The sequence below is a fragment of the Haladaptatus pallidirubidus genome, from assembly GCF_020700235.1.
Classification (GTDB): domain Archaea; phylum Halobacteriota; class Halobacteria; order Halobacteriales; family Haladaptataceae; genus Haladaptatus; species Haladaptatus pallidirubidus.
Map to the genome: position 1 here is coordinate 1943456 of NZ_CP085301.1, position 453005 is coordinate 2396460.

Annotated in this window: 476 protein-coding genes, 1 tRNA gene and 18 pseudogenes (2 of these 495 running past the window's edge); 237 read left to right on the forward strand and 258 right to left on the reverse strand. The window is 56.1% G+C overall.

Annotation, left to right across the window (positions count from 1 at the left end):
• The 7 genes from acs (LIX15_RS10585) to LIX15_RS10615 form a co-directional block, all read left to right on the forward strand.
• Positions 1 to 363 carry the end of an acetate--CoA ligase gene (gene acs / locus LIX15_RS10585; RefSeq protein WP_227773159.1) on the forward strand. It extends 1572 nt beyond the left edge of the window, so only the last 363 of its 1935 coding nucleotides appear in the window; the start codon falls outside the window, past its left edge; the stop codon is at positions 361 to 363.
• Between the two features lie 136 nt (positions 364 to 499).
• Positions 500 to 2347, forward strand: a complete 1848-nt coding sequence (locus tag LIX15_RS10590) for a bacterio-opsin activator domain-containing protein (protein WP_227773160.1) — start codon at positions 500 to 502, stop codon at positions 2345 to 2347.
• A 159-nt stretch (positions 2348 to 2506) separates the two neighbouring features.
• Positions 2507 to 4498, forward strand: coding sequence for an acetate--CoA ligase (gene acs, locus LIX15_RS10595; protein ID WP_227773161.1), 1992 nt, complete (start codon positions 2507 to 2509; stop codon positions 4496 to 4498).
• Between the two features lie 47 nt (positions 4499 to 4545).
• Positions 4546 to 4974, forward strand: a complete 429-nt coding sequence (locus LIX15_RS10600; RefSeq protein ID WP_227773162.1) for a DUF4212 domain-containing protein — start codon at positions 4546 to 4548, stop codon at positions 4972 to 4974.
• The gene (locus tag LIX15_RS10605; protein ID WP_345411540.1) at positions 4971 to 6614 is read left to right on the forward strand and encodes a VC_2705 family sodium/solute symporter; all 1644 of its coding nucleotides are present in this window, start codon (positions 4971 to 4973) and stop codon (positions 6612 to 6614) included. Before LIX15_RS10600 ends, LIX15_RS10605 begins: the two co-directional genes overlap by 4 nt.
• A 28-nt stretch (positions 6615 to 6642) precedes the next feature.
• A complete protein-coding gene (locus LIX15_RS10610) occupies positions 6643 to 7116 on the forward strand; it encodes a universal stress protein (RefSeq protein ID WP_227776869.1) in 474 nt (157 codons plus the stop codon).
• A gap of 1 nt (position 7117) precedes the next feature.
• Positions 7118 to 7336, forward strand: coding sequence for a DUF8119 family protein (locus LIX15_RS10615; RefSeq protein WP_345411555.1), 219 nt, complete (start codon positions 7118 to 7120; stop codon positions 7334 to 7336).
• Between the two features lie 47 nt (positions 7337 to 7383).
• Here the strand turns inward: LIX15_RS10615 and LIX15_RS10620 are convergent, their stop codons facing one another.
• The 4 genes from LIX15_RS10620 to LIX15_RS10635 all read right to left on the reverse strand — a co-directional run bounded on the left by LIX15_RS10620 (position 7384) and on the right by LIX15_RS10635 (position 11541).
• Positions 7384 to 8001 (reverse strand): class I SAM-dependent methyltransferase, encoded by a 618-nt coding sequence (locus LIX15_RS10620; RefSeq protein ID WP_227773163.1) that lies wholly within the window; start codon positions 7999 to 8001, stop codon positions 7384 to 7386.
• A gap of 240 nt (positions 8002 to 8241) precedes the next feature.
• Complete coding sequence (locus tag LIX15_RS10625) at positions 8242 to 10434, reverse strand: APC family permease (protein ID WP_345411553.1); 2193 nt, start codon at positions 10432 to 10434, stop codon at positions 8242 to 8244.
• A 73-nt stretch (positions 10435 to 10507) separates the two neighbouring features.
• Complete coding sequence (locus LIX15_RS10630) at positions 10508 to 10939, reverse strand: NAD-binding protein (RefSeq protein ID WP_227773165.1); 432 nt, start codon at positions 10937 to 10939, stop codon at positions 10508 to 10510.
• A 140-nt stretch (positions 10940 to 11079) separates the two neighbouring features.
• On the reverse strand, positions 11080 to 11541 hold the full coding sequence (locus LIX15_RS10635) for an Lrp/AsnC family transcriptional regulator (RefSeq protein ID WP_227773166.1): 462 nt from the start codon (positions 11539 to 11541) through the stop codon (positions 11080 to 11082).
• Positions 11542 to 11854: 313 nt separating this feature from the next.
• Between LIX15_RS10635 and LIX15_RS10640 the strand changes: the two genes are divergently transcribed.
• Genes LIX15_RS10640 through LIX15_RS10680 form a run of 9 tightly spaced genes read left to right on the forward strand, consistent with a single transcriptional unit; the run spans position 11855 to position 19783 of the window.
• Positions 11855 to 12895, forward strand: coding sequence for a monovalent cation/H+ antiporter subunit E (locus LIX15_RS10640; RefSeq protein ID WP_227776870.1), 1041 nt, complete (start codon positions 11855 to 11857; stop codon positions 12893 to 12895).
• Entirely contained in the window at positions 12892 to 13167 is a 276-nt protein-coding gene (locus LIX15_RS10645; protein WP_227773167.1) for a cation:proton antiporter, read from the forward strand. Before LIX15_RS10640 ends, LIX15_RS10645 begins: the two co-directional genes overlap by 4 nt.
• Positions 13167 to 13481 carry a monovalent cation/H(+) antiporter subunit G gene (gene mnhG / locus LIX15_RS10650; protein ID WP_227773168.1) on the forward strand — a complete coding sequence of 105 codons (315 nt, stop codon included), beginning with the start codon at positions 13167 to 13169 and terminating at the stop codon, positions 13479 to 13481. The genes LIX15_RS10645 and mnhG overlap by 1 nt, the downstream gene beginning before the upstream one ends.
• Complete coding sequence (locus LIX15_RS10655; protein ID WP_227773169.1) at positions 13478 to 14011, forward strand: DUF4040 domain-containing protein; 534 nt, start codon at positions 13478 to 13480, stop codon at positions 14009 to 14011. The genes mnhG and LIX15_RS10655 overlap by 4 nt, the downstream gene beginning before the upstream one ends.
• Positions 14008 to 14487, forward strand: a complete 480-nt coding sequence (locus LIX15_RS10660) for an MnhB domain-containing protein (RefSeq protein ID WP_227773170.1) — start codon at positions 14008 to 14010, stop codon at positions 14485 to 14487. Before LIX15_RS10655 ends, LIX15_RS10660 begins: the two co-directional genes overlap by 4 nt.
• Positions 14484 to 14840, forward strand: coding sequence for a cation:proton antiporter subunit C (locus LIX15_RS10665; protein ID WP_227773171.1), 357 nt, complete (start codon positions 14484 to 14486; stop codon positions 14838 to 14840). Before LIX15_RS10660 ends, LIX15_RS10665 begins: the two co-directional genes overlap by 4 nt.
• Positions 14833 to 16356: a monovalent cation/H+ antiporter subunit D family protein gene (locus tag LIX15_RS10670; protein ID WP_227773172.1), complete on the forward strand. Its 1524-nt coding sequence runs from the start codon at positions 14833 to 14835 to the stop codon at positions 16354 to 16356. Before LIX15_RS10665 ends, LIX15_RS10670 begins: the two co-directional genes overlap by 8 nt.
• Positions 16353 to 18071, forward strand: a complete 1719-nt coding sequence (locus LIX15_RS10675; RefSeq protein WP_227773173.1) for a cation:proton antiporter — start codon at positions 16353 to 16355, stop codon at positions 18069 to 18071. The genes LIX15_RS10670 and LIX15_RS10675 overlap by 4 nt, the downstream gene beginning before the upstream one ends.
• Complete coding sequence (locus tag LIX15_RS10680; RefSeq protein ID WP_227773174.1) at positions 18071 to 19783, forward strand: Na(+)/H(+) antiporter subunit D; 1713 nt, start codon at positions 18071 to 18073, stop codon at positions 19781 to 19783. The genes LIX15_RS10675 and LIX15_RS10680 overlap by 1 nt, the downstream gene beginning before the upstream one ends.
• 53 nt (positions 19784 to 19836) lie before the next feature.
• On the opposite strand, the gene LIX15_RS10685 is transcribed toward LIX15_RS10680, so the two are convergent.
• Complete coding sequence (locus LIX15_RS10685) at positions 19837 to 20622, reverse strand: HAD-IIA family hydrolase (protein WP_227773175.1); 786 nt, start codon at positions 20620 to 20622, stop codon at positions 19837 to 19839.
• Between the two features lie 205 nt (positions 20623 to 20827).
• Here LIX15_RS10685 and LIX15_RS10690 point away from each other — a divergent pair, with 205 nt between their 5' ends.
• Positions 20828 to 22294 carry an extracellular solute-binding protein gene (locus tag LIX15_RS10690; RefSeq protein WP_227773176.1) on the forward strand — a complete coding sequence of 489 codons (1467 nt, stop codon included), beginning with the start codon at positions 20828 to 20830 and terminating at the stop codon, positions 22292 to 22294.
• A gap of 134 nt (positions 22295 to 22428) precedes the next feature.
• Positions 22429 to 24063, forward strand: a complete 1635-nt coding sequence (locus tag LIX15_RS10695) for a potassium channel family protein (RefSeq protein WP_227773177.1) — start codon at positions 22429 to 22431, stop codon at positions 24061 to 24063.
• Between the two features lie 64 nt (positions 24064 to 24127).
• On the opposite strand, the gene LIX15_RS10700 is transcribed toward LIX15_RS10695, so the two are convergent.
• Together LIX15_RS10700 and LIX15_RS32785 are read right to left on the reverse strand one after the other, a co-directional pair.
• The gene (locus LIX15_RS10700) at positions 24128 to 25600 is read right to left on the reverse strand and encodes a stage II sporulation protein M (RefSeq protein ID WP_227773178.1); all 1473 of its coding nucleotides are present in this window, start codon (positions 25598 to 25600) and stop codon (positions 24128 to 24130) included.
• A 12-nt stretch (positions 25601 to 25612) separates the two neighbouring features.
• The gene (locus LIX15_RS32785; RefSeq protein WP_265338365.1) at positions 25613 to 25744 is read right to left on the reverse strand and encodes a hypothetical protein; all 132 of its coding nucleotides are present in this window, start codon (positions 25742 to 25744) and stop codon (positions 25613 to 25615) included.
• 200 nt (positions 25745 to 25944) lie between these two features.
• Here LIX15_RS32785 and LIX15_RS10705 point away from each other — a divergent pair, with 200 nt between their 5' ends.
• The 4 genes from LIX15_RS10705 (at position 25945) to LIX15_RS10720 (ending at position 29210) form a co-directional block, all read left to right on the forward strand.
• Positions 25945 to 26082 (forward strand): hypothetical protein, encoded by a 138-nt coding sequence (locus LIX15_RS10705; RefSeq protein ID WP_227773179.1) that lies wholly within the window; start codon positions 25945 to 25947, stop codon positions 26080 to 26082.
• Between the two features lie 504 nt (positions 26083 to 26586).
• A complete protein-coding gene (locus LIX15_RS10710; protein WP_227773180.1) occupies positions 26587 to 27930 on the forward strand; it encodes an MmgE/PrpD family protein in 1344 nt (447 codons plus the stop codon).
• Positions 27931 to 28259: 329 nt separating this feature from the next.
• Complete coding sequence (locus LIX15_RS10715; protein WP_227773181.1) at positions 28260 to 28595, forward strand: hypothetical protein; 336 nt, start codon at positions 28260 to 28262, stop codon at positions 28593 to 28595.
• A 318-nt stretch (positions 28596 to 28913) separates the two neighbouring features.
• A complete protein-coding gene (locus LIX15_RS10720) occupies positions 28914 to 29210 on the forward strand; it encodes a hypothetical protein (protein WP_227773182.1) in 297 nt (98 codons plus the stop codon).
• 48 nt (positions 29211 to 29258) lie between these two features.
• On the opposite strand, the gene LIX15_RS10725 is transcribed toward LIX15_RS10720, so the two are convergent.
• Entirely contained in the window at positions 29259 to 29408 is a 150-nt protein-coding gene (locus LIX15_RS10725; RefSeq protein WP_227773183.1) for a hypothetical protein, read from the reverse strand.
• Between LIX15_RS10725 and LIX15_RS10730 the strand changes: the two genes are divergently transcribed.
• The 5 genes from LIX15_RS10730 to LIX15_RS10750 all read left to right on the forward strand — a co-directional run bounded on the left by LIX15_RS10730 (position 29393) and on the right by LIX15_RS10750 (position 31424).
• Entirely contained in the window at positions 29393 to 30220 is an 828-nt protein-coding gene (locus LIX15_RS10730) for a phosphosulfolactate synthase (protein ID WP_227773184.1), read from the forward strand. The two genes, LIX15_RS10725 and LIX15_RS10730, sit on opposite strands and share 16 nt — an antisense overlap.
• A gap of 142 nt (positions 30221 to 30362) precedes the next feature.
• Entirely contained in the window at positions 30363 to 30866 is a 504-nt protein-coding gene (locus tag LIX15_RS10735) for an MBL fold metallo-hydrolase (protein ID WP_227773185.1), read from the forward strand.
• On the forward strand, positions 30853 to 31125 hold the full coding sequence (locus LIX15_RS10740) for a hypothetical protein (protein WP_227773186.1): 273 nt from the start codon (positions 30853 to 30855) through the stop codon (positions 31123 to 31125). The genes LIX15_RS10735 and LIX15_RS10740 overlap by 14 nt, the downstream gene beginning before the upstream one ends.
• Before the next feature lie 28 nt (positions 31126 to 31153).
• Positions 31154 to 31306: a hypothetical protein gene (locus tag LIX15_RS10745; RefSeq protein WP_227773187.1), complete on the forward strand. Its 153-nt coding sequence runs from the start codon at positions 31154 to 31156 to the stop codon at positions 31304 to 31306.
• On the forward strand, positions 31266 to 31424 hold the full coding sequence (locus tag LIX15_RS10750) for a hypothetical protein (protein WP_227773188.1): 159 nt from the start codon (positions 31266 to 31268) through the stop codon (positions 31422 to 31424). The genes LIX15_RS10745 and LIX15_RS10750 overlap by 41 nt, the downstream gene beginning before the upstream one ends.
• Positions 31425 to 31609: 185 nt before the next feature.
• On the opposite strand, the gene LIX15_RS10755 is transcribed toward LIX15_RS10750, so the two are convergent.
• Entirely contained in the window at positions 31610 to 33184 is a 1575-nt protein-coding gene (locus LIX15_RS10755; protein WP_227773189.1) for an acetolactate synthase large subunit, read from the reverse strand.
• A 315-nt stretch (positions 33185 to 33499) separates the two neighbouring features.
• Here LIX15_RS10755 and LIX15_RS10760 point away from each other — a divergent pair, with 315 nt between their 5' ends.
• Positions 33500 to 34297 (forward strand): succinate dehydrogenase/fumarate reductase iron-sulfur subunit, encoded by a 798-nt coding sequence (locus tag LIX15_RS10760; RefSeq protein WP_390185053.1) that lies wholly within the window; start codon positions 33500 to 33502, stop codon positions 34295 to 34297.
• A 379-nt stretch (positions 34298 to 34676) separates the two neighbouring features.
• Here LIX15_RS10760 and LIX15_RS10765 read toward each other — a convergent pair whose 3' ends face one another.
• Positions 34677 to 34955, reverse strand: a complete 279-nt coding sequence (locus LIX15_RS10765) for a hypothetical protein (RefSeq protein WP_227773190.1) — start codon at positions 34953 to 34955, stop codon at positions 34677 to 34679.
• 642 nt (positions 34956 to 35597) lie between these two features.
• On the opposite strand from LIX15_RS10765, the gene ctaD reads away from it, so the two are divergent.
• Together ctaD and LIX15_RS10775 are read left to right on the forward strand one after the other, a co-directional pair.
• On the forward strand, positions 35598 to 37343 hold the full coding sequence (ctaD, locus tag LIX15_RS10770; RefSeq protein ID WP_227776872.1) for a cytochrome c oxidase subunit I: 1746 nt from the start codon (positions 35598 to 35600) through the stop codon (positions 37341 to 37343).
• Positions 37343 to 37579: a DUF6684 family protein gene (locus tag LIX15_RS10775; protein WP_227773191.1), complete on the forward strand. Its 237-nt coding sequence runs from the start codon at positions 37343 to 37345 to the stop codon at positions 37577 to 37579. Before ctaD ends, LIX15_RS10775 begins: the two co-directional genes overlap by 1 nt.
• Before the next feature lie 41 nt (positions 37580 to 37620).
• Here the strand turns inward: LIX15_RS10775 and LIX15_RS10780 are convergent, their stop codons facing one another.
• From LIX15_RS10780 to LIX15_RS10810, 7 genes are all read right to left on the reverse strand, one after another.
• Positions 37621 to 38643: a Gfo/Idh/MocA family protein gene (locus LIX15_RS10780; protein WP_227773192.1), complete on the reverse strand. Its 1023-nt coding sequence runs from the start codon at positions 38641 to 38643 to the stop codon at positions 37621 to 37623.
• A 114-nt stretch (positions 38644 to 38757) separates the two neighbouring features.
• Entirely contained in the window at positions 38758 to 39999 is a 1242-nt protein-coding gene (locus tag LIX15_RS10785) for an outer membrane protein assembly factor BamB family protein (RefSeq protein ID WP_227773193.1), read from the reverse strand.
• Positions 40000 to 40092: 93 nt separating this feature from the next.
• Entirely contained in the window at positions 40093 to 41721 is a 1629-nt protein-coding gene (locus LIX15_RS10790) for a putative glycosyltransferase family protein (RefSeq protein WP_227773194.1), read from the reverse strand.
• Positions 41722 to 41928: 207 nt separating this feature from the next.
• On the reverse strand, positions 41929 to 43188 hold the full coding sequence (locus tag LIX15_RS10795; RefSeq protein ID WP_227773195.1) for an ABC transporter permease: 1260 nt from the start codon (positions 43186 to 43188) through the stop codon (positions 41929 to 41931).
• Positions 43189 to 43320: 132 nt separating this feature from the next.
• Positions 43321 to 43752, reverse strand: coding sequence for a universal stress protein (locus LIX15_RS10800; protein ID WP_227773196.1), 432 nt, complete (start codon positions 43750 to 43752; stop codon positions 43321 to 43323).
• A 113-nt stretch (positions 43753 to 43865) separates the two neighbouring features.
• The gene (locus LIX15_RS10805) at positions 43866 to 45164 is read right to left on the reverse strand and encodes an MFS transporter (RefSeq protein ID WP_227773197.1); all 1299 of its coding nucleotides are present in this window, start codon (positions 45162 to 45164) and stop codon (positions 43866 to 43868) included.
• Positions 45164 to 45601 (reverse strand): CopD family protein, encoded by a 438-nt coding sequence (locus tag LIX15_RS10810; protein ID WP_227773198.1) that lies wholly within the window; start codon positions 45599 to 45601, stop codon positions 45164 to 45166. The genes LIX15_RS10805 and LIX15_RS10810 overlap by 1 nt, the downstream gene beginning before the upstream one ends.
• 75 nt (positions 45602 to 45676) lie before the next feature.
• Here LIX15_RS10810 and LIX15_RS10815 point away from each other — a divergent pair, with 75 nt between their 5' ends.
• A complete protein-coding gene (locus LIX15_RS10815) occupies positions 45677 to 46312 on the forward strand; it encodes a DUF8102 family protein (protein ID WP_227773199.1) in 636 nt (211 codons plus the stop codon).
• A gap of 69 nt (positions 46313 to 46381) precedes the next feature.
• On the opposite strand, the gene LIX15_RS10820 is transcribed toward LIX15_RS10815, so the two are convergent.
• The 4 genes from LIX15_RS10820 to LIX15_RS10835 all read right to left on the reverse strand — a co-directional run bounded on the left by LIX15_RS10820 (position 46382) and on the right by LIX15_RS10835 (position 49099).
• Positions 46382 to 46780, reverse strand: coding sequence for a helix-turn-helix domain-containing protein (locus LIX15_RS10820; protein WP_227773200.1), 399 nt, complete (start codon positions 46778 to 46780; stop codon positions 46382 to 46384).
• A gap of 97 nt (positions 46781 to 46877) precedes the next feature.
• The gene (locus tag LIX15_RS10825) at positions 46878 to 47360 is read right to left on the reverse strand and encodes a DUF6691 family protein (protein WP_227773201.1); all 483 of its coding nucleotides are present in this window, start codon (positions 47358 to 47360) and stop codon (positions 46878 to 46880) included.
• The gene (locus tag LIX15_RS10830; RefSeq protein ID WP_227773202.1) at positions 47357 to 47875 is read right to left on the reverse strand and encodes a YeeE/YedE family protein; all 519 of its coding nucleotides are present in this window, start codon (positions 47873 to 47875) and stop codon (positions 47357 to 47359) included. Before LIX15_RS10830 ends, LIX15_RS10825 begins: the two co-directional genes overlap by 4 nt.
• An 18-nt stretch (positions 47876 to 47893) precedes the next feature.
• The gene (locus LIX15_RS10835; protein WP_227773203.1) at positions 47894 to 49099 is read right to left on the reverse strand and encodes an MBL fold metallo-hydrolase; all 1206 of its coding nucleotides are present in this window, start codon (positions 49097 to 49099) and stop codon (positions 47894 to 47896) included.
• Between the two features lie 224 nt (positions 49100 to 49323).
• On the opposite strand from LIX15_RS10835, the gene LIX15_RS10840 reads away from it, so the two are divergent.
• The 6 genes from LIX15_RS10840 (at position 49324) to LIX15_RS10865 (ending at position 54716) form a co-directional block, all read left to right on the forward strand.
• Complete coding sequence (locus tag LIX15_RS10840) at positions 49324 to 49581, forward strand: sulfurtransferase TusA family protein (protein WP_227773204.1); 258 nt, start codon at positions 49324 to 49326, stop codon at positions 49579 to 49581.
• A gap of 2 nt (positions 49582 to 49583) precedes the next feature.
• Positions 49584 to 50174, forward strand: coding sequence for a DsrE/DsrF/DrsH-like family protein (locus LIX15_RS10845; RefSeq protein ID WP_227773205.1), 591 nt, complete (start codon positions 49584 to 49586; stop codon positions 50172 to 50174).
• Positions 50175 to 50436: 262 nt separating this feature from the next.
• On the forward strand, positions 50437 to 51792 hold the full coding sequence (gene hflX / locus LIX15_RS10850) for a GTPase HflX (RefSeq protein WP_390184997.1): 1356 nt from the start codon (positions 50437 to 50439) through the stop codon (positions 51790 to 51792).
• Between the two features lie 115 nt (positions 51793 to 51907).
• Positions 51908 to 52624 (forward strand): NADH-quinone oxidoreductase subunit B, encoded by a 717-nt coding sequence (locus LIX15_RS10855; RefSeq protein ID WP_227773206.1) that lies wholly within the window; start codon positions 51908 to 51910, stop codon positions 52622 to 52624.
• Positions 52621 to 54258: an NADH-quinone oxidoreductase subunit D gene (locus LIX15_RS10860; RefSeq protein ID WP_227773207.1), complete on the forward strand. Its 1638-nt coding sequence runs from the start codon at positions 52621 to 52623 to the stop codon at positions 54256 to 54258. The genes LIX15_RS10855 and LIX15_RS10860 overlap by 4 nt, the downstream gene beginning before the upstream one ends.
• Positions 54255 to 54716 carry a NuoI/complex I 23 kDa subunit family protein gene (locus LIX15_RS10865; RefSeq protein WP_049972353.1) on the forward strand — a complete coding sequence of 154 codons (462 nt, stop codon included), beginning with the start codon at positions 54255 to 54257 and terminating at the stop codon, positions 54714 to 54716. The genes LIX15_RS10860 and LIX15_RS10865 overlap by 4 nt, the downstream gene beginning before the upstream one ends.
• On the opposite strand, the gene LIX15_RS10870 is transcribed toward LIX15_RS10865, so the two are convergent.
• The 7 genes from LIX15_RS10870 to LIX15_RS10900 all read right to left on the reverse strand — a co-directional run bounded on the left by LIX15_RS10870 (position 54717) and on the right by LIX15_RS10900 (position 60580).
• Positions 54717 to 56117, reverse strand: coding sequence for an arylsulfotransferase family protein (locus tag LIX15_RS10870; RefSeq protein WP_227773208.1), 1401 nt, complete (start codon positions 56115 to 56117; stop codon positions 54717 to 54719).
• Between the two features lie 158 nt (positions 56118 to 56275).
• On the reverse strand, positions 56276 to 57142 hold the full coding sequence (locus tag LIX15_RS10875; protein WP_227773209.1) for a class I SAM-dependent methyltransferase: 867 nt from the start codon (positions 57140 to 57142) through the stop codon (positions 56276 to 56278).
• Positions 57139 to 58224, reverse strand: coding sequence for a glycosyltransferase family 4 protein (locus tag LIX15_RS10880; RefSeq protein ID WP_227773210.1), 1086 nt, complete (start codon positions 58222 to 58224; stop codon positions 57139 to 57141). The genes LIX15_RS10875 and LIX15_RS10880 overlap by 4 nt, the downstream gene beginning before the upstream one ends.
• Positions 58224 to 58601, reverse strand: a complete 378-nt coding sequence (locus tag LIX15_RS10885) for a 6-pyruvoyl trahydropterin synthase family protein (RefSeq protein WP_227773211.1) — start codon at positions 58599 to 58601, stop codon at positions 58224 to 58226. The genes LIX15_RS10880 and LIX15_RS10885 overlap by 1 nt, the downstream gene beginning before the upstream one ends.
• A gap of 31 nt (positions 58602 to 58632) precedes the next feature.
• Positions 58633 to 59661 carry a zinc-dependent alcohol dehydrogenase gene (locus LIX15_RS10890; RefSeq protein WP_227773212.1) on the reverse strand — a complete coding sequence of 343 codons (1029 nt, stop codon included), beginning with the start codon at positions 59659 to 59661 and terminating at the stop codon, positions 58633 to 58635.
• Positions 59662 to 59701: 40 nt separating this feature from the next.
• Positions 59702 to 60298: a hypothetical protein gene (locus LIX15_RS10895; protein ID WP_227773213.1), complete on the reverse strand. Its 597-nt coding sequence runs from the start codon at positions 60296 to 60298 to the stop codon at positions 59702 to 59704.
• On the reverse strand, positions 60299 to 60580 hold the full coding sequence (locus LIX15_RS10900; RefSeq protein ID WP_227773214.1) for a sensor histidine kinase: 282 nt from the start codon (positions 60578 to 60580) through the stop codon (positions 60299 to 60301). It abuts the gene before it with no gap.
• A 134-nt stretch (positions 60581 to 60714) separates the two neighbouring features.
• Between LIX15_RS10900 and LIX15_RS10905 the strand changes: the two genes are divergently transcribed.
• From LIX15_RS10905 to LIX15_RS10915, 3 genes are all read left to right on the forward strand, one after another.
• Positions 60715 to 61338, forward strand: a complete 624-nt coding sequence (locus LIX15_RS10905; protein WP_227773215.1) for a phosphoribosyltransferase — start codon at positions 60715 to 60717, stop codon at positions 61336 to 61338.
• Between the two features lie 381 nt (positions 61339 to 61719).
• The gene (locus LIX15_RS10910) at positions 61720 to 62709 is read left to right on the forward strand and encodes a transcription initiation factor IIB (RefSeq protein WP_227773216.1); all 990 of its coding nucleotides are present in this window, start codon (positions 61720 to 61722) and stop codon (positions 62707 to 62709) included.
• 90 nt (positions 62710 to 62799) lie between these two features.
• Positions 62800 to 64086 (forward strand): hypothetical protein, encoded by a 1287-nt coding sequence (locus LIX15_RS10915; protein ID WP_227773217.1) that lies wholly within the window; start codon positions 62800 to 62802, stop codon positions 64084 to 64086.
• A 121-nt stretch (positions 64087 to 64207) separates the two neighbouring features.
• Here the strand turns inward: LIX15_RS10915 and LIX15_RS10920 are convergent, their stop codons facing one another.
• From LIX15_RS10920 to LIX15_RS10945, 6 genes are all read right to left on the reverse strand, one after another.
• Positions 64208 to 65266, reverse strand: a complete 1059-nt coding sequence (locus LIX15_RS10920) for a DUF7350 domain-containing protein (RefSeq protein ID WP_227773218.1) — start codon at positions 65264 to 65266, stop codon at positions 64208 to 64210.
• Between the two features lie 629 nt (positions 65267 to 65895).
• The gene (locus LIX15_RS10925) at positions 65896 to 67164 is read right to left on the reverse strand and encodes a DUF7405 family protein (RefSeq protein ID WP_227773219.1); all 1269 of its coding nucleotides are present in this window, start codon (positions 67162 to 67164) and stop codon (positions 65896 to 65898) included.
• A gap of 74 nt (positions 67165 to 67238) precedes the next feature.
• Complete coding sequence (locus tag LIX15_RS10930; RefSeq protein ID WP_227773220.1) at positions 67239 to 68594, reverse strand: hypothetical protein; 1356 nt, start codon at positions 68592 to 68594, stop codon at positions 67239 to 67241.
• Positions 68595 to 68684: 90 nt separating this feature from the next.
• Complete coding sequence (locus LIX15_RS10935) at positions 68685 to 68945, reverse strand: DUF7344 domain-containing protein (RefSeq protein ID WP_227773221.1); 261 nt, start codon at positions 68943 to 68945, stop codon at positions 68685 to 68687.
• A 132-nt stretch (positions 68946 to 69077) separates the two neighbouring features.
• Positions 69078 to 70223, reverse strand: coding sequence for a tyrosine-type recombinase/integrase (locus tag LIX15_RS10940; RefSeq protein WP_227773222.1), 1146 nt, complete (start codon positions 70221 to 70223; stop codon positions 69078 to 69080).
• Positions 70224 to 70356: 133 nt separating this feature from the next.
• Entirely contained in the window at positions 70357 to 70668 is a 312-nt protein-coding gene (locus LIX15_RS10945) for a HalOD1 output domain-containing protein (protein ID WP_227773223.1), read from the reverse strand.
• Positions 70669 to 71341: 673 nt separating this feature from the next.
• On the opposite strand from LIX15_RS10945, the gene LIX15_RS10950 reads away from it, so the two are divergent.
• A complete protein-coding gene (locus LIX15_RS10950) occupies positions 71342 to 71683 on the forward strand; it encodes a DUF192 domain-containing protein (protein ID WP_227773224.1) in 342 nt (113 codons plus the stop codon).
• A 520-nt stretch (positions 71684 to 72203) separates the two neighbouring features.
• Here LIX15_RS10950 and LIX15_RS10955 read toward each other — a convergent pair.
• Together LIX15_RS10955 and LIX15_RS10960 are read right to left on the reverse strand one after the other, a co-directional pair.
• The gene (locus LIX15_RS10955) at positions 72204 to 72926 is read right to left on the reverse strand and encodes a hypothetical protein (RefSeq protein WP_227773225.1); all 723 of its coding nucleotides are present in this window, start codon (positions 72924 to 72926) and stop codon (positions 72204 to 72206) included.
• Between the two features lies 1 nt (position 72927).
• Positions 72928 to 73338 carry a DUF4870 domain-containing protein gene (locus LIX15_RS10960; RefSeq protein WP_227773226.1) on the reverse strand — a complete coding sequence of 137 codons (411 nt, stop codon included), beginning with the start codon at positions 73336 to 73338 and terminating at the stop codon, positions 72928 to 72930.
• Positions 73339 to 73485: 147 nt separating this feature from the next.
• Here LIX15_RS10960 and LIX15_RS10965 point away from each other — a divergent pair, with 147 nt between their 5' ends.
• Positions 73486 to 74271, forward strand: coding sequence for a helix-turn-helix transcriptional regulator (locus LIX15_RS10965; RefSeq protein WP_227773227.1), 786 nt, complete (start codon positions 73486 to 73488; stop codon positions 74269 to 74271).
• Here the strand turns inward: LIX15_RS10965 and LIX15_RS10970 are convergent, their stop codons facing one another.
• Complete coding sequence (locus tag LIX15_RS10970; protein WP_227773228.1) at positions 74272 to 75297, reverse strand: NAD(P)/FAD-dependent oxidoreductase; 1026 nt, start codon at positions 75295 to 75297, stop codon at positions 74272 to 74274.
• Positions 75298 to 75567: 270 nt separating this feature from the next.
• On the opposite strand from LIX15_RS10970, the gene LIX15_RS10975 reads away from it, so the two are divergent.
• Positions 75568 to 77292 (forward strand): ATP-binding protein, encoded by a 1725-nt coding sequence (locus LIX15_RS10975; protein ID WP_227773229.1) that lies wholly within the window; start codon positions 75568 to 75570, stop codon positions 77290 to 77292.
• An 11-nt stretch (positions 77293 to 77303) separates the two neighbouring features.
• Here LIX15_RS10975 and LIX15_RS10980 read toward each other — a convergent pair whose 3' ends face one another.
• The 4 genes from LIX15_RS10980 to LIX15_RS32790 all read right to left on the reverse strand — a co-directional run bounded on the left by LIX15_RS10980 (position 77304) and on the right by LIX15_RS32790 (position 80031).
• Positions 77304 to 77465 carry a hypothetical protein gene (locus LIX15_RS10980; RefSeq protein WP_227773230.1) on the reverse strand — a complete coding sequence of 54 codons (162 nt, stop codon included), beginning with the start codon at positions 77463 to 77465 and terminating at the stop codon, positions 77304 to 77306.
• Between the two features lie 20 nt (positions 77466 to 77485).
• The gene (locus LIX15_RS10985) at positions 77486 to 77722 is read right to left on the reverse strand and encodes a hypothetical protein (protein WP_227773231.1); all 237 of its coding nucleotides are present in this window, start codon (positions 77720 to 77722) and stop codon (positions 77486 to 77488) included.
• 267 nt (positions 77723 to 77989) lie between these two features.
• Positions 77990 to 79768: an asparagine synthase-related protein gene (locus tag LIX15_RS10990; RefSeq protein ID WP_227773232.1), complete on the reverse strand. Its 1779-nt coding sequence runs from the start codon at positions 79766 to 79768 to the stop codon at positions 77990 to 77992.
• Between the two features lie 137 nt (positions 79769 to 79905).
• Positions 79906 to 80031 carry a hypothetical protein gene (locus LIX15_RS32790; protein ID WP_265338366.1) on the reverse strand — a complete coding sequence of 42 codons (126 nt, stop codon included), beginning with the start codon at positions 80029 to 80031 and terminating at the stop codon, positions 79906 to 79908.
• Between the two features lie 185 nt (positions 80032 to 80216).
• Here LIX15_RS32790 and LIX15_RS10995 point away from each other — a divergent pair, with 185 nt between their 5' ends.
• Both LIX15_RS10995 and LIX15_RS11000 read left to right on the forward strand, forming a co-directional pair.
• On the forward strand, positions 80217 to 81539 hold the full coding sequence (locus LIX15_RS10995) for a M28 family peptidase (protein ID WP_227773233.1): 1323 nt from the start codon (positions 80217 to 80219) through the stop codon (positions 81537 to 81539).
• Between the two features lie 108 nt (positions 81540 to 81647).
• The gene (locus LIX15_RS11000; RefSeq protein WP_227773234.1) at positions 81648 to 81845 is read left to right on the forward strand and encodes a hypothetical protein; all 198 of its coding nucleotides are present in this window, start codon (positions 81648 to 81650) and stop codon (positions 81843 to 81845) included.
• Between the two features lie 40 nt (positions 81846 to 81885).
• On the opposite strand, the gene LIX15_RS11005 is transcribed toward LIX15_RS11000, so the two are convergent.
• Entirely contained in the window at positions 81886 to 82413 is a 528-nt protein-coding gene (locus LIX15_RS11005) for a DUF6789 family protein (protein WP_227773235.1), read from the reverse strand.
• 89 nt (positions 82414 to 82502) lie between these two features.
• Here LIX15_RS11005 and coxB point away from each other — a divergent pair, with 89 nt between their 5' ends.
• From coxB to LIX15_RS11020, 3 genes are read left to right on the forward strand one after another with little or no spacing between them, the layout of a single operon-like run.
• Positions 82503 to 83273: a cytochrome c oxidase subunit II gene (gene coxB, locus LIX15_RS11010; RefSeq protein ID WP_227773236.1), complete on the forward strand. Its 771-nt coding sequence runs from the start codon at positions 82503 to 82505 to the stop codon at positions 83271 to 83273.
• A complete protein-coding gene (locus tag LIX15_RS11015; protein ID WP_227773237.1) occupies positions 83270 to 85741 on the forward strand; it encodes a cbb3-type cytochrome c oxidase subunit I in 2472 nt (823 codons plus the stop codon). The genes coxB and LIX15_RS11015 overlap by 4 nt, the downstream gene beginning before the upstream one ends.
• Positions 85742 to 85743: 2 nt before the next feature.
• Positions 85744 to 86004, forward strand: coding sequence for a cytochrome C oxidase subunit IV family protein (locus LIX15_RS11020; protein ID WP_227773238.1), 261 nt, complete (start codon positions 85744 to 85746; stop codon positions 86002 to 86004).
• 13 nt (positions 86005 to 86017) lie between these two features.
• Here LIX15_RS11020 and LIX15_RS11025 read toward each other — a convergent pair whose 3' ends face one another.
• A complete protein-coding gene (locus tag LIX15_RS11025) occupies positions 86018 to 86476 on the reverse strand; it encodes a hypothetical protein (protein WP_227773239.1) in 459 nt (152 codons plus the stop codon).
• A 65-nt stretch (positions 86477 to 86541) separates the two neighbouring features.
• A complete protein-coding gene (locus LIX15_RS11030; protein ID WP_227773240.1) occupies positions 86542 to 87297 on the reverse strand; it encodes an SIR2 family NAD-dependent protein deacylase in 756 nt (251 codons plus the stop codon).
• Between the two features lie 124 nt (positions 87298 to 87421).
• On the opposite strand from LIX15_RS11030, the gene LIX15_RS11035 reads away from it, so the two are divergent.
• Both LIX15_RS11035 and LIX15_RS11040 read left to right on the forward strand, forming a co-directional pair.
• Entirely contained in the window at positions 87422 to 87820 is a 399-nt protein-coding gene (locus tag LIX15_RS11035) for a universal stress protein (RefSeq protein WP_227773241.1), read from the forward strand.
• Between the two features lie 176 nt (positions 87821 to 87996).
• Positions 87997 to 89727 carry a cbb3-type cytochrome c oxidase subunit I gene (locus tag LIX15_RS11040; RefSeq protein ID WP_227773242.1) on the forward strand — a complete coding sequence of 577 codons (1731 nt, stop codon included), beginning with the start codon at positions 87997 to 87999 and terminating at the stop codon, positions 89725 to 89727.
• Between the two features lie 70 nt (positions 89728 to 89797).
• Here the strand turns inward: LIX15_RS11040 and LIX15_RS11045 are convergent, their stop codons facing one another.
• Positions 89798 to 89959 carry a hypothetical protein gene (locus tag LIX15_RS11045; RefSeq protein ID WP_227773243.1) on the reverse strand — a complete coding sequence of 54 codons (162 nt, stop codon included), beginning with the start codon at positions 89957 to 89959 and terminating at the stop codon, positions 89798 to 89800.
• Positions 89960 to 90253: 294 nt separating this feature from the next.
• Complete coding sequence (locus LIX15_RS11050; RefSeq protein ID WP_227773244.1) at positions 90254 to 90745, reverse strand: DUF6789 family protein; 492 nt, start codon at positions 90743 to 90745, stop codon at positions 90254 to 90256.
• Between the two features lie 144 nt (positions 90746 to 90889).
• On the opposite strand from LIX15_RS11050, the gene LIX15_RS11055 reads away from it, so the two are divergent.
• Positions 90890 to 91735, forward strand: a complete 846-nt coding sequence (locus LIX15_RS11055; protein ID WP_227773245.1) for an aldo/keto reductase — start codon at positions 90890 to 90892, stop codon at positions 91733 to 91735.
• A 20-nt stretch (positions 91736 to 91755) separates the two neighbouring features.
• Here the strand turns inward: LIX15_RS11055 and LIX15_RS11060 are convergent, their stop codons facing one another.
• Entirely contained in the window at positions 91756 to 92220 is a 465-nt protein-coding gene (locus LIX15_RS11060) for a DUF6653 family protein (protein ID WP_227773246.1), read from the reverse strand.
• 75 nt (positions 92221 to 92295) lie between these two features.
• Between LIX15_RS11060 and LIX15_RS11065 the strand changes: the two genes are divergently transcribed.
• Positions 92296 to 92850 (forward strand): SprT-like domain-containing protein, encoded by a 555-nt coding sequence (locus LIX15_RS11065; protein WP_227773247.1) that lies wholly within the window; start codon positions 92296 to 92298, stop codon positions 92848 to 92850.
• A 138-nt stretch (positions 92851 to 92988) separates the two neighbouring features.
• Here the strand turns inward: LIX15_RS11065 and LIX15_RS11070 are convergent, their stop codons facing one another.
• The 3 genes from LIX15_RS11070 to LIX15_RS11080 form a co-directional block, all read right to left on the reverse strand.
• Complete coding sequence (locus LIX15_RS11070; RefSeq protein ID WP_425556775.1) at positions 92989 to 93240, reverse strand: DUF7344 domain-containing protein; 252 nt, start codon at positions 93238 to 93240, stop codon at positions 92989 to 92991.
• Positions 93241 to 93290: 50 nt separating this feature from the next.
• Complete coding sequence (locus tag LIX15_RS11075; RefSeq protein ID WP_227773249.1) at positions 93291 to 93737, reverse strand: universal stress protein; 447 nt, start codon at positions 93735 to 93737, stop codon at positions 93291 to 93293.
• Positions 93738 to 93808: 71 nt separating this feature from the next.
• Positions 93809 to 94468 carry a helix-turn-helix domain-containing protein gene (locus tag LIX15_RS11080; RefSeq protein WP_227773250.1) on the reverse strand — a complete coding sequence of 220 codons (660 nt, stop codon included), beginning with the start codon at positions 94466 to 94468 and terminating at the stop codon, positions 93809 to 93811.
• An 88-nt stretch (positions 94469 to 94556) separates the two neighbouring features.
• Here LIX15_RS11080 and LIX15_RS11085 point away from each other — a divergent pair, with 88 nt between their 5' ends.
• Positions 94557 to 95912, forward strand: a complete 1356-nt coding sequence (locus LIX15_RS11085; protein ID WP_227773251.1) for a cytochrome P450 — start codon at positions 94557 to 94559, stop codon at positions 95910 to 95912.
• A gap of 360 nt (positions 95913 to 96272) precedes the next feature.
• Here LIX15_RS11085 and LIX15_RS11090 read toward each other — a convergent pair whose 3' ends face one another.
• A complete protein-coding gene (locus tag LIX15_RS11090) occupies positions 96273 to 96809 on the reverse strand; it encodes an Ntn hydrolase family protein (RefSeq protein WP_227773252.1) in 537 nt (178 codons plus the stop codon).
• Between the two features lie 61 nt (positions 96810 to 96870).
• Complete coding sequence (locus LIX15_RS11095) at positions 96871 to 98109, reverse strand: MFS transporter (RefSeq protein WP_227773253.1); 1239 nt, start codon at positions 98107 to 98109, stop codon at positions 96871 to 96873.
• Positions 98110 to 98287: 178 nt separating this feature from the next.
• Here LIX15_RS11095 and LIX15_RS11100 point away from each other — a divergent pair, with 178 nt between their 5' ends.
• A complete protein-coding gene (locus tag LIX15_RS11100) occupies positions 98288 to 99229 on the forward strand; it encodes a helix-turn-helix transcriptional regulator (protein ID WP_227773254.1) in 942 nt (313 codons plus the stop codon).
• A 6-nt stretch (positions 99230 to 99235) separates the two neighbouring features.
• Here LIX15_RS11100 and LIX15_RS11105 read toward each other — a convergent pair whose 3' ends face one another.
• Complete coding sequence (locus LIX15_RS11105; RefSeq protein ID WP_227773255.1) at positions 99236 to 99412, reverse strand: hypothetical protein; 177 nt, start codon at positions 99410 to 99412, stop codon at positions 99236 to 99238.
• Positions 99413 to 99573: 161 nt separating this feature from the next.
• On the opposite strand from LIX15_RS11105, the gene LIX15_RS11110 reads away from it, so the two are divergent.
• From LIX15_RS11110 to LIX15_RS11135, 6 genes are all read left to right on the forward strand, one after another.
• Positions 99574 to 99870, forward strand: coding sequence for a HalOD1 output domain-containing protein (locus LIX15_RS11110; protein ID WP_227773256.1), 297 nt, complete (start codon positions 99574 to 99576; stop codon positions 99868 to 99870).
• A 61-nt stretch (positions 99871 to 99931) separates the two neighbouring features.
• Positions 99932 to 100501: a PH domain-containing protein gene (locus LIX15_RS11115; RefSeq protein ID WP_227773257.1), complete on the forward strand. Its 570-nt coding sequence runs from the start codon at positions 99932 to 99934 to the stop codon at positions 100499 to 100501.
• Positions 100437 to 101072 (forward strand): PH domain-containing protein, encoded by a 636-nt coding sequence (locus LIX15_RS11120; RefSeq protein WP_227773258.1) that lies wholly within the window; start codon positions 100437 to 100439, stop codon positions 101070 to 101072. The genes LIX15_RS11115 and LIX15_RS11120 overlap by 65 nt, the downstream gene beginning before the upstream one ends.
• Before the next feature lie 211 nt (positions 101073 to 101283).
• A complete protein-coding gene (locus LIX15_RS11125) occupies positions 101284 to 101955 on the forward strand; it encodes a S8 family serine peptidase (protein WP_227773259.1) in 672 nt (223 codons plus the stop codon).
• Positions 101956 to 102200: 245 nt separating this feature from the next.
• Positions 102201 to 102845 carry a helix-turn-helix domain-containing protein gene (locus tag LIX15_RS11130; protein WP_227773260.1) on the forward strand — a complete coding sequence of 215 codons (645 nt, stop codon included), beginning with the start codon at positions 102201 to 102203 and terminating at the stop codon, positions 102843 to 102845.
• 151 nt (positions 102846 to 102996) lie between these two features.
• A complete protein-coding gene (locus LIX15_RS11135; protein ID WP_227773261.1) occupies positions 102997 to 103356 on the forward strand; it encodes a group I truncated hemoglobin in 360 nt (119 codons plus the stop codon).
• A gap of 33 nt (positions 103357 to 103389) precedes the next feature.
• Here LIX15_RS11135 and LIX15_RS11140 read toward each other — a convergent pair whose 3' ends face one another.
• Entirely contained in the window at positions 103390 to 104289 is a 900-nt protein-coding gene (locus LIX15_RS11140) for a polysaccharide deacetylase family protein (RefSeq protein ID WP_227773262.1), read from the reverse strand.
• A gap of 114 nt (positions 104290 to 104403) precedes the next feature.
• On the opposite strand from LIX15_RS11140, the gene LIX15_RS11145 reads away from it, so the two are divergent.
• Entirely contained in the window at positions 104404 to 105393 is a 990-nt protein-coding gene (locus LIX15_RS11145; RefSeq protein WP_227773263.1) for an asparaginase, read from the forward strand.
• A gap of 47 nt (positions 105394 to 105440) precedes the next feature.
• On the opposite strand, the gene LIX15_RS11150 is transcribed toward LIX15_RS11145, so the two are convergent.
• Positions 105441 to 105797 carry a hypothetical protein gene (locus LIX15_RS11150; RefSeq protein WP_345411547.1) on the reverse strand — a complete coding sequence of 119 codons (357 nt, stop codon included), beginning with the start codon at positions 105795 to 105797 and terminating at the stop codon, positions 105441 to 105443.
• 397 nt (positions 105798 to 106194) lie between these two features.
• Here LIX15_RS11150 and LIX15_RS11155 point away from each other — a divergent pair, with 397 nt between their 5' ends.
• Positions 106195 to 107373, forward strand: coding sequence for a M24 family metallopeptidase (locus tag LIX15_RS11155; RefSeq protein WP_227773265.1), 1179 nt, complete (start codon positions 106195 to 106197; stop codon positions 107371 to 107373).
• Here the strand turns inward: LIX15_RS11155 and LIX15_RS11160 are convergent.
• Together LIX15_RS11160 and LIX15_RS11165 are read right to left on the reverse strand one after the other, a co-directional pair.
• Entirely contained in the window at positions 107363 to 110530 is a 3168-nt protein-coding gene (locus LIX15_RS11160; protein WP_227773266.1) for an FAD-binding and (Fe-S)-binding domain-containing protein, read from the reverse strand. The genes LIX15_RS11155 and LIX15_RS11160 overlap by 11 nt on opposite strands.
• A 7-nt stretch (positions 110531 to 110537) precedes the next feature.
• Entirely contained in the window at positions 110538 to 111509 is a 972-nt protein-coding gene (locus LIX15_RS11165) for a D-2-hydroxyacid dehydrogenase (protein ID WP_227773267.1), read from the reverse strand.
• 132 nt (positions 111510 to 111641) lie between these two features.
• On the opposite strand from LIX15_RS11165, the gene LIX15_RS11170 reads away from it, so the two are divergent.
• Together LIX15_RS11170 and ilvA are read left to right on the forward strand one after the other, a co-directional pair.
• Entirely contained in the window at positions 111642 to 112922 is a 1281-nt protein-coding gene (locus tag LIX15_RS11170; protein WP_227773268.1) for an amidohydrolase, read from the forward strand.
• A complete protein-coding gene (gene ilvA, locus LIX15_RS11175) occupies positions 112919 to 114178 on the forward strand; it encodes a threonine ammonia-lyase (RefSeq protein WP_227773269.1) in 1260 nt (419 codons plus the stop codon). The genes LIX15_RS11170 and ilvA overlap by 4 nt, the downstream gene beginning before the upstream one ends.
• Before the next feature lie 47 nt (positions 114179 to 114225).
• Here ilvA and LIX15_RS11180 read toward each other — a convergent pair whose 3' ends face one another.
• Positions 114226 to 115566, reverse strand: a complete 1341-nt coding sequence (locus LIX15_RS11180; RefSeq protein ID WP_227773270.1) for an aminotransferase class III-fold pyridoxal phosphate-dependent enzyme — start codon at positions 115564 to 115566, stop codon at positions 114226 to 114228.
• Positions 115567 to 115648: 82 nt separating this feature from the next.
• Positions 115649 to 117289, reverse strand: a complete 1641-nt coding sequence (locus tag LIX15_RS11185; protein ID WP_227773271.1) for a BCCT family transporter — start codon at positions 117287 to 117289, stop codon at positions 115649 to 115651.
• Between the two features lie 526 nt (positions 117290 to 117815).
• Here LIX15_RS11185 and LIX15_RS11190 point away from each other — a divergent pair.
• On the forward strand, positions 117816 to 118469 hold the full coding sequence (locus LIX15_RS11190; RefSeq protein ID WP_227773272.1) for a DUF8102 family protein: 654 nt from the start codon (positions 117816 to 117818) through the stop codon (positions 118467 to 118469).
• 13 nt (positions 118470 to 118482) lie between these two features.
• On the opposite strand, the gene LIX15_RS11195 is transcribed toward LIX15_RS11190, so the two are convergent.
• The 4 genes from LIX15_RS11195 to LIX15_RS11210 form a co-directional block, all read right to left on the reverse strand.
• Complete coding sequence (locus tag LIX15_RS11195; RefSeq protein WP_227773273.1) at positions 118483 to 118872, reverse strand: Rid family detoxifying hydrolase; 390 nt, start codon at positions 118870 to 118872, stop codon at positions 118483 to 118485.
• A gap of 46 nt (positions 118873 to 118918) precedes the next feature.
• On the reverse strand, positions 118919 to 120298 hold the full coding sequence (locus LIX15_RS11200) for an aspartate aminotransferase family protein (protein WP_227773274.1): 1380 nt from the start codon (positions 120296 to 120298) through the stop codon (positions 118919 to 118921).
• A gap of 543 nt (positions 120299 to 120841) precedes the next feature.
• On the reverse strand, positions 120842 to 121630 hold the full coding sequence (locus LIX15_RS11205) for an HpcH/HpaI aldolase family protein (RefSeq protein ID WP_227773275.1): 789 nt from the start codon (positions 121628 to 121630) through the stop codon (positions 120842 to 120844).
• Between the two features lie 396 nt (positions 121631 to 122026).
• On the reverse strand, positions 122027 to 122335 hold the full coding sequence (locus LIX15_RS11210; protein WP_227773276.1) for an antibiotic biosynthesis monooxygenase family protein: 309 nt from the start codon (positions 122333 to 122335) through the stop codon (positions 122027 to 122029).
• Positions 122336 to 122514: 179 nt separating this feature from the next.
• Between LIX15_RS11210 and LIX15_RS11215 the strand changes: the two genes are divergently transcribed.
• Positions 122515 to 123669: an epoxide hydrolase family protein gene (locus LIX15_RS11215; RefSeq protein ID WP_227773277.1), complete on the forward strand. Its 1155-nt coding sequence runs from the start codon at positions 122515 to 122517 to the stop codon at positions 123667 to 123669.
• A gap of 168 nt (positions 123670 to 123837) precedes the next feature.
• Here LIX15_RS11215 and LIX15_RS11220 read toward each other — a convergent pair whose 3' ends face one another.
• Positions 123838 to 124479: a helix-turn-helix domain-containing protein gene (locus LIX15_RS11220; RefSeq protein ID WP_227773278.1), complete on the reverse strand. Its 642-nt coding sequence runs from the start codon at positions 124477 to 124479 to the stop codon at positions 123838 to 123840.
• Positions 124480 to 124677: 198 nt separating this feature from the next.
• Here LIX15_RS11220 and LIX15_RS11225 point away from each other — a divergent pair, with 198 nt between their 5' ends.
• Both LIX15_RS11225 and LIX15_RS11230 read left to right on the forward strand, forming a co-directional pair.
• On the forward strand, positions 124678 to 125421 hold the full coding sequence (locus LIX15_RS11225) for a class I SAM-dependent methyltransferase (RefSeq protein WP_227773279.1): 744 nt from the start codon (positions 124678 to 124680) through the stop codon (positions 125419 to 125421).
• An 18-nt stretch (positions 125422 to 125439) separates the two neighbouring features.
• Positions 125440 to 125676 (forward strand): hypothetical protein, encoded by a 237-nt coding sequence (locus tag LIX15_RS11230; RefSeq protein WP_227773280.1) that lies wholly within the window; start codon positions 125440 to 125442, stop codon positions 125674 to 125676.
• 313 nt (positions 125677 to 125989) lie between these two features.
• Here the strand turns inward: LIX15_RS11230 and LIX15_RS11235 are convergent, their stop codons facing one another.
• A complete protein-coding gene (locus LIX15_RS11235; RefSeq protein WP_497007438.1) occupies positions 125990 to 126283 on the reverse strand; it encodes a DUF7995 family protein in 294 nt (97 codons plus the stop codon).
• A gap of 30 nt (positions 126284 to 126313) precedes the next feature.
• Here LIX15_RS11235 and LIX15_RS11240 point away from each other — a divergent pair, with 30 nt between their 5' ends.
• Positions 126314 to 127912, forward strand: a complete 1599-nt coding sequence (locus LIX15_RS11240) for a dihydrolipoamide acetyltransferase family protein (RefSeq protein ID WP_227773282.1) — start codon at positions 126314 to 126316, stop codon at positions 127910 to 127912.
• A gap of 32 nt (positions 127913 to 127944) precedes the next feature.
• Here LIX15_RS11240 and LIX15_RS11245 read toward each other — a convergent pair whose 3' ends face one another.
• The 4 genes and pseudogenes from LIX15_RS11245 to LIX15_RS11260 form a co-directional block, all read right to left on the reverse strand.
• Complete coding sequence (locus LIX15_RS11245) at positions 127945 to 128943, reverse strand: NAD(+)/NADH kinase (protein WP_227773283.1); 999 nt, start codon at positions 128941 to 128943, stop codon at positions 127945 to 127947.
• Positions 128944 to 129954 carry an alpha-ketoacid dehydrogenase subunit beta gene (locus LIX15_RS11250; protein ID WP_227773284.1) on the reverse strand — a complete coding sequence of 337 codons (1011 nt, stop codon included), beginning with the start codon at positions 129952 to 129954 and terminating at the stop codon, positions 128944 to 128946.
• The gene (locus LIX15_RS11255; protein ID WP_227773285.1) at positions 129951 to 130985 is read right to left on the reverse strand and encodes a thiamine pyrophosphate-dependent dehydrogenase E1 component subunit alpha; all 1035 of its coding nucleotides are present in this window, start codon (positions 130983 to 130985) and stop codon (positions 129951 to 129953) included. The genes LIX15_RS11250 and LIX15_RS11255 overlap by 4 nt, the downstream gene beginning before the upstream one ends.
• A gap of 146 nt (positions 130986 to 131131) precedes the next feature.
• A pseudogene (locus tag LIX15_RS11260) lies at positions 131132 to 131383 on the reverse strand (OsmC family protein); the annotation flags it as partial.
• Between the two features lie 574 nt (positions 131384 to 131957).
• Between LIX15_RS11260 and LIX15_RS11265 the strand changes: the two are divergent.
• Positions 131958 to 132194, forward strand: coding sequence for a hypothetical protein (locus tag LIX15_RS11265; RefSeq protein WP_227773287.1), 237 nt, complete (start codon positions 131958 to 131960; stop codon positions 132192 to 132194).
• Between the two features lie 56 nt (positions 132195 to 132250).
• Here LIX15_RS11265 and LIX15_RS11270 read toward each other — a convergent pair whose 3' ends face one another.
• The 4 genes from LIX15_RS11270 to LIX15_RS11285 form a co-directional block, all read right to left on the reverse strand.
• A complete protein-coding gene (locus LIX15_RS11270) occupies positions 132251 to 133186 on the reverse strand; it encodes an ArdC-like ssDNA-binding domain-containing protein (protein ID WP_227773288.1) in 936 nt (311 codons plus the stop codon).
• 449 nt (positions 133187 to 133635) lie between these two features.
• Complete coding sequence (locus LIX15_RS11275; RefSeq protein WP_227773289.1) at positions 133636 to 134391, reverse strand: DUF7260 family protein; 756 nt, start codon at positions 134389 to 134391, stop codon at positions 133636 to 133638.
• Positions 134392 to 134481: 90 nt separating this feature from the next.
• Positions 134482 to 135714, reverse strand: a complete 1233-nt coding sequence (locus LIX15_RS11280) for an MFS transporter (protein ID WP_227773290.1) — start codon at positions 135712 to 135714, stop codon at positions 134482 to 134484.
• Positions 135715 to 136221: 507 nt separating this feature from the next.
• A complete protein-coding gene (locus LIX15_RS11285; RefSeq protein WP_227773291.1) occupies positions 136222 to 136713 on the reverse strand; it encodes a DUF7995 family protein in 492 nt (163 codons plus the stop codon).
• Between the two features lie 677 nt (positions 136714 to 137390).
• Between LIX15_RS11285 and LIX15_RS11290 the strand changes: the two genes are divergently transcribed.
• On the forward strand, positions 137391 to 139058 hold the full coding sequence (locus tag LIX15_RS11290; RefSeq protein WP_227773292.1) for an aldehyde ferredoxin oxidoreductase family protein: 1668 nt from the start codon (positions 137391 to 137393) through the stop codon (positions 139056 to 139058).
• Here LIX15_RS11290 and LIX15_RS11295 read toward each other — a convergent pair whose 3' ends face one another.
• Entirely contained in the window at positions 139059 to 139337 is a 279-nt protein-coding gene (locus LIX15_RS11295; RefSeq protein ID WP_227773293.1) for a ubiquitin-like small modifier protein 1, read from the reverse strand.
• Positions 139338 to 139712: 375 nt separating this feature from the next.
• Positions 139713 to 140021 (reverse strand): hypothetical protein, encoded by a 309-nt coding sequence (locus LIX15_RS11300; RefSeq protein ID WP_227773294.1) that lies wholly within the window; start codon positions 140019 to 140021, stop codon positions 139713 to 139715.
• A 145-nt stretch (positions 140022 to 140166) separates the two neighbouring features.
• On the opposite strand from LIX15_RS11300, the gene LIX15_RS11305 reads away from it, so the two are divergent.
• Entirely contained in the window at positions 140167 to 140859 is a 693-nt protein-coding gene (locus LIX15_RS11305) for a nucleotidyltransferase domain-containing protein (RefSeq protein WP_227773295.1), read from the forward strand.
• Positions 140849 to 141337, forward strand: a complete 489-nt coding sequence (locus LIX15_RS11310; RefSeq protein ID WP_227773296.1) for a DUF8154 family protein — start codon at positions 140849 to 140851, stop codon at positions 141335 to 141337. The genes LIX15_RS11305 and LIX15_RS11310 overlap by 11 nt, the downstream gene beginning before the upstream one ends.
• Before the next feature lie 393 nt (positions 141338 to 141730).
• Here the strand turns inward: LIX15_RS11310 and LIX15_RS11315 are convergent, their stop codons facing one another.
• The 7 genes and pseudogenes from LIX15_RS11315 to LIX15_RS11345 all read right to left on the reverse strand — a co-directional run bounded on the left by LIX15_RS11315 (position 141731) and on the right by LIX15_RS11345 (position 145662).
• Positions 141731 to 142165: a PIN domain-containing protein gene (locus LIX15_RS11315; RefSeq protein ID WP_227773297.1), complete on the reverse strand. Its 435-nt coding sequence runs from the start codon at positions 142163 to 142165 to the stop codon at positions 141731 to 141733.
• On the reverse strand, positions 142147 to 142398 hold the full coding sequence (locus tag LIX15_RS11320; protein ID WP_227773298.1) for an AbrB/MazE/SpoVT family DNA-binding domain-containing protein: 252 nt from the start codon (positions 142396 to 142398) through the stop codon (positions 142147 to 142149). The genes LIX15_RS11315 and LIX15_RS11320 overlap by 19 nt, the downstream gene beginning before the upstream one ends.
• 114 nt (positions 142399 to 142512) lie before the next feature.
• Positions 142513 to 142650: a hypothetical protein gene (locus tag LIX15_RS11325; protein ID WP_227773299.1), complete on the reverse strand. Its 138-nt coding sequence runs from the start codon at positions 142648 to 142650 to the stop codon at positions 142513 to 142515.
• Positions 142651 to 142652: 2 nt separating this feature from the next.
• A pseudogene (locus LIX15_RS11330) lies at positions 142653 to 142823 on the reverse strand (TFIIB-type zinc ribbon-containing protein); the annotation flags it as partial.
• Between the two features lie 290 nt (positions 142824 to 143113).
• A complete protein-coding gene (pdhA, locus tag LIX15_RS11335) occupies positions 143114 to 144232 on the reverse strand; it encodes a pyruvate dehydrogenase (acetyl-transferring) E1 component subunit alpha (protein ID WP_227773301.1) in 1119 nt (372 codons plus the stop codon).
• Between the two features lie 108 nt (positions 144233 to 144340).
• The gene (locus LIX15_RS11340; protein WP_227773302.1) at positions 144341 to 144799 is read right to left on the reverse strand and encodes a hypothetical protein; all 459 of its coding nucleotides are present in this window, start codon (positions 144797 to 144799) and stop codon (positions 144341 to 144343) included.
• Positions 144799 to 145662 carry a DUF3100 domain-containing protein gene (locus LIX15_RS11345; protein ID WP_227773303.1) on the reverse strand — a complete coding sequence of 288 codons (864 nt, stop codon included), beginning with the start codon at positions 145660 to 145662 and terminating at the stop codon, positions 144799 to 144801. Before LIX15_RS11345 ends, LIX15_RS11340 begins: the two co-directional genes overlap by 1 nt.
• 181 nt (positions 145663 to 145843) lie before the next feature.
• Here LIX15_RS11345 and LIX15_RS11350 point away from each other — a divergent pair, with 181 nt between their 5' ends.
• The gene (locus LIX15_RS11350; RefSeq protein ID WP_227773304.1) at positions 145844 to 146941 is read left to right on the forward strand and encodes a M20/M25/M40 family metallo-hydrolase; all 1098 of its coding nucleotides are present in this window, start codon (positions 145844 to 145846) and stop codon (positions 146939 to 146941) included.
• Positions 146942 to 146974: 33 nt separating this feature from the next.
• On the opposite strand, the gene glyA is transcribed toward LIX15_RS11350, so the two are convergent.
• Positions 146975 to 148207 (reverse strand): serine hydroxymethyltransferase, encoded by a 1233-nt coding sequence (gene glyA, locus LIX15_RS11355; protein ID WP_227773305.1) that lies wholly within the window; start codon positions 148205 to 148207, stop codon positions 146975 to 146977.
• A gap of 475 nt (positions 148208 to 148682) precedes the next feature.
• On the opposite strand from glyA, the gene LIX15_RS11360 reads away from it, so the two are divergent.
• Positions 148683 to 148919 carry a hypothetical protein gene (locus tag LIX15_RS11360; protein ID WP_227773306.1) on the forward strand — a complete coding sequence of 79 codons (237 nt, stop codon included), beginning with the start codon at positions 148683 to 148685 and terminating at the stop codon, positions 148917 to 148919.
• A gap of 57 nt (positions 148920 to 148976) precedes the next feature.
• Here LIX15_RS11360 and LIX15_RS11365 read toward each other — a convergent pair whose 3' ends face one another.
• From LIX15_RS11365 to LIX15_RS11405, 9 genes are all read right to left on the reverse strand, one after another.
• A complete protein-coding gene (locus LIX15_RS11365) occupies positions 148977 to 149912 on the reverse strand; it encodes an ArdC-like ssDNA-binding domain-containing protein (RefSeq protein WP_227773307.1) in 936 nt (311 codons plus the stop codon).
• Between the two features lie 109 nt (positions 149913 to 150021).
• A complete protein-coding gene (locus tag LIX15_RS11370; protein ID WP_227773308.1) occupies positions 150022 to 150321 on the reverse strand; it encodes a hypothetical protein in 300 nt (99 codons plus the stop codon).
• 156 nt (positions 150322 to 150477) lie between these two features.
• Entirely contained in the window at positions 150478 to 150969 is a 492-nt protein-coding gene (locus LIX15_RS11375) for a DUF7995 family protein (protein WP_227773309.1), read from the reverse strand.
• A 129-nt stretch (positions 150970 to 151098) separates the two neighbouring features.
• Positions 151099 to 151536 carry an SWIM zinc finger family protein gene (locus LIX15_RS11380; protein ID WP_227773310.1) on the reverse strand — a complete coding sequence of 146 codons (438 nt, stop codon included), beginning with the start codon at positions 151534 to 151536 and terminating at the stop codon, positions 151099 to 151101.
• 183 nt (positions 151537 to 151719) lie between these two features.
• Positions 151720 to 152163 carry a hypothetical protein gene (locus LIX15_RS11385; RefSeq protein WP_227773311.1) on the reverse strand — a complete coding sequence of 148 codons (444 nt, stop codon included), beginning with the start codon at positions 152161 to 152163 and terminating at the stop codon, positions 151720 to 151722.
• Between the two features lie 3 nt (positions 152164 to 152166).
• Positions 152167 to 152709: a DUF7342 family protein gene (locus LIX15_RS11390; protein WP_227773312.1), complete on the reverse strand. Its 543-nt coding sequence runs from the start codon at positions 152707 to 152709 to the stop codon at positions 152167 to 152169.
• 252 nt (positions 152710 to 152961) lie between these two features.
• Positions 152962 to 153108, reverse strand: a complete 147-nt coding sequence (locus LIX15_RS11395; protein ID WP_227773313.1) for a hypothetical protein — start codon at positions 153106 to 153108, stop codon at positions 152962 to 152964.
• Positions 153105 to 153281 (reverse strand): hypothetical protein, encoded by a 177-nt coding sequence (locus tag LIX15_RS11400; protein ID WP_227773314.1) that lies wholly within the window; start codon positions 153279 to 153281, stop codon positions 153105 to 153107. The genes LIX15_RS11395 and LIX15_RS11400 overlap by 4 nt, the downstream gene beginning before the upstream one ends.
• A gap of 494 nt (positions 153282 to 153775) precedes the next feature.
• On the reverse strand, positions 153776 to 154021 hold the full coding sequence (locus LIX15_RS11405) for a helix-turn-helix domain-containing protein (RefSeq protein WP_227773315.1): 246 nt from the start codon (positions 154019 to 154021) through the stop codon (positions 153776 to 153778).
• Positions 154022 to 154196: 175 nt separating this feature from the next.
• On the opposite strand from LIX15_RS11405, the gene LIX15_RS11410 reads away from it, so the two are divergent.
• Complete coding sequence (locus tag LIX15_RS11410) at positions 154197 to 154580, forward strand: SWIM zinc finger family protein (protein WP_227773316.1); 384 nt, start codon at positions 154197 to 154199, stop codon at positions 154578 to 154580.
• A gap of 147 nt (positions 154581 to 154727) precedes the next feature.
• On the opposite strand, the gene LIX15_RS11415 is transcribed toward LIX15_RS11410, so the two are convergent.
• A complete protein-coding gene (locus LIX15_RS11415) occupies positions 154728 to 155132 on the reverse strand; it encodes a DUF5518 domain-containing protein (protein ID WP_227773317.1) in 405 nt (134 codons plus the stop codon).
• A gap of 318 nt (positions 155133 to 155450) precedes the next feature.
• Between LIX15_RS11415 and LIX15_RS33990 the strand changes: the two genes are divergently transcribed.
• Both LIX15_RS33990 and LIX15_RS11420 read left to right on the forward strand, forming a co-directional pair.
• A complete protein-coding gene (locus tag LIX15_RS33990) occupies positions 155451 to 155570 on the forward strand; it encodes a DUF8118 domain-containing protein (RefSeq protein WP_486327107.1) in 120 nt (39 codons plus the stop codon).
• Positions 155571 to 155787: 217 nt separating this feature from the next.
• Positions 155788 to 156225 (forward strand): SRPBCC domain-containing protein, encoded by a 438-nt coding sequence (locus LIX15_RS11420; RefSeq protein ID WP_227773318.1) that lies wholly within the window; start codon positions 155788 to 155790, stop codon positions 156223 to 156225.
• 735 nt (positions 156226 to 156960) lie between these two features.
• Here LIX15_RS11420 and LIX15_RS11425 read toward each other — a convergent pair.
• Positions 156961 to 157215, reverse strand: a complete 255-nt coding sequence (locus LIX15_RS11425; protein WP_227773319.1) for a DUF5789 family protein — start codon at positions 157213 to 157215, stop codon at positions 156961 to 156963.
• Between the two features lie 154 nt (positions 157216 to 157369).
• Here LIX15_RS11425 and sufB point away from each other — a divergent pair, with 154 nt between their 5' ends.
• A complete protein-coding gene (sufB, locus tag LIX15_RS11430; RefSeq protein ID WP_227773320.1) occupies positions 157370 to 158800 on the forward strand; it encodes a Fe-S cluster assembly protein SufB in 1431 nt (476 codons plus the stop codon).
• Positions 158801 to 158959: 159 nt separating this feature from the next.
• Here the strand turns inward: sufB and LIX15_RS33210 are convergent, their stop codons facing one another.
• The 5 genes from LIX15_RS33210 to LIX15_RS11455 all read right to left on the reverse strand — a co-directional run bounded on the left by LIX15_RS33210 (position 158960) and on the right by LIX15_RS11455 (position 163854).
• Positions 158960 to 159337: a CocE/NonD family hydrolase C-terminal non-catalytic domain-containing protein gene (locus tag LIX15_RS33210; protein ID WP_227773321.1), complete on the reverse strand. Its 378-nt coding sequence runs from the start codon at positions 159335 to 159337 to the stop codon at positions 158960 to 158962.
• Complete coding sequence (locus LIX15_RS11440; RefSeq protein WP_227773322.1) at positions 159288 to 159950, reverse strand: AIM24 family protein; 663 nt, start codon at positions 159948 to 159950, stop codon at positions 159288 to 159290. The genes LIX15_RS33210 and LIX15_RS11440 overlap by 50 nt, the downstream gene beginning before the upstream one ends.
• A 212-nt stretch (positions 159951 to 160162) precedes the next feature.
• Complete coding sequence (locus LIX15_RS11445; RefSeq protein ID WP_227773323.1) at positions 160163 to 160504, reverse strand: hypothetical protein; 342 nt, start codon at positions 160502 to 160504, stop codon at positions 160163 to 160165.
• Entirely contained in the window at positions 160423 to 161238 is an 816-nt protein-coding gene (locus LIX15_RS11450) for a Vms1/Ankzf1 family peptidyl-tRNA hydrolase (RefSeq protein ID WP_227773324.1), read from the reverse strand. Before LIX15_RS11450 ends, LIX15_RS11445 begins: the two co-directional genes overlap by 82 nt.
• A 786-nt stretch (positions 161239 to 162024) precedes the next feature.
• Positions 162025 to 163854, reverse strand: a complete 1830-nt coding sequence (locus tag LIX15_RS11455) for a hypothetical protein (protein ID WP_227773325.1) — start codon at positions 163852 to 163854, stop codon at positions 162025 to 162027.
• 647 nt (positions 163855 to 164501) lie between these two features.
• On the opposite strand from LIX15_RS11455, the gene LIX15_RS11460 reads away from it, so the two are divergent.
• On the forward strand, positions 164502 to 166403 hold the full coding sequence (locus LIX15_RS11460) for an asparagine synthase-related protein (RefSeq protein ID WP_497007435.1): 1902 nt from the start codon (positions 164502 to 164504) through the stop codon (positions 166401 to 166403).
• 7 nt (positions 166404 to 166410) lie between these two features.
• Here LIX15_RS11460 and LIX15_RS11465 read toward each other — a convergent pair whose 3' ends face one another.
• Entirely contained in the window at positions 166411 to 167637 is a 1227-nt protein-coding gene (locus LIX15_RS11465; RefSeq protein ID WP_227773327.1) for a carboxylate--amine ligase, read from the reverse strand.
• A 245-nt stretch (positions 167638 to 167882) separates the two neighbouring features.
• Here LIX15_RS11465 and LIX15_RS11470 point away from each other — a divergent pair, with 245 nt between their 5' ends.
• On the forward strand, positions 167883 to 168095 hold the full coding sequence (locus LIX15_RS11470; RefSeq protein WP_227773328.1) for a hypothetical protein: 213 nt from the start codon (positions 167883 to 167885) through the stop codon (positions 168093 to 168095).
• Positions 168096 to 168139: 44 nt separating this feature from the next.
• Here the strand turns inward: LIX15_RS11470 and LIX15_RS11475 are convergent, their stop codons facing one another.
• The gene (locus tag LIX15_RS11475) at positions 168140 to 170404 is read right to left on the reverse strand and encodes an outer membrane protein assembly factor BamB family protein (protein WP_227773329.1); all 2265 of its coding nucleotides are present in this window, start codon (positions 170402 to 170404) and stop codon (positions 168140 to 168142) included.
• A 344-nt stretch (positions 170405 to 170748) separates the two neighbouring features.
• Here LIX15_RS11475 and LIX15_RS11480 point away from each other — a divergent pair, with 344 nt between their 5' ends.
• Complete coding sequence (locus LIX15_RS11480; protein WP_227773330.1) at positions 170749 to 170958, forward strand: hypothetical protein; 210 nt, start codon at positions 170749 to 170751, stop codon at positions 170956 to 170958.
• A gap of 164 nt (positions 170959 to 171122) precedes the next feature.
• Here LIX15_RS11480 and LIX15_RS11485 read toward each other — a convergent pair whose 3' ends face one another.
• The 5 genes from LIX15_RS11485 to LIX15_RS11505 all read right to left on the reverse strand — a co-directional run bounded on the left by LIX15_RS11485 (position 171123) and on the right by LIX15_RS11505 (position 174598).
• A complete protein-coding gene (locus tag LIX15_RS11485) occupies positions 171123 to 171551 on the reverse strand; it encodes an ester cyclase (RefSeq protein WP_227773331.1) in 429 nt (142 codons plus the stop codon).
• Between the two features lie 322 nt (positions 171552 to 171873).
• The gene (locus tag LIX15_RS11490; protein WP_227773332.1) at positions 171874 to 172128 is read right to left on the reverse strand and encodes a nuclear transport factor 2 family protein; all 255 of its coding nucleotides are present in this window, start codon (positions 172126 to 172128) and stop codon (positions 171874 to 171876) included.
• The gene (locus tag LIX15_RS11495; protein ID WP_227773333.1) at positions 172125 to 172391 is read right to left on the reverse strand and encodes an ester cyclase; all 267 of its coding nucleotides are present in this window, start codon (positions 172389 to 172391) and stop codon (positions 172125 to 172127) included. The genes LIX15_RS11490 and LIX15_RS11495 overlap by 4 nt, the downstream gene beginning before the upstream one ends.
• A gap of 37 nt (positions 172392 to 172428) precedes the next feature.
• Positions 172429 to 173517, reverse strand: a complete 1089-nt coding sequence (locus LIX15_RS11500; protein WP_227773334.1) for a class I SAM-dependent methyltransferase — start codon at positions 173515 to 173517, stop codon at positions 172429 to 172431.
• Positions 173518 to 173809: 292 nt separating this feature from the next.
• A complete protein-coding gene (locus LIX15_RS11505; protein WP_227773335.1) occupies positions 173810 to 174598 on the reverse strand; it encodes a helix-turn-helix transcriptional regulator in 789 nt (262 codons plus the stop codon).
• A 376-nt stretch (positions 174599 to 174974) separates the two neighbouring features.
• On the opposite strand from LIX15_RS11505, the gene LIX15_RS11510 reads away from it, so the two are divergent.
• The 12 genes and pseudogenes from LIX15_RS11510 to LIX15_RS11560 all read left to right on the forward strand — a co-directional run bounded on the left by LIX15_RS11510 (position 174975) and on the right by LIX15_RS11560 (position 185212).
• Positions 174975 to 175142, forward strand: a complete 168-nt coding sequence (locus LIX15_RS11510; protein ID WP_227773336.1) for a DUF1931 domain-containing protein — start codon at positions 174975 to 174977, stop codon at positions 175140 to 175142.
• A 243-nt stretch (positions 175143 to 175385) separates the two neighbouring features.
• A complete protein-coding gene (locus LIX15_RS11515; RefSeq protein ID WP_227773337.1) occupies positions 175386 to 175862 on the forward strand; it encodes a helix-turn-helix domain-containing protein in 477 nt (158 codons plus the stop codon).
• On the forward strand, positions 175859 to 176332 hold the full coding sequence (locus LIX15_RS11520) for a PIN domain-containing protein (RefSeq protein ID WP_227773338.1): 474 nt from the start codon (positions 175859 to 175861) through the stop codon (positions 176330 to 176332). The genes LIX15_RS11515 and LIX15_RS11520 overlap by 4 nt, the downstream gene beginning before the upstream one ends.
• Positions 176333 to 176621: 289 nt before the next feature.
• Positions 176622 to 177464 (forward strand): CPBP family intramembrane glutamic endopeptidase, encoded by an 843-nt coding sequence (locus tag LIX15_RS11525; RefSeq protein ID WP_227773339.1) that lies wholly within the window; start codon positions 176622 to 176624, stop codon positions 177462 to 177464.
• Positions 177465 to 177639: 175 nt separating this feature from the next.
• Positions 177640 to 178023: pseudogene (locus LIX15_RS11530) on the forward strand (transposase); the annotation flags it as partial.
• Between the two features lie 614 nt (positions 178024 to 178637).
• Positions 178638 to 179273 carry an ATP-grasp domain-containing protein gene (locus LIX15_RS11535; protein WP_227773340.1) on the forward strand — a complete coding sequence of 212 codons (636 nt, stop codon included), beginning with the start codon at positions 178638 to 178640 and terminating at the stop codon, positions 179271 to 179273.
• A 130-nt stretch (positions 179274 to 179403) separates the two neighbouring features.
• On the forward strand, positions 179404 to 179811 hold the full coding sequence (locus LIX15_RS11540) for an SWIM zinc finger family protein (protein ID WP_227773341.1): 408 nt from the start codon (positions 179404 to 179406) through the stop codon (positions 179809 to 179811).
• Between the two features lie 168 nt (positions 179812 to 179979).
• A complete protein-coding gene (locus LIX15_RS11545) occupies positions 179980 to 180300 on the forward strand; it encodes a hypothetical protein (RefSeq protein WP_227773342.1) in 321 nt (106 codons plus the stop codon).
• Between the two features lie 385 nt (positions 180301 to 180685).
• The gene (locus LIX15_RS11550; protein WP_227773343.1) at positions 180686 to 182113 is read left to right on the forward strand and encodes an MATE family efflux transporter; all 1428 of its coding nucleotides are present in this window, start codon (positions 180686 to 180688) and stop codon (positions 182111 to 182113) included.
• Between the two features lie 558 nt (positions 182114 to 182671).
• Entirely contained in the window at positions 182672 to 182788 is a 117-nt protein-coding gene (locus LIX15_RS33995; RefSeq protein WP_486327115.1) for a DUF8118 domain-containing protein, read from the forward strand.
• A 304-nt stretch (positions 182789 to 183092) separates the two neighbouring features.
• Complete coding sequence (locus LIX15_RS11555) at positions 183093 to 184649, forward strand: oligosaccharide flippase family protein (RefSeq protein ID WP_227773344.1); 1557 nt, start codon at positions 183093 to 183095, stop codon at positions 184647 to 184649.
• Between the two features lie 371 nt (positions 184650 to 185020).
• Positions 185021 to 185212, forward strand: coding sequence for a hypothetical protein (locus LIX15_RS11560; protein WP_227773345.1), 192 nt, complete (start codon positions 185021 to 185023; stop codon positions 185210 to 185212).
• A gap of 253 nt (positions 185213 to 185465) precedes the next feature.
• Here the strand turns inward: LIX15_RS11560 and LIX15_RS11565 are convergent, their stop codons facing one another.
• From LIX15_RS11565 to LIX15_RS11575, 3 genes are all read right to left on the reverse strand, one after another.
• A complete protein-coding gene (locus LIX15_RS11565) occupies positions 185466 to 186257 on the reverse strand; it encodes a DUF2182 domain-containing protein (RefSeq protein ID WP_227773346.1) in 792 nt (263 codons plus the stop codon).
• 32 nt (positions 186258 to 186289) lie between these two features.
• Positions 186290 to 186901: a DUF1326 domain-containing protein gene (locus LIX15_RS11570; RefSeq protein WP_227773347.1), complete on the reverse strand. Its 612-nt coding sequence runs from the start codon at positions 186899 to 186901 to the stop codon at positions 186290 to 186292.
• A 672-nt stretch (positions 186902 to 187573) separates the two neighbouring features.
• Positions 187574 to 188083, reverse strand: a complete 510-nt coding sequence (locus LIX15_RS11575; protein ID WP_227773348.1) for a hypothetical protein — start codon at positions 188081 to 188083, stop codon at positions 187574 to 187576.
• A gap of 150 nt (positions 188084 to 188233) precedes the next feature.
• On the opposite strand from LIX15_RS11575, the gene LIX15_RS11580 reads away from it, so the two are divergent.
• Positions 188234 to 188443, forward strand: a complete 210-nt coding sequence (locus LIX15_RS11580; protein ID WP_227773349.1) for an SWIM zinc finger family protein — start codon at positions 188234 to 188236, stop codon at positions 188441 to 188443.
• Positions 188444 to 188822: 379 nt separating this feature from the next.
• Here LIX15_RS11580 and LIX15_RS33215 read toward each other — a convergent pair whose 3' ends face one another.
• Positions 188823 to 189830 (reverse strand): DsbA family protein, encoded by a 1008-nt coding sequence (locus LIX15_RS33215; RefSeq protein ID WP_368410619.1) that lies wholly within the window; start codon positions 189828 to 189830, stop codon positions 188823 to 188825.
• 362 nt (positions 189831 to 190192) lie between these two features.
• Here LIX15_RS33215 and LIX15_RS11590 point away from each other — a divergent pair, with 362 nt between their 5' ends.
• The 7 genes and pseudogenes from LIX15_RS11590 (at position 190193) to LIX15_RS33660 (ending at position 194075) form a co-directional block, all read left to right on the forward strand.
• Positions 190193 to 190858 carry a potassium channel family protein gene (locus LIX15_RS11590; protein ID WP_227773351.1) on the forward strand — a complete coding sequence of 222 codons (666 nt, stop codon included), beginning with the start codon at positions 190193 to 190195 and terminating at the stop codon, positions 190856 to 190858.
• Positions 190859 to 191728: 870 nt separating this feature from the next.
• On the forward strand, positions 191729 to 191905 hold the full coding sequence (locus tag LIX15_RS11595; RefSeq protein WP_227773352.1) for a hypothetical protein: 177 nt from the start codon (positions 191729 to 191731) through the stop codon (positions 191903 to 191905).
• 97 nt (positions 191906 to 192002) lie between these two features.
• Positions 192003 to 192278, forward strand: a pseudogene (locus tag LIX15_RS33650) (DUF7344 domain-containing protein); the annotation flags it as partial.
• A 60-nt stretch (positions 192279 to 192338) separates the two neighbouring features.
• Complete coding sequence (locus LIX15_RS11600) at positions 192339 to 192695, forward strand: hypothetical protein (RefSeq protein WP_227773353.1); 357 nt, start codon at positions 192339 to 192341, stop codon at positions 192693 to 192695.
• Between the two features lie 35 nt (positions 192696 to 192730).
• Positions 192731 to 192799, forward strand: a complete 69-nt coding sequence (locus tag LIX15_RS33655) for a hypothetical protein (protein ID WP_425556762.1) — start codon at positions 192731 to 192733, stop codon at positions 192797 to 192799.
• A 485-nt stretch (positions 192800 to 193284) separates the two neighbouring features.
• Positions 193285 to 193578, forward strand: a complete 294-nt coding sequence (locus tag LIX15_RS11605; protein ID WP_227773354.1) for a GNAT family N-acetyltransferase — start codon at positions 193285 to 193287, stop codon at positions 193576 to 193578.
• A gap of 365 nt (positions 193579 to 193943) precedes the next feature.
• Positions 193944 to 194075 (forward strand): DUF7503 family protein, encoded by a 132-nt coding sequence (locus LIX15_RS33660; RefSeq protein ID WP_425556757.1) that lies wholly within the window; start codon positions 193944 to 193946, stop codon positions 194073 to 194075.
• A gap of 109 nt (positions 194076 to 194184) precedes the next feature.
• On the opposite strand, the gene LIX15_RS11610 is transcribed toward LIX15_RS33660, so the two are convergent.
• Entirely contained in the window at positions 194185 to 195660 is a 1476-nt protein-coding gene (locus tag LIX15_RS11610) for a hypothetical protein (protein WP_227773355.1), read from the reverse strand.
• Between the two features lie 1253 nt (positions 195661 to 196913).
• Between LIX15_RS11610 and LIX15_RS11615 the strand changes: the two genes are divergently transcribed.
• Positions 196914 to 197255, forward strand: coding sequence for a hypothetical protein (locus tag LIX15_RS11615; protein ID WP_227773356.1), 342 nt, complete (start codon positions 196914 to 196916; stop codon positions 197253 to 197255).
• On the opposite strand, the gene LIX15_RS11620 is transcribed toward LIX15_RS11615, so the two are convergent.
• The 7 genes from LIX15_RS11620 to LIX15_RS11650 form a co-directional block, all read right to left on the reverse strand.
• Complete coding sequence (locus LIX15_RS11620; protein ID WP_227773357.1) at positions 197234 to 197716, reverse strand: DUF3995 domain-containing protein; 483 nt, start codon at positions 197714 to 197716, stop codon at positions 197234 to 197236. The genes LIX15_RS11615 and LIX15_RS11620 overlap by 22 nt on opposite strands.
• A gap of 51 nt (positions 197717 to 197767) precedes the next feature.
• Positions 197768 to 198235 (reverse strand): SRPBCC domain-containing protein, encoded by a 468-nt coding sequence (locus tag LIX15_RS11625; RefSeq protein ID WP_227773358.1) that lies wholly within the window; start codon positions 198233 to 198235, stop codon positions 197768 to 197770.
• Between the two features lie 75 nt (positions 198236 to 198310).
• Entirely contained in the window at positions 198311 to 198475 is a 165-nt protein-coding gene (locus LIX15_RS11630) for a glycine zipper domain-containing protein (protein ID WP_227773359.1), read from the reverse strand.
• Between the two features lie 294 nt (positions 198476 to 198769).
• Entirely contained in the window at positions 198770 to 199909 is a 1140-nt protein-coding gene (locus LIX15_RS11635) for an acyl-CoA dehydrogenase family protein (RefSeq protein ID WP_227773360.1), read from the reverse strand.
• A 115-nt stretch (positions 199910 to 200024) separates the two neighbouring features.
• A complete protein-coding gene (locus LIX15_RS11640) occupies positions 200025 to 201593 on the reverse strand; it encodes a long-chain-fatty-acid--CoA ligase (RefSeq protein ID WP_227773361.1) in 1569 nt (522 codons plus the stop codon).
• Between the two features lie 280 nt (positions 201594 to 201873).
• On the reverse strand, positions 201874 to 204243 hold the full coding sequence (locus tag LIX15_RS11645; RefSeq protein ID WP_227773362.1) for a TRAP transporter permease: 2370 nt from the start codon (positions 204241 to 204243) through the stop codon (positions 201874 to 201876).
• 21 nt (positions 204244 to 204264) lie between these two features.
• Complete coding sequence (locus tag LIX15_RS11650; RefSeq protein WP_227773363.1) at positions 204265 to 205347, reverse strand: TAXI family TRAP transporter solute-binding subunit; 1083 nt, start codon at positions 205345 to 205347, stop codon at positions 204265 to 204267.
• 168 nt (positions 205348 to 205515) lie between these two features.
• Between LIX15_RS11650 and LIX15_RS34000 the strand changes: the two genes are divergently transcribed.
• Positions 205516 to 205632: a DUF8118 domain-containing protein gene (locus tag LIX15_RS34000; protein WP_486327116.1), complete on the forward strand. Its 117-nt coding sequence runs from the start codon at positions 205516 to 205518 to the stop codon at positions 205630 to 205632.
• Between the two features lie 263 nt (positions 205633 to 205895).
• Here LIX15_RS34000 and LIX15_RS11655 read toward each other — a convergent pair whose 3' ends face one another.
• The 7 genes from LIX15_RS11655 to LIX15_RS11685 all read right to left on the reverse strand — a co-directional run bounded on the left by LIX15_RS11655 (position 205896) and on the right by LIX15_RS11685 (position 210590).
• Positions 205896 to 206126, reverse strand: a complete 231-nt coding sequence (locus LIX15_RS11655; RefSeq protein WP_227773364.1) for a ribbon-helix-helix domain-containing protein — start codon at positions 206124 to 206126, stop codon at positions 205896 to 205898.
• A 261-nt stretch (positions 206127 to 206387) separates the two neighbouring features.
• On the reverse strand, positions 206388 to 206939 hold the full coding sequence (locus LIX15_RS11660) for a hypothetical protein (RefSeq protein WP_227773365.1): 552 nt from the start codon (positions 206937 to 206939) through the stop codon (positions 206388 to 206390).
• The gene (locus LIX15_RS11665; RefSeq protein ID WP_227773366.1) at positions 206936 to 208261 is read right to left on the reverse strand and encodes a divalent metal cation transporter; all 1326 of its coding nucleotides are present in this window, start codon (positions 208259 to 208261) and stop codon (positions 206936 to 206938) included. Before LIX15_RS11665 ends, LIX15_RS11660 begins: the two co-directional genes overlap by 4 nt.
• The gene (locus tag LIX15_RS11670) at positions 208254 to 208985 is read right to left on the reverse strand and encodes a TenA family protein (protein WP_227773367.1); all 732 of its coding nucleotides are present in this window, start codon (positions 208983 to 208985) and stop codon (positions 208254 to 208256) included. The genes LIX15_RS11665 and LIX15_RS11670 overlap by 8 nt, the downstream gene beginning before the upstream one ends.
• Entirely contained in the window at positions 208982 to 209647 is a 666-nt protein-coding gene (tenA, locus tag LIX15_RS11675; RefSeq protein ID WP_227773368.1) for a thiaminase II, read from the reverse strand. Before tenA ends, LIX15_RS11670 begins: the two co-directional genes overlap by 4 nt.
• Positions 209648 to 209712: 65 nt before the next feature.
• Positions 209713 to 209874 (reverse strand): hypothetical protein, encoded by a 162-nt coding sequence (locus LIX15_RS11680; protein WP_227773369.1) that lies wholly within the window; start codon positions 209872 to 209874, stop codon positions 209713 to 209715.
• A 278-nt stretch (positions 209875 to 210152) separates the two neighbouring features.
• Complete coding sequence (locus tag LIX15_RS11685; protein WP_227773370.1) at positions 210153 to 210590, reverse strand: DUF5518 domain-containing protein; 438 nt, start codon at positions 210588 to 210590, stop codon at positions 210153 to 210155.
• Positions 210591 to 211481: 891 nt separating this feature from the next.
• On the opposite strand from LIX15_RS11685, the gene LIX15_RS11690 reads away from it, so the two are divergent.
• Positions 211482 to 211859 (forward strand): hypothetical protein, encoded by a 378-nt coding sequence (locus tag LIX15_RS11690; RefSeq protein ID WP_227773371.1) that lies wholly within the window; start codon positions 211482 to 211484, stop codon positions 211857 to 211859.
• On the opposite strand, the gene LIX15_RS11695 is transcribed toward LIX15_RS11690, so the two are convergent.
• Together LIX15_RS11695 and LIX15_RS33665 are read right to left on the reverse strand one after the other, a co-directional pair.
• A complete protein-coding gene (locus LIX15_RS11695; protein WP_227773372.1) occupies positions 211856 to 212278 on the reverse strand; it encodes a hypothetical protein in 423 nt (140 codons plus the stop codon). The genes LIX15_RS11690 and LIX15_RS11695 overlap by 4 nt on opposite strands.
• A gap of 93 nt (positions 212279 to 212371) precedes the next feature.
• Positions 212372 to 212584 carry a hypothetical protein gene (locus LIX15_RS33665; RefSeq protein ID WP_425556763.1) on the reverse strand — a complete coding sequence of 71 codons (213 nt, stop codon included), beginning with the start codon at positions 212582 to 212584 and terminating at the stop codon, positions 212372 to 212374.
• A 115-nt stretch (positions 212585 to 212699) separates the two neighbouring features.
• On the opposite strand from LIX15_RS33665, the gene LIX15_RS11700 reads away from it, so the two are divergent.
• From LIX15_RS11700 to LIX15_RS11710, 3 genes are all read left to right on the forward strand, one after another.
• Complete coding sequence (locus LIX15_RS11700; RefSeq protein WP_227773373.1) at positions 212700 to 213647, forward strand: acetamidase/formamidase family protein; 948 nt, start codon at positions 212700 to 212702, stop codon at positions 213645 to 213647.
• A 46-nt stretch (positions 213648 to 213693) separates the two neighbouring features.
• On the forward strand, positions 213694 to 214146 hold the full coding sequence (locus LIX15_RS11705; RefSeq protein ID WP_227776874.1) for a DUF389 domain-containing protein: 453 nt from the start codon (positions 213694 to 213696) through the stop codon (positions 214144 to 214146).
• A 541-nt stretch (positions 214147 to 214687) separates the two neighbouring features.
• Positions 214688 to 215956 (forward strand): DUF7504 family protein, encoded by a 1269-nt coding sequence (locus tag LIX15_RS11710; protein WP_227773374.1) that lies wholly within the window; start codon positions 214688 to 214690, stop codon positions 215954 to 215956.
• Positions 215957 to 216147: 191 nt separating this feature from the next.
• Here the strand turns inward: LIX15_RS11710 and LIX15_RS11715 are convergent, their stop codons facing one another.
• Complete coding sequence (locus LIX15_RS11715) at positions 216148 to 216993, reverse strand: mechanosensitive ion channel family protein (protein ID WP_390185051.1); 846 nt, start codon at positions 216991 to 216993, stop codon at positions 216148 to 216150.
• A 545-nt stretch (positions 216994 to 217538) separates the two neighbouring features.
• On the reverse strand, positions 217539 to 217778 hold the full coding sequence (locus LIX15_RS11720; RefSeq protein WP_227773376.1) for an amphi-Trp domain-containing protein: 240 nt from the start codon (positions 217776 to 217778) through the stop codon (positions 217539 to 217541).
• A 110-nt stretch (positions 217779 to 217888) separates the two neighbouring features.
• Between LIX15_RS11720 and LIX15_RS11725 the strand changes: the two genes are divergently transcribed.
• Positions 217889 to 218026 (forward strand): SprT-like domain-containing protein, encoded by a 138-nt coding sequence (locus tag LIX15_RS11725; protein WP_227773377.1) that lies wholly within the window; start codon positions 217889 to 217891, stop codon positions 218024 to 218026.
• Positions 218027 to 218409: 383 nt separating this feature from the next.
• Here LIX15_RS11725 and LIX15_RS11730 read toward each other — a convergent pair.
• A tRNA-Thr gene (locus LIX15_RS11730) sits at positions 218410 to 218483 on the reverse strand.
• 801 nt (positions 218484 to 219284) lie between these two features.
• On the opposite strand from LIX15_RS11730, the gene LIX15_RS11735 reads away from it, so the two are divergent.
• Together LIX15_RS11735 and LIX15_RS11740 are read left to right on the forward strand one after the other, a co-directional pair.
• Complete coding sequence (locus LIX15_RS11735) at positions 219285 to 219566, forward strand: hypothetical protein (RefSeq protein ID WP_227773378.1); 282 nt, start codon at positions 219285 to 219287, stop codon at positions 219564 to 219566.
• Positions 219567 to 220575: 1009 nt separating this feature from the next.
• A complete protein-coding gene (locus LIX15_RS11740) occupies positions 220576 to 221658 on the forward strand; it encodes a lysylphosphatidylglycerol synthase transmembrane domain-containing protein (RefSeq protein WP_227773379.1) in 1083 nt (360 codons plus the stop codon).
• Positions 221659 to 221972: 314 nt separating this feature from the next.
• Here the strand turns inward: LIX15_RS11740 and LIX15_RS11745 are convergent, their stop codons facing one another.
• The gene (locus LIX15_RS11745) at positions 221973 to 222236 is read right to left on the reverse strand and encodes a HalOD1 output domain-containing protein (RefSeq protein WP_227773380.1); all 264 of its coding nucleotides are present in this window, start codon (positions 222234 to 222236) and stop codon (positions 221973 to 221975) included.
• A 198-nt stretch (positions 222237 to 222434) separates the two neighbouring features.
• Here LIX15_RS11745 and LIX15_RS33670 point away from each other — a divergent pair, with 198 nt between their 5' ends.
• Positions 222435 to 222635 carry a VNG_1110C family protein gene (locus tag LIX15_RS33670; RefSeq protein ID WP_425556760.1) on the forward strand — a complete coding sequence of 67 codons (201 nt, stop codon included), beginning with the start codon at positions 222435 to 222437 and terminating at the stop codon, positions 222633 to 222635.
• 784 nt (positions 222636 to 223419) lie between these two features.
• On the opposite strand, the gene LIX15_RS11750 is transcribed toward LIX15_RS33670, so the two are convergent.
• Complete coding sequence (locus LIX15_RS11750) at positions 223420 to 223878, reverse strand: DUF2391 family protein (RefSeq protein ID WP_227776875.1); 459 nt, start codon at positions 223876 to 223878, stop codon at positions 223420 to 223422.
• A 1505-nt stretch (positions 223879 to 225383) separates the two neighbouring features.
• On the opposite strand from LIX15_RS11750, the gene LIX15_RS11755 reads away from it, so the two are divergent.
• Positions 225384 to 225581 carry a hypothetical protein gene (locus tag LIX15_RS11755; RefSeq protein WP_227773381.1) on the forward strand — a complete coding sequence of 66 codons (198 nt, stop codon included), beginning with the start codon at positions 225384 to 225386 and terminating at the stop codon, positions 225579 to 225581.
• Between the two features lie 61 nt (positions 225582 to 225642).
• On the opposite strand, the gene LIX15_RS11760 is transcribed toward LIX15_RS11755, so the two are convergent.
• On the reverse strand, positions 225643 to 226836 hold the full coding sequence (locus tag LIX15_RS11760; protein WP_227773382.1) for an arginine deiminase family protein: 1194 nt from the start codon (positions 226834 to 226836) through the stop codon (positions 225643 to 225645).
• Between the two features lie 161 nt (positions 226837 to 226997).
• Between LIX15_RS11760 and LIX15_RS34005 the strand changes: the two genes are divergently transcribed.
• Positions 226998 to 227120, forward strand: coding sequence for a DUF8118 domain-containing protein (locus tag LIX15_RS34005; RefSeq protein ID WP_497007436.1), 123 nt, complete (start codon positions 226998 to 227000; stop codon positions 227118 to 227120).
• Positions 227121 to 227375: 255 nt separating this feature from the next.
• Here LIX15_RS34005 and LIX15_RS11765 read toward each other — a convergent pair whose 3' ends face one another.
• From LIX15_RS11765 to LIX15_RS11775, 3 genes are all read right to left on the reverse strand, one after another.
• A complete protein-coding gene (locus tag LIX15_RS11765; protein WP_227773383.1) occupies positions 227376 to 227591 on the reverse strand; it encodes a hypothetical protein in 216 nt (71 codons plus the stop codon).
• Between the two features lie 261 nt (positions 227592 to 227852).
• Positions 227853 to 228473: a thermonuclease family protein gene (locus tag LIX15_RS11770; RefSeq protein ID WP_227773384.1), complete on the reverse strand. Its 621-nt coding sequence runs from the start codon at positions 228471 to 228473 to the stop codon at positions 227853 to 227855.
• Positions 228474 to 229137: 664 nt separating this feature from the next.
• Positions 229138 to 229566 (reverse strand): ribbon-helix-helix protein, CopG family, encoded by a 429-nt coding sequence (locus LIX15_RS11775; RefSeq protein ID WP_227773385.1) that lies wholly within the window; start codon positions 229564 to 229566, stop codon positions 229138 to 229140.
• 459 nt (positions 229567 to 230025) lie between these two features.
• Here LIX15_RS11775 and LIX15_RS11780 point away from each other — a divergent pair, with 459 nt between their 5' ends.
• A complete protein-coding gene (locus LIX15_RS11780) occupies positions 230026 to 231270 on the forward strand; it encodes an inorganic phosphate transporter (protein ID WP_227773386.1) in 1245 nt (414 codons plus the stop codon).
• Between the two features lie 31 nt (positions 231271 to 231301).
• Here LIX15_RS11780 and LIX15_RS33220 read toward each other — a convergent pair.
• Positions 231302 to 231828, reverse strand: a pseudogene (locus tag LIX15_RS33220) (DUF2270 domain-containing protein).
• A gap of 187 nt (positions 231829 to 232015) precedes the next feature.
• Between LIX15_RS33220 and LIX15_RS11790 the strand changes: the two are divergent.
• The 9 genes and pseudogenes from LIX15_RS11790 (at position 232016) to LIX15_RS11830 (ending at position 238606) form a co-directional block, all read left to right on the forward strand.
• Positions 232016 to 232201 (forward strand): DUF1328 domain-containing protein, encoded by a 186-nt coding sequence (locus LIX15_RS11790; RefSeq protein ID WP_227773387.1) that lies wholly within the window; start codon positions 232016 to 232018, stop codon positions 232199 to 232201.
• Positions 232202 to 232322: 121 nt separating this feature from the next.
• The gene (sp36, locus tag LIX15_RS11795) at positions 232323 to 232529 is read left to right on the forward strand and encodes a Sp36 family protein (RefSeq protein WP_227773388.1); all 207 of its coding nucleotides are present in this window, start codon (positions 232323 to 232325) and stop codon (positions 232527 to 232529) included.
• A complete protein-coding gene (locus LIX15_RS11800; RefSeq protein ID WP_227773389.1) occupies positions 232530 to 233549 on the forward strand; it encodes a DUF7972 family membrane protein in 1020 nt (339 codons plus the stop codon).
• Positions 233550 to 233630: 81 nt separating this feature from the next.
• The gene (locus tag LIX15_RS11805; protein WP_227773390.1) at positions 233631 to 233909 is read left to right on the forward strand and encodes a hypothetical protein; all 279 of its coding nucleotides are present in this window, start codon (positions 233631 to 233633) and stop codon (positions 233907 to 233909) included.
• A 408-nt stretch (positions 233910 to 234317) separates the two neighbouring features.
• Positions 234318 to 235733: an ATP-binding protein gene (locus tag LIX15_RS11810; protein WP_227773391.1), complete on the forward strand. Its 1416-nt coding sequence runs from the start codon at positions 234318 to 234320 to the stop codon at positions 235731 to 235733.
• A gap of 697 nt (positions 235734 to 236430) precedes the next feature.
• Positions 236431 to 236670: an SWIM zinc finger family protein gene (locus LIX15_RS11815; protein ID WP_227773392.1), complete on the forward strand. Its 240-nt coding sequence runs from the start codon at positions 236431 to 236433 to the stop codon at positions 236668 to 236670.
• Between the two features lie 226 nt (positions 236671 to 236896).
• A complete protein-coding gene (locus tag LIX15_RS11820) occupies positions 236897 to 237460 on the forward strand; it encodes an alpha/beta fold hydrolase (protein WP_227773393.1) in 564 nt (187 codons plus the stop codon).
• A gap of 137 nt (positions 237461 to 237597) precedes the next feature.
• Positions 237598 to 237972, forward strand: a pseudogene (locus LIX15_RS33225) (RNA-guided endonuclease TnpB family protein); the annotation flags it as partial.
• A 241-nt stretch (positions 237973 to 238213) separates the two neighbouring features.
• The gene (locus LIX15_RS11830) at positions 238214 to 238606 is read left to right on the forward strand and encodes a cupin domain-containing protein (RefSeq protein ID WP_227773395.1); all 393 of its coding nucleotides are present in this window, start codon (positions 238214 to 238216) and stop codon (positions 238604 to 238606) included.
• A gap of 573 nt (positions 238607 to 239179) precedes the next feature.
• Here the strand turns inward: LIX15_RS11830 and LIX15_RS11835 are convergent.
• Complete coding sequence (locus LIX15_RS11835) at positions 239180 to 239656, reverse strand: GNAT family N-acetyltransferase (RefSeq protein WP_227773396.1); 477 nt, start codon at positions 239654 to 239656, stop codon at positions 239180 to 239182.
• A gap of 221 nt (positions 239657 to 239877) precedes the next feature.
• On the opposite strand from LIX15_RS11835, the gene LIX15_RS11840 reads away from it, so the two are divergent.
• Positions 239878 to 240150, forward strand: a complete 273-nt coding sequence (locus tag LIX15_RS11840) for a hypothetical protein (RefSeq protein ID WP_227773397.1) — start codon at positions 239878 to 239880, stop codon at positions 240148 to 240150.
• A 6-nt stretch (positions 240151 to 240156) separates the two neighbouring features.
• Here the strand turns inward: LIX15_RS11840 and LIX15_RS11845 are convergent, their stop codons facing one another.
• Positions 240157 to 240570 carry a winged helix-turn-helix transcriptional regulator gene (locus LIX15_RS11845; protein WP_227773398.1) on the reverse strand — a complete coding sequence of 138 codons (414 nt, stop codon included), beginning with the start codon at positions 240568 to 240570 and terminating at the stop codon, positions 240157 to 240159.
• 128 nt (positions 240571 to 240698) lie between these two features.
• Here LIX15_RS11845 and LIX15_RS11850 point away from each other — a divergent pair, with 128 nt between their 5' ends.
• Genes LIX15_RS11850 through LIX15_RS11860 form a run of 3 tightly spaced genes read left to right on the forward strand, consistent with a single transcriptional unit; the run spans position 240699 to position 242731 of the window.
• Positions 240699 to 241154, forward strand: a complete 456-nt coding sequence (locus LIX15_RS11850; protein ID WP_227773399.1) for a DUF6069 family protein — start codon at positions 240699 to 240701, stop codon at positions 241152 to 241154.
• Positions 241154 to 241756 carry an NADPH-dependent FMN reductase gene (locus LIX15_RS11855; RefSeq protein ID WP_227773400.1) on the forward strand — a complete coding sequence of 201 codons (603 nt, stop codon included), beginning with the start codon at positions 241154 to 241156 and terminating at the stop codon, positions 241754 to 241756. The genes LIX15_RS11850 and LIX15_RS11855 overlap by 1 nt, the downstream gene beginning before the upstream one ends.
• Positions 241757 to 241765: 9 nt before the next feature.
• Positions 241766 to 242731: a WD40/YVTN/BNR-like repeat-containing protein gene (locus LIX15_RS11860; protein ID WP_227773401.1), complete on the forward strand. Its 966-nt coding sequence runs from the start codon at positions 241766 to 241768 to the stop codon at positions 242729 to 242731.
• 125 nt (positions 242732 to 242856) lie between these two features.
• Here LIX15_RS11860 and LIX15_RS11865 read toward each other — a convergent pair whose 3' ends face one another.
• Positions 242857 to 243273, reverse strand: coding sequence for a CPBP family intramembrane glutamic endopeptidase (locus LIX15_RS11865; RefSeq protein WP_227773402.1), 417 nt, complete (start codon positions 243271 to 243273; stop codon positions 242857 to 242859).
• Between the two features lie 90 nt (positions 243274 to 243363).
• Here LIX15_RS11865 and LIX15_RS11870 point away from each other — a divergent pair, with 90 nt between their 5' ends.
• Together LIX15_RS11870 and LIX15_RS11875 are read left to right on the forward strand one after the other, a co-directional pair.
• Complete coding sequence (locus LIX15_RS11870; protein WP_227773403.1) at positions 243364 to 243492, forward strand: SWIM zinc finger family protein; 129 nt, start codon at positions 243364 to 243366, stop codon at positions 243490 to 243492.
• A 1093-nt stretch (positions 243493 to 244585) separates the two neighbouring features.
• Entirely contained in the window at positions 244586 to 244855 is a 270-nt protein-coding gene (locus tag LIX15_RS11875) for a S8 family serine peptidase (protein WP_303657537.1), read from the forward strand.
• Between the two features lie 657 nt (positions 244856 to 245512).
• Here the strand turns inward: LIX15_RS11875 and LIX15_RS11880 are convergent.
• Positions 245513 to 247180, reverse strand: a complete 1668-nt coding sequence (locus tag LIX15_RS11880; RefSeq protein ID WP_227773404.1) for an asparagine synthetase B family protein — start codon at positions 247178 to 247180, stop codon at positions 245513 to 245515.
• A gap of 1068 nt (positions 247181 to 248248) precedes the next feature.
• Here LIX15_RS11880 and LIX15_RS11885 point away from each other — a divergent pair.
• Positions 248249 to 248968: an alpha/beta fold hydrolase gene (locus LIX15_RS11885; protein ID WP_227773405.1), complete on the forward strand. Its 720-nt coding sequence runs from the start codon at positions 248249 to 248251 to the stop codon at positions 248966 to 248968.
• 754 nt (positions 248969 to 249722) lie between these two features.
• Here the strand turns inward: LIX15_RS11885 and LIX15_RS11890 are convergent.
• Positions 249723 to 250958, reverse strand: coding sequence for an endonuclease/exonuclease/phosphatase family protein (locus LIX15_RS11890; protein WP_227773406.1), 1236 nt, complete (start codon positions 250956 to 250958; stop codon positions 249723 to 249725).
• Between the two features lie 210 nt (positions 250959 to 251168).
• On the opposite strand from LIX15_RS11890, the gene LIX15_RS11895 reads away from it, so the two are divergent.
• The 4 genes and pseudogenes from LIX15_RS11895 (at position 251169) to LIX15_RS11915 (ending at position 253692) form a co-directional block, all read left to right on the forward strand.
• Complete coding sequence (locus LIX15_RS11895) at positions 251169 to 251531, forward strand: geranylgeranylglyceryl/heptaprenylglyceryl phosphate synthase (RefSeq protein WP_227773407.1); 363 nt, start codon at positions 251169 to 251171, stop codon at positions 251529 to 251531.
• Between the two features lie 200 nt (positions 251532 to 251731).
• Positions 251732 to 251998 carry a hypothetical protein gene (locus tag LIX15_RS11900; RefSeq protein WP_227773408.1) on the forward strand — a complete coding sequence of 89 codons (267 nt, stop codon included), beginning with the start codon at positions 251732 to 251734 and terminating at the stop codon, positions 251996 to 251998.
• A gap of 613 nt (positions 251999 to 252611) precedes the next feature.
• A pseudogene (locus LIX15_RS34010) lies at positions 252612 to 253463 on the forward strand (DUF8128 domain-containing protein).
• Positions 253464 to 253542: 79 nt separating this feature from the next.
• Complete coding sequence (locus tag LIX15_RS11915) at positions 253543 to 253692, forward strand: hypothetical protein (RefSeq protein WP_227773411.1); 150 nt, start codon at positions 253543 to 253545, stop codon at positions 253690 to 253692.
• A gap of 48 nt (positions 253693 to 253740) precedes the next feature.
• On the opposite strand, the gene LIX15_RS11920 is transcribed toward LIX15_RS11915, so the two are convergent.
• Positions 253741 to 254628: an NmrA/HSCARG family protein gene (locus LIX15_RS11920; protein ID WP_227773412.1), complete on the reverse strand. Its 888-nt coding sequence runs from the start codon at positions 254626 to 254628 to the stop codon at positions 253741 to 253743.
• 164 nt (positions 254629 to 254792) lie between these two features.
• On the opposite strand from LIX15_RS11920, the gene LIX15_RS11925 reads away from it, so the two are divergent.
• Positions 254793 to 255422, forward strand: a complete 630-nt coding sequence (locus tag LIX15_RS11925; RefSeq protein WP_227773413.1) for a helix-turn-helix domain-containing protein — start codon at positions 254793 to 254795, stop codon at positions 255420 to 255422.
• 149 nt (positions 255423 to 255571) lie between these two features.
• Here LIX15_RS11925 and LIX15_RS11930 read toward each other — a convergent pair whose 3' ends face one another.
• The gene (locus LIX15_RS11930) at positions 255572 to 256048 is read right to left on the reverse strand and encodes a replication-relaxation family protein (RefSeq protein WP_227773414.1); all 477 of its coding nucleotides are present in this window, start codon (positions 256046 to 256048) and stop codon (positions 255572 to 255574) included.
• Positions 256049 to 257382: 1334 nt separating this feature from the next.
• Entirely contained in the window at positions 257383 to 257853 is a 471-nt protein-coding gene (locus LIX15_RS11935; RefSeq protein WP_227776876.1) for a class I SAM-dependent methyltransferase, read from the reverse strand.
• A 199-nt stretch (positions 257854 to 258052) separates the two neighbouring features.
• On the opposite strand from LIX15_RS11935, the gene LIX15_RS11940 reads away from it, so the two are divergent.
• Both LIX15_RS11940 and LIX15_RS11945 read left to right on the forward strand, forming a co-directional pair.
• Entirely contained in the window at positions 258053 to 258376 is a 324-nt protein-coding gene (locus LIX15_RS11940; protein ID WP_227773415.1) for a rhodanese-like domain-containing protein, read from the forward strand.
• A gap of 342 nt (positions 258377 to 258718) precedes the next feature.
• Positions 258719 to 259165 carry a thermonuclease family protein gene (locus LIX15_RS11945; RefSeq protein WP_227773416.1) on the forward strand — a complete coding sequence of 149 codons (447 nt, stop codon included), beginning with the start codon at positions 258719 to 258721 and terminating at the stop codon, positions 259163 to 259165.
• Between the two features lie 129 nt (positions 259166 to 259294).
• Here the strand turns inward: LIX15_RS11945 and LIX15_RS11950 are convergent, their stop codons facing one another.
• Entirely contained in the window at positions 259295 to 259588 is a 294-nt protein-coding gene (locus tag LIX15_RS11950; protein ID WP_227773417.1) for a helix-turn-helix domain-containing protein, read from the reverse strand.
• A gap of 430 nt (positions 259589 to 260018) precedes the next feature.
• On the opposite strand from LIX15_RS11950, the gene LIX15_RS11955 reads away from it, so the two are divergent.
• Both LIX15_RS11955 and LIX15_RS11960 read left to right on the forward strand, forming a co-directional pair.
• Positions 260019 to 260612, forward strand: coding sequence for a nitroreductase family protein (locus tag LIX15_RS11955; protein ID WP_227773418.1), 594 nt, complete (start codon positions 260019 to 260021; stop codon positions 260610 to 260612).
• A gap of 7 nt (positions 260613 to 260619) precedes the next feature.
• The gene (locus LIX15_RS11960) at positions 260620 to 261252 is read left to right on the forward strand and encodes an MFS transporter (RefSeq protein WP_227773419.1); all 633 of its coding nucleotides are present in this window, start codon (positions 260620 to 260622) and stop codon (positions 261250 to 261252) included.
• Positions 261253 to 261922: 670 nt separating this feature from the next.
• On the opposite strand, the gene LIX15_RS11965 is transcribed toward LIX15_RS11960, so the two are convergent.
• Entirely contained in the window at positions 261923 to 262384 is a 462-nt protein-coding gene (locus LIX15_RS11965) for a YqaA family protein (protein ID WP_227776877.1), read from the reverse strand.
• 685 nt (positions 262385 to 263069) lie between these two features.
• On the opposite strand from LIX15_RS11965, the gene LIX15_RS11970 reads away from it, so the two are divergent.
• Positions 263070 to 264383 carry a hemolysin family protein gene (locus LIX15_RS11970; protein WP_227773420.1) on the forward strand — a complete coding sequence of 438 codons (1314 nt, stop codon included), beginning with the start codon at positions 263070 to 263072 and terminating at the stop codon, positions 264381 to 264383.
• A gap of 271 nt (positions 264384 to 264654) precedes the next feature.
• On the opposite strand, the gene LIX15_RS11975 is transcribed toward LIX15_RS11970, so the two are convergent.
• Positions 264655 to 264969, reverse strand: coding sequence for a hypothetical protein (locus tag LIX15_RS11975; RefSeq protein WP_227773421.1), 315 nt, complete (start codon positions 264967 to 264969; stop codon positions 264655 to 264657).
• A 141-nt stretch (positions 264970 to 265110) separates the two neighbouring features.
• On the opposite strand from LIX15_RS11975, the pseudogene LIX15_RS11980 reads away from it, so the two are divergent.
• Both LIX15_RS11980 and LIX15_RS11985 read left to right on the forward strand, forming a co-directional pair.
• Positions 265111 to 265257 (forward strand): annotated as a pseudogene (locus LIX15_RS11980) (geranylgeranylglyceryl/heptaprenylglyceryl phosphate synthase); the annotation flags it as partial.
• A gap of 134 nt (positions 265258 to 265391) precedes the next feature.
• Positions 265392 to 265628, forward strand: coding sequence for a hypothetical protein (locus tag LIX15_RS11985; protein ID WP_227773422.1), 237 nt, complete (start codon positions 265392 to 265394; stop codon positions 265626 to 265628).
• 486 nt (positions 265629 to 266114) lie between these two features.
• Here LIX15_RS11985 and hepT read toward each other — a convergent pair whose 3' ends face one another.
• The 4 genes from hepT to LIX15_RS12005 all read right to left on the reverse strand — a co-directional run bounded on the left by hepT (position 266115) and on the right by LIX15_RS12005 (position 268572).
• Positions 266115 to 266543 (reverse strand): type VII toxin-antitoxin system HepT family RNase toxin, encoded by a 429-nt coding sequence (gene hepT / locus LIX15_RS11990; protein ID WP_227773423.1) that lies wholly within the window; start codon positions 266541 to 266543, stop codon positions 266115 to 266117.
• A 2-nt stretch (positions 266544 to 266545) separates the two neighbouring features.
• Positions 266546 to 267088, reverse strand: a complete 543-nt coding sequence (gene mntA / locus LIX15_RS11995; RefSeq protein WP_227773424.1) for a type VII toxin-antitoxin system MntA family adenylyltransferase antitoxin — start codon at positions 267086 to 267088, stop codon at positions 266546 to 266548.
• A gap of 155 nt (positions 267089 to 267243) precedes the next feature.
• Complete coding sequence (locus LIX15_RS12000; protein ID WP_227773425.1) at positions 267244 to 267591, reverse strand: hypothetical protein; 348 nt, start codon at positions 267589 to 267591, stop codon at positions 267244 to 267246.
• A 132-nt stretch (positions 267592 to 267723) separates the two neighbouring features.
• On the reverse strand, positions 267724 to 268572 hold the full coding sequence (locus LIX15_RS12005) for a hypothetical protein (protein WP_227776989.1): 849 nt from the start codon (positions 268570 to 268572) through the stop codon (positions 267724 to 267726).
• Between LIX15_RS12005 and LIX15_RS12010 the strand changes: the two genes are divergently transcribed.
• A complete protein-coding gene (locus tag LIX15_RS12010) occupies positions 268463 to 268738 on the forward strand; it encodes a metallophosphoesterase family protein (protein ID WP_227776879.1) in 276 nt (91 codons plus the stop codon). The two genes, LIX15_RS12005 and LIX15_RS12010, sit on opposite strands and share 110 nt — an antisense overlap.
• Before the next feature lie 156 nt (positions 268739 to 268894).
• Complete coding sequence (locus LIX15_RS12015) at positions 268895 to 269239, forward strand: DUF6176 family protein (RefSeq protein WP_227773426.1); 345 nt, start codon at positions 268895 to 268897, stop codon at positions 269237 to 269239.
• Positions 269240 to 270140: 901 nt separating this feature from the next.
• Here LIX15_RS12015 and LIX15_RS12020 read toward each other — a convergent pair.
• A complete protein-coding gene (locus LIX15_RS12020; RefSeq protein ID WP_227773427.1) occupies positions 270141 to 270644 on the reverse strand; it encodes a hypothetical protein in 504 nt (167 codons plus the stop codon).
• A gap of 322 nt (positions 270645 to 270966) precedes the next feature.
• The gene (locus LIX15_RS12025) at positions 270967 to 271737 is read right to left on the reverse strand and encodes a hypothetical protein (protein ID WP_227773428.1); all 771 of its coding nucleotides are present in this window, start codon (positions 271735 to 271737) and stop codon (positions 270967 to 270969) included.
• Between the two features lie 166 nt (positions 271738 to 271903).
• On the opposite strand from LIX15_RS12025, the gene LIX15_RS12030 reads away from it, so the two are divergent.
• On the forward strand, positions 271904 to 272281 hold the full coding sequence (locus LIX15_RS12030) for a hypothetical protein (RefSeq protein ID WP_227773429.1): 378 nt from the start codon (positions 271904 to 271906) through the stop codon (positions 272279 to 272281).
• A 233-nt stretch (positions 272282 to 272514) separates the two neighbouring features.
• Here LIX15_RS12030 and LIX15_RS12035 read toward each other — a convergent pair whose 3' ends face one another.
• The 4 genes from LIX15_RS12035 to LIX15_RS12050 form a co-directional block, all read right to left on the reverse strand.
• Positions 272515 to 272847 (reverse strand): hypothetical protein, encoded by a 333-nt coding sequence (locus LIX15_RS12035; RefSeq protein WP_227773430.1) that lies wholly within the window; start codon positions 272845 to 272847, stop codon positions 272515 to 272517.
• Between the two features lie 261 nt (positions 272848 to 273108).
• Positions 273109 to 273486, reverse strand: coding sequence for a SprT-like domain-containing protein (locus LIX15_RS12040; RefSeq protein WP_265338368.1), 378 nt, complete (start codon positions 273484 to 273486; stop codon positions 273109 to 273111).
• A gap of 199 nt (positions 273487 to 273685) precedes the next feature.
• Complete coding sequence (locus LIX15_RS12045; RefSeq protein WP_227773431.1) at positions 273686 to 274099, reverse strand: SWIM zinc finger family protein; 414 nt, start codon at positions 274097 to 274099, stop codon at positions 273686 to 273688.
• 130 nt (positions 274100 to 274229) lie between these two features.
• The gene (locus LIX15_RS12050) at positions 274230 to 275336 is read right to left on the reverse strand and encodes a nitrilase-related carbon-nitrogen hydrolase (protein ID WP_227773432.1); all 1107 of its coding nucleotides are present in this window, start codon (positions 275334 to 275336) and stop codon (positions 274230 to 274232) included.
• 328 nt (positions 275337 to 275664) lie between these two features.
• On the opposite strand from LIX15_RS12050, the gene LIX15_RS12055 reads away from it, so the two are divergent.
• Complete coding sequence (locus LIX15_RS12055; RefSeq protein WP_227773433.1) at positions 275665 to 275823, forward strand: hypothetical protein; 159 nt, start codon at positions 275665 to 275667, stop codon at positions 275821 to 275823.
• Between the two features lie 74 nt (positions 275824 to 275897).
• Here the strand turns inward: LIX15_RS12055 and LIX15_RS12060 are convergent, their stop codons facing one another.
• The 3 genes from LIX15_RS12060 to LIX15_RS12070 form a co-directional block, all read right to left on the reverse strand.
• Positions 275898 to 276065 (reverse strand): DUF1931 domain-containing protein, encoded by a 168-nt coding sequence (locus LIX15_RS12060; protein ID WP_227773434.1) that lies wholly within the window; start codon positions 276063 to 276065, stop codon positions 275898 to 275900.
• Positions 276066 to 276559: 494 nt separating this feature from the next.
• Positions 276560 to 277480: a cupin domain-containing protein gene (locus tag LIX15_RS12065; RefSeq protein ID WP_227773435.1), complete on the reverse strand. Its 921-nt coding sequence runs from the start codon at positions 277478 to 277480 to the stop codon at positions 276560 to 276562.
• Positions 277481 to 277516: 36 nt separating this feature from the next.
• The gene (locus LIX15_RS12070; RefSeq protein ID WP_227773436.1) at positions 277517 to 277906 is read right to left on the reverse strand and encodes an SWIM zinc finger family protein; all 390 of its coding nucleotides are present in this window, start codon (positions 277904 to 277906) and stop codon (positions 277517 to 277519) included.
• 223 nt (positions 277907 to 278129) lie between these two features.
• Between LIX15_RS12070 and LIX15_RS12075 the strand changes: the two genes are divergently transcribed.
• From LIX15_RS12075 to LIX15_RS12085, 3 genes are all read left to right on the forward strand, one after another.
• Positions 278130 to 279077 (forward strand): zinc-binding dehydrogenase, encoded by a 948-nt coding sequence (locus LIX15_RS12075; protein ID WP_227773437.1) that lies wholly within the window; start codon positions 278130 to 278132, stop codon positions 279075 to 279077.
• 64 nt (positions 279078 to 279141) lie between these two features.
• Positions 279142 to 279357: a hypothetical protein gene (locus tag LIX15_RS12080; RefSeq protein WP_227773438.1), complete on the forward strand. Its 216-nt coding sequence runs from the start codon at positions 279142 to 279144 to the stop codon at positions 279355 to 279357.
• 117 nt (positions 279358 to 279474) lie between these two features.
• Entirely contained in the window at positions 279475 to 280371 is an 897-nt protein-coding gene (locus LIX15_RS12085) for a prephenate dehydratase (protein ID WP_227773439.1), read from the forward strand.
• Positions 280372 to 280919: 548 nt separating this feature from the next.
• On the opposite strand, the gene LIX15_RS12090 is transcribed toward LIX15_RS12085, so the two are convergent.
• From LIX15_RS12090 to LIX15_RS12120, 7 genes are all read right to left on the reverse strand, one after another.
• Positions 280920 to 281723, reverse strand: coding sequence for a DUF7537 family lipoprotein (locus tag LIX15_RS12090; RefSeq protein WP_227773440.1), 804 nt, complete (start codon positions 281721 to 281723; stop codon positions 280920 to 280922).
• Positions 281724 to 282122: 399 nt separating this feature from the next.
• A complete protein-coding gene (locus LIX15_RS12095) occupies positions 282123 to 282371 on the reverse strand; it encodes a DUF8139 family protein (RefSeq protein ID WP_227773441.1) in 249 nt (82 codons plus the stop codon).
• A 220-nt stretch (positions 282372 to 282591) separates the two neighbouring features.
• Positions 282592 to 283026: a hypothetical protein gene (locus tag LIX15_RS12100; protein ID WP_227773442.1), complete on the reverse strand. Its 435-nt coding sequence runs from the start codon at positions 283024 to 283026 to the stop codon at positions 282592 to 282594.
• A gap of 300 nt (positions 283027 to 283326) precedes the next feature.
• Positions 283327 to 284352, reverse strand: coding sequence for a type I restriction enzyme HsdR N-terminal domain-containing protein (locus LIX15_RS12105; protein WP_227773443.1), 1026 nt, complete (start codon positions 284350 to 284352; stop codon positions 283327 to 283329).
• A 591-nt stretch (positions 284353 to 284943) separates the two neighbouring features.
• The gene (locus tag LIX15_RS12110; protein ID WP_227773444.1) at positions 284944 to 286479 is read right to left on the reverse strand and encodes a DNA polymerase domain-containing protein; all 1536 of its coding nucleotides are present in this window, start codon (positions 286477 to 286479) and stop codon (positions 284944 to 284946) included.
• Positions 286480 to 286483: 4 nt separating this feature from the next.
• Positions 286484 to 286756 carry a DUF8156 family protein gene (locus LIX15_RS12115; protein ID WP_227773445.1) on the reverse strand — a complete coding sequence of 91 codons (273 nt, stop codon included), beginning with the start codon at positions 286754 to 286756 and terminating at the stop codon, positions 286484 to 286486.
• Positions 286743 to 287417, reverse strand: coding sequence for a hypothetical protein (locus LIX15_RS12120; RefSeq protein WP_227773446.1), 675 nt, complete (start codon positions 287415 to 287417; stop codon positions 286743 to 286745). The genes LIX15_RS12115 and LIX15_RS12120 overlap by 14 nt, the downstream gene beginning before the upstream one ends.
• Before the next feature lie 1523 nt (positions 287418 to 288940).
• Between LIX15_RS12120 and LIX15_RS12125 the strand changes: the two genes are divergently transcribed.
• On the forward strand, positions 288941 to 289231 hold the full coding sequence (locus LIX15_RS12125) for a PadR family transcriptional regulator (protein WP_227773447.1): 291 nt from the start codon (positions 288941 to 288943) through the stop codon (positions 289229 to 289231).
• A gap of 151 nt (positions 289232 to 289382) precedes the next feature.
• Here LIX15_RS12125 and LIX15_RS33675 read toward each other — a convergent pair whose 3' ends face one another.
• Together LIX15_RS33675 and ddfA (LIX15_RS33230) are read right to left on the reverse strand one after the other, a co-directional pair.
• Positions 289383 to 289793 carry a DUF7344 domain-containing protein gene (locus tag LIX15_RS33675; RefSeq protein ID WP_438267202.1) on the reverse strand — a complete coding sequence of 137 codons (411 nt, stop codon included), beginning with the start codon at positions 289791 to 289793 and terminating at the stop codon, positions 289383 to 289385.
• Between the two features lie 267 nt (positions 289794 to 290060).
• Positions 290061 to 290336 (reverse strand): DdfA family disk-determining factor, encoded by a 276-nt coding sequence (gene ddfA / locus LIX15_RS33230; RefSeq protein WP_227773448.1) that lies wholly within the window; start codon positions 290334 to 290336, stop codon positions 290061 to 290063.
• Between the two features lie 273 nt (positions 290337 to 290609).
• Here ddfA (LIX15_RS33230) and LIX15_RS12135 point away from each other — a divergent pair, with 273 nt between their 5' ends.
• The 4 genes and pseudogenes from LIX15_RS12135 (at position 290610) to ddfA (LIX15_RS12150) (ending at position 293330) form a co-directional block, all read left to right on the forward strand.
• Entirely contained in the window at positions 290610 to 291011 is a 402-nt protein-coding gene (locus tag LIX15_RS12135) for a DUF7344 domain-containing protein (RefSeq protein ID WP_227773449.1), read from the forward strand.
• 273 nt (positions 291012 to 291284) lie between these two features.
• Positions 291285 to 291587 (forward strand): annotated as a pseudogene (locus LIX15_RS12140) (mechanosensitive ion channel family protein); the annotation flags it as partial.
• Positions 291588 to 291668: 81 nt separating this feature from the next.
• A pseudogene (locus LIX15_RS12145) lies at positions 291669 to 291867 on the forward strand (DUF7835 family putative zinc beta-ribbon protein).
• Between the two features lie 1148 nt (positions 291868 to 293015).
• Positions 293016 to 293330, forward strand: coding sequence for a DdfA family disk-determining factor (gene ddfA, locus LIX15_RS12150; RefSeq protein ID WP_227773451.1), 315 nt, complete (start codon positions 293016 to 293018; stop codon positions 293328 to 293330).
• 138 nt (positions 293331 to 293468) lie between these two features.
• Here the strand turns inward: ddfA (LIX15_RS12150) and LIX15_RS12155 are convergent, their stop codons facing one another.
• From LIX15_RS12155 to LIX15_RS12200, 12 genes are all read right to left on the reverse strand, one after another.
• Positions 293469 to 293795 carry a DUF7344 domain-containing protein gene (locus LIX15_RS12155; RefSeq protein WP_227773452.1) on the reverse strand — a complete coding sequence of 109 codons (327 nt, stop codon included), beginning with the start codon at positions 293793 to 293795 and terminating at the stop codon, positions 293469 to 293471.
• Between the two features lie 105 nt (positions 293796 to 293900).
• Positions 293901 to 295991: a bacterio-opsin activator domain-containing protein gene (locus tag LIX15_RS12160; RefSeq protein ID WP_227773453.1), complete on the reverse strand. Its 2091-nt coding sequence runs from the start codon at positions 295989 to 295991 to the stop codon at positions 293901 to 293903.
• 246 nt (positions 295992 to 296237) lie between these two features.
• Positions 296238 to 296513, reverse strand: a complete 276-nt coding sequence (gene ddfA, locus LIX15_RS12165; RefSeq protein WP_227773454.1) for a DdfA family disk-determining factor — start codon at positions 296511 to 296513, stop codon at positions 296238 to 296240.
• Positions 296514 to 296605: 92 nt separating this feature from the next.
• Positions 296606 to 296983: a DUF7344 domain-containing protein gene (locus LIX15_RS12170; RefSeq protein ID WP_227773455.1), complete on the reverse strand. Its 378-nt coding sequence runs from the start codon at positions 296981 to 296983 to the stop codon at positions 296606 to 296608.
• Between the two features lie 6 nt (positions 296984 to 296989).
• Positions 296990 to 297112, reverse strand: coding sequence for a hypothetical protein (locus tag LIX15_RS32805; RefSeq protein ID WP_265338369.1), 123 nt, complete (start codon positions 297110 to 297112; stop codon positions 296990 to 296992).
• The gene (locus tag LIX15_RS12175) at positions 297105 to 297497 is read right to left on the reverse strand and encodes a DUF7344 domain-containing protein (protein ID WP_227773456.1); all 393 of its coding nucleotides are present in this window, start codon (positions 297495 to 297497) and stop codon (positions 297105 to 297107) included. Before LIX15_RS12175 ends, LIX15_RS32805 begins: the two co-directional genes overlap by 8 nt.
• A gap of 421 nt (positions 297498 to 297918) precedes the next feature.
• Positions 297919 to 298179 carry a DUF7563 family protein gene (locus tag LIX15_RS33680; RefSeq protein WP_438267203.1) on the reverse strand — a complete coding sequence of 87 codons (261 nt, stop codon included), beginning with the start codon at positions 298177 to 298179 and terminating at the stop codon, positions 297919 to 297921.
• Positions 298131 to 298328: a DUF7835 family putative zinc beta-ribbon protein gene (locus tag LIX15_RS12180; RefSeq protein ID WP_227773457.1), complete on the reverse strand. Its 198-nt coding sequence runs from the start codon at positions 298326 to 298328 to the stop codon at positions 298131 to 298133. Before LIX15_RS12180 ends, LIX15_RS33680 begins: the two co-directional genes overlap by 49 nt.
• 86 nt (positions 298329 to 298414) lie before the next feature.
• Entirely contained in the window at positions 298415 to 298804 is a 390-nt protein-coding gene (locus LIX15_RS12185) for a DUF7344 domain-containing protein (RefSeq protein ID WP_227773458.1), read from the reverse strand.
• A gap of 165 nt (positions 298805 to 298969) precedes the next feature.
• Entirely contained in the window at positions 298970 to 299740 is a 771-nt protein-coding gene (locus tag LIX15_RS12190; protein WP_227773459.1) for a helix-turn-helix domain-containing protein, read from the reverse strand.
• Between the two features lie 171 nt (positions 299741 to 299911).
• A complete protein-coding gene (locus LIX15_RS12195; protein WP_227773460.1) occupies positions 299912 to 300289 on the reverse strand; it encodes a DUF7344 domain-containing protein in 378 nt (125 codons plus the stop codon).
• A gap of 234 nt (positions 300290 to 300523) precedes the next feature.
• Positions 300524 to 303910: a GAF domain-containing protein gene (locus tag LIX15_RS12200; protein WP_227773461.1), complete on the reverse strand. Its 3387-nt coding sequence runs from the start codon at positions 303908 to 303910 to the stop codon at positions 300524 to 300526.
• A 271-nt stretch (positions 303911 to 304181) separates the two neighbouring features.
• Here LIX15_RS12200 and LIX15_RS12205 point away from each other — a divergent pair, with 271 nt between their 5' ends.
• Positions 304182 to 304544, forward strand: coding sequence for a HalOD1 output domain-containing protein (locus LIX15_RS12205; protein ID WP_227773462.1), 363 nt, complete (start codon positions 304182 to 304184; stop codon positions 304542 to 304544).
• A gap of 432 nt (positions 304545 to 304976) precedes the next feature.
• Here the strand turns inward: LIX15_RS12205 and LIX15_RS12210 are convergent, their stop codons facing one another.
• The 4 genes from LIX15_RS12210 to LIX15_RS12225 all read right to left on the reverse strand — a co-directional run bounded on the left by LIX15_RS12210 (position 304977) and on the right by LIX15_RS12225 (position 308971).
• The gene (locus LIX15_RS12210; RefSeq protein WP_227773463.1) at positions 304977 to 305945 is read right to left on the reverse strand and encodes an alpha-ketoacid dehydrogenase subunit beta; all 969 of its coding nucleotides are present in this window, start codon (positions 305943 to 305945) and stop codon (positions 304977 to 304979) included.
• Positions 305938 to 307011 carry a pyruvate dehydrogenase (acetyl-transferring) E1 component subunit alpha gene (gene pdhA / locus LIX15_RS12215; RefSeq protein ID WP_227773464.1) on the reverse strand — a complete coding sequence of 358 codons (1074 nt, stop codon included), beginning with the start codon at positions 307009 to 307011 and terminating at the stop codon, positions 305938 to 305940. Before pdhA (LIX15_RS12215) ends, LIX15_RS12210 begins: the two co-directional genes overlap by 8 nt.
• 263 nt (positions 307012 to 307274) lie before the next feature.
• On the reverse strand, positions 307275 to 307424 hold the full coding sequence (locus LIX15_RS12220; RefSeq protein ID WP_227773465.1) for a hypothetical protein: 150 nt from the start codon (positions 307422 to 307424) through the stop codon (positions 307275 to 307277).
• 311 nt (positions 307425 to 307735) lie between these two features.
• Positions 307736 to 308971, reverse strand: a complete 1236-nt coding sequence (locus LIX15_RS12225) for an MFS transporter (RefSeq protein WP_345412651.1) — start codon at positions 308969 to 308971, stop codon at positions 307736 to 307738.
• Positions 308972 to 309485: 514 nt separating this feature from the next.
• On the opposite strand from LIX15_RS12225, the gene LIX15_RS12230 reads away from it, so the two are divergent.
• Positions 309486 to 310901: an ABC transporter permease family protein gene (locus LIX15_RS12230; protein ID WP_227773467.1), complete on the forward strand. Its 1416-nt coding sequence runs from the start codon at positions 309486 to 309488 to the stop codon at positions 310899 to 310901.
• Positions 310902 to 310940: 39 nt separating this feature from the next.
• Here the strand turns inward: LIX15_RS12230 and LIX15_RS12235 are convergent, their stop codons facing one another.
• Entirely contained in the window at positions 310941 to 312005 is a 1065-nt protein-coding gene (locus tag LIX15_RS12235; protein ID WP_227773468.1) for a twin-arginine translocation signal domain-containing protein, read from the reverse strand.
• A gap of 325 nt (positions 312006 to 312330) precedes the next feature.
• Here LIX15_RS12235 and LIX15_RS12240 point away from each other — a divergent pair, with 325 nt between their 5' ends.
• Positions 312331 to 313593 carry an MFS transporter gene (locus tag LIX15_RS12240; protein ID WP_227773469.1) on the forward strand — a complete coding sequence of 421 codons (1263 nt, stop codon included), beginning with the start codon at positions 312331 to 312333 and terminating at the stop codon, positions 313591 to 313593.
• A gap of 50 nt (positions 313594 to 313643) precedes the next feature.
• Here the strand turns inward: LIX15_RS12240 and LIX15_RS12245 are convergent, their stop codons facing one another.
• The 3 genes and pseudogenes from LIX15_RS12245 to LIX15_RS33235 form a co-directional block, all read right to left on the reverse strand.
• Entirely contained in the window at positions 313644 to 314036 is a 393-nt protein-coding gene (locus tag LIX15_RS12245; protein ID WP_227773470.1) for a hypothetical protein, read from the reverse strand.
• The gene (locus LIX15_RS12250) at positions 314033 to 314356 is read right to left on the reverse strand and encodes an outer membrane protein assembly factor BamB family protein (protein WP_227773471.1); all 324 of its coding nucleotides are present in this window, start codon (positions 314354 to 314356) and stop codon (positions 314033 to 314035) included. Before LIX15_RS12250 ends, LIX15_RS12245 begins: the two co-directional genes overlap by 4 nt.
• 31 nt (positions 314357 to 314387) lie before the next feature.
• Positions 314388 to 314870: pseudogene (locus tag LIX15_RS33235) on the reverse strand (outer membrane protein assembly factor BamB family protein); the annotation flags it as partial.
• 127 nt (positions 314871 to 314997) lie between these two features.
• On the opposite strand from LIX15_RS33235, the gene LIX15_RS12260 reads away from it, so the two are divergent.
• Complete coding sequence (locus tag LIX15_RS12260) at positions 314998 to 315738, forward strand: HFX_2341 family transcriptional regulator domain-containing protein (RefSeq protein WP_227773472.1); 741 nt, start codon at positions 314998 to 315000, stop codon at positions 315736 to 315738.
• A 118-nt stretch (positions 315739 to 315856) separates the two neighbouring features.
• Here LIX15_RS12260 and LIX15_RS12265 read toward each other — a convergent pair whose 3' ends face one another.
• The 3 genes from LIX15_RS12265 to LIX15_RS12275 all read right to left on the reverse strand — a co-directional run bounded on the left by LIX15_RS12265 (position 315857) and on the right by LIX15_RS12275 (position 318009).
• Entirely contained in the window at positions 315857 to 316054 is a 198-nt protein-coding gene (locus LIX15_RS12265) for a hypothetical protein (protein WP_227773473.1), read from the reverse strand.
• A gap of 106 nt (positions 316055 to 316160) precedes the next feature.
• Positions 316161 to 316541, reverse strand: a complete 381-nt coding sequence (locus LIX15_RS12270; protein WP_227773474.1) for a response regulator — start codon at positions 316539 to 316541, stop codon at positions 316161 to 316163.
• Positions 316534 to 318009 carry an ATPase domain-containing protein gene (locus LIX15_RS12275; RefSeq protein WP_227773475.1) on the reverse strand — a complete coding sequence of 492 codons (1476 nt, stop codon included), beginning with the start codon at positions 318007 to 318009 and terminating at the stop codon, positions 316534 to 316536. The genes LIX15_RS12270 and LIX15_RS12275 overlap by 8 nt, the downstream gene beginning before the upstream one ends.
• Before the next feature lie 152 nt (positions 318010 to 318161).
• On the opposite strand from LIX15_RS12275, the gene LIX15_RS12280 reads away from it, so the two are divergent.
• Positions 318162 to 318821 (forward strand): cyclase family protein, encoded by a 660-nt coding sequence (locus LIX15_RS12280; protein WP_227773476.1) that lies wholly within the window; start codon positions 318162 to 318164, stop codon positions 318819 to 318821.
• Positions 318822 to 318850: 29 nt separating this feature from the next.
• Here LIX15_RS12280 and LIX15_RS12285 read toward each other — a convergent pair whose 3' ends face one another.
• From LIX15_RS12285 to LIX15_RS12295, 3 genes are all read right to left on the reverse strand, one after another.
• Positions 318851 to 319597: a ribonuclease H-like domain-containing protein gene (locus tag LIX15_RS12285; RefSeq protein ID WP_227773477.1), complete on the reverse strand. Its 747-nt coding sequence runs from the start codon at positions 319595 to 319597 to the stop codon at positions 318851 to 318853.
• A 176-nt stretch (positions 319598 to 319773) separates the two neighbouring features.
• Positions 319774 to 320139, reverse strand: coding sequence for a response regulator (locus tag LIX15_RS12290; protein WP_227773478.1), 366 nt, complete (start codon positions 320137 to 320139; stop codon positions 319774 to 319776).
• Positions 320129 to 321613: an ATPase domain-containing protein gene (locus tag LIX15_RS12295; RefSeq protein ID WP_227773479.1), complete on the reverse strand. Its 1485-nt coding sequence runs from the start codon at positions 321611 to 321613 to the stop codon at positions 320129 to 320131. The genes LIX15_RS12290 and LIX15_RS12295 overlap by 11 nt, the downstream gene beginning before the upstream one ends.
• A gap of 345 nt (positions 321614 to 321958) precedes the next feature.
• Between LIX15_RS12295 and LIX15_RS12300 the strand changes: the two genes are divergently transcribed.
• Positions 321959 to 322825, forward strand: a complete 867-nt coding sequence (locus LIX15_RS12300) for a QcrA and Rieske domain-containing protein (protein WP_227773480.1) — start codon at positions 321959 to 321961, stop codon at positions 322823 to 322825.
• A 28-nt stretch (positions 322826 to 322853) separates the two neighbouring features.
• Here the strand turns inward: LIX15_RS12300 and LIX15_RS12305 are convergent, their stop codons facing one another.
• On the reverse strand, positions 322854 to 324062 hold the full coding sequence (locus LIX15_RS12305) for an MFS transporter (protein WP_227773481.1): 1209 nt from the start codon (positions 324060 to 324062) through the stop codon (positions 322854 to 322856).
• 145 nt (positions 324063 to 324207) lie between these two features.
• Between LIX15_RS12305 and LIX15_RS12310 the strand changes: the two genes are divergently transcribed.
• The 4 genes and pseudogenes from LIX15_RS12310 (at position 324208) to LIX15_RS33240 (ending at position 328758) form a co-directional block, all read left to right on the forward strand.
• A complete protein-coding gene (locus LIX15_RS12310; RefSeq protein WP_227773482.1) occupies positions 324208 to 325101 on the forward strand; it encodes a winged helix-turn-helix domain-containing protein in 894 nt (297 codons plus the stop codon).
• Between the two features lie 87 nt (positions 325102 to 325188).
• Positions 325189 to 326535, forward strand: a complete 1347-nt coding sequence (gene chrA, locus LIX15_RS12315) for a chromate efflux transporter (protein WP_227773483.1) — start codon at positions 325189 to 325191, stop codon at positions 326533 to 326535.
• Between the two features lie 275 nt (positions 326536 to 326810).
• Positions 326811 to 327803 (forward strand): glutathione S-transferase family protein, encoded by a 993-nt coding sequence (locus LIX15_RS12320; RefSeq protein WP_227776881.1) that lies wholly within the window; start codon positions 326811 to 326813, stop codon positions 327801 to 327803.
• Positions 327804 to 327850: 47 nt separating this feature from the next.
• Positions 327851 to 328758: pseudogene (locus tag LIX15_RS33240) on the forward strand (acetamidase/formamidase family protein).
• Positions 328759 to 328768: 10 nt separating this feature from the next.
• On the opposite strand, the gene LIX15_RS12335 reads toward LIX15_RS33240, so the two are convergent.
• Complete coding sequence (locus LIX15_RS12335) at positions 328769 to 330478, reverse strand: acetate--CoA ligase (RefSeq protein ID WP_227773486.1); 1710 nt, start codon at positions 330476 to 330478, stop codon at positions 328769 to 328771.
• A gap of 97 nt (positions 330479 to 330575) precedes the next feature.
• Between LIX15_RS12335 and LIX15_RS12340 the strand changes: the two genes are divergently transcribed.
• The 3 genes from LIX15_RS12340 (at position 330576) to LIX15_RS12350 (ending at position 332214) form a co-directional block, all read left to right on the forward strand.
• Complete coding sequence (locus tag LIX15_RS12340) at positions 330576 to 331028, forward strand: DUF4112 domain-containing protein (RefSeq protein ID WP_227773487.1); 453 nt, start codon at positions 330576 to 330578, stop codon at positions 331026 to 331028.
• Between the two features lie 60 nt (positions 331029 to 331088).
• Complete coding sequence (locus tag LIX15_RS12345; RefSeq protein ID WP_345412647.1) at positions 331089 to 331691, forward strand: thioredoxin family protein; 603 nt, start codon at positions 331089 to 331091, stop codon at positions 331689 to 331691.
• A gap of 109 nt (positions 331692 to 331800) precedes the next feature.
• Complete coding sequence (locus tag LIX15_RS12350; RefSeq protein WP_227773489.1) at positions 331801 to 332214, forward strand: DoxX family membrane protein; 414 nt, start codon at positions 331801 to 331803, stop codon at positions 332212 to 332214.
• A gap of 21 nt (positions 332215 to 332235) precedes the next feature.
• Here LIX15_RS12350 and LIX15_RS12355 read toward each other — a convergent pair whose 3' ends face one another.
• Positions 332236 to 332466 carry a glycine zipper 2TM domain-containing protein gene (locus LIX15_RS12355; RefSeq protein ID WP_227773490.1) on the reverse strand — a complete coding sequence of 77 codons (231 nt, stop codon included), beginning with the start codon at positions 332464 to 332466 and terminating at the stop codon, positions 332236 to 332238.
• Positions 332467 to 332561: 95 nt separating this feature from the next.
• Between LIX15_RS12355 and LIX15_RS12360 the strand changes: the two genes are divergently transcribed.
• The 7 genes from LIX15_RS12360 to ptsP all read left to right on the forward strand — a co-directional run bounded on the left by LIX15_RS12360 (position 332562) and on the right by ptsP (position 339365).
• Positions 332562 to 333440, forward strand: a complete 879-nt coding sequence (locus LIX15_RS12360; protein WP_227773491.1) for a thermonuclease family protein — start codon at positions 332562 to 332564, stop codon at positions 333438 to 333440.
• Positions 333441 to 333590: 150 nt separating this feature from the next.
• On the forward strand, positions 333591 to 334556 hold the full coding sequence (locus LIX15_RS12365; protein ID WP_227773492.1) for an aldo/keto reductase: 966 nt from the start codon (positions 333591 to 333593) through the stop codon (positions 334554 to 334556).
• 99 nt (positions 334557 to 334655) lie between these two features.
• The gene (glpK, locus tag LIX15_RS12370) at positions 334656 to 336194 is read left to right on the forward strand and encodes a glycerol kinase GlpK (RefSeq protein ID WP_227773493.1); all 1539 of its coding nucleotides are present in this window, start codon (positions 334656 to 334658) and stop codon (positions 336192 to 336194) included.
• 1 nt (position 336195) lies between these two features.
• On the forward strand, positions 336196 to 337110 hold the full coding sequence (locus LIX15_RS12375) for an MIP/aquaporin family protein (protein ID WP_227773494.1): 915 nt from the start codon (positions 336196 to 336198) through the stop codon (positions 337108 to 337110).
• Positions 337111 to 337119: 9 nt separating this feature from the next.
• Entirely contained in the window at positions 337120 to 337362 is a 243-nt protein-coding gene (locus tag LIX15_RS12380; protein ID WP_227773495.1) for a hypothetical protein, read from the forward strand.
• 66 nt (positions 337363 to 337428) lie between these two features.
• Complete coding sequence (locus LIX15_RS12385) at positions 337429 to 337695, forward strand: HPr family phosphocarrier protein (RefSeq protein WP_227773496.1); 267 nt, start codon at positions 337429 to 337431, stop codon at positions 337693 to 337695.
• A complete protein-coding gene (ptsP, locus tag LIX15_RS12390; RefSeq protein WP_227773497.1) occupies positions 337692 to 339365 on the forward strand; it encodes a phosphoenolpyruvate--protein phosphotransferase in 1674 nt (557 codons plus the stop codon). Before LIX15_RS12385 ends, ptsP begins: the two co-directional genes overlap by 4 nt.
• 22 nt (positions 339366 to 339387) lie before the next feature.
• Here ptsP and dhaM read toward each other — a convergent pair whose 3' ends face one another.
• From dhaM to LIX15_RS12410, 4 genes are all read right to left on the reverse strand, one after another.
• Entirely contained in the window at positions 339388 to 339765 is a 378-nt protein-coding gene (gene dhaM, locus LIX15_RS12395) for a dihydroxyacetone kinase phosphoryl donor subunit DhaM (RefSeq protein ID WP_227773498.1), read from the reverse strand.
• Positions 339766 to 340512, reverse strand: coding sequence for a dihydroxyacetone kinase subunit DhaL (gene dhaL, locus LIX15_RS12400; protein ID WP_227773499.1), 747 nt, complete (start codon positions 340510 to 340512; stop codon positions 339766 to 339768).
• A 429-nt stretch (positions 340513 to 340941) separates the two neighbouring features.
• Positions 340942 to 341943 carry a dihydroxyacetone kinase subunit DhaK gene (dhaK, locus tag LIX15_RS12405; RefSeq protein ID WP_227773500.1) on the reverse strand — a complete coding sequence of 334 codons (1002 nt, stop codon included), beginning with the start codon at positions 341941 to 341943 and terminating at the stop codon, positions 340942 to 340944.
• Between the two features lie 137 nt (positions 341944 to 342080).
• Positions 342081 to 342272: a helix-turn-helix transcriptional regulator gene (locus LIX15_RS12410; protein ID WP_227773501.1), complete on the reverse strand. Its 192-nt coding sequence runs from the start codon at positions 342270 to 342272 to the stop codon at positions 342081 to 342083.
• Between the two features lie 5 nt (positions 342273 to 342277).
• Between LIX15_RS12410 and LIX15_RS12415 the strand changes: the two genes are divergently transcribed.
• From LIX15_RS12415 to LIX15_RS12425, 3 genes are all read left to right on the forward strand, one after another.
• Positions 342278 to 342952: a protein kinase domain-containing protein gene (locus tag LIX15_RS12415; protein ID WP_227773502.1), complete on the forward strand. Its 675-nt coding sequence runs from the start codon at positions 342278 to 342280 to the stop codon at positions 342950 to 342952.
• Between the two features lie 47 nt (positions 342953 to 342999).
• Positions 343000 to 343209 carry a hypothetical protein gene (locus tag LIX15_RS12420; RefSeq protein WP_227773503.1) on the forward strand — a complete coding sequence of 70 codons (210 nt, stop codon included), beginning with the start codon at positions 343000 to 343002 and terminating at the stop codon, positions 343207 to 343209.
• A gap of 82 nt (positions 343210 to 343291) precedes the next feature.
• Positions 343292 to 343726 carry a hypothetical protein gene (locus LIX15_RS12425; RefSeq protein WP_227773504.1) on the forward strand — a complete coding sequence of 145 codons (435 nt, stop codon included), beginning with the start codon at positions 343292 to 343294 and terminating at the stop codon, positions 343724 to 343726.
• A 50-nt stretch (positions 343727 to 343776) separates the two neighbouring features.
• On the opposite strand, the gene LIX15_RS12430 is transcribed toward LIX15_RS12425, so the two are convergent.
• Positions 343777 to 344067 carry a hypothetical protein gene (locus LIX15_RS12430; RefSeq protein ID WP_227773505.1) on the reverse strand — a complete coding sequence of 97 codons (291 nt, stop codon included), beginning with the start codon at positions 344065 to 344067 and terminating at the stop codon, positions 343777 to 343779.
• Between the two features lie 794 nt (positions 344068 to 344861).
• Between LIX15_RS12430 and LIX15_RS12435 the strand changes: the two genes are divergently transcribed.
• On the forward strand, positions 344862 to 345047 hold the full coding sequence (locus LIX15_RS12435; RefSeq protein WP_227773506.1) for a hypothetical protein: 186 nt from the start codon (positions 344862 to 344864) through the stop codon (positions 345045 to 345047).
• Positions 345048 to 345174: 127 nt separating this feature from the next.
• On the opposite strand, the gene LIX15_RS12440 is transcribed toward LIX15_RS12435, so the two are convergent.
• The 4 genes from LIX15_RS12440 to LIX15_RS12455 all read right to left on the reverse strand — a co-directional run bounded on the left by LIX15_RS12440 (position 345175) and on the right by LIX15_RS12455 (position 347431).
• Positions 345175 to 345660: a GNAT family N-acetyltransferase gene (locus LIX15_RS12440; protein WP_345412644.1), complete on the reverse strand. Its 486-nt coding sequence runs from the start codon at positions 345658 to 345660 to the stop codon at positions 345175 to 345177.
• Between the two features lie 97 nt (positions 345661 to 345757).
• Positions 345758 to 346405 carry a DUF192 domain-containing protein gene (locus LIX15_RS12445; protein ID WP_227773508.1) on the reverse strand — a complete coding sequence of 216 codons (648 nt, stop codon included), beginning with the start codon at positions 346403 to 346405 and terminating at the stop codon, positions 345758 to 345760.
• Positions 346402 to 346878: a cupredoxin domain-containing protein gene (locus tag LIX15_RS12450; RefSeq protein WP_227773509.1), complete on the reverse strand. Its 477-nt coding sequence runs from the start codon at positions 346876 to 346878 to the stop codon at positions 346402 to 346404. The genes LIX15_RS12445 and LIX15_RS12450 overlap by 4 nt, the downstream gene beginning before the upstream one ends.
• Before the next feature lie 73 nt (positions 346879 to 346951).
• Positions 346952 to 347431 carry a DUF456 domain-containing protein gene (locus LIX15_RS12455; protein ID WP_227773510.1) on the reverse strand — a complete coding sequence of 160 codons (480 nt, stop codon included), beginning with the start codon at positions 347429 to 347431 and terminating at the stop codon, positions 346952 to 346954.
• A 79-nt stretch (positions 347432 to 347510) separates the two neighbouring features.
• Here LIX15_RS12455 and LIX15_RS12460 point away from each other — a divergent pair, with 79 nt between their 5' ends.
• Genes LIX15_RS12460 through LIX15_RS12475 form a run of 4 tightly spaced genes read left to right on the forward strand, consistent with a single transcriptional unit; the run spans position 347511 to position 350228 of the window.
• Entirely contained in the window at positions 347511 to 348389 is an 879-nt protein-coding gene (locus tag LIX15_RS12460; RefSeq protein WP_227773511.1) for an NAD(P)H-binding protein, read from the forward strand.
• Positions 348386 to 349111, forward strand: a complete 726-nt coding sequence (locus LIX15_RS12465; protein ID WP_227773512.1) for a DUF7530 family protein — start codon at positions 348386 to 348388, stop codon at positions 349109 to 349111. Before LIX15_RS12460 ends, LIX15_RS12465 begins: the two co-directional genes overlap by 4 nt.
• Positions 349112 to 349144: 33 nt before the next feature.
• Complete coding sequence (locus tag LIX15_RS12470) at positions 349145 to 349534, forward strand: hypothetical protein (RefSeq protein ID WP_227773513.1); 390 nt, start codon at positions 349145 to 349147, stop codon at positions 349532 to 349534.
• 46 nt (positions 349535 to 349580) lie between these two features.
• The gene (locus LIX15_RS12475) at positions 349581 to 350228 is read left to right on the forward strand and encodes a winged helix-turn-helix domain-containing protein (RefSeq protein ID WP_227773514.1); all 648 of its coding nucleotides are present in this window, start codon (positions 349581 to 349583) and stop codon (positions 350226 to 350228) included.
• Here LIX15_RS12475 and LIX15_RS12480 read toward each other — a convergent pair.
• The gene (locus LIX15_RS12480) at positions 350225 to 350524 is read right to left on the reverse strand and encodes a PadR family transcriptional regulator (protein ID WP_049972199.1); all 300 of its coding nucleotides are present in this window, start codon (positions 350522 to 350524) and stop codon (positions 350225 to 350227) included. The genes LIX15_RS12475 and LIX15_RS12480 overlap by 4 nt on opposite strands.
• A gap of 370 nt (positions 350525 to 350894) precedes the next feature.
• Between LIX15_RS12480 and LIX15_RS12485 the strand changes: the two genes are divergently transcribed.
• The 4 genes from LIX15_RS12485 (at position 350895) to LIX15_RS12500 (ending at position 356877) form a co-directional block, all read left to right on the forward strand.
• Positions 350895 to 353861: an FAD-binding and (Fe-S)-binding domain-containing protein gene (locus LIX15_RS12485; RefSeq protein ID WP_227773515.1), complete on the forward strand. Its 2967-nt coding sequence runs from the start codon at positions 350895 to 350897 to the stop codon at positions 353859 to 353861.
• A gap of 680 nt (positions 353862 to 354541) precedes the next feature.
• On the forward strand, positions 354542 to 354733 hold the full coding sequence (locus LIX15_RS12490) for a hypothetical protein (protein WP_227773516.1): 192 nt from the start codon (positions 354542 to 354544) through the stop codon (positions 354731 to 354733).
• Between the two features lie 69 nt (positions 354734 to 354802).
• Complete coding sequence (locus LIX15_RS12495) at positions 354803 to 355564, forward strand: HpcH/HpaI aldolase family protein (protein WP_227773517.1); 762 nt, start codon at positions 354803 to 354805, stop codon at positions 355562 to 355564.
• Complete coding sequence (locus LIX15_RS12500) at positions 355561 to 356877, forward strand: threonine synthase (protein ID WP_227773518.1); 1317 nt, start codon at positions 355561 to 355563, stop codon at positions 356875 to 356877. Before LIX15_RS12495 ends, LIX15_RS12500 begins: the two co-directional genes overlap by 4 nt.
• Before the next feature lie 32 nt (positions 356878 to 356909).
• Here the strand turns inward: LIX15_RS12500 and LIX15_RS12505 are convergent, their stop codons facing one another.
• The 3 genes from LIX15_RS12505 to LIX15_RS12515 form a co-directional block, all read right to left on the reverse strand.
• Positions 356910 to 357137 (reverse strand): CDGSH iron-sulfur domain-containing protein, encoded by a 228-nt coding sequence (locus tag LIX15_RS12505; protein ID WP_227773519.1) that lies wholly within the window; start codon positions 357135 to 357137, stop codon positions 356910 to 356912.
• A gap of 55 nt (positions 357138 to 357192) precedes the next feature.
• Positions 357193 to 359070, reverse strand: a complete 1878-nt coding sequence (locus LIX15_RS12510) for a DEAD/DEAH box helicase (RefSeq protein WP_227773520.1) — start codon at positions 359068 to 359070, stop codon at positions 357193 to 357195.
• Between the two features lie 62 nt (positions 359071 to 359132).
• Positions 359133 to 360467: an oxidoreductase gene (locus LIX15_RS12515; protein ID WP_227776882.1), complete on the reverse strand. Its 1335-nt coding sequence runs from the start codon at positions 360465 to 360467 to the stop codon at positions 359133 to 359135.
• Between the two features lie 153 nt (positions 360468 to 360620).
• On the opposite strand from LIX15_RS12515, the gene LIX15_RS12520 reads away from it, so the two are divergent.
• Complete coding sequence (locus LIX15_RS12520) at positions 360621 to 361085, forward strand: SHOCT domain-containing protein (RefSeq protein ID WP_227773521.1); 465 nt, start codon at positions 360621 to 360623, stop codon at positions 361083 to 361085.
• Between the two features lie 31 nt (positions 361086 to 361116).
• Here LIX15_RS12520 and LIX15_RS12525 read toward each other — a convergent pair whose 3' ends face one another.
• Complete coding sequence (locus LIX15_RS12525; RefSeq protein WP_227773522.1) at positions 361117 to 362844, reverse strand: MutS-related protein; 1728 nt, start codon at positions 362842 to 362844, stop codon at positions 361117 to 361119.
• Positions 362845 to 362923: 79 nt separating this feature from the next.
• On the opposite strand from LIX15_RS12525, the gene LIX15_RS12530 reads away from it, so the two are divergent.
• Positions 362924 to 365710 (forward strand): PAS domain S-box protein, encoded by a 2787-nt coding sequence (locus tag LIX15_RS12530; protein WP_227773523.1) that lies wholly within the window; start codon positions 362924 to 362926, stop codon positions 365708 to 365710.
• Positions 365711 to 365740: 30 nt separating this feature from the next.
• Positions 365741 to 367018 carry a TIGR00341 family protein gene (locus LIX15_RS12535; RefSeq protein WP_227773524.1) on the forward strand — a complete coding sequence of 426 codons (1278 nt, stop codon included), beginning with the start codon at positions 365741 to 365743 and terminating at the stop codon, positions 367016 to 367018.
• Here the strand turns inward: LIX15_RS12535 and LIX15_RS12540 are convergent.
• Entirely contained in the window at positions 366984 to 368129 is a 1146-nt protein-coding gene (locus LIX15_RS12540; RefSeq protein ID WP_227773525.1) for a hypothetical protein, read from the reverse strand. The two genes, LIX15_RS12535 and LIX15_RS12540, sit on opposite strands and share 35 nt — an antisense overlap.
• 163 nt (positions 368130 to 368292) lie before the next feature.
• Here LIX15_RS12540 and LIX15_RS12545 point away from each other — a divergent pair, with 163 nt between their 5' ends.
• The 6 genes from LIX15_RS12545 to LIX15_RS12570 all read left to right on the forward strand — a co-directional run bounded on the left by LIX15_RS12545 (position 368293) and on the right by LIX15_RS12570 (position 373640).
• Positions 368293 to 369447, forward strand: coding sequence for an ABC transporter substrate-binding protein (locus LIX15_RS12545; protein WP_390184930.1), 1155 nt, complete (start codon positions 368293 to 368295; stop codon positions 369445 to 369447).
• A 416-nt stretch (positions 369448 to 369863) separates the two neighbouring features.
• A complete protein-coding gene (locus LIX15_RS12550) occupies positions 369864 to 370955 on the forward strand; it encodes a FecCD family ABC transporter permease (protein ID WP_227773526.1) in 1092 nt (363 codons plus the stop codon).
• A complete protein-coding gene (locus tag LIX15_RS12555) occupies positions 370955 to 371764 on the forward strand; it encodes an NAD(P)/FAD-dependent oxidoreductase (RefSeq protein WP_227773527.1) in 810 nt (269 codons plus the stop codon). Before LIX15_RS12550 ends, LIX15_RS12555 begins: the two co-directional genes overlap by 1 nt.
• On the forward strand, positions 371761 to 372660 hold the full coding sequence (locus tag LIX15_RS12560; RefSeq protein WP_227773528.1) for an ABC transporter ATP-binding protein: 900 nt from the start codon (positions 371761 to 371763) through the stop codon (positions 372658 to 372660). Before LIX15_RS12555 ends, LIX15_RS12560 begins: the two co-directional genes overlap by 4 nt.
• 223 nt (positions 372661 to 372883) lie before the next feature.
• Positions 372884 to 373057: a hypothetical protein gene (locus LIX15_RS12565; RefSeq protein WP_227773529.1), complete on the forward strand. Its 174-nt coding sequence runs from the start codon at positions 372884 to 372886 to the stop codon at positions 373055 to 373057.
• Positions 373008 to 373640, forward strand: a complete 633-nt coding sequence (locus tag LIX15_RS12570; protein ID WP_227773530.1) for a lamin tail domain-containing protein — start codon at positions 373008 to 373010, stop codon at positions 373638 to 373640. Before LIX15_RS12565 ends, LIX15_RS12570 begins: the two co-directional genes overlap by 50 nt.
• Before the next feature lie 78 nt (positions 373641 to 373718).
• Here the strand turns inward: LIX15_RS12570 and LIX15_RS12575 are convergent, their stop codons facing one another.
• A complete protein-coding gene (locus LIX15_RS12575; RefSeq protein WP_345412639.1) occupies positions 373719 to 374828 on the reverse strand; it encodes a M24 family metallopeptidase in 1110 nt (369 codons plus the stop codon).
• A 227-nt stretch (positions 374829 to 375055) separates the two neighbouring features.
• On the opposite strand from LIX15_RS12575, the gene LIX15_RS12580 reads away from it, so the two are divergent.
• Together LIX15_RS12580 and LIX15_RS12585 are read left to right on the forward strand one after the other, a co-directional pair.
• Entirely contained in the window at positions 375056 to 376324 is a 1269-nt protein-coding gene (locus LIX15_RS12580) for an AI-2E family transporter (protein WP_227773532.1), read from the forward strand.
• A 184-nt stretch (positions 376325 to 376508) separates the two neighbouring features.
• Complete coding sequence (locus LIX15_RS12585) at positions 376509 to 377123, forward strand: DUF7504 family protein (RefSeq protein WP_227773533.1); 615 nt, start codon at positions 376509 to 376511, stop codon at positions 377121 to 377123.
• A gap of 13 nt (positions 377124 to 377136) precedes the next feature.
• Here LIX15_RS12585 and LIX15_RS12590 read toward each other — a convergent pair whose 3' ends face one another.
• The gene (locus LIX15_RS12590; RefSeq protein ID WP_227773534.1) at positions 377137 to 377415 is read right to left on the reverse strand and encodes a hypothetical protein; all 279 of its coding nucleotides are present in this window, start codon (positions 377413 to 377415) and stop codon (positions 377137 to 377139) included.
• 29 nt (positions 377416 to 377444) lie between these two features.
• Between LIX15_RS12590 and LIX15_RS12595 the strand changes: the two genes are divergently transcribed.
• Entirely contained in the window at positions 377445 to 377729 is a 285-nt protein-coding gene (locus LIX15_RS12595) for a WNWW family protein (RefSeq protein WP_227773535.1), read from the forward strand.
• Between the two features lie 13 nt (positions 377730 to 377742).
• Here the strand turns inward: LIX15_RS12595 and LIX15_RS12600 are convergent, their stop codons facing one another.
• The 4 genes from LIX15_RS12600 to LIX15_RS12615 all read right to left on the reverse strand — a co-directional run bounded on the left by LIX15_RS12600 (position 377743) and on the right by LIX15_RS12615 (position 381495).
• A complete protein-coding gene (locus tag LIX15_RS12600) occupies positions 377743 to 378486 on the reverse strand; it encodes a CPBP family intramembrane glutamic endopeptidase (protein ID WP_227773536.1) in 744 nt (247 codons plus the stop codon).
• A complete protein-coding gene (locus tag LIX15_RS12605) occupies positions 378483 to 379448 on the reverse strand; it encodes an NAD-dependent epimerase/dehydratase family protein (protein WP_227773537.1) in 966 nt (321 codons plus the stop codon). The genes LIX15_RS12600 and LIX15_RS12605 overlap by 4 nt, the downstream gene beginning before the upstream one ends.
• A 179-nt stretch (positions 379449 to 379627) precedes the next feature.
• A complete protein-coding gene (locus LIX15_RS12610; RefSeq protein WP_227773538.1) occupies positions 379628 to 380308 on the reverse strand; it encodes an MBL fold metallo-hydrolase in 681 nt (226 codons plus the stop codon).
• Positions 380309 to 380388: 80 nt separating this feature from the next.
• Complete coding sequence (locus LIX15_RS12615; protein ID WP_227773539.1) at positions 380389 to 381495, reverse strand: PQQ-dependent sugar dehydrogenase; 1107 nt, start codon at positions 381493 to 381495, stop codon at positions 380389 to 380391.
• Between the two features lie 146 nt (positions 381496 to 381641).
• On the opposite strand from LIX15_RS12615, the gene LIX15_RS12620 reads away from it, so the two are divergent.
• Positions 381642 to 382118, forward strand: coding sequence for an Lrp/AsnC family transcriptional regulator (locus LIX15_RS12620; protein WP_227773540.1), 477 nt, complete (start codon positions 381642 to 381644; stop codon positions 382116 to 382118).
• A 187-nt stretch (positions 382119 to 382305) separates the two neighbouring features.
• Entirely contained in the window at positions 382306 to 382695 is a 390-nt protein-coding gene (locus LIX15_RS12625) for a DUF7344 domain-containing protein (protein ID WP_227773541.1), read from the forward strand.
• Positions 382696 to 382825: 130 nt separating this feature from the next.
• Here the strand turns inward: LIX15_RS12625 and LIX15_RS12630 are convergent, their stop codons facing one another.
• Complete coding sequence (locus LIX15_RS12630) at positions 382826 to 383266, reverse strand: DUF7988 family protein (protein WP_227773542.1); 441 nt, start codon at positions 383264 to 383266, stop codon at positions 382826 to 382828.
• Positions 383267 to 383363: 97 nt separating this feature from the next.
• Here LIX15_RS12630 and LIX15_RS12635 point away from each other — a divergent pair, with 97 nt between their 5' ends.
• The 4 genes from LIX15_RS12635 to LIX15_RS12650 all read left to right on the forward strand — a co-directional run bounded on the left by LIX15_RS12635 (position 383364) and on the right by LIX15_RS12650 (position 385422).
• The gene (locus LIX15_RS12635; RefSeq protein ID WP_227773543.1) at positions 383364 to 384014 is read left to right on the forward strand and encodes a sporulation protein; all 651 of its coding nucleotides are present in this window, start codon (positions 383364 to 383366) and stop codon (positions 384012 to 384014) included.
• A gap of 117 nt (positions 384015 to 384131) precedes the next feature.
• On the forward strand, positions 384132 to 384545 hold the full coding sequence (locus tag LIX15_RS12640; RefSeq protein WP_227773544.1) for a thioredoxin family protein: 414 nt from the start codon (positions 384132 to 384134) through the stop codon (positions 384543 to 384545).
• Between the two features lie 91 nt (positions 384546 to 384636).
• On the forward strand, positions 384637 to 384888 hold the full coding sequence (locus LIX15_RS12645; RefSeq protein ID WP_227773545.1) for a Sec-independent protein translocase subunit TatA/TatB: 252 nt from the start codon (positions 384637 to 384639) through the stop codon (positions 384886 to 384888).
• A 138-nt stretch (positions 384889 to 385026) separates the two neighbouring features.
• Entirely contained in the window at positions 385027 to 385422 is a 396-nt protein-coding gene (locus LIX15_RS12650; protein ID WP_227773546.1) for a hypothetical protein, read from the forward strand.
• 1 nt (position 385423) lies between these two features.
• Here the strand turns inward: LIX15_RS12650 and LIX15_RS12655 are convergent, their stop codons facing one another.
• Positions 385424 to 387094, reverse strand: a complete 1671-nt coding sequence (locus LIX15_RS12655; RefSeq protein ID WP_227773547.1) for a gamma-glutamyltransferase family protein — start codon at positions 387092 to 387094, stop codon at positions 385424 to 385426.
• An 87-nt stretch (positions 387095 to 387181) separates the two neighbouring features.
• Here LIX15_RS12655 and LIX15_RS12660 point away from each other — a divergent pair, with 87 nt between their 5' ends.
• Positions 387182 to 387841: a DUF1028 domain-containing protein gene (locus tag LIX15_RS12660; RefSeq protein WP_227773548.1), complete on the forward strand. Its 660-nt coding sequence runs from the start codon at positions 387182 to 387184 to the stop codon at positions 387839 to 387841.
• Between the two features lie 211 nt (positions 387842 to 388052).
• Here LIX15_RS12660 and LIX15_RS12665 read toward each other — a convergent pair whose 3' ends face one another.
• The 6 genes from LIX15_RS12665 to LIX15_RS12690 form a co-directional block, all read right to left on the reverse strand.
• Positions 388053 to 388574 carry a DUF8064 family membrane protein gene (locus LIX15_RS12665; RefSeq protein WP_227773549.1) on the reverse strand — a complete coding sequence of 174 codons (522 nt, stop codon included), beginning with the start codon at positions 388572 to 388574 and terminating at the stop codon, positions 388053 to 388055.
• A gap of 124 nt (positions 388575 to 388698) precedes the next feature.
• Complete coding sequence (locus LIX15_RS12670) at positions 388699 to 390018, reverse strand: ABC transporter ATP-binding protein (RefSeq protein WP_227773550.1); 1320 nt, start codon at positions 390016 to 390018, stop codon at positions 388699 to 388701.
• Complete coding sequence (locus LIX15_RS12675; protein WP_227773551.1) at positions 390015 to 391076, reverse strand: ABC transporter ATP-binding protein; 1062 nt, start codon at positions 391074 to 391076, stop codon at positions 390015 to 390017. Before LIX15_RS12675 ends, LIX15_RS12670 begins: the two co-directional genes overlap by 4 nt.
• Positions 391073 to 392071, reverse strand: a complete 999-nt coding sequence (locus LIX15_RS12680; RefSeq protein WP_227773552.1) for an ABC transporter permease — start codon at positions 392069 to 392071, stop codon at positions 391073 to 391075. Before LIX15_RS12680 ends, LIX15_RS12675 begins: the two co-directional genes overlap by 4 nt.
• Positions 392068 to 393021, reverse strand: coding sequence for an ABC transporter permease (locus LIX15_RS12685; protein WP_227773553.1), 954 nt, complete (start codon positions 393019 to 393021; stop codon positions 392068 to 392070). The genes LIX15_RS12680 and LIX15_RS12685 overlap by 4 nt, the downstream gene beginning before the upstream one ends.
• Complete coding sequence (locus LIX15_RS12690; protein WP_227773554.1) at positions 393022 to 394647, reverse strand: ABC transporter substrate-binding protein; 1626 nt, start codon at positions 394645 to 394647, stop codon at positions 393022 to 393024. It abuts the gene before it with no gap.
• 197 nt (positions 394648 to 394844) lie between these two features.
• Here LIX15_RS12690 and LIX15_RS12695 point away from each other — a divergent pair, with 197 nt between their 5' ends.
• On the forward strand, positions 394845 to 395555 hold the full coding sequence (locus tag LIX15_RS12695; protein WP_227773555.1) for a helix-turn-helix domain-containing protein: 711 nt from the start codon (positions 394845 to 394847) through the stop codon (positions 395553 to 395555).
• On the opposite strand, the gene LIX15_RS12700 is transcribed toward LIX15_RS12695, so the two are convergent.
• A complete protein-coding gene (locus tag LIX15_RS12700) occupies positions 395526 to 396749 on the reverse strand; it encodes an MFS transporter (RefSeq protein WP_227773556.1) in 1224 nt (407 codons plus the stop codon). The genes LIX15_RS12695 and LIX15_RS12700 overlap by 30 nt on opposite strands.
• Positions 396750 to 396918: 169 nt before the next feature.
• Between LIX15_RS12700 and LIX15_RS12705 the strand changes: the two genes are divergently transcribed.
• Positions 396919 to 398640: a thiamine pyrophosphate-binding protein gene (locus LIX15_RS12705; RefSeq protein WP_227773557.1), complete on the forward strand. Its 1722-nt coding sequence runs from the start codon at positions 396919 to 396921 to the stop codon at positions 398638 to 398640.
• Between the two features lie 91 nt (positions 398641 to 398731).
• Complete coding sequence (locus LIX15_RS12710; protein WP_227773558.1) at positions 398732 to 399697, forward strand: NAD-dependent epimerase/dehydratase family protein; 966 nt, start codon at positions 398732 to 398734, stop codon at positions 399695 to 399697.
• Positions 399698 to 399918: 221 nt separating this feature from the next.
• On the opposite strand, the gene LIX15_RS12715 is transcribed toward LIX15_RS12710, so the two are convergent.
• The 3 genes from LIX15_RS12715 to LIX15_RS12725 all read right to left on the reverse strand — a co-directional run bounded on the left by LIX15_RS12715 (position 399919) and on the right by LIX15_RS12725 (position 402446).
• Positions 399919 to 400425, reverse strand: a complete 507-nt coding sequence (locus LIX15_RS12715; protein WP_227773559.1) for a YciE/YciF ferroxidase family protein — start codon at positions 400423 to 400425, stop codon at positions 399919 to 399921.
• Positions 400426 to 400497: 72 nt separating this feature from the next.
• Complete coding sequence (locus LIX15_RS12720; RefSeq protein WP_227773560.1) at positions 400498 to 401097, reverse strand: HD domain-containing protein; 600 nt, start codon at positions 401095 to 401097, stop codon at positions 400498 to 400500.
• A 638-nt stretch (positions 401098 to 401735) separates the two neighbouring features.
• Entirely contained in the window at positions 401736 to 402446 is a 711-nt protein-coding gene (locus tag LIX15_RS12725) for an EthD domain-containing protein (RefSeq protein WP_227773561.1), read from the reverse strand.
• A gap of 288 nt (positions 402447 to 402734) precedes the next feature.
• Here LIX15_RS12725 and LIX15_RS12730 point away from each other — a divergent pair, with 288 nt between their 5' ends.
• Genes LIX15_RS12730 through LIX15_RS12745 form a run of 4 tightly spaced genes read left to right on the forward strand, consistent with a single transcriptional unit; the run spans position 402735 to position 407431 of the window.
• A complete protein-coding gene (locus tag LIX15_RS12730) occupies positions 402735 to 403985 on the forward strand; it encodes an ABC transporter substrate-binding protein (protein ID WP_227773562.1) in 1251 nt (416 codons plus the stop codon).
• 1 nt (position 403986) lies between these two features.
• Positions 403987 to 405960 (forward strand): ABC transporter permease, encoded by a 1974-nt coding sequence (locus tag LIX15_RS12735; RefSeq protein ID WP_345412635.1) that lies wholly within the window; start codon positions 403987 to 403989, stop codon positions 405958 to 405960.
• Positions 405960 to 406718 (forward strand): ABC transporter ATP-binding protein, encoded by a 759-nt coding sequence (locus LIX15_RS12740; protein ID WP_227773564.1) that lies wholly within the window; start codon positions 405960 to 405962, stop codon positions 406716 to 406718. Before LIX15_RS12735 ends, LIX15_RS12740 begins: the two co-directional genes overlap by 1 nt.
• Positions 406718 to 407431, forward strand: a complete 714-nt coding sequence (locus tag LIX15_RS12745; RefSeq protein ID WP_227773565.1) for an ABC transporter ATP-binding protein — start codon at positions 406718 to 406720, stop codon at positions 407429 to 407431. The genes LIX15_RS12740 and LIX15_RS12745 overlap by 1 nt, the downstream gene beginning before the upstream one ends.
• 29 nt (positions 407432 to 407460) lie before the next feature.
• On the opposite strand, the gene LIX15_RS12750 is transcribed toward LIX15_RS12745, so the two are convergent.
• The 3 genes from LIX15_RS12750 to LIX15_RS12760 all read right to left on the reverse strand — a co-directional run bounded on the left by LIX15_RS12750 (position 407461) and on the right by LIX15_RS12760 (position 409833).
• Entirely contained in the window at positions 407461 to 408279 is an 819-nt protein-coding gene (locus LIX15_RS12750; RefSeq protein WP_227773566.1) for a TrmB family transcriptional regulator, read from the reverse strand.
• Positions 408280 to 408812: 533 nt separating this feature from the next.
• Complete coding sequence (locus LIX15_RS12755) at positions 408813 to 409124, reverse strand: DUF7344 domain-containing protein (RefSeq protein WP_227773567.1); 312 nt, start codon at positions 409122 to 409124, stop codon at positions 408813 to 408815.
• 208 nt (positions 409125 to 409332) lie between these two features.
• Positions 409333 to 409833: a VOC family protein gene (locus LIX15_RS12760; RefSeq protein WP_227773568.1), complete on the reverse strand. Its 501-nt coding sequence runs from the start codon at positions 409831 to 409833 to the stop codon at positions 409333 to 409335.
• A gap of 100 nt (positions 409834 to 409933) precedes the next feature.
• Between LIX15_RS12760 and LIX15_RS12765 the strand changes: the two genes are divergently transcribed.
• From LIX15_RS12765 to LIX15_RS12775, 3 genes are all read left to right on the forward strand, one after another.
• Positions 409934 to 411208: a M24 family metallopeptidase gene (locus LIX15_RS12765; protein WP_227773569.1), complete on the forward strand. Its 1275-nt coding sequence runs from the start codon at positions 409934 to 409936 to the stop codon at positions 411206 to 411208.
• Positions 411209 to 412044: 836 nt separating this feature from the next.
• Complete coding sequence (locus LIX15_RS12770; protein WP_227773570.1) at positions 412045 to 413049, forward strand: LLM class flavin-dependent oxidoreductase; 1005 nt, start codon at positions 412045 to 412047, stop codon at positions 413047 to 413049.
• Between the two features lie 86 nt (positions 413050 to 413135).
• On the forward strand, positions 413136 to 415667 hold the full coding sequence (locus LIX15_RS12775; RefSeq protein ID WP_227773571.1) for a penicillin acylase family protein: 2532 nt from the start codon (positions 413136 to 413138) through the stop codon (positions 415665 to 415667).
• A 32-nt stretch (positions 415668 to 415699) separates the two neighbouring features.
• Here LIX15_RS12775 and LIX15_RS12780 read toward each other — a convergent pair.
• Positions 415700 to 415939 (reverse strand): annotated as a pseudogene (locus tag LIX15_RS12780) (DUF6176 family protein); the annotation flags it as partial.
• A 232-nt stretch (positions 415940 to 416171) separates the two neighbouring features.
• Here LIX15_RS12780 and LIX15_RS12785 point away from each other — a divergent pair.
• Entirely contained in the window at positions 416172 to 416366 is a 195-nt protein-coding gene (locus LIX15_RS12785) for a DUF5786 family protein (protein WP_227773572.1), read from the forward strand.
• A 44-nt stretch (positions 416367 to 416410) separates the two neighbouring features.
• Here the strand turns inward: LIX15_RS12785 and LIX15_RS12790 are convergent, their stop codons facing one another.
• Positions 416411 to 417667: an MFS transporter gene (locus LIX15_RS12790; protein ID WP_227773573.1), complete on the reverse strand. Its 1257-nt coding sequence runs from the start codon at positions 417665 to 417667 to the stop codon at positions 416411 to 416413.
• 278 nt (positions 417668 to 417945) lie between these two features.
• On the opposite strand from LIX15_RS12790, the gene dpsA reads away from it, so the two are divergent.
• The gene (gene dpsA / locus LIX15_RS12795) at positions 417946 to 418491 is read left to right on the forward strand and encodes a DNA starvation/stationary phase protection protein DpsA (protein WP_227773574.1); all 546 of its coding nucleotides are present in this window, start codon (positions 417946 to 417948) and stop codon (positions 418489 to 418491) included.
• Between the two features lie 7 nt (positions 418492 to 418498).
• On the opposite strand, the gene LIX15_RS12800 is transcribed toward dpsA, so the two are convergent.
• From LIX15_RS12800 to LIX15_RS33245, 4 genes and pseudogenes are all read right to left on the reverse strand, one after another.
• On the reverse strand, positions 418499 to 418792 hold the full coding sequence (locus tag LIX15_RS12800) for an amphi-Trp domain-containing protein (protein ID WP_227773575.1): 294 nt from the start codon (positions 418790 to 418792) through the stop codon (positions 418499 to 418501).
• Between the two features lie 60 nt (positions 418793 to 418852).
• Positions 418853 to 419020, reverse strand: coding sequence for a hypothetical protein (locus LIX15_RS12805; protein ID WP_227773576.1), 168 nt, complete (start codon positions 419018 to 419020; stop codon positions 418853 to 418855).
• Between the two features lie 84 nt (positions 419021 to 419104).
• Positions 419105 to 419986: a DUF7551 domain-containing protein gene (locus LIX15_RS12810; RefSeq protein ID WP_227773577.1), complete on the reverse strand. Its 882-nt coding sequence runs from the start codon at positions 419984 to 419986 to the stop codon at positions 419105 to 419107.
• Between the two features lie 552 nt (positions 419987 to 420538).
• Positions 420539 to 420990 (reverse strand): annotated as a pseudogene (locus LIX15_RS33245) (EamA family transporter).
• A 160-nt stretch (positions 420991 to 421150) separates the two neighbouring features.
• On the opposite strand from LIX15_RS33245, the gene LIX15_RS12820 reads away from it, so the two are divergent.
• From LIX15_RS12820 to LIX15_RS12830, 3 genes are all read left to right on the forward strand, one after another.
• Positions 421151 to 422491, forward strand: coding sequence for a PGF-CTERM sorting domain-containing protein (locus tag LIX15_RS12820; RefSeq protein WP_227773578.1), 1341 nt, complete (start codon positions 421151 to 421153; stop codon positions 422489 to 422491).
• A 240-nt stretch (positions 422492 to 422731) separates the two neighbouring features.
• The gene (locus tag LIX15_RS12825) at positions 422732 to 423031 is read left to right on the forward strand and encodes a HalOD1 output domain-containing protein (protein WP_227773579.1); all 300 of its coding nucleotides are present in this window, start codon (positions 422732 to 422734) and stop codon (positions 423029 to 423031) included.
• 59 nt (positions 423032 to 423090) lie between these two features.
• Positions 423091 to 423327, forward strand: a complete 237-nt coding sequence (locus tag LIX15_RS12830; RefSeq protein WP_227773580.1) for a hypothetical protein — start codon at positions 423091 to 423093, stop codon at positions 423325 to 423327.
• 27 nt (positions 423328 to 423354) lie between these two features.
• On the opposite strand, the gene LIX15_RS12835 is transcribed toward LIX15_RS12830, so the two are convergent.
• The 3 genes and pseudogenes from LIX15_RS12835 to LIX15_RS33250 all read right to left on the reverse strand — a co-directional run bounded on the left by LIX15_RS12835 (position 423355) and on the right by LIX15_RS33250 (position 427172).
• Positions 423355 to 423771, reverse strand: a complete 417-nt coding sequence (locus LIX15_RS12835; protein ID WP_227773581.1) for an SPW repeat domain-containing protein — start codon at positions 423769 to 423771, stop codon at positions 423355 to 423357.
• A gap of 122 nt (positions 423772 to 423893) precedes the next feature.
• Positions 423894 to 425942 carry a S9 family peptidase gene (locus LIX15_RS12840; RefSeq protein ID WP_227773582.1) on the reverse strand — a complete coding sequence of 683 codons (2049 nt, stop codon included), beginning with the start codon at positions 425940 to 425942 and terminating at the stop codon, positions 423894 to 423896.
• Between the two features lie 76 nt (positions 425943 to 426018).
• Positions 426019 to 427172 (reverse strand): annotated as a pseudogene (locus LIX15_RS33250) (NAD(P)/FAD-dependent oxidoreductase).
• 74 nt (positions 427173 to 427246) lie between these two features.
• Between LIX15_RS33250 and LIX15_RS12850 the strand changes: the two are divergent.
• The 7 genes from LIX15_RS12850 to LIX15_RS12880 all read left to right on the forward strand — a co-directional run bounded on the left by LIX15_RS12850 (position 427247) and on the right by LIX15_RS12880 (position 434520).
• Positions 427247 to 428218: an ornithine cyclodeaminase family protein gene (locus LIX15_RS12850; RefSeq protein ID WP_227773583.1), complete on the forward strand. Its 972-nt coding sequence runs from the start codon at positions 427247 to 427249 to the stop codon at positions 428216 to 428218.
• A 323-nt stretch (positions 428219 to 428541) separates the two neighbouring features.
• Positions 428542 to 429375, forward strand: coding sequence for a ParA family protein (locus LIX15_RS12855; RefSeq protein WP_227773584.1), 834 nt, complete (start codon positions 428542 to 428544; stop codon positions 429373 to 429375).
• Entirely contained in the window at positions 429372 to 429758 is a 387-nt protein-coding gene (locus LIX15_RS12860) for a DUF7970 domain-containing protein (RefSeq protein ID WP_227773585.1), read from the forward strand. Before LIX15_RS12855 ends, LIX15_RS12860 begins: the two co-directional genes overlap by 4 nt.
• 297 nt (positions 429759 to 430055) lie before the next feature.
• Positions 430056 to 430610, forward strand: coding sequence for a class I SAM-dependent methyltransferase (locus tag LIX15_RS12865; protein WP_227773586.1), 555 nt, complete (start codon positions 430056 to 430058; stop codon positions 430608 to 430610).
• A 204-nt stretch (positions 430611 to 430814) separates the two neighbouring features.
• On the forward strand, positions 430815 to 432860 hold the full coding sequence (locus LIX15_RS12870) for a molybdopterin oxidoreductase family protein (RefSeq protein WP_227773587.1): 2046 nt from the start codon (positions 430815 to 430817) through the stop codon (positions 432858 to 432860).
• A 108-nt stretch (positions 432861 to 432968) separates the two neighbouring features.
• Complete coding sequence (locus tag LIX15_RS12875) at positions 432969 to 433331, forward strand: DUF6176 family protein (protein ID WP_227773588.1); 363 nt, start codon at positions 432969 to 432971, stop codon at positions 433329 to 433331.
• 196 nt (positions 433332 to 433527) lie between these two features.
• Positions 433528 to 434520: a S1C family serine protease gene (locus tag LIX15_RS12880; RefSeq protein ID WP_227773589.1), complete on the forward strand. Its 993-nt coding sequence runs from the start codon at positions 433528 to 433530 to the stop codon at positions 434518 to 434520.
• A 148-nt stretch (positions 434521 to 434668) separates the two neighbouring features.
• Here the strand turns inward: LIX15_RS12880 and LIX15_RS12885 are convergent, their stop codons facing one another.
• The 4 genes from LIX15_RS12885 to LIX15_RS12900 all read right to left on the reverse strand — a co-directional run bounded on the left by LIX15_RS12885 (position 434669) and on the right by LIX15_RS12900 (position 441335).
• The gene (locus tag LIX15_RS12885) at positions 434669 to 435910 is read right to left on the reverse strand and encodes an orc1/cdc6 family replication initiation protein (RefSeq protein WP_049972124.1); all 1242 of its coding nucleotides are present in this window, start codon (positions 435908 to 435910) and stop codon (positions 434669 to 434671) included.
• Between the two features lie 1816 nt (positions 435911 to 437726).
• Positions 437727 to 438560, reverse strand: a complete 834-nt coding sequence (locus LIX15_RS12890) for a DUF8054 domain-containing protein (RefSeq protein ID WP_497007437.1) — start codon at positions 438558 to 438560, stop codon at positions 437727 to 437729.
• A 167-nt stretch (positions 438561 to 438727) separates the two neighbouring features.
• Positions 438728 to 440443 (reverse strand): response regulator, encoded by a 1716-nt coding sequence (locus LIX15_RS12895; RefSeq protein WP_227773591.1) that lies wholly within the window; start codon positions 440441 to 440443, stop codon positions 438728 to 438730.
• A gap of 166 nt (positions 440444 to 440609) precedes the next feature.
• Positions 440610 to 441335, reverse strand: coding sequence for a ThuA domain-containing protein (locus tag LIX15_RS12900; RefSeq protein WP_227773592.1), 726 nt, complete (start codon positions 441333 to 441335; stop codon positions 440610 to 440612).
• Between the two features lie 112 nt (positions 441336 to 441447).
• Here LIX15_RS12900 and LIX15_RS33255 point away from each other — a divergent pair.
• Positions 441448 to 441850, forward strand: a pseudogene (locus LIX15_RS33255) (VOC family protein).
• A gap of 144 nt (positions 441851 to 441994) precedes the next feature.
• Positions 441995 to 442853 (forward strand): annotated as a pseudogene (locus LIX15_RS12915) (hypothetical protein).
• Between the two features lie 14 nt (positions 442854 to 442867).
• On the opposite strand, the gene LIX15_RS12920 reads toward LIX15_RS12915, so the two are convergent.
• On the reverse strand, positions 442868 to 443566 hold the full coding sequence (locus LIX15_RS12920; protein ID WP_345412630.1) for a ferredoxin--NADP reductase: 699 nt from the start codon (positions 443564 to 443566) through the stop codon (positions 442868 to 442870).
• Between the two features lie 129 nt (positions 443567 to 443695).
• Between LIX15_RS12920 and LIX15_RS12925 the strand changes: the two genes are divergently transcribed.
• Positions 443696 to 444058, forward strand: a complete 363-nt coding sequence (locus LIX15_RS12925) for a DUF4112 domain-containing protein (protein ID WP_227773596.1) — start codon at positions 443696 to 443698, stop codon at positions 444056 to 444058.
• Here LIX15_RS12925 and LIX15_RS12930 read toward each other — a convergent pair.
• Both LIX15_RS12930 and LIX15_RS12935 read right to left on the reverse strand, forming a co-directional pair.
• Positions 444055 to 445113: a TrmB family transcriptional regulator gene (locus LIX15_RS12930; RefSeq protein WP_227773597.1), complete on the reverse strand. Its 1059-nt coding sequence runs from the start codon at positions 445111 to 445113 to the stop codon at positions 444055 to 444057. The genes LIX15_RS12925 and LIX15_RS12930 overlap by 4 nt on opposite strands.
• Positions 445114 to 445147: 34 nt before the next feature.
• Positions 445148 to 446104 (reverse strand): alpha-amylase family glycosyl hydrolase, encoded by a 957-nt coding sequence (locus LIX15_RS12935; RefSeq protein ID WP_227773598.1) that lies wholly within the window; start codon positions 446102 to 446104, stop codon positions 445148 to 445150.
• Between LIX15_RS12935 and LIX15_RS12940 the strand changes: the two are divergent.
• Positions 446094 to 446564, forward strand: a pseudogene (locus LIX15_RS12940) (ABC transporter permease subunit); the annotation flags it as partial. The gene LIX15_RS12935 and the pseudogene LIX15_RS12940 sit on opposite strands and share 11 nt — an antisense overlap.
• A gap of 60 nt (positions 446565 to 446624) precedes the next feature.
• Here the strand turns inward: LIX15_RS12940 and LIX15_RS12945 are convergent.
• The 4 genes from LIX15_RS12945 to LIX15_RS32825 form a co-directional block, all read right to left on the reverse strand.
• On the reverse strand, positions 446625 to 446846 hold the full coding sequence (locus LIX15_RS12945) for a hypothetical protein (RefSeq protein ID WP_227773599.1): 222 nt from the start codon (positions 446844 to 446846) through the stop codon (positions 446625 to 446627).
• 181 nt (positions 446847 to 447027) lie between these two features.
• Entirely contained in the window at positions 447028 to 447228 is a 201-nt protein-coding gene (locus tag LIX15_RS12950; protein WP_227773600.1) for a hypothetical protein, read from the reverse strand.
• 100 nt (positions 447229 to 447328) lie between these two features.
• Positions 447329 to 447934 (reverse strand): DUF7344 domain-containing protein, encoded by a 606-nt coding sequence (locus LIX15_RS12955; protein ID WP_227773601.1) that lies wholly within the window; start codon positions 447932 to 447934, stop codon positions 447329 to 447331.
• Positions 447931 to 448059, reverse strand: a complete 129-nt coding sequence (locus tag LIX15_RS32825) for a hypothetical protein (protein ID WP_265338373.1) — start codon at positions 448057 to 448059, stop codon at positions 447931 to 447933. Before LIX15_RS32825 ends, LIX15_RS12955 begins: the two co-directional genes overlap by 4 nt.
• 169 nt (positions 448060 to 448228) lie before the next feature.
• Between LIX15_RS32825 and LIX15_RS12960 the strand changes: the two genes are divergently transcribed.
• The 3 genes from LIX15_RS12960 (at position 448229) to LIX15_RS12970 (ending at position 449136) form a co-directional block, all read left to right on the forward strand.
• A complete protein-coding gene (locus LIX15_RS12960; protein WP_227773602.1) occupies positions 448229 to 448600 on the forward strand; it encodes a hypothetical protein in 372 nt (123 codons plus the stop codon).
• A 73-nt stretch (positions 448601 to 448673) separates the two neighbouring features.
• Positions 448674 to 448865, forward strand: coding sequence for a DUF7576 family protein (locus LIX15_RS12965; protein ID WP_227773603.1), 192 nt, complete (start codon positions 448674 to 448676; stop codon positions 448863 to 448865).
• A gap of 82 nt (positions 448866 to 448947) precedes the next feature.
• The gene (locus LIX15_RS12970) at positions 448948 to 449136 is read left to right on the forward strand and encodes a hypothetical protein (RefSeq protein WP_227773604.1); all 189 of its coding nucleotides are present in this window, start codon (positions 448948 to 448950) and stop codon (positions 449134 to 449136) included.
• On the opposite strand, the gene LIX15_RS12975 is transcribed toward LIX15_RS12970, so the two are convergent.
• Together LIX15_RS12975 and tuf are read right to left on the reverse strand one after the other, a co-directional pair.
• On the reverse strand, positions 449102 to 449779 hold the full coding sequence (locus LIX15_RS12975; RefSeq protein WP_227773605.1) for a uracil-DNA glycosylase family protein: 678 nt from the start codon (positions 449777 to 449779) through the stop codon (positions 449102 to 449104). The two genes, LIX15_RS12970 and LIX15_RS12975, sit on opposite strands and share 35 nt — an antisense overlap.
• A 78-nt stretch (positions 449780 to 449857) precedes the next feature.
• Positions 449858 to 451123: a translation elongation factor EF-1 subunit alpha gene (tuf, locus tag LIX15_RS12980; protein WP_227776886.1), complete on the reverse strand. Its 1266-nt coding sequence runs from the start codon at positions 451121 to 451123 to the stop codon at positions 449858 to 449860.
• A 144-nt stretch (positions 451124 to 451267) separates the two neighbouring features.
• Between tuf and LIX15_RS12985 the strand changes: the two genes are divergently transcribed.
• Positions 451268 to 451735, forward strand: coding sequence for a hypothetical protein (locus tag LIX15_RS12985; protein ID WP_227773606.1), 468 nt, complete (start codon positions 451268 to 451270; stop codon positions 451733 to 451735).
• A 65-nt stretch (positions 451736 to 451800) separates the two neighbouring features.
• Complete coding sequence (locus LIX15_RS12990; RefSeq protein WP_227773607.1) at positions 451801 to 452865, forward strand: zinc-dependent alcohol dehydrogenase family protein; 1065 nt, start codon at positions 451801 to 451803, stop codon at positions 452863 to 452865.
• Here the strand turns inward: LIX15_RS12990 and LIX15_RS12995 are convergent.
• A protein-coding gene (locus LIX15_RS12995) for a hypothetical protein (RefSeq protein ID WP_227773608.1) crosses the window boundary here: on the reverse strand, positions 452862 to 453005 show its 3' portion. Its footprint extends 57 nt past the window's final position; 144 of the gene's 201 nt are visible here — the last part of the coding sequence; the start codon falls outside the window, past its right edge; its stop codon occupies positions 452862 to 452864. The two genes, LIX15_RS12990 and LIX15_RS12995, sit on opposite strands and share 4 nt — an antisense overlap.

Genomic DNA, 453005 nt, shown 5'->3' on the forward strand with positions numbered 1-453005 from the left:
CGGTTGAGTACGGCGGAAATCGAATCGGCCATCGTCGGTGTCGAAGGCGTCGCGGAAGCCGCCGTCGTCGGCGGGACGGACACGATGAAAGGGTCGAAAGTCCACGCGTTCGTCAGCCCCGAGTCGAACGTTGCGGGCGACGAGGCGCTTCGAACGCGCGTCCGGTCGGCCGTCGAATCGGCCATCGGGTCGATTGCGGCACCCGATTCCGTTACGTTCACGCCGTCCTTACCGAAAACGCGGTCGGGCAAAGTCGTCCGGCGATACCTGAAAGCCATCGCGAACGGAGAGACCCTCGGCGACACGAGCGCGCTCCGAAATCCGGAGGTCGTCGGCGAACTCGAATCGCTCCTCGACGAGTAGATTTCACCTTTTCGTGCAAAGACGAAATCGCGACCACCCGATTTCACGCGGTGATATTCACCTTCATCGAATAGCGAGGCGATAGACCCCCCGCTGCTCCCGAAGATTTATTCGTCTTTCCATAGAAATACGAAATATGCGCGGCGAGGAAACGACGGAACACTTGACGACGACGGAGTACGAGCACCTCCGTCGTGGGACCGAAACCTACCGCGAAGACCTCGTCGTGGCGCTGGCTGGACGGGTTGGACTCCGACCCTCGGAACTAACTCGAATTTGCCCCGCCGACCTGCGGGAGCGCGAACGCGACGGGAAACGGTTCTATTTCCTCTCCGTTCCCGACGGAGACGGCGAAACGAGGGAGGCATACGTTCCGCCCGACGTCGCCCACGACCTCCGCAAATTCGCCAAAGCGAACGACGTCTCCCGCCACGACCAGTTTATCGCGGTGTCGCCCCGCCGGGTTCAAATGATGGTTAGCGACGTGGCAGACCGGGTTGACGGTCTTCGTGACGTGACTTGCCGCGACCTTCGAAAATATTTCGCGTGGCGGTGCCTCGTCGAGGAAGAAATCGACCCGCGGGTGGTGCAGACCGTCGGCGGGTGGAAAAGTCTCGAAAGCCTCGCCCCGTATCTCGACGCGCCGACCACGAACGCAATCATCGACGCCTTCGAAAGTCGAAATCAGCAGTCGAGACGTGACGGCGGTCGATCCGACCGCCGCCACGGTCACAGGAGAGACGACGGCTGCGCGGGTTCCCGCCGTCCCGAACTTCTTCGATGCATGAACGAGTTGGGGGAAACGCTCGCGGAGGCGTCCACGACGGAAGATGTAGAACGCATCGTTTGCGACCATCTCTCCGGCATCTACCGCGCCGTTTGGATTTGTGATGCGGACGGTTCCTCACGGACGAGCGCCGTGCCCGCGGGAATCGATAGCGACGGCGATGTTCCCGGTGTCGTCCTCGATGGTGTCGATGTGTTCGATGAAGAGATACCCGACGTGACGATAGTCGGCGGAGGGCTAACCGACGACCCGTCGATCGACGGGTCGTCGGTCAGTAGGTCTGTCGATGCGCCGGTCGGTGGGTCGATTGATAGCCCGCTCATCGGGCCGCTGTCCCGGTGCTCGTTCGCCGTCGCGCCGCTCCAGTCGAACGAAACCGTCCACGGATTGCTCTGCGTCGCTACTGACTCCTTTCGGCCGACGGATCGGACGCTGCTCGCGGATATCGGCCGACGAGTCGGTCGAACTCTCACGTCGATTGCGCGCAAACGCCTGTTGTTGGCAGATACCGGTGTGGTGCTCTCCCTGCGGAGTACCGACAGCGACGTTTTTCTCGTCTCGGCCTCCGAGGAACTCGGCTGTCAGTTCGCGCTCGAAGGGGTGGTACCGACGGCGAACCATTCGTTGCTCTACTTCGTCACGGCCAGCGGGGCCACCGTCGGCGATGTCCTCGATAGGGTAACCGCCGCGGACGCCGTGCAGGATGCCCGTCTCATCCGCGACTACGAGGACGACGCGCTTTTCGAGTTCGTCGTTTCCGGCGACTCGCTCGCGACGACTCTCGTCGAACGCGGCGGCACCGTCCGCGAACTGTCGGTCGAATCCGGCGTCCTCGACGTTTCCGGCGTTTTCTCGGAACACGTCGATATCCGCCGCGTCGTGGAGACCGTAGAAAAGTCGTTTCCGGCGACGGACTTGCGCTCGAAGCGCAAAGTTTCCGAACCCGCGCGGAGTACGGTCGATGTCCAACGGACGGTACACGACCGGCTGACCGAACGCCAGCAAACGGTTCTCCGGGCCGCCTATCTCGCGGGATACTTCGAGTGGCCTCGCGGGAGTACCGCCGAGGAGCTTGCGGCCTCGATGGACGTCTCGTCGCCGACGCTCCACAACCACCTCCGAAAAGCCCAGCAAAAGGTGTTCGATACGGTGTTCGAGGACGTAGACCGTCAGGAAACCGACGCCAGCGGACACTAACTGTTTAATTCCGTCCGCGCGCTGGTGTCGGAGGAACATTTCCTCGCCGGTTGCGAATTCTTGTACACCCCAAGGAACGCCTCTGTGTTGGAAAATCGACCGTTTTGTATAGTTAGCTCCACCACTTATATAATATCGTGAGTCTTGTGAACCTGGCCCATGACGGAAGATAACGATGTCGAACTCGAAGCGCGTCTCGAAAACCGAGAGCGGTTCGAACCCCCTCAGTCGTTCGTTGCGCAGGCGAACCTCGTGGACGACACCATCTACGATGAGTTCGAGCGGAACTGGCCGGAGTGTTGGAAACAAGCGGCCGATTTGCTCGATTGGGAAAACGAGTACGAAACGGTTCTCGATGATTCGGATCCACCGTTTTACGAGTGGTTCACGGGCGGTTCGCTGAACGCGTCGGCGAACTGCCTCGACCGCCATCTCGACGACCGGGGCGACGAGGTCGCAATCGAGTGGGTTGGGGAACCCACCGACGAGGACGACCGGGCGTACACCTACGAAGCTCTCCACCGCGAGGTCAACGAGTTCGCGGCGGCCCTCCGCGAGCAGGGTGTCAAGGAGGACGACGTCGTCACCCTCTACATGCCGATGGTGCCGGAACTTCCCATCGCGATGCTAGCGTGTGCGCGCATCGGCGCACCGCACAGCGTCGTCTTCGCCGGATTCTCCGCTGACGCGCTCGCCACCCGTATGAACAGCGCGGACTCCGAACATCTCGTCACCTGTGATGGCTACTACCGCCGGGGCGACCCGCTTCAGCACAAAGAGAAGGCCGACGAGGGGCTCTCGGGGGTAGACCACGACGTAGAGAGCGTCGTCGTGGTAGACCGACTTGGCGATGAGTACGACCACCCGATGGAGAACGGGGAGTTGGATTACGCCGACCTCGTGGCCGAGCAGGAAGGTGCGGAGGTCGAACCGGTGTCGCGGGACGCCGAGGATATGCTCTTTTTGATGTACACGTCCGGAACGACCGGACAACCCAAGGGCGTCAAACACACTACGGCGGGCTACCTGTCCTATGCGGCGTGGACGACGCAGTCGGTGCTGGACGTCAAGCCGGAGGACACGTACTGGTGTTCGGCCGATATCGGCTGGATTACGGGCCATTCCTACATCGTCTATGGCCCGCTCGCGCTGGGAACGACGAGTGTGATGTACGAGGGGACGCCGGATTATCCCGACCGCGACCGCCTTTGGGAAATCGTCGAAGAATACGCGGTAGACCAACTGTACACCGCGCCGACGGCGATTCGCGCGTTCATGAAGTGGGGGAGTCGATATCCGGAGCGACACGATCTCTCCTCACTCCGATTGCTCGGGACGGTCGGCGAACCCATCAACCCGCGCGCGTGGAAGTGGTACTATAAACACATCGGGCAGGAAGAGTGTCCAATCGTGGATACGTGGTGGCAGACCGAAACCGGCGGCATGATGGTCACCACCCTACCCGGAATCGGGACGATGAAGCCCGGCAGTGCTGGCCCACCACTCCCCGGCATCGACATTCGGGTTGTCGATACGCGCGGCGAGGAAGTCGAACCCGGAAAGGCCGGATACCTCACCGTCGACAAGCCGTGGCCGGGGATGCTGAGAACGCTCTACAACAACGACGAGCGCTTCGTCGCAGAGTACTGGGCCGAATACTCGGACACCGAGAGCGACGACCCGGACGACTGGGTGTACTTCCCCGAAGACGGTGCAAAGCTCGACGAGGACGGCTACATCACCGTCCTCGGACGTGTAGACGACGTGCTCAACGTTTCGGGCCATCGCCTCGGAACGATGGAAATCGAATCGGCCATCGTCGGTGTCGAAGGCGTCGCCGAGTCCGCAGTCGTCGGTGGTCACCACGATATCAAAGGTGAAGCAGTGTACGCCTACGTCATCACCGAGGAGGATTCCGAGGGAGACGAAGACCTGCACGACCGAATCGTCGAAGGCGTCGAGGACGCTATCGGTCCGATTGCGCGCCCCGAAGAAATCGTGTTCACGCCGGAACTGCCGAAGACGCGCTCCGGGAAAATCATGCGTCGGTTATTGGAGGATATCGCCAACGACGAGGAGTTGGGCGACACTTCGACCCTGCGCAATCCGGAGGTCGTTGAGGATATCGCTCAAACGGTCGGAGACGCCTGAACGCCGCTCGAATCGGGACGACCACAACTCATCGAAATTAGTCAACAATGACAGACAATAACGCACAATCAGACGGAACAGCTCCCGACATCGAGACGGACGGCGGCGTCCAGACCGGTCGGCGGAACGTCAACTATCTCGATGCGCAAATCAACATCTTCAAACCGGCGACTCCGTTCATGCGCGACCACCTCAAAATCGTCTGGACGATGTTCGTCGCGTGGGCCGTCATCGTTTTCGGGCCGGTAACGGCGACGTTTCTCGCACCCGACGTCATGACGAGCATCACCGTCCTTGGCTTCCCACTGCACTATCTTCTGACCGCGATGGGCGCGCCGAGTGGTGCCCTCATCCTCTCGTTCATCTACGCGCGCAAGCGAGACCAACTGGACGAGAAGTACGGCATCGACCACTCCACCAAACAAGCCGCGCCGGATACCGACACCGTGGCACCTGACGGAGGCGTCGAGCAATGATTCTCACGCCCCTTCAACTGCTGCCGGACGCGCTCAACGCTTCGTTCAAAATTATTCCGGCTGCTATCGTTTCGGCAATGCTGTTGCTCTTTTTGGGCATCGGATACGCGTTCCGCGTGGCCGATACAGAGGACCTGTGGGTCGCCGGTCGTTCGATCGGTAACGTCGAAAACGGGATGGCAATCGGCTCCAACTGGATGTCGGCGGCATCGTACCTCGGCATGGCAGCGCTCATCGCGCTGTCTGGCTACTACGGACTCGCATTCGTGGTCGGCTGGTCGACCGGCTACTTCGTCCTGCTCATCTTCATGGCCGCGCAGATGCGCCGGTTCGGAAAGTACACCGCGCCCGACTTCGTCGGCGACCGGTTTAATTCGGACACCGCGCGAGCAATCGGCGCACTGACAACGATTCTCATCGGGTTCGTCTACTCGGTCGGACAGGCACGCGGCATGGGACTGGTCGGCATCTACGTGTTCGGCGGCGACTACGCAACCATGGTGATTCTCATGATGGGAATCACCGTCGGCTACCTCGCGCTGTCGGGGATGCTCGGCGCGACGAAAAACATGGCCGTCCAATACGTCATCCTCATCGTGGCGTTTCTGGCGGGCTTGTACGCCGTCGGCTACACTCAGGGCTATTCGACCTTCCTGCCGCAAATCGAGTACGGCGCGCTGTTGGGGTCGCTCAACGCCGAGTTCACCGAACCGTTCAGCGGAACCAGCTACTTCCTGTGGATCGCGACGGCGTTCTCGCTCATCGTCGGCACCTGCGGGCTTCCGCACGTGTTAGTTCGATTCTACACGGTCGAGAGTGAGCGAACCGCCCGCTGGTCGACCGTCTGGGGTCTGTTTTTCATCTGCTTGCTGTACCTGAGCGCCCCCGCGTTCGCGGCGTTCGGAACCGATTTGTACGCAAACGAGGTCGGTCCCGTGTACGGAGCCAACGGAATGAGCGGCGCGGAAGGTGACGTTATCGTCGTCCTCGCGTCGCAACTCGCGAATCTCCCGACGTGGTTCGTGGGCCTCGTCGCGGCGGGCGGTATCGCCGCGGCAATCGCGACGACCGCGGGACTGTTCATCGCCGCCTCGTCGGCCGCAGCGCACGACATCTACACGAACATCATCAATCCCGACGCGACACAGCGCCAACAGCTGCTCATCGGTCGCACCACCATCATCGTGCTGGGTGCCATCGTGACGGTTACCGCACTCGACCCGCCGGCGTTGGTCGGCGAACTCGTCGCGCTCGCCTTCTCGCTGGCCGGACTCGTGCTGTTCCCGATGTTCTTCCTCGGCTTGTGGTGGGAGAACGCCAACCGACAGGGTGCCCTCGCCGGGATGACGACTGGACTCCTCATCTGGACCGCCGCGGTGTTCAACGAACTCATCCTCGCCACCGAATCCGGGCCACTCGTGCCTGCCTATGCCGAGGTGTTCCCCGCAGTCGGGGCCGCACTCGTCGGAACGCCCATCGTGTTCGCCGTCACCATCGGCGTCTCGATGGCGACCAGCGAACCGCCGGAACGCATCAAACGAATCGTTCGGCAGTGCCACAGCCCTGAACCGATGGGGCAACAGCAGAGCGCAGAGGACATCGTCGATGCGAAGGGCGGACACCGCCCGGCGGACGATTGACCACCAACGAATCCCAAACTATCAACCAATGTACGAACGCATCCTCATTCCCACGGACGGGAGCAAAACTGCGGAACTGGCGGTCGAATCGGCGCTCGAGATTGCCGAAAAGTTCGATACCGACGTTTACACGCTCTACGTCGTCGATACCGACGCCATGGACGTGAGCCTCGGCACTGAGCAAATCGACCGCATTCGAGCCGGTCGGTTCGGCGAAATGGACGACCTCGAAGACCGAGCGGGAGAGGCAACTCGGTACGTCGTCGAGCAGGGTCGACGCCGAAATATCTCCGTCGAAGAGCATTTCCGCGCCGGACAACCCCATCGAGTTATCGCCGACTTCGCCGACGATTACGACATCGACCTCATCGTGATGGGAAGCCACGGTCGGAGCGGCGTCCGACGGATGCTCCTCGGAAGCGTCACCGAGCGCGTCCTCCGCTCGACCCATCGGTCGGTGTTGGTCGTGGACGAACGGGAAAAAGTGGAGGAAGGTGAGTAACGTGCAGTTCGCCGGAACCGTCCTCGACCACGTCAAAGAACACCGGTCGGGTATGGTCGCGGATCTCGCCTTTGCCGTGATTTGGGTCGCGGTCGTCACCGCCCTGTTCGACGTGCTTCAGGGGCCAACCTGGGCGTACCACCTGACACTGTTCGCCGGCGTCGTCGGTTACTTCGCCTTCTTCATGTCGCTGGAGTCCGCGCTCGACGCCGAATCGTAGCCTGCGGTCGGTATCTCTTCGGTTGCTATTCTCTCGGTCAATACCTATCAGAGCGCCCGGAAGACGCGAACCGTATCGCGACTACCCGGTTCGCAGACGAGTTGGGCGAGGCCGAGGTCGGAGAACACTCGCTTCCAATCGCGGTGATAGAGCGGGAAATCGTCGTGAACGTAGCTTACTTCGAACCCGTCCCGGCCGCGATGTGGGCTGTTCCCTTCGTTTTCGGCGGTTATTAGCAGGTCGCTCGTGACGCGAATCAACTCCTCGAACACCCACTCGTTTTCGGGATGGATGTGTTGGAGCGTTTCCACGGAGTAGACCACGTCGAAGGCATCGTCGGGGTATTCTGGAAGTACATCCTCTATCGCGCCGGTTCGGAACGTCCCCGTCTCCGCGAGTCGCGGATACCGGTCGTCCATCACGTCGAACGACTCGTCGTTGATGTCGATTCCGGTGAGGTTCGTAAAGCCGTCGTCGCGGAGGTGGGCGAGGTGGCGGCCGGAGCTACAGCCGACTTCGAGGATTTCTGCGTCTTCTTCCACGTAGTACTCGAACACGTTGGTGAGAGTTTCGCTCACCTCGTTCGAACCGATTTGGGCGTAGTACGCGGGCGAAAACTCCCCCGAACGTTCGGCCCAACTGCGATGGTTGTCGTCCGGTTCCATACCGTCCGTCTCGTGGCCGGAAAGTTAAGAGTCACCGTCTCGTGTGTCGCAGGACTCCTCCCGACTTTGGAGGGCGATTGGCATCGAGGACGTATTGATTTCAGCCGCTTTGTCGCTCTGCGAAATCATGGTTGATACACCCGCGAAGAAGGTGGTGGGCGTATTTCAACCGGACGGGAAACTTCGTTCTCCGGTCCCTCCTTATCCAAATTTGAACCCAAAACCGGAAAACCGCGACGGTTAGAAGACGAGGCGGTCAATCAGCCGACGCACGAGTCCGGGACGACGGGACTCGTTCGGATAAACCGTCACCTCGGTGCAGTCAACCGTGGTGCGCTGCTGTGAATCCCTTCCCCCCCAGATTCGGGTGGTGGCGCCGCGACGAATGACGACATCCGGATTCGGTAGGGAGTCGCCGCCGTCGAACCGGACGACGTTCGCGGACACCGAGGCAGAGAGCAGTTCGGCGAGTTCGGTTTGGTACTCCTCTATCGTTCGCCGTCGCTGATTCGATTGTCCGTCCGCCATGTTGAACTGGAGGGTGACCTGACCGCCGGTCTCACGGGCGATGGCGTCGGCCACCGCGACCGTCGTCGGGTCGTACGGCCCGCCCTCGCTGGCGAGAACGACCTGCTGTGGTCGGTCGTAGCCGCGGTTTTCGACCAACAACACGTCGCACGGGGCGTGTCGGACGACCCAATCGATTGGGTCGGCCAGTAGCCGCGACCGAAGACGCAGTCGTTCGTGTTCGGCGACGACTGCGGACACGTCGCGCTGGGTCGCGAAATTGACGATTGCGCGCTTCGTGTCGTGACTGACGATTTCACCGTAATCGACGTCCACGTCTAGTTCGTCAACGAGCGTGTCGGTTTGCTCCTCGAATCGGACGTCCGCCGGTGATTGGACTTCCGCCGCGTGGTTGAGCGGCGCTTGGTCGGGAACCTCGTCGAATCGAACGACGACCAAACGACCGTTGTTCGGTCTGGCGAGGTCGGCGGCGAGTCGCAGGAGTGCCCGCTCGCGGTCCAAACTCACGTCGCGCGTGAGCGCGACCAGCACTTCGTTTCCGTTCCGTTCAGTGACTGATTCCGCCGTCATCAGCGTCTCGGTCTCCGCGAGTACGTTTTTGCCGACTCGGCGGCGGACAACGTCGGTGGCGACTCCCTCGCGCTGGATGCGCGGGCGTGCGTAGACGACGTACCAGACGATACTTCCGACGATGATGACGACCGCCCCCGCGAGGGCGATTGTCCCCATCTGCGTGAGCAATAGGAGACCGCTGAGTACGCCGAAGCCCTGCATCCACGGATAGAGCGGTGACTCGAACACCGGTTCGTAATCGGCGGCCCCCTGACGGAAAGCGAAGACTGCGAGGTTCACCAGTACGAACACGAGAATCTGGAACGCGCTCGCCAGTTTGGCGATCTCGAGGATTGGAACGAAGGCGATGAGCAGGAGTACGACGACTCCCGTCAGCGTGATTGACGAAGTCGGGGTGCCGAACCGGTCGCTTATCGTCGCAAACGAGGGTGGGACGAGTTTGTCGCGACTCATCGCAAACGGGTAACGCGACGAGGAAAGGATACCAGCGTTCGCGGTCGAGACGAGCGCGAGAATCGCTGCGCCGATGACCGCCCACACGCCGGTCCGTCCAAGCGTCGCTTCCGCGGCGACTGCCACCGGCGTGAGTGAACCTGCGATACTGCCTGCCTCGGTTACGCCGACCATCACCGCGACGATTGCGACGTACAGCAACGTCGTGAACGCCAGCGACCCGAGAATCCCCAACGGAATGTTCTTCCCCGGATTTTCGACTTCCTCCGCGACGCTAGCGACTTTCGTGACCCCGGCGTACGAGACGAACACGAGTCCGGTTGCGGCCAGCAGACCACTCCAGCCTCCGACGAAAAACGGCTCGTAGTTCACCGTCTGAGTGCTTCCGACACTTCCCGCGACGAACCAGCCGAGCGCCGCGAGCATGACAACGACGATGCCGACTTGGAGTCGCCCGGTCTGTTTCGCGCCGAGCATATTCACGACAATGAGAAACGCGGCCAATCCGATGGCGACCGGTTTCACCGGCAGATCGAACAGCAGTACGAGATACGGTACTCCGCCGACGAGTGCGAGCGCACTTTTGAACGAGAGGGAAAACCACGTTCCGACACCCGCAATCGTCCCTAAAATAGGGCCCATTCCGCGTTCGATGTAGATGTACGTGCCGCCCGCTTCGGGCATTGCAGTCGCCATCTCGGATTTTGAGAGGGCGGCCGGAACGACCAACACCCCTGCGAGCAAGTACGCGAGAATCACCGCGGGACCTGCTATTTTGAGTGCGAGTGCGGGAAGGATGAAGATACCGCTCCCGATCATCGCGCCGATACTGATAGCGAACACCGCACCGATTCCGAGGTCTCGTTCGAGTGTTTTCACCATTGTGTCTAAAACCTATTAATATATTCAAAAGTGACAACGTACGGTGGCACCTGCACGGCATTTCGAGCCATTACCATCGCTCCGTAATCAGACGGCCGAGGGCGGCCGCGGCGTCAACTGTCTCGATATTGAGGTCTTTGAATGCGGTCACACGGCGCGGGTCGTTCACCCGTGCGATAACACGGTCTACGCCGAACTGTGTCCGGGCTAATTGTGCCATCAACAAATTTACGCCATCTTCCGGACAGACCGACAGAATCGTCGTCCCTTCGTGGATATTCACGCGACGTAGTTCGGTTAAACCGAGCGATGCGCCGCAGTGAACCGTCAGTTCAGGGGGCGGGTCGCTCGGAGGCATCGTATCGACGAGCGCAACTGACACCCCCTTGTTGACGAGTCTATTTGCAATCTCGTGACCGACGTAATCTCCCCCGATGATGCATGTGTCGGGATTTCCGGTCTGCCGTGCGTCGTTTATCGTGTCCTTCCATGGTTGACTCATAGGTATCATACTCCGATGCTTCTCGCTTGCTTGGCTACGAGAAGCACCTTAGACTGTTTTGAGAGATGGATGAATATAAAGTTAGCTTATTTTCTGCGTCTATCGGAAAAATACGGGGAAAATTTACTATTATGTCCTCGTCAGCATCTGAAATCAGCGGACGGGCTGGTATATTCGTTCCTGATGAGGTCTTCGTCCACCACCTCCAATCCGAGTTCGTCGAGCTCGCGACCGATGCGACTCAAATCGTCGCTATCGTTCCCTACGACGCTGACGTGAACGTTATTCTCCCCGGTCATCACTTCCGTGACCCGAACGACGCCGGGAACGTCGAGCGCGGCTTCGGCGAGTTCTTCGCGATTACGGACGGACGCGCTACAGATGATGAGCGTGTAAAGCTGATAGCCAGCCTGTTCGTAGTTGACGTCGGCGTCGTACCCCTGCAGAATCCCGTTTTCCTCCAGTCGTTCGATGCGGTTCCGAACTGTGCTCGCAGAAACGCCCGCGGCTTCGGCGATGTCGTTAGAGGTAGTTTTCCGTGCGTCGCACTGGAGCATATAAAGAATCGTTTGATCCAGTTCGTCGATGCCTTCGAGTGTCATGTACCTGTTCTCGAATCCGCGGAATATATGCCTGTTGAATGCGTGAATAGGTGTAGACAGCGATGTGCCGACTTCGTCTGCGAGTCGGCGCGTCGTTCACCGCACTGACGAAAGTAGGAATTAATTCTCCATTTCACCGCGGTCTCGTCGAAGAATGTGGTAATTATTTGACTAGCCCGCAGATTATTCCGCGAGAATTGGCGAAATCAACTCGATAAAGAAACCCTTTAAACTGTGTGGTCAAATTGTTACGCGAAGCATCGATGACACCTACTCTCGTTCGGACGACAACCTCTCCTGCGGGGTGGTCACGCTGACCAGCTCGCGGCTGCTGGTTCCGGTTTCGGAATCGTTTTCCCTCCGGAATACGGTTGCGTATGTCGTTCAGCAGGCTCTCGAACGTGCCAGAGAAACCGGTTCATCGGCGACTATCCACTTCGTCTACCCGCTTTCGGAGCGTCTCACATTCGACACGGAGACGAAAGAGACTAAGACGGCTCACACGCTTCTCGACCGAGTGGCCGTTTGGGCTGAAGAAGACCTTGGTGACGACGCTGACGCCGTGACGATAGAAACCACGATGGTCGGCACTCGCGAATATTTGTTCAGCCCCGCAGATTACGCCGATGTTTTCGTCCGGTACGCTCGCGATCACGACCTCGAACGTGCGGTGTTCGATCCCGGATTCAACCCGCTCGGAACGACGCCGCTACTACCGCCGCTGGAGGCCGAAGTTCGTAGAGCCGGTCTCGACCTTACCGAAGCGCCTGTCCAGCGAGAACGGCGGAGTCCGCTGCTAGTGAAACGCGGGACGGTCGCTCAGTTCTTTTCCCTGTTCAGCGTCTCGTACTTCTTTTACCTCCTGCTCGCGGGCTCCGTCGCTCCGTTCGAACTCGCTACGGGCGCAATCACCGCGAGTATCGTCGCGGTGTCGCTGTGGGGAGTGTCGCTTACGACCCCGGTTCACCCCATCCGGACGACCAAACACCTCGGACGGTTCGCGCTGTACGTGCCGTATCTGCTGTGGCAAATCGCGAAAGCGAACGTCGAAATCGCTCGCGTCGTTCTCCATCCGGATCTCCCGATTGACCCGAAGATGGTGGAGTTCGACGCCGCCGTGTGGTCGGCGCTGCCAGTTACGACGCTCGCGAACAGTATCACTCTCACCCCCGGTACTCTTACCGTAGACGTTTCTCGACGACATTTTACCGTTCACACGCTCACCGGTAGTTCGCGCGACGATTTGTTCGATGGCTCCCTCGAACGAGCAGTCCGATTCGTTTTTTACGGACTGGCAGCCGCACGAATTCCCAGTCCAATTGAGCGCAGGAAGAAGGAGGAGGATAGTTCGTGACGCTCGTCAACGATATCCTGATGGCGGCCGCCGCGGGATTCGTGTTTACCTCACTGGTCGGCGTCTACCGCATCGTCAGCGGTCCGACGATGCCCGACCGCGTCATCGCCATCAACGTTATCGGTTCGAACGTCGTCATCGTCATCGCACTGTTGGCGGCGGCTATCGGTGAACCCGGCGCGCTCGACATCGCACTCGTGTACGCGCTGTTGAACTTCCTGTTGAGCATCGCCATCTCGAAGTTCACCGTCGAACGCGGGGGTGTTCTGTGATGACGCCACGAGAAATTGCGGTTCTCGTACTGGCCGCTGGCGGTGTCTTTTTCGCCGTCGTCGCCGTCGTCGGACTCGTTCGTCTTCCGGACCTCTACACGCGCGCGCATAGTACCTCAAAGAGCGAGACGCTCGGTGCGATTCTGACGCTCTCTGCAGTCGCAATCTCGTTCGGCATCGACCTCTCGACGCTGAAAGTCGTCCTGCTCCTGTTGTTCATGTTCATCACGAACCCAACCGCTGCACACGCCATCACCCGTGCCGCAACCGAACAGGGTATCGAACCGTGGACCGTGGACGAGGAGGAATCATGAGTGCGATAGAAATCGGGCTACTGGTGTTCGTCCTCTCCTGCGCGCTCGCGACGGCACTCCTTCGGGACGTTCTCGGTTCGATTATCGCGTTCAGCGCGTACAGCCTCGGCATCGCAATCGTCTGGGTGTTCCTTCGGGCACCCGACGTGGGTCTCACGGAGGCCGCAGTCGGTGCCGGTGTCATGACGGTGTTGTTCTTGTTGACCATTGCGAAAACCGTCCGTCCGTCCGACGAACGGGCCCTCGAAAACGTCGATTTCCGCGCGTTGGGGGTCGCGGTCGCGCTCGTCGCGGTGCTTTCGACGACGCTATTCGCGCTCCCGCCGGTCGGTGCCGCCGATTCGGCGGTCGCCACCGACGACGTGACGAAGTATTATCTCGACAACGCCTACGAGGAAACGGAGGTAAAAAACAGCGTAACCGCCGTCCTCGCGGCCTACCGTGGGTTTGACACCCTCGGCGAGGCCGTCGTCGTCTATTCGGCGGGCGTCGGTCTCTTGTTGGTACTTCATAAGGAGGCGTTCGAATGAACGACGATACGAACGAGGTCACGACGAACGAGTCACAAACGCCGTACGTCGAAAGTCCCATCATCATGGCGACTGTCCGGATCATCACGCCGTTCGTGTTCACGTTCGGGCTGTTCATTATGTTCCACGGTGCGGACACATCGGGTGGCGGCTTCCAAGGCGGCGTCATCGTCGGTACGGTCGTCCTCATGCTTGGCATCGCGTTCGGCATCGGGACGACGCGCGACTGGGTCGGCCCGAAGCTTCCCGTCGCACTCATCAGTATCGGCGTGCTCGCGTTCTTGTTGACCGGCGTCGGTTCGGTGATACTCGGCGGTGGATTTTTGGAATATTCCGCCTACGGCATCCACCACGCCACCAAATACGGCATCGAGTTTGTCGAGTTAGCCATCGGTCTCATCGTGTCCGGAATCGTCACCGGCCTCTTTTTCGTCATCGCGGCCGGGATGCGGAACAGCGGAGGTGAGACGGTATGATAGAGCTACTTGCGTCTCGAATCTACTACCTCGTCGCGTTCTCCCTGTTAGGTGTTGGAACGTACATGATGATCGGAAATCAGAACCTCGTGAAGAAAGTTATCGGCATGAACATCTTCCAGACAGGGATTTTCCTCTTCTTCATCGTCACCGCGTTCGTCAAGGGAGGAAGCCCCCCGCTGCTGACCGCCGCGGAACCGCACGTCAGCCCGCTCCCGCACGTGCTGATACTCACCGCCATCGTCGTCGGCGTGAGCCTCACGGCCGTCGCGCTCGGACTCATCGTTCGCATCTACAACGAGTACGGGACTCTGAATGAGGAGGCCATCCGGAAGGTGACCGCCGATGAATGACCTCGCTCCGCTGTTGGTTTCGATTCCAATCTTCGGATCCATCATGGTGTTTCTCGCCGGACTCGTCCGGTCGAAATCCGGCTGGTCGATTGCCGCGCTCGCATCGCTCGTCCAAGTCGGTGCCGCGGTGGCGCTCGCGGTTCGAGCGTTCGGCGAACAGCCAGTCCGGTACGTCGTCGGCGGATTCACCGCCCCGTACGGCATCGAACTCGTCATCGACGGCCTCTCCGCGACGATGGCGGTTCTCGTCGCGGTGGTCGCGCTCGGCGTCCTTGGCTACGCGCGAGTTGCGGGGCCGCGTTCGAATTCGTTTTACGCGACGTACCTGCTCCTCGTCGCCGGTCTGACCGGAATGAGTATCACCGGCGACGTGTTCAACATGTACGTTTTCCTCGAAATTACGGGGCTGGCGGCGTACGCACTGGTCGCGAGCGGCAGAGGCGGAAAGTCCGCTCTCGCGGCGCTGAAATATCTCCTCGTCGGCACCGTCGGCGCGTCGCTGTTCCTGTTGGGAATCGGCTACGCGTACGTCGCAACGGGGACGCTGAACATGGTCGATCTCTCCAATCAGCTCGCGGCGGTCGGTTACACGTCGCCGCTCGTGCAGGCGTCCTTCGGCCTCCTCGTAGCTGGCCTCTTCGTCAAGGTCGCCGTCTTCCCGGTTCACACGTGGCAACCGGCCGCGTACGCTGGTGCACCGGATTCGGTGAGCGCGCTCATCTCCGCGCTCGTCTCGACAGTCGCGGCCTACGCGCTGATGCGAATCGTCTTCACGGTTTTCACCGTGGATTTCTTGCTCGAAAACTCGCTCGCTCGCACCGTCCTCGTAGCCGGTGCGGTGGTGAGCATCATCCTCGGGAGTGTTCTCGCGGTCACGCAGACCGACATCAAACGGATGCTCGCGTACTCGTCGGTTTCGCAGTTCGGCCTCGTCGTCGGTGCCATCGCGGTGGCAAACGTCTCCGCGCTAACCGGTGCGATGATTCATCTCGTCGGGCACGCCATCATGAAAGGCGGCCTGTTCCTGACAACCGGATTGGTTGCGAACTCGACCGGCGACCGAACCATCGACAGTTACGAAGGACTCGCCGAGCGCTCGCCCGTGGGCGCGGGGGTGTTCGGCGTTCTCGCGCTCGCGATGGTCGGCGTTCCCCCGGCGGTCGGATTCGTCGGGAAGTGGTACATCGCGGTGGGTGCGGTCGAGGCGGAGGCGTGGCCGCTCGCGGTGGTTATCCTCGCGAGCACGCTCCTGACGCTGGCCTACTTCGTCCGGATTATCGAGCGGATGTACTTCCGCGAACCCGCAAAGCCGTCCTCACCCGTCGAAACGGCGGAAACCGAATCGGCCGCCAGCATCGTCGCGGACGGAAACGGAACCGATGCCGAACTAGCACCGGTCTCGATGGGGATGCGGGCGACGGTTCTGACGGCGGCGGTGCTGGCCATCGCTCTCGGTCTCGCCGCTTTCGGGTATGGAGAGCTCCTCGAACCAACGATTGAACGCCTTCTCGCATGATAGAAATACCATCTTACAGACCGGTCGCGGCAGTGCTCGTATCGGCAGTCGTTATCGTCCCGATTCTCGCATCGCGAGGACGGCCAAACGTTCGGGAGTTTTGGACCATCCTCGCGGCCGTCGCGAACCTCGGGATCGTGGCGAGCATGGTTCCGGGCGTCCTCGACGGGAACGTGTACGTTACCGACTTCGGGACGTTCGTTCCCGGCGTGCAATTTTCCCTTCAGGCCGACGCCCTCGGCATCCTCTTCGGCCTGTTGGCGAGTTTGTTGTGGTTGGTGACGAGCTTTTACAGCATCGGCTATATGCGCGGGTTGGACGAGCACAACCAGACGCGGTACTTCGCGGCGTTCGCGGCCAGCGTTTCGGCGGCGATGGGAATCGCGTTCGCCTCCAACATCCTCGTCCTGTTCGTCTTCTACGAACTGCTCACGGTGGCGACCTATCCCCTCGTCGCGCACGACGAAACCGAAGAGGCGCGCGCCGCCGGGAGAAAGTATCTCGCATACACCTTTAGCGGCGGCGTCGCGGTGCTCTCCGGCGCGATTCTTGTGTTCTGGATGACCGGAACGACGACGTTTACCCCCGGTGGAATCGCCGATTTGGCGACCGCCGACCCGATGTTCGCCCGCGCTGCGTTCGCGCTGTTGATGACCGGATTCGGCGTCAAGGCTGCGCTCATGCCACTTCATTCGTGGCTTCCCGACGCGATGGTCGCCCCGACGCCGGTGTCCGGACTCCTGCACGCCGTCGCGGTCGTCAAATCCGGCGTCTTCGGAATCGCACGCGTCATCCTCGACGTGTACGGACCCGATTTGGTCGCAGACCTCGGCCTCGGTCTGCTGCTGGCGAGCGTCGCGGCATTCACGCTCGTCACCGCGAGCATCATCGCGCTCAGACAGGACAACTTAAAACGCCGACTCGCGTTTTCTACGGTGAGCCAGCTTTCGTACATCGTCCTCGGACTGGCGGTGCTCAACCCGATGTCGCTCGTCGGCGGTCTCCTTCACATCCCCGCGCACGCGTTCATGAAACTCACGCTGTTCTTCTGCGCCGGTGCAATCCACGTCGAGACGCACACCGACGACATCAGCAACATGGCGGGTATCGGCAGGCGAATGCCGCTGACGATGTCTGCCTTCGCGATTGCGTCGTTGGGTATGGCCGGGATTCCGCTGGTTGCGGGCTTCGTCAGCAAATACTACCTGCTTATCGGAACCGTTACCGCCGGAGACGTCGTGTTCACCGGCGCACTGCTCGTTTCGGGCGTTCTCAACATCGCGTACTTCTGGCCGGTCGTCTACACCGCATTCTTCGAATCACCCGGAAAAGCCGACCCGAAACCGGTCGTCGAGAACGTTTTGGGCGGTCGGTACGGCGAACGCGACGCAACCACCGACACGGCCACCGACGGCGGTCGTTCCCCCGACGACGACGTTGAGAGAGACGACCATGGATACGCCCCCGACCACGAGGGGCAAGGAGCGATCGACCGTAGCGAGGCCGCAGTACACATTCGGCCGGAACACGGCCACGACGATAGCCTCGCGTGGGAACATCGCAGATGGAACGGCGACGAATCCACGTGGTTCATGCTGGGACCGATTCTCTTCGCGGCGGCGGGGTCTATCGTTCTCGGTATCGTTCCCGACGCCGCCGTCTTCCTTCGAATTGTTAGGCTCGTCGTTTCCGGCGTGACGGGGGTGACCGTCTAATGGTCGATCCCGTCGTTCCGCCGTTCTTGCCCGTCCTGCTCGCGGCCGTACTGCTACCGTTCGTCGGTCGGAAAATTGGCCACGCGCTTGGTATCCTCGCCACGGCCGCCGTCGTTCCGTACGTCTGGCTGTCGCCGGAGGGCCAACATCTCCCCGTGTCGCTGTTCGGGTTCGACGCGGTTCTCTACAACGTGGATGGGTTTTCCACGTTGATGGGCCTCATCTTCGGCTTTATCGGCGCGGTCGCCGTCCTCTACTCGTTGTACTCGAACGCGGATTCGATTCAGACCGCGTTCGCGCTCTCCTACGTCGGCACGAGCCTCGGAGCGGTGTTCGGCGGAGACTGGCTCACGCTCATCGTCTTCTGGGAGCTGATGGCGGTTACGAGCACCCTGCTCGTCTGGTACTACGGCGGTCGCGCGGTGCGCGCCGGATTCCGGTACGCGCTGTTGCACGGCGTCGGCGGAACGCTACTGCTCGGCGCCGTGGTGTGGCATTACGTCGAGGCCGGGTCGTTCCTATTCTCGGCGACCAGCGGCGGAATGGCGGGCGAAATCGCACCCATCCTCGCCGCCATCGGTATCGGCGTCAACGTCGGATTCGTTGGCCTCCACGCGTGGCTTCCGGACACGTACCCCCGACCGCACATCGCCGCGAGCGTTTTCCTCTGCGTCTACACGACCAAAACCGGCGTGTACGGGATGTATCGGGTGTTCCCGGACGGTGAACTCGCCATCGCGTACATGGGTGCGCTCATGGCCGTCTTCGGCGCGAGCATGGCGCTGCTGCAGAGCGATATGCGCCGACTGCTCTCCTACCACATCCAGTCGCAGGTCGGATACATGGTCGCCGGCGTCGGTATCGGCGGTGCGCTCGCGACCGGCGGTGCGTTCGGCCACGTTTTCAACCACATCCTCTACAAAAGTCTGCTGTTCATGACCGTCGGCGTGATTATTTTCCGGACAGGTGAAGAGAATCTCAAAAAGGTCGGCGGCCTCGCACGGGAGATGCCGATTACCACCATCACGTTCACCATCGCGGCGCTCTCCATCGCCGGATTCCCCGGATTCAACGGCTTCGTTTCGAAAGGAATGGTTCTCAGCGCAGCGCACAAGAAACATCTCGATGTTCTCTGGTATCTCCTGCTGGCGGGCGGTGTTGGGACGTTCCTCTCGTTCATCAAGTTGGGCTACGGCGCGTTCGTCGAGGGCGAGTACGACAGTTCGGTAAAAGACGCAAATCGGGGGCAGTCGGTCGGAATGATTCTCGTCGCCGGTCTGTGCGTGTTCTACGGACTGTTCCCATCGGCGCTGTTCGCCATTCTTCCTACCGAAGGGTTCCATTACACGACCTACACCCTCGGCCACATCGAAGAAGGACTTGCGCTGGCGGCTATCGCCGCCGTCGGTTACGTGTTCTTAAAGAAGCCGCTCAAGAAAGTCGGCCGCGTTCCGGACATCGACAGCCTGTACAATCCGGTCGCGTTGTACGGAACTCGCGCGGTAGTCGTCGGCACCACGAATCTGTACGCTGGCGTTGACCGCGCAGTGGTGAAGGTGTCGCGCGTCTCGACCGACGTCGTCACACACCCAGACTCCGCGCTCGGGCGGCTCACCGGCCACGACCACGTTCGGCTCAGCGCGGGTATCGGAATGAGCGTCGTCCTCGTGGTGCTCGTTCTGGTAAGTATACTGACTCTGATGCTGGTTTAACCACTGTTCGGACCGATTTTGGATATCCGTTTTTGGCGTTCGTATCAAGACGTTCAGTTCTCGAGCAGTTCACCAATCTCCCCGATAGTATCGAGGATATAATCCGGCTGAATCGGCGATTCTTCGAGTATATCCGGTGTTGTCACTCTTGACCGGACGAGTACCGTCGTCGCCCCGATGTGCTCTCCGAGCGCGATGTCGGTGTCCAATCGGTCGCCGATGACGAGACAATCCTCAGCCGGGACGCTGAGGCGTTCGAGCGCCGCCGCCCCCGCCTGAGGTGCCGGCTTTCCGAGTATGTGCGCTGGTTCCCTTCCCGCGACGCCCGCGATGGCGTTGATGATGGCCCCCGACCCGGGGACGAGGCGTTCCGGGGCCGGTATCGTCACGTCCGGGTCGGTGCCGATAAACGGGGAACCGTCTTCGAGCGCCCAGAGAGCGCGCGCGAGTTCGTCGTAATCGAACTCGCGGTCTATGGAACCGACGACCAGTTCCGCCGAATCTGGGTCGTTCCGCACCGTAAATCCTCGTTCGCGCAGCAGGTCGCGGAGATACGTTTCACCGACGACGAACGCGTCGCGTTCGTCGTACTCGGCCTCGAGGAACTCGGCGGTGACGAGCGCCGACGTAAGCACTCGCTCCTCGTCGATACTGATGCCATGTGCGCCGAGTCGCTCGACGTAGCGCTCGGGTGGCTGTGTCGGGTTGTTCGAAAAGAGGAGAAGGCTTATCCCGTTCTCTCGGAGCGCCCGCACACCCGCTTCCGTACCGGAAAGGAGTTCGTCGCCTCGAACTAACGTTCCGTCCATATCCACGATTGCACCACGATAGGTCGCCATTGCACCGAAAAACGTCCCGAGGGGAGTTTAGTAGTCCGCATGTGCGCGAGCTAAAACGCATCCCGGTTGCGTTTCCGTCCGTTCTCCCGTCCGGGACGGAATGTTGAGGTGATCGCGAGCAGTCTTCGGATAACGAGTCGGCGATGCGGAAAATCGCCCTCTTATTGATATTCGTTCGGGAGTATTCGGTATTGGGGGGAGAAAAATGAGTTCATACGACTCGAACAGTGACAACAGTTCAGCACGCGCCGTAACGCGACGAGAATTTGCACGATGGACGGGCGCGCTGGGCGGACTCGGGGTCGCCGGTAGTTCTGTATCGGTCAGTAGCGCTCAGGGGAGAACGACGATACAGTGGGCGTCGAATCGAGATTTCTGGGAGCTGACGGATACGTTTCAGAACGCACTTTGGGAGGCGGGATTGGACAAAAACATCTCGCTCGAAATCATCCCGGGACCGGCCGAAACCGACGAAGTACAACAACAGTACACACGATGGCTCTCGGCCGATTTGAACGAACCCGACCTCCTCATGACGGATAGCGGGTGGACGCTCGACCTCGTCATCCAAAGACAGTTGCTCAATTTGAGCGAACACCTCCCGAACGAACTGCTACGACGAATCGAATCCGACTACTTTCAAACGAGTCTCTCGACGGCTAAAGGGCCAAACGATGACCTCTACGCGGTGCCGCTCTACCCCGACTTTCCGTCGATGCTGTATCGGAAGGACTTGGTCGAGGAGGCCGGATACGACCCCGACGGCGAAAATTGGGCGACGGATTCCATCGAGTGGAGACAGTTCTCCCGAGTGACGCGAGACGTACTCGACCGCAACGGAGACATTCAGTACGGATTCACGTTCCAGGGCAGTCAGTACGAGGGCCTTCCGTGTTGTACCTTCAACGAGTTCATGTCCAGTTGGGGTGGTGCGTACTTCGGCGGACGGGAACATCTCTTCGGACCTGTCGGAAAGCGACCGATAACCGTGAACACGCGAGCAACGATAGATTCGATTCGGATGATTCGGGCGTTCATGTACGGACAGGGGGACGAGTCTGCACTCGAGGGATACGCGGGTGAAATCGTTCCCCGTGCGGTCTTATCTTGGATAGAGGATACGTCGCTCGCACCGTTTCTCAACGGCGACGCCGTGATGCATCGGAATTGGCCGTACGCGATTCTCAGCGCCGGTGACGAAGGTGCGTTCGGCACCGACCTCGGGGTGATGCCGATTCCGTACGCGGTGACCAAGCAACAGGCGAAATATCCCGGGACGGGGGGACCGACTGCTTCGCTCGGCGGGTGGCACGTCGCCGTCAATCCGAACACTAACAAATTAAATGAAACGTTACAAGTGATCGAAGCGATGACGCAGGAACGCTTTCAGCTCACGCTTCTTCGAAACCTCGGTCTGTTGCCGCCGGACAGAACCCTCTTCGATTCGGAACGGGCAAAGCAGGTGCCGGTGATGGGTCGGTATCTGGATTCGCTTCGCGTTGCGGGCGAAAACGCGCTTCCGCGCCCCGTCACCATCGCGTGGGTACAGGAATCGCAGAAAACCGCCCAAAACGTCTTTTCCGCGTATTCGAGGGTATCGACACCGGAGCAGGCGATGGCCGAGTTGGAATCACAGTTTCGGCTCATCGAAAATTACAACGAAGTCGAGTAGCGACCGACTATTTTTATAGTAATTTTCGATGAATTGAAAATCGATTGTGTTCAACTGAGTACGTACCACTCGCTTTCGGAACCGATCTCTGTCGGCAGGATAAAGACGCCAGGATGACAGCACAAAAAATGAGGATGAAACGACAACGGCGACGAGCGCTACTCTACATTAGTGCATTCATCACGGTTCTCGTCGCGTACACATTTGCTTACTCGTGGGCGATGGCGACCTTCGAAGGTATTGATAAAAGTCTCCTTAAATCGTTCGCCATCGTCATTGAGACGTTCACGACGACCGGATTCGGGACGGACGCCGGACAGTGGGACTCGCCGCAGATGATCGTGCTGATAATCGTGATGCAGATGACGGGGGTAGTGCTTATCTTCATGGCCCTCCCGTTGTTCGTCGCGCCGTGGATTCAGGAAATGATACGCACGAGTCCACCGACCTCGATAGACGAAATCGACGACCACATCGTCATCTGTGGCTACTCACCGCGCGCGGAGACGCTCATCGACGAACTCCAGTCGTGGAACCGCGACTATGTTATCGTCGTCAGCGACCGCGAGGAAGCCCTCGACTTGTACGAACGAAACGTCAACGTCGTCCACGGCGACCCCGAATCTGCCGAGACGCTAGAATTGGTTCACGTCCAACGGGCGGATACGGTCATCGCGGATGCAACCGATGAACAAAACGCCAGCATCGCGTTGGCAGTTCGGGAAGTCTCCTCCGACGTGCAGGTTATCACCCTCGTAGAGGAGGCGAACTTGACCAGCTATCTCCAATACGCGGGGGCAGACCAAGTGTTTTCGCCGCGTCATCTGCTTGGACACAGCCTCGCGGAGAAAGTGACCGCATCTGTCTCCACCGACCTCGGCGAAACAGTCACCATCGGTGAGGATTTCGAAATCGTCGAGATATCGATTCAGGGCGGCAGTGAGGTCTCGAAAACGAAACTTGCGGAGAGCGGTATCCGTGAACGAACTGGGGCGAACATTATCGGCCTCTGGCGGCGCGGCGAGTTTCAGAGCTCCCCATCTCCCGATACCCCGTTGGACGAAAGCACGATTTTGCTTGCGGCAGGTCGAGAAGCCCAACTCGAACGGCTGAAGGAGATGACCCTTTCCGATAAATTCGACACGGAACGCAGGTCAGTCATCGTCGCGGGATATGGAGAAGTCGGTTTGACGGTGGAAAACGAACTACAATCGACGGCCATGCGACTCGTCGTGGTCGACATCGAGGACAAACCAGGCGTCGATGTGGTTGGGGATGTATCAGAGGAAAACATTCTACGCGATGCTGGCGTCGAACGTGCAAACGCACTCATTCTTTCGCTTGGCGACGATACGATGACGATTTTTACTACCCTCGTTGCGCGTGAACTCGCTCCCGGCATCGAAATCGTCGCCCGGGCGAACGAGACTGATAACATCGGGAAACTGTACAGCGCGGGTGCGGACTACGTACTCGCGCTCGAAACGGTCAGCGGTCGGATGCTCGCCTCGACGATTCTCGATGAAGAGGAGATAATGTCTCCGAACAAACAAGTGGAAGTCGTCCGAACGACTGCGCCGCGCCTCGCGGGACGGAACCTCAGGGACGCCGCAATTCGTTCTCGAACGGGATGTACCGTCATCGCCGTCCAACGAAACGGCAAGGTTATCACCGACCTCGGCCCGACGTTTACTGTTCGGTCGGACGACCAACTCATCATCGCCGGAACCGACGAGGATACGAACCGGTTCGCCGAACTCGCGCAATGAAACAGTACGCCGACGAGTGAGATTCTTGAGTAGTCGTTTCGACAGTTGAACCGAAACTAGCCGTTTACGTGAGGGCAGCGGCGAACCACCACGTCACGAACGCTTCGATGAACGCCGCGACAATGAACACCGGGAGGAGTCCGAGCAGGATGTAGTACGCCCGGCTGAGTTCGCCTGCAAGGTCGGTTGCAGTCGCGGAACTGCGGATGTACGACCACGCGGTACCGCCGAGATGGAGACCGAGCGCGCCTGCAATCGACAGTGCGGGAATTTCTATTATGCCGTGCGGTGCGATGAGAGCGACGGCGATCGACGTGTCCGGGAGGAGTCCGACGACAGCGCCGACGATGAGCCCATTGAACAGGAGCGCGACGACCGTCGGCGCGCCGAACGCGAGGCCGGAAAACGCGGCGGAGATGGAGACAAGCCAGTTGTTCGCCGTCAGCATGACGAATGTATCGACGGGGATGGCACCGAACACGTTCTGGGACACGTCCGTCTGGAGGCTTTCGAGCGCGAACTGGCTGGTTGCGAACCAGCCGCCAGCGGTTCCGGCGGCGAACAGGGCAGTTGAAGCAATGACGAGTTCGAAGCGACCAAAGACGAACGATTTGAGTTCGCCGAGTCCGCGTCTGAATGCGCCGCGAACCGACCCGCGCGCTCCGTGTTCGAGGGGCTGTTCGTCGAGATAGAGCGCCGTCTTCAACAGGCCGAGCGTCGGTATTAGGAAAAAGGCGACGGCAATTCCGAGGAGCTGACCGACGCCGAGGAGTTGGAAGAAGAACGAGACGAAGCCGAGTACTCCGACGAGACCGATTACGATGACGAGGTAGGCTCCGACCCGGGCTTTGTTGTTCCACACGAAACTTCCGCTCCGGCGGATTCCGGTGCGAACGCCGACGTCGTCGATGACGATGGCCTGCGGAACGAACATGAAGAGAAGGTAAACGACGAACCCGACCGGGATCAACAGGAAACCGCCGAGGAAGACCAGCAAGATAAGCATTGAGTTGACTGTTGTGGCAAAGTACGCCAACAGTCCGATGGGAGACAGCAGTAGGAGGAAAGTGAGTGCACGAACGACTGAGAGTTTGATAAACGTCCACCAGTCGTTGTTCGCACCGGCGACTCCCGACGGGAGTGCCGGTTCGTTTCGAAGCGCCGCCGTCGTCGTGTGAACTTGCGCCGCTTCCGCGATGGCGCGGGCGATGAGTCCGACGACGAGTGCGCCGATAACGGAGAGAACGAGAATGGCGATTGTTTTGGGCGTGAACAACTGCATAAGCGCTTCTGCGATTCGTTCGGTCTCCGCCTCGGTCGGGTTCGATTGGCTGAAATCGACGCCTTGAATCGCGGCGAAAACCGATTCTATTCGATCGGTTCCGAGAAGGAGCAGGTAGGCCAACACGACGCCGACGATCGGGACCGACTGTGCGACCATGCTGGCGCTTGTCCCGGCTAGAAATACCGGGAGTATCGTTGCAGGTCGGGAGAGGAGGATTGCCCGAACCGAAGAACTCGCGTCACTGAACTTCATACTGTTTACATTTCACTCGGGCAAGATATGTGTGGTGATGTTCAATCCGGTGAAACCGCCGACCTTCCGGGTAAATTTCGTCAGCGTCGAAATCGCTCCGGGCATCGTTCGCCACGGCGTCCATCCCGTTGGAGTGAGGTTCATCGGTGGAGATGCTGCGGCGCTGAAAATAGTCCGCACCTACTCGTCGCCCCGCGACGAGCGACCCGATGATGAGCCTTCGAAATCATCCCATTGGAACGTTCGTATTAACCGATTAGTCGGCTCGGTATCTCAATTCATACGCACCCTGTCGGTGGTTATTCTACTCATAATAAAGTACGATGAGATGTTTTGTACACGTGATGATAGACACGGAAAAGAAAACGGCTGAGACGAAACCGACCGAGGTGACTCGCGACGAGGCGGGCGAAAAATCCCGTCGTCGGTCGTTTTCGCTCCGCGCCCTGCTTCCCGGTCCGTACGTCCGGTACCCGAAATAACCACTGAAGCGTCCCCTCGATTTTCTATCTTCTCTCTCGTATTGCCCGACTACGAACGTCGCGCAGGTGATTCGGCGCGACGCCATCCCAAGCGTAGCTATCCCGAATTCGGGTTCGAATAGGACGCCGTCGAATTCGACGGCAAAGCGGTCGGATTCATTCTTCCGCCAGCGACTTGGACTCGCGGAATCGTCACGACGGTCAGCGCAATGGACGGTCATTGTTTCGGAATCGAGGATTCACGTCTACGAGAACCTGAATACAATTTCAAACGCGAGAGGAACCGTACGTTTCCGCCGACGGAACGCGACGGTACGGCGCGGCGGGAAAATAGAGGACGGACCAAACTGACGCGACTTCCGGCCCGCAAACCGTTCACTTTCGCGTGGCAGGGCGACCACGGTGAGAACAGTTTCTGGCCACTCCGGTAACGGCGACTTTCCGCCGCGAACCGCGCTGAACACCCGCGGGTGCTTTTGGTCGTCCCGGTTGCAGGGGTGTCGTATGACGACGACAGCAGAAATAGCGGCGTTTGTCGCTGAAATGGAGTTCGACGACCTCTCGGGGGAGTCCGTCGATGAACTGAAAAAGCGCGTTCTCGATTCGATTGGCATCGCGGTGGGCGCGATGGGAGAAGAACCGGTTGAAGCAGTTCGGGCGACGGTCGAGGAGATGAACGGCGAGGGGTGTACGCTCTGGGGCGGTGGAACGGCGTCGCCACCGGATGCGGCCATGCTGAACGCCGCGTACGTACGGTATCTCGATTACATGGATTCGTTTCTCGCGCCGGGGGAAACGCCGCATCCGAGCGACAACATCGCGGGGATAATCGCCGCCGGAGAGTACGAAGGACGTTCGGGGAAAGACCTGCTCACCGCGGTTGGAATCGCCTACGAAGTACAGGCCGAACTCGCGTGGAACGCGCCGGTTCGTGACCGAGGGTGGGACCACGTCACCCACACCGTCATTTCGGCGACCGCGGGGGCGGCGAAACTGCTGGGACTCACCCACGACGAAATCCAGTCCGCAATCGGTATCGCGGGAACCGCACACAACGCCCTTCGGGTGACGCGAACTGAGGGAATTTCGGAGTGGAAAGGGCTCGCTTCCGCGAACGCCGCCAGAAACGGCGTCTACTCGGCCATGTTGGCGAAAAACGGCGTCGAAGGACCGACGAACCTGTTTGAAGGCCGGAAAGGGTGGAAACAAATCGTCTCCGGCGATTTCGAGGTTGATTTTTCGCCGGGGGAGCACGTCCACGACGTGATGACGAAACAGTACGTTGCCGAGACATACGCTCAATCCGCCGTCGAGGGAATCATCGAGTTGGCTGAAGCTGAGGAGATCGACCCCGAGGACGTAGATTCGATTCACCTGGACACCTTCGCTGGCGCGAAACTCATCATCGGCGGGGGCGAGGGAAGTCGGTACGAAGTGGAGACGAAGGCGCAAGCCGACCACTCACTACCGTACATGCTGGCCGCGGCGCTCATCGACCGAGAGATGACGAACGCGCAGTACGACCCCGAGCGAATCAAGCGAGACGACGTGCAAGAACTGCTTCGCACTGTAGGGGTGGCGGAGGACGACGAGCTGACCGACCGGTTCGAGGCGGGCGAGATGCCTGCAGTCATCGAGATAACGATGGCGGATGGGACGACGCACCGCGTCGAAAAGGATGATTTCGAGGGCCATCCGAACAACTCGATGTCGTGGGAGCAGGTAGAAGCGAAGTTCGGACGGATGGCCGAGGGGAGATACGACCACTCTCGACGGGAGCGAATCGTGGAAACCGTGCTCCAACTTGAACATAACGATATTGCTGACCTCGTGGCGCTACTCGACTGATTTCGTCGCCAATCTCTCGTTAACCCCGAATAGTCACTGTCATATGATATCAGATGACAGTGCGGATGGGTTGACAATGCTGACATCTGAGTGTCATTACATCGGATAGTAGAACGACCATATTCGGTAAGCGTTTCCAAATCCTCCCCGTTTTATTCTCCGAAATTGGTCGCTTTGAGCGTTTTGGTTGCTTATACGTGGTTAGCCCCACCCGTCACCGCTGACGGCTGAATTGAACGGTATTGTGGGTTGAAATACAGTCGCGGCAACACGAGTAATTGGCTGACGCAGGGCGCGAAGATGTCCCGGTGTCGGCCGAGGTTAGAACTATGAAGAAAGCACTCAGGCTACTCATCGCACTGTCTATCGTCGGCGCGCTGTTCACCGCAGGATTCGCCGGCTCGGCCGCAGCAAACGACTACCACAAGGACAAACACGATAAGAAAGTTACTTATCAAAAAGCCGACGCTACGGTTTATCAGGGTCAGGACGTCGAACAGGCGAACGTGAACTATCAGGAGGACAACTACGCGATCTCGGCGGCCGTAGGATGGAATGATGGCGAAGCTGAATCCGGAGACGCCATCGCCGTCCAGTACAACGACCAGAACAACGACAACGTGCAGTACGGTGAAGCGGAAGCAGAAAACGAACACGAGCACTAACTGCAACTTCGGTGCGCGCTCGTCACCGAATTAGCGGGGGTAACTTCCCCCATCGCATCGCGTTTTTATTCGCGCCTTTCGCCGAAGAGCGACGGCTTTCCGTGTCGAAAGGTACGTAACTCGTTTCCGCGGTCACTTTCTCACGCATTCGGCTTCGTCAACGGTGTCCCCATCGAACACCCGTAATCAAGCGTACCGGTTTCGTGGTCGCCGAATAACAAAGGGCGAGTGCTGCTTCTATGCGCGTATGACCGACCGGGGGTCAGCGTCAGATAGTCAAACGATGCGTTCCGGGGCTACGCGAGGAGGAACGGAGCGATGAACTGGTTCGTCGGTGCAGGACTGCTAGTCGTGTTGGTGTTCGCCGTCGTGCTGGGTACGGCCGTGGGAACGACGGCCGAGAGTCCCCCGACGACAGAACCATCGATAGCCGTAACGGATAGAACGAATGTCGGTGGAGGCAACGCGAACCGCGCGATCGGCACTTCGGCAGTCGATACGCCGAGCGAATCCGTGGATTCCTGTGTCCCCGAGACGGGTAACAGCCTCCGGTGGCATCTCGAGCGATACGGCACTGGGTGTTCAAGCGAGCGAAGCAGTAGACGTCCCGTCTAGACGAATTCGCGCTCACAGGGTTCGTGAGCTGGAGCCGATGACTTCGGTTCAATTCGGATAGTCCGTACTGCCGTCAGCAGTCATCACCGCTTCTCGAGGATAAAAAACGGTCTGTACCGCGAGAATGAGCGTCCGCCCCAACTCCTTTTGTAGCTGTTCGTCGTACCGAAATCGGGGGTTCCATGACCGACAGAGCATTCGACTTTCTGCACGTAAACGAGCGCGAATCGAAACCACGCGAAAAGGGAATCACGGAGATGCGCGGACCGTACTACGACCCGATGGGACCGCGAGAGTTGCAGGATATCCTCGACACGATGGGCGAGTACGTGGACATCTACAAGTTTTCGGGTGGGTCGTTCGCCTTGATGCCCGAAGACGTGGTAGAAGAACTCATCTCAGTGTGTCACGACTACGATGTCCAAGTCTCCACGGGCGGGTTCATCGAAAACGTCCTCGTGCGCGACAACGACAAAGTTGAACAGTACGTAGAGGAGGCCGGAAACCTCGGCTTCGACATTGTCGAAATCTCCTCGGGATTCATTGCCATCAACACCGACGACCTCGTGGCGCTGACTGAACTGGTGCAAGATCACGGCCTGAAGGCGAAACCCGAAATCAACGTCCAGTTCGGCGCTGGCGGAGCTTCGGCGGTGGAGGAGTTGGAAAGCGAGGAGGCGATCGACCCGGCGAGCGCGATTCGGGAAGCCAATCGGCACCTCGACGCAGGGGCGTACAAAATCATGGTCGAATCGGAGGGCATCACTGAACAGGTGCGCGAGTGGCGCACCGACGTGGCCTTCGCAATCGCCAACGAGGTCGGCATCGAAAACTGCGTGTTCGAGGCCGCAGACCCCGAGGTGTTCGAGTGGTACATCAAGAACTTCGGGCCGGATGTGAACCTGTTCGTGGATAATTCCCAAATCGTGGAGTTGGAGTGCATGCGCTCCGGTCTGTGGGGGAAGAAGAGTTCGTGGGGCCGAGTGGTGTCCTACGAGGACGGCGAGTAAAGTCACACGGGTAACATAAAGTGGATGCGTATCAGTCCCGGCTGACAATTTCCCACATTTCTAGAAATTAGTAGATAATACACTATTCATCGTGGGAAAATAGTTTACGTAACGGACGCGAATTCTTATTACGACTGTTATATTGCAATTCAGCTTTCAACGCGCGAACCCATCGAAAGGGGGCGGATCTACACTCCTGCGCTTCGACGACGACCGAACTGCCTGTATCCTCGTCGATTCGGGTAACGGCGTTAATCTCGATACGCTTCTCGGCGCGAACGATTATTTCGATGCAATCGTCCTCACGCACGCCCACGTCGCCCTCTATCTGTCACTCGGCGACACCCTCCGCGACGGCGTGCCGATATACGCGTCACCGGCGACCGCATCGACGCTCGAAAGCGTTCTGGGAGATGGGCAGAAAAACTACCGCCTCGGTGGAATCGAAGACGTTTTCGATGCGGTCACCGGAATCGACAACTGGGTCGCCGTCACGAGCAAAATCGAACTTCCTCCGATTTCGGCGGGCCACGTTCTGGGTGCTGCTGGCTTCGCGATTCGATTTTCCGACGGCGACGCCCGGTCAACTCCTCGGCGGTGCGATTTCCCCGGTCGAAACCGCCTCCTGTACCGTGTACGACTATGAATTCCGAAATCACCCCGCCGAGGAAACCATCGATGAATTGATCGACCAACTGAACCTGACGAACGTCATTCCGGTGCACGCCAGTCGTCGGAGACTCAAACGATATCGAGGAAAGTACGATTCGACGTTCGTCTGGGCAAACGATGATGCCGAGGAGTACACGCTGTACGAGGGCGGCCAATGGTCCGCTCCGCCGTGGTTGAGCAAAGGTGCGGTGAGGGCGGTTCGGGCACAAGAGTGGCAGGCGAACGGGGGGTAGTCTCTTCGAGAATTTCGGTGGGCACAATTTGGATGCCGTGTCGCTCGAACGCAACGATTACGTTAACCTCAGGGCGGAGGGTATCGATGTAGAGCGATTCGACCGACGGTTCGACTCACGGCCGGCGATTCGCGAGAGTAATGATGCGGAGAGAGACGGCGGTGGAGGATGGGACGAATAGCGTCGAAACTGAGCTCTCACCCGAATCCACCGATGCCGATTTCCGATGGAACGTCATCGACCGACTCGACGACATCAAAGCGGCAGTTTCTAGCTCGCCGGTTCGCGCGGTTTCGTGAATGCTGGCGTGAGCGTGACGCTTCTCTGCCTCCCCGGAGACTCCGACCTCAAACACGGCGACGAAGTGGAATTGCGACTAATCGACAAATAGGGGTACCGATTCGTCGTTCAGCGCGCGAGAGTGACGGGCGGATTCGGATAGTCGTTCCGCCAGCGGATTCGTCGTTCTTCCCTTCTACCTCCTCTACATCGGGATTTCGACCAGCGTCATCTCGTCGCTTTCGACCGCTGAATTCAGGGTGTCGCCAATTTCGTCCCACGATTCCGCGCGAACCGCGTCGATACCGAAGCTTTCGGCGAATGCCACGAAATCCGGATTCGTCAGTTCAGTGCCGTAGTGTTCCTTGCGGTCTTCTTCCTGCTCTTCGGTGATGAGTCGGTATTCGGAGTCGTTGAACACGACTATCGTGTACCCACAGCCGAGTCGCGTCGCCGTCTCGATTTCCGCTGCGTTCATCAGAAATCCGCCGTCTCCAGTCGCGACCACGACGTTCGAATCGACCGCGAGGTCCGCCGAAATCCCGCCCGGAACCGCGATTCCCATACTGGCGAGTCCGTTCGAGATGATGACCGAATTCGGCTCGTAGGTCGGGAACGCCTGTGCGATGGCCATCTTGTGACTTCCGACGTCGGAGATGAGCACGTCCTCGTCGGCCATCGCTTCACGGAGGACAGGCATGATGTTCCGAACCGTCACTGGGTCAGATTCGTCCGGCGTGCTCGTCGTCTGTTCGACCAATGCCTCGCGCTGGTCGCGGTACCACGCATCGGGACAGGAAAATTCGACTTCGCCGAGCAGTGCGTCGAGTCCAGCGGAAACGTCGCAGACAATTTCCACGTCCGGATTGTAATGCTCGTACACTTCGGCCGGTTCGTGGTCGAGGTGGATGATTTTCTTATCGAGGTTCGGATTCCATTTTTCCGGGTCGTGTTCCGCGATGTCGTAGCCGACGGCGAGGACGCAGTCTGCCCGCGAGAGTGCGTCCGCCGATTCGCCGTTTTCGCCCGAATCGAGCGTAAACAACGAGTGGTCGTTCTCGTCCGAGAGTGCCCCTTTCCCCATGTAGGTTCCCGCGACCGGAACCGCGGTTTCGGACACGAACTCGCGGAGGCTGTTCGCGGAGCGCGTTCGAACCGCGCCGTTGCCCGCGATGACGAGCGGATGCTCTGCGTTTTCCAACAGTTCAGTCGCGCGCTCGACGGATTTTTGGTCGGGAGCGGGACGCCGAACTTGCTCCCGCGGTTCGAGCGGTTGGGAGTCCGTTTCCTCGCCCGCCACGTTTTCCGGAAATTCGAGGTGGGTCGCCCCGGGTTTCTCGTATTCTGCGAGCTTGAAGGCTTTGCGAACCGATTCGTTGATGATTTCCGGGTCACTCAACTGCGCGTTCCACTTCGTCACCGACCGGTAGGTGTGGACGATGTCGAGCGTCTGATGACTCTCCTTGTGGAGCCGTTCGAGACCGGCCTGTCCCGTGATTGCGACGAGTGGGCTTTTATCGAGATGGGCGTCGGCAACCCCGGTGAGGAGGTTCGTCGCGCCCGGCCCGAGCGTCGAGAGACAGACCCCCGCACGACCGGTCACGCGCCCATGAACGTCGGCCATAAACGCCGCGCCCTGTTCGTGGCGCACGGGAATGAACTCGATGTCGGAGTCGCGAATCGAAAACAGCACGTCTTCGAGTTCCTCGCCGGGGATGCCGAACACGTACTCGACTCCCTCGTTTTCGAGACACTCGACGAGTAAATCGGATGCTTTCATCGTCCGAAATACGTTGGAGGACGATTAGTTCTTGTTGGCACCTCGACCACGAGGCAGACTGTGATGGAGACCTAAGCAACTTGTTCGCGTCGTTTCCTCCCTTTGTACAGTTTCACGCTCGAAATTCGTCAAAAATGTGTATTACGGTGAAGATGTTTATTGCCGTCGAGCCCAAGATACACGCGGAAAGGGTTTCCAGTGAGTCACCAGGAACAGGAAACGGAGCAGTCCGAGGGACAGATGCGGGCGGAGGAACCGACGGAGGATGCGCAGGCAGAGGAGTTTCGGGCCAGTCAATCACCGCAGGAACGCCGCATGGCCGAAAAACGGCAACGACGGCGGGAAGCGCGCGAAGCCGAAATTCGGACGGAAGAGGAGACGTCGGCCGATACGGTTCACCTCAAGGTGTTCCGGTACGACCCGGAAGTTCCCGAGAAGCAAAAGCCGCGATTCGACCACTTTCATGTCCCATACGAGCGCGGACTGACCGTTTTGGATGCGCTCATCTACGCCCGCGACACGTTCGATTCGACGTTGACGGTGCGCCACTCCTGTCGGCAGGCCATCTGCGGGAGCGACGCCGTGTTCATCAACGGTCGACAGCAACTCGCTTGCAAAACGCAGGTTACCGAACTGGACGAACCGATACAGGTCGAACCGCTTCCGCATCAGGACGTCATCAAAGACCTCGTCGTGGATATGGAACACTTTTTTGACCAGATGCACGCGATAGAGCCGTTTTTCCAGACCGACTCGCTCCCTGACGATGAACTGAAAGAACAGCGCCAGTCGCGCGAAAATCGGGAGGAAATCAAAATGGCTACGCGCTGTATCTGGTGCGGTGCTTGTATGTCCTCGTGTAATATCGCCGCGGGGGACAACCAGTACCTCGGTCCGGCGGCCATCAGCACGGCCTACCGGTTCGCCATGGACGAGCGCGAGGACGAGGCGACGACCGAACACCGTATCAACCTCATGGACCAAGAACACGGCGTCTGGCGCTGTCAGACCCAGTTTTCCTGTACCGAGGTGTGCCCGAAGGATATTCCCCTGACTCAGCACATTCAGGAACTCAAGCGCGAGGCGGTGAAGCGAAACCTCAAATTTTGGTAGTCCGACGAAGTGAGTTTATTACCTCTTAAATCGTAGCTAACTGATATGAACGTCGAATCTCGTGGATGGGACGAACATATCGCCCGAAACTCGAAATTGTGGGCGATGGTGTTCGTCACTCTCTCGTCCGCACTGACGGGTCTTCTGTAGAGCGCCGAAGAGGCGGCATGGCTGGGAGTTCTTAGCGGGGCAGGCGTGACGCTGTATCTGTTCGCCGCCGCGAAGATGAACGAGTGGGCTTCCAGCGGAGACGACCACATCACTGCTTGTCCTGTTTATCGGCGCGAACATCACCATTGGCCTGTTCCTTGTCGCCGCTGTGAATCAGGTACTTTTCTCGCGGTGATTGGTTCAGTTTGTGTTCGTGGTGAGTGTAAACTCACGGAGCGACTGTCGCCTCTCCATATAGGGGAATCGTGATCAGAAGCAGTGCGATTGTACCGAGGGAAACAGCTCCGACGACTCGCAATCGCACGTTCGAGGGATTCGAATGGATGCTGTAGCCAGCGAGAACGAGGAATGAAACTTGGAAGAGAAATTCGAGATAGGAAGCATTGAGCCCGAGAACACCCCGAAGCACCAGTATAATTGCCGAAAGAACGGTCAGAACCGTCGCTACGACCGTAGAGCGCGACGTGGGACTGCTGGACTTGACCACAATCGCCGTCAGTGCTATATTGAGAAAAACGCGCACCCCGACAAGCGCAGTCAGAAACGCAAGATGTGATCAATTCGGAAACTGCCATTCGAACATGATGAGTACTTTTTCTAACAATTTATTGCTACTTTCACATGCTAAATCTGTCGGAAGGTTGCGCCAGCGCGTTCGCACGAGGGGAGCGAAGCGAATACCGTTTGTGCAGTCCCACGCTGGCGGGGGAGGAGCAGGGAGACTGGCGGTGGGGAGTCGTGATTTGCTACAGCACGATATAATCAAACAGGAGTAAGCGGATCACGACTCCAATGAAACCGCCCCGCACCGCGACTGCAGGCCCCACACATCCCCAACCGATTCGTTCATTCGTTGTCGCTCGTTCTCATCCCTCGCATGCTATCAGCACAGACCTTCGGAGGTGAACTCCTCAGGCCTGTATCAGCGCACGCCATCGTAGCTCGCTGGAATTCTGTAACTCGGCTCCCAGTCTGGATTTTGCACGCGTATTATCGCATTCAAGTCAGGTAATTGATTGGACGATACTTGTCTCGAAACAAATGACAAATGACCGAAAGGAATTACCCTGTTCCACCCAACTACTGTACGATGGCAGCGCTACCAATGGACTTGGTGCTTACCGTCCTGATGGGTGGGTTCTTACTCGCCGTTCTGTTCTTCGTCCTCCGGGTCGAAGACTGGCGGTCGTACACACCTGCGGGAGGGGGGCTGGGGCAAGTAGAAGAGCGACGCGTCGAATACGCGGAGAAACCGAGTGGAATCCTCCGCTGGCTAACGACGGTTGATCACAAGGACATCGGCATGCTGTACGGCCTGTACGCGCTCATCGCGTTCATCTGGGCCGGACTGGGCGTCGTCCTGATGCGCGTCGAGTTAGTCGCGCCCGACATTGACCTCATGCAGGCCGGATTCTATAACGCTCTTCTCACCACACACGGCCTCACGATGCTGTTTCTGTTCACGACGCCGATGATAGCCGCGTTCGCGAACTACTTCATCCCGCTCCTCATCGGCGCGGACGACATGGCGTTCCCGCGCATCAACGCCATCGCGTTCTGGCTCCTCCCGCCCGCGGCGATTCTCATCTGGATCGGGTTTCCGCTCGCATCGATAGCGGACATCCCGGCACCGCAGACGGCGTGGACGATGTACACGCCACTCTCGGCGGAGCAGCCGAGTCCGGCGACCGACCTGATGCTCCTCGGCCTGCACCTCTCGGGCATCAGCACGACGATGGGGGCGATCAACTTCATCGCCACTATCTTCACCGAACGCGACATCGAATGGCCCGAACTCGACCTGTTTTCGTGGACGATGCTCACGCAGTCGGGGCTTATCCTGTTCGCGTTCCCGCTGCTCGGCAGTGCCCTCATCATGCTCCTGCTCGACCGCAACTTCGGCACCACCTTCTTCGCACCGGAAGGTGGCGGCGGGCCGATTCTGTGGCAACACCTGTTCTGGTTCTTCGGCCACCCCGAGGTGTATATCATCGTCCTCCCGCCGATGGGGCTGGTCAGCCTCATTCTCCCCCGTTTCGCGGGCCGAAAATTGTTCGGCTACAAGTTCGTCGTCTACTCGACGCTCGCCATCGGCGTCCTCTCGTTCGGCGTCTGGGCCCACCACATGTTCTCCACCGGCATCGACCCGCGGCTTCGGGTTAGTTTCATGGCGGTGTCCATGGCAATCGCGATTCCGAGCGCGGTGAAGGTGTTCAACTGGATTACGACGATGTGGAACGGCAACCTCCGGATGACCGCGCCGATGCTCTTTAGCGTCGGGTTCATTCAGAACTTCATCATCGGTGGGGTCACCGGGGTTTTTCTGGCGGCGATTCCCGTCAATTTGGTGCTTCACGACACCTACTACGTCGTGGGTCACTTCCACTTCATCGTCATGGGTGCGATCGCGGTGGCCCTGTTCGCCGGGTTCTACTACTGGTTCCCGATTTACTCCGGGAAGATGTACCAGAAAAAGCTCGCTCACTGGCATTTCTGGCTGACGATGATCGGTTCGAACGTCACCTTCTTCGCCATGATATTCCTCGGTTACGGCGGCATGCCGCGACGGTACGCGACCTACCTCCCACAGTTCACGACGTGGCATCAGGTCGCGACCCTCGGGGCTGTTATCCTCGCGGTCGGTCAACTCATCTTCGTTTGGAACATCGTCCAGTCGTGGCTCGAAGGGCCGGTCGTCGAAGACAGCGACCCGTGGAATCTCAAAGCTGAAGGGATGGGGTCGCCCGAGTGGACGTGGTTCGAGAAGAAGCGCGAGACGGCGCTGGCCGACGGTGGCGGGGCGGACAGTCGAGAATCCGATGCCGGTGAGCGCGATCGGAGCGAGCGCGAACGTAAACCGGAGGATGATGTCTGATGGCCGAGACTGAAGCGGACGCGGATTCCGACCCAATCTTCGACCGCGAAACCCTGCTCGACATTTCGGTGAACCTCGTCCCGATGTTCATCCTCCTCTTCTTCATCGTTCTGTTCGCCGTCTGGACGCCGTGGGAGGGTCAACCGTTGATTTTCGCGATGTCCCACCTGCTGACCATCATCCCCTTCGTCCTGCTCGGTCTTCTGACGTGGATTGCGGCCCACTACGTCAGATAGCGACTGGTGAACCGGTCGAACGCAAAATTTCGTTCGCTCTTTCAATCCAAATCTATCGAAATTCGTTCCCCAGTTCGCGCCGATTCGTAGGCCGCCTCGGTCAGCGCGGTCACGGCGAACGCATCGCGGGCGGTCGCCGGAGGTTCCTTGCCGCTCTCGATGCAGTCGATGAACGACCCGGCTTTGCTCTCGTGGCGTCGGTTGTCCATGAACGGAACGACGGTCGTGCTGTCTGCCTCTATCTCCGTCAGCTGGCGCGGTTCCCACTGTCTTCCTTCGAGATAGAGCGCTCCATCGTCGTCCCAGATGTGGATGTGTTCACGCACGCAGGGCGCATCGCTGTAAACTGCAATGCTGGCAGATGCCCCACCTTCGAACTCAACGACGAGTTGCGCTCGTTCGTCCACCCGGTTTTCCTCGTCGGCGAACTTCATGTCTGCTTGCACCGAGGTCGGCTTTAGTCCGGTCGTCCACAGAACCGCGTCGATGAGGTGGCTCCCGGTGTCGTAGAGGTTGCCGCCGCCGGAGAGGTCGGGGTCGGTTCGCCACGTCTCCTCGAATCGGGAAATCCAGTTCTGCGTAATTTCGGCGCTGATGAACCGCGGCGTTAGATTCGTCTCGTCCCACCGCTCCCGCGCTCGGATGAACGCCTGATTGAGGTGTCGCTGGTAGCCGACCATCAGCAGTTGGTCTTCCTGTTCGCTTCGCTCGGCGAGCTCGCGCGCTTTCTCGCGGTCGGTCGTAAGCGGCTTGTCACAAAGGACGTGAAGCCCCTCGTCCAGCGCGGCCATCGTTTGCTCGTAGTGAAAAACGTGCGGAGTTCCGATGAGAACGGCGTCCAACTCCTCCGCGTCTAGCATCTCGGCATAATCTTCGTACCGCGATCCTTGGCCGACGTAGAGGGTATCTCCGGCCTCGTCTCGCGGCGGTTCGCTCACGTCCGCAATCGCGACGACCGTCGAACGTGGGTCTTCTTCGAACTGTCTTCCGACTGTCGTTCCGATGTAGCCGCCACCGATAACGCCGACGCGGAGTTTTTCGGGATTTGTGGTCGTTCCTGACATAATTTTCACCGTGCGAGGACAAAAATCCGTCCAAGCGTACAGCGGGGAGGGGCTTAATTCATGCCCTCGTGGCAACCGTTACGATTCGGATGAAATTGCAAACCGGCTCGACGTTCAGGATTCGTACGAGAGTGAGACGACCCGCCCGTCGCCGTAGATGACGTATATCTCCTCGGCACCGTCCCCGTTCAAATCCGCGAGTGTCGGATGGGTGTAAATAGTCACCGACCGCTCGTAGGTCGCCAGCACGTTGCCGGAATCCGGCCCGATGACGGTCACTTTCCCGTCGTTCGTGGCGGCCACGATTTCCGTCTCGTCGTCGCCGTCTACGTCGCCAACGATTGGCGGCGGGGTCATCTGTGTTTTCGTCGTCAACGACGTTTCCCACTCGACGCTCCCGTCGGTCGCGTCGAGCGCGAACAACGTTCCTTCTTTCGAGACGGCGTACACTTCCGGATTTCCATCCTCATCTCCGTCAGAAATATCGCCTACTGCGGCGAGCTCGCCGACCGACCGACGCCATTCGACGCTTCCGTCAGCTCCGTCGAGAACGACGATTTCGCCGCCCGAGGTGGCGACCGATATTTCGATTGGCTGGTCGCCGTCAGCCTGTCCGGAACCCATCCAAAGGATGGAGTCATCGATGTCGTCGTTCTGCCACACCGTTTCGTTGTTCCCGTCGGTGAGGACGACTCGGCCACCGTCCAAGGTGCCGATTCCAACTGCTAGTTCGGCGTCGCCGTCGGTATCGAAATCGGCGGCGGTCGGTTGGGCTAACACGCGTCCGCCGAGAGCGCGGCTCCACGCTTCGGTTCCGTTCCCCCGAACGACCGAGAGCTTTCCGTTCACGTCCACGACGGCGATTTCACGACCAGAGTCCGGTGATAGGTTCGCAACCACCGGTTGTGTGTAGCCGTAGTCTTCGAGTTCGTGACGCATCGCCTCGTCTCCCGAGCGAGCGTCGTAGGCCGTCACTCTCTCTTCCGTGCTCGCGGCGAGAACTTCCGGCGTGCCGTCGCCGTCGAAATCAGAAACTGTCGGGTCGGCGACGGCGTGAATCGTGCAGTTCGCGGGCGGAACCTGATGTCTCCAGACGGTGTTTCCGGTTTCGCTATCGAGTGCAAACAGGCCGCATCCGGTTCCGTTTCCTCGGTCGCTAATCGGCGCGAAAACGAACGACCGGTCCCCTATCGTGGCCGCCGCCGGTGCGTGGTGGTTTCCTTTCATGTCACGGCCGGTGTCGCTAACCCAGCGTTCCGAGAGGTTTCCGCCGTCATCTCCCGTGAACGCGACGGCGCCAAGGCCCGCGAGGACGGCGACGATGACGAGGAGGACTGCTCCGGTTGCGAAGCGCATCGGTTACGGTTGGCAGTCGCCGGGCAAAAGCCCTCCTCATCGGTGGCCGGATTCGAGACGTGAACCACGGTCGACGATCGGTTCCCGCCGCAGTTACATCGGTATCGGTCCCATCGTCCCCGACCGCGACGGATGCCAGCCGTCGGCCAGTTTGAAGATGGCGACCTCCTCGTTTTCGAAGGCGAGGTGATACTGTGACGATGTCATCATCCTCGACATCATTTCCTTCGGCTGTTCGCGTTGCATCCCGCGAACCGTGTAGGTGCCCTTCGGGATGTAGACGTAATCCGGATGCACGTCCATCTGCATCAGTCGCACCGTCAGGCAGTTCGAACTGTGACATCGCGATAGTTGGCGGAACTGCCGTAACTGGGTGCTGTACTGCTGATGCCCCTTCCATTCGACGCCCCACGGTGCTACCACCATCGTTCTGTCCGTCTGCTGTGGGAACCATTCGGCGGCATCGCCGAGAACGACGAACTCCGCCGACGGTTCGGTGTTCTTTTTCGTCCACTCCATCGCTTCGACGTCCCCGTCGTTCACGAACTGCGGGAGGGACGGACTTCCCGCGTGAGCGTTCATCCCGCCCGTCGCGTACAACGCGCCGCCGCTGAGGCTGACGGTCACCAGCAGTGCGACCGAGAACGTCACCACCGCCTCTCTGTCGAGTATCCTGAACGGTTCACGACGAAGCCACGGAATGAGTCCAACGAAGACGAACCGGGCGCTCACGAACGCCGCGATGAGGAATACGAAGCGGGCTTCCTCGATCGTCACGGCGATGAGCAACAGCCACGCCGGGAGGAAATATTCGCGCTTCAATAGAAGCCAGATACAGCCGACGACGGCGGTCAGATGCCATATCGACAGCAACGGCGATTCGTTGAACTGCTGTTCGACCAACCGCTCCAGCGTCGGAATCGTGTTGCCGATTCCGCCGTGAGTTCCCGCCGCGGAGGTGAACACGGTCGAACCGTGCGCGATCAGTACCGAACTCCACCACGGCGTCGTGAGCAGGACTGCTCCGAGACCGACGAACAAGCCCCGAAGTAATCCGTCGAACGACCGGTCGAACCGAACGTACAGCAGGAGATAGCTCATCACGAAGAAAATCGTGTACATCGGGTGGGTGAGAATCGTCAGCGTGAACGCGACGAGCGCGGGAACGAGCCATCTCGTGTCCGCCTCCCGGAACAGTTGTAATCCGGCGTAGATTCCGACGAGCGAAAACAGGAGAGCGGGGGCGCGAACGATGCCTCCAGCCGAGATGTGCCACTGCAAAACCGGCGGACTGACAGCGACGAGGAGCGTCGCCAACGATGCCTGTGGTCGTGACCCTAGCAAATCGCGCGTGAAAAAGTACAGCGGAATCAGGTACGCGATGCTGACCAGTCCGGGGAGATACTGCGCGATGGTGAACGGGTCGAGTCCGGTTACGTCGAGCAGCACGGCAGAAACGTAAAACATGAACGGCGGATACGCGAACGGCACCCCTTCCGCGGTGTAGCCAGGAATCGTTTCTGGAAGGACGTAGCCGTTTTCGCTGATGCGTTCCGCGATGTGGAGGTACAGCCCCGCACCGAACGACGGATATGAATGCGAACTCACGTAAAAATAGAAGATGCAAATTCCGGCAAGGAGTCCCGGAACGAGCCATGGCAGTTCGTATCCGAGTCCCCGCGATTCCTGCGTCGTTTTTGAATCCGTTTGATGACTAGCCATGGGTAAAATCGACTGGCCGCTCAAGAGCGCCTGGCGGCGGTGTTCTCGTTCGAAAAAACCATCGCAGGATTCACTCTTTGTTATCCAGTGGCTATTGGTGGGATACCGACGAATACTGACCGCAGAGTGATGGTAGGTGTCCGTTCACGCCGCGGTAACGGTGGCTTGCGGCGACCGTCGCGATCCGAAATCACAAAAAAGCGATAGTTACTCGTATCGCAGCGCATCGATGGGGTCCGTCTGCGCGGCATCCCACGCGGGATAGATTCCTGCGAGGACGCCGACCAGCACGCCCACTGCGACCGCGATACCGAACCATTCAGGGCGGAACGCGAGCGGCAGGCCGATAATCTCGGCGGCGACGTACCCACCGGCCAGTCCGACGAGTGCGCCGACCGCCGATCCGAAAAGGCCGAGCAGAATCGCTTCGAGCAGGAACAACTGGAGAACGTCGTTGTTTCGCGCCCCGACGGCTTTCATGATGCCGATTTCTTTGGTTCGCTCCGTGACGCTGACGAGCATGATGTTGGCGATGCCGATGGCACCGACGACCAGCGAGATGAGTGCGATGCCGGTGATGTACGCGGTGAACGTGTTGCTCACCTGCCTGACCTGATTGACGAGTTCGTCCTGCGTCGTGACCTTGAACCGGTAGCTCTCGGATTTTAGCTCCCGTGCGTCGGACTGTTCGCCGAGATACGTGTATACGCGACCCTGCACCGAATCAACCTGCGACGGACTTTCCGCAAGCACCAGCGCCCGTCCGTAGACGCGCTGGTTCTCGTTCGCCGAAGGACTGTACACCGTCCGCTGGTAGAACGGGTCGGTCGGCGCGTAAATTTGCGGCGACGCCTCGTCGCTGATACCGAGTGCCGACTGTTCTGTCGGTTCGACGATGCCGACTACCGTCGCGTTCACCTGTTCCCCTCCCGATGCGCGCGTGACGGAGACGGTGTCCCCGACGGTGACGTTTTCTTCCCCAAACATCCTCGTCGCCGGGCGATTCAGGACGACTTCCCGTTCGCCGCTCTGAAACGACCCGCCCGCGACGAACTCTTGATTTCTCACGTCGAAATACGGCGGGGTCGTCACCACGACCCACTGCCGCCCGATCGTCGAGTTGTTGAACTCGACGGCCGAAGCCGCGACGCCGCTCTCCGGGACGGCGGCCTCGACGCCCTGTAGCGACCGAATTTCGTCCATATCGTGTTCGGTGAAAACGGTTTGTCCTCCGCTTCCGAGGTCCGGAAGTCCGGTTTCGCTCTGCGACTGCGCTGATACGTACATCGTCGCCGCGTTCCCTCCCGCGACGGTGCTGATGATGTCCGCTTGTAGACTCGCGCCGAGCGTGACGAACGTGATGACCGCGGCCACGCCGATGATGACGCCGAGCGTCGTCAGCGTTGAGCGAAGTTTGTGTTCGCGAATGTTTCGCCAACTGATTCGAAGGCTCTCGAAGAGGTTCATCCGCCCCAATCGTTCATCGTGTCTTTCATTCTCTCGACTACCCGTCACGACCTACGATAGCATCCGTCAAAAGTCTATGACTGGAAACGCTAGCTTAAACGCTTGAAACGCGAGATTATCGGCGATTCGGGTTTACGACGGCTCGTCCATTCGAACCGTCAGCACCGGTCGTTCGGAAAGTCGAACGATTTTCTCCGTTACGCTCCCGAGGAGGTAGCGATCGATGCCCCGTCTGCCGTGCGTCCCCATCACGATGAGGTCGATGTCGTGGTCGTCGGCGAAATCGAGGATGGTCCTGTACGGCGTTCCGCGGGGAATCGACGTTCGAACGTCGATTCCCGCATCTCTCGCCCGCCGTTCGATGTCGTCCACCGCTTGCTCGCCCTCCTGCTGGAGTTCCTCGTACAGCATGTCCGCCCGAACGTCCGGCGGGATTGCGGTTTGGTCAACTATCGAGATGACGTACAGTCGCGCGTCGTAGGTGTCCGCGAGATTGATGGCCTGTTCGACGGCTCTGTCCGCCGCGTCGCTCCCGTCCGTGGGCAGGAGGATTCGATCGTACATCGCATCTATTTCACGTTCCCTATCGGCAAATGATTACTGGCGGCGTTCACGGAGCCCGGATTGGTCCGTCCCCGCACATAAAACCACGCCGGTTAGCGACAGTAATCTGTACCTCAGTCAGCGGGAGTCGTGCGTCTACCCACCTGCACAGCAGTCAAGAGTATGTAGCAGATGGGAACCATCAGTAGCCCACCGAGAACGAACGGAACCCAGTACGCCACCGCGGCGTACAGTCCGCCCGCCGCGACGGGACCGACCGCTCTGGCGATACTCCCCCCGCTCTGCGTGAGTCCGAACGCGCCGCCCTGTTCGTCCGCGGACGCGCTCTTCGAGACCAGCGTGTTGAGCGATACGTTTGCAAATCCGTTGCCGACCGCGAGGGGCGTGAGGACGAACAACAGCGCGAGCAGTCCGCCGGAAAGCGGACCGATGGTCGGAAATAGCCGTCCGATTTCGGGTGAAAACGGAATGGCGGCCAGCGTCACGAGTTCGAGCGAAACGCCGATCAGCGCGATGGTTCGCTCGCCGAATCGGTCGGTGAGCCGCCCGATGAGCCCCCCTTGTACGATGGCGATGACGACGCCGACGTACGCGAGGACGTAGCCGTTCATCGTCGTGCCGTAGCCGTACTTCTGCTCCGTGAACAGCACGAACATGCTCTCCATCCCCGAGAAGGCGAGCGAGAGGAGGAAAAACGAGACGACGAGTCCCGACAGCGCCGGGTCGGAAAGCGAATCGAACAAACGTGCGAGTCTGGGTGTTTCGAGCATTCCGGACGGTTCCCTCTCCGCGGAGCGCTTGGTTCGCGTCTCCGGAAGGACGAAAAACGCGACGGCGAGGTTTAGCGCGCAGATTCCCGCGGCGAGGAAACTCGGGAGCGAGAACCGATTTATCGGAACCATTTCGGGCGACAACCCGCGAACGAATGCGATTGCGGCGTCGCTCGAAGCGAGTCCGCCGAGCGCCGGGCCGAACACGAACCCCAATCCGAACGCCGCACCGATGAGGCCCAATCCCTTCGCGCGGTCTTCCGGCGGCGTGACGTCCGCGATGTAGGCCTGTGCGGTTGCGATGTTGCCGCCCATCGCGCCCGCGAAGAGTCGCGCGAGAAAGAGGACGGCGAGACTTTCGGCCAATCCGAACAGCGTCCACGCGAGGACGCTTCCGAACAGCGATAGGAGGAGAATGGGTCGTCTGCCACTTTCGTCGGAGAGTCGTCCGAGAATCGGTGCAAAGACGAACTGCGTAATCGAGTAGGAGGCGAGAAGGAGGCCGACGACGAGTTCGTTCGCGCCGAACTGCGTGGCGTACAGCGGGATGATGGGAATCAGGATACCGAACCCGAGTAGGTCGACGAAGACGATCGCGAACACCGTCGCCAGCGCGTGATTCGAACCGGTTCCCTCGGCCATTACAATCTTCCGGCGACGATGAGGAGGCCGACGGCCACGACGCCCGCGGCGTAAAACCACGTCGCGTAGGCGGAGGCAGCGCGCATCGCGCCGTCGTCCAGATTTTTCATCAGGCGACTACTCGCGGCGTGGCTCAGGCCGGTCAGGACGAACCAGAGCGCGACCATGGTGAGGACGAGGTGACCCCGCGAACTCCCGCCGAGGAGTTCGACGGTGTACCGCGTCCCGGCGAGATGTCCGCCGGTGGTAAACAGGACGAGTGAAGCTAGCATGGAAAACCGCGAGAACCGTTTGGTGAGCCATCTGAGGCCGTCGGTGCCGAGATGGCCTTTCCGGGCCGCGGGAATTACGAGGACCGCCATGAACAGCGTCCACCCGGCCCAGACGCCAGCGAAAACGGTGTGTAAAACCTGCATCAGTACGTCGATTAGTGCCATTTTCCGGAGGTTGTCACAGACTCCTCAAATAGCTTCGGATGGAAGTCGATACTGTATAATCCGATTCCGATTATGATGTCGAAAACAGACAGAGGGCGTGAGGTCTTATCGCCCGCTGACAGAGCGTATCTGCTCGGCGAGGCGGAGATGGAACACGATCAATCGAAGCGCAACGTGGAGGCGCGAATCCGTCAACGCGTTACCGATGGTATCCTCGATTTTTCCATCCTCGTTCACCATCTGAAGAAGAAAGACCGAAGACAGATTTTCCGCAGTGCGGAAGACGACGCGTTCATGAACGGTTTGATGGCGATGTTCTCGTTTACGTACATTGGAATGCGAGAAAGTAGCGTCGAGTTCGCGCACACGCTGGAGCCGGCGGTTCGCAAAGCGGAGGAGGTTCACGCCGCGGACACGCTCGGACAGACGGTTTCCGTTGACGTGCAGTTCGACGTCGAAACGGAAATTGAAACTGTAGTGGCCGACGTGGTGGACTCCATCGACGCCGGAAAGCCGGTAACGCCTGCGGAACTGTTCTCGGCGATGGTCGGCAGTACCGTGCTCGACGACGCAGACGAAGTGCTCCTTCAATTGGGCACTGACGACGGTCTGTTCAAAGAAGAGGATTTCGTGACCCACTTCGCAACCTATCACGATGCCGAACTGCGATGGCTTCCATACTATCGCGTCAAAGCCGTGATAGAAGAGTAGACGATAGAATCCGTCGTATTGCAGCAGTTAAGCCGTCGATTCCGAACAGTGGCGGCGGTTCGAATCGGGCTAAACGGGTTTTCCGGGTCGTTCGGTTTCGTCGTACTTGTCCTCGAACTCCTGAATCAGTTGTCCCATCTTCGCGTACCACTCGTTCAGCATCCGCTGCATCTCGTGTGACACTTCGCCGGGGTTGGTCGGTCGGTAGACGTGATAGTAGCCGCCTTGATCGTAGTTTACCTGCTCTTTCTGGATAAAACCGGCCTGAAGGAGACGCTGGATGGAGCGGTAGGCGGTCGAACGCTCGCGCTCGATTCGCTCCGCGATGTCGTCGATGGTCAGCGACTCTTCGCTCTCCACGACGACCTGATAGCAATGCCTGTCGAGTTCTTTCAATCCGTGTATACACTCCAACAGACCTTCACACTCCATATCCTGCTGAAGATACTCCGCCATCGAGTTTGCCATTGTCTACGCGAAAGTTGGTCGCTGAGACGTAAAAGGATTTTGCAAGGTTTTCACAACACTCTATCGATGGGGGTTCCACGGACGCGCTCTGGTTCGATTAGTCTCCGCTGGTTATCGAGTTCACGGCCGTTGAACGGCGTTTTCGCCACAACCCTTGGAGATACGCACCGACGAACATCCCGCTGATTCCGAACAGGATGCGGTAGTTCCCTAACCCGACGCTGGCGTAGGCTGCTCCTGGACAGATGCCCGAGATACCCCACCCGACGCCGAAGATGGCGCCGCCGCCGAGCACGTTTTTGTCGAACGATTTCAGTCGTCTGGCGTACGGTTTACCGGTTAGTGGCGCTCGTCTCGACAGGCGGGTTGCGGCGGCGAACGTCGTGCCGGTGACGAACGCCGCACCGCCCATGACGAACAGCAGGCCGAAATCGTCGAACTGGAGGAACTGGAGGACGACTTCGGGTTTGGCCATCTGGCTGAAGCCGAGTCCGAATCCGAAGATGCCGCCGCCGCCCAGTATCAGGAGCATGAACAGCGGCCCGCGTTCGTTCCGTCCCGTGCTTTTCGTCCCGCTCATGGCGACACCCCCATTCCAACCGCCTGCATCAGCTGTGCGGTTCCAATTGCAATCGTCATGAACGTCGCCACGTTGACGATGGAGGTGGACGACGCCGACCCGACGCCGCAGACGCCGTGGCCGGACGTGCAGCCCTTTCCGATACGCGTTCCGATGCCGACGAGGACACCCCCGCCGAGGAGACGCCACCACACCACGTCGGTCGTCCAGATTTCGCCGTGGAAGGCGGCCTGATAGATGACCGCGCCGCCGACCACTCCGAGCGTGAAGACGACGCGCCAATCGCGGGAGGCGAGATATTTCGCCTTCTGAAACCGCGGTACGTCGGAGACGTATGAGAGCGTCGTTTCCAAGAACGTACTCGCTCCGGCGATAATTCCCGAGCCGAGGTAGATGACGGCGACGCCGAGTCCGATGAATACGCCACCGATGGCGTAGTGGGAGACGCCGTTCGGGAACAGCTCTGCGAACGTGAGTGCTGGCATGAGTGCCGATAGTAGTGACGGAATTTCCATCTGTTCTCTCCCGCCGCGTTAGTCGCTCGTGAGCGAGTCGCGACTCGCGGCGCAGTTGTTGGGTCCGAGTTCGAGTTCGAACGCTTCCTCGTCGTCTGTGTCCCGTTCGCCCAAGTTCGTTGCGATGATGTCCTCGTAGTTCGCGGGGCGCGGCGGCATGTCCGAGGTGATGAAATTCACGAACTCGTCGCGGCTCATCGAGAGCGCGTCCATCGACTCGGTCAAATCACCGATCGTCGCGGTGTACGTGCCGTCATCGGCGGAGGTCGCCGAATCGCTGAAATGCGCTGGCGCGACCACGGTTTCGTCGACGAGCGACAGAATCCGCTCTTGCAGCGTTTCGTAGAGCGTTTTCGCGGCCTCCGGCGCACCCTCGTCACCTTCTTCGAGGTCGGGCCGGGCTACGCTCTCGGTGAAGAGGGTATCACCCGTGAACAGTACGTCGCCGACCCGATCGGAGGTCATCCCCGACGTGTGGCCGGGCGTGTGAATCACGTCGATTTCGACGTTCCCCAGCGGGAGTTTCTCGCCGTCTTCAACCGTTCGATACGACGCGTCGTAGCCGATACCGCGGGCGTCTGCGGGAGCGGGAACGACCGCTTCGGCACTGCTCGACTCCGCCACGCTCCGGACGCCGCTCACGTGGTCTGCGTGGACGTGCGTGTCGATGGCGTATCTCAGTTTGGCACCGCGTGCTTTTGCATTCGAGACGTACTCGTCTGCGAACGCTCGAAGCGGGTCGATGACCGCCGCTTCGTCGTCGGAGACGACGAGATAAGACAGACACCTGCTGGAGGGTCGCTGATACTGAATGACCGTCGTCTCCGCGTTTTTGTTCTCGTTTTCGCTTTCGATTTTGCGGAGTTTGAGAACCCGCGCCCAGCCTTTCATCCCGTCTTCGAGGTGATACACGTTGTAGCCGCGCTCCGCGAACAGTCCGGCGATGTATTCGCTTGACCCACCCTTTGCACAAAGGACGGTCACTTCCTCGTCCTTCGGAACCGGGTCGAACAGTTCGTCGTTCGGGTCGTCCGCGAGATATTCGAAATAGGGCACGTTGCTACTCTCGACGTTTTCGCCGTCGATTTTCCACTTCTCGTACTCGTCGGTTGCGCGAACGTCGAGTAGCGTGACGGATTCGCCCGTGTCGATTCGCTCGTACAGTTCGTTCGGGGTTACCGTCTCGACTTCGGCAGTCGGTGACGGAAACGGTGATTCGCTCATGGACAGCAGTAGGTATCGGACACAGACAGAAAAGGGTTCGCATAGTATTCCAAATCATCTGCAATACTAAATTGAGGTATGTGATTCTTGTAGGCTGTTTTGAGTGCTTAAACAGTGTTTCTCTGTTATTCTGTTGTGCATGTAAGGCACAATATCCAACACTCTTTTAATGGTTCGAACAATATTGTCCAATAGATCCAATAAAACACATTGGTGACTTCACAATGAGTTCGAAATTCGACATCACGGAGACGCTCGACGTAACAGGACTGAACTGCCCGATGCCGGTCGTCAAGACGAAGCAGGCGACCGACGGACTGACCGACGGCGACGTGCTGGAAGTTGTCGCAACCGACTCCGGGAGCATGAGCGACCTGAAGGGCTGGGCGAACACGACAGACGGCGTCGAACTGCTCGAACAGCAAGAAGACGAATCTGGTGGCGAAGCGGTGTACCGCCACTTCGTCCGGAAAACGGTGTAAGTATGAGCACCGAACCGCAACATTCCGCACAAACTGGTGGAAACGATGACGACGCCGAAACCGACGACGCACTCCGCGAGCGAATCGAACAGTTGGAGGGCGAACTCGCCGAGTTGAAAGCGAACGCCGACGACCAGAAGAAGATGACCGTCATCGCCACGAAAGGGACGCTCGATATGGCGTACCCGCCGCTCATCCTCGCCAGCACCGCCGCCGCGTTCGGGTGGGATGTGGTCGTCTTTCACACGTTCTGGGGACTCGACATCCTCCACGAGGAGAAGTCCAAGAATCTCAAGCTCAGCGCGGTCGGCAATCCGAGCATGCCCATTCCGAACGCGCTGGCCGCGCTTCCCGGCATGGACTCCATGGCGACGAAGATGGTGAAAAAGAAAATCGAGCAGAACGGAACCGCGACCATCGAGGAACTCATCGACGTGTCGGTAGAGTCCGGCGTGGAACTGCAAGCCTGCCAGATGACGATGGAGTTGATGGAGTACGACGAAGACGAGTTCTACGACGGCGTCGTCTCCGGCGTCGGCGCGGCAACAGCCCTCGAACACATGGCCGACGCGGATATCCAACTGTTCGTTTGATCGAACCGGCTTTTGGCGGGGATATTATTAGTTGTTGACATCACCACAAAGCTTTTTATGGACATCGTCATATCGGGAACCAAGGTCGAATCATGACCACCTCTCTCCTTCACTGACCGGGCCGTAACGGGGCCGTTCTGCGCTCATCTTCGGATAGCCGCGGCTGTCGTCCCTGCTTCCCGGTTTTGTTCACGTCGAATAGCGCCGAGTGTCGATGTTCGACGCTCGTCTTATCAGAATACGTGCGGACGAAAAATCAAGTATGCAATCAGGTTCAGCAATTATCGCACAACGGACGGATAGCGGAACAGCAGATGAGGCAACGACGAACGGCGGAGCAATGGGCAACAAAACTGCGAAGGGCGAAACGTCAGATACGGCGGAGATTCGGGCGCTCGCCGACGCGGCAGGGTACGACGTAGTCGGAGAGGTCACGCAGAATCGGGTCGAGGATTCGAAGTACCAGTTCGGACGCGGCAAGGCCGAAACGCTGGCGGAGCGAGTGGAAACGAGCGACGCCGGGAACGTCATCTTTGACAACCCGCTTTCCCCACAGCAGACTTACGAACTCGGCGAACTGTGTCCCGATGGTACCGAAATCGTAGACCGCTACCGACTCGTTCTCGAAATATTTAGTCAGCAGGCCGGAACCCGCCGGGCGAAACTACAGGTCGAACTCGCGCGGTTACAGTACGAACTCCCGCGGGTGCGGGCCGAAATTCGCTTGGAAAAAGAAGTTGCGAACGAGCGTCGCTCGCGGAACGGACCCGGCGAGAAAGAAGACAGGCGCGTCACCGACATCAAAGACCGTATCGACCGCATCAAATCGAAACTCGATAGCCTCTCCGACGTCGGCGACCGGCGACGGGAAAAACGCAGGGATCAGGGGTTCGACCTCGTCGCTCTCGCGGGCTACACCAACGCCGGAAAATCGACGCTTTTGCGGCGACTGGCCGACGATATGGCGTTCGACCCGAATACTCACGACGACCTTCACGAGAGCGCAGCGGCCGAGGACAGGCTGTTCAAGACGCTCGAAACGACGACCCGTCGAGCAGAGATTCAGGACCGAAGAACGCTCATCACGGATACGGTCGGCTTTATCAGCGACCTGCCTCACTGGTTGGTCAAATCGTTTGAAACGACGTTCACGGAGACGTACGAGGCCGACCTCGTGCTTCTCGTCGCGGACGTGAGCGACCCGCTGACGGAACTGCGCGAGAAGCTCTATACCTCGCTCGATTTGCTCGACGGGGACGCGGAGCGAATCGTGACGGTTCTGAACAAGGCGGATCGCGTTTCCGATTCCGAACTGGCCGAACGAGTTTCGGGCGTATCCGACCTCGCGTTGAACCCAGTCGCCGTGAGCACGACCGAAAACGACGGTATCGACGCGCTTCGGGAGCGAATCGCGGACGAACTTCCGGAGTGGGAGACCGACCGACTGACGCTCCCCAACACGGGTGAAACGATGTCGCTCCTCTCGTGGTTGTACGACCACGCTCGCGTCGAGGCGGTGTGGTATCCGAGCGAGAGCGAGGAAGTCGTGGTCGAGTTCGCCGCGAATTCGGCGATAGCCGAGCGGGCGACGGTGAAAGCTGACGCGATTTCGGCGTAGTCGCGGTTCGAGCCTCCTCTCGAAACGCCTCCCTGAAATACCCACCAAATATTCATCACTGTCCCTCCCTTACGGCCTTTGATGCCCGGTAACACGGGTTTCGGGGAAGGGGAATATGAGCCACAATTCACCGTCAGCAACGCAGACGGATAGTCCGCCAGACCAGCGGCCGGTCGGCCAAGCCAGTCGTTCGGAGGCGAAAGACCAACTTCCGAGTCGGTTCGACTCGAAGCTGCGCGACGCCCTCGGAACGTCGCCGTTCATTCTGACGAAGTTCGACGCGTTCATGAACTGGGTTCGGGGGTCGTCCATGTTCGTGCTCCAGTTCGGCATCGCCTGCTGTAGCATCGAAATGATGCACACCTACGCGGTCAAACACGATTTAGACCGCTTCGGTGCGGGCGTTCCGCGGGCGTCGCCGCGACAGGCCGACGTCATCATCGTGCCGGGAACCATCGTCTCGAAGTTCGCGCCACGGATGAAACGAATTTACGACCAGATGCCGGAACCCAAGTTCGTCGTCAGCATGGGGTCGTGTACCTGCTCCGGTGGGCCGTTTCAGGAGGGATACAACGTCATCAAGGGGGCGGAGGAGGTCATCCCGTGCGACATCCACGTTCCCGGCTGTCCGCCGCGACCCGAGGCGCTCATCTACGGCGTCGCCAAGTTGCAGGAACGAATCGCCCACGGGGAGGCCAGTCCGGTCGTCGTGAAGCCCTACGAACTGGAACAGTTCGGGGATTTGGAACGCGACGAACTGGTGCAGTCGCTCGCCGACCAAATCGACGAGGATACCCTCGTCATGCGTTACAACTGGGTTGATTCACCGTGAGCGTACAGGAACAACTGGTAGACGGCGACGAACTCGCCGACCTACTCGGCGAGCTCGTAATCGGGCGCGAAGACCATATGAACGCGCCCGCGTTCGTCATCCGTTCTGACGAGGTACAAGACGCACTTACCATCCTGCGCGAGGAGGCCGGATTCGACCACCTCTCGTGCCTGACGGCCCAGCAGTACGACGACCGGTACGAGAGCATCTACCACCTCAAAAAGTACGACGACCCCCGACAGGAGGTGAGCATCGTCGTCCCGACCACCTCGGACGAACCGATAAGCCAGACGGCGGAGCCCGTGTACACGACCGCGAACTGGCACGAACGCGAGGCGTACGACCTCGTCGGTATCAGGTACGACGGCCATCCGGACATGCGTCGAATTCTGTTACCAGAAACGTGGCAGGGACACCCGCTCTCGCTCGATTACGACCAAAACCAACCGCAAGTCGTGTCGTTGGAAGAGCACCAGAACCCACTGTTGGAAGACCATGTCGGCGACGACGCCGACACCGTCTTCATCAACATCGGCCCGCACCACCCCGCCACGCACGGGGTTCTCCATCTGAAAACCGTTCTCGACGGCGAGCAGGTGCTCGACGTCGAACCCGACGTCGGCTATCTCCATCGCTGCGAGGAACAGATGGCCCAGTCGGGCAACTACCGTCACGAAATCATGCCGTACCCCGACCGGTGGGATTACACCGCGAACATGACCAACGAGTGGGCGTACGCGCGGGCCATCGAAGACCTCGCGGATATCGACGTTCCCGATTACGCGAAGGTGCTCAGGACGCTCGGCGTCGAGCTCTCGCGGATGGCGGGCCACTTCCTCGCCCTCGGAACGTTCGCGCTGGACGTGTACGGCGATTTCACCGCCATCTTCCAGTACGCGTTCCGCGACCGCGAGAAGGCCCAGAACATTCTGGAGGATTTGACCGGCCAGCGCATGATGTTTAACTACTTCCGCATCGGTGGCGTCATCTGGGATATTCCGGAACCGCGCGAGGAGTTTTTCGACAAGACGATGGATTTCGTGGACGAACTGCCACAGGCGCTCGAAGAGTACCACGACCTGCTCACGAACAACGAAATCTTCCAACTGCGGTGCGTCGGTACGGGTGTGCTCGAGCCCGACGTTGCGAAACAGTACGGCGTCACCGGTCCGGTCGCTCGCGGTTCGGGCGTCGATTACGACATCCGCAGGGACGACCCCTACGGCTACTACGACCAACTCGACTGGGACGTCGTCACGGAACCCGGATGTGACAATTTTTCGCGCGTGTTAGTTCGTCTCCGCGAAGTCGAGCAGTCGGCGCGCATCGTCGAGCAGTGCGTTCAACTGCTCGACGACTGGCCCGAAGACGACCGCGAACTCCAGTCGAACGTTCCCCGGACACTCAAACCGCCGATGGACGCGGAGACGTATCGGGCGGTCGAAGCCGCGAAGGGTGAACTCGGGGTGTACATCCGCTCCGACAACACCTCCAAGCCAGCGCGATTCAAGATTCGAAGTCCGTGCTTCCACAACCTCTCCGCGCTTCCGGAGATGTCGAACGGCGAGATGGTGCCGGATTTAATCGCGTCGTTGGGAAGCCTCGACATCGTCCTGGGGAGTGTCGACCGATGATCGGCCTGCTCAAAGGGATGGCGACGACGATGAAACACGCGCTGGACGGTGAGACGTTCACGGTCGAATATCCCGACGTGCCGCCCGAGGTCAGCCCGCGCTTCCGCGGTATCCACAAGTTCAGTCAGGAGCGCTGTATCTGGTGTCGCCAGTGCGAGAACGTCTGTCCGAACGACACCATCCAAATCGTGATGGACGACCAGCGAAACGGCGAGCAGTACAACCTCCACGTCGGACAATGCATCTACTGCCGACTCTGCGAGGAGGTCTGCCCCGTGGACGCGATTTTGCTCACCCAGAACTTCGAGTTCACGGGAGATACGAAAGACGATCTCGTCTACAACAAAGAACAGTTGAAGAACGTCCCCTGGTACAAAGACATCGACCCGCTCGAATCGCGCGAACCCGACAGGGGCGCGTGGATAGGCGAAGGCGAGGGGTCGGTGGATTATCAGTAATCAGGCGAACCGGTGTTTCACGCCGTAGTAAATCCGGCGGCGCTGGTACACCAGCTCGCCGACCAGCCATCCCAAAACGAGCAGAATGGCGAATATGGCGGCGATGAAGGCGTACTCGTTCATCCAGATGGGGCGGATGAACGGCGTCGCTTGATCCCACACCTCGCCGTACTCTCGCATGTCGTCCTCGATGGCCGTTCCCGAGAACGTGTTGCCGAGGAGGACGGACATCTTCACGCGGTCGCCGGTTCCGGGATCGATGTTCGCGCTTCCCGACACTTGATACTCCCCGGTCGTTCCGTGATCTGCCATCGTCGGCCCATTCGAACCGTCGCCGCTGGTGACGCGTTCGGCGTCGTAGGGAAGCCACGGCGAGTAGAACTCCCAGACGATTTCGCCTTCGGGCGTCACTTCGATGACGCGGTGGTTCGAGGAATCGGTGATGAGCGTGTTGCCGTTCGGTAGGCGGTCTGCGTCACGAGGCCAGTTGAACTTCTCCGAGGAACCCATCTCCCACGTCGATTCCCAGTCGCTGCCGCGTTTTTCGTACTCGACGATGCGGTGGTTCTCGGAGTCGGCGACGAGGATGGTCGGGTCGCCGGACTCGCTTTCGAGGTAGTCCGGGTTGTGCTGTTCCTGAAGCGTGTCGTAGTTGCCGTCCTCTCCGAGTTTCATCGTGACTTCCTTCGACTCGCGGTCGACGACGATGACTTCGTCCATGTTTCGCGGGTCGGCCATGTACTTGCCGGGGCCGATTTTGTCAACGTCGTTGACGTGCGTCCAGTCGTTGGTGTAGTCGCCACCGTCTTTCTTCTCGTAATGGCTGCGGAAGTACCACTCCCACGTGATTTCGTCGTCCTCCAAATCGTAGACGAACAATCGGTCGTCGTTCTGACCGGTGCTCTCGTTGTAGGCGCGCATGTTGGCGACGAGCAACTGCGTGCCGTTGTTGATGAGGTCGATGTCGTGGGTGTCGTGGATTTCGAGGAACTGCTCCCATTCCTTTTCTTTCGTTTCGGGGTTGTACTCGTAGACGAGCGTACCGCCGCGCTGTGTCGAGGTGACGAGCAGGTTTCCGTTGTCCAGCGGGTCGACGTCGTAGAACCACGACGCGCCCTCTTTCGAGCCGTTGTGAACCCATTCGATGTTTCCGTTCGGGCCGACGGCGACGAGTCGGGCGGGTTTTTTCTTATTTCCTTGTCCTTGAAAGTGGTATCCCTGTACGCTGATAACTGTCGTTCCGTTCGCGGGTTCTTCGATGGTTCCTTTGGTCAGATTCGATTCCTCTTGGTCGTAGGTTATCGCGGAGACGGCGGAGGGCGCGAGTAGAGAGACGACCAACAACAAGACGACTCCGCGCACGAGCCACGGCCGCGGCGGGAGTCGTTCCGTCCAGTCCATAAGCTATACTGGGCAACCTTCACTTTGTATATTTTGTGTTTTCGTTACCATTTTCTAACCGCTGATTTCGGCGGCGTGGGACGGGGACGAAGTGAACAGTTAGGAAATCATTTTCTAAATAGGTTGGAATAGTGATCATTCATCAGTATAAATCGGTGCTACACCACTCTCGCCAGCACGTCGAACTGGTGTGCGATGTACGTCAGTTCACCCCCTCCAACTTGCCGGTGGCGCGTTCCCAACCAGTCCGAGAACGCATCCGCGTCGATTTCCGAATGGCCGTCCAGGGAACTCCCAATCATCCCGAGGATGTGTTGGAGAAAGATCCCCTCGTCGGCGGGATACGACCCGTTTTCCGGATACACCACCCAGTCGGAACTCCCGACGGCGAGCAGTTCCGCCTCCCGCCGTCGAAATTCGGCGAGTAGTTTCCGCCCCGCTCTGCTCGTCCCTTCGCCGTCGTCGATGTGCCGGTGATACAGCTCCGCGACTCGCTCGTCCAGTTCGTGCGCCGGGTCGAACATCGTCCCTCCGTCGAACGTGATGGGGAAATAGCAGAGTCCGCCAGAGTCGAGCACCGAGCAGAACGCCGGAAGCGCCGATTCGAGGTCGAACAAGTCGGCGACTGCGTGTCCGACGAGGGCGTCCCACCGTCTGTCGGTTTTCCACGCAAATTCGACTGCGTCCGCGACTTCGAACCGAATCGTCATCGACCGGCCATTCTGTTTGCACTGGAGGTTGTCCCCATTTCGCTCGAACCCGCTCGCGAGCAACTGCGAGCGAGCGGTTCGGATATTTTTCGAACTTATATCCAACACGGTGTACTGCACCCGATTCGGCAAACAGTCCCATGAGCGAAGGCGTTCTACCATCGTGCCGATTCCAGCCCCGATTTCGAGCAGTCGAACGGGTTCGGTGGAGTCGATCAACGCGGAAAGTTCGCGCTCGAATCGGCGGAGTACCCGCCGATTCAGCGCCCGGTCGTCCACCGTTCGTTTCGTATCGAGATACTGTTGGAACGTCATTGTTCGGGTGAAACGGCACAACTTTCCACGATTTCTTTCAATAGCCGTTCAACCGACTCGGCCGCGTCGTCCCATCCCGGTTGAAGTTCGTACCGTTCACGCGCCGAGATGCTCATTCGTGCGAGTCGGCACCTATCGTCCCGGAGCGTGCGAACTGCATCGGCAATCGCGTCGGCGTCGTCGGGTGGAAGCAAAAACCCGTTTTCGTCGTCCGAGACGATTTCGCTCGCGCCGCCAGCCGTCGTCGCAATCGCGGGCAGACCGAACGCCATCCCCTCGAGGTAGACGAGACCGAAGCCCTCGTACAGCGACGGAACTGCGAGAACGTGGCTCCGAGCGAGCTGTCCGGCGACTGCCTCGTCCGACAGTCGGCCCGCAAACGACACCCTCTCGCGCAGTCCGAGTTCGTCGCGGAGACGACGAACTCGGGTCGCGTACTCTTCGTTCGATTCCGCGCCGATAACCATGAGGCGCCACTTTCCGGAAACGGACGAAAGGCCTCCGAGCAGAACGTGCAGCCCCTTTCTGGGGATGATGTTTCCGAGAAAAACGAGTCGAAGGGTGCCCTCGAAATTCGTATCAATCGACTGCACCGGCACGAACCGCTCGAATCTGTCGCCTGCGGGAGGTGCCACTGCTGCCTTTCGGTCGTTTTCCTCCCACGAATCGAGCAGTTCGAAAACGGACCGTCGCGTCGTCTCGCTGTTGCAAACGACCCCATCGAGATGTCGAACGTAGTCGCGCTCAATCGCACGACAGCCGCAATTTTTCCACCTTGCTCGCGGTTCGTCTGACCGAAGATGGTGGACGATGGAGACGATTGGGGCGTCTATTCGACGGTTCGCCCGAATCAGCGACGGATGGCAGAGGTGGTCTTGGAAAAGTACGTCGAATCCCGAAAGTCGAGAGGGAAGCCCTCGCGAAAAATTGTGCAGGAGACTACGCCCGTACGACTCCCACGGAAGGCCGATGATTTCTATCGTGTGCCCTCGCTCACGCAATTTTTCGACCAGTTTTCTGTCGTACCGAAACCCACCAGAACGCCCCGAAAGCGAACCGTAGACGACGAATCCGAGATGCATCACACTGACCGTTCGAAACTAGCCCCCGCGTCATTGTCTTCCTGTATTGCGACTTCGATTTCGATGATTTCCGGTGCGTCGATTTCGTCGAGAACGCGGTCACAGAACAGCCGCGAAAAATGTTCGACGCTGGGGTTCACCCCTTCGAACTCCGGGAGGTCGTTCAGCGTCTCGTCTCGATAGTGGGCTATCGTGTTGTCCAACGACTCGCGCACTCGGTCGATGTCCACAAGATAGCCGAACTCGTTCAGCGATTCGCCCCGGAGATGAATCGTCACTCCGTACCGGTGGGAATGTAGTTCTCCCTCCGGGCCGGGGTTCGGAACTGTCAGGTAATGCTGTGCGACGAACGGTTTGGTAACGGTTACTTCGTACATGGTTCGGTATCTGTCTCGGATTAACTGTCGGTCAGTCATACGTCAGAAGCACGGCGACGGCCTCGTTCGGGCATTCGTCCAGCAGTCGGTACGCTTCGTGGGCGTCCCCAATCGAAACTCGGTGGGTGACGAGAGATGTCACATCGAGATTCGAGAGTCGTCGCCACGCCACGGCGAGTCGGCGGTCCGAATCCCACCGCCCCCGTAGTTCCGGCGACAGCGTACTCACTTGCGTGCTTTCGATGTCGATTCGACTTCGGTGAAACGACCCGCCCAGATTCAGTTCGGCTCGCTTTTCGCCGTACCACGACCCGACCAACACCCGTCCGTCGTATCCGGTCACCGAAATCGCGTCGTCCAACGCCGATGGATTGCCTGAAAGCTCGTAGGTCAAATCCGCTCCCGCGGGCGTTTTTGCACGCGAGAGTTCGGCCTCGATTTCCTCGCGAACGTTTCCTGTTGCATCCAAACTGCATTCCGCACCCATCGCTTTCGCGAGTTCACGTCGCTCGGGATAACGGTCTACCGTCACGAGATCCGAAAGCGGATAGTTCGCCAGCAGGCCGGTCGTCATCAATCCGACAACACCTTGCCCGAAAATGACGGCCTGCTCGCCGATTCTCGGCGTCCCGTCGAGGACGAAGTTCACCGCCGTTTCGACGGTTGGTAGAAAGACTGCCTCTGTCGGCGTGTACTCCTCCGGAATCCGGACGAGGTCGGCAGGCGATGCGAGAAAATGACTCGCGTGTGGATGGAACGCAAATACCGATTCGCCTACCCAGCCCTTCGAAACGTTCTCGCCGGTCGAAACGACCTTTCCCGCGGTCGCGTACCCGTACTGAAGCGGAAACTCCAACGTTCCCGACAGTGCGTCTATCGTCGCGTCGGTTGCCAGTTCGGTCGGCGCGTCCCCCCGATAGACGAGAAGTTCGGTGCCCGGACTAACCGCCGACACCTCGGCGCGAACGAGCACCTCGTTCCGTCCCGGTTCGGAAATCCCTTCCACGCGAACGTCGAGCTCGCGCGGCCCCGTGAAGTAGACCGTCCGTGTGGATGGCACGTGTGCCATGCGACGGATTTAAAGAAATTCCTTTCGGCTACTACATTCGACGGCGGTGTCGAACGAGTTCGCAGACGACGTTCCGAATCGGCTTCAACACCGGACGAGACGAAGTTCCGAGATACGCCGACACTGGGTCATAGGTGTCGGTTTTAACGAGATTCAGTGCCCGTCCCGTCGCTCGATAATTTCCGTCCATGACGCGCGGCGCGTGACAGTTCCGACGGTCAACCAACACCAGCGGTTCACCGGGTGGGTTTTCGGCAATCGACAGCACCTGTCCAACATCGACTCCGGTTTTCGCGGTCAAATCGTCTAACTGTTCACCGTCACAGCGGGCAATCTGTCGGGCCGCCCCGAGAACGGTTTCGTCCGGCGAGAGTGCTCGCCACGATAGCGTTTCGGGACCGTCGATAACCCGCAATCGCTCGAATGCATGTCGAGAAAGCGTCACCCGTCGCCATTCGATCGGTGCTTCGCGCCAGATAAACGACGCGGCACCCGGCTTCGCGTTCAAGAGTTCGTCGAGCGCCTCGCGCTCCGTGAGCGATGACACGTCCACGGAGGGTGTTTCTGGCTTTCGGGATTCAAGTCCAAGCCATCGTTTGATGACGTGTTCCTGTGAAATGCGCGTCATTCATTCCACCAATTCGACTTCGATGAACTCAAATCGCGTGCCGCCGGTTTCATCCTCGCGAACCGACACGTCCCATCCGTGCGTCTCGGCAATTTGCTTAACGATTGTCAATCCGAATCCGGTTCCGGTTTCGGCGGTGGAGTAACCCGTTTCGAACACCGATTCGTGTAATGCGTCGGGAATTCCCTGGGCATCGTCTTCGATGTACAAGCCAACGACAGATTCGGAGGACGAAACGCTGTTCGCGACGTGGAGGACGGCGCTGGAAGACGTGTCGCTCATTTTACCCAGGTTACCCGATAGACATGCTATACTACCATAATTGTTATGAATGTCGATTTTGGTTTATAATTGAACTGTGTGGGGAAGGGTCCATCTTTATTCGCGTTTCGCTCGTCCCTAGAGTGGTAGATTCCATGTTTACAGATAGAACGGACGCAGGCGAACAACTCGCGGAACTCGTCCAGCGCGAAGGAATAACCGCGGACATCGTACTCGCGATTCCGCGCGGCGGACTTCCGATCGGACGACCAGTCGCCGATGCACTTTCAGCACCGCTCGACGTGGTAGTGGCAAAAAAGTTAGGGGCTCCTCACAATCCCGAACTCGCGATTGGAGCCGTCGGTGCCGACGGAAGCGTGTGGCTGAACGACGCGCTCATTTCCCGAATCGGAGCGGACGACGCCTACGTCGGACAGGAACGAGAACGGAAAACCGAGGACGCCCGTGTGAAAGCGACACAATACCGTCGCAATGGGCCGATACCGAACCTCGACGGTAAGCAGGTCGTGGTCACGGACGACGGCGTTGCGACCGGTGCGACGACTATTGCATGCCTCAGACAGGTGAAAAACGCGGGCGCAAGGTACGTCGTCCTTGCGGTTCCAGTCGGGTCGCCCGGTTCAATTGAACGACTGCACGGCGAAGCGGACGAAGTGGTGTGTATCGAGACCCCGCCGAATTTCGGCGCAGTCGGTCAGTTTTATCGGGTGTTCGAGCAGGTTCCGGATGAAGTTGCACGGTCTTATTTGCGTGAATAACGCAAGTAAATAGGGGAGAAGTACGAAAGCACAACGCAGATGTGTGGAGAAACGTTGCGGCGTGTGAACAGTAACGCCTCTACTCATTTCTGACCTCGTAGCGAGGATGTAGGTGACAACAACCTGGTAGTCGGAACCACAACCGCCAGGAGATAACCAATAGATTTTTGTCCGTTTCGACTCACGTCTCCCGGAATGTTAGGCGCTTAAACTGCGATTAACTCGGAGTACAGGCTTCATTAACTCGAAATACGGTACGGTGAATGTCGCACTATATCACGAAACCTTTAAGTACGTTTCTACCTAACCGATAGTTAGGAAGTAAGCTTCCGGGTTTTTTCAGGAATTACCCTGTCGGGAGCCTTCGCCAACGCACCAACCATGACTTCAACAAAAATTCAACGCTACGACGAGTCCACTGTAGCGACCCACGACCGAGAACGCGAGAGCGAGGACGAACAGGAACAGGAAAACGTCTGCCCCGAATGCGGTGGCAACCTCATCACCGACGAGGGCCACGGCGAAATCGTCTGTGCCGAATGTGGTCTCGTCGTCGATGAGGACAACGTCGACCGCGGGCCGGAATGGCGCGCGTTCGACGCCACTGAGAAAGACGAAAAATCCCGCGTCGGTGCCCCGACGACGAAGATGATGCACGACAAGGGGCTTTCGACCAACATCGGCTGGCAGAACAAAGATGCCTACGGCAACACGCTCGGCTCCCGCCAGCGAGAGAAGATGCAGAGACTCCGCACGTGGAACGAACGGTTCCGCACGCGCGACAGCAAGGAGCGCAACCTCAAGCAGGCGCTCGGCGAAATCGACCGCATGGCCAGTGCCCTTGGACTCCCGAAAAACGTCCGGGAGACGGCCAGCGTCATCTATCGCCGTGCGCTCGATGAAGACCTCCTGCCGGGTCGTTCCATCGAGGGCGTGGCGACCGCCTCGCTGTACGCGGCGGCCCGCCAATCTGGCGTTCCACGCAGCTTGGACGAGGTAGCCAGTGTCAGCCGAATCGAAGGGATGGAGTTCAAACGCACCTACCGCTACATCGTCCGCGAACTCGGCCTCGAAATCCAGCCCGCAGACCCGCAGAGCTACGTGACGCGGTTCGCCTCCGACCTCGACGTGAGCGACGAATCCGAACGCCGGGCGCACGATCTGCTCGAAACCGCGAAAAAGCAGGGCGTCCACAGCGGCAAGAGTCCGGTCGGACTCGCCGCCGCCGCGGTGTACGCCGGTTCCCTGCTTACCAACGAGAAGGTGACCCAGTCCGAGGTGAGCGAAGTCGCGAGCGTGAGCGAAGTCACCATCCGCAACCGCTATCAGGAACTGCTCGAATCCGAGGAAGACGGCCGTGCAGTCGCCTAAACTGCGATAGCCGCCGCTTGTATCCTTTTCTTTTTGCTAGCATACGGCCGGTACATTGATTTTCTGCGGTTCGGTAGCCCCTGATTATACATGCCCGAGCCACGAATCGGGTTCCGTCGTCACGCCACGACGATTCTTGCAATTCTCTTAGTCGGTACGCTCCTCTTCGCTCACCCCGGGGTTCTCGTACCGAACTCAGTGGACGACGAAGAGCGGAAAAGCCCCAACGATGTGCGGCTCGTTTCACCGCATCCGAACAGCGAAGCAGAGCTGTGGCCGTTTACGAGTCGTGGGAAATCGTTCGATTCGCTGACGCTCCCCATCAACGCCGTCGTTCAAGGGCACACCTCACGAGTGGTATCTCACCTTAGAAATCGGCGGACAGCGGAGTGGCGAAACGATACGCAGGAGTGGCAGGGAATCAGCCACGAGGACGAACCGACGGCCGGCGATGACGTCGCTATCGAATGGCACAACACCACGGGAGCGGTGCGATATACCTACATCGATGCACCCGGTTCACGTGGCGGCTGGGTCGCTGAAACGGCGCAAATCCACGACGGTTCCTATTTCGGGTCGCGCTACCATCTTCGTCTGTACGAGGGCGGAACGGGCGGGCAAACGTGGACTGCCATCCAAGCACATCAGGAACATTGGGATTGGTTTCGACTGCGGCACTCCGTCGGGTCGCTGTCCGCCGCACAGTATTACCTCGATAACCAGTTCTATGGAAAGTGGTACGTAGAGGACGTCTCCCGCGAACGCTTTGCCAACGGTGGCATCGCCGACACTGACGGATGGGTTTCGGTCGTGGAGTTACGAGCGCCAACTGATGTGTATCCGATAACGCTCCTGTGGGTCGCGATCCTCCTCGGTTCCGTCGGCGTGCAGGAATCAATGCTCTCGTTCGTTCGGGAGTTGCTGTCCTGGTTGTCGGCGGAAACCACCCAGCGTGGCATTGCGCTCGGTTTCTTGCTTCTCGGTCTACCAATTGTCGTGCGCGGTGCGAGTATCGCCGTCGAGATGACGGTTCCGACGATTCCGATAAAGGCTGTCGCTGGTATCGGGTACGTCGTTCTCGCCGTCGGCTTACCGCTTTCTGCCGTTATCCTCCCCAAAGGCCATCAGTCGCTCGATTGGTTCGGTGTTGCAATCCTCGGTCTCGGCCTCGGATTCCTGCTCGACTACCAGAGCATCGGTGTTACAGTCCTTCCGATTATGGTCGTCCTTCATCGCCTCACCGTTCTCGCTGTCATCGGACTGCTTGCAGTTGGTGGCGCGCGACAGCAAGCAGATGAACGCTGGAATCTGCTCGTGAAAACGGGTCTAGTCCTGTGGATTGGCGTACTCCTGTGGCCGCTCTTTTTCAGTCTCTAATCCGAGACTAACCCGTTGTCCCATCGTTTCACCGCTCCACTGCTATACCGACCCACTGTTTCGCCGTCCCAGTACTCCACCGCCCTCCCGTTTCACTGCCGCCCGGAGATCGCCGTCGCTCTCACACCGAGAACGTCATCTTCGGCATCTTCAGGAACGCCGTTTCGTACCCCTCGTGTCGGGAGACCTGCGGCACCGAATCGACCGAAACGAGGAGTTCGTCGCCCGATTTGATACCCGAAACATTCGCGCCGTAGTGATATCCAATTTCGGGGTCGAGCGTCGGTTTCAGCGTTCCGTCGAAGACCGATTCGCCGCCGCGGTTCAGGCTCGTCGAGAGTGACATCATTGGGATTGGATAGCTCCGATACGGCGTCCGCGGTGAGACGAGGAGATAGGTTTCTTCGGCCATCTTGGTGTCTTTCACGGCAGTTGCGAGAAACTTCGCATCCCCGCTCGTCTGCTCGCCGATAAATTGCCCCGGCAGGTCGGCTTTCGGCGGCACCGTACTCGTTGGCATCATATCCATCTCAACCGTTGGCACCGCACCTTGCGACCCTTTCTTTTGGTCGAGCTCTTCGAACGGCAGATTTTCCAGTTTTTCCTGCGTCACTTCGAACTCGGTCGAGAGCGTCGCGGCGGAACCGAACTCTCCCGCGAGCGCGCCGGTTCGACGGATGCTCAGTCCGCTGACCTGCACATCGGCGGTGTAGGTGCCGTCGCCGTCCAGTCCCATGTTGTCGCCGAAGTGAAATCCCATGTTCTGCGAGAGCATCGGCCACATCGTTCTGGTGTCGCTCCAATCTCCCTTCGAGAGTTCGATGCGCACGTCCCCGGCGGGAAGCACCGTCATCGTTTCCGCGTCCCAGACCGTCGCCATCAGGTGCACGTCGTCACCGTCTTCAATGGTCACTTTTTCCTGCTGTTCCGCGGTTCCACCGCCCATCAGCCAAAAGCGGTGGGGAAACGAGTACATCAGTCCGAGTCGCCAGCGGCCCTGTTTCGCCATTCCGGCCATCTCCATCCCCTCGGTGTGCGTCGGATAGTACACCGCGTCTGGGCGGTTTTCGACCAACGGGGGTTCGTTCGGCGTGGTTTGTGTTTCGAACAGTCCAGCACACCCCGCAAGCGCAACTGCGCTTGTGAAACCCGAAGTCTGCAAAAACCTACGACGATTCATTGGAGGGAATTTGTCATTGACTCCGAAAAGAGGTTCTGGTACACCCGTCGAAAGGGGTGTGTTTGGAGGCGGTGATTTCGTCGTTTGGCAGTCTGTCGGTGGTGTATATTTCCGGTTGTAAATGATGGTTGTTTCTCTGGTGTTCGTAGACTGTTACTGACAACAAATAATTACCACCACATCCTAACCGCAGACCACATCCTCCCCCAATCGATCTATTCGCTCCTTGCAGTCGTCCGGTCGTCCCTCGCGCGGCTTCACTGACGTGCCTCTGGGAGAGATGCCCTCCGGCTCACACCAACGCGCTATCGTAGTTTGACTGGTTTCGTATGTCGAATTTGCCATGTGGCGTGCATTGGCAAGACGATGAGGACTTCACGTCCGAACCGTCTTGCTGACAGCGCGCGAGGGATGAGCATCGCATACAGAAAGCCGAGAAGCACAATCGGCTGGGAAGGTGTGTAGCCTGCGGTTGCGGTGCGGTGGCGGTTTTCATTGGAGTCGGCAGTAGCTAGCTACGATGACAGCAAATCATCTCGTGACTCTCAAAATTGGGACTCCCCGACTCGAAACCCACAAAAGCAAAACTCCACGACTCACAATCCAAATACAAACGAAATAAACGCGTCTTATCGATTCGGATCGGGAAGCGAGCGAAGCGAGCGCGGCGGCACCAAAAAGTTCCCCCGGCATTCGACGGTCATGTACTGTAAGATGCCGTTATTCACGCGCTGGCCAACAGAGGAGTTTCCGGCGAGGTCGTCGCCGTTCATAGCCTTTCTGGTGTCCTCGAAATTCGAAATTGTGCGCTGAACCGCGACGAAGTGCAGGCCCGCCTCGCCGCCATCAGTCGAATCGAAATCCCGTCGAAGGATGAGCGGCGAGTCGTCCTTTCGCGCGGAAGCGGATTTCTGGGAGTGGCCGACCATCCCGCGTTTTCGGGCGTGTTCCTTGACCTGCCCGATGCAGTCGTCGTCCATCCCGCTGGAATCGCCGAGGTTGTCGCCCGCGCCCTCGACTCGCCCCTCTTCGGCGTGAACCGGACAGAACATCTTGGCAACGCGCTGGTCGCGGCTATCCTGTTCGTACCACTGGTCGAGATGCAGGCTGATTTTGGAGACGTGCTGGGTGGTGCCGCCAGCAAAGGGGCCGTCCCGAATCGTCACCCTGTCCTCGCTAGCCTGGTTTTTCCGGAATCCGGATTTGAAACCCATGTACAGCGGCGACTCCTCTGGCACGGGTTTCGAGTCGGGGATGCCGCTCACGTCCTGATGCTCAGCGGGGAGGCCGTCGCCGACGAATCCGGTTCGGCGGTTCGACTTCTCGAACACATCGGAGAGTCCTGTCACCGAAACTCCGTTCAACTCCTCGCGGTCGCCGAGCAGCGCTTCCTCGACGGCGAGTACGAGTTCCGCGTGGTCGCTGGCGAGGTGGACGATGGCGTCCTGTTCGTCCAGTTCCGGGTCTTCGAAGGACGCGAGAGCTTTCGGTTTCGGGAGCACGTCGACAGCGCCGAACCGGGCGAAGTACGAGGGGGAGTAACCGACCGAAAACAGCAGTCCGTCGTGGCTTCGCTGGTAGGCGCGTTCGAGGCTACGAAACGCCGATTCGACGGTTTCGCGCTCGGCTTGGCTCGGGGTCGCGTCGTCCGCTCCGGCGTAGTTCAGAAAGAGGAGTACCTGATGTCGGGCGGCGACGTCGTTGTCGTGGTCGTCCGTCGCCAGAAATCGATTCCACGCGTGCTGGCGCTTTGGGAGACCGGAGAGGTCGTCCGGCCCCTGCTTCACGTCGGGCATCCCGCCCCGGTCGAGGCAGGCCGACAGGGCCGCCGACCCGCCGATGGCGACCGCCGCTTTCATGAACTCGCGTCGGGGGATTCCGCGCGTCGAATCGCTCATTGAGTGACTTTAGCGACCACGCGAGAAAAGGAGTTCTGGTACGTCCGTCGAAACCACCGCCGAATAAAACCCGCTCAGGTCGCGACCGGACGCGAAATTATCCACAGCGAGAGGACGGTGTAAGCAATCATCAGCGCGGTCAGAGGGAGATGTGCCCGGCCGACGCGATTCGTGCGCTCCAGCGCGACGTAGTGGGCGGCGACGACCGCGGCGAGGTGCCCCGCGACGATGAGTATCACCTGTGAGGCCCAGAACGCAGACAGCGAAAGCCAGCCGAGCAGTTCAATTTCTGGCCCGCCGAGTATTGTCAACAGACGCGACAACTGCTGAAGCACGAAGGGGTAGTTGTGCGCCACTTCGTAGGCGACCGCGATGGGAATCACCGTCGGCGCGAGTGCGAGGGCCGTTGCGTGCCACGACTCCTTAGTTTTTGAATTCCTCGACGTTTCCGCAATTACCGAAACTCGTCGGGTCAGTATCGCCACGAGTGCGAAGACGGCGAGAAACGCGAGGAAACCACCGAGATAGAGGAGAACCGAGACGACAGACCCGAGTCCCGTCGCTTCCCGCACCGAAAACAGAAGCGTCTGGTACTCCGGCGTTTTGGTGAAGCCGTCGAAGCTGACGGTGTAGACGGTCGCCACGACGAACGCGGCGAGCGAGAGCGACCGAACCCGGGGAAGACACCCGCGCCACGGCGGACGGAGGTCGATTCCACTTCCGTCGATTTTCATGGGCGCAACTCGCCCGAACAGACGGTACAGTACCGCGAGCGGATCGGCGCGTCGAAACCACGGTGTTCCGAACAGCACACCGCCGACCAGCATGATGAGGGCATAACCCGCGAGAAGAACGGCGGTCAACCGCGGAGAATCCGGAATTCGGGTCAGGTTCTCCGCGACGCCGACGAGGGCGAGAAAGCCAATGAGGGCGGGCCAATCGCCGAGTTGATTCGGATAGTCGAACAACGCCAACTCTTTGCCTTCCACTTTTGACAGACCATCGTAAATCGTCCGCCACGGCGCGAGTGTGCGCCACGGACTGCCGAACAGCACCGCGAGCAAGCCAACGCCTTTCAGCCAGACAGACCACGTAAACAGAGTTGCGGGATTGTCCCGCGCGTTGGTCGGGCCGACCGCGCCGACGGCGAGGACGAACAGAAAAACCGCGAGAAACAGCACCTGGGTCGCGCGCCGAAGGATGACGACCGCGTCCGCCGAAAACGAAATCCGACGCGTTCCGGTCGGCGCGCTCTCGACCGTGGTGGTCAGAAAGAGCGCCGTAAGGGCGACGGTGGCCCCTGCACCGCCGAACAGCAAGGTGAGCGGAATCGGCGCGTCGAACCGCGTGGTGACTCCGTGGGCGGATGCAACGCCCGCAAAAAGCGATAATGAAATGAAGACGAATAGGGGCGTCCGGCGAAGTCGCATAGTCGAACTCGGTGGTGCGGGAAAAAGGGGTTGTTGGTCTGCGATTCGAATGGCCGATTCCAAAGCGTTCCTTCTCGTCAGCACGACGGGTTAGTAGAGTCCGTCGAGAACCGGACGGACTTCCTCGAATCGTGACTCCTGTCGAATTTCGTCTGACTCCCTGTGCCACTCGACAAACTCGAAATCGGCGAGTTTCGATAAATGGATGGTGCACAGCAGCAGTTCGATTCGATCGCGGTCATCGCCATACTCCGCCTCCCATCGGTGGGACGCCTCCGAAACACGGAGGCGTTCCGCTTTCAACTCGAACAGGATTCGTCGCCGGTAGTCGCTCGAAAGCACGTCGAACATCGTATCGAGTTGCGCCGATCTGTCGTACGATTTACACTGGCTCGTTGGTTCCGCTAACGACAGTAGTAATAAATTCTTGTTCCCTGCACTGTTAGGGTTGAAGGTCAGCTAGGGTTGGGCGCCAGCAGATCGTCACGAGTCGTCCAGCACGTCGTCAACGCGCTCCGCCGTCTCGCTCGCCCGAATGTTCGAATAGCTCTCGTGCGTCGTCGCAATCGAGGCGTGACGGAGGGCAGATTGGGCCAGTTCCGCATGGCCCTCACTGTATAATTGATGGCCCAGTCCCCGTCGCGCTCCGTGGGGTTTCAGATACTCGCCGTCGATGTCCAGTCCGGCCTCCCCGCAGAGGCGTTTCATCAGATTGCGCGCGCCGCGGGTCGAAATCGCGGGGATGACGATTTCGTACTCGCGCACAACATCGTCGATGTCGTTTTCATTGAGGATGGTTTCGATTCGGCTTTCGGTGTATTCACCCGCCAACCCCTCGCGGACGGCGCGATATTTCGACGGCGCGTGGTCGGTTGGAAACACCGGAAACCGTGGTGTTGGCGGATCGAAAACGCGGTGATAGCGCTCCAACGCTTCCGCGGCTTTTCGCGGAAGTTGCGCGTATTCGTACTCGCGGGATTTGCCGAACACGCGGAGCGAACCGCCTTCGATGTCCACGTCTCTCCACGCGATTCCGGGTCGCTTGTCGTCCGCTGGGGCGCGGAACACTTCCGCACCCCGAACGCCTGACAGCGCGAGCAGACGAACGAGCGCCCGGTCGCGGTAGGCGCGTTCGCGCGACACTCCGTCGCTATCGTCGCCCTCCAACACCCTCTCCACCCGTTTGTCCATGAAGGCGAGGATGGCTTTTCTGTCGCGTCGCGTCCAGAACTGACGATTCGCGTCGGCGGTGTTTTCCGGCAGTTCGGCCTGCGCTCGCGAGACGGCGGCGGGATTCTTGGAGAGAAGTTCGTCTGCCTCGCAGAAGCCGAGGAACGCCCGAACGTAGGCGTAGTAGGTGTGAGCCGTCGAGGATTTCAGTTCGTCCTCGCGCACCTGTCGTTTGAGATGGCGGGCGTACCGGCGGCAGTCGATGACCTCCACGTCCTCCAGTAGGGTGACGGTTCGCTCCCGTGCGAGCCACTGCGCCCACTGCGTGAGCGCGGAACCCGCGTTGGTGCGGTAGTTTCCGGCCTCGATGCTGGAGAGGTACTCCTCGATTGCCGAGTTGAGCGTCGTTCCCGTCATGCTAATCGCGGGTCGAACGTCCCGCCGAGTTCGGTGCCACATCGGGGACACGTCAGTTTTCGCTCTTCCCCCACAAACCGTCCGACCGGGCCGAGATAACCGCAGGCGGAGCATCGTCGTATCGGTAGCTGAATCATCGCATCTATCGTTTCGTGGGGCCGGGAGGGATAAAAATCTACGTCCCTTCCTCGGGCGGATGAACCGCGATGAGGCCATCGCTCTGGACGAAAATGTAGTGCTCCTCGAACGTGAACCCGAGGTGGCCGTCCGTTCGAATTTTTTCTCCCCTGTGGGGGGAAAACAGCCCGTCCAAAGCGTCCGGGTCGAACTGGTCGTAGAGCGGGCCGATTTCCGTCGGATCTTTGTCCATCGCTTCCGCAACCGCTGTCATGACCGTCGTACTGAGTGATTCTGCGTCCGTCCAGTCGTGGGTCGTGTGGTACGTCGTCGGTGGCGCTTCCGCTTGGGATGTGTTTGATTTGCTCATTAGAGACACCTTCTGAGTGTGGGACTCGTGTTCGTCACACATACACCCTGAAAAATCATAAACCCCTGTCAGACGAAAAACCGGTCGTGGTCATACGCGAGCAGCAAAAAGGCAAGCAAGAGCCCTCCTCGATCACCCCCCATCCGTCATACGCGCCGCAGTCGTGCGATTTTGATGTTCGAAGACGCAAAATGAGGGACGAAACGCAGTAGGACGATTGTTGGAGTACGATGTCGAACGTCACGGTTTGAAATCCGCTTAACAGGTAGTTAAAACCGATTAATCGATCAATAGTATTAATATTAAATATAATATAATTTTCCATGTCGTAGGTCGAAATCGCCGCCACACTCAGCCACCAGTTCGGTGCCACTCCCGTCCAGATTGCAAACTTTTGGCTCTCGATTACCCTTCCATTGTTCGACAACCCGTTGGTTTTCGATGAACTAGATGGGGAATTTTTCCGCTATTCACCGGACTGCTGGCGTTCCACCTCGTGACGTTCTTTCTGGGCCGAAATTACCGACAAGAAACGGCGTAGCGATGACCATGGAGTGCGACAGCGCCACGGAACATCCCGCGTTGAGAACCCACTGCTAATCCCTCTATGTGGTTTCGTCGATTTCCACGATGTGGGCGAAACGTTCGAAGGGAACGAGCCGAAAGCTATCCCATGCGCGTCGTTCGGAGACGAGACGGAGTCGAACAAACGGTTTCCTCACGGGCATACCGAGTTGATTCGCTCGGTTCTCGGATTCGCGGATTGATCCACCTACTTCGACGCGATGACTGCGCGCTCGCGTTCGATTTCGACTCGGTCGCGGAGCGTCACGCTTCGACGCTACTCACACCGCTGGCGCTCGATGTGGTGTGGACTGAACGCGGACGGGTGACGCGAGTTGTCCGTTTGAATCCGTGGACGGGGTTCACACGTGGGAGGGGAGACGGCGTGCTCGAATTTCCGGCAGGTGTCGCGGACGACGTCCGGCCAGGCGACGAACTCGTCGTTCGTTAGTCCCAGTCGTCCCGTTCGATGGTGTAGCCACCGCATTCGGGACAAACTTGATACAGAACTGCAAAAGAGGCCTCACATCCTCGACATTCGTATGGGTCGTTCGAATTGGATTTCGACTCCGAACGTACCCCGAGTCGTCGCATCAGTCCCATGCCCCGCAATTCGAAGGTGATAACTAAATAGTTCACCAGAGCGGAGTGAAAGTGAAACCGTAATTTGTTGTCTTCTATCGTCTGTAAGTATTCTCCGGGAAATTTCAAAATAACGGCAGCCGGATAACGGTTTGAAACCGTACGGTGTAATCGACGGCGTTTTTGGTCAGTAAATTATTATTTACGCCACTGAACTTTCCGGAAATATATGCGTTCTCGTTCAGGTTCTCGCGACGATTCTCGGTGTTGTATTACCGTTTGTCATTGTATATTGGTTGGTTCGTTCGTTCCGAGCGATTCGTAAAGGGTGTACGGTGGCGAACGGCAGAGACGATTAACGCAAAATAACTCGAGATTACATGAAACCGTTACTTCGCCTCGTACTCCACGAGTTTCACTTCCAGCACGGTTTCCCCATTCTCGTCGTAGTACGCGGAGTACGGCGCAACGCCGTGATCGGGCGAGTAACACCCGACTCTGGCGACCGAGCCGTCGATTCGCACTTCGGAATAGTAACATTCGATTCCGGCGTAGGTTCGTTTTTCGGTCACTTCGTAGGCCATCGTTCCGTCCTGCGTCGTGAAACTCCACGACTGGCCGACCCGGAGGTCTTTGCCGTAGGCGTTGCTCATCGCACCCGCGTACATCGTCTGGACGGCATACTGGCCGCCGGGAACGAATGCGAGGTCGATGATTGCGTCGTCACGGTTGACGGTCATGGACGATTCGTGTTTCTCTCCGCCGAACTCGAAGATGCTGTTCAGGGTGACGTTCTCGCCGTCGATGGCTTGAATGTCCCAGACAAGTTTCCCGGAGCCTTCCCTCGCGTCCATCACATCGAAGGTGTACGTTCCGGGCCGGTCGAACCGGAACGGCTGAAAGCTATTTTCGCCCGTCTCGCCCTCGCTGTTGCTCGCACCGTTTGCCTCGTCGTCTCCTCCGCCGTCACCCGCAATGTTCGCACCGTCGTTTTCGCCACCGACGCCGTCTCCCGCGATTACATCCTCGGCGTTCGGGGCGCTGGAACCGAATCCGGCGCAACCGGTTAGAACGACCGTGAAGACGACGAAAATCGTTGCTGTGCGTTTCATTTTATGCAATTCTGTCCGCAACATTCCCGAACACAGGCATGTGGTGGGTGTCGCCCGAGTAGGCTTTGTACATCAAGAATAACCACCCGAGGAATGCGGCGAATCCGACGACGAAATAGGCGAGCGAAAACATGAGCGAGAACAATCCTCCTACTCTCGGAATAAAGAGCAGTGCGAACTGCACGAACGTCATCGCCACATAGACGAGAAACAGTCCGATCCCGAATGCGATGCTCTGTGCCGAGTGGAATTTCACGAACTCGTTTTCGCTTTCGAGGACGAAAAAGAGGATGCCAGTAAGCGGACTCAAAAGGTACGCGAGTGCCCCGGCGAGATTTTCGTCCAATCCAGTTCCGGTTTTCGAACTAGTCGATTCCGTTACTTCGGTCGTCGTTTTTGGTTCGACAGCCATGAATAGAAATGGGATGGTTGTCTAATGTAGTTACTGAGTGATATTTTCCCGGAACGCGGAACGATCTCGAACGGTGGACAGTTTCCGGCTCGTGCTACAGTTTTCGGGGCGTGAAACACTATACCATGGTAGTGCCAAGTACAATCAATGAACAGCAGTAGTGATTCAGAAATCGTGGTCACTGCGGTTAAGCGAGCGAACACTCTGCGAGCGCTCAGCGACCGACCACTGACGAGGTCGGAACTCCAAGCCGACATCGGCGTATCGCGGACGACGACGCACCGAATCGTCCGCGACTTGACTGAAAAGTCGCTCGTTCGCCGTATCGATGGCACGTACGAACTCACCCCGTTGGGTCGAATCATCGCTACCGAAGTAAAAGCGCTGCAAGATACGGTTGAGTTGGCAGTCAAGTTGGAACCGCTCCTACCGTTACTTGACGGAACCGGAATCGACGTCGAACTGCTCACCGACGCGACAATAACGGTGCAGAAACCGGGCGATCCGTACCAACCCGTCCGTCGGTTCGTCTCGCTTCTCCGCGATTCGAAAACCCTTCGTGGATTCGATACGACGACCATTGCCCCGATGTACGTGGACGAAATCCGCGAAAACATCTTCGACGGCATGCAGACCGAAATCATCTATCTCCCGACGGTTATCGATCAAATTCTCTCCGACCACCGAAAGGCGACGACGCAAGCCATCGACGGCGGCCACCTCGAATTGCTCGTCCACGAGCGACTGCCGTTCGGATTGGCGATGTTTGACGACAGAATCGGCGTCGGTGGCTACGACGAGATAGGCATCCTCCGCGTGTTTGCGGACACGGCAAACCCCGACGTTCGGGAGTGGGCTGAATCACTGTACGAGCGGTATTACGAGGAAGCGACCCCGCTCGTAGAGCATTCGAACTCCGACGTTGTGTCGTAATTACGTTCGGAGTTTGCTGATTCGCTCGCCGACATCGAGTCCGTTTCCGAGCGCGCGATGTACTCGACCGTCCCCGCTGACCCAGTCGCCGGCGAACCGGAGATTTTCGTCTTCCGCCCTCCGGAGAACGCCCGGGTCGGCACCCGAGTCGGGCAATGCATCGCGCCAGCGAACCACGTCGAACCAGTTCGGGGCCGAAAGCGAGTGGTCGGAAAGAAGGTCTGCAACGCGGTCGGCCGCCGCCGCGACGATTTCCGAATCCTCGCGGTCGTAGTGCTCCGCCGACCAGTTCGGAGCCATCTGAACGATGAGCAGGCTTTCGCCGTCAGGAATATGCCCCGGTTTGCAGGATTCGCGAGCCAGCCAGCCGATTTCGTGTTCCTTGTCCGTGTTCACCAGCGCGTAGTAGGACCGGTCGATTTCGAACGGATAATGAAGCGCGACGGAGAGAATCGTCCTGTACGGAACGTGCCCGACGTGTCTGCGGAGCTCTCTCGCGGTTTCGTCGTCGTCCCACTCCGCGAACTCCAACAGCGATGCGGTCAACGGCGCTGGCGGCGTCAGCACGAGTTCGTCGCACGAACCGTATTCGTTTCCGTCTCCGTCTTCCACGTACCAACCGTCATCCTTCCGAATTCCCACAACTCGGGTGTCGGTTCGGATAGTTGCACCGCTCGCATCCAGCAGTTTCTCGCCGAGCGTTCCGATTCCGCTCCGGTACGTCCATTTCGCCGCATTTTCGTCGCGTCCCTCCGAAATATTTTCGTCCGCGTCGAACGTCCAAACCGGTTTCTCGACATCGACCAAACCATTCGAAAGTTCGCGGATAACGCGCGAGACGCGGTCGTCGTCGCTTTTCACGTAGTTCGCGCCCGTATCGTAGACGCAGTCGGTCCGCTCGCGTGTGGCGGCGCGGCCGCCGACGCGCCCGCTTTTCTCGAACAAGGTGACGGATGCTTCATCTCGAAGAGCGTAAGCGACGCCGAGTCCTGCGACGCCCGCTCCAACGACTGCGACGTGAGTCACGCGGTAGAGCCTCCGGTTCGTACTCGACGGCCGTTTCGACCAGCAATTCGAGTAATAGCGTAGAAATTCATTATCCGACGGTTCGGTCGCTGGCAGGAAAGCGATTGTGGCGACATTCCTTCACCGTTTTCGAACAGATTTGGCGGATGAACGTTTATATTCGAAGACGGAACCACAACCATTCGCCGACCATCCGGTCGTTAATAGTCAACAGTCCGAAGCGTGATGCAAAAATTCAAGGAATCTCTGTCGAATCCAGCTTGCAAGAAGATGGACAATGAACAGCAACTGCCGGTGGGCCACCTCGTCGCCGACGAAACCGAGGTTTCGATTCCCGTGGTCGAAATCCTGACGGGGCGCGGGTTCGTCACCGGAAAATCGGGGTCGGGGAAGTCGAACACCGCGTCGGTCATCGTCGAACAACTACTGGATGCAGGCTATCCGGTCGCCATCATCGACGCTGACGGCGAGTACTACGGCTTAAAAGAGGAGTACGAACTGCTCCACGCCGGGGCTGACGAGGAGTGTGACATCCAAGTCGGAGCGGAACACGCCGAGAAAATCGCGTCGCTCGCGCTCGAACAGAACGTTCCCATCATCGTGGACGTGTCAGGCTATCTCGACGAGGACGAGGCCGACGAACTCATCCGAGAAACGGCGCGGCACCTGTTCGCCAAGGAAAAGAAGTTGAAAAAACCGTTCTTGCTCGTGGTCGAGGAGTGCCACGAGTACATCCCCGAAGGCGGTGGAATGGGCGAAACTGGAAAAATGCTCATCAAGGTTGGCAAGCGCGGACGAAAACACGGACTGGGCGTGATGGGCATCAGCCAGCGCCCCGCCGACGTGAAAAAGGATTTCATCACGCAGGCGAACTGGCTAGTCTGGCATCGCCTGACGTGGGAAAACGACACGAAAGTCGTCAGCCGAATCGTCGGCGACGAGTACGGCGACGCAGTTCCAGATCTCAACGCCGGAGAGGGATTCGTCCAAACGGACTGGACGGACGGCGGGATTCGGCGGGTACAGTTCAATCGCAAGCAGACGTTCGACGCGGGCGCAACCCCCGGGTTGGACGACTTCGAGCGCCCCGAACTGAAGTCAGTCAGCGATGCGCTGATGGGTGATTTGGAGGACATCACGGAGCTTCAGGAGCAAGAACACAATCGAGTTGCGGAACTGGAAACCCAACTGGAACGCAAAGGCGAGCGAATCGCGGCGCTGGAAGACGAACTCCAAACCGCTCGCGACGTGTCCGCCGCCGCACGGAAGATGGCCAACGCACTCGCCCACGGAGAGGTTGGCGCCCCGGAGGATTTCGGCCAACAACTTCGAGAGAAAAACGAGCGAATTCGCGAACTCGAAGCACGGGTTGCCGAACTGGAAAACGAACAGACCGACTTGAATGCTTTCGAGACGGGTGGGAACGACGAACGAGCGGATAAAGAACGAGCGACCGAAACGGGAGAAGACGAAGAAACGACTTCTCCCGACTCGCCCACCGAGCAGGAAGCAGTGAAAAAAGGAACATCGACTCCGGAAACCGAAGCCGACGACGAAAGTGCAACCGCGGAGAAAGACGACCCCGTCGAGGCCTACCGAAAACAGCTTCGCCAGCGCGGCTACGAGCTCGGCAAGGCGGTTTCTCGGAAATCCGTTTCCGAAACCGCGTCGCTCGTGGAACTGGCCAATGCCGACCCCGTGGTGGTTCGCATCGACGCGGCGCGACGGGAATCGCTCTGCAACGACGATCACACGTGGGATATTATCGCCACGCTCGCGGCGGATGGCCTGATGACGGTTCACGAAATCGCGGACAAGGTGACGGCGTCCGTCGAACAGATTCAGAGTCTTCTCACCGAACTCAGAACTCGGTCGCTCGTCACGCGTAACGATTCCCGACAGTACGCCCTCGACCGGTCGGGAATGGTTTCGATTATCAACGACCCCGACGAGCGAGCGCACAACACTGAACTACACGGACAGTGGCGCGAATAATCAACGAGAAACTAGCGCCACTCCTCTTCGATTCCGACGTCGCGCTCCGCGTCCCGTAATCCTCGCGGTTGCCACTCGCCGGACGCTCGGCATCGGCGGATGAGAACGCCACCCACCGAAAGGAGCGTGACGAAGACGAAGAGTTCGATGAGGAGGAACACGCCGACGTTCATCAAAGGAAATACGCGTCGCGTTAGCCTTGTTCTTTCGGTTCCACGGAATCAGTCGTGCGAAGGAACTGGATCGCGCCAGCAATCATCAGTCCCGCGCCGAGCGTCATGGCGACGAGATCAACGTTCGCCCCGCCCCCGTACAGCTCGGAGTATCCGAGAAACGCTAGCCAGCAGACGCCTAATACGGTGAGGATATGTGTATTCCGGCGGCTTTCGGTTGTTTCGTTTGTCCGTTTGTCTGTTGTTCGTCGGTCCACTCGTGACCAGCCTGTCTCCCACTGTTTCCCCGTGGTTTATAAATTTTTATCAGAAGGCCTGAAAAGCGGTAGAACCGGCGATAAATAGACCGAAAACCAATAATTATTAAAATTTAGTGAATATATGTTTTATTTTGGTTGTGGCCACGCTCGAGAGAGTTGGCATACCGATGTGCCGCATGCCCGGCAGTATGATGGTCAAATCAACTGTATTTGAACTTCTTATCTGGGATCATTATACCATGGATAATTTAAATATACTCGCTATCACGCTGGTACGCTTTGGCCCGCGGACGGACGGAGCGTGTCCAGGTGCTTCTGCAACCAGAGTTCGACGGTCGTTAGCGCTGAAATTGGCTTGATGTAATCTCCTCGTTCGTCCAGATGCTCGCGCTGGAGGTCGCGTATCCCGTCCGAATTGAAAATGTCGCGGGTGCAGGCGTCGTCGAGGAGGTCGTTGATGAACGCTTGCATCTTGGTATCCGTCCGATACCAAATGCCCATCTGCGACGTGGTTTGGCCGAAAACTCGCTTTTTCACGTTGTCCGTGACGAATCCCGCCGCGTGAAGCGCGAGCGGAGAGGTCGGCGGGCGGTTCGTCCGGTTGTACGGTACGTTCGCCGCAGCTCCGGCGACTCGACGGGCGACTTCTAGTTTGAGCGGCGCGACGGCGGACGGAACCTTGCCGCGAGTGCCGGGAATCGAACCGATTCGATACCGATCGTACGGCATTCGCGCGACGTGGTTCATGAACTTCCCGTCCGCGAACGGGACGCGAGTTCCGGCTTGACTTCGATAGAGGCGATTCGACCGGAAGTGGGAGTCCGCAAAAATTTCCCACAGTGCGTCGAGCGTCCTGTGTTCTCGTCGGGGCTGTGTGCTTCTTTCGACCACGCGTCCGAGCGATTGGTTTGGGGAAACATCCGCGGAAAGGAGGGTTTGCACGTCAGCGGGGGATAACTGACTTTTTAGGACTGAGAGGGCGTCAACCGGTTGTTTTCCGGTCAGATACGAGCGATACATCACGTCGCCGAAAAATTCGCCTTGACTGCTTCCTTCGAACAGCACGTCTACCTGTCCGGAGACGCTGTTCAACGAGGGCGCGAGATTGACGAAAAACGACCACTGTAACATCCCGTCCATGATGTCCACGCCGCGTTCGATGGCGTTCACGAACTCTTCGACGGAGTAGTCGTGAAACTGGTTCGGAAGTTCGAGCGAGTCGGCGACGCGCTCCGCACCGATTCGGTCTTCCTGCGTCGCAGAATTGTCGTAGGTGAACGTCTGAACGGGGCCGATTTCGTCTTTCAGCGCGGCGGCGAGCGTCCTGCTGTCCAGTCCGCCGGAGAGCCACACCCCCGCTCGTCCATCGATAGTGTCCGCGACGTTGCCGACGACCTCGCGGTAGCGTCGAACTGCCTCATCGACGTACCCCTCCTGTGGCGCGATGCCGAAGTCGGGTTCCCAGTATCGCTGCGTCTTGACGTTACCATTTTCGTGGTGTAGGTAGGTGGCGGGCCGAAGCGAACGAACGTCCGAAACGAGCGTTTTTCGACCGTACACGTACCCCATGTGGAGCAAGTCGCTCACCCCCCGTTCGTCCACTCGCGGGTCGTGCAGTTGCGTGACGAGCGATTTGAGTCCGCTTCCGAACAGGAATCCGTTAACCATCGAGTAGTAGCACGGTCGCGTCCCGATTTTGTCGGTTGCGACCACGGTAGAGGTTCGGTCAGCGACTGCAAGCAGAAACGGGCCACTGAGTTCCGGAAGCGTGCGATCCGGGTCGGCAAGCACCCGTTCGAAGATTTCGGCGGTCGAAAGCCCCAACTCGGCGCGATTCGACACCACGCCGTGAAGGACGCCGATCCGGTCGCCGTCTCGCCACGTCGTCCATCCGCGTGCGTCTCGCTCGCCGTGGTGAACGAGTCCGATACGATAGTCGCCAGTCGAGAGTTCGGCGGTTCCATACCACGATTCGTCGTCCATCGCGTCTACCATCTCGCCGATAGCACGACTGCTGACGGTACCACCAGTTACGCCGGGCATAGCAAAACGGTTCACCACTGCCTATATTGTTATGAGACGCCTTCGGGGGAATTAGACCGCACCTTCGGCGAATGGTAGGCCAACAAAAAGGAGGTTGAGTTGGTCTACTTCGGTCAATTGGTCAATCGTTCGAACAGCTAGTTCGATTCGGTTGTCGCGTCTTGTGCGACGACGAGATCGAAGGAATCACAGTCGGGTTCGTCATCGGGCGTCAGATACCCCTCGGCGAAGCCAGTGTACGCCTGTCCGCCTTCGACTTCCACGTCGAACGTCGGGTCGGCAAGCCGCTCGACGGCCGTGCCGTCCGAGTCTGGTCTCCGCTGAAAGATAGCCGTTCAGTTATCGACCGCGGGCCGTTCCGTATTCCGTCGTTAGGAGTGGCGCGGCCGATTGCTGTAAGGCGTGCCGGGTTCAGGAGGTTCTTGGTGCCTGCGCGGGACGAACTACCATGCCAAGAATACCAAAATCGGTCGCCGGAGACGCCGTCACGAGCACGGAATCGTGGGACACTCTCGAAGCGCTCGTCTCCGTCGGCAACCGGATGGCGGGGCAGTCGGGCGAAGCGGAGGGCGCGGAAATCATCGCGGCGACCTTCGAGCGCGGCGGCGTGCGCGCCGTCGAAATCGACGAGTTCGAGATTCCCGGTTGGTGGCGCGGGTCGTCCTCGCTTTCGGTCGGTGGCGAGACTCTCACGGCAGATCACGAGGTCGTCGCGCTCCCCGGAACGCCGAGCGGCGAGGCGACGGGCGAACTCGTGGACGTCGGCTACGGGCTCGCCGAGGATTTCGAGAAACACGATTTGGACGGCAAAATCGTGATGGCCTCCAGCGAGACGCCGGAGGACCGCGGGCGCTGGATTCATCGGATGGAAAAATACGTCTGTGCGGCGAACGCGGGTGCGGTCGGATTCGTCTTCCGAAACCACGTCGATGGTTGTCTTCCCCCGACGGGGGAAATCGGCTACCACAACCGCCCCGGTCCGATTCCGGCGGTCGGCGTCTCCGCCGAAGTCGGGGCACGACTGCTCCGCGAGCACGAAAATGATGACGCGACGGTCTCCGTCGAGTGCCGAAACGAGCCGACGAGTTCCAGAAACGTCGAGGCGGTCGTCGGCCCTGACACGGACGACGAAGTGCTCGTCACCGCCCACATCGATGCTCACGACATCAGCGAGGGCGCGAACGACAATGGGGCGGGAAGCGCGCTCGTCGCCGAAATCGGGCGGATACTGAGACAGGTCGAACTGGATACCCGGGTTCGACTCGTCACCTTTGGGTCGGAGGAAATCGGCCTCTATGGCGCGTACCACTGGACCGAAACGCACGATCTCGATTCGGTGAAGTGCGTCATCAACATCGATGGCGCGGGAAACTCCCGAAATCTCGGCGTCGGAACGAACGGGTTCGCCGAACTCGGCGAAACGTTCGAAGAAGTGACCGAAGACATGCAAGTCCCGCATTCGACGCACGACGGAATCAGTCCGCACGGCGATCAGTGGGCGTTCGTGCAGGAAGGCGTTCCATCCGTAATGGCTTACTCGCGTTCGGGGGGAAGCGGACGCGGCTGGGGCCACACGCACGCCGACACGCTGGATAAACTCGACATCCGCGACCTGCGGGCGATGGCGCTCGTTCTCTCGAACGCGGTCGTCGCGGCTGCGGAAGAAGAACGCGAGATTCCGCACAAACCCCGCGAGCAGATTCGGGACGGCATCGACGAGGGCTACGTCGAGGAGTTGAAACTCGGCGGTCGGTGGCCATACGACAAGTGACTTGGGTCGGGTGACACCGTCCGAGAATCGGCTTCCGTCCCCCGAATAGCACCACCATGCCAATGCAAGCATGGAGCCTTTTACCCGTAAGCGCCGTTTTTATGTATGATGACCACCATCGACCTCAGTGACAGCGACATCAACCGTCTCGTTTCGATACTGTCGGAATACCAGATGCAGACGGGGAAGGACGTCGAAGACCTGCTCGAAACGTTTCAGCAAGAGAAACAGGAACCGGAAGAGGTGTACTCGACGTCGATGCAACCGCCCGACGAGAGCAACGAAAACGAGTCGTCGTGGGAGTAGAATGAGAAAGGTCAGGGGAATGGACGCGAAAGTGTCGGGCTTACACCAACGTGGTCGGGCGTTTCGACAGATAATCGAAGACGGCCCCGAGTGCGAACCCGTAGGCGAAGTGAGAGAGCAGGGTCAACACGAGATACAGCACGAGCAGGAAGCCGGTGTAGCCGTCGTAGAACGCGAGGGCGAATCCGGTCCAGAGGACGAACCCGTAGGGGATGCCCTTCGTGGCGTACTTTTCGCCCGGCAGGTACGAACCGATGGAGGCGAACAGAAGCGGCCACGTCACCATTCCGCCGCCGAGGAAGACGAGGTAGCCGACCGCCGCCGGATTCGCGGGAAATAGCACCCCGGTTCCGGTGAGGTCGGCGAGAACCGCGAACGAGTTCAAATCGAACGCGTTCAGGGTTGCCGCGACCATGAGAACCGCGGTCATGACCGCGGTGCCGACCAAACCGCCGACGGCGCCGATGAAGCCGTCCACGACGATTCCGGTGAGGCTGTCGAAATCCGGTTCGGCGGTACCCTCGCTCACATCGACGTCCACGACGGGTTGGGTGTCATTATCTGCCATGTGGAATGGTACCACTTCGAGTGACAAAAATCTTCTCGGTCCAAGCTCCGAAACTCCTAAGATAATGGAAGATCATTAATAATAACGGGATGCTGGAGCACATCCGCCTTTTCCCACTTCACGACGGTGCGAGCGGCCTCATTCCACGCGGAACGCGTGCGGAGGTGTTCCAGCAAATTTTCGGCGTGTTCCTCCTCCTCGGTATTCTCGTAAGCGTCGTCGTCATCGGCTACATGCTCTACACGGCGTATTCGTATCGGGACGGCAACGGAACGCACGAGTTCGACCCGCCGAGACTCGGCGAACTTCCAACCGGCAGCGACGGCGGACGAAAATTGCTCTTTTCGTTCGCTCTGAGCGGCATCATAGTCGTTTCGCTCGTTCTTTGGACCTATGGAACGCTCCTCTACGTCGAAGACGACACGTCGGTCGAAAATCAGGACGCGATGCACGTCGAAGTCGTCGGCTCGCAGTTCAACTGGGAGTTCGTCTATCCGAATGGACACGAGACCAGCACGCTCCGAGTTCCGGAAGGGAAGACGGTTCGGCTCACCGTCACGTCCACCGACGTGTTCCACACGTTCGGCGTCCCCGAGCTACGCGTAAAGACGGACGCGATACCGGGACAGCAGACCGATACGTGGTTCGTCGCGGACGAGACGGGAACCTACGAGGTTCGGTGTTTCGAACTCTGCGGCGCGGGCCACTCCTACATGACCGCTGATGTCGTGGTGATGGAGCGTGGTGAGTACCAATCGTGGTATGAAAACACCGACGATTCGGCGAACAATTCGACGGGCAACTCCGTGAACAACCCTTCGAACAGCTCTGTAAATCAGATGGAAACCAGCTCAGCATGACCGATGAAACCCACGCCCACGGTGCATTTCCCCCGACGAGTTCCATCCGACGATGGCTCGTCACGACGAACCACAAAGATGTGGGTATCCTCTACACGATTACCGCCCTCTTTTTCCTCGTATTCGGCGGAATTCTGGCGCTGTTGATGCGACTTCAGTTGTGGACGCCGGGAATCGGAATTCTCTCTTCGATGTCGTACAATCAGGCCGTCTCAACCCACGGGCTCATCATGATTTTCTGGTTCCTCTCGCCCTTTGCGTTCGGCTTCGCGAACTACGTCGTTCCGCTCCAAATCGGCGCGAAAGACCTCGCGTTTCCGCGACTCAACGCGCTGTCGTACTGGCTCTACCTCTTTTCTGGAATCCTGCTCGGCGTCTCCTTCTTCCAAGGCGGGAGTTTGGCCGGGGGGTGGACGATGTACGCGCCGCTGAACCTTCCTGTCTACACGCCAAACATCGGGGCATCGACGGCGGTGCTGGCGCTGATACTGTTCGTCGCCTCGGTGACGGTTTCATCCGTGAACTTTCTGACGACGATGCACCGAATGCGCGCGGAAGGGATGACCCTCTGGCGGATGCCGCTGTTTTCGTGGACGATTTTGCTCACGGTGTGGATGATGCTGTTCGCGTTCGCGGCGCTTCTCGCGGCGTTGCTCATCCTCGCCTCCGACCGACTGCTCGGGACGACCTACTTCACCGCACAGGCGGGCGGGTCGATTCTCTGGGCGCACCTGTTTTGGTTTTTCGGCCACCCCGAGGTGTACATCGTCTTTTTCCCGGCCGTTGGCGTGATGGCGGAAACGTTCCAGACGTTCACCGGCAGGCGACTCGTCGGACGAAAATGGTTCATCTTGGCGATGATTCTCGTGGCAATTCAGAGTTTCATGGTCTGGATGCACCACATGTTCCTGACAAGCATCAACCTTCAAATCAAAACTCTGTTCATGGCGACGACCATCGGTATCTCGCTTCCCTTCGACCTGATGGTATTCGCGCTCATCTACACGATGATTAAAGGTCGCGTTCGATTCGTCACTCCGTTTCTGTTCTCGTTCGGCGCGCTTTTACTGTTCATTCTCGGCGGCGTTACGGGTGTTTTCCTCGGCGCAGTCGTCCTCGACTACGAGTTTCGGGGTACTTACTGGGTCGTCGCGCACTTTCACTACGTGATGGTCGGCGGCGTGACGGCGCTCGTCGGCGGTCTCTACTACTGGTTCCCGAAGATGTCGGGGAAGATGTACGACGAGTTCCTCGGTAAGGTTCACTTCGCGATGTACTTCGTCGGCTTCAACCTCCTCTACTTCCCGATGTTCATCGCGTGGGAGACACCGCGACGGGATTTCGTCTACGACCCGGCGTTTATCCCGTGGCACCAACTGTCCACCGTCGGCGCGTTCATCCTCGGAACATCGTTCCTCGTGATGTTCTACAACCTCTCGAAAAGTCTCGTTGCGGGCGACCCTGCAGACGGCAATCCGTGGTCGTACTCGACGACGACCGAATGGGCAATTCCCTCGCCACCGCCGCTCGAAAATTTCCCCGGCGTTCCGAGCTTCGCGGACGGGACGCTTCGATTTACACGCGAGACGAGCGGGGAGCGAACCGCGTTAGACAGCGGAGTCGCGGACGGAGCGACCGACGGGGGGATGGTTGCATACGAAAGCGCACGAACACAGGCGACTCGCAGTGGCCGCGGCGGACACGACGAAGACCACGCGAGCATCTGGCCCGTCGTCGTCAGCGTCGGTGCCTTTTTCACGTTTCTTGGACTGTCGGGATTCGAGCAAGGCCAACTCACCGGTGGAATCGCGTATCTCGTCGCACTCGGCGGCGGACTCGCGCTCGGCGGGTTCGCGCTCGTCTCGATGGCCAGAGAGCGATTCCGCGGTCCGGAAGGGCCATTCGGCGAGAGTTGGCCCTTCGCGGGCGTGGAGAACACGAAACTCGGGATGTGGATTTTCCTCGCCTCCGACGTGGTGCTGTTCGGCGCGTTCATCGGTTCGTACGCGTTCATCCGCGTCGCGAGCGGGTGGGTGCAGTGGGAACCAGTTCCCCACGACCCGCTGCCCGGACTGGCGAACACCTACCTCCTGCTCACGAGTAGTTTCAGCATCGTGCTGGCGCTCGTCGCGGCGGAACGAAACAGCAAGCGCGGACTCGTCGCCAGCCTTCTCATCACGTTCGCCCTCGGAGTTGCCTTCCTCGTGAACAAGGCCCTCGAATGGCAGGAGTTGTTCCACGAGGGATTGACGTTTTCCAGTAGCGTCCGAACTTCGACGTTCTACCTCACGACGGGACTGCACGCCGCGCACGTCATTGTCGGCCTGTTCATCGTGTTGTACCTCGTTGGCAGAGCGTGGAACGGGGCGTATCTGGACGACGAGAGACCGGTGGAGTACTTCGGCCTCTACTGGCACTTCGTGGACATCGTCTGGCTGTTCCTCTTCCCCCTGTTTTACATCCTGTAACCATGACCGACGCAAAACTCTACACGACGATTTACATCGTGCTGTTCGCGATGGCGACCGTACAGGTTCTCGTCGAGTTCGCGGGATTCACGTACTGGACTGCCTTCGCAGCAATCATCGCGCTGTCGTTCACGAAAGCGCTGCTCGTCGCGGGCTACTACCAGCATCTCCGATCCGAACCGCGGTCGATTTCGCTTATCGTGCTGGTCGGCCTGCTCGCGGCGCTAGCGTTGACGCTCGCGGCGTCGTACTCGATTATGTGACGTGGATGCACATTCACGCCGTAACGAGTTTGAGCGTCACGACCGCGATAAACAGCACGCCCCACACCCACAGCGCCGCGAGCGTCGCCTGTGCGCTGTCCAACCCTCTAGAGCGGGTGGATTGGTAGGTTCCCCAAAAGACGTATCCGGCGAACAGCGCAATCGAGAGCGAAACGACCGCCAGCCACGCGGTTTGCCGCACTGACGCCGAAACGGCCGTTCCGCTGACGAACAGGATGGCCCCTGCGCCGATTCCGAGAGTGAGGAACAGAAAACAGAGCACCCAGACGGTCTGATTCGCGCCGACCGACCGAAGCAGTTCGAACTCGGCTTCGCCGTCGTTCCAATTCGCATCGGATCGTTTCGACGCGGTGTACTGCTGCCAATCCCTCCCGCGAATCAGTCCGAGACCGAGCAGGACGAGCAGGAATCCCATCACGAAGGCGCTGACGAAGTAGCTCGACGGTGCCATACGTTATCATCTATCATTAGACTTCCAACCGCATAACTATTCGCCCGGCGGAATGTGAACTGCGATCAGTCGGTTACTTCCTCACACAGTGCAGGGAGCACATTGGTCACATTCCCGCGAATATCGAAGTCGGCAACCGCGCTGAACGTTGTTTCGTCGAAGTTCACGACGGCGGTCGTCGCATTATTTCGCTCGGCGATTCGCGGCAGTGAGGCCGCCGGTTCGACGGAGAGCGACGACCCGATTGCGAGGAAAACGTCCGCTTCCCGCGATAGTTTGCGGGCGCGTTGGAGGTCGTTTTTCCCTAACTGCTCGCCGAACAGCACCACGTCCGGTTTGAAAATTCCGTCACAATCCCGACAGCGCGGCGCTCGCGCTCCCGATTCGACGCGTTCCCGAACCGGGCCAGCGTTGGTTCGGCGACCGCAGGAGTCGCAGACGACGTGGTGGGCGTTGCCGTGCAGTTCGATGAGTTCGGCGGATGTCGCGGCCGCGCTCTCGTGTAGACCGTCGGTGTTCTGCGTGACGAGCGCGTGGAGGTAGCTTCCCTCGGCGAGTTCGCGGAGTGCGTCGTGGGCGGGATTGGGTTTGATTCCGTCCCCGAACATCGTTTTGTGAAGTTCGACGCGGTCTTCCCAGAATCCCGCAGGGTCGTTGCGGAATCGGCGGTAATGAAAATCCTCAGGGTCGAAGCGGCTCCAGATGCCGGAGTCGCTCCGAAAATCCGGTATTCCCGATTCGGTACTTATACCCGCACCGGTAAGCACGACGACGGATTCGGCGTCTCGGACGTTCGCCGCGAGGGGTGCGACCTGTTCCATACGTCTGTATCAGGAGCGGCGGAGTTGAATAGCTGTGGAAGTTTCGGCGAGCGTTCGACGCGGAAAAGTATCATCATTTTTCCCTGCCATCCACTTTATATCACCCCCGGTTCTCTTTCCGCGCATGACCCACATCGTCGTCGGAACCGACAGCACCGAGACGAGCGAGAAAATCTGTGCGTATCTCCGGTCGCGGCTCGACGGGAACGAGTCCATCTCGGTTCTCAACTCGCTCCACGGTGGTAACGACGAGGAGAAAGTGAGGGACGGACAGGAAGCCCTGTCGGTCTTCGAGGAACAACTGGCGGAACTCGCGACCGTCGAGACGGAACAGAACACGGCGGCCAGCGACCCGGCGCACGACATCCTCACGCTCGCGGACGCAGAGGACGCCGACGAAATAATCATCGGGCTGAGTCAAAAGCGAAGTCCGGCCCAGAAGGTGCTGTTCGGCAGTATCACCCAATCCGTGCTTACGCAGACGGACCATCCGGTCGTTGGTGTTCCGCTGAAACCTGACTGAGACGGCGTCCGATTTCGGTCTGTTCCCGTTTCGGTTCGGATTTCCAACCCGATTCCGTTTTCACTCCGTGAGAATGGCCCGGAGGATTAAGAGACGTCCGTCCCAACCACCGGCTATAACCCGTATCGTGCGGCAACCATCGCCAGCATTCGACGACATCGCGCACCCGACTACAAATGAACCTCTTCGGTGAAGCCGCCGCTGGTGCAGGACTCGGTATCGCACTGGTAGCGGTCGCACTCTGGCTGTCTCGTTCGATAGATGAGCAAACGAAGGTCTCAAATCCCAAACCCGACGGGGGATACGCCACTGGTTTCGAATCTGGATATGGCAAGCCGGCCGGCCTCGTCAGGTGGATAACGACGGTTGACCACAAGGATATCGGCGCGCTCTACCTGTTATTAGGCGCGGTAGCGTTCTTCTGGGGCGGCACGGACGCCATGATGATTCGGACGGAACTGTTCACCTCGCAGGTGGACGTGTGGAACGCCGAAACTTACAACGGCCTGTTCACGATGCACGGCGTCACAATGCTGTTCTTCTTCGCCACGCCCGTCCTGTTCGGGTTTGCGAACTACTTCCTCCCCCTGCTCCTCGGGGCCGACGATATGGCGTTCCCCAGACTGAACGCTATCGGGTTCTGGCTCCTCCCGCCAGCGCTGCTGTTGGTTCGGTTCGGCCTCATTTCCGACGTAGGAGGACACATCATCCAACCCGTTCTGGGGCAAGCCGCCGCACAGCCGTTTTTCGAACTCAAGCCGCCCGAAACCGGGTGGACGATTTACACGCCGCTTTCGGCCGAACAGCCGAATCCGACTATCAACTTGATGCTCCTCGGCCTGCACCTATCCGGGGTTAGCACCACCATCGGGGCAATCAACATCATCGCCACGACGTTCACGCAGCGGGAAGTCGAGTGGGCCGAGATGGACATCCTGTCGTGGACGTTCCTCACACAGGCCGGACTCATCCTGTTCGCGTTCCCACTGCTTGGCAGTGCCCTCATCATGCTCCTCCTCGACCGCAACTTCGGCACCACCTTCTTCGCGGTCGAAGGCGGTGGGCCGATTCTGTGGCAACACTTGTTCTGGTTCTTCGGCCACCCCGAGGTGTACATCCTCGTCCTCCCGCCGATGGGGCTGGTTAGCCTCATCATTCCACGGTTTACCGGACGACGACTGTTCGGCTTCAAGTTCGTCGTCTACTCGACGCTCGCCATCGGCGTCCTCTCGTTCGGCGTCTGGGCCCACCACATGTTCACGACCGGCATCGACCCGCGAATCCGGGCGAGTTTCATGGCCATCTCGCTGGCGATCGCGGTGCCGAGCGCGGTGAAGGTATTCAACTGGATTTCGACGATGTGGAACGGAAACGTCAGGCTGGAAGCTCCCATGCTGTTCTGCGTGGGGTCGATCGCGACGTTCATCATCGGCGGCGTGACGGGAATCTTTCTCGCATCGATTCCCGTCGATTTGGTGCTTCACGACACCTACTACGTCGTCGGCCACTTCCACCTCATCATCATGGGGTTGATTCCGTTCGCCATGTTCGCCGCCGTCTACTACTGGTTCCCGCTGTTTACGGGGCGGATGTTCAACAAGACGCTCGCGCGAATCCACTTCTGGCTCACGTTCATCGGCGTGACGATAACGTTCAACGCGCTCATCGTTCTCGGGATGCTCGGCCTCCCGCGCAGATACGCGGAGTACTTCCCGCGGTTCGAACCCCTCCAGCAGGTCGCAACGGTCGGCGCGGTCATCATCGCGCTCGGAACGATGGTCTGGATGTGGAACATGCTCCAGTCCTACCGAAAAGGGCCGATTGTTACGGATGCTGATGTATGGAATTTAAAGGAGTACGGCTTCTTCACCGGCGAATGGCAGTGGTTCGAGAAGCGGTTGAAGTAGCGACGTTACTGCTTGTTTTCGCGAGAGAGTGATACTCTGACTGCCAAGTAACCGTATCCCCTCGTCGCGGTCACTCGGCGGTTCGAACCGTTCCATCCTCGATGCGGACGACGGTGTCGAACAGGCGGCTCAGCTGCGGATCGTGGCTTATAGTGACGGGTGCGGTTTCAGTGACGGCGCGGAGAGTGAGAAACGGGGTAATCTCCGAACCCGTTCGCAGTTCGCTTGGCAACTCTCCCCAACTGTGTGGAATATCGTTCGGTATCCGACAAGAGACTGTCCCGAACGCCGGGAAACACGATCGTTTTTAGCGGAACAGGTGACGCAACCGGCCGAAAGAAGACGCACCTGGCGAACAAAACGGGTTTCCTTCTCAGATGTTGGTTAAGATCGTTTTGAGAGCTTTGTTCGCGTCCGACGAGCAGCAGACCGTTACAGAATGTTATAACAGGGGGACAAGGAACGTGTCGGGTCGATGTCAATGCAGTGCAGGGATGCGTATAACGACCACTTCGAAGAGAGACTGTTACTGCGTTGTCGGTTGGTGCGTAAATCGCGCATATAGAATACCAAGTGAATAACCGTAGGCGAGATGGGCGAGCAGAGTAAAAACCAGATAGAGGACGAAAAACGGCCCTTCGAGCTGTAGGCCCGCCGACCCCAACAGGAGGAACGCGGCCCAGAGAATCAGCGCGAAAACGATGCCGCGGATTCCGACGTCCTCCCCGGCCGGAATCACCCGCAGGTTGTCATCTATCGCCGCGAACAACAGGGGCCAAACGACAACGCCAGCGAAGACGAACACCGCGAATCCGAGGTACAGTTGGCCTGGCATGCCAACGAACTCGGCGACTGCGGCGGGGACGCCGAGTGCGAATCGGGTTTCCGCCTCGGCGATGGTGAAGATAAACAACATCAGGCCGGTACTTACGATACCCGCTTTGAGGGTTTGGAGCGCCTCCCAAACGGCGGGTGGGAGGCCGGATTCATCGTCGAATCCAGCGACTTCCTGTGACATACTAACAGGCATGAGCGGAAGCGATTTATAAGTACTGCCATTTCACCGGGAATCAACGCGGTGGGGTTCGATAGCGCAGTTTCCCTCGATTAACCAATTCAGTTTGCCAAAAGAGGTTACCCATTGTCTCACAATCGTCCGTGCATGGCACTTGAAAACGAGAGCGACACGTTCGACATCGGCGGCGAGATGACCGTTCATCGCCTGGGATATGGTGCGATGCGGCTCACCGGCGAGGATATCATCGGCAAGCCCGACAGCGAGGAAGAGGCGCGTCGCGTCCTCCACGAAGCGATTTCTCTCGGCGTGGATTTCATCGACACGGCGGACTCCTACGGCCCCTGCGTCAGCGAGCGACTCATCGGGGACGCCCTGCATCCCTACCCCGATAATTTGGTCGTCGCGACGAAAGGGGGGCTCCTGCGAAACGACGACGGGGATTGGCTCCCCAATGGGGACCCGGACTACCTCAGAAACGCGATTTTGGGTAGTCTCGATCGCCTCGGAACCGACAGCATCGACCTGTACCAACTTCACCGCCCCGACCCGGACGTGGAGTTTTCGGACTCAGTACACGCGCTCGCGGAACTCAAGGACGAGGGGAAAATCGACCACGTCGGCCTGAGCAACGTGGACACAGACCAACTCGAAACGGCCCGCGACATCGTGGAGGTTGCGACCGTGCAGAACCAGTACAACGTGGCCAATCGCGAACACGAAGAAGTCCTCTCGGCCTGCGAGGACGCCGGTATCGGGTTCATTCCGTGGTATCCGCTCGGCGCGGGCGATTTGGGCGACAAAGCCGACGCACTGCGCGAGATTGCAAACGACCACGGCGCTTCACAGCGACAAATCGCGCTGTCGTGGTTGCTCCACCACTCGCCCGTCACGCTCCCGATTCCCGGCACGTCGAGCGTGGAGCATCTCCACGCGAACGTCAAATCGGCCTCGATCGAACTTTCGTCGGACGAGATGGAACGGTTAGACTGAACAGCGCGGCGAGAACCGAATTAGGCGAGTTGTTCGCGATTTGCGTCGTAATACCGCGCCATCTCGGCGACGAACCAGAATTTGAGTCCGGCGGAGACAATGGTACAAATAGCCGTTTTTCGAGGGTTCCGTTGGTACGCCGAATACAGCCCGTACAGGAAAATCGGGACGTTAAGCCTGTTCAGCACGTTCGGATAGCCGGATTTGCCGCCGTGTGTGAGCCAGAGCTGTTCGCCGAGAACGCCTCTAAACATCCAGCTCTCCGCCACGGCTTCGGGGTCGGGTTTCGGGAACAGAACCGGATTGACGATGACGAACAGTATCGTTAGTCCTAGCAGTTTCCAGTCGTGGCGGTAGAGCGATATCATCAGCACGGGATACGACAGCACCCGCGACCAGCCGCTTTTCGGGTTCGAATGGCGTTCCCAGAACGATTGTATCAGCCGCTCCCGCGATTGGGACGGCTCGTTTCGTACCTCTCTCATACGCGGAGTATGTCGTCGAGGAAGAAAAGGTGTGAGAGAAAATGTGAGAGGGAGCGTTATGGTTTTTCGGTGAGAATGCCACGACGAATGGAACCGACGACGCGCGACGAATTGCTCTCCGCCGCGAAACGTTACGCGGAGGGGGTTCCGATAGAGGTCGAGTTGTCGCAAATCGACTGGGAGTGTTCGGAGCGCGCAGTGCGTCGTGCCGGTGCCTGTCTCTACGACCCTCGAACCGAAGCAGTCACGATTCGACTGACGTGGAGCGCCTACCGCGCCTTCGGCTGGGAGGAGTTCACCGAAACGATTCGACACGAACTGGTTCATGCGTGGGAGTTCCAGCAGTTCGGCGAGTCGGGGCACGGGACTCGGTTTGCGGAGAAAGCACGAGAACTGGCCGCACCGCGACACTGCCGAACGTTTTCGGAGGCTCGACTTCGATTACGTTGTTCGTCCTGCGATTGGGATGCGCGCCGGTATCGCGCATCGGAGGCGGTTAAGCATCCGACAGAACGACGATGTGGTGCCTGTGGTTCGCGCTATCGAGTCGAACACGTGGAAAGCGGGAGATGCTGGCGAACTCACGCGGGGTATCTGGTCTCGCGCAGAAAACTCGACGACGAGTGGTGAATCGGGGATAGACGGTGGTTTTCGACCTCACTCGGAAACGTCGTCCACGAACGAAAGTAGTTCGGCGAGGGGTTCCGCGTTCTCCTCGGGATGGAGTATCCTGCTCGGGCCGTCGGGCGCGGAGATCACGTTCGCGTCCTACAACACCGAAACGTGTCGCTGATAGAACGTCGTGTAGACGGTAGTTCGCTGGTTGGACGTGGCGTCGGAACCGAACTCGCGGGCGGTCACCTCATCGACCAGCATTCGCATCTGTATCGGGGCGTCCACTTCGGAGACGATACAAATCGCGTGTCTGCGACGTTCCACACGGCAGAGATTGAATAGTTCGTCCGCTGACAGAGCTATCGGCTTCGAAACCGGATTACTGCCAAGTAATCGACCCAACATTCGATTTTATTATCATTTTAGTATCACCTTACCGATTCCGATTCGACGTTCTACTCGGTGACGACGGTGACCGCGCCGTCGAAATCGAGAATAACCGACTGTGTCCGATCACCGAAGATGGCTTTCCCGGTCGGCGACCGCTTGCGTCCCACTAGAAAGACGTGGTCGCAGTCCAACTCCTCGGCGGCGGCCAAAATTTCGTCGCGTTCGTCGCCGACGCGCCCCACCGCATCGTACTCGATGTTAATGTCGTCGAGGACCTCCCGACCGATATCCTCCGCGAACTGGCGCGCGCCATCGAGCGCCTGTCCCGCGGTATAGGACGTTTCGAGATTCGGGATGCTTTCGAGCGACCCCCGCGTTTTTTCGTACTCTTCGTCGCTCGTGACGTGGAGCAAAACGAGAGTAGCCCCGATGCCTTCCGCGAGTTTCCCGGCTTCTGTGACCAGTGCTTTTGCTGATTTGGATGCTTCGACGACGGCGAGCGCTTTATTCATACCAGATATTGCCACAGACAAAAGATAAATAAATTGTCCTTCGCCAGAATCGGCGTTTCGCATTCGTCGGACTACCCGAGGTATCCCGAGATGAGTTTCGCCTCGATTCGCTGGAGATGTTCGCTCACGGTTCCGGTAGAGATGTCGAGCGTTTCGGCGAGGTTTCGGTGGGTAGTCCGTCGTGGCACCTCGTAGTAACCCTCGCGAACGGCGAGTTCGAACAGTTCCAACTGCCGTTCGGTTAGCATCGAGGAGAGTCGTCCCGCGCTCGGTCGGTACTCCCCAAGCCGTTCGAGTCGGAGGTGAATCCCGTTGGGAAGTTCGCTGGCGGCGGTTCGAATAGCCTCGTCCGTACCGAGAACGGTCAGTTGGAGTCCTTGTGAGTCGGTGGTGTCGATGTAGCGCATCGGCCAGTCAAGAACCAGTTCGTGTTCGTGGAGGAGGGAGATCAGTTTGTCGACGAGTCCTGCGGTTCGACACTGGAGGTAGACGACACCGCGTCCGCCGCTTCCGACGACGTCGAACTCGATTGCGTCGGGCGATTCCGTGAGCAGTGTCCTGGCGCGTTCCAAATCGCCCCTTAGTTCGAGCAGTTCAACGTACATCCCCTCGTGGACGGGGCTCACGTACCGAATCGCCTCGACGGTCAGGTCGTCACTCTGCGCGAACAGGTCGTCGATAGGGTGAACCTGCACGTCGTCCCACCTCAGTACGACGGTGGCTGACCTCATGGTCGAAGTCAGGTTCGTCGATATTTAAATCCACCTAGGATGCTCGGCTACAGAGATAGACGGAATGGGGAACACTAGTCAAGTAAGGATGAGTAGCGACACACCCCCAATCACGAAAGAGATGCCGCCCGGTCCCGACGGCCTACCGATAGTCGGAACCCGGCTAGCCTTCCTCCGCGACCCGTTCGGTTTCATGACGCGGACTGCACGCGAGTACGGCGACATTGCGTACATGGAGGAACCGCACGGAAACGTCTACCAACTCAACCATCCCGATTATATCGAGCAGGTGCTCGTGCAGAACAACCAGAACTACGTCAAGGGAGATATTTTTCAAGGCACCCTCGGCCCGATGACGGGGAACGGAATTTTGAACAGCGAAGGCGCCGTCTGGCGTCGAAATCGGCACCTCATCCAGCCCGCGTTTCATCCGGGTCGAATCGAAGCCTACGCCGAGATGATGACGACGCTGACCGAAGAGATGCTCGAAACGTGGGCAGATGGCGAAACGCGATTGGTTCACGACGACATGATGACGCTGACGCTGAAAATTGTCGCACAGGCGCTGTTCGGCGTCGATATAGACGACTACGTCGAGCCCATTGCCGAATCGCTGGAGGAGTTTATGGAGGCTACGGAAAGCCTCGCGAACATGGTGCTTCCGCCGGGGATTCCGACACCGGCGCGTCTTCAAATCCGAGAAGCCCGAAAGAAACTCGATGGGGTGGTGTATCACCTCATTGAACAACGACGCGAAAATCCGGCCGAGCAGGACGTTCTCTCGACGCTTCTGGACGTAACCGACGACGACGGCCACCGAATGACCGACGAGCAGATTCGGGACGAAGTGGTGACTCTTCTGCTCGCGGGACACGAAACGACCGCGCTCTCGCTTACCCTCACGATGTACGTTCTCGGCGAGCATCCGAAAGTCGAGGAGAAATTGGTGGCGGAGTTGGACGAGGTGCTCGACGGACGCTCGCCGACGATGGCAGATCTTCCCGAGTTAGCCTACACTGAGCAGGTGGTCAAAGAGTCGATGCGCCTCTATCCCCCGGTGCCGGGAATCATCCGCCAACCCGTCAAGCCCGACATCATCGGCGGCTACGAGATTCCCGCAGGTTCCACCGTGCAGATGAATCAGTGGGTCGTCCACCGCGACCCGCGATGGTACGACGACCCCCTCGCGTTCCAACCGGAACGCTGGACCAAGGAGTTCGAAGGGTCGCTCCCGAAACTAGCCTACTTCCCGTTCGCGGCCGGGCCGCGGCGCTGTATCGGCGACCGATTCGCCATGCTGGAAGCCCGCCTCCTGCTTGCGACCATCTACCAGCAGTTCCATCTCGAACTGACGCCGGAGACGGAACTAGACTTGATGGCGACGGTTACCGCTCGCCCGAAAAAAGAAATCCCGATGACCGTCCGTCGCCGGACGAGCCGGTAGCACGATTCGTTTCGCGAGGAAACGTTCGTCATCTCACCGCCACTTCTCGTCCCGACTCGGATGCGTGAACGCCAGTTCGTGAGCGAACTCGTTTCCAACGAGCGCCTTCACCGCTTCCAATGGGTTGCTTTAGAGTAGTTCTAAAACTGTGCAATTCTGTTGGTTTAGAAATAAATCGCGCTATTCTGTCGAAATGGTTAGCGTGATAGTTATAAATACAACATATCTGACGGCGTCGGTTTCGGTTCATTTGGTTCCGCAGAATCGAGAAAGACAGCAATTGCCACCGGATGAACTGGGGCGACGACGGCACAACTCGCGAATCCGCCCACGAACGGAATGCTTCCTAGTGCCCACGAATTACGCGGTTCGTTCGAGTCGGAACACGTCGATGTCGGTTCCCGCGTCCGTCGTTCGTTCCGCGACAGCGCGGAGGGTGTCCCGAACAAGCGCTTCCGCCGCATCTAAATCGTCCGCCGTCTTCCCACCTTCGAGTCGTCCGAACGCGACCGGCGAACCGCTTCCGAGCGCGGCGACTTCGGTTTCCACGGTTCGTCCGTCGTTTCCGACCTCGTGGAGGACGACGGAACCGTCCTCGTCCCTGCCCGCGACGAGCGCATCGACGCCCGTTTCCTCGGCGATTTCGCCCGCCGTTCGTGCGAGTCGGGTAGACGACACCGGTTCCTCGCGTTCGGTTTGATACGTGCGGAGTTCGGCGTCGAAGGTGCGGTCAAATTTCCCAATTGAACCAGGATCGCCCACGACTGCACAACCTGCGAAATCGTAGTCGAACACTCGTTGTACCGAGTCCGAGGTGACGGTTCCGCCCGCTGTCTGTCGTCGGTCACCAGCGAGAACGACTCCCTCGGGGCAGACGACTCCAACTACAGTTGCCATGGGTGACCAACGACAGGCGACGAAAAGAGCGTTATTGCTATTGGAAATTCGGTGCCGATTTTCAGGCCGGCTCTTCCGCGTGCGTGATTTGCCGCGTTCGAATCACGCTCATCGAGAGGACGAAGAACGCGACGGCGAGGGCGACGACCGCGCTGGCGATGAACAGCGGATAGTACCCTGTAACTGCGGCGATACTGGCGAACAAGACCGGGCCGGCGGACCGACCGAGGAACGTGGTACTGTTTCGAAGGCTCAGCGCGCCGCCGCGAAGGCCCACCGAAACGAGGTCGCTGATTGCGGCATCGACCGCGGGCATCGAAAGGCCAAGTCCGGCACCGAAGACGAGCATCGCGAGCGTGATACCGACCGGAGTAGGAACCAACCACGCGCCGAACAAACCCACGGCGTAGCACGCGAATCCGACGGCGATGAGGCCGTAGTTGGATAGGTAGCGGGCGAACCAGCCGTTCTTCGCGGAGACGACGACGGACGACGTTTCCGAGACCGCGAGGACGACGCCAATCGCAAGCGCGGACATGCCGAAATTTCCTTCGAGGAGGAACGGCATGATGGTGATTACCGCGCCGAACAGCAGGAGTTCGGTCATGCAAGCCGCGCCGTAGAGGACGAGAGCGTCGGTGCCACTCAGCACGCGAACCGCGCGCCGGAGATAGGCGACCCCCTGCGAATCGCGCTCGTGGGACGGTTCTTCGAGGTGCCGAACGGCGTAAAAGGCGAGCGGAAGTCCCGCCAAGTAGACGAAGTAGGGTACATTCCACGAGACGGTCGCGAGAGCACCGCCGACGAGCGGGAAAATCGCCGCCCCTGCCGAGAGGACGGCATTGTTCATCCCGAGAACCGCGTTCCGTCGGGTTCCCTCGAACGTGTCGCCGATGAGCGTCACGGTGGTGATGAAGATGCCCGCCGCGGCGGTGCCGCCGACGATACGAAGGGCGAGCACGGCCTCGTAACTCGGAGCGACGACAATCGCCCCGCCCGAGAGGCTAAAGACGACGAGGCAGCTGATGAGAACCGTCCGTCGTCCGATTCTGTCTGCGAGCATGCCGATGAACGGCGACAGCACGATTCCGACGAGGAAGTACGTGCTGATGAGTAGACTCGCCTGCGCGTCGGAGATACCGAAGGCGTCCCGAAACGCGGGCAGAGTCGGGCTAACCAGCGGCACGCCGAGCGGAGCGAGGAGCGTCGCCGCGAGCACGATTTGAACTGTCGGCGAGCGCCACGGTGAGGTCAATTTCGATTCGGCCGATGAGTTTGAAGCGGTGTCGGTGGAAGTCATATCGGTTCGCATCCTTGTTCGCTGGTATCCCGTACCACAATAGAACGGACGACCGGATTCCGGTTAGCCTCACCCATCAAAATTGGTTTCAGTTCCTGAGATGACTGTTCACGTTCTGCGACCTGTCTCACGATGTGAGACGCGATATTGCTATGCCATATGGTACCAAATATACAGTATGGTCGAGCACGGAGCGGAACCCAGAGGTCGAAACCGGGACGCTAACCGAGAGGATCAAAACGCGGGTCGAGACGAGCGAAAATCGACGGGCGACGAGGGCAGTATCTTCGACGAACTGCTGCAGACGAATCTCGAACTACGAACGGACGACGCGGGCGAGACGGTACGGCGAATCGACACCGACCAGTTAATCGATTTCGTCCGGCACGGGCCGGTGTTAGAAGCCCTCGTTCATGCGCCGCTCGACCGGCGCGAAATCGAGGCCGAGTTGGGCGTGTCGCGGGCGACGAGCCATCGGTTCACTCGATGGCTTGGCGAACACGACCTCGCGGAGAAGGTGGACGGCCGGTTCCGATTGACGGGGTACGGCCAGGTAGTCACGGAGGAGGTTCGGCGATTCGAGCGAAATCTCGCAACCGCGGAGCGACTCGCACCGCTGCTCGAATCCATCTGCCAGAGCCACCAGGAGTTCGTCATCGAACCGTTCGGCGACGCGACCGTCACGGTCGCATCGCCAGCGGATCCGTATCGGCCGGTTCAGCGATTCCTCACGCTCCTCGACAAATCGGACACGCTCCGCGGATTCAACACGACGCACATGGTACCACTTTCGCTGGGCGCGTTTCACGAACAACTGTTCGAAAACATCGATACGGAGATAATTTATCTCCCGGACGCGGTGGAGAAACTGGTCGAGACGTATCCGGAACCCGCGACCGCCGCGCTCGAACGCGGCCACCTCAAACTGCGGACGCGAGAAGCACTTCCCTATGGACTCGCCATCTTCGACGACCGAGTCGGAATCGGCGGCTACGACGAGCGAACCGGAACGATGCAGGTGTTCGTGGACTCCGAGACGGCCATCGCTCGCAAGTGGGCTGAGCGGGTTTACGGCGTGTATCGGGAGCGCTCTGAACCGCTCGGTGAAGACGCGAGCTAAAATTCCTTAGGTTTCAGTCTGATTTTCTCGGGCGCTCGTTTCGGAACTGGGCTGTGCTGACGTCGTATTCTCGTCATCTCGTTCGAGCGTCGAACACAGCAATTCGGGGGTTCGTTGGTGCCGTGGCGTCTGTGCAAACTTCTGGATTTGTCGAAAATCGTCGTCGGTGAGTCCAGTTACCATACCACTATCGCAACTTTGTTGCATATAAGCGTATGCTTAATAGCTATCTGGATGAGTTATCAGAAATGATCTAAATGTCAACGTGAAATACGGATGCGTCTGACGGGGTTTTAAATATAACGTCGTTGCGTACAGTTTCAGGACAACGAGAGTGAGTCAGCATGCAACCAAGACAACCAACAATACGGAACAAGACGGAGTCGGATGCCGCAAAATCGCCACAACGCTACGCAATACGTCCGGACGAGAGAGTGAGCGAGGCAGTCGTCAGAGCAGTTTCGACGGCGACCGCGACCGAGTTGCAGTTGGACGACCCGCTGTATGACCACATCGACCCTGACGCGCTGAACGACCTCTTTCGCCCCTATCCGGGACGGCAACACAGCGGAACTGAGGTTCATTTCAACTACCACAGCTACACCGTCGTCGTCACTGCCGACGCCGTCGAACTGCGCTGAGTAACGAATTTTCACCGCCGATGCACGGAATCATTATCCCGTGTCGGTTCGACACCAAAGTATGGACGAATCGTTCGATTGGTTTTCGCCGGATGACGGTGAGGAGGTAATCTGGGCGGGTAAACAGCATCCGTACAGTCTCGTCCCGGCGTTCGTCGTTGGAATTCCCCTTACCCTCGTTGTCGTCGGCCTCGTCATCATGGTTTCCGCGTATCTCTCCTATCAGAACACGAACTACGTGGTGACGAACGACGCGCTCTACAAGAAAACGGGCGTACTATCGCGGAACGTCCAGCGAATCGAGTTTGACAAGGTACAGGACACCTCTTATCGACAGAGCTTTTTCGGCGCGCAGTTCGGGTACGGAACCGTCGATATTAGCACTGCCGGGGGAAGCGGCGTCGAAATGAGCTTCGACAACGTCGATGCGCCGCGGGATTTGCAGTCGCTCATCAACGAGCGAAACAAGAAACGAGGAACGGGAACCGACACCGAAGGCGACAAAAACGCCGTCTTGGGAGAAATTTTGGCCGAACTGCGTGCTATTCGGGACGCCGTCGAAAACGATGGTGAGCCGTCGAACGCGAACGCGGACGGAGATTGGAGCGAACCGGAAGACGACCGGCTATGAACGGGAACGACAGACCATGAACGGAACCGACTGGCTCGTATTGGACGCCAACGAGGAAATACGGTGGCAGGGTCGTCCACGACTGATGAGCGCTCTTCCCGCATTACTCATCGGACTGTTCCTCGTCGTTGGGTCGATTGCGGTGGCGGTGACGGCGGGGGAGCCGATCGCGTTTTTGCTATTTCCTCTCGGAATCACACTTCCTGTTCTCTCCTATCTCACCATCTCGAACACGCGATTCGTCGTGACCGACCGCGCGCTCTACCGAAAAACGGGCATTCTCTCGCGAAACGTCCGGCAGCTATCGATAAACAGGGTGCAGAACAGTCGTTTCCGACAGGGAATTCGCGGGACGATGTTCGACTACGGAACCGTTGGAATCGAAGTAGCGGGCGGCGGCGGTCTCCGGTTCCAAAATATCGAAAGCCCGCGCGACGTTCGCGCGACGATAGACCGACAGGCGACGACCGCTTCGATTCCCGGAACGCTTGCGCAGTGGAACGAAGTTCTTGAAGAAGTTCGGGCACTTCGATTCGCAATAGAAGGAGGGCGAGGACGCAATCGTCGATGAGGTATGTGTCGGACGGAATAGATCCGAAACGGACTTTTTGTGAATATTGTAGCTGCGCGGTGTATTATTAGTATCGTACCAGAATAAAGTCGAGCGCGACAGCGAGGCCGGTGGCCCTCCGGAAAATCTCGGAAGGGGAAAGAAGAAGACGAACGACCCGCTGTACGACCTCCAGTGGGACCAGCAAACGCAGGACATACCGGCGGTGCACTTGAAAACGCGCGGAGAAGGAACCAGCGTCGCCATCATCGACTCGAGTATCCTGCCGAGCCGCTCCGACCTCGGGTCGCTCAACGAAGTCCTCTCCAAGAACTTCACGTCGGACGACGGCACCTTCGCGCCGGTCGGAAGCGACCACGGAACCCACAGTGCGGGTATCGTCGCCGCCGCGGGCAACGACAGTGCGAACCTCGACACCGACGGCGACGTCATCAGCCTCCCGAACGAAATAAAGAACTACATGAGCATCAGCGCAACCGGTCCAATCGGCTACCGCTGGGGCGACCCTGGCGACGGAAACGCGCAGAAAAAGCGCAACTACCCCGCTGCGTCGAACCACGTCGAAGACGAAACGTGGTCGCCGGCGTTCTACACGAACTACGGCGAGAACACGATCGATATCAGCGCACCCGGTGGCGACGCCGATCTCGATGCGCTCGACGAAATCGACGCGTCGTTCGAGCCGACCTATTCGTGGAAAGCAGGGACGAGCATGGCGGCCCCGGCGGTCGCCGGTACCGCGGCGCTGATTCGCAGTCTCGCACCCGAAATGTCGCCGCAGGAAGTTCGTGAACACCTGATAAAAACGGCTACGCCGCGCGACCCGACCTACCACGGCGACGGCCACCTCGACACGAAAGCCGCACTGGACGCGCTGGAGTAATCGACGCGATTCGTAGCGAATCGCATCGCAGTGCGGGAGGAAGAAGGGGACGTTCCCGTCCGAGAGTCACTGCTAGACAGTTTGTGTCTTCAGCAGGAAATTCGAGAGTCCATCAACTCGACGCTTCGGGGGACGCTATTCGATAAGTGGAGCCGTTTCTGTAGTGAATTATCAGTATCTTTTCGAGATGAGGTTCTATGAACAGACGGATCGACTTATGGTTCGGGCGCGGGTCTCTTTCGCGTATGGCTTCTGGCGTCCACGCACAAGTCGAAGTACGCGGCGCGGAGGGCTGTCCCGCATCTTTGGTGAGCGAGGAATGTGCGGTCGAATCCGTAACGGTCAGCCAACACGGAACTCCGGAGACGACGAAGGTTATCGGAGAGCTGACAATAGACAGTGCTGGTGACGCGCAGACGGAGTTACGGAAGGCGGACGAAGTATTCACCGACGATTCGAAATCGGTGTACCGGTACAGTCACGCGAACGGCGACTGCCCGTGTGCGCGCGTTCCGAAACACGGGTGTCCCATTCGTGACCTTCGTGTCGATGCCGGACAACTCGTTTTCTCCTTCATTGCACCGAACCTCGAAACGCTTCGAGAAGTCGTTTCGGACCTGCAATCGTGTTGCGCTGGCGTTACGGTTCGCCGCCTCACGCGATCCGATTCCCTCGACGATACGCGGTCGTTGTTGTTCGTAGACCGGAGTGCGTTCACAGAACGACAGTACGATGTGCTCCGAACCGCCCACGAGATGGGCTATTTCGAGTCGCCGAAGGAGTCGAATTCCGAAGCAGTTGCCGACGAGTTGGGAATCTCTGTAGCCACGTTCGTCGAACACCTCTCGGTCGCTCAGACGAAACTGTTGGAACAGATACTGGCGGATTGAGGAGAACGCCTGTCGTTCGCTCCGTCGAGGAACGCTCTCGAAAACACCGACTTATCGAGTGAATTGTTATCATGCCACATTAACTTAAATAAGCCCAGATATACTAGTAACAGTCCGTATCCCGACGCGACGCCGACAGTGAAACGACGCAATGGCACAAACAATTTATCGGGAAATCGGCGGACAAGACGCGGTCGAAGCGGTCATCGATGATTTTTACGACCGGGTGTTGGCGGACGAACAACTCCGGCCGTACTTCGATGGAATGGACATGAACGAACTGTACACCCATCAAGTCCAGTTCATCAGTGCGGTCGCCGGTGGTCCGACCGAGTATGCTGGAGACAACATGCGCGAAGCGCACGCGCATCTCGATATCGACGAAGACCACTTCGACGCCGTCGGGCGGTATCTCGAAACCGCGCTCCGAGAGAACGGCGTCGGGGACGACAATGTCGAGGCGATTATGGCCGAAGTCGTCGCACTGAAGGAGCCAATTCTCGGCCGATAGCGACCACCGTTCCAACGAGTTTCGCACACTCGGTTAGACGTACTCACCTTTGCTTTCGTACACCGACGGGTCGTCTTTGAACTTCCGCGCGATATCTTCGAGCGTCGTAATTTCGACGTTTTCGTGTTCCTTTACGTACTGGATGAACTCCTCGAGGTGCGGTATCATGTGTGGAAGCCCGTGGAGGTCGGGGTGGATCGTCAGCGTGTACACTCCCGCCTCGCGCCGATTGTACAGGAAATCGAACTGCCGTTTGTAGTACTGTTCGTACATCATCGCGGGGTCTTTGTATCCCGTGTGGTAGTTCGGCTGTTTGACGAACAGCATCGGCGGAATGTCGTCCCGATACCAGCTGATGGGGATTTCGACGACGTCCGTTTCCTCCCCGTACTGGTAGGGTTCCATCCACGTCTCGGGGGAATTGTCGTACTCGATCTTCTTCCACGAATCGCCCTTCCGCATCCATGTTGGTTCGAACTGCGTTTCCATCAGACTGCTGTCGTAGAGGAAATCGTGCTTTTCCACGAGGTCGGGCGTGTTCTCGCTGTACTCCCACCAACTGGCGCGGTGACCGGCGGGTTTCTCTCCCGTTACGTCCTCGATGAGGTCGATGGAGGCTTCGATGATCGCGTCCTCCTGTTCGCGGGCGAGATCCGTCGGATTTTCGTGGGAGTAGCCGTGAACGCCGATTTCGTGTCCGTCTGCCGCGACGGCCTCGACTTCGTCGCGGAACGTTTCTATCGTGTGGCCGGGGATGTACCACGACGTATCGACGTTTTCGTCCTCGAAGAGTTGGACTAGTCGAGGAATGCCTTCCTTCCCCGCCGAGATGCCTCGAGAGAGGTCTGCGGGCGAGTCTTCTCCGCCGTACGATCCGAGCCACCCCGCCACACAGTCAGCGTCGATGCCGATTGCGACGTCAATATCACTCATTGTCGAGGAGATAACGGTTCGAACGTTCTTAGAAGTATGCCCCGCTATGGGTCTAGCTCGTACTGCGGTGTGAAAAGGCGAGGAGTATTGAAACAACGGAGCGATGAGTAACTTATGCGCCCGACGATTTCGATACTCGGAACCGGCGGCACCATCGCAAGCACCGACGGTGCGGACGGAGCGACACCGAGCAAAAGTAGCGAAGCGCTCGTTACGGCCGTCCCGCAACTCGCCGACTACGCGGCCCTCGACGTGCGCGAGGTCGCCCAGCGACCCAGTTTCGACATGGATATACCAACGCTGGAGGAACTCCGGCGAGCGATACGAGAGACCGTCGAGGGGGGTGCCGACGGCATTGTCGTCACTCACGGGACAGACACGATGGAGGAGTCGGCGTACTATCTCGATTTGGCGCTCGACGTCGGCGTGCCGGTCGTCGTCACCGGCGCACAGCGGCGTCCCGACGAGGTGAGTCCGGATGGCCCCTCGAATCTCGTCACGGCAGTTCGGGTGTTCACCGACGAGCGGATTCGAAACACGGGCGGCGTCTACATCGCGTTCGACGAAGAGCTGCACGCGGCCCGCGACGCGACGAAGCGACATACGCGCAAACTCGACACCTTCGAGTCCCCCGAGAAGGGTCCGGTAGCGGTGACCACCCGAGACGAAGTTCGGTGCTACCGAGAACCTAGAAGTTACTCTGCTAATCTGGATGGAAGTGGTGACCTATCGGACATCGACGTTCGAATGGTCAAATCCGGGGCGGGCGTCGGTGGCGACCAGATAGAAGCGGCGCTCGATACGGGAGTCGATGGACTGGTTGTCGAAGGAACCGGTTTGGGGAACACGACCGCAGCAGTGGGAGATGCAATCGAGCAAGCAATTTCGACTGGCGTCCCCGTCGTCGTCACGTCACGCTGTTACGCCGGTTCGACGGCACCGGTGTACGGAACGCGCGGAGGTGGCCGAACCCTCGCGAACCACGGAGCGATGCACGGCGACGACCTCCCGACTCACAAAGCACGACTCAAACTGCTCTTGGTTCTCCGGCACGTCGATGACCCGTCCCACACGCGACGGTATTTCAGCAGGATCGGGCGATAGACCCAGTCGGAGCTCGAGCACGGTCGGATTCTCGCCCTCTCCGCACGTCAGGTCTCACCGGGTGACGCATCTTGCACTTCGATTACCTTGGCCTGCGAGAGGAATTTCTGGCCACCACCCGTGCGAATCTGAATCGTTCGACCGGGCAAATTCGGGTCGTCATCAGCAGCCGGCTCTTCTGGAACGGAGATAGCGACAACCTCGTCCAAAGTGACGGTTCGTCGCTGAATCGGATCGCCGTCGTATTCGACCGTCTCCCACGTTTCGACGTCGAAGTCTGCGATATTCGTACCGAAGTACTCCTCCGAATCCTTGTTCACTGAATCCTCCGTTTGGGACTCTCCCGCCGTCCGATTCCCGTCCGTGACCTCTTCGTGCTGGTACTGATAGAAGGATGCGAGCATCGTCATACATACAACGACCATCCAGTAAAGAGATGGCCATGAATAGTTATGCAATATTAATCGCCGCCGAAGAAATGCGGGCGAATTATTCGAGGGATGAAAGTCGGCTATCGGTGGGAGAGCAGTACCGAGACGAAATCTGACTATCCAAGGTGGAAATTCATTAGCGAAGACAAATTAGTGAGAGCTCGCTGACGAATATTTATTTTTAGAACGTGCGGGGGAATGAACCAGCCTTTCTTCGTTTGCTTGGTGAACCGGCTAGACGGTCGCGATGCGATACCGACGCTTCCCGACGATTCGAGGACGGTCCGAGTGGAAGAAGTACACATAATCCGTTTGTATCGTACACAAAAAACTTAAACGATATCCGAACAACCTATCGAGTGACGTTGTCATGCCACAAGCCGTCTTCGATAGAAGCGAATATGAACGGCGGATAGCGCGGACGAAAGAACGAATGCGCGAGGCGGAGCTAGACGCGCTTGTCGTCTCCGACCCTGCAAACATGAACTATCTCACGGGGTACGATGGCTGGTCGTTCTACGTCCATCAAGCCGTCATCGTAACCCACGACCGCGACGAACCGGTCTGGGTCGGGCGGGAGATGGACGCGAACGGCGCACGCGCGACGACGTGGCTCGCCGAGGAGAGTATCCGCTCGTACAGCGACGACCACGTTCAATCGCCGTACGACCTCCACCCGATGGATTTCTTCGCCGAGATATTGGAAGAGCTCGACGCCGAAGACGCCCGCATCGGCCTCGAGATGGACGCCTACTACTTCACCGCGAAGTCGTACACCCGACTTCAGAAGAACCTCCCCGACGCCGAGCTCGACGACGCGACGCTCCTCGTCAACTGGGTTCGAGTCATCAAATCCAAACAGGAGCTAGAGCTTATGCGTCAGGCCGCCCGCATCTCCGAAAACGCGATGCAGGCCGGACTCGACGCGGTCGGCGAGGGCGTTCCCGAATACGAAGTGGCGGCAGAAATCTACGACAGCCTCATCCGGGGAACCGACGAGTTCGGCGGCGACTACCCCTCCATCGTTCCGCTGATGCCGTCCGGCGACCACACAGGAACGCCGCACCTCACGTGGACTGACCGCCCCTTCGAGCGCGGCGATCCAGTCATCATCGAACTCTCCGGTTGTCGGAACCGGTATCACTCCCCGCTGGCGCGAACCACTTTCGTCGGCGACCCGCCCAAGGAGATGCGGCACCGAGCAGAAATCGTCGTCGAAGGACTCGAAGCGGCGCTCGACCACGTCGAACCCGGCGTCACCGCCGAATCTGTCGAGCGAGCGTGGCGCGACGTCATCGAAAAGTACGATATCGTGAAAGAGGACCGTATCGGCTACTCGATGGGACTCGGCTACCCGCCGGACTGGGGCGAACACACGGCCAGTCTCCGCCCCGGCGACGAGACGGTGCTCGAAGAGAACATGACGTTCCACACGATTCCGGGACTCTGGTTCGACGACTTCGGTGTCGAACTCAGCGAGACCTTCCGCGTCACATCGAACGGTGCCGAAGTGCTGGCCGAGTTCCCGCGGGAACTCTTCACCGCCTAACGAAGCGGAATTCCTTTTCTCGACCAACTCTGCGCGACAGCGCTTCGCCCAGCTTTTCCACCGGATGGTCGGGGGTGGTCGTTCGCCTGTCATCCCCGATTTGGGTTCGACACGACGCGCCGGGTGCGACCACCTTGTCTCCGTCGCTGGCGTTGATTTGGTCGAAGAGAATATCCCCGATTGCTCGACTCAGCGAGTAGTGCTCGGATTCGTAGCCGAACGACCCGGCCATGCCACAACAGCCCGAGTCGAGCGCGTCCACCTCGTAGCCCGCCGCACGGAGGACGTTCGCGGCGTGTCCGTCCTTCTTCGTCGCCTTCTGGTGGCAATGACCGTGGTACGTGAGACACTCGTCGGGGGCGTCGAAATCGATGGCGTCCGTCTGGTCGAACCTGTCGAAATACTCCATGACGCCGTAGGCGTTTGCCGCGACGCGCTCGACGGATTGCCCCGAGAGCAGGTCGCAGTAATCCGACTGAAACATCACGGCGTCAGATGGTTCAACTAATACCACGTCCCAGCCGTCGGCGACGCGAGGCGCGAGCGCCGAAACGTTGTGTTCGGCGCGTTCCCGGGACATGTCGAGAAAGCCCTTCGAGTGGGCTGGACGGCCCGTCGCAGTCACATCGCCGGGAATCCGAACGTGAACGCCCGCGGCCTCCAGCACTCGGACGGCGGCTTTTCCGGCGTCGGGATGGTTGTAGTTCGTGTAGGTGTCCGGAAAGAGCAGGACGCGACGCGTCGCATCCTGCTCGGAGACGCGTGCGCCACCGCGGCTCTCGAACCAGTCTTCCATACTCTCGCGATGGAACGTCGGTAGCGTTCGCTCGCGGGCGATTCCGAAGACTTTCTCGGCGATGGTGCGCGACCCCGGCAGTTTCGTGGCCCAGTTCGAGAGCGGCGCAAGGGCACTCCCGAGCGCCGAAAGCTGGTCGATGTTCGCAAAGATTTGGTCGCGGATGCTCGCGCCGTTTCGCTGGTGATGTTCGTGTTCGACTTCCGCCTTGAGCTTCGCCATATCGACCTCGCTGGGGCAGTCGCGGGCGCAGCCCTTACAGCCGATACAGAGATCCATCACCTCGCGCATGAACTCCGCGTCGAACTGCTCGTCTTTCGAAAACTCGCCGCTCATGGCTTGGCGGAGCATATTGGCTCGTCCCCGGGTGCTGAGGCTCTCCTCTTCGGCGGCCCGGTAGGTCGGGCACATCACGCCGCCGGTCGTCTCCTGCCCGCCGCGACAACCGCCACAGCCGTGACAGAGTTCGACCATCCCCTGAAAACCGTTCTCGTTCTGCCAATTGAGGGTCGGGTCGAATCCCGAGTCGAACTCGTAGTCGGGCGAGAATCTGAGGTTTTCGGTCATATCCACGTCGCCGCAGACCTGTCCGGGGTTGAGGAGCCAATCGGGGTCGAAGGCGGATTTGAGGTCGCGGAACACCTCCCAGACGCGCTCGCCGTACAATTTTCGGTTCCACTGGGTTCTTGCGCGTCCGTCGCCGTGTTCGCCCGAGACGCTCCCGCCGTACTCGACCACGAGGTCGGTCACGCCGTCCGCGATGGCTTCCATCTGATTCACCCCCGCCGTACTCTTCGTGTCCACGAGCGGGCGCATGTGCATGCAACCGGGGCCAGCGTGAGCGTAAAAGCTGGCGAAGGTATCGTTCTCTTCGAGCACGCGCTGGAAGTCGGCGACGTAGTCGCCGAGGTGCTCGGTCGGAACCGCGGTGTCCTCGATGAACGAGATGTGCTTCGCGTCGGACGTTCGGGAGAGCAGGATGGGCATCCCGCTCTTTCTGAGTTTCCACAGTTGTGCGCGCTCGGCGTCCTCGTACGCTTCCAAAGCGGCGAACGCACCCGATCGATCGGCGGCTGTGTCAGCGACCGAATCCTCGACAGATGCCTCGTTTGTCGAGGGTTCATCGCCGACGCGGTCGGCGACGAGGTCGGCGACTTTCTCGCGTCGTTCGTCGTCCGAATCGGCGTAGAATTCGACCAGCAGTGCCGTCTCGGTGCCGTCCGGAAGACGCGCGGCGACCTCGGCGAACTCTTCGGTCTCCCGCGCGAGGTCGAGCAGTACATCGTCGATGGCCTCGACGGCCGCCGGGTCGTGGTTGCGCACGATGGCGTCCACGTCGACCATCGCGTCGAGAAGGTCGCGGTACGCGAGTAGGGCGACGGACTTCGTTTCCGGAATCGATTCGAGTGAAACGGTCGCCTCCGTGATGACGCCGAGCGTCCCTTCACTCCCGGCGAAGAGCCGAGCGAGGTTGATTACGCCTTCCTCGCTCACGGCTTCGCTGTTCACGTCGTTCGAGGCGCGACGCGCACCGCGCGATTCTGCTATCAATCGGTCGAGATTGTATCCCGAGACGTTGCGTTTGAGTTGGGGATAGGCGTCGCGAACCGCGTCCGACTCCTCGTCGATGACGCGGCGAACCGCGTCGTATATCTGCGCTTCGCGGTCGCCTTCGGGGTCGGCGCGGTTCCGGAGTTCGTTGATGGTCAGCTCGCCAAACGTCGTCACGGTTCCGTCCGACAGGACGACTTCGATTTCCTCCACGTAGGCGTCTGTCTTGCCATATTTCAACGAATGCGCGCCGGTCGAGTTGTTGCCGATTGCGCCGCCGAGCGTGCTCCGATTTCCGGCGGCGGGGTCGGGCGCGAACTTCAGCCCGTGCCTGGAGACCGCCCCGTTTAACTCCGCGAGGACGGTTCCGGCTTGCGCTCGCACCCGTCGTTCGTCGGCGTCGATATCGACGACGTCGTCCATGGCGACGGTAAAATCGAGGACGACTGCCTCGTTGACCGCCTGTCCGGCAAGGCTCGTTCCGCCGCCCCGAGGAAGAACCGGAATCCCGCGCTCGGCGCAGTACTCGACGACCGCGGCGACATCCGCGGTCGATTGCGGGAGGACGACGCCGACGGGCGTCACCTCGTAGGCGCTGGCGTCGGTGGCGTACAACTGTCGAGAGTACTCATCGAATCGAACCTCACCATCGATGCGGTCGGTGAGGTCTGCCACGAGGGCGGAGCGCGCGACGTCGCCGCCGACGTAGTCGTAATCGGCCCGCGAGTCGTTTGCTGGTTCGACGGTCGAGTCGGTGTCGGCGTCTACGTCCGCGCGTTGGCGGGACGGTCTGGGGTCTTGCGATGCCATCGTCTCGTTACGCGGAATCCGGTGCGAGCACTCGATTTTCCAACGATTCCCCGGCGTCGAGCCGTTCGACGTTTTTCGCGACGATGTCGGCGAGCCGCTCCCAGTGGCGCGGCGTGTGTCCGCCGGTGTGGGGCGTGATGAGACAGTTTTCGAGATTCCAGAGCGGATGGTCGGCCGGAAGCGGTTCGGGGTCGGTCACGTCGAGCGCCGCCCCGCGAATCTTGTTCGACCGGAGCGCGGAGACGAGAGCGTCCGTATCGACGATGCCCCCCCGTGCGGCGTTGACGAGGACGGCGTCCGGCGGTAGCGTCGCGAATTCCGATTCCCCGACGAGGCCGCGCGTCGTCTCGGTGAGCGGACAGGCGACGACGACGTACTCGCTCCGCGAGAAAGCCTCGTGGACGGCGTCCTCCTCGAACCCGACGACTTCGCCCGTCGGGCCGCCTTTCTCCGGCGAGTAACGAACACCGATGGTCTCCACGTCGAACCCCTGGAGACGCTGGACGACCGCCTTCCCGATGGAGCCGAGCCCGATGACCGTGACGGTGCTGTCGGTGAGTTCGCCAGACTGGAAATGTCTCCACTCGGCGCGTTGTTTGCGTCGCCACCCCTCGTGGAGGCGGCGCGCGAAGACGAGCACGTTGCCGATGGCCTGCTCGGCAATGCCGGGGGCGTGGATTCCGCCGGCGTTCGTCACGGCGACGCCGCGTTCCGCGACGGCGTCCATCGGGACGTGGTCGGTTCCGGCGAAGGTGCACGCGAACAGTTCGAGGCGCTCGGCGCGGTCGAGCAAGTCTTCCTCGACCGTGATGCCGGTGACGACTCGCGCGTCGGCGACGAGTTCGCGCTCCTGTTTCGGAGTTCGAGCGAGCGCGACCGTCCGGTCGGGAAGGCGTTCGCGCAACTCCTCGGCGTACGATTCCATCGAAAGTCCTTCCGTCCCCTCGCGGAGGACGACAATATCCGGGTTTGCACTCATTCTTTCACCATCGCGTCACCCGACGCGAATCGATAATCGAATCATTGTGACAGCCCACCTTAGTCCTTTTGTGTAGTCGATGTCAACGAAAAGTGTTTACAATTAAGTAGTCGGAGCGTGTCAGTACTACACATGTCCGAGTCGATACGAGACCGCCTCTCTGACGTTCGGCGCGAGTTCCACCGGTATCCGGAGCCCGCGTGGTGCGAGTTCCACACGACCCACCGACTCGTCGAAGAGCTACGCGAAATCGGCGTCGACGAACTCGCCGTCGGAACCGAGGCATACGACAGCGACGACCGGATGGCCGTCCCCGAAGACGACGAAATCGAGCAGTGGTACGAACGAGCGCTCGAACGCGGTGCCGACCCCGACCTCCTCGATACAATGGCGGGCGGAAACACGGGTGTCGTCGCCGCCCTCGACAAGGGCTCCGGGCCGACGGTTGGTCTCCGAGTCGATATCGACGCCCTGTTCATCGAGGAATCGACGGCGGACGACCACGCGCCCGCGGCGGAAGGATTCCGGTCGGAGGGGGACGGGACGATGCACGCCTGCGGGCACGACACCCACATGACGTGGGGTCTCGCTGTCCTCGAAGCCATTGAGGAGAGCGATTTCGAGGGGGAACTCGTCGTCTTCTTCCAACCCGCCGAGGAGGTGTCGGGCGGCGGTCATCCGATGGCCGAGAGCAGGTTCGCCGACGACCTCGACTACCTCTTCGCCGTCCACGTCGGTCTCGACCACCCGACGGGCAAGGTCGTCGCCGGTATCGAGCGACCGCTCGCCATGTGCCACGTCGATGTGACGTTCGAAGGAACGTCCGCACACGCGGGCAAAGCGCCCGAAGAGGGAGATAACGCGATGCAAGCGCTCGGAACCGCAATCCAGAACGCTTACGCCATCCCGCGCCACTCGGAGGGGATGACCCGCGTGAACCTCGGGAGGGCGGAAGCGGGCACCGCGAGCAACGTCATCGCCGAGCGCGCGCACGTCGCGGCGGAGGCGCGCGGCGAGACGACCGAGCTGAAGGAGTACATGAAATCCCGCCTCACGAGAACGCTCGAATCGGCCGCCGAGATGCACGGCTGCGACGTAGATATTGACGTCGTGAGCGAATCGCCGCGCGCCGACAGCGACGCCGAACTCGCCGAAATCGTCGCGGACGCGGCCCACGATACCCACGGCGTGAACTCGGTCGTCCCGGCGGCTGATTTCGGAGCCAGCGAAGACGCGACGTTCCTGATGGAGCGAGTGCAGGAAGGGGGCGGTTTGGCGACGTACCTCATCGTCGGCACCGACCACCCGACGAGCCACCACACCCCGACATTCGACGTGGACGAACGAAGCCTCGGTATCGGCGTCGAGGTTCTACGGAAGTCGATACTCGCCGTCGCGGCGGACGACCCATGAGTTCCGAGCGACCGAACGACGGGGTGCCGACCGCGGAGGAGGTCGTCGCGCTCGCCAACGTGGAAGACGCCCAAACCCGACTTGAAGGGGTGGTGCACCGAACGCCGCTCGACCGCTCGACGACGTTCGCGGAACGGAGCGGGGCGGCGTCGGTGGGACTCAAACTGGAGAACATGCAGCGAACCGGCTCGTTCAAAATCCGCGGCGCGTACAACGCGATGTCCCAACTTTCGTCGGTGGAGCGCGGCGTCGTCGCGTCGAGCGCGGGCAACCACGCACAGGGGGTCGCCCTCGCGGGGCAGTTGCTCGACATCGAAACGACCGTCGTCGTTCCTGAGGTGACCCCCTCGGCGAAGCGAGAAGCGACTCGCGGCTACGGTGCCGAGGTCGTCGTCGAGGGCGACACTTACGAGCGCTCCTACGAGTACGCCCTCGACCTCGCCGACGAGAAGGGACTGTCGTTCGTTCACCCGTTCGACGACGAGGAGATTATCGCGGGACAGGGAACCGTCGGCATCGAACTGCTCAAACAGTATCCCGAACTGGATACCGTTCTCGTCTCCATCGGCGGCGGTGGGCTGATTTCCGGTATCGCGACCGTACTCAAGGCTCACGACCCGGACATCCGCGTTGTCGGCGTCCAACCCGAGGGGGCATTCCACGCCAAGCCATCGCTCGAACGCGGTGAAATCCACGAGCTACCGGACGTGGACACCGTCGCGGAGGGCATCGCCGATGCGCGCCTGTTGGAGAAGACCTTCGCCGTGGTCAGCGAGCGCGTGGACGACGTGGTCAGCGTCAGCGACCGGGAGATGAGCGTCGCCGTGACGCTCCTCGCCGAACGCGCAAAGAGCGTCGCGGAGACCGCGGGCGCAGCGCCGCTCGCGGCGCTGCTCTCCGGCGCGGTGGATGCGGAAGGCGAACACGTCGCCGTCGTCGTCTCCGGGGGGAACGTGAACCTCGCGGAGCACGCCGAACTCACGCGAACCGGGCGGATGGAGCTCGGGCGGTACGCCGAGGCGCGCCTCGGCGTCGCCGACTGGCCGACCGGTCTCGATTCCCTTACGGCGACGGTCGAGCGTCACGGCGCGGAACTCGACGTGTTGGAGCGCGCGCGACGAACCGCCGCAGACGACCCGAATCGGACGCCCGTCACCGTCGGCGTGGCGGGTAGCGGGCCCGAGCATATTTCGGACGTGATGGACGCCCTGGACGGGCAAGACGGAATCGCGGTCGAAGATGACACCCTCGATTGAATCGTCTTCGAATTCGGTTTTCGCGGTCAAAACTCGTCGAAGGGCGTTCACGCCGCGTCGATAGCATCGTTCAGAATGGAGATGCCGAGTTCGATTTCGCGCTCGGTCGAGTCCAGCGGCGGGAGCAGACGGATGGTTTTCTCGCCGCAACCGAGGGTGAGCATCCCGCGTTTCAGCGCCTCCTGAACGACCGCATCGCGCCGCTCCGCCGTATCGAATTCCACGGCGAGCATTAGCCCCTTTCCGCGCACGTCGTCCACTTTCGGGGACGCGCCGTCTCGGAGCAGTTCTTTGGCTTGCCGACCGCGTTCGGTCGCGTTGGCGAGTAAGTCGTGTTCCTCGATGGCTTCCAGCGTGAACACGCCCTGCATCGACGAGAGGAGGTCGCCGCCGCCGAACGTCGAGCCCAGGCGATTTTTCTCCGACGGGAAGACGTCCGAGCGAGAGATGGTCGCGCCGACGCGGAGGGCTTTCGCGCTGGCGATGACGTCGGGTTCGATGGGATAGTGGTCCGCCGCCCACATCTCGCCGGTTCGACCCACGCCGGACTGGATTTCGTCTACGACGAGTGGAATGTCGTACGTCTCGCAGACGTCGCCCACTTCGGCCATGAACTCGGTGCTCGGAAATCGATAACCTCCAACGCCTTGAATCGGCTCTATGACGACGAACGCAACCTCCTCGGGGTTGACGTGGCCGCCCTCGGGTTGGAGCGCGCTCCGGAGTTGCGAACCGTCTCCCGTAAAAAATCCGCAGTCGCAGGTTTCGGCGGTGCCGTCGCGGTCGTCGCAGAACGGAACCGTGCGAACGCCGGCTATTTCGGGGTAGTGGCGCGTGTACACTTCGTTCGAACGAGTGACGGAAAGAGTGCCGAGCGTTCGGCCGTGAAAACTCCCGTCGAAGGTGTAGGAGTACTTGGCAGTCGGGTTACGGTCGTGGGTAATCTTCATCGCATTTTCCATCGCCTCGGCGCCCGAATTCGAGAGGAAGACGGTGTCCATTCCGTACTGGTCGGAGACATCGACGAGCTTCTCGACGAGGTGGCTCGACGCCGGAAAATCGGCTGTTTTCGGGGATTCCCCGGAGCCGAAGTACATGTCCTGCCCGGCGATTTTCATCGGTTCGACCAGCGAAAATTCGCGCAGTTTGGAGAGCAGTTTCTCGTTGTTGTATCCGAGCGGCGCCGCACCGATGTGACAGGTGAAATCGAGGAGGACGTTCCCGTCCACGTCGGAGACGAACGGACCGTCCGCGTCGCCTGTCACGTCCCAGACGAACTCGTGTGAAAACTCGCTCGGTGCCGCGTGTTCGTGATGAAAATCAATCCATTCTTGCGCATTTTCCCCGGGAAACGCGCCCACGTCGGGGTTTGCCGTGTCCCTATCCATACACAAAGTTCGTATATACCGTTATTAAAACTTGTTGTCGATTCCGCGAGAGTAGGCAGCCGCCGGACAAACCGGCGGGTGGTCAGTCGTCGGCAGTCGGAGGTTGTTTGGGGGATTCCGGTTGATCCGTCGCGTCGGACGAACCGATGAGTTTAGTCTGATCCTGGAGCAACACGCGGCCGTACTCCGAGCTGAACTCCTTGATGAGTCCGAGCATCGCGGTGAAGCAGACAAAGGCGAACGGGGTACCCGTGATGATGGCCGCCTGCTGGAGCGTGTCGATGGCCCCCCCGCCGATCGTCATGAGGATGGCGGCGGTCATCCCCAGGACGACGCCCCAGAAGACCCGGTTGATGTTCGACGGATGGGCCTTCCCGCCGGTGGTCATCATCGATACCGCGAGCGTCGAGGAGTCCGCCGACGTGATGAAAAACGTCGTCACGAGCAACATGAATGCCAGCATGAACACCGTCCCGAAGGGGAACGCGCCGAAGAGGATGAAGCCGGAGGCCTCCGCGCCGGGCGGGGCGTCGGCCAGCACCTGGCTGAAGTCGGCGATACCGTTGTGCTGGGCCCAGACCGCGGAGCCGCCGACGACGGTGAACCACGGAATGGTCGCCGCCGAGGTCGCGACGATTCCGGTGAACGCGACTTCGCGGACGGTCCGACCCTTCGAGATGCGCGCGATGAACAGTCCGGCGAACGGCGACCACGAGAGCGCCCACGCCCAGTAGAACACCGTCCAACTGTTGGCCCACTCCGTTCCACCGTCGACACCCGCCCCGGTAAAGAGGCTCATCGAGACGAAGTCAGTGATCATCCCGCCGAGCGCCTGCGTCCCAAGCAGCATAAGGAATACCGACGGGCCGACGATGAACGTCGTGAGCAGCAGGAGTATAAACAGCACCATGTTGAAGTTCGAGAGTCGGCGGATACCGCGATCGACCCCAAGTACCATCGAGACGGTGAACAGCAGCGTCATCACCGTTACGACGACGATAACGCCGAGGTCGCCGAGGTTGATACCCCACTGGAAGTTGAGTCCGGAGATGAACTGGCTCCCAATGAACCCGAGCGACGTCGCCACGCCCCCGATGGTCGCGAACACAGCGATGACGTCGATGATCTTCGCGAGCGGACCGTCAAGGTTGTCCTTGCCGAGAACCGGCGTGAGCGCCGAGGAGACCCTGAGCGGGACGTCGTCGTAGTTGTACGCGAAGTAACCAATGGCGATGCCCATGATGGTGAAGACGGCCAGTTGCGGGAGCGCCCAGTGGAAGAGCGTCTGCTGAACTGCGATGGTCATCGCCTCGGCCGACCGCGCCTGAACGTCGAACAGGGGCGAGGGGTTGTCGTAGTAGAACAACGCCTCCGTCGGACCCCAGAAGACGACGCCGGCGGCGAACCCTGCCGAGTATAACATTGCGAAGAAGGAGAGGAAACTGTACTCCGGCGGTTCGTCGCCGAACTTGATCTTTCCCCACGGCCCGATGATCAGGAACAGCAGGAAGATGACGATGAGGAAGACGATGAGCAGCAGCGCCCAGTTGAGATACTGATTCATTATGCTGTTGGCGATGCCGATTCCGTCCTGAACCGTGGTCGGGCTGATGAAGTACAGGACAATCAAACCGACCGTCAGGCCAGCGCCGAAAAGGAAAATGAACGGGTCGAGTTCCTCGCGGAAGCGACCGACCGCGCCCAAGTCGTCCGAACTACTCACGTGCGATCACCTCGCTCGGGGTCGTGAACTGCCGACCGTTTCAGGGTGCGGTCGACCGAGATGCTCCTCAGCCGGACTCCGAGTCGTTCTTCCGATGGTATCACGCTCCGTCCGAGCCGATTTCGTATGGTATTGTTCATGGAAGATTCCTCACAAACCGTGCGGTTTGATGACGTACGTCAAGTCAGTCGTGAAATATCGTGATAAACGTTACGATTATTGAAACCAGCGGATACGATTTACGTTTACAGAATTGGTGTCGGACATTACCTGTGATCCTCTATTACAGTATGCATAAATTACATCTTCGTCGGTAAACTATCTATCGGGCAGTACGAAAACTTATCTCAGGAAGTTAGCGCAGTCGTTCTGAATCGACCGTAAACGATTGTCGAAATCCGTTTGTATCTCTCGCACGGTTGACGACGCCGATTCAGCGCGTCGGTCAATCGTGGTTTTCTGCTCGAACGATGGTCGATTTTGGAACTCCGCAACCCTTAATCACGGCCATACACAAAATCTGTATATGAGTGATCAGGCCGACGAAATTGACTCCCCGAATGAACTCGCCTACTCCGCCGACAGGGACCGAGGTATCCTCACGCCGAGCGATAGGGAGTACCTAATCGGACGGAAATCCGACTACACCGAACACTCGAAGAAACAGAAACGAAATCGAATCCGCCGACGCCTCCGCAACGCCATCCTCGACTTTACGATTCTCTTCGAGCATCTCGAAGGCCGCGACCGAGAAACCGTCTTCAATCCCGACGACGACGCGCGAGACGCCTACACGCAGGGAATCACCGATATGCTCGCGTTCCTTCACCTCGGGACGATGGGCTACTACACACCGTTCAAGGACATGCTCGCACAGGGGGTCAACAAGGCAGAACAGGAGTTGGCCGGGTCGGACTACCGCATGGTAACCGTGGACTTCAACGTCGATCCCGTCGGACGAATCGACGTGGACGAGGTCATCGACAAACTCGAATTCGGTGACTTCGAGGAAGTTACCGACGAGGAACTCCGCGCGTTTGTCCGCCTTCTCGCCGAATCCGACGATTTCTCCGCGACATCCATGCGTTCAGACATGAAAGAACAGATGAGCGAGTTCATCGAGAAGGTCAACGCAGCGACGGAGCAGCGAGACCAGCGAGTAGAGGAACTCAACGACTGATTGTCGCCACTGATCAGCCGAGGTACGCCACCGCGTCCATCTCGACGCGCACGTCCCCTGGTAGCCGCGCGACCTCAACACAAACTCTCGCAGGCGGGTCGCCGGGGAATCGTGCGCCGTAGGCGTCGTTAACCGCGTCGTAGTCGTCCAGTTCCGTCAGGTAGACGGTCACTTTGACGACGTCGTCGAGTCCGTCGCCCCCCGCTTCGTCGACGACGGCGGCGACGTTGTCCAGCACTTGGTCGGTCTGGGCGTGGATGTCGCCCTCAACGTCGTCGCCAGTTTCGGGGTCGACGGGACCGTAACCAGAGACGTACAGCGTGTCTCCGGCGCGAACGCCTTGCGAATACGGATTGTCGTTGCGCGGTGCTTCGTCTGTCACGATTCGGTTGGTATTACTCATAGTCGATTTTGGGTATGGTGGTCAGTATGGTAAGTCGGAATGCGGTTCAGGCGGTCTGCTGTTCGGCGGTCACCTGCTGGATGGCCTCGACAATGACGTCCATCGCCGTCTCGGCCAGCTCCTCGGTGAGAACGAGCGGCGGGAGGAGTCGCAATACGTTCCCGTGTCGCCCGGCTTTCCAGACGAGGACGCCGCGTTCGTAACAGTACCGTTGGATGGCTTTGACAGTCTCTTTGTCCGGGCTCCCCTCTGCGTCAACGAACTCGGCACCGATGAACAGCCCTTTTCCTCGAACCTCGCCGATTCTATCCGTTTCCATCGCGACGTCGCGCAGGCGGTTTCGGATGGACGTACCGAGTTCACGTCCGTGAGCGAGCAGGTCGTGGTCTTGAATGTATTCGATGGCTCGCGTGCCTGCACGCATCGCCACGACGTGCCCGCGGTACGTTCCTGCGTGGTCGCCCGGCCCCCACGTGTCGAGATCTTCGTGGTACATCGTCGCCGAGAGCGGGAAGCCGACGCCGCCGAGCGCCTTGGCCGTCGTCATCGCGTCCGGAGTGACGTCGTACCACTCGCTCGCCCACCATTGGCCGGAGCGACCGAGCCCACTCTGTATCTCGTCGAAGACGAGGAGCACGTCGTTGTCGTCGGCGATTTCTCGCAGCCCCGCAAGGAAGCCCTCGGGCGGCGTGATAACGCCGCCCTCGCCCTGAATCGGTTCGACAAAGATACCCGCCGGGTTCGCCAGCCCGCCGTACGGGTCTTCGAGAATCGCTCGAACCTCTTCGAGCGCGCGATCGACAGCTTCCTCCGGCGTCTTGTCCTGCCCAAAGGGATGGGGATAGGGAGCGTGGACGACGTCCGAGAGGAGCGGCGTGTAGTGGCCCTTGAAGCCCTTGTTTCCGGTGAGGCTCATCGCACCGCTGGTCGCGCCGTGGTACGCACCGCGGAAGGCGATGAGACCGTCGCCGCCCGTGTTGTACTTGGCGAGCTTTATCGCCGCCTCGATGGCGTCGCTACCGGTCGGCCCGCCGAAGACAACCCGATTGTTTCCGCGAAGTTGTCCGGGGGCAATCTCGTCGAGTTTTTCGATGAGTTCGAGACGCGCCTCGGTCGGAAAGTCGACGGTGTGAACGAGTTTATCCGCCTGTTCGTGCACCGCGTCGAGAACGTACGGATTCGCGTGCCCGACGTTCAGTACGCCGATACCGGCAAACATGTCGATGTACGTGTTTCCGTCGGCGTCGCGAACCGTCGCACCCTTACCCGCTTCGAACGCAATCGGGATGTCCTCGGGGTAGGCGACAGCACTGCTATCGATTTCGCGTTGTTTTTCCAGTAATTCCCGCGTGTTCGGTCCGGGGACGGTATCGACGTTCGGTGCATCCTCGTAGTGAAGTTGGTCGATCGGTGGCCCAGCCGTCATACGGCATACCATGTGAAACGATTATAAATAAGTTATCCACGAATTTCATAGAGAACATAAACGGATTTTGTATTCACCACTGGTGTTGTGTTCAATTACAAGTAATAGCACACACGATTTTTGTAACCAATTTGCGGTTCCACCGACGAGTCGGAAACAACCTCTTACGAGATAAATGCTGACAATTACTTCTCGACGACTCGGGGAATGGTTTGGTTCTGAAATTACCATCTTTCCGACACTATCAACGGGACGAACCTTCGATCATCCTCGCTTCAAACAAAACGTTACGCGTACAGGAAAGCGCTCGCCGATGCAGGCATCCCCGTTTAGCACACCCACTACGAAAATATGATTGCGATTTTGGCAACATGAACCAGCTTGTAGAACCGTTTCCCGCAATCGAAGCGACGAACGACGTGCAGACGCGATCCGGTAGAGCACTTCGGGGGGGGAGTTCGAGTAAACGCCCAATGGAACCCACAGCGGAATCAACTATCGAAACTACTGGCTATCGAGAAAATATAGGCCGGGTCTGTGAACTCAGCTCCGTTCGTACTCATCCAGCCACTCCGCAACTATTTCTTGAATCGCGATGGTTGTCGTGCCGATATTCAACATCTGATATCCATTATTTGCCTTTTCGTTGACATCACTCATTCCGAAGCCGAGTCCTCCTACGGGGACGCCCCGCTCGACACTACGCGAGCGAACGGTTTCGATAGCGTCCTGCACATCCGGATGGTCAAGTTCACCGGGGTGGCCAACTGCGACTGAAAGGTCGAACGGCCCGATGAAGACGAAGCCGAGGCTAGGAACATCCAGAATTGAGTCGATATTCTCGACTGCTTCGAGAGACTCTATCGTCACCCCGATAAGTACGTCTTCGTCTTCGGTAGCGGCGTAGTCGTCATCCAGACCCCACCGGCTCGCTCGTGGAATCGCGAGACCACGTTCGCCTGGCTCACCGTCGTAGTGGAAGTACGCCGCGCGTACGATGTCCCGGACTTCGTCCGCCGTATCGACGTGTGAGAGGAACACGTTCCTTACGCCAGCGTCCAGTGCTTTCCGGACAAGCGCCGGCTCTGTAACCGGTACCCGAACCAACAGCTCCGTCCCCGTAAGCTCACTCGCACGGAGTAACTGTTCCACTGCCGTTGCATCCCATGGACTCGGGCCAGCGTGTTCGAAATCGATCCAGACGAAATCGAGTCCGAGACCGCCGTACAGTTCGATAAGTGTCGGAGAGTACGCGTCTTCGGCCATCCCAAGCGTAATTTCGTCATTTTCGAGCCGTTTCCGCAAACTGGTTGTATTTCTCGATTGTACCATACGTATTCCCCCGGAGACCAACCAGAGTGATTCCCTCGGTGCGTTTTCGCGGCGCTTCAATTCACGATCGTTTCGTGCTGTTACTCTGGTGGCGAACGCACCAGATGCAGTATGCTAGCAACAATGATAGCCCTACTGGTCTCCGTCGGTAAGTCGCACAACGCGACTAGCGTAACCGGTTTCTCTACTCCTTCAAAGAAAATTCCTCGGGAGAATCCAGGTGCAGAGACGTTTGACATCGACAAGTCGTCACCGAGTAAATTGTTGCAACGGGCTGAAAACCGGATAGTCACGGAATTCGTCGCTGGAATCCACATAGCGAGCAAACCTCACCAGTAACATTTGACTTCGTTGATGATCCTACTGATAAACCAATCAGGAGAGTGGCACGGGGTTCTACTCTTCTGTGGGAAACACTTCGTAGTGCTTCACTGCCGGTTCGAATTCCAAGAGAAAGCTTTCATCTTCCGGATAATATTTTGCTGTTTCAATATCTGAGCCAGCAAATCGTTCGACTGCAGCTTTTGACTCCCAGAAAGTAAGGGTGAGAAAGTGCGCCTCGTCATCTTCGAGGCGTCGAAGAACATACGAGCCCCGATTGCCGCTGATAGCCTCGTAGTCCGGAATTGCTCGCTGGTTCAAAAATTCCAGATATTCCTCCGCCTTCTCTGTCGGTGTTCTTCCGTGCCAGATCCGAGCAATCATACACCCCTCAAGCTAGAGTCAGCCATAACCGTATCGCCCCCCAAAATTTGGGTTCACTCGAGAAGTGGTGAAGCAGTTCCGACGAAACATCTGATTCGTTTACTGGTTGAGTTGACTGGTGACAGCACGGTTAAGACGATATACAGCGTCACCTAGCTGCGAACCATGGAGCACTACTGATGAGTCACACCGACATTCAACCATTCACTATTGAAATCGACCAGGACGAACTTGACGACCTGTCCGAACGACTCGCTCGTACCCGCTGGCCCGATGAACTTCCTGGTGTTGGATGGGATTACGGTGTCCCCCTCGACTACCTGAAAGAGTTAGCCGAGTATTGGCAAACGGACTACGATTGGCGCAAACACGAAACGGCACTCAACGACTTCCCCCAATTCACCACTACCATCGACGGACAAACCATCCACTTCCTGCACGTCCGTTCGGAAGAACCCGATGCCATGCCGCTGATCCTCACCCATGGCTGGCCTGGCTCGATCGTGGAGTTCCTGGATATCATTAGACCCCTCACCAACCCGGAAGCGCACAGTGGTGACCCCGCCGATGCCTTCCACGTGGTGGTTCCCTCGATCCCTGGGTTCGGGTTTTCTGGGCCGACCCACGAGACGGGATGGACCCAACAGCGCATCGCAGCTGCCTTTGCTGAACTCATGGATCGACTTGGCTACGATCGGTACGGCGCTCAAGGCGGAGATGTCGGTGCCGGAGTTTCCCCGGACCTTGGACGGGTTGCTCCCAATCATGTCGTTGGAATCCACGTCAATGCCGCCACCGTTGGGTTCATGCCATTCCCACCGCTTGATGACACCGAACTAGACGAACTCTCCGACAGAGAGAAAGACCGTGTGAACAGAATTGAACACTTTATGAACGAGCAGTTCGGGTACGCACAGATCCAATCCACTCGGCCACAAACCTTGGCCTACGGGTTAACTGATTCGCCAGTGGGCCACCTGGCTTGGATCGTGGAAAAGTTCCAGGAGTGGACCCATGGCACCGAGCGCCCCGAAGACGCGGTCGACCGCGACCGGCTACTTACCAATGTGATGCTCTATTGGCTCACCGCCACTGCCGGCTCTTCTGCCCGTCTCTATTATGAGGATGCCCACTCTGACCAGTGGCCCCAGCCCTCCGATGTTCCTACTGGTGTCGCAGTCTTCGCCGAGGACGTCGCCATCCGACGCTATGCCGAACAGACCAACAACATCGTGCACTGGTCGGAGTTCGATCGTGGCGGCCACTTTGCCGCCATAGAAGTTCCCGAGTTGCTCGTCGATGACCTGCGGGAGTTCTTCCGAGCGCTCCGGTGACTACAGATCTGTTCGATCTGCGGGTATTGGTCGATCTGAAAAGGCGATATTCTTTTCTCACTAAAATCAGCCTCCTTGACGACGTGATGATAACCGATCTCCCCGCCTATTTTCAGTCGCATCGTGGGTTACGAGTTGAGACGACCGTCTCGTTGAACACTGCTGCTATCACACGAATTCCATGATGACTTTCGTTTCGATTTTCCGCAAGTGCTCACCGATCGTCCCCGCAGAGATATTCACTCGATCTGCAAGGTCGCTGAGGGTCGCGCGCCGCGGTATCTCGTAATAGCCTTCATCGATCGCTAGTTCTAACAGTTCTTGCTGGCGATCCGTCAGCAGGGACGCGAGCTGGCGCATATCCGGGTGGTACTCGCCGATCCCTTCGAGCGTAATCTGAATCCCGTCGGGAATTTCCGTGATCACCTCTCGGATCTTCTCGTCCTCTCCAATCATGGTTACCCGAAGCCCACCCTGATCGGTGTATTCCATCGGCCAGTCCACGACGATCTCGTACCGTCGGAATATACTAAGGAGGTCGGTCATGAGGGCATTTGCTCGAAAGTGGAGGTAGACGAGCCCTTCCGATGCCTCGGAACGCTCGACAGACAGCACCTCTGGATCCGCCTCTAGTACTTCCGTACTCTGTTCGAGGTCACCACGGAGTTGATAGAGTGCTACGCCGGTTCCGTCATCCAAGAGGTTGATGTAGTGAATCGCTTCACCTTCCACCGCTGGATCAGTAGCGTACTCACCGTTAGAACAGCGTTCATCGTCGATCCGAGGAATGACGAACGTAATATATCTCATACTATCGATTCGTTCTCTGTGTCTATAGTGCCTAGGACAACTGTATTCGGTCACTCAGTCTAGTACCGAGTTGAATGTACTGCGTCTGTCGCGGACGGTGGTGCATCAAAGAAAGAGTATGCGGTATGCGTATTTAAACCCGCCTCAGATGTACGGCGCTATTCGCATGCTTCGGTGGATCGTCCATATCACCAACGCATGCCGAGCAGAAACGCTGAAAGAAACAACACGAACCGAACTGAAACGAAATCACCAACTCTCGGCCAGACGATCGTCGCCGCGCTCTCCGAGCGCTTTGACCTTGCCGAGCATCGGCGGTATCTCGCACGCGATCTCGAAGGGGTGGTACTGGATCTCGGTGCGGGGAGCGGTGCAATGATCCCGTACCTGCAAACAGCAGTCCAGCGCGAGCCAGCGCTCCACCTGCATGCAATCGAACCGGATCCCAACAGGCGGGAGCAGGCGAAGCAAACAGCCAGCACGCACGATCTGGACATACAGCTGCGATCAGGACGGGCTGAATCCCTGCCCTATGCGGACGATACGTTCGACGTGGTCATCGCCTCCGCGGTGTTCTGTACGGTAGAAGATCCTTCTCGGGCCCTCGAGGAAGTCCATCGCGTCGTGAAGTCGGATGGCGTATTCCGCTTTCTCGAACACGTTCGGTCGGACGGTTGGCGTGGCTACGTCCAGGATGGGGTGACACCACTCTGGAAACGGATCGACAACGGTTGCCACCTCAACCGACGAACAGACGACTGGATCGCAGCAGGTCCCTTCGCTCTCAACGAGATCGAAACGCTAAGTATCGGTGTTAGCCCGTCCAGACCCTTCGTGCGCGGAACTGCCACGCCAGTGAGCCGTACCGAGACTGACAGCCGAATCGATAGGAGAGAGCATGTCTCTTCGTCTGTGTTGGAATCCTCAAGTGAGGATATATAACAGGAGTCGTACTGAAACATGAACACGAAAACAACTGTATTGACAATCCTCGGCGCCATCGTGGCGCTTCTCGGAATGTTATGGTTAGTTCAAGGCCTCGGAATCATCCAGATAGGCCCAATTTTGTGCGTCGCAGACTGCGAACCGATCACTGGAAGATCGATGCAGTGGACGGTCATCGGCGCGATAGCCCTGTTCGTGGGGATCGTCATTGTCCGAGCAGGGATGAGACGGTCCCCGGAGAAAGGAGACTAACAATGGAACTAAGGAAGGTTGTACCGCGGCGGACGCTCCTCGAGGCGCGCGCCTCGCCGACCGGTTCACCGCCGCGCTCTCCGCGCGGTCGGCCTGGATTACTTCGTCAGATTACTTCGTCACCCTGAAGGTGGCGGACCGGTTCCATGGTCCAGATCGCGCCGAGGGCCAAGGCATGAAAGCACCTGCCAAAGCTCTCCGCTAGAGGGCGTCCAGGCAAGAGAATAGCGTCCTGCAGCGACATGGTATTGAGTGAACTTGCAACCTCGATTTAGGGCCGGTGAGTGGTGCGAACGAACAAAAGGATGTTTTTCTAGTAGTGAACATCCGTCGGGATGATCCACGTCTGCTCGTCAGCAGCGAGCACATGCTCAAGGTGTTCACGATTACGAATCGCGTCGCCGACTTCGGTGTAGAGGTAGAGCGACGGGCCACGATATGCGCCGAGAGTGTAGCAGGTATGGCAAACAAGATCTTTTTCGTGCATGAGTTCGTCGGTACTGAACTCGGTGACTGCCGTTCTCACTCGTTCAATATTTCGTTCGAACTCCCGCGACCACTCCGCTTCGATCAGCCGAAAACACGTTCCTGAACTGGCGGTGGAGATTTAATACAACCGAGACTGTCTTTCTATGTCATGGGATATATTGTCAAGATGCCCAAATTGGGACTGGAAATGGACTCCGGGACACTCAACGTCTGGACCGTTTCCGAAGGCGATGCGGTGGAAGAGGGTGCCGTTGTTGCCGAAATCGAATCGGAGAAGACGACGGCCGAAATCGACGCCCGCGAGGATGGCGTGCTTCGACGGGTTTTCGTCGAGGAGGGCGGCGTGACCGACCCAGGGGCACCGCTCGGCATCGTCGCCGCACCGGATGCGGATATTGACGGTTTGATCGCGAAAGTTGAGGGTGAATCTGCGGAATCCTTATCCGAGACGTCCGCCGATGCCGGGGGTTCGAGTGCCATACAGGAGGGCGACCCACAGGCTGCTACCGACGGTTCAACTGCATCGGTGAGCGAGATCAAGGCAACGCCACGAGCGAAGCGACGGGCCGAGGAACTCGACGTGGACCTCACGGTCATCGACGGCACTGGTCCACAGGGTGCCATCGCCGAAAGCGACGTCGAGGCAGCCGCCAAGGATGAACCGGCTGACCCGACTGACGACGTGAAGGCGACACCACGAGCGAAACGTCGGGCAGCGGAGTTGGACGTGGTGCTCCATTCGGTCGAGGGAACTGGGCCGCAGGGAGCTGTGACTGAAGGCGACGTGGAGGCTGTAGCGGAGTCGATGGATGACGAAGCGGCGAAAACCAAATCGACGGATGAGGAAGCGACTACTACCGCAGTCACCGACGAAACCGAGATCCCCACGGAACGGGTGTTCGCTACGCCAAGCGCTCGCCGACTCGCGCGTGAGTTGGGCATCGATGTCGAATCCGTCGGAGCGGAAATCGATGACCGTCTTACGGAAACCGACGTTCGGATAGCAGCCGAGGGGATGACGAGTGACGAAAGCGAGACGGTACCCGGAACGCGGGAAGAAGAACGACCATTGACGGGGATGCGAAGTACCATCGCGGAGCGTCTCGGACAGAGTAATCGCGAAGCGGTCCACGTCACTGAACATCGGTCGGCTGATGCAGAGGAAATCCTTGCCGCCGCGACGGCCGCAGACGAGGCACTTTCTCCTGACGTGTCTGTAACCGATATCCTGTTGACGGCACTATCGGCGACGCTCGACGCCCATCCGGAGTTCAATGCCACCTTCGAGAACGACGTTCATCGGTTACATAAAGAGCACAACATCTGCGTTGCCGTCGACATTGACGCCGGACTCATCGCACCCGTCATCCCGGACGTGGATTCGCTCTCGGTTTCCGACCTCGCGGCAAAGCGCAGGGAAGTGACCGACCGGGCGCTCTCCGGTGAGTACACGATGGACGACCTTACGGGTGGAACTATAACCGTTTCGAACCTTGGTGTCCTTGGCGTGGAGCGCTTCGACCCGGTCATTAATCCGCCACAGATTGCCATTCTCGGCGTCAACACCATCAAACGCGAAGTGGTTCCGACCGATGACGACGATGTCACCGTCCGTAAGCGTATCTCTTTTTCGCTCTCATTCGACCACCGTATCGTAGATGGCGCGGACGCCGCACGGTTCCTCGGGACGCTCGTCGAACACGTTGAAAACCCGTGGCCGCTTGTGATCGCAGCGGACGAAAAGTAGCGCAGAAAACAGGTTTCCTTTCGGAAATCGCGTCACCCCGTGCGGAACAGCCCCTTTTCTGCGGCGCGTTCTATCACCGCATTGATTTGGACGAGTCGTGGACCGTCATCTACGGGCCGCAATCGGACAAATGCATTACGGACTTCTAGTTCGCGTTCGCCGTCGGCGCTGACGACGCCGGTAGTGACGTCGAACGCGAACGCTTCGCCGTCGTCGAGTACGCGGTACTCCTCGACAGGGATATGTGAGAGGACGCCTGGCACGGTGACCGCGTGTACTACCTGTTGCGGTTTGCTGGTATTCCCCAGTCGAAAGCCGACACCGCCGGGTTCGTCGGGACGGCAAGTCGCGAGTCCACCGGCGATGCCGGAAAGTCCGATTTCGTTTGGTGACGCCCGCGAGACAACGCCGCCGATGACGTCCTCCGGGTCGAGAATGGCTCGGGTTCCGACGAACTGCTGATCCAGAACCCCGAGGGTCGCGAGCCCTCGAATGTGGCGTTCGCCACTCTCATCGTCGACAACCGCTTTGACAGTTCCGTGCCGAACCGTCGTCTCATCGGCAGATACTGCTTTGCTTGCGATGAGTCCCGTGGCGATACCCGCGACGGTTCCATCGACCGCGGTGGGTACTACGTTGTTCGTTCCGGTTGAAATGCTCACGACGGGAACGTCCCCGATTCCGTGGGCGACGTCGCGACTAGTGCCGTCGCCGCCGAGCACGACCACGGCATCGGCGGCGTTCGAGAACCGTTCCGCCGCGTTACGTGTGTCTTCACCGGACGCCGTGACCGTCATGTTCAGCAGATCGACCGTTAAGTTCTCCGGTGCGTCGTCTACGATTCGATCAGCGAGGCCGGCGTTGTCCGGCATGACAAGTACCTCGGCGTTGTCTGTCATCGTCAGCCCTTCGAGGACGCAGGTTGCCGTCCGGCGCTTCGCGTAGTTGCTACTAACGCTCGCACCGCCCGTCAGTCGTCGGATGTCGCGGCCGGCGACCGGGTTGACGATGAATCCCACTGTTGGGGACACTTATACGACGCGGTTGATGGCCGCTTTCACGTCGTCGGCGTCCGGCAGGACTTCCTCCTCCAACGTCGGACTAAACGGAATGTGTACGTCCGCGACGCCAACGCGCTGAATCGGCGCATCGAGGCTGAAGAACGCGTTCTCCATGACGCGCGTCGCGATTTCCGCGTGGGTTCCGTACGAGAGTGGGCTTTCGTCGGCGATAACGAGACGGCCCGTCTTGTCCACGCTCTCGACGAGCGTGTCAGTGTCGAGTGGGTAAAGCGACCTGAGGTCGATGACCTCAACGCTCGTCTCGCCCGCGAGTTCGTTCGCGAGTTCGAGCGATTCGCCGACCAACCGTTGCGTCGCGACGACGGTCACGTCGTCGCCCTTGCGTTCGACGTTCGCCGTCCCGAGTGGGATGGTGAAATCTTCGTCAAGTGGAACATCGCCCGTCTGTTCGTACATCGCCTTGTTCTCGAAGACGAATACCGGGTCGTCGGAACGGATAGCCGACTTCAACAGGCCTTTCGCGGCCCGCGGTGTTCCAGGAGCGACAGCGATGATGCCCGGGAAGTGTGCGAACCACGTGTGCAGCGTGCCGGAATGCTGACTCGCGGCACCCATTCCGCCGCCCTCGGTCGTTCGAACCGTTACTGGCATCTCGGTCTTACCGCCGAACATGTAGCGGTTTTTCGCCATTTGGTTGATTATCTGCTCCGAGCAGACGCCGAGGAAGTCTGCGAACATGATTTCGACGACGGGCCGCGTTCCAGTCGCCGCGGCACCGACCGCCGCGCCCATGAATCCGGCTTCGCTTATCGGCGTGTCCCGAACCCGGTCCTCGCCGAATTCGTCCACGAGGCCGCTCGTCACTTCGAAGACGCCGCCAAACTCGCCGACGTCCTCGCCGATGACGAAAACATCCTCGTCATTGGTCAGTTCCTCCCGCATCGCAAGGCGAATCGCCTCCCGAACTGTCATCTCCTCGGTGTCCGACGGTCCTGAAGAGGGCATGCTCTCGGTACTCATCGGTTCTCACCTCCGTCGGTTCGCATCTGTTGTGCAAAGTCGTTTATCTCGGGTACGCTCGTGTTGAACATGTCGTCGTATGCCTCACTCGGGTCTGGGTAATCTGCTTCCTTGGCCGTCTCTGCCGCTGCTTCTACTTGTTCGCTGATTTCCGATTCCATCTTGTCGAACTCCGATTCGGTGATGGTTCCGGCGTCGATGAGCCGTTCTCTGAACCGCTCTATCGCGTCATTCTCCTTCCAAATTGCGATGTCCTCATCGGTTCGGTACGGTTGTTGGTCGCCTTCGAAGTGACCGCGATAGCGGTAGGTGTCCGCTTCGATGAACGTCGGCCCGTCCCGTTCGAGCGCACGTTTGCGAGCTTCTTTCACCGCTTCATAGACAGCTGTGACGTCCATCCCATCCACCGTGAATCCGGGAATGTTGTACGCCTCCGCTGTCTCACTCAGGTTCTGGAGGTTGTGCTGTTTTTCAACCGGTGTCCCCTCGCCGAATTGGTTGTTTTCAACCAGGAATATCGCCGGAAGATCCCATGTCGCGGCGAGGTTGATGGCTTCGTGAATCTGCCCCTGTGCGACGGCACCGTCGCCGAAAAACGCCAATGCGACGGTATCTTCCCCTTTGAGCTGTGAGGTGAGAGCGGCACCCGTAGCAAGCGGCGGCCCGGCGCCGACGATGCCATTCGCACCCAACATGCCCGCGTCCACGTCCGCGATGTGCATCGAACCACCTTTGCCGTTACAGTAGCCGTTCGCTTTGCCGTACAACTCGGACATCATCTCCTCTAATTCGAGTCCTTTCGCGATACAGTGGCCGTGGCCTCGGTGCGTACTTGTGATGTAGTCGTCCTCTTCCAGCGCCGAACACGCACCGACGCCAACCGCCTCCTCGCCGATGTAGAGGTGTACGAATCCCGGGAGTTCCCCGTCACCGAACAGCTCGCCCGCTTTCGTGTCGAATGCCCGAATAGTTAGCATCCGACGTAACGCTTCTTTTTGCCCGTTTTGCGTTTCGATGTCAATTGCTACCATTGTCCATATTATAGTTGCCTCATCGGCCATTAACAATTATGATTGTAATCTTATATATAATTATAATAATTCAAACCCTCCTTGAACCCACGCTTGCCTCTGGGGAGGTGTGACCACCCACGCTTTTCCGTCTTCTTCTGCCGTTCTCAGAAGGCGTCACCGCGAATACTGACGTCCGCGTGGAGTTCCTCCCTAACCGCATCGTGGACGTGGCAGAGGGCGTTCGCGCGACTCACGACGGCCTGCAGCATCTCGCCGCTCGCGTCGGCTTCCACATCCACCGTGAACTGAATTGCTTCAAGGTAGTCTTCGTCATCGCGATCTACCTCTGGATCGATTTCGATACGTCCGAGTCCGTCGGCTTCCCATTGCCGTGCCCCAATTCGTGGCGCCACCGCATAGCAAGCAGCTCAGCTCGCGAGCATTTCTCACGCACTGTTTCGAACGAGATATCTGTACGGATCATCATATCATCTGGGTCGTAATCACGCCCTGCAACACCCTTCAACAGGAACATATTTCTTTGTGAGTGTGAACGCTCGGACGGACGCTCCTATGTAGATTTGTTCTGCTCTGTCACGTATCGCTCCTGACAACTGGAGCCTCCCGACGCTTTGCTCTTCGCACAGGTCGACTTGGACGTCCGCGTCTCCCGAGAGTTCCACCGTTCGACTAACATCTTCAAATGCAGCTGTCGGTTCGTTCTCGACGGCAAACCCCATCTCGAGGTCATCAATTGACAAATATAGCACTCACGTGTGTTCTTCTTGCACTTCCGCTCTGGTTGGCTGACCTCTTTATTCGCCGCCTTCGAAGAAGGACTTCAGTCGCTATAACCCAGCACGGCGTGGTTCCAGTGCCCTTACCCATCCTGCTACGCCGTGTACCCCCCTTGCATCATCAGATCAATAACGGGTGCGTGCAGTTTGTCCCGAGGATTTACGTTGGTAGTCATTGTTCCTATTTATATATATGATTTCGAATCGGCGATCACCACTCACACCACTTGCGCAAGACGCACTCGATGCACTCGCACGCGGACTGCCGAGTGAGGGAGAACTCACACACGAGCAAGCGTACGCGATCCTTGAAAAACAGGAGGAGCTTGAGCAGCCCGCTGCCGAAGATATCATCGAACGTCTCTACATGCGGGGCCACATCTACGAAGTTGAAGGAAAGATTCGGCTGACGGATTACCGACCTGAATAGCGAGGACAGTCTCAGTGGTAAAGCCACATTCGGCGCTCAGATTGGCAGCTTCTGACTTACTCACGTCTCGTTTCGACTACCTCGATAATCTCCGCTGCCGTCGTCCGCATTCGTCCAAGCCGATCTTGAATCATGTCCGCATCATCACCCTGCCACGCTGCGAGGTAGAATGCTGAGCCACTCGTGTCCAACCCAACGTATCGACCAACGATGTACGCGACGGCCTCTGCTTCTACCTCACGTTTCGATCGCTCACACTCATCGTCAACATCGAAGTGTAGCAGTGCATGAGCGTATTCGTGGATCAGTGTCACAGCGAGATCCGCCTGATTTACCCGATCTTTCACCTCCACGATTGGCTGGAGTTCGTACAGACTCCACTGTTTGCAGACGCCCTTCGCCTTGCCGTGTTCCCAGTCGTCAGCGTCGACGATACGAACCACCACACCGAGATCATCAGCTGCATCTTGGAGGGTGGGCACGAGATTTTCAGCATCCCCAGTTGCTTCGGTCTCGAGCTCGGGAAGTGACTCGCCCTCCGTCTGAGAGATATCGAAGACGGCAGTGGGTTTGAATCCGACCAGTCCTTTCGACCACGCTTCAGGCGGCAATTCGTCATATTCACACTCACTTTGCTCGTGGTACTTGGGCGAGTTCTCGCAGTCGGGACACTGCTTTGTGATGATCGGCGCCCAGATCCAGATTCCGCTTTCGCCTTCCTTGACGTGGCGGTCGAACTCGGTCCGCCAGGTGTTGTACCCAGCGACCTTCGTCGCGTTCGGACACTGGAGTGTGATCAAGAGCGTGTTTCGATAGGAGTAATCGTGGAATTTGGATTGAACTTCCAACCAGTCCTGGAACTGTTGAGTCGCTCTCGCCTTGTCAGTCAACGCAGTGAGGTCATCGATCCAGTGTTCAGTCGTGCTGTACATCACGTTGTGTCGGGTGTCGGATTCGTCGAACGACACCGCAGAAGTGGTACTCTGAGCCATTGATGTTCGAACACGGACGCTTCTATCGAGCGCCCCGCACCCCTTGGGGGCCGAAAAGACCATGGAGTCGTTTGAGTCAGGCTAATTGTTGAGACGCTACTTTCGACTCTGTCACACCGTGGATTTGATATAAGATTGAGAGAGGACACATTTTTTATTGCGTTGGGTCAGAGAGGACAGATGAGATGGCGCTCCCTGGTATAGTGCGGTAGTGGCTCTCTCTGGATGAAACTGTTATTCTCGAGTGTCGCCATTGGGGACGTCACTCAACACAACCGAACAGCCGTGCCCTACCTGTAAACCGACTGAAACCGTAGAATTCGACATTTCGTGATCCGTTACGACGTGGGATCGACCGTGACCGATTACACTGGTTGGTAGTAGATCGGTCGCAGTCATAATCGCAAAATCGATTACCCATTCGAAGGTTCGTTACTCCTGACAAAACATCAGTTCGCGCTTGCCCAATGACGAAGTTTGATGCGATCAAGTAGCTGGCGAGTTGTCGCGATGGCTGCCAACCCTGGATACTCGGTGTCGAGGTCGGCATAGAGATACGTTGTAAACAGTTTCTCATTCGATCGCTTGCGCTGGCGCAAATACGATTGCTGATCGTGTGTCAGCTCATCAAGATGCTGTTGAATCGACGTGAGTCGATCGCTGCACTCATTAAAAGCGAACTCACGTTGTTCGATCGCACTCAACTCCTCATCAATTTCAGCAAGCACACTGTGGAGTTCCTTGAGTCGCTGCCGTTCTTTTGTTATCAACGAGTATGATTGCTGGCGGGTTTCGATAGCCTCCTCACTCGCACGGTTAAGTTGATCCCGCAATGGTTGTGACCACGTTGCTGATCCACCTGCCAGGCCGGCTGCGACCTCGGGTCCGAATTCATTTTTGATACTTTCGAGGGCGGTTTTCTCTCCATATTCGTCCTCCCAATGGTCTACGGCAAGGACAGTTTCACGGTAGGCCTCTTGAACCGCACCTAAGAACTTGTGTGAAGATTGTGATCGAGATTGAACTGGCCCATGGAGCGAACCACCATCAGCCCGATAGGAGTGTGGTGGAATCTCTTTGAGTCGGTCCAGAAAGTCTTCGAATGCGTTGATTTCAGTTTGAACTTGGGATTCCTCGTTTCTAGCGAGTTGCTCTGCGTTTGGCAGTGACGTGCGGTTGAATAACTGATTTCTGCACTGTGTCATTGTTAATATCTAACGCACCAGTGTAGCGGATGTTATACTTTATGGCTCATAAATAGACAATAGATTATTACAGGAATGCATTTTGTCCTATCATACATACCGCATCGCGAGAAAAGCGACGGTGCCGACTGTACTCACACTGGCTACAAAGGGAAATGCCATGCCCATGCCGAACTGCTCGGCAACGACTCCGAATAGCAGCGGTCCCACCGCTCCGCCAAGCGAACCCGCTGTGAGCATTACACCGAAGAGGCTTCCACTGAACGATCGCTCGGAATACTCCGAGGTGATCGCATTCATCGTTGGGAGAGCCGCCCACATTACAATGCCAAGTAAAAAGAACCATATGAACAGTGCAATCGGTATTGGTGGAATGAGGACAGTTGCGCCCAAGATAACCGTCGATATCCCCATCGCTACAACTCCGAGTGTCTGCCGATCTACGGCATCTGCGAGAGTACCGGCACCGAGCGAGGAGATACCCGCACCAACAAGCATCATGAAGAAAATTCCGTTGGCGACAGTGGCGGCCAGTCCCATGTGTTCGACGAGATACGAGGTGATGAACGTACGAACTGCGCCAATTTCGGTCGCAATAGCAAGATTGGCAAGAAACAATACCGCAACCCATCGCTCGAGTGGTACTGAGATAAACGTGGTCGGATTCGACCATCGCCTCGTTGAGTCGTCTGTAGTCTTCTCAGAGACCTTATTCGTATCAGTTCCCCCGTCAGATTCTATCGCACGCGTGTCCTCAGTGGAACCGATATCGGGAAACAAGGTCAGGAATACCAATGCATAGGTAATACCAACGGCTGCGCTGACTGTGAGGGCAAGTCGCCAGTCAACAAGTGCGGCAAGGCCGCCGACAAGGGCCGGGGCGAGAGCAGTTCCCACGACGCCACCGAAACCGTGTATTCCCATGGCTTTCCCCTCGGTATCATCATTCTCCAGGTCACTAATCAGTGACATCCCAGATGGATGGTAGGTGCTCCCGCCGACGCCAGCAATGATTTCGGCGACCACAAGGGTCCAATAGTTCTGCGCTCCAGCAGCAACGAGAATGCCTGCGGCTAACACGACCATCCCGACTGCAAGGAGCCATCGCTGGCCGATCCGATCTGCAAGGACACCCGCGGGTAACTGAAAGATCGAGTATGTGGCGAAAAAGACCGTGAGCAGTGCTCCTGCTTCTCCATAGGAAATAGCGAAGTCGTTCACCAATAATGGGAGAATTGGTGGAAGTGCGACGCTATAGAACTCATTGACCGCGTGGGCGACTGTGATGAGCCATACTTCACGGGGATTTGCGACAGAGAACATTCTCCGGCGGATTGAGCGCAACACACGTTTAGTCTACTCTTTTACCCAATGAGAATTGTGTTTGCGGCAGTGTCGGTAGTCTCTTCACTGAGTTAGCTACCTAACTCCCGTCGTAATCCTGATAGCGGAAATCGGTATCGAGCATCCTAATGGGCAAATCAAGGGCAGTGAACTGTTGTTGATGGTACGTACAATCTGCTTGAACTCCAGAGCGAAGTCCTATGTACAATGCGTCGGTGGCGCATGGAACATGGTGGATGAATGCAACGTACTCCGCTGTCATCCGTCTACGTGAATTTTCCAGTATTATTGCTTGCTGGCTCTGCAAATTCAAGAATCGACATCGAATCTTCGGCGGGACCCTGTCGTCTCGTAGCCCTTATGCATCAAAAAATTCTCTCGTTGTTCGAATTTCGTACTTGATACAGCACTCAGATTAATCAACATAGCTCCTGTATTGTGAGCAGTGTTAGTAAATTACTGAGTGCGAAAAATTCGTGAGCTCACTCAGTAGTGGACGTCCGCCGGGACGATCCACACCTGCTCGTCGGCATTCAGTACATGCTCAAGGTGTTCACGATTACGAATCGCGTCGCCAAATTCAGTGTATAGGTAGAGCGACGGACCACGATACGTCCCAAGATTGTAGCAGGCGTGGCGGGCGAGATCTTTGTCGTGCATGAGCTCGTCATCACTGAACTCGGTGACTGCCGTTCTCACCCGCTCAAGATTCCGTTCGAACTCCTGTTTGGTTGCCTCCCAGCCACGCTCTAAGAGTTCTGTTCCTTCGTCAGAGTCGACTGGTGCGACGACCGGGAGTTCGCCCCATCGAGCCTTCCCTGCAACGAACGATCTCTCGTCGTCAAACGTGACATAGTAGTCAAAGATAGCAGCGTTGTCGGGACCAGCGCCGACAAGCCGGTCAAGCGCCGCTTTTCCGCATGCAAGTGCAGTATCTTCTGTCGATGCTTCTACGAGTGCGTAAATTACCTGATGCATATCGATCACCTCACCGACGCATTGGTTCGACACAGCGACATCCTGCAACACTTCAGTTGTGCGCCGGCACCTATCGCCGGCGCCAATAAAATCCTCCTGCGAGAAGCACAGATTCACACCTGATTCGCGCTACTCCTTCGAGAAATCTCGACGACCGGATTGCATATAAGGCCAACAGGGAAAGCCACCAAGCCCATCACACTCGCAGTCTGACAGTTGGCCAGTGTCGCTGTTTACCACATTGTGGATCTGCGCTCTTTCTGCCTGCGTTTCACTGTGGTGTTCAAGAGTGTGATCTGCAGTTGCCTGTCGTAATGGCGTCTGTTTTTTGACACCAAAATGATGTTTGCATGCTCTATCATAGTGGTCATTCGTAGGACAATTGCGGAGATTAGCATCTTAACATAAATAGTGACGAGATAACTGTACTCGGCTTCGAGATCCCCGTAATATGCGACCATGCCAAGCACTATTCGGTTAATAAAAATACTCAATCATCTATCCGTGTTGCTATATTATTTTTATTAGTAATTTCTTCAATATTGGTGATTTTACGTGGTTGGTCACCCTGCACTTCGGAAGATGCACTTCGAATAATCGAGCCTAAATCTGCAGTGATCTCGCATCAAAGACGGCGACCTATGATTTTTTGTCATAGTGGTTCGTTATATCTTGCAATGCTTCACGCGAAAGGATCCCTCCTCACCATCGACGTGAGCGATCGATCCACATCGACGACCGACATCGGGGGCGTCCTCTCACAGTTCATCGGCGGTCGAGGAATTGCAACAAAACTCGCCCACGATCGCATCCCATTTGACGCTGATCCGCTTGGTCCGAAGAACCGCGTATACATTTCGGCCGGTCCGCTCCAGCAGTCTCAGATGAGTTTCACCGGGCGGATGAATATGACTGGGCTGTCACCACTGACCGATGGGTTGCTGTCTACCAACGCGGGCGGCTACCTCTCGCGGAATTTTGTCAGATCCGGCCACAGCGTCGTCGAGATCATCGGCGCGAGCGATGAGTTGCTCGCGATTCATATCACTGACGAGGGCGTTGAGTTCGAGGAAGTTCCCGATCTTGCACAAGCGACCGTGCCTGAAGTCACCGACGCGATGAACGAGCGCCACAAACTCCAGAGTGAAAATCTCGTCACTATTGGTCCTGCCGGTGAGAATCTCGTCCGGTTCGCGTGTCCGATAACCTATGACAGCCGAGCGTTCGGCCGCGGCGGTCTCGGTGCCGTCCTCGGTTCTAAAAACGTTAAGACAATATCCTTCCGTGGCGATTCAGAGCCGCCTGTTGAGATCGATGAAGACGTCCAATCAAAGCTTCATAGGGAGGCAGCGACCACCGACGATATGATGAAGCGACAGGGAACCACTTCAGGGACGGAGTTCATTAACGATAACTTCTCACTGCCGACGCGGTACTTCTCCGAGCAATCTTTTGAACACGTCGAGGACATCGGTGGAGATGCCGTTGAGGAGAAAAAATTCAAAAAGGAAGCCTGCTCGGTTTGTGCATTCGCCTGTAAGCTTCCAACTAAGGACGAGGATCGCGGCATTGTGACCGAGGGTCCAGAGTTCGAGACGGTGTTCTCGTTCGGGTCGAACTGCGGTATCGGCGACATCGTCGACGTGATGCAGTCCAATGAGCTATGTGACATCTATGGGATGGATACCATTTCATGTGGCAATAGTGTCGCTGCGTACCTCGCGGCCCACGATGAATTCGGCAACGCCGAACGTGTTCACGAATTGGTTGAAAAGATCGCCTACCGGAATGATGAGGGAGATTTACTCGCAGAAGGTGTCAATCGGGCCCACGATGAGCTTGGTGTGGAGAACTTCACGGTAAAAGGCATGGAATTTGCAGCCCACGACGGCCGTGCTATCCACGGACAGGGTCTTTCATACGCTGTCGCGAACCGCGGCGCCGACCATATGTACTCGACGATGCTCGGTCTCGAGTACGATGGTGAGATCAACCCCGAAGGAACTGCCGGCAAGGCGGAAGTCCTCATCGAACAAGAAAACCATCACGCAATCCGTGATAGTGGAATCTTCTGTGCGTTCTCGGGCGACTACTTCACCAAAGAACAAAAGGAGACAATCTTTGAGGCCGAGTATGACGAGTTGCTCACGGTGGGCTCGCGGGTGATTGAACTCGAGCGACACTTCAACAATCAACGCGGCATGGATGCGGATGAGGACCGTCTTCCCTATGATCTGCCGGATCTACAGGAATCGATCCAGGAGTACTATGAGCTGCGGGGCTGGAATGATAACGGAACTGTCCCCGAGAGCAACGTCGATGGCTTTGTGACCGCAGACGACTAATCACCCACCTTGAATCGATGGGGTAACGCGGATGTCGTCATCTGTTTCTAGTTCCGTGTCTGGCCCATTTTGGTAGATTACATGCGTGCCGTTCCGAGTGACCGTCATCGATTCCCGTAGCTCCTCGTTCTCGAATAGCAAATCTTCGAGTCCAGGATGGTCGTCAGCGACCGTCGTGAGGAGATAATCAACTGTCGTCTTCGGGGCAACCTCGCGTTCGACGGTCTTCTTGCCGACCACCTCTCGGAGCGGCCCGAAGAAGTGACATCGTACATGCATCGAACGAAGGTTGGTCTCGCGAGCACTTGTATACTGCCAATAAGCTCGCCGAACAAATATGAGTCCTCTACTCGTAGTCTGGTCATGCAGATCCAAGTCCGAACATACGGACGGTGCGATTCGCACTGGATGATAAACAACTGAAGACAAAATCCAATGCGCACCGTCCGAACATTCGAGGCTACAATCACAAACCAAAAACAGGTGAGTGACGACCTCGACCAACTCGGATAGGCCGGGTCCAAATTCTGGAACGTCGGTCAGTTCTCGACGCCTGGTTCCCCCACACAGCCACCACGGAAAGTCATCCAGGCCATCACACTCACAGTCCGCCAAGTGGTCCATGTTGCTGTTGTCTGTACGGATTTCAGGTTCTTATTCGATTTGTGTGCCACCGTCTGCAACAAGGGAATGATCAGTCGCTGCCTGCAGAAGTGGCGTTCGAATCGCAATGCCAACTCGATGCTTGCACGCACCGTAGTAGCGGTCGTCCGCAGGGCACTCGCACGCGATCGGTATTCCCTCACAAACGATGACGAGATATTCGTGATCAGCTGGATTTGCGTGACTGGTATTGCGAACGCAAACACCCCTCGTGAGTGAAAATTCGAGGGCTTCGTACTGGGCGCGCTTTGCAACTCGGTTCGTGAACGTCAGGTGGGATAAGACGTTGTTACTGGACATACTCGCTCCACGAGGCACATCTGAGTCGCCCCGCACCCCTTGGGGGCAGAAAACAACGTCTCTGAGAGTCATATCTCTCTTCTCATCGTTGGAAACTCATCGAATGACACAACGCTTATTATACCTTGTTGTATAGGATCGAACAATGATTGATGAGGAGCAACGAGGTATAAGGGCATGTATACAAATTCATCCGGGCGACGATTCCAGGATTTTCCGACTCGGCGCCGCTGACGACATTCTTCGCATATTGATTGATGCTCATGAGACAGAATTCACACTAAAAGAACTTGGTCGAGAAACCGACTATTCCCGATCAACCGTCTGGCGAGCACTTGAGTTGCTCACTGAGTTGGATATCATTCAGATCCGAGAGACCACACAGCGAAAGTACGTTTCCATCGATACAGAGCACATAGAGAAGTCAGAGCCCATCCTCGCCATCGAACAACCAGAATATCATCAACCGATTCGGACGTATGTTCAACGGATCCAAGATGCTCTCGGTGACACTGATGAGGTCCAGGACATCATTGGCGTCCTTGTGTTTGGAAGCGTTGCACGGGGCAAAGCAGATCGGAAGAGCGACATCGATCTCTTCGTCCTCGTCGAGGGAGATCGAACTGTTGCTCGACGAATCGTCACAGAGGTTGCTGCTGAGCTGGGAGATGAACAATTCGACGGTGATCGCTACGAGTTTGAATCGTATATCGAATCCGTAGAGAGTGCACGGCGTGCTGGCACGAAACTCCGAGAGATCTTCCGTGAGGGAATTACCATTTACGGCGGGAATGAGTTCCAGCAAGTCAGAAAGGAGGTACTCGTGGATGAGCGGTAATCGAATCGAGTCGCTCGTCGATGACGTACAAGCAGCCTTCGATCGCAGACCATCCGATATTGAAGCCGGACTCGATACGGAGAGTGCAGATATCCTCCAACTTCGAAAGTCTTGTCGGCTTCTTGCTGGCGCAGAGATACTGCTGGACAGCGGATTTTACACAATCGTCATTGAAGCATCGTTCGTCGCGATTGAGCGCGTTATCGAGTTTAAACTTCTCGAAAGCGGTATCGAACCCAGGGATCTCCCTGGTACGCATCCGGGTGTGTATCGGGAAGCAGCGATCCGAGGGATTCTATCAGAGTCTGTCGCTGCAGATCTCAAAGACTTGTGGCGCAACTACCGCGCAAAAACGTACTACCAGGATGGATTGGCCGCCAAAGAACGTGCCGAGAAAATGTATGAGCTCGCTTCTGAGACGCATCTCTTCGTCGTTAACCTCTCCGCGAAGAAGCACGAATGCCTCTGCGATTCATGAAACTCTGTGTTTCTATTGGTATAGATCTTTTTATACTCGGAATACGAATGGCTCGCTAGGAAACTCTTGTGTGAAAATCGAACCCGGATTGTATATCTTCAATCCTCAATCTGTCGCTCTGTGCAACCCATATATGAGAGTATACTCAACAGACGATGATATTCATGTTCCACCTCTGTAATTAGTGCTATCGAGAACGTCATCACATCGATCGCACCCCTGTGGTCGCAAAATACAGGATTGTTGGCCGTTCAATAAGTGCAATCAGTAATCTACGTCACGCCAAAATCGTCTTGGTAGTGGCCGAGAAACGCGTCTATCAGTCGATTACCCAACTATTTTTGACCGGTCGAAAACGAGCGCTTAGAGATACTGACTTGCCGCGAATACTATCTAGTTAGATGGTCGATGTACAACTGTTTCGAGCTCGTCGAGATCTTCAAAGTCGCTATCTCCCGTCTGGAGGGTTTCACAGTTGGTGAGAACAGCTGTTGCGAGGTGAATCGCGTCTGCATACGACAGCTCGCGCTCGCGGCGCTGATAGTATTTCGTGCGGAGCCGTGATGCGTATAATGCGATTTCACTCGTGACAGGAACGACGTGGATCTGCTCGAAATCCTCGATCGCACTCGTGACAAGATCTGCTGTTTCACTCCCCACCTCGCGATTGAGGATATAATCAACCTCTGTCAAGGTGATCGTTGAAACGATGCCACCAGCGTCCCGCGCATCGTGAATCATCTCTTCGGCGATATCCGACAGCGTCCCATCAAGACCATATTCGAGCCAGACCCACGAGTCGAGATAAATCACACGTGTCTGCTCCACTCGCGACGTTCTCGCTCTAACAACTCCGCTGCGTCGAGTTCAAGCGGCGCAGCACGCTTCCGAGCAGTTTTGAGACGGTTCATCGGGTCATTTGGAACGCCGATCATTCGAACTCCACCGTCCTCATCGAACCGAAAGAGGACTTTCTGCCCTTCTGTGAGCTGGAGTCGCTCTCGAACTTTCTTTGGGATGGTGATTTGTCCCTTGCTGGTGATTGTTGCTTCGTACGACATCGTCTGTTCTCCTTACAAAATATTCGTTTGTAATGCGTATATCTGTTTCGCATACCGCTGTACTATCGTCTGACTTCGGGCCACACCAAGATCAACGACTATCGCTTAATCGAATCAGTAAATCGCGATCCCGTCGTGGTTGCATTCCGGACACTCGCTCGTTTCGACCTCGACCGTGATTCCACACTGCCGACACTCGGCGATGACGGTGCTGTATGATCGGCCAGTGATCTGCGTCAGGAGGTCTTTCATGCGAACTCCGGCCTGTGATTGATTTGTTGTTCGTGGATGACGAGGCCACAGTCCTCGCAGACTGTTTCAATTACGTTGGTGGTGACTAGGCCGTTGCATTTGGGACACTGGGTAGTTGGTTCGCTCGGTACATCTTCGTCGAAGCCAGTCGCATAGCTGTCGCTGAGTATCATTGAAATCGTGACTCATCGAGACGTTTCATCTGGACCGCCCCGCACCCTTCAGGGGACGATAAAATTCTACGGTGGTCGAAGCATATCGGCAGAAAACACACGAGTCAGATAATAACTATCAACGACAAATTACACTATTTGATATCTTTGGGTATTGGTCAACGTTTCTATTGTAGTAGTCTTCCTCCTCTCGTCTTCGATAATTGGGTCTTATGGATGCTGAAGCAATGTTCGTGCACATACTGGTTGGGGGAAGTAGACAAATATGAACAGATCGACCTTTAGATCGATTATTTCTCTTGTAGCAGCGCCTCATCGCCGTACGTCGTACGAAGTGAGTCTAAATACTCGCGTTGATCCCGCAATCGACCAGTCGGTTCAGCGAACGTATAATCGAACATCTCATCCGGATTGGCATCGTGTTCCTCCACTGGTTCGATCAGATTTGCAAGGGTATTCTCGATTTCAGAATCGATACGGCTGATCTCGTCGTCGTCGAGGCGATCTGTGTTGCGGAGGAATGATTCAAACCGACTCAGTGGATCACGCTGGCGCCAGCGTTCGACGTCTGCTTGGTCACGGTACACCGAGGGGTCATCGGCAGTCGTGTGTGCGCCGAATCGGTATTGAATTGCTTCGATCAGAGTCGGCCGTGGGCGACCGTCAGTTGGTTGGGTTGCCTTCTTGCGAGCAGCATCCGTTACGGCATACATCGCAAGTGGATCCATGCCATCGACCTGTACGCCTTCAAAACCATAGGCATGCGCTTTCTGTGCGAAGGTTGCACTGGCCGTCTGGCGCTTGGTGGGGACAGAGATGGCCCATTGATTATTGTTACAAATGAACACCGCCGGAACGTCAAACACGCCAGCGAAATTGAGTGCTTCGTGGAAATCACCTTCTGACGTAGCACCGTCACCGAAGTGGGCAACCGTCACGTGGTCATCGTTTTTTAATTTCGCCGCCCATGCCATCCCGACCACGTGCGGGAGGTGATCTCCAATAGTGATATTGAGTGGCAGAATGTTTTTATCTGCGAGTGCTGCGTTCCCGTGTTCATCACCTGCCCAGTACAGTAAGTACTCCCATGGGAACCCTCGTGCGACAACAGCGCCGTGTTCGCGGTATTGGTATGAGATGACATCCTCGTCGGCCAGTGCATACGTCGAGCCGATTTGTGCACCCTCTTGGCCAGCTAGTGACGAGTAGGTTCCAAGACGACCCTGTCGCTGTAAACTGATGATGCGCTCATCGAATCGACGACAGAACTGCATATCGCGGTATATTGCTATAAACGTCTCATCGTCGAGGTCGGGTACGAGCTCTGGTGTAACAACGTGACCGTCGGCGTCCAATACTTGTATCCGATCACTTGGATTGCGTGTTAGTAGCTCGGTTGTGCGTATCATTCACTATCGAATACGTTGCCCGACCGGTCACAAAAAACGTATGGTTGTCATAAAAAATCGCTTCAATATAGAACTGAGAATACATCTGTCTACTATAATGATGGCATTTTAGATAATCCCTTGGAACGTTAGTATAATCTGAGCGATGATGGCAGATCCGAAGAACGTTCCGAAAAAAACGAAGACAGCTACTGTCACCAGTTTCCAGCTCACTTCTTTCATACGCGTCGTTTGAAGTCCGATTGAGAGTCCCGCATATGCGAGAATAGGCGTTGTGGTTGCTAAGAAGTCAACCTGCTCTGTTAGCGAGAGTACGGTTGACTGCACGGGCGAAAATGGAAGTGCCAGAACGAAGGCAATGATCATCGCATAGGCAAACGAGGGCAGTTCAAGAGGTACTAACCGACCAAGCAGCATCGCGACAAATCCAATTGCGATAATGAGGACCATTCCTGGGAGTGCCGTTCCAATACCAATTCCGTACCCGATTTTGTTGCCAACCAACGTGATAACCCCAACGATGATTAGCATCTTCAACGAATCGGTAGCGAACTCATCAAGCTCCATCAGTTTTCACCTCCCAATTTTGAGGTGAGAAATCCATAGAGAGCGTTGATAAGCGGAAGCCCAACAAAAATGACGACATAGAGCCCAGTGATGCCAGTAAGCAGGTTGCTCGTTGCTGCAAACGATAACACTTGATCTTTCGGGACGGACGTCGTCGCCTCTGCTAACGAACTCGAACAGGCAGTCATCATGCTCGCGCTGCCCATCCCACAGGCCATCGAGAGTGCAAGAGGGTGAAGTCCGGTCGCAGGGGCAAAGCCGCCTAACAACCCAAAGAAAATCGTTCCTAAGACAGTCCCAGTGATGTACGTCCCGAGAACGCCACGTCCCTCTGGCGAGTCAATTCCGTATTTGTCTGTAACCACACCCAGTGTTGGTTCACGAGCAATGCTGACCGCACTACCGATCGCTTCGCGTTTGAGCCCGAGAAAGAGAGCAAGTGGTAATGCAAGGAAGATGGTTCCAAGGTTTCCCAATTCCTGTAGGAGAAATGCGGGACCAGCAGAGATGAGATCGTTAAACGATGGTGCAACTAACGTGCCATACTTCACTCCGAGCGGCATGAGTGCCACAATGAGAAGCGGGGAGCTGATTTTGCTAACGTCCTTGGAGACGACTTCCCGAAGCGGTTCGAGATACCGACCAAGGACGCTGTAACTAATCAGAATACCAATCACGACTGCGAAGAGCATCGGAAGCAAAACTACTTGTCCTGGGCCGAGTGGGAAGGTCTGAGTCCCAATCAACTCCGTAATAGCAACAATCAGGAGTACGGTTCCATGTGTCCGGAGATGCTCACTCCAGCGGCCATTCGTTCGAATTGGATTCCACCGATCAGTTGATGTGTCCGTATCTTCAGGCATATGCTACCATCTCACACATATGCGTTACCTCTACAAGAGATCTATAAAAATCATTCTATGGGATACACATTCCTTCGATTTTCTATCTATTATGAACAACTATCTCAACGAACGAAGTGACCAAAGAATGCCGATATACCACTCACTCTACTTCTGACAGGACCATTTCTCATTATCCCGTATGTTGAATATCTATCCAACACTAATATCCATCGTGGACATTGATCGTCTTTTGGAGGATCTTATACGGATCGAAAGTCATGAATCGATCGCTGAAATTCAATCATATCTCCTCGAGGAGATTGAAAATGCCGTAAAACACGAGACGGGGTGCATCAGTGCCCAGAAAGAAGGAGACAACGCTGGACCACAAATCATCCTTAATTCACATATGGATGTCGTTTCACCACATCTGCCTTTCGAACGAGATGGCGATATCATTCGTGGGCGCGGTGCTTGCGATGCAAAAGGCTGTCTCGTACCAATGATTGCTGCATTTAATACTATTGACCCATCAATCGGGACGGTACAGTTACTCATCTCGCCAGATGAGGAGACAACGCAACGTGGCCTTGCGACCTACCTTGAGACGGGTGTTAAAGCGGATGCAGCCGTCGTTGGAGAACCGACCGGCCTTGATATCTGCCCGATGGCACGAGGCCATTATGATCTCGAACTCACGTTTTACGGGCAAGCTGCGCATGGAGCAACACCGGAGAGTGGAATAAACGCAACAGTCTGCATGGCAGACGCTGTCGACCGCATTGAATCACTTTCGCAGTTGAAAGACGACCATCTTGGATCGAACAGTTTTACTCCAACTATGGCACGCGCTGGAAGCCGCCCGAATCAAGTGCCTGACTCTGCCACCCTCGTTGTTGACTATCGGACGCTTCCAGTTGAGTCGCGAGTAGAGGCGCTCGAAACGATCGAAGGAGCGCTTGCTGGATTATCTTGTGAGTTCGATATTGATTTCTACGATAATGGTTCCTCGCTCGACTCATTTGAAACCGATCCAACCGAAGATATTGTAACCGATCTAGAGAACCATGTCTTATCTGTAACTGGTGAGCGTCCAGCTATTCGACCCTTTGATGCAGCAACAGAAGCCGCGTTCTTCGCTTCAGATATCCCAACTGTTGTATTCGGCCCAGGGCTCATCGCTGATGACGAAACGCCAATTGCACACTCTGAACGCGAATTCGTCCGATTTTCCGAGGTTGAAGCTGCAACCGCAGTACTCACACAATTGCTTGAACAGTGGTTGAAAGGAGACTGAACAGTGTCCTAATGGTGGGATAGAGGACTGAGATTACTCGTCCAGCGGATTTTCTTCACAGAGGACAGCAATTTCGGTTTGAACGTTCTCCAGGTCGTCATCGTTGAGAACATGGTTGATAAGCTCGGCAACTTTCTTCATCTCCTCTTCCTCAAATCCACGGCTTGTTAGCGCTGGTGTCCCAATCCGGATCCCACTCGCCTCGTTCGGACGTGTCTCACCAGGGACAGTAGCTTTTGTGACGTATATTCCGGCCGCTTCAAGCTTGGCTTCAGCCTCCGAGCCAGTGAGATCGGGGTGCGACTGGCGAAGATCGATTAATACGATATGGGTATCAGTACCGCCAGAAACAACATGAATCCCTCTTTCAGCGAGAGTTTGAGCGAGAGTCCGTGCATTTGTAACTAATTGTTCTGCATACGAGTCAAATTCGGGTGTCAAGGCTTCAGCGAACCCAGCAGCTTTCCCAGCGATCATTGGCATCGCAGCGCCACCCTGAGAGCCAGGGAACACCGCTGCATCGATCGCATCAGCATACATTTCATCACACAAAATAACCCCACCTCGTCCTGCTCGAATGGTCTTATACGTCGATCCCGTTGCAAAATCCGCAATTCCAACAGGTGAAGCAAGTTGATCTGCTGCGATGAGTCCGGATAAATGGGCGATATCTGCAAGATGGTATGCATCGACAGCATCAGCAGCTGCTTGCACACGCTCCCAATTCACTTCTCGTGGATACGCAGAGTAACCAGAGATAATCAAATCTGGGTCGAATTCTTCTGCACGGGTCTGCAAATCGTCATAGTCCACGCGGCCTGTCTCGGGGTTCGCATGGTAGAACTCTGTCTCATGTTGTTTGCCACTTATGTGACGCGTATCACCATGTGTGATGTGTCCTCCATCAATTGGATCGAGCGCTAGAATGCGATCGTTGGGTTCAAGCACGGCAAGATAGACCGCTAAATTGGCAAGCGAGCCAGAATGCGGTTGGACATTCACATGATCTGCACCCCATAGCTCTTTGGCATAATCAATTGCCAGTTGTTCTACCGTGTCGATATCCTGCGACGCAGGATAGAGCCGGTCATCGGGATATCCGAGCGCATTTCGATTAGTGAGGACACTTCCTTGAGCTGCCATAACTGCTGGACTCACATGATTTTCGCTTGCGATCATGAGAAGCCCATTGCGTTGAGTTGTCTCTTCGGCGTCGAGCGCATCAGCCAGATCCTCACTCACCGCTCGTATAGGATCGGAATTCATAGTACTACTACCAAATTGAGTAGCCAACATAATTGTATGGGGGCTGAATCAAAATCCCTGAAATAATACCCACAAGTCCTCGGGTCCAGTAGGTTCAGAGATCACCATGTAGTCAGAGAACAGCCTGCCCGACACAGCTTACGTCTCGGTAAACAATTGGGTGCTATCTACGGCGTCGTTTCAGTGAACTATACTGGACTTTCATCCTCCATTCAAGATATCTTCAGACCACCACGCGTTCCGACCACAAACGCGGTGGTCAGTACCACCACTTCCGCTCTGGTTGGCTGACCTCTTTATTAATAGCCTTCGAAGAAGGAACTGCAGTCGTAACCCAGCGCACAGCGTGGATTCTGTGCCTCTACCCATCCTGCCACGCTGTGTGCTCCCCCTTGCATCATCAGACCACCAACGGGACGAGCGTGTGCTGTGTCCCGAGGATTTACGTCAGTAGTCAGTGTCTTTGAGCATATCGATGATTTCGAATCGGCAATCGCCACTCACACCACTTGCGCAAAAATCGCTCGATGCGCTTGCAAGCGAACTGCCGAGTGAAAGAGAACTCACGTACGAGCAAGCGTACGCGATCCTCAAGGACTACGAGGGTCTAGAGCAGCCCGCGGCCGAAGATATCATTGAACGCCTCTATATGCGAGGCCACATCTACGAAGTCGAAGGAAAGATTCGGCTGACTGATTATCGACCTGAATAGCGAGCATTGGCTCGGTGATAAAGCTGCATTCGGCGCTCGAATTCGACGGTCCTACACTTACTCACGACTCGTTTCGACTACCTCGATAAGCTTCGCTGCCGTGGTCTGGATTCGTCCAAGTCGATCTTGAATCATGTCCGCATCATCACCCTGCCACGCTGCGAGGTAGAATGCTGAGCCACTCGTGTCCAACCCAACGTATCGACCAACGATGTACGCGACGGCCTCTGCTTCTACCTCACGTTTCGCTCGCTCACACTCATCGTCAACATCGAAGTGCAGCAGTGCGTGCGCGTATTCGTGGATGAGCGTCACGGCGAGACCCGCCTGATTTACTCGATCTTTCACTTCGACGATGGGCTGGAGGTCGTACAGACTCCGCTGTTTGCAGACGCCCTTCGCCTTGCCGTGTTCCCAGTCGTCAGCATCGACGATACGAACCGTCACCCCGAGCTCATCAGCTGCATCTTGGAGGGGGGACACGAGATTTTCAGCATTTCCGGTTGCTTCGGTTTCGAGCTTGGGAAGTGGTTCACCCTCCGTCTGAGACACGTCGAAAACAGCCGTGGGTTTGAATCCGACCAGTCCTTTCGACCACGCTTCAGGCGGCAATTCGTCATATTCACACTCACTTTGCTCGTGGTACTTGGGCGAGTTCTCGCAGTCGGGACACTGCTTTGTGATGATCGGCGCCCAGATCCAGATTCCGCTTTCGCCTTCCTTGACGTGGCGGTCGAACTCGGTCCGCCAGGTGTTGTACCCAGCGACCTTCGTCGCATTTGGACATTGAAGCGTGATCAAGAGCGTGTTCCGATGGGAGTAGTCATGGAATTTCGACTGGACATCTAGCCACTCTTGGAACTGTTGACTCGCTCTCGCCTCGTCAGTCAAGGCAGTGAGGTCGTCGATCCAGTGTTCGATCGTGCTGTGCATCTCGTCACGTCGGGTGTCGAAGTCGTCGAACGACACCGCTGAGAAGTCACTCGTTGCCATGAGTTCGTACTGGGCACTCCACTTCGGACTGCCCCGCACCCTTTCGGGGCCAAAAAACTGCGGGAGTGCAACGTACCCACCGCCAGCTATAGGAACAGCAAATTGTTGGTTACTCCTGGTACAGACAACGGGTGTTCGCGTTATCTCCTGACAGTGTTTGCTGATCGTCGGCCGTCTCCGCGAACAATGTGGACTGATCACTCTCAGAAGATTGCTCTACTTTTGGCCGGTCGTCGATACCGAACTGACTGACCGTTGGCCGATCACGTCGCGAATCGCGGGTGCGATGATCTACTGTCGCGCCGAAGTCCTCAAGCGAGGTTTCAATGTTCGTCTCTGTGACTTCAAGTTGACCATCGTCGCTGAAAGCCGTTTGCCGATGCACCGATATTTCTGGTCGCTTGCTCATCTGAATCGAGCCTCCCTCCCTTTAGGGCGTGAAAAATTCAGTATCTCGATACTCGATTTTCGTGTTTGGTACAGCACCGTGATTAACCGACACTATCGCAATATAGGTGCTCTGTTGGTTAATCGCTGAGTAGGAGAATTCCTTCGCAGTGTTTGCTTAGTAATGGACGTCCGCTGGAATAATCCACACCTGCTCGTCGGCATTGAGCACATGCTCAAGGTGTTCACGATTACGAATCGCGTCGCCGAACTCGGTGTATAGGTAAAGCGACGGGCCACGATACGCGCCAAGATTGTAACAGGCGTGTCGGGCGAGATCTTTATCGTGCATGAGTTCATCGTTACTGAACTCGTTGACCGCAGTTCTTACCCGTTCGAGATTGCGTTCGAACTCTTGCCTGGTTGCCTCCCAGCCACGTTCTAAGAGTTTTTCGCCGTCGTCTGAGTCGACTGGTGCGACAACCGGAAGTTCGCCCCACCGAGACTTGCCTGCGACGGACGACCGCTCGTCATCGAACAGAACATAGTAATCAAAGATAGCAGCATTGTCGGGGCCAGCTCCAACAAGCCGATCGAACGCCGCTTTTCCGCATGCCAGTGCAGTCTCTTCGGTCGATGCTTCCACAAGTGCGTAAATTACCTGGTGCATTTTAGTCACCTCGCCGACGCATTGGTTCGACACAACTCCATCACACAACACCTCATTCCTGCGCCGGCATCCATCGCCGGCGCCAATAAAATCACTCTGCAAGAAGCGCAGATTCACATTGGATTCGTGCTACTCTTCCGGGAGATCGCGACGCCCGGATCGCACACAGGGCCAACACGGAAAACCACCGAGTCCATCACAGTCACAGTCTGCTGGCTGGTCACTGTCGCTGTCTTCTACATGGGTTTCAGCTTCCTTCTCGATCTGTGTCCCACCGTCTGCGACGAGGGAATGGTCTGTTGCTGCCTGCAGGAGTGGGGTTCGAATTGCGACGCCAATCCGATGTTTGCATGCTCCTTCGTACCGAGTATCTGCAGGACATTCACAGGCGATGGGGATCCCGTCGCGAACGGTGACGAGATATTCATGATCGGCCGGATTCGCGTGACTCGTATTCCGAACGAGGACACCCCTCGTTGTGAGTGAACATTCGAGGGCTTCGTACTGGGCGCGCTTTGCAACTCGTTTCGTGAACGTCAATTGGGACAGGACGTTGTTACTGGACATACTCGCTCCACGAGGCACATCTGTTGTGCCCCGCACCCCACGGGGGCAACAAAAACACGTTCTCGACGATGATTTTCAACTCAATGCCCAGATCTCTAGGCAGATCTCTCTAGACTCCATCGCTCTCATACGTGAGCTGTCGGAGGGAATAGTAGAGTCGGTAGTGAATATGAGTGTGCATAATTAGCGGTGGTAGGTCGGAAGTATTTCCTCCAGAAGATTCTCAATAATTCCCCAGAGGATGAGCGATGGGGTCTCGTGTTGAAACGTCACTGGCTGATGTGTCGTTTCCTCGTCAATTGAGTACTGAAAATGTGCTCGTCCGAGATCTTCGTGATCCCCGTCCTGGTGCCACCCAGCATGGAAGCCTGTGTTCGGGTCGCTATAGTTAATACGAAACCAATCATGCGGTGTTTGGCGATACCACTCGATGACGAGTTCGGGTGCCTCTGGTCCGGTGGGTGGATCGATGCGGATCGGGTCGAAGGTTGCCTGTAGTTGTTTGGCTGCAACGTCATCTGGAACGTACTCGATCGTTGTGATATGGGGAACGCGTTCGAGGACATCTCGTTTCAGCTGCTCGTATAACTGTGCATTCGGATTTCCGCCTGGATGTGAGACGGACATCTGTCAGTTACTGGCCTCGGCACGGTCTGCGCTGGGGGCCAAAAAGTCCCACTCACGAATTGCAAATCCGACGATCTGAATTCGCTGTTGGAGATGCTCCCACTCTCGAGCGATTGCCCGTCGCTGCGCTTCTTCATCCGAGCTAAGGGTTTCGTCTGCAATCGTCGCCCGCAATTGATTCGGTGACTCGACTGCAAATGTCTCTTCCCAGTCCCGGATTTGGGCTTTCATCTCGGACAGTCGATCAGTTAATTCTTCAACTGTCCGGTGGCCATCGCGAAGTCGGACGGCCTCTTGCATTGCCTGTCGACGATAGTCTGGAGAGTAGGTCGTGTGAGCACCACTCTCATCACGGCGGAGCACGCCATCGTCCACGAGTCGCTCAAGGACGCGTTTGGTCGGCTCGTGTGACCACTCTGCCTCCGAAGCAATCCAATTCACGGTACGGGGTTCTGACACTTGCCGAGCGACCATCCGGACACGGTCTTCACCGGTCGTTTGACGCTCCATGAGCCCTGTTTCTGGTTCCTCTGAATCCTTGTCCATGTCTGTACGTATGGGTTGAATCTTTATATAGGTTGAGGGTAGTTCGATCTATATCGAAACACTACAGCTAAATCGTTCTATCGAAATCGTAGTGAGATCGACGCTCACCGAATCAAGTGGTGTAAATCTTATGTGCCGATACCGACCGTACGGCTGAATATTGCTAACTGCATCCAAAGCCGATAAAAACACGATCTCGACGTGTGCAGAACGGACTCTCTCGTAGCAATAGTCGAAAGGAGAACAGGTCAGTTAGTCGAAGCGGTAAATCGCAATCCCATCGTGCTCGCATTCCGGGCACTCGCTCGTTTCGACCTCGACTGTGGTTCCACACTGCCGACACTCAGCGATGACAGTGCTGCGCGATCGACTAGTGAGATGCATCAGGAGGTCTTTCATGCGAACTCCGGCCTGTGATTGGTCTGTTGTTCGTCGATGACGAGGTCACAGTCTTCGCAGGATGTTTCGATCACGTTGGTAGTGACCAGGCCGCCGCATCTGGGACACTGGTTGGTTAGTTCGCTCGGTACGTCTTCGTCAAAGCCTGTTGCGTAGCTGTCGCTGAGTGTCATCGAAATCATTCCTCATCGAGACGCTCGTTCTGGAACGCCCCGCACCCCTCAGGGGGCGAAAAAACCTCCGGCCAATCCTCACTGATAGGTAACAAGTACGTTTGATACGATTCACCGCTGATATCTTGTGTCTGCAGTTAGTATAGTATACTAACCTAGTCCCATTCGGTGCCTTGTCTGTCGAGAACCGGGCTTTCGGAAATCCGAATCGGAAACGGATGGAGAGGTGTCGGATTCTACCGTCATTGCCAGACGTTCTGATCCTGATTGACCGCGGTAGAGACGCGTCAAACTGCGTCAGCTGAGGCGGAATCGAACTATCGACACCCAGGGATTACTTCGATTGGTATGATGGCAATCATGAATACATTTACTCACCGTATGATAAGAACCATTTTCAGAAGCTGTTAGACTATTTTGACTTAGAAGAATCGGATTTAGAATAGTAAGTTCACGTGTTTGGATCGAATTACGTTCTCGAGTTCTTCGTAGACCTACTTTTTCTCTGAAATCCACCAGATAACCACCCGCGGACTTAACTTCCCCCGCTCAACCTCTCCCTCCTCATGCAGTGCTTCAAGCCGTCGATGAGCGGAGGGCCGGTTAATATCGAGCGTATCCGCCACCCACCGAGCAGTCACTGCCGGAAACTCTGACTTGTGCATCGCCGTCAGAATATCGTCATCAGTCGTTTCCTCTGCAAATTGACCACTAGTATCGCGTTCTCTCTCGTTTGTCATCGTAGCTCTCAGTTCATTATCCACCATCTTAAAACCATGCACTACGTAGTACATCGATGGTTTTAATACCATGTACTACATAGTACTTGGTAGGAAGAACGGTGCCCTCGGGCGTGTAGAAACGCGCCGGGTGTTCTAGCACCCGGCACCGGTCTTCCAATTCCAGCGAAAGACCATGAGTACAAAACAATCCGCAGCCCTTGAAGTTGACGAGACGGCACAGAAACGCGCACAATGGGAACAGTTCTCTTTCGACGTCGATGCCCCCGGACTCATCGACGTCACCAACGAGAGCCACGAGAACCCCGCAGCCCACCAATACACCGTCTCCATCGACGACGTGACTGACGACCTGATGGCCTGCACCTGCCCGCATCACGTCCACCGAAACGCATTCTGCAAACACATGGCTGCTGTCGAAACCGCGACTGAGGACGGAACGCTTGACGCCTTCCCGTCCGAGGACGAAGACGATGCCGAAGACTGTGACTGCGACGGCCTCGGTGACTTCCCGTGCTGGCCATGCGTGCGAACAGGACGGAAGGAACTGCCGAACTAACCACTCCTTTAATTTATTAGTCAATGGACAGACACTGGCGCCGAAGAATGATCCATAGAATGTTTGAATGGATCGTCGATTTCAGACCGGTCCTCAAAAACAGAATTCGGAGCGATGCGGTTCGAACCGGGCAAAAAACGGTTCAGATCAGCGACTGGCCGGGCGCCCTGCCTTGCGTTTGGTCGAGCGACCCTGCAACCACGACCCGAGCGCTCCACCCACAGCGCCAGGGATTGCGGCGACGATAACAAACAGCACGCCGAAGGCGAACAGTCCCATCGCCGGAAGTGGGCCAGCCATCAATCCTGCGACGGTCAGAACGACGAGGGCAACGATGGCCCCCGCCGCGCTTGCCACACCACCGTTTAGTGCGCCGTCATTGAGTTTGGTACCGGCGACGTAGCCAGCCACGAGACCACCGATGATGCCGGTCACTAAAGCACCGGTGACGGGGAGTGCCATATTCGTGAATGGGATGACGGCACCACTGAGGAGGCCGACGATGATGGTTGCGACGATTCCGTATACGATGGCTCGTAGTTTGAAGTCCATACCTAATAGTAGACCCACAACATCTTAAATACTTTTCATAATTCAAATATACATTTCAAAGATGGTACAAACGGACAATTAGAATTTCGTTACAAAACAGATAGTTACGGTCACATCTCAGATTGGCAATTTTTCTCTGTGTCCGCTGACCAGTCAGCAAGCAGTAGGTAGAAACATCAAACGGCGGTGCTCGGTGCGGACCTGATGTTTCGTACTGTGTTCGGCATTACTCGTCCCCACTGTGGTTCGAACAAGCTCTCTCCACGTTTGAGGCAGCCTTCTCCGACAACCCGTAACGCTGATTCATTCAAACATCTCGTGAGCACGCTGATTCTCACCGAAACGCAGTGGACTGTTAGTGGAGATCGCACCTACTGGCAGTGTGAGGACTGTGGCGCGGAAGCCACCCGAAAGGACGCACTCACCGACTGCTGCTAACCCCGTCTCCCTTTTTCCATTTATGTCACGCCAAACAACACTGTCCGATGTTGCCCAGCGAATGCTCAGCGAAAGCGCGGCTGGTTCGACCGAACGCGACAACGTACCGACGACAAAGCGCCCTGCTCGACCGAGCACAAGCGCACGGCGCAATATCCATCCTCCTCGGCCTGTTACTGGATGCATGGTTGAGAGAGTAGATTCCGCGAGGAAACGAATGCAGGCCTCTCCAGAAGCCATCTACCAAGCGTTTGCAGAACCTGGTGCCATGGAACGTTGGCTTCCTCCGAGCAACATGACCGGCGAAATGCTCGACTTCGATTTCCACGAAGGGGGCTCGTACCGAATGCGGCTCACCTACAAGGACCAGCAAGCTGGGCAAGGCAAGACATCGGAGGCATTCGACGAGATGGAAGTACGTTTACCTCGACTTGAACCAAACCATCGAATCGAGCAGGAAGTCGTCTTTGAGAGCGACGACCCGGCGTTCGAGGGCACCATGCGTATGGTCTGGACGTTCGAGCCCGCGGGCAGTGGAGCGATTGTGACCGTCCGCGCCGAGAACGTGCCAGTAGGCATCCAGCCGGAGGACCACGAGGCAGGAATGAAATCGACACTCGACTACCTCACGGCATTCGTCGAACAGGACGGCTAGTTGGTTGGCGGGAACCGAGGGAACACTACATTACAGTATAACGATTGCTCCTGCGGTCGACAATTTCCATCTAAGGTTGAAAATATCTCTTGTTAAAATATAAAAGTTATTCTGACTCCTCAATTATCTCCATAGATTGGCGGGTGTCCATTGGGACTGCGATTCGGGTATACGATATCGGAACAGCAGACGAGGCTCTCCAAGTTGCGATCGCCGACAGTGGTGGTTCCTCAGCCGATTGTCTCCCTGATAGTGAAACATGAGGAAATCCAGATCAAATGGCCTCGATAGCAGGTAACCTACCACACGCCACTCATACACCTCGTGAGTAACTAGGCTTTCGTAGCATGACAAAGGAAGGGTGTGTTGAGTGGAGGTGCATACGATGTAGCGAACCATTCGATGCACCGGATGCACAGACGGCTACGTGCCCCTACTGTGGAACCATGTTGAAGATCCCTGACGATGCGTGGGAGTACTACCGATCGGATGAAAATGAAGAATAGAACAAGCAGATTCATCGCGGTCTCTCTCAAGAGATGAGTATACAGCCCTGGATCAACTCGTTCGCATCGAAACGAATTCAAGAATGATTGTTCTACCGAGGATCGACCGACAGCTGAACTGCCATCTCGTTTTTTACATTGTCGGACACTGGACATCGTTCCTCGACTCGCTGCGCTCCTGCTTCGACCGTTTCTATATCAAAACAAACAACACTGTGAGACCCATCTTCTATTCTTGCCGGTTTAACTGATTTAATATGTCGTCTCGGACTTCATCTGCAGAGTTGTACGTTTTCTCGTCGGCTGAACCAAGCACTTCTTCGATGGATTGTGTGCCGTCGACTGATTCGACCTCATAGTCGCCAAATGCGGAAACTAACTCATCTCCTGTTAGTGGATAGTCCTGTTCTTCGAGGGCCTGATCGAACTCACCGAGTTCGCCACTTTCTGCTCGGTCTTCAACCGAAGGTCGATCATCACTCATAAGAACGTAGTAGATCGCGAGCCAGAATAAAATATTGGCTAATTGGTCAAATGAAGACAGAAGGGAACAGATTCTCGTTGATCCCAACATACACTCGCTATCTATCGTTAACGTACCCACCAGCCTCATCAGGCTAGAGCACTCACTTTTAAATATGAGTTCAGATCAGGATCACTTGCGTAACACAGATACAGAAGAACGATTCGGATTCAAAAAAGAACAGCAGGCTGCAGTCACATCCGGCAAGGGTCTGACTGAAAAAGTCGTCCGCCTCATCAGCGAGGACAAGGACGAACCGGAATGGATGCTCCAGCGGCGTCTCCGTGCACTGGAACACTACCAGAACATGCCCCTCCCGACGGACTGGCCCGGTCAGCCAGACCTCACAGAACTTGATGTCGAAGAGATTATTCCCTATATTCGCCCAGACGTCGACAAGCGTGAAGGGGCGGACAGCTGGGACGACCTGCCGGACGACATCAAGGACACGTTCGAGAAGCTGGGGATTCCGGAAGCGGAGCGCAAGGCGCTTTCCGGCGTCGGTGCCCAGTACGAGTCCGAGGTCGTCTACCAGAACATGCAGGAGCAGTGGGAGGAAAAGGGCGTTGTCTTCTGCAACATGGATGAAGCCGTCCAAGAGCATGAGAACCTTGTCAAGGAGTACTTCATGACGAAGTGCGTGCCGCCGAGCGACAACAAGTTCGCGGCGCTCCACGGTGCGGTCTGGTCGGGCGGCTCGTTCGTTTACGTCCCCGAGGACGTGACGGTGCAGATGCCCGTTCAGGCGTACTTCCGCATGAACTCCGAGGGGATGGGGCAGTTCGAGCACACGCTCATCATTGCCGAGGAAGGCTCCGAAGTCCATTATATCGAGGGCTGTTCCGCACCGAAGTACGGCAGCCACAACCTCCACTCCGGCGGCGTCGAAGTGTTTGTGGACGAAGACGCTCACGTCCAGTATTCGACCGTGCAGAACTGGTCGAAGAACACCTTCAACCTGAACACCAAGCGCGCCATCGTCGAAGCCGGTGGCCGAATGGAGTGGGTGTCTGGTAGCATGGGATCGAAGGCAACGATGCTCTACCCGTGTTCAATCCTGAAGGGTCGCGGCGCGAGCGCCAACCACATCTCTATTGCGTTCGCTGGCAAGGGACAGAACATTGACACTGGCGCGAAGGTGTACCACAACGCGCCCCGCACCAACTCCACCATCGAGTCGAAATCCATCAGCAAGGACGGCGGTCGCACGAACTACCGCGGCCTCGTCCACATCAGCGACGGCGCGGTGGATTCGAGTACGTCCGTCGAGTGCGACGCGCTGATGTTCGACAACGAATCCACGTCGGACACCATGCCGTACATGGAAATCAACGAAGACCGCGTGGACGTCGCCCACGAGGCAACGGTCGGTAAAATCGGCGACGAGGACGTGTTCTACCTCCAAAGCCGCGGATTGGACGACGACGACGCGAAACAGATGATCGTGAGCGGGTTCATCGAACCCATCACGGAAGAGCTTCCAATCGAGTACGCGGTCGAACTCAACCGCCTCATCGAACTCGAAATGGAGGGCAGCCTTGGCTAATCTTTTTAAGATCAGGATTAGAGTGGATCATTGTATTGGTCGGCCGGATCCTGTTGCTCATCGACAGCTTGCGTAAACAGATTTTCATCCAACTCCTCTTCGCACAGTATCGCCCGAACATTACCACTGTTAGTACCGTACGTCGTCTATCTATTCCTTTTATTCCTCTGGAAGAGCGTTAGCAAGTGCTGTCTCTCCTCCGACAATTGGCACTGGAATGGTGATCTTTTTGACATCAACAGAGATAACAGTGTCACCTGTACTATCTGGCGGTCGTTTAGTGAAGTAATGGTCGCTAGATAGTACAACAATTCCGATGCGGTGGCCAGGTTGGAAAACATAATCATCGGGTTGGAGATTGAAATTGATCCAGTATGGTGTGCCGGGATGAATCACAAAAGTGGTTCTGAGCGACTTACGATTCTGTGGGTCTACCCAGCCCCAATTGATATTATAATTAGAGAGGAAAATTATCCTCACTTTTGTATTATTGCTCAGGCTGCAGTTCTTCGTACGGCTGAATGATGACGAATCCACCCTCCTCGGCGAAGTGAAGCTGATACGTTTCTCCAGAGGAGCGTCCAAGGAAACTCTTGAGATTGAGGTCTCGCTTCGAGGTGGGTGACACATTACTACTCCAAGCGACAGTCGCATTGGGGTCCGTACTCACAGGTGTCGGAATAACAAGCGGTTTTCCATGGGTGGTGATAGCCACATGTCCTGGTCCCTCAAGAAACACATTGAACAACCCACCTGTAGAGGCACCAGCAATACTTTTCATCATCTTAATATCCCAACTAACACTCTCATCAAAAGCCAGTACATCGTTCCCATTGACGCTGATTTCGTCTTCCTCATTTAGTTCCAGAATTTGTACCTCTTTGCCCTGGTCAGCTAAGTACAGATGCCCCGTCCCTGTGGCTTGCATCATTAGGCCTCCCTCACCAGTGGCTTTCTTCTTCAACATGCCTTTCAGCCCACCGGTTGATTTCCGTTCGAATGAGATGTCACCAGTATAACCCACCATGGTTCCTGCTTTTGCCATGATGCTCCCGTCCATCGATACATCGAGCAGCTTTGAATTCTCTAGTTCGAAGGTTTTTCCCTGGTCTTGCGGTGCATGAGTGTTGACAAATTCATTGAGATTCATTGGTTTCCTCTGAACCGCATTTCATACGGCTCTGTATAAAGAAGGTTCTCAAAGACAATATAATTATAGCCTACTGTATTTGATAAATCATCAACAGATAGAAAGTATGATCACAGAAAATATTTATGTCTACTAACTTCGACTGCTGTGCATTTCCGTCAGTGTCAGTGACTCCCCGAGTGACATCGTACAAGTAGAAACTGAAAGCGGTCTTACTTCACTGGAAACCGAAGTAGCGCTCCAACACCACTGAAGGCATTCACGAACTGCGATCCACGTTCGGTATCACTGGCGATCACATAATCGTCACCACCTTGCTGTTCCACAGATGTTTCAAGATCTTTCCGCTGATTTCGTGGCACTGTCGATGCAATGAGGACTGTATCGACCGCTCCGAACCTGATCGCTTGCTCTACCTCCTCAATACTATACGCAACCAGATCGCCATCTCGAAGCCGCGAGTAGAACTCATCTAGCCGCTTGCGTCCTTCTCGCTGTTCGGCATCGAGAAGTTGCTCATCCGCTTTCTCGACAAGCTGATGGAGGCCTTGCACGGTCGCATACTCAACCGAGTACGTTCCGAGCAGACGGGTGCGCAACCGATGATTAAGGTAGCCGTCGGAGACGAACCGCTTCGCAGTCGCAAGTGTTCCCCAACGACAAGCCCAGTGACCGTTCCCTCGTCACCAGTGAACGCGTCGGTAGCGATATCACCGACCTGTTGGAAGAACTCGTGGACTTGTCGTTCGCGATCGCGCTCGAACCGCTGGGCAGATTGTCCACCTGCCCTGGATTTACCCATCACTTGGCTTTCGAACGTCCGAATCGGGATAATGCGCTCTCCAACGAGTCGTCCAATGGCAGCACCACCACGCTCGATGACGATGAGTCCAAAGGTCTCATTCGGCGTAACTGCTTCATTCAGTGGAGAGAGATCGAAGTGATCGTCACATCGGTACGTCGACTCGGCAACTGGAGTAGGCAGGTCGTCGAAGGTAGTCGAGATTAACTCACCTCCAACGACACCCGCATAGACCACGAGTCCATTCTCCGGTGTCCTTTCGTATCGACGAAGAATCCGCTGGACGCGCTTGAGCGCTTGCTGAACGTGGTCTCGTGTCTGATCGGATTTGATATTCTCGGCACTGGCGTATTCCTGGGCAATTCGCTCTCGGATCGAACCCAGCGACTTGCTGTTGGGTACGGTAACGGTGACGAGTTCAGTACCGTCCCCGGTGAGCGATTCGAGCTGCTCGATCTGTTCGCGAAGATCGTATGTTTGTGACATTGTATACTGGTGGCTTGTGAGTAGTTGATTGGCAATTCCGTGAGGTCGATCCAACGACCCTTGCCACCAGCTATGAAAACAGAGAGATGCCGCTCATTGACTGCATAGTCGTACTGATGCACGAATGTGAGCGGTACATATCAGAACACAGGGTCTGCTCAGCTAAAAGAATTCTGGAGAGTTACGCTTCTGTATCGACTGGCACCCGCTCGAACCCCATTGTTCGAAGATCATTGTCGAAGGCGAACATATGCTCTATCTCGTGCTCTCGAGCAAGCATTGCACTCGTCTGATCAACAAAGGAAATCTGCTGGTCGTCAAAACGCTCGAACTCCTCACACGCTGCGTCAAATGTTTGCTCACCGCAGGATATTGAACGTCTGTGATCGACGAACCGTCGAAAGCGCCTCCACAGCTGCTGTGTGCCCAATCTGGCACAGCATTAGCGTCGCAAAGTCTGAAAGCACATATCGACTGGTGGACACCGGCCCATACTCCCTGGCTTTCATCGACAAGCCACCAGACGACTCGTCCGGCAGTCTGGCGACTTTTCACACGTCCTTGGTCTTCAAACTGTCCAAGCTTCCGCCGCGGTCTCTCGTGAACACTCAAGGGCATCGGCAACATCACCAGAGGTGGTGGCTTCCCATGTTGGGAGTGCGTGCGCACGAGTTGGAAGGAACTGCCAAACTGACCACCGCTTCAGTTCTTTTTCCATGGCGCCAAGACAGTCTCGGCTATGACCGACCGGCAAACAATACCGAGAAGAGTAGTTGCTGGCAAGTGTTAGATTTCTAATGTTGAATCAATTCGTTCTGGGAATTCGTATTCGTTAGCTTGCTCTATAGCCTCATACATCCACAACGATCCGTGAGAAGTTTCCGCCTTGTCGTAGATTTTAGTCTCGTCCATTGTGATCAGTTTGTACTTCGTCCCACCATCGTATGGGACGGGAATAACAGATGGATGCGGAGCCTCATCGTTTGTATTTACATCGAGATTGAAGCCAGCTCGGTTTGTTGAAACTGTGGGGTAGTCACAACTCACCATTTGGCCAGCCATTTTCGGATCAGCATATAAGACCTGATACTCTCCATTGACTCGAACGATTCGGCCTCCTTCAATTTGATTCGCCGAATCTTGATATGTATCTAATACTTTCCATCCGCTAGTAAGTGATTGGTCGGTTGTCTCGGCAATCGACACCTCATCAATCCCACCAGAGTTATAAATGGCTCGCCATTTCCCAACACTCTCGTCATAGATGCCGTTAAAATCATGATACCCTCCATTCCCTAAATCACTGCTCCGCGGCAAGTTCGAATCAACTGCTTCCAAGTAATGTGTACCATGAAGAATGTTCTCTACTGTGTGCGTTACCCAAATTCGTTGGAAATCGTCATCTTGTTTTGGATCATTCGGGCCGTTCCCAAACCCACTCCACATAATTGTGAACCTATCTTGCTCGTCGTCGTAGATAACGTGTGAAGCGACATAATTTGAGATGTAGTCAGTCTTTGCTTCGGTGAAGAGAACAGATTTCATATCAATCTCGAATGTCTCTAGATCGATAGTCGCTATCGACTGAAATCCTCGATGATCAACGGATGCTGGCGTAAGCGCACAGTAGAGTTTATCATCCTTAATGAGTGGTGCGCCATCCTTGTAGGTGACTGGGATTGGACCACGGACACCGAGCTGATACGAATAGAATAACTCGAAGTCACTAAGTATTACACTTTCACCCTTTCCACATTCCGTATGAATATATGGGTTGAATGTTTCCCAGACTTGTTTATCGAAAAAATCACACACCGGATTGGTTCCCCCGGCCTTTCCAATATCGGCATCTCCGTAATACTTCCACCCTTTAGAGTCATCGTCTTCACGGGCCAAACAGGAGACACGATCACCCTGGAAGATCACGTACAAGTCGAATGGCGCCGTTGGTAGGGCGTATTCTGTGTCGAATGTTACTGTATTCGTGTGGGTTGTCCCGCTACTATCAGTTAACTTCTCGAATAACTGCAAGCTGTTAGCAGCGACGTCACTTCCGACCCACAGATAATTATCGTCATCCTTAATTAGTCCGATTCCAGCGTTCGATGCTTCATTAGACATTCCACTCTTCCCACTGTACTTCTCGACACGAAGCATCCCACCAAAGAACGGTGCAATTGGATGACATCGAGGCTCAAAACCAATTGCTTCAAAGTTCCCTGACTTATTCGATACGGTCATCGTACCAGCACTGATCCTTTGGTCGATGTCATTCCCAGTAAGCAGGTGTTTTCCGATCATATTGCCGGTGCCCTCGGCTGCACTCCGAAATGGTTGAGCGTCCATTTCCCACCTGTATAACGGAAGTGCTGGCGTTTCGATCAGTCCAAACTCGTCAGGGAGTACATTACGCCATGTTCGGTCAACCTTCCAAGTCATCTCCTCAAGAGGTGTTCCATTCGTAACCCCTGTCGATCGCTCATCGTCGGTTGCCTTTTGTGTAGAAGAAGCAGTTGTAAGTCCTACTAGTGCACCGGTCGTAGCTGCTGCGCTAGCTGCCTTGAGATACGAGCGTCGGTTTAGTTGTGACTCATCGTCCGCGGTTTCGCGTGCCATGCCGAATTTCAATGATCACCGTCAATTTAAGTAGATTTTGATTCCAGGTTATGGTTCCTACGGAGGATTGTCAATGAAAGATCACACAGCTATTCCGCCGAAATTATCAATATTCATCGGTATTCTTCTGTAGGTATTGAGAGATTGTTTCATTGGTTGTCCTGCTTTCCTCAATTGGTCTGATTTCACAAAGCACGCTGCGTACTACTATTCATTGTTTTCGCTATTCCTCTGAAAGCCACCAGATAACCACTCATGGACTGAGCTTCCCACGTTCCAACTCACCGCGTTCATGAAGCTCCTCAAGCCGCTGATGCATTGATCGCCGCTCCATCCCGACCGCATCCGCCACCTACCGAGCGGCTACAGTCGGAAACTTCGACTCCCGATTTATCCCGGGAAATTTCTGCGGATGAATGATGGTCTTAGACGATGTCTGATTATCGTGAGCATCCAATTTCTAGCGATTAATTCTGATCGTATTGCTCAATCATTCAGTACCGCGTCTAAAAAATGTCCAAATGTTATTAGTAACAATAAGATTATGTAAAGTGCCTCCGATAGCATTCTGACTTCATGCTACCACCAGTAGACGGCTCTTATACACGACTATGTGGGAAAGATAAAATTGAGGGAGGGTCGTTTGTATGGTTGGGTTGATTGGAATTCTTGGTGACTATTCCGATTCTACTTCAAAAATCGAGAACTCATTACACGGATCGGAGGAACCTACCACCTATACCTATAGAACCACGTCCGCTACTGTCCATATGTCGTTTCACTCACGGGAAAATAATAGTCAACCAGTATGGTGCCGCGATGGCGAAGTCCAAATGTGGCTCCTGGGTGAAGTGTACGGTTTCCAGGACGAATCCAGGTATACTCTCCGTCCCTCTTCAATGGCAAGCGTTGAGTTTTGCGCGTCGCTATACGAACGGCTCGGCTGGGAATTCCTTACTGGTCTCAACGGTAATTTCGTTGGTATCGTCTACGATCACGTTAGTGAGACCGCCTCAATTTTCCTCGACCGATTCGGCACTCATCCGGTTTTTTACGCCCGAATCGATGGAATACTTGTGTTTTCGACACAGATCCAACTACTCCCTTCCTTCTCACAGATCAGCCGTCGATTTGAACACGAGTATCTCTTTGAATATCTCACGCTTCGCAGGGTTTTTGGGACCAAAACACCACTCCGTGATATCGAAAAGCTCCCTCCGGCATCTGTCACGACCTACGATCTCTCCACTCACGAAATAACGTCGGAGGTCTACTGGACCCCCCACTATCAACCGGACGACAAACCGTTCGAGTACTTCGTCGAAACGTTCATTGACGTCTTCCAGGACGTTATCGACGAGCGTTTGGATTCGGATCGTGAGCCCGGTCTCATGTTGAGTGGCGGAAGCGACTCACGGTTGATTTTGGCTGCCGCAAACCGTCAACTTACCGCCTTTCATCTCGCTGGGTGGCACAATCGAGAAGCACGGATCGCCGAACGGGTCGCCGAAATCGGCAACACAGACCTTCGAATCCTCCACCGAACGGATACCACGTATCTCGAGACGTTACCGAAGAACGCGTCGCTTTCCAATTTCGATGGCTACTACTTCCAAGGCTATCTCACCCCCTTCGCGGACGAAATCACCGAGTCGGTTGATTCGCTATTCACCGGTCTCTACGCCGATACGCTGTTCAAGAGTTACCCTATTCCAGCCCGTTCACAATCGCTCGGATCGTTGGGAACGCTCACGTTACCGATCGGCGTTGAGATGAACTCACTGGCGGATATCCTCGAGTACTGGATTTCTTCGGCCGGGACAGCACTCGCTTCGCCGCCGGAATACCTCACCACGTCTCACGACCTCCATGAAATCCTATCCGCGAACGTCGTTCGGGACGATGGGAAAATCGACCACCACGGCATACGCTACGATTCGTTGGACGACTTGCTCGTCTGTAGCACGTACTATCCTCTCTCGAACGATTCAGAGTTGATCAATCTACGAAGCCTCCGCCAGCTGTGTCCGTCTCACGTCCCCTTCTTGGATAACCGGCTTGTAGATTTACACCTTCGAATACCCAAGAAATACCGCCTTCGACGCGATCTCATCAATCGGGCCGTCCAGCGGCTTGCTCCCGAACTCGCGGCTATCCCACATCCATCATCGGATGTCCCGATCGCGCGGTCTTATCCAGTGCAGTATCTCGGGCGACAAGTGGCCAGCTTCCGACGCAAACACTTACCGAGACACCAACCACCGAAATATCACCTCAATCAAGATTCGTGGCGGGATCATGCGAGGTTTGTTCGCCACGAAGACTTCGTAATCGATGCCATTCGCAAGCACGAGCCCACGATTCGGGCACTTCCGTTCTTGGATTGGGAGGGGGTAAAAACTGTCTATCGAAAGCATCAGAACGGTGAAAATAGGACTGCGGAACTGTACACGCTTCTCACCCTGTTGGAGATGCCGATCATAAAGCAGGCGACGATGGTGAGTCAAATGCACTCCTTTTCGCCCAGTACAACGGAAGAAAGTGCGTAGCCCGACACTACGTCATTCGTCGTCGGATCCCATGGGAAACTTCCGATCGTGCCAGACGGACTGTTGGGAGTGGATCGTCTACGTGGCAGTAATCGAAGTTCGGCATCTCAAAACACGAAAGCAGAACCTCCTTTATCGCTGCAGAAAGCGGTGGACGACCGACGATTGATGAATCGTCGCGAACGATGCTCGTGAGATATTCCAGCTCGCCGATCATGTAATGCGTTCCGACACCGACCTCGTATCCCGGTTCGATCGAGTCGGAGTTGCCGATCACCTGAAGCCAGTACCAGTACGGGAAATCCGCACCCGAAGCCGCCGCACATGCAAGCGATTGCCACATCCGTGGATTGATTTCGACGAGTTTGAATTCGCCAGTCGCCGCATCTTCGATGTATTCGATACACGCGAGTCCATGCCATTCGAGTTCATCGAGGACCGCCCGACCCACTGCTTCTAGGCTCGGAATCTCGACTGATTCACGGTATACACCCCCACCACCGGTATACGAATCCCCGCGAATCTGTCGATGCTGAAACGTCGCGAGCGGTTCACCGTGGTCGTAGAGCGCGCCGAATACGTACTCGTCCGTCCCATCGATGTACTCCTGGACGATCGGGACGTGGTCCATCGCTTCGCACGTTGTTGCGATATTGAGTGACTCGTTCGATGGAACGTGCTGTACCGACTTGACGATCGACGACTCGGATGGCTCATACGAATCGATGTACTCGTCGACGAGCAGGTTGTATCGCGATTTGACGACCCGATCGACGTCCCACTCGGTGGCTTCGTCCAGTAGACGTGTCTCCGGCACCGGTACCTCTGTGCGTTCTGCAATATCCATCAGCTGCTTTCGATCATGGACTCTCTTCAATGTCTCAAGTGGAGGGACGACTAGGCTAACGTACTGATCGAATTCGTCGTGATACTTCGAGAGAACGTACGTATCCTGCGGACGATGTGGAATAATCGTGTATACGTCCGAACGGGCAGCGATTCCCAGAAGTGCGTCCTTGTACGCCAGTATTTCGTATGAGGGCGGAACTCGTACGACTTCGTCGCAGAATCGGGATGCGGCAACCGGAAGGTGTTTATCTGCGACTGCGACGATCGTTCGTATGTCTGCCCGGGTAAGTGATCGAACGGATGCATACCCATGTGGATACCGTGAAGCGGGTATCACAACCCCATTTGGTTCGTCTCTACCCACCGCTTCGTTAGTCGTTCGCATGCTATTCATCCGGTATAGGTGAAGACGGGCTCTCCAATCTGTCTTTTGCCCCCTGGGACGAATTCTTGAGGGCATCGATGGACGATCAACATCCGCCGCAGATTGTGTTGAACGGGTGTTTGGAGATAGCGAGCACATGAGGCTTCAGACAACCCATCACAGAGGTCGGCACAGAATTATGTAGATCGTTTCGGAGCGGTTCTCAGCTAAAATCGCCAGCCCATTCTTGTCTCCCTCTTCCATTTATGTCACGCCAAACAACGCTGGCTGATGTTGCCCAGCGAACGATAACCGAGTGCGCGGCTGGTTCGACCGAACGCGACAACACACCGACGACTGAGCGCAATCTGCTCGACCGGGCGCAAGCACATGCGGTGGACGTCGCGGCTGAGCATTTCCCCGATCTGCCGGTTGAGGTGATTGAGTGGAAGCTTCATATCGCGCGAAACAGCAGGTAGGAGTGACAAAGTACACTCCAGAATATACGGCCAAATGATAGTACCTAGACGAACGAGTAGACACGCCCTTCGGTGACGACGTAGACGGTATCGTTACGAACTGCGGGTGCCGCCTGTGGGTTTCCGAACAGTTCGAACCGCTGAAGTGTTTCGCCCCCATCTGCGTCGAGAACGTACACGCGGCGGTCGTCGCTGCCAACGTAGACGGTATCGTCCACGATGGTGGGATTAGTCAGCGTCGCATCGCGGTCGTAATTGCCATACTCAACATTCGTGTCGAACGACCACCGTTCGGTTCCATTCGTGTTGTCAAGCGCGAACAGTCGCTCCGTGTCTCCGATGTCGTCTTTGTTGACGACGAACAGCGTGTCGTTGACGCTCGAAAGGAACTCACCGCCAACGTCGGTGGACCACGCTTCCGTTCCATCCGCTGAGTTGAGTGCGGTGAGTCCCTCGTTCGTCACGAACACCGTCTCGTCGTTCGCTGCTACTGCCGAGGTTTCTCCGTCGTACATCCACTTTTCGTTCCCATCGTCGGCCTCGAAGGCATACGCGCCCTCGCTAGACGGGGCATAAACTAAACCGTCCTGCACGGTAACGGCACCGTTCACACGGACCGAATCACTCGGGTCATCCGAATCGATCTCGGTGTTCCACAGAATGTTGCCATTATCTGCGTTGACTGCGAAGACGTATGCGGAACCGTAGAGGGAACTTTGGCTACCGAAGTAGACGACATTATTGACGACGACGGGAACGCCGGTGCCGTCCTCGACCTGCTTCTCCCAACGTTTCGTCCCGCTCGCGGCGTCGAACGCGTAGGCGAAATTAATGCTGCTTCCACCATCTCCGCCGACGGTACAGTAAACCGTTCCATTCGTGACCGTCGCCCAAACGTGACGGAAGATTGTATCATCCGAATCAAACGGCACGCGCCATTGCTCAGTTCCGGAGGTCCGTTCGAACGCGAAAAGCTCAGAATTCGTGGCCACATAGACCGACGTGTCGTCACTGATGATCACTTCGAAGGTCTCTCCATTGTCCAGTTCCGGCATCTGCCGCCAGTTCTCCGCTAGACCGGTAATGGTGTAGAGGAATCCCGCATCGCCCGCGACGTACGCGGTATCGTCGACGAGGGCGCATCCAGTCGGTGCGTTTCCGTCCGTCCGGAGGGGAACCTGCCATTGGAGGGATCCATCACCGGCATTGAACGCCGCGACTTCCTGAACGTCCTCGTCTTTGACTTTACGCGGATAGTAGACAGTTGAACCGGCAACTGATAATTCAGCAACATTGGTGTATCGTAGTTCGTCGGATTCGCTGGATTTCCAGCGGACGTTCCCGTTTTTACCGTCGAACGCCCAGAGGAGTTCGCCTTCACCGACGTAGACGGAGTCATCGGAAAATACCGGACTGGTGAGGTGAATATTTCCATTCAGCTCGTGCTGCCACTGCGAACTCCCGTCGGCGGCGGAGAGGGCCGTCAGGAACGATCTGCTGTCGCCGTGATCACCGCTCTCGTCCTGATAATTGCTCGTGAGGTAGACAGTGCCGTCGACAACCGTCGGTGCCTCAAGTACTGGCTCTGTCGCTCTGGATCCCGTGTGCACTGAGACGTCCCACTGTTTTGTCCCGTCGGTTGTGTCGAAGGCGTAGACGGTGCCGCGGTCGACGAAGTACGCGGTGTCATCAGCAACTGCGGGGATCTCGTCGGCCGTGACCGCCGCTTTGTCACCGTCACCAGAAATTTCAGCGCTCCACTTGACGTCGCCGTTCACGGCCGAGAAAGCGTACGCATAGCCCTGTCCATCGATTCGCATCTTGACGTAGACGGTTCCGTCCACTACGGTGGTTGAGGATGTGCCGAGCTCTGGCGCATCGCACTCGTCTGCAGGTGGGTCGTAAGCCGGGTTCTCGAATGTCCACAACAAAGCGCCGGTTTCGGTATCCAATGCGAACACCTTCCACCAATAGCTAATATACATCTTCCCGTCGGTGACGGTGGGGGCAGCGTCGAACGTACCGAATCGGTCGGTGTACGTGTTTTGCCACAGAACCTCATGTTCCTCAACATCGTAAGCGATGGCTTTGCCGTCGTCAGCCGCGAGGTATGCTACACCATCGACAATTGCCGGAGCCGAGAGTTCCGGCGAGTTGGCGTGTCCTAAATATTCGGTCCATCCTATCCACGGTGTTTCTCTAACCGCACGTGCGTTGGGATTGTGACCGGTATTTCCGGCGTCGAACTGGAACGTCCCCCAGTTCGAGTCGTTCAGTTCGTTCGGGAGATTGCCCGTGATGTCGGTCATTTGAGAATTTTGCTTTGTGACTGCTTTGGAGGTATTGGAAACATTGGCACCTGCGATTCCGACAGAACCAACGGCAAGACCTACTGTCTTCAGGAATAATCTGCGCGAATTGTTGTCCATGTTACGAGTGTTGGATCGAATGTAAACGTGATAAGCTTTGTGAGTGTTCAATATGAATTTACTATATCAGGAAATAATACGGACATAAGTACAGGTCAAGTATTTGTATTAGAAATTCTCTATCCATCTCGATATCTATTCTCATCGAAATCAACAGTAAGAGCACCAAGAATCTCACAGACCACCAGCATGTGGTCATACTCGATGACGTAACCGGGTAACTGATGGCCTGCACGCGTGCGCATCATGTCCACCGCACCGCCTGCTGCAAACACATGGCTGCCGTCAAGAACACGACTGACGACGGCACGCTGACAGCGTTCCCTTCGGAGGAGGGAGACGATGCCGAGCCAGATGACTGTGATTGCGACGGCCTCGGTGACTTCCCGTGCTGGCCATGCGTGAGGATAGAGCGGATGGAACTACCGAATTAGTCCCACTCACTCTGCTTGCTCGCCACTAGATATGATCCGAAGTCACTGAAGAAAGAACATCCTTGTTCTGGGTATGCTGGCGGAATACATAGAATATCTGTACGCAAAATATCGTGATAGTGAAGCTGTGAAAAAATTTGCGGTCCACCTGTCTCGACACCAGATCAGGACATGGGTGACTCTGCGACGCCGAGTTGCTGGAGCATACCTAACGTCTCGGGTTGCACCCATCGCTCCACAATCTTTCCATTCTCGATTCGAGTGAACACCATATTCGGGACCTCGAACGACTCACCAGTTGGTTCGATTCCCATGAATTCACCGTCGTGAGTTCCACGAAGCGTCACGCGCATGGCCACAGTGTCACCCTCGGAAACGGCATCCTTGACGATTGCTTCAAAGTCTGAAAATGCGTCGAGGAATTTGTCCATGTCCTCTTTCGCTGCCTCCCGTCCTTCCGTTCGCTGGCCGAATGGGCCGTGCTCGACGAAGTCCTCGGCAAATAGTTTATCGATCAAATCGACGTTCCGCTCCGTCGCGATGTCTTCTGGTACACGACGCGCAAGTTGTTTGTTCTCCTCGATGTCTGCCATTGTATCCCCCCATAGCGATTCGTTGCTACGACTCCGCTTTTACCCTCGCTTCAATGCAAGGATCGCTAGTCATATGATCGCTTCCAGTAACGATAGCCGTTATGGCACCACCTCGTTGAACAGACGAAATACGCACAGCGGAAACAATTCTCTCTCGGTGTCAACGCCCCCGGATTGATCGACGTCACCACTGGAAGCCACGAAACGCTCGTAGACTACCAGTGCATCGCTTTTATCGACGATGAAACAGCAAAAAAGAAAATGTACTGTGCTTACCTATTACCAATCTCAGATCAGCACGAGTTAGCGTCTTTGGTGCTTGTCACACTGACTTTCGTTTATCTCGAGCAGTTGCATCGACTCGTTCCGAGTGGCGTTGTGCGCGACGTTCACGCGGCCGTCCAAGCAGCATTCGCACGATGTAGCTAGGTTGCGGTGGAAACCGACCGAGTTGCTTGGTCATGCCGAGATCATCGCGCACAGCATCGTGTTCTGTGACGGCACCGTCGGCGATGCGATACCAGTGTGTCTGGTTGATGGCGAACGAACGACCCCTTGACGGAAATACGTTCGTCACGTCTCAGTCGGGCGAATCGTGGACGACAAACGGTCCATGTTGGCGGCCATGCAGGTCACCCGTGCGACGACGTGGTCTCTGTCGACAACGACTTCATGGAATTCGAACCGCATGTCGGTGAATGCCCGGTGTAGCCATCGAATCGTGGCTTTAGGCCCCTCTGGACCGCGCTGACGGGCTTCCATCGGTTCGTCGGCAGACCGGTGATTGAAATAGTCGGGTGTTACATAGGTGTTGACCGCGGCACGGTCGGCCGTTGCCACGATGTCGAACGTGGCTTAGGCGACATGCCAGTCACCTCTACGGTTTCACTTCGAGTACGAGGTTGACCGGCGTCTCAGTCGCTCGTCGAAAGCGCGTGAACCCTCCCTCGGTAGCAACCTCACGCAGTCGAGCCGCTCCTGCCTGCGCACCCAGTGCAGGGTTGCCGCCCTGATCAAGCGAATTCGGTGTACAGATCATCGTCGAGAAGGCATAGAACACCCGTCCTACCGGGTTCAGGTTGTCCTCAACCTGATCGTTGGCGAACGGCTCGACCAGCATCCACGTGCCGTCGTCGGCAAGCGTCTCCCGAACATGTGCTGCGACGCCGACCGGATCGCCCATGTCGTGAAAGCAGTCGAACATCGTTACGAGGTCATACTCTGCTCCATTATACGACTTGGCCGTTGCCGCTTCGAAGCTGACGCGTTCTGCGATACCGGCCTCCTCAGCACGCTCGCGTGCCATGTCGATCGAGTGGTCGTGGTAGTCGATACCGACAAAGGTGGACTCAGGGTACGCTTCGGCCATGAGGATCGTTGTTGCCCCGTAGCCACAGCCCACGTCGGCTACGCGTGCACCGTTTTCGAGCTTCGTTTCCATCCCGTCAAGGGTGGGAATCCACTCGCTTATCAGACTCGCCGCGTACCCAGGTTTGTAGAACCGCTCCGTGGCTGAGAACAGCTCCGGGTGATGTTCGTGCCATCCGACGCCGTCGCCAGTCTGGAATGCCGCTTCAATGTCGTCCTGGACCTCTGCAATGATGGCGTTAGTTCCCTGAAACCCTCCCAGCATAAATGTGGGACTCTCCTCGTTGGCCAGTACGAGTCTCTGTTCGGGAGAGAGGCTGTAACGATCCGTCTCGGGATCATAGGTCACATACCCACCGGCGGCCTGTGACCGTAGCCACTCGCGGACGTAGCGTTCGTGCGTGTCGGTATGCTCGGCCAGTTCGGTCGACGTGAATGGTCCTGCATCAGCCAATGCTGCATAGAGACCGAGCCAGTCGCCGATCTCAGCCAGTGCGGCTTGAAACGCCCCGCCAAGATCATTGATAGCTGTTCCAACGAGTTCGTCTAGCTTCTCTTCGTTTATCTGGTCTTGTCCTGTTCGATTGTCTGTTGTCATAGTCGTCTCTCCTGCGTGAAGGTGGACGAGACACACCAATACGTTGTTATCTGATGCAATTCACCCAGTGCATGCCAGCGTTGCGGCCGGTGCAAGTGATGCACTAGTTGCACGAAATCCATTGCTCGGCGAATCCCTGGTTCGATATGCGTGAGTCAACGAACGTGATCTGAACCCCAAATACGACCAATGCTATGGCCAACCGAGGTTGTCGATAGCTTCACGGCCTGAAGCTTCCGGTCTTTTCTGCTTGTAGGGCGCTAAATCCTTGCCATTTACGGCGATGAGGGTGTCACGCTTCGATCGCTTCCATATTGAGAGAGCGAGCCTCATTGCGATAGGACTCGTAGAGTGGGGTCGCCCACTCACGTACCTTCGAGGCGTCGGTGTCGACAATCGCTCGTAACATACCGGTATCTGGGTCATAGCCGGTGAGGGCTATGCGGTCGTCAAAGATAGTGAGCCCACACGGAAGCGTGTCGTGCAGCAGGATGGTAAGGTTGCCACTCGCGAGGCCTTTCTTGGCTGCCTCAGGTGACCACTCAAGCACAGCTTCGACGATAGGTGGTGGGTAGATGATCTCGGTCTCCATGCCGGCACGAACGTTCTGGAACAACGAACCAGCGTTGGCCGATTTGAGTGTTGCCGTCCCAAAAGCCCGCATCTGCTCCGCATCTTCGATTAACTCATCATAACGATGCACGGGTTTGTAGGGGTCCTCGGAGTCGACGACCGTGACGACTGCCTCAGCAAACGCCTCGATTGTGATACCGAGGCTTTTAGTTGGAAGCCATTGTGCGACATCTCGGAGTTTCCGCTCGGTCTCCATTCGGGTGAGCAAAGTGGTGACCTCCTCCGCGATAAATTGGCCCGCTGATGTCGCCCGGTGTTTATGACCGTCTCGGACAATCCAGCCCTGCGTTTCGAACTCGCGCAGCATCCGTCCGATCGTGGACGACGATGCGCCGGTTACTGCCCATAGATCCGACCGGCTGTGCGGATCGTCAGCTAGTGCGTTGATTACCTCAATGCGGTGCTGCGATCGTACGAGATATTCGATCTCATCGCGTGCAGATTCCATGGTACTAGTTCGCATTTGGCACTATATTGTTTTGGGTTGAACGTTCTCATCGTCTACACTGTCTCGATTAGAATAGGTAAGGTTCATCCCTAGAACAACCTTTTCTATCAAGTATTCTCCTGGAATCCATCAAATAACCACCGTGGACTGAGCTTCCCTCGTTCAACCGCTCCACCCTTATGCACCTCCTCGAGCCCCTGATCCACTGGTCGCCGCTCACTCGCGAGCGCATCTGCAACCCACCGAGCGGTCACAGCCGGAAACTTAGATTATAGTGATATATTAAGAATTTTACTGCCAATGGTACGAATTAATGATCTTTTCTCGGCTATTTTGCCGCTGTCTTTTTGTAGTATTATTCCGTCTGGATGGCTGTATGGCTGATTTGATTGTCAAAGCCGCAGTGAAAGAACAGCTCGAAGGACAAAATGTGGCGAGTGATTTCTATGATGCACTCGATGAGGAAGTTGCAACTGTCCTCGACAACGCTGCCCGACGAGCCGAAGAAAACGATCGCAAGACCGTCCAAGCACGCGATTTGTAGCTGCTCATCGTCCCTCACCCACAGTTTTATTGCATCAGTATGATACGATAGCCCTGTCCCGATTCATGAAAAGAGGACATACTAATACGGTGTCTACAGGCTGAACAGACCGAGTGCCTCGGAGGTCAAGCCCTGAGACGGTTCACTGCAACAATAACAGGATGTTCAACATCATCTCCCTAAACGCTGACAATGCGAAACGTTTAGGAATATACGAAGAATTCGTATATTCGTAAACTCCGTATGAGCATCAAAGACGATACCCCCATCTCACGGAAACGCCTTCAAACCGTGTTTGAGCAACTGGCAAACGATCGAAAGCTCGACATCCTCAGCTACGCGGCCGATCACGAGTGGTTTACCGTAACGGCCCTCAAAGACGACCTCGGAATTCCACACACGACAGCGCACGACTATTGCCGTGAGTTGCACCAAGCAGGCCTTCTACATCGCGAGCAAATGAAGCCTGCAACCTACAGTGCTGTTGAGTTCGACATTCAACTGTCACTGGATGCCATAGCAACAGCTGTCGAGACAGAGTCTGAAACAATCGATTATATGCTTGCGACGTATGGAGACGGCATCATCGACGAACTTCTCGATATCTGGGAGCGTGTCGATGCGGGTGAGCTCACCTATCGCGAAGCGAGTGGTATGCTTGACATGCAGCACGCCGATTTTCTTCGGCTGGCGTCTGAACTTGAGTTGTTCAACCGATGACTGTCGTGGTACTGGATGCAAACGCGGTTATCATGCATGGGCGAGCGTTTCCGGATCGCGTTCGTACCGCCGTTGAAGAGGGAGCAACGCTCATTCTTCCACGATCGGTCAAGCAAGAACTCGTTGACGACGTGCTTGCGGCTGACAATGCACCTGCTAATCATCGTGCCTCGGCACAGGCAATCCAAGACCTTGTCGACGAAGGATTTCTTGTCCTTCGGACACCGGATTTTGAGAGATATAGCGGCGTCATCGACGAAGCACGTCAACACATTGCAGGCGATACGCTCCCGGAATATACCGTCAAAGCCGATCAATACATTCCAGCCCTTGCCTGTGGTCTCGCTACTGACGATACCGTCCATCTGATTACCGCCGATACGAAACTTCGTACTATCGTCCAGGATATCGCTGCCCGGCACGGAGTCGCAGAGAACGTTAGGTTGATTGATCCATTGACGGTGCTGTAGTAATCAAGATCTATTTTCCATCCTTACTTGGCTAGTTTCCGGGAATCCACCGGATAACCACCCCGGACTTAATTTCCCCCGCTCAACCTTTCCATTCTCGCGCAGAGTGTTGAAAGACCATGAGTACGAAACAATCCGCAGATCTACATATCGGCCTGTAGAAGAGTGAAAAACGCTGTGAGCAACCCCCTTATATAGAAGATTATACATAGAATGATATGTGACTCGTGCAAATCATAAGAATCCAACTGCGGACAACGGCGGACATCGTGATCCAAGCAACGGACGATTGGGATTAGCTTGGCGAATCGCCTTTGTATTCCTTGTAGTGATTCTCATCTGGCTCCTCATCCTACACGTGAACCGAGTTGTGTTCGGCCCCGGCTACGACCGCCTTGGCCACGTGGTAAGCGCCCTCCTCTTAACCACACTAACCGTTCCAGCAGTTGTGCTTGCCCGACGGTTCCTCGACAAGCGGCCGTTGCGAGGACTCGGGATTCCACCGCTGCGGACGGGATTGCGCTCATTTTGCATCGGCATAGGGTGTTACCTGATTCCGGCCGGTATTGGACTGGGTGTAGCGCTCGCCCTCGGCTGGGTTGATATCTCTCTCACCACGTCTCTTACTACTCTAGCAGGGATCCTCCTCGGCCTCATCGCGCTCGTGTTCCTGTCTGAGGCGCTTCTGGAGGAGCTCATCTTCCGTGGGTACATCTATCGCAACCTTAATGGCTCACTTCCTTGCTGGACATCTGTCGGCGGTCAGGCACTTCTGTTTAGCCTGTGGGGGATCTCCATCGGGGCATTCCTCACGACTGAACGCATTGTATTCTTCTTTTTCGTAGCGGTCGTGATCGGGATGATTCGAGCCATCACCAACGACACCTGGGCGTGTATAGGCTTTCACCTGGCCTTTCAGACCGTTCAGCAGCTCTTCACTGGACCATGGGCTAGCGATGCGTTTATCGTCAGTGCTTCGGGGACACTGGAACGGGTCGTATTCGGGCTCGTTCCAATTGCACTTGCCGTTTTAGTGCTCGAACTTATTGTAGGCAAGGACACTGACTGGAGTGCGCGCCATCCCGATACCGTTCCGATAGAACGCGATCGGTCTGGTGAGCAGCGATACTGAGAACCACTTTTTCGAACCAAGTTTCTCAACGATATGCTCATTACGGAAGTGCGAGGGGAAAGCCCCGCCCTTTAGGGCGGGGATGAATCCGACAAACGATGACACAGACCACCGTCGATAGCATGGCCTGATATTCCAACAGATACCTAATCAATCGCACCCAATTACAGTTGTAATGGTCACGGTGACTGTCACCGCGAAGTTCCACAATCCATCCCTCTCACGGCGGAAAGAGTGGCAACACGCCACTCGTCTCTACCGTGACACCAAACAGTTCTGTATCGACGAATGGGAGAACGGCGGCTTCGGGAAATCCGTGACCACAGCCAGCATCGACAACGACCTCTACTCGGCCATTCAGAACCAAGCCATCCGAGAGGCGAAATCCGACCACAACAAGGACGGAGAGGTTCGCTACCGAGAGAGTCACCCGTTCGCCGTCAACAACCAGAATTGGGAAATCGACACGACCGAGAACGGCACAGTCGTCGTCGGCTTCCCGTGTATCTCCCAATGGTGGTACACGCCCATTGAAGTGTACGACGACATTGCCGACCCAGGGCTACACGCGCTGGAAAGCACGTCCTTGGTAACAACTGGACGGCAACCTTCGACGTCCCACGCGAAAGCGTACTTGAGAACCGAGGAAACGCGCAACCTGAATATCCTCTTCGAGGAATCCTCACCCTTTAGGGCAGGGAGGATTTCAAGCATATCGACTGAACGGGCATTTCAAGCTGGGCTGTATATGGAGAACAGGGTTTCAACAGAGCCACCTTTTTCAGCACTCGGTCAACGTCTTCGTCGGCAATTGGTTTGAGTTGAGGGCAGGTATCACCCTCATTTACTACCAAGCACTCTACCCACTTATTATAGATGTCCCTCAAAAATGTCTATATTATATTATATATGTTCCGACTGTTTCGGGATACTCTTCAATATCTACCAGGATAATATGTACCACATGGAGCTTTCCAAAACCGCACCGCCGATGAGAATCCACACGATTGAGCCGCCTCCAGATACAGTTCCATGACGACTTCAGCCAACCGGCTAAGGATTGGGATCTCGTATTGGCCAGACCGTGGAAACGATGTTAAACTTGAACTGCTCGACAGGCTTCGGTCGTGGGCAACAGTCGTACTACTGAATCCCAGAGTTGAGCATCCCGATATGGATGAACTCAACCTCGACTTCTATCATATGGCACACTGGAATCCGGCTACGCTTGCAGACCTCAAGCGTGCTCGTGCAGCAGGGGTACCAACATTAAATAGCTACGAAGGAGCACACATTACGGCCGACCGCCTCGATTGCTATCGGACGCTTCGACGAGGCGGTGTCTACGTCCCGGAATTCCAATACGGTCTAGCGAAAACAATTACACTTCAACCGCCTGCCATCGTGAAATCCAGAAGTGAGTTCCACTCTGATAGCCACGAGTTTACGATCCATCTCGCCGGTTCGTATGACTTCCCTGACGAGCAAATGGTCGAAAAGTATGTCGTCCCACATCGAAGCTACAAACTGTTTGGTATCGGCGATGAAGTTCGAGTCGTTAGACTGCCTCGCGGCGACGGTCTTCCTGTTGAACAACCAGTTACTACAAGTCTTGTTCGCTATGTTGGTCAGGTCCAGAATTTGTTCGACCTCTCTCTGTTCGAGTTAGATATTCTCATTCACAAAAATATCTATGTTATTGATGTCAATCCTGCGGTGAATCTCTATGGAATTACTGACGGAGCGGCACTGTATGAAGAAGCAATTCGGGCAGCTATCGAGAATGATCAGCGTTGTCGACGACAGTGAACGCCACAATCGAAAGTCTGACCAGTGTATAGTTTAACATAAAGAGAACGGTGCCCTCGGGCGTGTTGAAACGCGCCGGGTGCTTAGGACCACCCGGCACCGGTCTTCCAAATGCCACGGCTAGAAGACCATGAGTACGAAACCGAGCGCAGGACTTGAATCTGACGAGACGGCCCAGAAACCCGCACAGGCCGAACAGTTCTCCTACAGCATTGAAGTCCCCGGAATGGTCGACGTGACCAACGAGAGTCACGAGAACCCTGCAGACCATCAGTACACCGTCTCCATCGACGACGTGACCGACGAGCTGATGGCCTGCACGTGCCCGCATCATATCCACTGCAACGCCTACTGCAAACACTTGGCTGTTGTCGCCGAACGTAACGGGAGTCACGAAGTCGCCGCCTTCAACACCAACAGCGACAACATCAGGGACAGCCCACGTCAATTCATCGTCCTAATCACACGATCGGGCGATCTCTGGCTAGGCGGCGGGAAAGTTGACGACCCCACCTCGATCCCTGACTACAACGGTTGAGTAATCAAGGAGGGGTGATATTCGCATAAAGTACCGCGGGGACACGCCCTGAGGCACTCGCCTCGGTTATTTGTAGAAAGTTATCGAGAATGGGCACGTAGTTATTAGAACCACTACAAAAGCTGTCTTCAGCGAACTCTCAAATAGCGTAATCACGTTCGTTCATACATGGCCTACTACCTCATTCGTGCCCCTCCAGATGCTGGACTGCCACCGGAACAGCATAATCAGCTATCGGACGGAGAACTTGAACCACCGCGCCTGTCCGGACCAGCACTCACCGTTGCGCTCCGCGGCACGCGTTTCGATGCCGAAACTGGCAATGCGGTATGGGAGAAAGAGAACTATTGCCGACCGCTGCTCGCCCAAGAACACAATGCTGTGCTCGATAATTTCGACGCAATCCGTGTCAAACAGATCAGTCGGGGGGACGGCTGGAAGGAGATTAAGGTACTCCCATCTCTTTGGGCACATTCACATCCTTCGTAGCGATAACCGACCACACGCTCACCAGCCTCGTGCTCGAAGGATTTGTACAGGACGGCCGGAAGCCAATTCAGCCCGCCCGCCCTGTCACCAAACGGTTCCAAGAGGAGAGAGTGTGATACAGAATTGTTCGTATGACGGGTGCTCGAATGCACAGTAACGAAAATAAACTAACAGATATGTATCAACGACGGAAGCGAACAGCGATGGGAGACATGGGAGAGGCAGTGATGTCCTGCCAGAGGAGGATGACCGGAGAATGGAACGGTACTTCGACGGCGCTTCATACGAGAAAGAGAGGAATCGATCACGATCAGCCATGTGAGTACATAGCGATCAGTTCTCCGACACCGATTCGAGAGCAGTCGATCGTGGACGAGGTATTGCGGTGAGCGTCCGCGACCGTCTTGGAAGCGTTTTCAAAACGCGTGAAGAGTTCGACCTCACCTCGGGCGGCATTGCCCGGCCGTTGTTCTATCTTTCGTTACCGATCGTCGTGACAAACCTGCTCCAAACGGCTTACAATCTCACAGATACATTTTGGCTCGGCCAGTACAGCACAAACGCGCTCGCCGCGATCAGTTTCGCGTTCCCCATGGTGTTTCTGCTCATCGCGCTCGGAATGGGACTATCGGTCGCTGGCAGCGTCCTTGTTGCTCAGTATACGGGCGCTGACGAACAACGGCAGGCGGGTTATGCGGCGTCGCAGACCGTTGTCTTCTCCGTGGTTGCAGCGTTGCTGATTGGGAGCGGAGGATACCTCGTCGTCGGGGACTTTCTCGCACTGCTTGGTGCCTCACCAGCCGTATTGCCCCTTGCGACATCCTATATGCGAGTTATCTCCTTGGGACTCGTGTTCATGTTCGGCTTTTGGATTTTCGTCGCGCTGATGCGAGGCTATGGCGATACGGTGACGCCGATGCTCGTTATGTTCGGATCGGTCGCCGTCAACATCGTCCTTGACCCGTTCTTGATTTTCGGGTGGGGGCCGTTTCCCAGACTGGGAGTGGCAGGTGCGGCATACGCGACGATCTTTGCACGCATGCTTGCGATGGTCGTTGGACTGAGTATCCTGTTCCACGGGTCTCACGGACTCCAAATCCGACTTGGACAGATGGCTCCTGATCTATCGTATCTACGGAAAATGCTCAGAATCGGTGTCCCGGCGTCGGTCGAAGTCACGGGGCGGGCACTCTCGGTCAACTTGCTCTTGATTATCGTCGGCCTCTTCCCGACGACGGTCGTCGCTGGGTATGGAATCGGCGTCCGTGTCTTCTCGGTGATCTTTCTCCCGGCGATCGCAGTCGCTCGCGGTGTCGAGACAATGACCGGACAAAACATCGGTGCCGACGAGCGTGACCGCGTCGCAGCGACGAATGATTTCGCAGCCCGGGCCATGTTCTTGATTCTAGGTGCTGCGGGCATCGTCGTCTGGCTGAGTGCGCGCCCTGTCGTCGCCGTCTTTACCACCAATCCCGCGGTCATCGACGTGGGTGCAACCTTCTTGCGGTATGTTGCGCCAACATTCGGGTTCATCGGTGTCGTCCGCGCCTACACCGGTGGCTTCCGAGGAGCCGGCAAAACGTTGACCGCCGCAGTTATCTCGGTATTGATGCTCGGTGTAATCCGCCTCCCGGTTGCCTGGATCGCCTCCCGTCCATTCGGAGCGGAGGGCATCTGGCTCTCGTTTGCAGTTTCGAACGTCACTGGTGCGGTTATCGCGTTTCTGTGGTTCAGTCGGGGTACCTGGCGGGAGGCAGATCTCACCGATGAACGACAGCATGTCGACTCAGCACAAAGTGCTGTGAATGACTAACGCACAAGCCTCGGTCGGTATCTTATCTTCCCGTCACGCCTCGATAAAGGCGTTGAGACAGGTAAACGGTTGACGTTATCAATGATTCCTGTCTTCTGCTCAAAATGCCATTCACCACAGCTCCGGCAAATGAATGCGTGCCGCTTGTTTACGACCCCAAGTGACGAGTATTCTTTCTGGTGGAGGACACCACCAACAAACAGCAGTGGTTCCGGAGACGTGAACTCCATATTACATAACCATGTGATGTAAACATTTCTCTAAACCGATAGCAGTGATATGGGAATCGGGCAATTGGTATCTTTCCCAACCTAAATCACTTAGGTGGCCACCTGTGCCTCGTCATCAAGATCCCTAGCGTATCGCCGATGCAGTCAAAGATAGTTAGGATGAGACCAGATTCAATCGAGGCAAAGAACAGTAGAACGCAGGGCTGACGACGAATCGACACCCCCGGTGGTTCCTAATGTTAGAGTTCCGCTGTTGACTGCGGTCGAAACCGCGACGAACGACGGCACGCTGTCGGCGTTCCCATCGGACGACGACTAAGACGAGCGTATCAGTAGCCCATACACTGGCTACGACAAGTACGGCACTGTCGATCACAAATACTGGACATGTGAAGACTGTGGCGCGGAAGCCACCCGGAAGGGCGCACTCACCGACTGCTGTTAACCCACTCACTTCTTCCATTTATGTCACGCCAATCGACACTGATGGATGTAGCCGTCCAGCGAACGCTCACCGAGTGGTTAGAACCACCTAATGAGGACGACATACCGACAACTGAGCGCGATGATGATAGTTAGTTTCAGTGCAAATCCTCATCAGTTACAATTGAGCCAGTGTGGTCAAGATTCACACGCTAATCGTTTGTTCGATTACTTTTAAGAGTACGAAGTCTCGGTTTCCCTCCCGTTTGAAACCTGATAATGGTAATAATACTTTTAAACTATTATGTTTATAGTAGACTGAGATAATGGATCGAAGTATTTTGAGTGGCTTTTTGTCTATCGCTGGGGCAAAGATACTCACACTTTTCATTGGTCTTTTAACCACCCCATTGCTGTATCGCTGGCTTGGCGTCGAAAAGATCGGCATCTACTATGGTCTCCTTGCGCCATTCTCGCTATTTATGATCTTCATTAGCTCTGGAGTGAGTGATGGTGTCCGCAAATTTCTCGCCGAGAATCGATCAGTTCAGCGCTGGACGTCTCACGTCGTTGGGTTCTACTTTCGATTAGCGCTCGGATTAGCACTCCTTGGAGCGGCCGTTGTGACCTTTCTAGCATGGAGTGGTGTACTCACGCTCATTTTTGATCCCGGATACGAGGTATACTTCTATCTGCTTGCGCTTCTTGTCGTTACGAGTCAGTTCCGAGAATACGCTCGTCGGACGTTGATGGGATTTGGTCTTGAACGGTATTCCGAACCCTTGCTGATATTGCAGAAAGTCACATTCGTTGGTGTTGCTCTCACGCTCATTCAGTCGGGGTACGGTGTTACTGGCGCTCTTGCGGGCCAGATTACCGCAAGCACAGTCGTCGCCATTATCGGCCTCATTCTCATTAATCAACAAATATCTTTGAAAAGTATCTTCAAATTCTCACCATCTCAGTTTCCTCGGCGAGAGTTGCTCACTTTCAATTCGCAATCAATCGTGCTCATCCTCTTTCTCACATCGCTTTACCAAATTGACCTTCTGATGCTTAATATTTTGACTTTCCCAGAGCAAGTCGGATATTATAAAGGCGCACTCGAATTAGCGGAATTTCTCTGGTTTATTCCACTTGCGCTCCAAACCGTCTTTGTTCATTCCACTTCAGAACTCTGGGCGCAAGGCCGGATTGACAAAATATCAACTCTCTCTGCACGCACAACCCGATACGCACTGCTCATAACTGTAGTGATGGCGCTGGGACTCGCTGCACTAGCGACCGATGTAGTACCGGTGTACCTCGGTGCTGACTTCCGGCCAGCGGTAACGCCACTTCTCCTCTTACTGCCGGGCGCACTTGGATTCGCTATTGCTCGGCCTATTCTCGCAATCAGTCAAGGCAAAGGTACGTTTACATTCCCCATCCTTGCGACCGGCACCGCTGCCGCAATTAACCTTGGACTCAACGTTCTCTTGATTCCCCGATATGGAATGCATGGTGCAGCTATCGCAACGAGTATCGGTTATGGCTCAATGTTCATCTTCCATGTCTGGAGCGCCCGAAAGGTCGGTTTCAACCCACTCTCGGATGCTCGCCTTGGTAGTATTGTTGTGACCACGCTTCTCGCAGGGCCACCGATTCTTGCACTCCCACACCTCATCACCCACTCCATCATTATGGCTGGCTTTACGCTCCCACTCTCCCTAATTGTTGTTCCACCACTCGGACTTGTGATCTACCTCTCGTGTGCGTTCGTTACGGGAGCACTCGGTGTTTGTGAAGTTCTTCGGACATTGTCTGAATTCCCCGCGCCACTCGGATCAATTGCACATCAACTCCGGTGCCAAACGCCACTCCTCTCTTCGAAATGTAAGTAGAATCGATTCAATAAACTAGCATGCGATGAGGTGTCGAGAAGTACAACTCTGTAACGGACGCAATCACGATCATGCTCACGTGGGACGCTTTAGAAAATCACGGCTGGGAGCAATTCAGTTCGACGGTGCGCCATGAGTTGATCCACGCAAGGTAGTTCCACGAGTTCGGCCAGGCAGGCCACGGGCGAACATTCGCTCGTGGGACCGACGCCCTCGACACAACGCAAGTACTTCGAACGATTTAAAGCCCGAACTGGTGGGTAATCTGCGAGGATTGTGACGGACGAATTGCGCCCGAACGTCGTGAAACACTTTGGGGAGTACAGTTGCGGCGATTGCGGCGGATCGCTCCGCGTCGAGGAGGCCACCGAATGAGGCACGAATACCGCTGTCCGCGCTGTCAGCGGCTTGTTGGGACGATGACGGCGGCTGGCCCGTCGCGGGTCTACCTAAGTCCGTGCGGGTATCGGGTCGCCACTCCCGACGAAGTGCTTGAAATGGGCGATCTGCACTCACCACGCCCTGATGTGTGGGTGACGGACTTCCTCGCTGAATCTAACTGACTCCTGCTGACGTTTTCGGCTCTCCTTCACTCTTTCATTCGTTTCTGGTTGGTACAGTCGCTAACACAGGTTAGTAAATTATACTAACCTACACGGTTCTGCTGAAGCTCTCAGAGCGTGACAAGAATGGTGTGCTGAATAGAGAGGGTGTAGTCAACAGCCGGTTCAAGTATTCTACTCGTTCAGATTTCGGTAAAACTCCCGTGCGAACTGACCTCCAAAATAGTGACAGGGTTCATCTCACTCCAATGCGCTACAATATCGTGATCAGAATGACGGCAATCTCGGCGATACCAGCGAGGGTGCCGACCACATGGGCGAGCTGCCGGCCCCATACTACGGTTCGTTCGAGCGACAGTACTACCGTGATGAGCGCCATCCAGACGATGTTCATCGACCCCACGACAACCATAAACGCGAATAGCGCCCAACAACACCCGATGCAAAAGATGCTGTACTTCCAGCTCATCCGGATGGCACCCCGAATTCCCGGCCGATGGTGACTCATGAGGAACCCGAGCGGTGACCGACAGTTCCGCAGACAACGGTCTTTGTACGGCGACAGCTGGTATCCCGCCAGAAGCACCAACGTTCCGCCCCATAGGAACCCGCCGTGAGTGTTTGCAAGAGGTGCGACTGGCACCACCGCGTTGACCAGGAGAGGAACGACCCCTGTAAGCGTCCATACGAGCGCGTACGTCCCCAAAACTACCCCGATCCGCGCGACTTTGCCTGCGGTTGACGTTCCTTCGAGCGTCTTGTAGTAGAGCCGGAAGAGGGGCACTGACGACGGATACATCATCGCGATCATCATCACGCCCCACATGAGCAGATAGAAACTGGCACCTGCCACTCCGTTCGAGAGCGCCATCGCCTCCGGCACCCCTGGGTCGGACATCTGCATATTCATCGCGCCTCCTGGCATCGGGAGCCAACGGCCAACGATCGCCACCCACGCGAGCAGTGCGATCACGTAGGTGACGAGTGCGACAGCAGGGAGGCGGCGGAGGTCAAATCGTTCCGGGAACGATTTGGGTGTGGACATGGTTGATCGACTGGAAAATTATCCCACCGACGTCAGGCGTTCGCCAGTTCGAAATCACAGAGGAATGCGTTGTTTTCCGAGACATCCCACGTGAACTCGTCATTGTACGATACGGTGGCGGTAGTGGATTTCCCAGCATTCATCTCCGTGCTCTTGTTGAACGGATGCGGCGCGATCGTTCCGAGTTTCTCGTTGAAGCCGCGTTTTCCGACCACATCCATGGAGACGCTGTCGCCGATTTCGACCGAGAAATCCGCACCATCCCGAGTGAACGAGAACGGGGCGGTCGCAACCTCGGCGCTTTCGACGTGCGTATCGGCGGCGACCGCAAAGACGCCACCAGCTCGACCTAGGTAGATATCTTCGAGGGCGGCCTGTTGGTCATCGTCGGCCGTTTCATCGGTGAGGAGCACCGCATGCCACTCAGTGCCCGGATCTAATAGGACTCCCTCCTCGCTGCGGACGAGCAGCGCCGTGTGGAGTCCGTTCAGATCGACGTCGCCGTACTGGCCGTCCGTAATGTGCCAAACACTCGAGAACGTACAGCGGTTATCGTCCGGGGGCTCCATCCAGAGACACTGGCAGGCGACGTCACAGTTACACGCTTCCACGTAATCGCCCGTGATGATCCATTCTTCTGTCATGGTGTTCTCCCCAACCCACCCGTCTAATACGACGTGAAGAAAACCGGTTCTCAGTGCGAGTTGGAGTATCCAATTTCGAGTGGGTATGCTTATAGTTACCGATTACCATGATAGTCTGTGTTCGTCGGGGGCCGATTATCTCCATCAACTTCTGAGAGAAACAAATACAATAACTACGCACACTGTATATGACACCAAGGTCAATAAATCTCTATGACCGATACGCGCCCTGTATTCAGTCCAACCGGTTCCTTACTACTGACAGTCTGTCTGCTGATCCACGGAAGACAGGCTGTTGGACTGAACTAGCCTCTTCACAGCAGGGAGTTCCACGCTGGACAATTCTCTCGATCATCTCTGGATTCAGTCTGTTCCTGCCGATAGTGGGATGACAGTCCCATGGTTCCAACAAGTTCAACCAATGTTCTGCCCGTTGATAAACCAGTAATACAAGTGATTGCACGATCGATGAGAGCCACAAAACCCCCCATAGACCACCACTACGCGGTCTCAATCAAAATTGTGACCGAAGAGTTAATAGTCTGTATGAGTCCACGTTACGCTCGCCGCAATGTATTAAGTGAGAGAACAGAGAGGCCGGTTCCGATACCAATTACTGCTCTCTTGAAACTTCACCAATTTGTCTGCTCATACTCGCCAAAACGAGATGTTTCATTTCGTGGGTGGAATGGTGAAGTCCCGTTCGCTCCCTGTGGTCATTTTGAACCCCTTTTGCTGTGGGATTCTAAGAGTCGCTCGATACGTATACGTATTCCCTGATTGAAGTCGCCACTCATTGCTCTCCCGTGTGACTCCTTCCTTGCCATATTCGAAGGTCAACGTAAACGTCGGCCCGTGTTGATCCGTTGAATCTGGGTTCATTGGCTGCACCCGTGGATGCCAGAGTTTTACCTCTTCTCCATAACTTCCACTCATCGTTCCTTTCTTTTTATAATCAAAACCAGCCCAAACATAGTCTTTCTCCGGGAACGCAGTCACCGTCCCACACATCGTCACCTCGGTGCGATTTGCCCATGCATTTCCTGTTTGAAGCGTGTCTTCGTCGAGAGTAGATTCCGCGGCATTAGCATGCCCGATGACACCTATCGTTGAGAGTCCAACAGCACTTTTTTGAAGAAACGTTCGCCGTGTAGTCCGCGGTGGATATGAGTCACCTCTCATCAAGTTCACCACTCACGCTTACGTCTTTGTTATTCGGCGGTTTCTGTACAATCGATCAAGAGGATTCGACCGTTTTTATCATTCTCAATCTCTCGGTAATAACCTGACTGAATAGTTACCACTTGTGAAAGATTCGTACGAATGTCATAAGTGACCAATGAGAGCCACGACAAGCCCGCTGACCACCACTACGTCGTCACGCTGGACGACGTAATGGGCGATACGATGGCTTGTACCTGTCCGCACCACGTTTACCGGAGCGCGTTCTGCAAACACATGGTTGCCGTCGAAAACGCGACTGATGACGGCTCACTCAACGCATTCCCATCGGACGACGACGAGCGCGACGAGCACTTCTAAATTACTTTCACTTTTTGCATTCTTGAGACCCAATGCTATTTATGGCATTTAGGTTAAGGCGATGAGTAATTCGCTCAAAACCTATCTTGTAGATGTGAATAATTATTATGATTGGTGACGTACTACTAGTGGAAATGAAGACCCATGCCTGTTCCACATTACCCGTCAGATGAACCCGAGGAAGTGCCTCACCCAGATATCGATGGGATTATCCAGCGCATCCTTGGTCCGAAAAGACGATCCTCGCCGCCCTCAATTCGGACGTGACGCCGTTCATTCATTTACCGTATTGACGCACTCCAAGCCATTGCATTGGATGATCTCTATTGTAAGTATCTAATTAAATATCACATCAATCAGCCAATCAATATTATAACTATTAGAGTCCAAGTACATTTTTAAAAATGCTATAACCTTGCGTCCCAACGATTTTTGTTACGTACTTTTCAGATCTGAATGCGAAAAACACCGGAGTCCCAGGAACGTTCGCAGTCTTCGCCACAGAACGGTCTTCTCGGACCTGTTTGTTATATGCCTTTGATTTTGCATCGCGAACGATGACTCGTCCATTTAACCGTGTGTTATAATCGATAAACGATTTCGTTTTCGAGAGTACGTTTCTGCTGTTGAATTGACCTTGATTACTGAAGTAGTATGCCTTCAGATCCCAGAACGCTTGCTCATTCCGAGCGTGGGCCGCTTCAAGTGCATAGATTGCACGGGTTCCCCACTCCTCGACGACGGGGATCGTTCGTACTACGAACGAAAGCTCTCCTGAATCAATGTGATTACGTTTGAGGTTTGGATATGTTTTTTCTTCAAAATAAACACAATTATGGCAGGACGGATCCTCGAATGCAATAAGAGTTGCATCTGGACTAAATGGCGTCGGTCCACGCGTTGGTTCATCGAATATTCCCTTCGTCGATGGGTGGTTCGGTGCCGAGTGAGCAACCGTTGTGGTTGTTCGTTTGGTGCTAGTCGTTTGTTCGGTTGTGGAAGGGGTTGTGCTAGTTGTAGGCTCTGTCGTGGATTGAGTCGTGCTAGTCGTTTGCTCAGTTGTGGAAGGGGCTGTGGTCGTTGTTTCTGGTTCTGTTGTAGATGGTGTTGTAGTAGTTGGTTCCTGCTCTGTTGTAGACTGCGTTGTGCTAGTTGTTTCTGGTTCTATTGTGGATTCTGTTCGTTGAGTGGTTGGTGTCTGTGTTTGCAAGCGTGTTGTCTTTATTGTTGACACCGTATTCGTTGTTGTTGCGGTTGTTGATATCTGGGAAGGGCTTGTGGTTTCGGACTCATCTGACTGAGAGGTACAACCAGCCAGTAAGAGACCTGCGGGGAGTGTCGCTTTGAGAAGGGTCCGTCGATTCATCGTTATTATTGTTATTCTCATTGCATTTAGACATGCTGGCTAAATTTGATCAAATTATTATATATTTATTACGGTCTGATTATTAAATACGGTGTGACAATGACAATGAATTACTCCAGTACTCGGCTCCTTCTTCTGCACTATATCTATCGGAAATACGCAAATTCGATTGGCAACGAGTGCAAGATTATTTCGGTACAATGCTTTGTAACAGGAGTTCAAATACAATGAACGCTATTCGGAGACAATTGAGGTTGGTAGCATTACACAGATAAAAAGTTGTATAATTGTATATTGTGTCTAACGTGATCATGACTATATTAGAGTATTAATGGTCGATTGATTTGTTGATGCAAATTGTATTACATCTATGAGGGATACAGATGTCGAATGACGCTCTTCAGATAGTACTTCTAGGGGGAGGGCACGTCGGATATTATACCGCAGAACAATTAGCTAAACAGGGACACAATCTCACCATCATTGAACGCGATCAAACACGATGTGACTTGCTTCTTGAAGCTGGATTCGGTACGGTTCTTCATGGAGAGGCTGTCGATCCTGAAATCCTTGGAAATGCCGACATAGCTTCTGCTGATGTCATTGCTGGTCTCACTGACGACATTGGCAGTAATTTAGCAGTCTGTTTGGTCGCTTCGAAGATGGAAGGAGTGAGAACTGTCCTCCGGGTTGATTCACCGAGCGCACGAGATGAGTACGAAGAGTTCGTTGACCAAGTTATTTTCCCCGAAGGACTAGGCGCACTCGCAACAGTGAGTGCGATTACAGGAGGAAGCCTTCCGGACGCTGTGAATGAACTCACTGGTATTATTGACCTCTTGCAAATACAGGTAACAGAGGATGCACCGGTTGTTGAGAAAGCTATTCGAGACATTGCAGTGCCGGATGGATGCTCAATTGTTGTAGATATGGATGAAAAAATGGTGGTCAACCCTGCGACAACGCTCAAGCCCGGGATGAAGTTGCTTGTCGCGACAGAACCCACTGCTTCCAGAGAAATAGTAGAGATACTCACTGGCAATCAATAATACATTTCAGCGATGATTATATCTCGTCTAATAATTTGCGATCCTTAAAAAGAAACTGACATCAGAGCGAATGATTCTTTCGTCTCACTCCATTTTGTTTCCAGTCTCAATAGGCGTCTGGGTTCCAGATTCGCCCGCTCCCCCGGGCTGCGTTGTTTCCTCAGTTGTTGCCTGGGTTGGCGTCGGAATTGACTCACCTCATTATTATGGGCGAGGCGTTAGCGAATATCGTAGAGCCATCTGACCAACAGGAGTAGTGTTCGGTGTCAACTCCTTTCTTACCAAGCCCCCTTGTCTTCCACTCGCATTCGAGCCTTCTTTTCAAAACAGATGACTCAATGGTGCTTGCATCGGCAACCCCTGCCGTTAGGAGACTTGGGCCAAAGCTCCAAGTAGAGAACACCAATGTCACACACTAAACGGGATCATCATGACGATCGCGACGCGTGGCCAACGTTCGAACTTGAGTACACTATCGTCTCAATGTCCGGAACCGACTATGTTCATATTCAGCCTGTTGATGCCTTCCCCGGTGTGTATCCACCGTGGATTTCTATTACCGAAGAAAGTGCCGTACCATTTGAAGAGATACCATAGCCAGTGAAATAAAGAATCCGGGCATGCTGTCCACTCTCTCCCTGCATTTTTCATTTGGTCGCACTCATAGAACAGTAGTTCAAGCACGGCATCGAACGTTGTTCAACCGTCTCGCCGTGAAGACAATTGCTCTGTTCTAAAGGTGCTTGCTTATTGGATATGGAGGAATGTATTACTCAGACCCCATCACAGCCACAGCAGGGATGGCTTTTCGAGGGATTAGCCAAAAGAGCGGAGCACATCCCACACGTGGGTTCAGATGGAGGTAAATCAATGAGCGACCGCACCGACACAGAGGTCTACACACGGACAACACTCGCCCAGCGGACTGATCTTGAGTTCCCAAACGAGCATCTCGAACACCAGAGAAGAGAGGTACTGTCTCACCTGTTGATCTGTGATTCTCTCCCCTATGCAACGTTTCAATATCTGGACCTTCTTAACTTATAGAGTTATTAGTTAAATAATACTAGAAAAGGACTTTGTCAATTGAACAATAACACTTACAGGAGATCATATTGGGAAGTGCTACCACCCAACAATCACCATGTCCGAACGTCACCAGCCATCAGACAACGAGACGAACCAGCCACGAGTAACCCCCTTGTCACGGTCAGAACTCGATGTGATATTGCGAGCAGTGAATCATCCATACCGTCGCCATACCCTCTGGTACCTTGAGCAAATAACGGAACCCCAACCTGTTGCGGATATCGCTGCTGCCGTGAGTGAACGGCTAGACCAGCAACCGCCCGCCGATCGCCAGCAGCTCGCTCTAGCACTTTCCCATCACCATTTGCCTCGCCTCAACGACGCAGAGCTGATCGAGCAGCCACGTCGTGATCTCGTTGCCCCAACTGAGACGACATCTGACGCTGTGCAGATGCTCGACGCCACAACCAAGTACTTCGACTGGGGTTTTGTGGTGGTTGAGGTCGTAATCGTTGGCTCTGCCGTTGCTATGGTCGTACTAGCGATCGAGATTGTCTGTGTTTCCATGCTCGTCCTAGTCGTCGTTGGAGTCTCGTCACTGCTATCGAATCCAATACCACCGAGACAGCCTGCGAAGATGTTCGGATACGGCGCGAACATCTTGAGCGCACTCGAAAAGCCAGTTCCACCGTCAAGCGGGATGCGCGTCCATATTCGGTGGTCTTCGAGTTTGGTAAAGTCCTTAATATCACAGCTCCAAAGAAGGAAATGGGCGACCATCGTTAACACCTTGAACACAACTTTCTGATCACGATTACCGAGGAGAAGGATACAGTCTACCTCATTAGTAGTCCCAGTGAAATCACGAAGGTACGCACATGGCTCATCTCGCATGAAGTCAAAGTAGTCTAAACCAAGTTAGAGGATCCCATCGGTGTCTCCATCTGTCGCCACTTACTTTGTTTAAGTAGTTCTCGCGACAAGGAGTAGATACGAGGAAGATTTTCGCGGGCTGCTGTATTCTGTATGGGTGTATTTTATCACTCGTGTTCCGAGCTTTGAGCCTGTTTTAGTTAGTAGATTATACTAATTTGCATATTTCCAGTTCTATCCGCCAGGCGACTATCATTGACGTTTTGCTCGGTAGGGTCTCCTATGGCCTGTGAGACACCCCAGTTCAATATGCTTCACAGGGAGCGTGCCAACATATTAGAGCACACCGATACACAAAAATGCAAGAGCAGTGTCAGAATGCAATACAGTGAACACTATCCAATTGAATCGGTTTGCAATCCATCGGTCGGACTGAAACCTACAACTCGACACAAAGGCCACTCGATCGTACACACAATCTGCTAGACCAGATCTTCTATTGAAACAGAGGCCAACGATTAACTATGCGAATACGAGAAGCAGCCTCGTCAGATAGCGAGGCCATTCGGAACGTTCACTTCGACTCCATCACTGAACTCGGACTGGACGGATACACCCCAGAACAAGTCCATGCGTGGGCTCAGGGGTGCAAATCAGCAGACTACTCCACAGCCATCGAGTCGAATAAGTCATATTCCGTTGTGGCTGAAGAGGATTTTGACGCTGTCGGATTTGGATCCGTGAGCTTCGATGCTCCTGAAGAGTATGAAGCAAGGGTTGACGCTGAATCGTGTTGTGTTTTATCATTTTCAACATGATACTTTCATTATTTAAGTCATTTGTGAAATGCCGATATTGGCTCGATCCATTCTTTGATTCCCAGTTTCAGATATTATTAGAAAATTGTGCCTGATCTGGTTAGATATTTGAATATTATTAGGAGATGGCAAAGTTGAACTTTTATTTTCCATCTGTTGTTGGTCTCAACTCTACTTTGTCAACATTAAATCTTTTCTATCAATTATATAAACATAGCTTTTAAAAGTACATTTCTAATTGTTCTTTTGGGTACAGTCGAAGGTAGTAGAATCTCGTGTGTGCTCCAGGCAATCAAGATGTAGGCGCTGATTATATCGTATCAACTGGCTCATACCAAAGGTATTGTCCGTCGCTACAAGCTTTGATGAGTGAGAAAACACCCCAATCATACCTGGCAGAGAATCCCCGAATGATCGGCGTCTTGTTCATGATCCTTATCCTTTTGGGAGAAGTGGGAGCTGTTTCAGCGGGTGGAGTGGCAATATACGGGCCGTGATAAACTACTGAACAGGGTTTGAGAATTATGTGGTGCTGTATCTCTTCCCTGCTAGCGCCTTCCCCTCGGTCGGAGCTGGCTGCGGAATTGACTTAGCGGCTCAACTCCGCTAAAAGGGATCATTCCAGACGAGGTTGCCGTCTTTTCTCACTGGTACTTGATGCCAGCGGGGGTATTGCTGTATCATCTCAGTCGTCAAACGAAACGTTCGGAGTGATCCTGGCGTGAGGAAATACTGATCGTTCGGTTCGACGTACGGATAGACCATCGTCCCGATTTTGCCCTCTCGTGAAGGATACGAATGGAGTAGTACATCGATCGGTTCGTCAGTAGTTTCGATCTCACAAAGCATCGGGACTCCTTGCTCAACCTGTACTACGTCTGCACTTCCATCACCGATTATGAGATAATGACCGCCGGCGATACTCTCACCCTGAGTGATTGCAAGGGCTGCTCGGAGTGGGAATCCCAAATTGAGTAACCGTGCGACATTGTATCCGATGTGCGCGGCACCATCATTTACAACTTCACTAAATGTTACAATCCCTCCGACAGCACCTGCCTCGATAAGTGCGGTTCCCTGGTCGTACGATTGACACGCGTTGAGCAAGAAGATCGGAATCGAGACCTCCGCCAATGTCTCGGCATCAAGCCATCCATCCTGACACCGGAATCCGTCCTCGTCGATATGCCCGATATAATGGAGGAAATCGACATCAGATTCGAGAACGAGGCGCAAACCAGACGTTGAAAGATTCTCATAGGTAGTCGCGGTGAGATCAAGACTTTCACGAGATTGATACACCTCTGCTACGTTTTCGTTTGCTCCCATCTCAGGTTCATTACAAACGACTGCAATCTCGATGGCATCCGTTGTTGGTTCTTGCTCTAGTTTGTTTTCGAATGCCTTCGGTATCGCCTTTGTTGCGTTTAACGGGATCCCATCTGCGAACCACGCTTGTTCGAGTGAGTTACTGGCTTCCAAGCGGATAAACGACTGATCCTGGATTGAGTCTCCCCTTGTTTCGAAAAACGATTCTAAAACGAACGATGGGATGCTGTCGGCCGAAACGGGCGACCCGCGTGCAATTCGGATGAATCCGAGATCATGAAGAACGAATGGAATCGCGGAAACTCGGCTAGGAGTTGGAGAAAGATGGGCAGTGAGTGGCCATCGTGGCAGGAAGGGTTGAACTCTCTCAAACGGGATTGACAAATAGGCTGGAAGTTGCTCGGCAATCGGCATGTCATACAGTCTCTCGAAATCCAACTTCAGATCAACTTGCTCACGTTCGTACAAATCTATCTGATAGTATCCAGTAGTTCGTGTGAGACAGTCAAGGAAAAAAACTTGTTTAAGGAGCTTTTCGATCTCCTGCTCAAATGGAAGATCGATGAGGAGACGTTCGAAGCTCTCTGTAACAAGACGAGGTTCATCGCCCGGAACGATTTTGGCTCCGAGATAGTACGCCAGCGGCGCGGCAACGTATACGTTCTCCAACGATGGTGGTAATTCGAGTTGAATACCGGTTTCTGGCCGGGATAATTCATCAGGGATGTGTAGTTTGTCACCATATTCGATCATTGGAGGATGACCTCTGAGCGTTGGATACGATCGCTCACAAGTCGTGGTTTTCAACGCCGACGAGAGTGCGGATAGTGCTGCCATCATATTCTCCGGATCTTCTGTTGTGGTGATTGTCGTGGATGGATGGCGATGATACGAGCGAGCGCCGATATATACTGTAGGGGACTCAAATCCAAAGACGACGTCATTGATGTCTGCTGTTATTGAGAGTGGCCCGTCGACTTGAAGATAGACTTTGATCGGTGCGTTTAGCTCGATGGAGTATGTACCTGGACCAAGCTCTTCATCAACAGCAGAACCCACTTCGAGAAGAGCGTTACCAGTTGTATCGCGGACGAAAACATCAGCCCGGTTATCAAGGGTCAACTTATTCGTTGAAATTCGGATCGCCTGGTCAACAGGGAAGTAAAACCGAGTTTCATCAGCAGATATTGGAGTGACTGACGTCGATGTATCGAGATCGTATCGTCGATTTTCGATGGTATCGATGATCGTCAATCCGGATTCAGCACGTGGCCTAAAATCAATCACTGTAGTGGACTCTCTTTGGTTATCCTTTGTGGAAGGGTTACTCAAATGTATACCACACTATGGGCAAAAGTCTATCGTGAATACTGGATTATAATCGCGAGCTCCAGTGACCGGCTGTGACGCTTCGCGGTTGCTAATACATGAATGTAGGACCGTTGCTTGGACAAGCCATGGGTCGCGTGTGAGCAGAACGGAGAGTAGCACAGAGTGAGAAATGGATCGGGAGCAAAGGCGCCAGACCTACGTTGGAGCCCATTCAGGATATCAGAGGCAACCGCGCTACAACTGGGTCTTTGTGAGGTTTTGTAAATGCTTTGTGCTACTGTTCGAAAATAAGACGGTCAGATAGACAACCACAGGGGGATCTTCACTAGCCGATGAGAAAGTCCACGAATACATATCGTTCACCATGCCAAAAGAGAATGTTTCTACGGAAAGTACACCCTAAATTGGCTAACTGAGGTACTCATTGTGACTATTATACATAACTTCACCACATAACAAGCCGTGGATTCAGCGTAGCACGTTCCACCACCCCACCCACATGTTCTCCGCTAATCGGAAACCCACGTCGGATGCTAAACCACCCGATGCTGACTTTTCATCTGCGAGGCTCGAATGACCGAATGAACACAACCATCCGCAGCCCCTGAAGCTGCCGAGACGGCACAGCAACGCGCACAGGCCGAACAGTTCTCCTCCGACCTAAGGCCCCTAGAATGGTCGAGGTCACCAATGAGAGCCACGAGAAGCCCACAGACCACCAGTACATAGTCTCCACCGACGATGTGACTGAAAAACTGATGGCCTGTACGTGTCCACATCACGTCCACCGCAACGCCTACTGCAAACACATGGCCGCCGTCGAAACCGCGACTGACGACGGGTCGCTTGAGGCGTTCCCTTTGGAGGAGACGATGCCCAACCAGAAGACTGTAACTGCGATGGCCTCGACGGCTTCCACTGCTGGCCGTACGTGCAAACGGGACAGAAGGAACTGCCGAACTAACCATCTACTTCGGACTATTATTTCGATTCGTCACCGGGAGCGTCGCTGGTAGTTCCATGTCGCCACACAGAACGCAATACCACCGAGGAGCCACCATGGACCCCATAAAAATGTCTGCCAATGAGCCGTTGTCCACGCTGCAGGAGCGGGAAGACCAATGAGACCATTCTCGGTGAGTGCCCCGTGAATGATGAAATCGCTTCCATGGACGACCAGCAGTACGCTCACACCCCATGCAGTAACAAGCACCAGCCGGCGGGGAAGCAACTGACCCCATGACTGAACGAGTGCAAGTGCGAGTACACCACCACCAAGTTTCAGAATGCCAGTAAGCCAAAGGATTGTAATGAACCAGGGTTCACCCGCGAGTTCCTGACCGAGTGAGACAGTGTCGACTCCGGCCGTGCCACCGAATGCCCAGTAGAAACTCACCGCAGCAAACACAATCATCCACGCGCTAGCTATATATCCAGCATAGGTCGATGGAACACCGTTACCAAGTGGTTTCTCCATATCTCTAAATTTTCAGGGATAGCTTGCACGAAATATCTGTCTATTTTAGCGTTACGGCGTCGAATCGTGGTCGGTGGAAGCGTGTTTCTCTGCGCGCTCAGCAAGCGCACGGTTCATCTCCTCATAGGCTCGCCAGGAATTATCGTCAGTGACCAGGGGAGCGAGTATTCCCGAGCGGCGTTCATGGTTAATGAAACGGGTGCAATCGTCGTCGAGTGGTTCAAGGTGGAACGTGTGTCGTCCTTCAAATATCCACGAGAAGTACAAAGAGCCGACCCATCGGAGCGTACGCCTTGGTTCGATATCAGTGACGGTGACTGTCATAGTTACCATTCTGCTCGATGATTCCGTACCCTGGACGTGAATCTCGATGGTTGCCTGTTCCTTGAGGTCACCACTCGCCTCCGTAATGTGCGGGTTCCATTCCTGATATGAATCGAGGTTGGTAAGAATCTTCCAGACAGTTGCTGGTGATGCATCGATTTCGATCTCAGTACGTATTGTCTTTGTGTATGTCATATATATCTTCAATGAGGCCGACGACCCATGCTGCATACCATAGGTGGAATTGCCACCACCAGTGTAATGTTGTTTTCAGCGCCAAGCTGATCCCATTGCAATTCCTAGAACCAGCCCAACTGCGATCCCCATTGGTATGTTATCCATCGCAACTCCGATGCCGGCTCCGAGCGCGATCCCAACTGCAATCCCAGTTCCCATCTTCTTCTCTGATCTGTTTTCATCTTGATCTGAAGACATAGGGCTTCAATTTGTCATACCACCTAATAAACAGGCCGTATCCACCGACCAGAGAGTGTGCTCAAACGCGTGAGTAACTGAAACGATAGCGAGGACAAAACCATCTGCGGCCCGTGACGCTGACGAGACGGCACAGCAACACGCACAGATGGCAGACGATACAACGTCGGAGAATTGTGACTGTGACGATCTTAATGATTTCCCGTGTGGGAGCGTGTGAAAATGAGCTGTAAAGACTGCATAATCTAATTCCATTTCAATAGCTTCGTTTCGGATCAGTGAGGGATTAGATTCCTACAGCAAGCGGTCAGCTATAATATTTTTCTGTATCTCGCTTGTTCCTTCGTATATTTTCGTGATACGAGCGTCGCGGTAGTACCGTTCGACTGGATGATCAGAGACGAACCCAGCACCACCGTGTACTTGGATCGCCTCGTCGGCGACATCAACGGCGTGTTCGGAAGCGAAGAGTTTCGCCATGCTGGCAAAGCGAGCGGCGATGTCATCATCACCATTCTCAACCTGGGAGGCGGCGCAATACGTTAACGATCGTGCTGCCTCAACATTGGTTGCCATCTCAGCAAGCTTGTGCTGGATAGCCTGAAACTCACCAATGGGCTGATTAAACTGCTCACGTTCACCAGCGTAGTCCAATGCGGCATCAAGGGCTGCTTGAGCGGCTCCGACTGCCTGAGATGCGACGCGGGTGCGACCGTGTGAGAAAAAATCCATTAACTGGTAGAACCCTTTATCCACCTCTCCAATGACATTCTCCTCAGAGACCCGAACATCGTTGAGGATAACCTCTGCGAGGTCAGAGGCACGGATACCGAGTTTATTATCTATCTTCTCGGTAGAGAATCCGTCAAGATCTGTCGGTATCAGGAAAGCGGTGATACCACGATGGCCCTTGTCTGGGGAGGTTTTAGCCATCACAAGACCGACATCGGCCACGGTTCCGTTCGTGATCCACATTTTGTTACCGTTGAGCACATAACTGTCGCCGTCGGTCTCGGCGACCGTCTCGATACCAGCAACATTCGATCCATGTGCTGGTTCGGAGATAGCGGAGTACGAGACTGCTTCGCCAGCTGCTATTTTCGGCAACCATTCTTCCTTCATCCACTCATCGCCGTACTTAATGATCATGTTCGTCCCAAACCCGGCGCTCCCGACAGCACTTCCAATCCCTGGGTCAGCTCGCCAAAGCTGTTCGGTCACGAGCACTGCCGATAGAAGTCCCATCCCTGCACCACCGTACTTGATTGGGATATGCGGGGCGACAAAGTCGTACTTCGCTGCCTTCTTGCGGATTGCTTCAGGGTAACTTCCCTTCTCGTCATGTTCTTTTGCGACTGGGGCGATTTCGTTCTCGCCGAACTCACGAACGGCTTGTTGGATGGCACGATGTTCATCAGATAGCTGATACGCCATATCAATAAGATCGAATTCCGTTGTAAAGTAAATTCTGATACATTAGAAACAAGACATCTGCGATCAATCCTTGGCGATCAACGGTAGCGAGGATCGTCGGCACGATGGACGCCGTTTACTCCTTCTGTCGGAGAGCGTACTTCTGAACCTTGCCGGTTGTGGTCCGTGTCAGTTCCTCACAGAACTCTAGGATGCGTGGGTGTTTATATTCGGCCAAGTTGGCGAGAACGTACTCGCGGATCTCGTTTTTGGTCACGTCGATACCTGGTTCATACCCTGGTGCTGGGACAATGAGTGCTTTGACTGTCTCACCACGGCGGTCGTCCTCTATACCGATCACTGCCGCGTCAGCGACTGCCTCATGTTCATAGAGAACCTCCTCTACTTCGCGGGGGTAGACATTGTAGCCGCCAGAGATAATCAGGTGCTTCTCACGGTCGACAATGTAGAAGTAGTTGTCCTTATCCCAGTAGCCGAGATCCCCCGTATGGAACCAGTGCTTTCCGTCTGCTTCAGTAAATACTTGGTCGTTCGCTTCGGGCAACTCGTAGTATCCAGCCATCACGTTTGGCCCGGAGACAACCAGTTCGCCAACCACATCGTCAAGTGCGACCACATCCTCGTCAACCGGCCCTTCCGCGACACGTGGAAGTTCCTCAAATTGTTTGTTAACAATCTTGGCGTCAACCGTCTCGATCGGCTGGCCGATGCTACCCTTCCGGCGGGCATCTGGTTGGTTTGCATGAGTGACCGGGCTGGTCTCGGTCAAACCATAGCCCTCGAACAACTCAGCACCAAACAGGTTCTCGAACCGCTCGAGAACCTCAAGCGGGAGGCTGGAACCACCAGAGTTGACGAACCGTAGTGACGAGAGGTCAACGTCATCGGCGTTGGGCTGGTTGATCATGTCATTGAACATCGCTGGGACACCATACATAACGGTAATGCGGTTGGTCTCAATGCAATCGAAAACCACCTGGGGATCCCACTCGGCAACTGGGTAGTACGTCGCACCTGTGAACACGGCAGCGTTCATGACAGCGGACATTCCGTAGATGTGGAACAGGGGAAGCGTTCCAATCAGCCGGTCATTTGTGCTGATAGGTGGATCAAGTAATGTCATATTCGACCGTGTATTAGATGTAAGATTATAGTGGGATAGGAGAACCCCTTTTGGAGCTCCTGTGGTTCCCGACGTATAGGGCTGGACAGCGATATCGTCGTCTTTCCGTTCAACGACCTCTTTCGTCTCGTCGGCCAAGAACGACTCGAAGTCTGTCCCATTGTTGACCATTTTCCCAACGGTAACAACCGTTTCAACGTCAGTATCTGGCTGAATTTCAGTAACCGCCTCAACGTTCCCGGAGAGCGTCACGACGACTTTCGCGCCGCTGTCGGCGAGGAGATGACGAATCTCCTGTACCTTGTACTGAGGGTTCATCGGAACGACGATGCTCCCGTTGCGGAGCGCGCCATAGAACGCGGTCACAAATTGCGGCAGATTCGGAAGATAGACCGCAATCCGGTCATCTTCACCAATCCCCTGGTTAGAAAGGGCAGCCGCAAACCGCCCAGTTCGATTCCAGAGGGTTCCATACGTGAACTCAGTACCGTCGAACGAGATGGCCACCGAGTCAGCTGTAGATTCAACTGTTTCTGCAAATGTTGTGACAATGTTTGTCATGGCAGTATCGAATAGTCTCGGCCTCAGAAGAAAAATTCCCCGATTATTCAAACAGAATTGCACAGTTGGTTTTCCAGCGGAGTCGGCAATCAGCCGATGCAAGGTCAACGAGAATTTCCAACGAACAAATTCATACTCGTTAACCATCTAACATAATGATTGGTTGCTTCGATTTTACGGTGAGAGTGGATCGTTACCGAATAGGCCGTCGTTTTGTTATAAACCGATTTAATACAAACGAAATTTAATAATAGAAAATGTTTAGTTGGTGAACAAATACTCAGCGGTCTCCAACTTCTGCTCTGGGTGTGACAGCACTTGGGAGTCGGTCTATATGAGCGAGGCTCAGCCCTAAAAGGGCGAGCACCGCCGTTGCCAACTGTACTGTCGTCGCGATGCCTCCGCCGACAAATTGAGAGAGTACCGATCCGTACATTGATCCCAGCGCCAGTGCGAGGTAAACGAGCCGATGCGGAAGCTGGAGCACATGCCGACCATCGAACCCGATGGTGACGGCAGTCAATGCGACGACTCCAATAAAGACGCAGAATGCGGCTATCGGCGTCCCGGTCAGTGTCCAAGTAACGAGGCTATCGTTCGCGACAAGCGCAAATGGGATGAGAAATCCGGCGGCGCCGATTCGAAGTGCCTGTTTCGCAGAGACGAGAAATCCGCTGTTGGCGATGCGCGAGGCAACGGCCACCCCGACGGCAACCGGGGGCGTGATCGCCGATAGCATCGCGAAGTAGAACACAAAGAGGTGTGCCGTTATCTTCGCGACGCCGAGCTCCTGGAGCGGCGCGGTTAATAAGGCTGCTACCAGGACGTAGGCGGCCGGAGTTGGCATCCCTAGCCCGAAGAGGATGCTCGTAAACATCGCGAGGAACAGCGCAATGACGAGAAGGCCGCCGGCCAGCGCAACCATTCGGAGGCTGATTTTCCCGGATAGGCCGGTCTGAGTAAGCATCTTAATGATAACCCCCATCGCTGCAAGCACGCCAACGAGCGGAGCCATGTCGAGCGCACCCTGTTTGAATCCGCGGAGGGTCTTTATTGTCGTTACAAACAGCTGTCGTGGGACGGTAGTTACAGGCGAGCTAGAGTCACTCACCGCCCCGTCGTAGCCAGCGATCACCCAGTCATCGTCGGACGTGCCGGCTATCAGTAGGAGAGTGAGGTCACGGACGTACATGACAACGATAAGTGTCACCACAGTATATAAACCGGTGGCTAGTGCCGACAACTGCATGACGGCCAGCGAGTACACGAGGACTGCCATTGGAATGAAGAAGTATCGACCGTGGCAGAACCCCGCAACGGCGGTCTGTAGATCCGACCAACCACCCTCATCTGACCCGGAGGTCAAGCTATGGACGTATCGACCGAAGAGGAGCGCCACTAGAGTGACGGCACCAGCGACGAGCAGCGAGAGAGCGAAAATCTGACGTGCCAGGTAGAAAGCGCCGACAGAGAGGGCGAAGTAGGTGGCAATCAGAAACGCACTCTTGCTGAAGATGACCTTGAGCAACCCACCGGTGCCATTGGCCTTTTCGCTAATCCACTCATAACGAAGAACCGCGAACTGAACCGCAATAGTCACACTGAAATAGAATAAGAGCGCGGGAAAGAGTCCGGCCTGGATAATGCGGAGATAGGGAACACCAATGAAATCAGCCATCAGGAACGCGGCGACACCCATGACCGGTGGCATGATCTGCCCGCCGCTCGAAGCGACCGCTTCGATGGCGGCCGTGTAGTCCTCTCGTACACCTTGGCGTTGCATCATCGGGATGGTGAAGCTCCCGGTTGTCGCGGCGTTAGCCGCTGCACTGCCGGTGATAGAACCCATCGCCATCGACGAGATGACAGCGACGTGGACAATGCCGCTGCGGAGCTGTCTTCCGAGTCGCTGACTCAATTCAAGGATAACGTCTAGAATGCCGTAGGCTCTAGCCAGCCCAGCGAACATGATGAAAATGGCTACGTACTTTGCACCGGCCTGGGTTATGAATCCGTACACCCCGGAGCGCTCGATCTGGGTTGCACCGTACAGCGTCACGTCTCGCAGCCCCAGACCTGTATGATTGAGAAAGCTAGGGAAATACGCACCATACAGCGCGTATATGATGGAGAAAACACCTACTAATGCGATAGACCAACCGTAGGCCCGACGTGTGGCGTCGAGAACGATTACGACGACGATGAGCCCTAGGGTAAGATCGGTGTTCGAATACCCGAGGAGTATTGCGTTGCCCGTCAGTCGTCCGTACTCCGTCACGAAGTAATAGCCTGTGATTCCTGTGATGATCGCCGTTATGAGGCATATGATTATATCGAGCTGAACGTAGCGTAGTTGAATAGACTCGTTGAATCGACTCAGTATTGAACCGTCGACCACAGATGAGCCTTTTGTCAGCCGCTCAAAAGCCAAGTGTAAGTAATATAGTGCGAGTCCAAGGTGAAGAAATATCATTCCGTGAATAATTTGCGTGAAAGGCCGGGCCCAAGCGTAATAGATAGTGTAGGCTGTCAACCCAACTGCGAGAAGAACCACAACTGACAATAAGGCCTTTTCTGGGGTCGAACGCGCAGTGAAGGACTCCTGCAGGCTACGGGGCGAGGTCGTCGGATCGTCGGTAGTTTCAGTCATAACTGGATGAACGAAGGTGTTCTACTGTGAGGACTTCTTATTGGTTTTTCCCCGTTCGAACTCCTTCGACCAGAGCCCCTTCTCCTCGTAGAAATCTGCAGCGGCGGGGTGGAACGGGAAGTCTGCGTACGCGTTCTTTACCCATGCATCGCGTGTGGCCATTGGTGTAAGGAGCTTAGTCTGCTTTTGAAGCTTCTTGCGCTGTGTCCAGAGCGTCTCAAGGAATGAATAGAGCGTGTCGTAGTCGTGATCCTCACGAACAATGAAGTTGTATGCTAGCGTCGGGGTGCTGAGCGTCTTAGGCTTGTATGCGTAGTTGTCAAACTGGCTCATGTCAATGTCTGAAATAACGATGGCCGGATCGGCCTCTAGTTTCTCAACGGTTTTCTTCGGCCAATTAAGCACGCGGAGATTAACTGTGCTTTTCATCTGCTGAAGCCATCCTGGTTCGGTAGAGAGATTCACGTACGTCGCGGCACCGACGTCCAGTCGCCCCTCACTCATTGCACTCGCCTGATCACCGTAGCTCACACTTGATCGTTTGTAGTCGTCTGAAACAAAACTCAGTGCGTGTTCAAGCATCTCTGCAGTTCCGGATCCATTTGGAGTCGGCGAAACGTTCGAATTAACCTTGATATCCTTCACGCTCTTCCAGCCATTGTTCGCCGTCGCCAGAAACCACGCTAGGTCGTATAGGTGGAACACCTGATGCGGTTGGTATTTGAGGTTGTTGAATGGTTTTTCATTCTGGCGTATCTTATTTGCCGTCCAATTCTGGATGTATGCGATTTCTGTTTTCCCATTGATGACTTCCGAGACGTTCCTATTTGTTCCCTGACTTGGTCGGGCATCGACCGATATCTTAGAATTTTGGCTGACAGCCGAGGCAATGACCTGGCTCATTGAGTAAGCCGACGTCGTTTCAGAGGCAGTCTTCATTACCATCTTCCCGTTCGCTCCGGGTTGCTTTGAACTTCCTTTCGCTCCATTTTTGCTTCCGAAACATCCAGCCAGTCCCGTCAGGCTTGCCGTTCCAATTACTCCGGCGGAACGTTTGAGAAACATTCGTTTCGCCACATTCGGGCTTTTGGCATGATCTCGCATACCAAACTGTTAATCTTTCATGCGTTAAATATGCTCCCATGATAGTAACCATACTGAATTTTACTTTTAATTTATTAATCTATATAATGGGAAGTTTCCTCGAACATATCCATATACTGGATTCAATGACTTCTGCGATCCACCTCACTCCCATCGGACGACGAGCGTATCAGTAGCCCATACACTGGCTACAACAAGTATGGAAACGTCGATTACAATTACTGGAAGTGTGACGGATATGGCGCAGAAGCCACACGGGAGAGCGCACTCTCCGACTGCTGCTAACCCATTTACTCTTCCATTTATGTCACGTCAAACGACGCTGTCCGATGTGACTGCCTAGCGAACGCGTGGATAGTTCGACCGGATACGCGACGACACCCTGCCGACTGACCGCGACCTGCTCGACCGTACGTACCAGCACGCGGTGGAAGTAGCACCAGAGTACTCCCCAGACCAGTCAGTCGAAACAATTGAATCGAAAAACTCGATCGTCTCATTAAACTCGAAATGGAAGGCAGTCTTAGCTCCTCTTCCCGAGAGGAGGGTTAGAGCGGATCGTTGTATTGATTGGCCGGATCCTGTTGCTCATCGACAGCTTGCGTAAACAGATCTTCATCCAACTCCTCTTCGGATTCATCGCCGGTTTCCTGGGCCGATAACCCCAGTGAGAGAAGTTCTTCGATCGCTTGTTCTCGATTCAGAAAATCACCTTGTTCGATAAGGCGATCAATGTCACTCTCGATACGGTCAGGCAAGGCTACCTCAAGCGTGACCATAGACACAATCTGTTCTAGAGACAGATTAACTCTCGGGCTACTTTCTCGATGCGTAGTAGTGCTATTTCTCGGTTCTTGCTGTTTTTATTCTCTTCCTGACAATCCCTGGGATCCATAAGTACAATCCATCTGCAACCCGTAAGACTGACGGCACAGCAACGCGCACAATGAGAACTCTTCAGCTTCAATGTTGAACCTTCGAGCTGACCGGAACTTCCATATTAGGCGGTCAGGCCAACTTGTGAGAGAGATCTTGTCTATCTACTCTAGTGAAATCGTTCGATCGGCCCATTCATGGAGAATTTCTAGAGCCTCACGTTCGCAACGCGAGACTGGGTCGTCTGTTCCGAGTTCATTGCTCTCAAAAGCGTTCATCACTACGCATTCTGCGTGTGCACAATAGGTCGTGAACTTTTGAAGATCAGATCCCGCGTGCTGAAACGGTATAGTAGAATCATTGACAAATACTACACGAGGTTTGGGAGCCTCATCGAGAATTCGTTCCGCTCGCTCGGCATTGTCGCGGGCTAGTGCGACCGACTCCTCATCAGTTTCGCTGTCGGTTCGAGGAGCGTGCGCATCGAGGATGGCGCACCACACCCCATCTGGGATCGTCGTATAGCGGTCAAGCCTGCCGCCAAGCAGGCATCCATTGTGTTCGACCTCCGGCGCAAATTCCAGAACGACGACTCCCTCAACACTCTCAGTTTCAATCCAAGCGTTGAGTGCCAAGGCGGTGAGCCGAGTCTTGCCGACCTGAGAGGGGCCAACAATTAGGGTTGAACCAGAGAGTGGAAAGTTGACGTCGGTCACGTGACGGCTGCCTCCTCGTGCATATACTTCCCGATCAGCAAAATTGTCGCTATCCCGATGACGATGGCGAATACCAGAACAAATCCCGACAGCAAATTGATACCACCTGAAATCTGTTCACGGACGAAGTTCGCCGCGAGCGACCCGGAGACGAAAAGTAATGCCATACCCCCACTGTTGGCTAAAACCGAGTTTGATTCAGATACTGCCTCGGAGTTCAGGAGGTACAAGACGACAGCGATGGCGAACGGCGTCCCCACCGTTCCGAGCGCGAGCACAAGCACGAGCTGCCCGATGACTTCTCCCCCAATGAATGCGCCGAGAGCAGACAGCAAGGCGACTGCGGCGAGTAGAACCCGATACCGGGAATCTTCTACCGTTGTCCCCCAGCCAAGTTTGTCTGCGACGAGGAACGGCGGAACGATCGTGTTTCCACCGAGCGTTGAGACCGCCGCACCACCGAGCCCAAATAAGAAGAGCCATTTTGCACTCGACCCAATGAGCGGACCGAGTGCCTGAGCCGCACTCACGGTCGTCAGGTTGGGGTCGGTAATCACGCTAGCAGTGACAAGAAAAATTGCAACGCTGTAGATACCGAACGCAATGAGCATCGAGGCAACGATGTCGAAGGTTGCGAGGCCATACTCACGGTCAGTCCATCCGCGGACTCGCATCGTGTAAGAGTGCATTGTGATCAATGTGATATGAACCGCACCACCTAGGATGCCCGCCGCCACAACCGCACTACCAGATGGAAGTGATGGGACGAGTCCTCGAGCCGCATTCCCGAGGTCAAGCGGGACGACGTACAGTGACGCGACAAATGTGAGGACAACCGCAGTGATGAGGAGCTTCACCACGAATTCAATAAAGCGATACCCTCGCCCTGCGAGACCGATAGCGAGAATCAACGCCCAGGTTACGCCCCATATCCTGGCATCGATTCCCGTTATTGTCGAGGAGACGGAAGCGACAGTATTCATGATCACGAGCTGTGCGACGCCAGCTGCGATCACCACATCGATAACGAGGACCCAAGACCACCATCTCCCAAGGTACTCCTCAACGATATTGACGATTCCTTGCTGGGAAAGGAGACCCAGACGCATCGCAAGATACTGCGCGAGCGCACCCGCGACCGCGGAGAGAACTACGACCCACAGCAAGGCATAGTCAAAACGCGCACCTGCGGCGATTAGGCTCGCCATCGTTGCAGGTCCTGCAGCGATTGACCCCGCAACCCACGACGGTCCCATCTCGCTCAGATAATTGCGAACCGTCCCTCCTTCGACGGCGGTCACATCAGTTGGCGTCTCAGTCATGTTTACGTTGTTCGTACGCCGTTTCGAAGAAGGCGACTTCAAGTGACACAATTCGTTGGAAGAGCCGCTCTATCCGTCGCTGACGGCGAGGTGATGCAGCTTTTCCTTCCCGATCGAGTTCATTTCGGAGCCACGTAACGAAGGCCCTGAATTCCTCGTTAGCATGGAGGTCAATCCACTCCATGAGATAGAACTGTGCGGGTGAATCATCTTTGACATGGGTGGCCCATTCCAAGTAGGTCCATTCCGCGGGAACAAGAACTGCAAGCGTCTCGGCGTAACTGCTTTCTCTCGCCGCCCGCTTTAGGAGATCTTCGAAGGCCTGCGTTGTAGGCGTCAAATCAGGATCGACGTACTCAGTTTTGGGGACGTCCAGTGCCTTGAAAGAACGTTCGAAGTAATCGTTTTCGTCGGCAGTGAGTATCTTAAGAAAGTCGACGAGTCGTGACTTCGATTCCATAGTCGGTGCATCTCCAACAGCGTGTCCGAAGACGCCAACAAGCGTCTCGACGAAGGCGTAGTCTTGTACGAGATACTGTTGGAAGACTTCATCGTCGAGATCTCCCCTTCCAAGTTCACGCGTAAAACGATGGGTCGTTGCATTTGACCACTTGGGTTCCGCACGTTTACGAAGCCAGTCTGTGAATCGAGGTGTCTCGTGCACCTTGGTATACTCTTTAAAGGTCTCGGGAATATTCGCAGCCCCGGTATCATGGCGAGTCATACTGACCATTCCTCCTGTCGCCAAGCGGCATCCCAGAAGTGATACTCGTAGCGCCCAGACGTACGAAACAGATCCCGAAAGCGGTCGCACTCGGCCTCGTTTTTGTCCTCAGCCACGTCATCCATCAACTCCATACACCACGTCGTCAGTTCCGTGAACTCATCGCCTGCGTACATCTCGATCCACGCAGCATACCGGTCATCGTTGGGTAATCCCGCCTCTGCGAGTCGCTTTCCTGTCTCGTTAAAGCCCCACATACAGGGCAAGAGTGCAGCCACGAGATCGCCGAACGTCCCTGTCGACGCGGTACGAACGAGGAAGTCAGTATACGCCCTTGTAGTGGGCGACGGTTCAGTAGCTTCTAATTCCCCTTCTGAGATGTCGAATTCAGCCGCATACTCGCGATGTAAGTCCATCTCTGTGTTGATCGTCGAATCGAGGAGTTCGGCGAATGTACCCATCCGTTCGAGGTCGGGTGCCTTCGTCACACCCTGGGCGAATACTCGCGCGTAGTCGATCAAGTAAATATAGTCTTGTTTGACCCAATATCTAAATGGTTCTTTATCAAGGGTCCCTGCCCCTAACTCTTCGACTATTGGATGTTCCAGGATGGCATCCCAGATTGGGTCGGCGTCTTCCTCGAGATTACTCGTAAAGCTCATAGCTAGCGATGAGCTCCCCGTGCCAATATAACTTGGTAATATAATCTAGTTATGGGTGTGATTACTCAGTTTATTAATACCCCCCGGCCGACGAATTCTCCTTCGATGTCGAAGCCCTCGGTCTGGTCGACGTCACCAATGAAAACCACGAAAAGCCCACAGACCACCAGTTCATAGTCTTCACCGACGATGTGACCGAGGAACTGATGGCCTGTACGTGCCTGCATCACGTCCACCGCAACGCCTACTGCAAACACCTGGCTGTTGTCGAGAACGCAACTAACGACGAGACGCCCAACGCATTTCCGTCGGAGGACAAAGACGATGCCGAACCAGAAGACTGTGACTGCGATGGCCTCGATGACTTCCCGTGTTGGTCGTGCGTGAGGACAGGACGAAAGGATCTGCCGAACGAACTACCGCTTCCATTTTTACCTATATCACATCAATCTCTTTCTCGAATAGATAGCAAACAGGTAAAGTGACGGTTGATCCATAAGCTGCACTACGTAGTAGGGTGTGACGCGTTTCGATTGCCAAACTTCGTAGCTAACCAATCACCGATTGCGCCTCCGATGAGACCCAATACAGCTCCGATGGCCAAGATAGCCAGTGCAACCACGGGGACGACGATAAACGTAAAGACAATTGCACCAGACCCAAGCCATTTGGTGGCAATAGTAGAGAGAGGATTGAACGCCATCAACAGTGCTGGAGTGGCACCAATAGCTCCAGCACCGATACCCGTACGATATATCCTCAGTGCGTTACGTTTCGCCAGATAACCTGCAATTATTCCCCCAATGGTCGCCATTATGAGCGAGTAGATCTCTGGTTCAAAGAACCAATTGTATCCAACAGTCAGTGGAATAGATATGATTCCACCATTAAGTGCGTATTTCCACTCTGACGACGTCCTATTTGTTTGATTGAATTTCACCATACTATATGACCTAGGTTACACATGGGGTGGGAGTACTATCAACATGCGTACGTTCCGTGTCTTTAATAGACGAGAACAAGTAAGGTGACGAGTTCACCGTGCGGATTTATCGGAGGCGAACTCCACTAAACTGAGCGCCTTTTAGAAGAATTGAGAGTCCCAGTATATAATGAGGATAGACGCCCACAAAGCGCCAGCACGGAACGTAAACGCGAAGAATTGGATCGCGATAAACACCAAGAGGAATCCGATAAGAAGCGAGATAAGCGACACTTCCGTCAGTCGAATTGGACCAAGTGAATAGGGTAGGTGAGTAAGAGAGCGGTCCGGTGCCATATCATGTTATGCAACACTCATCGATATGACGCCCGCTAGTTATTTATTCTTACCACTTTTATTTGGAATATGGATTCAAATCTCTTCATAACTGGATTTACGTTTTTCTGGCTCCCTGCTCTCAGTACACTACTCCTAGGATACTGGGTCTATCTTGATGCCTCCATTCGGGGTAGCGACGCAGCTCTTCTTTGGGCCGTCTGTTGTACCGCATTTCTCCCGTTGATTATTGGATACCTGCTCCATCGCAGTGAGATCGGAGGGCGTCCTGAGCCAGCTAACCGCCGCGAACGCATTCTTGGCACATACCTCGCTGCCCACGTTTTTGCCGCTCTCATCGTTACATTAATTCCGCAGTTGCAACTGTCCAGACCAATGTTTTATTTCGGCGCGTTACTAGTCGGATTGCTTCCTGGCTATTGGCTCGTCTGGAATCGTGGGTGGGCTCAACTTCGGCGTGAATTTGGATGGAGTCATCCCTCTGAATCAGTAACCTGAGGGAGTTCGTCTCATTGGTTTTGAGAATAATTTATTTACTATATTGACTATACCCGAATGGCTGTTCGTGGCACCCTGGCTCTCCGGATCTTCTTCTATGCAACGGTCGGTGTCGCCACTATCGGTACCGGTCTGGTGATAAGCGATCAATTACTCGGCACAACTTACTGGCCGAATACTGCTGAGTATGGGCAGAACCTCTTCATTTTTGCACTTATGATCTATGTACTGACTCCTGATCGTGATATCACGGAACGATGGCAATGGATTGCCACTGTCTCGCTATCGGGAAGCATCTGGCTGATGGTGATTGCTGCCTATACTGACTTAGAGAGCATCCTGATTGTTGTATCGTTCATACTGATTCTTCTTGGAGTCAGGGTTGGCGCCCATAGGAAATACCGACAATGGGCAAATCCACCAGCCCAACACTAGGGGACGTTGGTGGATAACCGGAAAAGACCCATCCCGAGTAGTCCACCCAGTGTCCCAAGAACAGCGGCAACCACGGATCCAACACTGATTGCCCACAGAATCCGGAACGGAAGGCCTGGCATTTCACCAGTGATTCCCATGCCAGCGAGATGGATGCCAAACCCTGCTGCGAGCGCAAAGGAAAATATCCAGACGCGCCGGAGACTGTGATCATTGGCAGCAAGTACCTCACTGCCAACAAGAAGACCGATCGCAAAATACTCTAAACGAAGAAAATGGAATATAGTCAAGTCAAACCATTTTACCACAGAGAGAAACCCAGCAGAACACACAAACAGTCCAATTGCAATGAGGACGGTCCGAAAGTGATCTCGTCGGTCAGAACCCGTGGTGAGCGATCGGCTTTCGCTAAACAGCATACCCGTATCTCGTCGAGAAAGAAGATGAATGTTTGCGAGACTGAAAATCGATTTTCAGTCATCACGTGATTCTGTGCTTACCGAACACATCGTTCAGTCTTGGGATGCTTGCCACCAAAGAGCTAGAAGAACCACAAAGCCACCAATGAAGAACGCAATCCCTGTTGGCCACCCAGTTGGCTCCGGTTGGCCACCAGCTGCGGTCTGAGCCATGAACGGAAATCCCTCAACGAAAGTGTGCACGATTAGACTGAGAAGTGCAAGCGCACCAATCGCACCAAAGAACCGTTTGAGTAACGACCGAATCCCTTGCGTGCGTTTTCACCCCCGACAACAAGGGAGAGCGCTATAAAGTGCACCAATAGGTAGTACTATTCACTGCGATTTTATATTAGTCGAGAACACACCACGACCCGTACAAATGGCTTCCGACCACCACATTACATCATTAGATGAGCATATCCATACAACCTGGAGTCGTGATCACGAACCAGTTCAAACAATCGAGTCCAATGATATTGTGACATTTGAATGCCGCGATGCAACGAACAACCGGTTGGACGCAACGTCGACTGTTGCCGACGTGTATTCCCTCGCAGACGATTCCACTGGTCACCCATTAACTGGGCCTGTCGCCGTGGCTGATGCCCAGCCAGGAGATATACTTGCGGTCGAACTTCTCGAATTCCAGCACGAGGGGATTGGCTTTTCGTACTTTTACCCCGGTGAGGAGAAATTGGGATTGCTCCCCGAGGATTTCCCCGACCCCGGTCTGCACGTCTGGGAGCTCGACGACGATATCGGGCGGTTTACCAACGGAATTGAAGTCCCGCTCGCTCCGTTTCCTGGCAATCTTGGCGTTGCACCCGCTGCAGAGGGGAAGCATAGCACGATCCCACCACGTCGTGTCGGGGGAAATCTCGATGTAAAGCATCTCACAGCAGGTTCGACGCTCTATCTACCAATCGAAGTTGATGAGGCACTGTTTAGTATCGGCGACTGCCACGCTGCCCAAGGCGATGGCGAAGTTTGTGTTACGGGTATCGAAGCGTCGATGACAGTAACCGTGCGGCTCCGACTCATCTCGGATATGAACATCGAACAGCCGCAGTTTGAGACGGCAGGACCCTTCTCAGGTGGTGACGAGTGTATGTATGCGACGACTGGTATCAGCGACAATTTGATGGACGCGACAAAGAAGGCCACTCGACATATGATAACTTATCTGCACGAGCGCCACGACTTGACACGAACGGAAGCATATCTATTATGTTCAGCAATTGTTGACCTGAAAATCAACGAGGTCGTCGATAAGCCGAATTGGGTCGTCTCGGCGTACGTTCCCCGATCGATCTTCCCGAACCGATAACACCGCAGGTTCTTGCGCTTGGCTCAGGGGCAGCTAGTGCGCTCTCATCGCCGGCGCAAGTGCACCATTGGTTGGAGTGATGATTGCAGCCACTCTCATTCCACCCGCTGCTGTAGTCGGTCTCGGAATTGCCTATGGTGATCCCGTGCTTGTCGTAAGCGCTAGAATTCTCGTGTTGGTCAACATTCTCTCGATCAACTTCGCCAGTTTGGCTGTGCTCTCGATACGTGGCTATCGCCCTGATCACTGGTTTGAAGAGGATCTTGTTCGGCGTACTACACTCAAACGAATTGCAGTACTAACCCTGGGGGTTATTGTGCTCTCTTCCTTTCTGGTGGTCACGTCGGTCGATCTCCAGCGGAATGCGAAATTTGAATCAACGGTCAAAACAACTGCCGAAGAAAGCGGACTCACCGTCCTGTCGATGGATGTTGAGTCAAACGAAACTGTTCTCTCGCCATCCCGATCAAGTTGTGCTACGAGTCGCAACGAACAATGACCGGGCTGCAAATGCACTTCGTCGGTAAATTAAACACCAAACCAATATCGATACCTCCGTTGTCATCATCCGTGAAAACGTTAAGACATCCACAGATGACCGGATACAGCCGACGGCTCTGGTACCTCCCAAGGGGTTGCTGCAGTAGGAGTTTGTCCCTGTCTTGCTGGTGGCTTTGACATCAATTGAGAAAGAAATGAGGATATCTTCGACATTTCCTGTTTTTATCACTCTATCTAATATCGAATTATACGAGCGTGGGAATAAAAACCACAGTAGTAAAATTAGCTCCTGCCAAGCATGTCTTGGAAACAGGAAGCCCAGTTCGTGCCGCACGAAGCGTGTAGGGCGGGGTAGTTCACAAGATGATTTTGAGAAGTGAGACCAACTACTGATGCAAGCGTCACTAAGGATCGCAAATGCAGTATGGAAATCCCAAGTCTATTAAAGGTAATACTTACTCAGGTACCACAAAGAGTCAAGATACCACAGCTCACACCAACAAGCTTTCAATTGTGCAACGCGATAGACCTATACTCCTATGACCAGCGAGCAGCACACGATACGCGAGATCTTCCAGCCAAAGCATTGTCAACACTTCAGTTCGACCGAAGGAACCACCGATACCCTCAGTATTCAGCTTAGTGAAGCTATGGGAACTGTTCTGGATACCGATCCACGCACACTTGATCCACTTTACAACGTGATTAACCCCGAAGCCCTCAACGAAATATTTACTTCTAATCCTTCTCACCAATCCTCAACTGAAGTCATCTTCTCATGGCAAGATCATGTGATCCGAATTCAACAACCAGATGAGATCTACATTACTAACGAGCCACTCGTTCCAGAACTTGACGCAGATCTTCCATTGGCGACTGAATTCGCTGGCGCCCCATTCGGATCAACAGATGCGATCTCATACGAGTATGCACCAACCGATGATCTCGGGACAGAGGTTGTCCTCACTGTTGCTAATGCGATTGGCATTAATTCTCAAGAGATGACAGAACGACTCGCCGATCGGATCAACACAGATGCGCTCAACGAGCTCTTCCAGCCTTTGGCTGACGGTACTCCGCGAACAGATGGTTATGTCTCGTTCGGATTTGAGGGGTACTTCGTCACCGTTTCAGGAGATGGAGTGATTACACTCCAGTCTGAACTTGCACAACTCAAAGAGCAGGGTGGGAACATTTTGGTCGTCGGGGACGTTCCTAGTGATGTTTTCAACGCTGAACGTGCCTATCTCATGAACGATCCTGATTCGATCCGCCATGATTTAGTTGCTTTACTCGATCGCACTCCGACCGCCTTTCAACGCCAAGCGACACCAGTTCAGCCAGGGCCGAGCAACATTGAGATCTTTGATTATCAAACAGCAGTACGATCAACAGCTGCGCCAACAAGCAGTCCACAAGAAAAAGTCCAAATTACACCGATCAGTGGAACTCTGACCGATCTCCAAAACACCCTCATTCAATCAGTAGCAATGCAGGATGATCTCATAAGAGATAATCGATCTACTGATATACAGGTCTACGTCGACTCACTACAGCCAGTGATAGAAGCGACATCGATCGACATAGGGTCGTTTTTAACTCCCATCGGTCGTGCTATTCGCGGTGTTGAGGGACTTGGCTATTACACCCTTCCGCATGATCGGGACTCGCTTGCAGTACATGAAATTGAACCCATATTCGACGCAGTAATTGAGCTTCGTGTAAGTGAACGCGGTCCCAAGCAACGATGGATTCTTCCACAAACAGGATATACGACAGAGTGGTTCACAATAATCGAGCGTAGGTAGCGAAACGAAGTGTAATTTCACCATTTGATAGTTGCTATCGTCTTCCTGTGCTCCAGATGTGATTGCTGCCGGACGTAGTGATTTGTTTTAAGATATTTCTATGAATTCGTCATCGATATTTTCGATCATGTATCGGCGAAAACTAGTAAAATAGACTCTTTGTTAGAAGAATGATGTCAGGTCGTATCAAGTTACTCCGAGATCTCAACCGATCCTTCGAGCGTTCGGACTGGATACGGCATATCGATTGCCTCGGCATCAAGCCGCTCTTTCACTGCCTGCACTAATTCTGACCGAATTCGCGTGAAGTTCCCTCGCCCCGGTTCACCAATCCAGAACCGAGTTTGCAATCCAACATACGAATCAGCGAGTTCAGTCACCCGAATATCGGGTGTTGGGTCTGCAAGAATCTCTTCGTGTTTTTGTGCCTCGTCGAGAATCACGTCTTTTGCGTGATCGATATCATCATCGTAGCCGATCCCAAAGACGAATTTCTGCCGGAGTTTGTCATAGGCAACTGGATTCTTCACCGCATCATTCGCCAAATCATCGTTTGGAACCGTAATTCGCTCATTATCGAACGTTCGCACCCGGGTCACACGTAGGTCGATATCCTCGACCTCTCCCTCGCCGTCACTCCATTCGATCCAATCCCCAATCGTGAATGGCCTGTCTTTGAGGATAAAGATTCCAGCAACAAAGTTACCAAGGAGTTCCTGTGCAGCAAACCCGATCGCGAGGACAATAGCACCAGCAAATACACCAAATGCGGCAATCACCCCACCAAAGCCAGCGACCGTGAATGCGAGGGCAATGGCAAGGACCCAAACGAGAACCCCAGCCACATTCTCGGCGAGGCTCCGAACAGCTGGGTCATGTCCTTGCTCTTTTAGCACTCGGCTAATCAATGGAATGAGGACGCTCCGCCCGATCAAGTACACGACAACGAGTGTTACGAGGAACAGTGCAGCGGGAATGACATAATTACTGACAATAGACGAAGTTGAGAGTGTGTTACTTGCCTGCAGTGGGATCATCGAACCCCTATCCAACACTAAATTCAGTACCATGATTCGAATCAACAATCGAAGAGCCGTTTTATGAACGTTTTGCCCACATTATTCTTCGGACCTTTCATTACTCTCGTTCCCCGCACTCAAATTTCGTACTGCTCGCCATCATCAGTTGTCGTCGTTTTCTTGATTAGGTCGATCCGTCATCGACTTCAAGAATGCTTCATCGGTTGGTGTTTCCATAGATTCCATTCGCTCATAGTGTCTGAATACTCGTTTACGAAAGAGTCGAAAATATTGAGCATCTCATCTCGAGTGAGTGATCGTTGCCGTGTTTCTGTCTGTTCCTGCTGTTTCCGTTTGGTCTGCAAGGGCGGTGTTCAGCACTGCTCCAATGAGCAATACTAATCTGCTGAAATAGAACCACGTAACCAAGAGGAACAGACGTTAAGCGCTTTTGCTGTATCTCGGTTCAGACTGACTAGACGACCGATATACTATTTTGAACTGATAAAATTATATTATAGTCATGTTTTATTTCAATTTTAATCATCCCTACAATCGCTCTGCTATTCGGGTTTCCAGTCCAGTTTAATGGTCACTGATTCACGACTTCCGCGAAGTACGGATGACAATTCTCGAGTGCCGATTTCATAGGCCACAGAGTCTGCTGGTGAGAGCGTCACCGTTTTGTTCCCGACATCGATGTTGGCGTCTCCACCTTCTCGAAATTCATCTGCAATTGCTTGCAATCGATCAGCGACTTCTTCTCGCGAGATTTTCTCCTCGTTGAGTATTTTTTCAGACATCGTGAGTAGCTATCTCAAATCACTCGGTTAGATGTTTTGGGCGAGTAGTTCGGTTCCAAGCCACTGTCTGGCGTCACCAACGAATGATTGCTGGTTGAATATACTAGATAATGCAATCGCTGACCTGGAAGGCCTATGAACAACACGGCTGGGACCAGTTCAGAGCAACCGCGCGCCATGAAATGATTCACGCCTGGCAGTACCACGAGTTCGGTGAAGCCAATCACGGAGCAACATTCACCCGCTGAATGGACGCCCTCGATACCTCGCAGCACTGCGAATGCTTCACTGCACCCAAGTGGGAGTTCGTGTGCGAGGACTGTGGCGGTCGGAGTGCTCGGTATCAACGCTCGAAGATGGTGTGCAACCCGGAGCAGTACAGCTGTAGCAAGTGTGGTGGGTTGCTTCGTGTCGGGGAAGGCAATAGTCACTGGCTGAATTCCGTTTACGTAGTTCTCGCGCCAAAGAGGAGATACGAGGAAGGTTTTCACGGACTATCGCTTTCTACTTGAGCCACTTCCATCGCCCTTGTTTGAAATGTAGAAGGCGTCATGGTTAGTAACTCATACTAACATCAGACAATCCTCGCGAAACTTTCCCCGTTCTCTAGAAGCGGAAAACCCGGAGTGAAAGCCTTAGGAGAGATTTGAACTCTCGACCGACTCCTTACAAAGGAGTTGCTCTGCCAACCTGAGCTACCAAGGCAGTTTCTTCATCTGGCTCTCCCGGCAAATGGGTTTCCCTTTCAACTGCATTGGTGGCACTTCTCGTTAGAATGTCCCCGCTGTAATTGATTTTGTCGCCGCGCCCGAACGAACCGTTAGCTTGCCGCTCAGCTTCATTACAATGGAAGCCCCAATCACTTATCCGTATCGCAGTCTGACACACTACATAAATGCTACCCGAAGATTTTCAGCAATCACAGTCGGAGAGTACTGACGATCAACCGGCGATCGATTGTGATGCATGCCAGTCTGCTCTCTACCCTGATAGTCAGCAGGCCGTGTCATTTCTCCTTCTGGATCACCTTCGAATCCCTGTTCTCGGTTGTAATGACCATCTTGAGCAGTTCACATCGATCTGTGGACTAACCTCTAACGACACAGCGACGCTCCTCCATCACCACCCCGCTGGTGGTATCTCGTGTCCTGGCTGTCGGTTTGCATCGTATACTGCGGCCCAATCCCTAGTCCCTGTCCAAGAGGGAGCAATTGTACCCATCGCATGTCCAGAACACCAGTCGAAGATTATTCAGCGATTCCAGACAGGGCTTCAGACACACCAACAGCTAACGTCTGGTCTCGGTACGACTACTGGCTCCTTACTGTGAATTCTAGCGTGCCCCCGAGAACAAATAAGACTGCAGTAGGGATGAACGATATACGTCGGCAGTAAGACGGCGTGTACGGTGGCAATCTACGACTACCTCATTGTAGACGAAATAAGGATCATTTCATCAAAGAAGAAACCAGAACCTACACAACAATTCCCATTATCAGTGCCTCTATGACACAAACCGTCAACGAACTCCGCAATGAAATTCGACAGACTGTCGGGAGATACGAACGTATAGAATCGACGGCTTTCACCAAAGAAGCCCTTGCAGCCCTCTGTACGACTGTGAACTACGATATCGACACGAACAATCTGCCTTCTAAACCCCAGATGCGGGCTGGTATCCTGTGGAAAATCGGCGAACTGGACGACGATAGTCCAGACCAGACTTCACAACCATTTCGGAAAACAGAGTTAGAAGCGATTGTAACTGCTCTGCAAGACGACGAGTGACTTTTCACTCATCCGCCAGCAACAGTGGTTTCAGTCGCGTTCTCAGATAAAAGATCGACTTGCTGTTCGTCCATTTCCTTACAGACGAGCACACGAAGTCCTTCTAACTTGTCGGGGTGATCCTCGTGATTCGCTTACGTTGTTTCTACGTAGCAGAGACGGTCGTAGGGAATATATCCAACAATACCATTTTCTTCGTTACGAAGTTGTAATCCATTGTCTCCTTCTTTTATATTGTGACATTCGATCTCCTTGTTATCAGTCGTTATAGCTACTAACTTTCCCATGGATTAAGAGGTGACTTCAGAACTAATGAAGGTTTCCAGCATGTAATACTTTCATACGCTATAATTCATAAATGCTTCAATAGTTAATACACTGTAAATATTGCTGTGTTCTATTATCACTTACCTCATCGTCAAGCACCACATAACAATACCCAACGCACCCATTAGAAAAGCTACGAGCGTCGTACTACACCAGTCAGGTCGTCATGTCCTACGACGCTCGAACATCGTCAACGAATAAACGCCACGTCTGATGCCCCACGCCTGATGCGTGGTTTTGCTGGTACGACCACGCACCGTTTCACGAGAACGGGTTGCTTGTTGGTAGAAGCACCATCGGTCGGAGACATGATGGCGGCCACGTTGTGGCCCCGGTGATTCAATTCCACCCCCGTTCGTCGAATATGGTGTGTTCTGCTCTTGTTCACCGCTTCGTGAGTTCTGTTCGGTAGTGACATCTATTCTCACCTCAACAGATCCTAATCAGTTCCATCCCAGATACTCCCATATACGGCCGGTTCGGTCAGCACGAAATTCCGCAATTAAGTAATCTCTGGAGTGCTGGGTGGTATGATCCCTCTACCGTTCCACTGGTCGTCAGTACTAGTCACTTAATCGAGAGCATATTCGTTACTTATCCTTATTCGCGAACTCATTACCGTCCACATCTTTATGTAGGCTCAATACGATGTATTATCATCGAAATTCATTATTAGTATAATATGAATCAGAAAATAGTTCGATTTCTGTTCGTAGTCTTCAGTCTCTGTCTTCTCGGATACTTTGTCGGTGGAAGCCAAATCCGTGCAGAACTCGCTAGCGCCAATTCAGTGTTTCTCGTCCTCGGCTTCTCTATCGTCTTAGTCGCTCTTTTCTGCTGGAGTGAGGCAGTTCGTTGTCTCCTCGATTGTTCGGAAACCCCTATCGGAGGATGGCGGTTTCGAGGCGCATACCTCGCAAGTTTTTTTGCCAAACAAATCGTCCCGATTGGTCGCGCAAGCAGCCCGTTTCTGCTCGCCCACATCGTCTCATCTGAAATGAGCACAGATCGGGATCAAACGCTCGGCGTGGCACTCGTAATCGAGGTATTGAACCTCACTGCAGCACTCAGTCTCGGGGTTATCGGATTGGTTTTCCTTGCTCTTCGAGGTCAATCTCTTACGGCGTTTATCCCCGTTCCTTCTCTCCAAATCGCGATCCTTCTCACAGGTGGATTTCTGGCCGCCACGACCACGCTGTATCGATACAAGCACCTGCTTTTACATCCGCTAACGGTAGTGGGGGTTCGAATGTTCTCACTGCTGCGTGCACTAAGTGAGAATCGGACGCAGCGTCTTCACCTTCGAATCCGTCTAGTACAGACTCGCATTCGATTTATTCGTACGTACCTTCGATTACGAGTGCGTTCGTATTCGACCGAAGTAAATCTCGTGCTGGAGAATCGCCGGCAGATCGCACTCGCACTTGGATGGTCTGTCATTGGGTGGATCTGTTTTTGCCTTCCACTCTATGCGAGTTTTCTCGCGCTTAATCAGCATGTCTCGATACTGCTTCCCCTTTTCTTGATCCCAGCGAGTGGCGTTGCACGAGTTGTTCCACTCCCTGGTGGCCTTGGTGGTGTTGAGGTCATCTTGGGAGCGATGATTATCGTGTTGACCGGCGTGGATGCAGGAACTGCTGGAGGAGTCGTTCTCCTGTATCGACTTCTCAGCTTTTGGGGCATCCTCGTACTTGGTTGGATGTATTCGATGTATTTCATCAATATCGGCCAGGTTGTGCATTTTCGGCAAAACCAATCCTCATAATCGAATTTTCACGCATGGCAGTACGACGAGTTCAGCGAAGCCGATCATGGGCAAACGTTCACCCGCTGGACCGACGCCCTCGATACCTCCCAGTACTACGAACGCTTCGCTGCGCCGAAGTGGTGACTCGTCTGTGAGGACTGTGGCGGTCGGATTGCCCGGTATCAGCGCTCGAAGACCGTCCGCAACCTAAAACAGTACTGCTGTAGTGAGTGCAGTGGATCATTTCGCACCAAGGAGGCAACGGTCACTGATCAGGCTTGGTTTCGAGTGACTCTGATGTACGCTACGTAATGAAATCAATCCCCAGCAGTCTACGTGTTTAGTTCGGACACGAGAATAGTTTGATCGGGCTGAACCGTGACCTGGTAGTCGGCATACTGAAACTCAACTCGTTGTCTCCCATGTTCATAGAGTGCTTCGAGTGCATCGGGTTCAATAACCTCGTACAGTGGGGTGTCCGGTTTGTCTCTGTCCATCTGTTCAATTGCACTGACGATAGCTGTAATAATCGATTCTGACTGGCTTTGTGATGTGCGTATCAATGGGGATGATGGCGAATCTGATGGCCCGTTCATTGCCTCTGGGAATGTATGACGATCCAATTCGGGCAGTATCTAGCATGGATTGCCGAGAGAACCATTCTCTGCCATTTGTTCGAATTTCTGAATCATAGATTTATTTTGGAGATACAATTTAGAACGAGTGACATTGTTTTGCGCATATCTTTACGTCCAAAACCCACTCTTTTTTAGACGCACTGATTTATGCAACTAATGGTGGCCGCCAGCGTATTCCGTGACCATACACAAATCGTCCTTCCAAAAGAGGAGGCCAGCAACCATCGTAGTCATCTTGAACATAATTTCATGATAACGATTTCTGAAGAGAATGATGCCGTTCGTCTCATCGGTAGTCCCTGTGAAATCCCGAAGGTACGCACATGGCTCCTATCACATGGAGTCGAAATCCTGTAAACCGAGTTCGAGAAGTACGTTGATATCTCTCTTGACCACTGACCGATTCTCGTTTAAGTAATTCTCGCGATAAAGATTAGGTATGAGGAAGATTTTCGCGGGCTGCTGTGTTCTGTATGAGTGTATTTTATCACCCGTGTTCCGGGCTTTGAGCCTGTTCTGATTTGTCGGTTATACCAACTTTCGTATTCCCATTTCTATCTGCTTGGCAACTATTTTTGACGCTTTACTTGGTAGCATCTCCTATGGCTCGTGAAACTCCTAGTTCAATATACTTCACAGTGAGTGTGTAAACGTCTTAGAGGACACGTGGGACGACGAGATCGACGCGGAGCGGCTTGCTGCGCGCCTCATTGACAATGACGGGGACAAGTGGCTGCTCATCGGCTTGACAGAGGGTGCAACGGTTGTCCTTATTTATAAACTACCAAAAATAGATGTTCTATTCGATTCACAACGAACGATTTGACGATTGATTTCTCGCAAAGGCGCGCTACTGTTCAGAGCCCGTTACAAGCAATCGACTTGATTGTGAACCCAACCGTCCACTCAACCGCCTCTGATTGTGTTCACAAACCAGCTGCGATCTGAGCGTCCCAGATATATCGTAGTTACCAGGTATCATTCCCATAGTGTCAGCGCGAATTTCGTATATCTGGGTGCTCGTCTCACCTGGCTCAATCGGAGTTATGATACCGATTGAATTGATGACGAGTCTCTTATTAGTAAATAAGATCTGATTACGGTGAATCCAAGGGATAGCATCGACCGGTGAAATCTACGTCTAAAAGAGACTGTCTGCGGTGGCTGCGCCGACTACACTAAAGATCGCTCCGATACAGATAGCCTTGACTGTCGTAGACGGTGTGGCTCCAAACGTATCCGGCGCGTCGAAAACAAATGCCAGAATCGTCACAGAGGTATAGGAGACGATAAGTAATGAAATGAACCGGAGAGGAATCCCCGCAATCGATCGCTCCATCTCCGCCTCACGATCTTCTGCGCGATATAACGTCCCATAGCCGATCGCGAACACCATGAAAATCGTAATCGCTGTTTGGAGGAGGTTCATATTTGCTGCAAGTATCCACACTTCTTCAGTCACGACAAACGCGGCACAGAGAATAAAGCCACCAACGATTTGCTGGGCAATATCATCGAGTCCGAATTGTCGAACGTTAGGAAAATGTGCGAGGAATCGGCGTGTTCGGCGGAGTGCCTGACGCTGATTGGGTGAATCAATTGTTTCCTCAGCATCTTCGAGCTGATCAAGCAACTCTGTTAATTCATCGTCTTGAAGGAGACCTTCATTTGTATATGGCAATTTGTCGCGCTCCATTTTTACCGCGTTAACTCTCTACACCCATATTCTAACTGGTAGCCAAATCACTATATTCCTCTGACGTGGCCATCCAAGTCCCGCCGCAATCTCGCTCATCATATAGGGTTCAAACGGTTCCATGATCTCGAATACATCCGCTGGCCTTCGTTCCTGAACGTTCCCATGACTCCTGTATTATCCTATTCTGACGATACACCTTACATCACCTATTGGTTCGAAACGCTGAGCCACCAACTAGCAGTAATCCAATAACGGCAAGAGCAAGCGCAATAAGAAGTGAAAGCAATTGCGACCCATGCCAACTACAGCCATCATACCAGACGAGGGTCACTGTGTGTAAATCAAGGTCGATGAGTCGGGCATGAGTAAAGTCAATCCCTCAGAAATCGGATATATACTCCCGACACATGCGCAATGTCCCACCGCCACTACCTAACAACAGCGGAATGAGAGCAATTCCACCAAGACCAAGTAAGAGACCAACCCGGCGAGCAGTGATGTAGATAATTATAAATATTTTTAAATAAACTGAAAGTAGAAAGTGTAGTGTCTAGTACAAGCGATGTTTAAGAGTGTGCCATATTATTCAAATCTGTTCTTGGCACCACAAAATACTTACCATACAACAGATATAATGAACCATACGCTGTTCACGCTCAATCGGATTCATTGCGATCATCACGCTGATGGTCGCCCTCAGCGGATGCCTCGGCGGTACACCCCTTCAGAATGACCAACAGAATCAAACCCCACCGACAGATCAAACGACATCCGAGTCGACACGCGTCAATGGAACACCGACAATGGGAGAAATTCCCCCACTTAGCGATCAAACCAAGGAGGCCCTCGAACGTATCCGATCAAAACAAGACAAGATCACTAGTTATCAGGCCACCATAACTGAAACGATGGTTACACAGCTTTCGAACGGGAGTCAACTCACCTACGTTCAGAAGTGGGATGTCGCCGTCAAGTTATCCTAAAACGGGGTTCTCACACGTGTTGAATCTTGGAGTCCCAATTCATCGGAACCGAAGAGTCTCTGGATCCAGAATGCGACTGCGACCGTCCAATACGTCCCAAGTGAGGATGAATACCGGATTCAAGAACGGACAGAGTCAACGGGTCACTCGGAGCATTTCTTTCCACATGCTCGGATCGAGAAGGGAAGCTATCGTCTTTTCGAGACCCCATTCCCAACCATCAAAAAAGAAAACGCAATCCAGTACAACGGGACTGATATAGTCAACAGTCAACAAGCCGATGTCATCTACCTCGACGGCAATCTAAATGGCGGGAACCTTGCGTACTACGATGCACAAACCATCTGGGCCGATACAGAAACGGGACTCGTTCTGAAACAAACGGCACAAAAGCCCCATCTCGACAGTATGAGAAATATAAATGTGGCAGAACTCAGAAACCCCGGTGCAAATGACCCGATGAATGAGTCTGATGATGACCCGAACGCGGTTTATCTCGGCGACAAGACCATCACGACGACATACACGAATGTGAGCGTCAACGATGTTCCCAACAGCACCTTCGATCCGAATATTCTACAGGATGCGGACGTAGAGAGATCTACCCAAGTGGAAGGATAGGGTCCACAGAAAAACTGCTTGTGACCGGAAATTCAAATTATCCCGCTTAACATCACTCTGTCTATTCTCGCGAAAGGGGAGTCGTCATACAATGGATACCGCCCCCACCGTTCGTCAACGAGTCTCGAGGAATTCCTGCCCCGTCTGGTAGGATCTCTACACCGAGTTCCTTCAGTTTCTCTATTGTCGGATTATTTTCGGAGCGATACTCTCCGTCAGCGTCCGGTTCATAGAGCGGCAGAATCGTTTCGCTCTCAATGGTGAGGAAGTTTGTAGGCCACCGTTCGGACCAGGAGACATCGACAATGTCGAACCCTTTCTCTTCGGTCAGGTAGTCGTAGAGGTTGCTCGAATGATCCTTTGTGTAATCGTTCCCACGTCTCTCATAGACATCCACGTTGGCTGCACGTGCGAGATCTGCATCTAGAACTATCAAATCTTCAGAGACAATGTTTACCCACCCTAAGAGGTGCATTATCCGGGAGCCAGTATCATGTTCTTTTCGGAACTCCCGATCGGCCTGCAGGGGTGCACGGACAAGCACAAATTCTTCGTACCCAACCGCGCCACTGTTCATCAACTCCTGACCGGCTGCGTAGCTTGTTCGGATTACGTGTTCTTTCCCGTTAAGGTCCGCGGAAACTCCGAGGAGTGCAAACTCACCGGCTGGAAGGAATTCTCCACCTTCTACGTGCGCATCCATTTCGTAGATGATATCGGCTCCAATTCCCTCCCACGCATCGCGGACGATTGGGACTTCCCGTTGCCGTACTGGCTCAAACATATTACATAAAATAGGCCCTTTATCCCCTAGAATCGTTGTATCTCGCTGAAAATACATATTCGAAAGGGGTTGATCTATTATCAATAATTTTATACTTTCTTCCTCCCTCGGTTGCTGCATCGACACTTGTGTTAAGGCAAGGTGAAGTTTCTCTCTGGAGTTGAATGTCTCACTGATAGTCCCTACGTCTGCTGACGAGTTGCTGTCCATTTCCGAGATAGATTCATGGATCAGATCATCAAGAACGCCTGCAGTTTCGAGGTCATCTGCGAGCTGGTGTACTTCCACACCTGTATCCTTAAGACATGACTTTATTTTCTCATGTTCTGCACGGGCTCGCTCTGGAGGAATCATCTGTTCGAAGAGGTTTGTTTCATAGTCGAGCGTTCCAGCCCATACCTCGATCCCAGGAGTATGAACCCGAACAGCCGAGAGACGATCCCATTCTGCATATACGGTATGTTCTCCCATACATCTCTATCGTCACACTATGCAAGTAAAAATCCATTCTCCATCGGTTTCTCTCGACAATGTCATTAGGAGCTAATGGCCTATACATGCCCGCACCACGTCCACCGCACCGTTTTGTAAGCACATGACTGCCGTCGAAACCGCGACAAACAAAGGCACGCTTGAGGCGTTCCCATCGGACGACGACGCAGACGAGTATCAGTGGTCCACATACCGGCTACGACAAGTACGGTAACGTCGATCACAACAAACGACGCTGTCAGATGTCACCCAGTGAACGCTGATCGAATGCACAGATACACCCGATGAGGACGACGATAAACCAACAACCGAGCGAGCCCTGCTCGACTGGGCGCAAGCACATGCGGCGGACGTCGCGGCTGAACATTTCCCAAATTTACCGGTCGATGCGATTGAGTGGGAGGTCTCATATCATGGCCACTGCCATTTCGATGTAGACTTGCAATGGTTCCAGATTCTGAATCAGTAGTCTACTCACTTAAGAAGTATTCAGATGATAATTAGGACTACGCTTTCTACTAAGAGAGGATTCGTCGAACCGGGGTCTGAACGAGATACAATGCGATCGTGGCACCAAGGAATGGCGTGAGAGCATCACTGACTGTGTGAATATTGTCGATGAGCAGATTGACGAGTACAGCAATGATTCCGACGAAAACAGAAAAAGCCAGACACTGCTTGTTGAATAAGAATTCTCGAGAAAAAGGAGATGAGTGAGTAGGGTTTTCTGTCATACAAATACATTGGATAGTGTTCTGAATAAACATTACGAGAGATTAAGATTAGCATATCCCTATCCCTTCGAGAATCATTCAAAATAGTTCTGTTGGGTCATACCGAGGGACCATCCTCGATTCTTATCGTAGTTGCCCTCGTTATGACACCCATCTAGCAGCGACCCATTGCCTGCTGACAATTGGCTCGCATACGTTTCGGCATGTTCTCGTGATCCAAAAATCAGTATACACAGAGATGTCAAAATACTTCGGAATCGCTTAGAGCGACTCGCAGGCAACGCCGTCATCATCAGCATCAAGCCGATGAGGGTCGCTCGGATCCTGCTCAAGCACGGCCTGCGCTTGTTCGTGTGTCTCGAAGTGACTGCAATCGTAGTCGCCATCCGACGGCAGTGGTGGGATATCCACTCCATCAGACGGCGCCTCGGTCATTTCAGTCGCCGTCGGAGTTGGTTCTGGTGTCGAGGTCGACTCGTCGAAATCCCACAATCCAACCTCCTTCTGCTGGGCGTTCGCTTCGGCAGTCTCGAAATCGCTCCGTTTCGAGAAGGAACTGTCGTACAGCCGAGCATAGCCATCGGTCAATAGCTGTCGGTTGAAGTTCTCACCATCGACATAGATATAGACCAAGAGCCGCCCAAAGCTCCCCCGGCGGTCGGCTTCCGGATCCGTTTCAATCCGAACTGTCTTCCCATCCAATTCGTCCGCCGCAAACTGACTTGCCCGCTCCCCCCATTCATATAGATGGTCGCGTCCAGCCGTCGAATCTGGGATTCCCTCGAAATCACTGGGATTCGTCCGGCTCAATGTTGTTTCCGGCGTGTCAACTCCCAAAAGGCGGAGTGTGTCAGTTTCACCGTTCGGGAACTCAACTTCCATTGTGTCCCCATCGACGACCCGGGTGACGGTAACTGTCCATTTAGTCCCGCTCCCTGGCCCACGAGCTGCTTGAGTTGTCGATGTTGGTTCTGGTGTAGTTGTCTGCGTTGGTGTCGGAGTCGACGCTGTGGATTGTGTTGGTGTTGATGTTGTGATTGTTGTCGGTTGCGCTGTCGTGGTTTGTGTTGTGGTCGTACTAGTTTGTGCTACTGTTGAAGATGCCGCTACTAGTGTTGTTGTCTGTTTTGCGGTGGAAGTTCCGGTTGTCGATATTTGCGTTGTCGCTGATGACTGCGTAGTGTCGACTGCAGGCGTTGTCGATGTTGTTGTTTCGCTAGTAGTACTACATCCTGCGATAACAAGTATTAGAGCAAGGGCAATCGCGAGAGGTACCTTCGAATAGATCACGTTGTTTATAAATTGTTGAAATAGATAAAACTATGTTTTCTAGAATGGTTTTCTACTCTTCTTGTTTCGAGATATAGGAGACAAAGAAGATGTTTAACGATTAATACTATAATATATCTGATTACGATTTCATCGATGTATCTATCACTCTTTCTGAGACATTTTTGAGTAATAACCTCATCAATGCATCACGTTCATTACGTATTCGTTTAAGCTCATCAACTCGCTTTGCACGGTTGTGCAGAAACCAATACTGCTATCTTTCCATTCCGAAGAGCCACCATTTCGCCCGCGTAGCGATACCCGCCTCGGCTTTCTGTCGGGTGAGACTTCGCTCCTCCTCAACGTACTTGACGAGCTCCGTGTTCTCCTCGCGCTGTTCGAGGATCTGGCGCTTCTCCCGATGAACACGTTCGAGTTCTTGCTTCACTTCCTCGTACTCCGATTGAAGTTCGTCGTACTCCTCGTGGAGTTCTGCGTATTCATCTTGGAGTTCTTCGTTGTTCGAGCGGAGTAGTTCGTGCTCGTCTTGGAGTTCGTTGTACTTCTCACGGATTTCATAGTACTCCTCACGAACTCTGAGTGCGTCACGGATGTACTCCGCACGGGATAACCTGGCATTATCCGCGAGTTCATCTAACTCCTCGCGGCGTTCATCATCGATCCGGACGGATACATTCGGCATACAGTGTCACTCCAACTGGAGCATAATGTAATTCAGTCAGACGTGCGTCAGCCATGGGCACAAAGCCTATACCGTGATTCTTCATTAGACTGTATGCGGTTCTGCTCGAACCGCAAGCTCGGAGTTACTGGGCGTTTGCTCCTGTTGGCAATGGTTAGTATACACTACTAACCTACGACGCGCACACCCCTACCCACCCCTTCTTTACCCTTGTGTCTGCTTGGTGGGTGATTGGGTCTATTCGAGGGTCAGGCATTCTCCTTGAATCTCTGTAATTCTTCGAGAAGATATTGTGTATCCGCATCGAATTTGTGGCTACTATCTTGTGGAAGCCATTCATGAATCACTTCTCCTATGATTTGAGCGCAAAGAAATTCGAATATTCAAGATACCGACACCTCGGAACTGGCTTCAGTGATTTTATATAGGTGTCAGCAATGTTGATTTAGAGAGAATACAATGGTATCAGTGCTAACCGTCGCTGGTGTTGTCGTTGCCGTATTCGTTGGGTTCAATATTGGTGGCTCATCGACGGGTGTAGCGTTCGGTCCGGCAGTCGGCTCACGTCTCCTTCGGAAGGCGACCGCAGCAGCCCTGTTCGTCGGCTTCGGCTTTCTCGGAGCATGGACCGTCGGTCGGAACGTCATCGCGACAATGAGCAGCAGTATTGTACCGGCAACCCAATTCACACCTGCCGCGAGCGTCGCTGTCTTGTTCTTCACCGGCATGTCACTCCTTATTTCGAATCTCTACGGCGTTCCAGCCTCGACGTCAATGACGGCCGTTGGCGCCATCGTTGGACTGGGCCTCGCGTCGAACACACTCAATCAGGCACTGATGTTTACTATCGTCTCAGCATGGATCGTCGCGCCGCTGATCAGCCTCAGCATCGGAATAGTGGTCGGGCGTTACATCTACCCGTATCTGGATCGCTATGTCGCGTTCACAAAGTTCGATCTCCACTTTATCCAACTCGACCGTTCTGGGACGATTCCCCGACTCTACCTAAATCCTAACGCGACACGGCAGGACATCATTGGATCACTCTCGGTAGTCGTCATTGCGTGCTACATGGCGTTTTCGGCGGGAGCGTCGAACGCGGCGAACGCTGTGGCCCCCCTCGTCGGCGAAGGGGGATCGCTCACCGTCAACCAGGGCGTCCTGCTCGCGGTGGTGGCCTTCGGTCTAGGCAGTTTCACCATCGCCCGTCGCACGCTGGAGACGGTAGGAGATGATATTACGGAGCTTCCAATTCTCGCTTCACTGATTGTCTCCATAGTCGGTGGCACTATCATCACGATTCTATCCTACTTCGGAATCCCGGCGAGTCTCGCAGTAAGTACGACATCGACGATTATTGGACTTGGATGGGGTCGGGCAAGCCGAGCAGCGACACTCGTAGAGTTTGCGACGCCGAAACGTGAACATCCGGATTTAGAGGTCGCGACAGGAGCGCTGGTCACCTCCCGCGCTGAGGATATGCCTGCAAGTCCAACGATCGGCGATATTGCCCGTTACGAGGAACCGGCAGAGAAGCCGGAAGAATTGCCAGACGTGCCTGACGTTGGTGCGGAGGGGCCGGCGGATCTCGATCAGCGGAGCCTCTTCGACCCAGCAGCGGCCAAGCGTATCGTTACGATGTGGGTGTTGACGCCCTCGCTGGCGGTTGTCGGTTCCTACCCGGTATTCACATTCCTGTTGTGAACGTCCCTTAAACGATATCGCGTAAACGATATTACGGGATCCCGATGTACCGGTGCCGATAGAACTGATAGAGGCATGCAATCGGGACATTGAGCAGCGGAATGATCATGAGATAATAGAGAATGGTTGGCTTCCACGCAGAGTAATTCCCATTTAACGATCTTTTCGCGCCAATTCGTAAGTGGTAGCCTTCCGGGTCGAATGCGTTCGCAAGGACGTTTTCTTCGATAAGACGGACTCGTGCCCGATAGACATCGTATATACGATATCGGCGTACATCAAAATCAGAAACTTAGAGAGCGCAACCATTCCAATGAAAAGTAGATACGAACCCCTACTTTCAAATGATAATGCAAGAATCGCTGTAACAACCGCAACCGCCCAATCAGCAGTTAAATCGAATCGGCCAAGAAAGGTCGCTGACTGAGACATCTCGCCACGGTAATACTGCAGAAGTAACGAAAGCAGCTCAGAGCGATCGTATACGGCCTCTTCAGCGACTTCAGGTTCTTCTTCCCCCTCTGGTTTTAAACTCGTCTGTTTCTTCCACCATAACATCCGTCTAGAAGCTATTCACTAGCTTAACCTTGCGTTACCAGAATTCAAATATATGCACCTAATCGTAGTGTTCTTGCTGAAATCATCTATCTTCTGTGCTGCGATTCACCGAGTTACTCTCTCACTCTCTCTTTTGGAATGATACACGTTCTAATGTCTATTGGCGCTTGTTCTCAGTCTTGGCGAGATGGTTGACTACTTGGATATCTTATATACTATCTATGGCAATCATAGAACTTGCAACCGCTTTTTCGTCCTCGCAATCATCGCCGGTGTCCTCGGAGCAAGAGGTGTTGCTAGCCTGTCAATGGAGGTGGCAAAATGGCTCGTGATCATTTATCGTTGTTCTTTCATTTTTTCATTTTTATTATAGACATTGAGAAATTTATAAATTGTCCATTTGATAATATTATCCTACGTTGTTGAATACGGTCTTCTTCATGATGGTGACTTCTGAATGAAGCTAATATGATAAAAGATCGAAGAGTATGCTAATGTGTGCCCAGAACGCTACTCACTGGGAGTACCGCAGCCTTAGACCACCACGTGAGGAAACACAGAAGGAAGCGAGTGATCCCACAGACCAACTCAACGAACTTGGAGCTGACGGATGGGAGTTCGTCGGAACGATTGAGTATGAGGGCGGTGGCACGAAGTACCTCGTTCTAAAACGACCGCTGGACGCTGATACGGAGGAATGAATGAGTAACAACGAAAGCGATATTGGGACTGCGAATACGATGCGAGGACGGTCAGAAGAGAGCCGGCTCAAAATATGGGTTCTCTTTCGGATGAATAGATTTCTCCTTACTGGATTGCTTGCTCTTCTTGTCTTTCTCTCATTTCTTGTATTCAGTCTCACGCTCAATCCATCGCTTCCAAGCGAAATCAAATCAACCGATACAATTGAAACGATTTTTTCTGCGATGATCGGTGTCATCGTCACCGGAACAACGTTGGTCGTTACAATCAGCCAGCTTGTTCTCTCAGAAGAAAACGGGCCATTAGGTGACCAGCGTAAGCGGATGAGTGATGCGATGGACTTTCGCACCTACACCAAAGACTTGTTCAACTCTGTCGTCCCAGCCGATCCTTCGAAATTTCTTGGTCAACTCGTGAATGAAACTGAGCGACGAGCAGAGGTTCTCGATCGGCTTATCGGTGAGAGCGATGATGAGGAACTAATCCGCCAAGTTTCCGAGTTCGTCGATAGTCTGCATGGAAACGCGAAAGAAGTCCAAGACGAACTTGAAGGGTCCCAGTTTGGAACTTTTGATGTTCTATTTTCGGCATTGAATTTCAACTATGGATGGAAGATCTACCAAGTTGAACGAATGGTAGACGAATTTGCCGATTCACTGAGCGATAACCAACAACTGGCCTTCGATGATCTGGAAACAGCTCTGGCTATGTTCGGTCCCGCCCGAGAACACATTAAGACGCTGTACTTCCAGTGGGCGCTCGTTAACCTCTCCCAATATATTCTTTATGCAGCGATTCCAGCGCTCATCGTTTCCGGTGGTATGCTGACCTTCGTTGGAGCGGAAACTTTCAGCGGTACATTCCTTTCAATTCCCATTATTACATGGGTTGTGAGCGGAGCGTTTACAGTGACACTCATTCCCTTCCTTTTATTCACCTCCTACATTCTTCGGATTGCCCCTGTTGCTAAACGAACGCTTGCTATTGGTCCGCTTATCCTTCGTGAATCTCAACGATAATAGCTCACAAATCATCTAAATAATATTGCGAAATAAATTGCCGCTATAGTTAACTAACTGTCGATAGTCACTATATTCGGAATGATGGGTGAAAGTCAAGAAGAAATGAGGGAACAGCCAGAACAAAAAGCAGCAGGTGAATCCGCACAGGATCCAATCGTACTCGCAGCTCTCGCATCCGTTGGCCTGTCCTGGTATCAATTCTTCATCCGTGGCAACAGAACTCGGGGGATATTCATCGGGTTGTGGCCACCAACACTTCTCGCATTTGCGAGCTACTTCAACCAAAAACAGATGGAAAAGCGCATGAATCCGACTAATATAATGAGTTCTGTCAAAAAAATGATCGGCAGTAAATAATCTGCCGTCTTTTTGCTCAGAGAAGACTCTCACAACCATTCAGCCACGTTTGAACTAGTGGTTCACTCTAATATTTATTCTCTGTATTTATCAACAAAATCACTTAGTATCACGACCATCCCACTGAGCACCACTACGTCGTCACGCTGGACGACGGTACGGGCGATGCGATGGCCTCGGGGACTTTCCGTGCTGGCCGTGCGTGCAAACGGGACGAAAGGAACTACCAAACTAACCACCGCTTCAGCTGTTTTTATCCATGTTACGGCAATTGACGTTCTCGGATATCACCGACTAGTGAACGCTCATAGAACACAGAGATTAGGAATGAGACTATTATAGCTCAAACTCTAATAGTCTCACCACTAACTTCGAAGCACATACATACCCTGTATTTCTACAGTACGTATGGAACAGTTCGTCAATCGAATTAAGGAACTCAACCGACTCAAGGCGCTGTACGGTAGCGAGCAGGCGGAACTCGCGATCATCTACGGGCGTCGGCAGATCGGGAAGAGCGAACTCGTTCGTCAATCCATTATTGATCGAAACGACGTCGTCTACTATCAGGCAGTCCAAGGAACTCCCACTACCCAACTTTCTCGCTTCGTTGAAACAGCTGCCTCAACATTTCCCAGCATTACGTCCGTCAAAGAAGAATGGGAACCACTTCTTACACACCTCGTTGAGAGAGACGCAATCATCATTCTCGATGAATTTCCCTACCTCATCGAATCAGACAAGAGTTTCCCCTCTATTGTGCAACACCTGTGGGACACCGGCGTAGACGACAGTCAAGCAACGCTCATCCTTACGGGGTCAGCGGTCGGTATGATTCACACCTATTTGCTTGATGGCGGTGCGCCACTCTATGGACGTATTTCCCAGACGCCGAATGGTCGAATAGAGCTCACACAACTCCCCTTCCGGTCAGTCCAAGAGTTCGTTCCGGGATACACCCCGGAGGACCGTGTGTTTGTGTATGGTGTCTTCGGTGGCACACCGCGCTATCTAGATCCGCTCGATGCATCACGATCACTAGGGGAAAATATTACACGACTATTGTGTGATCCGGATGGGCCACTCCATAGCGAGCCCGAAACAGTGCTCCAAATGGAACTCAGTGAGGTAAACACGTATTTCTCGGTATTAGAATCCATAGCGAGGGGAAATCGAAGTCGAAACGAAATCGCACAGGGGGCCGGTATTGAGAGCACCAACACGTCCTATTATTTCGACCGCTTGGAAACGCTTCAGATCATCGAAAAACATCATCCAGCACTCGCTGACCCAACTCGAAGTAAACGAACACGCTACAAAATTCGAGATCCCGTCTTTCGTTTTTACTTCCGGTATCTGTATGGTCGTGGTGGACAATATGAACTCTATGGCGAAAATGCATACGAGGATCTGATCGAACCAGAGTTGCCGGACTTCGTGAGCGAAACGTTTGAAGAACTTTGCCACGACGCACTCCCTGAATTGTATCCCGAATGTACATTCACACGGGTGCCGAGTCAGTGGTGGTACAAAGGACGTGAAATCGATGTCGTCGCCCCGACTGACGGGCCAAAACTTCTCGTCGGTGAAGCCAAGTTCACAAATGCTCCACTCGGATATGATATCCTCAACACTCTCGAAGAGACGGTAGAGTATATCGACTGGACACCGAAGACGGGCGGCAATCCGTCATATGAATACGCGTTATTTAGCCGATCGGGATTCAAATCGTCCGTAGAAGAAGCTGCTGACGATCGTACTGACATCCACCTTTTTGACCTCAACGATGTTGTAGACACATTTGAGACAGACAAAACACGCTGAGCACCAGGGCGTTGTCTCTACACGCGACGAATATCGTTCCTTAGCGGGATTTCGATCTTCGTCGGATGCCTGCTATTTGCAACCTATACAACTCCCCATTTCGGCCTCGGATGAAACCCATAACCTTGCTAATAGTGACTTATGAGTCAACAGAAAGCTCATAGCAAGACAACACTCAGTAACAGTCATACCTATGCCACCGGCATTGTATCTCGAATATTTTCTCACGCTCGTTCTGTTCGCGGTTGGGTGGGTATCCCTCGGTTACTGGATATTCACTGATGCCACTGCTCGTGGCAGTTCATCGGCACTGTCTTGGGCTTTCGGCACGTTGGTTTTCCTTCCGACTGGCGTGTATTATATCCTCTTCTATCGGCGCTCACACGAACGAGATGTCCAAGAGACGCGTCGTGAACGAATCGCAGGGATCCTGGCGGCCGGTAGTATTGTAGCGACGGGAACAGGCGTGTGGCTCGCCCCACCAGACCCCGTTCACACAAGTCCAGTTCATGCCGACCGCCCTTGCCGTGACTGTATTGGTGCTGCTTTTATTCGAACGTCGGATCAGAGCAAGCAGATCGTAATCGGTCACTGCGGGTTTCAATTGGGTCTGAGTGACTGCTATTCCATCTGAATCCAAATAGTTCGACGGTGCGTCACGAACTGATCCACGCATGGCACCCCCGGAATGGTCGAAGTGACCAATGAAAGCCATGAGAACCCCGCTGACCACCACTACGTCGTGACGCTGGACGACGGTATGGGCGATGCGATGGCCTGCACCTGCCCGCACCACGTTCACCGGTACGCATTCTGTGAGCACATGCCTGCCGTCGAAAACGCAACTGACGATGGGACACTTGAGACGTTCCCGTCCGAGAACAACGAGACAGACGAAGACGACGCTGAACCAGAAAATGCGATTGTGATAGCCTGAACGGCTTCCCGTGCTGGCCGTGTGTGAGGACGGGACGAAAGGAACTGCCGAAGTAACCACCGCTTCAGCCCTTTTTATTGCTACTTCGGAGGTTGATACAGAGTGACCAGAATCCTAAGCTGACAATGATTGACCAACCATCACAGAAGAGAGCTAGTCCATATTCGCCGTTCAGCGCATCTATAAGTCGATTAGAGTGGAACAGACACCCAGAGAGAGGAACACTATGGAACAACAAGTGCTGTTCATTCATGGTGCTGGAGGATACGAAGAAGATAAAAAATTAGCAGTGAACCTACAGGATGTATTGGGGGCTGCATACAAAGTACAGTATCCACGGATGCCAAATGAAGATCATCTCGGATACGAGGCATGGAAACAGCAGATCGTAACGGAACTTGCTGCATTGGATGATGAGGTGATTCTTCTCGGACACTCTTTGGGCGGTTCGATTCTGTTAAAATGTCTTTCCGAGGAGAAGATGGACGTGCCTATCGCTGGTCTATTCCTTATCGCATTGCCTTTCTGGGGTACCGAAGGGTGGCAAGTTAGCGAGTACGAACTAGAGAAAAACGTTGCGTCGAAGCTCCCAAGTGAACTACCTATGTTCTTTTACCACAACCGAGACGATGAAATAGTACCATTTTCCCACCTCGTGCTGTACGCGGAAAAACTTCCGCAGGCAACTATTCACGAGTATGATACCGGTGGACATCAGTTCAACAACGATTTGTCTGACGTTGCTCGGGACATCAAACGACTGGAAAAGAAGAACTCATCTGTGCGGTAGCGAGGAAACCCCGCCGTGAACAGCGGGGAGGAATCGCGTTCGGTTAGCTGGGCATTCACACGTGTTTCGCCCGGCTGTCTGTCCTACTTGAATGGGCCGTCGGTATCCAAGGCCTTTGCGCCTTGAATCACTAACCTGCGCCACCAACGGCGCACAAAGAGCACCGACTTCAGCGTACTGTGTCGACGTATCGCCGTGCGCTCAGCGAAGCGTTCGAGAGTGGCGCGGATACACAGACTGCGGTCAATGATGTCGTCAGCGGCTACACCCTCACGTCCTACGCCAAAGACGCGCTCAAGAAGTACGTCCCGCAACTTCGCCGGACGTACAATGCTTCGGAACTCGAAGACGACCACCCTGTTCGATTCACGAACCGGGGATTCCGAATCGACCATTCCGAGGAGCGAACGCACGAGTTCTGCTGGCCCATTCCACAGGCCGGACGTGGCAACGCCTTCTGGATTTCGCTCCGTATCAACCCCGCTCAGCGGGAGTTGTGGGTGGACTTTATACTAACCTACACGCTTCTGCTGAAGTTCTCAGAGCGTAACAGGAATGGTGTGCTGAATAGAGAGTGTTTATCCAGCAGTCGCTCCTGCCAACTGTCGGTGAGCTGTGACGGCACCGTGGGGGTGTTGTACGTGACGTTCAGTGAACCACCTCGGGATCACGCCCCGAGGTACTCGGCCTGTTCAGACTGTAGAAGGCTGCTTAGTCCGAGCATTTAATCATCTTCCATCGATAGCGATAGATATGGGTTACCATCTCATTGACCCGAACGACCTTGACCAGTGGGACAACCGTCCGACCGATGTTCGGTCGCTCAGTGTTGCAGCAGGATACGACTATCAAAACTCGAAGCTCGGTCTTCGGGTCTACGAACTCGCTCCCGGTGAGCAGTCCGGGCTGAGCTACCACTCCCATGACGAGCAAGTCGAGGCATTCTACGTTCTCGACGGTACACTTCACGTCGAAACCCCCGACGAGACGTATGTTGTCGAATCCGACCACGTCCTCTTCGTCGATCCTGGGAGCCCGCAACGAGCGTTCAATCCCGAAACCGCCGAAACAGCCACACGTATCCTCGCCATCGGGGCGCCATCAGTCGACGACGCGCACCCGTACGATCCATCTGATGACGCGTGATCCGTCTATCCACTGTACGGGCGAAAAACAACTTCACATAACGACTAGATTGGGAGACGGCTCAACGAATATCGCCCCCCGGGTTCATGATAAGTACAGAGTATCTATTCAGCAGTTCGGGATGATCAGGGAAGGGAGGTAACAGACCTTACCCATCAGATGTGCACTGTGAACGGTGCGCGTGAGAGTTATATCGATGGTAGTTGTAGTTCTTGCACCCGACAGGACGATCTACTCGTGACATGCAGCAACTGCGGAGAGGAGGAGTACCTGGTCAGACAGTACCATGTTCACCTTTCTACGGGCCAAGTCGTCGAAATATATCTCTGCAAAGGATGTCGCCACAAATTCGTCACTGCCAACTGGGTTGAGTTCGTAATTTAGCCGCTCGGTACTGATAGGTACGCAAGCTCGAGGTGAATCTACCCAGGAGCAATACTTTGCGAGATTCGCGCCTTGTTTCTTGCAGCGGCTCATCAGGTTGCCGAGTTGCTGTCACAGATTGCGTGCTGAATAGAGAGGCTGAATTCAGCACCAGTGGTTTGCAGATAAATCGTTACAGCGTCCGTACTGCTACAATTCCTTCTCCATGATTGGCACATCATACGGGCGGTTACTGAGTCGCTCAATCCCAATCCGTTCGTACCCTTCTTGCCGATACCAGTCTTCAAGGAACGGGTGTCTGGATAGCGTACGGAGATGAATCGAATCTTGACCGTCCGCCTTCGCGTGCTCCTCGACGGATTCGAGAAGCAGTTGTCCGATTCCTTCCCCTTGATAGTCTGGTGAAACCGCGAGCCGTCCAATCTCGGGCGTGTCCCAGTCTGAGCGTGGGATGAGTTGAACGACACCGACTATCTCATCCTCGCGTTTCGCAACTAACACTGTCCGGTTGCGAAGCCAGTCTGCAACATCGTCCGTATCACACTCAAGGACACTCGATGGGAATCCCATCCGTTTGTTTTCCCGATATGCAGTGTGATACACCTTTACCAACACGGAGACGTATTCAGCCGTCGCGTTCCGGACTTCTAGCGTCATGGTATCCATTGTATTCCCTCCTGAATTAGCGTTTCTCCAATGCGTGGCTTAACTATCTGCTGGCGAAGTCGCGTGACCGATATGCGCTGTGTATTCAGTCCAACCGCTAGACTCGATCACCTTTTGAGGGTTTCAACAAGGTCATATTAGTAGACTAAACTAACCTTGGGATATCTACTTTCGCTTTGGCTGGCGACTGTTTACACCGATTCGGAGCAAAACCGCTGTGTATGTTCCGTGAGACGGTCCTGTTCGATACACTCCACAGCGAGCTTGCGATCGTCCTGAAGGAGACACGAGACGACGAGATCGATGCTGATCGACTTGCCACGCGAATGCTCGACAATGACGGGGACAAACGGCTACTGATCGGTTTGACCAAGGGTGCAACAGCGGTCCTGACCGACAATCGATTGACGAACTCGATCACGCGAACGCCGATCGATGGAGATTACGCGTCGAGAATCGCAAGAGTTATCGATAATTGTTCTGCCGAGATTTAGCGCGTCTCAATCGTCATCGGTGGCAATCGGTTCGAGGTCGTGCCGCTCGGTCCAGACGCCGAGATACCAGAAGACAGGGGCTAGTTCTTTTGCCTTCTCCGTGGCGTTGTATTCAACACGCGGTGGGATCTCGTCGTACGCTTGTCGCGTCAATAACCCGACCTCTGTGAGTTCTTCGAGCCGATTCGAGAGCGTGTTTGGAGCAATATCGACTGCCTCCTCAAGATCGCCGAATCGCAATGGCCCATCTCCAGTTGCGAACTGGTGGAGGATCACGATGGTGTGTTTCTTTCCCAAGAGGTTGAGGAGCGCAGCCATCGTTCGATTGTCATCCTTCGCTTGTTCTGAGCCGGGTGGTCGCGCTGTCTCATTGGAGAGGATTGTCTCGATGAATTCTTCAGCCTGCGGTGGTTCGACCATAGCCTAACTATGGGTTCTGAAGTCACATAATTTGTTACTTCGAAATTGGTGAGTAGCTACACAGGAGGTGAGTTGCTCCATAACTTCTAACTTAATAGTATATTACTACAGCTACTGTACTGTTGAGCATGGCATCCATGACCACCATGAACAACTCGGAATTGAGCAGATCCGTCGGCACGTTCCGACTCGCAAAATACGGCCTCTTAGCGTTGCTCATCGTGAGCATCGTGAACATCCTCGTCCTGTTCATCGGGCTAGCGATCGTCGAATTCCCGGCTGAATTCGTTGGCGGCGCGTTCGGACCACTCGCGGTGGGGCCGGTTGTCGTTAATTCAGCCGTTGCCGCCATCGGGGCGACCCTCGTGTACGGAGTGGTCACGCGATACGCGGCACGACCGAACCGGACGTTCACCATCATCGCAGGGGCGGCGCTGGTGCTCTCCTTTACGACGTTCCTCGCGCCCGACCTGTCCGGCGCTCCGCCGAGGGTCTTTGCTATACTCGCGGTGATGCACGTGACCGCCGCAGTCACCATCGTTGCCGTCTTGACCCAGGCGACGAACCAGGAGGCCGAATCCTAATGAGCTCTCTCGGACGCGCCGGTCGATCATCGGGAAAGGGGCAGCCGCACGTCGTCGCAGTGTGCGGAAGCCGACGCGAAGCAAGTTACACCCGTCGAGCGCTCCACGAGGCGCTGGTCGGCGTCGAAGCAGCTGGCAGCACAACCGAGTTGCTCGACCTCGCGGAATTGGATCTCCCGCCGCTCGATCCCGACGTCGATGGGGCAGGAGATGGCGACGTGGTGAGACGGACGATCCGTGAGGCCGATGCGGTCATCCTCGGAACGCCCATGTACCACGGCTCGTATTCGGGCGTGTTGAAGAACGCGCTCGATTACTGCGGATTCGACGAGTTCGAGAACACGACTGTCGGGCTCCTCGTCGTCTCGAGCGGGCCGTTTCCCACGCCGGCACTCACTCACCTCCGCAATGTCTGTAGATCGCTACACGCCTGGGTTCTCCCGTACCAGGCGGGGGTTCCGCAGGCGCGTACCGCGTTCGACGATGACGAATTCGTAGACGAGGACCTCCGAGAGCGCGTTCGGACGCTCGGTGTCCGCGCTGTCGAGTACGCAGCAATTGAACCGGTCGAAACCCGGGCGGCGCAACTTCAGGAGGTGTAATCAAGTCCCATGACTTTACTCATCGGGACGCAGGACGGCGTCTACCGCTCGCAAAGCGGTGAGCTCAACGATGTCGAACGGGTACTTGACTCGGGAGTGACGCTCGGCGTCCATGCGTTCGAAGAGCACGGGTCGTTCGCCGCGTCGAAAACCGGCCTGTTCCACTCGGCAGATCAGGGATTAACATGGGACCGGCTTGGCGTGCCACAAGAGGAGATGTACGCCGTCGCGGTAAGTCCCAACGGCAGTCGTCTGTATGCGGGCACGCATCCGGCTCACATATACGTCTCGACTAATCAAGGCAGGACATGGACGGAACTGGAGGAATTCCAGAAACTTCCCTCTCGTGACCAGTGGCATACTCCTCGTCATCGCGGGAAGTCACACGTCCGTAGCCTCGATATACACGCCGATGCACCCGACCGGGTAGTTGCTGGTGTCGAAGTCGGCGGAGTCCACATTAGTGATGATAATGGTAAGACTTGGACTGAGCGACGTGCGGGTCTTGAGCTAGAACGCGGGGATGATCTCCAATATGATGTTCACCATGTATTAGTGGTAACCGCTGACGAATACGTCGTCTCATGCGGTGGTGGACTCTATCGAACCACTAACGCCGGGCATTCATGGACGCGACTAGACACGGAGTTGCCTGGGCCGTACTTTCAGGAGGCGTTTTCCTACCAGGGAATCCTGTACGCCGCTGCCCAAATGCTTCCACCGACCCTCCCGATGGGCAGCAGATATGACAAACGGAGCGTGAATGCATCGCTGTTCGAATCAACGGACGACGGAACCACGTTCGAGAGCAAGCCATATCCCGGCGCACCGGACGAATTCGTCTATGCATGGGCGGCAGCCGACGAACGCGTGCTCGCAGGAACAACTGAAGGACGGGTGATTGTCCGCGAGAATGATGCGTGGACCACGCTCGGACACGTTCCGAAGTGGATTCGATCGCTATCTATCGAGTGAATCCACTTCACCTCGTTATCATTGCCGCTCACAGCCAACGTGAACACACGATACACCGAAACTTCACCGCCAAATTATCCGATGTACTGCATCGACCAAACCCCGACGAATACGATAACGACATTCTAAATGATGTGAACGATAATGAGCGACGTGACTGAGCCGGTACGCTCTCGGACATAGCCTACTGCGATGCCAACGATGAGCGCGAGCGGAACCATCGTCATCGTCATCATTCCATGGATATACGTGAATCCGACCCCGATCGTTGGCCACGCCGGAAGATGACCGCGAAGCCAGCCGAACAATGCACCACAGAAGAGCAACTCCTCAGCGATCGGTGCAAGGATGCAGGCCCGGGTGACGACGAAGACCACGGTCGCTGCATCAGCCCCTTCGAGACGCCCCATGTCCGTGCCGATAAGGACCAGAAAGCGTGCAAGCTCGGCAGCGGACGAAAACGCAGGGAGAATAGCTGAAAGGAGAGCGTACACCACGAATGCGACCACGTAGGCACCTGCCCACAGAATCCCACAGCCCACCGGTACACAGTCTCCATCGACGCGATGACTAAACCGTCTGATTTTGTTGTCTGTAACAGATATCTGTAATCTCGTGCCGTTGTTAACCACGTGACCGAAGAATTGATGTCTTGTACCTGCCCGCATCACGTCCACCGCAACACCTACTGCAAGCACATGGCTGCCGTCGAAAGTGCAACCGACGATGGGACGCTCGAGGCCTTCCCTTCGGAGGAATAGCGAAACAGACGACGAGGGCAGTGAGTCGACAGAGTGCGATTGTGGCGGCCTCGGTGGCTTCCCGTGCTGGCCATGCGTGAGAACTGAGCGTAAGAGACTCCCGAACTAATCTGTTTCAGCCACTCGATGGCACACCAACTGATGCTGTCCGACGTAGCTATCCAGTAAACGCTGATTGTGTGCAGGTATAGTGATTGACGATGATACGCTGACGACTGAGCGGAAAACTGCCCGATCGTATACAACGGTATGCGGCAGACGTTGCGGCTGAAAGTTCAGCCGCAAGGATTGTGATCTAGTAACCACTGGACAAGATCATTGAAGATTAGAAAGGTTTGGTTCAGTCTGATATTTCACGACGTCGAATACTACTGTATCTCTTGCTAAGTGTACTCGCTAACAGCAAATAGCCTCCTTCATGGCTCTTTGTAAGTGATCTTTTGATGATGCGATCCTTTATGTTGTTCAATATTTATTTTCGATTTGTCGAGTAACCATGCTCGACGGCGTCTCATCCAATCAAATGGTAAGTGGAACAGAGCGGCCGCCAGTGCCGTTATCTGTTGCGCTTCGATCCTAGTACACCGCTAAGGCGATCTACTGTGGAAGTCAACTGTACACGACGCAGTCACTCTTCGACGCACATACACCACTGGAATCAAATTGACGCCTATCCAGGATATAAGACTCAATAGATAGTAATTACAACCTGAAATTACCTGGCTTCACTTGAAAAGAACACTGTAATTGGATCTTGGCAGACGCGTGCCAAAATACTATGCTCTTATGACGAATCTCTTTTGAGCATACCACTAAATGAGATGGTACCATAGGGGCAATCAGGATAGCGAGACCAATGACATGTAGATTGAAGTGGAAGTGACGCTCGTGTTTCCGTTGTTGGTCGCTGGCGCGGTCCAGTGACAACGGATTCGTGTTGGTAACCCGGACAAAGTCACGAAGAAACGTTGTAGCGGTCGAAGTACTGGAGCACAGCGGAAACGTGGAGAGCCACCACGTGCTGGCATTCGAAGGTAGAGCGGATCTCACATGACTGATAAGTGAACTGAATCTCGAACTGCTCCGTGTGATTGTGAAACCAACTGGGCCAGAAATCGATTTAGCTGCGCCTGGGAAGAATATTCGCTCAACATATCCGACCTACCTCGGAAACTACTCCAAACTCTCAGGTACCTCAATGGCTACCCCACACGTCTCGGGTGCAGCGGCACAACTCATGGCCACGGGACTGTCACATGAAGAGACATCCCAGCAACTCATAGACACTGCCGAAGATATCGGACTGGCAGCAACTGAAAGTGGTGCTGGCCTCCTTGATGTGGCTGCTGCCCTTAACCTCTGATCTAATTCGGCCGCGACTACCACATTAAAAACTAGTTTATTAAAGATTTTATTAACTAATGTTTTTATCCTTTCAATGTGGTCACTTAGAGATCAGCTCCGGGAAGTAATGGAACATAATCAAATGGATCAAATAATAAATCAGTTCATTGATATTAATTCGACTGCAAGAAATGCCAGAGATACACGGCACGAATCGCTCATGGTTTGAATGAAGGAAATGCATCAATAGAGAATCTTGCAAAGCTAAATTCTCGGCTACAACTAGTCATCGAATGTTTACTAATGAACGTAGCAGGGGTTCAAGATGAAAAATACTTGCATCCCTTGCTTCGGCATATAAGTTGAGAGTCGTGAGTCGAAACGCGCCGATAATCGTCGTTGTCTGTTTCCCCGGCGGCGCGGGGGATTGCGCGCTATTCCTCCCGACTGAGCCAGACATTATGGGTCCCGCCTTTGTTCCGTTCCGTCCTCATTGCGTGTTAGTCATGACTTACATGCAATATAGCGGTTGGGGACGGCGTTATCGAGAAGTCTGAATTTCTGTGAACGAGGGACCCAATTCATAATGAATTCTGAAACGAGCCACAGTAAATCTCTTGAACTTGAGGGCTGTTTGTACAATTCAGCGGAGTGTTGGTATGCTGTATAGCGCACATCAATTTAAAACGCCCACTGGTGAATCCGCGCATTGGAAAGACCATGCAATTATATCATTTGCCCTTAATTTATGCTTGGGTGATATTTCCTTTAGCTCTGTCTTATCTTTGAAAGACAACCGTTTATCTATGTCATATTGGTCATAGACACTATGTAAATCAGGCCATGGTGGTTCCACGCTGTCTATATATGGTAACTGTCGACGGGCGAATTGGACAACCTCTGAGAGCAATGTCGAAGAGAATGGACGGTCTGGCGGTCGATGGCGAAGCAGTTCTCCATCGATTAATTTCATCGCACGAACGAATGTTTCCGAACAACGATACTTGGGAGGGGTTTGAAGATGCCATTCTAGCAGGCCTTTATCAGCCGCAATAAATGATTCAAAAAAGTTATCTGCTAAATGCGTTCGCGATGGTATCGTTGGCTGATTACTGATACTGAAAAGCGCTAACGCATTTTGAATTGAATCTGTACGTTCCCAACAATGTTCGAATTCGGTTTCGATTGCCTGTTGAACGAACTCATTACCTGTTGTGGAATGCTCAGCAAGTTTTTCGGATAAACGCTGACTTTGTTCGGGATGATATCCAAAATTGTTCAACGAAGCCTCCGCTGGATCTATATTTTCTTCTAGTCTTTTAAGGGGTACAGTCTTACCGAGTATCTGCATTTCTGCATTCTTGTGAGGAAATTCTTTCAAAATAGTATCAAACAACAGTGCATGATACATAGTATCGACATTTATATTTTCAGTATATCCGGTGTGGTGTGCATGAATAGATTCTTTAATCCCTTGCATGTATCGCACTTTCTGTTCATCAGGAAGTATATATTTTTCATTTGTAGTGAATGTAGTATGATTAGCGTTATATTGTGTTGATATTTTTCGTGACGCTTGTACCTCAGAAACGTTTGGTTTACCAATTGTGTAACAATGTTCAATTTCAGGAAGTTGTGACAAAATCGTTCTTGAATCGTAACCTGCTGAAAGAAGAACTCCTTTTTTACCCGGCTGATTCGATCGTAATTGAATTGCGTGTTTCAATCGATTTGCAAGTGATTTTTCATAATCAAAATTTCGTGTGTTATAGACAAACCGACGAAGCTTGCCAACCTTATTAGAAGTTAAAAATCCATCAAATGGTACTCGGCGAAGTTCGTTGAATAATGTCTTGTCTCCTAAGATTACACCAAGATGCAAAAATTCTCTAATAGACTGTTTATTATCAGTCGGGCTTTTGATTGCTTTGGCAACCCTACCCGCGTCGGAACCGAACACTCGGATACCATCACAATTTGTGTAAAAGCATTCCCATGAACGGATCGGATCCATGAAGACAATTGCATCGCCACTATATTGGATAATTGCAATATATGATCCATTCAGGTTTTCTATTGCACTATTACCCTTTTCTACGTATTGTTCAAGTAGCCAGCGAGCGGCATTAGAATGTATCCGATCTTGTGGGTAAACTTCACCCCAAATCATACACGAACCCTGGTTATTGGAGTATGAAGCACTTCGACCGGGAATGCTAAGACCAGGATCTCGAATACCAACCGTTATTTGTTCAGATTTGATAATCGAATCAAACTCCTGCTCCAATCGAAAAGCCTCAAAATCAGTAATATCCCCGAAAACTCCAAATAATTCCTTATTCATTGTCATATTATGTCCTCTTGAACTATTTGACGTTCATATTTTCCTTTATATTTAGTATACATATAAGCGTTGATTGACGTCGCTCACGACCAATCTGCTGTAGCCCGGTCATTGACGTTACTATTTTTGACCAGCCCGTGACTTGTACAGTACGAAGGAATCAGAATGTCTATGGGGAGTGGGATGAAGAGATCATTCTATGTCAACAAATAGCTCTAGAGAAAAAAAGGAATTAATCTAGACCTCGGCTTTACTGTTGGTCTCGAAATGCCATTCAATGAGGCTGTTGAGTGGGCCACAGGCGAAGGATTCGAATTCGTAGAACTCCTACTCGATGGACCATACGCCCGCGAACGGATTACTGATCAACGTGTTACGACACGATCGCGCTTGGAAAGTGCCACGTCGAGGAGCTCTTGCTACGGACTAAATTAGGAGAAAATTGGTAATTTAAAGGTGATGAGTTGTACGAGCGAACGAATATCAATCCTAGAGAGTGTCGTGGTAATTGACTCCCCTGCCGCTTATCATGAAGAATTCTCTCCAATAGGATAGTATATTAACACACGAGAACGCACTTGTTGACTACAGAGCGGTAGTTCAGCGAGACCTGAGCGACACTCATTTCCCCTATCTCTCGGAATTCGACCTCAATCACACCCCGAGAGGGGTAACGCAGTGGCACTGTTTGAGACTGGCCAAGCTCGTTAGTCACACGAACCTCATATGCGTCCTCATTAGTGATGGACTCCGGGTAGATATATCGTTTGCCAGGGATAACATTGAGTACCATTGATTTGTAAATTTCATCTGACTGTATTCGAGTGACTCTAACTGTGATTTGATGTGGTAGACTATCTTGATTTTCAATCTCAACACCTCCTTGTTGCAATTTATCACACCTATTGTACGATTATGGATAAATACGCAACACGGATCAACATCGCCCGTTCTATCCTGTAAACAGGGGGGAATGCTTCATTACAGGGGAACTGCTCAGCTGAGTTTCCGGTTCGCTTTTACTCTGCTACGGAGAGCTATATCACGCTCACAACCGTTCTGAGAAACATGGCACGACAATCCGTTCTCGTCCCCGGAGCATGGCTCGGTGGCTGGTGCTGGAAGTATCTCACTCCGCTACTCCGCGATAAGGGACATGATGTATATACACCGACACTCACTGGACTTGGTGAACGAGAACACCTCATGCGGTCTGAGATTGACCTAGAAACACACATCACTGACATTGTGAATGTGCTCGAATACAACGAGTTCACGGACGTTGTTCTCCTCGGGCATAGCTATGCAGGGCTTGTAGTGACGGGCGTGGCAGAACGAGTCCCTGAGCGGCTCGCACACGTCGTTTATTTGGATGCGCTGGTTCCAATAGATGACGAGTCGGTTTCGGCATCTGAGTTCTATCCTCCGGACGAGTGGGACGCGATGGAAGCAGCGGCAAAAGACCATGCTGGTGGTTGGCCGTTCCCAGATAACCATCCGGGGTGGGTGGGTATCTCGGACGTGGACACACGGTGGATACGCGAAAAAGCTGTCCCGCATCCACTAAACACGTTCAAACAGCCGGTGAACGTCGGCAATCCGGTAGCAGCAGCGTTACCCACAAGCTACATCCTCTGCACCCAGAACGGGATGGACGACTCTATCCTTGATACGATTCGGCAACTGTGTGACCAGCGGGAGTGGGAACTCCGCGAACTAGACACCGGTCACTGGCCAATGGTGTCGATGCCTCGGAAACTGGCTCACCAGCTTCTTGAAGTCCTGTAAGGAGTAGTCGAAATTCCACGCTGTAATCTATCGGTTCTCGTCCGGCGCTCACTATATGCACTCGTGCCGCATGGCCACAACGGGGAGGTGACGAGGGCTGGCAGGATAAACATGAACCGCTCCGCGAACACACCGATCACGCCAGCCCGCGCACCCGCTGCGAACTGGCGAATACACCACTGTCCGAATTGCACGTTTGTGGATAAACGTGCAAATCAAACAGCCGATAACCCGTGAAAGTACCGAAATAAGCCGATTCATATTCTCGGTATCGTTAGTGGTTGTGTCTTGATTTGGCTTTCCTTCAACCAGAGAATATACTGTGTCCACACAAACGGATAATACAAGCCTGCAATCCAAACTTCTTCTATCTAATACCCGGGATACTCGTTGTTCTCATCGGAATCAGTGTTTTCGTGTTTCAACGTCAACGGGGTCCTCCAAATCCATCGACAAACTAGGGTGTGAAAGGTGCGCTATCTAATCAGCTCGAAGCCGTTTTCTGCTTCATCACCCATATGGAGTAGTGATACAAATGGATCTAACCAATTCACTCTTCATGTACAAGTGGACCAAGTTTATTATCACCTAAAATCATAAGCGGCAGTGCGACTACCCCGAAGTAGATCACAAAAATATGCATACCAGTCCCTCGTCAAAGAGTGAGGGACGAGAGATCATACGCAGCTGTAAGTGTCGGAATTCAGTGGTCTATGCCGACAGGGGAATTACGAGTGGAAGAGCCGAATTCCATTCAGTGGCGGGGATGCGTCGCGATGTCGGCCAAGACGAGCCGGTGGTCCGAGGCCATACTGACGTCCTCGCCGAGATCCCGTTTCGTTGCATTCTTGCTCGGCCAGACAACCGACGAGGCGTGAAGCGAGAGATCTGGGGACGGGAGGACATAGTCGATCTGTTCGACGACACCCTCGAAATCACCGCCAAACCGTGTCGCGGTGGGGAGACCGCGTTGCGCCCCGCCCGGACTCTTTGGGAGGCGGTCAGTGTAGAAGTCGTCGTTGTCGAGTAAGAACTTCTGGGAGGGACGGAGCGGACGCTCGTCCCGACCCAGACCCGGGCCCGCATTCATGTCGCCCATCAGGACGTAGGAGGCGTCATCGTCGAGACCGCCGCAGACGCCACTGTCGTCATAGATGTAGTCTTCCCCAGCGACGTAATCCGCGAAGAAGCGGACTTCGTCGTGATTCCACTTCCCGTTAAAGTTGTTCACGCCGTCGAAGCTAGGCGGCGTCGGGTGCGCAAACAGGCCATGGACTGTCCCTCCCTCGACCTCAAACGGGATATCGATGTGGGTCTTCGAAGAGAGCCGATAGACATTGAGTTCCTCCTCCGTGAGGTAGAGCACGATTTCGTCATCCTCGGAGTCCATGACGACGCACTCTTCGCCCGCTACCGGAATGAGATTCCCGGGCATGTCTGCCCACTTGAACGTCCGGAAAGAACGAACGCTTGACTCGTCGATCGGGTACTTGCTCGCGATCGCGAACCCATAGTGACCCGGATATTCTCCGAATCCGAATGCGTCACCCGGGCGTTCGCCGAACGTCCCGTCCTTGTTGAAGTCGTAGTCCTGTTCAGGACGGACGCCCGTGTTGCTCTTTGGCTGGAGCGTGTATTCGTAGTTGATTCCATCGAGGTCGTCCCGTTGCGGGATGCTGAGATAGTTCTCAACAAAGGCGTCGATGTTCGCTTTGTCGGTGTATTTGCACTGCTGGAGGTTGTTGATGACGAGGACATCTGGCTGGACCTCTTGGACGACTCGGGCGGCCGCTTCAGCCTGCGGATCCCCTTGCTCTTGTACCTGCTCTGTTTCCAGTTCGATTACGTCGAACGCCGCGTAGCGTGTCTCACGACCCTGTTTTCCGTGTCTGGATTGCTGTCGACCGCCCACGGTACCGACGAAACTAGCTGCAGTCGCTGTGCCACCGATCGTCTTGAGTAATGCTCGTCTGGTCTGATATCGAATCATCGAGCGCATCAATGTTATACAGCTAAATTAATATTTTTAATAATAATCATTATGATCATTATGGGTTGATATTGAGTTGTTAGAAGGCGGGGATCGCGACAGTGGCAAATATCACCTTGACGACCTTTTAACCCAGTGATGAGTGTTCTGTAGATCCAATATAGACAGAGAGAAAGCGGTTTGCATGTCATCGCATTACTGTGAGATTTGGTGGCTACGTGGGCGCAGTGGAATCACGTGACAAAAGTCGACCCAGACAAGGCACTCCACGACGAGGATACCTACGCTGGCATTGCCGACACAGGAACGGTTGCAATCATTGTCGAGGGTACTACGAACGCCACAGAAGCACGTGTACAACCGATTATCGATGCACTCTCATCAGCACAGCTCTTCTATGAGGGCGGGATTCACGACTATAACTCAGCCTATGAGATGGCAAATGTCGCTGATACAATTGTTGTCGGCGATATGCTCCATGTGGCTGGTATCGAGGCAGTTGAGGCAACCGTTCGCGGAACAACGGATGCAAAGTACGACTCAAAATCCTGCGCTCTACAATCGACGTGGTGATTGCGTCGATCGAGAGTGTGCGCCTGCAAGCAATCGTTTGTAGGTTAGTATCTTATACTAACCCGTACGTTCACAAGTTATAGGAGAGGCACTCATAGGTTAATGGTTTTTTCGACTTAATTCGGATGTATATTTGATAATTCTTCAAAAATTATACTTCTATAAATTTATTTATAATTATGAAACGAAGGAATAGTATAATGTCGATTGTTAATAAAGAGCACCTATCGTCGCAGTCGTTTGTATTAGAATTAGTGGTTTTAATTTTGATCACTTGTGTTGCTTTCGTTGAACTTTGGGGTAGTGGACTCCCACAATTACCAGATGCAGTAATCCTTGCTGTTTCGACCGGTGGTGGTTTTATTTGTGCGATTATATGGGCGATCATTGATGACAAAGGACATTTTCAAGAACATATAAGTAATTATGGTTGTTGGAGTTATAATTCTACTCATGATATTTCATGAAGGAATCCCTACATCTATTGAAGTAGGATTTGTGCTATTCACTTGGACGTCTTTTATCACTCAATTCATCTTCAAATACGTCTTCTAGGACGACAAACATCTTTTGTAGATAATCTCAGATCTCGTTGTATCATTTTATTTAGATGTTACTTCACGCATTTTAATCGTACCCTTCTTGATCCTCCATCTCTCTTGACCTTCTTATTAGCATATGGTTCTATCATAGGCGTCTGAAACTTTTAAAACCTATTTAAATTCATTTAGTAACTTACAAGAAACTTATCTAGATGAGTGTAATCATATATTCTAGAAACAACGCCTGTACTGAAACACGAGTAATCCCCCTATGACACCGACTCCACCCGCTGACATAGATGTCCGCGGATCGCACAGCAGACGGGTGTTTCTCGCTTCTGGTGCAAGCGCCGGAGCGACAGCTCTATCGGGTTGCCTCTTACCGACGGGCGCGAGTGGCGGTAATATCCCGCCAGCAGGTCCAACAAACAACAGCACAAACGCGACGAACGGTAACTTCCAATCGATTAATCCCGAGCAGTGGCATGGGAGTTCCGTACCGTCGTGAACATGGCGAAGGCCGGTGCAGATCTGACCGGTGAGAAAGACGTCTCCCCCTATAATCCAGCGCGAAATTGAGAGTGATACGCTCCTCTACTTTCCGCCCGGACGGTACAAGATGAACAGCCAGGTTCGGCGCGTCGCGAACAGCTACTCGAACACGCAGGTTTTTCGGGTGGAGGGTGGCGACGCGTTCCCTCAGATCAGCGCTGACGACTACGTAGCGAGTGCTGAGCTCGACTTGAACCGTCACTACTACTATCCGATTCGTAACCACCAGGGCGACGGTTTCGAGCGGGATCCGTACGGCGAAGTAACGAGCGAGATGCTCTCAACACCAGAAACACGGGTTGTTGTGCAAGTCGTCTTTCGCCCCGCGAAAAACAATTGGACGGAAGGCGACGGTGGGCTCCTCTCTCGGGGAGAGAGTGTGGACAACGTTGCCGAAGGGCTTCGATTAGATCGCGTCGTCGGCTGACTGAATCCCCGTACTCGCGATGCGAGTAAGAAGGATCGCGAAGCGGCGGATGTCGTCGAAATGCAGCGCGGGCAGTACGGCTTTCATACGAATATCCGGATTCTTGTTGTGTCGCCGGACAAGTACGAGGCTGAATCACGCGCTCGAGGCGTCGCGGGAATGTTCACCCACTACTACAATACGATGACTGAGCAGGGTTTTACCGACGAGCCTATTCCTGCCAGCGATCGGAGCGCGTTCATCGAGAAATTCCATGCTCGTGAATGGGAAGACCGCGAGATGATTCTCTCGGTGAGCGAGCTCGCCGGTGCCGCACATATCCCAAACAAGGAGATTGAGACGCCGAAAATCGACTGGCGCTACTCTCAACGCGGTGGCGAGGTCCCAGCCGACAGCCAGCGTAGTGAGTAACAGCGCCCTCCCCTCTCTCCCGGATGGTCCACGCCGCCACGTCGGTGCAAGCCCGACATCGAGGCGTTGGTGATTCACAATGTTCGACAACCTATTCCGTAACAACGACACGTCAAACGGCGAATCAGCAGACAGCGACCACAATGAGCAGGACACCGATGAGACCCCCGATGATCTTCGGGCCCCAACCGGCGAACCGTATCAGATAACATCGACGAAGAACGACTGAATCGGCGGTGCCGAAGTCCTTACTCACACTGAAGATGTTTGTCAGGCGTCATTCCCTGCTCCAGTCATGCTCTCGGAGATACGTCTCAAGCCGAGTAAGATTGATATTATGGTCACGCTCCAGTGCCTCGATATCGACACCGTATCCGTAGTTGTTGATCCACTCGAACATCATTGCCAACACCTCCCCCATCTCCTCACGGGCGGCCTCAATTGGGACGTGCTGGGCGTCGACTTCAGTCCCTGTCACGTCAGTGAAAACCTCGGCCGCACTTTCGAGCGTGTGCTCATCGCCGGCCACTTCAATAGACTCACCAACGTACTTGTCGGGGGTCGCCAACGCGGTGGCGGCAAGCGCGCCGATGTCTCCGACATCGACCATCTGCATCGAGGCACCCTCGGCGAGGGGGGATACAAGATTTCCGTTCAGGATCACTTCGCGCTGGCGTTCGTAGTTCTGCATGATCGTAACGGGTCGAAGAATCGTTGCGGGAAGTCCGAGATCGTGAACTCGTTGTTCGATGTCGTACTTCGACTCGAAGTTAGGAATCCCGGTGTCGCGCTCGGCTCCGGCGACAGAGCTAAACACGAAATGCTCGATGCCGATTTCGGCGGCGACTTCCGCCATGTTCGTTCCTTGCTCGATCTCGGCCTCAATCCCTGCTTCAGTAGGTGTCGTGCCGCTCTCAACCTCAATCGTGACGCAGTATATCGCGTCAACGGTCTCAACCGCTGGCGTGAGACTGGCTTTATTCAGGAGGTTTCCCTCAACGAGCGTCGCACCCCGGTTGGCAAGCGCCTGCGCGCGGTCGCTCTCAGGACTGCGCGTCAACGCATGGACATCGAAGTCACCGTATTCGCCGGATAATAGGTGGTTAGCAACCGCCCCACCCTGGCGGCCAGTCGCTCCGACGACTAAGACGCTGAACTGACTCATAGCGAATCCTCCGTATCCCTGTTCAACTGTCGGATTCTGGTGGCCTGTTTGTCGTGCTGCATTTGTCTCACCACAAGATGTAGTACGGGGGGATGCAGCTTGGTGATTAGCGTAAACATGTTCAACGTCATGCGGATAAGGCTGGGAGTCGAAAACAGCGGTATATGCCCAGTGCACAGGTCATATTCGAATTCTCTGACGGGCCAGGCGCACTCTCAACCGAGCATCCGGACGATGAGTTCCGGATGCTAGCTGCCCTCCCGACAGCAGATAGCATCCAAGTAGTTCTCGAAGCCCGGACGACTGACACCGCAGCCATCATTCGACATCTCGACGAAGCACCGTGTTTGCCGTCCTACGACGTGCTGCATGCCGATGAGCGGACGATGCTCATTCAGTACTCCCACGAGTTCCTCCCCGCATTGCATCGCGAAATCCTCTCCACTGGACACCTCCTGCAGTATCCCTTGACCCTTCGAAACGGGTGGGCGATCAGTGACATGATTACTTCACACGAGCAGCTGTCCCAACTCAAAGACGTGTTCGAGGCTGAGGGCATCCCGTATGAAATCGGCTCGGTTACACAGTCAACCGACCCAACCGACCTGCTGACAGATCGCCAACGACGGTTCATTACCGCGGCGGTCGAGCATGGGTACTACGATAGCCCGCGCGAGTGCACGCTCACCGAGCTCGCGGCTGCGCTAGACGTCAGTAAAGGAGGAGCAAGTGGCATTCTCCACCGCGCTGAAGGCCGCATCATCAAGAACTTCCTCGGCGAGCCAGCTGTCTAAACTGGGCCGTCGCGACGGAGAATATCGAGATAGAGGCGGAATCCTTCGAATTGGGACTCCGCGATACGCTGTGCAGTCGCCACCCAATCCAAGCGATTATCTCTGACCTAGTTGCTTACTGAATATATGGATTCTTTTGCTGATCCCTATTAGTCTGAGAGCCATTCCTGTGCAGTCTCTTGTTTGACACCGCCCGCTTTCACGGCAATCTGAACCATCGCCTTCTTCATTGCCTCAACATCGTTTCGTAACTCCGAGACTTCAGTCCGAAGTGCTTCGAAATCCTCGGGTTCCCCGAATAGATCATCGGGTAATTCTAAGCCATCGTCACAGAACTCGCGCCCACGTGCTGTGAGTGACCAGACGAAGGCGCGTGACCCACGGCCCGCATACTCACGGTCAATTTCCTCAACCAGTTTCCACCGTTGGAGTTTCCGCATGTGATGGCTCATGCTGTCGCTGGGGATGCCTGCTTGCTCCCGGAGGTCTGAGGTGTTCACGCCAGATGTATCAGTTGCATGGAGGACTGTGAGAATGTTCTGGCGAGCATCGCCGAGGTGGTCTCGCATCTCGGCGAAGGTAGGGAGTGAGCCAGTGGATGTTCCAGTTTTATTATATCCGTTCATAATGCCATATTAAGGTTGAAAGTCCTTAATACTAATCCACTACATAGCTATACAAGCCACTCCCGACAACCCACTCATGGGGGAACAATATCGGTGGCGAATAGAAAATTGGAGTGGATCACGAGAAATGTCAGGTATCAGAAATAGCGCTACCGGTGAGAATGCTGCCGGTGCTGAGACAGAGCGGCATCCAACAGGGCACCATAGAATGCAGCCTCAATATATCACAAAACAGACGTATATTCCGACGATGCAAGTGGGCACCCCAGAGAGCGACACAGACCCAAGCAGATCCGACGAGAAACGGCGGATAGACCACGTCGACACATGGCATGGGACAGTCCACCAAGAAGATCCACCACGGGAAAGCAGATCTACAGCAATGGGACAGTCCACCCGAGGTCACGCGAGGAACACAGAGAGCGAGACAGTAGGACAGTCAGGCCATGGCGGATCCAGCGGGGAACAGACTAACGAACAGAGGACAGTCAACCAGTGCGACCAGCGGGCTCACAAAGAAGAGCGGACTACCAACAGGAACTGTGAGACAGCACTGGCGGCAAGCCGCCATGAAGAGCACCGAGCAGTGGGACCGGACAGCAGAAAGACTGCACCAGCACAGTACAGCGACAGCAACCGCACCCGCAGCAGCACGGGGAGATGAGCGACGGCCAGCATAGACGAGAATGGCCGGGATTCCCGTAGAAAAACAGGTGACGAAGACACTGGACAGTCTGGCCTGCCGAAGCAGAGCGAAAACGTCGCGAAACGACGATGTGGGGTGCTAGCAGGAGCACGCACTGTCCAGGTGCCGGTGTGATAGCATCATCTGGGTGCCACCCTGAGCGCACCAGTGGGGTACTGTCTCCTGCGAAACACCGCAGTTTCAGTGACAGCGACCGCTACAGCGGGAGGGGACAGCACGTGGGACAGTCTACCAGCGACATGGTACCGTGTGCGCCGGCCCACTGTAACAGGGGACTGTCAGTCTTGCTGAGATCAGTGAAAGACTGGACTTCAACCAACGCTACGATGGACTGTCAATACCGAGCTCTGTTTCACACGGACTGTCATCCGGAGCGTTGCACGTCGACTGTCACCTTGTGCAGAGTTCGACGGACACTAGAGACGCCGAAACAACTGAAAACAGCCAGATTACTCCGGAAATTTGGTGTCTTCCGAAGAGAAAACGGACTGTCAGTCTCATCGTTGCTAGCCGACTGTCCACCATTCGCCAGCAGCGGCGGCCGTTCAGCGCAATCTTGTGTAGATGGGGCGGTTCAGCATTCACCTGCTGAATAGAGAGCGTGGATTGGCCAATTCAGAAGACCAGTCTATCGTTCCCCGATGAGCGCGTAATGGTACGGCGGCAGATCAACTTCGTGAATATCGTCAAATACCTCTGCCATGATTTCGTCTGTTTCAGTGACTGACATGCGTAGTTTCCCCGGTGGGCCATGTGCTGTTCCAGCGACGGTAGTTTCCTCTTTCGGCAGGTCACACCAATTTACGATGATGAACCGTCTACCGGGACGAAGTGATTGAGATACTTGCCTTTTGAGTCCACCCATATTTTCAACGACGTGAAAGGTATTTGCGATCAACACCACGTCAACAGGCTCGGGAAGGAGGTTAGTTAGGTTCCGAGCGTCACCGTAGATCTCGTTGATGTTTGTCAATCCTCGCGTTTTCGCAGTCGCTGAGAGTTCAGCTAATAGCTCTTTATTAACATCAATCGCGTAAACCGGCGCACCATCGACTAGCTCAGCGGTGGGGACTGTAAAATAGCCGTTTCCCGACCCAATATCCGCGACAGACTAACCGGGAGAGATCCCACATGATTGGAGCGTGTCCTTTGGATTCGACCATAATTCTTCCCACTAGTCCCAATCTGGTTGACGTGTATTCCGGAAGCGGCTCATATCATAGGCCTTGTTTCGAGCGAGTTAGTTCTCGTTGTTTGAACCACGAGACTCATGAACTTCGATATAAAAGTTCCAGTCGATGACTACGGTTGACCCTGAAACACTTCGGGAACAGTTGGAGAACGGCGAAGACGTGTGTGTCGTCGATATTCGACCGGAAGACGACTACGAGGATGGCCACATCGAGGGAAGTGAAAATCGCCCGATTCGAGAGGCACTCCTGTCGGGCGATGTTGAGACGGCCTTAGCCGAGTTGGACGACCTACCAGATGATGAGGAACTCGTAATGGTTTGTGATGCGGGAATTGCTTCGACGGAAACAGCCCGGATGCTTCACGACCAGGGACGGGACGCGAGTGCCCTTGAGGGCGGATTAGATGCATGGAAACGTGACCAAGAATAGTCGATAAACACGCACCACGAACGTATCGTCTCCCTTTCGATTCGCCACTACCTAGCTACAACAGAAAAACACAGCCAGAACGCCGGCTCCGAACATCGTTCGCCAGCCCGAATGTTGAACTTACCAGAGTGACGAGGACAGATATGCCCCGCACACTTCCCCCTCCTCGCCCTTGTCGCCGTCGTTGCGCTCGCAGGCTGTACCGGCGGCCTCGGACTCGGCGGCAGTAGCGACAATCCAACTACTACCGCGACACCGACCAGCACAGAGACGACACAGACGCCGACCAGTACGACCACAGCAACGACGACCGAAGCGACGACCACAACAGCCACGCAAACGGTGACAACGTATGTGCGGACTCCGACGACTGCCCGAGTCACCACGCCGAAAAACAGCAATCGCTTCCAAGCGCGCGTGACGAAGATCGTCGATCCGACGACCGTCAAAATCGAACGCAACGGCAAGACCCAGACCGTTGATCTGATCGGCGTACGCGTCCCCGACAACGGCCTTATTCACAAACGAGTGCTCCAGACCACCAAAGCACAACTGGAGTACAGTGTCGTCACCGTCGTCACTGACCCACAGGTCGCGAGTGACAGTGACGGCCACCGACAGGCCTACGTCTATACCGGCAATTGGCTGTATAACACGCAGTTACTCCGAACGGGCTACGCACGGGTCGCAGACGGCGATTTTAGCAAGCGAGCGGAATTTGAACAGAAGCAACAGGAGGCCAAGCAAGGCGGCTACGGCCTGTGGAAGAACACCACGACAACAGCCTAACCGCCCTCATTCGACCATATACTCCAGGAGACAACTAGATCAGAGATAATCGCTTGGATTTGCCGCCTTCACGGCTGGATGACCAGTGAGGTGGGAGCCCGGGCAGAGTGGCTCGTTCGTTCGTCTTGGCTACAGTGCTGCTTCAGCGACAAACTCCCTGATAATCCGACTTTCAGCCCGATGACGCAATTTGCTCGCCGCCGAATTATTGATGTCAAGAACTTCTGCCAGTTCCGTGAGTGTACAGTCTCGGGACATATCGTAGTAGCCGTGCTCGACTGCCTCGATAATGAACTCCCATTGGCGATCCGTGAGCAGTTCACCTGAATCGTGTGATTGAGTTAACGACATAATCTCGTATGGAATGCTAGCTGCGGCTAACTCAGCCGTGTACGCCGCCAACTGCTCGTGTGGGGCCGTCACCTCGGCAGAAAACCACCCATCATGAAGGCGAACGGGATATTGTGGAAGATTATCCGATGCAATGATGGCATCACATGACTCCGATATTGGGATTTTGAGCTGGATCAGTACTATCTCCTCATCGATACGAAGAACCTCGTACGAACGTACCTCAGTTGCGTCCTCGAACTGGTGAACAAGTGCGTCCCCGTCGGGGGTCGTGACTTCGAGAATTCAGAGCACACCATCATCTCTAGGCTGGGCTGTTAGCACTCTAAACTCAGCGTTCGGAAATTCGGTTGAGATATCTGCCAACCAATCCTCCACTGCCGCCCCCTTGATCCTCAGCTGTATGTGAGGCATCTCACTCCACAATCAACTGCCAGGCTATTTAATTGGATACGTATGCTTACGCGTGAAGCCACGGCAGTCTCTCGTCTACTCCTCTGACATGGATGAACGAAATCCACAAGAAGAGATCCGCAACGACGTACGCGAACACCGGTCCCCGAGCTACGACATCGCTCCGCTATTCGTGAACCGTTGGTCGCCGCGGTCGATGACTGGTGATCCGTTGAATGAAGACGAATTCATGCCGTTATTTGAGGCGGCGAAATGGGCCCCCTCATCGTACAACAACCAGCCGTGGCGCTTCCTCTATGCTACCAGAAACGGTGACCACTGGAACGCCTATCTCGACCTCCTTTCGGACGGCAACAGGACGTGGGCGAAACAGGCAGCCGTGCTTGTCGTTATGATCTCAAAAACGACGTTCGACTTTAATGGGGAACCCTCCCAAACACACTCGTTTGATGCGGGAGCTGCGTGGGAAAACATCGCGCTCAAAGGAGCCAGGCGAGGGCTGGTCGTACATGGGATGGAAGGTTTCGATTACGAACAGGCAGCAGCAGTCCTCTCCATTCCATCGGGCTATGCGATCGAGGCGATGGCAGCGATTGGCATTCGAGGACCACCGGAGACGCTCCCTATAGAGATGCAAGAAGGCGAAGAGCCAAGCGATCGATTCCGCCGACACAACGGCTAACACACTTATGAATGTCACCGAGTTGCGTCGATTTCTCGCCGAAATCCCAGTGGTGATGTTGGGAATGATATATCTGATCACTCTCATCGGCAGTATGTTGTTCTATTTGATTCCAATTCAGCTACCGTTTTACTTGCAGACAGTGGCGGCTGTCAGCGGCACGCTCACCGGTTTTATCCTTGCGAGTTATAATGTGACGGCCATGATTTTCTCGTCGCAGTTCCAACGGTTCAAAGCTCAGTTCGGTATTGTACTCCTCATTGCCCTCGTGTTTGGGCTGATGGGTGCTGGGTATGTGATTATCAGCCTCAGCAGCGCGGCTCTCGGCATTGTGATCGGTCTCCTCATTGCCGGATTTGGGTGGGGACTCCTCATCCCGACCACAAACACATGGGTGTCACAAACGGTCACACAGGCGAGGCGAGGACGTGCTCTGGGGTGGGTCTCAAGTATGATTTTCCTCGGCCAGTTTCTCTCACCGATCCTCAGCCAACCCATCATCGAACGGGTAAGCCTCGCCATTACCTACGAGATCGCTGGCGTAGTAATGCTCCTACTCACGGTCGTATTTGTGGTTGGACATCGACGGTACACTTCCAGCGGACGAAACGTACCACAACCGTCATCGGACACAGAGTGACTCCGATCAGTTTGAGATAAAGTGTATGCCAGCATATCCATCCCGAGGAGAAGTACCCACCAGTGTCCTGCAACGAGAGAAGAGTCCGGAACCGGAGTTTGATTTTCGGTGGGACTTGTCCTATGACTTCTCCGACTATTCTGCTGACAGCCATGACGATAGCCAATTTCGATTCTCGCTCCGCTATGTTGGGTCGACCAGAGACAGTCCGACCGTCGCGGATCTGGTCGGCAGTCTTTCTGTCGATCCGAATCTTCCCGACGCACGAGCTACCTGGCATTGCAACTACACGCTACTCGCGCCGTGGATCGTCGCATCTGCCCATTGTGCAATAGCACTGCCGTGATGGAGCACGTCTATTGCGCCGTCACTTCCGTCGAAGGGAAGAAGAATGTCATTGCACATGTTGCTATAAGAAGGGATGTAAGCGCTAATGCGTTCGCATCCTTCTGATCTGAGATCCATTCTACGCGGTGTTTGGAGTCGAGACAACGGCGAGGTATCCCATTGTAAGCTATCGGTCGTGCTTTAAATGACGACACGATACATACGCCGGCACTAGTTAAGCCAGCTTGTTTCGCCCAACGAGAACAGGTTGTTAACCGCGAACCGTAATATCCCAATTCGGGGAATCCTCGCCGTTTGCAGCGGGGAGGATGTCAACTCATGGTCAAAGTATTGTAAACGCTCTTCCAACAAAGAGAACAGTGACCAAGAGTCGGCCAAGACTGCCGAGAAACGTAGCAAGAGCGAATTTAAAATAATCTTCTTCGAGTATGGCGAAGACATAGATCGAGACCGTATCTTGGAAAAAGGGGATACACAAAGCACCTGCCAATCCCCAATAGCCGTAGGTTTGTGCCAACTTGACTGTCCGTTTTTCAGACCACTCAAGGACATCAAACCGAGAACGACGCAACCATCGAACAATTGGCCCCGCTTTTTTCGCCTCCTGGCCAATATGAAATGCTAATAGGCTCCCAAGAGCCTTGCCAAAAGCACTACTGAGCATGATAATTGCTAAATGCGCCCAGTGCGGAAATCCGAGATCCAATGGCGCAATTAATACTACTTCACTTGGGCCTGGTAGAATAAATGCAATAAGAAACGAGTAGATGAACACGAGGCCCATTCCTGGCCAGTCAGTTGCCGTTTCGATAACAACATGAAGCCCGTCAGTGAAGCTGGCCAAAAGGCTATATCGTATTAACTCACTTCTCATCGAGACGTAGTCACAACGAGTATGCGAGAGTCAGTAGTAAGTATTTACTCTTTGACCTCATATCGAATCTCTTTTCATTTTCTCGATAGATCTGCTTCGTTAATCGAAATCACATCTACGCTAGGAGGCAAAATAGCAATCCAGAGTCTAAAATGCCACTATTATCACATAATGTATTGAAAAGCCTATTACTTATTACTAATGACAGAGAGAACTCTGTTAATTGCATGGTAACCATACTAGAGATCGGTGCACTACTTGTTGGCCTTTTAGTGGTGATTATTTGGGGCGCGGTGAAATTGTGGTGGAAAAAGCGCCGTTTATCAAATACGTCAGAATAGTTAATAATTATAACATCAGGCACTTCAGTAATCTCGCCTCCGAGTTTCGCGCCGAGTTCCTGAACCGTCGATTCGCGTAGGCTCTTTTTCTCTTTTTATTCTCGGATCATCTCTTTGACCATATATTGGATCCAAACCAGTATTTTTGCTATCTCGTTCGTTCGAGTAGTTAGGACAAACATGGTGAAGGCCAATTCATATCGCCTGACTCGATTTCCGTTTCCTACAAGTCCCCCACACGTCAATGAGAGGGTATGGTAGATCTGGTTTCGGTGGGTGGACTGCTCCTCGCATTCTTCCTTGTGATTATGAACGGAGTGTTTGTGGCTGCGGAGTTCGCATTTGTCAAAGTCAGGCCGACACAGGTGAACGCGCTTGTTGAACGAGACAGGCCTGGAGCAGACCTCGTACAAGATGCCATTGAGAACTTAGATGATTATCTCGCCGTCAGCCAATTGGGGATCACGCTTTCGTCTCTCGGTCTTGGGTGGATTGGCGAACCGGCTGTTGCAGCCCTCATTGAGCCCGTACTCGGATCGTTTGTACCTTCCGGGACGCTCCACCTGATCGCTTTCGCGCTTGGGTTTGGATTCATCACCTTCCTGCATGTGGTCTTCGGTGAACTCGTGCCGAAGACATTCGCTATCCAGGAAGCTGCACGTATCTCGCTGCTCGTTGCGCCACTGATGAAATTTTTCTACTATGCATTTTTGCCTGGTCTCATCGTTTTCAACGGCACTGCTAACTACTTCACTCACCTCGTTGGCGTCTCTCCGGCATCCGAAGGCGAGGAAACGCATTCTGAGGAAGAGATTCTGATGATCCTCACCCGATCGGAAGAGACGGGACATATCGATCTTGATGAAGTCGAGATGATCGAAAGTGTCTTCGAACTCGGAGATACGATCGCTCGCGAGGTCATGGTTCCGCGCCCCGACGTAGAAACCGTGGTTGCTTCGATGCCACTCTCAGAGCTTCGGTCAGTTGCTGCCAATGGAACCTATACACGTTATCTCGTGCTTGACGAAGATGGAGAACATCCGGTTGGATTCGTCCACGCAAAGGACATCCTCCGAGCAATCGAAACAGCGACGAATCACGATGATTTACTCACTGCTGGTGAGCTCGCGCGAGACGTCCTCGTAGTGCCGGAAACACGACGGATCGACGAAATCCTTGCCGAGTTTCAGCTGCACGGAGGCGGGCAGATGGCTGTTGTAATTGACGAATGGGGGGTCTTCGAGGGAATCGTAACTATTGAAGATATTCTCGAGGAGATTGTGGGCGATATCCGAGACGAATTCGATACAGCACCTCAAAATCCCTTTATTGAAGACCAAAACGATGGGAAATACATCGTTGACGGTAGTGTACCTGTCCAGGAGGTAAACGACCGGTTGGATACTAACTTCGAGAGTGAAACTGTTGAGACGATTGGTGGATTCGTCTTCAGCCATATGGGGCAAGCACCTGAGGTCAATGATCAGATCGAACAGGATGGCTACAGTTTCCGGGTTGTTGCTGTTGATGATGCACGAATCACACGTCTTGAAATTCAGCAGGCTTGATCGACTCAAGAGGTGGACTATGAATAGGACGCTCAAGCCAGTATGATACGGAGTTAAAACGTATGGTCATAGCGTTATATATACATGCTCTTCCCAATTTTCTTATCAGTTCGTCAATATTATCTTGTGCTAAACCTCAATATTTACTACCATCTTTATCTAGCAGAAATAGTGCTGAGTTTGTTAACATGCGGAGATTTTGAGAAGGAGAAAACAGATACTTGGATTGGAAGGGATCGGGGACATCTCATAAATTTCAATTAAAAGGAATCTATGATCGGTGAACTGCTTTTCGATTTTGTGTGAGTATCCACACCAAAGCGAGAGTTCCAATAGCAATCATTGAAACAAGTGTGTTGTAGTATCCATCGATTAGTACTATACTGAACCATAAGATACTGATCGCACCAGTCTGGAGTGCTTTTGCATGATTCCCATTGCCGATAGCTAAGTACCCTGCAAAGAGTGCAGTCCCACTTGCAACAAGTAGAAATATCCAATCAACAAGCAACGATACGTCCATACTGTTCGATTTTCTCATTTGACTTGTATACTTTTTGTTTTCCACCGCTTGTGTCTCCACCATCTTACACCCACGGCAATATCCCTCCTGAAAACGATAGCAGGATTCAGGGGTGCACCAGTGATGGCCACGGGAGTTTCCCTGACTGATCAAGCTGTTATCGCTGCCACACGAGATGTACTCTCATAAGCGCAGCTTTTCTATGGTGGTGGGATTCACGATTACGATTCGACCTACGAGATGGCGAGTGTTGCTGATACGGTCATTGTCGGCGATGTGCTCCATGAGACCGGTATCGAGGCGGTCAAAGCAACCGTTCGCGGAACAAGGGATGCGAAGCAGGAGTCATAATCTGTGCTCTACAATCGACGTGGTGAGTGTGTCGATCGAGAATGTGCACCTGCAATCAGTTGCTTGTAGGTTAGTATTTTATACTAACCAATATCGTCCACCGATTTAACGCCGTTCGGACACTACCACTTGACATGAGCAAGAATGCCGCAATCGTAGCACGAATTTTCGAGCACAACACGGGTGGGAACAACCGTCCGACGATTGATCGCGACCACATCGGTGTAATTGCAACCCAGCATGGTCGTTTTGACGGCGATATCGATGATTCGATAGCCGAGGCTCTTGCAGTAGGATATATCGAAGAGCAGGATAGCGAGTACGTCGCGACAGCGAAAGTCTGGGATCTCGTTCCCGGAACTACTCGCTAGAACGGGTTGTGTAGGCCAAACTCGCCAACGAGATCTCGGTCAGCAGCAAACCGATGACCGCCATTGGAACAGAAACGGTTGGATGAGATGATTCATTTGCGTTGGTAGCAGCGATTGCATACCGACGATGCTGGTCACGAGCAAGAGTACTCCCGGCACGATCAGCAGGGGTTCCGTACTCAGTTCTTGGCAGTTCGTCGCATTCGTTCCAATGGTCGTGTATATACAATCTCCATTCATGTTTGTAAAATGATTGTTGGGGTGACCGCCACGTCACGTAACAGACCGGCCATTCACGGTGATATTCTTGGCGACGTCCGGCCACCCACGGAATAGCGATCCCCGCGTTCCCAACCCTCAAAGCATCACTTGGGCAGTGTTCACCTGTGTGCTGATGTCACTAATAGGGAACGCATATACGACATGAAAATGGGCGAAAACGCGGTTCACGCGACTGTAGAAGAGTACACGACCATATTCAGTGAGTTAATCGAGGAAATCACGCACTTGTCCTAAGTACTCGTGAAAGAGTGGCAGGTTTTGGTGGAGGAAGTTATAGACATCTTCATCGTTGATGTCGTTTCCATATTGGTGTGAGAGAATGTTTCTGAAGCCAGCTGCTTGTGCCATCTTTCTTGCAGTTTTTGTATCGAGGATCTCCTGTCTCTCGAGTTCGTGAAAAACCTGCACGTTAGTTGGTGGGATTGTCTCACCGTCAGCTTTGAGAATCATTTTACCGATATCAATGCATGCCTCGATTGTTGTTTCGAATTCTCGTTCAACAATGTCTCGTTGTTCACGCTGTGCGCGGTAGTCTGCAAAAGAGAGCGACTCACGTTTTTGCACAAGGACAGCCAGTGCTTCACTGATGTATTGAGCCTTCTCGAGAATCCGGCTCTCTGTTCGTTCGTCCATTCTTAGACAACCTGTTCGAGGTCCGCAAGCAGGTCATCAAATTCAGCAAGTCGTTCCTGATGACTAGTTGTCTTAACTGTTTGGTCAGAATATCGTTCGACATCTATTGGCGATCCATAGATGAGAATTCCATCTGTAAGGATCTCCTCTAGGAGTGCTGGTGGGACCTGTGATAGGGGAACAACATCGATAGCATCTGTGTTCAGTTTGGTCGTTAATCGTTCAACAAGATCGAGACGTGCTTGCGTTCGCTCACTAGACGAGAGCGACTCTCCAAACTCAACGGCGAGGTCAATATCGCTCGTCACAGTGGCATCACCCCGCGCATAGGAGCCATACAGAATCGTTAGGGTTGCGGGAGTTTCGTCGATTACCTCGACAATGAGATCGACATTGAGATTCGGAATTGTCGTTTCCTTCCGTTCCCACATGATATCTAAGAGTACACGGGCAACATACTTAATGCTGTGTTCTACTGTGCGAATTCGATACTTGCTCTGGCAACCAGAGCGATAATCGTAACAATCGGATGCTTCACCCGTCATCCACCACCTCCAGCGTAAACGAGCGCCATCTGGATTTCCCCGTCGGTATTTATACCAGTTTTTCACCTTCGTCCATAATTGAGAAAAGATCTGATCTTATCTACAGCGCCACTCACTAAATCTTGTACCACCACCGTTATCCAGTCGTCGACTCTTCAAGCGATTGCGCGGCCATTCACGGTGATATTCTTCGCGACGTCAGGCCACCCACGAAACAGAGATCCGCGTGTTCCCTGCCAGCCGTTCGTTTTCACATTGAATCCATTGACCGTACAGCGACCCACACCGTCGTCAACGACAAGCGCTAACTGTGGGTGCTTGTAAATCCCCACGGAGACGTTCTTGAGCGTTGCTTGCTCGATGGCGTGCTGGACCGTTACTGACCATCCTGTTGGGAGCAGCTGTTTGATCTGCGTATTCGACACTGTACACGTCCCACCGTCTAACCGAAGCGGACGCTGTTCGAAGTAGAAGCCGTTCTTGTTGAAATTCGAGCCAGTCACGACAGTACAGCCCTTGATGCGGCAGTCTGTGCCCGCAATTCGAATATTCGAGGGATGGGAATTCGCCGTAACACAGTTGACGATTTCTACTGTTTGCTTCGGACCACCGGCCAGATAAAAGCCGTTGTCGGGCTAGCCCCCACACATCGATTGCTGCACCCGGGGATGGCCTTTCGCTTCGGGATGGGTCGTGATTCCGCTCGTTGCCCACGACCTCCCTGTCTCTGTCCCACCGCCTGATCGCTCTTGGCGCGTATTAATCGTGAACTGGTAGCTCTTACCGCCGAAGCGCAGATCAACCCCGCGGACAATCGCTTTCGCATTCGCTCCGTGAGCGTCAATTCGAAATGGCCCTTGACAGCCAAGGCTGTGAATCCCTTGCTGGCGAATGTTTTCGGTCACCGACGTGCCGTTTGTGTGGTGATTCAAGATCTGCATGCCTTCGTTCTTCCCCCGCCAATTAGCGATGAACCCACCGAACACGAATTTGCCTTTGTGCGGGTTGTCAGGGACTCCGATTTTGAAGTGTTGTGCTGGGCCGTGATACTCACCGCTCGTCATGTCGAAGCCATCAATCGCTTCAACTGTTCCGTGAGTGAGAACGGCGTTATTGCCGATAATCCCGAGGTTTTGCAGCCCGACGTGGCGGTGGTTCGTATTCAATTTGTACCGACCGGGTGGGAAGTAGACGACCGTATCGCTGTCGATTACTTGCTCTAGTACGTCGTCAATCGCCTTCTTACCCGTCTTATCTGCGCCTTGCTTGGCGATATTGACCCGCTTGTCGAAGTGTTTCGCGTACCTCTGCGGGTTGATTCCAATCGGGAGACTTGCGTTTGCGTTCGATTGGTTCCCAGTTTGTGTGAACCATGTGAAGAAGGCGATTTCGAGTTCAAAGGGTATTGTCTTCGACCGCGACGACTGGCTCGACGCGATTGTCGATACGGCACGAGCGAGAGCTAACCCAGACGACCTAGTCATTGGTGTCGGCGGCCACACTCACGTCGTCGAGAGTGAAACCCACGACGATATTCGTGTGCTCAATCCAGGGAGTGCGACGGGTGTCGGCCCAGCTGACGGCAGAGCAACGATGATGACTGTTGAAGTTACAGATGGCGATAACGACGTAACTGTCCATGAGGCGTGATAATTTCGCCCTGCGAACTGCGCACAGACCGAGACGGGTCCCGTGATGATACACTTCTTGACACAATTGAAAGTAGTAGTAAATATTCTCCATATAGGCCCGATTGTTTTCCCACCATCCCAAACGTATTTATTTCATATAGCAAATTTCTAACTAATGGCCGAGACAACGCTATTTCGATATCGACTCAAACCAGGGCGAATAGAGCGACTCCGCGAATGGGTAGAAGAAGTGAATTCCCGACGGGACGAAGCCATCGAAACATTGCAAGATGAAAGCGTCTTTTCTGAGGCGGCATTTCTCAACTCGACAGAGGATGAGGATTACGTGATGTTCTACATGGAGGCCGAGGATCTCGAGATGGCTCATGAAGTATTCGAGTCTTCCCAGCATGACCTCGATCAAGAATTCAAACAACTTCTTGGAGAAATCGTGGCTGAAGACCAACCTGAGGAGATTATCGAACCTCTGTACCATTTAGCCAATCCGGATCGTCCGTGATTGTACGACATGTAGATCTGCTAGATCGCTATTTTCCCATTTCGAACGGCAAAAACTGTCTTCTGAAGCCCTTCTCATGGCAGACAAGGTTTCACGCTTCCCCGAGGACGCGGTGGGGGGTGAATTCACTATCCAGGTTATAGAGTGAAAAATTGACTTTATTGGGTCTATCTTTGGAGTCACCGATAGGAATATGTACCAAAGACAACAATTCTGTCGTTAATGCGCCCAGCTCGGTTTGTGACGTATTGCCTTCTGTATAGCGGGGCTGTCTTGATAGCCCAAGTTTTGGTAGCCACTCAATTTCAATTGAACATAGAAAGTGTTCTTCGTGCTGGCGTAGGACTGACGATCTTATTTACTGGCCTCATCAGATTGCGGAAGCCAGAGAAAGAGGAACGTAAACCCACGGAATACGGGCCATTGGCCTATGGGATGGCCGGTCTCGCGCTCGTGATAACAGCGATCTTTCTTGCACAACTATTCATATCGATTTAGCGCCAGACAGTTGCCTCATCAACAGGCAGTCGACAGATGTCTAGATGAGCTCATTATAGTCCAGTAATCTTTGCTCGCTGCTTCGAACCAATAGATACCCGCCATGAACTGCGTACAGATTGATTTGGGAGTTTTGGGGGAGGGTGTACTGCCGCTCATACTGCCCACAGGAAGTCAATCGCCTAAATTGGGCAAATTCAAGAAATCGACCTCGCTGCCGCCGCATGTTCTACTTCGGTTATCAAATCAATCACGCATTTTGAAATGAGTCGAAGTCCTAGAAAACAGACGACTTTTGCCCGATTGTTCAGCAGAGCTGAACTAAGCAGCGGTTATACAGCGATGAAATACACGCAGTTGAGAAATTATTGAATACACACATCATTGGATCTCAACGAGTTCGCTACATATCGTATGTGGCAGTTACTGAGGTAGTGTCCCCCAATGCGCCACGCTCGGTGGCCAGCACACGTCTAGGTAGCCTCTTTCGGAATGTGACTACTGCTCGATAGGCATCTGAACTCATCGCAGCATCACATACACCAGACCCGAAGAGCTGGTTATCAGGATGTGCATCACTTTTTCCATGCGTGACGACAACAGAAAGCCGGTTCTCGGATTGTTTGTACGTGACGTTCTGTAACACGGCTTCATTGCATTCGATCGAACCAACGTAGAGACGACCCGTGATGATCACTTGCTTCGTTTCGCCATTGAAGCGTACGGTGGGTGGGTTCCCTGACTGTCCCGGATTTGCATCGTTCCCGAGGATTTGAAACGACGTGGCTTCGATTGCGCCATTCGCCGATGTAGGAGTCACTGCATCGCGGATACTGCCGGTGAGACACCCACTAATTATGGAGACGAGTCCCGCGGTGAGGAATGAGAGGGTCGTTCGTCGCTTCATACCTATTTAGGGGGTTATTGGAGAATAAGCTTCGTGATGAGTGAAATACCTCTTTGATACTACTCTCCCTGTTGTCGTATCGGCAGTCAGAGCACCGCTACTCGTTGTCGTGGGTGCCAAGGCATATCGGTAAGCTATCTTCTCACCTCTTAGAAACAATGAGCGACCATCCATCACCTGCAACAGTTAGCAGAATCTTCAACCCTACTCATCACACTCCTAGACCATCCAGAAACAGAATCACCAAAGAGGGGTAGAAATTAGCCAACGGTAGTCCTCTGTGTCGTATTTGCGATCGCTGCTTCATACCATGCGGGTCGCGTTACCTGCGTATCATCAATTGCAGAATAGGTTCCAGATTCTTGGATGCGCACAGTCTCACCATGTAGTCCCCGGTGGCAGTCACTTGATAGCGATGAACCATACCCCATGAATCGACAACCGCAGAAAACGTTCCATTGTCGACTGTCGCTGGTAGAAATTGATCTGTGAGTAGCGATGGCCGACTCAAGTTGGTTGAGTGCAGCCGATACAACTGCGTTGTTGATTCTAAGTTGTTGACCTTCTCAATTGATGTTATCGTAAACCCATTAAAGAAGACGTACAGTCGGTCGTTGTTCGTTAACGAACCAAAGGTGTCTGTATGGTCTCTTAGTTGCTGATACTGGTGTTGTCTGGGAGTTTTGAAGAGAGCAAGTGTTCGGTTACCATTCGACCAGGTTTCAAACTGACCCTGTTTTGCGCCAAAGAGTTGTGGAATGTGGCCAGAATAGACCTCTGTAAATCGAAACTGCGTGTTGTTGTGTGCAGCCTGAATCGTCGTATTTGAGCGGCGCACCAAAGTGCCATTTGAATACTGGAGAACCGTCTTCCCATGGTACGTGAACGACTCATCCGTCAGAATCCGATCATGGGCGTCCGTCAGTTTGCCTGGATCTGTGAGACCCGTAGCGGTCAGTCCAAGAGCGAGTGTTCCTGTGAGTTTGGTCTCGTCTGATTGAGAGGGTGTATCAAGGAGTGTGGCGTCGAAGATGAGAGCACCACCTGCAATTGCGCAGAGAACGACCACAGCGACAAGCGAGTTGCGAGCCATTAGTTTCTCTGTTAGTGGTCGGTAATATGATCCTAGTGGATTACCTGATTGTGTAGTCAACTGAACCGTGCTCTCTGAACATTCAAGGAGACACTAACTGAGCGTGCTATTTGAAGGCTGAATATTCGTGGAAAGTATTATATTTAATGTCAATGGATAGTCCATAATGGTTAACAAGAACGTTTACCACGGGGCAGTAGGCACAGCAATTGCTGGTGGCGTAATCGGCATCCTGAGTGGCAGTAGTGGTCTTGCCCCATGGGGGATTCTTGGCGGCCTGATTGCTGGGTGGTCAGCAAATACAATGGCTGATGGCCTCTATGACGGTGGCCTTGCTGGGCTTATTGGCGGGATATTGACTCTCGTTGTTATCGTTGGAGTAGGAGCGATCAATGTCGTTCTCTCGACGGGAAGTCTCAACGTTGCAGGGGCGATCGGTGCCTATGTCTCGGTCGTTGTTGGCCTCATGATTATTCCGCTGTTTGCCGTTGAAGGTCTTGTTGTTGGTTCGATCATCCCATCCCTGCGGAGAGTTCTTTCCTAAATAGAGGAGAGTAGTGTCATTCTTATTGAATAAGATGTTCTGTTTTATTTTCCATATCACCACAAAGTATTTATTAATTCGTGCTAAACGGTATCATGTGTCGAGGGCGCTTTGACATCACCGGATCTGGCGCCATCACTCCTGATCCACCTCCCTCGATCCACCCCCCATTCCTCCGGAGCTCTTCTAGGCTACAATCACCGCTCGATAGGGTTAGGAGCTTCTCAATGCTATCATCTTCGATTGCACTCAGTCGAAAAACGTCCAAGCTGTTGCACTGACTCAAGCACTTGCCCTTCCGTCCGTTGCCGGTCGATATGCCGACTCCTGCTGCCATCCAATCCGTCAGCCTCAATCGGCGTTCGCGTGATCGAGTTCGTCAGTCGGTTGTAAGTGAGAATCGCTGTTGCATCCTCAGTTACGCCAATCAGCAGCCGTCTAGCTCCATCATTTTCAAGCAGTTGCGTCGCAAGTCGGTCAGTGTCGATCCCGTCGTCCCGTGTCTCCTCCAAGACGATCGCAAGCTCGCTATGGAGCGCATCGAAGAGGGCCGTCTCACGGAGCATACTAGACGCTTCGCGAGAACACACCGTAAAGAATTGCCAGCCAGACTGAGAGTGAATACACACCGTTAGTATAACCTACTAACCTACGTTAGCGTCTGTACCGTTCGAAAAACAAACGAATGAAAGACTGAGGGAGGGCCGGAGCGTCGATCAACGCCGCCCTGTAGATCTCATGGCCGCAAGGATAGATCGTGACCGCCGAGGGGCCGCGAATCGTACCTACCATCACCGTTTGCCCGCACGCCGGGCAGCGCTTCGGACTCATTCAGTAACCTCCTCAACTCGCAGCGACCCGTCGCAGTCGCCACAACTGTACTTCTCAGGGTGTTTCACAACCTTCGAGCGCCGATAACGCGCGAGTCGCCCGTCACAGTCTTCGCAAATCACCCACCAGTTCGGCGATGTGAACCGCTCGCAGTGCTGGGTTGTGTCGAGAGTATCGGTCCAACGGGTGAACGTTCGCCCGTGGTCCGCTTCCCCGAACTCGTGGTACTGCCATGCGTGAATCAATTCATGGCACACGGTCGAACTGAATTGTTCCCAACCGTGTTGCTCGAATGCATCCCATGCGAGCGAGATCGTTATTCGTCGCCCCTGCCGACCGCTGTCGTCGCTGGGACACCTCCCACGCAATTGCATCAATCGGCAGGTCAGAGAAATGCGCAGCGGCGACGTCCGCCGCGTGTGCTTGTGCTCGGTCGAGCAGGTTCCGTTCAGTCGTCGGTGTGTCGTCCGCGCATTCGGTCGAACTAGCCGCGCACTCGGTCAGCGTTCGCTGGGCGACCATATCCAATAGTTTCGATTGTTGCGCCATAAAATTAGATAACGTGACAGATGATTAGTTTGGCAGTTCCTTACGATGTGCGCGGACGCACGGCCAGCACGGGAAGCCATTCAGGCCATCACAATCGCACTCTTCAGGTTCAGCGTCGTCTTCGTCTGTCTTGTCGTCGTCCGATGGGAACGCCGTGAGCGTTCCGTCATCCGTCGCAGTTTCGACGGCAGCCATGTGCTTACAGAACGCGCTCCGGTGGACGTGGTGCGGGCAGGTGCACGCCATCACGTTGTCGGTCACGTCGTCCAGCGTCACTACGTATTGGTGGTCAGCGGGGTTCTCGTGGCTCTCATTGGTCACTTCGATGAGTCCGGGGGCATTGACGTCGAAGGAAAATTGGTCGGCCTGTGCGCGTTTCTGGGCCGTCTCGTCAGCTTCAAGCGCTGCAGTTGGGTTTGCATGCGATGCGTTCGTCAACCCAGCATTCAATAGGATCGGATTTGAGAGCGAGTGTGGACGAACCTTGGATGCCTGAGACCCGCCTCCAAGAGGTGCTTGCTCGTTAGCTAGACACTGTTTTTGATTGTGGAAAAACAGTTCGAAAGGGTTACTCTATGGGTTCGTTAGCTTCGCCTCGATCTTGATACGGTGGTACCCAGATATCTTGTTCGATCATGGAGTCGATACGCGCCTGCGTGACTTCTTCGGCATACTTGTCATGGCGAGGTGGTTGTGCATCGAGATAACGGTTCTTTGGGTAGAGTTCCCGATCGTAAATGACCTGGCATAGCTCAGTGCGAAGGTCTTTCAACCAATTTGTCAGCGGCGATCGAGTACGGTGTTCACGCAATCCTTCGATATCGATGGGAGCTCCGACATATGAGGATCCGGCACCATAGTCGTGTTCAGCAAGTACGTCACCTCGATGGTTAACAACCATCGACCCACCACCGAAGGTGTCAACGGGCGTCTCTTCATCCGGTGTGAGATAGTAGGTACCCAAATTTGGTGCAACAAGGTAGGCAGTGTTATCGAGTGCCCGGGCTCGATTTTGAATACGCCATCCGTCATTAGCAACGAGAGGTTCAGGACAAGAAATCCGACAAATAACCTCTGCCCCATTCATCGCGAGGCCGCGAACATATTCCGGATAGGCCCCTTCGATAGCCAATGAGATGCCAAGACGTCCGATATCCGTGTCTGCAACTGGGAAAAAAGCGTCTAAATCTCTGCCGTATTCTGCGACCCACGCATCCCAGACGTCGTGCGGGCTGACCGATCGTTCAACGGGGAGGAGTGGCGTCACCTTCCGGTGTTTTAGGATGATGTCACCGTCTGGATTGATAATAAATGCAGTATTAAAGAACTTGTTTGGAAACTTCGGTTCAGCTTTCTCCTTCGCTGAGGCGACAATATAGGTCTCGAATTCTGTAGCATATTCACCAAGTGTGTTGGTCTCGTCACCAGGAATGTCTATCGCGATCTCGTCTGCGTACGTCGCGTGATCCATGTCCATGACTTCATCAGTGAATCCCTGAAGCGCCCCCTCGGGAATGACGGCAAGCTTCACTGGCAATTCGAGACTACTCAGCCACGTCGCCGCTTTGAGATTGTCGTGGATGTGGTCAAGATTCTTCTGTATATCGCTACGTTCTGTCGCACCCCAGACGGTTGGAGAGAGACCAACCGCAGTGTATTGTTCGATCTTCGCCATCGGTACTCGATTGTATTATTTGTGGATAGGACATAATTATGTGTGGTGCTGTCATTGACCGGGGTTGACAAGCAGAGACAATATTATCAGTGACCAACGACATTAATCAATCTCGTGGGCAAATAGATTTCTCGTAAGTTGACTGGGGCTAATAGATCGATTGATGTGAGTGATATTCACCGACAGTTTGGAACACTTGTCTTCCAATATTGACTCTAGCAGAACGGCTGACATTGGGGAGAGTCATCTCCAAAATAACAATGGAATATCACAATGAGAGGGAGGCGAGTTTGTTCATCAACGGAAGCCAGCGGATATCCTCGACGTCATGGAACCTCTCGGACCCTACATGACGAGCGAGATCGCGGACGAACTTGGGTGGTCACGACGGTCGGCCTATAACGTTCTCACTCGACTGCATGAGAACGACGAAATTCGAAAGAAGAAGCCGGAGGAGCGGCGGGTGATCTGGATTCGGACGGAGTAGCGGTCAGCTGCTAGAGAACTGAGTTCTGTGTAGCGACAAAAACCAGGTTGATACTACAGTGAAGCGGTGAACCGTTACAAATCGCGCGCTTGGACGGTTTTGCGATCGTTTTCCTCGGCTCGGCGAGAGGCGTCCTCGAGGACTGCTGCGACTTCCTCGTCAAGTGCATCGTAGAAGTCACTCGCCACATTCTGGTCTTCGAGCTGTTCTTTCACTGCCGCTTTGACAATCAAATTGCCCATACAAGCGCCCAGACGGGATAATACTACAAAAGACCAGTGGTGAAATGGTTGAAAAAGGACCAGTAATTCGGTTCACTGATGACAATATTCTTCGAGTAATTCGTGAGACCGAGTTTCCGGCGGTGACTGCTCGGTGGGTCGCAGATACGGTTGGGATGGAGCGACGGCCAGTGCATCAGCGGTTTGAGGAGTTGCATGAAAGGGGTGAGTTGGAGCGTGGAAAATTGAGTCCGCGGGTGGTTATCTGGTAAATTCCAGAAGAGTAGTGAGTATATTACTCCCACCATCATCATAATCGCTCTCAGGACCACCGATAATTAGATCTAACGCTCGGGTGATACCACCGACCGCGATCGTCTCCGGATAGCGTCCGTCATAGTCGAATTCATTGCCCTGTTGCAACCCTCAATAGACGATACGAATCGCGTGCCGAATACAGAGAAGGGATTCTGCTCTGTATCTCAAGCGCACCTTGCAATCGAGTGAAGACGGCATTACCCAGGACCCTCGACGTTCACGATCCAGGGTTCGCCACCGCAGAGCCAGATGATCCCCGTGTGGGCGGTATCAGTCGGATTCGTATCGCGGTGGATCAGCTCCGGCGGGACATGGAAACACTCGCCGATTTCGATCCGTGCACTGTTCTCGCCCGCTGGACCATACTCGGTCTCGCTCGGTCCGTCAACAGCATAGCCAAAATAGACATTCTCTCCATGGTGATGCCAACCAGCGGCGGCCCCTCCGGCTGCTTGGACACGCATCATGAGGACCGCAGCTTCAGGAAACGGTGTCTCTCGAATCAGGTTTGGACTCTCGACCGTTGACACGAGGTCGTCGGGACCGACAATGGCCGGCTCGGAGTCTATATCAGTAGTCGGCGGTGCAGCGACCTGCGTAATGTCAGAATCGCCAGTAACGACTGCCAGGATCTCCAGTTGATCAACCCCGCCGATGTACCTGTGAACGGTTGTGGGAGGCACGTGGAGGAAGTCGCCTGTCTCAATGGCTGTCGATTGACCTTCGCTATGTGCAATCCGTCCTTGGCCAGTGCGAACCCATCCATAGATGGCTCCTTCCCGGACGTGCCACGGCGTATTCTCGTCGATCCGAAGCAGCACGAACCGATAGTCAGCAACGTGAAACAGCGTCTGCTCAATGAGGCCAGCCATCGGTTCGGTCCGATCTCTATCCGTCGGATCGACAACTCGAATGTCACCGCTCATATCGTATCGGTGGAGTCGTAGCCGGATTACTTCTTTGTCGGGTGGCAAATTCAGGAAGTGTTCGCTGGCGACGCTCGTTGCGTGCCGTTGTGCTCGGTCGAGGAGGACTGTCGGTGTCTCAGGTGTATCATCGGTCACAGCGTTCGCGCTTTCCGTCAACGTTCGCTGGTCGGTGATCTCCGAGATCGTCAATTGGCGTACCACGGATAAAAAAGACTGAAGCGGTGGTTAGTTCGGCAGTTCCTTTCGTCCCATTTGCACACACGGCCAGCATGGGAAATCACCGAGGCCCTCACAGTCGCAGTCTTCGGGTTTGACATCGTCGTCATCCTCCAAAGGGAAGGCGTCGAGCGTCCCGTCATCAGCCGCGTGCTCGACGGCGGCCATGCGCTTGCAGAAGGCGTTGCGGTGGACGTGGTGCGGACACGTGCAGGCCATCAGTTTCTCGGTTACGTCGTCGATGGAGACGGTGTACTGGTGCTCAGCGGGGTTCTCGTGGCTCTCGGTGGTGACTTCGACCTGTCCGAGAGCCTCGACGCGGAACCGGAACTGTTCCCACTGTGCGCGTTTCTGTGCCGTCTCGTCAGCTTCACGGGCAGTGGATTGTTTTGTACTCATGGTCTTTCAATCTATTCAGGAAGACCAGTGCTGGTTCTGTTCGGACAGACATGCTCGTCCAAACGCGTTATCATCGACTGTTGATTGAAATAGTAGCTACTTCTGATTGATACGATTTATTGCGGTTCGCCTCCCTGCAAAACGATCTGCGGCTTAATTCGGGCTTCCCAGTACCACCCAGGTGGACACAATCTATACTCCAGTGGCGGTCATACTGTTGGGTATGGACGCAATGGTTATCGCAGACTTCGGTGGTACCGACGTATTCGAACACCGCGATGTCGAGAAGCCATCTCCTGGACCGACCGAAGTCTTGGTTCGGGTGCATGCGTCGTCAGTCAATCCTGTCGACTACAAGATTCGCCAAGCTGGATCATGGGCTGGTATCTCCCCACCAACAGTCATCGGGTACGATGTCTCCGGTGTTGTCGAAGCTGTGGGCGAAGCTGTCATGGACTTCGAACCTGGTGACGAAGTGTTCTACACACCAGAGATTTTCGGCAAGCAGGGGAGTTACGCCGAATACCACGTTGCCGATGAATCAATTGTCGCTCAGAAGCCTACAAATCTTTCCCACACCGAAGCAGCGGCGCTCCCGCTCGCTGGTGGAACGGCATGGGAGGCAATCATCACGCGGGGCAATGTGGCAGCTGGTGAGACGGCACTGATCCACGGTACCGGCGGTGTCGGTGCCCACGCCGTACAAATTGCGCACGCTGCCGGAGCACAGGTCATCGCAACAGCGAGCCCTGAAATGGTTGAACAGACCGAAAATATCGGTGCGACTCGCGCAATCGACTACAAATCAGAGGAATTTGCTGACGTAATCGAGTCAGAGTTCGATGAGCCGGTTGATCTCGTCTTCGACACTGTCGGGGGTGACACGCTGGTTGAAAGTACGGGCATTACGAAGCCGCATGGTCGACTGGTTACCATTCTCGAACCGGAGGGTGAATGGGGGAATGCGTACCAGAAGAACCTCACAATTGAGATGCTATTCCTCGAACGTAGCCGACGGCCACTCGAAGGATTACGACAGCTCGCTGAACGTGGTCAGCTCGAACCGGTTATCGATTCGGTTCTCCCCTTGGAGGAGGTGGCGAAGGCACACGAGATGATCGAAGGAAGCGGACTCACTGGCAAGGTTGTATTGGATATCGCCGGTGACTGAAATCGTCTTCTGATGAGAAGGCGTCGAGTGTTCCGTCGTCGGTTGCGTTTTCGACGGCGGCCATGTGCTTGCAGAAAGCATTGCGGTGAACGTGATGCGGACACGTGCAGGCCTCGGTTCCTCAGTCACGTCGTTGATGGGGACGGTGTACTGGTGGTCTGCGGGATTCTCATGGCTCTCGGTGGTGACTTCAACCATTCCGGGGGCCATCGACGTCGAAGGAAAATTGGTCGGCCTGTGCGCGTTTCTGTGCCGTCTCGTCAGCTCCCCTCTATGCTAATCGGGGTCGTCGGAATTTCATCTCGATACAATTCGAGACATTTACAGAGGGCACTGGCCAATTTCATATCTTCTATCAGAGAATAGTTTTAAGTTCCTGTTTCTAACGATAATATCTATGGAGTTCATTGACAGGCGTGAATTCTTAACACGTACTGGTGCAGTAGTTGCAATTGGTGCCGTCGCATCTCAACAGGGAATCGCCGAAAGTGCGGAAACACCCACAGAACAGGCCGTTGGCACTCTTGGCCCAGCAGGAAGTTACTCCCATCGTGCAGCTCTACAAGTTAATAATCAGGTCAAATTCTACGAGACCATGTTTGCCGCTGCAGATGCGGTAAGGTCGGGCGAAGTGCAAGCAGCTATTCTTCCGATTGAGAACTCAATCCAGGGTGCAGTTATCGATACACTGGATATTCTCGAAGATCGTGATCTGTATATTACCGCAGAGGTGAACGTTGAAATCCGGCATGCGTTGATGGCCCAATCACCCGATTTCACGAAAGTGGCAAGTCACCCGCAAGCACTTGCACAAAGTAGTGACTATCTTTCCAGAGAGTATCCGAATGCCGAGTTCCATGAAGTCGATAGCACCTCCGCAAGCGTTGAGTTGGCTACGAGGGACAGGTCAGTTGCTGCGGTAGCCCATCCTGATCTCGCGGAGAACAATGGTTTAGAGCTGCTTGCAACAGATATTCAAAACGTATCGAATAACGTAACTCGATTTGTCCGCCTCGAGACTGAACCTGCGACTGAGGGGACAAAATCAACGCTGCTTCTGTATCCTGGTCGAGAGGCTCCTGCCTTGTCCAGCGATGTTTTGGACATCTTGGGAGATGCGGATATCGACTTTACGCGCTTCGAGGCACGTCCTTCGATGAAAGCACTCGGAGACTATGTCTTTCATGCAGATTTTGAAGGTGATGACCCAGAAACTGTGATAGATACCATAGAACCGGCGTTTGACTGGGTGCAGTATCTTGGTACCTATGATTTGATTATGGATTGTCGTTGAGCCTCTATCGGCTACCAGCATGTTGCTCAGGTTGGTTTTGACAATAAACTGTAAGCTACGATGATAGACGAGAGAACGCAATACTAGTGGTCAATTTACAGAGGAAACAACTGACGACGATATTCTGACAGTGATGTGCGAGTCAGAGTTTCCGGCGGTGACCGCTCGGTGGGTGGCGGATACGCTTGAGATTGAGCGGCCCTCCGCGCATCGACGGCTGGAGGTGCTGCATGAGGATGGTGTGGTGGAGCGTGGGAAGTTGAGTCCGCGGGTGGTTATCTGGTGGGTTTCAGAGGAATAGACACTGTACTCGAATAGGAACCCAATCCGTCTACAATTCAACAGAAGTTCGGTGCGTTCGCACGGTCACACCGTTGGTGGAAGCAATTCCGTGAACTCGTCATCAAGTGTGTCGTCCATAACTTGGAGCAAGCTCTCATCATTTCACACAAGGAGGGAAATTGGTTGTAAGTCTGAGAAGAATGTGCTACTGAATACAGAGAATGGATTGATCAACCGGGCGACCCGGTCGGTATCGAGCCGAGTAGTTACAATCCCACCGTCACGTTCGCTGCCCAGTCCGGTTTCTCAACGTCAGTGCTCCCCACGTCGGACAGGGTGTATGTCTTCGTAATCCTCCGGGTGTGGTAGTCGGCCCAGACGAATTCGTATTCATAGTGGCGGATGACGCCGTCTTCGTCGAGCAGGAGTGTCGCTGAGAACTCCTCGTACCACGAACTCGCGTTCTCGCCTCCCGCCCACGAATCGGACAGCGCGTCGACGCCGGTGGCCTCGTAACGCATCACCGGAACGCCCTGGAACGTCTCGACGCCTTCGCGCTCGTAGGTGGCATCAATCGCAGCAAACGCGTGCTGGCTTCCGCTGTTGTTGTTGAACCATCCGCGCCAGAGATACCGCTCGCCCGACTCGTTGAACACCGGGGCGCGGGTAGGATTCACTACCGACTCGTTCTCCGTCCGGGACAGGGCGTACTCCGTACTTCCGTTCGAGTAGATGGAACGGTTCCCCGAAAAGTAGCCAGTGGTGTGTCCGAGGTACTGTGAGGCGCCGGACTCGACAAGAAAACGGCCCGTCTCGTTCATGTATTTGAAGTTCTTCTCTGAAGGGTGGAGAACGCGGTCCTTCCGGGTTTTCTCGGTTGAGAGCGTGAAACTCGTGTTCGCCAGCGCGGTCGCATGGGTGTCAAACACCGACTGGTCGATGGCCGACGCGTTCGGGAACTCGTCGGGGGACGCGTCGGGCGACGGCCCGTTCCCGCCCGTGCCTGAAAGTCCAGTACATCCCGCGAAGACCAGGAGGGCGACGACGGCGATCGCTGAGAGCGAAGACATACGCATGGGTGACTATTCAAATAATTCATATTTAACGCTGATGGGTAACGCCATCTCTCGGATACAGGGCGAATGCCACCCTAACCCAGTATTGTGACTCTCAAGAGAATCAGTCCCAAACCGATTGCAAGATACGCGCTATGTATTCATCATGGCTTGTGGAACATATCACCGATTGAGAGATTCAAGGAGGCCGAATTCGTCTATAACCTTCTGGGTCTCGAATACGAGGACAACATCCACGTCGCTCTCTCGTGTGACTTCCTTCGTCGGGTTCACAAAACTTCCTGTGAGCTACGCACTGCAAAGACGATCCTCGTTGACTTCGAGTGCATCTCGGATCTGTGGACGTTGGGTTGGTTTTGTTATCGCCCATTGCAGTGGAGTATCGGAGATTGGTTACTGTGATACAGGCACCAAGGCGCGATGCCGGAACCAGACATCGATTCCCTCACCACTGGTTTCGATGCAATAGCTGTAAGAATCCAGTTCACGCCCAGTCTCGTCTCCGAGATTGTCCTGCAGGACGTCCGTGATGGTGCCTTCTTTCCCATGGTGTTCACTGTCGGGATCAGTCTCGGACACGTAGACCTGTACGTTGTCGCCTGGTTGGTAGGGGTCGCTCGCTGGTTGAGGCACGTCCTCCATCGTTACTCGGTATTCTGTATGGTGAGTTTTTATTGGTATCGGACATCCGTGTGATTCGATGGCTAATAGTGATTCGCAGAAGTTTTCATACCCTCTATCGCAGCAGTTTCTCGACTGGTTGAAAATGCGTTGACCGATACAAAGCGTGTATTCAGCAGGTATTCTTGGTGTGGTACGCGTTCAAATTTCGGTAGACGTTCTGGGCGTACCTCTTTCCCAGTTATGCACTGGAGGTCAAGACTGGGATGTTTCGTCCCCGGAGCCAATACTCGCCTCCGGCGAGCAGGCCATACGCGATGAGATAAATCGGTGCCCAGAAGAGTACTAAAGCAAAGGCAGGCGCATCGCCCCCTTCACTTCCAATAATGGGAAGATGAATGGCGACGTGCCAAAGCAGCAGAATGAGCGCCATGAGTATGGATGGGCCACGAATGTCGTAGCGCATCCAGAGCAGGATAGGGATACCAATCGTGCCGAACGCGAAGAGTGTAGCCAACCCGAATGATGACCAGAATGACTCCGTGATTTGGATGTCGGGCGATTGAGCACTATACGCGAAGACGATACCGGCGTAGACGATGCTGGCAAGGCCACCACTCAGGATGACTCGTTTCCAGTCTCCAAGCGATGACTGCCACTTGTGGAGGGACGGCATACACTAACAAACGTATGATAGGGAGATAAGTCTAGACTCTTTATCGAACGATCGGACTGCGACATTCCTACCCCTGTTTCCTGACTGATACGCGCTGTGTATCTCGCACGACCTTTCTAAGAGACACTGGTGAGTAAAGAAAACCAGTGCTGGATTCTTTCGCTAATCCCTATAACCATTCATTGGCCTATACTGACAATGTTCACCACGTAGATTCCAATACAAGCCGGTAGCGAAGGGATCCAAAAGAGATTGGAATGACGCTGGTGAGAAACGAATGAACTTGGGTGGGATATATCTTCACCAGCCGCCGCCAAACTCGGCAGTCAGACCACACAGCTCGGAGAATTTCGTCAGATACCGTTTCTTGCTCTCTTGATTCAACGAGACATATAAGAAAAACTCATCGGAGAGGTTTCTTTGCCTCCGCATTGGCTCTCCGGTGGGATGAGTCGGCTCTGAATTGAGGATCGCATTTTTGGAGCCAGGAACATAGGGAAACGAGTCTAACTGGTCGATGAGATCGTACTCTTGGATCAGGAGATCAACCGTCTCTGCCATCGCATCTGATTGATTTTCCTCAGCGCATGACCACACGCGATCCCCGTTTGCAGAAAGATGGACGATATACGCTGTATCGACTGTAGAAGAAGTATCAGAGACGACTTCATCTGAAGTAGTCACAATCTCTCCCCCATTTTCAACGACCGGGAGATCTGCTTCATCACCGTTTGCGAGCGTGTGAATCAGCGAATCAATGTACTCCTTTGACTTTGGTTCGATTTCCTGCGCTAGTGAATCGTCAATTTCTGCAATTACGAGCTGCGTCACTCGCTCAGCGAGGCTTTCTTTTTGCTGTTGGAGTGTTTCGACGGCGTGTTGTCGTGCTTCAATACGATGAGCAATGGTATCTGCTTCGCCTGTCTTGACGAGCTTCTTTGAGAGGAGTTTCAAGACGTGCCAATTGTCTTCGAGCTCAGCAATCGAGAACTGTGCTAATGAGACCTCATCAGGACGAGAGCTGTTTTTGCGACGACGGAAGATCTCAAACTGACTGCCGGTCGTTAGGAGTCCCCAATCAACCCCTTTCTGTCGCATGTAGCTCGTTAATTGGCAACGATCGGCATCAGTGAGTGTACTATCGCAACCTTTCGCTTCGATGAATACGACGGGGGCGGTTTCGATGAGCAGGGCGTGATCTGCGCGGGTGTTCCCTCGACCGATTTGCATCGGATATTCGAGTTCGACTTCTGGTGAAAACATATCCCACCCAAGCAGCTTGATGAGTGGCTGGATGAGTTTTACCTTCGTATTTTCCTCATCCATTTGCGGTGCTTGGTCGATTAGAGATTGGGACCGTTCGACGTACGCTGTGATCTCAGATTCGTTCATCGATTAGTTAGTCCTCGCGTGCGTCAGCGACGAAGCGGTAGAGACCTCGATTGACCTTTTCAACCCATCCAGCATCGACAAGTCCGCGAAGATCCCGATTGATGTGCTGTCTACGGGTATCGAGCTGTTCTTCGAGGCGTTTTGGATTGGCATACCCCCAAGGTTGTGTCTCGTCCTGCTTTGAGCACTTCTAGAATAGCGTCTTGGCGGTCGTTTGGTTCGAACTTCTCGTTAACCATTATGATGAGAGGTGTTACTTGATTACAATTAATGTTACTAAAATATTGTTGGTATGAGTTACTGCGATCGTTAATAGTATTGTTACTATATAATAGTCGACGGCTAACTCTACAAGTTTTGACCAGCGATAGTGCAGAGGAGCTTGGATAGCCATGTCGGACGGCGTACGAGGTTTTGAACGGGCTTGCTGAAGAGGGGAGATTCGCAAGAAGAAGCCAGAAGCGCGTTGGGTGATTTAGATTCGGTTGGAACAGCGATCCATAGCTAGAGACGTGAGTTCTGTGATCAGAGCCCTACTGTTTTATTCCTGTAATAGAGGTAAACAGGAACGGAAATGAAGAAAAGGAGAAATGCAGAGATCACGTAGAGCCATGCTCGTGGCTCCCAATTAGAGACATTCCTCACTTTACGAATATCGACATACATCACTATAGGGAGTAAAAGGATTAGTAAGCCAGTTAGTGCACTCGCATTTCCTGCTACAGCTCCAACAAGAATTAATGGAATGCCGATGATACCATAATGCCAATTTCCAGCCTCCTTTGAATTATTTTCACCGTTTGCGGAGTCATCTACCAGGTCAGTGCTCTCTATTACTTGATTTCTAGCAGGTTTCTCTTCCTCGGTCTCTCGAATCTCGGCTTTGATCGCATCCCTGTCCTTGATCAACGGCTCAAGCACGTCCGGAAGATATCCTCGGTCATCACAAATTGAATAGCCGATATCCGGCACGTCCTCCCGATCGGCGTGGCACTCACAGCGGATCTTCTCTGGACTCACGTTCCGCGTGACGATGATGTTCGGATACAACGACGAGAAGTCAAGTTCGTGAACGTCCTCGTGCAGCCCGACGTCCGGCGCGAACGTGAACCCACCTCGGTCGGCGTCGTGCAATTGGCACATCGTCTTGAACTGCTCATGGCGCCACGAACGCCACGGGACAAGCACGTCCCGCCTTCGTGCTTCCTGGATCTGAACCCCTGTCAGAATGTTCCCGATCGACGACCACGCTAACTCCTGCAATGGCTTCCCTGACTGCTCGACGAGATACAGACAACCATCGAGATTAGTCTGATTCCACATGAACGTATTCGAGCCGTCGATGATCACCCGCCCGGGGAGATTGTACCGTGCTGGAGAGTGTCCGACTTGCCCGTAGCTTTCGTATGTCGATTTACCCGTCAACTGCTGCCAACCTGGCCGTCGTCCAAGTTGGAACTCCACATCGAGCCGATCGGCCTGTTGAAAGAGAACCGGTATGAGGTCACTCGTATTCAGAAACAGAACGTCGGGGTCAACCGACTCTACTCGATCCGATAGCGTTGCTAACACGTCCGCACCACTCCCAGCTATCGTCTCATCGTTGACCGTGAGTTCAGTAACCCTCTCACTCGCGAGTTCTGTCTCCGAGACGGCAATCTGCATCTGGGAAAGTTTGTGGGCCGGTAGTGGGTCAATTCCTTCTTCGAGACAGTAGCGGAACTCTCGCGAGAAGTCGACGTTGTAGCAGCGATACTCACCAGGCGAACCCCACTTGCTCACCATTCGTGCCACTGAGTTCACCGCCTTGAGGTCAACTACATCCACCTGGAGGACTCGTTCGGGATCGTGCCGAAAGCTCACGCGTTCATCAACCACAGCAACCCGAACAGCGGCGGGATGGTCACGAAGTGCGGCACGTGCTGTCGAAAAATCGCCGTCACCATGCACCGACACGTAGATTGTCGGTGTATACGACTCATCGACTTCACACTCCACCCCCGTCTCAGTTACCGACCATCTGAGCACGTCGCCGTCGACGTAGTCGATTTTGTACACCATCGTCTCATCTCTGCCCGGTCAAATCGCCCTCTATGTGATCGAGTCGCTCTTCCAAATCATCGATCTGCTTTTGCTGTTCGATGACCATCGAAACCAGCGCTGGAATCTCGATGAACTGGTGGTTCTGAACTCCACTCGCATCAGCATGCGCGCGGGCATATTCGAAGAGTCGATCGAACACAGCCTGGTCAGTATGCCGGAGTGCCCGCCGATACTCTTGCCACCGCGACTCCATCGCCCGGAGCAAATCACGATACGTTGCGTTAGTACGCCCCATTCGCGCGCACCTCCGGTGAAACATCAGCATCAACGGTCGCCGGATGCCGATCGGCGAGAATACGTTTCCAATACGCGAGTGTCGTTTGTACTAACCCATTCTCCAACGGGTAGACCAACGTCTCGTACTCCTCACCTGCGAACCGTGGGCCGAACTGGGTCTGTTCACACCGAATCGTCCGATCAGCAATCTCGTGAATCGGTGCTGTTAGCGTATCGTCCGTCTGCAACGTCAGCAGCACCGGGATCTCAAACCGCTCAGCAAGCGCGTCGATCCGCTTAGCCACGTTCGAAAGCATGCGCTCATCATCACCACGGGGAAGATCCTCTGATCGGTAGAACCAGTCGATCGCCGGGAGGACGGCAATCGTCGTCTCGTCCGTAATCTCTCCAGTAAGGTCCTGCATGAGACTTTGGTGTTGCCACGGGGTGAACGCCCGAGCAATGTGAATCCGGTCAAGGACTCGCATCGAGGGGGTAATTCGCGTCAGCGGGTGTGTTGTTCCGTACCCGTGAGCATCGATCCAAATAGCTGAGCCCTGATTGAGGAGAAGCTGGTCGAGAACGAGCGACTGGAGTGAACCAGTCATGCGCTCGTCGGTTTCGAGCAGTGTAATGCCGGGATCAAGTGACGGGAGTTCTGGCGATGTCTGGCGCATCATCACGAATGGTATTTCTTCGGGGTTTCAGATAGGCAAGCCAGGGTCGCTTCCAAATGTTCCAATACAGAAATAACCGACGTCCACCAGTGCGAGTTCTCGCCATGCTGGACGCCACAGCAACACGAGAACATACACTCTGCAATTGGTGGTATGAATCGATGCACGGCATCTGTAGAAACTCGCTAAAAACACAGATTGTTCCGGACTAGTTGACCAGTCTAAGTCCCACAGAGAGCGTGTCTTCAACAGTAAAGTGAGAACCGCACTTGGAACTTGACAACTGTTGCTAACTACAGAGCAGCAACGATGGCCGCCGAATTGCACCGGATATAGGAGAAGGATCAGAGATTCTCACGGTTCTCATCCTCAGTAGGACTACTGTTAATATGGGTTTCCTCAGTGATAATGAGACACTCATCGGGGTGCGCTTTGTCGACAGTTACCTGTACAAGGTCTTCAGATGAATCTGTCAACTGTGCTCGCATAAACGGCCCTTCCGTTGTAGAAATAGGAACAATGTCATTCGTCATCACAACACTGCAATCAATAGATACGACGAATAATATAAGTATATTCCTGCTGGCGATTCGCCATCCTTTCTCATCTGTGACAGAGATATTCAAGAAGAAGTTTAACTAAAGGATAGTATTACCCGTTGCAGAATGCTTCTATCATAGGACAATAGAAGGCACCCCATAACAATACCCAGTGCAGCCATTGAATGCAATGCGAGCGTCGCGAGAGGTCTTCGGTTGCCAGTTACCTCCGCAACGTTCGAACACCGGAATGGAAACCAGTGTCGTGTTTACGTCGGCCCTGACCTAGTATGGTCGTGCTCTAGTACCAGCACAACTATACTAACTAAATATTTGGTGAGGGAAAATTCAGGGTGAGAACGGGTTGCCTCTTGGAAAGTGTACCATTGATACTGCATTGATGGAGGCTTCAGAGCCTCGGTGGTTTGAATCCATCCCCGTTCGTTTATCAATATTCATCGCTCGAAATAATTTCTGTATGCATATTCACAGATACTACTGCTGATCACTCTAAGTCGAGGTCGAAATAGCCATCATAACACCTTGGAGAATACAATATTTCTATTTAAAAGCCAAAATCTATACAATTATGCCACATTTTAGCACCCATGTCGAAGGTCTAACTTGGTCGTTATTGGCCTTCGATGAGTCTGAGTCAGCATACAAGCGTGGATGTGTCATGGCTGACTACCACGCTTTCCATTTGCCATCACAGCCAGAGTCTCCTGTATTTCAGATGATATAAATTGTTATGAAATAGCACATAAATTGTTTAAATATCAGATCAGTTGACGAAGGTCTAGTGTCGTCGAGGATGGAAAACTGCTCGTAGCGAATTCAGGCTATCTGCACGAGTGGTCGCACCTCTTCCTACAATTCGAAATGCTCGTTGTCACCGAAGACCATTTGCTCACAAAGAGTCATTGTCCCCGACCAACATACCACAAGTAATTTAATAATAGAGTGACAATCTCTGATCGAGTACCAATGCATGACTTGACTGGCTTTCAACGTGACCTGCTGTACGTCGTAGCCGGGTTGGACGACCCGCACGGTCTCGCTATCAAAAGCGAACTCGAAGACTACTACGACAAGGAAATTCACCATGGGCGACTCTATCCGAATCTGGATTCACTAGTCGACAAAGGTCTTGTCGAAAAGGGCGAAAAAGATCGCCGGACGAACATCTACACGCTGACTCAGCGTGGCCAGCGAGAAATCGACGCCCGGTGGGACTGGGAGCACGAGTATGTCGAGCAGGATACTCCGACAGCCTGACAATCTCTCCGTCGTCTTCCTTTTACCAAACCGCCACAGCATCGACGCAACCTACGGATTGCTACCACGAGCGCTTTAACGCAGATCACTCTATCAGAGCTGTAGTGAATCGTGAGACCGATCGGAGAAGATGCTGGTTGGGAGATGGGTATTAGCTATGATTGTTGGAGGCGGTAAGTGAAAGCAGTGTTTCAAGTTGTGAGCTCCCCCAGTAGCGAACCGTTTCACTTCGGCGATCATAGTCGATGACGTTATGATCGGCGAGTTTCGGGAGATGCTGATGATGTAATCGGAGCCGGATTCGATACTCTTCACATTCCTCAGCAAGTGTGGTCTGGACATGACTGCTGAGCTCGGAGAGCGTGGCACTCTCAACCTCGGTACCATAGAAATAGTGGAGAATGTGGCGGCGATAGACGTTAGCAAGCAATTTGAACGCGGTACTAAGTGCTAGTGTAGATGAGGATGGATTACGAGTCATAAGTGAGTCTGAACAGTGAGCATTTGATAGTACAGTGAGGTGGGGGTGGCCAATGCTTCTTACTAGTATATAGTACTTCATTTACTAATTCAAACTCATCGCTGCTAAGTCTTGCGATTGGCTCACTGTTATTTTCAATGAGGACAGTAATGACAGTGGTTGCCTAGATATTTTCACATCGAGAATAATACTTTTGGATAGTGCAATAAAACATCCGTGTATCGCACTGTACCAAAATACGATTCTCGAGTGTATTCTCTCCTTCCAATCGTCGGTTCTACATCAGCCTCAACGAGCCACTACCTCGTGCTTTGGAATCGACACAATGTGTTTGAAAACGTAGTGTGTCTACAGTTTGCTAGCTTCGAGTTCAACAGTGCCCTCACTAGAGACCGTAACTTGGTACCCAGCATACTGAAACGAAACGGATCCGTTTGTTCGGGGGGTGCCATCTGCTTTAGGCGCAAAGAGTTCATCAAGGGCTTCCGGATTGATGACAGTATACAATGTGTTGAGGTCATCTGGCGCGCATTGCTTGGCATCTGCGACGGCGGTGAGCACGCGTGTACTTAGTGATGGTGGCGATGCGGCAGATGATCCGGTGGTGGTATTTGATGAGTGCATAATTTGCTTGCTCGTGCTAAATAGCGGTGTGAAGCCGGAAAGACGCTGGATTCGGCTGTTATTCCGTACTCTGAGTGGTACTGGAAGCGTCTTTTTATAACCCGTGGATATCTCCGCTGAACTATTGGACAAGATCCGACAAAAGTTCCTCGCCTTCTGGATAATTAGAGACAACAGAATTGTCCAACCGGTGGTACCTTACAGACCTTCTTCATAAAGACCCTGCGTTTGCAAGCCCGTCTGCAAAGGAGATTGCATCAGAAGACGGATAGAATGAGCGAGCCTGATACCGAACCCACCCTCTCCGTCACCATCGACGATGTGTTACAAACGCTCGCTAACCACCACCGCCGCCAGACCCTCTCGTACCTTTCGTCCACAGCTGACTCTCAGTGTACTGTGGACGAACTCGTTGCTCACCTCCAGGCACATCCCACAGAAACGGAGTACACAGAGCGCCAACTCCGACAGCGATTGCACCACATTCATCTCCCGAAACTCATGGACGTTGGGCTCCTCACGTATGAGAGCAATTCACAGCAGATTCAGTACTCGAGCCATCCACAGGCGGAATCGCTCCTCGCATACGTTGAATCGATACGTGAGGGGGCCGAACCCAAAGGGACGACGAGTGCTGTCTCCGAGAGTGCAGTGATTCATCGATTCGCTGAATGAGATGACGACGTCTCCGCTGACGCATCCATCCTCCTTCTTCAACAGGCATCACAGCCGATGCGGATCGAAGCAGAGAGTATTATCAAGTGACAAGTAGCAGTCGGAGTATGTTTGTATTGGATCGGTAACCAGAAAGCGCCGTATAACAATACCTACTGCAGCCATCGGATAACCTGCGAACGTCAAAGGAAGGGACGGTGTTGCTCTGTTCCTGCGACGTTCGAGCCCAGTAGAGGAAGCCAGTCAAACGCCGTGTCCAACGTCATACTCATGGACGCGATTATGCGCACCCGTGCAGCGACGCACACCGCGTACACGCGATGGTTCTCCACGGGAACGCGGATGTTCCTGTACTTCACTGCCACCGTCATCGGTTTCGACACAATGGGAATCGACGTCGGTATCCTGTACGTGTTTGCGCGAGCGCTCGCGTGGGGTCTCGCCGCCGCCGTCGCGATTGGTGTCGGGGTTTCGTTCGGCTGGGGTGGCAGGGAATACGTTGCCAATCATATCGAAGGATGGATGAGCAGTGCGAGTCAGGGCACCCCGAGTCCGCAACCGAGCGACGACGACTGAACAGTCTCGGTTCGTATTATTATTTTCAGTATCAATACTCGAGAGTAAGCTTCAAAGAACGTGCGACCGATAGTCACGCCAATGCGCTCTCCATCAGATTCACTGACAGAGATCATCGAACGATGTCTGCATTGCCACCGAGAGACATCTCACTCGGTTCAGATCGAACTCCTGACTGAAAACGAAGAGAGAGAACGCCGCCTTGTCGCGGGAACCATATCGCATCACAGAATGCCACGAGTGCGGGGCAACAACAAAACACCGAGTGAATAGTACATGACTGTCATTTTGAGAAGAGGAAGTCCAGAGCGAGAACGGACTGCTTGGTAGAAAAACACCAACGACGTGTTGTCGATAGCGGCTACTTTGTAGTCTCTGTGGTTCGATTCCCCTTCCGTTTGTAGTGCGATCACCGACAATGACTATTCCGACTGAGCCAGACATTGAACGTCCCGTCTTTGTTCCGTTCCGTTCTCATTGCGTATTAGTCATGACTTTCATGCAATATGGAAGTTGGGGACGGCGCTTTCGGAAATTTGAATCGGCTGATTTCGGTAGTCTCGCGGGTTGGCAGCTGTTTTGGTTGCACGTTTCTGGATAATCACGCAACACGGATCAATGATCAGTTCATGACTACTCGGAAAACTCCTAGCAATACCGTTCTCACCGAGTACGTACGAGAACTATCGCAACACAGGACTGAGCGCGGCTGTATCTGTCATGGCGCTACATTTAGATCGATAAGAGGATCTTATTCCGATGAAGTACAACTCCGAATACAGAGAATTCGATAGTAGTTTCGAGGTTCGAAGTTCAGACTGATTCTGGATTCACCACCAAAGGGGGACGCACGGACATACTTTGACTCATTTATTGTCAGACGTAACCAAATTCGGGGCAAAACACTCGTATCGGAACCGCTGAGTGGGTATCTCCTACATTCAGCGTTTGCTCGGAGCTGATATTTATATATGGCGATTGGTAGTGCTATCCTTATTGGGAGTGCAGGTTATCGCCTGCTCCGGTCATAACGATGCCTCCCAGTCGGCGACTTGTTCGACAACCTCATCCACTGAAACGGATCCTCCCTGTTGGTCAAGATACTACAACACGTATCGTCGCCGTTCTTTACTGAATAAGTCGAAAACAGTATCCAATGTTACCATGATTACTCATCAGTTTTTGGTCACCCGATAGCAATAGCGTTTGGGTATTCAGCTATCGGCATGGGGGAAACACCCAGTAGAACTAATGTGTCTCTCACCAGCTTCTCAAAACGCCACTATTCTGTTCTCATCTGATTTTATGGCGGCATATATAGAATAAATATCCGAAATAGTTATCATGATTGGCCACTCTGCTATGAGATAGCACAGCACTCATCCATAATGTGGCTCCTTTATTCCAGCTTCCACACCGACAATCACCATGACTCCACACAATACCTCACGAGCGATAGCTGACAGCCTTGACGCCTTAGACCATCCACTAACACATCCCTCTACACTGCTTACTGAGCGGATTGTGACGGCGGTCGCCGATGCGGCCGATTGTTCGCGTCAAGAGCTCGCCCCCCTCTATGAAGTCGTCGATCCCGACGCGTTGGATAGCCTCTTTGCGCCGACCTATACGGGTGGCACACGAACTGACGGCCGAGTTCAGTTTGCGTATGCTGGCTACGAGGTTGTTATACACAGTACAGGCGACGTAAACGTGAGCCCGCTCGACGCGGCTGGCGAGTAGCACCACGAATACGTCACCGGTCGGTCATCCACTCTCCTTCAAGCGAAGTATAGTTAGCGTCGGCAGACTATTCGTGGGTGGCAACAACCAGCAAGCAGAACCATTCGCATCACGAGGAAGGCATTCAGTGCTCTAAGCTTACTTGTAGAATCTCCCAAGCTCAAGGAGCCTCTCGATCTGAGAATCATCGCGATAGCGGACGGTTTCACTCCGGTGGTCATAGTCGATGAGCCCATGGTCAGCGAGCTTCGGCAGATGCTGATGGAGGAGTACTGACCGTCCCTGCTGCGCTGACTCTATCTCATCTCCCTGCGTCTGGATGCTCGTCGTCAATTCAGAGAGTGTTGCAGTGCCACGCTCTGTCTTCTGGAGGTGCTCAAGGATCACTCGTCGGTGCTGATGAGCAAGGAGGGCGCAGGCCGTGTCGACGGAGAGGGGCTGATGTACGGTGTTTACGGGTTTCATCACTATGTTGCGTTGAAGTCAGTAATCACAAAGACAATACCTTATCACTTAGGGAGCTCTGATTGAGCAGAGTCTCAGAACACCACTCGGAGGTCATGTCCTCGGTTACTGGGCAGCGGTTGGTGGTGTGAAGAACGTCGTCAAGAGCTTGCGGTGAGCTGCCTGCAAGTGTTGGTGAAACGTCGGTCCTGAAATTCTAAGTGTGTCGGCTAATTCAGCACCAGTACTCTCACGAGGTGACTCGAAGTAGCCACTATAGTAGGCGGTCTGCAGGATTTCGTGCTGGCGATCAGTTAGCTGGTCGCGTACCTGTTCACGGAATCCAGTGGGCGAATCACTTGAGCGCTCACGTTCTCGTTTAGCAGCGAGGGTGGCCTTAGGATGGACAGTCTGGACAGCATCGACAAATGATCGCAGTTCAGTTGCAGTCGGTACTTTGACGGTGAGTGTTCCGTGTCCATTCGTGGCGGTTGCTGTTTTGATTGTGGCGCCTTGTTCGATGAGGCGGTTCAAAGTAGTTGTCTCACTTTGAAAGAGAAATTCAAACCTGCTCGTCTCCTCATGCGTGGTGATGCACCGTGCTTGCCGGACGTCTGGAGAGCAGTCAGCCCGCTCGAGAATTTGCTCTGGAGCTACATCCTCTGCCTCAATGTATTCCAGGAGATCGCCATCGTTGGTCTGGACAATTCCATCAAGGGTGATTGAACAATCAAGCTCCTCAGAGACAGTCACGAAAAAGCCGTCCGTCTCAGTGAGATCAAAGTCGAGTTCGACTACGCGATCAGTAAATAACAGTTGCTGGGTTTTGAGCGCATAGATCGCATAGCCGAGTGTCTCACCTAACTCGTCGAAAATCGCTTGTTCGTGTTCACTAAACATGGCGGCCTGCGTCCCATACACGACGAGGACACCGTACGTTGTCTCGTTATAGACGAGCGGAACACAGAGAGCGGAGCGGTACTCTTGCGATAGAGCTGCCTCGCGAACCGACTCTGGAAACGCTGGATCAGTCTCTATATCGTCGATGATGTGGATCTCACCTGTTTCGAGAGCCTGTGCCGCCGCTCCTTGTTCCGTATCCGTTGGGTTGGCCTCGCGAATGGCTTCGAGATACGTCTCTTCAGTACCGTATGAAGTACGGATGCTAATCCCCTCAGTTGTAGGCTCGAGATCTCCGATGAGTGCTGCTTGGTAGAGCTCCGAGGCGACAAGGTGTTCACAAACCATGTCCTCGATCTCGCTCTGTGTCGTCGCTTCAACCATGGATTTGTTGACTTGCCTGAGGACAGTATTGATCTCGGAGATTGTCTGGAGGATTTCGCGTTGGCGCTGCAGGGTTGCTTCCCGCTGTTTCTGTGCCGTGATGTCCTCGGCAACCCCGACAATTCGATGGAGCTCTTCCGCGTCATTATAGACTGGAAAGGCACGATCAGAGACCCAGCGAATCGTCCCATCGGGCTGGACAACCCGATACTCTGCGATGTATTCTCTCTGCGGTGTCCTGGCTCGCGAATCGTGTACGATGTGGTCGAGGAATTCCTCGACTTGCTCACAATCATCAGGATGGACGGCGTCCACAAACGTCGGCAAATCCTGATAGAGCGATTCGCGTGAGCGCCCCCATACATCTTCATAAGCGGGATTTACATACGATATTTCGGTCATTTCGGCATCCGCCATCCAGAGCACGCTGTCGATTTGCTCTGCAATCTGGCGGAAACGCGCTTCGCTATCACGACGCTTTTGCTTGTGCGTTTGCTGCTCGGTGAGATCCCGGATGATCGCAGTAAAGAGCCGTTGCCCGTCGTATGTCTGCTCTGTGAACGAAAACCGGAGTAGAATCGTCTCCCCATCAGCATGGAGGCCGACTCGTTCGAGTGTTGTTTGAAGCACTGACTCTGAATCGTCTTCGGAGGTGGAAACTGCCACTTCAAACTGCTCGCAGTAAGAATGAACATACTCTGATGGGAAGAGGAGGCTCATATGCTCCCCAATGAGGTCGTCCACCTCGTAACCAAACAACTGTCCGGCAGCCGGATTTGCAGAAACGATCATTCCCGCTGCGTCGAGCGTGAGAATAGCCTCGCCTGCGTCTTTAACTAGGGTTTGGAAGAACGTCGGATCGTCGATGCCGTCGACAAGGAGGTTATCGTCGGAATGTGTCTCTGGTGCATCTGATTCATCTGAGGGGCGCATCTCACGGTGTGGTGCGCAGTGAGATGGAATAATCCTTTAGTTTGCCATCAATAGGACGTAACAATCAATCTACTCGATATTGGTCTGGGCATAGAGATATTGTTCATGGAACAAAGGGCTCAGATGCCTATTCACTAGTATCAGTGCACCTCCCTGCTTTGTGCTGAGCCCCGACCCGAATGCCAGCATCTTACTCCCATCGGGTGATCAAGTGAGAACCGCCGAGCACTGCCGGACGTGGGATGGTTATTGCTCGTCGGCCTTGAGCTCAACCGCACCCTCACTCGAGACAGTGACCCAGTACCCTGCATAGTGGAACGAAACTGACCCATGTGTCCGTGTCGTCCCATCTACGAGTGGTGCGAACAGCGCATCAAGCGCCTCTGGATCAATCACATCGTACAACGGCGTAAGGTCATCTTCCGATTGTCCCTGTGCGTCTGCGACGACGGTCACCACGCTGGTACTGAGTGACCGAGGCGGTGTAGGTGGTGGTTCGTTATTGGTATTGGTTGACTGCACGTGTTCACTCCTCCTTATGAATCGTGTCGCTGAATGCAATATTTGACGGGTTCATCCACTATTCTGTGTGATCGGCTCTACTGGAACGACCCTCAAATAACCCAGGGATAGTAGAGCTGATGTGTTGCTTCACTTCCCACAGGTTCCAATCCACCATGACTGCGTCTCCACTGAGCAGCGACAACCGCGAGCATCGCTTCAACGTGTGAACCATCCCGATAACGCACGGTCTCACTCCGCAGGTCGTATTCGATGACGTCGTGCTCGGCAAGTTTCAGGACGTGCGTATGGGAGAGTGTGAGCTGTGCTTTGCCGGGCGAGGTGATTCCGTCGACTTCCTCGTAGAGCTGCTCGGCAAGCTCGTCGAGTTCGGCAACGTCACTGTCCTTTGTCTCGAGATACGAGAGAACCTGGCGTCGATGTTCTTGGCGGACCGCTTGTAAGGGTGTCCAGTACCGAGAGTACTTCAAAACACATCAGCTTTCACGACAGTCCGGACAGTAACCGTCTTCGAGGTAGATTTCGAGCATCGAATCACCACAGTTCGCGCACACAGCGAGGATCTCGGTGGATTCCGTATCGTCGTCCGTCTTAGCCATCGTCCTCGTCACCTCCCTCACTTTGCGTGGTGAGGTCGAGTATCGCTTCGAGCTGCGGGTAGCTACGGTAGCGAATCACCTCACTGCGCTCGTCATACTCAATGACATCGTAGTCGGCGAGTTTCGGTAGGTGGATGTGGACGAGCTCGATTCGTGCCTGTTCAGGGGCCGTGATGGTGGCAACTTCCTCGTGAACGTAGTCAACTAATTCATCAAGGTCAGTGACATCTGTTTCCGTGGCACTGAAGTATTGGATGGCAGTGCGGCACGTAGCATTCGCGAGCACGTTGCTGGCGATGCTGGGTGTGAGGTCTCGCGTCGATGGGTGACCGGTTTGTGGTGGATGATTCATTGGTTGGGAGTATGTGGTGTGCGTGGGACTCACGTTTCTCCACGGCAGCATAGAGAGAAAGGAAGATGGTGGGAGTGGTGTTCTGCGAGGCATTCCTGTGATAATGATCACAACATAGTTCTTAACTTCTGTGGCCGTTCAAACAGGGTGCTTTTAAATACCAATAGGTGGAACCGGGTTAGTCCGATACAGTTTCGCTTGATGACCCCAGGAGCGCATGTTCAAGCAGCGCTTCTTTGCCACGCCGAATCAAATCCGAGAGCGACTGCTGACTGAGGTCGAAAGAGATGTCAGAAAAGGCGGCGGCTGTCTGTGAAACTACTGTCCAAAAGATAGATTCCGAGGACACCTCGCTGACCAACTCTTGGACGTCAACCCACCGCATAATGAACTGAGTCTTTTTCGTTTCGAACGAACACAAACTAGGTCACGTCCGTTGCACCAGCGATACGAGTTACTGTGATTGGTGCGCTCCACCGGTTCTCACGGCGGTCGCATCCATGCAGTCAAGACAGCCAAACACCTCGTTGTCATTGTTCCCAAACACACGGGCAAAGTCTTGCGTGACGAACGCCCCACAGTTATAACATCGATATTCGCCAGCAGACGACTCATCGAGTGATCTCGGGTGTGATTGTGTGTCTGGCATCGTTGTGAGTAATGATCTCAGGCGTTGTTCATGCGCTTCCGGGTTGTATTCCCACACCGCGTACATTCGCTCATTCGGTATGGTTCTCGTGAGAAGGCAGCATTCGTGTTACCAGTACTCTCTGTGACAATCTCAACAGTCACACGATGAGGTGTTTGTGTACCACAGTGGCTGCACTGTTCAACTGTCTTCGTGAGATCTTGGTTTGTAGCCATTGTCTTGAACGATCGGCGAATCGGTATCAGCACTCTCCTGGTCTGTGACCGCTGGTTTTTCTACGTTTCGTAGTTTCACACCTCCATCACACGAGATCATCCCAGTTCAACTCAGGAACGTTGGGGGTGAGTTCAGCAGTGTGCGTCGTGGAGTCGTACATGACGAGGTTTGCCTCGGCTAATCGTGGGAGATGATTATGGTGTAACGTGGTGTAGATGGATTTGGTTTCGCCATCCGGGATCTCTGTCCGTGTGTCAGCATCATACTCATATCGCGCGATTTCGGTCGCGAGGTCAGCGAGTGCCATCGGCGTCTGATGATAGTTGAGACAATACAGCGCATAGCGACGACGCTTGTCGCTGAGTGCGTCGAATAGCAGGTTGAGTGATCCATCGTACCCGGCTGTCGTGAGCGCTGAGACTGCCGTTGTAACCCCTGTACCTGAGTTCGCGAGAGTGTGAGGTTCTGATGTCATGGGTATGTTGGGATTCCGGAGAACTCTGTGATACCGTCTCCCGCGCTGAGATGGTACAGTACTCCCTCGTCCCGAGGAGGTATTCTGTTGGGTCTACCAGAACGAATTGTATAAATTCTGGGGCTGTTCAAACGGGGCGATTTAAACTAAGCCCAGACAGAACAGCTATCCTGATGGTGTATTTTCTGAGCCGCCAAGCAAGGCGTGTTCAAGGAGAGCTTCATTGCCCCGGCGGATCAGATCAGAGAGCGACTGTTGGCTAATGTCGAAGTCCGCTGCTAATTCAGACAGTGTGACTTCCCGGGGCGTCTGAAAGTAGCCTCGTTGGAGTGCGATCAACAATGCCTCCCGTTGTTTTTCAGTGAGGACACTCTCTAAGAGATCACTCCCGGCTTCGCTGAGGACGTGCATTTTCCCAATCGTGTACTGAACATCGATTTCTCGACAATAGTTGTGGAACGTGGTGAGTTCTTTTTGTGACGGAAACAGCAATTCGAACTCCCATGCCTCATCGTCGTAGCCATGTGCACTTCGGATGATCACCTCTGTCTCCGTGAACCCTTCAAAAAAGCCACCCTCCGGAATATCCCAATTCAGGAGATACAAGCGGCGATCCTCAACCTGGTCAATCTCAATAAGTTCCGAGACGTGATCGTTAGCGCGAATGCGTTCCTCGAATGCATCTACGTCACCATTCCACACCCAAAACAGAGGGACCACGTTTGTGTTAACGGGCACGATTCGTTCGAATTCGATATGCATCTCTGTTCCTGCTGTGAGTAAACGGCCAAGCGCGAAGTCACTGGCAGGAAGAGAAAGTTCAACGAGCGTGGCCATCAGTCCAAGTTGATACGTTCTTTCGCTGCTTAGTATCTGGGGTAGATGGCAGCTGTATTCTGTTTGGTGGAAGGCGCTAACAGCGGCTGTCCAAGCCATGATCGACCGGATGTAGCAGCCGCACATAGATCGACATGGGGATACTGGGGGTATCCCACTTCCGCTTATGATTTTAGAGACACAACCATTTCCTCCCGAAACAAGTAGTTGCCGTTACACGATATTCATCAGTTGCATGGCCGAGAGAAATGGTTGATCGCAGCGTCGGGCTTAGAGCCACTTATCAGGGAGTTCGTCAGCATGGTTGTGCATCAATTTGAGGAGCGGCTGAATTTCGTCAAAGCGCGGTCCCTTTTGCACTGTGTTCGTCTCCCGATTCCATTTGATGAACCCCGTATCATCTAGCTTCGGCAAGTGCGTATGCGTCATACAAATCTTGAGCGATTCTAAATCCTCGTTTTCATATTCGATGTCGGCTGGAATCTGTGAATCGTCGTCCTGTGGATTGTGCTCCAACAGCGCAAAGAGTAGTCTGCGACGATACGAGTTCGCGAGGGAATTGAGGACAGTATCCAACGACGCGTGGGATAGCGGGTCATCGGTTGAAACTGAGCCTGTTGTCTCATGATCTCTCACATCGGAATTCATTGGTGGGTAGTTGAGAGGGACGCTGTGAAAGTGTGGTGCCGAACATATCGCCCCCTGTTGAGAGATAAGGCGAAATATCTAGGTGACTGGCATTGGGTACAGATGATGTAGAGGTTCTGTCCAACCGAGAGGGAACAACCCCGCTTCCAATGATTACCATCCAGAGATTAATTTGGATGTTATATATGTGGGCGTAATAGTTAGGCGTGTGTTTTTCGCGGAAAGCCACCGTGGTTAGCTATTGTCGAACACCATTACACACAGTCTGCGTTGAGCCTCTCGCAGATGTTGAGTGAATGTCGACTGAGAGATATCGAGAGCTTCAGAGAGCTCATTGCCCGTCTGTACACGTGGTGATTCGAAGAATCCACTCCGGTACGCAAATTGGAGGATCTCCTGTTGTCGGGATGTGAGGCGATCTTCAAACATCGCCAAGAATGTCAGTTCCGTTTCGAGCGCTCGGGTGAGCGCTCGACGCGAGAGCAATTCGAGATCGGGAACAGCTTGCTGAACTCCTTTGATAAACTCACGGACGGCAGCCGTCTCAGGAAGATTAATGATGGCAGTTGCAGTCCCCGCATCGATGGTGAGTGTTTGCACCGTCGCGTCCCGGTCGAGGAACTGCGAGGCAAGTGTCGGGTCGGCCAATTGTGCCTTGAACAGGGCTTTTTTCTCACGATTGGCAAGACAGTGTAGTTCTTCAATGGCAAACGACTGCTCGCCAACAGCCACGAATTCATCCGGGGAGATACCTGTCGCAGTGAAGAATACGGTCGTGTCACCATCTGCTCCCGGAACGAGCCCCTCGAACTCGATCACACAACCAATTTCTCGAGCAAGACGACATAGTGGCGTTTCCGCTGCCGTCGATCGGAGCGTGAGTTCGACGCTGCTGTCCGTCTGGAGAGTTTCTCTGGTCTCGATAGCATGAATTGCGTGGGCGATCGTCTCTCCCAGTTCCGCCAGTCTGTCGGCATCGCGTTCGATGTCCTGTAATGTCCCTTCGTAGACTGTCAGGACGCCATAGACGGACTCATCGTACATAAGCGGAATACTAAGACATGAACGCGCACCTCGTTTGAGCGTGACTTCACGCCATGGTGTAGCCCGTGCATCAGTTGCGATGTCCGCAACGACCTGCATCTCTCCGGTTTGGATCGCAGCTATGAACGGACTCCTCTCTGCCACCAATTCATCGACTTCAGTCGTGAGTTCGTCCAAATAGCTACTGTCGACACCCGCCCAGGCTCGCGGTTCCATCGCGTTGTCGTCCGCATCGAACTCGCCAATCCAGGCGAACTCGAAGAGAGCAGAGTTTGCCAACTGCTCGCAGACGGCCTCGTCGATCGCATCGACTGTCTTAGCCTCCACCAGCACTTGGTCGATGTCTCGGATGAGCGTGTTGAGGCGGTCAAGACGTGTCAATTCTTCGTTCTGCCGTGCCAACTCCGCTTCACCGTTGGCACGGTTCCACGCGGTCTCGACGGTTGCGGCGACCGTTTCCGCGAGGTGGACCGTCTGGTCGTCGAACGCGTCGGTCTGCGTCGAGCCGGCACAGATGACGCCGTGCCTTCCGAGCGGCATAAGCGCCCGACTCCGCAATGGCGACTCCGAAACCCCGCTCTCCGAACCGTTGAGGTCGTTGTCGACATCAACATCATTGGCGACGAATGTCTGCCAAACCTCCTTGGAGAGGCCGTCGGGGACTCGAACGCTACCCGCCTCTGGTTCCAGATCCATGTGGCTGCTGTACTCTCGAATTTCGCCAGCCGCCTCGTCGTATCGCCAGAGCGCAGTGTATTCGACATCGAGGACATTCTGTGTGACTTCAGCCACATGGTCAGTGACCCTCTCCGTGTCAGCGTCTATTAGCTCCCTGCTCGCAGCATTGAGCCGTTTGAGGGACTCGTTGGCCTGCCGCAATTGCTCCTCGCGCTCGCGCAGGGCTTCCGTGGTCTGTTGGTGCTCAATGAGATCGGCGGCCTGGCGGGCCAAGATATCGAGGCGGCCAAGATCAAACTCAGAGAGGTCGCGTGGAGTTTCCCAGTGGGTGGAAAACATCCCGAGCACGTCCCCACTCCGCGAGACGAGCGGCGTGGTCTGAACCGCCCGGATGCCGGTCTGGCGGTAGGTCTCCAGATCCTCGGTTCCGGCTATGAACTCGCACGTTTCGACGTCCGGCGCTATAACGCGCTCGCCGGTCCGGAGGGCCTTGCCACACGTGCTTCCATGTTCGGGGGTGACTCGCTGCCACGCCGATTCGGCCTCCCCGTTGAATCCACGGTGGGCGACGAGTTCGAGATCATTTCGGTCGGGATCGTAGAGCTGCACGCTCGCGAAGTCGGTGTCCATGATAGCGATCGCGGCATCAAGCACCCGATCGGAGAGCGTCTCGATGTTGTCTTCGCCGATCAGTTCGGTACTGATCTCCTGTAACTCTCGCGTAGCCGAAAGTTCGGCTTCGAGTTCGGCCTCGGCCTGTTTGCGCTCGGTGATATCCGACGCCGTCCCGAACCACTCGGTGATCTTGCCATCGTCGTCCAGTATGGGCACCGCCCGAGAGTGCGTCCAGCCTCGGGTTCCATCAACCTGTAGGACCTGGTGTTCCAACTCGAAGGTACTCTTGGTCTTGATGGCCTCGTCGATAGCGTCCTGGACGCGCCCTTGCTCGTCGGATGGGATGTATTCGTCGATCCAATTAGACCGGGATTTGTCGGTATCAGCCATGAATTCCTGGCCTTCGAGTTCGTTCATTTCGGTCCAGTCGGGATTCATGCGAAAGATGACCTCCGAGGTAGCAGTCACGAATGCGTCGAGCCGTGCTTTGCTCTCGCGCAGGCGGTCATATGCCCGCTCTTTCGCTTGTTGGAGTTCGTCGCCACGGAGGATAATGTCTGCTGCGAGATGTGAATCAGTGGCATCCAGTTCCTGTAACAGCTCTTCTTTACCGTCTGCCTGAAATTGCCGGACGACTGGCGTGACGTCTTCGACGCGGTGAATAATAAAGTCGATCTCCCCAGTCGAGCTAAATACGGGTGAATTGGTCGGACTCCACCACCGATCCTCGAACCCTCCACCTTGGAAATTTCGTCGGGGAATCGGATAGTAGGTAACTGGCATCACGTCGGCTTCCCGCTCCGCTTTGACCCGTTCGAGTGACGCTCGCAACCGGGGAACTCCTTCAGGATCAGGATCGCTAGGGTCAGGGGGAAAGACCTCAAACAACGTTTTGCCGATAATCTCTGCCCGCTTCGTCATCGTCGCTTCCAAGTAAGCATCGCTCACTGCGACAATCTCGTAGTCGTCCGGTTTCACGATGAGATAGAGCCCAGGTACGTTCTCGAACAGTTCGCGAAACGTCGCTTCGGTAGCTGCTGCTTCCGCCGTAGTACCATCAGAGCTGCGTTCCTTCGGTGGCCGCCACCACACCCGTCCCCGAGCACCCACCTTCTTCGTTTCGAGGATGTCATCCTCAACAAGCGTGTCGAGTTTGTTGTAGATCGTTCGGTCAGTGCAATCGAATTCCTCAGCGACCTCCGGCGTCGTGAACGGGGTGCCAGGCGGACCAAGGGTGTCGAACACGTCGAGAACGGTGGTGGGTGAGGGAGCAGGTGAACTCATAGCACGGTGTTGGAATAGGGCAATCAAAAAGATTCGATCAACAGAAACAGACACATCACGATTTACAATAAAACGGTTTACCCCGTGATGACGAACGATCTCGACTACCCATTGTGCGTTGCACATAAGTAAAAGTCCGTTTGATCCGACCCACTAAGCCGGTTCCAGAGTCTCTTCGCTAGAGTCCTCATGCGGGAAGCATCACAAAGTAACTCTTGTCCCAAAATAGCCCACCATGACCCAGTAACTCGTTCAAGGAACTCAGGTGAAAATGACCGACCGAGGGGACGATTCACCACCAGACGATTCCGAAAACGCGTTTCACACGCGATATTCCAGCGACGAACCACCAAGTAAGGCAGTAGTCCAGGCACTTGCAGCGGTCGAAGGGGTTGCGCCAGCGGAACTTAAGTTACTCTACGAGTCGATCGATCCCGAAGCGCTCGATACATTGTTCGATACCGCGGTAATTGGTCAAGAAGAGGGAAATCTGGTGATCAAGTTTTCTGCCTCAGGTCATCGGGTGATTATCAGGAGTGACGAGAGTATTACTATCCCCGTGGACATAGAGGAGGTTATCCAAAACAGCGGTATTCGAAGACGAACATTCCCTTCTCACCTAGGATGGCCTTGAGGGCAGAAATCCAAATTCTGAAGAGATGTACCTTGTGAACGGACGAAATATGTTTCCCCGAGGGCAGCGACCCGCCGAGTTCCACTTCCGCTTACAAACGAAGGCGGAAGTAACCCACACACCACTACTTCCAGTGAAATACTCCACAATATCCCCTCTACCAGCTGAAAACGGTATTTTACGTTTTTATAAATCGTATATTGCTATAATAAATCCCGGTCCGGATAATTGAGGGCGGAGAGAGTTCTATCAATCCCGGAGTACGTCGGATCGGGGCATTTCGATTAGTTCGAGTCCCGTTAATGAAACCCACGAACGACACAATCGGTTCGATATAGACGAGTAACTCGCCTGAGACAGTAGAACAGCGGTGGTCAATCCGTCCTACTCTTCGATGACCGCTTCGACAGTGACAGCCGTAGTAGGGGGGCATCACCCGAATTCCATGACTCGGCGGATTCCCTCCGTGATGCGGTCGGCGTCGGGCACGTAGTCGTCTTCCCGTGCGAACAACGGAAACGGTACGTCGTACCCGGTTACGCGCTCCGTCGGTGCTTCGAGATAGAGAAACGCCTCTTCGGTGATTCGGGCAGTAATTTCCGCCCCCATTCCGGCAGTCATCGGTGCCTCGTGGACTACGGCGCACCGCCCCGTTTTCTTTACGGAGTTAACGATCGTCTCCGTATCGAGCGGATACAGCGTTCGAGGGTCAATAACCTCGACGTCGGCGTCGATGGTTTCGACGGCGTCGAGCGTCTCGCGCAACATCGACCCCCAAGCGATGACCGTAACGTCGTCGCCGGGTTCAACGACCCGTGCCTCGCCCAGTAGGATTTCGTAATCGTCCGGGACGTCCTCGCGGAACGACCGGTATAGACGGGTCGGCTCCATGAATACAACGGGGTCAGGATGTCGAATGGCAGCCGTGAGCAGACCTTTCGTCTCCGCCGGTGACGAGGGAAAAACTACTTTCAAACCGGGAATGTGGGCGAATCCGGCTTCGAAGCTCTCGGAGTGAAGCTCCAGCGCATGAATACCACCGCCGTAGGGCGTCCGTATCGTCATCGGACACTCGACCGACCCTCGAGTTCGACTTCGGATGCGTGCGACGTGCTGAGCGAGTTGGTGGAATCCCTGGTACAGGAAGCTCTGGAACTGGATTTCCGGAACCGGTCGTAATCCCGTGGCGGCGAGACCGACCCCGACCCCGACGATGCCAGCCTCCGCAACCGGTGCATCGAACACTCGGTTCGGATAGTCGTGAATGAGTCCTTCGGTCGCTCGGAACACCCCACCGGCGCGACCGACATCCTCCCCGTAAACGATAACGTCGTCGTCGCGTTCCAACTCCGACCGCAACGTCTCGCGGACGGCTTCGATCATTCTGAGCCGTTCAGCCATGCATACCACCCTCGAACGCTTCGAACTGCCGTTCGACTTCCGGCGGCATCTCCCCATAGGCAAATCGAAACATATCCGCCGGGTCGATTTCCTCACGTCCCGTCTTCGCTCGGTCGATCGCATCGCCGATTTCTGTTTCGATGCGCTCGTCGATTTCGGATTTCGTCTCCTCGTCGAGTACCCCTCGTTCCATGAGGAACACTTGGAAGCGAACGATTGGGTCGCGGGCCTCCCACTCCTCTTCTTCCTGGGCCTCCCGGTAGACGGACGGGTCGTCGGAAGTCGTGTGCATCGAGCGACGATACGTGAGAGTCTCGATTAGCGTCGGTTCCCCATTTCGGGCCTTCTCGATGGCGTTCCGTGCGACGCGGTAGACCGCCAGAACGTCGTTACCGTCAACGCGGACGCCGTCGATACCCGCCGCGACGGCTTTCTGTGCAAGCGTCTCCGCGGCTGTTTGGTTCGCAAGTCGGGTCGAGATGGCGTATCGATTGTTCTGGCAGATAAAGACCGTTTGAGCGCCGTAAACTCCGGCGAAATTGAGCGCTTCGTAAACGTCTCCCTCGCTGGTCGCACCGTCGCCGAAGTACGTGATGGCGACGTTCGACCGACCCTGTAACGCCTCCCCCCAGCCGATTCCGACGGCGTGCAGTGGCTGGGTTCCGACGGGAATAGCTGGCGGAAACGCGTGTTTACCCGCCGGAATCACCGCTCCTTCTTCCATCCCCAGTGCGTACCAGAGAATTTGATGCGGCGGGGTACCGCGAGCAAGGAGCGCGGCCTGTTCGCGAAAGGACGGGACGAGCCAGTCGTCATCCGCCAAGGCAAATGCGCTGGCGACCTGCGCCGCCTCCTGTCCGATAGCGGGGGCGTATGTTCCCAGTTCGCCACGGCGCTGTAGCGAGATGGCCCGCTCGTCGAGGCGACGGGAGCGTTTCATCTGTTCGTACATCTCCAGTAGTTGGTCATCGGTCAGCGAGGGGGCGAGGTCTTCATCGACGGTACCCTCTTCGGAGAGCACCTGTACGGATTTGATTGTGAACTGGGCAATGTCCTCGATGGGCATGGCAACGGTAGTCGTTCCACAGCCTTAACCCGCTTCTGGCAGATTTTGGAGCGAAAACGCCGGTGCTGTTGCCGTCTCTCCGGTGAAGGATTATCGGTTTCCGAGCGACTAGCCTACCGCCGGTCTGTGGAGATTTCGAACGTGTACGTATCGCCGTGCGCGACGTATGCGACGCGGTCACCCGAACCGGCTTTCCCGACCGGTCGCTGAAAGTCGGATAGCGGCGACCAAAAACACCTCGCAATCGGTGTAATGTATCGGAATCAAGGTGCCCGCTCCGAACAATCGCAGGCCTCAACATCCTGTTCCGCGTCCGTCGTCAAGAAAACGCCGAGAATCCTCGTTCCACCCGGATGCAAGAGCGCGAGCGAGGTCGATGTACAGGAATCGTTCAGGAATCGCTTCGAGAGCATCGAACCGTGTCTCCGACCTCGGTGGACGGGATCGTATCTGGTAGCAGTACACCGGGGTGCATCACTGATTGCGTACGGTGAGTGGCAGGATATGCCATCGGCCCTGGAGGTTGGAATGCGACTGGTACCCGAGGCCGGTAGAGCCACCAAATCAGGCACGGAGACCGATCGAACGGTACGACCATCGAAAGGAAATAAAGACGCAGATAAGGCCGACTACAACGAACGTCTACCGACGTCGATTTCGAAAGGATACCAGTTGCGATTCCTGCACTCCGAGATTGCAGCGAATGGGTACCACCTACGAGGTCTTACGGCTCGACGCTCGGAAGAAAGCGACCGGTTTCTCGGCGGACGCCGCCGAGGAGGATAATCGCCGCGAACAGCGGAAGAGCCGCACAGGAGAGATAAATGGGCCAGAAACCGATGCTATCGACCAGCGGGAGCGTAACTATCGGGCCGAATCCACCGCCAATATCTCCAAACACGTTGTTTGTTCCCACGGCACGTCCCATCTCGCCGTCGGGAACGAGGTCACCTAACAGCGCCATCAGCGGCCCGCTCGTCCCTCCCTGTCCGATACCGACGAACAGGCAGGCGACCACCAGGGTTGGTATCGAATCCGCGGCGGTGAGGAGAACGAATCCGAGCGACGTGGCACCCAGAAAGCAGAGGAGTATCGGGACACGCGACTGTTTGCGGTCGCTCACGTAGCCGCCGAAGTACATTGATACCCCCGCGGCGATTACAGTGATACCCATGAAAATGCCCGACGACCCCTGCGCGTCGAACCCAAAGACGCTGAGCTGATTTTGGTCGAGGAACACCACGAGCGTGGCGAACAACGCGCCGATGTAGACGAACAAGACCGAGAAATTCACCATTCCGACCGTGAGGGCGGGGAGACTCGTGTTGATGTCCCACGGTTTGACCGACTTATCGACTCCCCCTTCGACGTGCGTTTCGGGAACCGTCACGTGCGCGACGACGCTGGCGAAAAAGGCGAAGACGGTGGCGACGACGAAGGCGACGACGGTTCCAAAGAGTTCGCTCACGATACCGCCCATCACCACGCCCGTCGGAAAGCCGAAGAGAACGCCTCCTCTGATGAGTCCCATGTTCGCCGCGCGCGAGCCGCCGTCGCTAACGTCGGCGGCAATCGTGTAGGCGGTCGCGAAGACGAGCGCGCTCCCGACGCCCCAGAGGAGCCGCGCAGCCAGAAACCAAGCTTCGGGGATTGGGGCGAGCATGGCGAACACGTAACCGAAGGTGGCGAACCCCTGAACGAACATGCCGATGACGAACGGTTTTCTCGTTCCAACTCGATCGACGAGACTACCGGCCGGTGCGTTCGCGAACAGCCGCGAAAACCGATTTGCGCTCAGAATTATCCCGACCAAGAACGGGGAAATACCGAGGACAGCGCCGAGGTTCGGTAAGATCGGAAAAATCACGCCGCCGCCGAAGCCGATGAAAAACGTGCTGACGATGACCGCGCCGATGACGACGTACTGACCGCCGACCGCTCTCCGGAATCGATTGGACATCCGCTCGGCGGCCTCGTCCAGGCGTCTCGGGAGTGGCCTCACCATCGTTTCCACTCGGCTTCTCGTGACACCACTCTCTCCGGGTCAGTGCGGATCGTCGTTGCTGTGAAATCCGCCGCGGGAACAGCAGAAGAAAAGAGAGAGGGCGGCCTGTTCGTATCCATCACTCTTACTAATTACCCAAATGTCTCAAAAAGAGTTCGGAAACACCGCTCGCCGTGCTGTGTTCTGACAGATACGACCCTCAACGGGCATCTCGTTCATCGGTTCGGCTGCGAGCCGGTTCGATGATTTCGGCTGTGTGCTCCTGAGCATCGATTTGACGACGCATGATGCGGAAGCGCTTACCGAACTCCGGACGAAAGCGGACGGCGTTCTTTGGGACGAGGAGCAGGTCAACGGAACGCTGACGGTGGAATACGACCGACCGTAGCGGAACGGGAAGAGAGCAGGTTAGGGAGAAACATCCCTTCGACAACTACAACAGCAGTGCGCCACGAACTATCGATATTCGATGGCCTCCAACGAGCCTCCTTGGCACGCGACCGTACGGTCGCTCGGAACCGCCGTAATCGGGTGTTTCTTCGGCCTCGCGCTCATCGACGTAGTGATTGCGAGCAACGCGGCCGTCGGGCTTTCGGACGCTTCGAGCGAGACGCTCGCGGTGCCACAGTGGTTGTACTTGGCGACCGGCGGGGCGGTTATCGGCGCGTCGGCCCTCTTAGCGAGCGTCATCACGGACCGGGAGTTCATTCGGTCGGTGCACGACTGGCGGAAACCGGTTTCGGCACAGCTGCCGCTCCGGCAGGGAATCGTATACCTCGCCCGATTCGTCGGCGTTGCCGGACTCGTAATCATCGTTTATCGAGGATTCGTCGGCCCGCAAGTTCCGACCGCGAACGCCGCCGTTATCCTCGTGTTCGCGGGCGTCCGCGCGGGGCTAACGATGGTCGTCTACCTCGTCGGAAACGTCTGGCCCGCCCTGAACCCGTGGCGGACGATAGCCGAACTGCTGCCCAATCTCGGTCGTCGGTATCCGGCCCGTCTCGGACGGTGGCCAGCAGTCGCCGGACTGCTGGCCCTCGTGTGGCTGGAAACGGTTACGCCCGTCAACAAGGAGCCCGCACTGCTCGCGACCGCGATTTGTGCGTATTCCATCGTCACGCTCGCCGGGGCGCTCTTTTACACGCCGAAATCGTGGTTTTCGAACGCCGACCCGTTGTCGGTTACGTTCCGGTTCTACGGAAGCGTCGGGCCGCTCCGCTGGTCTGAAAACGGTGTATCACTTCGCCCGCCGGGATTCGACCTTCCCGAATCGGGAATCGTATCGAAGACGGCCGACATCGCGTTTATCGTCGCGCTGATATGGGAACTCACATTCAGCGGGTTCGTCACCACGACAACCGGCGTCGAGTTCATCAGTGCAGTCGTCGGGTGGGGAGTTCCGCCGCTCGTCGTCTACGGCGCGCTGTTCGTCGGTGGCTACCTCCTCTTCCTTGGGGCGTTCTGGCTGGCGGCCCAACTCGCCCGGAAAACCGGTGAAACATACCTTACGCCGCGGACGATGGCCGTTCGATTTGCACCGCCCCTACTCGCCATCGCCGCGGGATACCACCTCGCGCACTACTTCGGCTTTTTCGTCTCCTTGCTTCCGTCGTTCGTCGGTTCAGTCGTCTCGCCGTTTTCGCCGTCCGCGAATCCGCTCGTGTTGACCCGACCGGGGTGGTTCGGCGGCCTCACCATCGCGTTCATTCTCGTCGGTCACGTGCTCGCGGTGTGGCTCGCGCACGCAGAAGCCTACGCGACGTTTCCCAGCCGAATCCAAGCGGTTCGAAGTCAGTACCCGTTTATCGTCGTGATGATTGCGTATACCGTCGTCAGTTTGTGGCTCATCTCGCTTCGGACGGTAGACCCGGCATTCGTGTCGTAGATTCGCGTTCGCGTAATTCCCGAACACCGAATGCGAACCTCAGACGGTGAACTCCATCGGCGCCATTCCCATGAACGCCGTCTCGTAGCCGTCGTGACGAGCGACCTGCGGCGGCGAATCGACCGTGAGTCGTAGCGTATCACCGGATTGGATGTCCTCGACGGCGGTTCCGTAATGGTTGTCGAGTTTCGGGTCAAGCGCCGAAGTGAGCGATGCCTTCGAAACCGTCTTTTCGTTTCGAACCAGTTTCGCGGAAAGCGACATCCGGGGGAGCACGATTCGATTGTAGGGCGTCCGCGGCGACACCGCGAGATAAGGTTTGTTTCCGTCGGTGAATCGGTTCGACGGTTCGATAATCGTAGCGACGAAATCCGCGTCCCCAGACGATTCCGTTCCGAGGACGGTTCCCGGCAGTTCCCGCGGGCCGGGCGCGCGACCCGCGGGAACGTCCTCCATCATCGGTTCGAGCGCATCACGGGAACCCTGTTTGTCGCCGGTTTCTCGGTACTCCACGTCGTACACCTGCTCGGTGTCGAAATCGAAGTCGATGGTCGCGGACGCGCCGTCTTCCAATCGGGAGGCGTATTCTCCGGTTCGGCGCGCCCCTATCGACCCGACCTCTATCGTCGCGGTGTACGAACCGTCGCCGTCGAGCGTGACGTTATCTCCGTAGTGAAACCCCATAGTCTGAGACAGCATCGGCCACGGAGCGCGGTCATCGACCGTCTCCTCGCCTTTCGTAATCGTCAACTGCATGTCCGCGGGAACGACGGTGTTCGTCTTCGCGTCCCAGAGGGAAAGCATGAGATGGAGAGAGTCGTCCGACTGGACGACGACCTTGTTGCTCGACCGACCGGCGACGTTCCAGAACCGATGGGGATAGGAGTACATCAGGGCGAAGCAGAACTCTCCGCCTTCGGCCATTCCGTACATTTCCATCCCCTCCATGTAGGCGGGGTAGTAGACGGCGTCGGGGCGGTTTTCGACGATAGGCGGGTCGCGCCACGCGGACTGCGTCCGAAATCCAAGCGATTCGAGACAACCCGTGAGGGCGGTTCCTCCTGCAAGTGCCGTTCCGGTGCGGAGAAACGTTCGACGGTGCATTAAGAGACAGTTGTGCGAGCGTTCGAATGAGGGTGTTGGTTCGGGGGTCGAATCCGATATCGGCATCGAAACCCGACGGCTCGGTTTCAACGGTTTCGGACCGCTGTTGCCGACAGGAAATCGCCTTCGCAGTCGGTAAGTGAGTTCGTCGGCCCGCGGCGTGCGTTTCGGAAATCACCCGTCCGAATTCAGGCGGATCCGTTTAAGTAGTTCTCGCGACAAGGAAGAGATACGAGAGACGTTCTATCACTCGTTATTCTTCCAGGGCGGTCTGTATCGCCGCTTCCGTCCACTTTTTATTGGTCGCATAGAGAGCAGTAGGGTGATGGCAACTGGTGTGTCCGACCGATTTTGGCGCGTTTTCCACTACGACACACTGTTGCTGACGGCCGGAATTTGGTTTCTCGCGAAGTTTCTCCGGTACGCCCTTCCGGCCCTGTTTCCCGTCTATCAGGCGGAGTTCGGCGTTTCGAACGCATTTCTCGGAGCGGCGTTCACGGCGATGATGATAGGCTACTCGCTTATGCAGTTTCCAAGCGGAGTCCTCGCCGATCGGTTCGGGGCGGTACAGGTCATCGTGGCGGGTTCGGTGGTCGCAGCAAGCGGCGCACTGATTCTCGGAATTGCCGCGCCGTTAGCCGTCCTCCTCGGCGGAATGCTCCTCATCGGCTTCGGGACGGGCGTCCACAAGACGGTTTCCATCAGACTGCTAGCGCGCGTCTACCCGAACAAAACCGGGCGCGCTCTCGGCCTGTTCGACACCCTCGGCACGTTTGGCGGAGTCGCGGCACCTACCGCGGTCGTTGTCGTAACGGATGCGGGAGACTGGCACGCGCTCTTTCTCGTCGGCGCAATCACGGGGGTCGCGCTCGCTGCTGGCGTTTTCTCACACGTCCCGCGCCGGGCATCGGATGGGCGTGACGACGCCGACATCGACGGCACTGGCGGCGCGAACAACCCGAATCGCGCCGGTTCCGAAACGAATTCGGGAGCGAACTCGGAGACGAACATCGCGTTCAAGCGGTACCTCTCGCTGTTCCAAAACCGTCGACTCTCGCTGTTCGTCGGGGTGACGCTCTGTTTCGGCTTCGCGTACAACGGCGTCGTGGCGTTCCTCCCCCTCTACCTTACCGACCGGGGGTTGACCGACGGAACCGCCTCGCTCGTCTACAGCGCGCTGTTCGCCGTGAGTTTCGTCCAAATCGTCACCGGCGACCTCTCCGACCGAATCGGACGACTGCCGCTCACCATCGCGGTTCTCGCCGTCGCGGCGGGTTCACTCGGAATGTTAGTCGTCGTCGGACAAGCGAGCGCGCTCGTCCTCGGGGCAACCGTCGTCGCGTTCGGACTCGGGAGTCACGGCTTTCGCCCGATTCGCGGTGCCTACCTCTCAGCGACGATTCCGGGCGACGTAGCCGGCGGCGGCCTCGGCCTCGTTCGAACCTTACTGATGGGCGTCGGCGCAATTGCGCCAGCGGTCGTCGGGGTCATCGCTGACGGGGCCGGATTCGCCGTCGCGTTCGGCCTGCTCGCGGTCATGATGGCCGGTTCGGTACTGTTCGCCGGTGCGACCGCACTTTCGAAATGATCCGTTTTGAATCATTCCGACGGCTCAATCGTTCGCAAAACCAGCGCGTATCAGAACAAAACCGCGGCTATCGAGAGAAGCGCGATGTCGAGAGCAGGGTACATCGACCCGAAAACATCGGAGTCGAGGAAAAATTCACCCGCGGTAACAAAACTGAGTACAGTGAAAACGACCAGCGTGACGATGCTGAACGCGAACGTTTTTCCGAATCCGACATTGGGACGGTACGCGACGAAAAGGACGGCGACGAAGAGCGTTCCAATCGACCCGAAATCCAATGGCGAGAGCGGAAGTGGATGGACGAACCACGCGTTAAGAAACATGGTGAGAAAGCTACTGACGGAGATGGCCAGACACCACCAGACACCGAGGATGCGAAGTGGTTTGTCGAGTGCGGTTCTGATGCGCCGGATGGCACGGTTTTTACCTGCACCGCTTATCATGCCCTCGTCAGTCTTGTTTCCTCCAGTGCGACCATCGTTTCGCCAATGCCGACGCACACCCTGTCACCGACGACGGCAGGCGGACTGCCGCCGACTGCCGAATCCGAACTGAACGCGAACAGTTGCTCACCGGTTTCGGAATCCAGTGCGACAACACCGGAATCGACCCCGGCGTAAATCGCCTCGTTTGTGACTGCGAGGCCGGAAACGTCGGTCAATAGGTTGGTCGACGCGTCCCATCGCGTGGTTCCATCGGACGCGTCGAGCGCGACGATGTGACCGTCTCGGGCGGGGTAAACGGCGTCCCCGTCGGTCGTCATCCACGAACCCGACCGCATCAGCCGACCACTTTACCGTTCCGTCCTGAACGTCCACCGCATGGAGCGTTTTGGTGCCGCCGTAGAGCGTTCCGTTTGCAATAGTGGGGACGGAGAGAAGAGGAGAGGGGGCGTTACCGGGGAATCCAGTTCGGGACAGTTCCCAGAGTTTGTCGCCAGTTTTCGCGTCGAGACCACCAGCGACTGAACCCGAATCCCCGGTTCCGACGAAAACGCTGTCCATGCAGGCGAGAGGAACCCAATCTCGGTTGGATTCCCAGCGCGGAATCCCGCTCTCTGCATCCAATGCGACGAGACCGTCCGAACTGCCGACCCGTGCCGAAATGAAAATGGTGTTTCCGACGCGGAGAATTTCGCGGAAGAAACTGCCTGCTACGAGCTTCCACTCGGCACGGACATCGACAACGGAGTATAGACCCGGTCGCGCGCTGTAGCATACGCCTCCCTGTCGTTCGTCGCCCCCGTCTCGCTTCCGACGGGCACGTGGTGCGGCTATTTCGTACTGGCATTACTGCTCGTGTCGGTCGTCTCATTCGCACTCGTCCTTGGAAACGAAGAGGAATAGCGAACAATAGACACCAACATCCATTGGATTTAACGAGTCGCGGGTGAACGACCGAGTAATGCAGTCCATCGACGAAGTTCACATCGCTCCGCTCGGGTACGAGTACGACCGAATCGTCGAACCGGTTCGAAAACACGGTGTCGATGTCCTCTATCTTCTCGAACACGACGGCCCGCCGAACGAGCGCCCGGTGTATCACGACGAACTGAAATCGGTTCTGGCGAACGACGGTATCGACGTTCGAAGCGAGGCCGTCGATCTGCTCGACATCTACGACGTGCTCGGCGTTGTGACGACGCTCGTCTCCGACCACGAGGACGACATCGTGCGCGTGAACGTTTCGAGCGGGTCGAAGCTCTCCGCTGTCGGCGCGGCAATCGCCTGCATGGCGACGAACGCCACGGCGTACTACGTCGAACCGGAAGGATACGCGCACCAAGACCGGGACGAACGCCAAAGCTACGGCTACGTCGGCGAAGAAGTTCTCCCGACATATCCAATCGAATCACCGACGCGCGACCAAGTCGCCGTGATGGATTACTTGGAGGAGGCAGACACGGAAGTGTACACACCGAAGAAAAAGGACATCATCAACTACGCCGAGAGCGCAGAGTTGTCGTTCATCTCGGAGAGCAGCCCAGCGAACGACAAGGCGAAGTTCGCACTGTTAAACGCCAATATCGTCGACCCACTCGCCGGAGATGGCTACGTGAACGTCTCAAAAGTTGGCCGCCAAAAACAGGTGACGCTGACCGAAACGGGCCGGGACGTGCTTCGTGCGTTTCGACATAAACTATAATGAGAATAGACACTTCGAAAGCAATTATTAGTTAGAATAGTATGCGAAGTAATGAGATTATGAATAGTTTTGATACTATCGATAGTTTTGTGATAGTACTGAATAGGTATCGAACGAATCAGTAGTTGATGACGACGTAGCGCCCTCCCCCACGCGTCCCCGACGATACCCGGGCGTTGGTTCCCCCCCACTTCGACCCTCGCTGGACTCCGGTACAACCGAGTCCAGTTCGCCGAACCTCCACGACCACCCCTGAATCCCCGCCGACGCTTCGGCCCTCCCCATCAATCGTCGTCGGACGGACGCTACTCGTCATCGGTTTGCCCCACGGCAAATCACTTCTCCACAAAAAATTAGCACGCCCGTAGACTCTTCGCCTGAAGTGTACCAATTCGGTCACTCCGCCGGAGTTACCTCGACCGCTATCCGTTCATCCGAATGTATTCCATCAGACCGCGTATCGTCGCCTGCAAATCCGCCTTGTCCACCGGCTTTTCGAGAATCGTTTGTGCGCCCCTGCTGACCGCCTTCTGACGCATCGCTGGCGGTATCTGCGCGGCGAGGACAAGCATCGGAATGTCGCGGTTGTTGAGTTGTTCGCACCGCTTCCAGATGTCCTCGGTGAAGCCGTCCACGTCGAGGACGGCGAGCGCCACGTCGTCCCGAACGGAGAGCAGTTCGTCGAACTCGTCCATGCTCGTCGCTATTTCGACGTCGTAGCCGCCGTTTTCGAGTAATCCGGCGAGCAGTTCGAGGTTTCGTTCGCGCTTCCCGAGAGCGAGGATGAGTGCCGCCTCACCCATCGTGCGTCTCCGATGACTGTTGGGCCATCTCCGGCGAACCCGAGAGAACGCTGTTGAGTTGGGTGAGTGGTTCTCCAACTTTGAGACCATGTTCGGTGATTTCGAACTCGCGGAGCGTGCGCTCGAAGTCGCTCGTTCGCTTTTTCAACACGCCGATGGCCTTTCGCATCTCGCCCGTAACTTCGAGGTGGCGCAGAAAGATTATATTGTCCGCGAGATAGCTGATTCCGGCTTCCGTGGCTTGGAACTCGCCGGTGATGGTGTCGATTTCGTCCACGAGGATGACGGTAACGCCCATGTTCTTGAGGTAGCGACAGAGCGAGTGGAGTTTTCTCACCAACACGCGTTCGTTGTCTTCCCGAAGGGAGAGCTTGTAGCCGTCGATACCGTCAATCATGACGATGCTGGTGTCGTTTTCCTCCACGTCTTTCCGAACTCGGTAGGCGAACTCGGTGGCGGAGCAGTCGAGGGGTTTCATCTCCTCCACTTCGAGCGACCCCTGTTCTTGCATCTGTTTGACCGGGATGTTGATGGTTTCGCTCCGTTGGCGGAACGTCTCCAGCGTTTCCTCGAACATATACATGACGGACCGCTCACCTCTGCCCGCGGCCTCTTTCATGAACTGCGTACCGACCGTCGTCTTCCCGACGCCGGTCGGGCCGCTAAAGATGCTGATGGTCCCGCGTTCGAGACCGCCGTGGAGCAGTTGGTCGACTTCTGGAACGCCCGAAGAGACGGATTCGATTTCGAACGTTCGGGAGTGGTTGATCGGTGAAATGTTTGGATACACCGCGAGGCCCCCCGATTGAATTCGCATAGCGTGGTCGCCCTCGTTGACCGACGAGCCGCGGAATTTCGGGACGCTGATGGTACGCCCGTGCGTGGAATGTTTCAGTTCAATCGTGCCGTCGGTCATGTACTGCAAGTCGTCGTCAGATGATTCGTCGCTGTGTTGGGAGGTAAAGAGAACCGTCGCACCCTGCTCTTTCAGATAGTGCATAAACGCGATGACCTGCTTTCGGAACTGATACTCGTCCGAGGTCAGATGCCGCAGACGGGTGAGCGGGTCAATGAACACCCGGTCGGGGTCGATGGATTCGACCCGCTCCGTAATTGCCCGCGTAAGCGGTTCCTGTTCGACTTCGCTCGGTCTGAAAATATCGTATGATTGTTCATCGACGAACACGTCAGAATCCGGACTCAAATCGAGAAAGTGAACGTTCGAGAGGTCGATGTCGAGCGTCGATGCGTTGTCCCGAATGTCATCCGCGGTTTCCTCAAGGTTGACGAACAGAACCGTCTCACCGGCCTCGACGCCGGCGGTGAGATAGTTCATTCCGAGAATCGTCTTTCCTGTCCCCGGGTCGCCTCGAAGAAGGTAGCTTCGTTTCGCAATGAACCCCCCTCGCAAAATTTCGTCGAGCCCCGATGTTCCGGTCGGTATTTTTGTCAGTTGGCTGTTACTCATGCGCAGCGTTGCTATACCTGCTCAGTGGAACGGTATATTTCTACCGAAGTGCGCAGTCTCGAAAACATCTAAGTGTGGTAGTCGTTCAATGATTTATAAAATTCGAACAACCAGCGCAGTTTTATTTCGACGGCGCATTCGAACAAACGAGGATGTACCGCGATTGTTCGCATTCGCTCCACTCGGGCGCGACGGTGTACCCCGGCGACCCGCCCGTGAACTGCACGCCGCACGCCACCCACAAGGCGGACGGCTATCGGGTCACCGACCTCGAACTCGGAACCCACAGCGGAACCCACGTCGATGCGCCTCGCCACACCGAACCCGAGGGCCGAACTCTCGATTCGTTTCCTATCGAAACGTTCGTTTTCGACGCACTGCTGGTTGACTGTCGGGAGAAAGAGGCACGCGAACCGATTCGCCCCGCCGACCTTCCCGAATCGACCGACGACGACCTGCTCGTCTTTTACACCGGATGGGACGCCCATTGGGGAACTGACGACTATTTCAACCACCCCTATCTGACAGCCGAAACCGCGAGGTGGTGCGCAAACCACGACTACCACGTCGGCATCGACGCGCTAAACGTCGACCCGACGCCAAGCGAAAACGCGACCGACGAACCGGGGCCTGAAGACGCCGACGAACCGACGGGCGTTCCCGCCCACCACGAACTGCTCGAAACCGACCACCTCATCGTGGAAAATCTGACCAATCTCGACGGATTGCCGCGTCGGTTCGCGCTCTCCGCATTGCCGCTTTCTGTGCGGAATGCCGATGGTGCGCCGATTCGTGCGGTTGCGGAGTATTGAGCGTAAACGGGGCTCTCCCGCGGTTGCGCTCAGGGCAGATGGCATGCGAACACGTCGTCGTGAAGCGTCTCCGTAACAGTATTCAAAATGGTTTTCAAATTCTGCGTGTCGTACTGGTTGTACCGAACGAGGGTGTCCAGCGCCTCCTCGTCGCCCGCCTCGTACTGGTGCCAGAGTCGAACCGCGTCCCGCCCGCCGATATCCATGCCGCCGCGGCCGACGCCGAGTTCGTTTTCCACCGCGCTCAAGCCGCCGGAGAGGCCGAGTCGCTTACAGGTATACATCAAATCGAGGTGTGGGGCGTCCATCGACAGGTCGAAGTTGTGTTCCAAAAACGGTTGGTCGAACCGCTTGCCATTGAACGAAACGAGCAGGTCGGATTCTGAAAACTCGTGCCGGAGGGCATCGGTCGTGAGGTCGTCGCCGCGAACGAGCGTCTTCGTCTCGCCGCCTCGATGCAAACTGACGGTCGTGACGACGCTCGAATACTTGCTCAGGCCGGTCGTTTCGATGTCGAAAAAACAGGTGCTCTCCCGAAAGTTCTCGTACAGTCGCCAGTTCTCGCCGCTCGGAAATTCGGACGCGAAGTACCGCGAATTGCCGTCGTCCAGTTGCTCGCTCGCCGTGGCGATGAACGACTCGATTCTGTCACCCGTCGCGTTGCCGACGAGCGACGGATCGAACTCGTCCCAATCGGTTGCCCCGTTTTGCCACAGTTTCTGCTCCGTCTTCTCGCCCACCCCGCGGACGGGAATGAAACTGTTCTCGATTCGCATTGCCGGATGATTTGACGAGAGGCTTAAAGACGTTGTCTCTTGCGGGCGAAAATAACCAGCGAGGTGACAGCAACGACGAACCCGAATCCGGAGTATCTATCGTTCTTGTCTCATTGAACGGTGAATGTAACCTGATCGGGGAGTCATCTGAAGTATCAAGAGCGAAGAATTTTAGATCACCGCATCAACATCCCGCGAATCGTCGCCCGAAGGTCGACTGTATCGACCGGTTTTTCGAGGATGGAACGAACGCCGCGGCTGATCGCCTCGCGTCGAACGTGCGCGGGTGTCGATGGGGTGAAGACAACGGATTGAGCACCTTGTTCGTGCAGATAGCCGCATCGTTTCCACAAGTCCGCCGAAAACCCCTCCATATCGAGGATGGCGATTTCGATCGATTCGTCCTCGCAGAGAGCGGCGTCGAACTCCTCGACGGTGGTCGTGAGACGCGCCGTGCAACCTTCTTGGTCGACGAGGTTGGAGAGCAGTTCGAGGTTTTGTTCGTTCTTGCTAAGGACGAGAACAACGGAGCTACCGCCCATTTTCAAGTGTGGAGGCGGATTTGGGTCCGGTCCACTCCGGCGCGCCCGACAGAACGCCCCGAAGCCCGGTGAGCGGTTCGCCGACTTCGAGGCCGTGGTCGGTGATTTTGAACTCGCGGAGCGTGCGCTCGAAATCGCTCGTCCGCTTTTTCAACACGCCGATAGCTTTTCGCATCTCGCCAGCAATTTCGAGATGGCGCAAGAAGACGATGTTGTCGGCGAGGTAACTGATTCCGGCTTCAGTGGCTTGGAACTCGCCGGTGACGGATTGGATTTCGTCCACGAGGATGACGGAGACGCCCATATCCTTGAGGTAGCGCGACAGCGTGTGAAGCTTTCTAACGAGCATCTCGTCGTTCTCACCGCTGACCGAGAGCTTGTACCCCTGCAAGCCGTCTATCATGACGATGTCCGTCTCGTTCTTCTTGACTTCGTTCCGAACTTCGCGGGCGAACTCCATCGCCGAGTGGTCTAAGGGTTCGACCTCTTCGACTTCGAGCGCGCCTTGTTCCATCATTTCCCCGACGGGGATATCGATGGCCTCATTTCGGCGCATGAACGTCTCCGTGCTTTCCTCGAACATGTAGATAACCGACCGTTCGCCCCTGCTTGCGGCCTCCTTCATAAACTGGGTTCCGGCGGTTGTCTTGCCGACCCCAGTCGGGCCGCTCAACACCGTGACCGTCCCGCGCTCGATACCGCCGTTAAGCAGGTCGTCGATTTCGGTGACGCCGGACGGAATCGGTTCGGCGACGAACTCGGCGTCGTGACCGACCGTCGTCAGTTCCGGATAGACGGCGAGACCACCCTGTTCGATTCGCATCGAGTGTTTTCCTTCCCTGATGGACGACCCGCGAAATTTCGGCACCGAAATGACGCGGCTCATATCTGGCTGTTCGAGTTGGATGGTGCCGTCGGTCATGTACTGTAGGTCGTGGTCGGGTGAATCCGGCGTACTCTCCGAGGTGAGCAGTATCGTCGCCCCTTGTTCTTTCAGGTAGCGCATGAACGCCATGACTTGCTTTCGGAACTGATAGGTATCCGACGTGAGATGACGAAGTTTCGTCAGCGGGTCGATGAACACCCGGTCGGGTGCTATCGACTCGACACGCTCGGTAATCGCCGTGGTAAGCGGTTCCTGTTCGACTTCGCTCGGCGAGAAAATATCGTATGATTGGTCGTCAACGAAGATATCAGAATCCGGGCTCAAATCGAGAAAGTGAACGTCGGAGAGGTCGATTCCCAACGTTACTGCGTTCGCTCGGATGTCCTCCTCTGATTCTTCTAAGTTGACAAACAGAACCGTCTCATCGACCTCGACACCGGCGGTGAGGTAGTTCATTCCGAGAATCGTCTTTCCTGTTCCCGGGTCGCCCCGAACGAGATAACTCCGTCCTGGAATAAGTCCACTGTGCAGTATCTCGTCCAGTCCAGACACGCCCGTCGATATTCGCTCTGGTGGACTGTGGATCATACCCTAGTATAGAATCACCGTAATACGCATATATCTCTATTGGGCGTGAAAGGAAGAAATAGCGGAGAGGGAGTCGTTACGTCGCTTTAATCGATTTCGATGCACAAATCTATAACTAAAGATACTATATCGGAGAAAATCCGACGCATCCGTCGTAATTGTATATATCATTAAATGTAACATTACTCGGGCGGACTTCGGAGTACGCGATCCGGAATAGCAGATGGGGGACGAATAACAAAGGGCGATGAATCCGTATCTTCTACGATTGCGTGGTAGCGCTGAGCGGGAATCTCGTAGATTTCGCGAGGTTCCCACAACGGACCACGCAGGGTGAACAACACGATGTCAGAGGCGGATAAATATCCGGAAGACACGTCACGTCGTCGCTTCGTCAAGGGGGTCGTCGGAAGCGCGGCGTTGGCAGGTATCGGGACTGGAACGGTTGCAACGCTAAAATCCGCGACGGCACCGTCCGGCGCAGGGGGTGGTATCGTTCAGTACTACGGCGTCGAAAACACCGCGGGACCGGCACCGCGACCGATGCCGCAGATTCCGGTCGAAGTAGAGGACAATGGAGACGTGAAAGGTCTCTGGCCGGAGTTAAAAGAGGAGCAACAGGAAGGTCGCACGATAACCGTCGCCGAACAGCAAATTGGCGGCGTCACGTACTCGTCGGAGTGGTTCCAGTACTGCGGCGTCCAGACGTATCCCGGCATCGCGCCGGACGCAGACCAAGATAACTATTTCCGCTACGCGCCGTCCTCACAGTACGAATGGCAGTCGTCGGAGGTAGAGGGTGGAGCCATCGTCAACGTCAGCGATTTCGAAGATTACGAGTCGTGGGGGAACGAAATCGGGCAGTCGGGACTCGGAAAACCCGCCGTCGCGACGTGGCGCTCACAGGAGGTTCCCGCGAGCGGCACGATTCCCGTACAAATCATCAGAAGTACACGAGTCGAGGAGATGGCCAACAACAACCAGTGGTTGGGCGCAAGCACGCAGAGCGGCTTCATTGCCATCATGGACAAATGCACGCATTTCTGCTGCGTGCCGCTGTTCAAGGGCGACCCCGGAAGTGCGAAGTTCGGTGCCGCGGACGAGATTTACTGTCCGTGCCACCAGTCGGTGTACGACCCGTTCAGTATCGAACGAACGTCGTTCGTCGCGCTTCCGCGGCCCGATGACGACTCCGGAAGCTCCAGTGAATAAGACCCTTCGACGCCACCAGTCACGATGGTCAATCGGCCCGTTCGGGCCGCACGGTTGGACGCGCCGAAAACGGGTTCGCCGTCGCACGGATAACCGCGACGGCGCCGACTGCGAAACACCCGAAACCGGCCAGTGTGACCAGCGGCGAGGTGACGTTCGCCATCGCGCCGCCAGCGGTTCTGGCGACCAGAAAGACGAGCGCGTGAACCATCGAGACGCCGCTGAGCGTTGTCGCTCGTCCGCGGGAGGCGACTCGGTCGTTGACGAACGTGCTTCCGAGCGTGTCCGTGACCGTGTTAGCCCCGCGAGAAAGAAAGAACACGGGCAGGGCGACGGCGGGAACGGAACTAGCGACGAGGAGGCCGACGGCGCTCGCCGTCGGCCCCACCACAAACCATCTCCTAACGCCGATTCGGCGGCCGATCGCGGCGGCGGTCGAGGAACCGACCGCCGCGGCGAGCATGAGGCCCGCGTACAGCGGGCCGAGTGTGGACGGCCGAAATCCGATGGACAGCGCCACCGGTTGAACGAACACCTCGACCGTTTCCGGTACCGCGAGAACGATTCCGGAGAGGATGACGAACGACCGAACCGTCGGGTTCGAAACGACCGAGACGAGTGCGGTTCGCGCTTCTGCGAGCGAAAATCCCTCGTCCGAACGGGAGGCGTCGGGTTCCGGAAGCGTCAGCACGACCAGCGCGCCAATCGCGGTCAGCACGCCTGCGAACAAAAACGGTAGGGCCGACCACTGTTCGTAGAGCGCACCACCGACCAAGGCGGAAACCGCGGCGGAAGCGTAGAAGACGCCGGTGGCTCTCCCGCGAACGCGGGTGTACGAACCGGTCGCGTCGTGGTCGTTTAGCATGTCGTACAGCCACGCGTCGGTGCTTCCCGATCGGAAGGTGGCGGCGACGCCCCAGAATCCCCAGAAGGAGACGAACCCGACGAGAGAATCGACGAACGCGAAACCGAAGTGGGTTACGGAGATGAGGACGGAACCGACGAAGAGGCTGTTTCGGCGACCGATTCGGTCGCCAACGTAGCCGGTCGGAATCTCGCCGAGGAGCGTTCCGGCGAAGAACATCCCGGCGGCGAGGCCGACGCCAGCGAGGTCGAGCCCTTGCGAGAGCGCGTGCACCGTGAGAATCGGGTAGACGAATCCACCGGAGGTGAGGCCGCGATAGCCGTAGAACCGAAGGACGAGTGAATCGATGGATGCGTGAGCGTGTTGTGACATCGAGTGTAGTGTTCGTAATCGAAGAAGCAGACGAGGGTAATAATCGCTCGTAGAAAATCAGTTCAGTTGTCGAAATTACACGATTTACAGTCGTCTCCGACACCAATCAGTAGCTTTTGTTCGGCTCTTCGCGTCGTTTCAGTCGATGGATTCCGCGGCAGTCGAACCAGCCGACGAACACGTTCGAGACGCCTTCCAACTGCTGGCGGACGAAACCCGACTGGAAATCCTCTTCGCGCTCTGGAACGCGCCGGAGTGGACGGCGACATTCACGGAACTGAAAGACGCCGTCGGGATGCGCGACAGCGGCCAGTTTCAGTACCATCTAAACCAACTCGCTGGAACTTTCATCCGGCAAGTCGACGACGGGTACACTCATCTCGCTAGCGGAATTGCACTGTATCGAACGATGTTAGGGAGTGTGGCTGGAACCGAGTCAATTGACCCGATTTCGCTCAATGAATCCTGCCCCAACTGTGAAAATCGGCTCCAACTGACCTACGAGAATCAGGTTTTCTACGCACGCTGTTCGACCTGCGACGAAACTCTGTTTAGTTCGCCCTTTCTCCCGGCCGGACTCGGCAATCGAACCGACGACGAACGACTCTGGGCGTTCGATCGCTGGACGCGCCGAATGGTCGGGAATCTCCGCGATGGCGTCTGTCCGTGGTGTGCGAGTACGGTCAACCACGAACTTTCCGGCGAATCCTCGGCAGATGAAACGGATTCTGACGTTCGAATCGTTCACACCTGCAATCGCTGTGGCGGATTCTTGAAAACGACCGTCGGGGAAACCGTCATCGACCACCCCGCCGTGATTTCGTTCTTCTACGACCACGGCAAAGACATCACCACGATTCCCCACTGGAAGCTCGATTTCTGTATGAGCGACTCGGGAGTAGAACTGATTTCGGAAGAACCGACTGAGATACGACTGACGATTCGAGAGGCGGGAGACGAACTTACTCTCACGCTTGACGAAGATTTCACTATCACCGAAAGCAGACGGTTGAAACCGCAAGACGGCACTCGCAATTAAACACCGACAGGACGCCAATTGTCACCCGCAATCTCCAGAGACCACCCAGGCGAAGCTTTATAGCCGAAAACGAAGCAGTCGAAGGCGATGGTCGACGAAACCGGGAGTCCCGAATATCGTTACAAGGGCTCCCCCTCCTCGGCGAACCTCCGCGAAATAGCGCGATTTTTCCTGAAAATTGGGTTCGTGGGATTCGGCGGGCCGCTGGTCCACATCGCCATGATGGAGGACGAACTCGTCGGCGAGAGCAGCCGGGAGTGGTCGGACGAATCGACGTTCATGGAAGGTCTCGCCATCTGCAACATGCTTCCCGGTCCGGCCTCGACGCAGCTCGGGATATTCATGGGATGGGTTCGCGGCGGAACCCCCGGCGCGATCGTCGCCGGGTCGTGTTTCATGCTTCCGGCCTTCGCCATCATCATCGCGCTCTCGTACCTGTATTTCGCCTACGGGGAACTGCCCGCGATACAGAACGGACTGCTCTACGCCGTCAATCCCGTCGTCATCGGCCTTATCGTCGGGTCGGCCTACTCGATGGCGCGAAGCGCGCTGGGGCAGGCGGAAGCCGATTTCGCGTTCGAAATCGGCGGCGATTCGTGGACGATAGACGTGAAGCTGCTCTTCCTGCTCGTCGCCGCACTCGTCGCGACGGTTCTGTTCAACCCGAATCCGGTGCTGGAGTTCGCGGTGGCCGGCGTAGTTGCCCTCCTCGTCTATCGCCGTGAGTGGGTCGCGTCGAACCTCGACCGCGTGTCGCTCGCGGCAATCGTCAGCCTCTCACTCACAGGACTGTATCTCGCCCGCGACAGAATCGTTGACCTCGCATCTTCTGGGGCCAGACGAACCGGCGTGTACGGCACAGTCGCCAGCATCGTCGGAACGCTGTGGGCGAACACGTGGCTAAAACTCGTCCTGTTCATGCTTTACACCGGGTCGTTCATCTACGGCGGCGGACTGGTGCTCATCCCCTTTATCGAGAAGTACGTCGTCATCGAGTTCGGGTGGATGGACACCGCGACGTTCGTGGACGGCATCGCACTCGGCCAACTGACCCCCGGTCCGGTGGTGATGACGACCGCGTTCGTCGGCTACGAGTTACTGCTTCCGCAGGGCGTTCCGATGGCCGTCCTCGGCGCATTCGTCGCCGCACTTGCGGCGTTCGCACCCTCGTTCGTATTCATCGTGGCGATGTTCCCTTACGTGGCGAAAGTGCGCGACAATCCGCAGGTCAGGATTGCACTGGTCGGAATCAACGCCGCTGTCGTCGGTGCGATTTTGGGAGCGACCGTCTCGCTGGCACGGGAGGCAATCATCGACCCGCTCACCGCCGCACTCGCAGTCGCGACCTTCGTGCTGTTCGTCCGCGGGGTGCAAGCGGCGACGCTCATCCTCGGCGGCGGGTTCGTCGGCTTCGCGGTATTTTACCTGCTCTGAAAATTCGACGGGAGCTGGATCGTATTAAGCGGTGGAATCCGTCCCATTCGTGCGGATTTCTGGAAATCCATCCAGGTAACTTTCCAGAAATCTATCCATATAGATAGACAGAAAGCAATAGAGCCGAGATAGCTAAAATACTCTCTTTCTCCGCAGCCGGAATTACGGTGCGATAGCGGTTTTAAGGCGAGTCGCGGTGCATCGGTGCGATGAAAGACCCGGAAGGAACGCGGGGGAACCGCACGACTAAGACGGAAACGACCCTACATCGAACCATGAGAATCCTCGTGGACGGGGAGTGGCAGACGGACGCCTACGAAACGACGAACGACGAGGGCGAGTTCGAGCGACAGACCACGACGTTTCGGGAGTGGGTCGAAGCCGACGAGGACGCCGAATTTCCGTCAGAGTCGGGGCGATACCATCTCTACGTCTCATACGCCTGTCCGTGGGCGCACCGGACGCTGGTCACGAGAGCTCTGAAAGGACTCGAAGACGCGATTTCGGTGTCGATAGTCGATCCCTACCGGCGAGACGACGGATGGGAGTTCTCGCCCGAAAGATCGGGATGTACCGCGGACACCGTCAACGGGACGGAATATCTGCGGGACGTGTACACCGAAGCAGACCCGGAGTTTACGGGCCGCGTGACGGTGCCGGTGCTGTGGGACAAACGGAAAGAAACCATCGTCAACAACGAGTCGGCGGATATCATGCGGATGTTGGACACCGCATTCGACAGCGTGGCGGAGCGGGACGTGACGTTCTATCCCGAGGCGTACCGCGGTGAAGTGGACGAAACCATCGAGGCGATTTACGAACCCGTCAACAACGGCGTCTATCGGGCGGGATTCGCGGACACCCAATCGGCGTACGAAACGGCGGTAACCGAGTTGTTCGACGCGTTAGACCACTGGGAGACCGTCCTCGCCGACCAGCGGTATCTCGTCGGGGAGAAACTGACGGAAGCCGATTTCGCGATGTTCACGACACTCGTGCGATTCGACGCGGTGTACGCGACGCATTTCAAATGTAACCTGCGACGAATCACGGACTATCCGAATATGCGGAACTACCTGAAGGAGTTGTACCAATTGCCGGGTGTCGCAGAGACGGTTCGAATGGACCACATCAAGGAACACTACTACCGGAGCCACACCGACATCAATCCGAAACAAATCGTTCCGAAGGGGCCGGAACTCGACTTTGAGAACGAACACGACCGGGAGCGATTGGCAGGCGGGCCGCCGAAAGAACTTCGGCAATAGCATCACCCAAACGTGGTTTTTTGGAATCTCGATTGTTAAAGAATATCATGGCACGACAGACGGTGTCCCACGACGAGGACGGCCTCATTTACGAATTTACGCCCGACATCGAACCGGTGTACACTGCGGAAAGCGGCGAATCGCTGACCGTCGAAACCGTAGACAGTCTCGGCGGCGCGGTACAGGAGGACAGTGACTTCGTCGCCGACGTTCCCGCCGAAGTCAACGGCGCCACCGGACCGGTTGCAGTCGAAGGCGCGGAGCCGGGCGACGTGCTGAAAGTCGAAATCGAGGACGTGCGGGTCACCGAAGACCGCGGGCGAGTGCTGACGATTCCGGGGTTCGGCCTCCTGCACGATTCCCCGACATCGAGGAACCGAGAACCAGAGTGACGCCGGTAGAAAGCGACTCGATTCGATTCGGCGAAATCGACGTACCGATTCGACCCTGCATCGGCACGATTGGAGTCGCTCCGGCGGACGAATCGTACACGACGCTCGTGCCGCACGACCACGGCGGAAACCTCGATACGACGGATATGACCGGCGGAACGACCGCTTACTTCCCGGTGTTTCAGGAGGGTGCGATGCTCGCGATGGGCGACTCGAAAGCGGCGATGGCCGACGGGGAGATGTGCGGAACCGGGGCGGAAATCGGCACGGACATCGACGTCACGGTGACGGTGTTGTCGGATCCCGCGTTCGAACTCTCACGGCCCGTGGTCGAAACCGCGGAGGCCTGGAAAACAATCGCGAGCGCGGAAACCCTCAAAGCGGCGTGTCGGTTGGCGAACGAGGACGCGATTGCCCTGCTCGCAACTGAACACGGGTTCGATGAGACTGACGCTCACCTGTTTTCGAGTCTCGTCGGCGGATTGGAAATCTCGCAGGTGGTTGACCCGCTCGTCACGGTCAGAAATTCGATTCCGAAGAGGTACCTTTCCTCGCCGTTCTAAGCGGTCGGTCTCACGCGTTCTCGTCCTTGCCCTCGCGGAGTTTTCGCCGCTGAATCTTGCCGGTCGTCGTCTTCGGCAGTTCGGAAACGAACTCGATTTCGCGGGGATACTCGTATTTGGCCAGTTTGTGGCGTACGAGACTGCGGATTTCCTCTCTGAATGATTCGCCCCCGTCTCGGGATTCGACCGGTTGCACGAACGCCTTGACTATTTCGCCGCGAGTTTCGTCCGGAACCCCGACGACGCCGACCTGTTCCGCGTCCGGATGTTCCAGTATCGAGCTTTCGACTTCGCCCGGCCCGACGCGGTAGCCGCTCGTGATAATCACGTCGTCGTCGCGGGATTTGAACCAAAAATAACCGTCCGAATCGCGACAGCCGAGGTCGCCGGTCAGATGCCAGCCGTCGAGGGTCGTGGTTGCCGTTTTTTCCGGGTGGTTCCAGTACTCCGTGAAGACGATCGGGTCGTTTTCGCGTTCGACCGCAATCATTCCCACGTCGCCGACGGGTTTCTCCTCGCCGGAAACGGGGTCGATGACGGCGACCTCGTGGCCCGGCACCGGCTTTCCCATACTCCCGGCGCGAACCGGAAACCAGTCGCGACAGTTCGACACCAGGAGGTTCGCTTCGGTTTGGCCGTACAGTTCGTTGACCGAAACGCCGTCCAGTTCCGTTTCGGCCCAGTCCATGATTTCTGGGGGGAGCGGTTCTCCTCCGGAGCAGATACTTCGAAGCGACAGTTCGTATTTTTGTGCGGGATTCTCGATGCCCATCATCATCCGAATAGCAGTGGGTGGGAGGAACGTGTCCGTGACGGAAAACCGTTCTAACAGTTCGTAGGCGGTTTCGACGTCGAAACCGCCCATCGGACATCCGACGACTGTTTGGCCGTAATGCCACGCCGGAAACACCAAATCTCCCAGCGCGCCTATCCACGCCCAATCCGCGGGCGTCCAGTACACCGAATCGGCGGGCGAACCCGCCGATTCGGCAGTTCGCTCGAAGTACATGTGAAACGCAGGACAGTGGCCGAGCCAAAGGTCGTGGGTGTGCAGGACGCCCTTCGGCGGGCCGGTCGAACCGCTGGTGTAGATGATGATGGCGGGCGTATCGCGGGTCGTTTCCGCGATGTCGAACGAATTCGACCGTCCCGAACAGAATTCCTCGAAATCGTAGCTGTCGCGGTCGCTGGGGTTTTCGTCGCCATCGAGAGTGCTTCCGTCGCCGACGGAAGCACTCCCGTCAACTTCGATGACGTGTTCCAACTCCGGGCAATCGTCCCGAACCGTATCGACCGTCGATCGAACGGTGGAATCCACGACCGCCACGTTCGCACCGCTGTCGTTCAGTCGATACCGCAGGGCGTCCTCGCCGAACAGAATCGAAAGCGGGAGCGAAATCGCGCCGAGTTTCCAGCAGGCGAGATGGGTCAGCGGATTCGCGGGTTTCTGCGGAACGACGACAGAGACTCTGTCGCCTCGTTCGACGCCGAGGTCGGAGAGGCCGTTTGCCAGTCGGTTCGAGCGAACGTCCAAATCACGAAAGGAGTAGGTTTCGCGCCGACCGTCAGGGTAGCACTGTTCCAGCGCAGTTGCGTTCCCGTCGTCGTGTTTCCGAAGCAGGTCGTGAGCGATGTTGTAGTCGTCGGGAATGGCGTCCCACGAGAACTCGCTTCTGGCTTCCTCGTAGGAGGGAAAGTCGGGTGCGAGATGCCAAGCCATGCCACTGTATTTCGAACCATCTCGTATAAGTTCGTCTGTCGTTGCGCGAGAAATCACTCGCCGTCGGATTTATTGTATCTCGGAAACTGTAGCCTGCATGAACACCGACAGAGACGACCTAACGGACGAGTTCGACTTCGACGGCGAACTTCCGGACACCGTCAATCGGGCCGCAATCGAACGGATGCGAACCGTTGCGAGAGTGTTCGACGACCTCGTCCGCGTCCCGGGAACCGATTTCCGCGTCGGAATCGACCCGGTTCTCGGGGCGCTTCCGGGGGTTGGCGACGTGATCAGCGCCGGACTCTCGCTGTACATCGTCCTCGAAGCGGCGTGGTTGGGCGTCTCGTTCACGACGCTGCTGCGGATGATAGGGAACATCGCTATCGACGTGGTCGGCGGGTCGATACCGATAGTCGGCGGCATCGTGGACGCTGTGTGGAAGGCGAACAGGCGCAACCTCGAACTGGTGCTTTCCGACCTCGCGAACGAACCGGGAAGCGAAGGCTTCGGAGACGGTGACGACGTCGTCGAAATCGAAGTCGAATAATCGGAAACCAAACCGGGAAAACGTATTTTTAGGCTCGATGAGCAATCTATTCGTATGGTAATGAAAGAGTCCGAGGCCGAAATCGAGCGCGACGACCCGGTGCCGAACTTCGAACTGCGCGGTACCGACGAGGAAACCTACACGCTCGACGATTTCACAGAGTACGAGGCGATCCTGCTGGTGTTCACCTGTAATCACTGTCCCTACGCGCAGGCGAAATTAGACCTGCTGAACGACATCGCAGAGGAGTACGACGAGGCGGCTGTCGTCGGCGTGAACTCGAATGACGCCGATGAGTACCCGGACGACTCCTTCGAAGCCATGCAGGAGTGGGTCGAAGACGGTCGAATCCGGTACGACGCTTACCTTCACGACGAGACGCAGGGGGTGGCAAAAGCATACGGCGCGGTCTGTACGCCCGACCCCTTCCTCCTGCGAAACGAAGGGAAGAAAGCACAAAGCGCCTCAGAACGGTCGAACGGCGGCGAGTCGCGAGACGATACGTTCACCCTCGCTTATCACGGGCGGCTGGACGACGCGCTGAATCCCGACGAAGTACCCACGGAGTTCCACATCCACGACGCAATCGAGTCCGTGCTGGCGGGCGAGGACGTGGACTTGGAGTTCCTCCCGTCGCGGGGTTGTTCTATCAAGTGGAAGTGAGATAGCCGGAAACGAAGCGTCGAGGTAACGCGCATGTCAGGACGAGACGTGGGAGTAACCGAATCATGCAGCCGTCGTTTATAACTTGGCTTCCGTATTGGTTGTGAGTATGTCCGAGACGACAGACGACACGTCCGAGAAAGACATTACAAAAACGACCGCGTTCAGGGTCGCCCGACTGCTGTACGGCGGTATCATCGTGTTCACCGCCATCTCCGGGCTTCGGAATATCGATGCACAAGCCGCCTACGCCGAATCGAAGGGGATTCCGATGCCGGAGGAGTCGGTCGTATCATCGCATGGACTCCTGCTTCTCGGTGGCCTCGGCATCGGTTTGTGGCGCTTTCCCGCACTGGCGGCCAGTTCCATCGTCGCGTTCTTCGTCGGCGTCACCCCGACGATACACGACTTCTGGGAGCGAGAGGGACAGGAGCGACAGAACGAGAAAAATCACTTCCTGAAAAACGTCGCGCTCGCGGGTGCAGCACTCGCATTCCTCGGCGTCGGCGAGAAAAAAGGGTAAATCCGGCGAGTTCTGCGGTAGCTATCGCCGAACTCGTTCGACGCGCTTTTGTCCCCGCTCTCTGGCGAGTTCGAATTTGGCCCGCGCGACGGGTCGTTTCTCGCCGATGACCGCGCCGACGAGTGCGCCGATGGCACCGCCGGTACTCGCCGCCCTGCTGTTGATTAATCCCCCGAGACCTCCACCGATTGCCCCGCCGATTGCGGCGTGACGAGCGCGACTGATGGCGCGCTCGATGCGAATGGAACGCATAGGAGGAAGAACGTCGTGCAACCAGATAAATGGTTCTCGGGAAGAAATGCGCGGAGAGACATAAATTTAATCCGAAATAACACCGTTACAGTATAGTGTCTCTCAGGTCGTCGCTTTTGGTCTTGCTCGTCGTCTTGGCGGTCGTTCTCGCGGGATGTTCATGCTCGCAGTTTGGCACGACGCAGACCGCGGAGGGCGAAACGAACGGCGAGGAGTTGACGGTCACCGTCACGAGAATCGTGGACGGCGACACCGTGGAGTTCGAATACCGAAACGGGACGCAGGAGACGGTCCGATTGCTCGGCGTGGACACGCCGGAGGTTCACACGGCAAACGACCCGGAAGAATTCGAAGGTGTTCCGAACGACGATTCGGGCGCGGGCTGCCTTCGCAACTGGGGTCACAAGGCGAGCGAGTTTGCTCGAAGCGTACTCGCGGACGAGCGGGTGACGATTTCCCTCGACCCGAACGAAAGCCCGCGAGACAGATACGACCGACTGCTGGTGTACATCCGCGACGACGGAAAATCGTTCAACCACCAGTTGGTGAAGCAGGGTTACGCTCGCGTCTACGACAGCGATTTTGTCAGGAACGAGCGATTCTATTCCGCGGAGTCGGCAGCCCAGCGAGGAAAAATCGGGTTGTGGAAGTGCAGGGATGGTTCGGGTGGTTCCCGAACCACGAAAAACAGTGACGGCGCAACCGGGCTTTCCGTCCCCCAAATTCACGCCGACACGGCGGGCAACGACCACGAGAATTTGAACGACGAGTACGTCGTCCTGAAAAACGGCAGAACCGACACCCTTGCCCTTTCGGGGTGGACGATTTCGGACGATTCCGGCCACACCTACCGCGTTCCGTCGGGCGTCTCGCTGGCGGTGGGCGAAACGGTCACGCTCTACACCGGAAGCGGTTCGGATTCGGCGTCGGAGTTGTACTGGGGGCAGGTGGGGCGGTGTGAACAACGGCGGTGACACGATTATCGTTCGGAACGCGAACGGTGACGTGGTACTGCGAAAGGAGTACTCGAGGTGAGAAAGAGATTCGGGATAACGGAAAAGCACATCCGATTAGAATCTCACCGCTTTCCAGACTTTTACTTCCCTTCCCGACGACTCCCACCCATGGAGTACAGAACCCTCGGTGCGACCGGTACGAAAGTCTCGGAACTCTGTTTCGGCACGTGGCGATTCGCCAAGGAATCCAACGGCACGGTCGAAACCGACCGCGGGACGGCCCACGACCTGCTCGATACGGCGTGGAAAAACGGCATCAACTTCATCGACACCGCCAACGTGTACGGCGACCCGAACGGAACCAGCGAGGAGTGGATAGGCGATTGGCTCTCCGACCACGACCGCGAGGATTTCGTCATCGCCTCGAAGGTGTACTTCCCGTTCGACGGCGACAACCCAAACGGACGCGGCCTCTCGCGCAAGCACATCCGAAATCAGATTCGGGGGACGCTCGATAGGCTCGGAACCGATTACCTCGACCTGTACTACATCCACCGCTGGGACGAGACGACACCAATCGAGGAGACGCTCGCGACCCTGAACGGCCTCGTGGCGAACGGCAAGGTGAACTACCTCGGCGCGAGTTCGATGGCCGCGTGGCAGTTGACGAAAGCGCTCTGGGAGAGCGACGTGAGCGATTTGGCGCGATTCGACGTGACCCAGCCTATGTACCACGCTGCGGCGGGCGACGACGTGCAGGACTACCTCGACGTCTGTGCCGACCAAGACGTTGCAGTGTGCCCCTACTCGCCGCTTGCGGGCGGGTTCCTGACGGGCAAGTACGAGCGCGACGGCGACGTTCCGGAAGGGTCGCGCGGCGACCTCACCGACCGATTCGAGGACTACTACATGTCGGAAGACGGCTGGAAGGTGTTGGACGAAGTTCGGTCCATCGCGGACGACCTCGACGCGACGCCCGCGCAGGTTGCGCTTCGGTGGCTCATCCAACAGCGCGACTTTTCGTGCATTCCAATCGTCGGCGCGCGAACCGTCGAGCAGTTGGAAGAAAACGTCGGTGCCGTCGATATTGAGCTTTCGGCGGAGCAGTACGACCGAATTGCCGACGCGAGCTAATCTGGCGAGATCGGTGGGAAAACATCATTATTCTTCGTGCCGTCTGTGTGACGAGGTGTGCGGGAGTGGGGAGAACCCGGTACACTGAATGGGGGAACAATGACGGACACATACGTCGGCGCGATAGACCAGGGAACGACCGGCACGCGGTTCATGCTGTTCGACCACGACGGTCGAGTCGTCGCCAGCGCCTACGAAAAACACGAACAGAACTACCCGGAACCGGGATGGGTCGAACACGATCCGCTCGAAATCTGGGAGAACACACAGGGCGTCGTCACGAGCGCGCTCTCCGACGCCAACGTTTCCGCAGACCAGTTGGAAGCGCTCGGCATCACCAATCAGCGCGAGACGACGCTGTTGTGGGACAAAGACTCGGGACGGCCGGTGCACGACGCAATCGTCTGGCAGGACAGACGAACCACCGACCGCATAGAGCGAATCGAGGACGAGGGCAAAGTCGAGATGGTGCGGTCGAAGACGGGCCTCGAACCGGACGCCTACTTCTCGGCGACGAAAGCCGAGTGGCTGCTCGACAACGCCGATCCGATAAAGCTCCAGCGCGCGCGACCGCAGGATATTCGGGAACGGGCGGAGGAGGGCGAAATCCTGTTCGGCACCATCGATTCGTGGCTGATTTATAACCTGACGGGAGAACACATCACGGACGTGACGAACGCTTCGCGGACGATGCTGTTCGACATTCACGAGATGGAGTGGGACGACGAGCTCTGCGAGGAATTTCGTGTCCCGCGGGAGATGCTTCCGGAAGTTCGGCCATCCAGCGACGACGATACCTACGGTTCGACCGACCCGGACGGCTTCCTCGGCGCAGAAGTGCCCGTCGCAGGTGCCTTCGGCGACCAGCAGGCCGCCCTGTTCGGGCAGACCTGCTTCGACGCGGGAGACGCGAAAAACACCTACGGGACAGGCAGTTTCTTCCTGCTCAACACGGGCGAGGAAGCGGTTGCGAGCGAACACGGCCTGCTCACCACAGTCGGTTTCCAGCGGTCGGGCGAACCGGTGCAGTACGCCCTCGAAGGCGCGATTTTCGTCACGGGCGCGGCAATCGAGTGGCTGGCCGATGTCGGCTTTATCGACGACGCGGCGGAAACGGAATCGATGGCACGAAGCGTCGATTCGACGGACGGCGTCTTCATGGTGCCCGCGTTTACCGGACTCGGCGCGCCACACTGGAACCAGCGCGCTCGTGGGACGCTCGTAGGGATGACCCGCGGCACGCGAAAGGAACACGTCGTCCGGGCTACGCTCGAATCCATCGCGTTCCAAACCCGCGACGTGGCCGAGGCGATGGAGGCCGACAGCGGCATCGAAGTCGAATCGCTGAAAGTCGATGGCGGCGCGGTGAAGAACAACTTCCTCTGTCAACTGCAAGCCGACATTTTAGGCACCGATATCGTCCGCCCGGTCGTAGACGAGACGACGGCGCTCGGGTCGGCCTACGCCGCCGGACTCGCGGTCGACTACTGGGAAACCGTGGACGAACTCAGGAACAACTGGCAGATCGACCGCGAGTTCGAACCGTCGATGCCGAGCGAGGAAGCGGACAGAAAACACGAGCGTTGGGTCGATGCTGTCGAGCGCTCCCTCGACTGGGCACAGGAAGGAGGTGGGTGAGATGGCGGAAGAGTATTGGCGAGCGAAATACGTCAACGAACTCGTCGGAACCTTCATCCTCGTTCTGCTCGGCGACGGTGCAGTCGTCGTTTCCGTGCTGACGGGCGGATTCGACCTGTTCGGCGTCGCCGTACTCTGGGGATTCGCGGTGATGTTCGCGGTCTACTGGGTCGGTGGTGTTTCGGAGGGCCACATCAACCCGGCGGTGACGATTGCGAACGCCGTCTGGCGAGACTTTCCGTGGAAACACGTTCCGGGCTACGTCGCCTCGCAAATCGTCGGGGCGTTTCTGGCCGCCGCGACGCTGTTCGTGACGTGGTCTGGCTACTATCAGCAGTTCAGTCAGGCGAATAACGTGGTTCGAGGCGAACCGGGAAGTTCCATCACGGGCATGACGCTCTGGACGTTTTTTCCGAATCCTGCGTTCGCAGGCGTAAAAGTCGGCGATTTCGAGACGCTTCAGGAAGCGGCGTTTCTCGTCTCGTTCCCGCAAGCGTTCTTCAGCGAGGTGGTCATCACGGCTATCCTCGTCGCCGTCATCTTCGCGCTCGTGGATGACTGGAATCCGATGGGGACGCGAGCGACGCCCGGTCTCGCGGCGGCCCTCATCGGTCTGCTCGTCGCGGCGCTGGTGCAGTACGAAGCGCCAATCAGCATGGCCGCGTTGAATCCTGCCCGCGACCTCGGCCCGCGAATCTTCGGCTTCATCGCCGGATGGGGTGAAATCGCCTTCCCCGGCCCGCGCGGGGGATGGTGGCTTCCGGCCACGTCAACGACCGTTGGCGGCATCATCGGTGGCGGTCTGTACGACGTACTAACGCGACGGTACGTCAAGCGACTCGAAGAACAGGACATCGAACCGGAAGAACCAGCGGTTCACGACGAAGAACAGGAACGCCCGACAGGGGGGAGTTAGGTGTCCACCGTGTCGGATTCCGATGAGTCGAAAGGGTCTACCGGCGACTACCTTCGGCTGGTATTTCTGGACCCGATAACCCTCGCCGGACTGGCCGTCCTCGCGGCCGGAATCGTACTGGTCGCTATTTCCGACCCGAGTGCGCCGGTTCAGAACCCGATGTTGGGCGGATCGCTTATGCTGGTCGGAACGGTGCTGTTCGCGCTCGGATATACGCGGGCGCAGTGGGGTCTCAAACGTTGGAAACGGTGATATGCCGAAACGAGGATATCAGCGATAGCCTGAAGCGGGTTCCCGTTCAACTCATAGCAGACCCACATGGAGCGAACAGTAACCATCGTCCCAGAAGACGGCCTCCACGCTCGACCTGCCGCGCGATTCGTCGCCACCGCGAACGAGTTCGACGCCGACATCACGGTCACCACCGCGGACAACGACCCGGTAAACGCGCGGAGCATGATCTCCGTTACGACACTCGATGCTCGACAGGGCGACGAAGTCCACCTTGTCGCCGAGGGAGAGGACGAAGAAGCGGCCCTCGACGCGCTCGAAACGGTTCTCACGACGCCGGAAGGTGAGCTGTGACCGTCGAACTTTCGGGCGTCGGCGTGACGCCTCGAACCGGATTCGGCAACGTAATTTGGTACCGCGGAACGACGGATTTGTCCGACCTCCCCGACCCGAAAACCGTCGATACCGACGCGGAACTGGAACGGTTCGAATCGGCGTGCGAACGCGCCCACGAGGAACTAGACGACGAGCGCGAGCGTGCGCGCGAGCGCGTCGGCGACGACGAGGCGGAAATTTTCGACGCGCACAAAGCCTTCCTCGACGACCCTGCGATCACCGGCGGCGTCGAAACCGCCATCGAAAACGGGATTCCCGCCCCCCACGCGGTTCGGCAGGCGTTCGAAGACCCGATTGCGAAGTTCGAGGGATTGGAGGGCCGGATGTCCGAACGAGCGGACGACCTTCGGGACGTCCGCGACCGACTGCTGAGGATTCTGACCGACCGCGGCCGAGTCGAACTCGGCGACCTTCCCGAGGGCACAGTCCTCCTCGCAGAGCGACTCGGGCCGAGCGACACAGCACAACTCGATCCTGAAACAGTCGCCGGATTCGCCACCGTGTTCGGCGGTCGAACGTCACACGCCGCGATTTTCGCCCGGTCGCTCGGGATTCCCGCCGTGGTCGGCGTCGGCGACGAACTGGCGCAAGTAGCCGACGGGCGGCCAGTGCTGGTCAATGGAACGGACGGTCTCGTGGTCATCGATCCGGACGAATCCGCCCGAAGTCGTGCAACCGACGAGGAAACCGAAATCATCGAACGCTACGTTTCGACGGCGGACGGGACGGAAATCGAAGTTGCCGCGAACGTCGGAACCCTCGCCGAACTCGACCCGGCGGACGAAGCGGGTGCCGACGGTATCGGCCTCTTCCGTACGGAGTTTCTGTTTCTCGACCGCGAATCCCCGCCGAACGAGGATGAGCAGTACGACACATACGTCGAGGCGTTGTCCACCTTCCCGAACGAACGAGTCATAGTCCGAACGCTTGACATCGGCGGCGACAAACCGATTCCGTACCTCGACACGCCGGACGAGGACAACCCGTTTTTGGGCGACCGCGGGATTCGGCGCTCGCTCGGAACCGACGCCGACCTGTTCGAAACCCAACTGCGCGCCCTACTTCGTGCCGGAACGGAAGGCAACCTCGCCGTGATGTTCCCGCTCGTCTCGCACGTGGAAGAACTCGACGCGGCGCTCGCCCGCGTCGAGCAGGTCGCCGAAGAGTTGGACGAGGATGGGATCGAGTACGAGATGCCGGAACTCGGCGTGATGATAGAGACGCCGGGGTCGGTGTTCATGGCGGAGTCGATGTCGGAGCGGGTCGATTTCCTCAGCATCGGTACCAACGACCTCACGCAGTACGTGATGGCGGTTTCCCGCGAAAACGAACATGTCGCAGACCTCCACGACCCGCTTCACCCGCCCGTTTTGCGGGCGATTCGCCGGACGGTGTCTGCGGGCCACGACGGCGGCGCGTGGGTCGGCATGTGCGGCGAGATGGCCGGTGACCCTGATGTGACAGAACTGCTGGTCGGTCTCGGACTGGACGAACTGAGCATGAGCGCCGTGACGATTCCGGGGGTAAAATCGCGAATTACGGGCGTAGATTCGGAGGAAGCAAGAGAACTCGCAGAGCGCGCACTTTCTGCTGAAACGCGGAAGGAAGTGCTAAAGATGCTGGAGTAATCTCGAACGTCGAAAGTTGAATCTACACCTTCGAAATCTCGCCCGCCTCCTCCGCCGATTCCAGCACGGAATCGAGGGTTGCCTTCGGACTGGTCGCGGAAACGGCTGCGTTGACCGCCCCTTCCAGAACTGGCGCGTCCGCGATTTTCGCGTCGGTATCCGACATCTCGATGGCGAGTTCGGCGTTCATCACCGCACTTCCGAGGTCGACCAACACGACCGCCTCCCCGTCCGAAATCGAGTCGAGCGCGTCCTGAATATCCGTCGCGCTGGTTCCGATTCCGCCGTCTCCGTCGCCACCGACCGCCTCGATTTGCGTGTCGCCCGCCATTTCGGCGGCAACTTCTTCGATGCCCTCCGCGGCCCTCAGGCTGTGTGAGACGACGACGAGTCCGACCATCTACGGTTCCTCCTGTTCGGTTTCCTGTTCTTCCTCATCGCCCTCCGCCTCTGCGGGGTCTTCGTCCGGCACCGTCGGCGAGGTGGCATCCGGTTCGAGGTCGCCGTCTCCCAGATACTCGACCGCGGTTTCCCGAATCGACTTCACGATGAACAGGGTGCTGGTCGCACCGGGGTCTTGGTGGCCGACCGACCGCCAGCCGAGGTACGATGCTCGCCCTTTCGTGGCCCGAATCGGCGTCGTGAAGTTCACGCCGCGCTCGCAGGCGTCAACCGCTTTCGTCAGTGCTTCTACTGGTTTGAGGTCGTCCTCCTCGATGGATTTCTTGTAGGTGTGAACCGCAGGCGTGATGGCATCGACCATCGTCTTTGCACCGACCGGTGCGTCGCCGCGGTCTTTTACTTTCTCCAAAAACACCTCGGCGAACGCCACGCTCGATTCCGCCGTGATTCCGTCGCCGAGTTCCGCGCTGGCGGTCATGAACGATCCGCCGTACAGCGGCCCGGCGGCCCCTCCGACTTCGGAGACGAGGGTTATCCCGACCGTTTTGACGAGTTCGTCGGGCGGCGCGTCGTCCATCTCGCTCACTTTTTCGTGAACCGCCCGAAAGCCACGGTTCATGTTCGCCCCGTGGTCGGCGTCGCCGATGGCGGAATCGAGGTCGGTCAGGTATTCCTTTTCGTCGGCCATCCGATCCGCGACGCGTTCGACCGCCGCGCGGACTGCCTCTTGTTCGGTAGTTCCCATCTATGTTGAGATAGCACGCGGCGGGAGGGGTAAAGATTTCTCCCGAGTGCAGGAGAAGTTTTGGTGGTTGCTATCCAGATTTAGAAATGGCGAACACAGCCGTGAGAGATAGGTCAGTATTTTCAGAAAGCATACACCCCTCACTGTATCATCGCAATCACGGAACTCACTCGTCGCCACGTGCTCGCTACCGCCACAACGATAGGAATCGGAGGAGTTACGTTGACGACTAATTCGAATGGCTGTGGACAGAATGTTCCGTTTCTCGAACCAAGTATGCCCCACGATGGGGAGGTTGGTGTCTCCCTCACGGAGTCAGTTCCTGGGCGCAATACAAACGAAGAAGAATCATACGAACCGGCACGTAGAAGACCAACGCCGATCGGAGATTAGTACTCCAGTTCAAACAAAAAATCCGGCACTGAACACCTATTGAACCGTCAATGCAGGCGTTGCCGCCGGGTGCGCTAACAGCTCCTTCAGTTCGTCGTCAAGCACCAGCACCGTCACGGAACAGCCCTGCATGTCGAGCGAGGTCATGTAGTCGCCTACCCACGCGTCCCAGGTCATGAAATCGCGCTCCTCCATCATCGACTGGAGTTTCCGGTTCACAACGTACAGTTCCGAAAGCGGGGTGCCGCCCATTCCGTTGACGATGGTGAGGACTTCCGCCCCGGAACTGGGGGATAAATCGTCAAAGACTTTCTCGGTCAGGCGTTCGGTAATCTCGTCCGCCGACATCATCTCCACGCGCTCGACGCCGGGTTCGCCGTGAATCCCGATGCCGAGTTCGATTTCGTCCTCGGCGAGGTCGAAGGTGGGTTCGCCCTTCTCGGGCGTGACGCAGGAAGTCAGGGCGGTTCCCATCGTCGCCACGTTGTCGATTACCTTCTCCGCGACGCGTTTTACTTCGTCTAACTCTTCGCCCCTGTCCGCCATCGCGCCGGCGACCTTGTGAACCAGGATCGTGCCACAGACGCCGCGCCGGCCGGAGGTGTACAGCGAATCTTCGACCGCCACGTCGTCGTTGACGACGACCTCCGCGACTTCTACGTCGGATTCCATCTCGGCCAACTCGCCCGCGGTTTCGAAGTTCATCACGTCGCCCTCGTAGTTTTTGACGACGTTCAAGACCCCTTTACCGGAATCGCAGGCCTGAATCATCTCGCTGATTTCGTCGGCGGTCGGCGAGGTAAACACTTCGCCCGCCGCCGCTCCGTCCAACATTCCCGGCCCGAGGTATCCGGCGTGCGTCGGTTCGTGGCCGCTTCCGCCACCGCTGACGACCGCGACCTTGTCCGAAACGGGGGCGTCATTTCGGACGAGGACGTTCGTGTCTGCCAGTCGCCGGAGTTCGTCCGGGTGAGCCGAAACCATTCCGTCCAACATCTCGTCGACTACGGCCGACGGTTCGTTGATGAGCTTTTTCATGTTCCATGCTAGCAACGACCCGGTAGCGCATAACGATTTCTTCGGATTCGATGAGAAGTTCGACATTCAACCCTGCGGTTCGAAAACTCCCGGTCGATTCCGGACTGGCCGGACAAACCGAACACCCGACAGGTGAACTACTCCGGCGAAAACAGGTCTTCGATGCGGCAGTCGAAGTAGTCAGCGAGCTCGAACGCGAGTTCCAGCGACGGGTTGTAACGTTTGCGTTCGATGGCGTTGATGGTCTGTCGGGTGACGCCGACCGTTTCGGCAAGTTCGCCCTGGCTCAATTCGCATCGGTCGCGGTATTTGGACAGATCGTTGTTCATCGCTGATGGCGCGCGAACAGTATCATTCCCACGACCACATTCTAGCCGTCCAGGCGCACGGGGAGTCACCGAAACCGTGGGCCGCGACGGAGTTCACCGACGGCGGAACGCTCGCGGACTACTTCGACGCCGACCTCGACGCATCGCAGTGGTTCGCCCACGGCCTCGTTCGGGCCGTTTCGCACGCACACGCACTCGGCGTCGTTCACGGCGGACTGTGCCCGCCAGCGGTCAGGTTTTCGACCTCTCTCGGTTCGACGTGGCCAGCGCCGAAAATTGGCGATTGGGGACTCGCGGTCGTTGTGATGGACGAACGTGAACTGCCTGGAAGTCACTCAATGGGACGACAACCGCCGATTTCGCCCGCCTACGCCGCGCCTGAGCATCTCGACCCGGGAGCGTTTGGCACCATCGACCACTCGACCGACGTGTACGGACTCAGAACGCTCCTGTACGGGTTGTTCACCGGGCAACCGCCGTTTTCGGGCGAATCCCACGTCGTCGCTGGGCAGGTCACGACAGACGACCCGCCGACCCCGACGGAGCGAAATCCGAATCTCCCCGAAGAAGTCGATACCGTGCTCTCCCGCTCGCTGGCGAAGCGAAAGCAGGCGCGATACGAAACCGTGGACGACCTGCTAGTCGCGCTCGAACGGTGCACGGGTGTGGTTTCTGTCTGACTGGTCGAGAGAATCAGGTAAACAGACGTTTAGTTCACGATAGACAGATGGCCATCCCACTCGCACAGGTCGGCACCGACGTCGGAGCGGGCATCGTCCGGTTCGTCGGTTCCAGACTGTTCGCGGTCTCCGCCGGTATTTTCGGGCTGTACGCCTTTCGAAACCTCCAGCTGAACGATTGGAGTCTCAGCGACCGTTCTGGTGCTATCTCGTTTTTATCGGGATCGCCGGTCTCGTGTACGGAATGTTGGGGATAGCCGGACGATATCCGACGGCCGGTGGGTAATCGCACTCGGTCACACGGCGCTGCTTTTCAGCACGGTATTTCTCGCATTCGCCATGCGCGAGCTGTATTACAATAGCGCGCTCGCGCCTTTGGAGAGCGAGCAACGGATTCGGCTGTCTCGTCTCCGGCGAATCGAGTTGGCCTTCGTCGTAGAATTGCTCATCGTCCTCTTCATCGGCCGTGGCTCCGTGGTTGCGCTCATCAAAGGCGGCGGAAGCCTTGCGTTTGCCACCTACGGCGTCGTCTTCTGTGAACGACTCGAATCGCTCACGCAGGGAACGTCGGTTGATACGCTCCGCCGACACCTGCTTCCGGTGCTCGTCTGCTCCGGTCTGCTCGGTCTTGCGGATTTGGGCATCCTTTTGGGAGTGGAGTCGCTCGTGATCCGGAGCGTCGAAAGCGTCTTCGTCGTGACGATCGGCGCGTTTTTGCTGACGGCGACGATTCGACTCCAGCAGAACGTCAGCGGACTCTCCGGGGCACGGTAGAGAGACCGTTTTTCGCTCTGTGAACACCCACTGGCATCGGGAATTCACCCTCACACACGGTGAAGCGTACCGTGGTCGCAGTACGGACAGAGTGCTCCCGGCCCCCGGTGGGTGCTAACGCGTCCGCATATCGAGCACGACCTGACGAGTCGTTCCCGGCGTTCGCACTCCATTTCGAGCGATTTCAATCTGGCCTCCGTCTCAGCGAGGCGCTGTCGAAGCGTTTCCAATTCAGCCTGCAGTTGAGCGTACTGCTTCGACCGTTCGTGTTCGGTTCGGTGGGACGGTGGGTCGATGCGAGGTCGTCGCTTCTGCAACCACGGTTGTTCGTCCGACGGCATTGTTCTATTCGAAACAAATGACACGACCGGTTATGAAGCGGTCGGCGAAATAGTCGCACCCCGTACATAACGTGCTTGCATGATAATGCCGAATTTCGAATAGTGCCAGTTGTGTACGGTTTTCAATGGGTGGCGGTTGGCGCGAGTCACCGAGGCCCAGTCAGGTTGCGCACCGACACGGTGCGCTTTCGTGTTCCGTCGAGCGAATTCGGCGTCGGATGTCAATTATCGCCGTATTAGATGCAGTCACCGTTTTGCGCGATTACAGTATGAAAATGAACGGTCAATTTTCGAGTAGACCGAACCGCACGTCACGCGTCGTCCGGTCGAGTCGTCGGAAGGGGTGCGTAGAGGCGCTTTCGCGCGTCGGGAACGTACAAACGTTCCTCTACAAGTTCCTGTTGTTTGAGTTTCGTCAGTCAGCGCGCGTCGTTCGGGCGGGCAGTAGCGCCTCTTTGCGCACCTGTCGCTGGGTTTGGGGCGCATTCTCCTGTAGAACCCGATAAACGAGTTTCGCACTCGGTGGCAGTTCGAGAAGACGTTCGAATCGTTCCTGAGGGGTTGTGTTATTGCCGGAGCGTCCGGCAAAAGCGACTACTGGTTTTCGACATTCCATTTCCCGCTTCGAACCCGAATCAGTTATTTATTCCGGTGAATAGTATTCGCATAGAATATGCACAGAGTACAAAATATATTTAGCTATTCTCGGATTCCGCAACCACAAGATATAAAGATACTATGACGAACGTTCATTAATAAACTACCCTCGTTGGAAAAGCTTGGACACGAAAGACATGACGGACCTCTATGCGGCGTGGTTAGAGGATTCTTTCGATGTTCGGCGGGCCCACGAAGGCCACGAAGCGCTAGATCTGCTCGACAACGAGGTGAGCGTCGTTCCCTTCGATCGTCGACCGGCCTTTCCGGCGACGAAGTACTCGCGGAGCTCCGCAACCGCGAGCTGCGCTCCCGTGTTGTGATGGTCACCGCGGTCAAACCAGCGGTCGCTGGCCGTGTAGTCCGAAAGAAAGCCTCGTGTACCCGAGGTATCAGCGATTTGTCGGTCATGGTGTATATGCTTTGTGTTCTCGATTCACCGTGTTTCACTCAGAATGCGTACGTGTAGACGTTCTCTGCGTACTCTTCGTCGCCCAGTTCGACCGATGCCTCGTCGGTTTTCTCGAAACCCAACCGTTTGTAAAACTCGTTGCCGATGTCGTTGTCCGCGAGCACCATCGCCTTCATCCGTTTCGTGTTGAAGTCGTGGAAATCCTCGCGGAGACGCTCGTGTAGTGCGGTTCCCACGCCGTTTCCCCAGTCGTCCGGGTCTACGTAGAGTCGGAGCACGTCGCCTTCGTCTTCGTAGAACACGGCGTGACAGAATCCGATGAGTTCGTCGTCCGTGACTGCAACGAGAAACGCCGTTCCGGGCTTGTCGAGCGCATCAGAAAGCGATTCGTTCGAGTACCACGACGACACCGTTTCCGTGATGGTGTCCTCGTCCAGAATGTCGTCGTAGGCTTCGTCCCATGCACGGTGTGCGATTCGCCGAATCGCGCCGAAATCCCCCTCGTTCGCGGGTCGAATCTCCATTCCGTTCATCTCCACAATGGATACGCCATGCGCCGGGGTAACAGTTCTGAATCACCAACAGAGTTGGGGAAAGTAAACTCGGCTTTCAATCGGTCGCTCAGTTTTCGGTCGTTGGACGTTCTCCCTCGAAGACGAACTCGGTTCCCGATTCGATACCCTCTCGGTTTGCGAAGCCTTGCCGCATCTCGACCACGTATTTTGCGGGCGAATCGCTCGAATAGCGTTCGAGTTCCAAATCGCTCGCATTCGGTTGCGGGTCGGCCTGTTCGACGTTGATGACGGTTCCGTCCGCCGCGATAAAGATAATGTCGAGCGGAAGAACCGTGTTTTTCATCCAAAACGTCTGTGGCTGGGCTTTATCGAAGACGAACACCATGCCGTGATTTTCCGGCAGCGACTCCCGGTGCATCAATCCCTGTGAGCGTTCGTCCGGCGAATTTGCCACTTCTAGCGTCACGTTCGTTCGCTCGCCGTCCGCGACGAACGCGGCGGAGACGTTCTCTTTCGCGTCGGTCATCGCTGTTGTCGATGTCCCGGCTGTCACCGACCTGTCGCCGGATTGGTTGCCAGACCGATCGTTCGACTGCATCGTCCCCTCCGAGTCGATTCCGAGGCCCATACAGCCGGAGCAGACGACGAGACAAGCGACCAGCAGGGCGGGGGTCACGCGCATATCCGCAAGAACGCGACCAATCGACAAAAATCCGCGGTGTAGAGCGGTTCCATTCCGACGTTCGACGTTCAAGAATTACCGACCGACACGTCCCCGCGCATCCGCTGTGGGTGGTATTCGCAGTAGTACTGGCTCATTCGCTCGGCGGCGGTGAACGTTGCCTGGCGCGTCGCTCCCGGCGTCGACGTCGATTCCGTCGCGGTAATCTCGTTTCCGTCCGGATCCTCGATGATGAGTTCGTGTTCTTTTCCATCGACGTTCATCCAGACGAGGGTGTACTGCTGTCCGGGTCGAAGCGAAAGCGTCGGATTTTCTTCCCCGTGTATTTGCGACGGAGCGAGTCCGTACCAATGTTCGATTTCGCCGACGAGAAGAATCGGCGTTCCTCGAACGGACTGCCCGCCGTCCGATTGTCCTCCGTCGGACGGCTCCCCACCGGTTTCCTGTCCGGTCGCAGTTCCACCGACACCGGCCAGAACACCAACGCCGCCGAGCGTTTTGAGGGCTGTTCTCCTGTCGAATGTCGTTTCGCGCTTCTCGGTCATGGAATCCCCCGGCCGTCAAACGACGAAGTGAGCAAAGAAACCTTGTGTCGCTTGGAGTCGTGTTTCGCCTGCATCAAACCGACACTGCGACGACGAAACCAACGAGGAGCGACCCCGTGACGAGCAGTTGAAACACCGCCGACGCGAGCAGGCCAACGACTGCGTATGTTGCGGTTTTCGCGCCCTTTTTCGCATCTTGTGTCCGATAAAACTCGACGGTGAAGGTAGCGAGCGCGACGCCGATTACCATTCCGACCGGCCCGGTGGCCACCAGCGCGACCACGCCGACGACACCTGCGGCGACCGCACTCCAGAGCGACCCGCCGCTCGCTTTGGCCGAAACGGCACTCGCGGTATGCTCCCCGACGAAGGCGATGGCACCCACAATCGTCGCGCCAGCGACGAACAGGAGTCCCGGTTCGGAAAACCCCGTCCCCCACCAGTAAACGTAGATTCCGCCGAGGGACAGCGGAACCGCCGGAAGAAGCGGCAGGACGCTTCCGAGGACGCCAGCGAACAGCAGAGCGACGGCAACGAGGAAGAGCCAATCCATACGAAAATATCACACTCGCAAGCCATAACCTCACGGGTTGCCCGATAGCTTTTGAACGATAGCGTGCCGACTATCGACAATGACGGTACTCGTCGCCGGTGCGACTGGATTCGTCGGACGCCATCTCGTGCCCGAACTCGTCGCGGAAGGCAACGCCGTGACTGCACTGGTTCGCGAACCCTCGTCCTACGACCCGCCGATGGGCGTCTCGGTGGTGAAAGGCGATTTGAACGACCGTGACAGTCTTGACGGAATTTTCGAGGGAATCGACGCCGCCTACTACCTCGTTCATTCCATGGGCGAGGACGGCGATTTCATGCAACGAGATCGCGGCGCGGCGAGAAATTTCGTGGATGCGGCGCGCGGAACCGGTGTTTCGCGCGTTGTCTACCTCAGCGGACTCGGCGGCGAGCGAACGACGCTTTCCGACCACCTCACATCCCGGCGAGAGGTGGAACACATCCTCGCAAACGGCGACTACGACATCACCGTTCTTCGGGCGGCCATTGTCATCGGCGAGGACAGCGTGAGCTTTCGAATCGTGCGGCAGTTGGCGGAGCGTCTACCCCTAATGATTACGCCGCAGTGGGTCAGAACGGAGTGTCAACCCATCGCCATCGACGACGTCGTCGCGTACCTCCTCGGCGTTCTCGACACGCCGGAAACGGCTGGCGAAACGTTCGAAATCGGCGGTCCGGACGTGCTGACTTACGGTGAGATGGTGCTTATGACGGGTGAAATCCTCGACAGGAAAGCGACGATGGTTCCGGTTCCCGTCCTGACGCCGAAGCTGTCGGCGTACTGGGTTGACCTCGTGACCGACGTGCCGAAGGATGTCGCCCATCCGCTCATCCTCGGCCTGAAAACGCGCACGGTGGTCGAAGACGACCGGATTCGTTCCCTCATCCCGGTCGAACTGACGCCGGTCGAGAAAGCAGTCCGACAGGCAGTCGCATGAGTCGGGCGAATCCGACGAATCGGACGAGCCAAGACGAGCAGGGGCCGTACCAGTGGACGTACGAGAGCATCGTGGACGCGGTTCCGGGCGTCACGCTTCCCGACTGGCTCGCGCTGACGATTCAGTTCGTCCTCTTCGAGGGGCTACTCTTGGCCATCGCGTTGCGCTACGACCTCTGGGACGGCGTCCCCGCAGGAACCGCGGCGGTCGTCGTGGCCACTACCGGAAGCGCGCTGATGCTCGCGATCGCGCGGCGGATTCGAACGTTGTCGACGCCAGCCACGTACCGGAAACTGCTTTTCGGGTCGAGCATCGAGATCGTTCTCGGCCTGCTGTCCTACGTCGGACTGGTTACCTACCTGTTCGTCTACAATCCTCGGCAATCAGGTACGCCGCTGCTCGAATCGATTCTCGGAACCGAGCCACCGATTCCAGCGGTGTTTCTCACCCTGCTCATCCTTTGGGACGTCTGCTACCGAATCGGAACCGCGTGGTGGGCCAGCGTCACCGGATTCTGGGTCGCTGTTCGTCGTCCGACCGACCGCGAAACTCGGAGTCAACTTCGGAAGGTCGATGCGTTGATTATCGGATTTTCACTGCTTCAACTCGTCCTCGTCCCGTTCGTCCGGGACCACGGTTTGCTCGTCTTCGCCCTCGTCGGCCACGTCATCGCCGTCACATGCGTCTCCGGAAGCGCGATTTTCGTTCGCTCCCGTGGCTGAACTATTTAACCAATGACGGCATATTTCGTGAAGATGGTAGACGATAGCGACCCGTCGTTTTCGATTCCGCACCGCCCGCGACGGACGTATCCGCGCGGCGGTGGCGTCCGTTACGAGGGGGAAACTATCTTTCGCCTGTCGCCCGGTTCGGACTGCTCCGAGGAGCGCCTTACCGCCCTCGTACAGGAGACGCTGGAGTCCGACCCGTACACCTACGGCGACTGGTTCGACCTACCGGTACCGATGTATCTCGTCCGCGACCACGACCGAGATACGACGTTTCGTGTCGTCGTCAGGTACCAATCGGTTGAATTGCACGTGCTCCCGGATACGCGCTCAGCCGGTTTACTCGCCATGTATCGTCGGCTTACCGACTGCTCTGACCTGACGTGGACGGTTTCGTGCGAATCGACGCCGACCTGACGAGGAGAGTGCAAGATTAAATACCCTTACGCACAGATGAAAACCAATGGCGCTTCACGCAGATGCCCACGATTGGACTCTCCGCACCGCCCACAATCAAGACGAGATGTGGGAGCTCGCAGACGAAGATGGCGTTCGGGAGGCACGGCTTTCGTACCCCTCAGGATGGCTCTTTCTAACCCGAGACACCGCCACCCGAGGATTGGTTCGCCTCGCCGCCGCGACGGGCGGTGAGTGGGAGGCGGAAGAACTCGCGCACGAACTCGACCAGAGCGAGGAGACCGTCGAGCAACGTTTGGATGACCTCGTCCAACTCGGGGTATTTCGGGAAGAGAACAAGGCGTACCGTCCGAATTCGGAAAGCGTCGTCGCGCAGACCGCGGAGCGTCTGCGCGTCAGCGCCGACGAACACGGAGCGGAGGACGGGTTCCGCGACATCGCCAGTCCAGAGGCGGTTCGTTTGATGCTAGACGCGTTGCTCTCGATGGATGCAGACGAAGACATTACGCAGGATGACCTCCACGAACTCGTCGGCTTGTCCAAAAAATCGGTGTGGATGCACGTCGAACGACTCGCGAATCTCGGTATACTCGTAGAATCCGGCAATAGCTACGTTCTCGATGAGGCAAATCCGGTTTTCGGCAACGTTAAAGCGTTAAACGCGGCCGTTATCGGCACCGCGCTCTCTCCTTAAACGGTCTGGGTTTGAGAAACGTCTTCGCCGACGTACTGTTCTTCCCACTCCCGCCGCGCTTCGATTTCTCGCGCGCCGCGGCGAGTGAGCGTGTAATAGTTCGTTCGGCGGTCGCGCTGGCCCTTTTCCACCAGTCCTTTATCCACTAGCGAGTCGAGATTCGGGTATAGTCGCCCGTGGTGAATCTCCTTTTCGTAGTAGGCTTCGAGTTCTTCTTTGATGGCGAGTCCGTGAGGTTCGTCTAGTCCAGCGATGACGTACAGCAGGTCTCGCTGGAAACCAGTCAGGTCGTGCATGGTTCTCCCTAATACTACAGATTCATGCAATAGACAAAAGAGTGATGGCCAAATCGAGGGTAACCGACCGCTTGCTTGCGGTTTGTACTCTCCCTCATCCTGTCTTCCACGTCGGTAAGAATTGTTGTATAAACGACTGTTTGCTGCTCTATCCAAACTGCGAAGATAGTTTCCCGGCCGTCACATCTCGCGAGTGAACCTCGCGAAATTTGAATTGCGTCGCCCGGTGACACCACGACTACGGCCGTCTGACGCCGATCTACCGAACAAACCTACGAAAATTATCTGAGAAAATTCATGTTTAGTATTTTGGATATCGCGTCTCGGAATCTGCATCGGATTTATGTCGTTATGTATGTTTTTATCTAGCATGGCAACACGGGACGAGAATCCCGACTTCGAGACGTACCGAAAGTCGCTCAACCACGACCGCGCGGACGCCCACCCCGAACTCGCGTCCGACCTCCGCTCCGTCGTCGATGGCGACGTTCGCTTCGATGAGTATACGCAACTGCTGTACGCCACCGACGGGAGCATCTACCAAGCCCGACCTGTCGGCGTCGTCTTTCCGACGTGCGTCGAGGACGTGCAAGCGGCGGTTCGCATCGCCGCGGAGTTCGACACACCGATTCTCCCGCGGGGGGCCGGTTCGTCGCTCGCGGGACAGTCGGTCGGGCAGGGATGTATCGTGCTCGATTTTTCACGCAACATGGACGACATCGTGGACGTTGACCCGGAATCCCAGCAGGCAACCGTAGAACCCGGCGTCGTGCAGGACGATTTGGACGACCACCTCGCGCAGTGGGGATTGAAGTTCGCGCCCGACCCGGCGTCCTCGAATCGGGCGACCATCGGCGGCGGCATCGGCAACAACTCGACCGGCGCGCACTCGGTTCGATACGGCATCACCGACGCCTACACAGCAGAACTGGAGGTGGTACTGGCGGACGGGTCGCTCATCCACACCCGGGAAATCGAGGTCGATGGCGAGGAGTGGAACGAAATAATCCAAAGAGACGACAGGGAAGCCGAACTGTACCGAACCGTCAGGAGACTGGTCGAAGAAAACGAAGCGGAAATCGAATCGCGCTATCCGACGCTCAAACGCTCCGTCAGCGGCTACAATCTCCACAAAGTCGTATACGAACGCGACGGCGAGACGTATGTCAACCTCTCGAAACTGTTCGTCGGGTCGGAAGGCACGCTGGGCGTGGTCGTCCGAGCGACGCTCGATTTGGTGACTCGGCCCGAAGAAACCGCGCTCGCGCTCTACTGCTACGACGACCTCGTTTCGGCGCTGTCGGCAGTTCCCGACGCGCTCGATTTCGACGTGAGCGCAGTCGAGTTGATGGACGACGAGGTGTTTCGTCTGGCCCGCGAATCGACCGAATTCGCGGAGTACGCCGAACCGATTCCGGAGGAGGCGGAGGCCGGACTAATGTTAGAGTTCGATTCCGAACTCCACTCGGATTTCGAGTCGGCCGTCGCGGAGACGAACGCGCAGTTCGTCCACGCCGGAGACGCCTTCGACGTGCTGGAAGCCTACTCCGAGAACGACCAAGCGCGCCTCTGGAAGCTCCGCAAGGCCGCGATTCCGCTCCTGATGAGCATGGAAGGCGACCCGAAACCGTATCCCTTCATCGAGGATGCTTCGGTTCCGCCCGAAGAACTGGCCGAGTACGTCCGGGAGTTTATGGCGATTCTTGACGACCACGACACCACGGCGGCCTACTTCGCCCACGCCGGGAATGGAACCCTCCACATTCGACCGATTTTGAACCTGAAAGAGGGAGACGGTATCGAGACGATGCACGCAATCGCCGAGGACGTGACCTCGCTCGTTCTCTCCCACCACGGGTCGTTTTCGGGCGAACACGGAGACGGCCTCGCCCGAACCGAGTTCAACCCGAAACTGTACGGTTCGCAACTCTGGGAGGCGTTCACGGAGCTCAAAACCGCGTTCGACCCGGAGTGGCGGCTGAATCCGGGAAAAGTCGTCTTTCAGGACGATGAAGCGGATATGCGCGAACACCTCCGATACGGCCCCGAATACTCATCCATCGAACCGAGGACGGTGCAGGATTTCTCGGAAGAGGGCGGTTTCTCGCACCTCGTCGAACTTTGCAACGGCTGTGGCACCTGTCGACAGACCGAGAGCGAAACGATGTGTCCGTCCTACCGCGGAATGAAGGACGAGATGACGACCACGCGCGGGCGGGCGAACCTCCTCCGAGCCGCCATCAGCGGCGAAATCCCGACCGAAGAGCTGTATTCCGACAAATTTCAGGAGGAGGTGTTAGACCTCTGTCTGGGCTGTAAGGGCTGCGCCCGCGACTGTCCGACGGGCGTCGATCTCGCAAAGTTAAAAGCCGAAGTGAAACACGCCAGTCATCGGAAACGAGGTGCGAGCATACGCGACAGGTTTTTCGCCGAGGCGGAGCGCGCTTCCGCCCTCGGAAGCGCGCTCGCGCCGATTTCGAACTGGGCCACGAAACTTCCGGGTGCCGGATTGCTCGCCGAAAAGACGCTCGGAATCGCCGCAGAACGCGACCTACCGCGCTTCACCCGCGAAACGTTCACTGACTGGTTCGAATCGCGGGGGCCGCGAATTAGCTCCGAATTCGCCGTCGAACGGGTTTTACTCGTTCCCGACACGTTCACGAACTACAGTTATCCGGAGCCCGGAAAGGCGGCGGTTCGCGTTCTCGAAGCTGCGGGGGTTCACATCCAAATTCCAGATGATCTCGAACCGAGTGGAAGGGCCGCATACTCCGAGGGGTTCCTCGACAGCGCGCGCGAGCGGGCCGAAACGAACGTTTCGGATCTCGAAAATCGCGTCGAAGACGGCTGGTCGGTGGTGTTCGTGGAACCCTCCGACGCGGTGATGTTTCAGGATGAGTACCGCGATTTGCTTTCCGGTTCGGCGGTTGAAACGGTCGCGGAGAACACCTTCGGTGTCTGCGAGTTTATCGACATAAAGCGATTGGATGATGGAATTCGGTTTCGAAAAAGAGGCGAGTCGCTCGCCTACCACGGCCACTGCAACCAAAAAGCGATTCGCAAAGACCACCACGCGGTCGGCGTCCTCCGGCGTGCGGGTTACGAGGTTGACCCGCTTGATTCGGGATGCTGTGGTATGGCGGGAAGTTTCGGCTACCGGGCCGAACAGTACGACCTCTCGCAGGCAATCGGAAGAATCCTGTTCGAACAGGTGGACGAAAGCGACGCCGAAACCGTCGTCGCGCCCGGCGCATCCTGCCGAACCCAACTCGAAGGCCGCGGGACGCGTCCGCCGCACCCAATCGAGAAAGTCGCGGCGGCCCTACACCACTCGTAACTCGCTGACGTCCAGCACCACTGCCCACAATCGTCCGTAACTATTTATTCGAGAACGCGCCACGTTGTGACATGTCTGCCGACACTGCCTCGGTTTCCGGGACTCCTTGCGGGAACTCGATGTCGGATTCACCCGGACGACGATGGCTGAGTTCGAGCAGGTGCCCTTAAACCATCACGAACCCGCATTGGGAATGAAACGGTCTCGGAGTTAGGTTCCGAATCTGAACGGGGAGTCACCTCCCACGACCACTGTTAAGCGCGAACACTCGGCTTCGAACCGTACATCGCCGTCGTCATCGAACAGCTGGGTTACGGAGTCGAAACGACCGACGTGGAGTGCTGTGGCATGGCCGGAAGTTTCGGCTACAAATCCAACAATTACGACCGCAGTGTTTCCGTTGACGAATCTGCTGTCGAAAAAGTGTCACGCGGACTCGTCGTCGCGAGTGGTGCATCGTGTGTCGAACAGCTCGATTCACTGGCGAAATTATCAATTACACATCCAGTCCAACTACTGACCTGCAGTATTGAATAATTTTAAATTTATTGCCTGAATTGTAGGTGACGTACACCGAGGGACAACTCCCAGATGCAAGTTATCGAAATCACCTATATCGTACTCAGTGTCGTTCTCGCGGCAACCGGTCTTACTATGGTGGGACTGTCGATGCGGCGTATTTGCAGACTAACCGCCAGTCGATGCTCGTCCTCTCAATTGGCTTTTCGATTCTCGTGGCGGCGACAATCGCGACCACCTTCAGCGCGTTTCTGTACGATTTCGAGAACAGTCGTATGCTGTTGACGGTGAACTACGGCGTTTCGACGATTGGCTATCTGTTCGTCATTTACAGCGTGACAGGAGGAGACTGAGCGAAACACCGACGAAACCCACACCACTAACCGAATAGCTATTTTTGTCTCCCGAGCATTCGATGAAGCATGAGTGAACTCAGGCAGGCAGTGCGGGCGGGCGACTCCGTTGTTGGGACGTGGGTAACAATCGGCCATCCGGCCGTCGCGGAGATGAGTGCCGAACTCGGATTTGACTTCGTCGTCCTCGACGCCGAACACTCCTCCATGTCGCTCGAAACCGTCGAAAACCTGGCGCGGGCGGTGGATGCGGCAAGCGGCGAAACGAAACCAGTCGTCCGCCTGCCCGATGACGATCCGACTCGAATCAAACGCGTTCTCGACACCGGTGTTTCCGGTGTTATCGTTCCGATGATCGAAACGGCGGAACAGGCCCGTGCAGTGGTCAGAGCGACACGCTACCCGCCGGAAGGGGAGCGAGGCGTCGCCGGGTCGCGGGCCGCGAAGTACGGACTCGAACTGGAGGAGTATTTCGAACGCGCGAACGACGAACTACTCGTGATGGTGCAGATAGAATCCGCAAAAGGCGTCGGACACGCCGGTTCGATTGCGGCGGTGGATGGCGTCGATGCCTTGTTCGTCGGCCCGGCAGACCTCTCCGCATCCATAGGACGGTTCGGTGAAACCGACTCCCTCGACACCGAGATTTCCGCTGTTTTGGACGCCGTCGGAGAATCCGACACCTCGGTCGGAACCATCGCACTCGACCCGACAGACGTGGAGAAATGGGCTGAAATCGGCTTCGACTTTCAGGTCGTCGGCATCGACGCTGACTATCTAATGGACGGCGCAAAACGCGCAAAGCAAGGGTACGAGGAACTGCCTCGATGACCCTCGTCTGCTATCGGTGCGGCAACGAGACGGAAAACGGCGCGCGCTGCGCATGTGGCGAACCGCTGTGGCTGAAAACCGACGCGACCGGCTTTTCGTGGCCAGCATTCGTACGGACGAGATCGGAGTCGGAATTGGAACCGAAACAGGAACCAACATCCGGACTCTGGCGCTACGCCGATTTGCTTCCGACGGAACCGCTACCAGGCGTCGGGGCGGCGGTGGGCGGAACACCTCTCGCTCGAACCGAGCGATTGGACGAGTACGCCGGATGCAGGTTGTGGGTCAAAGACGAGAGCGCCAATCCGACGGGGACGTTCAAAGACCGCGGCAGTGCGGTGGGCGTCGCCCACACCCTCGAATCGAGCGTAGGTGCAGATGCGAATGGCAGTTGGGTCGGCACCGTCTCGCACGGAAATATGGCGATGAGCATGGCCGCGATGTCGGCCAGCGCTGGTGTGAGCTGCCTCGTGCTCGTGCCCGACGACATTCCGACGGAGCGCCTCGGACACATCGACCAGTACGACCCGGAACTCGTGCAGGTCGAGGGAGCGTACGGGAAACTTTACTACGACAGTTTGGAACTGCCAGGCGTTCGGTTCGTCAACTCCGATACGCCGTATCGCGTGGCGGGCCAGAAAACCACGGCGTACGAAATCTGCGAGGCGTTTGCGACCGCTCACGGAGACCCCGCGGGGTCTCCGTTCGACGGCTCCGGCCCCGGAATTCAGGTTTCGGAATCGGGCGAATCGGCGGATTCGTCCGATTCTCCCGACGCAATCGTCGCGCCGGTCAGCAGCGGCGGTCACGCCAGCGCCATCTGGAAGGCGCTCCGAGAACTCCGCGAGGCGAACCTACTCGACTCGGCTCCGCGACTGTACTTCGTGCAGGCCGCCGCCTGCGACCCGATTGCGCGGGCGTTTCGTGCCGATGCCGACGAAGTTCGCTCCGTCGAGGGCGGGGACACTATCGCGTACTCCATCGCCAACTCCGACCCTCCCAGCGGCAACCGCGTCCTCGCCGCGGTTCGTGAAATCGGCGGTGCGGTGCTGTCAGTGTCCGACGGTGCGATTCTCGACGCGAAACGGCAGTTCGCTCGCCGTGCGGGTCTCTGCGTCGAACCCGCCGCCGCGACCACACTGGCGGGGATTCGTCACCTTTCGAAGTCCGGAGAGATTTCGCAGGACGAGCGCGTCGTCGCAGTTGCAACCGGGACGGGGTTCCGGGAGCAGTCGGCATCGCCGACTGCTCCGCGGTCGGTTCCGCTTTCCGAACTCGCAGGACGCGTTCGGTCGCTCGTTTCGGACGCGTAGCTGGCTCGGGTGCGGCCGGTCGCAAGGCGTCGTTATTCGTCGGCGAAAACCAGTTCCTCGATTTCGCGGCGTTCACCGTCTTCGTAGCGGTACACTCTGCCGGACTCCTCGTCGTGGGTCGCTTGGTGCGACCCGTCGCAGAACGGATACGCCGCCGACAGTCCGCAGAGACAAATTGCGATGTCACCCTTCTCGGCGTCGATATCGTCCTCATCGATTATCCGCGGACTGGTCGCGGTGTGTCTGACTTCGCGGGCCATGGACGGGATTGTCGCCCTCGACACTTCAACTTCGGCGTGGATCAGGTTCCGAGAATTATTCGTCTAGAGTCGTTTTATCCGTGACCGTCTCCTCGGAAAGAGTTTCTTCAGCGGCTCTTTCCTCGACAATCGTCTCCTCAGCGACCGATTCCTGAATCCGGATTCCCTTCGACGCGAGGTGACGCAACTGTTGGCGAGCGAACTCCTCCTCGCGTGTGCCGCGGGTCGCCAGCACGTACATTCGGGCGCGTCCGGCGGGGCGCATGGTTCGCCCTGCGCGCTGGGCGCCCTGCCGCCGCGACCCGCCGAGTCCCGACGCGACGATTGCGAGTTCGGCATCGGGCAAGTCGATTCCTTCGTCGCCGACGCGGGAGACGACGAGGGTGTCGAGACGCCCGTCACGGAACGCCTGCAGGTGTCGTTCGCGCTCCGGATGCGGCATCTGGCCGCTGATGAACGGAACGGAGAGCGCGTCGGAAATATCGTCGCCCTGTTCCAGATACTCCACGAATATCAGGGCTTTCGCGGCGGGGTGTTCGGCCAGCAGGTACCGGATTTCGTCAACCTTCGCGGGGTTCGACGCGGCTATCTGGCGCTTGCCGCGCTGGCCCGCGTTGGCGTAGTCGCCGTGATACGTCTCGTCGTCCCAGCCGACGTACCGGATTTCGACCTCGGGTTCGGCGACGAAACCGGCCTCGAACAGGGCGTCCCAGTCAGTACCGATGGGCGGCCCGATGAGCGTGAAAATGTCCTTTTCCTTGTCATCTTCGCGGACGGGTGTCGCTGACAGTCCCAAGCGATGCTTGCTCTGAAGGTTCGCGCTCCGCCGAAAGACCCGGGAGGGAATGTGCTGACATTCATCGTACACGATGAGTCCCCACCGTCGCTGGTCGAACAGTTGGCGATGCCTGTCCATCCCGGCGGTTTGGTAGGTCGCAATCGTCACGGGGCGAACGTTTTTCTCGCCGCCGTGGTACTCGCCGACCTGTTCGGGGGAGAGAGAAGTGTGAGCCAGTAGTTCGTCGCGCCACTGTCCGGCGAGTTCCCTGCTCGGCACTAGAATCAGGGTTTCACCCGAAACGGCTTCCATAACGCCCATCGCGGCGACCGTCTTTCCGCTTCCCGGCGGGCCGACGAGAACGCCGGATTTCAGGTCGATAAACTCCTCAACCCATTCGCGCTGATAGTCGCGCAGGGAGAGCGAGCAGTCGATGGCCAGTTCGTCGCCGGTCTCCAAATCTCGCTCGTCCTGCACCGGGTACCCCGCCTCGTAGAGGATTCGTTTGACCTCGGCGACCTTCTCCTCGGCGACCCAGCTCTCGTCGTCTGAAAGCGGGGCGCGCAGATGACTGTCGTCCAGTTTCTGCCGGGCGACGTTTCCCATCAGGTCGTCGCTCGCGGCTTCGAGAACCACGTAATCGTCCTCATGCGTGTAGAGTCGGAACTGCTTTGCGCGTTTCCACTGCTGTTCGATGAACTGCTCTATGTCTGGCGATGGCTCCGGAAGCACCTGCCGGACGGTTCGCATCAAATCGTCGAGCGAGTCGTAGGGCGCAGACCAGATGTCCTCCTGTCGAATTCGATAGCTGTAGCCACCCTCGCGGGTTGTATCCGTCAGGTGCGCGAACTGAGAGAGTTGCGCCCGCGTGAATTGTCGCGGCTGGTCGGCGACGATTTCCCGCCGTTTCGGAAAGACGACGATTCGTTCCCGGTCGGCCAGCCGCTCCCACTCGGTCGGAAACCAGACGACAGGATCGCGTTCCACGTCGAGGCGGACGACCTCCCGTTCGTCGGCGAGGCGTTCCAGCACGCGATTTGCCTCCTCGTGTGAACAGCCGAGCACCCGAGCGACTTCGTCGGCGGTGAGCACCGGACGCCCGATGTCCTCGACGGCGTCGTACACGTCAGAAATTCCGTAATCCTCGTCGGTCACTGCCTCACGGTTGGTTCCCCGGCGGAATACCCGTTACGACTCTAGTTGCCCATCGGGACGGCTCAGCCGTCGGATTGTTCGCCGCCGTAAGCACCCGTTTTCCGCAGTTCGCCGCGTTTTTCGAGGACGCTCGGGGTTCGGCAGACGCCGCGGGCACCGGTCGCCTGCGGGACGGTACAGTTGTTGCAGTTCTCACAGATTGCCGACCGTTTCGATTCTTCGCTCCGTTCGCCGAGAATTCGGGCCGGAAGCCGAGGTTCCGCGTAAAACGGACGACCCATCCCCACGGCGTCGCAGTCGCCGCCTCCGAGCAGCCGGTCGATTTCGTCTCGGTTTCGAATGCCGCCTTCCGCGAGAACCGGTACCGAAACTCGACTCGCGACTCGACTGGTGAACGGACGGTTCCACGCCGAGTCGAAGTCGTACTTTTTGGACTGAAACCAGTTGAGGAAAGCCACCATTCCCGCCCGCGTTTTGCTTCCGAACGCGTCAGCGTAACCCTCGCGGAATCGCTCGTCGCGCCACGCACAAGCCGGGAACGCACCGCGGACGATGCTCGCGTCCCAGAACACGGAGGCCTGTACGGGAACGAGCGCGTCGAATCCGATCGCCGTCAGTCGATCGCAGATTCGAACGCCATCGGAAAGCGAAAGGTGCTTTCGGACGAACCGCGGCGCAGTCGTTTCGGCGGGCACCTTCGTCATAATCGGCACGTCCGGGCCGACTCGCCTCCGAATCTCGTCGTGGACGAGTTCGAGAAACCGAGTTCGTTCGGCCAGCGACCCGCCGAACTCGTCGGTTCGGCGGTTGTAAAACGGCGAGAGAAACTGCTGGACGATGCCCATGTTCGCCCCGGCGATGTGGATTCCGTCGTAGCCCGCATCGATGGCGTAGCTGGCACTTCTGCCGAAATCTTCGGCGAGGTCGTACACCTCCGCCGTGCCGAGGACGTGCGCGTCGTAGGAAAGAAATCCAACGCGGTCGAGCGCCCGAAGCACTGGCGGCGGGCGCGAGACGGCGAGCTGTCGCAAGTCGGAATTTTCCGCGCGATAGCCCGCGTGCCACGTCTCCATGCTCCGGAGACCGCCGTGTTCCAACTGGACGAAGATTCGACTTCCGCGGTCGTGAATCGCGTCCGTCAGTCGGGTTAGTTTCGAGACGAACGCCGGGTCGTGAACCCGCGTCATCCCCGGCGCGGCACAGCCACCCTCCCCGCGAACGATGGTTGCACCCTGACAAATAAGCCCGACTTCCGACTCGGCCGCGGGTGTGAGTTCCCGAATCAGGGCGTCAACCGCGTCCGGACCGTTACCAGCGCATTCGAGGAGCGGGGCGCGATAGAGTCGATTCGGTAGTTCGACGCCCGCGATTTCGAGTGGATCTTCCAGTTCGGCCACGTTGCGTTTGGCTTCGGCGGGTTTCGGGGTAAAGGTTTGTGGGGAGGTGGCGGCGGGCGGGCAGGCCAGCGGCCTGCCCACCCTGTCACTCGCGGTCGTTCGGCACCATAGCAAAGGTGATACTTTATAACTAGTAGCAGTAAACCACCACGCATGAGCGACACGCCCCGTGAACGCCTCTACGAAAAAGCGACGGAAATCACGTCCACGGTGGTCACGGGATTCTGGCTCGTGGCTCTCATCACCGGGCAAGACTGGTGGCTCGCGGCCATGCTCCTCGGCTACATGGTCATCGTTCCGGTGGTCGCCCTCCTGTTCGAGGACGAGAAAGCGGACGAAAGCTGGTGGGACGCGATGTGGAACGACGACTGGTGGGACGACATGTGGGACTGGTCGGGCGGGAGTGGAAAATCGACGAAGTCCGAAGATTCCGCGGAAGCGACCGAACCGAACAACAGAGACGCCCTCGAAACGCTTAGAAACCGATACGCCCACGGTGAACTCACGGACGACCAGTTCGAGCGCAAACTGGAACGGCTCATGGAAACCGAAACGATAGAGGACGTGGAAGACCGGTTTCGTGCGGAGGAACGCGAACGCCTTCGGGAGCGAGAATAGCCGAAATCCGATTTGACTACTTTTACCACGTCTACTCCCCTTCGGCCCACGAACTCAGCGTCTGCTGAACCGCCGCCTCACCGACTGCCCGCCCGAGAATATCGTACCCGGCGCGTTCGCTGCGGTCGTTCGCGGAGGCGATGAGGCGCGAGACGATGAATTCGGGTGTCGATTTCCCGACCGTGTCGAATCTCGGCTGGTAGTCCACGAGCAGTTCAAGGTCGTCGTCTAGCCCCTCTGCGAAGATACCGTCCTTGCGGGCTTGGTCGGGGAGCGGGTTCAAATCCTCCGCGAGGTGGGTGACGAAGACGCCGAGCGCCCCGCGGTCTACCGACAGGCTGACGAGTCCGTGCAGGAGGTTGGCCGCGCTTCCGGGCTCCGTAATCGCCTCGAACTCGTCCACGAGCATGAGGGTTCGTCCGTCGTTCGTGAGCGGCGGGACGATATTTCGAAGGGTGGATTCTAGCACCCCTGCGTTGAAACTGGCGTGTCTCCGGTGGAAGACGATGGTGTCCGACATCGAAATCTGTGCGCGCTCGGCGGGCACGGGAAGCCCCATCTGGGCCAGCAGGGCGACCTGACAGAGCGTTTCGAGCAGGGTCGTTTTCCCGCCGCTGTTCGCGCCGGTGAGGACGGTAACCCGATCGCCTTTCGGCGGCCCGGCGACGCCGTGCTCACCGATTCCGTAGGTGACAGGTTGAACGTCTCCGGTCCCGGTGACGAGAAACAGGTTTCGCGCGTCTTCGACCGCGAATCCCTCGTCCACGAACTCGGGTCGCGTGAGGGAAAATTCGTCCGCGAACCTGGCGAGCGAGAGCGAGACAGCGAGGTCGTTGACAGCGGAAACCGCGGCGTCGATGGAGTCGCGGGCGTCCTCGATTCTGGTTTCGAGTTCCGCCACGACCGTCGATTCGCGTTGCTCGACGACGGTTCGCTGTTTGGCGACGAGTTCGCGGAGCGACCCGCCGACGAAGTCGGTGGCGTCGCTTGCCTCCCCGACGGTCGCATCGCGGATTCGCTGCGGATCAATGTCGGTTTCGTGAGCGACGTGTTCGACGTAGCTTTCCCGGAACTCGTCCGGATTTCGTACGTTTCCTGACTGTACCGCTTCGAGAACGTCTATCGCCCCGCTTTCGAGTCGTTCGACCGCCGTCAACGCTTTGCGGCGGCGGTCGAGTTCGTCGTCCGCACTCTCGGCAACCCGGCCGCCGTCGAGTTTGCCGACCGCACCGACCGCGGCGTTGAGCGCGTCGGAGTCGATGTCCGCGACGGGGGCGAACGCCCCCTCGGTCGTTCCGGTCGTCTGCAGTGCGAGGGCTGTCTCGACGGCAGTTCGTTCGCTTCCGTCGTACTGTTCGAACGCGGCGAGAACCGATTCGCGCTCGACGTCGGAGAGGTCGTCCCACGACGTGACGGCGTCCATCACCGAATCGAGTCGGTCAGCCGCTTCTTCGGGGGAACGAACCGGTGTCATGACACGAATCCGGTCGCCAGCGTCGGGGGTCACCGCGTAGTCGCTGGCGAGGTCGAGAAGCGATTTGTACACCGACCGGGTGTCCCGGGTCGCCAGCACGGCCATCCCCTCGCCGCCGTTGGCCTGTCGAAGTATCCGAGTCGCCCGACCTCTCGACAGCCCCGCATTCGACAGAACGCGGACGTTACTCGCTTCGATGGCCTGAATCGCCCGTTCGACCCCGAGTTCGGTTTCTAGCAGGTCGCTCGTCTTCGGTCCCACGCCCCAGTAATCCTCCAACCTCATACCTGTCGGCTGACACCCGTCGGTATTAACGATTCCCGTTCGACCGAAAGATAAAGACGGTGAGTCGAATAATAATATTATGCCCTCTAGGTCAGAATACAAATTGGAAGCGCGAATCCTTCATATCGGCGATAGCCACGTCGAGATAGGGAATTCGGGAGATGTCGAACGAGCGACAGGGGAACGGGAAATCGTCGACAACCTCGGAACGGTCGGTTGTATTCTCTGTGAACACGCACCGCCCGACTACGATGCGCGGTCGTCTCTCGAAACGGTTCGTAAACACGATTCGAACCTCCCAGTTCTCGTCCTCACTGACGACGAAACCGTTATCGCTGACGTTCTCGCGGGGGATGCGACCGACTGCGTTCGGCCCGACAGACCGGAGCTGTTGACCCACCGAATCGAGCGCACAATCGAGCAATATCGGGATCAACACGCGCGGTCGCGGACGGAGGCGCTACTCGCAGGGATGCCGGACGCTATCGTCAGGATATGCGAGGATGGCATCATCAAGTGCGCCAACGACGGCGTCGAGCGTATTTTCGGCTACGCACCGGACGACCTCGTCGGATCCCCGTTGACGGAACTGATACCGAAGCGACTGCAATCGACATACCGGAAATCGCTCGCTCGATACGTCGAAACTGGCGAACGACAGGTCGATTGGGAGTACGTCGAGACAACCGCCCAACATCGAAACGGGGGCGAAATTCCGGTCGCACTGTCGTTCCGCGAGGGAGAGTACGACGGTGAGCGAGCGATTACCGGAATCATCCGCGATATCTCGAAGCGAAAACGGGTCGAAGCGAAACTCGAACAGTCGCGCGAGCGCTATCGAAAAGTGATAGAGACGAGTCCGGAGGCGCTTCTCGTCGCCGACACGGAAACGGGCACCATCGTCGAAGCGAATCCGGCCGCCGAAACCCTCCTCGGACGCCCGCGGGACGAAATCGTGGGGATGCACCACTCGGAGATTCACCCCGCCGAACGTCGCGCGTTCTATCGACATATCTTCGACCAACACGCGGAACGCGGCGGCGTCACGAAAGATGCGACCGGCGTCAAAATCGCCCGACCGGACGGAACGGAGATTCCGGTGGAAGTCAGTTCGAACGTAGCGGAGTTCGGCGACCAGCAGGTGCTCCACGCCATTTTTAAGGACGTATCGGAGCGAAACGAGCGCGAGCGAAACCTCGATAGGCTTCGCTCGGCGACGCGCGACCTGATGCGGGCGGAAACGAAAGAAGAAATCTGCGAGATAGCGGTGTCGGCGGCGAGCGAATTACTCGACCTCTCGCTCTGTGGCATCTATCTCGTAGACCCCGAGGAGTGCGTCCTTCGGCCCGCCGTCGTGACGGAGCAAACGGAGGAGATACCGGACGAAATACCCGAATTCGAGGCCGAACGCGCGCTGGCGTGGTCGGTGTTCGAATCCGGCGAAGCAACCGTCTTCGAAGACCTGAAAGACGAGCCACGGGGATACAACCCGGAAACGCCAGTCGAAACGGAACTCATACTGCCGCTGGCCGACCACGGTGTTTTCTTAGCCGGGTCGGTGTTCGAAACCGAACTCGACGAGCACGTCCACGATTTAGCGGAAATCCTGGCGGCCAACGTGCAATCGGCACTCGACCGGGCCGAGCGCGAAGAGACGCTCTCAAAGCACCGCGAGGAGTTAGAAGAACTCAACCGCATCAACGCGGTTATCCGCGACGTTGACCGAACGCTGGTGCAAGCGACGAATCGAGGAGAGATAGAATCCGCGGTCGCGGAACGGTTAGTGACGGTGGAACCGTATCAGTTCACGTGGGTCGGCGAGTACGACGCCAACTCGAAAAGCGTTCATCCGGTCGCACACGCCGGGGACGAGGATGGAAAGCGCTACCTCGAATCGGTTATCAGACCGGACGACGAGGGTCGCGGACCGGCGACGAAGGCTTTAGAAACGAGAAGCGTCGTCGTCATTGCGGACACCGCCACCGACCCGACGTTCGAATCGTGGCGGGAGGCGTCACTCGATAAGGGTTTTCGGTCGCTCGCTGCCATCCCGATTCGGTACGACGAGACCTGTTACGGCGTTCTCGTCGTTCACGCGAATCGAACCGGCGCGTTCGATTCGCGTGAACGGGCGGTGCTGGCCGAACTCGGCGAAACCATCGGACTCGCGATTGCCGGAATCGAGAGTCGAAAGGCGCTCGTCTCGGACTGCGTGGTCGAGGTGGAAATCGAATCGAAGGACGCGGACAATCTCTTCGTCCAACTACCGCAGGAGGTCGGATGTGAGCTCGGCCTGCTCGGAACCACACTCACGTCGGACGGCTCGCTCCTTTGCTTCGTAACCGTGTCGGATGCGCAATCCTCGGACGTTCTCGACTGGGTGTCCGAGTTTGAGCAAATAGCGGACAGTCGAATTCTCCACGAAACCGAAATGGAGTGCGTCATCGAACTCCGGTACGAAAGAGCGCCGTTCGTCACGGCGCTGGCGGATAGGGGGGCGACGATTGCGAGCGCGGAAGCAGACGAGGACGGCGGGCGGGCGGTCGTCGAACTCCCGACGACCGCGAACGTTCGGGGGACGGTCGAAACCATTCGGGAGATGTATCCGGACGTGCGCGTCGTCGCACAGCGCGAACGGGAAAAGCCCGAACCGACCGTGACGGAGTTCCGAACGACGTTGGACGAATCGCTGACCGACTGTCAGTGGGCGGCGTTGGAGACCGCCTATCTCGCCGGGTTTTTCGAATGGCCGCGAAACAGCACGGGCGAAGACGTGGCGGCGTCACTGGGGGTGTCACCGCCGACGTTTCACCAACATCTGCGACGTGCGCAGTCGAAACTGCTCGGAACGTTCTTCGATCGGTGAAGTTTTTATTACCGGGTCGGTTGTTTCGCCATGCGTCTCATTCAGGCCCTCGTTCCGGACGACTGCCGGGACGCTGTTCTCGCCGTTTTAGACGACGAGCGTATCGATTACGTCCTCACGCGAGAAGAGAGCAACGGCGACAACTCGGCCATCGTCCAGTTTCCGCTTCCGACGCAGGCCGTTGACAGGGTTCTCTCCGAGCTTCGAGATGCAGGTCTCTCCGACGATTACACCGTCATCGGAAGCGTGGAAACGGCACAGACGTCGAACATCGAGGAACTAGAGGACAAGTTCGTCAAGGGTGGCGACGAGGACGACAGCATCGCCACTGACGAAATCCGCACGAAAGCGCTCGGGATGAATCCGAGTCCGGTGACGTACTATGCGATGACCGTTCTCTCGGCAATCGTCGCCACCGCCGGACTCCTGCTCGACTCGCCCGCCATCGTGGTCGGGTCGATGGTCATCGCGCCGCAAGTCGGGTCGGCGATGACATCGAGCGTCGGCCTCGTGCTGAACGACCGCCACATGATTATCGACGGGTTACGCTCGCAGATTCTTGGGCTGGGCGTCGCTATCGTCAGCGCGACGATTTTCGGATGGGCGTTGAAATCGGCACAGTTCATCCCGCCGTCGCTCAACGTGGTGACGGTGAATCAGATAAGTCAGCGCATTTCACCCGGCTTTCTATCGGTGGCGGTCGGTTTGTGTGCAGGGGCGGCAGGGGCGCTCGGCCTCGCAACTGCCTTGCCGGTTTCGCTCGTCGGTGTCATGATCGCCGCGGCGCTCATCCCCGCGGCGGCAGCGGTCGGAATCGGACTCGCGTGGGGGCCGCCAGTTATCGCACTCGGCGCGTTCGTCCTACTGGTCGTGAACACGGTTTCCATCAACGCCGCAGGCGGTGGCGTGCTGTATATACTCGGCTATCGACCGGTCGAAGGAACGACGATTCGAAAGGCGGCCCCGACCCTCGTTGCCGCCGTCGTCCTGCTCGCCGCCCTTTCGGGGTCGGGACTGGTGATGACCAAGCAAATGCAGACGGAAAACGCCGTCAACGAGGAGGTTCAGTCCGTACTCGAACAAGACCGGTACCAGCAACTTGAACTCGTCAAAATACAGGTCGAATTCGACGACATGGGAGTTCTCGACAACAGTCAGGAGATCACCGTCGTCGTCCGTCGCCCGACCAACGAACCATATCCGCAGTTGTCCGAACGGTTTGCGAGCGAAATTGCTGGGCGACTCGACGGACAGACGATAGTCGAAGTGGAGTTCACCGAGAGCCAGCGGTCAACGGTGAGAACGTAAAACCGTAGTGGTTCGTGATTCGGTAGGCCGACGTTCCCCAGATGTAATCCTCGCCGGGCCACCACGTCCGGGCGTTGTTGAACCCGCCGACGAGAACGCCAGATTCCGGATTTTCCGGGTCGGTATGGTAGTTGACGCTTCCGCTGTCGCCGTCGGTGAAATCCGACTGTGACCCCCATTTCAGTTGACCGCGCTTGCACACCTTTCCGTAGGCGCAGGTCAGTCCGTCGATAGCGTGGAGTTGTCCGTCGGAGTGGCCCGACCGAAACGCGACTTTTTCCAGTTTCTCACCGCGCGCTTTGAGTTCGGCAAGCCCCTCGCGCGTGAACTGTCCGACGACGGTGGACGGTGATGCACCGAAAATCTCGTTCGTCGGTCGAAATCCGCCCGTGGGATCGATGCGGACGAAATCGTCGAGTTGGTAGCCTCTTCGAACCTCGCCGATCTTCCGCGGATCGCCGTCGCCGTGGACGAAGAACGGTTCGCCGCTGTGCTGTTCGGCATCGCCGCCGAAAACGTGGTTTGAGGTGGCGAAAAACGGGGACGTTCCGTCGTACATCGCGGGGGCGAGCGTTCCGGCGGAGTCTCGGGAGCCGCATTTGACACCACCGGGAACTAGTTTCCCACCGAACGAATCCGACCGGTCGTTGCGGGTCGCTCCCGACGGAGTCGATCCGACGCGGTTCAGTTCGACAGCCACGTCGCCGACGTGCTCCGGAACCGCGCCACCGACCTCGCTTCCGGTTACGTCGACCGAGAGCGCGGCGTTTCGGCCGCCGAACTCCCCCGGAACGACGGCGCTCCCGACGACGCCCGGTGTTGAAGCCACGTTGAGTCTGCGGTGGGCGTCGAAGGCGGAGCGGAGGTCTTCGAACCAATCCGCTGAAACCATCGTCGTTCGCGGCTTAAGGTTGTTTTCGTGCGCGTATACGAGCGGAACCTCGTTCCGACCCGCCGCTTTCACGTCGTCCGGCGTGAGTAGCGTCGCCATCGAACCAAATCCGGCCCCGAGAAGTGTCGAAACGAAGCGTCGTCTGCCCATGGTCCTGAATCGTCCGCCGAACGTCGAGCGCGTCGCTGGCCGTCGCTCTCTGTCGCCTTGATTTTCCATCGTGTCGTCTCCCCATTCTCGGTACGCAGTACGACGGGGGAGTATTTGAAATTCGACCGTCAAGTTCAGCGGGAGAAACGAAAAATCATCGGGAAAACGCAGAGAGCATTTTAGGCCCGCCGAAAAATGGGAAGTTTTACGTATCTTTAGGTAAGCCTAAAACATGAGTATGGAAGCAGACGAGTCGAAAACCGTCACCCGGCGACGATTCATCGCGGGAAGCGGCGTCGCTGGCGCGGCACTGCTTGCCGGGTGTACCGACGGTAACGGCGAAGGTAAACAGACGAGTACCGACGGAACTGGCACGGGTGACGGGACGACGCAGTCTGGCCCGTACTCGGTATCGATGGAACCAGTCGGCAAAGTGGAGTTCGAGTCCGTTCCGAAAACGTGGGTCGCCAACAACGGCAGTTGGGCCGACATGGGCGTCGCGCTCGGGCTCGAACCGCCGAAAGCGGTGTGGCTGACGAGTCGATACCACACCCAGTACTACGACGACATTCCGGGTGTCTCGGTCGATAAAAGCGGCATGCGCGACCTCTCTTCGGACGGCGTGAACAAGGAGTTGTTCTACGAGTTGGACGCCGACATTCACGTCATCGACCCGAACTTCCTCATGAACCGGTTCGATGGCTGGAACCAGTCCGACATCGACGAAATCAAAAAGAAAGTCGCCCCATTCTTCGGGAACAGCATCTTCTCGCATAGTTACGACTTCCACAAAGATTACAAGTACTACTCACTGTACGAAGCGTTCGAGAAGTTGTCGAAGGTGTTCCAGCGAACCGACCGATACGAGAAGTTTGCGTCGCTCCACGACGAGTTCGAGTCGAACGTCGAGTCGGTCGTTCCGAAGAAGAAAGAAGACCGCCCGGAGGTCGCAATCATGTGGGCGACGGGCAACCAGCCGAAATCCTTCCTTCCCTACCTCATCGGAGAGGGAACCAGTTTCAAGCAGTGGCGAAGCCTAAAAGTCCGCGACGCACTCGCCAACACCTCAGTTCAGGATTTCCACGCCAACCGCGGGAAGGTCGATTACGAGACACTACTCGAAATCGACCCCGACGTACTCCTACTCCGTGGGCACGAACAACAGAGTGCGAAGGAGTTCCAGAACACCGTCGTCTCGTTCATGAAGGACCACAACGTGGCGAGCAAACTCACGGCAGTCAAAAACGGCGACGTGTATCGTGGCGGCCCGCTCTATCAGGGGCCGATTACGAACCTCGTCATCACCGACCGTGCAGCGAAACAGGTGTACGATGTTTCGGAACCGCTGTTCGACCGCGAGAAGGTGGCCGACATCGTCAGCGGCTAAAGCGAAACCGACGGTAAAGCAGTCAGTGTATCGCACGTCAAACGACGCGAGTACGGTGGGCATCGCACTCGCGTTCATCCCATATCATAAACAACTCCCATTTTTGCGCAGCAAAGAGTGAGCGACGCGACCACGCAAACGCTCGATGAAAAATAAACGCGGGGTAGGTGACCGACGTAATCCGTACTCGTCGAGGAGAAACCGATAGGAGACCACTGATATAATTTCTGACTTGCCAATTCGAATTAAGCGGAGAATTACCTCCGAGGGCGAAAAATTAAGCGGATTCGGATGCGGTGCGGAAAACCAAAGCTCTTATCGGGGTTTAGGGAGACCTAAAACCAGGAACGAGAACTCGAAATCGAAAGTGCGCGAACGACGGCACTCGATTCGGCCGAGTCAAACAGAGAGGATACATGAGCGAGAACTTCGAGAAGGAGATAAACAAGACGTTCGACGGGGCGCTGACAGCACTCGTAGTTGCCAGCATCGCCATCGTCGTGATTGGCGGACTGGTGCAAGTGAGTTTCGGCGCGTTCACGATGTCGCTCGAACAGGCGTGGCGAGCGGTGTTCGACCCGAAGGTGATAACGAATCCCGACGTGTTGCTGGCACTGCTCCTCGGAAACGAGATTCCGGTGGATTTGAGCAGTGAAACCACCGTCGTCTGGAGCCTTCGACTCCCGCGCGTCCTCGTCGGAATTCTGGTCGGCGCAAATCTCGCCATCTCCGGGGCCATCTTTCAGGCCGTAACGCGCAACGAACTGGCGAGTCCGTACATCCTCGGCGTGAGCCACGGCGCTGGCTTCGCCGTCCTGCTCACGCTCATCGTCTTCAGCGGCCTATCGGTCTTTCTCCCGATATTCGCCGCGCTGGGCGGCATCGTCGCGTTCATCATCGTCTACGCTATCGCGTGGAAAGGCGGAACCAGTCCCGTCCGGCTCGTACTGGCCGGGTTCATCGTCGGAACGATTTTTTACTCATTCCAGCGCGGCCTGTTCTTTTTCGCGCCGGACATCGGCGTGGTGCAGACCGCGCTCGCGTGGACGACGGGGTCGCTCACGGGAACCGGTTGGGAGCAAGTCAGAACAGTCCTGATTCCGACACTGTTCATCGTCCCGGTTTCCCTCGTGGTGTCGCGCCAGTTGAACCTCCTCCTTCTCGGCGAGCGAACCGCTCGCTCGCTCGGGATGTCGGTCGAGCGGGTTCGATTCATGCTCTCCGCTTTGGCGATTCTCGCCGCGAGTGCCGCCATTTCCGTCGCCGGAATCGTCAGCTTCGTCGGCCTCATCGTCCCGCACATCGTCCGGAACATCGTCGGGACGGATTACAGAAAACTGGTTCTCGGCTGTCTGTTTGCAGGTCCCGCGCTGGTCGTCGGCGCGGACGTAGGCGCGCGACTCGCGCTCAATCCGATTCAAGTTCCGGTCGGAATCGTCACCGGACTGGTCGGCGGACCGTACTTCCTCTATCTCATGCGGAAACGACAAAAACTGGGGGAGCTCTGATGGTGGGAAAAGAGCAGGGGGAAAAACCGACGACGTCCCGGGACGTCGTCGTCGTCGGAGGCGGTGCATCGGGCCTCTCCGCCGCGGTGTTTCTCGCCCGATACGGACTCGATACGCTGGTGATAGACGGCGGAAGCGCCGCAATTCGCCAGTGCGTGCATCTGGAGAACTACCTCGGCTTTCCCGGCGGCATTCCACCGGAGACGTTCCTCGCGCTGAGCAAGGAACAAGCAGAATTCGCGGGGGCGGAGATAACGGACGGACTAGTCGTCGCCGCCGAGAAAACCGACGACGGTTTTCGCGTGGCGACGAAGGATGGGCGAGAGGTCGAAGCGAATCGATTGATCGCAGCGTCGGTGTACGACGACGAGTATCTGTCTTCGTTCGAAGCGGAGCTGGAGAACGTTGAACCCGACGGGAAAACCGCAATTTCCGGACTGTACGTTACGGGATGGCTCGGCGAGGCAGAACACCAAGCCATCGTCAGCGCGGGCAACGGCGCGCGGACTGCGCTGGCGCTCGTCCGCGACGTTCGAAAGGAGGACGAAGGACTCTGGGAAGACGTTGCCGACCACTACTACGATTGGACCGTCGAAGAGGGTCGCTACAGCGGGACGAACTGGGAGTGGCTGGACGAATTCGTCGCGGAAAACGTGCCGGAGGACGCGACTCTGGAAGACGAGAAGCGAACGAAGGAGCGACTCAAACGGGAGTACGTCGCGCTGGAGCTGGACGACGCGGAGCGAGCAAAGCGAGCGGAGCGCGGGCGAGTGCTCGTGCGAAAACACGTGGAGGAAATCGAACCATGAGCGAACGAACGGCCGACGACAGAGAGCGAAAGACCGACGGTGGAATGGTCACAGAACGAGACGAGCGGGAAGTAGACAACGAGGGAAAAACGAACGACAGACAAAAGTCCGGGACCGCGAGCGAACTGCGCGGGGGCGACTTGGAAATCGGCTACCCCGACTCAGGAATCATCGTCGAATGTGAGTCCATCATCGTCCCGGCGGGCGAAATCACGGCCTTCGTCGGTCCGAACGGAAGCGGAAAGAGTACGCTTCTCAAGGCGATGTCCCGCGAACTCCACCCCGAATCAGGGGTCGTGCAGCTCGATGGCGAGGACGTCCATTCGCTCGGAACCAAAACGCTGGCCCGAAAACTCGGCTTGCTCTCGCAGGAGAACGAGTCGCCCGGAAACCTGACCGTCGAAAACCTCGCCTACCACGGGCGCTATCCGCACCGCGGTTTTTTCGAGTCAAAGACGGAAGAAGACCACGAGGCGGTAGAACGCGCGCTGGAACTCGCCGGGGTTACCCACCTCAGAGACGAGGAGATGGGCAGTCTCAGTGGCGGACAGCGCCAACTCGCGTGGATTGCGATGGTGTTGGCACAGGATACGGACGTTCTCCTGCTAGACGAACCGACCACCTACCTCGACCTGCGCCATCAGCTTCGCGTGCTGGAAGTCGTCCGAACCCTCGCGCACGAAGAAGACCTGACCATCGGCATCGTTCTCCACGACATCTCGCAGGCGGCCCGCTACGCCAACAACCTCGTCGCCCTGCGCGACGGCGAACCATACGACTGGGGGCCACCGAGCGAAGTGGTGACGGAGGAACTGCTGGCCGACGTATTCGGAGTCGAGGCGACGGTCGGAATCGGTCCGGAAGGGCCGGTCGTCACTCCCCGACGACCGCTGTAAGTTCGGTTTCCGCCGTATAAATTCAAATTCGAAAGAAAATCATTTCAGTAATTCATTCACCTCATTATTATAATATTTCAAATTTAAATAATTTGATATTTATCCAATATTATATAAATATGATTAGCGGCATGATTATCGCACGAACGAGCCGGAATTACCGCGGGAGAGAATAATTACAGTCATCTGACTGAAATATCCGACACGTTTACACAAGTAAGTAATGAAATCAAAAAGACGTGGTGCAGTAATCGTAGTGGTACTCGCGTTGCTAACGTCCGCAGTCGGATTCCACCTCGTAAGCGCACAAGACGCCGCACTCGACCTCGACATCACGGAGATCAACGATGAAGAGGAGTACGTCGTTATCGAGAACGAAGGGGGAACAGGCGTATGACCTGTCGGGACTGACAGTTTCGTTCGGTGACACCTACGAGCGGTTTCCGTTCCCAGGCGGAACGAGCATCGAACCGGGAGAGTCGATAACGGTCGGAACGGGTAGCGAGACGACAATCGATGCCGACTACAACGCCGAATACGACGGGTACGTCCTCTACAACGGCGAACCGGACATCGTCGAACTTCGGGATGAAAACGGCATCATAACGGCGAGCCAAAGCACCGGCGACGACAGAGAAGAAGGAGAGACCGCACCCGGAAACGGCGAGTCGGATGATTCCGACGACGCGGATGACTCAGACGGTACCGATGAATCGGATAACAGCGACGACTCCGACGACACGGACGAATCGGGTGACAGTGACGATTCGAACGATTCCGATACGGGTGACGGCGACAACGTGGAGGACGGTGGCGATTCCGACGATACTGAAGAAGACACAGACGAATCAGACGATACAACGGAAGATTCCGAAGACGACGCTGACGGCAGTGAGTCGGACGACGAATCGAACGACGGTTCGACGGACGACGAACAAAACACCGACGAGGACGGAACGGACGAAGCGAACGACTGCTGACCGATTCAGACAGCATCGCTATTTTTCGGATTAGTCTCGCTGGAGTGCAACTCACGCCGAAGCAAATTGGAAAGTACCCTACAATCCCTGCCACGTCCGGGGAGAGTCGTTCAGTCGTTCACAGCCGTCCGCGGTGACGACGACCAAATCCTCGATTCGAACGCCGAACTCGCCGGGGATGTAGACGCCGGGTTCGATACTGAACACCATTCCGGACTGAAGTTCCAGGTCGTTCCCCGAAACGATGTACGGTCCTTCGTGAACGTCCAATCCGACGCCGTGGCCGGTTCGGTGGATGAACTGCTCGCCGTAGCCGTAGGATTCGATAACCTCGCGGGTCGCCGTGTCAACGGATTCCGCTGTGACGCCGGGTTCAACCGCCTCGACGCCCGCCTGCTGAGCCTCGCGGACGGCGCGGTGAACTCGGTCGAACTCCTCGGGCGGCGTTCCCGCGAAGACGACGGTTCTGGTCTGGTCACCCGGATAGCCGTCCACGAACGCGCCGAAATCGAGGACGACGGGGTCGCCGTACCCGATTTGGCGGTCGCCGTGACCGTGGTGCGGTTTCGCCCCGTTCGGCCCGGAACCGACGATGGTGTCGAACGCAGGTTCGTCGCCGCCCGCACCGCTCAATCGAGATTCGATTTCCTGCGCCAGTTCGCGCTCGGTCATGCCGATTGCCTCCTCACCGAGTTCGCGGATCTCGACGCAAACCTCGTCCGCGACTTCACCAGCGCGTCGGAGCGCTTCGATTTCCGCTTCGTCTTTGCGCATGCGGAGGGGTTCGAGAACTTCGCTGACGAGTCCGAACGTCGCGTCCGGAAGCGCGCTCCGGAGGTCTTGGGTGAACAGTGCCCACATCGTGTCGTCTGCGAGCAGATGTCCTCCACGAAGCTCGAACTCGTCAACGACATCGCCGACGAGTTCGAGAGGGTCGTCCCCGTCGCTCCACGTTCGAATGTCAGACACCCACGACTCATCGGCGATTTGCTCGCCGTACATATCCGGAACGACGAAAACGGGGTCGCCGGAAACCGGAACGAACAGGAAGAGGTGTCGCTCTCCGGGGTGTTCTTCGAATCCGGAGACGTAGAAGAGGTTCGTACTCGGGAACAGAACGGCGGCGTCGGCACCGACCGTTCTGAGTCGCTGTTGACAGCGACGGGTTCGCTTCGCGAAAGCGTCCATCATGGGTGATGCTGTCGCGGGGTGCGCGTAAAAATCTCACTTATTCGGCGGTTCGTGTGAAGGTTCGACGGCATTTCCTCTGCCATCGCTGTGCCCACAGTTTTTGACGGAAGATTACAGCGAAATACCCGGGGCAAATGCGACCAGTACCGCGCTGAACTCGACGGAACAGAGAATTGCCCCACCGACCCTGATCCATATACGGTTGAGCACCGTAGTTCTGGGGCATGAGCGGAGAGGAAGGGCAGCTGCGCGAGCGCGCACGTCTAGCGTGGTGGATTATCGGCCTCGTTTTGGGAGTGGTGATGCTGTTCGTCTTCTACGTCTTCGCGGGGACGTTCGCCCTCGGGCTGTTCATGTACTACTCCGCGCGACCCGTTTACGACCGATTGGAAGCGCGACTGGGCTATCCGGGCGTGACAGCAATCACGTCACTGCTGGCGGTTTCGCTACCAATCCTCCTACTGGTTGCCTACGCCGTGGCCGTCAGCGCGATGGAAGTTGCGGAAATCGCAGGTCGTTCGCTTTCCGGCTACGAGGGCGTCCTCCAGCCGTATCTCGACCTGTCATCGCTGACGGTTCGCCCACAGCGGATACTCGACCTCGCGCGCGAGAACCAAAGCGTGTTCACCCGGTTCGGTGGGACGGAACTGCTCGGCGGCGTCGCGGACGCAGTGAGCGCGTTCGGACTCACGCTCTTGCAGTTGTTCGTCGCGCTGGCGTTCGCATTTTACTTTCTGCGGGATGACGACAAGCTCGTTCGCTGGTTCCGCCGTCGAATCGCCGACGAACGAAGCACGGCCTACAGCTACGGAAAAGCGGTTGATGACGATCTCCAAACGGTGTACTTCGGAAGCATTCTCCACGCCTTCGTCGTCGCGGTCGTCGCCGGGATTGCGTACAACCTCGCCAACCTCGTTGCCCCGCCGGGGGTGGCGATTCCTCTCCCGACCCTACTCGGACTGCTGACTGGAGTTGCTAGCCTCGTCCCGCAAATCGGAACGAAACTCGTCTACGTCCCGATAGCGTTACTGCTCGTCGTTCGTGCGCTCGGCGACGGATTGGCTTCCCTCTGGTTTCCCTTCGCGTACGTCGTGGGCATTGTCCTCGTGTTGGATGTCGCGACCGAGACGATCATCAGACGGTACACGGGGGGGAGAAATCTACACGTCGGTCTGATGCTGTTCGCGTATATCTTTGGCCCGTTGCTGTTCGGGTGGTACGGACTGTTCATCGGGCCGTTGCTGCTCGTTCTACTCGTGCAGTTCAACCGTCTCGTGCTTCCGGAACTGATACAGGGGAAGCCGACTCCGACGGAGTATTCGGTGCCCGACTCGGAGGCCGAGGAAGGGACGGTAGCAGACGAAGCGTTGGAAACGGGTGAAGGGAGAAAAGGGGAGGGAAGTGAAACGACGGGCGAGGAAAAGGGAGACGTCGAGGAACTGGAAAGCCAGGATGAGTCACAGGAAGAGTCGGGAAAAAGCGGCGAAAACTGACCGAGAGAACGGTAGAGGAACGGTCTGAGAGAGGACGATAATATCGGCTATTTCACGTTCTAAATATAATATATTTTATAAATTATAAGTATTATTATTCGTCTAAATATCAGTATAGATGCCGTTCGTGCGGGAGAAATAGCGGAACGGAAACGGACGCGAGTTCGACACCGCGTTACAAGCGTTGAAACAACGGGGCTGTTCCCTGTTGGTGACGGGAGCGGTGCCGAAATGCGTCACCGCACAAGCGACGCAACGACTGCTCGGCGACCCGCACCGTGACCGAAAACGACTCCTCGTGTTTACCGATGCGTCACCCGAACACGTAGAGCACAGTCTTCCGCCGAATGTGCGGCGGAACGACGAGAGCACCCAAATCATCGAATCGTGCGGAACCTATCGTTCGACACCGTCAGAAAGCCAATCCACCGATACCCGTGACTGCGAAGTCGAACACCTGCGGAACGAACTCGCGCACGCAACCAGCTACTTCGACACCGTTACCGACGGACTCGGCCCGGGGGAACTCAGAGTCAGTATCGACTCACTCGAACCCATACTGGGAGCCAACAACCGTCCCGCAACGGTTCGGTTTCTCCGGGATCTTTCGGCGTTGGTTCGCGGCGTTCGCGGCATCGAACACGTCCATCTTCGTCTGTCGGATGAGTCGCCGATAGTCCGGGAACTATCCCCCTTGTTCGACGCGCGTATCGAACTCCGGAAACGGGACGCGCTGATCGCGGAACAACGGTGGCACGTTCCGAAACGCGACATCACGACGGCTTGGTCGCAGTTGTAGTGTGGCCGAGTTATCAGTACTGTTCTCGTTCTAACTCCTCCAGATGGCGTCGGATTCGCTCGAACTTCGAGATGTCCACGAAAGCGTACTCGGCACCGCCGAAAAAAGAATCGGGAATTTCGGAGTCCGTTAAGAGCAGTTCGGGATCCGCATCGACGTGGTTCACCTTCTGAAAGGGAATGACGCGAGCGAGCGGTGGGTCATCGTTAAGGCAGACCACGGCGTTTTCTTGCACGAGTACGGCGTCGTACTCCTGTGCCTCGTATTCGTCCACTGCGAAAACTGTCGGCATAGGTAGTTCGACGCGGAGTACGATATTAAATGGACGCGACGGAACTCGACCGACGACTGCGTGAGGAGTTCGACCCGCCCGAGGGAGCGCGGCGGGTGGTCGTTCGAGAGGCGCGCGACCTCGTCGATTCGGGCGACTACCGGGCGGACGCGGGCGTCGAACTGACCGCCGAGGCGATCATCTCGAACCTGAGCGACGCCCCGAAAGAACAATCGCTTCCCGAAAAGTGGAACTGGTGGATGGGGTCGTTGGGAATCGCATACGGCGGCTACACGGAATTTCTCATCGTTCGGTGGGAACGGACGAACCGATAAACGACACGATAAATTAGGAGGGGAGCTGCCCGGTCATCATCAGATACGCCAGTCCGAACTGGAGGGCGTTGAACGCCCCGTGAATCAAGGCTGGAACGACGAGGTTTCTGGTGTATTCGTAGGCTGCCCCGAGAATCGGCGAGAGAACGAAGAGGATACCGAGATAAACGATGATACCGGTATCTTGACCCTGCAGTGAAAAGACGTGAACGAACGCGAAGATGAGACTCGCCAGCGCGATGGCGGGCCAGCGACCGAACGATTCACGGAGTCGTTCCTGAACGACTCCGCGATAGAGCAGTTCCTCACCCGGGCCGATGAGCAGGAACGAGAGCGGAATCAGGAGAAGAAAGACCCGCGGGTCTTGTTCCCCGAGCGTGGCGATTTCGTTCTGCGCCGACTGGATGCCGAACGTTGTGAGGACGACCGACACCGCGATGAGGCCGCCGTAGAAGACGACGAAGCCACCGACGGTCCAACCGAAATCGTTGAGATTCGGAACGCGAACCTTGATGTAGTCGAACCCTCTACCGGTGTATCGCAGATACGCTAGCGCGAACAGGCCGAAGGCGACGCCCTGCCCCATGACTATCGAAACGGCCACCGTGAGCGAGGGGCGGTCGAGAACCGGAACACCGAGCGCGAGGAGCGCGCCCGCGGCGAGTAAGACGAGGATGACTGCGAACGCATAGCCACCGAATCCGAGGCCGACGGCGGCGAACAGTGCCCGTGAACGTCGATTCCACAGCTCCATCATCGTGCCCCCTCAAACCACGCGACGGTTCGACGGATACCGTCCTCGTAATCGGTTCGCGGTTCGAATCCGACCGCTTCGCGAATCACATCCCCGGTCATCGTCGTGTCGTGCGTGAAGACGTGGAGGATTTCGCGAACGACCTCGACTCGCTCGCTGAACAGGGCGCCGCCCCGAAGCATCCACGCCGGGAGTCCTCTGATTCGTCCGTTCGTTTCAGCCATATCGTAGACGTTTCGGGTGAAGGCGTTAACCGTCGTCGGTTCCGTTCCGACCGTGAATCGGCGGCCGTCCCGCGAGTCCGCCGATTGGTCGCCGGGTGAATCGGCCACGGAAGTCAACGCGCGGGCCGCGTCCTCGATGAAGACGAATTCGTGAGGCACGTCCACAGGTGCGGGAAAAAGGACGTTTTTCCCCGCGATGGGTCGGTCGAACAGCGGACGCACGAGGTCGTTGGTCACGCCAGGGCCGTAGAAATCCGGCAGATGAACAACCGTCGTGGGAAACGGCGCACGAGACAGTGCGGCGTCGGCTTCGGCTTTAATTCTCGCCACGCGAGACGGCGGATCGATGGTCGTCTCGGGCGAAATCGGTGGTTTCCCTGACCTGGGTTCTTGAATCTCAAATACCCACGTATTGCCGGGATACACGACGTGCGTGTGGGAATCTCCAATTACGGCGACTAGGAGACGCGCCGATTCGAGGGTGTGATAGTAGTTCATGAGCGGGAAGTTAATGCAGTGAAAAACCACGTCCACGTTTCGTACCGCTCGACGAACGTTGAACGGGATGAGGATGTTCCCCCGGACGATTTCGATGCGAGGATTCGGAAATCGCTCGCGAAAGCGTCGTTTGCTCCGGACGAAAACGCGGATTCGGTCGTCCGGGTTCGATTCGAGCAGTCGTTCGACGACGGCGCCCCCCAATGCACCGGTCGCCCCTGTGACGAGATATCGTACCCCCATTCAACTCTCCGGGGTACGATTCGGGTTCGAGGGTAGTGACCTTTGTGTAAGTAATTTGTTATTTTTGGATGGGGCTTTTCGATTCTGCGACAACGAACGCTCAAATCGGTATTTTAGTCACCAAAAATTCGTTCTAAATGTAAATCGAAACGACTCGTTACATTTTTCGAAGCGATTCGCTACAGCCGACGGACGAGACTCGAAAGTGCGTCCGAACCGCCGCGCAGAATCGGCGTTCCGTGCCCCATACAGAGCACGTCGATGGCCGGAACCAATCCGGCAAATCGGCGGATGCTCCGCCGCATCTCGCGGGTGTCGTAGGAATCCCACCACTTCGGCGGCGTTAGCGCACCGTCGCGTTCCCAGACGAGGTCGCCGACCAAGCCGACGCCGAGGCCGTCGTGAACGTAGGCGGTGTGGCCCGGATTGTGGCCGGGCGTGTGGTAGGCCGTGAACGCGCCGAGCTGCGCGCCGTCTTCCAATGGCAGTATTTCGAACCGTTCCGGAATCGGAACGAGTACGCGGGCAAGGCGGTGAAACGCTCCCTTGTGGTGAAAGAACGGCGGGTCGTAGACCCCCGACAGCAGGTCGGCATCTCGCTGACCGACGAACACCGGCGCGTCGAGGTCGGGGAGGTTTCGAAGGCCGCCGACGTGGTCGATGTCGTAGTGAGTGACCAGTACGCGGTCGATATTTGCGACTTCGTAGCCCGCGTCGCGGAGTTCACGGCGCACGCCGAACCACGGCAGACCCGCATCCACGAGCGTCACCCCGCCGTCGTCCACGAGAAAGGCGTTCGCACCGAAGAGGGGGAAGCCGAGTTCGAGCAACCAGACCCCCGTCGCGAGTTCCTTCGCCATACGTCGGATACGGCGGAGGGAAACTTAACACCTGAAGTCGGAATCGCAGGAAGCACCTCAAAGCGTTGTGCTAAATCGACTTAGGGCGTCCACCGGAGGATTCTATCGTCTTCGTCCGCTGGCGACCCCCGTCCGTCTCGGTTGCTTGTAGCGAAGTAAAGACCGTCAGGGCCGGTGATGACGCTTCGAAGGCGACCGAACTCGCCCTCGAACAATCGTTCGTCGGACTCGACGGTTCGCCCGTCGGAACCGAACGTAACTCGATGCAGGTGTTCGCCCGCGAGCGTTCCGAAGTAGAACGCACCGTCGTAAAACGCGGCGCTCGCGGGAGCGATGGTCGGGGTGTACGACGCGAGTGGGTCGGTGAACGCCGGGTCGTCGCTTTCGCCAGTGACGACTGGCCAGCCGTAGTTGTTCCCCGCTTCGATACGGTTTATTTCGTCATCCGTGTCGGGGCCGTGTTCGGTGCCGTACAGGACTCCGGTTTCCTGATGGAACGCGAGTCCTTCGGGGTTGCGGTGGCCGTAGCTCAACACCGCTCGCTCGCAGTCGGGAACCGACCCGTCGGCTTCGAGTCGTAGAATCGAGCCGTGAAGCGTCTCCGGGTTCTGGGCCATCTCTGGTTCGTCGGCGTCGCCGACCGTCGCGTAGAGATAGCCGTCCGGCCCGAAGGCGAGACGCCCGCCCGTGTGTCGCTGTGCGCCGGGAATACCGTCAAAGATCACGGCTTCGCGTTCGAGTTCGCCGTCAGCGAGACGGTAGCGCAGTATACGCTGTGAAATACCACCGTCTTCGTGCGTTTGGAAGAGATACACGGACGGCGTGGTCGGGAACTCCGGATGGAGCGCGAGTCCGAGCAACCCCCCTTCACCGACGACGTTCGTGTCGTCGATTTCGGCGAGGATTTCGACGCCGTCGGAGCTGAGTCGATTGACTCGGCCGGTTCGCTCGGTGAAATAAAACGTCCCGTCGGGAGCGAAGTCGGTTCCCCACGGAACTTCGAGGTCGGTAGCGACAGCCTCGACTGCGGATGTTTGCTGGGCGAACTGACTGTCTCCTTTATTTGAGAGGGAAGTTCGGGAAGTCGATTTAGGGTGTCCTTGGGAGGTCGTGTCACCGGTTACGACACCGACCGAAAGGAGGACACCCGCGCTGGCGAGAACTTGACGTCTGGTATTGTTTGGCACGAAGAGAATTAATACGGCTAGTCGGAATTAAATTTTTGGCCATTAATTTTTACTTCTATTTATGGATATTATGTCGAACGAGAAAAGGGATTCCCCCTGCCCAACCCGCGCAATCCTCTTCCGTGAAACCCACCTACGCTGTGCGCATGGAACCGATTCAGCTCGATGACGTTGATAGGGGAATACTGCACGCGCTTCAAAACGATGCGAGGAAGAGTACCGCCGCGGGAATGGGAGAGAAAGTCGGCGTGTCGGCAAGCACCGTCCGAAATCGCATCGAGCGGTTGGAGGAGGTGGGAGTCATCCGGGGGTACAATCCGGACATCGACTACGAGATAGCGAACTTCCAGTTGCACGTTCTCATCGTCTGTCGCGCACCTCCCGACGAACGTTCGGCGCTCGCCGACGAGGTGATGGGAATCGATGGCGTCGTCACCATCAGAGAACTGCTGACCGGAACGGAGAACATACACATCGAAGCGGTGGCCGTGGACTCCGGCACGGTGGATTCTATCAGCGAGCAGGTGCACGATCTGGGGTTGGACATCGTAAGCACCAACATCGTGAAAACCGAACGCGTACAACCGTTCGACCACTTCGGAAAAGATGTGACGGAGGGGTGACCGTCTTCGAAAATGCACCCGTGCAACCGGATGTGTCGCACGTCGAACAGCCAGCAAAAACGGAACGGGTCGGCGGCGACGAGTTACGGAAAATTGGTACAGCATCGTCCGATGGGTGTTGTATCCGCAGGACCCATAGTGGGGATTCCGCAACGAGCTTTTGCTGATAGGGGTCGTTAGTACACCTATGGTTGCGCATTCCCGAAATGGAAGTCAGACGAACAAACCACCCGACGAGCTATCGATGACCACGGCGTTGAATCTTCTCACTGAGCAACGCCGTCGTCTGGTCATCGACTCCTTGCTGGAAAACGAACAGACGCTCGCACTAGCGGATTTAGCCAAGGAAGTTACGGTACGCGAAAACGGCACTTCGATGCCGAAAGTTGACGAGGACGAAGTACTGCGAATCTACTCGAGCCTCTATCACAATCATATTCCGCGGTTAGCGGACGCTGGGGTTGTGAAGTTCGAACGGGAGCGAGAATTGGTGGGGTTGGGGAAAAATTCCGAGCGAATGACGGACGCTCTGTCCGCCGTTTCGGATGGCGAACTGAAAAATGGAGAGTCGGCGTAACGCTGAGGTGAATTAGAAGAATTTCCTGACGAAAAGTTGTTTGAGACGAGAGCGAAGCCTGTTGTAACTGATACTTACCGGAATCGGTCACACACATATACACATAGTCGCACCCGTCCAGACGACCGAACTACTTGAGTTCGGCCGAAACCACGGTTTCCGGGTCGCTCGCGCCGCGAACGTACCGAGTGCGACCGTTACGGATTACGTCGAATACGCGAAACGAAATCACTAATCGACCTGCCGAAACCGTCGCCCGAAGAACCGGCCCGCGACTGGTCAGGGCGACGTATGGCGGCGCGGGAACCGGTTTGGCTTGCATCGAGAACTCGGCGGCGGATACCGCCCCGGAGAGAATCGTCGGGAACGTCGCTACGATTCCAACCTTGCGGAGTTCGCGCGAAAACGGTTTTACGACCATCTTCGGGTCGGTTGTCGCACTCGTTTGGTCGGGAGTCACCTCGTCGTTCCACGACTCGGCGACCCGATCCGCACAGCGGAGGAGAAACGTGACAGTTTCCGCGTGCTCCGCGAGGATGTATTTTCGGACGGCAATTTCCGGGTCGACCATTGTTCGAGAACGCGCCACAGGAGTACAAAGCCGTGTCGGACGATAGCTATCTGCATCAGGAAAACTTATACCGAAAATAGACAGAAATGCCGATGTAATGAAACGAATTCTCTCCCGCGTTGGAGTCGGTTCCGCTCGCGTCGATACGGTCCTCCCCAAAACGACGCTCACCGCCGGTGAGTCGGTCGAAGCCGAAGTCCACGTTGAAGGCGGCTCGGCGGAACAGGAAGTCGATGCGATCTACTTCGCCCTGCTGACTCGGTACAAAACCGACGACAGCACTCGAACCGGCGTCATCGACAAGTTCCAAGTCGCCGACCCGTTCACCATCGGCCCGGACGAGGAAAAGACCTTTCCGATTACCATCGACGTGCCCGTCGATACCCCTGTGACGGTCGGTCGGACGAACGTCTGGCTCGAAACCGGTCTCGACATCGACTGGGCGGTTGACCCCGACGACGAAGACCCGGTGCAAATCGAACCGGGGCCACAGCTTTCGACGTTCCTCGACGCGCTCGATTTGCTCGGCTTCACGCTCCGAACCGCCGAGTGCGAGAAGGCGCCGGGAAGCATTTTCTCGGGCGCGTTCGTTCAGGAGCTGGAGTTCGTTTCCCGCTCTGGCCCGTTTTCCGGCAAACTCGATGAACTCGAAGTCGTTCCGACGGAAACCGAGGGTAGGCTCGAAGTGAAACTAGAAATCGACCGTCGCGGCGGCCTCCTCTCCGAAATGGCGGACATGGACGAGTGATGGACACAGCTTTCGTTCACGAACGAGAGCGCGAGTCGGATGGAATCGAAACTCTGCACCGAAATCGAGCGACACGCCTGAGTCGCTCGATTTCGTATCACTCCAGATTCGCCGAAAATGACCGCCAACGGAGGAAACGGCGGCGGCAGTCTCGAAAACGAACGCGACAAGTGCGGTCGCTCCGTCCCTGCGAGCGTGAGCGATAACCCCGAAAAACCGCTTCGAGTGGAAAACGCCGACAAACTCCACGAGGTTATCGCCGCCCACGGCCTCGTGCTGGTCGATTGTTATACGAACGGCTGTACCCTCTGTCAGGCCATCGAACCGGTGGTCGGCAACGTGGCCCGCGCGACCGACGCGACGGTCGTGATGGTCAACCCTGGAAACGACCTCTCGCTGGTGGAAAGATACAATATACGGAGCGTTCCGACGCTCCTTCTGTTCGAGGATGGCAACCTCGTCGGGCGGATGGCCGACGGCTTTCGGGGAACCGACGCAGTGGTTGCGTTCGTAGAAGAAACCGCGAGCTGAATACCCGATTTCCCGCGCCCGCCAATATGTGTGTTATTATCTAACGTAGGCAAAAAGCCTATAAATAACCGCACGTGATTGTTTATCACAGATGGTAGTTGAAACGATTCCGCTGTTCGGGCCGATTCCCGGTGGGATGGAGCTCGCGGTGATTCTGCTCATCGCAGTCCTCCTATTCGGTGCTAACAAGATTCCAAAACTCGCACGCTCGACGGGCGAAGCGATGGGTGAGTTCAAGAAAGGGCGACAGGAAGTCGAAACCGAACTCCGCGAGATGCAGGAGTCCGACACGACGACCGAGACGAAAAACGACACGGCTGTCGAAGCGGACGCGGACGTTTAAACGGATACGGGGGGACCGGGAACACCCGGCCCGACGGTGTTTTTCGAGGACGTTCGACGGTGAGTGACGACCGTACGAAGACGGCAACCTCGCCGACCGACCACAACGGAAAAGGCACTCACCCGCAAACGGAACAGTATGGCTGACGCCACGACAGAGGCAGACGGCGAGGAATCGAACGGGAGTTCAGCGCAGTCGGGGTCGGGACTCAAAATGCTTTTGTTACTCGGATTTTCGTTCATCGCGGGCTATCTCTTCGCGAAGAGTAAGGGCAGCAAGCCAAATCTACACGAGGAACTCGGCGAGCTGGGACGGAGCGGCGGGCCGATGGAGATAGAAATCGAGGACATGGACAACAGTTCCGCGGCGGACGAAGACGAGGACACGGACGAAGAGTGGGACGTCGAAGAGGACGAAGCCGAAAAGGAAATCGAAGCCCAGACGGAAGACGAGGAAGAAGACGAAAGCGAAGAGTCGGACAGTTCCGCGGCGGACGAAGATTCGGAATCGAACGACACGGACGACGAAGCGTAACTCAGTACCCGATCGCAGCACCGTCTTTTCGCGGTTCGGTCGCGCCAGAAAGCACGCCGTTTTCGTTTCGTACGATTTGCGCACCGCCGAAGAGCGACGGCGGAAGCACGCGCACGTCGTGACCTTTCCGGACGAGTTTCGAGGAGAGATTACCGTCGGTGCGCCCTTCCACGGCGAGCGTTCCCTCCTCCCGATAACGCCAACGCGGGTAGTCAAGCGCGGCCTGTAGCGGCATGTCGTAATCCACGATGTTGGAGATGACCTGCGCGTGACCCTGCGGTTGCATGTAGCCACCCATCACGCCGAACGCGGCCCAGTCGTCCTCGCCGAAGTTGGCGAGTGCGGGAACGAGCGTGTGGAACGGTCGCTTTCCGGGTTCGAGACAGTTCGGGTGGTCGGGGTCGAGCGAAAACGACGCGCCGCGATTTTGGAGCGCGATTCCGGTGTCGCCAGCGACCAGTCCCGACCCAAATCCGGCGAATCGGGAGTTGATGTAGGAAACGACGTTACCCTCGTCGTCCGCGACGCAGAGCAGGACGGTGTCCGCGTCCTCCGCGTGGGCGTCCGGAACGCCGAAAGAGACGTCGTGATTTGCGTCGATTCCAATGCGTTCGGCTCGCTTTTTCGCCCACGAGTCGGAGGCGAGCGGCGGAATTTCTTCGTATTCGGGGTCGGTGATGTATCGGTGGCCGTCGTGGAAGGCGAGTTTCATCGCCTCAGCGAAGTAGTGAACGCGCTCGGGCGAGTCGAGGGAATGGTCGCCAGCGCCGATTTCCTCGGCGATGTTGAGCGCTTCGAGGGCGATGAGGCCCTGATTGTTGGGCGGAAGTTCGAAAATCTCTGCCCCGCGGTAGGTCGTCGAAACCGGGTCGATAAATTCGGGTTCGAACTCTGCGAGATCGTTAACCGTTAGAAATCCGCCCTGCGATTGAATCTCATTCGCAATTTTCTCGGCGATGTCGCCCTCGTACAACACGTCCGCGCCCTCTTCCGCGATTCGTCGGAGACTCTCGCCGAGGCGGGGCAGCGTCATCGTTTCGCCGACGCCGGGAGCCTCGCCGCCATTCAGGTAGGCTTCCCGCGCGTGGTCGGACGTGAAGAGGCTCTCCGCGCCAGTCCAATGAGATGCGATGACTTCCGAGACGGGATAGCCACCGATTGCGTAGTCGATGGCGGGTTGGAGCGTATCGCCGAGCGAGAGGGTTCCGAGTTCTTTTACGGTGACCTCCCACCCCCGCGCTGTTCCGGGGACTGTTACCGCGTGCGGGCCGAGAAACGGCATTCCGAGGTCGTCGGTGTCGTCCATTTCATCAACGGCATAGCCGCGGTTTTCGGGATACCACTCCGACGGGTCGTCGCGGGCTTCGATGGCGGAGCGAACATTTTCGATGGTCGCGTCGGCGGGCGCACCGCCGCAACTTCGCATCGCGCCCACTTCGCCATCGGCGGTTCGGTACAGCGCGAATACGTCGCCCCCGAGCCCGGTGCTCGTCGGTTCGACCACGTTGAGCGCCGCGGCGGTGGCGACCGCGGCGTCGAACGCGTTGCCCCCCTCCCGAAGAATCGAAACGCCTGCTTGCGCCGCGAGCGGTTGGCTCGTCGCTACGATCCCGTTCGGCGCGTAGACGGTAGAACGTCGAGACGTGAACCGATCTAAATCTGGTTTCGTCATACCATGCCATACTCGGAAGTCGCCCTAAAGCACCCACCAAATAGTTTCGGGGGCGGGCTTAGGAGTCGCTGGTGCGTTCGAAATCGTATGACGTTCTCGATTTGCGTCCGCGAGGAATCCGACGATGGAACCAGTTTCGGGGTCGCCGTTTCGACCGACGCACCGGCAGTGGGAGCGCTCGCACCCTGCATCAGCCACGACGGGGTCGTCAGCACGCAGAGCTTCGTCAACGTGCGACTCGGGCGGCGCGGCATCGCGCTCCTTCCGGATATCGCGGTAAACGACGCGCTGGAGGGATTGCTCGCTCAGGACGACCACAGCGACCTCCGGCAGGTTCACGGACTCGACGCACGGGGGAACGCTTTCGCGTACTCCGGCGATGGCTGTGACGGATGGTTCGGCCATCAGGTTCACGAGGAACTCGGCCTCACGGTCGCCGGAAACATGCTCGTCGGCGAGGAAACGCTTGACGCACTGGTCGAAACTTTCAGAGAGAGCGAGGACGGGAGCGACGACCTCGTTTCTCAACTCATCGACGCACTGACCGCCGGAAAGGAAGCGGGCGGCGACAAACGCGGTCACACCTCCGCGGCGGTGATGGTAAAAGCGCCGCAAACGACGGCACACCACGATTTGCGCGTCGATGCGCACGACGAACCGATTGCGGAACTCAGACGTGTATACGAGACGGCAAAATCGGCGAGCGATGGATTCAGCGAATCCTCGAAGGAACGAATTTTCGACTGAAAATCGCCCGTCGGAACACCAAATTCGTACGCTCGTGCCGTTACCAATCTCTCGTCGCCGGCAGCGAACTGCACCACAGGGGCCGCTTTTCGGGTCGGTGGGGCTGGCGCCGATACGCGTTTTAGTTGCAAGCAACGCTTTTCGAAGCAAGCCGGTTAAACGAGATATTTTCACCCAAGACTTATCCCGTAGATACGCTTCTTTTCGGGTGTTAGCGATGAGCCTGTTCAAAAATCTCGGTCGAAAAGTCGAGGAGTTCAAGAAAACCTCCGAGGCCGTGGCGGCCGAGGAGGCGAACTACGAGTGTGAGAACTGCGAAAAGCGGTTCTACGTGACCAAATCGGAGTGTCCGGAGTGCGGGGGGACTGTCGTTTCGTTGGAAGACAAGGCGGAATCGACCGGGTCGGAGGAGTAACGAACGGTAGAAATCGATTCGCAGGTACGAGGTTCCGTGGCGGTAGTTGTACAACTCGACGCCGAATCCGAGGACAAAGAGAGCTGCGAGGACGAAGGGAAACGCCACCGGAGATCGTCTAGTCAGATACGAGAAGGAGAACAGCACAGCAACCAAGAGCGTGTTCACGGCGTGATACAGCGCGTGTTCTCGAACCGCACCGACGCAGTTTGCGACGAAATTCAGTTCCGCAAGTGCGAGCACCGCCAAAAACGGCAAACCGGGCGTTGCGACCGCGGTCAGTCCGACGACCACGAGCGTAAACCCGACGGCGGCCACGTGAAGCGAACTCGCTTCGGAAGGCGACGAGAGGGCGATATCGCACCGATATAACACCGGTGAGAACGTTAAATATCGTGTTTCTAAAAGTGCCGTCGAGCACTCCGTCAATTCGGAAAACCGACTACGAACCGCCGCCGGACTCGACGCGATGACAGGCCGCGACGTGATCCTCGCTCGCTTCCACTGTCCGCGGCGTTTCCTGCTCGCAAGGCGAGGGAAACGCCGCGGACACCAGCTCTTCCGCGTGTTCGCGCCGTTCGGTCGCCAGCGCGGTTGCGGCCTCCCAAACGGCTTCCTCCGCGTTGGGTGGCAAATTAACCGGGTCGCAGGGAAGCAACTGCTCGACGAGATACGATGCGACAGTTTCGTCGCCGGTGTTTCTCCCCTCCGCCGAAAGTCGGGTCTTCGCCGCGTCGGGATCGAGTTCGCCCGACAGGACGCGATTTCGGAACGTGAACGCACTCCGGAAATCCTCTTCGCTTCCGCTCCAGTCGTCCGGCGGAATTACCATCGGACAGCGCGTGTGGAATCGACATCCCGTGGGGGGATTCAACGGCGAGGGAACCGTCCCTTCGAGGATAATTCGCTCGTCGCGGTCGCCGGGGTCGATTCGTGGCACCGCCGACAGCAGCGATTTCGTGTAGGGATGTTGCGGGTTGTCGTACAGTTCCGCAACGGGCGCGGTTTCCACTATCTGACCCAGATACATCACCGCGACGCGGTCTGCGACGTGGCGGACCACGCTCAGGTTGTGGGCGATGAAGACCAGCGACAACCCGAACTCGTCCTGCAGTTCGTCGAGCAAATTGAGAATCTGGGCCTGCACGGACACGTCGAGCGCGGACACCGGTTCGTCCGCGATGATGAGTTCGGGTTCCAGCGAGAGCGCGCGGGCGATGCCGACGCGCTGTTGCTGACCGCCAGAAAACTGGTTCGGATAGCGTTCGATGTGCGCCGGTTTCAGTCCGACTCGCTCAAGGAGTTCTTTCGCGCGCTCCAGTCGCTCCTCGCCGTCCGCCCCGATTCCGTGAACCTCCATCGGGGCGGTGAGGATTTCGCCGACCGTCTGGCGCGGGTTCAGCGACGCCAGCGGGTCTTGGAATATCATCTGGAGGTTCCGGCGGTGTGGGCGCATCTCGCCCGCCGACAGTTCGGTGATGTCCTCGCCGTGGTACGTTACCGACCCCGCGGTTGCGTCATGGAGGTTGAGAACCGTCCGACCGAGGGTACTCTTTCCGCATCCCGATTCGCCGACGATTGCGAGCGTTTCGCCCTCGTGAACCGTGAGGTCGACGCCATCGACTGCCCGGACGTGGCCGGTATCCCCGACCAATCTGTCGAGGACGCCGTTGGACTGGTCGAAGTACTTTTTCAGTCCGCGCACGGTCAGGAGCGGTTCGCTTCCGGTTCGTTTCTCGGATTTCGTCGTCTGCATGCTCATATTCGCTCCTCCTGTGATCCGCGTCGGAGACACGCCGCGACGTGGTTCTCGTCGGTTTGCGTTCCGTTCTCCGCCGACTCGCCGACCGGTCTGAAATCCGGTTTGATTTCGTAGCACTCCCGCGTCGCCTCCGGACAGCGCGGTGCAAAGTGACACGCAAATTGAATGTCGATGAGGTCGGGAACGTTCCCCTCGATCGGTTGCAGTGCCTCCGTCGGCGCGTCGAGCCGGGGCGTGCTCGCAATCAATCCCTGTGTGTAGGGATGCTGAGGGTTTCGGAATAATTCGTTCGTCTCCGCTCGCTCCACGATCTGGCCGGCGTACATCACGTTCACGCGGTCACAGACCTCCGCGACGACGGCGAGATCGTGCGTGATGAGCAGGATGGCCGTGTCGAAGGCATCCTTCAAATCCCGGAGTTCGTCCAGGATTTGCGCCTGGATCGTCACGTCGAGCGCCGTCGTCGGTTCGTCGCAGATGAGCAGGTCGGGTTCCGCGGCGAGCGCCATCGCGATCATCGCACGCTGGCGCATTCCGCCGGAGAACTCGTGGGGGAAGTCCGTCGCCCGGCTTTCCGGTTCTGGAATCTCGACGCTTTCCAGCATTTCGATGGCTTTCCGCCACGCTTCGCTGTTTTTCGCCGAGCCGATAAGTTTGCGCTTGAGTTCGGCGGGGAGGCGAATCGACTCGCCGACCGGTTGGTGGAGCCGAACCATCTCAGCGATCTGTTCGCCGACGGTCAGCGTCGGGTTGAGGCTGTTCATCGGGTCTTGGAACACCATCGAAATCGATCCGCCGCGGATTTTGCGGCGCTCCGATTCGGGTAAATCGAGCAGCGAATCGCCGTGAAGTCGGATGTCGCCGCCCGCGATTTCGCCCGGTTCCTCCACGATTCCCATTATGGTGTCGGCGAGGACGCTTTTTCCCGAACCGGACTCGCCGACGAGGCCGACGATTTCGCCGGATTCGATCCGCAGGTCTACCTCGTTGACGGCGTCAACCGTGCCTCTCGGCGTCGGGAAGCGCGTGTGAAGGTTTTGGACTTCGAGGAGGCTCATCTGTTCTCGACCTCCCCTTCGCTCACGTCGAACACGTCGCGCAGGCCGTCGCCGAGCATGTTGAAGGCGAGCACCGTCAGCATGATTGCGAAGCCCGGCATGACGCTAATCCACCACGCTTGGTCGATGAACTGGCGGCCGTCCGAGAGGAGCAGTCCCCACGTCGGAGTCGTCGGCTTGACGCCGAGTCCGAGGAAGGACAGACCCGCCTCCGCGAGGATTGCCAGCGGGATCATCAGCGTCGCCTGCACGATGAGCGGCGCGACGGCGTTCGGCAGGATTTCGCGGGTCATGATTCTGCGGTTGCTCATGCCAATTGCGCGGGCCGCCATGACGTATTCCTCTTCGCGAAGCGACAGCACTTCGCCCCTGACGAGGCGGGCGAAGTCGTCGATGTACGCGATGCCGATCGCGATGACGACGTTCGTGACGCCCAACCCGCCGGAGAGGGCGATGATGCCGACCCCGAGGATGAGTTCGGGAAACGCCCACTGGAAGTCCACGTAGCGCATCAGGACGCTATCGACCCACCCGCCGTAGAATCCGGCGAGTAAGCCAATCGACGTGCCGAGCGTGAACGCGACCGCGACGGTGGCCAGCGCCACGAGGAGCGAAACGCGCGCTCCGTACACCATCCGCGAGAGGACGTCGTGGCCGAACGAATCGGTTCCGAGCGGGTGCCAGACGCGGTCGATACTGGAATCTCCGTCGTAGTTCCCTTCCGAATAGCTGTTCGGCCCCTGCATGAAGCCGAAGGTGGCTTCCGGATCGTGGGGTGCGACGTAGGGCGCGAACACCGCCGTGAAGATGAACAGGACGACGACGATGGCACCGAACAGCGCCATCTTGTCGCCCAGTACGCCTTCGACGACTCGTTGGCGGGTGGTTTTGTGCTCTTCGTACTGTTCGTCTTCCTGATACTCGGGGGGGACGTCGGACGGCCCGGATTCGGCGGGCGTGTTCGGGCCGACGCCCGGTTCGGTGTGTTCCGTCATTGGGAGCCTCCGTAGCCGATACGCGGGTCGATAACCGTGTAGACGAGATCCACCGCGAGGTTCGTGAACACCATCACGGCGGCGACGATGAGGATGACCGCCTGCGTCACCGGGTAGTTCCTGTCCAGCATCGAATCCACGAGCAGACGCCCGAGGCCTTGGATGCCGAAGACGAGTTCGACCGTAACGCTACCGACGAGCACCAGCGCGAGTTGGATGCCAGCGACAGTAATCACGGGAATCATCGCGTTCTGAAGCGCGTGTTTGTACAGCATCACGCGGTCGCTGACGCCTTTCGCGCGTGCGGTTCGCATGTACGGCTTGTTCAGCACCTCGAGAAGCGACGAGCGCATCATCCGCATCACGACCGCGGCGTAGGGAAGTCCGACTGCGATGCCGGGGAGTAGGATACGCTTAAACCACGGCACAACGCCCTCACTAAACGGTGTGTATCCGTACACTGGAAGCACGCTAAACCAGACGCCAAACACCAACGCCAATAAGATGCCGACGAAGAACGCTGGCATGGAGACGCCGAGAAAGGCAGATACCGTGGCGACGTAATCGACGCCTTCGCCCTTGCGGGTCGCGCTGATGATGCCGGTCGGAACCGCGACGCCGAGACCGACGACGATGGCGAGGACGCCGATGGAGAGCGTCCTCGGCCCGGCCTGTGCGACGAGCGTGGAAACCGATTGGCCGGTGCTGAGGCTCTGTCCGAAGTTCAGCGTGGCCATGTCGAGCAACCAGTCGAAATACTGGATGTACAGCGGCCTATCGAGGCCGAGTTCAGCGCGGAGAGCGGCAACCGCCTGCGGCGTCGCTTCTTGTCCGAGCATGGTTCGAACCGGCCCGCCCGGAATCATGCGAAGGCCGAAAAACACCGTGGTCGCGACTAGCCACATGATGAAGCCAGCGTGAACCACCCGTTTTGCGATGTACTGGCGCATCTACCCCTCGACCCACGTCGTGTGGAAGTTACGCATGAAGGGGATGTGGGTGAAACCCTTCACGGAGGAGCGTTTCGCGGCGATATCGTCCTGATGCATCAGGTAGGCGTGCGGAACCTGCTTGATGAGGTGGTCTTCTAACTCCTGAAGCACCTGCTTGCGTTCCTCACGGTCGAGCGCCGTGCGCTGTTTGGCCAGCAAATCGTGTGCTTTCTGATTCTCGAAGTTCACCCAGTTCCAGACGCCGCCGTCGTCCGGTTTACGGTAGAAGTTCCAGAGCGACTGATCGGGGTCGGGGTCGCCGACGCTGCCGCTGATGGTGGTGTCGTAATCGCCGGTTTCGTAGCGCTCCCAGTAGGTCGAACTCGTCACCTGCTCAATGTTGACGTCGAACCCGGCCTTGTTCAACTGCTGGCGCATCGCCTTCGCGCCGCGAAGGCTACTTTGGTCGGTCAGGATGTGGAACGACGCTCCTTCCGCACCGGCCTCCTTGATGAGCCGTTTCCCGGCCTCCGGGTCGTACTGCTGGTCGGTCGGTTTGTCGTCGCGCCAGACCCAGTTGGTCGCCTTGTTGATTGGCCCGGTGTCGGGAAGCGCGTTGCCGAAGTAGGCTGCGTCCACGAAGGCCTCGTTGTCGATAGACTTGGCGATACCCATGCGGGCTTTTTGTGATCCGAACGGATCGCGGCGCTGGTTCATGGCGAACCCGTACCAATTGATACCCGGCGCGTCGAGCTTTTCGACGCCGTTCGCCTGATCCACTTTCGACACGTTCTGAAGCGGGACGAGGTTGGCGAAATCGATGTCGCCGCTCCGAAGCGCGTTCACGAGCGTCGCGGGTTCCGGAATTGGTTTGATATCGATGCCGTCCAAGTAGGGAAGTGCGTTCCCCTCGCTGTCCGTCTCAAAGTAATCCTCAAAGGCGTCGAGCGTGACGCCGGAACCTATTTGATGTTCTGTTACCTTGAACGGCCCCGTGCCGACCGGTTTCGCCTTGTAGGCTTCCGCACCCATCTCTTCGATAGCGTTCTTGCAGACGATTGTCGCCGCGCGTCCGGGACCCCGCGTGAGATAGATGAGTGCGGGGGCCATCGGTTCCGAGAAATTGAGTTCGACGGTGTGTTCGTCTTGGACGACGACGCCGTCGTCGTCCAGCGACTTGAGCGATTCCAGCTTCGAGGCCGCGGGAGCCTCCTCGGAAATCGTCCGGTTGATGGTGTATTTCACGTCCTCGGCGGTGAAATCCGACCCGTCGTGAAATTTCACGCCCTCGCGGAGATTGAACGTAAACTTCGACCCGTCGTCACTGACCTCCCAGTCCTTTGCGAGGTCGCCTCGAATCGTGAGGTCCTTTTTCAGCGTGACGAGGCCGCTGAACACGTTCGCGGCCACTTGGAAATACTGACCGACGCTGATGAACGGGGGGTCTAACACGTCGATACTGCCGGTGAACCAACCGGCACTGAGTCGGCCACCGCGCTGTCCTTCGGAGGGTGCGCCGGTCGTTCCGTCGCCGTTTCCGTCACCGCTTCCGCCGCCGCCTCCGGTACAACCAGCCAAACTGGTGATTCCCGCCGCGCCGAGGAGTTTCATCGTCGTCCGGCGGTCGACCACCGGGCCGCTCATGTCTTCGTCCGAAATTTTGCCACTAGTTCTCATAGTACATTGGTACACACAAGCAAACCCACTTCGTTATATACCCGGATATATTCGGATTTTCAAAATTTCTCGGATGAATTATAATACACCAATAACACGTCCAGACACATTTTTAACTTGTTTAATGCGAAGGTTCACCACAGTCGGTTTCGTAAACTACGGCCATGCGAGAAGTGACGCTCCGAGTGCGCCACCACGGCGAACCCGAGAGCGACATCAGTGCCGACTATCCGACGATTACGATTCGCTCCGTCTCCTCGATGACCGGAAGCGCCGCCGAGCGAAAACGCATCATCGAGATAACTGGCCCGAAATCGTCCATCGAAGGATTTCTCGACGATTTCGCCGCCGCACCGGCGGTACTGGAAGTAGACCCGCTGACCCCGCTCGACGTTCCGCGCGTTCTCGTCGCCGTCACCATCGACAGCTATCAGTGGGATAGCATCTCACAGCGGCTAACCGACTTGGGCGTCCACTACCGAACCGGGGCGACTATCACGGCAGGGTGGGAGCGCTGGACGCTGTTTCTGGGCGAGACGGACGATTTGAACGAGATCGTTGCCTCCCTCGAACGGGCGGGGAATGAAACCGACCTCGTTAGGAACATCGAAGTTGACCACGTGGGAGAACAAGAGCAGTTGGAGTTCTCCCGTGTTCTCTCCGAACTGACCCGGAGACAACGCGAAGTGCTCGGAACTGCCATCGAACTCGGCTACTATCGTCCGAAAAAAGAGACGAGCATCGAGGGCATCGCCGCCACGGTCGGTATCGCCTCGACGACGGCGTGGGAGCACCTCGCCCGCGCTGAGGGGAAAGTGATGGAAGAAGTCGGACAGCATCTTTCCTCAACTGGCACTGGGTCCACGAACCGCTAGAACCGCGCCAAGCAGGGACGCCACAACAGCGAACCCGGCGAGGACGGTAAACAGCACAGTCGGGGAAAAGTACTGGAGGACGACACCGGCGATTGTCGCACCGAGCGCACCAACGCCGAAAACGCCGAGATAGGTGTAGCCGTAGGAAATCCCGCGCGCCTCAGGCGGCGTGTACTCCGCGACGGTCGCCTGATAGAGCGGTTGGACGACGAACAGGCAGAATCCGAGGACGAAACTAACCGCGAGCAGCGGCGCGAGTCCGGCGTTGGAGGCGGGCACGAAGACGATTGCGATGACCGCCAAGAGGCCGAACGACACCGCAATTGCGCGGGCGTTTTCTACCCTGTCGGTCAGTTTTCCGCCGACGTACTGCCCGGCCATGCCGACCGTCAGCAGTCCGGCGTAGAGATACCGCGCCGGTTCCAGCGATTCGCCTGCGAAATCGACCGGTGCAAACATCGGCAGTTCGCCGAGCAGGTCGGGAAGGAACGTCAGTACGCCGCGGTAGTACAGTCCGGACATCATGACGACGCCGAAGACGGCGACGAACCATCCGGCGAACAGAGTTCTGGATGTGCCGAAAAATTCGGTGAGGGAGGAGACGCCGCCGTCGGCGCGAGTTTCCTGTCCTTCGACCGCCGCGGATTCGTCGATATTGGTTCGGAACGCGAGGAACGCTGCGATGAGCGCCGGAACGGCGAGGATGCCGACGACTGTTCGCCAATCGAATACGAGCAGGAGCAGCGTCGTGGCCAGCGGACCGAAGGCGATACCGAAGTTTCCAGCCATTCCGTGATAGGCGAACGCGCTTCCGCGTTCGCTGACGCCTTTGCTGAGCAGTGCGAGTCCGGCGGGATGGTAGACGCTGGCGGAGATTCCCCACAGAAAGAGCGCCAACGCGACCACGGGGAGCGTTGGCGCTACCGAGAGCAGGAGAAACGACCCGGCCATCCCAAACAGACAGAGGACGATAAGGCTACGCGAACCGTAGGAATCAGAAAGTACGCCGCCCGGCAGCGCCCCGAGTCCGAACAGCGCGTAGCCGACGCCCACGACGATTCCCAACGTCCCCGTCGTGGCGTTGAACTCCGTCAACCAGACGGTGAGGAAGATGGGAAAGGAAAGTTCGTAGGTGTGAACCATCGCGTGTGCGAGCATCACGAGTCCGACGATGGTTCGGTCGTTGCTGTTCACAGTTGGTGTTGGTTCGGTATCGGTTATAAAAGGTCGCCCGAATCGAATCGGGGTGCTGAGAGGAACGCCGGAAAGCGGCAAACGAGAACGGGCCAACAGGACGAAACAATCGAACAAGCCGAAAGTAACCGACAGAACAAAGAGATGGGAGCGGATGCCTTCGACTAGCATGACAGGTGTTGACGACACCGACGGGGAGACGACGAGCGAATCGCTGGTTTCCGTACTCGAATCGCTGGGCGTGGAGTACGTCTTTGGCTACCCCGGCGGCCGGGTCATCGAACTGTTGGACGACCTGCCGGAATCGAACGTGGACGTGGTTCGACCCCGCGACGAACGCGAGGGGAGCGTCATGGCCGAGATGTACGGCCGATTGCACGGAAAACCCGCGGTTCTCGCGGGACAGGGGCCGTGGATTGGAAGCCTCGGCGTCATCGGACAGATGGAGGCGCGCCTCGCTTCCTCGCCGATGGTCGTCCTGACCGAGGCGAGCGAGCGCGGTGATTACTCGACGCTCGCACCGTACCAGCAGTCCCGAGGCGATTACGGCGGCCTCTCGCTGCCGAAAATTCTGGACGGCGTGACGAAAGAACACTGGTTCCCGCGAACGCCGACCGAAACCGTGCGAAGCGTGCAACTGGCGTTCAAGCACGCGACGGCGGGCCGGTCGGGACCGACCGCCGTCATTTTGGACGGTAACGCGATTACCGACGACGTTCCGAGCGACCCAATGCCCCCGGTTTGGAAGAGCAAAGAGCAAGTTCGAAACTGGGAGTCGAAACCGACCGACGGCGACGTGGCGAAGGCGAAAGAGGCGCTCGAATCCGCGGAGCGCCCCGTCATCGTCGCCGGAAACGGTGTCCACTCCGCGAACGCCTACGATCAACTGACGGACGTCGCGGAAACCTACGACGCGGTGGTCGCAACTTCCTATCTGGGCAAATCGACGATTCCGGAGACCCACGCCCTCGCGGCTGGCGTCATCGGGTCGTTCGGCCACGAAGGGGCGAATCAGGTCGTCAGCGAGGCCGACACCCTCCTCGTCGTCGGGTGTCGGATGAATCCGATGGACACGAACTGGCAGGCGTCGTCGTTCATCCGCCCAGCGAAACAGACCATCATCCACGCCGACATCGATACTCGAAACGCGGGGTGGGTGTACCCCGCCGACGCGGGACTCATCGGCGACGCGAAAGAGAGTCTTCGAGCACTGGCAAACGCCGGAAGCGCGGAAAACGATTGGGCACGGGAACGGGCGAAGAAAGCGCGCGAATCCTTCTTCACCGAGAAATGCGACAGCGACGCTTCACCCATCAAACCCCAGCGCGCGGTGAAAGAAATCGAGGCGCTGGTTGACGAGGATACCATCGTCACGGCCGACTCGGGCAACAACCGATTCTGGCTGTTGAACTACCTGCAGACGCCCGGAATCCGAACGTACTTCGGCAGCGGCGGCGTCGGCGGAATGGGCTGGTCGGCCCCCGCCGCGGTGAGCGCCGCGCTCTCGACCGACAAGGACGTTATCAGCGTCGCGGGCGACGGCGGATTCACGATGACGATGACCAGCGTGGAAGTCGCCGTCGAATACGGCGTCGCGCCGACCTTCGTCGTGCTGAACGACACCAGCCTCGGCATGGTGCGCCAGATGCAGGACGAAGACGGCGACATCGCGGGTGTCGAATTCCACGACACCGACTTCGTGAAAGTGGCCGAAGGCTTCGGTGCCGAGGGAACGAGAGCGACGACGCCAGACGAACTGGCCGACGCGCTGAAACGAGGGAAAGAAAGCAACCTACCGTACGTCATCGACGCCAGAATCGACCGCGAGGAGGATATGGCCGAACAACTACAGTCGTCCTTCTACGCGGAAGTCGGCGGGCTACACGAGTGATCTGGGAGATCGTATCGCTTACCAGCGATTCCTGACGACCGCCCGATAACGGGAAGAAAACCTTTTCCTGTCACCCCGAGACTGAAAACCCATGGCGCAACGCGAGACGGTACTCGTCACTGGCGGGACAGGCTTCATCGGGTCGTACACGGCAAAAGACCTCGTCGAACACGGGCACGACGTGGTCGCATACGACCTTTCGACCGACACGCGTATTTTGGAGAAACTCGGCGTCGACGACGACGTTGACGTCCGCCGCGGCGACCTCTCCGACCCGACCGACGTAATCCGTGCGGTGAAAGAAACTGGCGCGACGCGAATCGTCCACCTCGCGGCGCTCCTCACGACCACGGCGCGCGAGAATCCGCGGCTCGCAATCGACGTGAACGTTCAGGGAACGAACAACGTGTTCGAGGCGGCGCGAACCCTTTCTGACCAAGTCGAGCGCGTGGCGTGGGCATCCAGCGCGGCGGTGTTCGCCCCACCAGCGAAATACGACGACGGGTGGGTTACTGAAGACGACCTCGTCTACCCCGACACGCTGTACGGCGCGACGAAGGAGTTCAACGAACACCAAGCGCGGGTGTACTTCGAAGATTACGACCTCTCGCACGTCGCCCTCCGCCCGACGGTCGCATACGGTCCCTACCGCGAAACCGGCGGATCCGCGTTCCTCGCCAACATCGTCGAAAAGCCCGCGCTCGGCGAATCCTTTAGCGTGGAGTACGGCGACCAAGTCATCGACTGGCAACACGTCGAGGACATCGCACAGGCGTTCCGCCTCGCCGCCTTCGCGCCGGAACGGGACATCGAACAGCGCGTGTACAACGTTCGCGGAACCGTGGCGACGATTCGGGAGGCCGCGGAAACGGTGGAGAAAATCATACCCAATGCGAATGTGGAGGTTTCAGACGAGGGCGAACTCCCGTGGACCCAGAAACTCGACATGACTGCGATTCGGGAGGAACTGGGGTACGAACCGCAGTACGACTTGGAAAGCGGGTTCCGGAAGTACATCAACGTGCTTCGGGAGGAAAACGGACTGGATACGGTCTGAAGCGTCGGAGCGTTTCGGGGTGATTTGTAGTTTTTCCTAAATGTAAGAACGAGTACCAACTCCAAGTTTAGACGGGTAGTCGGGATTTCTTGGGAATCTATGTGGAAATCTATCCAGAAATCCATGTGAAAAGCTGTTTGGAGAGCTACCGAGAAGCAATCGGTAATTCGGAATCGCGGCGTCACGCATCGAGCGGCGGGAAAAATCGAGTTGGAAAGCGGTTATCCGGTAAGCCTGCTCACGAGCGACTTGAGTTTCGAGCCGCCGGCCAACTCCTGCAGGTCGCTCAGGGCCTGTTTTTCGTCGCTCACGTTCGACTCGATCGGGTCGGTTACGTCGGTGCCGAAGTCGAGTTGGTCGGCAAGCATTAGCAGCCCCTCGTAGCCGGTGATTTCCAGTCGCTCGGATTTCATTCCGGCGTTGAGCGCGAACATATCCCGAACGTCCTCGTTGGTGGCGATGCTCTGGAACTGGTCGTGCTCGGAGAGTAGCCCGTTGACGACGTCGTTGTCCTGCCGTTCGGGAGTTTCATCCAGCGCGCGGAATGACTCTTCGAGTCTCGTGACGTGTTCTTCCGTCTCTTCGCGGTGCTCCGCGAACGCACGACTGATGTCCTGGTTGCTCGTCTCCGTCGCGAGTTCGTCGAGCGCACCGACGAGTTTGTTCTCGATGTCGTACATCCCCTGCAGTTCGTACACGAACAGGTCGTGCAGTGAATTGACTTCCATTTCCCTCACCCCGACGGGGATGAGACAGGGCGTTCAATAGCCGTTGTGGCTAACGGGAACCGCGAAAAATTTTCAGTTCTGCGTCTGGCTGTACTCGCTCACCCACTCCTTCAGCGTGATTCCCATCGCGGACTGGGTGATGGCGTTCGAACTGGCCGAGTTCGCGCTTTTGACCAGTTCGGCTTCAAGGGTACGTTTGGGCACTTCGCCGAGGAAGTGTGGAATTGCGCGCTGAACCGCGAGGGGACAGCCAACCTCGTGGGCCAGTGCGTACCCCGAAATGGAGTGCGGGATTTCCTCGGTGGCGTAGGTCGGGTCGGGGTCGAGCAACGTTTCTTCGTCCACGAAATCGACGTACTCGTAACACTTTCCGATGTCGTGGAGCAGACAGGCCGCGATGATGACGTCCTCGTCCGGGTCGGCCCCGTGGAACTCGCGCTGTTCGTCCGCCGACCGCATGGCGATTCGGGTCACCCCGCGCACGTGCTCCACGTTCGTCACCTCGTGGATGTTCCACGCGTAGGGGATGTCCGCGATGTCCTTCCATCCGCCGCGTTCGAGGCCCAGAACCCACGCTTCGACGACTTTCGTACGTAGTTCGTCGTCCTCGATGGATTGAAGTTCGGGAAAAGCGTCTTCGACCTGTTCGCGGTAGTTCGGCGTGTCGGTCATGTTCAGTTGTTTGTGGGCCGGTACCTAATGGTTCGTGCATTCGCGGTGAAAGACGATAATTGCGATGAAATCGGGAAAGGTGCTACAGAACCGTGTTTGCGGGAGAGGATCGGTAGCAAATCACGACTCCACTGAAACCGCCCCGCATCCGCCCACGTGCCTCCCCAACCGATTCCTTCGCTCCTGCGTCGCTCAGTCATCCGTCACGCGGGCGAACCGGGGTTCGCCTTCGCGCGCCATGGAAACCTAGGTGGTGTTGTGTGGATCTTCGCAAACGCACTGGCGCGTGCGTCCGCAGACCCGAGGACACCTCGTCCGAGGATCTGCCAGTTTCCGCGCGAGGGATGAGACTTGCAAGACGCTTCGCGTCTTGCTGACCTGCTGCCGTGGCCCGCAGGCATCGCAATGAGCGGAGCGACTGAGAAGCGCAGTCGGTTGGGGAGGGTGTAGCTGTCGCGGTGCGGAGCGGTTTCAGTGGAGTCGTGATTTGCTACCGAGATTTTGACAGATTTTCAAGCATCTCGATAAATGCTCCCTCGTCGTCGTGCTCATGTGCTGTCAGTAACTACCGCGGACGCAAAAAGAGAACCCACACACGCACCAACACAGAAAAACACGAATCAACGAAAACCCGGTTGCTACTCTTTCTGAACTATCTCTTTTCCAATAAACCGCGGCCTATCCTCCAGCGCGAGGAAGTTGTTCACGTCCTCGCGGGCCTCCTTCGCCTTGCCCTTGTCCGGATCGTAGTCGCGCGAGCCTTCGCTCCCCAGCGCGTCGTGCAAAGCGTCCAAATCCTCGAAGTAGAGCTCGGCGATGCCATCGAACTCGGACTCCTCAGGGGTTACGGGAAGGACGGTGTCGTACTTCGTGACGCCTTCGATTTCGCGGGCGATTTTCGTGTGATTGGTCTGCCAGTAGTCCACGAACTCCTCGTGGGACATGCCCTCCTGTCGAACGAGGAAGGCGGAGTGTTTGTACAGCCCGTCGGTGTCGCCGTCCACTTCGTCTTTCTGCGTGACGACTTCGCCGATAAATCGCGGGCGTTCTTCGAGTGCGAGGAAGTTGTTCACGTCCTCGCGGGCCTCCTTCGCCTTGCCCTTGTCCGGATCGTAGTCACGCGAGCCTTCGCTCCCCAGCGCGTCGTGCAGAGCGTCCAAATCCTCGAAGTAGAGCTCGGCGAGGCCGTCGAATTCGGCGGCGTCGGGCGTGACGGGGAGGACGGTCGAGTACTTCGTGACGCCTTCGATTTCGCGGGCGATTTTCGTGTGATTGGTCTGCCAGTAATCCACGAACTCGTCGTGCGTCATCCCGTCCTTGCGAACCAGCAACGCGACGTGCTTGTACATACCACCCGAAGGCAGGATTCGACGTGTGATAAAACACGCGAAGTATGTCGATTCAAGTGAACGTAGACGGCGGAGCGAACGTCGATAGGGAAAACGGACACCGTCGTTTCCGATGTCCGGTGGAGGAAAGTAACGTAGAGAGGAGAAACAACGGCCGGAGAACGGCGGAACGCCCGACGTTCAAGATATTCAAATCCGAATAAAAACAATCAGATAATTCTGTTCACATGAAAACAGTCAGTCAATTATATACAATCATTTATTATCCACCCCTTGTTCCTTGTTGCCATGGCGGATAGAAATCCGGGGCAGGAGAACAGATTCGAAATGACTCGGCGCGCCGTGTTGAGTGCGGTCGGGGCGGGGGGACTTGCGGGAGTTTCGGGGTGTCTCGGCGACATCGGCGGCGGTGGCGGTGGCGACGACACGGTGAAGTACGGGATGCTCAACCCGATGACGGGACCGTACGCCGGACTCGCCGAGGAGCAGAGAAAGGGCGCGAAACTCGCGGTGAAAACGATAAACGAGAGCGACGACTACGATTTCACTATCGACGCCAAGTACGGCGACACGCAGGCGGACGCCGAAACCGGCCAGCAGGAAGCGAGAAAGATGGTCGAACAGCACGGCGCGTCGTACATGATGGGAGCGATTTCGAGTTCCGTCGCGCTGGGTCTCAACGAATTTGCAAGCGAGGAAAGCGTCGTCTACTCCCCCGGCGCGGCGGCCATCCCAATTACGGGCAAAAACTGCAACGAGTACGTGTTCCGAAGCGAAACGAACACGGCACAAATCGCGGAAGCCTGTTCGGAGTGGACGCTGAACAACCTCGGAAGTAACGTCTGGTTCCACATCGCGGATTACGCCTACGGGCAATCGGTGCTTCGGGAATGGCGTTCGCGCATGCAGGAATCTAACGCGGACTTTTCGGAAGCGGGCGTCACTCGGGCGCAACTCGGCGCGAAGAATTTCGACTCGTTCATCAGTCAGATGAAAAACTCCGACGCCGACGTGGTCGTCGTCGGTTCGACCGGCGGCGACCTCATCGAGTTCCTCAATCAGGCGAGCGCGCAGGGACTCTCCAACCAGAAGGAAATCATGACCACGACGGGGTCGTTCCAAGTCGTCCGCGGCGCGCTCGGCGAGAAGGCCGACGGAATCTACAGCGGAACGCGATACGTGCCGCAACTCGACTCCGGCACGAACAAAGAGTTCGTCGAAGCCTACACGAACGAGAACGACGGCGAACCCGACAGTTTCGCGCGGGTCGCCTACGACTCCATCACGATGGTCGCAAACGGCATCAAAGAGGCCGGAAGCACCGACCCGGACGACGTAATCGAGACGCTTCCCGGACTGAAGATGCAGTCGCTCCTCGGGGAAAACGAGTTCCGAAGCTGCGACCACCAAGCCAAAAATCCGGTGTGGGTCGGACAGAACGTCTACAACGGCGGCGAGATGGCCGACGTGAAGCTCATCACCGAGGTCAACGGTGACGACGCCATCCCGTCGTGCGACCAAACCGGTTGTCAACTCTGATATGGCGGGTGCACTTCTCGAACAACTACTAAACGGCCTGACAATCGGGGCGGTGTACGTGCTGCTAGCCGCGGGTCTTTCCATCATCTTCGGCGTGATGGACGTCATCAATTTCGCTCACGGCGAGTTCTTCGCGCTCGGCGCGTACCTCGCGTTCGCCATCGTCGCCGTCGGTTCCGGCGGCGGGATATTCTGGATCGCGCTCCTCGTCGCGCCGCTCCTCGTCGCGCTCATCGCGGCGGTAATCGAGCGGGGAACCATCCGACCGCTGTACGGCAGAAATCCGCTGTATCACATCCTGCTCACGTTCGGATTGGTTCTCATCTTCAAGGATGCTATCTCGTTCATCTGGGGTGACAACCCCAGACAGTTCGCCCAGCCACCCTTGCTTCGAGGTCCCATGGACGTGCTCGGCTTCAGCTACTCGAAGTACAGCTTCTTCATCATCGGCGTCGGCGTCGTGATGGCCGTCGGAACGTGGCTCCTGCTGAATCGCACCCGGTTCGGGCTCATCGTCCGCGCAGGCGCGCAAGACCGAGAGATGGTTCGCCACCTCGGCATCGACATCGACCGCTACTACACGCTCGTCTTCGCCTTCGGCGCGTTCCTCGCGGCGCTGGCCGGAATCGTCCTCGGCGCGAAACAGAGCGTCAACCCCGGAATGGGCAACTCCGTCATCATTCCCGCGTTCGTCATCGTCGTTCTCGGCGGTCTGGGAAGTTTCCGCGGCGCGGTCATCGGCGGATTCGGCGTGGGTATCATCGAGACGTTCTTCCGGAGCCCACCGTTCGGACTCGGCGCGGTGCTTCCAAATCTCGAAGGATTGGTCGTCTTCTTGCTGATGATAGGCGTCCTGCTCGTCCGACCGCAAGGCTTGTTCGGAAGCCCCGAGTGGGACTCGGAGGGCGGCGGCAAACTGCTGACCGGCGGTGGCGGCGGCGTGCTGGACGACCGAACGCGGTTCCGACTCGGGGCGGTCGTTGTCGGCCTGCTCGCGCTCGCACCCCTCGGAATCGGGGTGCTGTACACCTCTTACGAAGTTAATTCGCTCCTCTTGACCATCCTCGTCTGGGCACTGTTCGCGTTGAGCCTCGACTTCGTAATGGGCTACGCCGGACTCGTCTCGCTCGGTCACGTCCTCTTTTTCGGACTGGGAGCATACGGAACGGTTCTCACGGTCGAGAACGGAATGCCGTCCGTCTTCGTCGCGCTCGGGGTCGGTATCCTCGTCGCGGCGCTGGTCGCGTGGGTCGTCGGCCACCTCTCGATTCGCGTTTCGGGGGTGTACTTCTCAATGATTACCCTCGGCTTCGCCGAGCTGTTCTTCCAACTCGTGCAGAAATCGAGTTTCACCGGCGGCAGTGACGGCATATTCTCCGGGTTCGACCCGGTGTACGGCCTCATGGGCGGGCCGGAAGTCGGGGACGTCGCCTTGCTCGGCGATATCGAACTGTTCTACTACTTCGTGCTCGCCGCCGTCATCGGGTCGTACCTATTCGCCCGGCGAATGATGAACGCACCCTTCGGGAGCGTGCTTCAGGGTATCCGTGAGAGCGAAGAGCGCGCCTCGTTCATCGGCTACGACGTGACCGCCTACAAGCGGCGGGCGTTCGTCATCAGCGGTGGCCTCGCGGGACTCGCCGGAGGACTTTCGGCGATACACACTGGCGGTGCGTCGCCCTCGGTTCTCGCGTGGATAAAATCCGGCGAGGTTATCGTGATGACCATCCTCGGCGGGATGGGAACTCTGTACGGGCCGATGATTGGAGCGGGCGTCTTTTTCGGCCTCCGGGAAGTTCTGCAATCGTTCACCGCACAGTGGCAGGGCGTCCTCGGACTCATCTTCGTCCTGTTCGTCATCTACGTCCCGCAGGGTCTCGTCTCGGTTCCCGGGATGGTCTCGCGGTACACGAACCAGGAGACTGGCGGCGGCCCGGAACCGGTGGCTGACGCCGACTCGGAGGTGAGCAACTGATGGCGCTGCTCGAAACCGAGAACCTTACCCGTCAGTTCGGCGAACTCGTCGCAACAGACAACGTGAATCTCGGCGTCGAGGCGGGCGAGTTCCGGAGCGTCATCGGCCCGAACGGGGCCGGGAAGACGACCCTATTCAACCTGATTACGGGCGCGCTCTTTCCGACCTCGGGACGCGTCATATTCGCTGACGAAGCAGTATCGAACCTCCCGCCGCACGAGCGCGTTCGGCGCGGAATCGGGCGGTCGTTCCAAATCACGACCGTTTTCGGCGGCCTTTCGGTTCGGGAGAACGTCCGACTTTCCGCGCAGGCGGTGGCCGGTGAGTCGATTACTGCGGGCAATCGCCTGTTCCGTCCGGCAGACAGTTTCCCCGAAATCAACGAGCGCGTCGAGGACGTGCTTTCGCAAATCGGACTCGAGGCGCGGGGGGACGAAAAGGCGGCGGCGCTGGCCTACGGCGACCGGCGACGACTTGAAATCGGGTTGGTGCTAGCGACCGACCCGCGGGTCGTTCTGCTGGACGAACCGACCGCCGGGATGAGCGTGGAGGAGACGCGGGCGACGATGGCACTCATCGACGACGTGCTGGCCGACCGGACGCTCCTGCTCATCGAACACGACATCGACCTCGTGATGAACGTCTCCGACCGAATCACGGTGTTGAATCGCGGGCGGGAACTTGCGACCGGAACGCCCGAAGAGGTCGCGGAAAACGACGAGGTGCAAAAAGCGTACCTCGGAGGTGTTCGACCCTAATGCTGTCAATCGAAAATCTACACACGGGATACGGCGAAACGGAAGTGTTGTCGGGAGTTTCCCTCGACGTTCCGAAGGGCGAAGTGGTCGCGCTCATCGGGCGAAACGGCGTCGGAAAGACGACGACGCTTCGAAGCATCACGGGCGCGCTCCCGCTGACGTCGGGGGAGATTCGGTTCGACGGCGAGGACATCGCCGGACTCTCGCCGGTCGAAACCGTCCAGCGCGGCGTCGCGCTGGTGCCCGAAGAGCGCCGGGTGTTTCCCGGGCTGTCGGTGCGGGAGAACCTCGCCGTCGGAAGTCTCGGCGGGAGCGACAGCACGCATCGAAAAACGGTCGAGGAAGTGTTATCCGCCGGAGCGTTCGAGAATCTGCAGGAACGGCAGAACAGCCGCGGAATCGACCTCTCGGGCGGCGAACAGCAGATGCTGTCCATCGCCCGGGCGCTGGTCTGCGGCGCGGAACTGCTCATGTTGGACGAACCGACCGAAGGACTTGCCCCTCTCATTGTGGAGCGAGTCGAAGCCCTCATCCGCGACCTGAACGAGGAGGGTATCACGGTGCTGCTCGTGGAGCAGAACGTCGCCGTCGCGCTTTCCTTGGCGGACAGAGTGTATCTGCTGGACCAAGGAAAAATCGTCTTCGAGGGAACGCCCGAGGAGTTGGAAGCGGACGGAGAACTGATGGACAAACACCTCGGCATCAGTGTGTGAAAACCGTCGATAACCCTCCGAGAGCAGAGCTAGGAGTCGTCCGTCGACTGCAATCCCGTCGCCATCAGCCGTCGGACGATTACGACGAGACCGTTGTCGAACCCTCTGCCGAACACTGCCCGTTCCTTTTCCGACTCGTTGTTATTTTTCTCGTGTATCGAACTGACCAGGATGGTGTTCTGGTCAACCAGCAGTAGCAGGCTAATCGTCACTTCGTCCGACTGATTTGGCGGGGAGCCGTTCAACCACTCCAACCCCGAAACGAACGTTCGAACGTCGGGAAGTTCGTTTTGAACTCGGCTTCGTAACGGTTCATCTACCGCTCCGATGAGAATACTGATACCCGTTTGCTGAACCGTTCGCAGGTATTCTAGCAACTCTTCGGTGAGCGCGTCTTCGCGAGCGACAACGAAGATAATTTCCTGATTGGCGCTGTCGATGAGTTGCTGTGTCCGGTTCGCAATCGCCGACCCTCCCGACAGCGACCAGACTTCGTGGGTCACTTCTTCGTCGGCGTCCGACGCCGCCGGTTCGATATCCTCGATGGCCTCGATGAGCGTCTCCGTCCGAGACTCGTACTTCTGCCGAAGCGTCTCGGCCGCTTCATCGACCGAAACGGCCCGAAACTGTTGCGGATTCGAATGCTGAACTTCAACGAATCCTTTCGCTTCTAACACCTGTATCGCGTCGTAAACGCGCGTTCGAGGAACGTCGGACGTTTCACTGATTTCCTTGGCCGTCCCCTTCGGGAGCCGCCACAGTGCCACGAAGCATTTTGCTTCGTACTCTTTCAAACCTAGCTTCTGGAGCAATTCGACCGCTCGTTGACGATTAGATAACTCTTTCATGGGTCCCAACCATGCTACCGGCGATTCCGGTACCGTCTCCGTTGTTCTGCGGGCACTCACAAGTCAGTTCCTTTCGAACCGTTCCAATGTAGCACGTGCAAGATACCCCTATCGACGGTGTCCAACTCGGGGCATGAGTTCGACTACGAGGGCACGGGTATGTAAGCTCGGTGCGAGGCGCCGGATTTCTGTCTATTTGTCATGCAGTAGGAAGTCACCCAGATAATCACAGTAAGGTTATACCAAGGTAGTGCGAAACACCAACTGGTACGGAGTTCGAGCGGGTCCCAACCAATCGGTACTCCGTGCCGGAACTGCCCTCCGCGGCAGTTTTTACGGGAAAATTGTGACGGTTCATCAGCGGCAGGAAATCGGATTCTGCGACCGAAAAATCGAGTACGGGATAGTATCACTTGGATGACCACAAAATCAGGACGCCGCGATGGATTCGGATGAGAAGATTGACGCAGGATGGGAGAATCGATATCACGTCCCTAACGAAGAGGGGAAGAAAAACGATTCACTAAACGATATTATTCCGGCAGTTCATCGGCAGAAACGTCGTCCTGCATCGGTTCCAGCACTGTTAGTAGCGGCTTGATCTCGTCGAACCGGGAACCCTTCGTCACGCTTCGTTCCTCGCGATTCCACTCGATATACCCGTGGTCGTCCAACTGAGGGAGATGAACGTGGCCCATCGCAACCGCCCGTCTTCGCTTTTCGTCCGTCGACGCCGAAGCGTTTGAAACCATCGTTCGGTCGTTCTGTGGGTTGTCCTGCAGTAAGGCGAGCAACAGCCGTCGCCTGCGAACGTTGGACAACACTCGTAGCTGGTCGTCGAGCATTGGAACCTTACCGATCTAATACTGGCATCTCGAGCAAATAAGTCGCCGACATATTCACGGACGATAAGCATTTGAGGAAACGAGTGACAAATAAAATAGAAAATACAGGGAGACAAACTGTCCCGTTCAGATCGAACCATTCGACGATTTTTCGCGTTCGGATAGTTCAACCGGAGTTCCTTACGCTTCGTCCGCAACCCCCGTTCAATCACTGCTGAAACAGTTCACCGACCCGGCTCTCGTTGACGAATAGCTCCCGTGGCGGCAGTCGTTCCTCGTGATAGTCGTCGTGGTACTCCATCAGTTGAAACAGCGTCCCGGTCGGATTTCCCGGCGAGACGAACGCCTCCGTCCACGTGTCGAACTCCGCCCGGTCGATGACGCGAACGTCGTTTTCTCGGAGCGACTCGATAACGGCGTCGATGTCCGCGACTTCGAGCGTAACGTGGTGGAGACCCGGCCCGTACCGATCGAGAAAGTCGGTGAGAAAGGAGTCGTCCGAAATCGGTTCGATGAGTTCGAGCCTGGAGGCGTCGCCCAGCTCGTAATACGCCCAGCGAAACTTATCTTCGACGGTTTCAACGGTGAGGCGCTCACAGCTGAGCGCGAACAGGATGGGTTCCGCGTTCTCGATGGATTTGACGGCGATGCCGACGTGGTCTACCCGGATTGGCGTGCCGTGTCGAATTGGCGTGTCGCGTGCGTTCATTGGTCGGGGAGACGTGAAGAGCCATCTTGAATCTGTAGGCGGAGAATCCATCACGGACGTTTCGGGAAATTTCATAACGGCGCTCCGAGTAGCCCCCATCATGGGATTCTACCAACGCGATTTCATGGAAGGAACGCGCGGTACGATGGGCGTCGATTGGGAGGAGCGAATCGATATGCAGCGGATGCGCGAGGAGCGAAAGGAGCGCGCCCTGTCGCGAATGCAGGAGGCCGGACTGGGGAGCATGCTCCTCATCAACGACCCGAACGTCCGGTACGTGACCGGACTGGCCATGACGGGCGGGTCGGGAGCCGACCACTACACCCTGTTCACGGAAAACGGTGACGTCGTCCACTGGGACACGGCCGACCACGCGAGCAACCAGCGATTCAACTGCCCGTGGCTCTCCGACATTCGCTACGCCTGCCCCGGATTGGGGAACGTCCCGCGTGCTTCGGGACGTGATTCGGCCCGCGACTGGCTGAAGGACAAGATGGCCGGACTCGTCTACGAGGCGATGGAGGAGTACGGCGTGGCGAAAGAACCGATGGGCATCGACATCGGCAACGGCGCGCTCATCTCGAAGTTCGAAGACCGCGGCGTGGACGTGCGCACCGAAGAGTGCGCGAACGTCATGGAGAGCGCCCGCAAAGTAAAAACGCGCGACGAAATCGAATGCCTGCGGATGGTCGCCGCGCTCTGTGAGGCCGGATTCCAACGCATCACCGAGACGGCGAAACCGGGCAAGCGCGAGTCCGAGGTGTGGGGCGAAGCCACGCGGGAACTCTGGAGACTCGGCGCGATGGTGCAGGGCGGCTACGTCACCTCCGGGCCGAACACGTGGCCGAAGCATCAGGCGAACACGACCGACCGCATCATGCGCCCCGGCGACCTCGTATACGCCGACTTCTACAATATCGGTTTCATGGGCTATCGCTCTTGTTACTACCGAACGTTCAGCTTGGGAGAACCGACGCAGGCCCAACAGGACGCCTACGAAATCGCCCGCGACAACCTGTACGACGTGCTGGAGCGCATCGAACCCAGTGCGACGACGGACGAGATTTCGCAGGGCTTCCCCGACATGGAAGGCGAACACGCCGACTGGTACGACGCCACCGACCACTGGCAGATGACGACGAACCACTGGGCGCACGGATTGGGGCTACAACTGTACGAAGTTCCCCTCATCTGGCGCGGCATCTCGCCCGACCATCCCATCGAAATCGAAGAGGGGATGACCATGGCCGTCGAAACGATGGAACCCGCCGACAGGCAAGGTGTGCGCGTCGAGGAGATGGTCGTCGTTCGGGAGAATGGTGTCGAAATTTTGAGCCAGTGGCCCGTGGAGGAGATTACGACAATCGAACGCTGATCTGTGGAGAAAGAGTGGTTTTTGTTTTCTTTTGAAAACGTTTTATGTTATAGTTGTTTTCGTATGCGTGTTGGAATTTTTCTAATAGTGCCGGAACGAGTTTTCGCAATGTTACTAGCTGTTGCTGACAATAAATGACCGCAACTCGGATAGAATACCATTGGATCAGGTGATTAGCTATTGAGATACCGTTAGCAAATCACGACAACACATACCCGCAACCGCCCCGCACCGCGAGAGCCACACCCTCCCAACCGACTCACTCATTACGTTCGCTCGTCCCTCGCGCAGGCGACTGAAGTCGCCGTTGCGCGCCGTCGTGAAAACCGAGTATCGCGTGAATACTCGCAAACCCAGTGGCGCGCGCGTCGGCAGACCCGAGGGCTCTCGTCCGAGGAGCTGACTGAGTTTGCGCAAGGGGCGACCGAAACGAGCGACAGCGGGGTGAGTGAGTCGTGATTTGTTAGCGACGTTCCCGAAGACATCGTTCTGTAGTAACCCTCGTTGTTGAAGTCGTAATGTGCTACCGACACACCCGAAAACACAGAAGTCGCTCACAACGTAAAATAATCTAAATCACCTTACCCTTGCTAGCCGAGAAAGTACATCCCGAAAAAGAGCAACGCCAACAACCCGACGAGAACCAGCACTGGTTTGGATGCGTCGAGAATCGAATCCTCGGGGTTCTTCGGGCCGGAACTCGTAATTGAAACGTCAATAATTTCATCCTAACTAGCCTGAATATAAGTCTTGTTTGTGAAAAATCCGATTGGATAGAATACCGCCCCGAATACGTCCTTATAAACGATTAAGGTACCACCCTTCGATTTGCAACCATGAAGCTCGGGACAGGGCTGTTCACCTGCCAGCGACGACCGGACGACGATCGCTCGATGACCGAGATTTACGACGAGATGCTAGAGCTCGGCGAGACGATAGACTCGGCCGGTCTCGACAGCATGTGGGTGTCCGAACACCACTTCGCCGAGGACGGCTACCTCCCGGCCACGATGCCCTCACTCGGGGCGCTGGCCGCCCGCACCGAGAACGTCGAACTCGGGACGTGCATCGCGCTCGCGCCCCTCTACGACGGCGTTCGACTGGCGGAGGACGCCGCGACGGTCGATTTGCTCGCGAACGGGCGACTCACGCTCGGGTTGGCCATCGGGTCGAACCCGCGCGAATTCGAATCGTTCGGCGTCCCCCGAGAGGAGCGCGTGGAGCGATTGAGCGACCTAACGAATCTCCTGCGAGCGTCGTGGTCGGAGGGGGAACTCGACTACGACGCGGAGTTCCACGACGTCTCGCCCGACGTGAGCGTGACGCCGAAACCCGAATCCGACGTTCCGGTCATGTTCGGTGGATCGGTCAAACCCGCAGTTCGGCGCGCCGCGCGGGTCGCCGACGCGTGGTGTGCCCCCTCCTCGATTTCCGTCGAAGGCGTCCGCAAGCGCAAGGAGGACATCGAACGCGTTCGTGAGAAAGAAGGACTCGACGGTGATTTCTCCGTGTACGTCCTCCAGCACGGCTTTATCGCCGACTCGAAGGAGGAGGCGTGGGAGGCGATGAAACCGGGATACTTCTACATCCAGCGTCGCTACGCCGAAATCTTCTCCGGTGAATCGGTGGACGAACTGGACGACGAGCGAAAGCAGGAACTAAAAGAGCAGGCCATCTTCGGCACGCCGGAGCAGGTGGCGGCGGAGTTGAACGAATACCGCGACGCGCTGGGTGACGACATCCATTTCATCTTCCGCACCTACCACCCCGGCATCGGCACCGACGCGATGGTCGAGTGCATCGAGCGATTGGGCGACGAAGTCAAGCCGCTCATTTCCTAATCGTCACTCGGATTTTCGAAACATATTCCCATTTTTCCGGATACTGTAATTATAAATTACAATGATAATATACGGTATATGAACCCATGACTACCAGACGGTCGATTCTGAAAATCGGGGGCGGAATCGCGGCGGGAACCATCGTCAGCACGAAAACGCTCGGCTACGAACGAGACGGGGCTGAAACGGACGAAGTGACAATACAGCGTGACGAATACGGCGTCGCGCACGTCTACGCTCGTGAGGCGAACGATGCCGCACCGACGTTTTTCGGGTACGGATACGCAACTGCCGAAGACCGACTGTACCAGCTCGAACTCTCCCGGCGTTTCTACCGCGGGACGGTTTCGGCCGTACTCGGAAGCGACTGGGTCGAATTTGATAAAGCATCGCGGCAGACGCATTTCACCCAGACGCCCCTCGAAGAGCAGATAACGACCCAACTGGACGACGAACACCGAACCGTCATCAGGGCATTCACCGACGGCATCAATCGATACAATGAAGAAGTGAAAGATGGCGGTCGAGAGTGGCACGAGGGTTTCGTGGACGCCGGATTCGAACCCGACGGGTGGGTTATGGAAGACGTTGCGGGCGTCTTCGTCGGCACGATGGCGTACTTTTCCGGCTTTCAGTTGGAGACGCTGGGTGCGACGGTTCTCGAACAACTTCGTGAAACCCACTCCGAGCGCGAAGCGATGGCGCTCTTTCGAGACCTCCAGTGGGGCGACGACCCCGGAGCGCCGACTTCGACGGAGCAGTCGGGAGAGGGCTACGTGCCACCGTACGAAAAAGCGGGCGCACTGCATGAGCATCAGAGGGGGGCTGATTCGATGGGCGGCGATTCGGTTGGGGGTCGAAGCAACCGAATCACGGGCGGCGATTTCAAGATTCCGAACGATGCCGCCGCGGTACACGAAGCGGAGATGGACAGAATCGGAACCGTCGCACAGGGACTGGACGGGCTCGGCCTTCCCATCAAGTTGGGGAGTAACGCGCTCGCGGTTCACGGCGACGCCACCGAAAGCGGCGACCCGCTGTTGATGGGCGGCCCGCAGATGGGATTTTCCACGCCGTCCGTGATGTACGAAATCGGTCTCCACGGGCCCGATTTCGATGTTTCCGGTGCGACGGTTACGGGCTACCCGTTCGTGATGTTCGGACACAACGGGAACGGAGCGTTCACGAGTACGGCGGGAATCGACAACTCGATTCAGACGTTCGTGGAGTCGATAGTTCCGCGCGACGAGGCCGCCGACCAGTACGAATTCCGCAGAGAATTGCGCGATATCAACGAGCGAGAGGAGACGATACCGGTGGCCGACGCGTCGGACGAAACCGTCACGCTTCGGTGGACGCATCACGGAACCATCACCCAGTACCGACCGGATGCGGGGGAGGCGCTCGCACAGACACGCGGCTTCGAAGGACGCGACATGAACTGTTGGAGAGCGTTTTACGACGCGCAGTTCGCGAGCAACGTTCACGAGTACGGAGAGGCCGCCCAACGATGCGATTACGCCCTGAACTTCGTGTGGGCCGGTGGAGACGACATCGGATACTTCCACCTCGGCCGATACCCCGACGCGGAGAGCGTTCCGTGGGACACCAGACTTCCGGCGGACGGCACGAAACACAAACTGACGGACGACGACTACCTCCGGGCGGCCGACGGCGAAGTTCCCTACGCAATCAACCCGCCCGCCGGCTATTCGGCGCAGTGGAACAACAAACCAGCACCAGGCTGGGACAACGGCGACCTGAGTTACTCGTGGGGAACCGACCATCGCGTTCAGCGCATCATCAATCTCGTCGAACGTCACATCGAGCGTGGGGGCGTCCGGTACGAGGACGTGAAAGACATCGTCTACGACATCTCGTTCGTCGATTTGCGTGCGATTCGGTACAAAGGGAAACTTCTCGATGCGCTGAAAGGGGCGTCGCTTTCCAAAACCGAACGCGACGCCGCGAACGCGCTTCGGAAGTGGAACGACTATCGCCAAGGAGACGGAGCGAAGTTCGGCGGGTCGTATCCGGTTGGATTCACCGTGTTCGACGCGTTCTTCCCGCGTCTGCTGGAGAAGACTTTCAGTCCGGCGTTCGGCGATGCGTACGAACAGGCGACCCACTTCCTCGACTATCGATACGGCCGCGGGACGCTGATGCGAGCGCTCCATCCCGAAGAAGCCGCACTCGAACCAGCGGTCGATTATTTCGACGGCCAACCGAAATGCGTGTTTCGAAACGCGTTCCGCGAAACGGTCGTCGCGTTCGAAGATGCGTACGGGTGTGACGTTTCGAGCTGGCGGCAACCCGCGGAAGTCGATGAACTCGACAACATGGCCCTGTTCGGCATGCCGATTGGGATCGGCGATGCTGGCAGTATGCCCTTTTTAAACCGCGGAACTGAGAATCACGTCGTGCGGATGGGTGAAGAAATACGCGCGGAAAACGTCGTTCCGCCGGGAAACTCCGGATACGTCGCTCCCGACGGAACGAGGGACGAGCACTACGACGATCAACTGGAGATGTTCATCGCGTTCGAGTACAAAGACCTCCTGTTCGCCGACGACGAAATAAACGACGCGACGGAGTCGACGAAAACGGTAGAAAGGTAAAGGGACGAACACACCCCATCGTTTCCGTTGTTCTACGGCCGCGCCGGATTCGAAAAGTAGTCCAGCGGCGCGAGTAGTTCCGTACTCCCCGATACGAGCACGTCGTCCATCACCTGGGCGTGGTCGTCGTCGATATCGAAGTCCGAGGCTTCGACCGCTTCTTTCGACGCTTCGATGTTGTCCGCTTCCATGAAGGAGAAAAGGAAATCGCCGTCCTCGGTCGAGCGGAGAAATCTGGCTTCGGTGAAGACGCCCTCGTTGACGAGCGTTTCGTCGGTTTCCGAGAGTCAGGAGACGAGACGTTGTCGCCAGTGCGGGTCACCGACAATGAGGACTGAAATCGGCTCCGCGGGGATATCGTTCGAATGTCGGTTCGGGTTCATCGTCGGAAGTTGGAGCGTGATGAACGAAAATCTCGTCGATATACAACCCGACCACACAGTCGAAGAGCGTCTGAATATGAATACCACATGCCTTTAGTGAGTTCGGATGATAGATCCGAATATGGGTTTTGGAAGCTACGACGAATCCGAACAACAGAACCGAGAACAGGATTCCAACATGGACGAGTCGAGCGCAGTCAACGTCCACGAAAACGACCATAAGGGCGAAATCACGTTCGACAGCGACGCCTCCAGCGACGAACTCATCGCCAAACTCGGCGAGATGAAAGACGACGAGACGGAAGACGAGTCGTAGCGTCTTCGTACCGAATTTTCTTCTTTATTTTTGTCTGAATTCTTTCAGTCGGACGAGACGCCAGTTCCCTTCTCGACGGAACCGACAGGCGATTCGAGCGTGTAGAAAACGATACCGCAAACGAGAAACAGACTGCCAAGCACCGCGAGCGCGACGAGCGGCGTTCGAATATCGGCGACAACGCCGCTGAGCGGTTTAAGCGGAAATCGAACCAGAGCGTACATCATCGAAACCGCGCTGAGCACCGTCGCCCGACCGATGGATTCCGTATGCTCGTTGACGTAGCCGCTCGCAATCGGTTTCATCACCGTGTTCGCGGATTTCATCACGAAAAAGAGCGGGAACGCCACGAGCGGAAAGAATATCGGGATAACGAAGAAAATGCCGACCAGAGCGGAGATGAGAAGAACCGCCCAGCGGGTCGAAAGGTAATCCTCGATAGCACCGGCGTAGTAGCTAGCGATGGCGGCCACGACGCTGAACGCGGTATAAAGCGGGCCAAGTCTTGATTGTGGTAGTGAAAGTCGTCTCGTTGCGATTGGCTGAATAAACTCGTCTGCCGCGTTAATAATCGCGAAAAACAGCGCCGTGTACAGAACGAACGACCGAAGCGGGGGTTCCGATAGCTTCTGTCGGATGACCGGAATCGCTTCCATAATCGTGAACCGGTCGTCACTGTGGTCAGTATCGTCGCTACCGTCGCCATCGTCGTCACCGTCGTTCGCGTGGCGACCCGATGCGGGCAACGAAAGCAACACCGGAACACCACAGAGGAGGAGAAGTCCGCCAGCCACGAACGGCAACCGAGGGTCGGCGCTGTAAAGGAATCCGGCGCCAAGCATGGTGCCAGCACTCACCCACTGGTTCACGGATCCGCCTCGCCCCCGAACGCGGATGTACTCTTCCTCGCGGAGTCGGTCTTTGAGCGCATCGTACAGCCACGCGTCACCACTCCCGGACTGAAATGCGATTCCGAGCGCCCAGAGTATCCAAAGCAGGGCAAACGCTGCGAACGTCTGTGCGACGACGAAACCCAGTACCGAGAGTGCGAGCAGTATATTTCCGAGCAGGAGACTTCGACGGCGACCGATGTAATCGCCGACGTATCCGGACGGGATTTCGCCGACGACGAGAAAACCAGCCGAGATACTCCCCAACAGGCCGATTTGCGTGTAGCTCAGGTCGCGGTTCAGGAGGAAAATCGTGAAGACGGGCCAAAAAAACCCGAACGTCATCGTCGCCTGAAAAAGGTAGTATTTCAGAACGACGGGCGACGGACATGTCCAGTTCGTGTATCCCATTGTTTGTCGATGTAGTTCTCGGACGTCGGAGGTCCCCGTCGTTCTCGTGACAACTATCCATTCGTGATAATAAAAAGTGTTAGCTGATTGTATTTTAAGTTGGGTATTTGACGTTTTGGGGGCAAAGTAACAGCGAACGCCGTAGATGTTCGAATGGTCGTTGAAATTTTCCCAGGCGAACTGAAAATGAGTAAATCGCTATCGATTTTTAGGTAGGCTGAAAAATTATTCACGGTTTGCCAACTTATAAGATGCTGAAGAACCTCTCTAGAGATGCAATGAGTACCCAGAAAACCGTTCGACAAGAGGCAGGTACCGTCGAGGAAAACCCCGTACGACTCGACCGGGAGAAGGCGGAGCAGATAGTCGATGCACTCAACACGGACCTCGCCGACGCGTACGTGCTGTATCACCAACTCCACAAACACCACTGGAACGTCGAGGGTGCCGAACACCTCCAAATTCACCTGTTCTTGCAGGATGCCTACGAGGACGTAGAAGAAGCGGCCGACGAGCTCGCGGAGCGGGCACAAACCCTCGGCGGGGTTCCCCACGCGAGCATGACCGCGCTCTCCGAGGCCGCAACCGTGGAGCCGGAAGACGAGGACGTGTACGACATCCGAACGTCGTTCGAAAACGACCTCGGAATGTACGGCGACATCATCGAGAGCTACCGCGAGCACATCGAACTCGCCGATGGGCTCGGCGACTACGCAACGTCCGAGATGCTCCGCGAACAGTTAGAAACGCTCGAAGAACACGCCCACGTTATCGCCCACTATCTCGAAGACGACACGCTCGTCCTCGAATCGGCGACGAAGTAACCGGTGATTACCGAACGTCCGGTGCTTCATCGCCGGGACGCCCTGGTATCTCCACTTCTATTTCCAATTTCGGCTCCCCGACGCCGCTGAAGTCGATTTCCAGCTCGATGGGGTCGCCGAAGGCGAACGGAAGTTCCCACTCGTCGGTGAGGACGGTGAGTTCGTCGTTGTCGCGTAGCTGTTCGCCGAGTTGTACGAGAAACTCACCCACTTCGCTCGCGCTCAAGCGGTACTCCTGTTCGAAGTCCCGTCCGGTTCGAATCGTCGTTCGGTCGTAGCCGGTTTCGGAGTCGTTCGACATAGAACTCGTGTACGTCGCGCGCCGACGAAAACTCGTCGGAAGGAGAGTTCATGAAGACGGTTACCGAATCAAATCGACAGTCAGGTCGCTCGAAATCCATCCGTCGGTGTTGCCCGATTCGAGGAAGACGACCTTCTCGGGGCAACTGTTACAGGCGGCAATTTCCGGACGGGAGAGAGCATCCGAAACCTCCCTTCCGTCAGACTGAAACTCGGTTCGTGCAGGCATCGAACTGATTTAGGCAGGCCTAAAATAAAAAGGTGCGGGTTTTCGGTTCTTCTTCGGCGTTTATACGAGTTGAATCGGCCACCATCAGTTGGACACCTCGGGGACGCTGACGAGGCCAGCGGGAGCTCCGTCGGAGGCAATCGACATGGAAAATCGCCACGTCAGCGGTGAGTCATCGGCCTCGAACCGTTCTGCATGCGAAATTTGGAGCGTCGAATCGGGGCACCGACTGAACAGTTCGACGATAATCGGAAGGGTGGGTATCCGGCCATCGACCGTGTCGAGTGCGTATGCGGTTATCGTCACGTCCCACATTCTGTCGTCGCAGGAACCGGTCGAAGACGGACGAAGCGTATAATCCGACACTAACGAGGCAGAGTGCAGTTGAGCAAGCGTTTCCGAAAGCGGTTCTTCGCACGGCCTGTGTGATGAGATTCGCTCCGCGGCCATTCGAATGGTGGCCGCTTGTTCTTCCGTCGTTAGGTGGTTTTCCAGTTCCACGCTCATGCTTTCGAGCAGTCGAAGGCAGAGTTCGTCGGGACTTTCGATGGATTCCGCGGCATCGAGGTACGTATCCATAACCGCTCGCTCGACGGCGTCGTGCGGCGACTCGGAAATAATCTCGAACACCGCACCTGCGACGGTGTGACAGAACTCGATCAGCTGTCGTCGTCCGGATGCCGTCGAACTCGGTTCCGAGTCCGATTCGCGTGGAACGTTTTCGACCGGTTCTTCACAGACTATCAAATCGTAGTACGGGAGTTGCGGATCATACCGCCGCAGTGCACTTCGATACCGTTCAGTTGCGCGCACAGCTCTATCCGCGGTTTCGCGGCTTTCGAACCGCCTTCCGACGGTGGGAACCGGTCGGTCGCCCGTGCGCCCGCAAACGAGGTAGTACCGACCGCCATCGATTTCGAGGGCTTCGATGTGTCGTCGGAGTTTACTGAGGGTACTTCCAACCATGGAATTTAGCCACCGTATTCGCCGATTTGGACTCGGTGGGTTGTAGCGTACGGAGTTTCGTCTCTCATCGTCTGCCGAACCATGGTTTTTAGGCTCGCCTAAACCATTAAATGCGTTTCGGTAATTAGGTTAGCCTAAAATCAGATGGGAAGGTCGTCGATGTCGGCGGGGAGTCGAGCGGAGTGGTAAAACCACGCCGAGTACGAAATCGTTACACTCGGCGCGTCGCCGGAGAAGCCAGATTGGACCACCAACGCCTCAGGAAGTTACCGGAGAAAACTACTGTCGGGACGGCTCCTTCGTGTTTTCGTGGTCCCGAAGGATTGGTTTCTTCCGATAGCAGGAAAGTAAGAATTCTCATAGTATCGTCCGATTAGCGAATTCGTTACGGCTACGAAACGGGTGCGTCGGAAGTGGTTCGTGAAAACGACACTGGCCACCACCGAAAAAGAATAACATACGACGCAGTAATCAGCGAACCGTCTTGGCCAGACGAAACGGTAGGAACTCACGTCGGAGATAGTATATTGAAATGGAGTTTATAGCCTCGGTTCACGTCGCCAACAGCGCAACCGCGCCGATTGCGAGACCGATTCCCGCCATATCTCGCACACTTACCGATTCGCCGAGGAAAACGACGCCGAGGACGGCGGCGACGACGAAGTAGAGCGCCGTCACGGTCGTCGCAATTGCCGTGTTTCCGTACTGATCGCGGCGTAGTAGCTTATCGACCCGACGCCGGAGAACAGGCCGCCGACGATTGCGAACGCGACCCCCGAATCGGTGAGCGTCACCGGCCCCGACTGCGAGGCAATGTAGAGGGTTGCGACGCCGACACCGATGGCGTAGGAAATCGCCATCGCCACCTCCGGTTCGAGGGTTCGGGTGGCGTAGTCGGCGAACACGGCCCACACTCCCCACGCGATCATTCCGATCAGAGCGAAAAGAATTGCAGTACGAACCATGTACTCGGCCACGAACCGTACGGACGAATGGCTTCCCATTCCGGCGTTTCAGGCGGTGGCTGTCGGCGGTCAGTAGGTGGCTATCGACGGACAGAGGAGGGTACGACTGAAATCAACGAACGGCTGTAGATAGACAGAAAGCGCCTGTCTCCGGCGTAGGACGGTCATAACAAACGGTGGAAATCACGACCATTCGCGCATGATACGTACCGCGACACTCGTGTTGTCCGTCGTCGTCGCCGCGGGGATGATGTTCCCCAGTGGCGCGGCGGAACTTCAAACGGAACCGGAACCAACCGAACGCTGGAATCAAACCTACGGCGGTTCTGGCGACGACATCTTCAACGACGTTGCGCGAACCGAGGACGGAGGATACATCCTCGTCGGAGAAATCGAAAACTCCGGAACCGGCATCGACGGCTGGGTCGTGAAAATCGACGACGACGGCAAACAGGAGTGGGAACGAACCTTATCGGGGCCGGGCACCGATAGATTGTACTCGGTCGTAGCGGACGACGACGGCGGTGCGATGGTCGCCGGGCGAACAGACCAGGGCGGAAGTGCGACAGGATGGATCGTCGAACTGGATTCGAACGGCGAAACGCAGAGCGAACGAACGCCCGGAACGGGCGCGTTTTACGGACTTGAACGGGACGAGAACGGGTACGTTCTCGCGGGGTGGACGAGCGATTCGGGCACGAAGGGTTGGCTGTTAAAACTCGACGGGTCGGGTGAAAAAGCGTGGGAGGAAACCTACGCCGCACCGGGCGAGTATTCGTCCGGGCAGTTCAAAGGAGTCGTTCCAGCGTCGAACGGCTACTTCGTCGCGGGCGAAGTCGAAGGGAGTAGTCAGGATGCGTGGGCGATGCGCATCGGGAACGATGGCGAACGACGGTGGCAGAAAACAGCTGGCGGATCGGACAGAGAGGCGATTTGGGCCGCGACGGGCGGCGACGACGGAATCGTCCTCTCCGGCGAGTCCGAAAGCGGCGACTCCCGAGACGGATTGGTGTTGAAATACGACGCGAACGGCGAGCTGGCGTGGGAGAACCGATACGGCGAGGACGACGTCGATTGGCTCGATTCGGCGATAAAAACGGACGACGGGGGCTATCTCTTCACCGGCGGAACGCTGACCGGCGGAATCGGCAGCGCGGACGGATACGTGGTGAAAACCGGCGGTGATGGCACCGTTCAGTGGGAGAACGCCTACGGAAGCGCGCAGTGGGACAAGCCGTTTCCCGCGGTGAAAGCTCATAACGGCGGCTATCTCTTGGCAGGACAGACGGGCGGATTCGGGGCCGAAGGAATGGATGGTTGGGTGCTTCATCTCGGACTAGATGGACGAACGTCGGACTCAAACGGGACGACGAACGGTGACGGTTCGGGGGCGGGTGGAGCTACCGACACGGACGAGTCCGCACCGACTGCACAGTCGGAAGACGAACGAACCGGAAACACGAGTTTACCCGGATTTACCGGCGTAGTAGCAATTGCCGCAGTTGCTCTATCGGTACTCATCTGGCGGCGGCGGAGGTAGGAGGTGAATCAAGCGTTTCCAAATAAGAATAATAAGGCGAGTATTCGTGCGAATTTTAAGAGAGTTAAATTTTGTTGCGGATTTCAATACTATTGGACAAAATATTTTCATATATTATAACTAGTTAAAATATGAAATTGTTTATCGTCAATCGGGATTCTTTTATCCTTGAAACCAGTCTGACTTGCTAACCAACTGAGTCGTGACGAGACAATGAAAGGAGAGAAGCTGGCAGAAAGAATGAATAAGCACGATACGGACGAACGTATCGCCTACCGAATCACCAGTGACGTTGATAGGGTAAGCACGAGGGTCATTCGCGGCGTCGAAGAAATCGTCGGGGAGGATGACGACCGACGGACGTGGCTCTACAACAGCATCGACCCGGACGCACTCGACGCACTTTTCAGCCAAAAACACAGCGGCGGTTCCCGGGAGGACGGAAAGGTCGTCTTTACCGCCCGAGGCTGTAAAATCGTCGTTCACGGTGACGGTGAAATTCATATCTACGCACCGGAAGCTCACGATTCCGACGAGTAGTCGAGACGTTTCGAAACGGTATTGATGACGCGCCCGCGAGTGGCGTCAAGAGCCGATTGATGACCAACAAAGCAACCGTTTCCTTCCGCGAACTGTGCCGCGAGCTGCCGGTTCAGACCGGGCTGTTCAGTTTCGGGCCAGTGGCAATCGGGCTAGCCCAGTTGTGGAACGGCCTCGTCCACGGGACGACGGTTTCGTTCCACGCTCTGTTCGCGATCGTCATGGTCGCGTTCGCGGTGCTCGCCACGCGCTATCATCTCGCCACTTTCCGACTGGATAAGCTAGAACGAAAGTAGTCGAACGGATTTGCCTGCCATTGCCGGTTAGGCAGTTCCAGCAGGTGCGCCCGCTCTCGCTTTTCGGCCAGCGTAGGCGTTGTACCCCGCGATGACGGCGACGATGACACCAGAAACGATGTCGCTCCAAAACGCCGCGCCCACGGTCATCGCGAACGGAACCAGAATCATCCACAGTCCTAACAGCGCGACGAACGACGAACTTCCGACGCTAGCGGTAAGTCCCTTCGTCATGCGATAGTAGTTATATCCGGCGACGAGGAAAATTGCAGCCCCGATGATGATGTTGTTCCAGTAGCTCGTTATCGACATCGTTGGATAGATGAACGCCGAGATGAATATCCACGCTCCGACGAGCGATACGAAGCCGCTCAACCACTTCAAGTTCGACGTGTTGGTGTCCGTGGTGCGTGCCGTCCGTTCCCTCGTTTCGGTTTCACTCATGGTTTTCCCTCCGTGTCGAGATAGAGTGAGCGAGCGAATAAAGCGAGCGACCGTTCACGAACTAATGGCCCATTACGGGCGACGAACGGTAACTTTTCAGCCACAAATAGTTGTTTTGAACCTTACAGACGACCAGGGTCGTAGGTTTCGAACCACTCGGTCAACTGCTCGATGCGGTGAATCGCCCGGTCGGGGTCGCCGATGTTGTGGTGTTCGTCGGGATACACGACGAGTTTCGCGGGAACGTCTTGCTTTTTGACGCTGACGTAGAGCTGTTCGGACTGCGACGGCGGGCACCGCCAATCTTCACCGCCTGCCGTAACCAACAGGGGTGTCTCGACGTTGCCGACATCGGTGATGCTGGACGCGGAACCGTAGGTTTCAGCATTTTCCCACGGAAGGCCGAAATCGTTCTCCCACCATTTGTGGGCGTCGTCGGTGCCGTAACACGACCGTAAATCGTAGATGCCGTGTTCCGCCGCGGCACCCGCAAACCGATTCGTGTTCGTGATGAGGTAGCCGGTCGTGATGCCGCCGTAGGAAAATCCCGTGGCGAACGTGCGGTCGGTATCGACCCAGCCTCGTTCGACGAGGTGCTCGACGCCAGAGACCACGTCCTCGGCTTCGCACGACCCCCACGCGCCGCGAAGGACTTCGCTGAATTCCCGGCCGTAGGAACTGCTTCCGCGATAGTTGGGACAGAGGACGACGTACCCCTTGTCGGTCCAGTACGCGTAGTCGAAAGCGAACTCCGGCGTGTCGTAGGAAATCGGCCCGCCGTGGATGGAGACGATGAGGGGGTGAGGGTCGGAATCCTCCGGGTCGAAATTCGCGGGCAGGTAGACGATACCCTCGATATCGTCGCCGGAATCGTTCTCGTAGACGACGCGTCGACAACCGGGCATGGCGTGTGACTCCTCGAACGCCCCGTTGAGAGTCGTGAGTCGGGTTGGTTCGCCGGATTCGAGGTCGTCAGCATCCAGCGCGTACAGGTCACCGACCGTCTCCGGTTCGGTTGTTAGGAGTGCAATCGTCTCGCCCGCGTGGTCGAAGGTTCGAATCGTTCGGTAGTCGCCCTGCGATTCGAAGGTGTACTCCGGGTCGCTCCCGTCGGCGAAACAACGGGCGAGTCGGGTGCTTCCCTCGTCGCCGATTGGAGCCAATAGTGTTTCCGCATCCAGCCAGCGGACGCGGTTCGCGTGGGCCACGGTTCGGTCGAGCGAGTCGGTAATCGACCGATACTCGTCAGTTTCTGCGTCTGCGACGAACACCTGCGTCGGGATGTGCCAGTTGATTGCGTCGCTGGCGGTAAAGGCAAAGTGGTCACCGTCAGGGCTCCATCGGGGTGCGTTTGCGTAGAGATTCGTGTCGGTGACCTGCCGGAGTTTGTCCCCGTTGGGGTCGATTGTGTACACGTCTACCGCACCGGAGTCGTCCGGCCGCTCAGTTCGGTTCGAAAGGAATGCGATTCGTTCCAGCCCCCACGCGGGTTGCAATCCCGTCCCCGGTTCGTGCGCGCCGCCGCCGTAGGCGTCGTCGAGTCGACGCTCCTCGCGCGTCGCCACGTCCACGACGAACAGATAGGTCGTCACGTCGTCCAAGAGACCTTTTCCGTCGAACCGGTGCTGAAGCCGGGAAATCTCGACCGGGCCGCCGTCTCGACGTTCCGCAAGATACGCCGCCTGTTCGTCGGTCGGGTCGCGCGCGGAGACGACGATCCGTTCGCTCTCCGGCCCCCAATCGAATTCTCGGACACCCTCCTCGCGGGTCGTCACCTGTCGGGCGTCGCCACCGCGCGCGAGATCGAACATCCACACCTGCGATTTCGGTTCGTCGTCGATTTCGTCGTTCTCGTCTCTTCCTTCCTCGTCGTCCGAATCACAATCTCCATTTTGAACCGAAAGCGCGGCGTCCTCGTCTCGCGCCGCCAAAAACGCGAGCTTCGACCCATCGGGCGACCATTTCGGAGACCCCGCGTCGGATGCACGAGAAAGTCGGTAGGGAGAGTCGCTACCGTCCGTCGGCACGACGAACAAGGAGGTTCGTCGGTCGTCTTCGTCGCGGTCGAACTCGCTCGCGACGAAGGCGAGTCGGTCGCCGTCGGGCGACAGCGCGAGGTCGGCCGCGAGCGTCAAATCGTAAAAATCGCTAGCTTCGAACGTCCCAGTCATCGATGGCATAACTCGGTCCGGACATATAGATGTACGTTCGCCAGCAAGTCACACGCGAAAACGCCGGATGCAGGACTCAGGCGACGTTTCGCTCGGAAACCGTTTCCCCGTTTTCGAACCGCTCGCTGTCCAATCCGGAAACGTCCACGAGCGACGACTCGCCCTCGAAAACGAGTTCCGAGACGATTTTTTCCGGTCGCTGGTGCGTGCTGAATCCGTGGCCGGAAAAGCCGACGGGGGTGATAAAGCCCGGAACCGTCTTCTCGATAATGGGGTGATGGTCGGGGGTGACGGCGTACAGACCCGCCCATCCCTGTTTGACGCGAGAATCCGGGGCGAAGTAGGTCGCCGTGTTACCCGCGCGTTCCAGCGCCTCGACGGTCCAATCGAGGCCGGTGGTTCGGTCGTAGGCGTTCGGGTCGGCGAACGAATCGGAAGCGGAATCGAAATGGCCACCGACGAAGGCAGAGCCCTCGCGCTCCGGGCGAAAGTACGACCCGGTGTCGAGGTCGATTGTCAGCGGCACCGATTCCGGAATCGGTGCCGCCGGTTCGACAACGGCGATTTGACGGCGTTCGGGAGCGACCGGCAGGTGGATTCCGGCCATCTCCGCTATTCGGCCCGCCCACGGCCCGTTGGCGTTGACGACGTAATCCGCGTCGAGACGACCGCCGGTCGTCTCGACGCCAACGACGGAATCACCCTTCCGAACAACGTCGGCTACTTCCGCACCGGTTCGAATCTCCACCCCCGCCTCTCGGGCGCGCGCGTGGCGAATCCCTGTAGCGCGATCTGGGGATCCGCGAAGCCATCCGTCGGACAGTAGGTGGCACCTCGAAATTCTTCGCTCTGTAGTCCGGGGCAGTGTTCGCGGACGTCTTCGGGCGTGACCAGTTCGCTCGGAACACCACGTTCGTTCAGCATAGTGAGGGTATCGGCGAACGATCCGGCGGTTTCCTCCTCCCACGCGAGGAAGAGGTACCCCGGACGTCGATACGCTATGTCGGTTCCGAACTCCGCTTCGAATCGCTCTCACACTCGCACGCTCGCCAGCGAGAGTTCGACGTTGACGGGTGTCGAAAACTGATCTCTAATGCCGCCCGCGGAGCATTCGGTGCTTCCCGCGCCGATATTCGAGCGTTCACAGACCACGACATCAGCCCCTCGCTCGGCGAGATAGTGGGCACTCGAACAACCGACGATTCCCCCGCCGATGACGACGATTTTCATGGTCGGAGTACGATCTTCCGGGTAATAATCGTTCCACCGACGGAAAATAAGGGGATACGGGACGAACCATCGGTATGGTTCGAATCCTCTCCGACGACGACGTGGAATCGGTTCTCGACGTAAATTCCCTCCTCCCGGTCGTACGGGACGCGTTCGTCAAACAAGGTCGGGGCGAAGTCGAGCGACCGGAGCGCCCCCATTTTCCCGTCGGTGCCGGACTCGCAGATGGCCCGCTCGGAACCGGCCTCGTCATGCCCGCGTACATCCACGGTGCAGCCTACTACGCCACGAAACTGGTCGGCGTACACGAGAAAAACGCCGAACGGGGACTTCCGACCGTCAACGCACAGATCGCCCTCACGGAGGCCGAAACAGGCCGACCAACTGCCTTCCTCGCCGGGACGAAAATCACGAACGCGAGAACCGGTTGCATCGGCGGTCTCGCGGTGAGCGAACTCACAACAGCTCCCGTCGAACTCGCGCTCATCGGCGCCGGAACGCAGGCGCGGTGGCAGGCGCGCTGTATCGCCGCCGCGACAGATCTCCGTCGGATCCGGGTGTACTCGCCGAGCGATTCCAAACGCGACTGTGCCCACACGTTGGAATCCGAACTCGGAATCCGAACCGAAGCAGTCGCGTCGGCCGACGATGCCGTCTCGGGTTCGAACGTCGTCGTCACCGCGACGACCGCCACCGAACCCGTGTTCTCCGGCGGTTCGCTCGACGAAGGAGTCGTCGTCGTCGCCGTCGGTGCGTACACCGCCGAAACCCGCGAACTCGACCGGACGACGATAGACCGCGCCGACAGAATCTTCGCGGACGTGCCGGAGGAGGTGATAGAAATCGGCGACCTGCGAGCGACCGACTGCGCGAAAGACGACCTCATTCCGTTTTCCGACGTGGTTGAGAAACGGTCTGGGCGCGAATCCGAATCGGAGATCATCGTGGTTGAAAGCGTCGGAACCGCCGTGCTGGACGCCGCCGCAAGCGAGCACGTGTACGAACGAGCGAGCGAGAGAAATATCGGCGAGGAAGTCGAGCTGTAGAGATTTCCCGATGGATATCTAGCGAGACATCCGTAGAGTTAGATGGACAGCATTCTGTATTGAGCTGTCGGAAACAATCGTGGCGAAACGAGATATATGAGAAGGTTTCTGTATAGTTATCCAGGTTGTTATTCGATTCTCAGCGGGACAGCCGCACCGCAAATTCAGCCCTAATGAACGTAAATCGGCCGCACCATGACGGTTATCTGTTTAGCTTTCTAGATAGATATCTGGATAGGTAGAAATATAGATAACCATCTGTATAGTTTGACTCACTTGTCTGACGAGAATTTATGAGTGGTAAGCGTATAACGATCGACTGTATGAAACGAGCCATCACACTGTGGAGCGAATCCGGCGGGGTCGGTAAGACGACCATGGCGACCAACGTGGCCGCCGCGCTGGGACGGCGGGACGAACGAGTTCTCGTGGTCGATTTAGACCCCCAATTGGGAAGTTTGACCGACCACGTCGGTTATCAAGAATTGAAGACGGGCGACCGCGATCATCTCGGTCACGTTCTGCTGGACGACGAGAAAGATATTCGGTCGCTCATCGTCGAAACCGCGGATTTCGACCTCGTTCCGTCGCACGAGGGACTCGCAAACATCGAAAGCGAGATGGCCGCCCGGAACACCTCGCTTCGGGAATTTCAACTGCGTTCCGCGCTGAAAACGGTCGCGAGCGAGTACGATTACTTCATCATCGACCCGCCCGCAACCCTGAACGTCCTCGTGGACAACGCGCTGGTCGCGGCGCGAAACGTGCTGATTCCAATCGAACTCACGCGAAAAGGGAGCATCTCCATCGAAGGGCTGGAAGACACCCTCGATAGCATGGAACGCGGATTTCAGAAGTTCGACGATAGTTTCAAACTCGGCATTCTCGCCGTCGTTCCGAACGAAGTCGGCGACTCCAACATCTACCGCGACACGCGGGACGAACTGGAGAGCGGCGGAAAACCGGTAACGCCCTTCGGCGTGCGAAAGCGGGACGTGCTGAAAGAGGCGTGGAAAGGACAGATGAACCTGTTCGAATTCGCGGAAAGCGACGAAACCCGTGAGCTGCGAGAGTACGAAAAAGACCTGCTTTCGAACTTCGAGCAGCTAGCCCGAATCGTCGAACAAGGAACCGTCGATGTGGAGGTAGAAGCATGACCAAAGACGACCGATACGGCGCAACTGACGACGACTACGGGGAGTATTCCGCAGAAGCGGAATCGGAAGCGAATGCAGAAGATTCGGAATCGGAATCATCGAATACGGGTGAGAACGTCGAAACGAACGGCAGCACCGAACCGGACGCATTGCCGTTCATTTTCGCACGACGAACCGTGAAAGCCGACCGCGAGGCGATGCCTGTGTACGTACAAGACACAACTGCAGGGAAAATCAACGACCTCGAACGGGAGCTGAGCCAACAGTTCGACGGCGACAAAGTGATGGCACTAGACGTGCGCGAAGCCCTCATTCGTGCAGGATTAGAAAACGCAAACGACGTTCAACGAGTGATGAAGGAATGGGGGTACGGACGACGATAATCCGCCCCAGTCATTCGGTTATACACGTGTAGTTCTGTTTGGACATCCACATAGATTCCCGAATAGATATTCGAGGATATGTGCAGAAAGATATACAGACAGAAATATGGCCAGGTATCTAGAGAGAATGCCGAGAAAACTATCGAGACGGTCACTCGGGGCAGGGCGACAATTATCGGACGGGAAACAAGTAACGCGGATGGTCGGCGCGCAGGACGAGTCGGCGCTCACGAACCTCGTCTAACGATTCGCCTGAACAACGTTCATTGTTCTTCGCTTCGTTGAGTCGGACGGTAAATGGGCTTTCATACGTTCGATCCTGAAAAAGCCGAAAAGCTCGAAGACGCGGAACGATACCGGTACGTCTCCCGCGAGGAGTTAGTGGATAACCTCGACATCTCGGGCGAGGAAATCGTTGCGGATCTCGGAAGCGGAACCGGATTCTACACCGACGACGTTGCACCGTTCGTAGGGAAGCTGTTTGCGGTCGACGTGCAGGACGCGATGCACGACCACTATCGAGGGAAAGGAGTTCCCGAAAACGTCTCGCTCGTCACGGCGGACATCTCCGACGTGCCGTTTTCTGACGGTGAACTCGACGCCGCATTTTCGACCATGACGTTTCACGAGTTCGCGGGCGACGAGCAAATCGCGGAGATCGCCCGCATCCTCAAGCCGAGGGGGAGGTTCGTGGTCGCCGATTGGTCTGCCGAGGGTCGGGGCGAAAGCGGCCCACCGGTTGACGAGCGGTACGACCTCGAAGCAGCGCGCGAAATGCTGGAAACCGCCGAGTTCGAAATCGAATTCGAATCCGAGCGTCCCGAAACATTCCTTCTCGTGGCCTCGTGCTGAAAATGCGACATCGAGTCCGGCAGGGTGTCGTGAGGCAAGTGCTTATTCGGGAGGGAGTGGGAAGGCGGAAATCTATTCGAAGCGGACAGTCGGCAAATGGATAAATCGTATTTCGCGATATTGTTTGAACACAGGCAGCAACCGAAACCCCGTGCGGGGTACATCCCCGATACGCCTTAGCAAACACCCGTCGCACCGAAACGTATGGGTGGAGATGACGGCCCGAAAAGCATCTGTCCGTTCTGCGGCGTTGGATGTGGCGTCCTGCGGGCGGAGTCCGGAAAGGGACGAGGATGGAAAGGAGCGGTGAACCGCCGTGGCGAACTCTGTCCGAAAGGGGTCGCGGCCTACGGCGTGTTGGGACACGACGACCGACTGACGAAGCCACAGGTTCGAAAAGATGGCAGACTCGTCGCCGTCTCGTGGGACGAAGCGTTTTCCCGAATCGAGACGGAGTTCGGAGGTATCGTAGACGACCACGGGCCGAGCGCATTGGGATTTTTCGCCTCGTCGGGGTGCACGAACGAGGAGAACTACGTCTTCCAAAAACTGGCTCGCATTCTCGGGACGAATAACGTGGATAACTGCGCCAGACTCTGTCACTCCTCCACAATCGCCGCGATGCAGTCGCGGTTCGGTGCGGGCGCGATGACGAACACATTGGACGACATCCGCGATGCCGATTGTTTTCTTGTCTGCGGGTCGAATCCGGCGGAACAGCATCCGATTATTTTCAGTTCGTATCTCGCGCCAGCGGTGAACGGGGGGACGACTCTGATTCACATCGACCCCAGAGAAAATCGGACGACAGAGCTTGCGGAGTACCACCTATCTGTCAAACCGGGGTACGATATTCCGCTGTTGAACGCAATGTGTGCCGTGATTTTTGAGGAAAATTTGGAGGACGAGGAGTTCCTTCGAGAACGTACCTCCAACGTTCCCGCGTTTCGAGACTTCGTGTCGGGGATTGACATAGACGAGTGTGCGAGGATCGCGGGAGTAAAACCGGACGACCTTCGAGAAGCGACGAGAGTATACGTCAGCGCCGACCGCTCCGCGGCGTTCACCGGCATGGGAATGAGCCAACACCGATACGGAACGGCGAACGTTCACGCCCTTCTCAACCTCGCGCTCGTGACTGGAAACGTCGGCAAGCACGGTGCTGGCGTCAATCCGCTTCGGGGGAAGAACAACGTGCAGGGAGCGAGCGACGTGGGTGCTTTGCCGGACGTACTGCCCGGCTATCGCCCCGTGACAGATGCTGATACTCGGACAGAAATCGCGAACGTTTGGGGCGCCGAACCGCCAGCCAAACCCGGACTCACGGAAGTCGAAATGACTCACGAATTCGGCGACGAAATTCGTGGCGCGTTCGTGTTCGGCGAAAATATAGGAGCGACGGAGCCGAACTCGAACCGTGTTTCGCGGGAGCTCGATTCGCTCGACTGCCTCGCTGTACAGGAGATCTTTCCGAACGAGACGACGGCGCACGCGGACGTAGTTCTGCCAGCGAGTTCGTGGGCCGAGAAAGCCGGAACCGTCACGAACACCGACAGGCAGGTACAGCGAATGCGTCCGACCGGCGACCCGTCCGGGAACGCACGCACCGACCTCGAAATCCTCTGTGAGTTGGGTGTACGATTGACGGGCGAATCGTTCGAATACGACGGCCCGGAGGCTGTTTTTTCGGAATTGGTGCGAGTGACGCCGCAGTACGCGGGTATGAGTTACGACGGAATCGGTGACGGAAGTCAACGATGGCCATTTCCAAAGGGTGCAGATGAAGACAGCGGAGGAACCGGTGTCCTCCATCGCGGGCGATTTGCGAGCGGTGCGCGCCGCGTACCGCTCGTTCCTGTCGAACACGTCGAGCCGGTGGATGAGGAGAATCGGAAAAGCGAATCGCTCGTTCTGACGACGGGGCGGGTCGTCGAACATTTCAACAGTGGTGTCGTCACCAGACGGAGTGACGTGCTGACGCATCTCCGAAGCACGGACGCCCTGCAAATCCATCCAGATGACGCCGAAGAGAGAGGAATCGAGGACGGAGACCGCGTTGTCGTGGAAAACGACCACGGACGAATTGAGGCGTCAGCGGCAGTCACACCGTCGATTCGACCCGACGTCGTCTTTCTCACGTTCCACTTCGCCGAGCGTTTGGTCAACCGACTGACCGGCGACGAACTCGACTCGGAGTCGAAAATTCCGACCTACAAGCACGTGCCGGTTTGCGTGGAAAAGACGACTTGAAAGAAACAGGTGAGATGGATTGGTGAGAAAATAGTACTGTGACGAGAAGGGCTATTTCGCACATATATCAGCATAAAACACATATTTTACGCGGTTATCTATCCGTGTATGACCGATGTATTCCTCCTGAAACAGAAAATCAAGCCGGGAGAGACGGAACGATGCAAGGAGTTATTAGCGGAACAGATGAATCAGTCGAGTTCCGACATAGAAGAGATACTGGAGGTAGAAGGAGTGTTTACCGAATCCATTTTCATCGAACGGGCCAGCGACGGCGATTACCTCGTGTGGTATTTTGAGGCCAAGGACGCGACCCGTATCAGCGGAATTTGGGACGAACCAGCGAAAGCAGGTATCGAGGATAAAGTAGACGACACAAAATCAATGCTCACGGACGTTCTCGAAAACCCCGATACGTGGGGTGAAGACGATTTTGAACTTCTCCACCATCTGGTGAATCCGAATCGATAGTGGCAAATCGGTTTTCCATTTGTCAAATAGTGACTACCGCAGACGCTCTGAACCCATTTTGTATGCCCGACCGTTTTGTTTCCGACCGCGTCCACACCTGCATTTCGGATGTAAACGAGTGACACACTTAACCGCGGTCAACCCTAACGCTAGGTGAATCCGGCGGCGGGACTCGTTTCGTCGGTCGGAACGGAGTATGAACAAACAGAACACATACGAACGGTTGTACGAGGAAACGATACCGTCGGTCGTTTCGATATACGTCACGCCGCAAAACGTTGCGGAGGGGTTGCGAACCGGCGCAGGGTCAGGATTCGTGTACGACTACGACGGGCACGTCGTCACCAACCAACACGTCGTTGGGAGGGCGGGGGAAGTGGAACTTCGATTCAGCGACGGGGACTGGCGGACGGGAACGGTCGTCGGGCGGGACGAAAACACCGACCTCGCGGTCGTGCAGGTCACCGACTTGCCATCCTACGCAAAACCGCTTCCGGTCGCGACCGGCGAACCGAAACCGGGTCAGCGGGTCGCCGCACTCGGTAATCCGATGGGGTTGGATGGAACGATTACCGCGGGAATCGTCAGTGGAACGAACCGCTCGCTTCCGACCGGAAACGGGTTTGCCATCCCCGATACGGTACAGACCGACGCCGCCATCAATCCCGGGAACAGCGGCGGCCCGCTCGTGACGCTCGACGGCGAAGTGGTCGGTGCCAACCGCGCGCGACAGGGTGACGGCATCGGATTCGCTATTTCAGCGGCTATCGTCGCACGGGTCGTTCCCGACCTCGTCAGGGACGGTCACTACCGCCATCCGTATCTCAAAATATCAACCATAGACGTTTCGCCGCTCGTCGCCGAAGCAAACGGACTCGCGGAGACAGACGGCGTCCTTGTCGTGGACGTGCGTCTCGGCCCTGCAAGCGGCGCGTTCATCGGCTGCGAAATGGTTCGCGAACTGCGCGGGCGTGAAGTGCCCGTCGGTGGGGACGTTATCGTCGGCGTCGATGGACAGTCGATTCATTCGCACGAGGAACTGATGCGGTACCTCATCACCGAAGCCCATCCCGGAGAGCGGATCGAGGTGGAATTGATTCGGGAAGGAAGCCGAATGACCGAACTGGTGACGCTCGGTGAACGGCCCAGACGTTCCGGCCAGGGGCCCGTGGGTATTACCGTGAAATGAAGTAGAAACGCGAGGGAACGAGAACAACGGAAATAGTGGCGTTCGGTCGGGCATTAATTCGAACAATCGGTAGCGCGGAAACAGCGGAAATAGTGGGGTTGGGCGGATGAAATCCGAGATCTCGTAAGCGCCAACGGAAACCGTTTCGTCAGGTTTCTCGATCGTCGAGAAGCGACTGGTAGTACGGCCGAATACTTTCGTGAACTCCGGCGAGTTCGATGGTTTCCTCGAGTGCACTAACGACGAGTTGTAGGTCTTGTTTTAGCGCGTGTTCACGATACTTTCCACCGGACATTCCCTCGTTTTTCTCGGTCGAAGAGATGACCCCGAGCATGGCCAAATCCGCGAGATGGTCGCGCATTCGCCTGCTGGTTAGTGCCTCGGTACCGATGTGACTACATAGTTGTTCGTAGCGCGGACGAATATCTCGCGACCGGGCAGGGGTGTTACCCTCAGCTTCGATGGACGTGAGTGCGTACAGAATCAGTCGCGCGTGCTGGGTGAGGTCGGCAACGCCTTCCATGATTCGGTCGCGTTCTAGTTTCCGCCGAGCCTCCTGAACGTGCGTATCGACGACCTGTTCCGCCGCATCTTTTCGGGCGAGGTCGCCCGCTTCGAGAAGTAAGTCGAGTGCCTGCCGGGCGTCACCAGCGTCTTGCGCACCGTAAGCCGCGCAGAGTGGAATCACGTCGTCCGCCAAGGCATTTTCGTGAAACGCGACTTGGTCACGCTGATGAAGCACCTTCTGGAGTTCGCTGGCGTTGTACGGCGGAAACGAAACCTCCTTCTCACAGAGCGAGGAGCGAACTTTCGCCGAGAGAGAGTCGCGAAACGAAAGGTCGTTGCTGATGCCGATGAGACCGATTTTGGCGTGTTCGAGATAGCCGTTACTTCGGGCGCGTGGAATCTGATACAGAATGGAGTTGTCGTTGATGTGATCGACCTCGTCCAGAACGATGATGATGGTTCCCCCGAGTTTGTCGAGTTCGTCCCAGAGAAAACTGTAAACCTGCGCCTGCGGATAGCCCGTGTTGCTGATTTGGTCGGCTGGATCGCGGAGAGTGTTGACGAGTCGGACTGCCACTTGATAGCTAGAATTGAGTCCGTCACAGTTGATTTCGATGACCGAAAGCGAAATGTCGTCGTATCTGGCGGCATCCTCTTGGAGCTGGTTCAAGAGAAATCGAGTTGCGGCGGTTTTCCCGACGCCGCTTTTTCCGTAGAGGAAAATGTTCGACGGCGCTTCCCCGTTGATAATCGGTTGGAGGGCGGCGTGATACTCTTCGAGTTCGTCGTCGCGCCCGACCAGATTATTGGGCGTGTACTCCTCCAATAATGCGTCCCGGTTTTTGTAGAGAGAGTTATCCCGGTCGAAACTAAACGATGACATTACCAGATGGTTTTACGGAAGAGCATATAAAAGTGGGGCGTCCGCTGTTTCTTCTGTTTTTCAGGATATAAATATCCAATGGTTACGTCGGAGAGTGTTGTTTCCGGTGTTTCCGTATTTGCGTCCGACCGTTACGATCGGTTCACAATTTCATTTTTGTTGTTATTATATTTTAGCCGCTTTTATCTTTGTATTTTTCTATTTGCTGCTGCCTTTGACTCGACATTCATCTATTGTCTCCGCACTTCACGCTGTTTTCGCGGATTCCGCTCTATGCGCTTTTCGTTCCTCCGAGGGAGTCACGTTTTCTACACCTACGCTGATTATTTGGACACCGTCGTCAGACGCTTTCTTGTTCACCAGCCTAATCAGCACCGAAGATACCAGAGAGGATGATAGCAAGTAACAGGAATGATAGCAAGGAGTGGTATGGACACTGCATGGAGAACAGCGGAAACAGTGGAGGTATCGAGTGAAATCGTTTGTCGGATAGCGTTCTATAAGGCCTCTAACGGTAGAATCCGAACGTCTCGGGAAACAGATCCGTTGAAAGAGCACGGGTTTATTTATAAACACACACCCACCCCACTATTTCCTGTGTCTAGTTGGGCAGAAGGAGGATGGGGTAGAAAGGTGTATGAAGAACCGACAACTTTATCTCCATAGGTAAGAAACCATACCCGTAATGTGTAAACTATATTTTAGCTAAACATGGCTTAATGGATATATAGTCTAGAGGCCGACTATAACTAGCTAAATATATCTGAATACGTGTCTACTAATATAAATACGTCAAACTAAATCTTGCAACCGAGAAAACCGATCATCCACCTTCTTTCCGACCAGTAACCCGAACATTAGCCAAATTTAGCGAATATTAGCTCTCGCCTTGGTAATTTCGTCCTCTGTTCGACTACTGATTGACTCGCCATCCCCGACCCATCTCCGCCACAGAACAACGGAAATGATGGGGTGGGTGTCATTGTCAAATGTTAACACTAAAAATCTCGTACCTGGTGAAATATTAATATTCTGATTTATGTGAGGTTAAGAATTGATGCTACATGGTCTATTGTGACTTTTCCTTCGTCCTGAGTTCGACTCTTTCTGACTCTTTCTTTGGCTGACCAAACAACGGAAACTACGGGGTAGGTCACCTTCCGCCGTTCCCTATCCTCCCTCCATTGTATGTGTGACAACGGAAACTATGGTGTTGAAACGGAATGACTTCGTCCGGAGGACAGCGGAAATCGTGGGGTTGGCGAATTTGTTCCGGCGAACTGCTACGATGTCGAACAATTAGCGTCTCTAAAAGAGCAACTACACCCCCTATACTTCTGGTAGCGTCCGTGCGTCCACCAATTTACTCATATAGTAGCTTCGCTCGACAAACCCGGAACCGAGCGAACGAGTAAAATATCTCGTTGTCGCCGGTCTTCCCAACCGTAACTTCGAGTGATTTTGCGAACTCTCACGAACGTTAGAACTCCTCGTTCCGGGTGCTTCCAACACGGACTGGAGCGAATCGCTCCGCTATAATCAAGCCGGATAACAGCGGAAATAGTGGTGTCTACAAAATAGTGTTGAAAAATGACATTTATCTGCTAACCGTCAGTTTCGAGTATCTCTACACTGGATAGTTTCGTCTCAATGATGATAAATCGAAGTATGTTGGTAAACCGGAGTAAATATAACCACGTACTACACGAACAGCGGAAATAACGGTGTTATCATCTCAATCGGAACGGTGTCACCGTATAAAACTGGAGGTACCGATCTGTCGCTATCCGGCTTATTCGTCGCCGTTTGACTTGGATTAGTTTTGCTCGACTTCCAGAATGCGGGCGTCACAGTCCTCGCAGGTCGCCGCCACGACTTCCATCGAGCGACAGCAGGATTCGACGGTTTCCTGTTCTGCGGTAATCGTACCGCTACATTCCGGACAGGTTTCGAGAAAGATTCGGAGCCCGCTCAGAATTCGGCTCTGATTGTCCACGGAGAGTTCGTCCCAGTCGCCGTAGCGGTCGGACAGTTCGCGAGCCGCGGCGAGGTCGGCGACCAGCGCGGCGTGGGACTCCCATTGGCCGAGTCGGTGGCCGTCAATTCGGGCGAGGAAGGCGCTCTCGTGTTCCTCGAACTCAAGTTCCTCTTCGTCCGCACCGAGGATGCGACTCAAGTCGCTTTTTTCGGCACCGTCTTCGAGTACGCGCTCCATGCTCTCCTGCCACGCCGTTTGAAACTCGTTGTCGAGACAGAGATCGTCGATTTCTTCACAGGTTTCGATGACGCTCGCTTCCGTAAGCACCTCTTCAGGTTCGCGGTCAGACGCTTTGGGGGCCTCCGTCGGCGCGCCTATCTCGCTCTTGTCGAATATCCGGAGCAACCAATCGGGGAAGTACGTCTTCGTTAACGTCGGCGTTCCGGGGACGAGATAACCTCGGAGGTAGATGGCCGCCATACTGAACACAAAGAACGCGATACCGACTGGTATCGCCGCAAATGTCAGCGCTGTGCTGACGACCACGGCGATTGTCACGTTTACAATCGTGCAAGGGGTACAACGGTTTTCCCCTACGTATTCCGTTTGTCTGAACCGGTCGACGTATCCCGGTAGTTCCGTACTCATTTCGTTTCTATTATTTTGCTTCATAACTATATACTTATTGTTGAAATAGATTGATGGCGGTTAAAAATGCCGGACGTCGGGCAATGGAATATAGTTGCCACTTTGACAAATAGCAGCCACAGCTTCTATAATAGTATCAGTCACAACCCCTAAAACAGCATTCAGTCGCTTGCTTCTACCGTTGTTCTCAACTATCCGCTTGGCGATTCCGCCCCTCGAAGCCGAATCGTTACGATGCTTCCGCGTGGTTCGTTGGTGCCGAACGTGAGTTCGCCGCCGAACTTGCCGACGACCCAGTTCGTCAGCCATAGACCGAGCCCACTTCCATGTTGGAGCGCGGTTTCCCTCCCATCGATGAGAACCAACTGTTCCTCTTTCGGGATTCCCGGTCCATCGTCCAAGACGATTATTTCCGTCCAGTTGTCCTCCTCCAAATCGACGGTGGTTACTGAAAGCATTACGTCTGGAGCATCCCGATCGTTGTGCTCGATTGCGTTCTCGACGACCTTGTTGATGACTGTATCGAGCGTTTTGTCCCCGTAGACCCATGCGGTATCGGGAAGTTCGGTCGAGAGAGCGACGTTTGGATACGACCTCTGAAGGTCGGAACAGGCGCGTTCGATGATACTCGTAATTTCTACGGCTGTCTCCGTTTTGCCGCTTCTGTCGAGCGTCTTTCCGACTTCGCGGGCCTTCTCGCTGATGTCGATTAGCTCGGCCGCTTTTCGTTTTATGATTTCGACGCTCTCCGCCGTTTCTAGAACGGTTTCCTTGATGTTGTCCGCGTGCCCGAGTACGACGTTCAAGTCGTTTCGGAGGTTGTGTCGGAGGATACGGTTGAACACCTGTAGTCGCTGTTCCCGTCGTACCAACTCCTGTCGCGTTCGAACCGAATTTATCGCGTAGGCGATGCTGTTTCCGAACTTCGAAAGTACCTGCCGCTCCGTTTCATCAAATGCGTGCGGATGGTCGGTATAGACGTTCAAAACGCCGTAGAGTGAAGTTTCGTACCGGAGCGGTATGACGGCCTTAGAGTGATACCCGCGTTCGAGCGCTTTTTCCCGCCAGTGCTCCAATGACGAATCTGGTGGGTTTATCTCTTCTGTGTGAATTACTTTCCCCGTACAACTTGTCCCTTCTGTACTCTCTATCTCCTTGTCGACGGAAACCTCCACTTCTGCAAAATCTTCTCCTGAAAAATTCCCGTCCGCAATATCCTGCGTAATCTGTATCTCTCCGGTTTCAAACGCGCGGGAAACCGAATTCGATTCGTGTTCTTTCGTGTCGGTGTGAAACACTGCGTCGAGATAGCCCGCTTCGATTCCGGCGGAAAATCGCGGTGTGATGCAACCATCCTCTTCTTTTCCTACCCATGCGAACAGATAGGATTGGGAGTCGGCGAGGCGCTCGCAGACGGATTTTTCGATGTCCTCTCGCGTGGACGCTTCGAGAAGCGACTGGCTCACGTCCCAAATAAGGTCATTGATTGCTATCTGTCGTCGAACCGCCTTCTCCGCACGGCGGTGGGAGACCGCGTTTTCGATTCGGTTGGCGAGGGAAACGAACTGTCGCCGTCCGTCGCCTTTTTGGAGATAGTCAGTTACCCCTGCGGAAATAGCCCTGCTGGCGGTGTTTTCGCTTCCACCACCCGTCATGAGGATAAACGGCAGTTCCGGACGTATCTCCCTAACCGAATCTAACAGTTCCAGCCCGTTCATCCCCGGCATCTCGTAGTCACTAACGACGCAGTCGAACTGCTCCTCTTTCAGACGATTGAGGGCGTCGTGTGGGGCGTTTTCGGTGTGAACTTCCACGTCGTCGAGTTTCTGCTGGAGGATGTCCGACGCGACCGTTGCGAAGAACTGGTTGTCCTCGACGTGAAGCACCCGAATCGGGCGACGTTCCATTCTACTACTGGTCTTGTATGTGACCAATAAATAACTTTATCCTGGTCTCCCCTTTTCACTCAATCATATAAATATATCGTCGTATGTTTTGTTGGATTATCTATGTTTAAACATCGGTGTAGTGATTTTATGCGGCCTCTCGACTCACGAAATCTGCCGATTCCGGTCAGTCGCGCCCTTCCGGCCCGACCGGAACTTCACCGAACGATGGTGTTTTCGTGTTTTTCGGGGATGCCCATTCGACGGCGTTTCCGAGAATTTGTCGTATCTCCGACTGCCGATAGATGGGATACGTCTCGTGTCCCGGTCGAAAGTAAAAAATCCGGCCTGACCCGCGGCGGTAACAACAACCGCTTCGGAACACTTCGCCGCCCTCGAACCAACTCGCGAAGATCAGTTCGTCCGGTGCGGGAACGTCGAATCGTTCACCGTACATCTCCGCCTTCGGCACGACGACTTGCTCGCCGATTCCTCGCGCAATCGGATGGTTCGGCTCCACCGTCCAGAGTCGCTCCCGTTCGCCCTCGTTTCGCCATTTCAGGTCGCAGGTCGTCCCCATGAGTCGTTTGAATATTTTCGAAAAATGACCGGAATGGAGAACGATAAGACCCATACCGTCGAGAACGTGCTTTTGAACTCGTTCTACGACCTCGTCTGCAACCTCCTCGTGGGCGGCATGTCCCCACCACGTCAGTACGTCCGTGTCATCGAGCACGGCTTCGGTGAGACCGTGCTCCGGTTCGTCCAACGTGGCGGTTGTCACGTCGAAACCACGCGATTCGAACAGTTCCGCGAGTATCGCGTGGATTCCATCCGGATAGCACTCCTCCGCCGCTCCTCCCTCTCGCTCGTGTCGAAATTCGTTCCACACCGTGACTCGCGGTTTGTTCATGCGGCATACCACTTCGGAGAGCCATTCACTGTTTCGGAATGATACCGACAGAAAATCTCTCGGCACGGTGTTTACCAATGCCGTTTATTCGACCTCCCCGCGAAGTCGCCACATGGAACCACGAATTAGCATCGTCACGCTGGGCGTTTCAGACCTCGACGAGCCCATTCAGTTCTATCGAGACGGCCTCTCGCTCCCGATGGACGAACGCGACGCTGACGCCTCGATTGCTTTCTTCGAAATGTCGGGAATGAAACTCTCGCTCTACCCTCGCGAACTGCTCGCCGAGGATGCGACGGTTTCCTCCGGGGTCGGTGAATTCGACGTGAATCACGCTCGCGCACAACGTCGAATCACAGAATGCAGTGGACGACGTTCTCGACGAGGCGGTTTCGGCGGGTGGCGAACTCGTGAAACCGGCACAGGAGGCGGATTGGGGCGGTTACTCCGGCTACTTCGCCGACCCGGACGGTCACCTCTGGGAAGTCGCGTGGAATCCGTACTGGGAATTCTAAACAGAGAACTATCGTGATCATCGTACGATTTTTCATTCGCGTCTCCGTCTGTAACCATCTACGCGAGAACTTCCAAGAGGGAATTTGATACGATTTTCTCGCGAAACGAATCAGAAAGTTTTCATTCGAACTGTTTGAATTGGCATGCGACGCTGTTGGTTTCTCGCAACCGGAACCGCCCTCCTTTCCGCCGTTGTCGCCGGATGTGGCCACCACTCTGTCGTTCTCGGTGTGGACGACGCGACAGCAGACGACATCGCCGACGAAGTTTCGACGACCGCCGACCTCGGTTCTGAAGAATATACTCTCGTCACATCGCCCCGCGAGAATGGGTCGGCTACACGGAGCGGACTGTACGAACTGTTCGACCGAACTAACGCCGTCCGGGTTGACGATTCCTTCGACGAAGTTTCGGAGGCTCGACTCACGAGTAGCGAAGTGACGGTTTACGAGGATCTCATCGATTTCGAACCGGAAGATACGACGCCGAAACTCGACGAAATCGAATACGAGAACTTGCCGGAGACGGATCGCCAACGCCTCGACTCCCTCTTTTCGGGGGAAACTCCGGCTAGTCAAGACGGGTTCGGTATCGGCTTCAGTTACGAAACTGCCGGAGAAGTGGGGGAACGAATCGGTGTTCGTTCCGGAGCGACAGTACGACATCGTCGTTCGCGGCGAGAATCGGTAGCGGGTTGGAATCGACTCCCGAACTGCCTCCGAGGCTGAGTACCGATACGAGGTGACGGAGATAGCTCCTGATGATGATACATTCGCCGAGCAGATTCGACAGTAAAACCTGTTCACACTCACGGAACTTTCCGACGCCGAACGTGCAGTCGTCACGGAAGCAATTGAGGGAGGGTATTTCGAAGCGAACGACGCCTTCAACTCGGTGACTAACCGCATCCGAGGGTACGAGGGATTAGACGTGGATGAGTTCTATGGGACGTGGCTCATCGAGTACGAGGGTGCTGAGTATCTCACCTACGCTGAATGGTAACTACTTTGTCGACACTACTCCTCTGCAACTTCGTCGTCCTCCCATCCTTCGCTGTACACCTGTTCGTCGGGAACGCCGATGTCCGCGAGTTTCTCCCTCGTTTCCACGACCATTCCCGGAACGCCGCAGACGTAGACATCCGTTTCTTCCGGTGACGAAACTACTTCCTCGATATGCTGCTGAACGTGTCCCGTTTTCCCCGCCCATTCTTCCTCGGAGAGTGAATACACTACGGTTAGGTTCTCGTGCGCCGATTCGAGTTGGTCGAGCGTTTCACGGAACATAACGTCTTCCTGCGTTTTCTCGCCGTAGAGGAACGTCGCCTCGCCAGTCCCTTCCCGGAGATACTGTTTCACCATCGCCATCATCGGCGTGATTCCGGTTCCGGTCGAGACGAACGCCACGTCCGAATCCAAATTCCGAAGATAGAGGTTTCCGTCCAACTCTTCGATTTGGATGATGTCTCCGGGTTCTCGCTCGTGCATGTACACCGACGCGGTGCCCTCGTTGTACTTCTTTATCGCCAGCGTGATACTGTCCGTTCCGGGTCGCGTCGTCGCGGTGTAGGGTCGAATCACTTCGTCGCCGTTCTGTTCGAAGTGCAACTGGGTGTGTTGACCGGGCTCGAAATCGAACTCGTCGGCGGCGGAGAGTTCGAATTGCTTTACCTGCGGGGTCATCCGATGAATGGACGTGATTTCGACTTCGCGCATGACTTGTTTCTCATTGGTAACACGGGTAAACGAATTGGCCAACACGTCCGTCCGAGTCGTTCGTCCGATTTGAACCGTGCCGAATACGCAAGCAGAGTGCATAACCGGTTCGACCGGCTTATTTACTCTATGACAGAGTATGCAGACCTCTCTGATGTCCCTCGAAACAAACGTGGTTCGATCCGACGAGTGCGAAAACTAAGCACTCTGCTCGACGAAGCGTTTCGCGTCCCCGGAACGAACTTTCGGTTCGGACTCGACCCAGTGATGGGCCTTTTGCCTGTCGGCGGCGACGTGGCGTCCGCCTTGATTTCTCTCTACATCGTCCTCGAAGGCTATATGATGGGCGTCCCTCGGCACACGCTCGTCCGAATGCTGGTGAACATCCTCATCGACACCTTCGGCGGGTCTGTGCCACTTCTCGGGTCGCTGTTCGACGCCGGTTGGAAGGCGAACGTTCGAAACCGAAAACTGCTCGAAAAACACATTTAATTATCGAGTTCGAGCGTCACGTCCTCCGCCTCGAAATCCTCGATGAACGACCCGGAACCACCGATACTAACCTCTCCATCCTCAGTTTCGAGGACGAGGGCGGTTTCGACCGGAAATGCATTGGACGCCGGTTCGACGAGTCCCTGTCGCACGGCGGCGATCGTTCCCTCGATGGTCACCGGGCCGTTTTCGCCGCCGACTTGCCGTGCGTGAACACGCGCGCGAACCGGATAATTTCCCCGACGATGGAGCGTCGCGTGTAACACTGCGTGGCGAAAGTCGTGGAACGTCCGCGGAAGTTCCGCCGGAGCGATTGCGTACACTTCGTTCGCCATCGGCCAGTAGTTGCCGAGAAACGATCCGACGAGGACGGGAACGAGTTGTTCCTGTGCGAACGTAATCGACTGCTTGTCGCTGTTCGAGCGAACTATCATCTCGGTCGGTGCGACGAGGCCGAATCGCTGATCGACGGTGAGCGTCGTCGGCATCGGTTCGCGCCACGCACGCGCGGCGCTCGCGATGCCTTCGAACTCCGATTCGTCGATGTCGTCGGGGTTGACGCCGCTGACGACGAGCAGGACGAGAACACCGCGCTCGACTGCCGCCCCGAGTTCGTTTGCCACCTCGGGAAGGTGTTCGTAGGGTATCGAGAGCGTGATTTCCTCGTTCGCCTCTGCCAGACAATTTTCGATTCGTTTGATGACGGTGACGCGGGATTTGATGACCTCGAATTGATCGGGGTCGCTGGTCGTCGCGGAAAATCGTTCGTCCAGCGCCGGGCGCATCGTTTCGATCCGGTCGGACAGCGTCCCGATGACCTGTTCCGGTGGATTCGCCCGAATCATCGTGGGCACCACGTGGTCGTTGACGTCCACGAAACCTCGTTCTGCCAACTTCTCGCTGGTGCTGTAGACGTAGCGTTTCGAGACGCCAGCGTCATCCGCGATGGTGCTGGCTTTCGCCTCGCCCTGTTCCAAGATTGCGAGATATGTGTCGACTTCCTTCTCCGAAAGACCGAACTGCCGAAGCAGGTCGGAGAGCGTGCGGTCGTCCATTCGTTGTCGGGTCTTCTTCGTGAAAGTATAAACCTCACTCGGTGACGAGGGCGACGACGACGCTCTCAACCGTGAGTTTCGTTCCGCCATCGTCCACAGTCGTTCCGCCGTCGCTCTCTTCTGCGCCCGGAATCCGGTCGCCCGTCACGATATTTTCATCCTCGATTTCCGCGTTCAACGTTACCTCTCGCGCCGATTCGCCGAAGTTCAGGATCACGACTGCGCGCGAGTCCGCGGACTCGCGCGCGAACGCGACGACACTCTCAGAGCCGTTTTTCGCTTCCAGTTCGACCCGTTCCACCGACCCGTCACGAAGGACGGGATGCTCGTCGCGCGTGCTGCTCAGTGCGCGGTGGAACGCGGTCAACTCGTCGTCGCCGTGTTCCCACCGCATCGTTCCGCGATAGTCGGTCATGCCGCGCTCTTGGCCGTAGTAAATCATCGGCGCGCCGGGAAGCGTGAACGTCGCGGCGGTCGCGGCCTTGAGCGCGTCGTAGCCGCAGTCGTCCAGATAGCGCGATTCGTCGTGATTTTCGACGTACCGCAGATGCACTGCGCTGTCGGGGAAACCAGACCGTATCCCGTCTTTCAACGCATCGAAAATCGCGGTGGCGGGTTTCTCGCCCCGCCCGATTTCGCGCAGGGTTCCGTACATCGTCGTGTCGTAGTGCATCGTAAATTCGCCTTCGTGGTAGTCTGGATCTCGCGGAATCGTCTCGTCCAGCAGGAGGAAATCGTCCGGAACCCTGCTTGCGATTTCCTTCCAGAATTCGTGCGGGACGCCCCACGCAACGTCGCATCGGAATCCATCGACCATTCCGGCCCACTCGTCGACCACGTCGAGGAGGAACCGACGCACGGCGAGGGAATCGAAGTTGAAGTTCGGAATCTGTTCCCAGTTGAAGTAGCGTTGGGCGCGTTTTTCTCCCGTCTCTTCGTCCGCTTTCCAGACGTACCAGTCGCGGTACTCCGGTACACCCGCCGCGCTCATCGCGCTCTACGCCACGTTCGTCCAGGTCGGACTGGACAACAGCAAACTCGCGCTGTCGGCGTACTACGCGGCGACCGCTGTGCCGTTCAACACGTGGCTGTTGAAGACGTACATGGACAACATCCCGACCTCCTACGAGGAGGCGGCGATGATGGACGGCGCGTCCTCGTGGCGCATCGTCTGGGAAGTCATCCTGCCGCTGTCGAAGGCCGGACTGGTGACCGTACTCGTGTTTAGCTTCCTCGCGGGATGGACTGAGTTCATCGTCGCGCAACTCCTGCTCGACGCGGACAAGTACACGCTTCCGGTGGGACTCTACAGCCTCGTCGGCAAGTATTCGACGCCGTGGGCGCGGTTCTCGACCTTCGCCTTAACCTTCGCCACGCCCATCATGCTCGTGTATCTGTTCGCCCAGCGCTACATCGAGAGCGGCCTGTCGTTCGGCGGGATGGAAGGGTAAAATCGAGACTGATGCTGTCAGACTCGGCTCGAACTCGGTGCAGAACGGAGACGGGAAAGTCTATCTTTTTGTCGCATCCTCAACGATAGTGTGAAAGCCGTAGGCGAACTGCTGGAATCCGTAAAAGGCGACGACGCCCCAGACGAGTAGTGCTGGTATGGCGGCAAGCCACGGGCTGAACATGGCGACGAGTACGGATGCCGAGATACTACCGACGAAAAGGGGAATGGTTCCAACGATGCCGTTGAACGCGACGTCAGTGGCTGCAGACTGGCGAGACATGTTCATCTATCGAACAGAGTAGCATAAAATATTTTGTATCAATCACGTCACTCGTGAAGATACTCTACAACGAAGCAATCGCAGACTACGGACTTACCACCGCAACGTCTCCGAACAGCGCGTCGCCCTCGTGAACGAGCACCGTCGCGCCGCTTTTTCCTGTTCCGGGAGTCGGGCGTAGTCAGGGTGCCGAGGTGACGACCTGTTCTACGTCAGCGAGGGACTGGCCGACCACGGCCAGTCCCGACCGAAGCGTGTCGAGCGTTCCGGTCGCTCTGACGCTCGTGCCGATGAGCGTCGTCGGTTCGACAGACGCGGTGCCGAGCACGTAGACGCTGTTTTCTCCCTCGAACTCCGCGTTTCCGAGTCGAATTCGTTCCACAGCTAGGGCTATATATCACATCGATGTCACTTTTGTTTCCGCACTTGAATGGTACGACTACTCGTGCATCGCGAAATAGGCGACGAACCGTCGTATCGCGTTACGAGTCGTCTGTCAGAATCTGAGCGAGCGAGAGTGCTCCGAACGCCGAAACGAGGAGGGCGCCCCAAACGAGGTCGGGGACGAGCGAAAATGGCCGAATGCCGACCCACGCCGAAGAAACCAGTGCGATTCCGATCGCGGTGAGACGTCGGTAGTATCGAAGCCACGGAAGCCCAGCGTCCGAGTCGTCGACCGCGTTGGCGTCGGTCGCGTTCTCATCTGCAATTTCGCCGGGGGTGTCGAGATACGGGTCGAACTGGTCCGCCAGCGGACCGCGTTCGACGATACCGCGACTCTGGTTGTACTCGATGATACCCTCGTTGTCCAGTTTGGGGAGGTGTGACTGGTAGAGTGCGATATAAACGCGCTGGCGCTCGTTGGAGGAGAGTTTCCGTACCGTCGTGTCGTTTTCCCACGCGGCGACCTGTTCGGCGAGGTCGCGCATTTCGATCGGACCGTCGGTGCTCTTGAGGTAGCGAAGTGCGTCCCGGCGGCGTTGGGTCTGGAGGATGTGAAAGATTTTGTCGCGCGATAGCGGTTCCGGTCGTTCTTCGACCTCGTTTTCGAATTCGTCTATCGGCGGTGAGTCGCTACTCGCGCTCATCGTTTGTCCTGATATCTGTCGCTTACCCCTCGATTCGCGTCGTTCAAGCCGGGATTGTCGTCGTTGGTTCGTCTCAGCATTTGCAATCGCCCCGGTAATCGGTCGTTTCGTTGCTCGCGTGCCATGTGATTCAATATCTTCGGTAGATTTTAAAAAGGTGTTGGGTTCGAGTCAATGAGAACGATCTAATTCATATATAATTTAGATATGGTACTACCGAGTAGCAGAACATTATCGCTCGTCCAGGACAGTCATCGGGCTTTTAATATTTGGAAATCGAAGCTTTCCACGACGATGGCACGGTTTAGCAGGGATTCGTACCGGCGTGGCGTCTGCCAACTCGCGAGCGATGTCCACGAGCGAATGGGTGCCGGAATGAGTATGCGCTCCGCCCTGTATCGCTCGCTCGGCGGGTGCGTTTTTGACCTCTGGAACCGCGAGGTGTCGCTTCGCATCTGCGAACTGTCCGAGCGGGAACCGGAAATCGATGTGGTGAACGACGTCGTCGCCGAGGACAGGAGCGACACGCACGCCGACTACGAGGTGTATATCCGCGCCATGGCGCTCTCCGTCCTCGCACAGGACGTGTGCCGTGTGGTCGAAGACACGGTTGTCGATGCGAATTCCGCGGAACTGCGGAACAATCGGCGCGAACTTCCGGAGTAGGTGAACACACGACCGACAGGCGCGGGACGATTCCGGGCAGTAGATTTACTCACGGTGCCGTCGTGTCCTCATTATGACCGAAGCTGACAGTTCGGACGAGGAGTTTCAACCCTGCGCCAACTGCGGCAAACTAGTCAATATCTCCGACCATCATCCGACGGTCGTCGTCAAACACGGCGCGACTGCCAACGACGTAGAGCGAGTGACGCTTCATTTCTGTAGCGAGGACTGTCTGGACGAATGGACGGGGCCGTTTCTGGACTAAGGTGTCGATTACCCCCCGTAATCTCCGTATCCGATAGAAACGTTCTCCGGGCTTTACGCACCCCCGAGCGCACCTCTTTCGTATGGACGCTCAGCTTCCCGAATCGCGCGCAAAGCAGGTTGGAATCGCGGCGGGTGCCGCCGTCGGAGCCGTCGTACTTTTGCTCGCCGTCCTTCCGGTGGCACTGCTCGCAGTCGAACTCGTCGCCGGAATCGTGGTCACAATCGTCTCGATACTCACCGAACCTCGTAGGGGTCGTCGTCCGGCATGAACCGACCCAAATCCACCGTTTGCTGGTAGTCACCCGAGAGGATCGCGTCTAGTCGCGCCCGAAGTTTTTCGGCGTCGTCGTCTCCCCACTCGCGCGGGTCACGCACCGGCACGACGAGAAAGCCTCGTCCCTTGATTTCTCTGGCGTGGAGCGCCGACATATCAGGCACTCCACCGTCAAACCCGTACTTTCCGGCTTGCGCGGTGAACTCCCAGAAGACGTGCTCGGTCGCCCTCTCGCCCACCGGGAGCAAGATGTGGGCCGCAATCGCCCGGAGTTCGGCGTCGAAAAACCGCTCCATGTCGGCGTACTCCGCTGGAGTTGGATTTCTCTCTCCCGGCAGACAGCACATGTGGAGGTAGCTCATGAACAGGTTTCTGATGGCTGGTTCGTCGCTGTAGGCGTCGCCGAGCAGGCCGACGTCGTTCAGCACCGGCTGGAGCGTCTCACCCACTTCGCTTCCCGTGAACGGGATGCTCGTTTCGTGGCCACCGTGCACTCCCGGATGGTCGCCGACGAGGTGAAAATCTGCGTTCGCATCGCCGTAGCCGAACACCGCGCAGGTTCCGCCGGGGACGCATTCGTGCTGGCAGGGCGGACGCATTCCGAACGGATTGCTGATTCTGTCCGTGACGTTCTGCACGGAATCTCGTAGGATAGAGGTGGTTAAAGACGGTACGGTTCCGGACGAGGCTGGACGAACTGGGACTGAACGAACTATTTACTTTTCGTTCACTTCCAGCACCCGTCCCGCCGCAATCGTTTGGCCCATGTCCCGCACCGCGAAACTACCCAGTTCGGGAATTTCGGACGAGGGTTCGATTGAGAGCGGTTTCTGCGGCCTGACGGTCACGACGGCGGCGTCACCGCTCTGGATGAAGTCGGGATGTTCTTCTTCGACCTCGCCGCTAGCGGGGTTGATTTTCTGGTCGATCGCCTCGATTGTGCAGGCGACCTGCGCCGTGTGCGCGTGGAAAACCGGCGTGTACCCCGAGGTGATAACCGAGGGGTGTTGCATCACGACGATTTGGGCTTTGAACGTCTCCGCGACCTTCGGCGGGTCGTCCGCTGGGCCTGCAACGTCACCCCTGCGAATATCGTTTTTGCCGACTCCGCGGACGTTGAACCCGACGTTGTCTCCGGGTTTGGCCTCCGGAACCTCCTCGTGGTGCATCTCGATGGTTTTCACTTCCCCGCTCACGTCGCTCGGTTGGAACGACACCGATTCGCCGATGTTCAGGATTCCCGTTTCGACGCGCCCGACCGGCACCGTCCCGATTCCGGAAATCGTGTACACGTCCTGAATCGGCAGGCGGAGCGGCGCGTCGGTCGGCGGTTCCGGTTCCGGCAGGTTGTTCAGGGCTTCGAGGATGACTCGTCCGTCGTACCACGGCGTGTTGTCGCTTTCCTCCACGACGTTGTCGCCCTCCAGCGCCGAAATCGGGATGAACTCGGCGTCGTCGGTGTTGAATCGCACTTGATTCAGCAAGTCTTTCACCTCCGCGACGACCTCCCGATAGCGGTCTTCGTCGTAATCGACCGCGTCCATCTTGTTCACGGCGACGATGAGTTCGCCGATGCCGAGCGTTCGCGCGAGGAAAACGTGCTCCTGGGTCTGCGGCTGGACGCCGTCGTCCGCGCCGACGACGAGCACCGCGTTGTCGGCTTGGCTCGCGCCGGTGATCATGTTCTTCACGAAGTCGCGGTGCCCCGGCGTATCGACGATGGTGAAATAGTATTCGTCCGTGTTGAACTCCTGATGGGCGATGTCGATGGTGACCCCGCGTTCGCGCTCCTCCGCGAGGTTGTCCATTACGTAGGCGAACTCGAACCCGCCTTTACCTTTCTCCTCCGCTTCTTTCTTGTGCTGTTCAATGACGTGCTCGGGGACGCTTCCCGTCTCGAAGAGGAGGCGTCCGACTAACGTCGATTTCCCGTGGTCTACGTGGCCGATAATCGCTAAGTTCTGGTGTGGCTTGTCTGGCATCTCCTGTTCCCCGTACTCTGTATTGTTCACTCTCAGCGACAAAAACAGTTGTGTCGAAATCGCCTGTTTCACGCCGCTGTCGGCCGAAATAACTCGTTCGTGAATGCTACCATTTCCGGAGAAAGTATTTATCACCGAGTCGTGATGATAACGATACGTCAGATGTCCTCGCTCTCCCGTCGTACGGTTCTCCTGCTCGGTGCCACGACACTCGCTTTCGGAGTGGCTGGCTGTTCTCGTCTCGCTTCGTGGTCGGAACCCGACCCACCGCGAATCGTGGATTTCAGAACCATGAATTTCGACGACGAACCGCACACTGTCCACGTACTTCTCCGCAGAGATGGCGAAACCGCCTACCGGAAGTCGCTTCGACTGAAGGCTGGTCGTTCAGACGACCCTTCTGGGAGTAAATTTGAAGCATATCCGGCAGAGTCAGGTGCCGACGTTCTCTATGCGTGGCGTGACGACCAATCGAAGGATCAGCGACGAAAACTCGATTTCAGTGAGTACGAAACGGAATGCATCGGCTTCCAGATTCTCGTCGGAGATATCGACGAGTCCGCTCCAAGAGTTTCCATCTGGCAGACGACGAACTGCAACGCAGGAACGTAAATCCGGTAAAACGTGTCTTGCCGCTCCCCGCCGATTTAATCCCGTGCCACTCGAACCCATCACACATGCGCGCCGCAGTGCTGAAAGCCTATGGCGAACCCTTGGAGATAGAGGATGTCCCGAACCCCGACCCGGAACCGCACGGCGTCGTCGTCGAAACCGAGGCCTGCGGCATCTGCCGGAGCGACTGGCACGCGTGGCAGGGCCACGGCGAATGGGCGGACGACCAAGTGCCACTCGGCCAGATTCTCGGTCACGAACCAGCGGGCACCGTCGTCTCGGTCGGCGAGCAGGTGCGCGGCATCGAACAGGGCGACCGAATCGCGGTGCCGTTCAACCTCGGTCGCGGCCACTGTGAGTTTTGCCAGAACGGTCACGGCAACGTCTGTGAAAACGGCATCTCGCTCGGTTTCGAGACGAACGCGCCCGGCGCGTTCGCCGAACAGGTGCACGTTCCCTACGCCGACTACAACGCGGTTCACCTGCCGGAAAACGTTTCCTCGGTCGAAATGGCCGGACTCGGTTGTCGGTTCGTGACGGCCTACCACGCGCTCGCGCACCGCGCCGACCTCACGCCGGGCGACTGGGTCGCGGTACACGGCTGTGGCGGCGTCGGCCTCTCGGCGGTTCACGTCGCGGACGCCCTCGGGGCGAACGTCGTCGCGGTCGATTTGGACGACGACAAATTCGACACGGCAACAGAACTGGGCGCGGACGAGACGGTATCCGCCGAATCGCCCGACGTTCCGGCGGAAATCCGCAATCGCGTCGGTGAGGGCGGAGCGCACGTCTCGATAGACGCGCTAGGCATCGCGGAAACCTGTCGCAACTCCATCGACTGTCTCCGCAAGCGTGGTCAGCACGTCCAACTCGGTTTGACCACCGACGCGGAACGAGGTGAAGTGTCCCTGCCGACTGACGCGATGACGATGCGTGAAATCACGTTTCTCGGTTCGCGCGGGATGCCACAATCGCGGTACGGCGAACTGCTACGGATGCTCGACCGGGACGCACTTTCGCCCGGAAAATTGGTCACCAAGACGGTTTCGCTGGCCGACGTGCCTGATAGGCTCGACGCGATGAGCGACTTCAGAACGTCGGGTATCGAAGTCGTCGAATTTTCGCACTAGCCGTCTCGATACTCGTCCAAACAGAGCGCGAAGAAGGTGAGTCCCATCGAACAACAGATGATACCCGCGATGACGATAACATGTTGACCGTACGGTGCCGAACCCGTCTGGAATTGCGACAGCACGGCTCCGCCGACGGC

Bases quoted from the DNA above. Each gene is read 5' to 3' on its own strand.
- LIX15_RS10590 (WP_227773160.1), top strand. From the start codon at position 500: ATGCGCGGCGAGGAAACGACGGAACACTTGACGACGACGGAGTACGAG.
- acs (WP_227773161.1), top strand. From the start codon at position 2,507: ATGACGGAAGATAACGATGTCGAACTCGAAGCGCGTCTCGAAAACCGA.
- LIX15_RS10600 (WP_227773162.1), top strand. From the start codon at position 4,546: ATGACAGACAATAACGCACAATCAGACGGAACAGCTCCCGACATCGAG.
- LIX15_RS10605 (WP_345411540.1), top strand. From the start codon at position 4,971: ATGATTCTCACGCCCCTTCAACTGCTGCCGGACGCGCTCAACGCTTCG.
- LIX15_RS10610 (WP_227776869.1), top strand. From the start codon at position 6,643: ATGTACGAACGCATCCTCATTCCCACGGACGGGAGCAAAACTGCGGAA.
- LIX15_RS10620 (WP_227773163.1), bottom strand. From the start codon at position 8,001: ATGGAACCGGACGACAACCATCGCAGTTGGGCCGAACGTTCGGGGGAG.
- LIX15_RS10630 (WP_227773165.1), bottom strand. From the start codon at position 10,939: ATGAGTCAACCATGGAAGGACACGATAAACGACGCACGGCAGACCGGA.
- LIX15_RS10635 (WP_227773166.1), bottom strand. From the start codon at position 11,541: ATGACACTCGAAGGCATCGACGAACTGGATCAAACGATTCTTTATATG.
- mnhG (WP_227773168.1), top strand. From the start codon at position 13,167: ATGACGCCACGAGAAATTGCGGTTCTCGTACTGGCCGCTGGCGGTGTC.
- LIX15_RS10655 (WP_227773169.1), top strand. From the start codon at position 13,478: ATGAGTGCGATAGAAATCGGGCTACTGGTGTTCGTCCTCTCCTGCGCG.
- LIX15_RS10660 (WP_227773170.1), top strand. From the start codon at position 14,008: ATGAACGACGATACGAACGAGGTCACGACGAACGAGTCACAAACGCCG.
- LIX15_RS10665 (WP_227773171.1), top strand. From the start codon at position 14,484: ATGATAGAGCTACTTGCGTCTCGAATCTACTACCTCGTCGCGTTCTCC.
- LIX15_RS10670 (WP_227773172.1), top strand. From the start codon at position 14,833: ATGAATGACCTCGCTCCGCTGTTGGTTTCGATTCCAATCTTCGGATCC.
- LIX15_RS10675 (WP_227773173.1), top strand. From the start codon at position 16,353: ATGATAGAAATACCATCTTACAGACCGGTCGCGGCAGTGCTCGTATCG.
- LIX15_RS10680 (WP_227773174.1), top strand. From the start codon at position 18,071: ATGGTCGATCCCGTCGTTCCGCCGTTCTTGCCCGTCCTGCTCGCGGCC.
- LIX15_RS10685 (WP_227773175.1), bottom strand. From the start codon at position 20,622: ATGGCGACCTATCGTGGTGCAATCGTGGATATGGACGGAACGTTAGTT.
- LIX15_RS10690 (WP_227773176.1), top strand. From the start codon at position 20,828: ATGAGTTCATACGACTCGAACAGTGACAACAGTTCAGCACGCGCCGTA.
- LIX15_RS10695 (WP_227773177.1), top strand. From the start codon at position 22,429: ATGAAACGACAACGGCGACGAGCGCTACTCTACATTAGTGCATTCATC.
- LIX15_RS10700 (WP_227773178.1), bottom strand. From the start codon at position 25,600: ATGAAGTTCAGTGACGCGAGTTCTTCGGTTCGGGCAATCCTCCTCTCC.
- LIX15_RS32785 (WP_265338365.1), bottom strand. From the start codon at position 25,744: ATGAACCTCACTCCAACGGGATGGACGCCGTGGCGAACGATGCCCGGA.
- LIX15_RS10705 (WP_227773179.1), top strand. From the start codon at position 25,945: ATGATAGACACGGAAAAGAAAACGGCTGAGACGAAACCGACCGAGGTG.
- LIX15_RS10710 (WP_227773180.1), top strand. From the start codon at position 26,587: ATGACGACGACAGCAGAAATAGCGGCGTTTGTCGCTGAAATGGAGTTC.
- LIX15_RS10715 (WP_227773181.1), top strand. From the start codon at position 28,260: ATGAAGAAAGCACTCAGGCTACTCATCGCACTGTCTATCGTCGGCGCG.
- LIX15_RS10720 (WP_227773182.1), top strand. From the start codon at position 28,914: ATGAACTGGTTCGTCGGTGCAGGACTGCTAGTCGTGTTGGTGTTCGCC.
- LIX15_RS10730 (WP_227773184.1), top strand. From the start codon at position 29,393: ATGACCGACAGAGCATTCGACTTTCTGCACGTAAACGAGCGCGAATCG.
- LIX15_RS10725 (WP_227773183.1), bottom strand. From the start codon at position 29,408: ATGCTCTGTCGGTCATGGAACCCCCGATTTCGGTACGACGAACAGCTA.
- LIX15_RS10750 (WP_227773188.1), top strand. From the start codon at position 31,266: ATGATGCGGAGAGAGACGGCGGTGGAGGATGGGACGAATAGCGTCGAA.
- LIX15_RS10755 (WP_227773189.1), bottom strand. From the start codon at position 33,184: ATGAAAGCATCCGATTTACTCGTCGAGTGTCTCGAAAACGAGGGAGTC.
- LIX15_RS10760 (WP_390185053.1), top strand. From the start codon at position 33,500: ATGGCCGAAAAACGGCAACGACGGCGGGAAGCGCGCGAAGCCGAAATT.
- ctaD (WP_227776872.1), top strand. From the start codon at position 35,598: ATGGGTGGGTTCTTACTCGCCGTTCTGTTCTTCGTCCTCCGGGTCGAA.
- LIX15_RS10775 (WP_227773191.1), top strand. From the start codon at position 37,343: ATGGCCGAGACTGAAGCGGACGCGGATTCCGACCCAATCTTCGACCGC.
- LIX15_RS10780 (WP_227773192.1), bottom strand. From the start codon at position 38,643: ATGTCAGGAACGACCACAAATCCCGAAAAACTCCGCGTCGGCGTTATC.
- LIX15_RS10785 (WP_227773193.1), bottom strand. From the start codon at position 39,999: ATGCGCTTCGCAACCGGAGCAGTCCTCCTCGTCATCGTCGCCGTCCTC.
- LIX15_RS10790 (WP_227773194.1), bottom strand. From the start codon at position 41,721: ATGGCTAGTCATCAAACGGATTCAAAAACGACGCAGGAATCGCGGGGA.
- LIX15_RS10795 (WP_227773195.1), bottom strand. From the start codon at position 43,188: ATGAACCTCTTCGAGAGCCTTCGAATCAGTTGGCGAAACATTCGCGAA.
- LIX15_RS10800 (WP_227773196.1), bottom strand. From the start codon at position 43,752: ATGTACGATCGAATCCTCCTGCCCACGGACGGGAGCGACGCGGCGGAC.
- LIX15_RS10805 (WP_227773197.1), bottom strand. From the start codon at position 45,164: ATGGCCGAGGGAACCGGTTCGAATCACGCGCTGGCGACGGTGTTCGCG.
- LIX15_RS10810 (WP_227773198.1), bottom strand. From the start codon at position 45,601: ATGGCACTAATCGACGTACTGATGCAGGTTTTACACACCGTTTTCGCT.
- LIX15_RS10815 (WP_227773199.1), top strand. From the start codon at position 45,677: ATGTCGAAAACAGACAGAGGGCGTGAGGTCTTATCGCCCGCTGACAGA.
- LIX15_RS10820 (WP_227773200.1), bottom strand. From the start codon at position 46,780: ATGGCAAACTCGATGGCGGAGTATCTTCAGCAGGATATGGAGTGTGAA.
- LIX15_RS10825 (WP_227773201.1), bottom strand. From the start codon at position 47,360: ATGAGCGGGACGAAAAGCACGGGACGGAACGAACGCGGGCCGCTGTTC.
- LIX15_RS10830 (WP_227773202.1), bottom strand. From the start codon at position 47,875: ATGGAAATTCCGTCACTACTATCGGCACTCATGCCAGCACTCACGTTC.
- LIX15_RS10835 (WP_227773203.1), bottom strand. From the start codon at position 49,099: ATGAGCGAATCACCGTTTCCGTCACCGACTGCCGAAGTCGAGACGGTA.
- LIX15_RS10840 (WP_227773204.1), top strand. From the start codon at position 49,324: ATGAGTTCGAAATTCGACATCACGGAGACGCTCGACGTAACAGGACTG.
- LIX15_RS10845 (WP_227773205.1), top strand. From the start codon at position 49,584: ATGAGCACCGAACCGCAACATTCCGCACAAACTGGTGGAAACGATGAC.
- hflX (WP_390184997.1), top strand. From the start codon at position 50,437: ATGCAATCAGGTTCAGCAATTATCGCACAACGGACGGATAGCGGAACA.
- LIX15_RS10855 (WP_227773206.1), top strand. From the start codon at position 51,908: ATGAGCCACAATTCACCGTCAGCAACGCAGACGGATAGTCCGCCAGAC.
- LIX15_RS10865 (WP_049972353.1), top strand. From the start codon at position 54,255: ATGATCGGCCTGCTCAAAGGGATGGCGACGACGATGAAACACGCGCTG.
- LIX15_RS10870 (WP_227773208.1), bottom strand. From the start codon at position 56,117: ATGGACTGGACGGAACGACTCCCGCCGCGGCCGTGGCTCGTGCGCGGA.
- LIX15_RS10875 (WP_227773209.1), bottom strand. From the start codon at position 57,142: ATGACGTTCCAACAGTATCTCGATACGAAACGAACGGTGGACGACCGG.
- LIX15_RS10880 (WP_227773210.1), bottom strand. From the start codon at position 58,224: ATGCATCTCGGATTCGTCGTCTACGGTTCGCTTTCGGGGCGTTCTGGT.
- LIX15_RS10885 (WP_227773211.1), bottom strand. From the start codon at position 58,601: ATGTACGAAGTAACCGTTACCAAACCGTTCGTCGCACAGCATTACCTG.
- LIX15_RS10895 (WP_227773213.1), bottom strand. From the start codon at position 60,298: ATGACGCGCATTTCACAGGAACACGTCATCAAACGATGGCTTGGACTT.
- LIX15_RS10900 (WP_227773214.1), bottom strand. From the start codon at position 60,580: ATGAGCGACACGTCTTCCAGCGCCGTCCTCCACGTCGCGAACAGCGTT.
- LIX15_RS10905 (WP_227773215.1), top strand. From the start codon at position 60,715: ATGTTTACAGATAGAACGGACGCAGGCGAACAACTCGCGGAACTCGTC.
- LIX15_RS10910 (WP_227773216.1), top strand. From the start codon at position 61,720: ATGACTTCAACAAAAATTCAACGCTACGACGAGTCCACTGTAGCGACC.
- LIX15_RS10915 (WP_227773217.1), top strand. From the start codon at position 62,800: ATGCCCGAGCCACGAATCGGGTTCCGTCGTCACGCCACGACGATTCTT.
- LIX15_RS10920 (WP_227773218.1), bottom strand. From the start codon at position 65,266: ATGAATCGTCGTAGGTTTTTGCAGACTTCGGGTTTCACAAGCGCAGTT.
- LIX15_RS10925 (WP_227773219.1), bottom strand. From the start codon at position 67,164: ATGAGCGATTCGACGCGCGGAATCCCCCGACGCGAGTTCATGAAAGCG.
- LIX15_RS10930 (WP_227773220.1), bottom strand. From the start codon at position 68,594: ATGCGACTTCGCCGGACGCCCCTATTCGTCTTCATTTCATTATCGCTT.
- LIX15_RS10935 (WP_227773221.1), bottom strand. From the start codon at position 68,945: ATGTTCGACGTGCTTTCGAGCGACTACCGGCGACGAATCCTGTTCGAG.
- LIX15_RS10940 (WP_227773222.1), bottom strand. From the start codon at position 70,223: ATGTGGCACCGAACTCGGCGGGACGTTCGACCCGCGATTAGCATGACG.
- LIX15_RS10945 (WP_227773223.1), bottom strand. From the start codon at position 70,668: ATGAGCAAATCAAACACATCCCAAGCGGAAGCGCCACCGACGACGTAC.
- LIX15_RS10950 (WP_227773224.1), top strand. From the start codon at position 71,342: ATGCGCGTCGTTCGGAGACGAGACGGAGTCGAACAAACGGTTTCCTCA.
- LIX15_RS10955 (WP_227773225.1), bottom strand. From the start codon at position 72,926: ATGAAACGCACAGCAACGATTTTCGTCGTCTTCACGGTCGTTCTAACC.
- LIX15_RS10960 (WP_227773226.1), bottom strand. From the start codon at position 73,338: ATGGCTGTCGAACCAAAAACGACGACCGAAGTAACGGAATCGACTAGT.
- LIX15_RS10965 (WP_227773227.1), top strand. From the start codon at position 73,486: ATGAACAGCAGTAGTGATTCAGAAATCGTGGTCACTGCGGTTAAGCGA.
- LIX15_RS10975 (WP_227773229.1), top strand. From the start codon at position 75,568: ATGGACAATGAACAGCAACTGCCGGTGGGCCACCTCGTCGCCGACGAA.
- LIX15_RS10980 (WP_227773230.1), bottom strand. From the start codon at position 77,465: ATGAACGTCGGCGTGTTCCTCCTCATCGAACTCTTCGTCTTCGTCACG.
- LIX15_RS10990 (WP_227773232.1), bottom strand. From the start codon at position 79,768: ATGCCCGGCGTAACTGGTGGTACCGTCAGCAGTCGTGCTATCGGCGAG.
- LIX15_RS10995 (WP_227773233.1), top strand. From the start codon at position 80,217: ATGCCAAGAATACCAAAATCGGTCGCCGGAGACGCCGTCACGAGCACG.
- LIX15_RS11000 (WP_227773234.1), top strand. From the start codon at position 81,648: ATGACCACCATCGACCTCAGTGACAGCGACATCAACCGTCTCGTTTCG.
- LIX15_RS11005 (WP_227773235.1), bottom strand. From the start codon at position 82,413: ATGGCAGATAATGACACCCAACCCGTCGTGGACGTCGATGTGAGCGAG.
- coxB (WP_227773236.1), top strand. From the start codon at position 82,503: ATGCTGGAGCACATCCGCCTTTTCCCACTTCACGACGGTGCGAGCGGC.
- LIX15_RS11015 (WP_227773237.1), top strand. From the start codon at position 83,270: ATGACCGATGAAACCCACGCCCACGGTGCATTTCCCCCGACGAGTTCC.
- LIX15_RS11020 (WP_227773238.1), top strand. From the start codon at position 85,744: ATGACCGACGCAAAACTCTACACGACGATTTACATCGTGCTGTTCGCG.
- LIX15_RS11025 (WP_227773239.1), bottom strand. From the start codon at position 86,476: ATGGCACCGTCGAGCTACTTCGTCAGCGCCTTCGTGATGGGATTCCTG.
- LIX15_RS11030 (WP_227773240.1), bottom strand. From the start codon at position 87,297: ATGGAACAGGTCGCACCCCTCGCGGCGAACGTCCGAGACGCCGAATCC.
- LIX15_RS11035 (WP_227773241.1), top strand. From the start codon at position 87,422: ATGACCCACATCGTCGTCGGAACCGACAGCACCGAGACGAGCGAGAAA.
- LIX15_RS11040 (WP_227773242.1), top strand. From the start codon at position 87,997: ATGAACCTCTTCGGTGAAGCCGCCGCTGGTGCAGGACTCGGTATCGCA.
- LIX15_RS11050 (WP_227773244.1), bottom strand. From the start codon at position 90,745: ATGTCACAGGAAGTCGCTGGATTCGACGATGAATCCGGCCTCCCACCC.
- LIX15_RS11055 (WP_227773245.1), top strand. From the start codon at position 90,890: ATGGCACTTGAAAACGAGAGCGACACGTTCGACATCGGCGGCGAGATG.
- LIX15_RS11060 (WP_227773246.1), bottom strand. From the start codon at position 92,220: ATGAGAGAGGTACGAAACGAGCCGTCCCAATCGCGGGAGCGGCTGATA.
- LIX15_RS11065 (WP_227773247.1), top strand. From the start codon at position 92,296: ATGCCACGACGAATGGAACCGACGACGCGCGACGAATTGCTCTCCGCC.
- LIX15_RS11070 (WP_425556775.1), bottom strand. From the start codon at position 93,240: ATGTTGGGTCGATTACTTGGCAGTAATCCGGTTTCGAAGCCGATAGCT.
- LIX15_RS11075 (WP_227773249.1), bottom strand. From the start codon at position 93,737: ATGAATAAAGCGCTCGCCGTCGTCGAAGCATCCAAATCAGCAAAAGCA.
- LIX15_RS11080 (WP_227773250.1), bottom strand. From the start codon at position 94,468: ATGAGGTCAGCCACCGTCGTACTGAGGTGGGACGACGTGCAGGTTCAC.
- LIX15_RS11085 (WP_227773251.1), top strand. From the start codon at position 94,557: ATGAGTAGCGACACACCCCCAATCACGAAAGAGATGCCGCCCGGTCCC.
- LIX15_RS11090 (WP_227773252.1), bottom strand. From the start codon at position 96,809: ATGGCAACTGTAGTTGGAGTCGTCTGCCCCGAGGGAGTCGTTCTCGCT.
- LIX15_RS11095 (WP_227773253.1), bottom strand. From the start codon at position 98,109: ATGACTTCCACCGACACCGCTTCAAACTCATCGGCCGAATCGAAATTG.
- LIX15_RS11100 (WP_227773254.1), top strand. From the start codon at position 98,288: ATGGTCGAGCACGGAGCGGAACCCAGAGGTCGAAACCGGGACGCTAAC.
- LIX15_RS11105 (WP_227773255.1), bottom strand. From the start codon at position 99,412: ATGGTAACTGGACTCACCGACGACGATTTTCGACAAATCCAGAAGTTT.
- LIX15_RS11110 (WP_227773256.1), top strand. From the start codon at position 99,574: ATGCAACCAAGACAACCAACAATACGGAACAAGACGGAGTCGGATGCC.
- LIX15_RS11115 (WP_227773257.1), top strand. From the start codon at position 99,932: ATGGACGAATCGTTCGATTGGTTTTCGCCGGATGACGGTGAGGAGGTA.
- LIX15_RS11120 (WP_227773258.1), top strand. From the start codon at position 100,437: ATGGTGAGCCGTCGAACGCGAACGCGGACGGAGATTGGAGCGAACCGG.
- LIX15_RS11130 (WP_227773260.1), top strand. From the start codon at position 102,201: ATGGCTTCTGGCGTCCACGCACAAGTCGAAGTACGCGGCGCGGAGGGC.
- LIX15_RS11135 (WP_227773261.1), top strand. From the start codon at position 102,997: ATGGCACAAACAATTTATCGGGAAATCGGCGGACAAGACGCGGTCGAA.
- LIX15_RS11140 (WP_227773262.1), bottom strand. From the start codon at position 104,289: ATGAGTGATATTGACGTCGCAATCGGCATCGACGCTGACTGTGTGGCG.
- LIX15_RS11145 (WP_227773263.1), top strand. From the start codon at position 104,404: ATGCGCCCGACGATTTCGATACTCGGAACCGGCGGCACCATCGCAAGC.
- LIX15_RS11150 (WP_345411547.1), bottom strand. From the start codon at position 105,797: ATGCTCGCATCCTTCTATCAGTACCAGCACGAAGAGGTCACGGACGGG.
- LIX15_RS11155 (WP_227773265.1), top strand. From the start codon at position 106,195: ATGCCACAAGCCGTCTTCGATAGAAGCGAATATGAACGGCGGATAGCG.
- LIX15_RS11160 (WP_227773266.1), bottom strand. From the start codon at position 110,530: ATGGCATCGCAAGACCCCAGACCGTCCCGCCAACGCGCGGACGTAGAC.
- LIX15_RS11165 (WP_227773267.1), bottom strand. From the start codon at position 111,509: ATGAGTGCAAACCCGGATATTGTCGTCCTCCGCGAGGGGACGGAAGGA.
- LIX15_RS11170 (WP_227773268.1), top strand. From the start codon at position 111,642: ATGTCCGAGTCGATACGAGACCGCCTCTCTGACGTTCGGCGCGAGTTC.
- ilvA (WP_227773269.1), top strand. From the start codon at position 112,919: ATGAGTTCCGAGCGACCGAACGACGGGGTGCCGACCGCGGAGGAGGTC.
- LIX15_RS11180 (WP_227773270.1), bottom strand. From the start codon at position 115,566: ATGGATAGGGACACGGCAAACCCCGACGTGGGCGCGTTTCCCGGGGAA.
- LIX15_RS11190 (WP_227773272.1), top strand. From the start codon at position 117,816: ATGAGTGATCAGGCCGACGAAATTGACTCCCCGAATGAACTCGCCTAC.
- LIX15_RS11195 (WP_227773273.1), bottom strand. From the start codon at position 118,872: ATGAGTAATACCAACCGAATCGTGACAGACGAAGCACCGCGCAACGAC.
- LIX15_RS11200 (WP_227773274.1), bottom strand. From the start codon at position 120,298: ATGACGGCTGGGCCACCGATCGACCAACTTCACTACGAGGATGCACCG.
- LIX15_RS11205 (WP_227773275.1), bottom strand. From the start codon at position 121,630: ATGGTACAATCGAGAAATACAACCAGTTTGCGGAAACGGCTCGAAAAT.
- LIX15_RS11210 (WP_227773276.1), bottom strand. From the start codon at position 122,335: ATGATTGCTCGGATCTGGCACGGAAGAACACCGACAGAGAAGGCGGAG.
- LIX15_RS11215 (WP_227773277.1), top strand. From the start codon at position 122,515: ATGAGTCACACCGACATTCAACCATTCACTATTGAAATCGACCAGGAC.
- LIX15_RS11220 (WP_227773278.1), bottom strand. From the start codon at position 124,479: ATGAGATATATTACGTTCGTCATTCCTCGGATCGACGATGAACGCTGT.
- LIX15_RS11225 (WP_227773279.1), top strand. From the start codon at position 124,678: ATGCCGAGCAGAAACGCTGAAAGAAACAACACGAACCGAACTGAAACG.
- LIX15_RS11230 (WP_227773280.1), top strand. From the start codon at position 125,440: ATGAACACGAAAACAACTGTATTGACAATCCTCGGCGCCATCGTGGCG.
- LIX15_RS11240 (WP_227773282.1), top strand. From the start codon at position 126,314: ATGGGATATATTGTCAAGATGCCCAAATTGGGACTGGAAATGGACTCC.
- LIX15_RS11250 (WP_227773284.1), bottom strand. From the start codon at position 129,954: ATGAGTACCGAGAGCATGCCCTCTTCAGGACCGTCGGACACCGAGGAG.
- LIX15_RS11255 (WP_227773285.1), bottom strand. From the start codon at position 130,985: ATGGTAGCAATTGACATCGAAACGCAAAACGGGCAAAAAGAAGCGTTA.
- LIX15_RS11265 (WP_227773287.1), top strand. From the start codon at position 131,958: ATGATTTCGAATCGGCGATCACCACTCACACCACTTGCGCAAGACGCA.
- LIX15_RS11270 (WP_227773288.1), bottom strand. From the start codon at position 133,186: ATGGCTCAGAGTACCACTTCTGCGGTGTCGTTCGACGAATCCGACACC.
- LIX15_RS11275 (WP_227773289.1), bottom strand. From the start codon at position 134,391: ATGACACAGTGCAGAAATCAGTTATTCAACCGCACGTCACTGCCAAAC.
- LIX15_RS11280 (WP_227773290.1), bottom strand. From the start codon at position 135,714: ATGTTCTCTGTCGCAAATCCCCGTGAAGTATGGCTCATCACAGTCGCC.
- LIX15_RS11285 (WP_227773291.1), bottom strand. From the start codon at position 136,713: ATGCATCAGGTAATTTACGCACTCGTAGAAGCATCGACAGAAGATACT.
- LIX15_RS11290 (WP_227773292.1), top strand. From the start codon at position 137,391: ATGCTTCACGCGAAAGGATCCCTCCTCACCATCGACGTGAGCGATCGA.
- LIX15_RS11295 (WP_227773293.1), bottom strand. From the start codon at position 139,337: ATGCATGTACGATGTCACTTCTTCGGGCCGCTCCGAGAGGTGGTCGGC.
- LIX15_RS11300 (WP_227773294.1), bottom strand. From the start codon at position 140,021: ATGTCCAGTAACAACGTCTTATCCCACCTGACGTTCACGAACCGAGTT.
- LIX15_RS11305 (WP_227773295.1), top strand. From the start codon at position 140,167: ATGATTGATGAGGAGCAACGAGGTATAAGGGCATGTATACAAATTCAT.
- LIX15_RS11310 (WP_227773296.1), top strand. From the start codon at position 140,849: ATGAGCGGTAATCGAATCGAGTCGCTCGTCGATGACGTACAAGCAGCC.
- LIX15_RS11320 (WP_227773298.1), bottom strand. From the start codon at position 142,398: ATGTCGTACGAAGCAACAATCACCAGCAAGGGACAAATCACCATCCCA.
- LIX15_RS11325 (WP_227773299.1), bottom strand. From the start codon at position 142,650: ATGAAAGACCTCCTGACGCAGATCACTGGCCGATCATACAGCACCGTC.
- pdhA (WP_227773301.1), bottom strand. From the start codon at position 144,232: ATGATACGCACAACCGAGCTACTAACACGCAATCCAAGTGATCGGATA.
- LIX15_RS11340 (WP_227773302.1), bottom strand. From the start codon at position 144,799: ATGGAGCTTGATGAGTTCGCTACCGATTCGTTGAAGATGCTAATCATC.
- LIX15_RS11345 (WP_227773303.1), bottom strand. From the start codon at position 145,662: ATGCCTGAAGATACGGACACATCAACTGATCGGTGGAATCCAATTCGA.
- LIX15_RS11350 (WP_227773304.1), top strand. From the start codon at position 145,844: ATGTTGAATATCTATCCAACACTAATATCCATCGTGGACATTGATCGT.
- glyA (WP_227773305.1), bottom strand. From the start codon at position 148,207: ATGAATTCCGATCCTATACGAGCGGTGAGTGAGGATCTGGCTGATGCG.
- LIX15_RS11360 (WP_227773306.1), top strand. From the start codon at position 148,683: ATGATTTCGAATCGGCAATCGCCACTCACACCACTTGCGCAAAAATCG.
- LIX15_RS11365 (WP_227773307.1), bottom strand. From the start codon at position 149,912: ATGGCAACGAGTGACTTCTCAGCGGTGTCGTTCGACGACTTCGACACC.
- LIX15_RS11370 (WP_227773308.1), bottom strand. From the start codon at position 150,321: ATGAGCAAGCGACCAGAAATATCGGTGCATCGGCAAACGGCTTTCAGC.
- LIX15_RS11375 (WP_227773309.1), bottom strand. From the start codon at position 150,969: ATGCACCAGGTAATTTACGCACTTGTGGAAGCATCGACCGAAGAGACT.
- LIX15_RS11380 (WP_227773310.1), bottom strand. From the start codon at position 151,536: ATGTCCAGTAACAACGTCCTGTCCCAATTGACGTTCACGAAACGAGTT.
- LIX15_RS11385 (WP_227773311.1), bottom strand. From the start codon at position 152,163: ATGTCCGTCTCACATCCAGGCGGAAATCCGAATGCACAGTTATACGAG.
- LIX15_RS11390 (WP_227773312.1), bottom strand. From the start codon at position 152,709: ATGGACAAGGATTCAGAGGAACCAGAAACAGGGCTCATGGAGCGTCAA.
- LIX15_RS11395 (WP_227773313.1), bottom strand. From the start codon at position 153,108: ATGAAAGACCTCCTGATGCATCTCACTAGTCGATCGCGCAGCACTGTC.
- LIX15_RS11400 (WP_227773314.1), bottom strand. From the start codon at position 153,281: ATGACACTCAGCGACAGCTACGCAACAGGCTTTGACGAAGACGTACCG.
- LIX15_RS11405 (WP_227773315.1), bottom strand. From the start codon at position 154,021: ATGACAAACGAGAGAGAACGCGATACTAGTGGTCAATTTGCAGAGGAA.
- LIX15_RS11410 (WP_227773316.1), top strand. From the start codon at position 154,197: ATGAGTACAAAACAATCCGCAGCCCTTGAAGTTGACGAGACGGCACAG.
- LIX15_RS11415 (WP_227773317.1), bottom strand. From the start codon at position 155,132: ATGGACTTCAAACTACGAGCCATCGTATACGGAATCGTCGCAACCATC.
- LIX15_RS11420 (WP_227773318.1), top strand. From the start codon at position 155,788: ATGCAGGCCTCTCCAGAAGCCATCTACCAAGCGTTTGCAGAACCTGGT.
- LIX15_RS11425 (WP_227773319.1), bottom strand. From the start codon at position 157,215: ATGAGTGATGATCGACCTTCGGTTGAAGACCGAGCAGAAAGTGGCGAA.
- sufB (WP_227773320.1), top strand. From the start codon at position 157,370: ATGAGTTCAGATCAGGATCACTTGCGTAACACAGATACAGAAGAACGA.
- LIX15_RS11440 (WP_227773322.1), bottom strand. From the start codon at position 159,950: ATGAATCTCAATGAATTTGTCAACACTCATGCACCGCAAGACCAGGGA.
- LIX15_RS11450 (WP_227773324.1), bottom strand. From the start codon at position 161,238: ATGTCACAAACATACGATCTTCGCGAACAGATCGAGCAGCTCGAATCG.
- LIX15_RS11455 (WP_227773325.1), bottom strand. From the start codon at position 163,854: ATGGCACGCGAAACCGCGGACGATGAGTCACAACTAAACCGACGCTCG.
- LIX15_RS11460 (WP_497007435.1), top strand. From the start codon at position 164,502: ATGGTTGGGTTGATTGGAATTCTTGGTGACTATTCCGATTCTACTTCA.
- LIX15_RS11465 (WP_227773327.1), bottom strand. From the start codon at position 167,637: ATGCGAACGACTAACGAAGCGGTGGGTAGAGACGAACCAAATGGGGTT.
- LIX15_RS11470 (WP_227773328.1), top strand. From the start codon at position 167,883: ATGTCACGCCAAACAACGCTGGCTGATGTTGCCCAGCGAACGATAACC.
- LIX15_RS11475 (WP_227773329.1), bottom strand. From the start codon at position 170,404: ATGACCGACATCACGGGCAATCTCCCGAACGAACTGAACGACTCGAAC.
- LIX15_RS11480 (WP_227773330.1), top strand. From the start codon at position 170,749: ATGGCCTGCACGCGTGCGCATCATGTCCACCGCACCGCCTGCTGCAAA.
- LIX15_RS11485 (WP_227773331.1), bottom strand. From the start codon at position 171,551: ATGGCAGACATCGAGGAGAACAAACAACTTGCGCGTCGTGTACCAGAA.
- LIX15_RS11500 (WP_227773334.1), bottom strand. From the start codon at position 173,517: ATGACAACAGACAATCGAACAGGACAAGACCAGATAAACGAAGAGAAG.
- LIX15_RS11505 (WP_227773335.1), bottom strand. From the start codon at position 174,598: ATGGAATCTGCACGCGATGAGATCGAATATCTCGTACGATCGCAGCAC.
- LIX15_RS11510 (WP_227773336.1), top strand. From the start codon at position 174,975: ATGGCTGATTTGATTGTCAAAGCCGCAGTGAAAGAACAGCTCGAAGGA.
- LIX15_RS11515 (WP_227773337.1), top strand. From the start codon at position 175,386: ATGAGCATCAAAGACGATACCCCCATCTCACGGAAACGCCTTCAAACC.
- LIX15_RS11520 (WP_227773338.1), top strand. From the start codon at position 175,859: ATGACTGTCGTGGTACTGGATGCAAACGCGGTTATCATGCATGGGCGA.
- LIX15_RS11535 (WP_227773340.1), top strand. From the start codon at position 178,638: ATGGATGAACTCAACCTCGACTTCTATCATATGGCACACTGGAATCCG.
- LIX15_RS11540 (WP_227773341.1), top strand. From the start codon at position 179,404: ATGAGTACGAAACCGAGCGCAGGACTTGAATCTGACGAGACGGCCCAG.
- LIX15_RS11545 (WP_227773342.1), top strand. From the start codon at position 179,980: ATGGCCTACTACCTCATTCGTGCCCCTCCAGATGCTGGACTGCCACCG.
- LIX15_RS11555 (WP_227773344.1), top strand. From the start codon at position 183,093: ATGGATCGAAGTATTTTGAGTGGCTTTTTGTCTATCGCTGGGGCAAAG.
- LIX15_RS11560 (WP_227773345.1), top strand. From the start codon at position 185,021: ATGAGGCACGAATACCGCTGTCCGCGCTGTCAGCGGCTTGTTGGGACG.
- LIX15_RS11565 (WP_227773346.1), bottom strand. From the start codon at position 186,257: ATGTCCACACCCAAATCGTTCCCGGAACGATTTGACCTCCGCCGCCTC.
- LIX15_RS11570 (WP_227773347.1), bottom strand. From the start codon at position 186,901: ATGACAGAAGAATGGATCATCACGGGCGATTACGTGGAAGCGTGTAAC.
- LIX15_RS11575 (WP_227773348.1), bottom strand. From the start codon at position 188,083: ATGAGAGGTGACTCATATCCACCGCGGACTACACGGCGAACGTTTCTT.
- LIX15_RS33215 (WP_368410619.1), bottom strand. From the start codon at position 189,830: ATGAGAATAACAATAATAACGATGAATCGACGGACCCTTCTCAAAGCG.
- LIX15_RS11590 (WP_227773351.1), top strand. From the start codon at position 190,193: ATGTCGAATGACGCTCTTCAGATAGTACTTCTAGGGGGAGGGCACGTC.
- LIX15_RS11595 (WP_227773352.1), top strand. From the start codon at position 191,729: ATGAGCGACCGCACCGACACAGAGGTCTACACACGGACAACACTCGCC.
- LIX15_RS11600 (WP_227773353.1), top strand. From the start codon at position 192,339: ATGCTCGACGCCACAACCAAGTACTTCGACTGGGGTTTTGTGGTGGTT.
- LIX15_RS11605 (WP_227773354.1), top strand. From the start codon at position 193,285: ATGCGAATACGAGAAGCAGCCTCGTCAGATAGCGAGGCCATTCGGAAC.
- LIX15_RS33660 (WP_425556757.1), top strand. From the start codon at position 193,944: ATGAGTGAGAAAACACCCCAATCATACCTGGCAGAGAATCCCCGAATG.
- LIX15_RS11610 (WP_227773355.1), bottom strand. From the start codon at position 195,660: ATGATCGAATATGGTGACAAACTACACATCCCTGATGAATTATCCCGG.
- LIX15_RS11615 (WP_227773356.1), top strand. From the start codon at position 196,914: ATGGTCGAGGTCACCAATGAGAGCCACGAGAAGCCCACAGACCACCAG.
- LIX15_RS11620 (WP_227773357.1), bottom strand. From the start codon at position 197,716: ATGGAGAAACCACTTGGTAACGGTGTTCCATCGACCTATGCTGGATAT.
- LIX15_RS11625 (WP_227773358.1), bottom strand. From the start codon at position 198,235: ATGACATACACAAAGACAATACGTACTGAGATCGAAATCGATGCATCA.
- LIX15_RS11630 (WP_227773359.1), bottom strand. From the start codon at position 198,475: ATGTCTTCAGATCAAGATGAAAACAGATCAGAGAAGAAGATGGGAACT.
- LIX15_RS11635 (WP_227773360.1), bottom strand. From the start codon at position 199,909: ATGGCGTATCAGCTATCTGATGAACATCGTGCCATCCAACAAGCCGTT.
- LIX15_RS11640 (WP_227773361.1), bottom strand. From the start codon at position 201,593: ATGACAAACATTGTCACAACATTTGCAGAAACAGTTGAATCTACAGCT.
- LIX15_RS11645 (WP_227773362.1), bottom strand. From the start codon at position 204,243: ATGACTGAAACTACCGACGATCCGACGACCTCGCCCCGTAGCCTGCAG.
- LIX15_RS11650 (WP_227773363.1), bottom strand. From the start codon at position 205,347: ATGCGAGATCATGCCAAAAGCCCGAATGTGGCGAAACGAATGTTTCTC.
- LIX15_RS11655 (WP_227773364.1), bottom strand. From the start codon at position 206,126: ATGGTCACGCTTGAGGTAGCCTTGCCTGACCGTATCGAGAGTGACATT.
- LIX15_RS11665 (WP_227773366.1), bottom strand. From the start codon at position 208,261: ATGACTGAGACGCCAACTGATGTGACCGCCGTCGAAGGAGGGACGGTT.
- LIX15_RS11670 (WP_227773367.1), bottom strand. From the start codon at position 208,985: ATGACTCGCCATGATACCGGGGCTGCGAATATTCCCGAGACCTTTAAA.
- tenA (WP_227773368.1), bottom strand. From the start codon at position 209,647: ATGAGCTTTACGAGTAATCTCGAGGAAGACGCCGACCCAATCTGGGAT.
- LIX15_RS11680 (WP_227773369.1), bottom strand. From the start codon at position 209,874: ATGCAGGCACGTACAGGCCATCAGTTCCTCGGTCACATCGTCGGTGAA.
- LIX15_RS11685 (WP_227773370.1), bottom strand. From the start codon at position 210,590: ATGGTGAAATTCAATCAAACAAATAGGACGTCGTCAGAGTGGAAATAC.
- LIX15_RS11690 (WP_227773371.1), top strand. From the start codon at position 211,482: ATGGCTGTTCGTGGCACCCTGGCTCTCCGGATCTTCTTCTATGCAACG.
- LIX15_RS11695 (WP_227773372.1), bottom strand. From the start codon at position 212,278: ATGCTGTTTAGCGAAAGCCGATCGCTCACCACGGGTTCTGACCGACGA.
- LIX15_RS11700 (WP_227773373.1), top strand. From the start codon at position 212,700: ATGGCTTCCGACCACCACATTACATCATTAGATGAGCATATCCATACA.
- LIX15_RS11710 (WP_227773374.1), top strand. From the start codon at position 214,688: ATGACCAGCGAGCAGCACACGATACGCGAGATCTTCCAGCCAAAGCAT.
- LIX15_RS11715 (WP_390185051.1), bottom strand. From the start codon at position 216,993: ATGATCCCACTGCAGGCAAGTAACACACTCTCAACTTCGTCTATTGTC.
- LIX15_RS11720 (WP_227773376.1), bottom strand. From the start codon at position 217,778: ATGTCTGAAAAAATACTCAACGAGGAGAAAATCTCGCGAGAAGAAGTC.
- LIX15_RS11725 (WP_227773377.1), top strand. From the start codon at position 217,889: ATGCAATCGCTGACCTGGAAGGCCTATGAACAACACGGCTGGGACCAG.
- LIX15_RS11735 (WP_227773378.1), top strand. From the start codon at position 219,285: ATGACACAAACCGTCAACGAACTCCGCAATGAAATTCGACAGACTGTC.
- LIX15_RS11740 (WP_227773379.1), top strand. From the start codon at position 220,576: ATGAATCAGAAAATAGTTCGATTTCTGTTCGTAGTCTTCAGTCTCTGT.
- LIX15_RS11745 (WP_227773380.1), bottom strand. From the start codon at position 222,236: ATGAACGGGCCATCAGATTCGCCATCATCCCCATTGATACGCACATCA.
- LIX15_RS33670 (WP_425556760.1), top strand. From the start codon at position 222,435: ATGGTGGCCGCCAGCGTATTCCGTGACCATACACAAATCGTCCTTCCA.
- LIX15_RS11760 (WP_227773382.1), bottom strand. From the start codon at position 226,836: ATGGGAGAACATACCGTATATGCAGAATGGGATCGTCTCTCGGCTGTT.
- LIX15_RS11765 (WP_227773383.1), bottom strand. From the start codon at position 227,591: ATGACAGAAAACCCTACTCACTCATCTCCTTTTTCTCGAGAATTCTTA.
- LIX15_RS11770 (WP_227773384.1), bottom strand. From the start codon at position 228,473: ATGGAAGTTGAGTTCCCGAACGGTGAAACTGACACACTCCGCCTTTTG.
- LIX15_RS11775 (WP_227773385.1), bottom strand. From the start codon at position 229,566: ATGCCGAATGTATCCGTCCGGATCGATGATGAACGCCGCGAGGAGTTA.
- LIX15_RS11780 (WP_227773386.1), top strand. From the start codon at position 230,026: ATGGTATCAGTGCTAACCGTCGCTGGTGTTGTCGTTGCCGTATTCGTT.
- LIX15_RS11790 (WP_227773387.1), top strand. From the start codon at position 232,016: ATGGTTGACTACTTGGATATCTTATATACTATCTATGGCAATCATAGA.
- sp36 (WP_227773388.1), top strand. From the start codon at position 232,323: ATGTGTGCCCAGAACGCTACTCACTGGGAGTACCGCAGCCTTAGACCA.
- LIX15_RS11800 (WP_227773389.1), top strand. From the start codon at position 232,530: ATGAGTAACAACGAAAGCGATATTGGGACTGCGAATACGATGCGAGGA.
- LIX15_RS11805 (WP_227773390.1), top strand. From the start codon at position 233,631: ATGATGGGTGAAAGTCAAGAAGAAATGAGGGAACAGCCAGAACAAAAA.
- LIX15_RS11810 (WP_227773391.1), top strand. From the start codon at position 234,318: ATGGAACAGTTCGTCAATCGAATTAAGGAACTCAACCGACTCAAGGCG.
- LIX15_RS11820 (WP_227773393.1), top strand. From the start codon at position 236,897: ATGGAACAACAAGTGCTGTTCATTCATGGTGCTGGAGGATACGAAGAA.
- LIX15_RS11830 (WP_227773395.1), top strand. From the start codon at position 238,214: ATGGGTTACCATCTCATTGACCCGAACGACCTTGACCAGTGGGACAAC.
- LIX15_RS11835 (WP_227773396.1), bottom strand. From the start codon at position 239,656: ATGGATACCATGACGCTAGAAGTCCGGAACGCGACGGCTGAATACGTC.
- LIX15_RS11840 (WP_227773397.1), top strand. From the start codon at position 239,878: ATGTTCCGTGAGACGGTCCTGTTCGATACACTCCACAGCGAGCTTGCG.
- LIX15_RS11845 (WP_227773398.1), bottom strand. From the start codon at position 240,570: ATGGTCGAACCACCGCAGGCTGAAGAATTCATCGAGACAATCCTCTCC.
- LIX15_RS11850 (WP_227773399.1), top strand. From the start codon at position 240,699: ATGGCATCCATGACCACCATGAACAACTCGGAATTGAGCAGATCCGTC.
- LIX15_RS11855 (WP_227773400.1), top strand. From the start codon at position 241,154: ATGAGCTCTCTCGGACGCGCCGGTCGATCATCGGGAAAGGGGCAGCCG.
- LIX15_RS11860 (WP_227773401.1), top strand. From the start codon at position 241,766: ATGACTTTACTCATCGGGACGCAGGACGGCGTCTACCGCTCGCAAAGC.
- LIX15_RS11880 (WP_227773404.1), bottom strand. From the start codon at position 247,180: ATGAATAAGGAATTATTTGGAGTTTTCGGGGATATTACTGATTTTGAG.
- LIX15_RS11885 (WP_227773405.1), top strand. From the start codon at position 248,249: ATGGCACGACAATCCGTTCTCGTCCCCGGAGCATGGCTCGGTGGCTGG.
- LIX15_RS11890 (WP_227773406.1), bottom strand. From the start codon at position 250,958: ATGATTCGATATCAGACCAGACGAGCATTACTCAAGACGATCGGTGGC.
- LIX15_RS11900 (WP_227773408.1), top strand. From the start codon at position 251,732: ATGTCGATTGTTAATAAAGAGCACCTATCGTCGCAGTCGTTTGTATTA.
- LIX15_RS11915 (WP_227773411.1), top strand. From the start codon at position 253,543: ATGTTCGACAACCTATTCCGTAACAACGACACGTCAAACGGCGAATCA.
- LIX15_RS11920 (WP_227773412.1), bottom strand. From the start codon at position 254,628: ATGAGTCAGTTCAGCGTCTTAGTCGTCGGAGCGACTGGCCGCCAGGGT.
- LIX15_RS11925 (WP_227773413.1), top strand. From the start codon at position 254,793: ATGCCCAGTGCACAGGTCATATTCGAATTCTCTGACGGGCCAGGCGCA.
- LIX15_RS11930 (WP_227773414.1), bottom strand. From the start codon at position 256,048: ATGAACGGATATAATAAAACTGGAACATCCACTGGCTCACTCCCTACC.
- LIX15_RS11940 (WP_227773415.1), top strand. From the start codon at position 258,053: ATGACTACGGTTGACCCTGAAACACTTCGGGAACAGTTGGAGAACGGC.
- LIX15_RS11955 (WP_227773418.1), top strand. From the start codon at position 260,019: ATGGATGAACGAAATCCACAAGAAGAGATCCGCAACGACGTACGCGAA.
- LIX15_RS11960 (WP_227773419.1), top strand. From the start codon at position 260,620: ATGAATGTCACCGAGTTGCGTCGATTTCTCGCCGAAATCCCAGTGGTG.
- LIX15_RS11965 (WP_227776877.1), bottom strand. From the start codon at position 262,384: ATGGGCCTCGTGTTCATCTACTCGTTTCTTATTGCATTTATTCTACCA.
- LIX15_RS11970 (WP_227773420.1), top strand. From the start codon at position 263,070: ATGGTAGATCTGGTTTCGGTGGGTGGACTGCTCCTCGCATTCTTCCTT.
- LIX15_RS11975 (WP_227773421.1), bottom strand. From the start codon at position 264,969: ATGGTGGAGACACAAGCGGTGGAAAACAAAAAGTATACAAGTCAAATG.
- LIX15_RS11985 (WP_227773422.1), top strand. From the start codon at position 265,392: ATGAGCAAGAATGCCGCAATCGTAGCACGAATTTTCGAGCACAACACG.
- hepT (WP_227773423.1), bottom strand. From the start codon at position 266,543: ATGGACGAACGAACAGAGAGCCGGATTCTCGAGAAGGCTCAATACATC.
- mntA (WP_227773424.1), bottom strand. From the start codon at position 267,088: ATGACGGGTGAAGCATCCGATTGTTACGATTATCGCTCTGGTTGCCAG.
- LIX15_RS12005 (WP_227776989.1), bottom strand. From the start codon at position 268,572: ATGACTAGGTCGTCTGGGTTAGCTCTCGCTCGTGCCGTATCGACAATC.
- LIX15_RS12015 (WP_227773426.1), top strand. From the start codon at position 268,895: ATGGCCGAGACAACGCTATTTCGATATCGACTCAAACCAGGGCGAATA.
- LIX15_RS12020 (WP_227773427.1), bottom strand. From the start codon at position 270,644: ATGAAGCGACGAACGACCCTCTCATTCCTCACCGCGGGACTCGTCTCC.
- LIX15_RS12025 (WP_227773428.1), bottom strand. From the start codon at position 271,737: ATGGCTCGCAACTCGCTTGTCGCTGTGGTCGTTCTCTGCGCAATTGCA.
- LIX15_RS12030 (WP_227773429.1), top strand. From the start codon at position 271,904: ATGGTTAACAAGAACGTTTACCACGGGGCAGTAGGCACAGCAATTGCT.
- LIX15_RS12035 (WP_227773430.1), bottom strand. From the start codon at position 272,847: ATGCTCCGTGAGACGGCCCTCTTCGATGCGCTCCATAGCGAGCTTGCG.
- LIX15_RS12040 (WP_265338368.1), bottom strand. From the start codon at position 273,486: ATGCAATTGCGTGGGAGGTGTCCCAGCGACGACAGCGGTCGGCAGGGG.
- LIX15_RS12050 (WP_227773432.1), bottom strand. From the start codon at position 275,336: ATGGCGAAGATCGAACAATACACTGCGGTTGGTCTCTCTCCAACCGTC.
- LIX15_RS12055 (WP_227773433.1), top strand. From the start codon at position 275,665: ATGGAACCTCTCGGACCCTACATGACGAGCGAGATCGCGGACGAACTT.
- LIX15_RS12060 (WP_227773434.1), bottom strand. From the start codon at position 276,065: ATGGGCAATTTGATTGTCAAAGCGGCAGTGAAAGAACAGCTCGAAGAC.
- LIX15_RS12070 (WP_227773436.1), bottom strand. From the start codon at position 277,906: ATGAGTACAAAACAATCCACTGCCCGTGAAGCTGACGAGACGGCACAG.
- LIX15_RS12075 (WP_227773437.1), top strand. From the start codon at position 278,130: ATGGACGCAATGGTTATCGCAGACTTCGGTGGTACCGACGTATTCGAA.
- LIX15_RS12085 (WP_227773439.1), top strand. From the start codon at position 279,475: ATGGAGTTCATTGACAGGCGTGAATTCTTAACACGTACTGGTGCAGTA.
- LIX15_RS12090 (WP_227773440.1), bottom strand. From the start codon at position 281,723: ATGTCTTCGCTCTCAGCGATCGCCGTCGTCGCCCTCCTGGTCTTCGCG.
- LIX15_RS12095 (WP_227773441.1), bottom strand. From the start codon at position 282,371: ATGGAGGACGTGCCTCAACCAGCGAGCGACCCCTACCAACCAGGCGAC.
- LIX15_RS12100 (WP_227773442.1), bottom strand. From the start codon at position 283,026: ATGCCGTCCCTCCACAAGTGGCAGTCATCGCTTGGAGACTGGAAACGA.
- LIX15_RS12105 (WP_227773443.1), bottom strand. From the start codon at position 284,352: ATGGATGAGGAAAATACGAAGGTAAAACTCATCCAGCCACTCATCAAG.
- LIX15_RS12110 (WP_227773444.1), bottom strand. From the start codon at position 286,479: ATGGTGTACAAAATCGACTACGTCGACGGCGACGTGCTCAGATGGTCG.
- LIX15_RS12115 (WP_227773445.1), bottom strand. From the start codon at position 286,756: ATGGGGCGTACTAACGCAACGTATCGTGATTTGCTCCGGGCGATGGAG.
- LIX15_RS12120 (WP_227773446.1), bottom strand. From the start codon at position 287,417: ATGATGCGCCAGACATCGCCAGAACTCCCGTCACTTGATCCCGGCATT.
- LIX15_RS12125 (WP_227773447.1), top strand. From the start codon at position 288,941: ATGCATGACTTGACTGGCTTTCAACGTGACCTGCTGTACGTCGTAGCC.
- LIX15_RS33675 (WP_438267202.1), bottom strand. From the start codon at position 289,793: ATGAAGTACTATATACTAGTAAGAAGCATTGGCCACCCCCACCTCACT.
- ddfA (WP_227773448.1), bottom strand. From the start codon at position 290,336: ATGCACTCATCAAATACCACCACCGGATCATCTGCCGCATCGCCACCA.
- LIX15_RS12135 (WP_227773449.1), top strand. From the start codon at position 290,610: ATGAGCGAGCCTGATACCGAACCCACCCTCTCCGTCACCATCGACGAT.
- ddfA (WP_227773451.1), top strand. From the start codon at position 293,016: ATGACTCCACACAATACCTCACGAGCGATAGCTGACAGCCTTGACGCC.
- LIX15_RS12155 (WP_227773452.1), bottom strand. From the start codon at position 293,795: ATGAAACCCGTAAACACCGTACATCAGCCCCTCTCCGTCGACACGGCC.
- LIX15_RS12160 (WP_227773453.1), bottom strand. From the start codon at position 295,991: ATGCGCCCCTCAGATGAATCAGATGCACCAGAGACACATTCCGACGAT.
- LIX15_RS32805 (WP_265338369.1), bottom strand. From the start codon at position 297,112: ATGGCTAAGACGGACGACGATACGGAATCCACCGAGATCCTCGCTGTG.
- LIX15_RS33680 (WP_438267203.1), bottom strand. From the start codon at position 298,179: ATGTACGCGGTGTGGGAATACAACCCGGAAGCGCATGAACAACGCCTG.
- LIX15_RS12180 (WP_227773457.1), bottom strand. From the start codon at position 298,328: ATGGCTACAAACCAAGATCTCACGAAGACAGTTGAACAGTGCAGCCAC.
- LIX15_RS12185 (WP_227773458.1), bottom strand. From the start codon at position 298,804: ATGACATCAGAACCTCACACTCTCGCGAACTCAGGTACAGGGGTTACA.
- LIX15_RS12190 (WP_227773459.1), bottom strand. From the start codon at position 299,740: ATGGCTTGGACAGCCGCTGTTAGCGCCTTCCACCAAACAGAATACAGC.
- LIX15_RS12195 (WP_227773460.1), bottom strand. From the start codon at position 300,289: ATGAATTCCGATGTGAGAGATCATGAGACAACAGGCTCAGTTTCAACC.
- LIX15_RS12200 (WP_227773461.1), bottom strand. From the start codon at position 303,910: ATGAGTTCACCTGCTCCCTCACCCACCACCGTTCTCGACGTGTTCGAC.
- LIX15_RS12205 (WP_227773462.1), top strand. From the start codon at position 304,182: ATGACCGACCGAGGGGACGATTCACCACCAGACGATTCCGAAAACGCG.
- LIX15_RS12210 (WP_227773463.1), bottom strand. From the start codon at position 305,945: ATGGCTGAACGGCTCAGAATGATCGAAGCCGTCCGCGAGACGTTGCGG.
- pdhA (WP_227773464.1), bottom strand. From the start codon at position 307,011: ATGCCCATCGAGGACATTGCCCAGTTCACAATCAAATCCGTACAGGTG.
- LIX15_RS12220 (WP_227773465.1), bottom strand. From the start codon at position 307,424: ATGCTCTCGAAGCGATTCCTGAACGATTCCTGTACATCGACCTCGCTC.
- LIX15_RS12225 (WP_345412651.1), bottom strand. From the start codon at position 308,971: ATGTCCAATCGATTCCGGAGAGCGGTCGGCGGTCAGTACGTCGTCATC.
- LIX15_RS12230 (WP_227773467.1), top strand. From the start codon at position 309,486: ATGGCCTCCAACGAGCCTCCTTGGCACGCGACCGTACGGTCGCTCGGA.
- LIX15_RS12235 (WP_227773468.1), bottom strand. From the start codon at position 312,005: ATGCACCGTCGAACGTTTCTCCGCACCGGAACGGCACTTGCAGGAGGA.
- LIX15_RS12240 (WP_227773469.1), top strand. From the start codon at position 312,331: ATGGCAACTGGTGTGTCCGACCGATTTTGGCGCGTTTTCCACTACGAC.
- LIX15_RS12245 (WP_227773470.1), bottom strand. From the start codon at position 314,036: ATGATAAGCGGTGCAGGTAAAAACCGTGCCATCCGGCGCATCAGAACC.
- LIX15_RS12250 (WP_227773471.1), bottom strand. From the start codon at position 314,356: ATGACGACCGACGGGGACGCCGTTTACCCCGCCCGAGACGGTCACATC.
- LIX15_RS12260 (WP_227773472.1), top strand. From the start codon at position 314,998: ATGCAGTCCATCGACGAAGTTCACATCGCTCCGCTCGGGTACGAGTAC.
- LIX15_RS12265 (WP_227773473.1), bottom strand. From the start codon at position 316,054: ATGACGAGTAGCGTCCGTCCGACGACGATTGATGGGGAGGGCCGAAGC.
- LIX15_RS12270 (WP_227773474.1), bottom strand. From the start codon at position 316,541: ATGGGTGAGGCGGCACTCATCCTCGCTCTCGGGAAGCGCGAACGAAAC.
- LIX15_RS12275 (WP_227773475.1), bottom strand. From the start codon at position 318,009: ATGAGTAACAGCCAACTGACAAAAATACCGACCGGAACATCGGGGCTC.
- LIX15_RS12280 (WP_227773476.1), top strand. From the start codon at position 318,162: ATGTACCGCGATTGTTCGCATTCGCTCCACTCGGGCGCGACGGTGTAC.
- LIX15_RS12285 (WP_227773477.1), bottom strand. From the start codon at position 319,597: ATGCGAATCGAGAACAGTTTCATTCCCGTCCGCGGGGTGGGCGAGAAG.
- LIX15_RS12290 (WP_227773478.1), bottom strand. From the start codon at position 320,139: ATGGGCGGTAGCTCCGTTGTTCTCGTCCTTAGCAAGAACGAACAAAAC.
- LIX15_RS12295 (WP_227773479.1), bottom strand. From the start codon at position 321,613: ATGATCCACAGTCCACCAGAGCGAATATCGACGGGCGTGTCTGGACTG.
- LIX15_RS12300 (WP_227773480.1), top strand. From the start codon at position 321,959: ATGTCAGAGGCGGATAAATATCCGGAAGACACGTCACGTCGTCGCTTC.
- LIX15_RS12305 (WP_227773481.1), bottom strand. From the start codon at position 324,062: ATGTCACAACACGCTCACGCATCCATCGATTCACTCGTCCTTCGGTTC.
- LIX15_RS12310 (WP_227773482.1), top strand. From the start codon at position 324,208: ATGGATTCCGCGGCAGTCGAACCAGCCGACGAACACGTTCGAGACGCC.
- chrA (WP_227773483.1), top strand. From the start codon at position 325,189: ATGGTCGACGAAACCGGGAGTCCCGAATATCGTTACAAGGGCTCCCCC.
- LIX15_RS12320 (WP_227776881.1), top strand. From the start codon at position 326,811: ATGAGAATCCTCGTGGACGGGGAGTGGCAGACGGACGCCTACGAAACG.
- LIX15_RS12335 (WP_227773486.1), bottom strand. From the start codon at position 330,478: ATGGCTTGGCATCTCGCACCCGACTTTCCCTCCTACGAGGAAGCCAGA.
- LIX15_RS12340 (WP_227773487.1), top strand. From the start codon at position 330,576: ATGAACACCGACAGAGACGACCTAACGGACGAGTTCGACTTCGACGGC.
- LIX15_RS12345 (WP_345412647.1), top strand. From the start codon at position 331,089: ATGAAAGAGTCCGAGGCCGAAATCGAGCGCGACGACCCGGTGCCGAAC.
- LIX15_RS12350 (WP_227773489.1), top strand. From the start codon at position 331,801: ATGTCCGAGACGACAGACGACACGTCCGAGAAAGACATTACAAAAACG.
- LIX15_RS12355 (WP_227773490.1), bottom strand. From the start codon at position 332,466: ATGCGTTCCATTCGCATCGAGCGCGCCATCAGTCGCGCTCGTCACGCC.
- LIX15_RS12365 (WP_227773492.1), top strand. From the start codon at position 333,591: ATGGAGTACAGAACCCTCGGTGCGACCGGTACGAAAGTCTCGGAACTC.
- glpK (WP_227773493.1), top strand. From the start codon at position 334,656: ATGACGGACACATACGTCGGCGCGATAGACCAGGGAACGACCGGCACG.
- LIX15_RS12375 (WP_227773494.1), top strand. From the start codon at position 336,196: ATGGCGGAAGAGTATTGGCGAGCGAAATACGTCAACGAACTCGTCGGA.
- LIX15_RS12385 (WP_227773496.1), top strand. From the start codon at position 337,429: ATGGAGCGAACAGTAACCATCGTCCCAGAAGACGGCCTCCACGCTCGA.
- dhaM (WP_227773498.1), bottom strand. From the start codon at position 339,765: ATGGTCGGACTCGTCGTCGTCTCACACAGCCTGAGGGCCGCGGAGGGC.
- dhaL (WP_227773499.1), bottom strand. From the start codon at position 340,512: ATGGGAACTACCGAACAAGAGGCAGTCCGCGCGGCGGTCGAACGCGTC.
- dhaK (WP_227773500.1), bottom strand. From the start codon at position 341,943: ATGAAAAAGCTCATCAACGAACCGTCGGCCGTAGTCGACGAGATGTTG.
- LIX15_RS12410 (WP_227773501.1), bottom strand. From the start codon at position 342,272: ATGAACAACGATCTGTCCAAATACCGCGACCGATGCGAATTGAGCCAG.
- LIX15_RS12415 (WP_227773502.1), top strand. From the start codon at position 342,278: ATGGCGCGCGAACAGTATCATTCCCACGACCACATTCTAGCCGTCCAG.
- LIX15_RS12420 (WP_227773503.1), top strand. From the start codon at position 343,000: ATGGCCATCCCACTCGCACAGGTCGGCACCGACGTCGGAGCGGGCATC.
- LIX15_RS12425 (WP_227773504.1), top strand. From the start codon at position 343,292: ATGCGCGAGCTGTATTACAATAGCGCGCTCGCGCCTTTGGAGAGCGAG.
- LIX15_RS12430 (WP_227773505.1), bottom strand. From the start codon at position 344,067: ATGCCGTCGGACGAACAACCGTGGTTGCAGAAGCGACGACCTCGCATC.
- LIX15_RS12435 (WP_227773506.1), top strand. From the start codon at position 344,862: ATGACGGACCTCTATGCGGCGTGGTTAGAGGATTCTTTCGATGTTCGG.
- LIX15_RS12440 (WP_345412644.1), bottom strand. From the start codon at position 345,660: ATGGAGATTCGACCCGCGAACGAGGGGGATTTCGGCGCGATTCGGCGA.
- LIX15_RS12450 (WP_227773509.1), bottom strand. From the start codon at position 346,878: ATGACCGAGAAGCGCGAAACGACATTCGACAGGAGAACAGCCCTCAAA.
- LIX15_RS12455 (WP_227773510.1), bottom strand. From the start codon at position 347,431: ATGGATTGGCTCTTCCTCGTTGCCGTCGCTCTGCTGTTCGCTGGCGTC.
- LIX15_RS12460 (WP_227773511.1), top strand. From the start codon at position 347,511: ATGACGGTACTCGTCGCCGGTGCGACTGGATTCGTCGGACGCCATCTC.
- LIX15_RS12465 (WP_227773512.1), top strand. From the start codon at position 348,386: ATGAGTCGGGCGAATCCGACGAATCGGACGAGCCAAGACGAGCAGGGG.
- LIX15_RS12470 (WP_227773513.1), top strand. From the start codon at position 349,145: ATGGTAGACGATAGCGACCCGTCGTTTTCGATTCCGCACCGCCCGCGA.
- LIX15_RS12475 (WP_227773514.1), top strand. From the start codon at position 349,581: ATGGCGCTTCACGCAGATGCCCACGATTGGACTCTCCGCACCGCCCAC.
- LIX15_RS12480 (WP_049972199.1), bottom strand. From the start codon at position 350,524: ATGCACGACCTGACTGGTTTCCAGCGAGACCTGCTGTACGTCATCGCT.
- LIX15_RS12485 (WP_227773515.1), top strand. From the start codon at position 350,895: ATGGCAACACGGGACGAGAATCCCGACTTCGAGACGTACCGAAAGTCG.
- LIX15_RS12495 (WP_227773517.1), top strand. From the start codon at position 354,803: ATGAGTGAACTCAGGCAGGCAGTGCGGGCGGGCGACTCCGTTGTTGGG.
- LIX15_RS12500 (WP_227773518.1), top strand. From the start codon at position 355,561: ATGACCCTCGTCTGCTATCGGTGCGGCAACGAGACGGAAAACGGCGCG.
- LIX15_RS12505 (WP_227773519.1), bottom strand. From the start codon at position 357,137: ATGGCCCGCGAAGTCAGACACACCGCGACCAGTCCGCGGATAATCGAT.
- LIX15_RS12520 (WP_227773521.1), top strand. From the start codon at position 360,621: ATGAGCGACACGCCCCGTGAACGCCTCTACGAAAAAGCGACGGAAATC.
- LIX15_RS12525 (WP_227773522.1), bottom strand. From the start codon at position 362,844: ATGAGGTTGGAGGATTACTGGGGCGTGGGACCGAAGACGAGCGACCTG.
- LIX15_RS12530 (WP_227773523.1), top strand. From the start codon at position 362,924: ATGCCCTCTAGGTCAGAATACAAATTGGAAGCGCGAATCCTTCATATC.
- LIX15_RS12535 (WP_227773524.1), top strand. From the start codon at position 365,741: ATGCGTCTCATTCAGGCCCTCGTTCCGGACGACTGCCGGGACGCTGTT.
- LIX15_RS12540 (WP_227773525.1), bottom strand. From the start codon at position 368,129: ATGGAAAATCAAGGCGACAGAGAGCGACGGCCAGCGACGCGCTCGACG.
- LIX15_RS12545 (WP_390184930.1), top strand. From the start codon at position 368,293: ATGAGTATGGAAGCAGACGAGTCGAAAACCGTCACCCGGCGACGATTC.
- LIX15_RS12550 (WP_227773526.1), top strand. From the start codon at position 369,864: ATGAGCGAGAACTTCGAGAAGGAGATAAACAAGACGTTCGACGGGGCG.
- LIX15_RS12555 (WP_227773527.1), top strand. From the start codon at position 370,955: ATGGTGGGAAAAGAGCAGGGGGAAAAACCGACGACGTCCCGGGACGTC.
- LIX15_RS12560 (WP_227773528.1), top strand. From the start codon at position 371,761: ATGAGCGAACGAACGGCCGACGACAGAGAGCGAAAGACCGACGGTGGA.
- LIX15_RS12565 (WP_227773529.1), top strand. From the start codon at position 372,884: ATGAAATCAAAAAGACGTGGTGCAGTAATCGTAGTGGTACTCGCGTTG.
- LIX15_RS12570 (WP_227773530.1), top strand. From the start codon at position 373,008: ATGAAGAGGAGTACGTCGTTATCGAGAACGAAGGGGGAACAGGCGTAT.
- LIX15_RS12575 (WP_345412639.1), bottom strand. From the start codon at position 374,828: ATGGACGCTTTCGCGAAGCGAACCCGTCGCTGTCAACAGCGACTCAGA.
- LIX15_RS12580 (WP_227773532.1), top strand. From the start codon at position 375,056: ATGAGCGGAGAGGAAGGGCAGCTGCGCGAGCGCGCACGTCTAGCGTGG.
- LIX15_RS12590 (WP_227773534.1), bottom strand. From the start codon at position 377,415: ATGCCGACAGTTTTCGCAGTGGACGAATACGAGGCACAGGAGTACGAC.
- LIX15_RS12595 (WP_227773535.1), top strand. From the start codon at position 377,445: ATGGACGCGACGGAACTCGACCGACGACTGCGTGAGGAGTTCGACCCG.
- LIX15_RS12600 (WP_227773536.1), bottom strand. From the start codon at position 378,486: ATGATGGAGCTGTGGAATCGACGTTCACGGGCACTGTTCGCCGCCGTC.
- LIX15_RS12605 (WP_227773537.1), bottom strand. From the start codon at position 379,448: ATGGGGGTACGATATCTCGTCACAGGGGCGACCGGTGCATTGGGGGGC.
- LIX15_RS12610 (WP_227773538.1), bottom strand. From the start codon at position 380,308: ATGGCGAAGGAACTCGCGACGGGGGTCTGGTTGCTCGAACTCGGCTTC.
- LIX15_RS12620 (WP_227773540.1), top strand. From the start codon at position 381,642: ATGGAACCGATTCAGCTCGATGACGTTGATAGGGGAATACTGCACGCG.
- LIX15_RS12625 (WP_227773541.1), top strand. From the start codon at position 382,306: ATGGTTGCGCATTCCCGAAATGGAAGTCAGACGAACAAACCACCCGAC.
- LIX15_RS12630 (WP_227773542.1), bottom strand. From the start codon at position 383,266: ATGGTCGACCCGGAAATTGCCGTCCGAAAATACATCCTCGCGGAGCAC.
- LIX15_RS12635 (WP_227773543.1), top strand. From the start codon at position 383,364: ATGAAACGAATTCTCTCCCGCGTTGGAGTCGGTTCCGCTCGCGTCGAT.
- LIX15_RS12640 (WP_227773544.1), top strand. From the start codon at position 384,132: ATGACCGCCAACGGAGGAAACGGCGGCGGCAGTCTCGAAAACGAACGC.
- LIX15_RS12645 (WP_227773545.1), top strand. From the start codon at position 384,637: ATGGTAGTTGAAACGATTCCGCTGTTCGGGCCGATTCCCGGTGGGATG.
- LIX15_RS12650 (WP_227773546.1), top strand. From the start codon at position 385,027: ATGGCTGACGCCACGACAGAGGCAGACGGCGAGGAATCGAACGGGAGT.
- LIX15_RS12655 (WP_227773547.1), bottom strand. From the start codon at position 387,094: ATGACGAAACCAGATTTAGATCGGTTCACGTCTCGACGTTCTACCGTC.
- LIX15_RS12660 (WP_227773548.1), top strand. From the start codon at position 387,182: ATGACGTTCTCGATTTGCGTCCGCGAGGAATCCGACGATGGAACCAGT.
- LIX15_RS12670 (WP_227773550.1), bottom strand. From the start codon at position 390,018: ATGAGCATGCAGACGACGAAATCCGAGAAACGAACCGGAAGCGAACCG.
- LIX15_RS12675 (WP_227773551.1), bottom strand. From the start codon at position 391,076: ATGAGCCTCCTCGAAGTCCAAAACCTTCACACGCGCTTCCCGACGCCG.
- LIX15_RS12680 (WP_227773552.1), bottom strand. From the start codon at position 392,071: ATGACGGAACACACCGAACCGGGCGTCGGCCCGAACACGCCCGCCGAA.
- LIX15_RS12685 (WP_227773553.1), bottom strand. From the start codon at position 393,021: ATGCGCCAGTACATCGCAAAACGGGTGGTTCACGCTGGCTTCATCATG.
- LIX15_RS12690 (WP_227773554.1), bottom strand. From the start codon at position 394,647: ATGAGCGGCCCGGTGGTCGACCGCCGGACGACGATGAAACTCCTCGGC.
- LIX15_RS12695 (WP_227773555.1), top strand. From the start codon at position 394,845: ATGCGAGAAGTGACGCTCCGAGTGCGCCACCACGGCGAACCCGAGAGC.
- LIX15_RS12705 (WP_227773557.1), top strand. From the start codon at position 396,919: ATGACAGGTGTTGACGACACCGACGGGGAGACGACGAGCGAATCGCTG.
- LIX15_RS12710 (WP_227773558.1), top strand. From the start codon at position 398,732: ATGGCGCAACGCGAGACGGTACTCGTCACTGGCGGGACAGGCTTCATC.
- LIX15_RS12715 (WP_227773559.1), bottom strand. From the start codon at position 400,425: ATGGAAGTCAATTCACTGCACGACCTGTTCGTGTACGAACTGCAGGGG.
- LIX15_RS12720 (WP_227773560.1), bottom strand. From the start codon at position 401,097: ATGACCGACACGCCGAACTACCGCGAACAGGTCGAAGACGCTTTTCCC.
- LIX15_RS12725 (WP_227773561.1), bottom strand. From the start codon at position 402,446: ATGTACAAGCACGTCGCGTTGCTGGTTCGCAAGGACGGGATGACGCAC.
- LIX15_RS12730 (WP_227773562.1), top strand. From the start codon at position 402,735: ATGGCGGATAGAAATCCGGGGCAGGAGAACAGATTCGAAATGACTCGG.
- LIX15_RS12735 (WP_345412635.1), top strand. From the start codon at position 403,987: ATGGCGGGTGCACTTCTCGAACAACTACTAAACGGCCTGACAATCGGG.
- LIX15_RS12740 (WP_227773564.1), top strand. From the start codon at position 405,960: ATGGCGCTGCTCGAAACCGAGAACCTTACCCGTCAGTTCGGCGAACTC.
- LIX15_RS12745 (WP_227773565.1), top strand. From the start codon at position 406,718: ATGCTGTCAATCGAAAATCTACACACGGGATACGGCGAAACGGAAGTG.
- LIX15_RS12750 (WP_227773566.1), bottom strand. From the start codon at position 408,279: ATGAAAGAGTTATCTAATCGTCAACGAGCGGTCGAATTGCTCCAGAAG.
- LIX15_RS12755 (WP_227773567.1), bottom strand. From the start codon at position 409,124: ATGCTCGACGACCAGCTACGAGTGTTGTCCAACGTTCGCAGGCGACGG.
- LIX15_RS12760 (WP_227773568.1), bottom strand. From the start codon at position 409,833: ATGAACGCACGCGACACGCCAATTCGACACGGCACGCCAATCCGGGTA.
- LIX15_RS12765 (WP_227773569.1), top strand. From the start codon at position 409,934: ATGGGATTCTACCAACGCGATTTCATGGAAGGAACGCGCGGTACGATG.
- LIX15_RS12770 (WP_227773570.1), top strand. From the start codon at position 412,045: ATGAAGCTCGGGACAGGGCTGTTCACCTGCCAGCGACGACCGGACGAC.
- LIX15_RS12775 (WP_227773571.1), top strand. From the start codon at position 413,136: ATGACTACCAGACGGTCGATTCTGAAAATCGGGGGCGGAATCGCGGCG.
- LIX15_RS12785 (WP_227773572.1), top strand. From the start codon at position 416,172: ATGGGTTTTGGAAGCTACGACGAATCCGAACAACAGAACCGAGAACAG.
- LIX15_RS12790 (WP_227773573.1), bottom strand. From the start codon at position 417,667: ATGGGATACACGAACTGGACATGTCCGTCGCCCGTCGTTCTGAAATAC.
- dpsA (WP_227773574.1), top strand. From the start codon at position 417,946: ATGAGTACCCAGAAAACCGTTCGACAAGAGGCAGGTACCGTCGAGGAA.
- LIX15_RS12800 (WP_227773575.1), bottom strand. From the start codon at position 418,792: ATGTCGAACGACTCCGAAACCGGCTACGACCGAACGACGATTCGAACC.
- LIX15_RS12805 (WP_227773576.1), bottom strand. From the start codon at position 419,020: ATGCCTGCACGAACCGAGTTTCAGTCTGACGGAAGGGAGGTTTCGGAT.
- LIX15_RS12810 (WP_227773577.1), bottom strand. From the start codon at position 419,986: ATGGTTGGAAGTACCCTCAGTAAACTCCGACGACACATCGAAGCCCTC.
- LIX15_RS12820 (WP_227773578.1), top strand. From the start codon at position 421,151: ATGATACGTACCGCGACACTCGTGTTGTCCGTCGTCGTCGCCGCGGGG.
- LIX15_RS12825 (WP_227773579.1), top strand. From the start codon at position 422,732: ATGAATAAGCACGATACGGACGAACGTATCGCCTACCGAATCACCAGT.
- LIX15_RS12830 (WP_227773580.1), top strand. From the start codon at position 423,091: ATGACCAACAAAGCAACCGTTTCCTTCCGCGAACTGTGCCGCGAGCTG.
- LIX15_RS12835 (WP_227773581.1), bottom strand. From the start codon at position 423,771: ATGAGTGAAACCGAAACGAGGGAACGGACGGCACGCACCACGGACACC.
- LIX15_RS12840 (WP_227773582.1), bottom strand. From the start codon at position 425,942: ATGACTGGGACGTTCGAAGCTAGCGATTTTTACGATTTGACGCTCGCG.
- LIX15_RS12850 (WP_227773583.1), top strand. From the start codon at position 427,247: ATGGTTCGAATCCTCTCCGACGACGACGTGGAATCGGTTCTCGACGTA.
- LIX15_RS12855 (WP_227773584.1), top strand. From the start codon at position 428,542: ATGAAACGAGCCATCACACTGTGGAGCGAATCCGGCGGGGTCGGTAAG.
- LIX15_RS12860 (WP_227773585.1), top strand. From the start codon at position 429,372: ATGACCAAAGACGACCGATACGGCGCAACTGACGACGACTACGGGGAG.
- LIX15_RS12865 (WP_227773586.1), top strand. From the start codon at position 430,056: ATGGGCTTTCATACGTTCGATCCTGAAAAAGCCGAAAAGCTCGAAGAC.
- LIX15_RS12870 (WP_227773587.1), top strand. From the start codon at position 430,815: ATGGGTGGAGATGACGGCCCGAAAAGCATCTGTCCGTTCTGCGGCGTT.
- LIX15_RS12875 (WP_227773588.1), top strand. From the start codon at position 432,969: ATGACCGATGTATTCCTCCTGAAACAGAAAATCAAGCCGGGAGAGACG.
- LIX15_RS12880 (WP_227773589.1), top strand. From the start codon at position 433,528: ATGAACAAACAGAACACATACGAACGGTTGTACGAGGAAACGATACCG.
- LIX15_RS12885 (WP_049972124.1), bottom strand. From the start codon at position 435,910: ATGTCATCGTTTAGTTTCGACCGGGATAACTCTCTCTACAAAAACCGG.
- LIX15_RS12890 (WP_497007437.1), bottom strand. From the start codon at position 438,560: ATGAAGCAAAATAATAGAAACGAAATGAGTACGGAACTACCGGGATAC.
- LIX15_RS12895 (WP_227773591.1), bottom strand. From the start codon at position 440,443: ATGGAACGTCGCCCGATTCGGGTGCTTCACGTCGAGGACAACCAGTTC.
- LIX15_RS12900 (WP_227773592.1), bottom strand. From the start codon at position 441,335: ATGAACAAACCGCGAGTCACGGTGTGGAACGAATTTCGACACGAGCGA.
- LIX15_RS12920 (WP_345412630.1), bottom strand. From the start codon at position 443,566: ATGCGCGAAGTCGAAATCACGTCCATTCATCGGATGACCCCGCAGGTA.
- LIX15_RS12925 (WP_227773596.1), top strand. From the start codon at position 443,696: ATGACAGAGTATGCAGACCTCTCTGATGTCCCTCGAAACAAACGTGGT.
- LIX15_RS12930 (WP_227773597.1), bottom strand. From the start codon at position 445,113: ATGGACGACCGCACGCTCTCCGACCTGCTTCGGCAGTTCGGTCTTTCG.
- LIX15_RS12935 (WP_227773598.1), bottom strand. From the start codon at position 446,104: ATGAGCGCGGCGGGTGTACCGGAGTACCGCGACTGGTACGTCTGGAAA.
- LIX15_RS12945 (WP_227773599.1), bottom strand. From the start codon at position 446,846: ATGTCTCGCCAGTCTGCAGCCACTGACGTCGCGTTCAACGGCATCGTT.
- LIX15_RS12955 (WP_227773601.1), bottom strand. From the start codon at position 447,934: ATGAGCGCGAGTAGCGACTCACCGCCGATAGACGAATTCGAAAACGAG.
- LIX15_RS32825 (WP_265338373.1), bottom strand. From the start codon at position 448,059: ATGGCACGCGAGCAACGAAACGACCGATTACCGGGGCGATTGCAAATG.
- LIX15_RS12960 (WP_227773602.1), top strand. From the start codon at position 448,229: ATGGCACGGTTTAGCAGGGATTCGTACCGGCGTGGCGTCTGCCAACTC.
- LIX15_RS12965 (WP_227773603.1), top strand. From the start codon at position 448,674: ATGACCGAAGCTGACAGTTCGGACGAGGAGTTTCAACCCTGCGCCAAC.
- LIX15_RS12970 (WP_227773604.1), top strand. From the start codon at position 448,948: ATGGACGCTCAGCTTCCCGAATCGCGCGCAAAGCAGGTTGGAATCGCG.
- tuf (WP_227776886.1), bottom strand. From the start codon at position 451,123: ATGCCAGACAAGCCACACCAGAACTTAGCGATTATCGGCCACGTAGAC.
- LIX15_RS12985 (WP_227773606.1), top strand. From the start codon at position 451,268: ATGATAACGATACGTCAGATGTCCTCGCTCTCCCGTCGTACGGTTCTC.
- LIX15_RS12990 (WP_227773607.1), top strand. From the start codon at position 451,801: ATGCGCGCCGCAGTGCTGAAAGCCTATGGCGAACCCTTGGAGATAGAG.